Origin of the sequence: Nonomuraea rosea (genome assembly GCF_039539705.1) — a bacterium.
Taxonomy (GTDB): domain Bacteria; phylum Actinomycetota; class Actinomycetes; order Streptosporangiales; family Streptosporangiaceae; genus Nonomuraea; species Nonomuraea rosea.
On the sequence record NZ_BAABDQ010000002.1, the window covers coordinates 455,351 to 778,564 of the forward strand.

265 protein-coding genes, 5 tRNA genes, 1 rRNA gene and 1 riboswitch (1 of these 272 running past the window's edge) are annotated in these 323,214 nt (G+C 70.0%); of the genes, 111 read left to right on the forward strand and 160 right to left on the reverse strand.

Features of this window, described 5'->3' with window-relative positions; all coding sequences use genetic code 11:
- The 4 genes in view from fdnG to nrfD are tightly spaced (at most 2 nt apart) and all read left to right on the forward strand, a layout consistent with a single transcriptional unit that may run on beyond the window.
- On the forward strand, positions 1-2,311 hold the 3' portion of the coding sequence (gene fdnG, locus ABEA43_RS06045) for a formate dehydrogenase-N subunit alpha (protein WP_345559533.1). The gene continues 113 nt to the left of window position 1, outside the view; only the last 2,311 of its 2,424 coding nucleotides appear in the window; the start codon falls outside the window, past its left edge; the stop codon is at positions 2,309-2,311.
- Positions 2,311-3,288, forward strand: a complete 978-nt coding sequence (locus ABEA43_RS06050; RefSeq protein ID WP_345559535.1) for a formate dehydrogenase accessory protein FdhE domain-containing protein — start codon at positions 2,311-2,313, stop codon at positions 3,286-3,288. The genes fdnG and ABEA43_RS06050 overlap by 1 nt, the downstream gene beginning before the upstream one ends.
- 2 nt (positions 3,289-3,290) lie before the next feature.
- Positions 3,291-4,265: a 4Fe-4S dicluster domain-containing protein gene (locus ABEA43_RS06055; RefSeq protein ID WP_345559537.1), complete on the forward strand. Its 975-nt coding sequence runs from the start codon at positions 3,291-3,293 to the stop codon at positions 4,263-4,265.
- A complete protein-coding gene (gene nrfD, locus ABEA43_RS06060; protein ID WP_345559539.1) occupies positions 4,258-5,160 on the forward strand; it encodes an NrfD/PsrC family molybdoenzyme membrane anchor subunit in 903 nt (300 codons plus the stop codon). Before ABEA43_RS06055 ends, nrfD begins: the two co-directional genes overlap by 8 nt.
- Positions 5,161-5,187: 27 nt before the next feature.
- On the opposite strand, the gene ABEA43_RS06065 is transcribed toward nrfD, so the two are convergent.
- From ABEA43_RS06065 to ABEA43_RS06085, 5 genes are all read right to left on the reverse strand, one after another.
- A complete protein-coding gene (locus ABEA43_RS06065; RefSeq protein ID WP_345559541.1) occupies positions 5,188-6,189 on the reverse strand; it encodes a nucleoside hydrolase in 1,002 nt (333 codons plus the stop codon).
- Between the two features lie 7 nt (positions 6,190-6,196).
- Positions 6,197-7,051: a carbohydrate ABC transporter permease gene (locus tag ABEA43_RS06070; protein WP_345559543.1), complete on the reverse strand. Its 855-nt coding sequence runs from the start codon at positions 7,049-7,051 to the stop codon at positions 6,197-6,199.
- Between the two features lies 1 nt (position 7,052).
- Positions 7,053-7,922 carry a carbohydrate ABC transporter permease gene (locus ABEA43_RS06075; RefSeq protein ID WP_345559545.1) on the reverse strand — a complete coding sequence of 290 codons (870 nt, stop codon included), beginning with the start codon at positions 7,920-7,922 and terminating at the stop codon, positions 7,053-7,055.
- Positions 7,923-7,933: 11 nt separating this feature from the next.
- On the reverse strand, positions 7,934-9,256 hold the full coding sequence (locus ABEA43_RS06080; RefSeq protein WP_345559547.1) for a sugar ABC transporter substrate-binding protein: 1,323 nt from the start codon (positions 9,254-9,256) through the stop codon (positions 7,934-7,936).
- Between the two features lie 144 nt (positions 9,257-9,400).
- Positions 9,401-9,757 carry a winged helix-turn-helix transcriptional regulator gene (locus tag ABEA43_RS06085; protein ID WP_345559549.1) on the reverse strand — a complete coding sequence of 119 codons (357 nt, stop codon included), beginning with the start codon at positions 9,755-9,757 and terminating at the stop codon, positions 9,401-9,403.
- Between the two features lie 92 nt (positions 9,758-9,849).
- On the opposite strand from ABEA43_RS06085, the gene ABEA43_RS06090 reads away from it, so the two are divergent.
- Together ABEA43_RS06090 and ABEA43_RS06095 are read left to right on the forward strand one after the other, a co-directional pair.
- Positions 9,850-10,980, forward strand: coding sequence for an FAD-dependent oxidoreductase (locus ABEA43_RS06090; protein ID WP_345559551.1), 1,131 nt, complete (start codon positions 9,850-9,852; stop codon positions 10,978-10,980).
- Positions 10,981-11,249: 269 nt separating this feature from the next.
- Positions 11,250-11,906 (forward strand): hypothetical protein, encoded by a 657-nt coding sequence (locus ABEA43_RS06095; protein WP_345559553.1) that lies wholly within the window; start codon positions 11,250-11,252, stop codon positions 11,904-11,906.
- On the opposite strand, the gene ABEA43_RS06100 is transcribed toward ABEA43_RS06095, so the two are convergent.
- The 6 genes from ABEA43_RS06100 to ABEA43_RS06125 all read right to left on the reverse strand — a co-directional run bounded on the left by ABEA43_RS06100 (position 11,890) and on the right by ABEA43_RS06125 (position 21,580).
- The gene (locus ABEA43_RS06100; protein WP_345559555.1) at positions 11,890-12,849 is read right to left on the reverse strand and encodes an ABC transporter substrate-binding protein; all 960 of its coding nucleotides are present in this window, start codon (positions 12,847-12,849) and stop codon (positions 11,890-11,892) included. The genes ABEA43_RS06095 and ABEA43_RS06100 overlap by 17 nt on opposite strands.
- A 113-nt stretch (positions 12,850-12,962) precedes the next feature.
- Positions 12,963-14,417, reverse strand: a complete 1,455-nt coding sequence (locus ABEA43_RS06105) for a glycoside hydrolase family 28 protein (protein WP_345559558.1) — start codon at positions 14,415-14,417, stop codon at positions 12,963-12,965.
- A gap of 46 nt (positions 14,418-14,463) precedes the next feature.
- Entirely contained in the window at positions 14,464-15,480 is a 1,017-nt protein-coding gene (locus tag ABEA43_RS06110; RefSeq protein WP_345559560.1) for a glycoside hydrolase family protein, read from the reverse strand.
- Positions 15,456-18,002: a family 78 glycoside hydrolase catalytic domain gene (locus ABEA43_RS06115; RefSeq protein WP_345559562.1), complete on the reverse strand. Its 2,547-nt coding sequence runs from the start codon at positions 18,000-18,002 to the stop codon at positions 15,456-15,458. Before ABEA43_RS06115 ends, ABEA43_RS06110 begins: the two co-directional genes overlap by 25 nt.
- Before the next feature lie 15 nt (positions 18,003-18,017).
- Entirely contained in the window at positions 18,018-19,568 is a 1,551-nt protein-coding gene (locus ABEA43_RS06120; RefSeq protein ID WP_345559564.1) for an alpha-L-fucosidase, read from the reverse strand.
- Complete coding sequence (locus ABEA43_RS06125) at positions 19,565-21,580, reverse strand: beta-galactosidase (protein ID WP_345559566.1); 2,016 nt, start codon at positions 21,578-21,580, stop codon at positions 19,565-19,567. Before ABEA43_RS06125 ends, ABEA43_RS06120 begins: the two co-directional genes overlap by 4 nt.
- Positions 21,581-21,716: 136 nt before the next feature.
- On the opposite strand from ABEA43_RS06125, the gene ABEA43_RS06130 reads away from it, so the two are divergent.
- Positions 21,717-24,815 (forward strand): glycoside hydrolase family 2 TIM barrel-domain containing protein, encoded by a 3,099-nt coding sequence (locus ABEA43_RS06130; protein ID WP_345559568.1) that lies wholly within the window; start codon positions 21,717-21,719, stop codon positions 24,813-24,815.
- Positions 24,816-24,830: 15 nt separating this feature from the next.
- Positions 24,831-26,594, forward strand: coding sequence for an acyltransferase (locus ABEA43_RS06135; RefSeq protein ID WP_345559570.1), 1,764 nt, complete (start codon positions 24,831-24,833; stop codon positions 26,592-26,594).
- Here the strand turns inward: ABEA43_RS06135 and ABEA43_RS06140 are convergent.
- Genes ABEA43_RS06140 through ABEA43_RS06150 form a run of 3 tightly spaced genes read right to left on the reverse strand, consistent with a single transcriptional unit; the run spans position 26,579 to position 32,384 of the window.
- Positions 26,579-27,946: a GDSL-type esterase/lipase family protein gene (locus tag ABEA43_RS06140; protein WP_345559572.1), complete on the reverse strand. Its 1,368-nt coding sequence runs from the start codon at positions 27,944-27,946 to the stop codon at positions 26,579-26,581. The two genes, ABEA43_RS06135 and ABEA43_RS06140, sit on opposite strands and share 16 nt — an antisense overlap.
- Positions 27,934-30,678, reverse strand: coding sequence for an alpha-L-rhamnosidase (locus ABEA43_RS06145; RefSeq protein ID WP_345559574.1), 2,745 nt, complete (start codon positions 30,676-30,678; stop codon positions 27,934-27,936). The genes ABEA43_RS06140 and ABEA43_RS06145 overlap by 13 nt, the downstream gene beginning before the upstream one ends.
- The gene (locus tag ABEA43_RS06150) at positions 30,672-32,384 is read right to left on the reverse strand and encodes a glycoside hydrolase family protein (protein WP_345559576.1); all 1,713 of its coding nucleotides are present in this window, start codon (positions 32,382-32,384) and stop codon (positions 30,672-30,674) included. The genes ABEA43_RS06145 and ABEA43_RS06150 overlap by 7 nt, the downstream gene beginning before the upstream one ends.
- A 133-nt stretch (positions 32,385-32,517) precedes the next feature.
- Here ABEA43_RS06150 and ABEA43_RS06155 point away from each other — a divergent pair, with 133 nt between their 5' ends.
- A complete protein-coding gene (locus ABEA43_RS06155) occupies positions 32,518-34,548 on the forward strand; it encodes a glycoside hydrolase family 127 protein (RefSeq protein ID WP_345559578.1) in 2,031 nt (676 codons plus the stop codon).
- A 94-nt stretch (positions 34,549-34,642) separates the two neighbouring features.
- On the opposite strand, the gene ABEA43_RS06160 is transcribed toward ABEA43_RS06155, so the two are convergent.
- The 17 genes from ABEA43_RS06160 to ABEA43_RS06240 form a co-directional block, all read right to left on the reverse strand.
- Positions 34,643-35,953 (reverse strand): glycoside hydrolase family 28 protein, encoded by a 1,311-nt coding sequence (locus ABEA43_RS06160; RefSeq protein ID WP_345559579.1) that lies wholly within the window; start codon positions 35,951-35,953, stop codon positions 34,643-34,645.
- Entirely contained in the window at positions 35,950-38,088 is a 2,139-nt protein-coding gene (locus ABEA43_RS06165) for a hypothetical protein (RefSeq protein WP_345559581.1), read from the reverse strand. Before ABEA43_RS06165 ends, ABEA43_RS06160 begins: the two co-directional genes overlap by 4 nt.
- 50 nt (positions 38,089-38,138) lie before the next feature.
- Positions 38,139-39,143 carry a DUF5605 domain-containing protein gene (locus tag ABEA43_RS06170; RefSeq protein ID WP_345559583.1) on the reverse strand — a complete coding sequence of 335 codons (1,005 nt, stop codon included), beginning with the start codon at positions 39,141-39,143 and terminating at the stop codon, positions 38,139-38,141.
- Positions 39,144-39,148: 5 nt separating this feature from the next.
- Positions 39,149-40,522, reverse strand: coding sequence for a DUF5060 domain-containing protein (locus ABEA43_RS06175; protein WP_345559585.1), 1,374 nt, complete (start codon positions 40,520-40,522; stop codon positions 39,149-39,151).
- Between the two features lie 14 nt (positions 40,523-40,536).
- A complete protein-coding gene (locus ABEA43_RS06180; protein WP_345559587.1) occupies positions 40,537-41,970 on the reverse strand; it encodes an ABC transporter substrate-binding protein in 1,434 nt (477 codons plus the stop codon).
- Positions 41,970-43,052: a sialidase family protein gene (locus tag ABEA43_RS06185; RefSeq protein WP_345559589.1), complete on the reverse strand. Its 1,083-nt coding sequence runs from the start codon at positions 43,050-43,052 to the stop codon at positions 41,970-41,972. Before ABEA43_RS06185 ends, ABEA43_RS06180 begins: the two co-directional genes overlap by 1 nt.
- Positions 43,053-43,138: 86 nt before the next feature.
- Positions 43,139-44,218, reverse strand: a complete 1,080-nt coding sequence (locus tag ABEA43_RS06190) for a sialidase family protein (protein WP_345559591.1) — start codon at positions 44,216-44,218, stop codon at positions 43,139-43,141.
- Positions 44,215-45,255, reverse strand: a complete 1,041-nt coding sequence (locus ABEA43_RS06195) for an ABC transporter ATP-binding protein (protein ID WP_345559593.1) — start codon at positions 45,253-45,255, stop codon at positions 44,215-44,217. Before ABEA43_RS06195 ends, ABEA43_RS06190 begins: the two co-directional genes overlap by 4 nt.
- Positions 45,252-46,262 carry an ABC transporter ATP-binding protein gene (locus tag ABEA43_RS06200; RefSeq protein WP_345559595.1) on the reverse strand — a complete coding sequence of 337 codons (1,011 nt, stop codon included), beginning with the start codon at positions 46,260-46,262 and terminating at the stop codon, positions 45,252-45,254. The genes ABEA43_RS06195 and ABEA43_RS06200 overlap by 4 nt, the downstream gene beginning before the upstream one ends.
- On the reverse strand, positions 46,237-47,367 hold the full coding sequence (locus ABEA43_RS06205; RefSeq protein ID WP_345559597.1) for an ABC transporter permease: 1,131 nt from the start codon (positions 47,365-47,367) through the stop codon (positions 46,237-46,239). Before ABEA43_RS06205 ends, ABEA43_RS06200 begins: the two co-directional genes overlap by 26 nt.
- A gap of 6 nt (positions 47,368-47,373) precedes the next feature.
- A complete protein-coding gene (locus ABEA43_RS06210; RefSeq protein WP_345559599.1) occupies positions 47,374-48,372 on the reverse strand; it encodes an ABC transporter permease in 999 nt (332 codons plus the stop codon).
- A 9-nt stretch (positions 48,373-48,381) separates the two neighbouring features.
- A complete protein-coding gene (locus tag ABEA43_RS06215; protein WP_345559602.1) occupies positions 48,382-50,367 on the reverse strand; it encodes an ABC transporter substrate-binding protein in 1,986 nt (661 codons plus the stop codon).
- Between the two features lie 18 nt (positions 50,368-50,385).
- Complete coding sequence (locus tag ABEA43_RS06220) at positions 50,386-52,671, reverse strand: Ig-like domain-containing protein (protein ID WP_345559604.1); 2,286 nt, start codon at positions 52,669-52,671, stop codon at positions 50,386-50,388.
- Between the two features lie 347 nt (positions 52,672-53,018).
- Positions 53,019-54,035 carry a sugar-binding transcriptional regulator gene (locus tag ABEA43_RS06225; protein ID WP_345559606.1) on the reverse strand — a complete coding sequence of 339 codons (1,017 nt, stop codon included), beginning with the start codon at positions 54,033-54,035 and terminating at the stop codon, positions 53,019-53,021.
- Positions 54,036-54,126: 91 nt separating this feature from the next.
- Positions 54,127-55,029: a nucleoside hydrolase gene (locus tag ABEA43_RS06230; RefSeq protein WP_345559608.1), complete on the reverse strand. Its 903-nt coding sequence runs from the start codon at positions 55,027-55,029 to the stop codon at positions 54,127-54,129.
- A gap of 44 nt (positions 55,030-55,073) precedes the next feature.
- Entirely contained in the window at positions 55,074-56,294 is a 1,221-nt protein-coding gene (locus ABEA43_RS06235) for a hypothetical protein (protein WP_345559610.1), read from the reverse strand.
- Positions 56,295-56,317: 23 nt separating this feature from the next.
- On the reverse strand, positions 56,318-57,766 hold the full coding sequence (locus ABEA43_RS06240; RefSeq protein WP_345559612.1) for a pectinesterase family protein: 1,449 nt from the start codon (positions 57,764-57,766) through the stop codon (positions 56,318-56,320).
- Positions 57,767-57,944: 178 nt separating this feature from the next.
- Here ABEA43_RS06240 and ABEA43_RS06245 point away from each other — a divergent pair, with 178 nt between their 5' ends.
- The 6 genes from ABEA43_RS06245 to ABEA43_RS06270 all read left to right on the forward strand — a co-directional run bounded on the left by ABEA43_RS06245 (position 57,945) and on the right by ABEA43_RS06270 (position 64,658).
- The gene (locus tag ABEA43_RS06245; protein WP_345559614.1) at positions 57,945-59,213 is read left to right on the forward strand and encodes a sugar ABC transporter substrate-binding protein; all 1,269 of its coding nucleotides are present in this window, start codon (positions 57,945-57,947) and stop codon (positions 59,211-59,213) included.
- Positions 59,210-60,088: a carbohydrate ABC transporter permease gene (locus ABEA43_RS06250; RefSeq protein ID WP_345559616.1), complete on the forward strand. Its 879-nt coding sequence runs from the start codon at positions 59,210-59,212 to the stop codon at positions 60,086-60,088. The genes ABEA43_RS06245 and ABEA43_RS06250 overlap by 4 nt, the downstream gene beginning before the upstream one ends.
- Positions 60,089-60,090: 2 nt before the next feature.
- Positions 60,091-60,909, forward strand: a complete 819-nt coding sequence (locus tag ABEA43_RS06255) for a carbohydrate ABC transporter permease (RefSeq protein ID WP_345559618.1) — start codon at positions 60,091-60,093, stop codon at positions 60,907-60,909.
- Between the two features lie 20 nt (positions 60,910-60,929).
- Entirely contained in the window at positions 60,930-61,805 is an 876-nt protein-coding gene (locus ABEA43_RS06260; RefSeq protein ID WP_345559620.1) for a nucleoside hydrolase, read from the forward strand.
- Between the two features lie 134 nt (positions 61,806-61,939).
- Entirely contained in the window at positions 61,940-63,292 is a 1,353-nt protein-coding gene (locus tag ABEA43_RS06265) for a glycosyl hydrolase family 28-related protein (RefSeq protein ID WP_345559622.1), read from the forward strand.
- Positions 63,293-63,332: 40 nt separating this feature from the next.
- Positions 63,333-64,658 carry a hypothetical protein gene (locus tag ABEA43_RS06270; protein WP_345559624.1) on the forward strand — a complete coding sequence of 442 codons (1,326 nt, stop codon included), beginning with the start codon at positions 63,333-63,335 and terminating at the stop codon, positions 64,656-64,658.
- A 20-nt stretch (positions 64,659-64,678) separates the two neighbouring features.
- Here ABEA43_RS06270 and ABEA43_RS06275 read toward each other — a convergent pair whose 3' ends face one another.
- The 8 genes from ABEA43_RS06275 to ABEA43_RS06310 form a co-directional block, all read right to left on the reverse strand.
- Positions 64,679-65,692, reverse strand: a complete 1,014-nt coding sequence (locus tag ABEA43_RS06275; protein ID WP_345559626.1) for a LacI family DNA-binding transcriptional regulator — start codon at positions 65,690-65,692, stop codon at positions 64,679-64,681.
- Between the two features lie 179 nt (positions 65,693-65,871).
- The gene (locus ABEA43_RS06280; RefSeq protein ID WP_345559628.1) at positions 65,872-68,808 is read right to left on the reverse strand and encodes a glycosyl hydrolase; all 2,937 of its coding nucleotides are present in this window, start codon (positions 68,806-68,808) and stop codon (positions 65,872-65,874) included.
- Positions 68,809-68,900: 92 nt separating this feature from the next.
- Complete coding sequence (locus ABEA43_RS06285) at positions 68,901-70,712, reverse strand: right-handed parallel beta-helix repeat-containing protein (protein ID WP_345559630.1); 1,812 nt, start codon at positions 70,710-70,712, stop codon at positions 68,901-68,903.
- Positions 70,709-71,476 (reverse strand): RraA family protein, encoded by a 768-nt coding sequence (locus ABEA43_RS06290; protein ID WP_345559632.1) that lies wholly within the window; start codon positions 71,474-71,476, stop codon positions 70,709-70,711. Before ABEA43_RS06290 ends, ABEA43_RS06285 begins: the two co-directional genes overlap by 4 nt.
- 8 nt (positions 71,477-71,484) lie before the next feature.
- Entirely contained in the window at positions 71,485-73,422 is a 1,938-nt protein-coding gene (locus ABEA43_RS06295; protein WP_345559634.1) for a DUF8034 domain-containing protein, read from the reverse strand.
- Between the two features lie 2 nt (positions 73,423-73,424).
- Positions 73,425-74,231, reverse strand: coding sequence for a carbohydrate ABC transporter permease (locus tag ABEA43_RS06300; RefSeq protein ID WP_345559636.1), 807 nt, complete (start codon positions 74,229-74,231; stop codon positions 73,425-73,427).
- Positions 74,228-75,160 carry a carbohydrate ABC transporter permease gene (locus ABEA43_RS06305; protein WP_345559638.1) on the reverse strand — a complete coding sequence of 311 codons (933 nt, stop codon included), beginning with the start codon at positions 75,158-75,160 and terminating at the stop codon, positions 74,228-74,230. The genes ABEA43_RS06300 and ABEA43_RS06305 overlap by 4 nt, the downstream gene beginning before the upstream one ends.
- Positions 75,157-76,428: an ABC transporter substrate-binding protein gene (locus tag ABEA43_RS06310; RefSeq protein WP_345559639.1), complete on the reverse strand. Its 1,272-nt coding sequence runs from the start codon at positions 76,426-76,428 to the stop codon at positions 75,157-75,159. The genes ABEA43_RS06305 and ABEA43_RS06310 overlap by 4 nt, the downstream gene beginning before the upstream one ends.
- Before the next feature lie 161 nt (positions 76,429-76,589).
- Between ABEA43_RS06310 and ABEA43_RS06315 the strand changes: the two genes are divergently transcribed.
- A complete protein-coding gene (locus ABEA43_RS06315; RefSeq protein WP_345559640.1) occupies positions 76,590-77,687 on the forward strand; it encodes an FCD domain-containing protein in 1,098 nt (365 codons plus the stop codon).
- Here the strand turns inward: ABEA43_RS06315 and ABEA43_RS06320 are convergent.
- On the reverse strand, positions 77,663-80,083 hold the full coding sequence (locus ABEA43_RS06320) for a glycoside hydrolase family 95 protein (RefSeq protein WP_345559641.1): 2,421 nt from the start codon (positions 80,081-80,083) through the stop codon (positions 77,663-77,665). The genes ABEA43_RS06315 and ABEA43_RS06320 overlap by 25 nt on opposite strands.
- Positions 80,084-80,381: 298 nt before the next feature.
- On the opposite strand from ABEA43_RS06320, the gene ABEA43_RS06325 reads away from it, so the two are divergent.
- Positions 80,382-81,056 (forward strand): aldo/keto reductase, encoded by a 675-nt coding sequence (locus ABEA43_RS06325; protein WP_345559642.1) that lies wholly within the window; start codon positions 80,382-80,384, stop codon positions 81,054-81,056.
- Between the two features lie 41 nt (positions 81,057-81,097).
- On the opposite strand, the gene ABEA43_RS06330 is transcribed toward ABEA43_RS06325, so the two are convergent.
- Complete coding sequence (locus ABEA43_RS06330; RefSeq protein WP_345559643.1) at positions 81,098-82,978, reverse strand: adenylyl cyclase; 1,881 nt, start codon at positions 82,976-82,978, stop codon at positions 81,098-81,100.
- Positions 82,979-83,150: 172 nt separating this feature from the next.
- Here ABEA43_RS06330 and ABEA43_RS06335 point away from each other — a divergent pair, with 172 nt between their 5' ends.
- On the forward strand, positions 83,151-84,572 hold the full coding sequence (locus tag ABEA43_RS06335) for a PI-PLC domain-containing protein (protein ID WP_345559644.1): 1,422 nt from the start codon (positions 83,151-83,153) through the stop codon (positions 84,570-84,572).
- Between the two features lie 29 nt (positions 84,573-84,601).
- Here the strand turns inward: ABEA43_RS06335 and ABEA43_RS06340 are convergent, their stop codons facing one another.
- Together ABEA43_RS06340 and ABEA43_RS06345 are read right to left on the reverse strand one after the other, a co-directional pair.
- Entirely contained in the window at positions 84,602-84,898 is a 297-nt protein-coding gene (locus tag ABEA43_RS06340; RefSeq protein WP_345559645.1) for a DUF3817 domain-containing protein, read from the reverse strand.
- Positions 84,899-84,956: 58 nt separating this feature from the next.
- Positions 84,957-85,880, reverse strand: a complete 924-nt coding sequence (locus ABEA43_RS06345) for an LLM class flavin-dependent oxidoreductase (RefSeq protein ID WP_345559646.1) — start codon at positions 85,878-85,880, stop codon at positions 84,957-84,959.
- Between the two features lie 266 nt (positions 85,881-86,146).
- On the opposite strand from ABEA43_RS06345, the gene ABEA43_RS06350 reads away from it, so the two are divergent.
- Positions 86,147-87,244, forward strand: coding sequence for a hypothetical protein (locus ABEA43_RS06350; RefSeq protein ID WP_345559647.1), 1,098 nt, complete (start codon positions 86,147-86,149; stop codon positions 87,242-87,244).
- Positions 87,245-87,326: 82 nt separating this feature from the next.
- Here the strand turns inward: ABEA43_RS06350 and ABEA43_RS06355 are convergent, their stop codons facing one another.
- Entirely contained in the window at positions 87,327-87,914 is a 588-nt protein-coding gene (locus ABEA43_RS06355) for a TetR/AcrR family transcriptional regulator (RefSeq protein WP_345559648.1), read from the reverse strand.
- 98 nt (positions 87,915-88,012) lie between these two features.
- Between ABEA43_RS06355 and ABEA43_RS06360 the strand changes: the two genes are divergently transcribed.
- The 3 genes from ABEA43_RS06360 to ABEA43_RS06370 all read left to right on the forward strand — a co-directional run bounded on the left by ABEA43_RS06360 (position 88,013) and on the right by ABEA43_RS06370 (position 91,329).
- Positions 88,013-89,056, forward strand: coding sequence for an NAD(P)-dependent alcohol dehydrogenase (locus ABEA43_RS06360; RefSeq protein WP_345559649.1), 1,044 nt, complete (start codon positions 88,013-88,015; stop codon positions 89,054-89,056).
- A gap of 243 nt (positions 89,057-89,299) precedes the next feature.
- On the forward strand, positions 89,300-90,082 hold the full coding sequence (locus ABEA43_RS06365) for a TetR/AcrR family transcriptional regulator (protein WP_345559650.1): 783 nt from the start codon (positions 89,300-89,302) through the stop codon (positions 90,080-90,082).
- A gap of 8 nt (positions 90,083-90,090) precedes the next feature.
- Entirely contained in the window at positions 90,091-91,329 is a 1,239-nt protein-coding gene (locus ABEA43_RS06370; protein WP_345559651.1) for an FAD-dependent oxidoreductase, read from the forward strand.
- Here ABEA43_RS06370 and ABEA43_RS06375 read toward each other — a convergent pair.
- A complete protein-coding gene (locus ABEA43_RS06375; protein WP_345559652.1) occupies positions 91,290-91,718 on the reverse strand; it encodes a MarR family winged helix-turn-helix transcriptional regulator in 429 nt (142 codons plus the stop codon). The two genes, ABEA43_RS06370 and ABEA43_RS06375, sit on opposite strands and share 40 nt — an antisense overlap.
- A 140-nt stretch (positions 91,719-91,858) precedes the next feature.
- On the opposite strand from ABEA43_RS06375, the gene ABEA43_RS06380 reads away from it, so the two are divergent.
- The 3 genes from ABEA43_RS06380 (at position 91,859) to ABEA43_RS06390 (ending at position 93,896) form a co-directional block, all read left to right on the forward strand.
- Positions 91,859-92,407 (forward strand): hypothetical protein, encoded by a 549-nt coding sequence (locus ABEA43_RS06380; protein WP_345559653.1) that lies wholly within the window; start codon positions 91,859-91,861, stop codon positions 92,405-92,407.
- Between the two features lie 126 nt (positions 92,408-92,533).
- Positions 92,534-93,427 (forward strand): glycerophosphodiester phosphodiesterase family protein, encoded by an 894-nt coding sequence (locus ABEA43_RS06385; protein ID WP_345559654.1) that lies wholly within the window; start codon positions 92,534-92,536, stop codon positions 93,425-93,427.
- Positions 93,336-93,896: a class I SAM-dependent methyltransferase gene (locus ABEA43_RS06390; protein ID WP_345559655.1), complete on the forward strand. Its 561-nt coding sequence runs from the start codon at positions 93,336-93,338 to the stop codon at positions 93,894-93,896. The genes ABEA43_RS06385 and ABEA43_RS06390 overlap by 92 nt, the downstream gene beginning before the upstream one ends.
- Before the next feature lie 4 nt (positions 93,897-93,900).
- Here ABEA43_RS06390 and ABEA43_RS06395 read toward each other — a convergent pair whose 3' ends face one another.
- Entirely contained in the window at positions 93,901-94,557 is a 657-nt protein-coding gene (locus tag ABEA43_RS06395; RefSeq protein WP_345559656.1) for a GntR family transcriptional regulator, read from the reverse strand.
- Between the two features lie 129 nt (positions 94,558-94,686).
- Between ABEA43_RS06395 and ABEA43_RS06400 the strand changes: the two genes are divergently transcribed.
- The 6 genes from ABEA43_RS06400 (at position 94,687) to ABEA43_RS06425 (ending at position 101,304) form a co-directional block, all read left to right on the forward strand.
- Positions 94,687-95,958, forward strand: coding sequence for an ABC transporter substrate-binding protein (locus ABEA43_RS06400; RefSeq protein ID WP_345559657.1), 1,272 nt, complete (start codon positions 94,687-94,689; stop codon positions 95,956-95,958).
- On the forward strand, positions 95,945-96,790 hold the full coding sequence (locus tag ABEA43_RS06405; RefSeq protein WP_345559658.1) for a carbohydrate ABC transporter permease: 846 nt from the start codon (positions 95,945-95,947) through the stop codon (positions 96,788-96,790). Before ABEA43_RS06400 ends, ABEA43_RS06405 begins: the two co-directional genes overlap by 14 nt.
- Positions 96,791-96,813: 23 nt before the next feature.
- Positions 96,814-97,698, forward strand: coding sequence for a carbohydrate ABC transporter permease (locus ABEA43_RS06410; protein ID WP_345559659.1), 885 nt, complete (start codon positions 96,814-96,816; stop codon positions 97,696-97,698).
- Positions 97,699-97,717: 19 nt separating this feature from the next.
- Positions 97,718-98,803 carry an enolase C-terminal domain-like protein gene (locus ABEA43_RS06415; protein ID WP_345559660.1) on the forward strand — a complete coding sequence of 362 codons (1,086 nt, stop codon included), beginning with the start codon at positions 97,718-97,720 and terminating at the stop codon, positions 98,801-98,803.
- Positions 98,804-98,832: 29 nt separating this feature from the next.
- Positions 98,833-100,017 (forward strand): hypothetical protein, encoded by a 1,185-nt coding sequence (locus ABEA43_RS06420; RefSeq protein WP_345559661.1) that lies wholly within the window; start codon positions 98,833-98,835, stop codon positions 100,015-100,017.
- Positions 100,018-100,119: 102 nt separating this feature from the next.
- A complete protein-coding gene (locus ABEA43_RS06425; protein ID WP_345559662.1) occupies positions 100,120-101,304 on the forward strand; it encodes a low temperature requirement protein A in 1,185 nt (394 codons plus the stop codon).
- 75 nt (positions 101,305-101,379) lie between these two features.
- Here the strand turns inward: ABEA43_RS06425 and ABEA43_RS06430 are convergent, their stop codons facing one another.
- Positions 101,380-101,967, reverse strand: coding sequence for a mycothiol transferase (locus ABEA43_RS06430; RefSeq protein ID WP_345559663.1), 588 nt, complete (start codon positions 101,965-101,967; stop codon positions 101,380-101,382).
- Positions 101,968-102,098: 131 nt separating this feature from the next.
- Between ABEA43_RS06430 and ABEA43_RS06435 the strand changes: the two genes are divergently transcribed.
- Together ABEA43_RS06435 and ABEA43_RS06440 are read left to right on the forward strand one after the other, a co-directional pair.
- A complete protein-coding gene (locus tag ABEA43_RS06435; RefSeq protein ID WP_345559664.1) occupies positions 102,099-104,675 on the forward strand; it encodes an ATP-binding protein in 2,577 nt (858 codons plus the stop codon).
- A gap of 127 nt (positions 104,676-104,802) precedes the next feature.
- Positions 104,803-105,474, forward strand: a complete 672-nt coding sequence (locus tag ABEA43_RS06440; RefSeq protein ID WP_345559665.1) for a hypothetical protein — start codon at positions 104,803-104,805, stop codon at positions 105,472-105,474.
- Positions 105,475-105,506: 32 nt separating this feature from the next.
- On the opposite strand, the gene ABEA43_RS06445 is transcribed toward ABEA43_RS06440, so the two are convergent.
- Both ABEA43_RS06445 and ABEA43_RS06450 read right to left on the reverse strand, forming a co-directional pair.
- Positions 105,507-106,625 (reverse strand): hypothetical protein, encoded by a 1,119-nt coding sequence (locus tag ABEA43_RS06445; protein ID WP_345559666.1) that lies wholly within the window; start codon positions 106,623-106,625, stop codon positions 105,507-105,509.
- A 169-nt stretch (positions 106,626-106,794) separates the two neighbouring features.
- Entirely contained in the window at positions 106,795-108,819 is a 2,025-nt protein-coding gene (locus tag ABEA43_RS06450; RefSeq protein ID WP_345559667.1) for a serine/threonine protein kinase, read from the reverse strand.
- Positions 108,820-108,976: 157 nt separating this feature from the next.
- On the opposite strand from ABEA43_RS06450, the gene ABEA43_RS06455 reads away from it, so the two are divergent.
- The gene (locus ABEA43_RS06455) at positions 108,977-109,795 is read left to right on the forward strand and encodes an FHA domain-containing protein (RefSeq protein WP_345559668.1); all 819 of its coding nucleotides are present in this window, start codon (positions 108,977-108,979) and stop codon (positions 109,793-109,795) included.
- Positions 109,796-109,833: 38 nt separating this feature from the next.
- Here the strand turns inward: ABEA43_RS06455 and ABEA43_RS06460 are convergent, their stop codons facing one another.
- Together ABEA43_RS06460 and ABEA43_RS06465 are read right to left on the reverse strand one after the other, a co-directional pair.
- Positions 109,834-110,784 (reverse strand): hypothetical protein, encoded by a 951-nt coding sequence (locus tag ABEA43_RS06460; protein WP_345559669.1) that lies wholly within the window; start codon positions 110,782-110,784, stop codon positions 109,834-109,836.
- A 72-nt stretch (positions 110,785-110,856) separates the two neighbouring features.
- Positions 110,857-111,504, reverse strand: a complete 648-nt coding sequence (locus ABEA43_RS06465) for a TetR/AcrR family transcriptional regulator (protein ID WP_345559670.1) — start codon at positions 111,502-111,504, stop codon at positions 110,857-110,859.
- Positions 111,505-111,696: 192 nt separating this feature from the next.
- Here ABEA43_RS06465 and ABEA43_RS06470 point away from each other — a divergent pair, with 192 nt between their 5' ends.
- Together ABEA43_RS06470 and ABEA43_RS06480 are read left to right on the forward strand one after the other, a co-directional pair.
- Positions 111,697-113,982 carry an MFS transporter gene (locus tag ABEA43_RS06470; protein WP_425570184.1) on the forward strand — a complete coding sequence of 762 codons (2,286 nt, stop codon included), beginning with the start codon at positions 111,697-111,699 and terminating at the stop codon, positions 113,980-113,982.
- Between the two features lie 56 nt (positions 113,983-114,038).
- Positions 114,039-114,893: a YceI family protein gene (locus tag ABEA43_RS06480; protein WP_345559671.1), complete on the forward strand. Its 855-nt coding sequence runs from the start codon at positions 114,039-114,041 to the stop codon at positions 114,891-114,893.
- 4 nt (positions 114,894-114,897) lie between these two features.
- On the opposite strand, the gene ABEA43_RS06485 is transcribed toward ABEA43_RS06480, so the two are convergent.
- Positions 114,898-116,046, reverse strand: coding sequence for a PucR family transcriptional regulator (locus ABEA43_RS06485; RefSeq protein WP_345559672.1), 1,149 nt, complete (start codon positions 116,044-116,046; stop codon positions 114,898-114,900).
- A gap of 215 nt (positions 116,047-116,261) precedes the next feature.
- Between ABEA43_RS06485 and ABEA43_RS06490 the strand changes: the two genes are divergently transcribed.
- Positions 116,262-116,870: a hypothetical protein gene (locus ABEA43_RS06490; RefSeq protein ID WP_345559673.1), complete on the forward strand. Its 609-nt coding sequence runs from the start codon at positions 116,262-116,264 to the stop codon at positions 116,868-116,870.
- Positions 116,871-116,959: 89 nt separating this feature from the next.
- Here the strand turns inward: ABEA43_RS06490 and ABEA43_RS06495 are convergent, their stop codons facing one another.
- From ABEA43_RS06495 to ABEA43_RS06505, 3 genes are read right to left on the reverse strand one after another with little or no spacing between them, the layout of a single operon-like run.
- Positions 116,960-117,631, reverse strand: coding sequence for a hypothetical protein (locus ABEA43_RS06495; RefSeq protein WP_345559674.1), 672 nt, complete (start codon positions 117,629-117,631; stop codon positions 116,960-116,962).
- A gap of 5 nt (positions 117,632-117,636) precedes the next feature.
- Positions 117,637-118,743 carry a hypothetical protein gene (locus ABEA43_RS06500; RefSeq protein ID WP_345559675.1) on the reverse strand — a complete coding sequence of 369 codons (1,107 nt, stop codon included), beginning with the start codon at positions 118,741-118,743 and terminating at the stop codon, positions 117,637-117,639.
- Positions 118,734-119,054, reverse strand: a complete 321-nt coding sequence (locus tag ABEA43_RS06505) for a hypothetical protein (protein ID WP_345559676.1) — start codon at positions 119,052-119,054, stop codon at positions 118,734-118,736. Before ABEA43_RS06505 ends, ABEA43_RS06500 begins: the two co-directional genes overlap by 10 nt.
- A 138-nt stretch (positions 119,055-119,192) precedes the next feature.
- Between ABEA43_RS06505 and ABEA43_RS06510 the strand changes: the two genes are divergently transcribed.
- Genes ABEA43_RS06510 through ABEA43_RS06520 form a run of 3 tightly spaced genes read left to right on the forward strand, consistent with a single transcriptional unit; the run spans position 119,193 to position 120,800 of the window.
- Positions 119,193-119,582, forward strand: coding sequence for a YbaB/EbfC family nucleoid-associated protein (locus tag ABEA43_RS06510; protein WP_345559677.1), 390 nt, complete (start codon positions 119,193-119,195; stop codon positions 119,580-119,582).
- 14 nt (positions 119,583-119,596) lie between these two features.
- Positions 119,597-119,974: a YbaB/EbfC family nucleoid-associated protein gene (locus tag ABEA43_RS06515; RefSeq protein ID WP_345559678.1), complete on the forward strand. Its 378-nt coding sequence runs from the start codon at positions 119,597-119,599 to the stop codon at positions 119,972-119,974.
- A 31-nt stretch (positions 119,975-120,005) separates the two neighbouring features.
- Positions 120,006-120,800, forward strand: coding sequence for a class I SAM-dependent methyltransferase (locus ABEA43_RS06520; RefSeq protein WP_345559679.1), 795 nt, complete (start codon positions 120,006-120,008; stop codon positions 120,798-120,800).
- Positions 120,801-120,828: 28 nt separating this feature from the next.
- Here the strand turns inward: ABEA43_RS06520 and ABEA43_RS06525 are convergent, their stop codons facing one another.
- Positions 120,829-121,503 carry a response regulator gene (locus tag ABEA43_RS06525; protein ID WP_345559680.1) on the reverse strand — a complete coding sequence of 225 codons (675 nt, stop codon included), beginning with the start codon at positions 121,501-121,503 and terminating at the stop codon, positions 120,829-120,831.
- Positions 121,500-122,939, reverse strand: coding sequence for a sensor histidine kinase (locus tag ABEA43_RS06530; protein WP_345559681.1), 1,440 nt, complete (start codon positions 122,937-122,939; stop codon positions 121,500-121,502). The genes ABEA43_RS06525 and ABEA43_RS06530 overlap by 4 nt, the downstream gene beginning before the upstream one ends.
- A gap of 290 nt (positions 122,940-123,229) precedes the next feature.
- Between ABEA43_RS06530 and ABEA43_RS06535 the strand changes: the two genes are divergently transcribed.
- Positions 123,230-124,522 (forward strand): alpha/beta hydrolase family protein, encoded by a 1,293-nt coding sequence (locus tag ABEA43_RS06535; protein ID WP_345559682.1) that lies wholly within the window; start codon positions 123,230-123,232, stop codon positions 124,520-124,522.
- 50 nt (positions 124,523-124,572) lie between these two features.
- On the opposite strand, the gene ABEA43_RS06540 is transcribed toward ABEA43_RS06535, so the two are convergent.
- Positions 124,573-125,895 carry a hypothetical protein gene (locus ABEA43_RS06540; protein ID WP_345559683.1) on the reverse strand — a complete coding sequence of 441 codons (1,323 nt, stop codon included), beginning with the start codon at positions 125,893-125,895 and terminating at the stop codon, positions 124,573-124,575.
- A 566-nt stretch (positions 125,896-126,461) separates the two neighbouring features.
- Here ABEA43_RS06540 and ABEA43_RS06545 point away from each other — a divergent pair.
- Complete coding sequence (locus tag ABEA43_RS06545; RefSeq protein WP_345559684.1) at positions 126,462-127,139, forward strand: response regulator; 678 nt, start codon at positions 126,462-126,464, stop codon at positions 127,137-127,139.
- Between the two features lie 275 nt (positions 127,140-127,414).
- Positions 127,415-129,271, forward strand: coding sequence for an AfsR/SARP family transcriptional regulator (locus ABEA43_RS06550; protein ID WP_345559685.1), 1,857 nt, complete (start codon positions 127,415-127,417; stop codon positions 129,269-129,271).
- Between the two features lie 126 nt (positions 129,272-129,397).
- Here ABEA43_RS06550 and ABEA43_RS06555 read toward each other — a convergent pair whose 3' ends face one another.
- Positions 129,398-131,323 carry an FG-GAP-like repeat-containing protein gene (locus ABEA43_RS06555; RefSeq protein WP_345559686.1) on the reverse strand — a complete coding sequence of 642 codons (1,926 nt, stop codon included), beginning with the start codon at positions 131,321-131,323 and terminating at the stop codon, positions 129,398-129,400.
- Between the two features lie 125 nt (positions 131,324-131,448).
- Here ABEA43_RS06555 and ABEA43_RS06560 point away from each other — a divergent pair, with 125 nt between their 5' ends.
- Complete coding sequence (locus ABEA43_RS06560; protein WP_345559850.1) at positions 131,449-134,217, forward strand: AfsR/SARP family transcriptional regulator; 2,769 nt, start codon at positions 131,449-131,451, stop codon at positions 134,215-134,217.
- Between the two features lie 15 nt (positions 134,218-134,232).
- Here the strand turns inward: ABEA43_RS06560 and ABEA43_RS06565 are convergent, their stop codons facing one another.
- Genes ABEA43_RS06565 through ABEA43_RS06585 form a run of 5 tightly spaced genes read right to left on the reverse strand, consistent with a single transcriptional unit; the run spans position 134,233 to position 138,226 of the window.
- Positions 134,233-135,507 carry a cytochrome P450 gene (locus ABEA43_RS06565; RefSeq protein ID WP_345559687.1) on the reverse strand — a complete coding sequence of 425 codons (1,275 nt, stop codon included), beginning with the start codon at positions 135,505-135,507 and terminating at the stop codon, positions 134,233-134,235.
- Positions 135,508-135,515: 8 nt separating this feature from the next.
- On the reverse strand, positions 135,516-136,112 hold the full coding sequence (locus tag ABEA43_RS06570) for a GTP-binding protein (protein ID WP_425570186.1): 597 nt from the start codon (positions 136,110-136,112) through the stop codon (positions 135,516-135,518).
- Entirely contained in the window at positions 136,093-136,449 is a 357-nt protein-coding gene (locus tag ABEA43_RS06575) for a DUF742 domain-containing protein (protein WP_345559688.1), read from the reverse strand. Before ABEA43_RS06575 ends, ABEA43_RS06570 begins: the two co-directional genes overlap by 20 nt.
- A complete protein-coding gene (locus tag ABEA43_RS06580) occupies positions 136,449-136,865 on the reverse strand; it encodes a roadblock/LC7 domain-containing protein (protein ID WP_345559689.1) in 417 nt (138 codons plus the stop codon). The genes ABEA43_RS06575 and ABEA43_RS06580 overlap by 1 nt, the downstream gene beginning before the upstream one ends.
- Positions 136,862-138,226 (reverse strand): ATP-binding protein, encoded by a 1,365-nt coding sequence (locus ABEA43_RS06585; RefSeq protein WP_345559690.1) that lies wholly within the window; start codon positions 138,224-138,226, stop codon positions 136,862-136,864. The genes ABEA43_RS06580 and ABEA43_RS06585 overlap by 4 nt, the downstream gene beginning before the upstream one ends.
- A gap of 230 nt (positions 138,227-138,456) precedes the next feature.
- Between ABEA43_RS06585 and ABEA43_RS06590 the strand changes: the two genes are divergently transcribed.
- The 3 genes from ABEA43_RS06590 (at position 138,457) to ABEA43_RS06600 (ending at position 140,877) form a co-directional block, all read left to right on the forward strand.
- Positions 138,457-139,230, forward strand: coding sequence for a glucose 1-dehydrogenase (locus ABEA43_RS06590; protein ID WP_345559691.1), 774 nt, complete (start codon positions 138,457-138,459; stop codon positions 139,228-139,230).
- Between the two features lie 175 nt (positions 139,231-139,405).
- On the forward strand, positions 139,406-140,068 hold the full coding sequence (locus tag ABEA43_RS06595) for a DUF2306 domain-containing protein (RefSeq protein ID WP_345559692.1): 663 nt from the start codon (positions 139,406-139,408) through the stop codon (positions 140,066-140,068).
- A gap of 71 nt (positions 140,069-140,139) precedes the next feature.
- Positions 140,140-140,877 (forward strand): AfsR/SARP family transcriptional regulator, encoded by a 738-nt coding sequence (locus ABEA43_RS06600; protein WP_345559693.1) that lies wholly within the window; start codon positions 140,140-140,142, stop codon positions 140,875-140,877.
- Positions 140,878-140,914: 37 nt separating this feature from the next.
- Here ABEA43_RS06600 and ABEA43_RS06605 read toward each other — a convergent pair whose 3' ends face one another.
- From ABEA43_RS06605 to ABEA43_RS06615, 3 genes are read right to left on the reverse strand one after another with little or no spacing between them, the layout of a single operon-like run.
- Positions 140,915-142,723, reverse strand: a complete 1,809-nt coding sequence (locus tag ABEA43_RS06605; protein ID WP_345559694.1) for an ABC transporter ATP-binding protein — start codon at positions 142,721-142,723, stop codon at positions 140,915-140,917.
- A complete protein-coding gene (locus ABEA43_RS06610) occupies positions 142,720-143,238 on the reverse strand; it encodes a TlpA family protein disulfide reductase (protein ID WP_345559695.1) in 519 nt (172 codons plus the stop codon). The genes ABEA43_RS06605 and ABEA43_RS06610 overlap by 4 nt, the downstream gene beginning before the upstream one ends.
- A 46-nt stretch (positions 143,239-143,284) precedes the next feature.
- Entirely contained in the window at positions 143,285-144,610 is a 1,326-nt protein-coding gene (locus ABEA43_RS06615) for an aspartate aminotransferase family protein (RefSeq protein ID WP_345559696.1), read from the reverse strand.
- Positions 144,611-144,717: 107 nt separating this feature from the next.
- On the opposite strand from ABEA43_RS06615, the gene ABEA43_RS06620 reads away from it, so the two are divergent.
- Positions 144,718-145,617, forward strand: a complete 900-nt coding sequence (locus ABEA43_RS06620; protein WP_345559697.1) for a LysR family transcriptional regulator — start codon at positions 144,718-144,720, stop codon at positions 145,615-145,617.
- Positions 145,618-145,737: 120 nt separating this feature from the next.
- Here ABEA43_RS06620 and ABEA43_RS06625 read toward each other — a convergent pair whose 3' ends face one another.
- The 5 genes from ABEA43_RS06625 to ABEA43_RS06645 are packed head-to-tail and all read right to left on the reverse strand — an operon-like array spanning position 145,738 to position 154,456.
- A complete protein-coding gene (locus ABEA43_RS06625; RefSeq protein ID WP_345559698.1) occupies positions 145,738-149,766 on the reverse strand; it encodes a glycoside hydrolase family 2 TIM barrel-domain containing protein in 4,029 nt (1,342 codons plus the stop codon).
- Positions 149,766-151,586, reverse strand: a complete 1,821-nt coding sequence (locus tag ABEA43_RS06630; RefSeq protein WP_345559699.1) for a glycoside hydrolase family 2 protein — start codon at positions 151,584-151,586, stop codon at positions 149,766-149,768. The genes ABEA43_RS06625 and ABEA43_RS06630 overlap by 1 nt, the downstream gene beginning before the upstream one ends.
- Positions 151,587-151,632: 46 nt before the next feature.
- Positions 151,633-152,487 carry a carbohydrate ABC transporter permease gene (locus ABEA43_RS06635; protein ID WP_345559700.1) on the reverse strand — a complete coding sequence of 285 codons (855 nt, stop codon included), beginning with the start codon at positions 152,485-152,487 and terminating at the stop codon, positions 151,633-151,635.
- Complete coding sequence (locus tag ABEA43_RS06640; RefSeq protein WP_345559701.1) at positions 152,484-153,422, reverse strand: carbohydrate ABC transporter permease; 939 nt, start codon at positions 153,420-153,422, stop codon at positions 152,484-152,486. The genes ABEA43_RS06635 and ABEA43_RS06640 overlap by 4 nt, the downstream gene beginning before the upstream one ends.
- Entirely contained in the window at positions 153,419-154,456 is a 1,038-nt protein-coding gene (locus tag ABEA43_RS06645; RefSeq protein WP_345559702.1) for a LacI family DNA-binding transcriptional regulator, read from the reverse strand. The genes ABEA43_RS06640 and ABEA43_RS06645 overlap by 4 nt, the downstream gene beginning before the upstream one ends.
- A gap of 139 nt (positions 154,457-154,595) precedes the next feature.
- Between ABEA43_RS06645 and ABEA43_RS06650 the strand changes: the two genes are divergently transcribed.
- Both ABEA43_RS06650 and ABEA43_RS06655 read left to right on the forward strand, forming a co-directional pair.
- Positions 154,596-156,056 (forward strand): ABC transporter substrate-binding protein, encoded by a 1,461-nt coding sequence (locus tag ABEA43_RS06650; protein WP_345559703.1) that lies wholly within the window; start codon positions 154,596-154,598, stop codon positions 156,054-156,056.
- Between the two features lie 32 nt (positions 156,057-156,088).
- The gene (locus tag ABEA43_RS06655; protein WP_345559852.1) at positions 156,089-157,531 is read left to right on the forward strand and encodes a sulfatase-like hydrolase/transferase; all 1,443 of its coding nucleotides are present in this window, start codon (positions 156,089-156,091) and stop codon (positions 157,529-157,531) included.
- A 12-nt stretch (positions 157,532-157,543) separates the two neighbouring features.
- On the opposite strand, the gene ABEA43_RS06660 is transcribed toward ABEA43_RS06655, so the two are convergent.
- On the reverse strand, positions 157,544-157,714 hold the full coding sequence (locus tag ABEA43_RS06660; RefSeq protein ID WP_345559704.1) for a hypothetical protein: 171 nt from the start codon (positions 157,712-157,714) through the stop codon (positions 157,544-157,546).
- Positions 157,715-157,803: 89 nt separating this feature from the next.
- Here ABEA43_RS06660 and ABEA43_RS06665 point away from each other — a divergent pair, with 89 nt between their 5' ends.
- Positions 157,804-159,234 (forward strand): FAD-dependent monooxygenase, encoded by a 1,431-nt coding sequence (locus tag ABEA43_RS06665; RefSeq protein WP_345559705.1) that lies wholly within the window; start codon positions 157,804-157,806, stop codon positions 159,232-159,234.
- Positions 159,221-159,802 carry a TetR/AcrR family transcriptional regulator gene (locus ABEA43_RS06670; RefSeq protein WP_345559706.1) on the forward strand — a complete coding sequence of 194 codons (582 nt, stop codon included), beginning with the start codon at positions 159,221-159,223 and terminating at the stop codon, positions 159,800-159,802. Before ABEA43_RS06665 ends, ABEA43_RS06670 begins: the two co-directional genes overlap by 14 nt.
- Before the next feature lie 52 nt (positions 159,803-159,854).
- Here the strand turns inward: ABEA43_RS06670 and ABEA43_RS06675 are convergent, their stop codons facing one another.
- Both ABEA43_RS06675 and ABEA43_RS06680 read right to left on the reverse strand, forming a co-directional pair.
- Positions 159,855-160,514 carry a response regulator gene (locus tag ABEA43_RS06675; protein WP_345559707.1) on the reverse strand — a complete coding sequence of 220 codons (660 nt, stop codon included), beginning with the start codon at positions 160,512-160,514 and terminating at the stop codon, positions 159,855-159,857.
- Positions 160,511-161,665 carry a sensor histidine kinase gene (locus tag ABEA43_RS06680; RefSeq protein WP_345559708.1) on the reverse strand — a complete coding sequence of 385 codons (1,155 nt, stop codon included), beginning with the start codon at positions 161,663-161,665 and terminating at the stop codon, positions 160,511-160,513. Before ABEA43_RS06680 ends, ABEA43_RS06675 begins: the two co-directional genes overlap by 4 nt.
- Positions 161,666-162,086: 421 nt before the next feature.
- Between ABEA43_RS06680 and ABEA43_RS06685 the strand changes: the two genes are divergently transcribed.
- Complete coding sequence (locus tag ABEA43_RS06685; protein WP_345559709.1) at positions 162,087-162,989, forward strand: alpha/beta fold hydrolase; 903 nt, start codon at positions 162,087-162,089, stop codon at positions 162,987-162,989.
- Between the two features lie 34 nt (positions 162,990-163,023).
- The gene (locus ABEA43_RS06690) at positions 163,024-163,614 is read left to right on the forward strand and encodes a hypothetical protein (protein WP_345559710.1); all 591 of its coding nucleotides are present in this window, start codon (positions 163,024-163,026) and stop codon (positions 163,612-163,614) included.
- Position 163,615: 1 nt separating this feature from the next.
- Here ABEA43_RS06690 and ABEA43_RS06695 read toward each other — a convergent pair whose 3' ends face one another.
- Complete coding sequence (locus ABEA43_RS06695) at positions 163,616-164,260, reverse strand: TetR/AcrR family transcriptional regulator (RefSeq protein WP_345559711.1); 645 nt, start codon at positions 164,258-164,260, stop codon at positions 163,616-163,618.
- Positions 164,261-164,363: 103 nt separating this feature from the next.
- Between ABEA43_RS06695 and ABEA43_RS06700 the strand changes: the two genes are divergently transcribed.
- From ABEA43_RS06700 to ABEA43_RS06725, 6 genes are all read left to right on the forward strand, one after another.
- Positions 164,364-165,386, forward strand: coding sequence for a medium chain dehydrogenase/reductase family protein (locus tag ABEA43_RS06700; protein ID WP_345559712.1), 1,023 nt, complete (start codon positions 164,364-164,366; stop codon positions 165,384-165,386).
- Positions 165,387-165,442: 56 nt separating this feature from the next.
- Positions 165,443-166,036: an ABC transporter permease gene (locus ABEA43_RS06705; RefSeq protein WP_345559713.1), complete on the forward strand. Its 594-nt coding sequence runs from the start codon at positions 165,443-165,445 to the stop codon at positions 166,034-166,036.
- A 143-nt stretch (positions 166,037-166,179) separates the two neighbouring features.
- Positions 166,180-166,650 carry a TetR family transcriptional regulator gene (locus ABEA43_RS06710; protein ID WP_345559714.1) on the forward strand — a complete coding sequence of 157 codons (471 nt, stop codon included), beginning with the start codon at positions 166,180-166,182 and terminating at the stop codon, positions 166,648-166,650.
- A gap of 374 nt (positions 166,651-167,024) precedes the next feature.
- Positions 167,025-176,066, forward strand: coding sequence for a SpvB/TcaC N-terminal domain-containing protein (locus ABEA43_RS06715; protein WP_345559715.1), 9,042 nt, complete (start codon positions 167,025-167,027; stop codon positions 176,064-176,066).
- Positions 176,067-176,093: 27 nt separating this feature from the next.
- Positions 176,094-176,468: a hypothetical protein gene (locus tag ABEA43_RS06720; protein ID WP_345559716.1), complete on the forward strand. Its 375-nt coding sequence runs from the start codon at positions 176,094-176,096 to the stop codon at positions 176,466-176,468.
- A gap of 98 nt (positions 176,469-176,566) precedes the next feature.
- Complete coding sequence (locus ABEA43_RS06725; protein WP_345559717.1) at positions 176,567-177,589, forward strand: NBR1-Ig-like domain-containing protein; 1,023 nt, start codon at positions 176,567-176,569, stop codon at positions 177,587-177,589.
- 46 nt (positions 177,590-177,635) lie between these two features.
- Here the strand turns inward: ABEA43_RS06725 and ABEA43_RS06730 are convergent, their stop codons facing one another.
- The 5 genes from ABEA43_RS06730 to ABEA43_RS06750 all read right to left on the reverse strand — a co-directional run bounded on the left by ABEA43_RS06730 (position 177,636) and on the right by ABEA43_RS06750 (position 182,404).
- The gene (locus ABEA43_RS06730) at positions 177,636-178,583 is read right to left on the reverse strand and encodes a SpoIID/LytB domain-containing protein (protein ID WP_345559718.1); all 948 of its coding nucleotides are present in this window, start codon (positions 178,581-178,583) and stop codon (positions 177,636-177,638) included.
- A 36-nt stretch (positions 178,584-178,619) separates the two neighbouring features.
- Positions 178,620-179,510 carry a peptidoglycan DD-metalloendopeptidase family protein gene (locus ABEA43_RS06735; RefSeq protein ID WP_345559719.1) on the reverse strand — a complete coding sequence of 297 codons (891 nt, stop codon included), beginning with the start codon at positions 179,508-179,510 and terminating at the stop codon, positions 178,620-178,622.
- Positions 179,511-179,559: 49 nt separating this feature from the next.
- Complete coding sequence (locus ABEA43_RS06740; RefSeq protein ID WP_345559720.1) at positions 179,560-180,414, reverse strand: peptidoglycan-binding domain-containing protein; 855 nt, start codon at positions 180,412-180,414, stop codon at positions 179,560-179,562.
- 167 nt (positions 180,415-180,581) lie between these two features.
- On the reverse strand, positions 180,582-181,226 hold the full coding sequence (locus tag ABEA43_RS06745; protein WP_345559853.1) for a response regulator: 645 nt from the start codon (positions 181,224-181,226) through the stop codon (positions 180,582-180,584).
- Between the two features lie 50 nt (positions 181,227-181,276).
- Positions 181,277-182,404, reverse strand: coding sequence for a sensor histidine kinase (locus tag ABEA43_RS06750; protein ID WP_345559721.1), 1,128 nt, complete (start codon positions 182,402-182,404; stop codon positions 181,277-181,279).
- A 112-nt stretch (positions 182,405-182,516) separates the two neighbouring features.
- Between ABEA43_RS06750 and lgt the strand changes: the two genes are divergently transcribed.
- A complete protein-coding gene (lgt, locus tag ABEA43_RS06755; protein ID WP_345559722.1) occupies positions 182,517-183,323 on the forward strand; it encodes a prolipoprotein diacylglyceryl transferase in 807 nt (268 codons plus the stop codon).
- Between the two features lie 103 nt (positions 183,324-183,426).
- On the forward strand, positions 183,427-184,119 hold the full coding sequence (locus ABEA43_RS06760; protein ID WP_345559723.1) for an aspartate/glutamate racemase family protein: 693 nt from the start codon (positions 183,427-183,429) through the stop codon (positions 184,117-184,119).
- A gap of 6 nt (positions 184,120-184,125) precedes the next feature.
- Here the strand turns inward: ABEA43_RS06760 and ABEA43_RS06765 are convergent, their stop codons facing one another.
- Both ABEA43_RS06765 and ABEA43_RS06770 read right to left on the reverse strand, forming a co-directional pair.
- A complete protein-coding gene (locus ABEA43_RS06765) occupies positions 184,126-185,496 on the reverse strand; it encodes a UDP-N-acetylmuramoyl-tripeptide--D-alanyl-D-alanine ligase (protein ID WP_345559724.1) in 1,371 nt (456 codons plus the stop codon).
- Positions 185,493-186,449 (reverse strand): D-alanine--D-alanine ligase family protein, encoded by a 957-nt coding sequence (locus ABEA43_RS06770; RefSeq protein WP_345559725.1) that lies wholly within the window; start codon positions 186,447-186,449, stop codon positions 185,493-185,495. The genes ABEA43_RS06765 and ABEA43_RS06770 overlap by 4 nt, the downstream gene beginning before the upstream one ends.
- A gap of 264 nt (positions 186,450-186,713) precedes the next feature.
- Between ABEA43_RS06770 and ABEA43_RS06775 the strand changes: the two genes are divergently transcribed.
- Together ABEA43_RS06775 and ABEA43_RS06780 are read left to right on the forward strand one after the other, a co-directional pair.
- Positions 186,714-187,169 (forward strand): AI-2E family transporter, encoded by a 456-nt coding sequence (locus tag ABEA43_RS06775; RefSeq protein ID WP_345559726.1) that lies wholly within the window; start codon positions 186,714-186,716, stop codon positions 187,167-187,169.
- A 292-nt stretch (positions 187,170-187,461) separates the two neighbouring features.
- On the forward strand, positions 187,462-188,934 hold the full coding sequence (locus ABEA43_RS06780) for a serine/threonine-protein kinase (protein WP_345559727.1): 1,473 nt from the start codon (positions 187,462-187,464) through the stop codon (positions 188,932-188,934).
- A 95-nt stretch (positions 188,935-189,029) separates the two neighbouring features.
- Here ABEA43_RS06780 and ABEA43_RS06785 read toward each other — a convergent pair whose 3' ends face one another.
- Entirely contained in the window at positions 189,030-190,067 is a 1,038-nt protein-coding gene (locus ABEA43_RS06785; protein ID WP_345559728.1) for a hypothetical protein, read from the reverse strand.
- A 262-nt stretch (positions 190,068-190,329) separates the two neighbouring features.
- On the opposite strand from ABEA43_RS06785, the gene ABEA43_RS06790 reads away from it, so the two are divergent.
- A complete protein-coding gene (locus ABEA43_RS06790) occupies positions 190,330-191,235 on the forward strand; it encodes a helix-turn-helix transcriptional regulator (protein WP_345559729.1) in 906 nt (301 codons plus the stop codon).
- 21 nt (positions 191,236-191,256) lie between these two features.
- On the opposite strand, the gene ABEA43_RS06795 is transcribed toward ABEA43_RS06790, so the two are convergent.
- Together ABEA43_RS06795 and ABEA43_RS06800 are read right to left on the reverse strand one after the other, a co-directional pair.
- Positions 191,257-192,582, reverse strand: coding sequence for an FtsX-like permease family protein (locus ABEA43_RS06795; protein ID WP_345559730.1), 1,326 nt, complete (start codon positions 192,580-192,582; stop codon positions 191,257-191,259).
- On the reverse strand, positions 192,579-193,316 hold the full coding sequence (locus ABEA43_RS06800; RefSeq protein WP_345559731.1) for an ABC transporter ATP-binding protein: 738 nt from the start codon (positions 193,314-193,316) through the stop codon (positions 192,579-192,581). Before ABEA43_RS06800 ends, ABEA43_RS06795 begins: the two co-directional genes overlap by 4 nt.
- Before the next feature lie 80 nt (positions 193,317-193,396).
- Here ABEA43_RS06800 and ABEA43_RS06805 point away from each other — a divergent pair, with 80 nt between their 5' ends.
- On the forward strand, positions 193,397-193,960 hold the full coding sequence (locus tag ABEA43_RS06805) for a TetR/AcrR family transcriptional regulator (RefSeq protein ID WP_345559732.1): 564 nt from the start codon (positions 193,397-193,399) through the stop codon (positions 193,958-193,960).
- Between the two features lie 482 nt (positions 193,961-194,442).
- Here ABEA43_RS06805 and ABEA43_RS06810 read toward each other — a convergent pair whose 3' ends face one another.
- A complete protein-coding gene (locus ABEA43_RS06810; RefSeq protein ID WP_345559733.1) occupies positions 194,443-195,222 on the reverse strand; it encodes an SDR family NAD(P)-dependent oxidoreductase in 780 nt (259 codons plus the stop codon).
- Positions 195,223-195,319: 97 nt separating this feature from the next.
- On the opposite strand from ABEA43_RS06810, the gene ABEA43_RS06815 reads away from it, so the two are divergent.
- Positions 195,320-195,736, forward strand: coding sequence for a MarR family winged helix-turn-helix transcriptional regulator (locus ABEA43_RS06815; protein WP_345559734.1), 417 nt, complete (start codon positions 195,320-195,322; stop codon positions 195,734-195,736).
- A 55-nt stretch (positions 195,737-195,791) separates the two neighbouring features.
- Here the strand turns inward: ABEA43_RS06815 and ABEA43_RS06820 are convergent, their stop codons facing one another.
- Both ABEA43_RS06820 and ABEA43_RS06825 read right to left on the reverse strand, forming a co-directional pair.
- On the reverse strand, positions 195,792-197,162 hold the full coding sequence (locus tag ABEA43_RS06820; protein ID WP_345559735.1) for an SLC13 family permease: 1,371 nt from the start codon (positions 197,160-197,162) through the stop codon (positions 195,792-195,794).
- A gap of 37 nt (positions 197,163-197,199) precedes the next feature.
- Positions 197,200-198,576: a homoserine dehydrogenase gene (locus ABEA43_RS06825; RefSeq protein WP_345559736.1), complete on the reverse strand. Its 1,377-nt coding sequence runs from the start codon at positions 198,574-198,576 to the stop codon at positions 197,200-197,202.
- A gap of 159 nt (positions 198,577-198,735) precedes the next feature.
- On the opposite strand from ABEA43_RS06825, the gene otnK reads away from it, so the two are divergent.
- The 3 genes from otnK to ABEA43_RS06840 are packed head-to-tail and all read left to right on the forward strand — an operon-like array spanning position 198,736 to position 201,419.
- Entirely contained in the window at positions 198,736-199,968 is a 1,233-nt protein-coding gene (gene otnK / locus ABEA43_RS06830; protein ID WP_345559737.1) for a 3-oxo-tetronate kinase, read from the forward strand.
- Positions 199,965-200,627, forward strand: a complete 663-nt coding sequence (locus ABEA43_RS06835) for a class II aldolase/adducin family protein (RefSeq protein ID WP_345559738.1) — start codon at positions 199,965-199,967, stop codon at positions 200,625-200,627. The genes otnK and ABEA43_RS06835 overlap by 4 nt, the downstream gene beginning before the upstream one ends.
- Positions 200,628-200,630: 3 nt before the next feature.
- Positions 200,631-201,419, forward strand: coding sequence for a DeoR/GlpR family DNA-binding transcription regulator (locus ABEA43_RS06840; RefSeq protein ID WP_345559739.1), 789 nt, complete (start codon positions 200,631-200,633; stop codon positions 201,417-201,419).
- Between the two features lie 293 nt (positions 201,420-201,712).
- Here ABEA43_RS06840 and ABEA43_RS06845 read toward each other — a convergent pair whose 3' ends face one another.
- From ABEA43_RS06845 to ABEA43_RS06875, 7 genes are all read right to left on the reverse strand, one after another.
- Positions 201,713-202,192, reverse strand: a complete 480-nt coding sequence (locus ABEA43_RS06845; RefSeq protein WP_345559740.1) for a YcxB family protein — start codon at positions 202,190-202,192, stop codon at positions 201,713-201,715.
- 95 nt (positions 202,193-202,287) lie between these two features.
- Positions 202,288-203,010 carry a formylglycine-generating enzyme family protein gene (locus ABEA43_RS06850; RefSeq protein WP_345559741.1) on the reverse strand — a complete coding sequence of 241 codons (723 nt, stop codon included), beginning with the start codon at positions 203,008-203,010 and terminating at the stop codon, positions 202,288-202,290.
- Between the two features lie 110 nt (positions 203,011-203,120).
- On the reverse strand, positions 203,121-204,140 hold the full coding sequence (locus tag ABEA43_RS06855; RefSeq protein ID WP_345559742.1) for a sensor histidine kinase: 1,020 nt from the start codon (positions 204,138-204,140) through the stop codon (positions 203,121-203,123).
- A gap of 82 nt (positions 204,141-204,222) precedes the next feature.
- Positions 204,223-204,918: a response regulator transcription factor gene (locus tag ABEA43_RS06860; RefSeq protein ID WP_345559743.1), complete on the reverse strand. Its 696-nt coding sequence runs from the start codon at positions 204,916-204,918 to the stop codon at positions 204,223-204,225.
- 338 nt (positions 204,919-205,256) lie between these two features.
- The gene (locus ABEA43_RS06865) at positions 205,257-207,218 is read right to left on the reverse strand and encodes an ArnT family glycosyltransferase (protein ID WP_345559744.1); all 1,962 of its coding nucleotides are present in this window, start codon (positions 207,216-207,218) and stop codon (positions 205,257-205,259) included.
- A gap of 9 nt (positions 207,219-207,227) precedes the next feature.
- The gene (locus ABEA43_RS06870) at positions 207,228-209,114 is read right to left on the reverse strand and encodes a glycosyltransferase family 39 protein (RefSeq protein WP_345559745.1); all 1,887 of its coding nucleotides are present in this window, start codon (positions 209,112-209,114) and stop codon (positions 207,228-207,230) included.
- Positions 209,115-209,272: 158 nt separating this feature from the next.
- A complete protein-coding gene (locus tag ABEA43_RS06875) occupies positions 209,273-210,487 on the reverse strand; it encodes a bifunctional glycosyltransferase family 2/GtrA family protein (protein WP_345559746.1) in 1,215 nt (404 codons plus the stop codon).
- Positions 210,488-211,394: 907 nt separating this feature from the next.
- Here ABEA43_RS06875 and ABEA43_RS06880 point away from each other — a divergent pair.
- Together ABEA43_RS06880 and ABEA43_RS06885 are read left to right on the forward strand one after the other, a co-directional pair.
- Positions 211,395-212,573: a serine hydrolase domain-containing protein gene (locus tag ABEA43_RS06880; protein WP_345559747.1), complete on the forward strand. Its 1,179-nt coding sequence runs from the start codon at positions 211,395-211,397 to the stop codon at positions 212,571-212,573.
- Between the two features lie 280 nt (positions 212,574-212,853).
- Entirely contained in the window at positions 212,854-213,516 is a 663-nt protein-coding gene (locus ABEA43_RS06885) for a site-specific integrase (RefSeq protein WP_345559748.1), read from the forward strand.
- Between the two features lie 401 nt (positions 213,517-213,917).
- Here ABEA43_RS06885 and ABEA43_RS06890 read toward each other — a convergent pair whose 3' ends face one another.
- Genes ABEA43_RS06890 through ABEA43_RS06905 form a run of 4 tightly spaced genes read right to left on the reverse strand, consistent with a single transcriptional unit; the run spans position 213,918 to position 223,029 of the window.
- Complete coding sequence (locus ABEA43_RS06890) at positions 213,918-216,644, reverse strand: pPIWI_RE module domain-containing protein (protein ID WP_345559749.1); 2,727 nt, start codon at positions 216,642-216,644, stop codon at positions 213,918-213,920.
- Positions 216,641-220,366, reverse strand: coding sequence for a pPIWI_RE_Z domain-containing protein (locus ABEA43_RS06895; protein ID WP_345559750.1), 3,726 nt, complete (start codon positions 220,364-220,366; stop codon positions 216,641-216,643). The genes ABEA43_RS06890 and ABEA43_RS06895 overlap by 4 nt, the downstream gene beginning before the upstream one ends.
- A 9-nt stretch (positions 220,367-220,375) precedes the next feature.
- Positions 220,376-221,302 (reverse strand): pPIWI_RE_Y domain-containing protein, encoded by a 927-nt coding sequence (locus ABEA43_RS06900; protein ID WP_345559751.1) that lies wholly within the window; start codon positions 221,300-221,302, stop codon positions 220,376-220,378.
- Complete coding sequence (locus tag ABEA43_RS06905; RefSeq protein ID WP_345559752.1) at positions 221,299-223,029, reverse strand: PD-(D/E)XK nuclease family protein; 1,731 nt, start codon at positions 223,027-223,029, stop codon at positions 221,299-221,301. The genes ABEA43_RS06900 and ABEA43_RS06905 overlap by 4 nt, the downstream gene beginning before the upstream one ends.
- Before the next feature lie 113 nt (positions 223,030-223,142).
- Between ABEA43_RS06905 and ABEA43_RS06910 the strand changes: the two genes are divergently transcribed.
- On the forward strand, positions 223,143-224,456 hold the full coding sequence (locus tag ABEA43_RS06910; RefSeq protein ID WP_345559753.1) for a serine/threonine-protein kinase: 1,314 nt from the start codon (positions 223,143-223,145) through the stop codon (positions 224,454-224,456).
- Positions 224,457-224,634: 178 nt separating this feature from the next.
- Here ABEA43_RS06910 and ABEA43_RS06915 read toward each other — a convergent pair whose 3' ends face one another.
- From ABEA43_RS06915 to ABEA43_RS06975, 14 genes are all read right to left on the reverse strand, one after another.
- Positions 224,635-227,289, reverse strand: coding sequence for a tetratricopeptide repeat protein (locus tag ABEA43_RS06915; RefSeq protein ID WP_345559754.1), 2,655 nt, complete (start codon positions 227,287-227,289; stop codon positions 224,635-224,637).
- Positions 227,290-228,047: 758 nt separating this feature from the next.
- Entirely contained in the window at positions 228,048-228,884 is an 837-nt protein-coding gene (locus tag ABEA43_RS06920) for a transposase family protein (protein ID WP_425570195.1), read from the reverse strand.
- 382 nt (positions 228,885-229,266) lie between these two features.
- Positions 229,267-229,656 (reverse strand): type II toxin-antitoxin system VapC family toxin, encoded by a 390-nt coding sequence (locus ABEA43_RS06925; RefSeq protein ID WP_345559756.1) that lies wholly within the window; start codon positions 229,654-229,656, stop codon positions 229,267-229,269.
- Entirely contained in the window at positions 229,653-229,898 is a 246-nt protein-coding gene (locus ABEA43_RS06930) for a hypothetical protein (RefSeq protein WP_345559757.1), read from the reverse strand. The genes ABEA43_RS06925 and ABEA43_RS06930 overlap by 4 nt, the downstream gene beginning before the upstream one ends.
- Before the next feature lie 96 nt (positions 229,899-229,994).
- The gene (locus ABEA43_RS68115; protein WP_425570188.1) at positions 229,995-230,294 is read right to left on the reverse strand and encodes an Lsr2 family DNA-binding protein; all 300 of its coding nucleotides are present in this window, start codon (positions 230,292-230,294) and stop codon (positions 229,995-229,997) included.
- Positions 230,227-231,099 (reverse strand): DEAD/DEAH box helicase, encoded by an 873-nt coding sequence (locus ABEA43_RS06935; RefSeq protein WP_345559758.1) that lies wholly within the window; start codon positions 231,097-231,099, stop codon positions 230,227-230,229. Before ABEA43_RS06935 ends, ABEA43_RS68115 begins: the two co-directional genes overlap by 68 nt.
- Before the next feature lie 42 nt (positions 231,100-231,141).
- The gene (locus ABEA43_RS06940) at positions 231,142-231,726 is read right to left on the reverse strand and encodes a DEAD/DEAH box helicase family protein (RefSeq protein ID WP_345559759.1); all 585 of its coding nucleotides are present in this window, start codon (positions 231,724-231,726) and stop codon (positions 231,142-231,144) included.
- A gap of 103 nt (positions 231,727-231,829) precedes the next feature.
- On the reverse strand, positions 231,830-232,669 hold the full coding sequence (locus ABEA43_RS06945; RefSeq protein WP_345559760.1) for a TOTE conflict system archaeo-eukaryotic primase domain-containing protein: 840 nt from the start codon (positions 232,667-232,669) through the stop codon (positions 231,830-231,832).
- Between the two features lie 564 nt (positions 232,670-233,233).
- Complete coding sequence (locus ABEA43_RS06950) at positions 233,234-233,635, reverse strand: hypothetical protein (RefSeq protein WP_345559761.1); 402 nt, start codon at positions 233,633-233,635, stop codon at positions 233,234-233,236.
- Positions 233,625-233,975: a hypothetical protein gene (locus tag ABEA43_RS06955; protein ID WP_345559762.1), complete on the reverse strand. Its 351-nt coding sequence runs from the start codon at positions 233,973-233,975 to the stop codon at positions 233,625-233,627. Before ABEA43_RS06955 ends, ABEA43_RS06950 begins: the two co-directional genes overlap by 11 nt.
- A 733-nt stretch (positions 233,976-234,708) precedes the next feature.
- Complete coding sequence (locus ABEA43_RS06960) at positions 234,709-238,014, reverse strand: hypothetical protein (RefSeq protein ID WP_345559763.1); 3,306 nt, start codon at positions 238,012-238,014, stop codon at positions 234,709-234,711.
- A gap of 13 nt (positions 238,015-238,027) precedes the next feature.
- Positions 238,028-239,086, reverse strand: a complete 1,059-nt coding sequence (locus tag ABEA43_RS06965) for a hypothetical protein (protein WP_345559764.1) — start codon at positions 239,084-239,086, stop codon at positions 238,028-238,030.
- 206 nt (positions 239,087-239,292) lie between these two features.
- A complete protein-coding gene (locus tag ABEA43_RS06970; protein ID WP_345559765.1) occupies positions 239,293-240,399 on the reverse strand; it encodes a nucleotidyltransferase family protein in 1,107 nt (368 codons plus the stop codon).
- 548 nt (positions 240,400-240,947) lie between these two features.
- Positions 240,948-241,775 carry an integrase core domain-containing protein gene (locus ABEA43_RS06975; protein ID WP_345559854.1) on the reverse strand — a complete coding sequence of 276 codons (828 nt, stop codon included), beginning with the start codon at positions 241,773-241,775 and terminating at the stop codon, positions 240,948-240,950.
- Positions 241,776-242,040: 265 nt separating this feature from the next.
- On the opposite strand from ABEA43_RS06975, the gene ABEA43_RS06980 reads away from it, so the two are divergent.
- Positions 242,041-243,333: a tyrosine-type recombinase/integrase gene (locus ABEA43_RS06980; RefSeq protein WP_345559766.1), complete on the forward strand. Its 1,293-nt coding sequence runs from the start codon at positions 242,041-242,043 to the stop codon at positions 243,331-243,333.
- Positions 243,334-243,443: 110 nt separating this feature from the next.
- Here ABEA43_RS06980 and ABEA43_RS06985 read toward each other — a convergent pair.
- Together ABEA43_RS06985 and ABEA43_RS06990 are read right to left on the reverse strand one after the other, a co-directional pair.
- Positions 243,444-243,519: transfer RNA gene (locus ABEA43_RS06985), tRNA-Lys, on the reverse strand.
- Positions 243,520-243,568: 49 nt separating this feature from the next.
- On the reverse strand, positions 243,569-244,723 hold the full coding sequence (locus tag ABEA43_RS06990) for an acyl-CoA dehydrogenase family protein (protein ID WP_345559767.1): 1,155 nt from the start codon (positions 244,721-244,723) through the stop codon (positions 243,569-243,571).
- Between the two features lie 88 nt (positions 244,724-244,811).
- Between ABEA43_RS06990 and ABEA43_RS06995 the strand changes: the two genes are divergently transcribed.
- A complete protein-coding gene (locus ABEA43_RS06995) occupies positions 244,812-245,090 on the forward strand; it encodes a PspC domain-containing protein (RefSeq protein ID WP_345559768.1) in 279 nt (92 codons plus the stop codon).
- Here the strand turns inward: ABEA43_RS06995 and ABEA43_RS07000 are convergent, their stop codons facing one another.
- Both ABEA43_RS07000 and ABEA43_RS07005 read right to left on the reverse strand, forming a co-directional pair.
- The gene (locus ABEA43_RS07000; RefSeq protein WP_345559769.1) at positions 245,091-246,386 is read right to left on the reverse strand and encodes an MFS transporter; all 1,296 of its coding nucleotides are present in this window, start codon (positions 246,384-246,386) and stop codon (positions 245,091-245,093) included.
- Between the two features lie 101 nt (positions 246,387-246,487).
- A complete protein-coding gene (locus ABEA43_RS07005) occupies positions 246,488-246,838 on the reverse strand; it encodes a metallopeptidase family protein (protein ID WP_425570189.1) in 351 nt (116 codons plus the stop codon).
- An 87-nt stretch (positions 246,839-246,925) separates the two neighbouring features.
- On the opposite strand from ABEA43_RS07005, the gene ABEA43_RS07010 reads away from it, so the two are divergent.
- From ABEA43_RS07010 to ABEA43_RS07030, 5 genes are all read left to right on the forward strand, one after another.
- Positions 246,926-248,431 carry a metallophosphoesterase family protein gene (locus ABEA43_RS07010; protein ID WP_345559770.1) on the forward strand — a complete coding sequence of 502 codons (1,506 nt, stop codon included), beginning with the start codon at positions 246,926-246,928 and terminating at the stop codon, positions 248,429-248,431.
- Positions 248,432-248,504: transfer RNA gene (locus ABEA43_RS07015), tRNA-Glu, on the forward strand.
- 90 nt (positions 248,505-248,594) lie between these two features.
- Positions 248,595-248,669 (forward strand) — tRNA-Asp (locus tag ABEA43_RS07020).
- 5 nt (positions 248,670-248,674) lie between these two features.
- A tRNA-Phe gene (locus tag ABEA43_RS07025) sits at positions 248,675-248,748 on the forward strand.
- 433 nt (positions 248,749-249,181) lie between these two features.
- Positions 249,182-249,460 (forward strand): hypothetical protein, encoded by a 279-nt coding sequence (locus tag ABEA43_RS07030; protein ID WP_345559771.1) that lies wholly within the window; start codon positions 249,182-249,184, stop codon positions 249,458-249,460.
- 229 nt (positions 249,461-249,689) lie between these two features.
- On the opposite strand, the gene ABEA43_RS07035 is transcribed toward ABEA43_RS07030, so the two are convergent.
- Positions 249,690-250,091 carry a PIN domain nuclease gene (locus ABEA43_RS07035; protein WP_345559772.1) on the reverse strand — a complete coding sequence of 134 codons (402 nt, stop codon included), beginning with the start codon at positions 250,089-250,091 and terminating at the stop codon, positions 249,690-249,692.
- A complete protein-coding gene (locus tag ABEA43_RS07040) occupies positions 250,088-250,312 on the reverse strand; it encodes a type II toxin-antitoxin system VapB family antitoxin (RefSeq protein ID WP_345559773.1) in 225 nt (74 codons plus the stop codon). Before ABEA43_RS07040 ends, ABEA43_RS07035 begins: the two co-directional genes overlap by 4 nt.
- Before the next feature lie 202 nt (positions 250,313-250,514).
- Between ABEA43_RS07040 and ABEA43_RS07045 the strand changes: the two genes are divergently transcribed.
- Positions 250,515-250,581 (forward strand) — tRNA-OTHER (locus ABEA43_RS07045).
- A 150-nt stretch (positions 250,582-250,731) separates the two neighbouring features.
- Here the strand turns inward: ABEA43_RS07045 and ABEA43_RS07050 are convergent.
- Both ABEA43_RS07050 and ABEA43_RS07055 read right to left on the reverse strand, forming a co-directional pair.
- Complete coding sequence (locus ABEA43_RS07050) at positions 250,732-251,313, reverse strand: dihydrofolate reductase family protein (RefSeq protein ID WP_345559774.1); 582 nt, start codon at positions 251,311-251,313, stop codon at positions 250,732-250,734.
- A gap of 67 nt (positions 251,314-251,380) precedes the next feature.
- Positions 251,381-252,220, reverse strand: coding sequence for a helix-turn-helix domain-containing protein (locus ABEA43_RS07055; protein WP_345559775.1), 840 nt, complete (start codon positions 252,218-252,220; stop codon positions 251,381-251,383).
- Positions 252,221-252,348: 128 nt separating this feature from the next.
- Here ABEA43_RS07055 and ABEA43_RS07060 point away from each other — a divergent pair, with 128 nt between their 5' ends.
- Complete coding sequence (locus ABEA43_RS07060) at positions 252,349-255,096, forward strand: heparinase II/III family protein (protein ID WP_345559776.1); 2,748 nt, start codon at positions 252,349-252,351, stop codon at positions 255,094-255,096.
- A 51-nt stretch (positions 255,097-255,147) separates the two neighbouring features.
- A complete protein-coding gene (locus tag ABEA43_RS07065; RefSeq protein ID WP_345559777.1) occupies positions 255,148-255,567 on the forward strand; it encodes a phosphotransferase-like protein in 420 nt (139 codons plus the stop codon).
- A 42-nt stretch (positions 255,568-255,609) separates the two neighbouring features.
- Here the strand turns inward: ABEA43_RS07065 and ABEA43_RS07070 are convergent, their stop codons facing one another.
- From ABEA43_RS07070 to ABEA43_RS07080, 3 genes are all read right to left on the reverse strand, one after another.
- Positions 255,610-255,912 carry a hypothetical protein gene (locus ABEA43_RS07070; protein WP_345559778.1) on the reverse strand — a complete coding sequence of 101 codons (303 nt, stop codon included), beginning with the start codon at positions 255,910-255,912 and terminating at the stop codon, positions 255,610-255,612.
- Positions 255,913-256,156: 244 nt separating this feature from the next.
- Positions 256,157-256,678 (reverse strand): hypothetical protein, encoded by a 522-nt coding sequence (locus ABEA43_RS07075; RefSeq protein WP_345559779.1) that lies wholly within the window; start codon positions 256,676-256,678, stop codon positions 256,157-256,159.
- 20 nt (positions 256,679-256,698) lie between these two features.
- Entirely contained in the window at positions 256,699-257,325 is a 627-nt protein-coding gene (locus ABEA43_RS07080; RefSeq protein ID WP_345559780.1) for a GNAT family N-acetyltransferase, read from the reverse strand.
- A 75-nt stretch (positions 257,326-257,400) separates the two neighbouring features.
- On the opposite strand from ABEA43_RS07080, the gene ABEA43_RS07085 reads away from it, so the two are divergent.
- Entirely contained in the window at positions 257,401-258,366 is a 966-nt protein-coding gene (locus ABEA43_RS07085) for a helix-turn-helix transcriptional regulator (RefSeq protein WP_345559781.1), read from the forward strand.
- A gap of 22 nt (positions 258,367-258,388) precedes the next feature.
- Entirely contained in the window at positions 258,389-259,387 is a 999-nt protein-coding gene (locus ABEA43_RS07090) for a helix-turn-helix domain-containing protein (RefSeq protein ID WP_345559782.1), read from the forward strand.
- An 8-nt stretch (positions 259,388-259,395) separates the two neighbouring features.
- Here ABEA43_RS07090 and ABEA43_RS07095 read toward each other — a convergent pair whose 3' ends face one another.
- The 3 genes from ABEA43_RS07095 to ABEA43_RS07105 all read right to left on the reverse strand — a co-directional run bounded on the left by ABEA43_RS07095 (position 259,396) and on the right by ABEA43_RS07105 (position 264,658).
- Positions 259,396-263,001 (reverse strand): S8 family peptidase, encoded by a 3,606-nt coding sequence (locus ABEA43_RS07095; protein ID WP_345559783.1) that lies wholly within the window; start codon positions 262,999-263,001, stop codon positions 259,396-259,398.
- A gap of 163 nt (positions 263,002-263,164) precedes the next feature.
- Complete coding sequence (locus tag ABEA43_RS07100; protein ID WP_345559784.1) at positions 263,165-263,794, reverse strand: DUF899 domain-containing protein; 630 nt, start codon at positions 263,792-263,794, stop codon at positions 263,165-263,167.
- Between the two features lie 66 nt (positions 263,795-263,860).
- A complete protein-coding gene (locus ABEA43_RS07105) occupies positions 263,861-264,658 on the reverse strand; it encodes a hypothetical protein (RefSeq protein WP_345559785.1) in 798 nt (265 codons plus the stop codon).
- A gap of 132 nt (positions 264,659-264,790) precedes the next feature.
- Between ABEA43_RS07105 and ABEA43_RS07110 the strand changes: the two genes are divergently transcribed.
- The gene (locus ABEA43_RS07110; protein ID WP_345559786.1) at positions 264,791-265,618 is read left to right on the forward strand and encodes a nucleotidyltransferase domain-containing protein; all 828 of its coding nucleotides are present in this window, start codon (positions 264,791-264,793) and stop codon (positions 265,616-265,618) included.
- A 71-nt stretch (positions 265,619-265,689) separates the two neighbouring features.
- On the opposite strand, the gene ABEA43_RS07115 is transcribed toward ABEA43_RS07110, so the two are convergent.
- Together ABEA43_RS07115 and ABEA43_RS07120 are read right to left on the reverse strand one after the other, a co-directional pair.
- Entirely contained in the window at positions 265,690-266,175 is a 486-nt protein-coding gene (locus ABEA43_RS07115) for a hypothetical protein (RefSeq protein WP_345559787.1), read from the reverse strand.
- A 173-nt stretch (positions 266,176-266,348) separates the two neighbouring features.
- Positions 266,349-266,708: a hypothetical protein gene (locus ABEA43_RS07120; RefSeq protein ID WP_345559788.1), complete on the reverse strand. Its 360-nt coding sequence runs from the start codon at positions 266,706-266,708 to the stop codon at positions 266,349-266,351.
- A 233-nt stretch (positions 266,709-266,941) separates the two neighbouring features.
- Here ABEA43_RS07120 and ABEA43_RS07125 point away from each other — a divergent pair, with 233 nt between their 5' ends.
- Positions 266,942-267,787 (forward strand): hypothetical protein, encoded by an 846-nt coding sequence (locus tag ABEA43_RS07125; protein WP_345559789.1) that lies wholly within the window; start codon positions 266,942-266,944, stop codon positions 267,785-267,787.
- Between the two features lie 41 nt (positions 267,788-267,828).
- Here the strand turns inward: ABEA43_RS07125 and lpdA are convergent, their stop codons facing one another.
- Both lpdA and ABEA43_RS07135 read right to left on the reverse strand, forming a co-directional pair.
- Positions 267,829-269,208: a dihydrolipoyl dehydrogenase gene (lpdA, locus tag ABEA43_RS07130; RefSeq protein WP_345559790.1), complete on the reverse strand. Its 1,380-nt coding sequence runs from the start codon at positions 269,206-269,208 to the stop codon at positions 267,829-267,831.
- Between the two features lie 39 nt (positions 269,209-269,247).
- On the reverse strand, positions 269,248-269,622 hold the full coding sequence (locus tag ABEA43_RS07135; protein ID WP_345559791.1) for a tautomerase family protein: 375 nt from the start codon (positions 269,620-269,622) through the stop codon (positions 269,248-269,250).
- Between the two features lie 32 nt (positions 269,623-269,654).
- Between ABEA43_RS07135 and ABEA43_RS07140 the strand changes: the two genes are divergently transcribed.
- Genes ABEA43_RS07140 through ABEA43_RS07150 form a run of 3 tightly spaced genes read left to right on the forward strand, consistent with a single transcriptional unit; the run spans position 269,655 to position 271,958 of the window.
- Positions 269,655-270,305: a response regulator gene (locus ABEA43_RS07140; RefSeq protein ID WP_345559792.1), complete on the forward strand. Its 651-nt coding sequence runs from the start codon at positions 269,655-269,657 to the stop codon at positions 270,303-270,305.
- Between the two features lie 6 nt (positions 270,306-270,311).
- Positions 270,312-271,364: a quinone-dependent dihydroorotate dehydrogenase gene (locus tag ABEA43_RS07145; protein WP_345559793.1), complete on the forward strand. Its 1,053-nt coding sequence runs from the start codon at positions 270,312-270,314 to the stop codon at positions 271,362-271,364.
- 39 nt (positions 271,365-271,403) lie between these two features.
- Positions 271,404-271,958 (forward strand): GNAT family N-acetyltransferase, encoded by a 555-nt coding sequence (locus tag ABEA43_RS07150; protein ID WP_345559794.1) that lies wholly within the window; start codon positions 271,404-271,406, stop codon positions 271,956-271,958.
- A 3-nt stretch (positions 271,959-271,961) separates the two neighbouring features.
- Here ABEA43_RS07150 and ABEA43_RS07155 read toward each other — a convergent pair whose 3' ends face one another.
- The 4 genes from ABEA43_RS07155 to ABEA43_RS07170 all read right to left on the reverse strand — a co-directional run bounded on the left by ABEA43_RS07155 (position 271,962) and on the right by ABEA43_RS07170 (position 275,896).
- Entirely contained in the window at positions 271,962-273,554 is a 1,593-nt protein-coding gene (locus ABEA43_RS07155; RefSeq protein ID WP_345559795.1) for a beta-N-acetylhexosaminidase, read from the reverse strand.
- Positions 273,551-274,384 (reverse strand): N-acetylmuramoyl-L-alanine amidase, encoded by an 834-nt coding sequence (locus ABEA43_RS07160; protein WP_345559796.1) that lies wholly within the window; start codon positions 274,382-274,384, stop codon positions 273,551-273,553. The genes ABEA43_RS07155 and ABEA43_RS07160 overlap by 4 nt, the downstream gene beginning before the upstream one ends.
- 90 nt (positions 274,385-274,474) lie before the next feature.
- Complete coding sequence (locus tag ABEA43_RS07165; RefSeq protein ID WP_345559797.1) at positions 274,475-274,723, reverse strand: hypothetical protein; 249 nt, start codon at positions 274,721-274,723, stop codon at positions 274,475-274,477.
- Between the two features lie 120 nt (positions 274,724-274,843).
- Positions 274,844-275,896 carry a LacI family DNA-binding transcriptional regulator gene (locus ABEA43_RS07170; protein WP_425570190.1) on the reverse strand — a complete coding sequence of 351 codons (1,053 nt, stop codon included), beginning with the start codon at positions 275,894-275,896 and terminating at the stop codon, positions 274,844-274,846.
- Positions 275,897-276,117: 221 nt separating this feature from the next.
- Between ABEA43_RS07170 and ABEA43_RS07175 the strand changes: the two genes are divergently transcribed.
- Entirely contained in the window at positions 276,118-276,714 is a 597-nt protein-coding gene (locus ABEA43_RS07175) for a TetR/AcrR family transcriptional regulator (RefSeq protein ID WP_345559799.1), read from the forward strand.
- 164 nt (positions 276,715-276,878) lie between these two features.
- Here ABEA43_RS07175 and bldC read toward each other — a convergent pair whose 3' ends face one another.
- Together bldC and ABEA43_RS07185 are read right to left on the reverse strand one after the other, a co-directional pair.
- Positions 276,879-277,082: a developmental transcriptional regulator BldC gene (gene bldC, locus ABEA43_RS07180; RefSeq protein WP_013133571.1), complete on the reverse strand. Its 204-nt coding sequence runs from the start codon at positions 277,080-277,082 to the stop codon at positions 276,879-276,881.
- Positions 277,083-277,405: 323 nt separating this feature from the next.
- Positions 277,406-278,269: a DUF8083 family protein gene (locus tag ABEA43_RS07185; protein ID WP_345559800.1), complete on the reverse strand. Its 864-nt coding sequence runs from the start codon at positions 278,267-278,269 to the stop codon at positions 277,406-277,408.
- A 107-nt stretch (positions 278,270-278,376) separates the two neighbouring features.
- On the opposite strand from ABEA43_RS07185, the gene ABEA43_RS07190 reads away from it, so the two are divergent.
- The 3 genes from ABEA43_RS07190 to ABEA43_RS07200 all read left to right on the forward strand — a co-directional run bounded on the left by ABEA43_RS07190 (position 278,377) and on the right by ABEA43_RS07200 (position 280,652).
- Positions 278,377-279,456 (forward strand): Leu/Phe/Val dehydrogenase, encoded by a 1,080-nt coding sequence (locus ABEA43_RS07190; RefSeq protein ID WP_345559801.1) that lies wholly within the window; start codon positions 278,377-278,379, stop codon positions 279,454-279,456.
- Between the two features lie 151 nt (positions 279,457-279,607).
- Positions 279,608-279,841 (forward strand): DUF3073 domain-containing protein, encoded by a 234-nt coding sequence (locus ABEA43_RS07195; RefSeq protein ID WP_345559802.1) that lies wholly within the window; start codon positions 279,608-279,610, stop codon positions 279,839-279,841.
- A 247-nt stretch (positions 279,842-280,088) separates the two neighbouring features.
- A complete protein-coding gene (locus ABEA43_RS07200; protein ID WP_345559803.1) occupies positions 280,089-280,652 on the forward strand; it encodes a CGNR zinc finger domain-containing protein in 564 nt (187 codons plus the stop codon).
- Between the two features lie 44 nt (positions 280,653-280,696).
- Here ABEA43_RS07200 and purM read toward each other — a convergent pair whose 3' ends face one another.
- From purM to ABEA43_RS07220, 4 genes are all read right to left on the reverse strand, one after another.
- Positions 280,697-281,662 (reverse strand): phosphoribosylformylglycinamidine cyclo-ligase, encoded by a 966-nt coding sequence (gene purM / locus ABEA43_RS07205; RefSeq protein ID WP_425570196.1) that lies wholly within the window; start codon positions 281,660-281,662, stop codon positions 280,697-280,699.
- 56 nt (positions 281,663-281,718) lie between these two features.
- A complete protein-coding gene (purF, locus tag ABEA43_RS07210) occupies positions 281,719-283,155 on the reverse strand; it encodes an amidophosphoribosyltransferase (RefSeq protein WP_345559805.1) in 1,437 nt (478 codons plus the stop codon).
- 50 nt (positions 283,156-283,205) lie between these two features.
- Positions 283,206-283,952, reverse strand: coding sequence for an SDR family NAD(P)-dependent oxidoreductase (locus ABEA43_RS07215; protein ID WP_345559806.1), 747 nt, complete (start codon positions 283,950-283,952; stop codon positions 283,206-283,208).
- Positions 283,953-284,043: 91 nt separating this feature from the next.
- Positions 284,044-284,451: a MarR family winged helix-turn-helix transcriptional regulator gene (locus ABEA43_RS07220; protein ID WP_345559807.1), complete on the reverse strand. Its 408-nt coding sequence runs from the start codon at positions 284,449-284,451 to the stop codon at positions 284,044-284,046.
- A 142-nt stretch (positions 284,452-284,593) separates the two neighbouring features.
- On the opposite strand from ABEA43_RS07220, the gene ABEA43_RS07225 reads away from it, so the two are divergent.
- Positions 284,594-285,931 carry a DUF4190 domain-containing protein gene (locus ABEA43_RS07225; RefSeq protein ID WP_345559808.1) on the forward strand — a complete coding sequence of 446 codons (1,338 nt, stop codon included), beginning with the start codon at positions 284,594-284,596 and terminating at the stop codon, positions 285,929-285,931.
- Here the strand turns inward: ABEA43_RS07225 and ABEA43_RS07230 are convergent.
- Positions 285,928-286,350 carry a sterol carrier family protein gene (locus ABEA43_RS07230; protein WP_345559856.1) on the reverse strand — a complete coding sequence of 141 codons (423 nt, stop codon included), beginning with the start codon at positions 286,348-286,350 and terminating at the stop codon, positions 285,928-285,930. The genes ABEA43_RS07225 and ABEA43_RS07230 overlap by 4 nt on opposite strands.
- A 129-nt stretch (positions 286,351-286,479) precedes the next feature.
- On the opposite strand from ABEA43_RS07230, the gene ABEA43_RS07235 reads away from it, so the two are divergent.
- A complete protein-coding gene (locus tag ABEA43_RS07235) occupies positions 286,480-288,543 on the forward strand; it encodes a PhoX family protein (protein ID WP_345559809.1) in 2,064 nt (687 codons plus the stop codon).
- A 34-nt stretch (positions 288,544-288,577) separates the two neighbouring features.
- On the forward strand, positions 288,578-290,458 hold the full coding sequence (locus ABEA43_RS07240; protein ID WP_345559810.1) for an ABC transporter ATP-binding protein: 1,881 nt from the start codon (positions 288,578-288,580) through the stop codon (positions 290,456-290,458).
- Here the strand turns inward: ABEA43_RS07240 and ABEA43_RS07245 are convergent.
- Positions 290,419-291,831, reverse strand: coding sequence for a DHA2 family efflux MFS transporter permease subunit (locus ABEA43_RS07245; RefSeq protein WP_345559811.1), 1,413 nt, complete (start codon positions 291,829-291,831; stop codon positions 290,419-290,421). The two genes, ABEA43_RS07240 and ABEA43_RS07245, sit on opposite strands and share 40 nt — an antisense overlap.
- A 72-nt stretch (positions 291,832-291,903) precedes the next feature.
- Between ABEA43_RS07245 and ABEA43_RS07250 the strand changes: the two genes are divergently transcribed.
- Together ABEA43_RS07250 and ABEA43_RS07255 are read left to right on the forward strand one after the other, a co-directional pair.
- The gene (locus tag ABEA43_RS07250) at positions 291,904-292,557 is read left to right on the forward strand and encodes a TetR/AcrR family transcriptional regulator C-terminal domain-containing protein (RefSeq protein ID WP_345559857.1); all 654 of its coding nucleotides are present in this window, start codon (positions 291,904-291,906) and stop codon (positions 292,555-292,557) included.
- A gap of 10 nt (positions 292,558-292,567) precedes the next feature.
- Positions 292,568-293,317: a methylenetetrahydrofolate reductase gene (locus ABEA43_RS07255; protein ID WP_345559812.1), complete on the forward strand. Its 750-nt coding sequence runs from the start codon at positions 292,568-292,570 to the stop codon at positions 293,315-293,317.
- 10 nt (positions 293,318-293,327) lie between these two features.
- On the opposite strand, the gene ABEA43_RS07260 is transcribed toward ABEA43_RS07255, so the two are convergent.
- Genes ABEA43_RS07260 through ABEA43_RS07275 form a run of 4 tightly spaced genes read right to left on the reverse strand, consistent with a single transcriptional unit; the run spans position 293,328 to position 297,768 of the window.
- Positions 293,328-293,531, reverse strand: coding sequence for a hypothetical protein (locus ABEA43_RS07260; RefSeq protein WP_345559813.1), 204 nt, complete (start codon positions 293,529-293,531; stop codon positions 293,328-293,330).
- 28 nt (positions 293,532-293,559) lie between these two features.
- The gene (locus ABEA43_RS07265) at positions 293,560-295,002 is read right to left on the reverse strand and encodes an MFS transporter (protein WP_345559814.1); all 1,443 of its coding nucleotides are present in this window, start codon (positions 295,000-295,002) and stop codon (positions 293,560-293,562) included.
- Between the two features lie 45 nt (positions 295,003-295,047).
- The gene (locus tag ABEA43_RS07270; protein ID WP_345559815.1) at positions 295,048-295,743 is read right to left on the reverse strand and encodes a Crp/Fnr family transcriptional regulator; all 696 of its coding nucleotides are present in this window, start codon (positions 295,741-295,743) and stop codon (positions 295,048-295,050) included.
- Complete coding sequence (locus ABEA43_RS07275; RefSeq protein WP_345559816.1) at positions 295,744-297,768, reverse strand: adenylate/guanylate cyclase domain-containing protein; 2,025 nt, start codon at positions 297,766-297,768, stop codon at positions 295,744-295,746.
- Between the two features lie 195 nt (positions 297,769-297,963).
- On the opposite strand from ABEA43_RS07275, the gene ABEA43_RS07280 reads away from it, so the two are divergent.
- Positions 297,964-298,815 carry a collagen-like domain-containing protein gene (locus tag ABEA43_RS07280; protein WP_345559817.1) on the forward strand — a complete coding sequence of 284 codons (852 nt, stop codon included), beginning with the start codon at positions 297,964-297,966 and terminating at the stop codon, positions 298,813-298,815.
- Between the two features lie 52 nt (positions 298,816-298,867).
- Here ABEA43_RS07280 and purL read toward each other — a convergent pair whose 3' ends face one another.
- The 4 genes from purL to purS form a co-directional block, all read right to left on the reverse strand.
- Complete coding sequence (gene purL / locus ABEA43_RS07285; RefSeq protein ID WP_345559818.1) at positions 298,868-301,117, reverse strand: phosphoribosylformylglycinamidine synthase subunit PurL; 2,250 nt, start codon at positions 301,115-301,117, stop codon at positions 298,868-298,870.
- 67 nt (positions 301,118-301,184) lie between these two features.
- Positions 301,185-301,865 carry a phosphoribosylformylglycinamidine synthase subunit PurQ gene (purQ, locus tag ABEA43_RS07290; protein ID WP_345559819.1) on the reverse strand — a complete coding sequence of 227 codons (681 nt, stop codon included), beginning with the start codon at positions 301,863-301,865 and terminating at the stop codon, positions 301,185-301,187.
- Positions 301,866-302,004: 139 nt separating this feature from the next.
- Positions 302,005-302,391 (reverse strand): ATP-binding protein, encoded by a 387-nt coding sequence (locus ABEA43_RS07295; protein WP_345559820.1) that lies wholly within the window; start codon positions 302,389-302,391, stop codon positions 302,005-302,007.
- A gap of 221 nt (positions 302,392-302,612) precedes the next feature.
- Positions 302,613-302,858 (reverse strand): phosphoribosylformylglycinamidine synthase subunit PurS, encoded by a 246-nt coding sequence (purS, locus tag ABEA43_RS07300; protein WP_345559821.1) that lies wholly within the window; start codon positions 302,856-302,858, stop codon positions 302,613-302,615.
- Between the two features lie 228 nt (positions 302,859-303,086).
- Between purS and pdhA the strand changes: the two genes are divergently transcribed.
- The 4 genes from pdhA (at position 303,087) to ABEA43_RS07320 (ending at position 307,178) form a co-directional block, all read left to right on the forward strand.
- Positions 303,087-304,178: a pyruvate dehydrogenase (acetyl-transferring) E1 component subunit alpha gene (gene pdhA, locus ABEA43_RS07305; protein ID WP_345559822.1), complete on the forward strand. Its 1,092-nt coding sequence runs from the start codon at positions 303,087-303,089 to the stop codon at positions 304,176-304,178.
- 60 nt (positions 304,179-304,238) lie between these two features.
- On the forward strand, positions 304,239-305,219 hold the full coding sequence (locus tag ABEA43_RS07310) for an alpha-ketoacid dehydrogenase subunit beta (protein ID WP_345559823.1): 981 nt from the start codon (positions 304,239-304,241) through the stop codon (positions 305,217-305,219).
- An 11-nt stretch (positions 305,220-305,230) separates the two neighbouring features.
- A complete protein-coding gene (locus tag ABEA43_RS07315; protein WP_345559824.1) occupies positions 305,231-306,721 on the forward strand; it encodes a dihydrolipoamide acetyltransferase family protein in 1,491 nt (496 codons plus the stop codon).
- A 163-nt stretch (positions 306,722-306,884) separates the two neighbouring features.
- Positions 306,885-307,178 carry a Dabb family protein gene (locus ABEA43_RS07320; protein WP_345559825.1) on the forward strand — a complete coding sequence of 98 codons (294 nt, stop codon included), beginning with the start codon at positions 306,885-306,887 and terminating at the stop codon, positions 307,176-307,178.
- Here the strand turns inward: ABEA43_RS07320 and ABEA43_RS07325 are convergent.
- From ABEA43_RS07325 to ABEA43_RS07335, 3 genes are all read right to left on the reverse strand, one after another.
- A complete protein-coding gene (locus tag ABEA43_RS07325) occupies positions 307,175-307,399 on the reverse strand; it encodes a hypothetical protein (protein WP_345559826.1) in 225 nt (74 codons plus the stop codon). The genes ABEA43_RS07320 and ABEA43_RS07325 overlap by 4 nt on opposite strands.
- Before the next feature lie 71 nt (positions 307,400-307,470).
- Positions 307,471-308,409, reverse strand: a complete 939-nt coding sequence (locus ABEA43_RS07330; RefSeq protein WP_345559827.1) for an MBL fold metallo-hydrolase — start codon at positions 308,407-308,409, stop codon at positions 307,471-307,473.
- Between the two features lie 117 nt (positions 308,410-308,526).
- Positions 308,527-310,332: an acyl-CoA dehydrogenase gene (locus ABEA43_RS07335; RefSeq protein ID WP_345559828.1), complete on the reverse strand. Its 1,806-nt coding sequence runs from the start codon at positions 310,330-310,332 to the stop codon at positions 308,527-308,529.
- Between the two features lie 101 nt (positions 310,333-310,433).
- Between ABEA43_RS07335 and ABEA43_RS07340 the strand changes: the two genes are divergently transcribed.
- The 3 genes from ABEA43_RS07340 (at position 310,434) to ABEA43_RS07350 (ending at position 312,078) form a co-directional block, all read left to right on the forward strand.
- Positions 310,434-311,231, forward strand: a complete 798-nt coding sequence (locus tag ABEA43_RS07340; protein ID WP_345559829.1) for a class I SAM-dependent methyltransferase — start codon at positions 310,434-310,436, stop codon at positions 311,229-311,231.
- A 25-nt stretch (positions 311,232-311,256) separates the two neighbouring features.
- Positions 311,257-311,315: riboswitch (guanidine-III (ykkC-III) riboswitch) on the forward strand.
- Between the two features lie 33 nt (positions 311,316-311,348).
- Positions 311,349-311,663, forward strand: a complete 315-nt coding sequence (locus tag ABEA43_RS07345; RefSeq protein WP_345559830.1) for a DMT family transporter — start codon at positions 311,349-311,351, stop codon at positions 311,661-311,663.
- A 31-nt stretch (positions 311,664-311,694) separates the two neighbouring features.
- The gene (locus ABEA43_RS07350) at positions 311,695-312,078 is read left to right on the forward strand and encodes a VOC family protein (protein WP_345559831.1); all 384 of its coding nucleotides are present in this window, start codon (positions 311,695-311,697) and stop codon (positions 312,076-312,078) included.
- A 19-nt stretch (positions 312,079-312,097) separates the two neighbouring features.
- Here ABEA43_RS07350 and ABEA43_RS07355 read toward each other — a convergent pair whose 3' ends face one another.
- On the reverse strand, positions 312,098-312,547 hold the full coding sequence (locus ABEA43_RS07355; protein WP_345559832.1) for a hypothetical protein: 450 nt from the start codon (positions 312,545-312,547) through the stop codon (positions 312,098-312,100).
- Positions 312,548-312,623: 76 nt separating this feature from the next.
- On the opposite strand from ABEA43_RS07355, the gene ABEA43_RS07360 reads away from it, so the two are divergent.
- Entirely contained in the window at positions 312,624-313,547 is a 924-nt protein-coding gene (locus ABEA43_RS07360) for a GNAT family N-acetyltransferase (protein WP_345559833.1), read from the forward strand.
- On the opposite strand, the gene ABEA43_RS07365 is transcribed toward ABEA43_RS07360, so the two are convergent.
- Positions 313,526-314,068 (reverse strand): PadR family transcriptional regulator, encoded by a 543-nt coding sequence (locus ABEA43_RS07365; protein ID WP_345559834.1) that lies wholly within the window; start codon positions 314,066-314,068, stop codon positions 313,526-313,528. The two genes, ABEA43_RS07360 and ABEA43_RS07365, sit on opposite strands and share 22 nt — an antisense overlap.
- Positions 314,069-314,133: 65 nt before the next feature.
- Between ABEA43_RS07365 and ABEA43_RS07370 the strand changes: the two genes are divergently transcribed.
- Complete coding sequence (locus ABEA43_RS07370) at positions 314,134-314,913, forward strand: alpha/beta hydrolase (RefSeq protein ID WP_345559835.1); 780 nt, start codon at positions 314,134-314,136, stop codon at positions 314,911-314,913.
- On the opposite strand, the gene ABEA43_RS07375 is transcribed toward ABEA43_RS07370, so the two are convergent.
- Entirely contained in the window at positions 314,891-316,906 is a 2,016-nt protein-coding gene (locus ABEA43_RS07375; protein ID WP_345559836.1) for a molybdopterin-containing oxidoreductase family protein, read from the reverse strand. The genes ABEA43_RS07370 and ABEA43_RS07375 overlap by 23 nt on opposite strands.
- A 228-nt stretch (positions 316,907-317,134) precedes the next feature.
- On the opposite strand from ABEA43_RS07375, the gene ABEA43_RS07380 reads away from it, so the two are divergent.
- Positions 317,135-319,507, forward strand: a complete 2,373-nt coding sequence (locus tag ABEA43_RS07380; protein ID WP_345559837.1) for a lysylphosphatidylglycerol synthase transmembrane domain-containing protein — start codon at positions 317,135-317,137, stop codon at positions 319,505-319,507.
- 37 nt (positions 319,508-319,544) lie between these two features.
- Here the strand turns inward: ABEA43_RS07380 and mgrA are convergent, their stop codons facing one another.
- Positions 319,545-320,531, reverse strand: a complete 987-nt coding sequence (gene mgrA / locus ABEA43_RS07385) for an L-glyceraldehyde 3-phosphate reductase (RefSeq protein ID WP_345559838.1) — start codon at positions 320,529-320,531, stop codon at positions 319,545-319,547.
- Complete coding sequence (locus ABEA43_RS07390) at positions 320,528-322,618, reverse strand: S9 family peptidase (protein WP_345559839.1); 2,091 nt, start codon at positions 322,616-322,618, stop codon at positions 320,528-320,530. The genes mgrA and ABEA43_RS07390 overlap by 4 nt, the downstream gene beginning before the upstream one ends.
- A gap of 527 nt (positions 322,619-323,145) precedes the next feature.
- Here ABEA43_RS07390 and ABEA43_RS07395 point away from each other — a divergent pair.
- Positions 323,146-323,214: ribosomal RNA gene (locus tag ABEA43_RS07395) — 16S ribosomal RNA — on the forward strand; the annotation flags it as partial.

The following is a 323,214-nucleotide window of genomic DNA, read 5'->3' on the forward strand; positions in this document are numbered from 1 at the left end:
GGTGGGCTTCCGATGGCTCATGCGGGCCAAACTGGACAGAGGCGCGAAGATCATTCATGCCGATCCGCGCTTCACCAGGACCTCCGCGGTGGCGGACACCTACATCAGGATCCGCACGGGTACGGACGTCGCCTACTTCGGCGGGCTCATCAACCACGTCCTGCAGAACCGGCTCTACCACGACGACTATGTACGGTGGGCGACGAACGCCGGGTTCGTGGTGAAGGAGGGCTATTCCTTCCAGGACGGCATGTTCAACGGCTTCGACCGGGAACAGGGCGTCTACAACACCAAGCTGTGGGCCTACGAGACCGATGCCGACGGCCACGCCAAGATCGACCTCGACCACCCGCGTTCGGTGCTGAACCTGCTGCGCGCCCACTACCGGCGCTACGACCCCGACACGGTCGCGCGCATCACCGGGATCCCGCGCGAGCAGTTTCTCCAGGTGGCCGCGGAGGTCGGCCAGATGGGACGGCCGGACAAGGTCATGACCATCGTGTACGCCGTCGGCCTCACCCACCACACCACCGGCGTGCAGCTCATCCGTTCTGGCGCCATCCTGCAACTCCTGCTCGGCAACATGGGCCGGCCGGGCGGCGGCATGAACGCCGAGCGCGGCCACGCCAACATCCAGGGCAACACCGACCACGCCATCTCCTGGGACATCCTGCCCGGCTACCTGCGCATCCCGGCCCCCGGGCAGAAGGACATCAAGGCGTACCTGGACGAGAGCGCCAGCAAGAAGGCGCACGCGAGGGCCGTGAACTTCTTCGGCGAGAACTACCTCCGCTACCTCGTCAGCCTCCTCAAGGCCTGGTACGGCGACGCCGCCACGAAGGACAACGAGTTCGCCTTCGACTACCTGCCCAAGCCCGCGGCCAACGCCTCGTGGATCTCGATCTTCGACCAGGCGCTGCGGGGCAAGATGCAGGGCGTCCTGCTGTCCGGGATGACCGCGACCAGCATCGGCCCCGACTCCAACCAGGTGCTCCAGGCGCTGTCGAACCTCAAGTGGCTGGTCGTCATGGACCCGTTCGCCACGACCAGCTCGGAGTTCTGGCAGGCGCCCGGCATGGATCCGGCGAAGATCCAGACCGAGGTGTTCATGCTGCCCGCCACGCACTGGATCGAGAAGGACGGCTCGTTCACCAACAGCGGGCGCTGGGTGCAGTGGAAGGACCAGGTGCTGCCGCCGGAGGGCGAGTCCAGGCACGATCACTGGATCCTGGCCGAGCTGTTCCAGCGGGTCCGCGCCCTCTATATGGCCCAGGGAGGGAAATTTCCGGATCCGGTGCTGAAGCTCGCCCTGCCGTACGCGAACCCGGGCAAGCCCGAGCTGGACGAGATCGCCCAGGAGATCAACGGCAAGGACCTGCGTACGGGCAAGCGGCTGGCCACCTTCGTCGACCTCAACGACGACGGCACCACCAGCGCGGGCGACTGGATCTACACCGGCCACTACCCGGAGGAGGGCAACCTCGCCAAGCGGCGCGACGGCGTGCAGGACCCGGCCAAGAACGACCCCAGCGGCATGGGCCTCTACCCCTCCTGGGCGTGGAGCTGGCCGGCCAACCGCCGGATCCTCTACAACCGCGCCTCCGCCGACCAGAACGGCCGCCCGTGGGACCCGGAACGTCCGGGAATCGCCTGGGAGAACGGCAAATGGGTGGGCGACGTGCCCGACTACCCGCCGACGACCGGGCCGGGGCCGGACGCGCCGCTGCCGTTCATCATGACCGGCGAGGGCGTGGGCCGCCTGTTCAGCAACGCGGTGGCCGACGGGCCGTTCCCCGAGCACTACGAGCCCATCGAGTCGCCCGTCGCGAACCCGCTGCACCCGCAGGTGTCGGCCACGCCGGTGGTCTTCCGGTACGACGAGCGGGCCGGGCGGCCGAACCGGTTCGGCACCGCGGCCGACTATCCGTACGTGGCGACGTCGTACCGGCTGACCGAGCACGAGCACTACGTCACCCAGAACGTCGAGCACCTGGTCCAGCTCCAGCCCGAGGCGTTCGTCGAGGTGCCGGCGGCGCTGGCTCGCGAGAAGGGCATCGAGACGGGCGACCGGGTACGGGTGTCGTCGAAGCGCGGCAAGCTGGAGGTGCGGGCGGTCGTCACCAAGCGGCTCGGGCCGCTGACGATCGACGGGCAGACGGTGTACCAGATCGGGATCCCGATCCACTGGGGGTTCGTCGGGATCAACACCGGGCAGCACTGGCTGGCCAACGCCCTCACGCCGTTCGTCGGGGACGCCAGCGCGCGGACGCCGGAGTACAAGGCGTTCCTGGTCAACATCGAGAAGCTGTGATGTACGCCAGGGAGCGGACGCGGGCCGTGGCGCTGCGCGCCCGGTATCCGCACGCGGCCGAGGTCCTCGGGCTGTACCTGGCGCTGGTGGAGGTGTGGGAGTCGGCCGCCGACGACGTCCCTGAGGAGGGGGCCGTGGGGTGGGCGCGGCGGCACGTGTTGCACCGGGTGGCCGAGGCGACCCTGGCGAACGGCCCGCCGCTGCTGGCCGCCGCCGTCACCACCGCCTTCGGCCTGAGCGCCACCACGGGCGCCACCACAGGCACCGGCACGGGCGCCACTGCAGGCGCCGGCACGGGCGCCGGCATGAGCCCCAGCCCCGACGATGGCGTGGATGAGCTGCTCGCGGCCTGGCTCGCGGGCGACGAGCTCACCCCCGTGGAGCGCTATCTCGCCCGCGCCACCCTGCGCGTCATCCCGCCACCGGCCGCCGGGGTCCAGGCTCGGGCCGTCGCGACGCCGGACGTTCCGCCTGGGGTGGCGAAGCTCGGGCGGTGTCCCGCGTGCGGTGGCCCGCCGCAGCTCAGCTATCGCGCCGCCATCGACGACCCGCTCGTCAGCGGGCGCAGGATGCTGGTCTGCGCGAAATGCGGGTACGAGTGGAACTTCTCCGCCACCACCTGCCCCAACTGCGGAGAAACCGGCAAACGCACCGTCTACGCCGAAGCCCGCGCGGGCCCGCAGGTCGGCCGCGCGGGCCCGCACGACTCCCATTTAGCCCCGCACCGCCCGCACCCAGGCCCGCACCTGGGCTCGGGCACCGGGCCGGTGGACCGGGAGCTGGTCGGGCAGGCGTTGCTCTTCCCGCATCTGCGGGCCGAATCGTGCCACACCTGCCGCCGCTACCTGATCGACGTCGACCTGGGCCGCGACCCCCGCGCGGTGCCGGAGGTGGACGAGCTGGTCGCGGTGCCCATCGACCTGCACATGGCCGAGCAGGGCTATACCAAGATCACGCCCAACCTGATGGGGTTCTGAAGATGCCGCACATCACACCTGGACAGGCGTACGGGTTCTTCACCGACACCAGCGTGTGCATCGGCTGCAAGGCCTGCGAGGTGGCCTGCAAGCAGTGGAACCAGCTGGAGGGGAACGCCCCGTCGTTCATGGACGGCTTCGACAACACCGGCAGGCTCGACGCCCAGACCTGGCGGCACGTCCAGTTCCACGACAACGTCCCCGACGACAGCGTCGACGCGGGCGGCGGCAAGGCCTGGCTGATGATGTCGGACGTCTGCAAGCACTGTCAGCACGCCAGCTGCATGGAGGTCTGCCCGACGAACGCGATCATCCGCACCGAGTTCGACACCGTCTTCATCCAGCCCGACGTCTGCAACGGCTGCCGCAACTGCATCGCCGCCTGCCCGTACGACGTGATCGGCGCCAGCGAGGTGACCGGCGTCGTACAGAAGTGCACGCTCTGCTACGACCGTCTCCAGAACGACATGACCCCCGCCTGCGCCAAGGCGTGCCCCACCGAGTCGATCAAGTTCGGCCCGGTCGAGGAGCTGCGCCAGACGGCCGCCAAGCGGCTGGAGATCCTGCACGGCCAGGGCGTCAAGGAGGCTCAGCTCTACGGGCACGACGAGAAGGTGTACGGCGGACTCAACGCGTTCTTCCTGCTCATGGACAAACCGGAGAGGTACGGCCTGCCGAACGAGCGCAACGCCGTCCTGCCCAGCCGCAACAACAAGGGTGGCTACCTGACCGCCGCCGTCACCGCCCTCCTGGGCGTGCTGGGCGGGCTGATCGCCCTGCGCCGCCGCAAGGAGCAGGTGGCCACCGCCGAATCCGTGGACCCGGAGCAGCCCGAACGGCCGGTGAAGCCGGTGAAGCCGGAGCCCCCGAAGGAGCCCGAGCCACCAGAGGACCCCGGGCGACCAGAAGGGCCCGAGCGGCAGGAAAGGTCCGAGCGGCCGGAAGGGCCCGAGCGGCCGGAGGATCGCGATGGATGAGATCCAGCACTTCGCCGGCCCTCCCGACTGGCTGTGGTACATCCTGTTCTACTTCTTCCTGGCCGGCCTGTCCGGCGGCTCGTACGTGCTGGCCACCCTGCTCAGGCTGCGCGGCGGCCCCGGCGACGAGCCGATGGCCAGGATCGGCTACTACATCGCGTTCCCCCCGATGCTCATCGCGCCGCTCCTGCTCGCCCTCGACCTCGGCCGCCCCTGGCGCTTCTGGCACATGCTGTGGAACACCACCTCCGGCGGCCAGGGGATCAACTTCAAGTCCTGGTCCCCGATGTCGATCGGCTCCTGGGCGCTCGTCGTGTTCGGCGCGGTGACGACGGTCTCGTTCGCCGCCTCGCTCGTCCGCGACGGCAAGCTCAGGCTGCCGCTCGTGCGGTGGCTGGACAACCGCGTCTTCAACGTCGTCGGCTCGCTGTTCGGGCTGTTCATCGCGGGGTACACGGGCGTGCTGCTGTCGGTGTCGAACCAGCCGGTGTGGAGCGACACGTGGGCGCTGGGCGGGCTCTTCCTCGCTTCCGGGCTGGCGGGCTCGGCGGCGCTGATGCTGCTCCTGGCCCGTTTCCGCCCCGAGGCGAAGCCCAGCACGCCGATGCTGTCGATCTCCGAGCGGCTCTACTCGCTGCTCGAACTGGCGTTGATCGTGGCGTTCGCGGTGACCCTGCTCGCCGCCGGGACGCAGGGCATGGTCTTCGGCCTGCCCTGGCTCCTGCTGTGGCTGGTGGTCCTGGCCGGGCTGGTCCCGGGGCTCCACGGGCTGTTCACCGAGCGCCTGTCCGCCGGCGGCGCGGCGGTCCTGCGCCATTCCCTGGTCGCGCCGCTGCTGGTGCTGGCCGGGGTGCTCGCCCTCCGCGCCGCCGTGATCTTCAGCGTCCAGCTCTGAGCGATCAGGTACGCGACCCGGCTCTGATCAGGTACGCGACCCGGCCCCGAGCAGGGTCTCGATCAAGTACGCCACCAGCCGGTCGTTGTCCACGCCGTCGAGCACGTCGATGGCGTCGATGTCCGGCACGCGCAGACCGGTGGCGCGCTGCACGTGGCCGGAGGCGTCCCAGGCGATCGGACGTCCCCGGGTCAGGGTGCCGCGCAGCTCGACGTCCACGCGTACATGACGCCGGGTCGCGAGCGACGGGTCGAGCAGCACGGCGACGGCGAGGGGGTCGTGCAGGTGGCAGCCGGGCAGGCCGCGCGCCTCGGCGACCCAGCGGACCCACGGCCTGGTGGTGTCGGCGAGGTAGCGGGCCAGCGGGCCGCCCGCGGCGAGGCGTTCGACGTCGGCCGGGGTCAGCGAGGTGCGGCCGGTGACGTCGTAGGGAACGAGCGTGATCGGCGCGCCGCTGGTCAGCACGATGTGCGCGGCCTCGGGGTCGTAACCGAAGTTGAGCTCCTGCAGCAGGCCGGGAACCGCGAAGGCGCCGCCCATGATGGTCAGCGACGCCAGTTCGGCGGCCAGCGCGGGACGGAGCTGGAGGGCGTGGGCGACGTTGGTGAGCGGGCCGACGGCGACCAGGTGGATCTCGCCGGGCGCGGCGGCCACCCTGCGGACGATCTCGGCCGCGGCGACCGGCGGCCCGCCGCCGTCCTCGACGGGTGTCGCGGGCGGCACGTCCCGCCACAGGTCGCGGGCCCGTTCGGTGTCGCGCCGGCCGTCCAGGTCGGCGCGCCAGGGCGCGGGGTCCTCCACGAGCGGCGCCGCCGCGCCGGGGAACACCGGCACCTGGGCCGCGCCCGCCCGGTCGAGCAGGTCCCTGGCCACCGCGACGCCCACGTCCCGCGCCGTGTTGCCGGCCACCACCGTGACGGCCTCCAGGGTGACGGCGGGGTCGGCGAGCGCCAGCCCGAGGGCCAGCCCGTCGTCCACGTCGGAGGCCGGGACCGTGTTGCCGGGGTCGCAGTCGATGATGAGGCGCATGAGTCTCCTACTCCTTGGTGCCGCTGCTGGCCAGGGAGGCCGTGAACTGGCGCTGGAAGACGAGCAGGACGAGCAGCGGCACGCCCGCCGCCAGGATGGCCCCCGCGAACATCTGCCCGTAGTCCACGCCCAGCTCGCCCGCGAAGTCCGCGATGGCCACCGGCGCGACCTTCATGGCGGGGTCGGGCGCGATCAGCAGCGGCCACAGGAACGACTGCCACTGGAACACGAACACCACCAGACCGGCCCCCACCAGCGACGGCCGCGACAGCGGCAGGTAGATGTTGCGGAAGACGCCCCACCACGACAGCCCGTCGATGCGCGCCGCCTCGGCCAGCGACGGCGGGATGTTCAGGAAGAACTGCCGCAGCAGGAAGATGGCCAGGCCGCTGCCGATTCCCGGCAGGACGAGCCCGATGTAGGTGTTCTGCATCTCCATGGCACGGAACGTGGTGGCCAGCGGGATGGCGATCGCCTCGAACGGGATGAGGAAGCTCAGCACGAGCACGCCGAACAGCGCGCCGCGGCCGGGGAAGCGCAGCACGGCCAGCGCGAAGGCGGCGGTGGCCGACAGGAACGTGCCGAGCACGACGCTCAGGAACGCCACGATCACCGAATTGATCATCGCCCAGTGGAACTCGCCGCCGAGCAGGGTGACGAAGTTGCCGAGCGTGACGGTCTCGGGGATGAGCGTGTGCCAGGACAGCGGATAGAGGTAGCGGAACACCTCCTCGCTGGGCCGCAGCGCCGAGCTGAGCGCCCACACCAGCGGGAGCACCGACAGCACGGCGCCGGGGATCGCGATCCACAGGGCGCGCCGGCCTGCGCGGATCTCGGCTCCGGTGGCGCTTTCGCCCGCCATGTCAGTCCTTTCCCGGCAGGAGCTTGAACTGCAGTGTCACCACGGCCAGCACGATCGCGATGAGCACCACGGTCCCGGCGGAGGCGGTGGCCATGTCGCCGGTGACGTAGGCCCGCTCGAACACCTGGTTCATGATCAGGTCGGTCGAGCCCTGCGGGCCTCCCTGGGTGAGGATCTGGACGGGGGCGAAGACCAGGAAGTTCGACACGGTGTCGGCGACCAGGACGAACATCAGCGGGCGGCGCAGGCCGGGCAGCGTGACGTACCGGAAGCTGCGCCAGGGGCCGGCGCCGTCCATGCTCGCGGCCTCGTACAGGCTTCGCGGGATGTCCTTGATCCCGGCGACCAGGAACGTCATCCAGTAGCCGACCCCGACCCAGCTGCAGACGACGACGATCGACAGCAGCGCGGTGCGCGGGCTGATCAGGAAGGGGACGCTCGGCAGGCCGACGGCGTTCGCGACCGCGTTGAGCGGGCCTTCCGGGCGGAAGGCCACCGCCCACACGATGGCCGAGACGGTCTGCGGGACCGCGACGGGCAGCAGGATGAGCGTGCGCCACAGCCCGACGGCCGGGACGCGCTTGCTCAGCGTGACCGCCAGCCACAGCGCCAGGGCGATCTGCAGCGGATTGACGATGACGCTGAACAGCAGCGTGACCTTGAGCGAGTTGAGGAACGTCGCGTCGCCGAACAGGCGGGCGAACGTGTACCAGACCGGGCGTCCGCCCGGCGGCTGCAGCGAGGTGACGATGGCGCTGATCGAGGGCCACAGCCGCAGCAGCGCCAGGGCCAGGATCGCGGGCAGCAGCATGAGGGCCGCCGTCGTCCACATCGAGCGGCGCGCGGACCTCGCGGGTGTCTTCGACGTCATGGGTTCCCAGGTCATTCGAGGTCGCGGTAGCGCTCCAGCAGCTGATCCAGCTGCTCTTGCGCGTTGCGCAGCGACTCGGGCACGTCGGCGCCGTTGCGGATGTCGGAGAACGTCTTGTTGATCGTCGTCTCGAAGTCCACGTAGCCGACGGTACGGGGGCGGTGGCGGGCGGTCGTGTTCAGCTCGTGGCCGAGCAGCTCCTTGAATCCGGTGACGGAGTCGCCGCCGTTCTGGACGGTTCTGGCGACGTAGCGGTCGTAGGCGACCTTGTTGGCCGGCGGGAGCGTCTGCTTGCCGGTGGTCGCCAGCGCTCCGGCGGAGTCCAGCGACAGGAACCGCGCGAACGCGCGCGCGTCCTGCGGGTGGGCGCTGTACGCGCTGATGCCGACGGCCCACGAGTCGGTGGGGGTGACCGGCTTGCCCCCGGCGAAGTACGGGTGCGGCGCGACGCCGAAGCGCAGCCCCTTGGCCTTGACGAACTGGCCGATCCGGCCGGGGCCGCCGACGAAGTACGCGAGCTGGCCTGAGGCGAACACGTCGGGCATCTGCTGCGGGTCGATGCCGCGCGGGGCCAGCCGGGTGGAGTGCAGGCCGGCGTACCAGTCCATGACCCGTTTCCAGCCGGCGTTGTCCACGTCGGGCCGCAGCCCGCCAGGCCCGGTGAGCCCGTCGCCCGCTCCGGCGGAGGCCAGCACGGGCTGAAGCTGGAAGTAGCGATCGACCTGGTCGAACCCCACGCCGTAGCGGGCGCCCGCGCGCTGCGCGGCGCCCGCCTGCGCGACGACCTGCTCCCAGGTGAGGCGGTCGTCCGCGGCCGGGCCGGGCGCCTCGACCCCGGCCTTGGCCAGCAGATCCTTGTTGTAGAAGAGGAAGGAGCTGGAGGTCCACAGCGGGTACGCCCACACCTTGCCGTTCCAGCTCACCGAGTCCAGGGCGGGCTCGACGACCGCCTGCTCGATGGCCTGGCTGTCGTCGCTCACGTCCACCAGGAACCCGCGCGAGGCCTGGCTCGGCACCCGCGGCGGGTCGGCGGCGAAGACGTCGATCGACGAGTCCTGCGCGCCGACCCTGGCCTGGACCTGCGCGTTCAGGTCGTCGAACGGGACGGGCTGCTCCTCCACGTGCACGTCGGGGTGCCGCGCCTCGAACAGCTTGATCGCCTCGGCGAACGTGCCGGTGGGCTGGGAGTGCAGGAACCTGATGATCCGCGTCCCGTCGGCCGCGGTGGTCTCACTCGTCCGGCCGACGCAGGCGGTCGCCGCGAGGACCACCGCGAGCAGGGCGCACACCGTGGCGGGCAGGCGGCGGGCGTTGGAACGCTTGATGACTCTCACTCCCCGCCGCGCCCTTCAACGCGGCTGACATCGTCCGGTCACGAGTTCTGACACACGACGTTAACCGGATTACGGCATGCCCACAAGTGAAGGGTGGCCAGGCTGAGGACAGCGGAGGGCGTTCGGGGGAGGTTCAGGGAAGGGCTAGCAGGGGTCTGCCGGGGGCAGGTGCTCCTGCGCCCACGCGGCGATCTGGTCGAGCGCGGGGATGAGCGCCTGGCCGCTGGCGGTCAGCTCGTAGGAGACGGTGACGGGCGGGCCCGCGTCCACGGTGCGCGCGATGATCCCGGCCTTGGTCAGCTCTGACAGCCGGTCTGACAGCACCGAGTCACTGACTCCGTCGATGGCGCGGGACAGCTCGCGGAACCCGGCGGGGCCCGGCCGCAGGACACCGAGCACGACCCCGCTCCAGCGCTTTCCGAGGACGCCGAACGCGCGCGTCAACGCGGCGTCGCCGCGCGAGCAGCTTTCCACATCGTGGTGCACGGGTGGCGTCGGCATGCCCTCAATGCTAACCGATTCGCTGTCGCTTTGATTTTCCTAGTTCATAGTATTAGCGTAGCGACCACTCGTTTACTAGCAAGGAGAAGCGGATGACTGAGATCGGTGGGACGCGCCCGAGTGTCGTGGTCCTGGGCGGTGGATACGGCGGCGTCACGGCCGCCAAGCGGCTCGACGACGTAGCCGACGTGACGCTCGTGGACCCGTCCGACGCGTTCATGCACAACGTGGCCGCCCTGCGTGCGCTGGTGGCGCCCGAGTGGCTGGAGCAGATCTTCCTGCCGTACGACCGGTTGCTCGTACATGGGCGCTACCTGCGGGATCGTGCCGTGGCGGTGGACGGCCGCCAGGTGACGCTGGCCTCGGGGGAGCGGCTGGAGCCCGACTACCTGATCCTCGCGACGGGCTCGTCGTACGCGTTCCCCGCCAAGATCGACGAGACGGGCACGGCGGAGGCCAAGGCCAGGGCGCGGGCCGCGCACGAGGCCCTGGTGTCGGCCGGGCGGGTGCTGCTGGTGGGGGCCGGTCCCGTCGGCCTGGAGCTGGCGGGGGAGATCAAGGCGGCCTTCCCCGGCAAGCACGTGACCATCGCGGACGTCGCGCCCGACATCCTGTCAGGACCGTACGACCAGGAGTTGCGGGAGGAGCTGCGCAGGCAGCTCGGGGAGCTCGGCGTCGAGCTCAAGCTCGGCAGCCCGCTGCGGGAGCTTCCGAGCGCCGAGCCGGCCACCGCCGCGCCCATCGCGATCGCCACGGAGGCGGGGGAGAAGCTGACCGCCGACATCTGGTACCGCTGCTTCGGCGTCACTCTCCACACCGGCTACCTGCGCGGCTCGCTCGCGGCGGCCAGGAACGCCCAGGGCTACCTCCAGGTGGACGGGCACCTGCGCGTCAAGGGGCACGACCGCGTCTTCGCCATCGGGGACATCGCCGACGCGGACCGGGACATGGCGGGGTTCGCGGGCATGCAGGGTGAGCTGCTCGCCGCGAACCTGCGTGCGGTGATCACCGGGGAAGGGGAGCAGGTCGGCTACGAGCGGCAGCCGGCGATGATCGCCGTCCCCCTCGGCCCGGAGGGAGGGGCCGGCCAGCTCCCCGGCCAGGAGGGCATCGTGGGGCCGGCCGTCATCGCCGAGGTCAAGGGCCGGTCCATGCTGATCGAGCGCGCGGCCTCGAACTTCGAGCCCCTCGCCGCCGTCGCCGCGACCCCCGACGCCGCCTGACGCCCGACGGGCGCGGCGGGGCCGGCAGGGCCGGCGGGGGACGGCAGAGCCGGCGCGGCTTCGCCCAGGCCCCCGACCCGCAGACCGGCCAGGCACTGTGGGCAGTTCACCGGGTACGGCATCGTCGTGACCGTCCTGAGCACGCTGATGGCCTGGGTGTACGTCTGGCTGCGCTACTTCACCTGACCGCGTCCCTGAGACAGGGCCAGGGGAAAATCAGGGGCGATCACCGATGAGCCACCCCCTTGCGAAGAGGCATCGTGGCTGTCATGAACCCCGCGACCCGCCTGGCCCAAGTCTCCTTCACCGCAGGGCCCGCCGCCCTGCTCGGCGGCTGGCTCCTCATGCGACCCATCGGCGGCGACCTCGTGCCCGGCCCCTGGTGGACGGCCGCGCACGCGGTCTGGCTGGCCGGATTCCTGGCGTTCGGCGTGATGACGCTGGCCCTGCGCGGCATGGCGGGCCCCGTCACGGGAGGCCGCCGGGTGGCGGTGACGGCGGCGGTGGCCGCCGCGCTGTTCAGCGTGGCGGCCAACGTCGTCCAGCTCGTCATCGACCTCTACGCGGGGCTCACCGCGGTGGACGGGGAGGCGATGCGGGCGGTGTTCGAGCAGGTCAAGGGCTATCCAGGAGTAGAGCTGATCGTCTACACGGCAGGCGCGCAGCTGTTCTACGTCGCGCTGCTCGCGCTGGCGGTCATCCTGGCCGCGCTGGGGCGCGTCACGGTGGTGAGCGCCGTCGTGACCGCTACGGGCGTGGTGGTGCTGGCCGTGGGGATGGTCCAGACCGGGAGGATCTCGGCCCTGGTCGCCGTGGGCATGGCCCTCATGTGGCTGGGCACGCTCCTGCTCGGCAGGGGCCCGTCCGCCGCCCCGCCGAGCGGCGCCCCGCTCGCGGGCAGGGAGGCGATCAGCCGCTCGCGATGAAGGTCTTCACGTCCACGGGGGCCTTGAGGTAGCGGTTCTGCTGCATGAAGTCGGCGACCCGCTGCAGCTGCCGCGGATCCATGGTGGTCGGGTAGGTCCCCAGGATGGTCTTCTCGGCCGTCTCCCGGCCGATCTTCATGTACGTCGGCAGCATCTTCTCGACCTCCTTGCGGTCGCCCGCGGCGAGGCGCTGCGCCTTGGCGATCGCGCGCTGGAAGGCCGCCAGCGTCTGCGGATTCTCCTCCCGCCACTCGTCGGTCGCGATCCAGCCGCCGACCGGCAGACCCCTGATCCGGTCCGAAACGGTGTCGGGGATCTGACGCAGCTTCGGTGCTCCGTCGGAGATGAACGGCTCCGCCAGCCACGCCGCGTCGATCTTGCCGTGGGTGAGCGCGTTCTTCATGTCGGGGAACGGCCTCTCGATGAACTTGACGTCATGGTTGTCGAGGCCGGAGTCCGTCAGCATGGCGCCGACGGCGAGCGTGCTGAACCCGTTGAGGTTGTTGACCGCGACGGACTTGCCCTTGAGATCCTTCACGGACCTGATCGGCGAGTCGTCGCGCACCACGAGGGCGTAGCTGCCGGCGCCCGCCTCGGCCATGGATCCGACGACCTTCATCCGCTTGCCGTGCGAAGCGGCCATGATGAGCGAGACATAGTCGGTCTGCGCGAGGTCCACCTGGCCGGCCTCCGTCATCGGCACGACCGTGCCGCCGCCCGTCGCGATCGTCGGCAGGACCTCCAGGCCCTCCTCCTTGAAGTAGCCCTTGCTGACGGCGAGGAACAGCGGCGCGGCGTCAGCGGTCGCGAAGACCGCCACCTTGATGGAGGTCTTCTCCAGCACAGGCTTCGGCGGCGGCTCGGAGGCCGAGCAGCCCGCCGTCACGGTGGATAAGACGGTGGCTAAGACGACGGCGGCGATGCCGCGGGTCAGCTGGTTCATCGTGAGACGCTCCTCCACGTGTGCAACGCCAAGAGGGGGGAGCGTAGCGGACGAAGATCACATCAGGAAGGCCCAGAAGGGCGCCGGGGACCGTCCGACGCCCTGTTCGAACGTCAGACGCGGTGGCCGTTCACCCACACGTTGCGCAGCTCGAAGCCCGTCACGTCGCTCACCACGTCGGCCTCGGCCATCTCCTCGAACACGCTGTTCGTCACCCGCACCCCCTTGATCGGGTTGGCCGGGTTACCGATCAGGTTGAACGCCCTGGGCGCCCGCCCGGCCCGCAGGCCCCTGATGTCGATGGCGCCGACGTCGGGGTAGTAGGGGCCGGTGCTCTTGTTCTCGTAGTTCAGGGCCACCTCGACGACGGCGTCGGCCGCCTGCCCGACCGTGATGTCCTTGAAGTAGACGTCCCTGACGTAGCCGCCGCGCTCCGGGTTGGTCTTGATCCGCACCGCCCGCTCCAGCCGGGCGCTGCTCATCGTGCAGTTCCAGGCGAAGACCCAGCGCACGCCGCCGGTGGTCTCGCTGCCGATCGTCACCCCGCCGTTGCCGTCGCGCATCACGCAGGAGTCCACGAGCACGTTGGCCGAGGGCGCGTTCACCCGGCGGCCGTCGGCGTTCTTGCCCGCCTTGATCGCCACGCAGTCGTCCCCGGTGTTGAACTCGCACCGCTCGATCAGCACGTCCACGCACGACTCCGGGTCGAGGCCGTCGTTGTTGGGACCGTGCGGGCTGTCCACGGTGACCTCGCGGACGGTCACGTTCGTGCACTGGACCGGGTGGATGTTCCACATGGGGGAGTCCTTGACCGTCACGCCCTCGATGAGCACGTTGCGGCAGCGGTAGAGCTGGATCAGGTTCGGCCGCAGGTGGTGGCCCGTGCCGAACACCCGCTCGGCCACCGGCACGCCCTCCTCGGCCAGGCGCGCGAGCAGGTCCTTGTCGGGGCGCTCCGAGGGCGGCGGGTCGCCCGACCAGTCCCACCAGTGCGTGGCGTCGGCCTGCCCGTCGATGACGCCGCTGCCGGTGATGGCGACGTTCGTGCGGTCGATGGCGTAGATGAACGGGGAGTAGTTCATCAGCTCGACGCCCTCGTACCTGGTGTGCACGACCGGCAGGTAGTCGGCCGGGTCGCGGCTGAACGCGATCGTGGCGCCCGCCTCCAGGTGCAGCTCGACGTTGTCGGCCAGGTGGATCGCGCCGGTCAGGTACGTGCCGGCCGGCACCAGCACGCGACCGCCGCCCGCCGCCGCGCAGGCCGCGACCGCCTGGCGGAACGCGTCGGTGCACATGGTCGTCCCGTCGCCGACGGCCCCGTGGCCGGTGACGGGGAAGGTGCGCCGGGGGAAGCGCGGCGGCCTGATCCGCCGCTTGATCACGGCGACCCTGGCCCACGCCGCCGGCTCGGCGCCTGACGCCGAAGGCCCTGACGCCGAAGAGCCCGCCGCCGAAGGTCCTGAGGCCGCTGCCGGGCCGGCGCGGCCCGCCACTCCGGTGGCCAGCAGGCCGCCGGCGGCCGCCGCCAGGAAGCGCCTGCGTGAGTGCCCGGGGGATGACTCGATCATGATGTCCTCCATAGGGGGGTCGGCCACGGCCGAAGCGCGTCGCGCCTCAACCGCGGGCCATGGAGATGCCGCGCCGCTCGACGAGCGGGTGCCCGCCGACCTGGAACGGCTCGCACCGGCGGACCGCCGTGTAGAAGTGGTGCGGCCGGCCGTCGTGGGAGACGAGCGCGGGCTTGTGCGCGTAGGTGTCGTCGGTGGAGCCCGGCGGGCCCACGTCGATGAGGATCTCGCCGCTCTTGCGCCAGGTGCGCAGGTCACGTGAGACCGCGTAGCTCTCCCTGGCGTGCCCGTCGAAGGAGAGCCCGAAGTAGAACATCACCCACCAGTCGCCGTCCCGCAGCACGCACGGGTCGGAGGCGAACCGCTCGTCGAACTCGCCGGGTCCGCCGTGCGGCACGACGGGCCCGGGCTCTGGGCGTTCCCAGTGTTCGAGGTCGGCGGAGACGGCGTAGCCGATCTGCTCGCGCCAGCCGTCGTAGGTGCGGTTCTTCGCGTTGTAGAAGCAGTAGTAGAGGCCGTCGTGGCGCAGCAGCCACGACTTGTACAGCCCGCCGCGCTCCCACGCGCCGCCGTCCTGCGGGCGCAGCACCGAGCCGGTGTCCTTCCAGGTACGCAGGTCGTCGCTGACACAGAACCCGATGACCGCCGCGCCCACCTCCATCCCGGACTCCGGATAGGCGTGGTACGTGCCGATCGCCCGCCCGTCCACCCAGGTCACCTGGCCGGCGGAGGCCAGCAGGTTGTCGCGGACGATCGAGGTCAGCGCCGCGTTGTAGCGCCGGTACGGATGCCCGGGGTCGCGCGCCAGGATCACCTCGCCAGGACTCCACGTCACCAGGTCGCGGGAGCGGCTCAGCGCGGTCTGGTAGCCGGCCCCGTCGAAGCCGACGTACGTCATGAGGTATTCGCCGCCGTCGGAGCACACGAACGGGCAGTCGACGAACAGGCTGTCGAACCTGCCCGGCTCCCGCGACGCCTCGACCAGCAGCCGCCCGGCCTTGTGCGGCGTCCTGATCCCGGCGGCGTCGTAGCCCCCGCTCATCGGCTCGCCCTGAACGTCCACCGCCCGGCCGGCACCTCGTACGCCCGCACCCCCGCGGATGTGGCCCCGTCCGGCACCGCGTGCCGTCGCAGCCCCAGGTCGGGCAGCCGCACCTTCGCCGTCGCGCCCGGCGGGACCTCGACGTCCAGCGTGAACTCCCCGTCCCCCCGCTGCCAGGCCACGGCGACCTCCCCGTACGGCGTGCCCGTGCGCGCGGTCACCGACTCCAGGTCGCCGGGCACGGCCGGCTCGATGAGGAGCCGGCGGAAGCCGACGGAGCCCGGCGCCTGGCCGATCCCGCCCAGGCCGCGGTAGAACCAGGAGTCGATCGCGCCCAGCATGAAGTGGTTCTGCGACAGGCCACGCGTCGGCCCGTCCCACGCCTCGGTCAGCGCGGTGGCGCCGTGGCGTACCTGATAGCCGTAGCTCGGGTGGTCGGTGGAGGTGGCGAAGCGCCACAGCGCGTCGTGCCGCCCCGCGCGCCCGAGCACCCGGAACAGCGCGGGCAGCGCGACCTCGCCCACGGTGATCCCGCCGTCGGCGACCGCCCCCGCCACGCGGTCCAGCACGGCCGGCACCCGGTCGGCGGGGACGACGCCCATGTCCAGCGCCAGCACGTCCGACGCCTGGCTGCCGCCCGCCCCGAACCGGTCGCCGAACGCCCTGGTGATCCCCTCGGACAGCGCCCGGTAGCGCTTGGCGTCGTCGTCGCGGCCCAGCACGCCGGCGACCCTGGCCAGGGCGTCGGCGGCCCGCCAGTAGCCCCAGGTCGAGACCAGCGGCACGGGGGTCGCCGGGTCCAGGCCGATCCAGTCGCCGAGCCCGTAGCCGAGCACGCCGTCCTCGGCGCGGGAGGTCAGGTAGCCGACGTAGCGGCACATCGCGTCGTAGTGGGTCTCCATGGCCGAGGTGTCGCCGTACCAGCGGTAGATCTGCCAGGGGACGCGCGCGATCGCGCCGCCCCAGTTCGGGTCGTCCCTGAAGGCGTCCTCGAACACCACGTACTCGGGCGCGGTGTCCGGCACCAGCCCGTCCTCGGTCTGCGACTCCGCCATGGTGACCAGCAGCTCGCGGTAGTAGGCGGCGACGTCGTAGTTGTAGGCGACGACGTCGAAGAGCAGGTGCGCCTGCTCCAGCCAGCCCAGCTTCTCCCGGTGCGGGCAGTCGGTGAGGACGCTGTACATGTTGCCGCGCACCGCGCGGTCGATGATCGTGTGGATGTCGTTGAGCAGGTCGTCGGAGGTGCGGAACTCGCCGACGGGCGCGTTGTCCGCGCGCAGCACGAGCGCCGTCACGGCCTCGCGGCCGACGTGCTCGGGCAGGCCCTGCGCCTCGACGTAGCGGAAGCCGTCGTAGCGGAAGCTCGGGTGCCAGGTCTGCGGGCCGTCCTTGGTGACGTACGTGTTGAAGATCGGCGCGCCGGTCGTCGGCTTCGACTGGACGACGCGCCCGTACGCGTCGAGCTGGTCGCCGGGCAGCAGCCGCAGGTGGCGGCCGGCCGGGAGGTCGAGCCGCAGCTCGGCCCACCCCGCCACGACCGTCCCGACGTCGAAGACGGCGGTGCCGTCGGCGGCGACCAGCTTCTCGGCGGCGGGCAGCTCCTCCGTGATCCTGATCGGCGGGCAGGCGCGCGACCTCAGCAGGCCGGTCCCGTCGGGCCGGACGGTCACCGGGCGCCAGCCGGAGCGGTCGGTGCCCGGGACGTCCCATCCGGCGACCTCGCGGCGGGCGTCGTGGTCCTCGCCGCCGTACCAGTGGGAGCGGACGGTGGGACCCTGCGTGGCCAGCCAGTCCGCGCCGGTGCGGAACCGGCCGGAGGTGCCGTCGGCGTAGTCCACCTCAAGCTGGGCGATGGCCCTGGGGGACGCCTGGGAGCCGAAGAACTTCATGTAGCGGTCCTGGTGCGGGTACACGTGCGCGATCCCGGGCCCCAGCGCGATCCCGGCCGCGTTCGCGCCCTCGCGCAGGAGCGCGGTGACGTCGTGGGTGGTGTACGCGACCCGCCGGGTGAAGTCCGTGTACGCGGGCTCCAGCACGGCGTCGGTCACCGGGACGCCGTTGACCGAGGCCACGTAGACGCCGAGGCCCGCCACGTGCAGCCGGGCCCGGATGACCGGCTTGTCCAGGGTGAACTCGCCGGCCAGCAGCGGCAGCGGGAGCCCTTCGCCGACGCGCGGGTCGGCGTCGTCGTACCAGTCGGGGTGGGTGATCCAGGAGGCCGTCCAGTCCTCCGGGCTCAGCAGGCCCAGCTCGAACCGGGCGCTCGGGCTCCACCCCGACCAGCGCCCGGCGGCGTCGCGGACCCTCACCCGCCAGTGCACGGCGGTGCGGCTGGTCAGCGGCCGGCCGTCGTAACGCACGCGCTGGTCGGGGCCGTCGGTCGCGCCGGTGTCCCAGAGATCGGCCGTGCCCTCTCCGAGCCCGGCCTGCACGTGGTAACCGGTCTGCCCGGAGATTCCGGTCAGCCGCCAGGTCAGGGACGGCTGGGTGATCTCGATGCCGAGGGGGTCGGTCAGGTCGCATGTGCGCAGGTTCGTCACCATGGCAGGGGCTCCTCGTCAGGTGATCTTGATCATGTACGCGGCCTTCGTGGGCGGCTCCGGCGGCAGCTCGGCGTACAGCGCCTCGGGGGCCAGCCGCCAGCCGACGGGACCGTGGCCGAGCAGCTCGACGGCGGCCGGGCGGCGCTCCAGCAGCCCGGCGGCGGTGCCCAGGCTGGTGATCACCGCGCCGCCGCTCTCCGCGCCGCCGCTCTCCGCGCCGCCTCTTTCCGCGCCGCCTCTTTCTGGCCAGGCGAGCAGGGTGGCGTAGAGGGCGTCGCCGCGCCTGGTGAAGCGGATGTCGCCCGGCCGGTAGGCGCGCTCGGCCTCGTTGTAGCCCTCGTAGCCCTTGGTCGCGCCGAGCCCCGTCGCGCCCTCGCCGGCGCGCACCCAGGGAGTGGTGTCGTACACGCCCTCGCCGCAGACACGCAGCCAGTCGCCCACCCCGGCCAGCAGCTCGCGGGCGCGGGCGTCCACGGTGCCGTCCGCGTGCTGGGGGACGTTCAGCAGCAGGGTGCCGTTCTTGCTGACCACATCGATCAGGGTGTGGATGACCTGCTGCGCGCTCTTGCGCGGGTGGAACATCGGGTCGTCGTCCCCGCAGTCGAACCACTCGCCGTCGCTGGTGTCGAACTGCCAGGGATGGGCCTCGGCGGCGTCGAGCTGGCGGCGCTCGCAGTCCAGGACGACCGCCGTGCGGTCGGCGTCCGGCACCTGCTTGACCGTCACCAGGCCGCCGCTCGGGCAGGTGTTGTAGTAGTGGGCCAGCAGGTCCAGCCCGCCCGTGCTGGCCGGCTCGGACTCGACCACGCTGCCCTCGCCGAACGGCAGCCGGGAGTCGTCGAGGTAGACCAGGTCGGGCCGGTAGCGGTCGAGCGCCGCGCGGACGCGGGCGTAGAAGTGCTCGGCGACGTACGCGGGCGGCCGGGCGCCCGGCTCGTGCCTGGGCGGGTAGAGCGTGGCCGGGTCGAGGCCCTCCCACCAGGTGCCGGCGCCGTCGGCCTTGGTCAGCGCCCCGTCATAGGGCTCGCCGGTCTCCGGGTCCGTGCCGTGGGCGACGTCGAGCCAGCGCCACGTCCAGTTCTGGTGGAAGCTGAGCCCGAACGGCAGCCCGGCCGCCCGCGCCGCCCGCTCCCACGCGCCGACGATGTCGCGGCGCGGGCCGACGCGTACGGCGTTCCAGTCGTGGCCGGGTGAGTCCCACAGGTCGAAGTTGTCGCAGTGGGCGGCCAGGGCGACGAAGTAGCGGGCGCCGCTGGCGGCGTAGAGGTCGATCAGCTCGTCGGGGTCGAAGCGCTCGGCGCGCCAGCGGTGGAACAGGTCCTTCGTGCCCTTGTCCGACGAGGCGCCGAAGTGGGCTCGGTGGTGGGCGTGCTGGCGGCCGGCTCTCGTGCGCTCCCATGGCTCGGACCAGGGCTGCATGCCGTAGAGGTGGCGGGCGTACCAGTCGCCTGAGCGGGCCACGGACTGCGGCCCCCAGTGCGACCAGATGCCGAACTTGGCCGCGCCGAACCACTCGGGGATCCGGTGGGCGCGCAACGACTCCCAGGTGGGCTGGAATACGGTCATTTCACCACTCGTACGTCGAAGGGGGCCAGGCGCATCGGGCCCGGCGCGATCGGCTCCCGCGTTCCGGTCACCTCGGTGGCCCGGCCCGCGATCGTCACGGTGTTCTCCTGGTCCGACCAGTTGTGCACGAACCACAGCCGCTCGCCGCGCCCGTTGACCGCCGAGTGGACGGTGACCTGCGGGGTGTCGGCGGCGACCAGGGCATCGGTCTCCGGCTGGCGGAAGAGCGCGGCGGTCATGTCGCGGCCGGGCAGGGTGCCGATGTAGGTCACCTTGCCCGCGCCGAAGCGGTGCTCCGTGATCGCCGGCCAGCGGCCGAAGTGGTGGTGGTCGTAGAACGCCAGCGGCTCGGCCCCCTCCAGCTCCAACGCGTCGGCCCAGTGCCTGGCCACGTCCCGCCGGCCGAGCCCGTGCAGGGGGACCGGTTCGAGCAGCGTCGAGTACTCCAGGTAGCGCACCCCGGTCAGGGCGCGCAGCGGCCCCGGTGCGATCTCGGCCCGCGCCCTGGCCTCCTCGTCGGCGTAGCCGCTGCGGAAGGTCAGCACCAGGTGGCCGCCGTCGCGCACGTACGCGGTCAGCTCGGCGGCCAGCTCGTCGGACAGGCAGTAGAGGGCGGGCGCCACGACGACGGGCAAACGTTTGACCTGTGCGGCCGTCACGAAGGCCACCTGCCGGCCCGCGTCGATCGCGCCCTGGTAGAACGTGGCGAGGACGCGCTCGTAGGAGTCGCGGTCGGGGTTGCGGCCGTCGAGGGTGAGCGGCGGCTGGAACTGCAGCGCCCACTTGCTCTCGTGCGAGTACAGGAACCCGGCGTCGGCGTCCGGCGTGAGCTCCGCGAGGTCCCCGGCCGCCGCCTCCAGCTCCGCGCCCAGCGTCGCGATCTCGCCGTAGACGCGGCCCGGCTCCATGGAGTGGCCGAGGATCCCGCCCCAGTACGTCTCGCAGCCGTGGTGCAGCGTGTGCCAGTGCCAGTACGAGACCAGCTCCGCGCCGCGTGCCACCAGCGCCCACGCCGCCTGGCGGAGCTGGCCGTCGTAGGGCGGCAGGTTGAGCTGGGACACGGCGATCGACGTGGCGTTGGTCTCGGTCACCCAGAAGCGCCGCCCCTTGGAGCCGTACATGCGGTCGGCCGCCTGGAACAGCCCGGCCGGGCCGGTCGCGAACCAGGTCGGATCGGCGGGCGCGGCACCGGCGTCGCGGCTCAGGGCGTCCTGGGTCAGGTAGTACGCGTTCCCGCTGGTGATCGTCAGGTGCTCGGACAGCCGTACGTCGTCCAGCGCCGGGCGCTGGTAGGCCAGGCACGTGGTGAGCGCCCGGTCCTCCGGGACCAGCTCGCGCACCAGGTCCGCCTGCCAGGCGATGAACTCGGTGGTCAGCTCCGCCTGGAAGCGCCGCCAGGCCAGGTCGTAGGACGGGGTGGTGTTGCCGTGCGGCCGCCACAGCTCGCCCCAGTCGCTCAGGCGGTGCGACCAGTAGGCCAGGCCCCACTCCTCGTTCAGCCGGCCGACGTCGCCGTAGCGCTCGGCCAGCCAGGCGGTGAACCGCTCGAAGACCGGCTCGTTGTGGATGAGGTGCAGGCCGGGCTCGTTGTCGAGCTGGATCCCGGTGACGGCCGGGTGGCTCCCGTGGCGGCCGACGACCTGGCGGACGACGCGCTCGGCGTACCGGAGGAAGGTCGGTGAGGTGAAGTCGATCTCCTGCCGCGCGCCCCACGGGATTCTGGACCCGTCGGCGCGGGCGACGGCCAGCTCGGGGTGCTTGCGCTGCAGCCACGGCGGGATGGCGTAGGTGGGGGTGCCGAGCAGGACGTCCATGCCGCGCTCGTGCGCCCCGTCCAGGACGGGGGTCAGCCAGTCGAGGTCGAACTCCCCGTCGCGCGGCTCCCAGGTGGACCAGACGGACTCGCCGACGCGGATGGTGCGGATCCTGGCCTGGGCCATGAGGTCGAGGTCGCGCCGCAGATCGGGGGAGCGCTGGTATTCCCAGTAGTAGGCGGTGCCGAGTCGGGTCATGACTCTCCAGCGATGTTAAAACGATTTACCGGATGATATATATATTCACGGCCGGATGTCAATGCTTGTGAGATCTGGTGTGGGATGGCCCTCGCTTATAGGGTTAAAACGTTTTGTCGCACGGAGGGACGTTCGGATGGTCGATTCCCCTGTCGGGTCCCCTGCCGGGTCTCACGTCGGGTCTCACGTCGGGTTTCATGGCGGGTTTCATGAGGACCCCGGGCCTGGCTCCGGGCGGCGGGCGGCCCGCGCGGACTTCGTCTCCGACGCGCCCCGGCTGCCGCTCAACGGCCGGTGGCGCTTCCGGCTCTCGGACACGGCCGAGGGGACCGGGCCCGCGCTGCCGGACCCGGACCTCGACGACGCCTCCTGGGAGACGATCCGGGTGCCGTCGCACTGGGTGCTGGAGGGGCACGACCGGCCGCTGTACACCAACACGGCCTACCCGTTCCCGCTCGACCCGCCGCACCTGCCGGAGCAGAACCCCACCGGCGACTACCGCCTCCGCTTCGACCTCCCGTCCGGCTGGCCCGGCGAGGGCCTGAGCGTGCTGCGGTTCCAGGGCGTGGACTCCTGCGGCACGGTGTGGCTGAACGGCGAGCTGCTCGGGCACTCGAAGGGGAGCAGGCTGCCGTTCGAGTTCGACGTCTCGGGGCTGGTGCGGCCGCACGGCAACCTGCTGGCCGTACGCGTGCACCGCTGGTCGTCAGGCAGCTACCTGGAGGACCAGGACATGTGGTGGCTGCCGGGCATCTTCCGCGACGTGGAGCTGCTGGCCCGGCCGGCGGGCGGCATCGACGACTTCACCGTGCACGCGTCGTACTCCTCCGGCTCCGGCTCCCTCCTGGTCACCGCCGACGCGCCCGGCCTGGTGGAGATCCCCGAGCTCGGCCTTAGCGTCCCCACCGGCGAGCGGGTCACGATCGAGCGGGTGGAGCCGTGGAGCGCCGAGCACCCGCGCCTCTACCGTGGCACGCTCTCGGCGGCCGGGGAGCGCGTCGACCTCGCGATCGGGTTCAGGACCGTCGAGGTGTCCGGCGGGCGGCTGCTGGTCAACGGGGTGCCGGTGCTGTTCAGGGGCGTCAACCGGCACGAGCACGACCCGGAACGCGGCCGGTCGCTCGACCGCGACACCATGATCCGCGACATCGAGCTGATGAAGCGGCACAACGTCAACGCCGTCCGCACCGCCCACTACCCGCCGCACCCGGAGTTCCTGCGCCTTTGCGACGAGTACGGCCTGTGGGTGGTGGACGAATGCGACATCGAGACGCACGGCTTCATCTACGCGGGCTGGGCGGGCAACCCGCCCGACGAGCCCATGTGGCGCCCGGCCCTGCTCGACCGGGCCCGGCGGATGGTCGAGCGCGACAAGAACCATCCCAGCGTCGTCATCTGGTCGCTCGGGAACGAGAGCGGCGCCGGGGCGGCGTTCGCCGACATCGAGGAGTGGATCCGGGGGCGCGACCCCAGCCGGCCGCTGCACTACGAGCGCGATCCCAGCTACCGGCACTCCGACTTCTACAGCTTGATGTATCCGTCGCTGGACGACCTGGAGCGGATCGGGCAGCGCAAGGAGTCCGCGCCTGAGGGCGTGGTCCCGGACTCGGCCGACGACGTGCGCCGGCGCGGGCTGCCGTTCCTGCTGTGCGAGTACGCCCATGCCATGGGGAACGGGCCCGGGTCGCTGGCCGACTACCAGGCGATCCTGGAGTCGTACGAGCGGTTCTGCGGGGGGTTCGTGTGGGAGTGGATCGACCACGGGCTTTCGGGGCGGGACGCGTACGGGCGTACCTACTACCGGCACGGCGGGGACATCGACTACCAGCCGAACGGGGAGCGGTACTGCCTGGACGGGCTGCTGTTCCCGGACCGGACGCCGTCGCCGGGGCTGGGGGAGCTGCGGGCGGCGCTCCAGCCGGTGGGGATCGCGGTCGAGGGCGGCTCGGTGGTGATCACCAACAAGCATGACGCGATCGACCTCGGCCACCTGACGTTCCGCTGGTTCACGGAGGTGGACGGCGTGCGCGCTCCTGTCGGTGCTGGTGCTGGTGCTGGGACCGGCGGCGGGACGCTGGCCGTGCCGCGTTGCCGGGCGAGGGAGAGCGTGCGCGTGCCGCTGCCTGAGATGGCGGTCGCGGCGGAGGGGGAGACCTGGCTCACGGTCGAGGCGGTGCTGGCGTCCGACACGCGATGGGCGCCGGCCGGTCACGTGGTCGCCACGGGCCAGACCCGGCTCGGCACCACCCCCCACCGCCGCCCCACTCCCGCCCTCGACCTCGCCCTCGCCCTCGCTCCCAACCTCAGCCCCGACCTCGACCCCGACTCCACCCCCGACCTCGCCCCCGGCCCTGCTCCCGTATCCCTCCTCGCTCCCGAGAGCAGTGAGGGCGGGGCGAGCGGAAGGCTCAGGCTCGGGGCGGCGGCGTTCGACGGCAGGACCGGCCGGCTGCTCAGCCTGGGCGGCGTCGAGCTGGCCGGACCGGTGCTGGACGTGTGGCGCGCCCCCACCGAGAACGACCGCGGCCAGGGCCCGAGGAACGCGCTGGCCGCCGACTGGGAGGCCGTGGGACTCGACCGCTTCCTGCACAGGACCGGCGACATCGAGCGGCCCGACGACCGGACACTCGTCGTGCACGGCCGCAGCGGCCCGGCGACCAGGACCCTGGGCTTCCGTACCACCTGCACCTGGCGCTGGCAGGACGGCGCGCTGACCCTGCTCATCGAGGCCGACCCGGTCGGCGACTGGCACGACACCGCCTACGGCCACCTCAGCGTGACCCCACCCCGGATGGGCGCCCGCTTCGCCCTGCCGGGCGGCTACACCGAGGTGACCTGGTTCGGGCGCGGCCCCGGCGAGTCGTACGCGGACAGCCGGGCCGCCGCGCTGGTCGGCCGGTATTCGCGCTCGATCGACGCCCTGCAGACCCGGTACGTCGTCCCGCAGGAGAACGGCAACCACGTCGAGACCCGCTGGCTGGAGGTGTCGGGTCCCGGCCTCGCGACCCTGCGCGTGGACGGCGAGCCGTACGTCGACTTCACCGCCCGCCGCTGGACGAGCGAGGCGCTGCAGGCCGCCCGCCGCCCGTACGACCTGACCGACTCCGGCCGGGTCTGGCTGAACCTGGACCACGGACAGCAGGGCCTCGGCAGCGCTTCCTGCGGCCCCGCGCTGCCCGAGCACTACCGCCTGCCGATCCGGCGCTACTCCTGGTCGATGACGCTGACCGTCTGAGAGGACCTTGATCGCATGACAGAACCGTCCAAGTTCGACTTCCGCCCGTGGCTGTTCTGGGACCACGCGACCGAGGAGGACCGCCGTGCGCAGGAGAGCCACCTGGCCGCCCTGCGCGACGCGATCGGCCTCGACGCCGCAGGGAAGGTGTTCATCTCCCCGCTGGCCGCCGTGTCCACCGACCGGCTGCGGATGGGCGACTTCTGCTACATCGCCGCCCACGCCTACGTCACCGACGACGTCTCCATGGGCGCGGACTGCACCGTGAACCCGTACGCGGTGGTGCGGGGGCGGGTGGAGCTCGGCGACGCCGTGCGGATCGGGGCGCACACGTCCCTGCTGGGCTTCAACCACGGCACCGCGCCCGACCGCCCGGTCTTCCGCCAGCCCATCACGAGCCGGGGCATCCGCATCGGGGACGACGTGTGGATCGGCTCGAACGCCGTCGTGCTCGACGGGGTGACGATCGGCGACCACGCCGTCATCGGCGCGGGCTCTGTCGTCACCAAGGACGTGCCCGCGTGGGCGATGGTGGCCGGCAATCCGGCCCGCCCGATCCGCGACCGCCGCACTCCCCGCTCCGCCCCGCGCGACCTGGAGGGACGGCTCGCCGCCTTCGCCGACCGTGCCAGGGAGCAGGCCGGGGAGGTGCTCGCCCGCTGCTGGACGGGCGAGCGGTACGTGGACCGTCCCGGCGCCGAGCCGACCGTACGCGCCTGGGCCGACGCCGTCGAGATCGCCGACCTCCTGCTCGGTGGCCCGCCGCCCACCCCGGCCCGGGAGGAGATCGTCGCGTTCCTGCGCGACCGCCAGGACCCGGCGACCGGTCTGGTCCCCGAGATAGGCGCCCCCGGCTCACCCGAACTCCTGCCGACGGCGATGGGGAAGGCCAACGGCGGGCGTCCCGGCCCGGACGGCGGCGGTCGGGCCGGACTGGACGACGGCGGTCGGCCCGGCCCGGACGGCGATGCCCGGCCCGGCCCGGACGGTGGCGGGCGGCTCGAACTGGAGGGCGTCGCCGCGTACCACGTCCTGTCCGTCGGGTACGCGCTCGACCTGCTCGGCACCGGTTTCGCGCACCCGATCAAGGCGGTCTCCGACCTCGCGCCGAGGGACCTGGTCGCCACCCTCGACGGCCTCGACTGGGCGCGCAACGCGTGGACGGCCGGGTCGTGGGTGGACGCGTTCGGCACCGGCCTCTATCGCAACCTCGCCGGGTTCGGCGTAGGCGGGGAGAACCTGGAGACCCTCTACGGCTGGCTGCTGACCCGCTGCCGTCAGGCCCACGGCATGTGGGGCGAGCCGGACGGGGACGCCGGCTGGCTGCAGGTCGTCAACGGGTTCTACCGGCTGACGAGGGGCACGTTCGCACAGTTCGGGCTGCCGCTGCCGTATCCCGAGCGGGCCGTGGACACCGTCCTCACCCAGGCCCGCGACCCGCGCTACTTCGGCCCTGACACCGGCAACGCCTGCAACGTGCTGGACGTCATCCACCCGCTCTGGCTGACCGGCCGCCAGACCCGGCACCGGCGCGCGGAGGGCGAGGCGTGGGCCAGGGAGCACCTGGACCGCGCGCTCGGCGGCTGGCAGGACGGGACGGGCCTCAGCTTCGCCCTGACCCAGGGGGATGGCGCGGCCCGTACGTCCGGGCTGCAGGGTACGGAGATGTGGCTGGCCATCACCTGGCTGCTCGCCGACTACCTCGGCATCTCCGACACCCTCGGCTACCGCCCCCGAGGCGTCCACCGCCCAGAACCAGCCCTTCAGTATCCGGGCTGATTCGGCCTCGGTCGTCCGGGCTGACTGGCTCGCGGTGGGGCCGGGGCCGGTTGGTCTCGCCGTAGCGTCTGCTGGTTGATCGCCGCAGCCATGGCCAGGTGGCCTGCCGCGCTCGGGTGGAGGTGGTCGCCGCAGTCGTGGCGGGGCAGCAGGCGGGCAGGGTTCGCGGGGTCGCGGAGTGCCGCGTCGAAGTCGGCCAGCCCGTCGAACGCGCCGTCCTCGCGGACGAATGCGTTCACCGCCTGGCGAGCCCGTTCGCCGCCGGGGGTGTGATACTCGGCCCCAGCGAACGGGGTGAGGGTGGCGCCTACCACGCGCACCCCGGCCGCGTGCGCGCTCGCCACGATGCGGCGAAAGGCGGCGATCAGGTCCTTCGCCCGCGCGCCCGCCCCGAGGTCGTTGAGGCCGGCCGCCAGGATGACGGTGTCGATGCCCGGCTTGGTCAGCACCTCGGCGGCCAGCCGGTCCTCGGCCGATCGCCCGGTGCCCGCGCTGAGCACTCGCCCGCCGGAGACGCCCTCGTTGGCCACGGCCAGCGGCCACGACTCCAGGAGCGCCCGGTCCGCCAGCAGGTCAGGCCAGCCGTGGCCGGTCTCGGACCCGACCCCGATGGCGATCGAGTCCCCGAGCACCGCCACACCGAGCACCACCACGCCCGATACGGCCGCCGCACCCGGTCTGACCGTGGGTGCGGTGAGTGTCACCGCGTCCAGCCAGTGCCAGCTCGCTGCCTCCCCAACGTAGGCGTCCCCGCTCTCGTCCGCCGCGTGGTCACCGGGGATCGACCGGTAGGCGGGGGCGGACGGTGGCTCCGGCGGGCGGGCGGGAGTCGTGGCCCGGTTGCGGCCGGTGATCGTGTCGCATGACCCCCTGAGATAGAGGCTCACAGCGAGGCGGCTGCGCGGTCCCGCGCCTGGTACCGCGCCCGGTCCCGCCTCGCGCCGCCCCAACCCGTCCGGCCGCATCCCGTCCGGGCGCATCCTGCCCGGCGGCATCGCGTCCGGCCGTATCGCGTCCGGTACCACCTCGTCCCACACCATCGCGTCCGGCAGGGAGTCGCTAAGTGCTGTTGTCCCCGGTGGCAGCGTCACTTCCGGTCGTCCGTCGAACGTCACCAGCCGGTTCGACCCCGCTACCAGCGCCGCCCCGGCCAGGGGCACGCCCACGTACACGTGCCCGAACGTCACCGGCCGCGTGCCGAAGGCGTTGGTCAGGCGTACCCGGAGGTCCGTTCCGGCGGCGCTGACGCGGATGACGTTGCGGACCGTGAGGTCACGCAGGCCGCCGCCGCCCAGGGCTTCGGCGGCGGCGGCCCACGTCGTCACGGTCCGGCCGCGCGTCAGCGCTCCCACGCGGCGGTGAACTCGTAGACGCCCGACCCGACCCGGCACACCAGCGCCGAGCCGGCGACCCCGACCCGCTCGACGGGCGGTGGTGCCGCGTCCATCACAGCGTCCCCCACAGCGTCCACCACTGGGGCGCCCGACTCCCGTACCGACGATGGGTCCGTGGTGGGCACGTGTACGGTCGCCACCGCCCCAGGCGGGACCCGCACGGACAGCCGCAGAGTGCCCCCGTCCACCTCCCACCGGCTGCTCAGCCGCCCCAGCGGCGTGTCGTAGGCCGCCGACGCCCACCGCAGGGATCCGCCGGGCAGCGGCCGGACGACCGGGCGGCGGAAACCGGTGGACGAGGACTCCTGCCCCAGCCCGGCCACGCCGCTGTAGAGCCACTCGCCGACCGAGCCGAGCGCGTAGTGGTTGAAGGAGTTCATCGCGACGGGACCGAAGCCCGCCTCCTCCGTCCAGCCGTCCCACCGCTCCCAGATGGTGGTCGCGCCCCGCTTGATCGAATACCCCCACGACGGGTACCGGTCGTCGTGCAGCAGCGCGTACGCCAGGTCGGCGCGCCCGTGCGCCGACAGGACGGGCCCGAGGAGCGCCACCCCGGCGAACCCGGTCGTCAGCCGCCGCCCCCGCCGCTCCAGGTCGGCCACCAGGTGGCCGACGGCGGCGGGCACGAGCTCGCCGGGGACCAGGGAGTGCGCGAGCGCCAGCAGGTAGCCGGTCTGCGTGTCCCCCGTGATCCGCCCGTCCCGCGACACGAACTCGCGCGCGAACGCCTCCCCGATCCGCGCCCGCAACGACGCGTAACGCCCGGCGGACGGGTCGCCGAGCACGGCGGCGGCCTTGGCGGTCAGGTCGGCGCTCAGCGCGAAGTACGCCGTCGCGAGCACGTCGCGCGAGGTGGTCACGCCCGCCTGCAGCCAGTCGCCGTAATGGCTGCCGACCCGGTTCCGCCAGATCAGGGCGGGATTGTGGCGTTCGACGTAGTCCACCCATCGGCGCATGCTGGGCAGGCTGTCGCGCAGCACCCGCTCGTCCCCGTACACCTCGTACAGGTGCCACGGCACGATCGTGGCGGCGTCACCCCAGGCCGGGGTGCCGTGGCGTTCGGTCATCACGTGCGGCACCACGTCCGGCACCGCGCCCTCGGCCGTCTGCGCGCAGCGGAGGTCGGCCAGCCAGCCGGTGAAGAACGCCGCCACGTCCGCGTTGTAGCAGGCCGTGGGCAGGAAGACCTGCGCGTCCGCCGTCCAGCCCAGCCGCTCGTCGCGCTGCGGGCAGTCGGTCGGCACGGAGACGAAGTTGTCGCGCTGGCTCCATCGGAGGTTGCTCATGAGCTGCCGCACCATGGCGTCCGAGCAGGAGAACTCACCCGCCACCGGCGTGTCCGAGTGCATCGCCCGGCCTGCGACCTCGACGTCGGCGTGCCCGCTGACCTCGACGTAACGGAAGCCGTGCACGGTGAAGCGCGGCTCGAACGTCTCCTCCGCCCGCCCCGCCGCCACATAGTGGTCGGTGGCCTCGGCCGAGCGCAGGTTGGCGGTGTAGAGGTCGCCGTCGTCGGTGAGCGCCTCGCCGTGCCGGAGCGTGACACGGGAGCCCCGCGCGGCGCCGCGCAGGGTCAGGCGGACGCGGCCGGCGATGTTCTGGCCGAGGTCCACGATGGTGCGGCCGTCGGGGGTCACGCGGGTCTCGGCGGGTACGAGGTCCTGCGTCACCCGTACGGGCTCGGCGACGGACGGCACGAGCACGGCGTGGTCCGTGTCCGCGACGCGCGCCGGAGCCCAGAAGGAGTCGTCGAAGCCCGGAAGGTCCCAGCCGTCGTGCTCCAGGCGGGCGTCGTACCACTCGCCCATGAGCAGGTCGGCGTAGCGCAGCGGCCCGCTGCTCTCGCGCCACCGCTCGTCCGTGCCGATCACGGTGCGGGAGCCGTCCGCGTGCTCGGCCACGATCTGCGCGAAGAGCTGGGGGTGCCGGCCGTAGCGCTGGGCCTGCTGCCGGCCGTCCCAGCCGAGGCTGCCCGACCACCAGCCGTCCGCCAGCACCGCCCCCACGCACAGCGGCCCGTCCCCGGCCAGGTCCGTGACGTCGTAGACCTGGTACGGGATGCGCTGCCGGTAGTCGGTCCACCCCGGGGTCAGCTCGCCGTCGCCGACGCGGTGGCCGTTGACGCGCAGCTCGTACAGGCCGCGTGCGGTGCAGGCGATCCGGACGGCGGTCGCCGGGCGCAGGTCGGCGACGCGACGGAAGCAGCGGGGCGCGGGCAGGTGCGCCGTGCGGTCGGTACGGGGCTCGCGGCCGTCCGTGGGCGGCTCGAACGGCGGCTCGGTCTCGGGGTCGTGCGCGATCCAGGCCGCCCGCCAATCGTCGGCGTGCAGCACCCCCGTGTCGAACCACGACCGCGCGGACTCGCCGTCGCGCACCTCGACCTGCCAGGTGTAGCGGGCGAACGACGCCAGCGGCCCGCCCCCGTAGTCGGCACTGACGTCCTGGCCGTCGATCCAGCCGCTGTCCCAGGCCAGGACGCCGCCGGGCCCGTGCACCCGGATCCGGTGGCCGGTCGGGGCGTCGCCGCGCCGGTCGGAGGCCAGCCGCCAGGCCAGCCTGGGTGTGCGCGTGCCGATGCCGAGCGGGGTCCGGAGATGCTCGCAGCGCAGGTCGTACGGGCGCAATGTCGCGGCGGCGGGCGGCGCCGGCAGCGACCAGTCGTCCGGCATGGGCGTCTCCGCCTTCACCATGTCCACTCCTTCGCGGGCCGGGACAGCTCGTAGTCCCGGCGTGGGGCGGTGGGATGAACCTTGCGCCCGCTGTACATCGGGCGCGCGGTCCCCTCCGGGCTGATGCCGATCACGTCGTCGCCGCGCCAGCGCACCTGGTACTCGCGGCCCGCCGCGACCTCGGTGCTCGTGGACTCCGGGACGGGGAACGTGACCGTGACCCGCTCGCCGCGACGCGGGGCGCGGATGGACAGGTAGCCGTCCGGCGCCCACGCCCCGGCCTGGGTCCCGTCGAAGGAGCCGCTGCCGCCGTCGCGGGTGACGCGGATCTTGGCGTACCCGGCCCAGCTCGGCACCCGGAGCCGCAGCTCGCCCAGGTCCTCGTGCACCTCCAGGTCCACCCGCCCCTCGTGCGGCAGGTGACTGAGCACGGTGACCTGGCGGGTGGCCCTGGTGAGGAGCAGGTTCACCGAGACCGTCCGCTCGTCGCCGGTGACGATGGAGTTCCAGCCCCAGAACAGGCCGCGTACGCCGGAGCCGACGCAGCACGCCTGCACGTCGGCGGTGTGGCCACGGCCCAGCTCGACGTCGCAGACGTAGTCGTTGGGGGCGCCGTACCCGGCGAAGGCGCCGAGCACGCGCTCGCCCACCCGTACGTGCGTCGTCCAGCCCGGCTCGTCGCCCGAGGCGTCGGGCGCGGACTCGACCCAGCTCAGATCGAGGAGCTGCGACTCGGCGAGGTGGTTGCGCAGGAACCGCTCGACCACGCCCCAGTAGGCGGTGTGCCCCGACCGGGCCAGCGTGATGCCGGTGCCGATGAGGTCCACCAGGGAGCAGCTCTCGTGCTCGTACCGCTGGTCGGACAGGTCGCCGGGGGTCCAGCCGAACGCGGTGGCCTGGCCGAGTGCCCAGTCGTAGCTGCGGCGGGCGAACGCGGTCAGCTCGTGGTCGCCGGTGTGCGCGGCGTACCGGGCGAGACCTTCGAGCGTCCCCAGGCGGGTGTGGAAGTGGCCGCTGCGGTACGCGCGGGCCGCGTTGAAGCTGCCGTCCTCGTTGTACACCCCGCTCTTGTGCACGATCAGCCGCGCGAACCACCCGCACAGCTCCAGCGCGTCCTCATTGCCCGTCGCCTGGTGATAGCGCAGCAACGGCATGATCAACCGGCCGCTGAACGAGGCCGGATCGGGGGCGAGGTGCAGCGCGACGGCGTTGGGGGAGGGCCAGCCGTCCGGGGTGTACTCGGAGGCGGGGTAGAACCACACGTCCCGTTCCTTGATCGCGATCCGCTTGAGCGCGGCCACGTGCCGGTCCACCAGCCGCTTGGCCTCGGGGTCGCCGTCGGAGACGAACCAGGTAGTAAGCGACAGCAGCACGGCCCGCTGATCGATGAGGTTGGCATTGGCCGGCCAGCCCACCTCGGGGCGGGCCAGCCGGTAGCTCAGCCCGTCCGCGCCGAAGAAGCCGGTGAGCCTGGTACGGAAGCCCCGCTCGACCTCCCGCCAGGTGTTCTTGCCCGTCATGTGCCTGGCCAGCAGGCAGGCGTCGAGCAGCCGGCCGTGGCTGGAGCCCCAGTCCCAGTCGCCGTGCCGCAGCACCGCAGGGCGGGCCAGCAGATCGGCGCTGAAGTACGGAATGCCGCCCATATCGTCGTCCGGCAGCCCGGCCACCGCGTTCATCGCCAGCTCGGCCCGCTCTTCGAGCAACACCGTGTCGGGAATCTCCGGCATTTCCATCCCTTCGCATAAATATTCATTGCTGCATATATGTCGCATTCAGCCTCCTTCGCCCCACTCATGACGTCAAGAGGTGTATAAATATTCATATCTTGTTGGATATGTTCCGCTGAGGGAAGATGGCCGCATGAGCGATGATTCGGTGGTGCGGCCGCGCCCGGAGGCGGCGGTGACCCTGCGACCCGTCTCGGGAGGGCGGATCGAGGGCGGCTTCTGGGGCGCACGTCAGCGGGTCAACCGCGAGGTCACGATCCCGCTGGGCGGCGAACGGATCCGCGAGTCCGGCGCCTTCGCCAACCTGGAGCTGACCGCCCGCGGTGCCGGAGGGGAGCACCGCGGCAAGGTCTTCGCCGACTCCGACGTCTACAAGTGGCTGGAGGCCGTGGCCTGGGAACGCGGCAGGGCCGACGACGACGGCCTGGCCCGGTCGTACACGGAGGCCGCCGCCCTGGTCGCCGCCGCCCAGGCTCCTGACGGCTACTTGCACACCCACACCCAGCTCACCGGCCGCGAGCGCTACTTCGACCTGGCCTCCAGCCACGAGCTCTACTGCGCGGGCCACCTCATGCAGGCCGCCGTCGCGGGCAGCCGCGCCACCGGCGACCGCAGGCTGCTCGACGTCGCCACCCGCTTCGCCGACCACCTCGTCAAGGACCTGTCGGACGACGCGCTCGACGGGCATCCGGAGGTGGAGACGGGCCTGGCCGAGCTGTACCGGGAGACCGGCGCCCGGCCGTACCTGGAGCTGGCCGCCCGCATGGTCACCACCCGCGGGCGGGAGTTGCTCCCGCTCAAGGGACACCACGGGCCCGGCATCCGCCAGGACCGCGTCCCGCTGCGGGAGGCGACCACGGTGGAAGGGCATGCGGTACGCGCGATGTACCTGGCCGCGGGGGCGACGGACGTCGCCGTCGAGACGGCCGACCTGGGACTGCTGACCGCGCTCGGCGATCAGTGGCGCGACCTGGTGGCGGCCAAGACGTACCTGACCGGAGGGCTGGGCGCCAACTGGTACGGCGAGCAGTTCGGCGGCCCGCACGAGCTGACCCCCGAGACCGCGTACTGCGAGACCTGCGCCGCCATCGGCAGCGTCCAGTGGTCGTGGCGCATGCTCCTCGCCACCGGCGACCCCGCCTACGCGGACCTGATGGAACGCACCCTCTACAACGCCGTCCTGCCCGGGATCTCGATCGGCGGGGACCGCTTCTTCTACGTGAACGCGCTGCGCGTGCGCGCCGGCGCCAACCCCGACGACCGGCGCGCGCCCGCCCGTGGCCGCCAGGACTGGTACGGCACCGCGTGCTGCCCGCCCAACGTCATGCGCCTGCTCTCCTCCCTCGACCACTACATGGCCACCCGGGACGAGGACGGCGTCCAGCTCCACCTGTACGCGCCGGGCGTGATCCGGTCGGGGGACGTCCTGCTGGAGGTCGAGACCGACTACCCGTGGGGCGGCCGGGTCGAGATCGTGATCCGGGAGGCTCCCGACCGGCCATGGACGCTCACGCTCCGCATCCCGTCGTGGGCCGAGAGCTCGGACGTGGCCCTCACGCCCACCGGCGCGCATGGCCGCACCGCCGCCGGCGGGCGCACCGCTGCGGACGGGCCTGGCACGGAGGGGCGGCCTGCCGGAGATGGGAGGGCGGCGCATGGTCAGCCCGGCGCGGAGGGGCGGCCTGCCGGGGATGGGCGCAATGCGGACGGGCGGTCCGGCGACCCTGGCGGGCTTCGCCGCGTCCGGCGGACGTGGCGGCCCGGTGACCGGGTCACCCTGGACCTCGCCGTCCGTCCCCGCCTGACCGCCGCCGTGCCCCGCCTGGACGTCGCCCGCGGCCAGGTCGCGGTCGAGCGCGGCCCGCTGGTCTACTGCCTGGAGCAGGCCGACCACCGCGGCGTGATCGTGGACGACCTGTGCGTGGCGGACGCGGACCTGCGCGACGGCACCCCGATCACCGGCCTGCCCCCCGAGGTGGTGCCGGTCCTGGCTCGCGGCCGGGCCCACGTGCACCGGCAGGCCGACGGCGGCTTCCCCTACCGCACCGCCGCCGCCCCGCTGGAACCGGAGCACGAGGGCCCGATCGACCTCACGTTCGTCCCGTACTACGCCTGGGCCAACCGCGGCGCCGGACCCATGACGGTCTGGGCCCCGATGCACTGACCTCCAGGTCGCCAAGCCCCGGCCGGTCGCCAAGCCCCCGGCGGGCCGCCCAGCCCGCCGCCCGCCGCCCGGTCCGGGCGGTGGGCGGCGGGGGCTATCGGGTCGTCGGCTCGCCGACCGTGACGCCCGTGACCGCCAGGTCCTCGACGTCGCTGACCACGTCCGCCCGCTGCACCCGCGCGAACGAGCTGTCCCTGATCGTGATCCCCCGCAGCGGCTGCTCGGGATACCCCCGCAGCAGGTACGCGCTGCGCGTGCGGTCGCTCCGCACCCCGGCGACGTGGACGTTGCGCACCGGCGGCGGGTCATCGCCGTTGTGCCCGTCCCCGTGGTAGAGGTCGATCGAGACGGCCTCCTTGGTGAGCTCGCTGATCTCCACGTCCGCCACGAAGACGTTCTCCACGAACCCCCCGCGCACCGAGTTCGTCTTGATGTACAGACCGAAGTACAGACCGGGGCCGCCCCACCGGCAGCGGCGCACGAACACGTTCCGGATCCCGCCGGTCGTGTCCGTGCCGATCGCGACAGAGCCGTACCGGTAACGCATGTCGCAGTCCTCGATCAGCACGTCCTCGCACGGCACCCCCACCCGCCGCCCGTCCGGCCCGCGCCCCGCCTTGATGGCGATGCAGTCGTCGCCGACGTCGAACACGCACCCCGAGATCACCACAGACCGGCACGACTCGGGGTCGCAGCCGTCGTTGTTGGGCCCGCGCGAGTAGATCGACACGTTCCTGACCAGTACGTTCTCGCACCGGACCGGATGGATCTCCCACATGGGGGAGCGCACGATCCGTACGCCCTCCACCAGCACGTTCCGGCACAGGTACGGCTGGATCATGTTGGGCCGCAGGTAGTGACCGGCCCCGAACACCCGCTCCTCGACCGGCACGCCCTCGGCGGCCATGCGTTGCAGGACGTCCCAGTCACCGGCCTCGTGCGGCGTCCCGGGCTTCCAGCCGAACTCCGGCGTGCCCACCCACGGCCACCAGTGCTCAGGACCGGCCCCGCCGTCCAGCGTCCCCGCACCGGTGATCGCGATGTTCTCCTGGCCGTAGGCGTAGATGAAGGGGGAGTAGTTGTAGCACTCGATGGCCGAGAACCGGGTGTAGACGGCCGGCAGGAAGTCGGACGGATCCGTGCTGAACAGGATCGTCGCGCCCGCCTCCACGTGCAGGTCCACGTTGCTGAGCAGGTGGATGGCACCCGTGAGGTACGTCCCCGGCGGCACCCGCACGTGACCGCCGCCCGCCTCGTGGCACGCCTCGATCGCCGCGCGGAAGGCCCCGGTCCACAGGTCCGCGGGGCCGAAGTCCGTCACGTCGAACCAGCGGCCGGGGAACTCCGGCGGGCGCACCCGCTCCCGCAGCTCGTCCGCGTAGCGCCAGGCCTCTGCCTCGTTCATGACACCTTCCTCATGCGCAGCGCGTGGTAGAGCGGCAGTGCGATCACCCAGGACGGGTTCCAGGTGTTCGCCTCGCCTTTGCGCTGCCAGTTGGTCTGGAAGAACCCCTCGCCCTGCTCCCCGGGCACGTCGAAGCCCCAGTCGCCGGGCTCCTGGCAGATGCCCTGGCCCAGGGCGTGCAGGATGCGGTCCGCCTGCTCCGCGTACCGGGTTTGCCCGGTCGCCAGGCCGAACTCCTTCAGCTCGGAGGCCGGGAAGAACACGTCGAGGTGGTGGTTCTGCACGCTGACCGACGGCCAGCCGCACGCCTTGAAGCCGCGCCGCTCGAACGTGCTGCCCGCGTCGAACTCGGGCGACCACACGTAGACGAACGTCAGCAGCCAGTCGGCCGCCGCCTGCGCCCACTGCGCGTACAGCTCCCTGCCCGTCAGCCGGTACATCTCGTAGGCGGCCAGGAAGTAGTACATCCCGGCCTCCTTGTCCTCACCGGAGGCGTCCAGGGTGGCGTGCGCGAACGGCCGCTCGAACGTGGCCGCGTGCAGCCGGTGGTAACGGCTCAGCACCTCCTCGGCGCGCAGCAGCCACACGCGCTCGCCGCTCAGCCGGTACGCGCCCAGCATGGCCTGCACGCACGCGATCCCCGCCGCGCTAATCATCTGCGAGACCGGCGTGCCCTGCGGGGTCCAGCCGAGCGGGACGACGCCCTCGGGCAGCCTGGTGTGCCAGAAGAGCGCGGCGGCGTCCTCCACCGCCTCCTGCCAGGCCGGCGGCACGTCCAGCCCGGCGTCCCTGAACTGGACGGCGAGCCCGGCCAGGTCCGCGATCGTCTCGCCGTGCGCGCGGCTGGAGACGAAGGCGGCGTCGTCCTTGCGGAACATCTCCCATCGGTCGTCGTCGAGCAGATAGCGGCCGTGGCGCAGGCCGCGTACCGGCGTCGCGCTGCCCTCGACGTAGAAGTCCGCCGCGCGGCGGGCCCGCTCGACCCGTTCGGGCTCGTCGCGCTCCAGGCCCAGCTGGGCGTCGCAGCGGGCCAGCTTCAGGCACTGGCCGGTCCACCCGTACAGGTACGTACGGGGGCGCCGGTGGCGGGTGCCGGCGTAGGCGAGGTAGCCGTCGCCGGCCCAGCGCGCGTCCATGGCGTTCGTCTTGAGGCGGACGATGTCCTCCGCGGACAGCGGCCGGGCGCCCTCGTCCCGGTAGAGCTGCGTGCCGACGAGCTTCCTGAAGCCGAAGCCGCGCGCCTCGACCGGGCCCCAGTCGAGGGTGTGCTGGGTGGTGATCGTCGCGCCCGGGGCCAGGTCGCGGTAGCCGATCGGCTCGTTTGCCACCTCCGCCTTGCTGACGTAACAGACGTCCGGCTGCCCGTCGAACGCGATCACCCCCGTCAGGGCGGCCACCGTCAGCCCGGGGGCGCGGACGACGCCGAGGGATCCGTAGGCCACGGTGCCGTCCGCGGCGCGGGTGGCCTCGGGGTGGGCGAAGAGGCTGACGTAGCGGTCGTCCCAGGCGGCGTTGACGGCGGGGACGGGCAGGCGGTGCTCCTCGCACACGAACCCGTCGCCTGGCCGGTCGCCGATGCGGGGGACGCGGCGGTCCGGGTCGGAGGAGGGGTTGCCGTTGTAGAGGACGCCCGGCATGGTCACGTGGGCGTCGTCGGCGGGCAGGGGGAGCAGGAGGCCCGCCGCCACGTCGGTGATCTCGTGGTCGGAGTCGTTGCGCCAGGTGGTGGTGAGGGTGAGCAGGCCGTCCTGGGTGAAGGCCAGCTCAAGCCGCGCACCCAACGCCCCGGCCCGCGCCGTCACCACCACCGCCCCGCCAGCCTCCGCCGCGCCTGAGCCCTCCGCCCTGCCTGGGGACTCCGCGCCGCCCGCGTCCGCCGCGCCGACCGTGGCCTGCTGGAGGCGGACGGTGCCGGGTTCGGCGGGCTCGATGCGCCACGGGCGGCCCGCCGAGGCGGTGAGCAGGCCACGCAGCGGCGCCCGGAGGTGCGGCCCGGCGGCGTCGCGCCGCAGCAGCCGCACCTCGGGCCCGTCCGAGCCCGCCACCACCTCGACGACCTTCCCGCCAGGCTCGGCGATGACGACCAGCGGCCCGTCCAGCAGGTCGCCCGCTGGACCGCCCACTGGACCGCCCACTGGGCCGTCCGCTGGGCCGCCGTGCGCGAACAGTTTCGCGGCGTCGGCCGTCACGGGACCCGCCGGATCCGGACGGCCTGCCCGGTCGTGCCGGGCAGCGGGACCTCGATGACCCCGCCGCCCTCCCGCACCCCCAGCGAGCTGACCGTCATCTCCCACGTGTCGATCACCTCGACCTCGTACCGCCCCTCGGGAACGTCGTACTCCCGCTGCGGAAAGCGATGCTCACCGCAGAACTCCAGGTAGTAGGACCCCTCGGCCACCAGCCGCGGAGCGTCGTGATCGTGGTAGCGAGCCGCGGCCGGCGTCTCGGCGACGATCCGCCGCAGCAGCGCCAGCCGTGGCACGGCCGCCCCGGTGAGCAGGCCGCCGTCCGCCGACCACGTCAGCCCCTCGTCGTCCGCGTAGGACTCCCCGTGGGTCACCGGCCGCCGGCGCGCGGCGCCGTCCCAGGCCATGCCGACCACCTCCTCGGGCGTCAGGCTCAGCCAGGGATCGCCGGCATCGCCCTCGTACCCGCACATGTCCATGAGGACCGGCAGGTGGTGCTCGCGCGTCGCCATCCAGGCGTCCCGCGGGCTGCCCGCGTGCACGCTGCCGTGCGTGAACCCGCGCCGCCACAGCAGCGGCGACCCCGCCTCCACGGTGATCGACAGCGGGTGGTGACCGGGGTCCTGCTCGGCCACCAGCGCGGCCAGGCGTACCCAGTCGTGCTCGGTCAGGAAGGGGAAGCGGGCGGGATCGGCGGCCAGCGACCACCACACGTTCGGATGCGCGGCCAGCCGCGGCACCACCTCCGCCACGTACCGTTCGGCCGCGTCCACGTCGCCGACCCCGTCGGACGGGTGGAAGAGCACCAGCTCGGCGGTCACGCCGATCTCCGCCAGCTCCCCCACCCGCTCCTCCAGCGAGTCGAGCGTGCACCGGGTGGCGAACGCCGCCATCCGCACCCGGTCGAACGGCGCGGACTCCAGCGTGGCGAGGGTCTGCGCGCGCCGCTTCGCACCTTGCAGGTGCCAGCCGAGCGCGGTGGTCCCCATCGAATCGGTGATCATCGGCCTCACACTCTCGTCATCCGCAGCGCCAGGTACGGCCGGCGCGGCAGCGCCACCCGCACCCGATCCCGGTGCACCCCGTCCAACGGGACGATCGTCATGTTCCAGGTGTCGATCAGCTCGACCCCGTAGCCGCCGTCCTGCGGGAGGTCCACGGTGACGTGGGCCGGTTGCCGCCGCCCCAGGTAGCGGAGCTGGACGCCGTCGCGGCGGTCCTCCATGACCGTGCGGAGGAAGGCGATCCTGGTCGGGCTCTCGCCGTACAGACCGCCGCCGTTGCCGATCCACGCCCGCTCCTGGAATCCGGCCAGGGACTCGCCGTGCCCGACGTACCCGCCCCTGGACATGCCGGCCCAGAACCGGTCCATCAGCTCGGCGCCGGTGACGTTGCCCCAGCGCTTGCCGATGTTCCCCTCGTAGGAGATCTCGTCGATCACGACCGGCTTGGCGCAGGCCGCCAGCCACTCGCTCGTCAGCGTGGCGTCCCAGTGCTGGATGCTCTGGTGGGTGATCCACGGCTTGTTGCCGTCGTAGACGGGCGCGACCTCGTACATGCGGGTCCCGTTGTGGATCGAGCGCAGATGCTCGTACGGGTCCAGCCGCTGGATCGTCCGCAGGATGTCGTCCCAGTCGGCCACGGTCTTGGCCCGGTTGAAGTCGTACTCGTTGGCCGCCGACCACCACACGTTGCGGAAGGCGGCCAGGCGGGCGATGACGTGGCGCAGGTAGGCGTGGTCGGTCTCCCGCCCCATGTCCTGCACCCCGCGCACGCCGCCGTCGTACGGATGGAAGAGGATCACGTCCGCCTCCACCCCGAGGTCCCGCAGGTCGCGGACCCGCTCCTCCAGGTGGCGGAAGAACACCGGGTTGAACCGGGTCTTGTCCAGACCGTCCGGATCCTGCCCGGCGAACGGCACCTCGGGCGGGGACATGGGCCCGGTCGGCAGCACGCACATGCGCAGCTTGTTGAACGGCGAGGCCGCGAGCGTGCGCAGCGTCTGGCGCTCGCGCTCCTCGTCCAGGTCGTGCGTCCAGTGGTACGCGGTCGTCCCGAACGGCAGGTACGGGGTACCGTCCGCGTACTCGAAGTCGATCCCCACGGCCCGCACGGGCCCATGGTTGGCCGGAGAAGCGGCCGTCACGGAGAACTCTCCGGACAGGCCGTCCAGCTCGGTCACGTTACTGACGGTGGTGTAGCTCCACGGACCCACCGCGTCCGGCATGAACCGGACGCGGTAGACGCCGTCGCCGTCGTAGAAGCCCTCGGCCTCGACGATGCGATTGCGGAACTGGTAGCGGGCAGACAGGCGAACCTCAGCGAAGGGGTTGCCGCCGGCCGGCCCGGCCAGCTCGATCTCGTGGACGCCCCAGCGTTCCACGATGGGGGACAGTGTTACCAATCCTTCCCGGATGCGGCCTGAGACTTGATGTAGTTGGGGATGTCCTGCTGCTGGGAAAGGGTCAGCGCCTGCTCGGGCGTCCCGCCGTCACGCAGGATGTGCTGGCGGTAGACCGACCACAGCGGCAGGTCCCAGTACTCGGTGTTCTGGTAGTTCGACACGGCGGCGTTCTCGCCCCAGTAGACGGCCGAGGTGTCGATCTTGGCCAGCTCGGGGACGGCCTTGCCGAAGCTCTGCACGACCTTGTCGGTCTGCAGGACCGCCTTGACGCCGTGGCTGGAGAGTTCGGTCTGGCCCTCCTCGGAGACCAGCCATTTCACGATCTGCAGCGCCTGCTCCTTCTTGGGCGAGGACGGCGGGATGAACGCGGCCCGCGTGTTCGGCTGGTAGGTCGTCTTGGAGCCCGACTTGAGCACCGGGATCGAGCTGACGCCGATGTCGACGCTCTTGGCCTGCTCCGCGAAGGCGGCCTCGTCCCCGTCCTCGATGAACAACTCGCTGCCGGCGTACATGCTCAGCCGCGACAGCGTGTCGACCGCCATGGCCAGGTGGCCCGGCTGGCTCATGTCGCCCTTGAGGAAGTCGTTGACGGTGGTGAAGTCGTTGCGCGGGATCTCCAGGAAGCGGTAGAGGTTGTCCACGTACGTCTTCCAGGCGTCACCGCTGATGTCGGCCTTGACGTCCTCGGGCGCGGGCTCCTCGCTCGTCGTCGGCAGGAACGGGTAGAGACCGGCCTGGTTGAAGTCCAGGTACTGGTCAGGGTGCTGCATGTAGCCCTTGTAATGATCCAGGCCGTCGTCCCTGGTCAGCTGCTTGGCCTTCTTGTACGCCTCGTCGTACGTCATCCCGGGCTTGGGGTGCTTCACCTTGAACTTGTCGAAGATCTTCTTGTTGTAGAGCAGCACGTGCTCGTCGATGAACAGCGGCACGCCGTAGATCCCGCCGTCGGAGCGCGACTTGGTCAGCTCCACCGCGGCCTTGTTCAGGGTGTTCAGGTCGATGCCGGCCTTCTGGAGGTCGGGGGTGAGGTCGCCGACCCAGCCCAGCGGCTCGAGGTCGCGGTCGATGCGGCTCTTCGGGTCCTCGATGATGACGTCCGGGGTGACCCCGGCGGCCTTGAGGTCCTCGTACCGCACGGGGTAGTCCCACGTCGCGTACTTGATCTTGACGTCGGGGAACGCCGCACGCAGCTTGCTGCCGATGATCTCGTCGAAGACCCTGGTCGCGGCTCCCTGCTCATCCGCGACGGTCGCCTCGAACGGCTTGTAGTTGGCCGCGAAGATGAACAGTTCGTCGTCGCAGACGCTGAACGGCAGCTTGTACTTGTTCGGCACGTCCTTGCACGCGGCGGCCGAGGCGTTGGCCGGGACGGCGGTGACACTCAGCGCGAGCGCCAGCAGGGCGAGACCACGGACCTGGTTCCTCATCAGTTCCCCTTCGCAGGCGCGTAACTGCACTGGCGCACGACATTCCGCCGGACGCCGTTCTTGAATTCGGTGCTGGTGTGCTCGGGCCAGTTCGAGATCAGGCCCACCGAGTCGCGGAGATACTGCTCGTTGAACACCACGTGCCGGATGTTGTTGCGGTTGTAGGAATAGACCAGGTGAATGAAGCCGTCAGCGCTCTGCGTCAGCACCGGATAGGTGAACTGCGGGCCCGACTGCGCCTCCACGTCCACGGTGTTCTCCCACGTGCGGCCCTTGTCGGGAGACAGCGAGAGCCGCATGGGGGAGCGGTGCTCGACCCAGGGGTTGTAGGCCAGCACGAGGTTGCCGTCGGCCAGCTTGAGCGCGGCGACGCGCGAGTTCGGGTTGCCGATGGGCTCGGCCACCGGCGCGCTCCAGGTGCGGGCGAAGTCGGTGGACTCGCTCTTGTAGATCGCGCCGTCGCCGGTCCGCAGGTACGCGACCAGCCGGCCCGGCTCGACCTCCGCCACCGTCGGCTGGATCGAGCCCTTGGGCGTGCGGATCCAGCTCCCTTGCTCCTCCGGGTACGCCTTCCACGTGCTCATGTCCTGGCTGAAGACGTAGAAGCCGGAGCTGGAGCCGGACTCGTCGTAGATCGGCAGCAGCACCTCGCCGTTCGACATCCGGATCGGGTTGGTGCCGACCATCCACCCCCATTCCTTGCGGATGTAGGCAGGGTCGCTCCAGGTGTGACCGCCGTCGTCGGAGGTGATCAGCCGGATCGGGGCCTGTTCCCAGCCGTGCCCCTCGATCGTCACGAAGAACAGGTAGAGCCGCTTGCCGTCCGACCACAGCACCGGGTTGCCGTCGGCCTTGCCGGGCTCGTCGAACACCACTTCGGGCTTGGACCAGGTCTTCTTGCCGGCCGCCAGCCGCGACAGGTAGAGCGCCTGGTTGGCCGAGCCCTCCGAGGTGCCGCCGTAGTAGACGGTCAGGATGTCGCCCTGCGGCGCCTGGGCGATGGCCGCCGCGTGCACCTTGGGCACGTTCGGGTCGGGGGCGGCGACGTCCTGGCGGCAGGCGTAGGCGCCGGTGGGCTCCACGCGTACCTCTCCCACGTCGTCGGTGACGTACGCGGGGACGGCAACGGCCGCCGCCAGCGCGCCGTATAAAATGCTCTGCCGGATTTTCATGACTGGCCAATCTCCAGATATTTGATGGTCTTCCGCAGATAGGAGAAGGCGACGAGAAGCCGCCCGGCTCCGCCGTCGATGACGCTCGGATAGGAATAGCCGAGCTCGTTCTGCCGATATTCGGAGTCGGAGTCCTGCAGGACCCGCCGGTCCGGCCAGGTCGCCCCGCCGTCCTCCGACACGGCGACCACGAGCGGGGTGCGCAGTGCCTTCTTGCGCCGTTCGCCGTTCTTGGTCACCCATCTGAACTGGTCGCGCTCCAGGCTCGCGTCGTTGTAGACGAGCGCGAGCCGGCCGTCGCCGAGCCTCGTGAGCTGGACGGAGGAGTCGTTGCTGGGCAGGTCCGTCGGCTCCGGCGCCGACCACGTACGGCCGTCGGCCGAGGTGGCGGCGTGGATCCGGCGGGCCCGCCGGTCGCGGAACAACGCCAGCAGCCGGCCGTCGGGCCGCCTGGCGATGGTCATCTGCACCAGGTCTCCGCTGCCCGGCACCTGGTGCCCGGCCCACGTGCGGCCGCCGTCCGCGCTGAGCCGCACCACGGACGTGTCGCCGCCGGCCCCGCAGTGATAGGCGGGCAGCAGCCACGTCCCGTCGTCCAGGATCAGCGGCGGGTTCCTGACGAAGGCGCCGGGCTCGGCGAGCAGCACGCGCGGCTCGCTCCACGTCCGGCCGGCGTCGGCCGAGGTGCGGGCCACGACGTGGGCGGTCGTCTGGTCGTACGGCTCGCTGGAGGTGTTCAGCAGCCAGAGCAGCCCGTCGCCGTCCTCGGACAGCACCGGGTTCTGCTCGCTGCGCCCCGGGTCGGCGGCGACGAGCAGCGGCTGCTCCCAGCGGTCGCCGGACAGCCGGGAGAGCACCACGTTCGTGCCGGGGCTGCCCTCCTCCGGCCCGCTGAACCAGGTGCACAGCAGCTCGCCGCCGCGCGTGCGCAGCAGGTTGGCCGCGTGGTTGTCGGGCCCGTGCGGCGCGGGCAGCAGCGCCTCGCGGGCGCCGGGCAGCACGGCGGAGGGGCGGACGACGCCGTCGAAGCGCGGGTCGCGCTGCCGCACGTCGTCGCCGGATCGCAGGCCGGTCATGCCGTCACCTCTCGAACGTCGGGGTCGGGGACGCCGCGCAGCTCCAGCTCCTCGGCGAAGTGGCAGGCCACCCGCCGTCCCTGGACCTCGCGCAGCGGCGGCCGGTCGGTGCGGCAGACGTCCTTGGCGTACACGCAGCGCGGGTTGAACGGGCACCCCGGCGGCACGTGCGCCGGGTCGGCGATGTCGCCCAGCAGCTTGATCCGCTCGCGGTGCCGCTTGGCCGCCGGATCCGGGTCGGGCACCGCCGACAGCAGCGCCTCGGTGTAGGGGTGCATGGGCCGCTGGTAGAGCTGCTCGGTCGGGCCCTGCTCGACCACCCGGCCCAGGTACATCACCGCGACGACGTCCGCGACGTGCTCGATGATGCCCAGGTCGTGACTGACGAACAGGAAGCCGAGGCTCTCCTCCTCCTGCAGGTCGGTCAGCAGGTTCAGGATCTGGGCGCGGACCGACACGTCCAGGGCGCTCACCGCCTCGTCGGCGACGACCAGCCGGGGCGACAGGGCCAGCGCCCGCGCGATGCCGACCCGCTGGCGCTGGCCGCCGCTGAAGGCGTGCGGGTAGCGGTTGCCGTACTCGGGGCGCAGGCCCACGCGCTCCAGCAGCTCGCCGACCCGCGCGTCGATCTCGTCCTTGGTGCCGTACTTGTGCACCCGCATCGGCTCGCCGATGATCTCGCGCAGCGTCTTGCGCGGGTTGAGCGACGAGTGCGGGTCCTGGAAGATCATCCGTACCTGCGCCCGGTACGACTTGAGCTCCTTCTCCTTCAGCGCCGCCACGTCGATCACCGAGCCGTCCGGCCGCCGGTAGAGCATGCGCCCGCCGGTCGGGTCGTGCGCCCGCACGATGCACCGGCCCAGCGTCGTCTTGCCGCAGCCGGACTCCCCGACCAGGCCGAGCGTGCTGCCCGCCGCGATGTCCAGATCGACCTCGTCGACCGCCTTCACCGCGCCGACCTGCCGGCCCAGCAGTCCGCTGCGGACGGGGAAGTGCTTGGTCAGCCCCTCGATCCGCAGCAGGGGTTCCGTGCTCACTCGTCCTCCCCATGATGATCAGGCTGGTAAAGCAGGCAGGACACCTCGCGGTCGCCCACCGGGATGAGGCGCGGCTCCACGGAGTCGCACCGCCCGGCCACGACGAGGTCGCAGCGCGGGTGGAAGGTGCAACCGTCCGGCCGCGCGTACGGCGGCGGGACCATGCCCTTGATCGCCGTCAGCCGGGTCCGCGAGGCCCGCCCCAGCCGCGGCATCGAGCGCAGCAGCGCCTGCGCGTAGGGGTGGCGGGGAGCGGACAGCACGTGCTCGGCGGAGCCGTACTCGACGACCTTGCCCAGGTACATCACCGCCATGCTGTCGGCCACCTGCGCCGCCACGCCGAGGTCGTGCGTGATCAGCATGATCGCCATGCCGAAGTCCGTCTGCAGGTCCCGCAGCAGCTCCAGGATCTGCGCCTGCGTGGTCACGTCCAGGGCGGTCGTCGGCTCGTCGGCGATCAGCAGGCTCGGCCGGCACGACAGCGCCATCGCGATCATCGCCCGCTGCCGCATCCCGCCGCTCAGCTCGAAGGGGTAGGCGTCCACCCGCCGCTGCGGCATGGGGATCCCGACCCGGTCGAGCATCTCGATCGCGCGTTTGCGGGCCACGGCCTTGCCGACGTTCTCGTGCAGCCGGACCGCCTCGACGATCTGGCTGCCGATCGTGTGCACGAGGCTCAGCGAGGCCATCGGCTCCTGGAACACCATCGCGATGTCGTTCCACCTGATCTGCTGCAGCACCTTCTTCGGCGCGCCGACCAGCTCGACCGGGCCGCTCTCGCGGTGCAGGGTGATCCTGCCCCCCTCGATCCGCCCCGGCGGGTCCACCAGGCGCAGGATCGAGCGGGCCATGACGCTCTTGCCGCACCCCGACTCGCCGACGATGGCCAGCGTCTCGCCCCTGCGCACCCGCAGGTCCACGCCGTCCACCGCGGCCACGACGCCGTCGTCCATGAGGAAGTGCGTGCGCAGGTCCTCGATCTCAAGCAGCACGTCGTCTGCGCCCACGGCGGACCCTCCTGTTCCCGTACGGGTCCGCGGCGTCGCGCAGGCCGTCACCGAAGAAGTTCATGGCGACCACGACGACCACCACCGCGACGCCGGGCGCCAGCATCCAGGGCGCGTTGGCGACCACGCGCACGTTCTGCGCGCCCTCCAGCAGCACGCCCCAGCTCACCGCCGGCGCCTGCAGCCCCAGCCCGAGGAAGCTCAGGCTGGTCTCGCCGAGGATCATGCTCGGGATGGCCAGCGACAGCGAGGCGATGATGTGGCTGGCGAACGACGGGATCATGTGCCGGAAGATGATCGACATCCGGCCCACGCCGTCCAGCCGGGCGGCCGTGACGAAGTCCTCCTCGCGCAGCGACAGGAATCGCCCGCGTACGTCTCTCGCCAGTCCGGTCCACCCGATCAGCGACAACAGCACGGTGATGGCGAAATATCGGGTCAGCGGCCCCCAGTCCGTCGGGAGCGTGGCCGACAGCGCCATCCACAGAGGCAGGGTCGGGATCGCCATCAGGAACTCGATGATCCGCTGCACGATGTTGTCGACCGCGCCGCCGAAGTACCCGGAGACGCCGCCGATGAGCATGCCGAGTAAGAAGCTGGCCATGACACCGACCAGCCCGATCGACAGCGACACCCGCGCGCCGTGGATGAGCCTCGACAGCAGGTCCCGGCCGTTCTGGTCGGAGCCGAGCAGGAAGAACGGCTCGCCCTTGGTCACCGGGCCGATCAGGTGGATGTCGGACGGGATCAGGCCGAGCAGCTTGTACTCGTCACCGTGCACGAACAGCCCGACCTCGATGTGCTTGGTCCGGTCCTCGGTGTAGCGCTGCTCGTACGTCTTGGGATCCCGTTCCGTCGTGTACCCGTACACGTGCAGGCCGAGGTCGCTCGAATACCGCGGTAGCTGCGGCGGCGCGTACGTCATCGACGTGTTCGCCGTCGAGCTGGACATCGGCGCGAAGAACTCCGCGAAGATCGCCGTGAAGTACACCGGCACCAGGATCGCCACGCCGATCAGCGCGAGCCGGTGCCGGCGGAACTGCCGCCACATCAGCCGCCACTGCGGCAGGGTCCCTGCTTCCTTCGTCGGTCGCCTGAGGAACATGTGGCGCTACTCTCTCTTGAGCCGTTTGCGAATACGCGGGTCCCACCAGGCCAGCGCCAGGTCGCTCAGCACCGTGCCGATCACGGTCAGCGTGCTGAGGATCATGATGAAGCTGCCGACCAGGTACATGTCCTGGTTCATGACGCCGCTGAGCAGCAGCGGGCCACCGGTGGGCAGGCTCATGACGACCGACACGATGGTCTCCCCGCCGATCAGTCCCGGCAGCAGCCAGCCGACGGTGCTGAAGAAGGGGCTGAGCGACATCCGCACCGGATATTTCAGCAGCAGCTTCCACTCGGGCAGGCCCTTGGCCCTGGCCGTGTGCACGTAGGGCCGATAGAGCTCGTCGAGCAGGTTCGCCCGGGTCACCCGGATCATGCCGGCCGTGCCGGAGACCCCGATGACCACGATGGGGATCCACAGGTGGCCGAACAGGTCGAGGACCTTGCCGAGGTTCCAGGCGGCGTCCTGGAACTCGGGTGAGAACAGCCCGCCCACGCTCTGCCCGAAATAGCGGAACCCGATGTACATGAGGACCAGCGCCAGCATGAACTCCGGGACCGCCATCCCGATGAAGCCGAGGAAGGAGAATCCGTAGTCGCCCCAGGAGTACTGCTTGACCGCGCTGTAGATGCCGATCGGGAAGGCGATCGCCCAGACCATGAGCAGCGAGCTGATCGACAGGAGCGCCGAGAGCACGATCCGCTCACCGATCAGCGTGGACACCGCCTGGTTCCAGGCAAACGATTGACCAAAATCGCCGTGGAGGATGATCGCGGAGATCCAGCGCCAGTACTGGACGAAGATCGGGTCGTCCAGGCCGTAGCGGTGCCTGAGGTTGGCGATCTCCGCGGGAGTGATGCCCTCGCCGCCCGCCTGCGCGTTGGCGACGAGCGTCGAGACGTAGTCGCCGGGCGGCAGGTTGATGATGATGAACGTGACGATCGAGATCGCCCAGAGCGTCACCATCACGTACACCAGGCGGCGGCCGAAATAACCCAGCATGCCGGCGCCTCAGAGGGAGTACTGCTCGGGCTGGGTCGGCCCGGGATTCACGAGCGAGGCGGCCATGGACTCGGGCACGTTCTTGAATCCGGTGGAGACGATGCCGTACTCGTCCGGGTTCGAGCTGATCCCGATCGCGTAGAACTGCTCCTTGGCGATGCGGACGACCTCCTTGGCGTGCTCCAGCGCCTTGGTGAAGTCCGGCTCGTTGCGCATGGTGGTGAACGCCGTCAGCTGCGCCCGCACCTCCTCCGGCGGCTCGTCGCCGCTCTTGCCCTTGCTCCCGTACCACTGGGCCCAGCGGATGGCGTAGCGGGCGCTGCCGGAGTTGCTCGGCACGTAGTAGTGGTCGCCGCCGGCTCCGGTGATCACGTCGAAGTCGCTGCACGTGTACGCGGAGGCCTGCGGCTGGTTCGCCATCGTGCGCTCGGTGTAGAGGGTGGCCGCCACCGGATCGACCCGCAGCCCGATCCCGACCGCCTCCCAGTGCTTCTTGACGAACTCCAGCGCCTGGACGTGCGGCGGGAAGTCGGTGTTGGACATGATGGAGACGGTCAGCGCCTTGCCGTCGGGGCCGAGCCGCCTGCCGTCGGCGTCCTTCTTGGTCAGGCCCGCCTTGTCCAGATGCTCGTTGGCCTTGGCGACGTCGTACTCGGTGTACTGCTTGGCGAACTCCGCGTCGTAGAGGGCGTTGGCCTTGGAGGGCGCGGCCTGCCACGGCTCGCCCTGGCCCGCGTAGACGCCGTCGATGACCTCCTTGCGGTTGATCGCGTACGACAGCCCGATCCGGAAGTCCTTCTTCCTGAACAGCTTGCGCAGGCCGTCGTCGGCGATCGTCTGGTTGAACTGGATGATCAGCGAGTTGCTCAGCCTGCTCGGCACGTCGAACATCCGGTACTTGCCCTTGGCCGCGTTCTGCGCGATCACCGGCTTGTTCTCGGGCGTGTTGAAGTTGCGGAGCTGCATGCCGATCTCGCCGTTCATGATCTTCAGCAGCTCGACCTCGACGTCCCCGAGGATCTCCGACCTGAACCGGTCGAAGTACGGGAGCTGCCGCCCCTGCTGGTCGACCTTCCAGTAGTACGGGTTCCGCTCGGCCACCACCGCCGTGCCGCTGCCGATCGCGTTGGTGATCTTCCATGGGTGCAGCGTGGGGATGTCGGCGTTGTGCGGGACGTCGTTCTTGAGCATGAACAGCTGGGTCCAGTCCTCGAGCTGCTGCTCCTTGGCGAGCTTGTCGACGTCCGGGTTGTACTTCTTGTGGAACTGCTTGAGGTAGTGCTTGGGCAGCAGCACTCCGCTCGCCCCCGGGCGCTCGAACGTGGAGACCGCGATCTGGAACAGCAGGCCCGCCTTCGGCTCCTTGTAGACGTAGCGCACGGTCCGCTCGTCCACCTTCTCGACCTTGACCCGCTCGGTGGTGCTGCCGTTCTCCAGGAAGAGGTCGTAGATGCCGGTGGTGTGCAGGTCGTGGTAGGTGGCCACGTCCTCGAACGCGAAGATCATGTCGTCGGCCGTGCACGGCTGCCCGTCCGACCACTTCAGGCCCTCACGCAGGCGGAAGACGTATTCCCGGCCGCCGTCCTTGACCTCGAACTCGGCGACGTTCGGGATGATGTCGCCGGGCCCCTTCTGGCCGTTGGTGCCGGGCTTGAGGCGGACCAGGGGCTCGTAGGCGAGCGCGTACAGCAGCCAGTCGATGTCGTCCTCGCCGACCATGGCCGAGGCCCACGTGCCGCCGTACTTGCCCGGCTCCTTCAGCGGGGTGACGACCAGGGGGTTCTTCGGCAGGCGCTGCGCCAGCGGCGGCAGTTTGCCGGCCTTGACCAGCTCGGCCAGGGCCGGTGCCTCCTTCGCCGACAGGTCGGCGGCCTGCGCGGCGCCTGCGCCGGTGTCAGGTGCAGTGTCCAAGAAGCTGCAGCCGCTCGCGGTCGCCAGCATGAGCAGGCCCCCGCCGCGGAGCAGGCTCCTCCTCGTCAACGGATCTTGTGTCATGGGGTGCTCCGTTCAGGTCTAACGATTGACCTTGACCAGGCTGAAGGTCGCCGTGGTGTAGGGGTGGACGCCGTTGGCCTCCTGGTTCCCATCGACCGCGAGGCCGATGTAGAACCGGCTGGTACGCATCGAGATGCGCTCGTAGCCGATGCGGGTCCAGTTCAGCGAGTTGTCCGAGAGGAACGCCTCGAACTCGTTGTCTCCGCCGGTGGGCAGGCTCCGGCAGACCAGGCGCAGCCAGAACGGCTTCTCGTCCAGCGGATCGTCGCTGAGGGCCGGGTAGACGCCGACGCTGGCCGCGGTGCCGTTCTGGGCGACCCTGATGGCCTTGGCGCGCATGCCGCCGCCCACGTCGCCGTTCGCGGCGTAACCGATGCCGGCCAGCATGAACGGCGAGTTCGGCGCGAGGTCCTGGCGCACCATGATGCCCGCCACGGCCTCGACGTGCGCCCTGCTCACCTTGTCCACCCGCGCGGTGATCTCGATGACCTCGCCGCGCTTGCTGAACCCGACCGCCTGGTAGGCGAAGTGGAAGGAGTCCTTCCAGCCGGCGATCTTCCCGGACCCCTTCAGCGTGATCACGCCGTCCTTCAGCGCGGTGCTGCCGGGGATGGGCACCTCGCCGATGTCCTGGACCTTCCACGGGTTGTGGGTCCTGGTGCGGGTGACGTGGATCGGCACCAGCGAGGAGGTGGTGGCCGTCCCCGTGCTGTCGGTGGCCCGCGCGGTCACGTAGTAGCTGCCGTCGGTCGCCCCCGTCCAGGTCGCCTGGTACGGCGCCGCCGTGGCCTCGCCGATCTTCGTGTCGCCGTGGAAGAACTCGACCTTGGCGATGGACGCGCCGTCGAGCGCCTTGGCGTCGGCCGTCAGCGTGATGTCCTGCTTGTCCTTGGCCGCCGCGAACACCTGGTCGATCTTGGGAGCGGTGAGGGCGATCTCGGGGTTGCGGCTGCCGGCCCGCTGGACGGAGTTGAGGTAGCGCTCCAGGTTCGTGTACCCGCTGCCGTCCACCGTCTTGGCGTCGTCGGCGTTCTGCGGGTCGAGCCCCTGCGCGCTCTCCCAGTCGTCCGGCATGCCGTCGTGGTCGCTGTCGGCCGGGGCGGGCACCTCGGTGGGTAAGGGCAGGAAGCCGCCCACGTCGGTCTGCGAGTTGATGTGCCGCCCGGTGCCGGTGCGCACCTCGTTGATCAGCCGGGCGTCGACGGCGTCGCGGCGCGGCAGGATGGCGCCGGCCTGGTCGAGGACGGTCGCGTACGCCTGCGCCGGGGTCTGCTCCGTGATGCCGTTCGCGAACTCCACCGGACGGGGCAGCAGCGTGATGCCGCCGATGGGGAAGGTGATGCCGCGCGTGTTGTCGGCCGTGACGTCCGGATGGCCCTCGACCTCGTTGCCGCTCACGTGCCACTGGCCGAACCTGCCCGGGGCGAGGATCTCCCTGGCGATGGGGGGCAGCGTGTTGGGGCCCGGCTTGTAGTAGTTGCCGACCATGTTGACGCCGTTGGACCACTCGCCGCCGTAGCAGGACGTGATGCCGTGGTTGTAGATCACGTTGTTGCGGTGGTCCACCAGCATGTCCATGCCCTCGGTGAAGCTGAAGCGCGGGTTGCGGGCGTTCTGGTGGACGAGCAGGTTGTGGTGGTAGGTGATGGTGTCACCGCCCCACAGGCCGCCCATGCCGTGCCGGCCCTTGTCGTGCACCGAGTTCGTCAGGCCCTCGGAGATGAGGCACCACTGGACGGTCACGTTGGTGTTGCCGTAGACGGAGAAGCACTCGTCCACGCCCCAGCTGAACGAGCAGTGGTCGATGATGACGTCCCGCACGCCCCGGGCGCCGAACGTGTCGATGCCGGTGCCGAGCTCGTCGCCGCCGCGGAAGCGCAGGTGGCGCAGGATGATGTTGTCGCCCTTGATCTGCGTCTCGTTGCCGATGACGGTGATGCCGTGGCCCGGGGCGGTCTGGCCGGCGATGGTCAGGTTGGACCCGGTGATGTCGAGCCCGCCCTTGATCCGGATGTTGCCGGAGACGCGGAAGACGATCGTGCCGTCCGACTTGGCGGCCGCCTCCCGCAGCGACCCCGGGCCGGAGTCGTCGAGCGTGGTCACCTCGTAGACGGCGCCGCCCCGGCCGCCGGTGGTGTACATCCCCGCGCCCTCGGCGCCGGGAAAGGCGGGGACCTTCTTCGCGGCGGCGGTGGTCGCCTTCGGGCCCGGAGTGGTGGGGGCCGGAGCGGGGGTCGCCGCGGCGGCTTCGCCCGGAATCCCGGCCCAGGCCACCGCGGGCGTGGTCAAAGCCGCAGAACGCACGAAAGTACGGCGACTGAATTCTGATTGCTGGGGATCGAAGCCAAGGGCCTCGGCCATCGAAACGCTCTCTTTCCGCCCTGGGAAAGGCAGGGCTGTGCCGGAATTCGGCACACTCCGGAGCTGTCGCTGAGGGGTGAGAATTTTTATTCAGCCGTGAATGGAGTGGATTCATCACATCGTGAACGACACGCATGTGGCTGTCAAGAGCGGTTTCCCGGCAGATGACACGCGGGTAAACTCTCAGCGCTCGTTCAGGGACGGCGAAGGCCGCCGTGCGACGTGCACGGCGGCCCAGTGAAGAGGCGGGTGAAGATGCGGGTGAAGAGGCGGGTGATGGGGCGGGCGGATCAGTCCTTGAGCAGCTGCTCGGCCACTCCCACGTCCGTGATGAGGGTGTTGACCCATCCGCCCTTGAGCGCGGCCCTGATGGCGGCCGTCTTGCGCCGCCCCCCGGCGATCGCGATGCGCCTGGGCACCCGCAGCAGGTCGGCGGCCGGGATGCCGAGCACGCGCTCCTCCAGCGGCGAGTCGACCAGCTTTCCGTCGGCGTCGAAGAACCGCAGGCACACGTCGCCCACGGCGCCGAGCCCGCGCAGCGTCTCCAGCTCGTCCTCCGAGATCGCGTTCCCGCTCTCCTGCAGCAGCGGGGACGGGCTCAGGCTGCCGATGCCGACGAGCACGGTCGTCAGCCGCGACCACGCGTCCACCACCTGGCGCACCACGTGGTCGTCGGACAGCGCCTGCCGCGCCTGCGTGGTGCCGACCAGGCCGGGCGCGGGCAGGAAGACCGGCTCCGCGCCGGTGAGATCGGCCAGGTGGGCGGCCAGCCTGGTGGCCTGCACCTGCGCGGACCCCTTGCCCACGCCGCCGATGAGCTGGACGACCTCCTCGGCCACCCGCACGGGACGGCGCTGCATCGCCTCGACCGTGGCCAGCAGGCTCGCGCTCCACGAGGAGATGCCGAGGTGCTCGCCCCCGATCAGGGTCGCGTCCAGGTAGGTCGCGCCGGCCGAGCCCAGCGCGGCCACGACGTCGTGGTTCTCGCCCACGGCGTCGACCACGATGATCTGCTCCACGCCGTATTTGCGCTCGAGGTCCTCCTCCAGCAGCGCGTGGACGCCGCTGGGCACCACGACCACCGTGCGCACGATGCCGATCTCCGCGGCCTCCTTGAGCAGCCGCGACACCCGTGGCTGCGAGATGCGCAGCTGGGCGGCGATCTGCGGCTGGCGGACCCCGTGCTCGTGATAGAGCCGGGCGACCCGCACCAGGAGCCGCATCCGCTCGGACTCCTGGCTGAGCCGCCGGCCGCCGAACCTCATAGGCTCGCCGCGGCTCTTGTCGGACTGACTGTCAGCTCCCACGATCGCTGGCCTCCGCTTCGCCGCTCCTGCTGGTCCGGTGGCGAGCCCGGGCCACTGCCGAGTGCCATTCTGCCATCGACGGACCCCCTCCCTAGATCGTGGCGAAGGCCCGCAGCTTGGCGAAGAAGTCCTCGTGGATGAACCGCGCGTCGATCGAGTCATATGTGCGGATCGGCCGGTTCTGGAGCGCGAAGTCGTGCGAGCCGTCGTACCGGAAGTTCGGCGCGGGCCGCTCCAGCCAGGTTCCGCAGTCGGGGTGGAGCAGCAGGCCGACGGCGGGGGAGTCGCCCAGCACGCGGCACTCGATCGACCCGCCGTGCTCCTGCTCGTTCCACTCGACGAGCTGGCGCACCAGGTAGTCGCCGATCTCGCCGTACGGCGCGACCTTCGCGTCGAGCTCGGCGTATCCGACGGCCATCATCCGGTACGTCGGCGCCGGGATCTGCCAGACCTTCAGCGCCGAGGAGAAGACCAGGTTGGCCGCCAGGATGTCGTTGGACAGGTTGAACTCGGGGCGCCCAGGCTGCCCGCCACGGCCGTCGTACCCGCCGCCGCCGATCCAGACGACGGTCACGTCCCGATCGGCGATGCGGGGCTCGAGGAGCAGCGCCGCCGCCATGTCGGTCAGCGGGCCGAGGAAGGCCACGTAGAGCGGCTCGGCCACGTCGCGCATGGCCTCCTCGACGATCAGCTCCACGCCCGGCGAGGTGACCGGCCGGCCCGCGTCGGGCAGCGCGTACGGCAGGCCGTCCGCGACCGTGACCGTGCCCTCCAGCTTCATCAGCCGCAGCAGCAGATCGATCTCGGCCCGGCTCTCCTCCAGGCTCGTACGGGTGCGCCGGTTGCCGAAATGCGCGGCGACCAGACCCCGAATGTCGAGGCTCGGTGAGAGCAAGGCGTGGACGATGGCGAATTGGTCGTCCGCCTCGTTTTTCGCGTCCGTGTCGATGATGACTCTGCGGCGGTGGGAAAAAGTCCTGCTGGTCATCCGCATCTTCCGATTGAATAACTATTCAGCAACGTATCTATATTCCGATATTAGGTTGTGACATTTGTGGTGTCAAGATCCCACAGGATCACGGACAGCGCGTGCGGCGAGATCGTGTGGTCGTCGTGGGTCGCGTCCTCCAGGAGATCCCACCGCCCCTGCTCGGGCCGCCCGCCGGCCAGGAGCGCGACCCGGTCGCGCACCGGAGCCTGGTACACGCGGTGTCCCACGCCGTTGAAGCAGCACTCGTCGAACCGGTTGAGAATCTGGAGCTGCCCGCGTCCCGGGCCGATGGAGGCGAGCACGTACATGTCGAGGAAGTCGTCGGACGGGCCGGTGTAGAAGCCGGGGAAGGCCGCCTTGGTCTGCTCGAAGTCGCCGATCGTGGGGCTCGGCTTCGGCGAGGCGGGCCGCAGGAAGAACGGCAGCGACCCGGCCACCGGGTAGCTGCGGGTGATCCGCGGATCCAGCGCCGAGTAGACCGTGGTCGTCCAGCCGCCGCCCGACAGGCCGACCATCTCCACCGACGCCGGCCGGTACGTGGCCAGTGCGTGGTTGAGCGTGACCGTGAGCGGTTCGAGGAAGAAGGTCATCGTCGAGAACCGCGCGCTCTCCCAGGGCGGCAGTTGCTTGTGCGACGGGGCGGGCAGCAGCTTCGACGGGTCGGCCGGGTCCTCGATCTGCTGCTGGTTCCAGTGGTGGAACGGCATCGCGTACACCATCACCCGGTAACCCCGGTCGAGCAGCGCCTGGACCACCCGCAGCATGGTGTCGAACGGCTCGCCGTGCCCGTTGTGGTACAGCGCGAGCCGCCGGTTCCAGGCGCGGCGCGGCACCAGGTCGTACACCTTGGCGGAGACCTGATAGCGCAGCGGGACCGTCAGCCGGTCGATCCTGCGCACGCCGGTCAGCGAGGCGAAGTCCGGCGCGCTCACGCCGCTCTCCACGGCAGGCAGCGTCTTGGGCTGCCCCGCTCCCTTCCAGATGTAGTCGATCATGCGCTGGCGCCTGGCGGTGAGGTCCGCGGCGGACGCGATGCCGATCAGCGGCTCGATGTCGACGCCCGCCACGGCCGCGGGCAGCGTCTTGTACTCGGGGCCGAACTTCGCCGCCGACTCCTGGTTCACCGGCGCCACGGGGCGCGGCGCCACCTTGCCGACATGCCCGGCCACCGCTGTGGCGGGGGCCACGACCGCGCCGGCGGCCAGGGCACCGATCCCACCCAGAACCCCGCCCAGAACGCTGCGTCTGCTGCTCGCTGACCTGTCCAAATCGATCGCCTCTCTCCGTGCTCTCAATGACGGCCGGACTGGGGATCCCAGCCGCCCAGGACGAACGAAGGCTCGCTCCACTGCGCCGCCTCGGCGGCCGTGAGCTGACGCGAGCAGGCCAGCCGCTGCGAGGTGTCGATCGCGCGCCCGGTCAGATCGGTGCTGCGGTACTCCCAGAAGGACGCCGACTGGGCCTGCGCGCAGTCGTTCGGGTCGATCTGCCAGCCGGCGGGCGAGATGTGGGTGTCCATCGCGGTGTCGATGAACACCGCCTGGCTGTGCGTGAACCGCCACACGGCGCTGCGGCTCAGCATCACCGAGCCGTCCGGCACGCCCGCCGCCCGCGTCAGCTTCGTGCGCACGAACACCGTGCCCGGCCGGGTGGCGTCGTTGCGGCTCTGCGAGATGTAGCCGGAGTCGGTCGACTCCAGCACCGAGTCCTGGATGAACACCGTGCCGGTGCCCCAGACGAAGTCGGTGTCACCGCTGATGCGGCTGTCGGTCACGAAGCCCTTGCCCTGCAGGCGCAGCGTGTCCTGGTTGCTGATGATGTTCAGCCGCTCCAGCGTGATGCGGTCGTTGTTGCCCCTGAACGCCTCGGCCTGCGACCCGCCGTCCGGCGTGGTGTTGTGCACGGTCAGGTCGCTCATCCGGAAGTCGGCCGCGTCCACCCCGAACGAGGCCCGCCAGCAGTTGTGCAGGTCGGAGGTCTCCAGCACGCGGCGCGGGCACACGTCGGCCGGGCCGCCGTTGCTCAGCGCCTTGTCGCCGTTGCGCAGGTCGTTGTTGGGGTACTGGATCACCGTCCGCTTCGCGCCCGCGCCCCGCACGGTGAGGTGCGGCCGGTCCTCGCGGACATAGACGATCTCGGTGTAGACGCCGGGCCGCACGTCGATCGTCACCGGCCGGGAGTTGCCGGTGGGCACGGCGTCGATCGCGCCCTGCACGGTGCAGAAGTCACCGGTCCCGGCGGCCGACACGGTCAGGTGGCGTGCGCGGGGCGCGTGCTTGGCCGTCGTGAAGCGCCAGGCCCTGGGATCCTGGACGCCCTCGAAGCCGGCGAACACGCCGGGGTCGGCGGTGACGTAGTACTCCTGGCCGTATTCGAGCTGCCGGTGCAGGTAGACGCGGGCGGCGGAGCCGTCGATCATGATCGATTCGTACGAGAAGTCGTGCGGCAGCCCGGTGTCGGAGATCGCGGCTCCGACGTTCTTCCTGTCGGTCTTGGCCGTGGCCGCCTCGATCCGGTCGGCCAGCGTGCCGTCGGCCCTGCGCACCTCGATCGCGCCGGACGAGCCGAGCACCGGAGGCGCCGGGAAGGTGATCGTCAAGGGCGCGTCGACGCAGGTCCCGCCCGCGCGGCCGGGCACCGAGAAGCGGGCCCCAGAGTCGGATGCCGTTGCCGGGGCGGCCGGGCATAAGGCGAGCGCCGTGAACATCGTGGTGAGGACGGCCGTGAGTGTTGCCTTCACACGCAGCTCCGAATGAATAAAGGCTAGTGAATATATATGTAAACGTCTCACTCGCTCCGGTCAAGGGTGTGAGGGCTTGTCTGTGTGGCCGAGTTCGTGGCATGCTGGCCGCCATCCCCGCAGTTGACACGTGTAGACTCGATGCTTGACCTGGTCAGAGGCCAGAAGGAGCAAAGCGATGAAGAAGTCCCTGGCCCTTGTGAGCCTCCTCGCCGTGCTGGCGGCGGGCTGTGGATCGGGCGGCGGTGACACGGCGTCGAGCACGCTGCGGTTCACCGGCCCGGAGGATCCCAAGACGTTCCAGCCCGTCATCGACGGCTTCCAGGCCAAGAACGCCGGCGTCCGGGTCGAGTACACGCAGATCCCGTTCGACCAGCTCAACAGCACGCTCCAGCAGCGGCTGTCCGCCAAGGACAAGTCGATCGACGTCTACGCCGTGGACCAGCCGCGCGTGGCGGCGCTGGCCACCCGCGGCTTCCTCACCGATCTCAGCGACTGGAAGGACCGGGTCAAGCAGGCGGCCCTGCCCGCCCAGTACGACGTCAACGAGCACAACGGCAAGCTGTGGTCCGTCCCGATCTGGACCTCCGACCAGTTCCTCTTCTACAACAAGACCCTGCTGAAGAAGGCCGGCGTGACCCCGCCGCCGAGCGACCCGGCCAAGCGCTGGACGTGGGAGCAGACGGCGGAAGCGGGCAAGAAGGCCCAGGCCGCGGGCGCGGAATGGGCGCTCATCCCCGAGCAGATCGAGCAGTTCTACCAGTTGCAGAGCCTGGCCGAGTCGCTCGGCGGCGGCCCCGGGATCACCGGGCCCGACATGCTCACCCCCGCGGTGACCACCGACGGCTGGGTCAAGGCGATGACCTGGTACCACGGCCTGTTCGCGAACAAGCTGGCGCCGCGCGGGGTGGGCTCGTTCCAGACCTCGCCGCTGTTCACCGAGGGCAAGGTGGCCTTCTTCGCCGGCGGCCCGTGGGACGTGGGCGCCTTCGCCGCGGCCAAGGACCTCGACTGGGGCGTCGCGCCGTACCCCTACTTCGCGGGCGGCAAGCAGGTCACGCCGACCGGCTCCTGGTCCTGGGGCATCAACCCGGCCTCGGAGAACCAGCAGCTCGCCCGCAAGTTCCTCGAATATGCAGCCCTCGACCCCGAGGGCAACCTGCTGACCACCAAGGCCACCACGATCATCCCGTCGAACCGGGCCGCGTTCGAGAAGTACGTGCCGATCCTCGACGCGCTCGCGGGCGACAAGAGCAAGGGCGCCGACGAGATCATCACCTACGACGCCGACCACACGGCCGTCGCCCGGCCCAGGTCCGTCGGCTACATCCAGTTCGAGGACGTCATGACCAAGACGTTCGCCGACATCCGCAACGGCACGGATCCCAAGGCCCGCCTCGACCAGGCCACCCAGGAGATCAAGACCGCCTGGGCCCAGCTCCGATGAGGAAGCCGGCCACCCACGTGGGCCGGCCGGTGCTGGTGTCGCTGGCGTTCCTGGCCCCGGCCCTGATCGCGCTGCTGGTGCTGCGCCTGGTCCCGGCCGCCATCGCGTTCGCGGGCAGCCTCAGCCACACCAGCCTGGTCAGCGGCGAGACCTCGTTCGTCGGCCTCGGCAACTACGCCACGCTCTTCTCCGACCCGACGTTCCTCCAGAGCGTGCGCGTCACGCTGCTGTTCAGCGTGATCGTCAACCCGCTGCAGATCGCCGCCGCGCTGGCACTCGCGGTGCTGTACACCCGGCGCTTCGCCGGCGTCCGCTTCCTGCGGGTGCTGGTGATCCTGCCGATCGCGGTGCCGCCGGCGGTGTCCGCGGCCATCTGGAGCGTCGCCTACCGCCCCGACGGCCTGCTCAACTCGGTGCTCAGCGTCCTCGGCCTGCCGCCGCAGCCCTTCCTGACCTCGCCGGGCCAGGCGCTGTGGTCGCTGATCGTGCTGCTGTCGTGGATCGGCGTCGGCTACTGGATGATGTTCCTGATCGCCGGGCTGCAGGACATCCCGGTCTCCCTGTACGAGGCCGCCGCCATCGACGGAGCCTCGGCCTGGGCCCGGTTCTGGCACGTCACGCTGCCGCTGCTGCGCAGGCCGCTGGCGTTCGTGCTGGTGGCCGACACCGTCTCGAACTTCCTCGTCTTCGCCCCGGTCCAGATGCTCACCAACGGCGGCCCCGAGGGCTCGACGAACGTCACCATGTTCGACATCTTCACCCGCGCCTACACCGTGGGCGACCTGAGCCTGGCGCAGGCCGAGGTGATGCTGCTGGTCCTGCTCGTGCTGGCCGTCGTGATCGTCCAGTTCCGGCTCCTGCGCGGGAAGGACTGACCGTGTCCAGACGCCTGTACGCCCTGCTGGCCACGCTGATCGGCCTGGCCTTCGCACTGCCGCTGCTGTGGGCGCTGTCCAGCTCGCTGCGCGGCGGCTCGGAGATCTTCCGGCACATCTCGCGGCTGTCCTGGGAGACGCTCGTGCCGGTCGACCCGACCCTGGGCAACTACGCCGCCCTGGCCACCGGCGACTTCGGCCGCGCCATCCTCAACTCCCTGCTCGTCGCGCTGGTCACCGTGGCCGCCGGGCTGCTGATCTCGGCCGCCGCCGCGTTCGGGCTGTCCGCGCTGCGCTTCAGAGGCCAGGGGGCGCTGTTCGCCATCGTCGTGCTCAGCTTCCTCATCCCCTTCGACGCGATCGCGATCCCGCTGGCCACACTGTTCCGCGACTGGGACCTGACCAACACCTACGCCGGGCTGATCCTGCCCGGTCTCGGCCACGGGCTGGCCATCTTCCTGCTGCGCCAGTTCTTCCTGGCCATCCCCGGCGACCTGGTGGAGGCCGCGCGCATCGACGGGCTGGGGTGGTTCGGGGTGTTCGCCCGGATCTACCTGCCGCTGTCGCGTCCCGCACTGGTGAGCGCGGGGCTGACGCTGTTCATCTTCCAATGGCAGTCGTACGTGTGGCCGCTGCTGATCGGCACCGACACCCAGCACCAGCTCGGCCCCATCGCCCTGGCGAACCTGCGCGGCCAGTTCACCATCGACTACGGGCAGCTCTTCGCGGGCTCGATCGTCCTGACGGTCATCCCGCTGCTGATCATCCTGCGCTTCCAGCGCCACTTCACGCAGTCCATCGCCACCACCGGGCTCAAGTAAGCCCTCCGAGAAAGGTCACCATGGCTTCTCCCACCATGCGCGTCGTCTTCGACACCGACATCGGCACCGACGTGGACGACGCCCTGGCGCTCGCCGTCCTGCTCGGCTCGCCGGAGGTGGACCTGCTCGGCTGCACCACCGTCTACGGCGACACGCTGCTGCGGGCGCGCCTGGCCCAGCGCCTGGCCCGGCTGGGCGGACGCCCTCTCACGGTGGTCCCCGGAGCCGCGAAGACCCTCACCGACCGGCCCGTCTGGTGGGCCGGCCACGAAGGCGTCCTCTTCCCCGACCTGGACCAGGAGCCGGTGGACGAGGGTGACGGGGTGGCGTACCTGATCGAGCAGGTCGGCCGCGCGCCCGGCCAGGTGGACGTCGTGGCGGTCGGGCCGCTGACCAACATCGCCCGCGCCATCACCGAGTCGCCCTCCTTCGCCCGCGACGTGCGGCATCTGTGGCTCATGGGCGGGCGCTTCGACGACCCGAGCCCCGAGCACAACCTGAAGTGCGACCCGGAGGCGGCGGCCGTCGTGTTCGGCTCCGGCGCGCCGATCACCGTGACCGGCCTGGAGATCACCACCACGGTGCGCATGGACGCCGCCGACGTGAGCGCCATCGCCGCGGCCGGGCCGCTGGGCGAGGCGCTGAAGGCGGAGATCGAGCAGTGGTGGCGCTTCTGGGACGAGGAGTGGAACTGCCCGCACGACCCGATCACGGTGCTGACCCTGGTGGCGCCGTCGCTGTTCGGGTTCAGCCCCGAGGGGCGGGTCGTGGTGGGGGCGGACGGCTCCAGCACGTTCGAGGCGGGCGGGGGGCGCACCCGGATCACCACGTCGGCGCCCGCGGAGCAGGTGGCACGGGAGATCGTCCGCCGCATCGTGCGGGAACGTTCCAGATAGGAAATGCGGCTAACCCTGCGTAATTCGGACGACCTATTCAGGTGATTATGGTTGTCCGCAGGACTCCGGAGACTCTAGCGTGATCGCGATCATGCCTCTCGGGGCGCTTCCTCCAGTCAAGGAGCGATGTTCGCATGTCCGGAATCGCAGGTAACGAAGAGCGTGGCCAGGTCAGCCGGCGCGCGCTCGCGGGTGGCTTAGCCGTCACGGGCATGGGCGCCCTGTCGATGTGGGGCGCCGGCCCGGCCGAGGCCAACACCGACCCTTCGGTCTACAGCGTCGACGTCAAGGACTACGGCGCGAAGGGCGACGGCACCACCGACGACTCCGACGCGATCAAGGCCGCCGTCACGGCCGCCCTGTCCGGCCGCAGCAACGGCGTCGTCAGGAAGGAGGTCTTCTTCCCGCCGGGCAACTACAAGATCACCAAGAAGGACACCCTGATGTGGTCGCCCACGACGGGGAACGCCGACCAGGTCTTCGGCCTGCGCTTCCGCGGCAGCGGCCCCCGGGTGACGAACATCAGCTTCGCCACGAACTTCACGGCGAACGCCGACCCGCGCGAGAACAACCTGATCACCGCCGCCGTGCGGTTGCGGTACGCGTACTTCGAGGACATGAGTTTCCAGTCCAACAACGCCAACAACCGCTTCGCGTACTACTGGTCGGTGGACACCATCGACGCGAACTCGCAGTACCCCGGCTACGGCAACGGCCAGAACCAGTACTTCGTGTACAAGAACGTCGAGTGGAAGGGCCCCTGGGACCGGGTCATCGGCATCGACGGCGACCACGAGGCGAACAACAACAGCGAGCACCACTTCATCCTGTGCTCGACCGACACCGTCTCCGTCTACACCGACGCGTTCCTGCACTGCGGGATCTCCAGCCCGTCGAGCCGCAACCAGCAGAACCAGTTCCTCAACTTCTTCATGCTGTCGTGCAACTTCGCCCTGGCCGGCGGCGACTTCTTCCGCTTCGACCGCGGCGGCTCGATCAACGTGATCGGCGGCTCCTGGTCGATGGTCGGCTCCAACCCGGCCCGCTACTTCTATATGCCCCTGGCCAACGGCGAGCTGAGCGCCACCCGCCTGAACGTCACGGGCGTGCGCTTCGAGCCGAAGAGCGCCAACCACAAGATCATCGACTGCAACTGGAGCAACGGCAACGTCACCTTCACCTCCTGCTCCGACATGGCCGCGGTACAGATCCCCGGGGCGGCCGCCTACAACCTGCACCGGTACGGGACTCCCTCCAACCGGCTGCCCACCGTCCGCTACCAGGACTGCGTCCTGGCCGGCCACCACCTCGTGGACGGCGCGGGAACGAGCCTGACCAACGGCAAGATGATCTACGAGGGCTGCCGGTTCTACCACACGAACACCGCCGTCAGCGCCGCCTCGGGCACCGCGTTCCTGCGCTACACCAGCGCCCCGGCCCGCTACGCCTTCCGCGACTCCTGGGCCACCGCGGACGTCTCCGGCTGACCCGCGACACCGGCGGCGCGCCTGGCCGTACAGTCTGACCATGGTTTTCGACGACGACGCGCTGATCGCGGCTCTCGACGACGACACGGCGGTGCTCCGCGCGACCGCCGCGCCGGCCGCGGCCGACCTCCAGGCGATGCTTCAGCTCTGCGCCTCGGGAAAGCTGCGGTGCAGCGAGACGACGCACAGGCCGGGCGCGGCGACGGTCGCGGCCGTGGCCGCGGTGCTGGCCGACGGTGACTTCTACGCCGGGGAGCCGATCGCGGCGTTCGCCTGGCCGCTGCTGTTACAGGCCGGCGGCCTGGCCGAACTGGCCGGCGGGAAGCTGCGGCTGACCGCGCGCGGGCGTACGGCGCTGGGCAGGCCCGCGGCGGAGACGATCAAGCACCTGTGGCGACGCTGGGTCAGCGGCGGGCTGATCGACGAGCTCACCCGGATCGAGGAGATCAAGGGCCAGCGGAGCAAGAACGTGCTGACCGCCGTGAAGCCGCGGCGGCAGCACGTCGCCGCCGCTCTCGCGCTGTGCGAGCCGGGCGGGTGGGTGCGGATCGACGACTTGTTCGCGCAGATGCGCAGGCAAGGGCTCGACCCGGTCATCGCCCGCAGCGGACGGGCGCTGTGGAAGCTGTACCTGGTGGACCACGAATACGGCAGCCTGGGGTACGCGGGCTACGGCGACTGGCCGATCCTGCAGGGCCGCTACACGCTCGCGGTCGTGTTCGAGTACGCGGCGACGCTCGGCCTGGTCGACGTGGCCTATGTCGAGCCGGACGGGGCGCGGGACGACTACCACGGCAACTGGGGGGCCGACTCGCTGGATCGGCTGAGCCGCTACGACGGGCTGCGGGCGGTGCGGCTGAACCCGCTGGGCGCGTACGTGCTCGGCCTCAGCAAGGCTTTCGAGTCGCCGGAGCCGGCCGTCGAGCAGATGCTCAAGGTGCTGCCGAACTTCGACGTCGTCGCCACCGGCACGCTGCGACCGGCGGACCGGCTGACCCTCGACGCCTACGCCACCCGTACCTCCGACCGGGTCTGGACCCTGTCCGCCCGATCGCTGCGCCAGGCATTGAGCTCCGGGGAGAATCTGGCGCGGCTGCGGACGTTCCTGGGGGAGCGCTGCGGGCACGACCTGCCCGCCACCGTGACCACGCTGTTCGCGGACGTGGAGCGCAGAGCCCGCCAGGTGCGGGACCACGGGCTCGTACGGCTGGTCGAGGCCGAGGACGCGGCGATCGCCGCGCTCATCGCGGGCGACCGCAAGGCGGGCCCGCTGTGCCGCTCGCTCGGGGACCGCTATCTGTACGTGGCCCCGGAGGACGAGGCCGCCTTCCGCAGAGCGGCACTGGCACTCGGGTACGTCGTGTAGAAGGAGGCGGGCGCGCCGGGTCAGCGGTGGAGGCGGGGCTCGGGGCAGCCGCAGGAGCCGCGGGTGACCAGGGTGGCGGAGAAGATCTTGGTGAGCGGCTCCCCGCCCTCCGTCTCGATCGCCCCGACCAGCGTTTCCGTCGCGTGCCTGGCCATCTCGTCGATCGGCTGGCTGATCGTGGTCAGCCCCGGCACCGTGTACGCCGCCTCCCGCGCCCCGTCGAAGCCCGCCACCGCCAGGTCCGCGGGCACCCGCAGCCCGAGGTCGGCCGCCGCGCGCATGGCGCCGATGGCCTGGTCGTCGATCGAGGCGAACAGCGCCGTGGGACGTTCGGGCGACGACAGCAGCCGGAGCGCGGCGGAGTAGCCGCCCTCCAGGCTCAGCTCGCCTTCCTCCATGGGCCCGATCTCCGCCCCGGCCTCCAGCAGCGCCCGGCGCCAGCCCGCGGCGCGCAGCGCGACGGGGGTGACGTCGAGCGGTCCGCCGACGAAGCCGATGCGGCGGTGGCCGTGCCCGAGCAGGTGGCGGGTGGCCTGGTAGCCGCCCTCCTCGTCGTCCACCGCGAGCCGGGAGAAGTAGGGCGGCGCCTGGTGGTCGATGGTGACCACCGGGATGCGGCCGCGCATCTCCTCGGCCCGGTCGGGCGCGACCGGGACGCGCATGAGCACGAGCCCGTCGACCTGCCGCTCCATGAAGCTGCGTACGTAGCTCTCGGCCCGCGCCGGATCCTCGGCCGAGTTGCCGAGCAGCACGGAGTAGCCCCGCTGCCAGGCCACCTCCTCGCACGCGCGGGTGAACTGGCCGAAGAACGGGCTCGTCCCCCCCGCACTGTCGGAGGCGATCACGCCGATGGTCCACGAGCGGCGTGAGCGCAGCGACCTGGCCACCACGTTGGGGCGGTAGCCGAGCTCCTCGACCGCCGCCAGGACGCGCCGCCTGGCCGCCTCGGAGACGGGCCTGGGCCCGTTGTTGATCACGTAGCTGACCACGGCCGGCGAGGTGCCCGCCAGCCGCGCCACGTCGTTGCGCGTCACCACCCGCGTCTCACCCCGGCACTCACCCAGACAGCTTACGTTCCGGCCCTCACACCTGGGCCTCCCTGCCCTCCGGCGGCAGGGGCCAGATCGTTCGGGTGTCGTACGACTGCACGTCCCAGACAACGAGAAGGCGGTGCGGCGGGCAGGCGTGTGCGAGTGCCGGCGAAGAGGGTCGGTTACAGCTCTTGGGCCGGGGATTCGCCGTACGGGACGAGCCTGACCGGGCCGAGGAGGCCGTACGGCTGGCGGGTCAGGCCGCCGTAGACCGCCGGGTCCGCCACCCTGAGGCGGTTGCCGAGCGGGGTGGCCACCTCCACCTCGATGGTGTTCGGGCCACGCCTGAGGTACGGGCCGACGTCGAGGACGGGGTGGAGCTGGTCCACCGGGTCGAGGCGGCGGCCGTTGACGCGTACCCGGCAGGTGTCGGTGACCTCGCCCAGCTCCAGGTACGCCCCCGAACCGGGCAGTTCGACCGTCGTCGTGTACGTGCCGACGCCGGAGACGTCGGCCAGCTCGGGGATCTCCGGCCAGGGGAGGAGCCGGTCGAGGCTCAGCGTGTGCGCAGGCTTCGAGTCCGGCCGCCAGTCCTCCACCCGGAGCCGCCACGCGGTCAGCGGGATGGGGGCGGGGACGGGGCCGATGCGGGTCGTCGCCGTCCGGCCGTCGGAGAGGGTGGTGGTGTAGGTCCCGGCCGCGGTCGCGCGGACGAGCAAGCGGCCGCCGGCGAATCTCGCCTGGTCCGCGCCGGTGGCGGTGGCGTGCGGACGCCTGCCCGTGCGGTCGCCGAAGAGGCCGGGGCGGCCGATGGCGACGATCCTGGCCTGGCCGGGCCGCAGAGCCACCCGCAGGCGGATCCCGTCCGGTTCGTCGGTGTACAGCGCGATCCGCTCCGCGCGTCCCGTCCATGGATCGAGGAGGTACGGGACTCCGTCACGATCCGTGCGGGCCAGCGTGATCTCGTGGTCGATGGGGGCCACGGGTGGCTTGGCGTTCTCCTGGTGCTTGCCGTTGCACAGGTAGTAGTAGTCCACCCTTCCGTCCACGCGGCGCATCGTGAGCAAGGTGGAGGTGGCCGCGTAGCGGACGTCTGGGCGCACGTCGAGGGAGGCGAGTGCGGCGGGCACGTCCGCGGCGGCGGCGATCATCCGGACCTTGGGCTCGGCGAGCAGGTCGGCCAGCACGGCGCGGAGCCGGTCGTCGTCCCCGTCGCGGGGCACGCCGGGGACCGTGGCGTGCTCCCAGGCGCCGAGCAGGACGATGGGCAGGCCCGCACGTGCGTACTGCAGCAGCCGCCCGGCCACCGCGAGCGTCATCGTGCACTCGCCCGCGTAGAAGCGGTCGCCCTCCACGAACAGCGCCTTGTACGCGGGTCCGGCCAGCCGGCCGTCCTTGACCCGGGCGGCGGGCAGGTCCAGAAGGGGGCCGCTGAGGAACTGGTGGGTCCAGCCCGACGGGATCCCGCTCGCGGTGAACCAGGAGGCGCCGATGCCGGTCTTGGTGTAGCCGGTCTGCCGGAGGACGGCCACGTCGGCACGTGGGGTGCCTTGTCGCATGATCAGGTGGATTCGCGCGAAATATCGGGAAATGTCGGTGATGTGCCGCCACGTCGGCTGGCGCGGACCCCACGATTCCGCGTACCCGGTCGTCCCGTTGTAAGGGGTGAACGCGGCGAACCCCGGCCACCCCGCCCCAGGCGCCGTGGCGTAGGAGAAGCCGTGCAGCACGGTCTGGTTGAGCCCGGCCGCGTACGCCCCGCCCATCGTGCGCAGCAGCTTGTCCCACGTGGTCGTGTACGCCCCACCCTGGTAAGCCCCCGCCTCGCACGACAGCACCTCGTGCCCCGCCAGGTCACGACCCCCGGCCAGGCACCGGTAGTCGTCCAGGTTCTTGAAGCCCAGCGACTCGCCCTCCGGCACGTCGAGGATGGCCGCGGCGGCGATGGCGTCGGTCTGCAGCCCGTACGGCTGCGCCCGCAACCGCAGCCCCAGCGAGTGCGCCCAGTCGCGCAGCGCGGTGAAGTGGTGCTCGTTGAACAGCTCCGAGACCGTGTCCCAGAAGTCCTTGCGCGCGTGCCGGGTGAGCGCGGCGTCGTAGGCGAAGACCGGGTCCTCGTCGGCGAGCACGATGACCGGCAGGAAGGGGGCCAGGTCGTAGCCGCGCCGCCGCGAGAACTCCCCGAGGAGGCCCGGTGTCCAGGGCAGCGCGTCGGTCTCGATCTCGATGGAGTCCTCGAACAACGCCCCGCCCGAGCGTCGCAGCAGCGTGCGGATGGCGGGGGTGAGCAGGTTCGACTCCCAGTAGCCGATCACGGCCCCGGTCCCGGCGCGGCTGAAGTGGTCCACGACGTAGGACTCGGGCGCGGTGTGCGGACCCGACTCGGGGCGCTGGCCGGAGCCGCGCTCCCAGTAGGAGATGAGCAGCCAGTCGCCCTCGCCGGGCGCGGTCCAGGTGATCGTCTCACCGGTCACGGCGACGTTCTGGACGGTGGCCGGGTCGAGGCCGGTCTCGTCGCGCGTGGAGTGGGCGGGGTCGATCCTGGCGGCTTGGACGAGCAGCAACGTGCGATCGGGGCGGCCGTCCACGGCGGGCGGCGGCACCGGGCCCGTGTAGGTGGCACCGGCGGCGACCGGGGCCGAGCCGTGGGCGAGCTCCTTGGCGGCGGCCGGGCTCTCGGGGGTGATCGAGGGGACGGCGGCCGGCCAGGAGGGGCCGATGGTCAGGTCGATGGTGAGCCCGCGCCTGGCGGCCTGGTCGAGCGCGGCCTCGACGGCGGTGTTCCAGGCGGGGGTGCCCCAGCCGTGGCCGGCGGGGTCGAGGACGGACTTGTCGCGGATGCTGTGGTGCACGGCCGCGATCTCCGCGCCGCCGAACCCGGCGTCGGCGAGCTGGTCCACCTCACGCCTGATCTCGGCGGGGTCCACGTGGGCGTCGGGCCACCACCAGCGCACCATGGGCCGCACGGCCCGCCGGGGCCGGGCGAACCAGTCCGAAGAGGAAGAAGCGGCCGCGGACGGGAAGCCAGAGGGAGAGGCGGACGCGGGGGAGACGGCGGTGGCGAGCGTGGCGGTGACGCCGAGGGCGAGGAAGCCCCGGCGGGTCAGGGGGTCGGTCACGATGCGCTCCAGGGGGTGGCCGGCGGGACGCGATGTGCCAAACGCGGGTCCGACGGGGGTGCGCCCAGCGAAGGCGCACCCCCGTCAGGGGGCTAGCTGGGAATCGGGTACGGGAACGAGCTCGTCACCCCGATCTTGTCGTACTCCATCTTCGCGGCGTCGAAGCCGTCCACCCAGTTGGCGTTGGTCACCTCGTTGCACTTGTAGCTCTGGTACTTGTCGTCGCTGACCTTGCCCACCTCGATGTTCTCGAAGGTGAAGCCGCAGCCGCCCGCGTCCATGTGCACGCCGCGGGTGCCGCTGTCCGGCATCGCGCCGCCCGGGTCGTTGACGACGTCCGTGATCACCATCTGCTTGACGTGGTTGTCCATGGGGTACGGCTCGACGTTGGCGACGCCGTAGGTGTAGAAGGCGCCCATGTCACCGCTGTCCAGCCCGGTCTCCTCCAGCTTGATGTAGGAGAAGTTGTTGTTGCGGGCGTAGTTGTCCGCCGGCTTGATCTCCGGCCGGACCTCCAGGCTGATGCCGTACCGCGCGCTGTGCTTGACGTTGATGTTGCTGACGGTGTTGTTGCCCGTGCTCATCAGCTCGATGCCGGACGCGTCGCCGGGGACGAGCTCGCCGACGTGGTAGATGTAGTTGTTCGTGATCGTGTGGTGCCCGGAGATGTCGCCCTCGCCGGGATAGCCGCCTTCGACCTTGATGCCGTCGGCGCCGATGTTGTCCAGCAGGCTGTCCGACACCTTGACCCGCTCGTTGGCGAACAGCAGGTAGACGCCCATGTAGCCGCTGTCCGACAGGTGCAGCCCGGTCAGGTCGATGTCGCGGGAGTTGGTCACCGTGATCATGCCGAACCGGTTGCGCGGCATCTCGATCTGCCGGTCGTAGACGGGGTACTTGTGCTCGTAGCCCGAGTCGCCCTCGCTGATCCAGCCGGCGCGATACCAGTCCACGAAGTCCGAATACTGCAGCGCCAGCCCGTCGAAGGCCAGGTTCTGCACGCGCTTGTCAGGCGACGAGCCGGCCAGCGAGATGATCGTCTTCACCGTCGGGGCCACGACGTTGTCGATCGAGCCCTTCGGCCAGTAGTAGACCTCGCTGTTGGCGAAGTCGAAGTAGTACTCGCCCGGCTGGTCCAGGAAGCGCAGGGTGTTCTGCAGGAAGTAGCGCGAGCCGCTGCGGCTGTTGACGAAGGCGTACCTGGCCCAGTGGTTGAGCGTGAAGAAGTTCTTGCGGAAGTCGGCGCCGCCCAGCGGCACGGTGTCGGTGAACCAGCTCCACGAGCCGCCCGACCAGACCATGATCTGGGAGTTCTTGTCGAAGTCGGCGTCCCACTCGACCGGCACGTCCTCCGGCTTGAAGTACAGCCAGTTCCGCACCGCCTCCTTCTCCGGCTCGCCGAGCACGGAGAACAGGTAGGGCGACCACAGGTCCTCGCTGGTCCGGTTCGGGTGGCGGGCCGTGGTGGCGCGCTTGCCGTCCTCGAACAGCGTGTAGAAGGTACGGTCCACCTTCGTCTTGTAGATGTTGTCCTTGTACTTCTCCCAGCCGGCGAGCGGCTTGGCGCCGAGCAGGCGGGCCTTGCCAGGCCCGTCCGCGCTGCGGTAGGTGATCTTGTGGCCGTTCTCGCCGGAGTCGGCCTCGGTGAACTCGATGGTCTTCTCGACCACGTAGTCACCGGCCTTGACGTTGACCACGATGTCGCACTTCTGCTTCTTCTTCGACCTGACCTGGTCGCGAGCCTGCTCGATCGACTTCCACGGCCGCTGTGCGCTGCCGTCTCCCCGGTCGCTGCCCGTGGTGGCGACGTAGTAGTCGCACGTGGGCTTGCCCGCCGCAGCGGGGGTCGGGGTCGTCAAGCCGCCCAGCAGTAAGACGACCGCGCCTACGGACCTGAAGATCACTGGCTCTCCTTTACGTCCCGCCACCGCTCGTACTCGGCGCGGGTCTCGGGGGTGAGTGGGTAGTAGTCGGACAGCGCCGCGCCCTCCTCGATGCGGGCGCGGCTGTAGCGCTCCCACTGCTCGTGGTCGGCGGCGGCTTCGAGCACCGAGTTCGCGCGCCGGCGCGGCACCACCACGGCGCCGTCGTCGTCGGCCACGCACAGGTCGCCGGGCAGCGCGAGCGCCCCTCCGACGGCCACGGGCACGTCGTACGCCCACGGGAACAGCTCGGCCTGCGAGGCGTAGTGCGGGGTCGCGCCCGTGCACCAGATCGGCACGCCGAGCCCGCTCACCCTGGGCAGGTCCCTGATGCGGCCGTCCACGACGATGGCCGCGCCGCCCTTGCGCTTGAAGTAGCGGACCAGCATGTCGCCGAAGCAGCCGGTGTAGGCGCTGCCGTACGCCTGCACGACCAGCACGTCGCCGGGCTGGACCTCCTCCAGCACGTGCCACAGGGCGGTGTGCCGCTCGACGTACTCCTGGCCGAGCCCGGAGGCGATGTCCTCGCGCTGCGGCATGAACTGCAGCGTGCGGACCCGGCCGGCGATCTTCTGACCTGGTGCGATGGGACGCGGCCCCTCGATGAAGGTCCGCCGGATGCCCTGGGCGTGCAGTTTGGCGCAGGCGGTGGCCGAGCTGATCCGGGACAGCCCCTCCACGAGGACGGGATCGGGCTCTGCGGGCAACTGCCCGCGAACAGGGAGATCCCAGATTGCGTCGTCCATGTAACTCCTCAGTAGTGCTGGTGCGACGGCGTGCGGACGCGCGCGGTCGTGTGCAGGTCGAGCCGGATGCGGCGGCCGGGCGGCAGCTCGACGAGCAGCCGCGGGCCGCCCACGCTCACCTCCTGCTCGGCCTCGGTGATCGGGGGAGAGGTGTAGGCGCGCGGGTCGCCCGGGTAAGCGTCGCCGCCGGACTGAGTGATCGTCGCGCTGTCGATGCGGTGCTCGCCGAACGCGCCCGCCTGCACCACGACCCGGCGGGTCCGGCTCAGGCTCAGGTTCACCAGCTCGACGCGGACGCCGTCGGGGCGTACCGAGTCGACCAGCGCGGCCACGTCCTGCGGCAGGCCGGGCCGGTGGCGGTCGGCGTCGAAGTAGGCCAGCCGGGCCGGCAGCAGGCCGCCGTTGTAGAGCACCTGCGGGGTGCCGGTGACGAGCTGCAGCAGCGCCTCGGTGAGCACCGGGTTGAGCCGCTGCCAGTGGTGCACGTGGATGGTGGACAGGTCCGCGCGGTCGGCGTCGACCAGCGCCATCCTGCGCCGCACCTGGCCGAGCGCGGTGGACAGCATGGCCTCGGGGAAGCCGGGGTTGGCGCCGCGCAGGAACTCCAGCCAGGGCGCCTCGTGCCCGGCCTCCTCCTTGTTGCGGAACGGCCGCACCGTGGACCAGTCGTAGCCGGAGGCCTTGCGGATCCGGTCGAGCCGGTCGGCGTCACCCCTCCCGAGGGTCATGTGCCAGAGCCAGACCGGCAGGCCGAGCTGCGGCGGCTGGAAGTCGAACCAGCCGGAGTCGTCGTGCCGGTTGGGCACCAGCATCGTGGGCTTGGCCGCCTCGTCGCCCAGCTCGGCCAGCCATCGGTCGCTGATGCTCATCTCGGTCTCGGTCACGCCGGCCTGGACGGCGCGGTCGTACACGATCTCCAAGGGGTCGCGGCCGATGGCGAGCGCGGCGTCGTCGCCGGTCAGCAGGTGGGCGTTGACGGCGGCGATCGCGGCGGCGGCGCCCACGCTGTAGAGGCCGTGCGGCCACTGCCAGCCGTAGTTGCCGCCGTACCAGCGGCCGTCGTGCAGCTCGCCGGTGACGCCCGACGGGCCCACGTTGTCGGGCAGGATGCCGTCGTTGGCCTCCGCCCGCCGCTGCCAGGCGCCGATGTAGCGCAGCGCCCAGTCGCGGTAGCGCTCGTCGCCGTCGTACAGCCAGGCGTTGACGGCCAGGCTGGTCGCGGCCAGGTTCACGGCCACGTCGCCGCGGCCGATGCGCTCGCTCATCGCCGCGCCCATGCGGGCCGCGTTGCTCGGGTCGCCCAGGTCGTCCCAGGTCGAGATGCCCGGCAGGTCACGCAGCGGCAGGCCGAACGGCCGCATGCTGACCAGGTCCGTGTGGTAGGAGGCCCACTCCCACTGCAGGCCGTAGCGGGGGCCGCCGGCGCCGTTGTGCGGGGCGCGGATGATGTCGTGCTCGGCGTCGTAGTTGGCCGAGCCGGGCAGGTAGAGGTCGGCGAAGCGGCGCGCCCTGTCGCGGAAGCGCTCGTCGCGCGGGTCGGCCGCGCAGATGCCGTAGAACAGCAGCATCGACTCGCCCTGGTGGAACCAGTCGTAGCCGCGCTCGTACTCGTCCACCAGGTAGCCCAGCTCCGTGAGCTGCGTGGTCACGCCCTCCCAGTGGTGCTTCGAGGCGTCGAGCAGGTCGTCGGCGCCGCCGAGCTGGTAGAGCGTCGGCCAGTTGAAGAACGCCTCGTAGAAGTCGTCGGCGCCGTCACGGTCGGCGGCCGGGCCGTGGTAGATCAGCCGACCGTCGGGCCCGCAGTAACGGGCCGCGAAGGCCCGCCAGGCCTCGTCCAGGGCGTCGAACAAGCTGCGCTCCAGCACCGCCCAGGCCGGGGGTGTGCCGAGCGGGACGGTCGCGATGACAGAGGGGCTGCTTGAGGGGTCGGGGGATGCGGCTCGCATCTTCAACCTTTCGTTGCTCCGGCGGTCAGACCGCTGATGATGTGCCGTTGCATGAAGACGAAGAAGACCAGCAGGGGCGCGATGGCCAGCAGCAGCGTCGGGAAGACCACCGTGTAGTCGGTGGCGTACTGGCTGACGGCCGCGTAGACGCCGGTGGTGACGGTGTAGAGGCCGCTGCCGGGGCCCAGGATGATCTGCGGGTTCACGAAGTCGTTCCACACCGAGAAGGTGTTGAGGATGACCATCGTGGCGACCGCGGGCCGCATCAACGGGAAGACGATCTGCCAGAACGTGCGCAGCCTGCCCGCCCCGTCCACGGCTGCCGCCTGGTCGAGCACGGCGGGGATGGTGGCGATGTAACCGGCGTACAGGAAGATCGAGAAGGGCAGCGTGAGCGTGGTCTCGAACAGGACGAAGCCCTGGATGGTGCCCATCAGGCCGAAGGTCTTGAGCACGTACACGACGGGGATGACCAGCACCTGGCCCGGGATGAACGTCCCGGCCAGGAAGAACAGCATCAGCCACCGGAACCTGCGCTTGGGGCTGCGCGCGATGGCGTAGGCGGCCGGGGCGGCCAGCACCACCGACAGCACGTTGACCGCCACCACGAACAGCAGCGTGACCGCGTAGCCCTTGGCCACGTTGAACTGCGGGTTCGTCAGCGCCCTGCCGAGTGGTTCGAGGGTGAGCCCGCCGAAGCCGAAGGGGTTGGCCAGGATGTCCTGCTGGCCCTTGAACGCGTTGACGGTCAGCACGTACAGGGGGATGAGCATGAAGGCGACGGTCGCCCAGAGGAAGGTCTTCTTCACTGGTGCACCGCCAGCTCGCCGCGCCTGCGCAGCTTGGTCACCACGAACGCGAGCGCCGCGGTCACCAGCATGAGGATCACCGACTGGGCCGAGCCGAAGCCGAGCCGGGCGTCGTGGAAGGAGTTCCACAGGATGAGGTAGGCGACGGTCTGCGTCTGACCGGCCGGTCCGCCCGCCGTCAGCGACACCACCAGGTCGTACGTCTTCAGCAGCGTCACCAGCGACAGCACGATGTTGACGGTCACGGACGGCCCGAGCGCAGGCAGTGTCACGTTCCTGAACACCTGCCAGCGCGAGGCCCCGTCGATCCGCGCGGCTTCGAGCAGCGAGTGCGGCACCGCCTGCAGCCCGGCCAGGTAGAGCACCACGTTGACGCCGAACCCGGCCCACACCAGCACCGCGATCATGGTGACCGTGGCCCACGCCGGGTCGGACAGGAACGGGATGACCTCCCCGCCCCAGGTGGTCACCAGGTTGTTGACCGCGCCGGTGGTGCCGAGGATGGCCGACCAGAGGAAGCCGACCACCAGGGCGCTGAGCACGTGCGGGTAGAACAGCACGATCCTGAAGAACGTGTTGGCCCGTGAGGCGCCGTTGACCAGCAGGGCGAAGCCGAGGCCGAGCAGGTTGAGCCCGGCCGTGCCGGCCGCCGCGACCAGCAGCGTGACCAGGGAGGCGCGCTGCAGCTCGGGGTCGTCCAGGAGCTTGACGTAGTTGGCGGCGCCGACGAACGCGGGGTCGGCGCTGAAGCCGTCCCAGTCGGTCAGGCTCAGGTAGAGCGCCAGGCCGACGGGGACGACCAGCATCACGGTGTAGAGGATCGTGGCCGGCGCGACCATGATCGTGGTGGCGAGCCCCTCACGCCTGCGCCGCCGCGGCGGGCCGGGCGCCTTGGTCAGGGTCAGGGGCGCTTCACGGGTGAGCGTCATGAGCGTCCGGCCATCCAGCGGTCCACACCCTCGGCGACCTCCTTGGGTGACTTGCCCACGTACAGGCCCTGGACCTCGGTGTTCCACGCGGAGTTGAAGCCCTTGGGCAGGGTGGCGTCGCCGTACCCCTCGCCCTGCGGGACTCCGGAGGGCGCCTTGTCGAGGATCTCCTGCACCTGCTTCTCCAGCGGGGTGAACTCGCGCTGCACGCCGGTGCGGAAGTTGCCGTCCTGCTTGAGCTGGCTCTTGACCGCCTCCGGGTCGGTGACGAGCCACTGGACCAGCTTGAGCGCCGCGTCCTTCTGCGGGGTCGACTTGAGGATCATGTACGGCGCCGCGAGCGTCGCCCCCTGCGGGCCGGGGTAGGTCTGCCCCTTGTCGACCGGGGCGGGGAAGACGCCCACCTCGAAGTCCTTCTCAGCCTTGGCCTCGGAGGCGGTGAACCAGCTCCCCATGACGTACATGGCCGACTTGCCGGTCAGGAACGCGGTCTCGGCGTCGGCGTACTTCATGCCCAGGGCGTTCTTGTCCACGTAGCCCTTGCCGATCCAGGTGCGGTAGCGCTCCAGGTAGGGCAGCAGCGACTCGCCCGCCTTGACCTTGCCGCCCTTGACGTCCTGCTGCCAGGCGGGGTGGGTCTGGGCGCGGCTCGGGTTGGACAGCTGCAGGAGCTGCAGCCCGGTCAGGAAGTCGCCGCCGGTCTGGAGCGGCAGGTAGCCGGCGTCCTTGAGCTTGCCCATGGCGGCGTCGAGCTCGTCGAACGTGGTCGGCGGCTGGGTGATCCCGGCCTTGTCGAAGGCGGCCTTGTTGTAGAAGACCAGCGACTGGGCCTGCACGCCGACGCCGACCGTGTAGACCTTGCCGCCCAGCTTGGCCTGCTCGGCCAGCGGCGTGTCCTTCGTCCAGGGCTGGTCGGTCAGGTCGAGCATCTGCTTGGCCAGCGTCTCGTCCGCCATCAGCGTCTCGACCACGTCGGGCGCGTTGCCGGCGGCGAGCTGCTGCGGCAGCGTGTCGGCCACACCCTTGCCGGTCGGCGCCTCGATCTTGACGTCGATGCCGGGGTTGGCCTGCTCGAACGGCTTGACCAGGCCGTCCCAGTAGGCCTGGGTGAGGTTCGGGCTGATGTTGACCAGCATCCGGACGGTGGCCTGGCCTCCTTCGCTCTGCTGAGCCTGGGAGTCGCCGGCGAAGCCGCCCCCGCCGCAGCCGGTGAGCAGGAGCAGGCATCCGATGGCCGGTAGAGCGAGGGGTGAACGGGGGGAACGCATCGCACCTCCAAGGGGGCGAGATCTGCGACGCCTTTTAATGGGTCGATACTCGATTAGCGATTATTTAATACGTTGGTAACCAGGGTCGGTCAAGGGCTTACGTGGCACGACAAATAAGTTTCCAGCGGGTGACTGAGTCATAAATAAGTTAAGGTGGGCGCGTGGTAGGACGTGAAGAGGACAACCGGCTGGTGCTGGGCGCGGAGGAGCTGGCCGCTCTGCGGACGTGGGCCGAGCAGCCCGGCGGCGGGCTGAGCCTGCGCAGCCGTATCGTGCTGGCGTGCGCGGACGGGCTGCCGCGCAAGGAGATCGCGACGCGGCTGGCGGTGAGCGCGGCGACCGTCGCCAAGTGGCGCGCCAGGTTCGTGGAGCGCGGGCTGGACGGCCTGTCGGACGCGCCCAGGCCGGGACGCCCGCGCAGCGCCGAGCGTCAGGAGGCGGAGCGGGTGATCGCCGCCGCGGCCGGCGGCTCCGCCGTGCCCTCCACCCGCGCGATGGCCGGCCAGCTCGGGCTGTCGCAGTCCACGGTGGCGCGCATCTGGCAGGAGCAGCAGATCGCGCCGCCCGACTCCCGGCTGCTGCTGCCCAGGGAGCTGCTGTCGGACCGGGTCTACGCGCTGCTGCGCGGCTGGATCGTGTCGGGGGAGCTGGTGGCCGGGCAGCGGCTGGTGGAAGCCGAGATCGCCAGACAGGTCGGCACCAGCCAGGCGCCGGCCAGAGAGGCGATCAAGCGGTTGGCGCACGAGGGCCTGGTCATCTCCTATCCCAACCGGGGCAGTTACGTCGCGGAGATCTCCGACGAGCAGGCCCGGGAGGTTCGCGACATCAGGGTGTTGCTGGAGGAGTATGCCGCACGCGGCGCCGCCGCCCGTATCCAGGCCGAGACGTTGCGGCAGCTCAGCGCCGATGTGCTGGCGATGCGGCGGGCGGCGAGCGACGGCGACATCGGCGCGTTCAGGGACGCGGACCTCGCCTTCCACCGGCGGGTGTGCGCGGCCTGCGGCAACTCCTTCCTGCTGCGCCTCTGGCGGACGATCGAGTCCAACCTGTGGAGCCTGCACGTGGTGGGCAACCCGCTCTACGACGGCGACTGGTCGGCCATGGCGGGCCATCACGACGACCTGGTGTCGGCGCTGGCGTCCGGGGACCCGGACGAGGCGGCCCGCCTGTTCGCCGCCCACGCGCGGGGCGAGGCCTCCAGGACCCCGCCCCGCGCCCATCGTGAAGCTCAGGGTCAGGTGGACGCCGCGAGGTCGTAGCGGGCGCCACGACGCGTCTGGAGGACGAGCACCCCCGGCTCGGGCCGCTCCACCTTGACCGGCCTGCCGTGCTCCGTGACCGTCACCGGGCCCGGGGTGCGCAGCGTGAGCGGGCGCCCCAGGTCCGACTGGATGCGCCCGCGCGCCAGGCCGCCGCCGCTCCACTCCAGGTCCACCTCGAAGCCGCCCCTGGCCCGCAGCCCGCGGAACGACCCCGCGGGCCAGGCGGCGGGCAGGGCCGGCAGCAGGTGCACCTGGTCGCCGTGGCTCTGCAGCAGCATCTCCGTGATCCCGGAGGTCCCGCCGAAGTTGCCGTCGATCTGGAACGGCGGGTGCAGGTCGAACATGTTCGGCGCCGTACGCGCGGGGACCAGCAGGTTCCCCAGCCGCTTGTAGGCCTCGGGCGCGTCCAGCAGCCGCGCCCAGAAGTTGATCTTCCAGGCCAGCGACCACCCCGCACCGGCCTCGCCGCGCAGCTCCAGCGTCCGCCGCGCGGCCGTGGCCAGCTCGGGGGAGACGCGCGGGTCGATCTGGTGCCCGGGGAACAGCCCCCACAGGTGTGAGATGTGCCGGCTGCGCGACAGGGCGGCGTCGCCCCGGTAGTCCTCCTGCCACTCCTGGATCTGCCCGAGATGCCCCACCTGGTTGGGCACGAACCGCGCCCGCGCCTGCTTGACCTGCTCCCGCATCCCCTCCTCGACGCCGAGGACCTCGGAAGCCTCCTCGAACGCGCCGAACAGGTCCCGCAGGATCTGCATGTCCATGGTGGGACCAGCGCAGATGCTGACGTTCTCGCCGCCGTCCTCGTGGTGGCCGACCTCAGGCGAGTGCGAGGGGTTGGTCACCAGGTAACCGGTCCTGGGATCGGTCTGCAGCGTGTCCAGGAAGAACTCCACCGAGCCCTTGATCAGCGGGAAGTGCTCACGCAGGTGCCGCTCGTCGCCCGTGTAGAGGTAGCGCTCCCACAGGGTCAGGCAGAGCCACGCGCCGCCGCTCGGCCACACGCCGTAGAAGGCGAAGTCCACGGGGGCCGTGCCGCGCCAGCCGTCGGTGTTGTGGTGCGCCACCCAGCCGCGCGCGCCGTACTGCGCCCTGGCGGTCCTGGCGCCCGTCTCCGCCAGGTCCTTGATCAGGTCGAACAGCGGGTCCATGCACTCGATGAGGTTGCCGGGCGCGGCCGGCCAGTAGTTCATCTGGCAGTTGATGTTGATGGTGTACTTCGACTCCCACGCGGGGGTGAGCGAGTCGTTCCAGACGCCCTGCAGGTTGGCGGCGTAGCCGGGGGAGCGGGAGCTGGAGATCAGCAGGTAGCGGCCGAACTGGAAGTAGAGCGCGGCGAGCTGGGGGTCGGTGTCGAGCTGCTTGCGCGCGATGCGCTCGTCGGTCGGCAGCGCGATCGCCTCCGACGTGCCCAGGTCGATCTCCACCCGCCCGAAAAGCTGCTGGTAGTCGCGCACGTGCCGGCGCCGCAGCACCTCGTACGGCCGCCCGGCCGCCTTCGTCAGGTGCCGCCCGGCCACCTCGGCGGGGTCGCCGCCCACGTCCTTGAAGCTGCGGTAGCTGGAGCCCATGGAGATCAGCAGCGTGACCTCGTCGGCCCCCTCCACGGACAGCGTGCCGCCGTCGGTCCCGACCGTGCCGCCCTTCGCCTCGGCCCTGGCCAGCGCGCGGAAGCGGACCTCGCCCTTCAGCCCCTGGGTGTCGCCGCTGACACCGTCGAGCGCGATCGTTTCGGGTCCCGCCCCGGACGTCGTGGTGGTCTGCGGGCTGGAGAAGGCCGCCGTGAAGGTCACCTTGCCCGGTTGGTCGGCCGTGTGCCGGACGACGATGACCTGGTCGGGGTTGCTGGCGAAGACCTCGCGGGTGTGGCGTACGCCGTCGCGGACGTAGGTCACGGTGCTGACGGCCCTGGTCAGGTCCAGCTCACGGCGGTACTCGGTGAACTCGGCGGCACCGGGGAAGGTCAGCGTGAGGTCGCCGAGCACCTGGTAGGGGGCCTGCTCGCTGGGCTTGCCGAGGAACTTCTGGTCGGCCAGGTTCTGCGCGGCCTGCCACTTGTCCTCCCAGACCAGCCGCCTGATCTCGGGGAGCGCGGCCAGGGCCTCGGGGTTGTCGTAGTCGTGCGGGCCGCCGGCCCAGATGCTGTCCTCGTTGAGCTGGAAGCGCTCGGTGGCCACGCCGCCGAAGACCATGGCGCCGAGCCGGCCGCAGCCCACGGGCAGGGCTTCCAGCCAGGCCGTGGCCGGGCGGGCGTACCAGAGGGTGAGGGGGTTGCCCTTCGCGCCGCCGCTCGCCGCGTACGCCGCGCCGGGGGCGACGCCGCTCACGAGCAGCGATCCGGCCGCCGCACCTAAACCGCTCCTGAGCACGCCCCGTCGTGTGTAGCCGTCAGTCACCGTTACTCCTGTTCCAGAACACATGCCGCCCTTGGGCGGAAGCCGCGAGAAGCGATGGAGTGATCGCGCCGTGGAGGCGCATGGACGCACTCGCCGGGCGTGCGACCCGACCGGCTCCGATGCCGAGGTCGGGGACGTCGCAAGCGAGATGTTTCACGGACGTTAACCGCGAACGTAGGATGTATATCTACGCGAAGAGCCTGGATCTGTCTATACCTCCCGGATATCTAGCAAGAACATAGGAGGTCTGATAGGTTTCGGCGTGCCAACGATCTCCTGGCGGAGAGGGGAGCCGGACGTGAGGCTCGGTCGCAGCGACGTCAGCGTTTCCCGGATCGGGCTCGGCACCGCCCCGCTGGCGGGGCTCTACAGCCCGGTGAGCGATGAGCAGGCCGCGGCCACGCTCGAAGCGGCCTGGTCGGCGGGCATCCGCTATTTCGACACCGCGCCCCGCTACGGCTCCGGCCTGGCCGAGCAGCGGCTGGGCCGGTTCCTGAAGGACGTGGACCGGTCGCAGGCGACGGTGTCCAGCAAGGTCGGCGCGCTGCTCGGCCCCACGAGGCGCGACTACACCGTGGAGGGCGTCTACGCCTCGCTGGCGGCCAGCCTGGAGCGGACCGGTCTGGACGCGTTCGACCTCCTGCTCATCCACGACCCCGACGACCACTGGGAGCAGGCGGTGCGGCACGCCTATCCGGCGCTGGAGCGGCTGCGCGCCCAGGGCGGCGTGCGGGCCGTCGGCGTGGGCATGAACCAGGCCGCGATGCTGACCAGGTTCGTCCGCGAGACGGACGTGGACTGCGTGATGGTGGCCGGCCGCTACAGCCTGCTCGACAGGAGCGCGGCCGACGAGCTGCTGCCGTTGTGCGCCGAGCGCGCCGTACGGGAGGTCGTACAGGCGTGGCTGGCGGAGAGCGCGGGGTGGGAGGTCGCGGAGCTGCCGCGTTACCCCGCCTTCAGGACGGCCAGGTAGAGCCGCTGAGCGGGCGGGTGGCGCCGCCCGCTCAGGGCGCCCTACGGAGCCGGGTAGTCGGCGACGTAGACCGGCGCGCCGATCTTGGTCGTGTCGGCCGCGTCGCCCAGGCCGTTGACGACGTGGTCGATCGTCCCGGCGCTGAGGTTGACGGTCATGATGTGGTGCAGCCTGACGCCCGGCGTCTGCGGGACCTCGAAGCCGTTCTCGGTGTGGATCTGTGGATTGTTCTGGTTGAAGACGTAGACGCCGGCGCCGTAGAGCTTGTGCGTCCGCACCCGGTTGCCGACCTTGTAACCGGCCCAGCCCTCGACGGCGCCGTTCATCCAGTCGGCCTGGGCGGGCGGGTCGTAGGGCAGCTCGTTCTGGTACAGGATCGTCGTGCCGTCGTCGCCGTTCCAGACCGTGTTGTACTGCTGGAAGTGCTCGACGAACAGGCCGGTCGCGGTCACATGGTCGCCGTTGATGACGGCGCCGTTCCTGCCCAGGTTGGTGTTCCAGCGCTGGGTGTCGGTGAAGCCCTCGACGCCGTGGTCGGCCCGCCATACCCAGGCGTGGTCGATGAGCACGTGGTCGCTGTTGACCTCCAGCGCGGTGCCGGTCTTGCCGACGTGCGGCCCGCCGACCCGGAAGTACACGTCGGACAGGGTCGTCGGGTTGCTCGCCGAGCTGCCGCCGCGGTGGTCCCCGTGCTGCTTGCCCACCCTCAGCAGCACCGGCGACCTGTCGAGCCCCGCGTCGACGGTCACGCCGGCCACGATCACGCCGGGGACGTCGGCGACGTCGAGCGGGATCGAGCCGCGGACGGCGGTGAGCGTGGCATGCCCGAGGCCGAGCACGACCGTGTTCGGGCGCTTGACCTCGATGCTGCGCGCGATGTCGTACACGCCGGGGGTGAGCAGCAGGTGCTTGCCCCGCGCGAGCTGGCTGTTGATGACGTGCACCGAGTCCGACGGCTTCGCGACGAAGAACTCGGAGATCGGCAGCGTCCGGCCCGGCGTCAGGCCGTCGGCCCAGGAGACGCCGCGCGTGTTCTTCCTGGCGGCGGGCACGCGGACGCTGTACCTGCCCTGCGCGTCGGCGAACAGGTAGGGCTTCTCCCTGCTGACGGGCGTGGCGTCGAGGGTGGTGTACGGCGGCGTCGGGAACCCCGTCTCGGCCGGTGCGCCGACGACGCCCGCGAAGACCTGGTTCCACACGCCGTTCGACCAGCCGGCCACCTCGCTGTTGCGGGTCAGCCACTGCTGCTGCGAACCGTTCGTGACGGACGGCAGCCTGGAGTCGGCGATGAAGCCGCCGCTGGCGTACTGGGGGCCGGCGGTGCAGTAGTCCATCAGCGACAGGTTGCCGCCGCTGATGTTCAGCCGGCGCAGGGACACCGCCTGGGAGACGGCCCAGAAGTTCGCCGAGGACCGGCAGCCGTCCTGGCCGGCCGCGTTGACGTTGATCGACAGGTTCGACAGGGTGCGCCAGAAGTTGACGAGCGCGAGGCAGTTGCCGGTCCCGCCGTCCGCCAGGCAGCGGTTGTAGACCTCGACCTTGCCGTTGATGACGACGTCGGCGGGCGAGGCGCCCAAGCCGGCGATCTCCGTGTAGTAGCCGACCTTGATCTGGAGCGGCTGCTCGGCGGTGCCGTACGTGCCGGGCTTGAAGAGGTAGGCGTGGCGGGTGGCGCCCATCTCGTTGTCGACCTGGGCGGCGTGCGCCGCGTCGAGGGTCGCCTGGATGTCGCCGACCGGCATGCCCGGATCGAAGACGGTGACGTTCGGCCCGAGATCGGGGGCGCTCGGGGACGGCGATGCCGCGCCGGCGGGCGTGCCCGCCGTCATGACGGCGGTCGCCAGCACGAGGCCGAGCGTGACCGCCCGGCCGATCTGACCGCGGCGTCGCCGCCTCGATAACCGGGAAGGCTGGGTCGTCATAACGGGGTACGTCCTTTCCGCTACGTGTGCGGCAGCGCGTCCTGAGAGAGCGCTCTCTCGCACCGCGAACGTTTCTACCGTGTGAACGGCCGGATCACAAGAGCGCCATAAGGTTGGCCGGAGGGGCCTTGATCATGTTGGCTGGGAAGATCCCCGACGTGAGGAACAGGCGATGCCCCGCACGAGAACCGTCCTGTCCGTGATCACCATCGCCGCGGCCGCGCTGCTGAACGGCGGCACCGCCGACGCGGCCGCGGATCCCCTCTTACCCTCGGCGGTCTTCCGCGCCACGCACAACAGCTATTCGGGCAACATCAACGGCGCCAGGAGCTCGATCGCCTACCAGCTCGACCACGGCATCCGCTTCATCGAGCTGGACATCCACGACAACGGCTACGCCACCTCCCGCGACTACGCCATCGGCCACGACTCTCCCGGCAACCAGGTCGACCACGCGGGAAACCCGGCCTCGAACAACCTGCGCGACTGGCTGAACGTGATCAACGCCTGGTCCGTGCAGCATCCCGCCGCCGCGCCGATCGTCGTCGCGCTCGACATCAAGGACGACCTGACGGACAACGTCTCGTACGCGGCGGGCAACCTGGCGGCGCTCAACCAGGAGCTCGCCAGCGTCTTCGGCCCGCGGCTGCTCTGGGCCGCGGACTATCCGGCGAGCCCGCCGACGGTCGACGCGCTGCGCGGCCGGGTGCTCCCCCTGCTCTCCGGGGACGGCAAGACCCGCACCGAGTACAAACGGGACGTCGGCGCCAACCCGGCCGTCGCGATCAACGGCCGCGGCCAGGTCGTCGAGGTGCACGACTCGGGCGCGGGCGCGCTCTGGTACTGGACCGGCACGTACGGCGCCGACGGCCGCGTGACCTGGCTCCGCCACGGCCGTTACGACAGCGGCGTGACCCCGGCCGTCGCGCTGAACGACAACGGTGACCTGGTCGAGGTGCACCAGTCCCAGACCGCGACCACGCTCTGGTCCCGCGTGGGCCGCCTCGGCGCCGACGGCGAGATCACCTGGTCGGCCAGCCGCCAGTACGACAACGGCGTCCTGCCGACGGTCAGGTTCACCGACGCGGCGGGCACCCAGGTGCGCGAGATCCACCGCAGCCAGGGCAGCAGCCAGAACTGGACGTGGGACGGCGCACTGAGCGCCGGCACGTCGACCGTCTCATGGACCGGCAACGCCAAGACCTCCGACGCCCGCTACGACAAGACCACCTCGGTCGGCGGCACCGCGCGCGTGCACGTCTGGAACGGCGCCGACGGCCCGACCCCGTCCCAGACCCTGCGGATCGACACCGACAGGCACACCGGCGACCGCATCCGCCTCCCGCAGGTCGCCTTCGACGAGTTCCAGCAGGGCAACAGCGCGGAGCTGCAGCAGGACGCGCTGTTCTACGCGGCGCCGGCCGGAGAGTCCGCTTTCATCACCGCGGCCCGGCAGGCGGGACGGCTCGTACGAGGCTGGGACTTCGACTCGGCGGGCGACGCGACCGACCCGCCGGCCAGCTACCCGGCGACCAACCATCCGTACGACGCCTGGTACCAGAACCTGCTCACCCAAGCCGGCGCCATCGAGTGACCGGGCGGCCGCAGGGCCGCGCGCCTCGATCAGGCGGGCTGAACCGCCGTCGCGCGCGCGGCCATGCGCCGTTCGAACCACAGCGAGGTGAACGGCGGCACCGCACACGCCAGGCCCAGCACCACCGCGCCCCGGCTCCAGCCCGCCTCCCGCGCCGAGAGCAGCACCCCGGCGGCGTACAGCACGAACAGCGCCCCGTGGATCGGACCGAACACCTTCACCCCGAGCTCCCCGGTCTCGGTCACGTACTTGAAGAACATCCCGATCAGCAGCCCCGCCCACGAGCATGCCTCGGCCACCGCCAAGACCCGGAACCAGCGCAGCATGCCTCACCCTTTCACCCGATTTCGCCGTTACTCTACAGGCTGTAGAGGGCGGGGTGGCTCACGGGAGGGCGATCGCGGCCAGCAGCTCCAGCTGGCGGAGCTGGGCGGGCAGCGTGGGGGCCGCGATGCGGCAGACCACCTGCTCGGCGCCCGCCGCCACGTAGCCGGCCAGCGTGGCGGCCACCCGTTCGGCCGGGCCCGCGACCATGGCCTGGATCGTCCGCACCACGTCGTACGGCCGGCCGTAGGTGGCCCTGCAGTAGGCGTCGAGCTCCCGCTCGGCCTGGTCGTCGTCGGTGATCAGCACGGTGACGAACAACGCGGGGGTGAGCGCGGTCGCGGGACGTCCCGCGTCGGCCGCGGCCCTCCGTACCGCGTCGAGACCTGTGCGGTAGCTGGCGGGATCGGGCGGGTACGGCAGCCACCCGTCGTAGAGCCGCCCCGTACGCGCCAGCGCCGAGGGGCTCGCGCCGCCCAGCCAGATCGGCGGACCGCCCGGCCGGAACGACGGCGTCGACTCGGGCAGGTCGTCGAACCGCAGCACCTTGCCGTGGAAGGCCCGCTCGCCCGCCCACAGCGCCCGCCACAGGGCGACGGTCTCGTCCAGGCGCAGGAAGCGGCGCTCCCACGGCACCGCGGAGAGCGCGTACTCGGGCTCCGACCTGCCGGGGAAGCCCGCGCCCACGGCGACCGTCAGCCGTCCGGCCGACAGATGGTCGATGGAGGCCAGCTCCTGCGCGGCGGTCACGGGACGCCGGAAGGCGGGCAGCAGCGCCGCCGTGCCGAGCGTGACGCGTTCGGTCGCGGCAGCCAGCGCGGCGAGCATGGCCAGCGGCTCGATGCGTGCGCCGAGCAGGGTGTCGTTGGCCCAGAGCGAGTCGAAGCCGAGCCGCTCCGCCTGGACGCCGAAGCCGACCAGCCGCCGGGCGTCGGTCCACTGACTCTGGTTGGTGGGGAGCAGGACTCCCAGTCGCGTGTTCACGGAAGCGATCGTGCTCCCGGCCGGGTATGTCGACAATTCCCGCCAGGGAATGAACGGCGCAGGCGATCAGCGGTCCGCTGATCGTCCGCCACGGCGTTAGCATGGCTGGTGGCGGCTGTCCGCGCCCAACCTCCGGCGACTCGCCCCAGCCGGGTCATCCCAGGAGGCAAAGGGAGGCTCACCTCTCGGACGGACGATCTGTCGTCGGTCGTGCGCCCGCCGCACCCGTCGCTGGGGGACGCGCGGACGGCGCGCGGGAGACGTACATGACCAAGCAGGCAGACTTCAAGCGGCGGGTACGCGCCCGCATGGCGAAGACCGGCGAGTCGTACGCGATCGCACGCAGACGGCTCCTGGGCGAGCAGCCCGCTCCGGTCGAGGATCGGCTGGCGGTGGCGCTGCACGTCAGCAACGGTGACGCCACCGACATCCCGGGGACCGGGCTGGCCCGGCACGTCGTGTACTGGCGTGACGTGCTGCACGAAGGGCCGGTCCCCGCAGTGGGGCACGAGGAGCTGCGCCGGGTCAGGGCCGCGTTCCTGGCCGGGGCGGGCGCGGACGACCGCGCGGATGGCATGCGGATGTTCCTGCGGCGCGACGCCGCCCTGGAGGGCAACCGTGCGGGCGAGTACGTGCTGTGGTTCGAGGCCGACCTCTACGACCAGCTCCAGATCGTGGAGATCCTCGCCCGGCTCGCCGAGCTGGCGGTGCCGGCCGGGCGCATCACGTTGATCTGCATCGGGGAGCATCCCGGCATCGCCCGCTTCGGCGGCCTCGGCCAGTTGCGTCCCGAGCAGCTGCGCGAGCTGCCCGCGACCAAGGCGTGCGCGACGCTCACCCCGGCCGCGCTCGATCTGGCCACGCGGGCATGGGCGGCCTTCCGCGCCCCGGCCCCCGACGGGCTGGCCGCCATCGCCGCGACCCGCTCCGGTGAGCTGCGCTTCCTGGGCGAGGCGTTCGAACGTCTCAGCCGCGAATACCCCTCCACCCGCGACGGGCTCTCCCTCACGGAACGCCGCATCCTTGCGGCCGCCGGGGACGCCACGGCCACCGCCGGGGACGTTTTCGTCCGGGCCTCTGCCCGCGAGGCCCGCCCCTACCTGGGGGACGACTGGTGCTTCGCGGCCATGGACCGCCTGGCCGGAGGCCCGCACCCGCTGCTGGACCGCCGGCCCGCCGACGCTCCGATCGACCGCGCCACCCCGGTGCGGCTGACCGCCACCGGCGCCCGGGTCCTGGCGGGGGAGGCGGACCACGTGACGCTCAACGGCGTCGACCGCTGGATCGGCGGGGTGCACCTGACCGGCCACGACGTGCGCTGGCGGTGGGACGAGGGCAGGGAGGCCCTGACGACCGTCGGCTGACGCCGTGATCCTTCAGGCGGTCGTCAGGCGGGGCCGTGACGCCCTGATCCTTCAGCCGGCCGTGATGCCATGTCCTGGCCCTTCAGCCGGTCGTCACGGCCCGCCGGACGCTCTCGCGGAGCAGGGCGCGACGCCGGTCGTGCAGCTCCTGGGGCTCGTCTGCGGTCGCGGCGTAGACGTTGCTGACCGGGGACCAGGCCATGGACATGGCGATGACCATGGCCATCACGTCGAACGGGTCGCCCGGCCGTACCAGGCCCGCGGCCTGCGCCTCGGCGATGGCGCGCAGCTTGCCGTCGTCGAGGCGGCCGGCCTCCTCGACGAGGTGGCCGGCCGGACGCCGCTCCAGACGCGCCCAGGTGGCCAGCCGGATGAGGTCGGGGCGGCGGAGGTATTCGTCGTAGAGCCGCACGGCCCAGTCGGCGAGGTCGCCGGCGTCGATCGGCACCACGTTCATGATCCGCTCCAGCGAGCCGTGGAAGATGGCGTCGAACAGCCCTTCCTTGCTGCCGAAATAGGCGTAGAGCTGCGCCTTGTTGGTGCGTGCGGCGGCCACGATCCGCTCGATGCGCGCCCCGGCGATCCCGTGCTCGGCGAACTCCTGGGTCGCCACGTCGATGATGCGGCCGCGCGTCGCGACGCCACGGGAGGTCAGGGGCTGATCGGCCATGCCGGCCAGCGTACCAAACAGAACAGTCGGTTTGCTTTATCGGCCGGCGTGTGGCTAGCCTGCAAACAGACCGAACAGTCTGTTTACCAGGAGCCGAGATGAGAAGCACAGTGGGATGGCGGGCGGACGGCGCGGCGGGGACGCTGCGGCGGGCCTCGCTCGAACGGCGCGACCTGCGCCCTGACGACATCGCGGTACGCGTGGATTACTGCGGCGTCTGCCACACCGATCTGCACGCCGTTCGCGCCCATTCCGGGGCGCCCCTCGTGCCGGGCCACGAGTTCACCGGGGTGGTGACCGAGACCGGCTCCGAGGTCACCCGATTCCGCGCCGGCGACCCGGTCGCGGTCGGCAACATCGTCGACTCCTGCGGCGCGTGCGCGATGTGCCGGGCCGGCCAGGAGAACTTCTGCCACGAGTTCCCGACCCTGACCTACGGCGGCACCGACCGCCACGACGGCTCGGCCACGCTCGGGGGCTACTCCCGCGAGTACGTCGTCCGCGACCGGTTCGCCTACCCTCTCCCGGTCAGTCTCGACCCGGCCGCCGCGGCCCCGCTGCTCTGCGCCGGGATCACCGTCTGGGAGCCGCTGCACACGCTCGGCGCAGGGCCGGGCGCCCGCGTCGCCGTGGCGGGGCTGGGCGGCCTGGGCCATCTCGCGATCAAACTCGCCGTGGCACTCGGCGCCGAAACCACGGCCATCAGCCGATCGGCGGACAAGGCCGGCGACGCCCGCCGCCTCGGCGCCCACGACCTCATCGTCTCCACGGACGCGGACCGGATGGCCGCCGCCAGGGACCGGTTCGACGTCGTCATCGACACCATCTCCGCCCCGCACGACCTCGGCCCCTACCTGCGGCTCGTCGCCATGGACGGAACGCTCAGCCACGTCGGCCACCTCGGCGAGGTCACCGTACAGGTCATGGATCTGCTCGTGGGGCGCAAGAAGCTCAGCTCGGCGGGCAGCGGCGGCCGGGCCGCGACCGCCGCCCTGCTGGACTTCTGCGCCGAGCACGGCATCGGCGCCGACATCGAGCTGCTTCCCTCGGCGCGCGTGAACGAAGCCCTCGACCGCCTCGGGCGCAACGACGTCCGCTACCGCTTCGTGCTCGACCTGGCGGACCTGGACGCCGCGCCGTAAGAGCCCTACTTCCTGGCGATGCGGTCGGCCTGGCAACTGGAGGCCAACGAGCTCTACCTGCGCCCGCGAAAGAGCCTGAGGGCTGCTGGACCTGCGGCACGCGCGCATCGGGGTGCTGCGTGACGACCCCGCCACCTGGTCCGCGCATCGGCAGGAAGGGCTGACCTGCCGGCATCACCCGCGCCCTGTCCCGCAAATGAGCGACCATGGTCGTTACGACCATGGTCGTGGTACGGTGGCGTCATGAGTTCGAGCGACAGCGCCCAGGGCCCCCGCAGCCGTCGAGAGCGTCCGGCCAAGCCGGCCCTGACCCGGCAGGGGATCATCGACACGGCGCTCGCGATCTTGCGGGAGGAAGGGCTGGACAAGGTGACGATGCGGCGCGTCGCCGCCGCGCTCGACTCCGGGCACGCCTCGCTGTACGTCTACGTCCGCAACACCGAGGACCTGCACGCGCAGATCCTCGACGTGCTCCTGGGCGAGATCAGCTCGCCGGAGGCCGACGCCGGGACATGGCGCGACCGGGTGAAGGCGCTGCTGTCGAGCTACCGGGACGTCCTCTTCCGCCATCCGGAGATCGCTCGGATGGCGATGTCCACGCAGCCCAGCGGCCCCAACTACATGGCGCTGGTCGAGGCGATCCTCGCCCTGCTCCACGAGGGCGGGGTGCCGGACCGGGCCGCGGCCTGGGGCGTCGACCTGCTCCTGCTCTATCCCACGGCGGTCGCCGTCGAGCACAGCACCCCGAAGGCCACGAAACAGAAGGCCAACGCCCTGTCCACGCTCGCCACGGAGATCGGCGACATGGACCCGGCGCGCTATCCGCACCTCGTCCGGCTCGGAGTCCAGATCGTCTCCGGTGACGGGCCCGCGCGCGCCGGCTGGGCCTTCGACGTCCTCCTCGACGGCATCCTCGCGGCCGGCTCTCCGCCGTCGCACGAAGCGGCCGGCTCTCCGCCGTCGCACGAAGCGGCCGCCTCTCCCGCACCGGGGGACGCGGCCGGATCTTCGCCATCTACTGAATAGGACCCCTCATGTCCCTACCTTCCATCGCGATCGTCGGCGCAGGCCTGTCCGGCCTCGTCCTCGCTCGCATCCTCCAGAACCACGGCATCCCGTCCACCGTCTACGAGGGCGACGCCGGGCCCGACGCCCGCACCCAGGGCGGCTCTCTCGACATCCACGAAGACTCCGGCCAGCTGGCGCTCCGCGCCTGCGGCCTCTACGAAGAGTTCCGCCGCCACACCCACCCGCAGGGCGAGCACGTACGCGTCCTCGACAAGGCCGGGACCGTCTTCATCGACGCCGAGCCGCCGGGCGGCGAGGGCGGGCGCCCGGAGATCGATCGGACGGTGCTGCGCGACCTGCTCATCGGCTCGCTCGACCCCGGCAGGATCGCGTGGGGTCGCAAGGTCACGGCGGTCGGCACGCGCGCCGGCGGCCGGCACGAGGTGACCTTCGCCGACGGCGGCAGCACGACGGCCGACCTGCTGGTCGGCGCGGACGGCACGTGGTCGAAGGTGCGCCCGCTGCTGTCGGCGGCGACGCCGCAATACTCCGGGATCTCCCACGTCGAGGTGAACATCATGGACGCCGAGACGCGCCACCCGGAGGCGGCGGCGCTCGTCGGCCCCGGAATGATCTTTGCGCTGTCCGAGGGCAAGGGCATCCTGGGTCACGGCGGCAGGCACGTACAGCTCGGCGTCTCGTTCCGGGTCCCGCAGGACTGGCTGGTGAGCAGCGGCGTCGACTGGTCCGACGCGCCCGCGGCCCGCGCCGCGCTGCTCGCGGAGCTGGCCGGCTGGAGCACCGGGCTGACCGATCTCATCCGCGACTGCGACGACACGATCACGCCGCGCCAGATCTTCGCCCTGCCGGCCGGGCACCGCTGGCCACGGATCCCGGGCGTGACGCTGGTCGGCGACGCCGCGCACGTCATGCCGCCGTACGCCGGCGAGGGAGCGAACATCGCCATGCTCGACGCGGCCGACCTGGCGCGGGCCATCATCGACCAGCCGGACGACATCGAGGCCGCGCTGACCCGGTACGAGACGGCGATGTTCCCCCGCGCGGAAGCGGCGGCCGAGATGTCGACCCAGGGCCTCGCCATGTGCTTCAGCCCGGACTCGCCGCGGGGAGCCGTCGAGTTCTTCTCCGGGATGCCCGCCGGCACCGGGTTCGATGCGGCCGGCATCGTCGACGAGGTCGGGGAGGGCGTGACCGGCGTCAGGCGTCAGGACGGGCGGACGATGGCCTGTTCGAGCAGGTCCTGAAGGCTGCGCTGCTGCTGAGGGTCGAGGCCGGCCAGGGGGGAGTGCTGGGAGAGGAGCTCCAGGAGCTGTTCGCGGAGAGCGTGGCCCTCCGGGGTGAGGACGAGCTGCTTGGCGCGCCGGTCGGTGGCATGCGGATGGCGCTCGATCAGGCCGTTCTTCTCCAGCTTGTCGACGACGAAGGTGGCGTTGGACGGCTCGCAGCTCATGCGTTCCGCGAGATCTCGCATGGTCATCGGGCCGGACAGCTCCCGCAGCGCGGTCGCCTGGGCCGCGGTGAGGCCGAGGGTGACGGCGCGTTCGCGCACGTGATCGGCGATCTGCTGGGCCAGCCCGTTCACCAGACCGCACAGCTGCCGCTCGGCGATGGCCTGTGGTCCTGGAGTTGTCATGTCTCCCATCCTACCAATTCCATCAAGCCATCAAATTTCAAGCTTGATGCTTTTCGCCCGTCGGGCGGTGTCAGCGCCTCTCAGCGCCGTCTCTGTGGCGTGAGGGCGCCGTATCAGCGGGCGGCGCGATCGTCTGACCCATGGAAATCACCCGGAACCGCCCCCGCACCGTCACCTTCGCGGGCGTCCTGCAACTGCTGTTCGCTCTCGCCTTCCTGATCGTGCCGGTCGCCGGCCTCGTCTTCGGCGCCGACGTCCAGGCCGCGGCCGAGGCCGAGCTCGTCAGGCAAGGTCTGTCCCCCTCCGTCCTGGCCGAGAACGGCGTCCACTTCGACGAGGGCGGCTACGCGCTGGTGCTGCCCTTCACCACCGCCGTGATCGCCGCGCTCCTGGCGTGGCTCAACCTGGCGGGCAAGCGGGCCGGCCGGATCCTGACCCTGATCCTCCAGCCGATCTTCCTGGCCCTCGACGTCTTCATCCTGGCCAGCCAGGCGTCCAAGGCGGAGTATCTCCAGTCCATCCTCGGCGACGGCGCGAACGCACAGGCGGTCCTCGACGCGAGCGCCCGCGCCTACCCTGCCTGGTTGCTCCCCGTGTCCGACGGCCGTCTCGTCTTCACGCTCCTGGCCTCGCTGGCCGTCATCATCCTCCTTCTGCTCCCTTCCGCCCGTGCGTACTTCCGCAAGTAAGCACGGCTCCGGTTGTCGCCGGAAATTCCGCAGAAATTGGCCCATTGTGGGATTTCGGTCCGTACCATAATCGCCGCGGTGATCACCGGTGAGAGTCTCCGGTGCAGCTGCCGCAGGGAGTTTCACGTGCGAAAGATCGCAGCCGCCAGCCTGGCCATCCTCACCCCCCTCGCCGGCGCCGCCCCGGCAGCGGCTCAAGACGCGGCCCAGGGCGCCCAGGCCGGGCCCGACCGCTCCCAGGTCGTCGTCATCGGCCACCGCGGCTCGGCGGGCCACCGCCCCGAGCACACGCAGGGCAGCTACGAGCTCGGCGTGGCGCTGGGCGCCGACTGGATCGAGCCCGACCTGGTGCCGACCAAGGACCACGTGCTCGTCGCCAGGCACGAGAACGAGATCTCCGGCACCACCGACGTGTCGCTGCGCCCGGAGTTCGCCGCGCGCAAGACCACCAAGGTCATCGACGGGCGCAACGTGACCGGCTGGTTCACCGAGGACTTCACGCTGGCCGAGCTGAAGACGCTGCGCGCGGTCGAGCGGCTGCCCGCCATCCGGCAGCGCAACACCGTGTACAACGGCCACTACCAGGTGCTCACCTTCCAGGAGGTGCTCGACCTGGCCAAGCGGCTCTCGCGCCAGTACGGCAAGCAGGTCGGCGTCTTCCCCGAGACCAAGCACCCCACCTACTTCAGGTCGATCGGGCTGCCGCTGGAGGAGTCGCTGATCGAGACCGTGAAGCGCAACGGGCTCAACCGGCCGAACAGCTCGGTCGTGGTGCAGTCCTTCGAGCCGTCCAGCCTGCAGCGGGTGGGCAAGGAGCTGCGGGTCCCGCTGTGGCAGGCGCTGGGCACCACCGGCCAGCCGTACGACCTGACCGCTCGAGTTCGCCATCGGAACCGGTCGTGTGGCCGTGCCGCTCGCCGCGCGAGGCGTGCCCGTCACCGGCATCGAGCTGTCCCAGCCGATGATCGACCGACTGCGCGCGAAGGCCGACGAGGCGACGATCCCGGTCGTCGTCGGTGACATGGCGACCGCCACCGCGCCGGGGACGTACGCGCTCGTCTACCTCGTCTACAACACGATCTCGAACCTGCTCGCCCAGGCCGAGCAGGTCGCCTGCTTCCGCAACGCCGCCCGCCACCTCGCGCCCGGCGGCCGGTTCGTGATCGAGCTCTGGGTGCCCGAGCTGCGCAAGCTGCCACCGGGCCAGCAGGCCACGGTCTGGCAGTCCGAGCCGGGCTACATCGGTCTGGACACCTACGACGTGCTGCTTCAGCAGGTCGTGTCCCACCATTTCCGGTTCGGTGAGAGCGACGAGGCCCGGCTGTTCCGCAGCCCGCACCGCTACATCTGGCCGGCCGAGCTCGATCTCATGGCGCAGCTGGCCGGGTTCGAGCTGGAGAGCAGGCATGCCGACTGGGCGGGGGGCGCGTTCACCGCCGAGTCACGCTCCCACGTGTCCGTCTACCGTCTCCCAACCGAAGCTCGCTGAGCGCTCAGGGCAGCGACGCGAGCATGCGCTCTCCGGCCGATCGCAGGTGGGCGGTCATCGCGTCCGCCGCGGCCGGCCCGTCGCCTGCCACGACCGCCCGCACGATGGACTCGTGCTCGTCCCGGGTGAGCTCGATGGCGCCTTCCTTGGCGTAGAAGATCCGGAAGCCGCGCGAGCGAACGAGCAACCGCTCCAGCGCATCCGCCACGACCAGGTTCCCGGACATCGTGGCGAGCTTGCCGTGCAGCAGCTCATCGGCCTTGGCCAGCAGGGTGAGATCGCCGCCGGGCACGTCCACCTGCCGGCGCAGGAACGCCCGGTCCTCCGCACGGAACTCCTGGGCGGCGCGGGCGGCCGTGGGAGGTTCGAGCAGCAGCCTGCACTCGTACATGTCCGAGATCGTCTTGCGGTCGGGCAGGTCGGCGGCGACGAAGCCGCGATAGGGGTGCTTGCTGACCAGGCCGTCGGCCTCCAGCCGGCCCAGAGCCTGGCGGATCGGCGTGTTGGAGATCTTCAGCTGCGCGGCCAGAGCGTCGATCTTGACCCGGCTGCCGTGCGGGATGTGACCGCTGAGCAGCATCTCTCGCAGCACGTCGTACACGTCGTCGGCCAGCACCTGCCGCCGGGGGAGCGCCGGGGCCGGCGCGGGGGAGTCGGTCATCCAAGCCTCCTGATTTTCACAACATAGCGATAAATGGGGGTTGACGCGGCCGTAACGTGCATGCAACATCTGACTTCAAACATCGTACACGATTTTGCTGAGGCGGCTGTGATCAGAGTTCGCATCCCCATGACGGCGTGCCTCGCAGGAGTCCTGCTCGCCGCCTGCTCGTCCAGCCCGCCGGCAGCCGTCCGCGGGACCATCACCGAGGACCGCGACGCGGAACTGCTGGTGTGGAGCGACCCCACCCGGCTGGCCGGGTTCGAGCAGTTCAAGAAGACGCACCCGAACCTGAAGATGAAGGTCGAGACCTACGACGGGCAGAGCCTGCTGACGAAGCTCCAGCTGTTCAACCGCACCGGCAAGGGCTGGCCGGACGTCGTCTTCGCGGGGCAGCCGAACATGGTCTCCCAGTTCGCCGGGAAGCTGGACTACGCGCAGCCGCTCGACTCGCTGGTGCCGCAGCAGGTCCGGAAGGACTTCGGCACGTCCAACGCGCCCTGCGAGGTCGGCGGCAAGCTGTACTGCCTGCGCAACGACCTGGCCCAGACCGTGCTCTGGTACAACAAGCCGCTCATGGAGCGCTTCGGCTACGAGCTCCCCACGACCTGGAACGACTACCGGGCGCTGGGCGAGCGGGTGGCCAAGGAGCACCCCGGCTACGTCATCGGCAGCGCGGGCAGCTTCTTCACCTACTACGACTACTTCTGGTCCAGCGGCTGCCCGATCCAGCAGGTGACCGGGCCGGACAAGGTGCACATCAACCTGAAGGACCCCAAGTGCACCAGGGTCGCCAACCTGCTCGACCCGCTGGTCAAGAACGGGTCGGTCACCAAGGCGGGGCTCTTCGACCCGGAGATGGCCAAGCTCGGCAAGGAGGGCAAGGTCCTCATGCTGCCCGGCGCCTCCTGGCTCGGCGACTACCTGTTCAAGCCCAAGGACCTGTTCGCCACGCCCGCAGGGCAGATCGCCGCGGCGCCGTACCCGTCCTGGGACGGCGAGACGACCAACTGGTCCGGCAGCGCGGGCGGCGGCGTCTACCTGGTCTCGCGGCACTCCAAGAACATGAAGGGCGCCGCCGAGATCATCCAGTGGATGACCACCGACGCCGGCTACCAGAAGGACGCGCCGACCTACCCCGCCTACGGGCCGTCGGCCGACGCGTGGGCCAAGCGGCTGGCCGGTGACCCGTTCTACGCCGCCGACCCGTTCCCGGTGATGCGGGAGCAGGCGGCCAAGGTCAACCCCGTGCAGCAGCCCACCCGCTACGACGTCGAGGGGGCCTTCACCCAGACGGTGGTCCCCGCGATCCGCTCGGGCGGCACCGTCCTGGCCGGCCTGGACCAGCTCCAGACGGAGCTGGTGAACCTGGCGAAGGCCCAGGGCTATGACGTCGGGTAAGTGGTTCGGCTGGCTGTGCGTCGGCCCGTACCTGGTCCTGCTCTCGGTCTTCGGGATCGGTCCCGTCCTGTACGCCCTCTACGAGTCGCTCAGCGACCCGCGATCCTACGTCCACGCGACCGCCGACTTCCGCTTCCTGCCGGCACTGGGCAACGTGTCGCTGTTCATGGCGCTGTACCTGCCGGTCATGGTGATCGGCGTGCTCCTGCTGGCCCTGTTCGTCCAGGGCCAGCGCCCCCTGTACGGCACCACGCTGCGCCTGGTCTACATGCTGCCGGGCGCGGTCACCGGCTCGGCCGGCGTGCTGCTCTGGTACGTCATGCTCCAGCCCGCGCTCAGCCCCTTCGCCCCCCTCCTGCACGGCCTGGGCCTGCGGACCGGCAACGACGTGCTGAAGCCGTCGTACCTGGTGGTGATCTTCGCGTTGATGGCCTTCGCCACCGGGTTCGGCCAGTGGGTCGTCATCATGTACGGCGCCCTGCAGGGAGTGCCGCGCGAGGTGCTGGAGGCGGCCGAGATGGACGGCTGCTCCTGGTGGCAGACGGCCCTGCGGATCAAGCTGCCGCTCATCTCCAAGTACGTGGTCTACATGGTCATCCTGGCCTTCACCGCCGGGCTGCAGATCTTCATCGAGCCGCAGCTGCTGTACGGCGTGGCCTTCACCGGCTCCAAGTCGTGGTCGCTGAACCAGCTCGGCCTGCTGTTCGCCTTCGACAACGGCGACTTCGCCGCGGCCGCCGCGCTGTGCCTGATGCTGCTGGCCGTCTGCACCGTGGCCGCCTGCTTCCTGGTGTTCAAGGCCAAGTTCTTCGAGACGGAGGTCGGACGATGACCGGGCGGCATGGAGGCCGGCCGATGACCGGGCGGAACGGCGGGGCGTGGGTGTGGCGGATGTCCGTGTCCGTCGTGCTCGGCCTCGTGGCCCTGGCGTGCGCGCTGCCGCTCTTGTGGCTGGTGCTGGCGCCCACCAAGTCCGACGCCCAGATCACCGGCGGCCACCCGCTGTCCTTCGGCTCGTTCGACGGCTATCTGACCGCCTGGCGGAACCTGACCACGTTCAACGACGGCGTCATCTACCAGTGGATCGCCAACTCGGCGGTCTACACCGGCGGCGCGGTGCTGCTGTCGGTGATCACGTCACTGACGGCCGGGTACGCGCTGGCCGCGACCAGCATCGCCGGCCGCCGGAGCATCCTCATCGCCACGCTGCTGTCGATGATCGTGCCGCCCGCCGCGCTCGTGCTCCCGCTCTTCCTGGAGATGAACGCGGTCCAGCTCACCGGCACCGCCTGGTCGGTGATCCTGCCCGCCAGTCTCTACCCGTTCGGGGTGTACCTCGCCTTCATCTACTTCTCCACCATGCTGCCGCGTGAGGTGCTGGAGGCGGCCAGGATCGACGGCTGCTCGGAGTCCGCCCTGTTCGCCAGGGTCGCCCTGCCCCTGGGCAAGCCGCTGATCGCGCTGCTGACCTTCTTCGCCTTCATCGGCAACTGGAACAACTACTTCCTGCCGTTCGTGATGCTCGGCGACGACGAGACCTTCAACCTCCCGGTCGGGCTCGGCGTGCTCATCTCCGGATCGCCGGCGCTGAATCCGGCGCTGGGCGGCAGCGACCTCCCCATCCACCGGCCGGAAGCCGCGATCACGGGCGTGCTCACCGTGGTGCCCGTGGCGCTCGTCTTCCTGTTCGCCCAGCGCCACCTGGTGCGCGGGCTGCTCGACGGCGCCGTCAAGAACTGAACCGCAAAACGGAGTGAACGTGAAGATCACCGCTGTCGACGTCGTCCTGTGCGCGCAGCCCGCCGTCACGCCCGCCTTCCGCTGGCGCGACGGCCTGCCGGGGTCCGAGCCCGCGCACACCGGCGGCTGGCTCGTGCTGTCCACCGACGACGGGCACACCGGCTACGCCTACAGCCACCGCGGCGTCATCCTGGCCGACATCGCCGACCGCCGGCTGCGCCCGGAGCTGCTGGGGGAAGACCCCCTGCAGCGCGAGTGGCTGTGGCATCGCGTCTGGGAGCTGGACCGCATCGAGGAAATGCCGCTCTACATCCACGGCCTGGTGGACGTGGCGCTGTGGGACATCGCGGGGAAGGCGGCCGGGCTGCCGGTGCACCGGCTGCTCGGCGGCTACCGCACCGCCATCCCCGCGTACGCCTCCACCTCGACCTTCGCCACCGTCCGCGAATACCTGGACGTCGCCGACCAGTGCCTGGAGCTGGGCTACCCGGCCATCAAGCTGCACGCCTGGGGGGACGTCGACCGTGACATCGCCCTGTGCGCGGCACTGCGCGAGCACGTCGGCGACTCGGTGCCGCTGATGTACGACGGATCCGCCGGGTTCGATCTGCTCGACTCGATCAAGCTGGGCAGGGTCCTGTCCGAGGCGAGATACCTCTGGTACGAGGAGCCGATGCGTGAGTTCAGCGCGACCGCCTACCAACGCCTGGCCGAGAAGGTGGACGTACCGCTGATCGTCGCCGAGACCAGCGACGGCGCCCACATGAACACCGCCGACTTCATCGCCAACGGCTCCGCCACCGCGGTGCGCACCAGCGCGGGCCTGCGCGGCGGCATCACCGGGGCCATGCGCATCGCGCACCTCGCCGACGCCTTCCGGATGCGGGCCGAGGTCCACGGCGGCGGCATCGTGCACACCCACCTCTGCATGGCCGTCCCCAACACCACCTACTACGAGTCGTTCGTCCCGGCCAATCCCGTGACCAGGGAGGAAGCGGTCGACGCCAACGGACTCGTGCACGCGGGAACCACCCCCGGCATCGGATACGAGGCCGAATGGGAGCGCACCGGCGTACCGGCCGGGCTGGAGCCCTACACCTCCTGAAATCCCCCCACCAGAAGGAGAGCACCGACATGAGCGACATGCGAAGCACCGGCCCGAGCAGGCGCGCCGTCCTTGCGGGCGCCGCGGCATTACCCCTCATCGCCGCGACGACCGCGTCCCCCGCCACAGCGGCGTCTTCGGCGGCGAAGGGCTGGTCGTGGAAGCTGGTCAAGGACGGCACCGACATCTGGCAGCGCAACTCCTACCATGGCGTGGAGCAGTTCGACTTCCGGCTCGGCGGTGGCGGCTGCATCCCGCAGATGCGGCACTGCCCGACCGGCTACCGGCCGCTGCTCTCGCCCACCTACGAGGGCGAGGAGACCGACCGGGTCATGCAGGCCGTCCTCTGGGGCCTGAACGTCGAAGCCGCGACCACCGTCCTCGACCGGCGCTGGAACGTCAACCAGGCGGGCACCCGCCCCGGCGCCTACCAGCGTACGGTGCGCGTCGAGCGGACCACCTCCACCACCACCGACGTGTGGACCATCGCCGACCGGCAGTGGTACGCCGAGCTCATCGCCGACTTCGCCGGATCCGACGCCGTCCCGCAGCTCACCCGCTACACCAGGCTGTCCGGCGGCGCGCTGGAGATCCGCCGGGTCATCCGGCTGCCCAAGGTCGTCAACGCCGGGGCGACGGTCGGCGGCGTCGAGTTCTACCTGGAGAACTGGCTGCCGTTCCTGCGCTCCACCGACGCCTTCACCGCCCTGGCCCTGCGGCTCGACGCCAACGGCGACCCGAGCGAGTGGTACCGGGCGGGCCAGAACATCCCCTACTACCCGTGGACGCCGGCCGCCGGCACCAGCGGATACGCCATGGTCTTCAAGGAAGGCGCGCACCGGACCACGCCCAACGTGGCCGTGGTCTTCTCCAAGCACCCGGGCACGAAGTACGCCACCTCCGCCGTGTTCGAGAACGTGCGCAACTCGATGGACTGGGACACCGGCATCGGCGTCCTGCCCGGCGCCCACATCACCGGCGGGGAGGCCGGCAGCATCCTGGACTACACCATCCGCATCGTGCCCAACGGCGGCACCGGCGCCGGCCTGGTGACCGACCTCGACGCGCAGGTCGCCGCGATCCGGCCACCCGCCCTGTACGGCCCGGCGCACGCGTTGTCCGGCGAGCTCGGCGCCATCGCGGGGCGGCTGCGCGGCTACCTGACCTCCGCCGCGGGGACGCGTACCAACCACCTCGCCCCGCTGCTGGTCTGAGCCCGGCGTCCGCTCTGACCTAGCATTCCGAACAGCACCGCGTGGCAGGAGGCGGGACCGGCGCCGACGGGTGATCATGAGGAGTAAGGGTGGAGAGGACCGATGGCCGATTCGCATGACGGCGGGCGCGCGGAGACGCTGTGGCGCAGGATGGGCGGGCGCGACCCCGGTGAGCCGCATCGGGCCGCCACCCCGCTGGAGCTCCTGTCCGACCTGTGCTTCGTGGTGGCCGTGGCGCAGGCGGCCGCCAGCCTCCACCATGCGCTGTCGGAGGGGCACGCGGCCACCGGCGTGCTCGGCTACGCCATGGTGTTCTTCGCGATGTGGTGGGCGTGGATGAACTTCACCTGGTTCGCCTCCGCCTACGACACCGACGACACGGCGTACCGGCTGCTGATCTTCGTGCAGATGGCCGGGGTGCTCATCCTCGCCGCCGGAGTCCCGCGGGCCTTCCAGGACAAGGACTTCGGGCTGGTCACCCTCGGGTACGTCGTCATGCGCATGGCGCTCGTCCTCCTCTGGTTGCGCGCCGCCCACGGACACCAGGACGGGCGCCGGTCCGCACTGCGGTACGCGCTCGGCATCACGCTGGTCCAGGTGGGGTGGATCGCCCGGCTGGCGCTGCCCGAGCAGGCCGGCGTGGCCGGGTTCGCCGTCCTGGCGGCCGCGGAGCTGGTGGTGCCCGTCTGGGCGGAACGCTTCCGGCCCACCGCCTGGCACCCGCGGCACATCGCCGAGCGCTACGGCCTGTTCACGATCATCGTGCTCGGCGAATCCCTCCTCGCCGCCACCGTCGCCATCCAGTCCGGGCTGGAGCGGCAGATCAACACGGCGGCGCTGTTGTCCGTCGCCTTCAGCGGCATGATCATCGTCTTCGCGATGTGGTGGCTGTACTTCTCCCAGCCCGCCCACCTGCTGCTCACGTCGAACAAGCACGCCTTCCCCTGGGGCTACGGCCACTACTTCGTCTTCTCCTCCGCCGCCGCGATCGGGGCCGGTCTGGCGGTGAGCGTCGACTACGACAGCCATGAGGCGCACATGGGCGCCTTCGGAGCCGGCGCGGCCGTCGCCGTGCCGGTGGCGGTCTTCCTGGCCAGCCTGTGGCTGGTGCACGTCCGGCCGCATCGTCCGGGTGCGCTGGTGACGACCGCCTATCTCGCGGGGATCGTGCTGGTCCTGGCGACGCCGTTCACCAGCCTGCCGCTGCCGCTGATCGCAGCGGTGATGATCCTGCTCGTCCTGGTGGGCCGGCGGGCGACGTCGCGCCTGGCCCTCGCCGAGGCGTGATCGCGGCCTTGACCGGCCGGGCCCGGGTTGGGCCGGGCTGGGCCTGAGCCCGTTCCGGGCTGGGCCTGGGCCTGATCAGACGGCCGGGCGCGGCGGTCGGTTGGACTTGGGGTGCCATCCGGCCGGAGGGTCCTCGCCGACCCGTCCGTCCACGGCCTCGCGGAGCAGGTCGGCGTGCCCGGTGTGCCGCCCGTACTCCTCGATCAGGTCGCAGAGCAGCCGGCGCAGGTTGAGCCGGCGTCCGTCGGCGTAGGCGTGATGGACGAGCTGGCCGGGTCCGCCGGCGGCCAGGGCCGCGTCGAGGCGGGCCCGGGAGCGTTCGACGGCGGTGTCCCAGAGGGCGTAGAGGTCTTCCGGGGTGTCCTTGGCGGCCGAGTTGAAGTCCCAGTCGCGGTCGGCCTCCCAGTCCGCGGTGTCCCATGGCGCGCCGAGCGGTGCGCCGCTGAGTTTCGTGCCGAACATCTGCTCTTCGACGGACGCGAGGTGCTTGAGCAGGCTGCCCAGGGTCAGGGAGGAGGCGCCGATGCGGGTCTGCAGCCCGGTCGCGTCGAGGTCGTCGGCCTTCCAGCGGAACGTCGTGCGCAGGCGGTCGAGCGCGCCCACAAGATGCTCGGCCTCGGTGCCCGCGAGGGGCGGCTCCCACCAGTAATCGCTGTTGGTCATGGCGGCACCGTAAACCGGGTTCCGGACGTTCTGCGGCCGGATTCCGGCGGATCTTGAAGGCGAGCGGCTGTTCGCCGCGGGCGCCGGCGAATCCGGAGACCGGCGACCGCCGGATCATTACGATCGGGGACGTGGAGTTGTGGGAGCGTTCTGGGACGCTGGAACTCCTCGACGAGCTGCTGCGCGAGAGCACGCGTGGCGGCCGCGTGGTGGTGGTGGCCGGCGAGGCGGGCATCGGCAAGTCGGTGCTGGTGACGGAGTTCGCCCGGCGGTGCGGCGCACGGGCGCGGGTGCTGTGGGGTGGCTGCGACAGGCTCCTCACGCCGCGGGCGCTCGGGCCGCTGCACGACATCGGCCGCCAGACGGGCGGCGTCCTGGCCGACCGGCTCGGCGCAGGCGCGGCCCAGGAGGAGATCTTCACCGCCTTTCTGGAAGAACTGTCCGGTACGCGCTCCCACCCCCTGATCGTCGTGGAGGACGCGCACTGGGCCGACGAGGCCACGCTGGACTGGCTGCTCTGGCTGGGACGGCGGATCGGCCGGCTGCCCGCGCTGCTGGTGGTGACGTACCGCGACGACGAGGTGGGCGCCGGGCATCCGCTGCGGGGGGTGCTGGCGGCCCTGCCGAGCGCGCTCGTACGTCGTGTGCGGCTGCGGCCGCTGTCGCCGGCCTGCGTGACCGAACAGGCCGGCCTGGCCGGGCGGGACGCGGCCACGGTGCACCGCCTGACCGGGGGGAACCCGTTGCTGGTGACCGAGCTGCTCGGGAGCGAGGACGCGGCGGTGCCGGCCACCGTACAGGACCTCATTCTTGACCGGCTGCGGTCGCTGCCGCCGCCTGCCAGGGAGCTGGCGCACCTCGTGTCGGTGCTGCCGACGCGCGCCGACGCGGCCGTCGTGGCGGGGGCGCCGGACCAGGTCGAGACGTGCGTCGACGCCGGGGTGCTGGTGCCGGCCGGTGACGGCGTGGCGTTCCGCCACGAGCTGTTGCGCGGCGCGGTGGAGGAGGCGCTGTCGCCCACCCGGCGGGTGGTGCTGCATCGACGGGCGCTGGGCATCCTGGCGGATGTTCAGGGGATCGACCCGGGCCGGCTGGTCCACCACGCGCTCAACGCGGGCGACGGGACCGCGATCCTGCGTTACGGGCAGTCGGCCGGCGCGGGGGCGGCCAGGCAGGGCGCGCATCGGGAGGCCGCGGCGCACTACCGCGCCGCGGTGGCGCACGCCGGCGGGCTGCCGGCCGAGCGGCGGGCGGAGCTGCTGGAGACGTACGCGGAGCAGGCCTACCTGGCCGGGCTCGCCGAGGAGGCGCTGCGCGTGCGGCAGGCCGCGCTGCTGTTACGTCAGGAGCTGGGGCAGAGCGAGCTGATCGGCGAGAACCTGCGCTGGATCTCCCGGCTGGCGTGGTGGGCGGGGCACCGCGAGCAGGCGTGGGAGGCGGCATCGAGGCTGGTCACCGTGCTGGAGCCGGGAGACCCGCGGCTCGCCATGGCCTACAGCAACCAGTCGCAGCTCCACATGGCGGCGCACCAGCTCGATGAGGCCGTGGCGTGGGGCGCACGGGCCCAGGACCTGGCCGACCGGCTCGGCGACGTGGCGACCTCCGTCCACGCGGTGATCAACGTGAGCACCGCCCGGCTCGTCCGGGGCGACGAGGGCGCATGGGAGGAGCTGCGCGCGGCCCACGAGCGCGCCGACGCCGCCGGGCTGGCCGATCACGCGGCCCGCGCGCTGGTCGTCCTGGCCACGGTGCCGGTCCAGCTCGCCGAGTACGGCGTCGCGGCCCAGGCGATCGAACAGGCGCTGACCTACGCCACGGACCACAACCTCGACGGCTACGTCCAGTACCTGCTCGGCGTGCGGGCCGTGGTGCGGCTGGAGAGCTGCGACTGGGACGGCGCGCTCGCCGACGCCGAGGCGTCGCTGACGCGGACGGTCAAGGGCGGGGTGGCCATGTTCCCCGCGCTGCTGGCACGGGGCCGGATCCTGGCGGCCCGTGGTGAGCCGGGGGCGGCGGCCATCCTGGAGGAGGCCGCCCGGCAGGCCGAACGCACCGGCGAGGTGCAGCGGCTCGGCCCCGTGGCCGCGGCCCGTTCCGAGCACTTCCTGTGGAGCGGCGCTGCCGGGCGGGCCCGCGAGGAGGCCCGCCACGGCCTTGACCTGGCCGTGTCCGTGCGGCATCCCGTCTACGCGGGGGAGCTGGCCTACCGGTGGTGGCTGGCCGGCGGCGACCGGCAGGTTCCTCCTGGTACGGCGGCGCCGTACCGGATGATGATCGACGGCGCATGGGCGGACGCCGCCGCGGAGTGGGCACGGCGCGGCGCCCTGTACACCCGCCTCCTGGCGCTGTCGGCGGGCGACCAGGCCGCGGCCGAGGAGGCGCTGCGCACGTTGGACGGTCTCGGTGCGGCCACGTCGGCCCGATGGTTACGCGGTGAGCTGCGGAAACGCGGGTTCACCCGGATCCCGCGCGGGCCGCGGCGGGCGACGGCCGCCAACGCGGCGGGCCTGACGCCGCGTCAGGCGGACGTGCTGGCGCTGCTGGCCGAGGGGCTGTCGAACGCCGAGATCGCCGCCCGGCTGTCGCTGTCGGCCAAGACCGTCGACCATCACATCTCGGCGGTGCTGGCCAAGCTCGGCGTCACCAGCCGGGGCCAGGCCGTCGCGCTGGCGCACCGGATGAACCTGCCCGGTGAGACGGCAATGTAGGGAGATCTCCCGAATCGCCGCACAGGGCGCAGGCTCTACCGTTTTCACCGTACGCACCACGTCCCCGGCCGCCGGCCGCCACGGGCGGGGGCGCGACGGCAGCGGACCAGCGGGCGGGAGGATGTCGGTGACCATCGCCTATCGTCCGGACGCGCGGCCCTGCCTGCCGCCCGAGGTCGCTCATGCCGAGCCGGGCGCTCTGGTCTGCCGGCGGCACGGCCAGCAGTGGCAGCTCTCCCTCGGCGCCCGTACCACCCTGATGGACGACAGCGTGGGCATGCGCTTCCTCGCGCTGCTGATCGCCAACCCGGGGCAGGTGATCCGCGCTGTGGACCTGGTCGCGGGCCCGGCTCTCCCGGACGAGCCGGCCCGCGACGGAGGCGCACCACCCCACCGGCCGGGGGCGGACGGCCAGCTGACGGCGGACGGTCAGCCGATGGCGGGCGGCGGGTCGGTGGTGTCCGACGTGCCGGTGCTGGACGAGCAGGCCATCGGCACCTATCGGGAGCACCTGTCGCTGTTGCAGGCCGAGATCGCCGACCTCCAATCGTCCGGTGCCACCGAGCGAGCCGCGGCCTGCCGTGCCGAGCGCGACTGGCTGGTCGCCGAGCTGGCCGCCGCCACCCGCCAGGGCAGGCGCGCCCAGCGGTTCGCGGACGGCGAGGAGCGGGCCACGATCGCGGTCCGCAAGATCATCCGCCGCACCCTGACCCGGATCGTCGCGGTCGCCCCGGTGATCGGCGACGAGCTGCGCGCCACCGTCCACATCGGCGAGCGCTGCGCTTATCACCCCCGTTGAGGCAGGGCATCGGTGCCGGGTCGCCAGAGGGCTCAGTACAGGTGCTCGCTCCGAGCCGCCGCCTCGCGCCGGACTTCGGTGAGGAACGTGTCGAGTGCTTCTTCCCGCCGCACCCCGGCGGGGCCGTCGCCCGGGGGGCTCGTGTGCTGTTCGTAGACCTCCCAGCAGCTGTGGATGCCGTGCAGGAGGTTCTCGAGGAGGTCGAGGGCGGGGCGGGCGGGGTTGAGCGAGGTGAGGGGGAGGCGGATGGCGTCGGGGCTGAGGTCGAGCTCGGGATGGGTGCCGTGGGCCCTCTCGATGAGCCGCTCCGCCGCGGTGATGCGAAGGCGGGCGTCGGTGATGCCGCGTACGTGACCTTCTGCGACGTGAAGGGCGTTGCGGATGAGCGGCATGACCACGTGCCGGGGCCGGCTGCCGCCGGTCATGGGCACGACGATGTCGGCCAGGCTCTCCACGGCGAGGGGCTTGGCCTGCTGATCAGTCGCGGCCACGACCCGGCCCGGGTGCAGGCCGGTGAGCCGGGCGGCGACGGTGACGGCGGCGAACAGCCAGTTGGCGGCGGCGATCGCGGCGGCGGTGGGGTCGATCTGGGTACGCAGGTCGTCCGCGCCGAACGGATGGCGGTGCAGGAGGGTGTCGGCCTGCGAGACCTGGAGCGGCGAGGCGTCTTCGCGGCTGAGGGCGACGGCCTGCTCGGCTCGTCCGGTCAGGTTGCCGAGCTCGGCCTGTTCGACGGCGGTCAGCTCGGCGGCGACGTCGGCGGTGACCTGCGCGGTGAGCTGGGCCGCGTCGAGAGCGTCCAGGGTGCGGCCGATGGTGTGGGCCGCTCGTTCGACGTTCGTGGTCACCTCGTCGGCAGGTCGCTCGGCGGTGCTGAGGAGGGGCGGGACGGCGGTGAAGGCGTCGCGTTCCCGCTGGCGGTGCCAGCCGAGGCTGCCGGGGCCGTGGTGCTCGGCGGCGCTGGCCGGGTGGGTGTAGCAACGCCAGCAGGCTTGGGACAGCTCGGTCAGGCAGGTGGTCAGGCGCAACAGGTCCCGGCCTGGCACCAGAGCGCGAGGGAGCTCGGTGACGGTGGTGGCGGTGTCTCCGATGCCGGTGCTCCATTGCGCGATGAGCGCGTTGCGGGCGCGGTCGATGGCGTACCGAGTCACGAAGACTCCTTCGAGGGGAGCGTGGCGCGCCACGCTGATGACGGGGCCATGCGCTTGATGCGGCCATGCCTAGGATGCTGAATCCGTCGCTCGCGTGGAGCGGATTTGGCGTTGTCGCGCGTCCGTGATCAGCGGTTTTGTCAGTGAATGTGGCATAACTTCTTCACGGTCACTGCCCGCTCGGCGCGGCGGGATCTGGACCCTGGGGGGTGCGCGTGAAGTAAGGGGAGACCTCGAGCTCGTCCGGGATCTCCAGCAGCGTACGCGTCAGCTTGCCGTCGAACGCCACGACGCGGACCTCGTCGTTGGCGCCGTTGTCGTGTTCCCAGCAGTACAGATGCGACTCGTCGTACCAGCCGAGCACTTTGTCGCAGTCGGAGGAGAACCGGCGCACCTGCCCGCCGGTCGCGGCGTCCCAGAGGCAGTGGCCGCCGTCGCGGCCCGGGCAGTCGGTTACGAACAGCTTCCCCGAGGGCGAGAAGAGGTCGACGGTCCCGGACGCCAGCGGTCCGACGCCCGGCATGTCGCGCGCGGGCTTGCCGGAGGCGTCGAAGTACCGCAACCCTTCGTCCTCGCCATAGACGATGACCACGCCTGCTTCGCCGCCGTCCCAGCCGAAGTCGCCGTCACGGACGGAGTCGTCGGCCACCTCGACCACCCGGACCCGGCTCTGGGCCACGTCGCTCCTGGCCACGTCGACGATGGCGAAGCCCAAGGAGGTCCAGACGTCCTTGCCCCGCTTGTCCTCGGTCTTCTTGTTGACGTTGAGGAGGATCTTCGAGCCGTCCTTCGACCAGGCGCGGATGCTGCTGTCCAGCGGCTTGCGCACGGTCTTGACGCGGAAACTCGAGGCGCTCTGCCGGTCGGTGAGCAGGATCGAGTCGTAGCCGTCGGAGGTGTAGCTGCGCGGCCGGCCCGCGAGGAAGCGGCCGTCGGGGGAGACCAGCGAGTCCATGTTGTCGGGATATTTCGTGAACGTGCCCTGCAGTGACTGCCTGGCATAGTCGACGTCCTCGTCGAGTTTCTTGCTGTCGACCTCGTAGGCCGTCAGCGTGATCGGGTCGGACGGGAGCTCGTAGAGCGTGATCGCGCCGCCGGGCAGCGTGGTCTTGACGGGGGCGACCGGCGGGGCCGCGGTGGCCTCATCGGACGGCGCCGCCGCGGTGGCCTTCTCGGACGGCGCCGCCGCGGTGGCCGCATCGGACGGCGCAGCCGCGGACGTGACCCCGCCCGGCGTGGGCGTTCGCAGCCAGCCGGGCACGGCCAGCCCCACCGCGAGCCCGACCGCCACGACGGCCGCGGCGATCACGGAGCCGAGCAGGATCGGCCTGGAGCGGACGGCCTGCGGAGCGGCCTGTCTGGTTCCCTCGACGAGGGGGTTCGCGCCGGGCTCCGGGTTGCGCAGCAGGCGGGTGATCACGTCCATGGCCGTCGGCCGGCTCGCCGGATCCTTGGCCAGGCACTGCCGCACGAGGTCGCGCAGCCGTCCGTCGAGCGAGCCCAGATCGGGCGGTTCGCTGAGCACCCGGCTCATCACGGGATGCGTCCCGTCGGTGCCGAACGGCGCTCGGGCGCAGGACGCGAAGACCATCGTGCCGGCCCAGGAGAACATGTCGGCCGCGGGCCCGAGCCCATGCCCCATGACCTGCTCGGGAGCCATGTACGCGGGCGTCCCGATCTGTGTGCTGCTCGTCATGGTGGCCGGGCCGAGCGTGCGCGCGATCCCGAAGTCGATCACGCGCGGGCCGCCGGGGCCCATGATGATGTTGCCCGGCTTGAAGTCCCGATGCACCACGCCGGCCTCGTGGATCGCGGCGAGCGCGGTGGCGGTGCCGATGGCGAGCCGCTCCAGGTCCCCGCCCGCGAGCGGGCCGTCCTCCCTGACGGTCCGCTCCAGTGAGCGGCCCTCGACGTACTCGCTCATGATGTACGGCCGACCGTGCTCGACACCCGTGCTGAGCACGGTCGCGGTGCAGAACGTCGCCACCCGCCGGGCCACCTCCGCCTCCTGCAGGAAGCGCCGGACACTGTCCTCGTCGTCGGACGGGCTCAGCCACTTGACGGCCACGCGCGCGCCCAGGGGAGTCCGGGCAAGGTAGACGACGCCCTGGCCGCCTTGACCCAGCTTGCCGATGAGCTCCAGGCCGCCTAACCGCACGGGGTCACCTGGAGTCAACGGCGCGAAGTCAGACATGCGCTCATTGTGCTGCTACGCCGTGGATCTCTGGCAAGTTTACCGATCAGTACGTTCACCAGAATGTTCTTCTGTCAACGGTCTGACGTGCACAGGAGTGCCGGCTTGTGCCCAGTGACGTTGACTCCCGGGGAGGCTCGCGGAGAAGATCGGCGACATGGCGTGGACGACGCGCAGGCCCCCGAGCAAGGTGCACATCCTGCCCAAGGACTCAGAAAACCCCTCCGGCGAACTTGCCCCGCCCGTGCCGGGCACCCTCTACGTCCACGGAACCAACGGCGGGATACGCGTCGCGCCGGACGCCGGATTCGACGTGGTGTTCGGGCGCTGCGAGCCGGACGTCCACGTCTGCGTCGGCCCGGACGACCCGTACGTGAGCCGGCAGCACGGATACGTCACCTACGAGGGCGCGCATTGGGTGCTGTACAACCTCGGCCGGCTACCCCTGCGCCTTCCAGGAGGGCGGCTGATCCTCACCGGGCACGGTGCGGCGCTGCCGGTGGGCCACACCCCGTTGTTCATCGTCGCTCCCGAGCAAGAGCACCTGCTCGAAGTGCGGGTCGTCATGACGCCACCGGTCCCCGGCTCGGAAGAGCGCCAGGAGGCCGACACCCGCAACCCGGACGGCTGGCCCCTCAGCCCCGTCGAACGCCTGGTCCTGGTCTGCCTGAGCCGGCGATACCTCCGGCCGGAGCCCTGGCCGCAGCCGCTGACCTGGGCCCAGGTCGCCGACGAGCTCGGCCGCCTGCGTCCCGCCGAACGGTGGAGCGCGAAACGGGCCGCCCACATCGTCACCCAGACGCGCCGGCGGCTCAGCGCCAAGGTGCCCGGACTCCTGGAGGAGGAGATCCCGCCGCCGCTGGGCAACACGCTCAACCACAACCTGATCACCGCATTGCTCTCCAGCGCTTCGATCGGTCCGGCGGACCTCCGGCTCCTCGACGAACCACCGGAGACTCCAGATCAGCGGTCCTGACCCGGCGGTACAAAGGGGCCGCACCGTTCGCGCGGATTTCAGGTGGGAGGCTTGCCCTTGGGGGGTTCTCTGCGCCACTTGCCGTCGTTCTCCAGGTTCAGCAGCCCTCCCACGTACATGTCCTGATAGGTGGCATAGTCGGTGATCGGATATCCGTACTTGTCCTGCTTGGTGGGGAGAGCGGTGACCTTGAACGGCTTGCCGTGATCGTCGATGGGCTGCTCGACCAGCGTCCCGCCGTCGAGGACGTCCAGCACCAGGGAGAATTCGCAGTAGTGTTTCAGCGTCTTGGCGAGCACCTGAAAGGTGATGTCCTCGTCGCGCTTGAGGGAAATGGTCTTCCGCTGGAAATAGCCGCCTCCCCACTCCGACTTGTTGATGACGGTTCTCGCCTGGGGATTATCCTCGTCCAGGTCGAATCCGAGTCGTACGCTTTCTTGGCTGCCTGCGGTCGGGCTTTCGAACAAGGTGCCGGTGAGCGGGGCACTGCAGCGCGGGAGCACCTTCATGTCGATGATGCGCACGGACCGATCCCTGTTGCCGCGGACGACGATTTTGACATCCGTGTCGAACGGATCGACCGCTCCTCGCTGCCGGAGCCATCGGTGCTGTTCGTCGGAATAGCGGGACATGCTGTTGAGCTGGTCAAGCTCGCCGTCCGAGAGGCGCAACGCGGTGGGGAAGACCCAGGTCGGGGCGTCTTTGGCACGTTCCACCCGGACGAGATCCACCACCACCGACGGTCCTTCGGAAGGCTTGGGAGAAGGGGTGGTGGGGCGCGGTGTGGTGGGGGCCGGCGAGGGCGTGAAGGGCCGTTGAATCAGCCAGACGAGTACGCCGACGAGCACCGGCGCGGCGATCGCACTTCCGGCCCATTTCGCACCGGGCCGATTCCACCACCGCTTCGGCCGGCTCGTGCGCCAATTCCGTGGATATTTCGGACGTTTCGTCAATTGAATACCCTGCTCTCGGAAAGACGGCAGGTCCATGTTGGCATCATCCGCACCCGAACGCAGCGGGGCTGACGAAAAGGGAATTGCGCGCCACCCGCACCCGGGTGGTCAGTCGCGCGTGACGGGTGCCAGCCACAGCCCGACGAGGGCGTCGATCAGCCCGGTCGCCGCGTCGTGCCAGCTCGACCGGGGCGTGGTGGCGCCTTCCGCGAGCGCCCGTTCGCGGTCGGCGCACGTGTGCACGACGAGCTGGCGTACCATCTCGCCCCGCTCGATGCGCACGTCGGCGGGCAGCTCCGGCAGGCAGCGGTTGAACCCCTCGATGTTGCGCCGCAGCGCGGGAGAGGCGCGGTTCTCCTCGGTCATGATCGCGCAGAGCGCGGGGTCGGTCACCACCTGGGCGGTGAAGCGGGCGTACCAGGTGGGGGAGCCGAGGGCGGCCAGGTGCTCGGTCATCGGGCGCACCATGCAGGCGACCCAGTCGCGCACGTCGCCCGAGTCGCCGATGGCGGCCACCATCTCCGCGCGCGTCTGCTCGATCGCCTCGGCGTGCCTGCGCACGATCGCCCGGACCAGGTGGGCCTTGGTCCCGAAGTGGTAGCCGACCGCGGCGGTGTTGCCCTGCCCGGCGGCCTCGCTGACCTGGCGGTTGGACACGGCGAACACGCCGTGCTCGGCGAACAGCCGCTCCGCCGCCGTCAGGATCTGGTCGCGCGTCGCGTCGACGCGCTCGGCGCGTATGGCCTTGCGGGTCATCGTCACCACCTCATCGGAGCTTCTCGCCTGCCCTGCGCCGCCGTCCGTTCACCATGATCTCTCCTCATCGGGAGTCCCTCCAAATCCTGACGCGGTGCTGGGTCGGTAAATCGGCCCTGTTAGCCTTAACTCAACTGATTGACTTAAATCATCTCATCGTTGACTTCCTCTCGCCGCAACGGAGGCTCCCGCATGACCACCCTCTCCGCCCGCCCCGCGCACGCGGCGGGCCCGCCACGGGCGACCACCTTCGTGGTGGTGCTCGCCTTCGGCGGGATCGCGGTGTCGCTGATGCAGACCCTGGTGATCCCGCTGGTTCCCGAGCTTCCCAAGCTCCTGGGAGCCTCGGCGGGCGACGCCACCTGGGCGATCACCGCCACGCTGCTCGCCAGTGCGGCCGCCACGCCGGTGATGGGACGGCTGGGGGACATGTACGGCAAGCGGCGCATGCTGCTGGTCAGCCTGTTCCTGTTGATCGCCGGATCCGTCCTGTGCGGCCTCAGCGACTCCCTGACACCCATGATCGTGGGACGGGCGCTGCAGGGCCTGGCGTCGGGCGTCATCCCGCTCGGCATCAGCATCATGCGCGACGAACTGCCCGCCGAGCGGCTCGGCTCCGCGATCGCCTCCATGAGCGCCTCGCTCGGTGTGGGCGGCGCCCTGGGCCTGCCCGCCGCCGCTCTCATCGCCGACAACGCGGACTGGCACGTGCTGTTCTGGACCTCGGCGGGCCTCGGCGTCATCGCCTTCATCCTGGTGCTGACACTCGTGCCCGAGTCGGCGGTGCGCAGCGGCGGCCGGTTCGACCTGGTCGGCGCCGTCGGGCTGTCGGCCGGGCTGGTGAGCCTGCTCCTGGCGATCTCCAAGGGCGCCGACTGGGGCTGGGGCGACCCGCTCACGATCGGCCTGTTCGCCGCGGCGGTCGTGGTGCTGCTGCTGTGGGGCTGGTGGGAGCTGCGCACCCGGGAGCCGATGGTGGACCTGCGCACCACCGCGCGGCCCCAGGTGCTGTTCACGAACCTCGCCTCCATCATGCTCGGCTTCTCGATGTTCGCGATGTCGCTCGTGCTGCCGCAGCTCCTGCAGCTTCCCGAGGCCACCGGCTACGGGCTCGGCCAGTCGATCCTGGCCGCGGGCCTGGTGATGGCGCCGTCCGGCGTGGTCATGCTGCTGCTCGCGCCGATCGCGGCCCGCGTGTCCGCGGCCAAGGGGCCCAAGGTGACCCTCATGCTCGGCGCGATCATCGTCGCCGCGGGCTACGGCCTCAACATCGTGCTGATGTCCGAGGTCTGGCACCTCGTCCTGGTCTCCTGCGTCATCGGGGCCGGCATCGGATTCGCGTACGCCTCCATGCCCGCCCTCGTCATGGGCGCCGTGCCGGTATCGGAGACGGCCGCCGCGAACAGCCTCAACACCCTCATGCGCGCGATCGGCACCTCCGTCTCCAGCGCCGTGGCCGGGCTCATCCTGGCCCAGATGACCACCAGGTTCGGGCCTGCCGAGCTGCCCTCCGAGAACGGCTTCCGCGTCGTCCTGGCCATCGGCGCCGGCGCCGCCCTCCTCTCCTTCCTGCTCGCCTCCTTCCTGCCGCGCCGCAGCCCGGCCGCCGCGACGGCGCCGCACGCGGCGACGCCTCAGGGTGCGACGCCTCAGGGTGCGACGCCTCAGGGTGCGATCGCCGAGGACCAGCCCGTGTACGCCGCCGTGGCGGTCCAGCCGGAGGGCGGCGTCGAGATCCGCGGCTTCGTCGGCGGCGACGACGGTCACGGGATCGGGCACGCCACGCTGACCCTGATCGACGTGCGCGGTCACCAGCTCGGCCGGGCCATGACCCTGGCCGACGGCGGCTACAGCATCTGGACGCCGGGCAGCGGCACCTATGTCCTGATCGCTTCGGCCGCCCACCGCGATCCGCAGGTGGCCACCCTCGTCGTGGGTGACCAGCCGGTCGACTTCAACCTGATCATGGCCGGATCGAGCAAGCTCACCGGCGCCGTACGCGATGTGGAGGGCAAGCCGGTGCCCGGCGCGGTGCTCGTGCTGACCGACGTCCGCGGCGAGGTCGTCACCACGAGCACGGCCGACGCGGACGGCTCGTACGCCTTCTCCGGGGTGGTCGCGGGCAGCTACACGCTCGCGGTCAGCGCGGACACCTATCGTCCGGCCGCCGTGTTCATCGAGGTCAGCGGCACCGGCCAGACCAGGCACGACGTCGAGCTGCGGCCCGGCACCCGGATCAGGGGCACCGTACGGGTGCGCGACGGGGTCCCGCTGACGGACGCCCGGGTGACGCTGCTCGACGCGGCGGGAAACGTGGTCGGCACCACGACCACCGGGGACGACGGCGCGTACGCCTTCGCCGACCTGACCGGCGGCCAGTACACCCTCATCGCCACCGGCTACCCGCCCGTGGCCGACACCGTGACCGTCAACGGCTCGGACGACGACCGTGACCTGTGGCTGGCCCACACAGACTGACGCCTCAGATCGAAAGCGCTGCTCCGGACGAAACGAGCAGGGAGAGCAGGAGCACCATGTACACCAGCCAGCAGCGGGAGCAGCACGCCACGACCGGTCGCCGGGGCCTGCGCGCCCTCATCCGCACGAAGGACGGGTGGGCCGTGCAGCACGCGGTCGTCACGATGACCGACCCGGCCGGGCAGCAGGTCGTGCGGGCCGAGGCCGACGCCGACGGCATCGTGTCGACCGGCCCGCTGGCACCCGGCGTGTACACGGCCGTCGCCACCGCGGTCGGCTACACGCCGGCCGCGCTGACGGCCATCGTGACCGGGTCCGGCGCCGCCGAGCTGGGCACCGTGGTGCTGGCCAGGCAGGGTGGCGCCGACCTTCCGCCGCCCGGCCCGTGGACGCTCGACCCCGCCCACTGCACGATCGCGGCGACGGCCCAGCATCTGGGGCTGAGCACCGTCCGCGGGCGGTTCAGGCAGTTCGCCGGGCGGATCGAGGTCGGCTCGACCCCGGAGGACTCGGCGGTGTCCGCCGACATCGCGGCCGCCTCGATCGACACGGGGAACGCCACCAGGGACGACCATCTCCGCTCGGCCGACTTCCTGAGCGTGGCCTCGTACCCGATGATCTCCTATCGCGGCGCCGGGCTCACCCCCGCGGGCCCCGACCGGTGGATCGTGCACGGCATGCTGACCCTCGCCGGGGTGTCGCGGCCGGTCGACCTCGACCTGGCCTACCTCGGCACCGGCCCGGACCCGTGGGGCGGCCTGCGGGCCGCGTTCCACGCGGAGACGGAGCTGCACCGCGAGGACTTCGCGATGACGTACAACCAGGTGGTGCGGGCCGGGGTCAACCTGATCGGCGCGACGGTGAAGGTGGAGCTGGACATCCAGGCCGTGCAGGGCGCTTCCGTGCCTTAGGTCCTCACCCGGCCAGCAGGCGCGCGACCGCCGTGCTGAGCATCCGTACGCCGAGGGTCGACCCGGGTTCGATGCCGGTCACCTTGCGGGCGCGCTGCAGCCGGTAGTCCAGGGTGCGCGGGTGGATGCGCAGCTCGGCCGACGCGGCCGCCCGGTTCATGTCGTGCCGGTAGTAGGCGTGCAGCGTCGACACGAGGTCCGGCCCGTCGGAGAGCTGCCGGGCGAACGCGCACAGCCACGCGTCGATCTCGGGTGTCTTCGCCACGGCCATCTCGACGAACAGATCGGCGAGAACGTACAGGCGGGCCGGCCGGTCCTCCATCGGCGCGACCCGGCTGGCCTCCCGCGCCCAGGCGAGGGATTCGGCGAGCCGGCCGGTCACGCCCTCCACGGAGGCGACCTGGCAGGCCCGCCCGAGCGTCGTCACCGCCGACCGCACCTGGTGCAGGGCCACCGTACGATCCACGGTGCAGGGGGTGAGCAGGATCAGCTCGCCACCGCTCAGCCAGGCGACCAGCGCGCCGGCGGCGAGCGCGCTCACCACGGCGGCGCGGACCCGCGCGGGCACAGCCGGGGCGGGCAGCCGCAGCACGGACAGTACGTAACGGGCGGCCACCAACGGCCGCAGCAAGCCGGCCAGCCGCGGCTCCACCGGCTCGTCCGCGAGCAGTGCCCGCGCGAGCAGCTCGTTGCAGGCCGTCAGCGTCCGTGACCGCCCCACCCCATCGGTGTACCCGTGCAGGTACGCGCTCCTGGCCCGGACTCCCTGCGCGCCGAACCAGCCGAACATCCGCAGCAGGTCGTCGCCGTCCTCAGGACCGGCCACATCGTGGATCTCCTGGAGCACGAGGTGCGTGTGCATCCCGAACGCCCGCTGCTGCGACAGCACGGACAACCCCAGCTCGGCACGCCGGCGGCCCACTGCGGAGATCACCGACAGGTCGTCGTCGCTGAGCGGCAGACGCGCCGGCGCGAGATCGAGAGTCCGGGACCGGACGAAGACCGCGAAACCGTACATGCTCATGTGGTCGTCGCGCTCGTCGCCGATGATCGGAACGTCCTGATATTCGGGAATCTCGCGCAGAAACACCGACACGGCGTTCCGCGCGTTCTCCGCCACCCGTTCGCGTAACAACGCAAATAATCCGCCCATGGTCCGTTCCCCCGTCAACGGTCAAGTTCGGTGCTTCCCCGCCGGGTATTCGTCGCCCCGCGCGCCGTGGATCAGCGTTCTTTACGCGAACGCGCAACAGCACGTGAGATGTTGTGTCGCCGTCACGAAGACCTGCTCGCCGGGCGAATCCAATACTTGGCAGGCCGCGGCCCGTTCGGCTGCGGCGCCATTCACCGTCCGACGAAGGGATCGGTATGCGACTGCGTCATCTCGTCCTGACCGTGCTGCTGGCGTGCCTGGGCGCGACCTGGATCGGTGCTCCGACCGCTCAAGCGGTGGCCGCACCGCTCAAGGTCCAAGCGATCGACGCCTATCTCGGCGGCGTCGATCTCAACGGCTACTGCAAGTCGATCGGCTATGACGGTGCCAAGACGGCGGGCAACGGGTTCGCGGACTGGCGGTGCTACATCGGCAACACCGAAGTCGGCCTCTCGTTGGTCAGCGCCTGCCAGTGGCAGTTCAGCCCCCTCGTGGCCGCCGGTTATCCGATCACCGCGCAGACCAACGGCAACAGCGCGGGCGAGTGGAAGTGCCACGCCGCGGCGGGTGCGACCGCGTTCTACAAGGGCATGAACCTCGCGGGCTACTGCCAGTCGATCGGCCACAACGGCGCGCGCCACCGTGGCTCCAACGTGACCGGCTGGGTGTGCACCCGGAACGACGGCGCCGAGGAGCGCCTCAACCTGCATGCGGCCTGCACCTGGCAGCACGCGGACAAGGTCGCTCAGGGATGGGCCGTCGTAGCGGTGTGGGAAAGCTACGCGGACTCGTTCAAAATCAATTGCCGGGGCGTGCACGCCTGACGCCCGCAGGAACAGGGGGCGTGCACGCCTGAGGCCCGCGTGAACAGCGCGCCGGTGGCCCCGGTACGGGTGCCGCCGGCGCGTCCGGGTCAGTCCGATTCGCTCAGCCGCTCCTGGGCGAACGAGCGGATCTCCTCTTCCTCGACCAGGGCCGCGTGCTCCAGGAGGCTCGTGTTCTCCCCGTCCGACAGGCTCGCGGCGGCGGCCGCCGCGAACAGCCGGGTCACCGGGTCGCCCGCCTCCAGCCGGATGACGATGCCGGCCGCGTCGGGCTCCTCGTCGTCCTGGAGGATCAGCCACTCGGCCAGCTCCTTGATCTGGCCGGGGGGCAGGCTCGACGCCCCTGCCCTGAGCTGCTCGATCGAGGCCTCAGCCAGGAATTCGAGCACCTTCCAGCGGACGCCGCTCTCGGGGTCGCGGCTCAGGTTCATGACCTGCGCGATGATGGGCCCGTGCCGCTCGTCGGCGTTGTCCAGCACCACCCCTATCGCGTCGTACCGTACGCTGCGGACCGGGCTGGACAGGAGGGGCGGCACCTCGTCGATCAGCGGCTCGGCGAGCTCGCCGAGCTCCGACAGCAACCAGGTCGCCGTCGGCACGAGCTGGTCGTCACCGCTGTGCAGCAGCCTGGTGAGGTTTTCGACGGGGTATCCGGCGTAGAGCTCGCTGAGCAGGTCGTTGGCCGCCGGGCCCACGACGTCGCCGTCGGCCGGATGCGCAAGGATGCGTTCGATCAGGTCCTCGCCCGCTTGCGGCTGCATCGGCCCTACCATTTCCTGTTCTTCTTCTGCTGCTCGTACTCCGCGTCAGTGGGGTAGCGGTCGGCGTTGGCTTGAGAGCTCCCACTACTGTATGTGCTCCCGCTGGAGGTGTCGGGCGTCGAGTCGTACTGCCCGCGCCGGATGCTGTCGTTGAGGTCTTTGAGCGCTTTCTCTTCTCTTCTGATCCGCTCCGCGTGCCCGACCTCGTAACCCTTCCTGTCTTCCTCTTTCTTCCTCGCCTTGATGCTCTTCTCCAGCGCGGCCTTGGCGGCCTTCGCCTCCGACTCCGTCATGCCTTTGGCGCTGGTGGGCGGATCGCCGTGGATCCTTCCGTCATGCTGTGAGCCCTGGTTCGAGTTCCGGGACCAGAAGCCCCCGCTGCGGCCGCTGTCGCCGCTGTTGCCCCTGCCCCGGTTGTTGCCCCGGTCGTTCCGCCGGTTGCCGCGGGCCATCTGGGCGATGTTGTCCTTGAGGGACCGGGGTCCGGACGGGTTCCGCAGGCCGGACGTCCGCAAGGGGACGCCGCCGCGCGGACCGGCCGCGGCCAGCCGGGTCCCCGGACCTCCTGGGCGGCGAAGGTCGTCCAGGATGCGGCGCATCGGGTCGGTGACCCGGCGGCGCACGATGGGAGCGATCACCTTGCCGGTGCCCTCGCTGCCCTCACGCAGGATCTTCCTGACCGCCTGACGCGACGCCAGCACCCGGGCCGTCGCGACCGTCGCCCCGACCGCCCCGCCGAACATCAGCGCCTTGGCCACGCCGACCGCGGTGAACACCGCCTGCGTGCCCGCCGCCACCTTCACCGCCGACACCACGGAGGCGGTGCCGTCCAGGGCCACCGGCACCACCTTCATCGAGGCGTTCGCCTGAGCGACGTGGCCCTGCGCACCGGTTCTCTCCCAGTGCTTCTCCATGCTGGTGGCGGACTCGCCGCGGTAGACCTGCTGGGCGGCGCGGACCGCGGAATCGGCGCCGCTCGCCGCGGGGGCCGTACCGGACTGGGCGATTCGCGCGGCGTTGCCCTCGGCCCTGACGTCGTCCTCGTTCATGTTCGGCCAGGGACCGAGCAGCTGCATCATCCCGGCCGCTTCCGGGGGAAGCACTACAGCCATGTGCGACCGATGTTCTGGGTGGTCTCGGTGCTCGCGGCCTCACCGTCGCGCGTGTTGTTCACCACGGCGTGCAGGCCGTCGCCGGTGTCGGCCAGCACCGTGGACAGCCCGGTGAGCGCGGCCATCGACACGGCGCGGCACTCGGCGTACATGCTGGTGAACATCCCGAACAGACCGTCATCCCCGAACGAGGACACCCCGTCGCCGCGCGTTCTGAGCGGATCCAGCGCGGCGTTGTAGTCCTCTCCATGGGTCCTGATCCGGGAGGCTTCCTGCCCCACCGCCCCCAAGGCGATCTCAAGTCCCGTCATGCCGACGCACCATATCGTCATTTGTCATGATCGTTCCAACACTTGTCATTCATGAGATCTACAGCTCAATGTCAAAATCGCGGTGGTATGTGTCTAGACTGGGCCGCTGTTCGCTCTCCTGACAGCCGGAGGTCCGACATGCGGCCACCCACCCCGGACAACGACGACGAGTACCTGCTCGAATACTTCGCCCAAGGACAGCAGGTCATCCGCGACCTGCAGGCGGCACAGTCCGCGATCCGGCAGGTGGAAGGCCGGGCGAAGAGCAAGGACGGGCTGCTCGAAGCGGCCGCCGACGGCTCGGGCGGGCTGACCGGGCTGCACATCGACCCGCGGGCGCTGCGGCTCGGCGAATCGGCGCTCGGCCGCGAGGTCGCCGCCGTGCTCCGGGCGGCGCAGGACGACGCGGCGCGCAAGGCGCAGGAGATCGCGGACGCGGCGGAGAACGCCGCCGCGCTGCCCCAGCCGCTCGACGAGACCTTCGTACGCGGGCGGGTCGAGCAGGTCGCCAGCGATCTTCTTCACTAGGTTCGGAGGCAAGCGTGTACGGCCAACACTTCGACCCCGCCGACATCAAGGACGAGGGCATCGACGAGGTGGCCCGCCAGGGTGAGCGGGTGCTGGCCTGGCTGGAGACGGCGCAGGCGGACCTCGACGAGATCGTCGGGGCGGGCGAGACGGCATCGGGCCAGGTCAAGGCCACCGTGGACGTGAACGGCCGGGTGCTCGGCGTCACCTACGGCCCGCGCGCGACGCGGATGAGCAGCCAGGAGCTGGCCGGGCAGACGCTCGCGGCGGTGGGGGCGGCGTGCGCGGACGCCCAGCGCCAGACGCACGACCTCATGCGCGAGGCCATGCCGGACTTCGACCCGGTGGCGGCGAGCGAGCAGTTCGAGCGCCTGCTGACCGACTGGAGCTGACCAGGCCCTCTCCCCCTGGCAGGCTTGCGGCATGACCCGCGAACGTTTGCGCGCCACCTTCGACACCGTGGCTTCCCGCTATCAGCGGGCGCGCCCCGACTACCCGGCCGAGCTGTACTCCGACCTGCTCGCGATGACGGGGGTCGCACCGCCCGCGCACCTTCTCGAAGTCGGCTGCGGCCCGGGGAAGGCCACACGACCGCTCGCGGAGCTGGGGTTTCGGATCACCGCCGTCGAGCTGGGCGAAGCACTGGCGGCGGAGGCACGGCGCGGGCTGCGTGACTTCCCCGGCGTCTCGGTGCTCACCTCATCGTTCGAGGCGTGGGAGCCGCCGGCCGGCGCCCAGTTCGACCTCCTCTACGCGGCCACCGCCTGGAAATGGGTCGATCCCGAGGTGAAGTACGAGAAGGCGGCCGCGCTCCTGCCCCCGGGCGGCCACCTGGCCGTATGGGACGCCGACCACGCCTTTCCCGCGGGCTTCGACCCGTTCTTCACCGAGATCCAGCAGGTGTACGACGAGATGGGGCTGGGAGACGTCGACTCCTGGCCGCCGCCACGGCCCGAGGACCAGCCCGACCCCCACGCCGCCGACTTCGCGCGATCCGGGCTCTTCGACGTCGTCGGAACGCGGCGCTACGTATGGGCGCTCCACTACACCGCTGAGGAGTACATCGCCCTCCTGGACACCTTCTCCGGCCACATCGCCATGCGGGCGGCCGAGCGCGAACAGCTCGACGACGAGATCCGCCGCCGGCTGGCCGCACGTCCGCAGAAGCGACTCACCCGGCACTGGCTGGCCGTCCTCACGGTCGGCCGGCGTCTGTGACGTGACCGCGTTGACGTGACTGGGCCCCTCATGTAGGCGGGCGGGAGGGGGAGATCAATCCGGTCTCGTAGGCGAGGACCACGGCCTGGACGCGGTCACGGAGGCCGAGCTTGGACAGGATGCGGGCGACGTGGGTCTTCACCGTGGTCGCGCTGAGGGTCAGCCGGTCGGCGAGTTCGGCGTTGCTCAGGCCGGTGGCGAGCAGGCGCAGCACCTCCAGCTCGCGCGGCGTCAGCTCGGACAGGTCCCGGTGGAGGGCGGCCCTGGCGTCGTCGCGGCGGGCGAAGCGCTCGACCAGGCGGCGGGTGATCGTCGGTGCGAGCAGGGCGTCGCCGGAGCGGACCAGCCGTACCGAGGCCACCAGGTGCTCGGGGGTGACGTCCTTGAGCAGGAAGCCGCTGGCGCCCGCGGTGAGCGCGGCGTAGACGTACTGGTCGAGATCGTAGGTGGTCAGGATGAGGACCCGGGTCTCCTCCGCGCCGCCGCGCATGATCTGCCGGGTGGCTTCGATGCCGTCCATCTGCGGCATCCGGATGTCCATCAGCACGACGTCAGGCCTGGTACGCCGGACGGCGGCGACCGCTTCCGCCCCGTCGGCGGCCTCGGCCACCACGTCGATGCCGTCGGCGTTGAGTATCATCCGGAATCCGGTGCGGACCAGCGCCTGGTCGTCGGCGATGACGGCGCGCAGCGGCGCACTCATGCGGTGCTCCAGGGGATGCGGGCGTTGAGCCGGTACCCGCCGCCGGCCGGGCGGGCGGTGTCCAGGGTGCCGCCGTAGAGGGCGAGCCGCTCGCGCAGCCCGATCAGGCCGCGGCCGTTGCCGGTCCGCGACTGGGCCGTCCGCGTGCCGCCGGTGTCGGTGACCTCGATCTGCAGCAGGTCGCCGTCGTGGCTGATCGTGACGGTGGCTGTCGCGCCCGCGGCATGTTTCACGGTGTTGGTCAGAGCCTCCTGTACGACCCGGTAGACCGCGAGATCGACCCCGGGGGAGAGCGGGCCGGGCGGCGGTGACAGCTTGACGTCCACGGACAGTCCGGCGGCGCGGACCCGCTCGATGAGGCCGTCAAGCTGGCCGAGGCCCGGCTGCGGTTCGAGCCCGTCGTCGGGGCCGTACCGGCGCCCGCCGTCCGGGCCGGCTCGGTACCCGTCTGGGCTGTCTCGGTGCCCATCCTCCTGAGCGGCGAGCAGGCCCATGACGTTACGCAGCTCGGCCATGGCGGCCCGGCCACACGTCTCGATCGCGACCAGAGCCTGCTTGGACTGCTCCGGCTGCGCGTCCAGCACCTTTCGCGCGGCACCGGCCTGGATCACCATCATGCTGACATTGTGCGTCACCACATCGTGGAGCTCGCTCGCGATCCGGGAGCGCTCGGCCTGGACCGCCTTGCGCATGGCGTCCTCCTGAGCCTGCCGCAGCTCGGCGAGCCGATGCCTGCTGTGCCGCCAGAACCGGACAAAGCTCGCCAACGTTCCGGCGCTGAGCAGGATGACGTAGGGCCCCAGCCAGCTGGGGAGGCTGGGGGCGATGTCCTGGTCCGCGGCGGCGGCGAGCACCGCCGCGAGCACGATGCTCGCCGCCGCGGGCACCCGGTTGCGGCTGTGGGCGACGGCGCTGTAGGCGGCGATCACAGCGGTCAGTACGGTGATCCACGTTTCGCTCCCGGTCGTGGCCAGCGTCGCGGACAGCACCACCCAGAAGACGGCGAGGGGGTACCGGCGCCGGGCCGCCAGCGGCAACGCGGTGAGCACCACCAAGAGCAGCGGCGGGTCGTTCCCGCCGAGGCCGGCCTGTGGGTGCGGGGCAGGCCGGACCGAGACGGACGAGCCGGTGGGCCGGGCCGGCTCGGGCGAGCGCGTGCCGGTGCTCGCGTCAGGCGTCGCGGCCGGCAAGGCGGGCGAGAGACCGGGCGAGGGACGTGCGGGCGGCGGTCCGGGCGAGGGACGTGCGGACGGGGGAGCCGGCCGAAGCTGCAACAGCTCGGCCATGGGATGCGGCCGCTCGCCGGTGCCGCCGTCGGGGCTCTGCAGGCCGGTGGCAGCGAACACCGCGGCGGCGGCCAGGACGGTCGCGAGCAAGACGTCGGCGACGAGTGCTCCGCGCGACGGACGGGCCGTTCGCGCTCGCGGTCGCAGCATGTCGAGCACGTAGCGCCACCGAATCCGTCGTTGATGTGCTGTCACCTGCGCATTGTCGCGTCTGTTCGGTTCGCCGCGCATCGTGCTGATTGACCGGAGCGGTGTCCGCAGGGAGTACATCGCAGTGATGACAGCCCGCGCCGGTCCTTCCCGGGAGGTATCCGATGTCGTCGCAGCGGCCGATGCGCCTGAAGATCGGCTGCGCCTAGCTTTTACCTGCCATCAGGTCGCCGCGGGGCTTTCCGCCGAGGCGGCCGTCTCGACGGAAGAACGGACATCCCATGCGTCGTGTGACCGAACCGGAGGGCGCCACCAGGAGGTATGCCGGTCGTGTGCCACGTACCGGCATGATCGCCCTCGCCGGGCTACTCGCCTTGGCCGCGTCCGCGAGCCTCGCCGTCGCACCCGCCGCCTCGGCATCCACGTCCGGCACCGCCGGCGCCCCGACCGCGCTGGCCGCCGTCGGCCCTCAGACCGTGCCCGCCGTCGCCGGTGCCCGGACCGCGGTGAGCAGTACGCCGTACCTGCCCAAGCCGACCGGTTCGCATCCGGTCGGCACCACGTTCCTGCACCTGAAGGACACCTCCCGTCCCGACCCCTGGGTCCCCGCGGCGAAGGCCAGAGAGCTCATGGTCTCCCTCTGGTACCCGGCGACGTCACCGGGCCGCCGGACGGCGCCGTACATGACCGCGAAGGAGTCGGAGCTCCTCATCGAAGACGCGAAGCTGACCGGCGTCCCGCCCGACGCGTTGAGCAAGACGCGTACCAACGCCTTCGTCGACGCCGAGCCGGCGGGCCGCAAGCACAGCCTGCCCCTGGTGGTGCTCTCCCCGGGCTTCACCGAGCCCCGCAGCTCGCTCACGGCCCTGGCCGAGGACCTGGCCAGCCAGGGGTACGTGGTGGCCGGGATCGACCACACCTACGAGAGCCTGGGCACGACCTTCCCCGGCGGCCGGACCACCACGTGCGTCGCCTGCGAGGTGGCCCCCAAGGGCGCGGAGTTCTGGAGCAAGGTGGGCCGGAGCAGGGCGGCCGACACCTCCTTCGTCCTCGACTCGCTGACGGGGCCCCACCCGAAGTGGCGGAGCGCCGCACTGATCGACGCGTCGCGGATCGCGATGGCGGGCCAGTCCGCGGGGGGCGCCGTCACCATTCCCACCATGCTGAAGGACACCCGCGTGCGCGCCGGGATCGACATGGACGGCACCACGTTCGACCCGATCCCGGACAGCGGCCTGTCGCGGCCGTTCATGTTCCTGGGCAGCCAGGCGATGCACAGCCCGGGCGGCAAGGACACCACCTGGGATCGTGACTGGCGGCAGCTGACGGGCTGGAGACGCTGGCTCGTGGTGACGGGAGCCGAGCACTTCTCCTTCACCGACACCTCGTTGCTGCTGGAGCAGCTCGGCGTCTACCGCAACCCCGGCCTGGCGGGAGCCCGCGCCGTGGAGATCACCCGCAGGTACGTCCGCGCCTTCTTCGACCTGCACCTGCTGAAGAAGCCGCAACCGCTGCTGGACAACCCGTCCACCACCTATCCCGAGCTCAAGCTCTGCGCCCCGGAGAAGAAGACCTGCAAGTAACGGTCAGGTCAGGAGCCGGGCCGTCGCAGGTCGTCAGCTCGCCCCTCAGGTCAGTTCAGGCCGTCGAGGAAATCCTCGGCCACCTTCGTCAGGGCCGGTTGCGCCACTGCCGGCTCGAAGAACGGCGCCCGGTAGCCGGCGGCGCCGACGAGGCCGCCTCCGGTCGTCGTCCCCCGGAACGTGACCTCGACCGTCCTGTCGCCGGCCAGGACCTTGATGAGGATCTCCATCGTCGGGGGCGCGCTCTTGTCGTACGGCCTGGTGGTGCTGGAGACCACGGCGAATGCCTTGTCGCCGAGCCCGGAGAGCTCCTGGCGGGGCTCGTAGACGGTGTGGACGCGATCGCCGGTGAGGCCGCCCTTGGCGTGGTAGCGGTCGTACTTCCTGGCATCGCGATCGAACTGGTACGCCGATCCGGTGTCACCGCCACCCCAGTCGACCACGCGGATGCCCAGTTGACCGCCGCGAGCGGTGAATTCCTGCCCAGGCCGGTGCTCGACGGCCTCCTTGACCGACCAGGTGCAAGTGGTCTGTTTGATGCCGCCCTCATTGGTGCCGACGGACGGTCCACCGGCGGCGGGGAAGAGCGCCGACTCGATCTGCCCGGTGGTGACGAGGGCGCAGGGGCCGGTGAGCTTCACCTTGGCGGCGCTCTTGGCCATTTCCGTGGTGATGAGCCCGGCGACCTTCCCGGCCGCGGCCCGCGTCTCGTCGCCGGTGGGGTACTTGGCGCCGGTCCTGTTGTCACCGCCGTAGCCGACCTTGATCAGCCAAGGTCCCTGCCGGACGAATACCTCCGCCTTGAGCCCGCTCCTCCCGATCGAGGTCTGGCTGTAGGAGGCGTCGCCGTACGTCAGCGCCTTGAGCTCGCCGAACGCCGAGCCCGAGGTCCTGCCGTCGATCCGGTTGCCGTTCCGGACGTTGACGCGCCGCTGGTGCGTCTTCTTGTCCTGGCCGAAGCGGTCCACGGCGTTGTCAGCGGCGTCGCGCGTCTCTGTGCTCCCTGCTGCCACGGAGATGCTCAGCGTGCGCTGACCGAGGACGCCGTCGCCGACGTTCATCTTGTTGTTCGCCCAGCTGCAGGCCGCCCGTTTCTCGGTGTCGGCGGCGGCTTCGGTGGACGCCTCCTTCCCGCCGTATTCGGCATCGGCGACCAGGCTCTTACGCAGATCGTCCGGTACGGCTGCGCAGAGCTGGTCGCCGGTGATCGCCCGGAGCCGCACCGCCTCGGCGGCCCTGGTCTCCTTGGCGGTGGGCGACCGGACCGGAACGCTCCGGCCGGAGGCCGGGTCCGCGGTCGGGCCGGCCTTGCCGCGGCCCAGAAGCAGCCAGCCCCCGGTGGCCAGCCCGCCGATCAGGAGGACGCCGAGCACGACGACGACGGCGATCAGCGGGCCCTTCCCCTTGCCGCCGCTGCCGTGGCGCGTCCGGCGCCCGCCGGGACCCGGAGGCCACTGCGCGCCTGGGCCGGGCGGGTGCTGGCCGCCGGGACCGGGAGGCCACTGCCCGCCTGGGCCGGGCGGCGGCTGGCCACCGGGACCGGGAGGCCACCGTACGCCCGGTCCCGGTCCGTCCTGCGCCGGAGGTGGAAAGCCGCCGGAAGGCCGGGACCCCGCGCCGTGCCGGCCACCCGGATGTCCGGGCGCGCCGGATCCGTGGGACGGCGGATGAGGGGTGGACATCAGCGAACCTCCAGAGCGGGCGATTGTGCCGCCCGGACATGGCAGGCCGACAGCGCGAAGGGCGTGCTTCGCTCCCGCGCGCCCCGGGATGCGAGCCTAGGGATCGCCGGGACGCGGGTGTGTCAGGTGAATGCCCCTCAAGGTGATTACGGTTCGGTCAATCGTTAGGCTTTCGTCCATCAAGATCGGCGGGAGCGAGGTGGCGGGTTGGCGCAGGAGGCGGCGCGGCTGCTGACCATGGTCAGGAGGGAGCCCCGATGCCGGCCGACGAGCTGATCACCGCCGTGATCGTCGACGATCACGCGGCCATCGCCGCCGGAGTCGGCAGCTGGTGCGCACGCGCCGTACCGCCCATCGACCTCATCGACGCCGGAGACCGGCTCGCCGACGTCTGGACCGGGCCGGGCGCCGCCGCCGATGTGGTGATCTTCGACCTGGAGCTGGTGCCCGGCCTGCCGGACTTCGGGGAGCTCCGCAGGCTGGTGGACACCGGCAGACGCGTGATCGTCTACTCGCAGCACATAGAAGACGCCATCGCCATCAAGTGCGTCGATCTCGGCGCGCTCGCCTACCTGACCAAGCGGGAGGGGCCGGATCACCTGGTCCCCGCCATCCGGGCGGCCGCGCAGGGCGAGCCGTACACCGGGCCGTCGCTGTCCGGGGCGTTCATCGCGGACACCTCCGCCGACCGGCCACGGCTGTCGCAGCGGGAGGTCGAGGTGCTGCGGGCGTGGTTCGTCTCCTCCTCCAAGGAGCTCGTCGCGGCCAAGCTCAACATCGCCGCCAAGACCGTCGACACCTACATCACACGCGTGCGGGTGAAGTACGCCAACGTGGGACGAAGCGCCCGTACCAAGAGCGAGCTGGTCAGCCGGGCCCTCGACGACGGGCTCATCACGCTCGCCGAGCTCAACCAGACCGAGAGCTCTTTGTAGGGCATTCGCCGGACATCGGTCCCCCCGCCGTCTCCGTACAGTGGTGCTCGGCCACGGCCAGATCGCGTGGACACCCACTGCACGAGGCAGCGGGCATCCCCTTTTTGCCCGGGGGCGAAGGCCGATGTCGAGGAGTCGCCGCTCAGCGGTGACGGCGCTTGTGGCGGACGCGCCCCGCACCGGCTCACCGCCGCAACGGCGGCCGGTCCTGCTCCCATGAGCGGACATCTCCCGGCCCAGAGTTCGCGTCGGCACCGAGATGACAGGGAGCCCTGATGGGACTGGAGATGAGAATCCTGGGGCCGTGGGAGATCACGGCGAACGGCGAGCGGGCCGTGCTGTCCGGCGAGCGCCGGGTCGGGGTCCTGACCAGGCTGGCGCTGAGCGCCGGGCAGCCGGTTTCGGCGGATCAGCTGCTGGCCCAGATCTGGGGCGAGAGCACGGTGACGACGGCGGGCAAGCAGCTGCACATCGTGGTGTCGAAGCTTCGCGGCGTGCTCGCACCGCACCAGGGCGACGACGTCATCGAGACCGTCTCCGGCGGCTACCAGCTGAACCTGCCCCGGGAGCGCATCGACGCCCACCTGTTCTCGCTGCTGGCCCGCCGGGCACGTGCCGCGCGGGCGCAGGGGGAGATCGCGACGGCGGACGGGCTGTTCCACCGGGCGCTGGCCCTGTGGAGAGGGGACGCGCTGGCCGGCATGACCGCCTCGTGGGCCCAGACGGAGTCCGTTCGCCTGGAGGAGGAGCGCCTGACCACGCTGGAGGACCACGTCGACCTGCGCCTGGCCGCCGGCGATCATCAAGCGGTCGTACCGGTGCTCACCGCCCATGTCGCGGCCAACCCGCTGCGGGAACGTCCGCGCGCCCAGCTGATGCTGGCGCTGTACCGGGCCTCGCGGCTCTCGGAAGCACTCGACGTGTACCGGGAGACGCGCCGCGTGGTGGCCGAAGAGCTGGGCATCGAACCAGGCGTGGCGCTGCGCCGGTTGCAGCAGGCGGTGCTCCGGCGAGATCCCGCGCTCGACCTCGGCGCCTCGGCGCAGCGAGCCACGCTCGCCAAGGCCGTCGTCCCGACCGAGCTCCCCGCCGACATCCGGGCGTTCACCGCGCGGGCCACGGAGATCGCCCGGCTGCGCAGGACGCTCACCGACACCAGGCCGGGGCTGCCCGCCGTCGCCGCGGTGCACGGTCCGGGCGGGGTCGGCAAATCCGCGCTGGCCGTGCACGTCGCGCACGCGGTCGCCGATCGCTTCGCCGACGGTGTCCTCTACGTCAACCTGCGCGCCGCCACCGCCGGGCTCCAGCCGTTGCGGCCGTTCGAGGCTCTCGGCCGGTTGCTGCGCTCACTCGGGCTCGACGACGCCGCCATACCGTCCACCCTGGAAGAGGCCGCCGCCCGCTACCGGTCGCTGACCTCGGCGCGTAATCTGCTCGTCGTCCTCGATGACGCGCTCGACGCCGGTCAGGTCCGGCCGCTCATCCCCGCCGGGCCCGCCTGCGCGGTCGTCATCACCAGCCGGCAGATCATGGCCTCGCTCGACAGCACGAGCCGGCTGCAGCTGACCGGGCTCGGCCACGCCGACGCCACCGCGCTGTTCGCCCGCATCGCGGATCCCGTCAGGGTCCGTGACGAGCCGGGAGCGGCGCAGCAGATCGTCCGGCAGTGCGGCGGCCTCCCGCTCGCGCTGCGCATCTCGGCGGCCCGCCTGGCGGCCCGGCCCGATCGGACGCTGTCCTGTCTGGCCGATCAGCTCGCCGACCCAGGCCGCCGGCTCGACGCACTCGAACACGCCGATCTGGCCATCCGCGACAGCATCTCGATCAGCCTTCAGCACCTTCTGAGCGAGCCAGGGGGTCGTGCCGCCTCCCGCGTGTTCCTCCTGCTCGGGCTGATGGAAACCCCCGTCCACACGGCGGCCGGCACGTCCGCTCTCACCGGCTGGCCGGAACGCCGGGCGGAAGCCGCGCTCAACCATCTCCTGGACGCCTGCCTGCTCGAATCCGCCGGGCCCGATCGCTACCGGATGCACGACCTGGTCCGGCTGCACGCCCGCGAGCAGGCCGCCGCGCATGGCGCATCGCCAGCCCTGGCGGGCACCACATACCGGCGGCATACCGCCGCTCCCTAGTCTGCTCCCGTTGAACAGGAATCTTCCGAGCCGTGGACGCGGAGCTCTCGTTGCTGCGGCGTGAGCTCCCGCGCTCATGAGAAACCCTCGAACCCCATGGGTTCGAGGGTTTCGGACGTCCTGAGATCAGAAGTGCGGCGTCCATCCGGAGCTGACGGGGACGGCCGGGCCGAACTTGTTCGCGCCCTTGCCGTTCCAGATGTTCAGCGTCCCGGTCTTGCCGTGCACGGCGGCGATGTCCGTGCGGCCGTCCCCGTTGACGTCCCCCAGCGACATCAGCGAGCTCGCGTACGGCTCCCAGCCGGCGCCGACCTCCGCGGCGCCGGTGAAGCTGTTGGCGCCCTTGCCGTTCCAGACGTGCAGGATGTTGTCGGCCTTCCTGACCGCGAGCAGGTCGCCGATGCCGTCGCCGTCGAAGTCGCCGCCGATCGGCTTGCCGAACGCGGTCCAGCCACCGCCGACCGGGTCGGCCGGGCCGAACCTGTTGCCGCCCTTGCCGTTCCAGATGTACAGCGTCCCGGTGTCGCTGTGCACGGCGCCGATGTCGGCGCGGCCGTCTTCGTTGACGTCCCCCAGCGACGTCAGCGTGCTCGCGTACGGTCCCCAGCCGGGGCCGAGCTCCGTGGGGCCGGTGAAGCCGTTCGCGCCCTTGCCGTTCCAGACGTACAGGATGTTGGTGTCGTTCTTGGCCGCGAGCAGGTCGCTGATGCCGTCGCCGTTGAAGTCGCCCGCGATCGGCCTGCTGTAGTCCGCCCACCCGTCGCTGAGCGGGGTGGCCGGGCCGAACGTGTTACCGCCTGCCCCGTTCCAGACGGTCAGCTTCCCGGTGGCGGCCGAGAAGAGGTCGCCCACCCCGTCGGCGTCGAAGTCCGGCGTGGCCGATGCGCTCATCCCGGCGTATTGCGGGTTCTGCGCGTGGGTGAGGGTCTCCCAGCCCAGGAAGTGCGACACCCCGACGGGGCGGCTCTGCTCGACCCACCGGGTGGCGTACGGAACGTCGTCGTAGCCGAGACGCTCGTGCAGCGCGTTGTAGCCGACCTCGAAGTGCTTCCCGAGGGTTCGGGTGACCTTTCCGCCGCACAGCCACGACGGCACCGTCCCGCCCAGTTGCAGGCGAGCGTGGTAGTCCATCGCGAGCCGGAGCCGGTGCTTGGCCTTGGAGTAGAGGTCCACGCCCTGGTGGCCGGCCGTCTCCGCGACGTGGGAGATGGCCGCGAGACCCCATCCGGTGTGCCAGAAGTCACGGCAGGTCTCCTGAGCGAGCCCGTCCACGAATTTGGTCTGGCCGTGCCAGTAGTCGATGATCTCGGCTTTGGTGTTGTACGTGCTGTTCGGCGGCGCCTTGGGCAGCGATCCGTCCGTTTCGAGGTAGATGTAGGCGGGCAGCCGGCCGCGCCAGGTCGTGACCGCCCGGTCGAAGGAGGCACGGTCGTCGAGGTGCACGGCGATGCCGATGGCGGCATCCGTCATGATCAGTTCCCAGTTGCCGTTGCGGTTGGGCGCGCCGGCGATCACGGTCGGCAGGTACACGGTGCGGAGCTTGCCGGCGAACCGGCCGGCCTGGGCCCAGCCGGTGTAGGTGTGCTTGATGAGCTCGGCCGCGCGGGAGAAGCTGGCGCCCGCCCATCCGGTCTGCAGCGGCGCGTTCTCCCCGGTGTGTCTGGTGATCACGGCCGACCAGGCGTCCATGATCTGGATCGCTTTGTCGGCGTAGCGGGAGTCCTTGGTGAGATACCACTGCAGGGCGTGCGTGTAGGCCGCCATGGCGTCCGTGCGCTCGTCCGAGCAGCCGTAGTCCGGGTTCGACACCGGGCCGCACTCCACGACGGCGCGTGGCTTGGCCGTATAGGACAGCGAGGCATAGGAGCTGCGGCGCAGGCTGCCCCACGCCGACTTCCACGGCTCGTTCCCGAGGTTGGCCCTGACGAAGTCGAGCTGAGCGCGGCTGACCAGGACACCGGGGTGCTTGAACGCGGCCGCCTGCGCGGCCTGCGGGGCGGATAAGACGGCGGCCACGAGCAGGCCGACGGCAAGAGGACGAGCGAGACGCACGGGGTTCCTTCCAGGGAGAGGACGCCTATTTCGCCAGCCGCCGCCTCGGGTGTCAATTTTTCTGGGCCGTGGACACCGGCCGCTATACCCGCGGCATACCGCCCTTTCCTACGCTCCTTTCCTTGATGGAACTGAGAATCAGGCTCCTCGGGCCTTGGGAGATCGAGGCGGACGGGCAACGGGTACGACTGGCGGGCCGTCGCCGTGTCGCCGTCCTGACGCGGCTGGCGCTGGACGCCGGCCGGCCCGTCACCGCGCGGCAGCTCGTCGCCGACGTCTGGGGGCAGACCTCGACGGCCACGGCCGCCAAGCAGCTCCACATCGTGGTGTCGAAGCTGCGTGACGCGCTCACCCCCGAGATCATCGCGACCGTGCCCGGCGGCTACCTGCTGGACCTGCCCCGCGAACAGGTCGACGCGCACAGCTTCACACTGCTGGCCGGCCAGGCGCGGATGGCGCGCGATCCGGGCACGGCCGACGGGCTGTTCCGGCAGGCGCTCGCCCTGTGGCGCGGGCGCGCCCTGGCCGAGCTGGCCGACCCGTGGGCGCAGATCGAGTCGATGCGCCTGGAGGAGGAACGCCTGGCCGTCTTCGAGGACCACATCGACCTGCGGCTGGCCGCGGGGGACCACCACGCCGTGGTCACCGACCTCGCCTCGCACGTCCAGGCCCACCCTCTGCGGGAGGGGCCGCGCGCCCAGCTCATGCTGGCGCTCTACCGGGCGGCCCGGCCGTCCGAAGCGCTCGCGTCCTACCAGGAGGGCCGCCTGGTCATGGTGGAGGAGCTCGGCCTCGAACCGGGTGCGCGGCTGAGCCGGCTGCAGCGCGCGATTCTCACCAGGGATCCGGCGCTGGAGCTCGCCGCACCGGCGCAGCCCGGCGCGGTCGTCCCCGCCGAGCTGCCCGCCGACACCAGGTCGTTCACCGCCCGGCAGGACGAGGTGGGCTGGCTGCGGGAGGCGTTGCTGCGCGCGGACGTGGCCGTGGTCGACGGGCCCGGCGGCGTGGGCAAGTCGGCGCTCGCCGTCCATGTCGCGCACGCGCTGGCCGGACGGTTCCGCGACGGCGTCATCTACGTCGACCTGAACGGCGCGACGCCTGGGCTGCAGCCCCTGGCCGTGCTCGACGCCCTGGGCCACCTGCTGCGGTCGCTGGGGCTGGACGGCTCTGCCGTACCGGCCGGCCTGGAGGAGGCGATCGCCCGCTACCGGTCGCTCACCGCGGCGAGCAACCTGCTCGTCATCCTCGACAACGCGGTCGGCGCCCACCAGGTGCGGCCGCTCATCCCGGCGGGCGCGGGCTGCCGGACCGTCATCACCAGCCGCGACGCCCTGACCGCGCTCGACAACGCCCGTCACCTGCATCTGGCCGGGCTCGGCGACCGTGACGCCGTCATGCTGCTCGCCAGGATCGCCGGCCCGGGCCGCGTCCAGCGCGAGCCGGAGGCCGCCGCGAAGCTCGCCGGGCTGTGCGATGGCTTCCCCCTGGCCATCAGGGTGGCCGGCGCCCGGCTGGCGGCGCGGCCCGACTGGCGGCTGGCCGACCTCGCCGACCGCCTCGCCGACGCCACCCGGCGCCTGGACACCCTGCAGTACGCCGACCTGGCCGTCCGCGCCAGCATCGCGGTGAGCCACCGGCACCTGCGGGAGGAGCCCAGCGGCCACGACGCCGCGCACATCCTGCCGCTCCTCGGCCTGCTCGACACGCCGACCCACACCCCGGCCGCCACGGCCGCCCTGGCACACTGGCCCGAGGCACGGGCGGAGGCGGCCCTCGAACGGCTCCGCCACGCCCGGCTCCTGGAGTCCGCCGGACGCGGCCGGTATCGCTTCCACGACCTCATCCGCCTGTACGCCAGGGAGCAGGCGGCCGGCAAGCTGCCCGAGCGGGAACGCGCGGCCGCGCTCCGCCGCGGGCTGCACCATTACCTGGCCACGGTCTCCACCGCCACGCGCCGCGTGCATCCCCAGGTCCTGGAGCCGGTCTACGAGGCGGAGCAGCCCGGTCTCGCGCTGGCCGGCGCGCGGGAGGCCGGCGAATGGACCGAGGCCGAACGCGACAACCTCCTCGCCGTGACCCGTCAGGCGGCCGAGACCGCCGACCCGGGCACCGCCATCGGACTGGCGGCGGGGTTGCACATGCCGTTCAACTTCCGCGGCTGGGTCACGCACCTGGCCGACGCCCACCGGACGGCGATCGAGGTGGCCGCGCGCTGCGGGGACTGGGCCGGCCAGGCACAGGAGGAGAGCTACCTGGGCTGGGTCTACCGCGACCAGGGACGCTACGAGGAGGCGATCGACCACCTGGAACGAGCGGTGGTGTGCTGGGACAAGGCCGGCCTGCCGCACCGGAGAATCGGGGCCTTCAACAATCTCGGCATCATCCACACCATGCTGGGGCAGCTCGACCTCGCCCGAGCGAACCTGGCACGCGCCCTGGACCTCGCCGAGGAGCTGGGCGACCACTACGCCCAGGGCGCCATCCTCAACAACCGCGCGCATCTCCTCTACCGGCAGGGCCGGTTCGAGGAGGCCATCGCACAGGCGCGGGTGGCCGTCGCGGAGTGGAGCATGACCTTGTACACGGAGGGGTCGTCCCGCGCGACCCTGGCCCGCGCCTGCATGCATGCCGGACGCCGCGCCGAGGCGGCCGACATCTACCAGGTGGCGCTGACCCTGCTGCGCGACGCCGGATACCGCATCGGCTACGCCGTGACCGCCTGGTGGTCCGGCCAGAACCTGCACGCCCTGGGACGGCACGCCGAGGCCCGGCGGGACTGGCGCGACTGCTTCACGACGCTGCTGGAGACGCATCTCCTGACCCGCGCGGACGTGGCGGAGCTGCTCCAGCAGCCGGTTCCCGACATGCCGGCGCCGATCAGGAACATGCTCTAGCAGGGTGGCCGGGCGTCAGATCCGGTGGCCGGGGGTGAACTCGACCGGCAGCGCCTCCAGACTGCGCATCTGGATGGACGAGCGCCACTCCAGCGTCTCCGGCGGCACCGCCAGCACCACGTCGGGCAGCCGGTCGAGCAGCGTCTCCACCGCGATGTGCGCGATGACCTCGGCGATCTCCGGCGCGGGATGCGGGCAGCCGTGCGCGCCGTACCCGAACGACATGTGCGCGTGGTTGCCCACGGAGCCCTCGTGGAAGTCGGGGCGCACCTTCGGGTCGAGGTTGGCGGCGGCCAGACCGGAGACGAGCAGGTCGCCGGCCCTGATGCGGCGCCCGCCGACCTGGGTGTCCATGATCGGCCATCGTCCGATGGCGATCTGTCCTGGCGCCTCCTTCCACAGCACCTCGTTCAGCGCCTGGCCGACGCTGCGCCGGCCGCCGGACAGGGTCATGGCGAACCGGTCGTCGGTCAGCATGAGCTGGAGGGTGTTGCCGATCCAGGTGGCCGTCGGGTCGTGGCCCGCGGTCATGGTCAGCAACAGGTCCTGGACGAGCTCCTCGTCGGTGAGCCCCGCGGGGTGGGCGAGCAGCCGGGAGGGCAGGTCGGGGCCGGGGTTCTGGCGCTTCAGCGCGAGCAGGCCGGCCATGATGGCCTGCACCCGCTGGTAGGCCTCCATGGCGGCCGGGCCGCCGTTCAGCGTCGTGGCGACCTCGCCGACCAGGGCGCGGGTGTCGGAGTCCGGCAGGCCCAGCATCGAGCCGAGGACGAGCAGCGGGATCGGGTTCGCGTACTGCGCCATCAGGTCCGCCCGGCCCGTGCCGATGAACGTGTTGATCAGCCCTTCGGTGACCCGCTCGCAGTTCGCGCGCAGCTCGAACTGGTCGGCCGCGGCCAGCGCGTCGCTGACCGCGCCCGCCCGGCGTTCGTGGGCCGGGCCCACCTCGAACAGCATCGACGGCTGGTAGCCGACGTACGCCATGAGGGGCCAGTCGGGCGGGATGTTGTCCCACTGGTTCCAGTGGCGGGAGTCCCGGACGAACAGCTTGGGGTTGCTGAGCACGTAGCGCAGCTCGCGGTACCCGAGCACCAGCCAGCCCGGGATGTCGCCCTCCAGCAGGATCGGCACCACGGGCCCGTGCCGGCGCATCTCCTCGAATGCGGCGGCGGGATCCTGGTGGTAGGCCCGGCCGTACATGGGGAAGGCGCCTTCGAACGCGCTCAGGTCCGGCCCGTCCGGCCGCATGGCGAACCAGGAGGTGGCATCGGGGGATTGCGTGAAATCAGTCATGAGGTCACCTAGCGGGCGGAGGACAGAGCATAGAGGTGGTTGACGAGCGTGATCAGCACGGCCTTGCTGGACTCCCGCTGCCGCGCGTCGCACGCGATCAGCGGCACGTCGGGGGAGAGGTCGAGCGCGTCGCGTATCTGGTCGAGGGAGTGCGTGGTCTCGCCGAACCGGTTGTGGGCCACGATGAACGGCATCTGGTGGTGTTCGAGCCGGTCGATGGCGTACCAGGAGTCGGCCAGGCGCCGCGTGTCCACCATGACGACGGCGCCGAGCGTCCCGGTGAACAGGCGGTCCCACAGGAACCAGAACCGTTCCTGACCCGGCGCCCCGAACAGGTAGAGCACCATCTCCGCGTTCAGGGTGATCCGCCCGAAGTCGAAGGCCACCGTGGTGGTGGACTTCCGCTCCACGCCGCGCGCGTCGTCGATCCCCTCGCTCGCCTGGGTCAGCGTCTCTTCGGTGCTCAGCGGGCGGATCTCGCTGACCGACCGGACCATGGTCGTCTTCCCCACGCCGAACCCGCCGACGATCACGATCTTGAGTCCGGTGGTCGCCGAACTCGCCAGTGGAGTCCGCGCGCCCGGTTCAGAGATTTTCGAGTCCAACGAGCACCTGTCTGAGAACGTCGGGATCGGGCAGACGCGACTCGGCCGGTGCCGGACGCGGGTTCCTGGCGGTGATGCGCCCCATGTCGAGCAGGTCGCAGAGCAGTATGCGCACCACGCTGACCGGCAGCCGCAGCTCGGACGCGACCTCCACGACCGCCATCGGGCTCGTGCAGAGCCGCAGGATCCGGACATGCTCGGACTGCATGCCCGGAGTGGGGTCGCACTCGCTCACGATGAGCGTGACCACGTCGAGGCCGTCGCCGGCCACGCTGCTGCGCCCGCCGGTCACCGTGTAGAGGCGGTCCGGGTTCTCGTCCTCCAGGCGCGGCGCCATCAGGGCCGGCTGCTCGTCTGCGGCGCACGAGGTGGCGCGGTCAGGTGTTCGCCGATCTGCTCCACCAGCTCGTTCATGTTGTGGCCGATGACGCCCGGGTCGGCGTCGTCACCGGCCACCACGGCGAGGTGCGCGCCCTCTCCCGCCTCCACGATGAACAGCAGCCCGCCGTGGAACTCGGTCATGGACTGACGCAGGCCGCCCGTGCCGTCGCCGAACTCGATGGAGGCGCCGTACGACAGGCTCTGGATCCCCGAGGCGATCGCGGCGAGCTGGTCGGCGCGGTCCACGGACAACGCGGCGGTGTGGGAGAGCCGCAGCCCGTCTCGCGACAGCACCACGGCGTACCTGGCCTGCGGAGTCCTCTCCAGGAGGTTCTCGAGCAGCCAGGCGAGTTCCTGGTCCGATGTTCTCATCGAGTCTCTTCCTCACCCATCTGTCGTGCCTTGCTCGCCTGGTGGAAGGCGCTGAACTTGCTTCCGGTGTCCGAAGGCGTCCGCGTGGGCCGCGGCTCCTGCCCGGCCGCCGGCCTGGGCGGCGTCTGCGCGGACGAGGCGGCCGCGAACGTCTGCCCGCGGCGGCGGCGCGGCAGGCCGTGCAGCTCGTCGTCCGCCTCGGGGGTCACCTGCGCGGGGATCTCCTGCCTGGCCGGGGCCTGCCTGGGCGGCTGCACCGGCTGCGGCGCCGGGATGTGCTGGCTGATGAGCTGCTGCGGGATCATGACCACCACGCCGGTGCCGCCGCGGGAGGACGGGCGGAAGGAGATGGTGAGCCCGTGCTTGCGGGCCAGGCAGCCGACGACCGCCAGGCCGAGCCGGGAACCGGACAGCGTGGTGAAGTCCAGCGGCTCGGCGGATACGGCCCGTTCGGCCCGGGCCAGCGCGGCCGGGCTCATCACCAGGCCGCAGTCCTCGATCGTGATCACGACCCCCGCGGTGACCTCCTCCACGTACACGTGGACCTCTTCGGTGGGCGGGGAGAAGCTGGTGGCGTTGTCCATCAGCTCGGCGAGTGCGTGCATGACGCCCTCCGCCGCGTGCCCCGCGATCGCGAAAGTGCTGGTGGAGTGGACCCGGACCCGCTGGTACGCGCTGATCCGGCCGACCGCCCCGCGCAGGATGCTCTCCATCACGATCGGCTTGGTCCAGCGCCGTCCCGAGCGCGCCCCGGTCAGTACGGCGATGCTGTCGGCGAGCCGCCCGGCCTGGGCGGTCGTGTGGTCCAGCTTCAGCAGGTCGCCGAGGGTGATCTGGTCGTGCCGGTCCTCCATCTCCCGCAGGTCGGCCAGCATGCTCGTGGCCAGGGCCTGTACCCGGCCGGCGGCGCTGGCGCAGGCGGAGGTCGTGGCGGCGCGGATGCGCCCTTCCCTGCTGACCTCGCTGACGAAGGAGTACAGGACCTGCTGCTGGGCCTTGCTTGCCGGCCGGGGGACCTTCGTGAGGACCGACTCCGCCGACACCCCCTTGCGGACGAGCTGAACCGTTCCCGGGATCACCTCGCCGGCCAGCCTGGTGAGCTCGGCGTCGCCGACGGCGAGCCGGCCCCGCAACTGCCGGATCTGCTGCCTGCTCGACGCCGCGAACGTGATCGCACCGCACACCAGGACGGCCGCGCCGCCGAGGGCCCAGGCCAGGAAGATCTGCGCGGAGATCGGGGCGGTGAGTACGGCCGTCAGCGCCGCGACCCCCGTGATGACGGCTGTGGCCGCCAGGACGACCAGGGGTTCGCCCAGCCGCGGGTGTGCCGCGCGATGGCGAGTACGTACCGGTGCTGACATCTTGAGTTCCTCGTCGGCGAGTAGATCACGGTCACCGCGAACGCGACGGGGCCGGACGCGTAGCGACGGACCTGTTCCGCCCGACCTCCATGATCGCGGGGCGAGTAACACCGGATCTTACGATATTTCACTGCCTGTGGTCAGTAGGTTGCACACAATCTCGACATATTGATCATCTCCCAGTACGGTGCCACTTTCTGTCCTTAGGCAATCTTGGGAGTCGCTCTCACATGGCTGGTTCTCTCCTTGACGGCAGAGCGGCGCTGATCACGGGCGCGGCGTCGGGCATCGGAGCCGCGACGGCGCTGGTCTTCGCCCGGCACGGAGCCAAGGTCGTGGTCGCCGACATCAACGAGGAAGGCGGCCGGCGCACGGTCGCCGAGGTGGAGGCCGCGGGCGGAGAGGCCGCGTTCGTGTGGGCGGACGTACGGCGGGCCGACGCCGTCAGGGACATGGTCGCCTTCACCGTGGACCGGTTCGGCCGCCTGGACTGCGCGGTCAACAACGCCGGCGTGGACACCGCGGGCGACGGCCGCTTCCACGAGGTCAGCGAGGAGTCCTGGGACGCCTCGTTCGAGGTCAACCTCAAGGGCGTCTGGTGGTGCATGAAGTACGAGCTCGCCCAGATGCTGGAGCAGGGCTCGGGCTCGATCGTCAACGTGGCCTCGGTGGCCGGGCTGGTCGGCATCGAGGCGCCGCTCGTCTCGCCGTACATCGCCGCCAAGCACGGCGTGGTCGGCCTGACCAAGGCGGCCGCCCTGGAGTACGCCACCTCGGGAATCCGGGTGAACGCCGTGTGCCCGGGCGCGGTGCGCACGCAGATGGTGGACGACCTCATCGCGCAGGGCATCATGACGCTGGAGCAGACGGCGGCCTACCACCCGCTCGGGCGGTACGCCAACCCGCCGGAGATCGGCGAGGCGATCGCCTGGCTCAGCTCGGACTCCGCGTCCTTCGTCACCGGCCTGCCGATGGCGGTGGACGGCGCCATGACGGCCCGCTGACAGAGAGGGGCCGCGCGGCCCGGCAGGACGACGCGCGGGTCCGTGTACGCGGATTCGCGTAGTCGGGATGTCGCCCCAGGGCTGATGCCAGGACGCCCATCGCGACGCAGGATGAGCAGGCCGTGAACCCCGGCGATGCGCCCCGCGTCGCGACGTCCTGCCCTGCGAGGAACCCATGACCAACCACCGAGGCGGACCGGCCAGAGCCCGCCGGGCCTGGCTGCTGCTGATCCTCGCGACCGTGTTCGGCGCCGTGCTCGTCAGCCCCTACCTGCTGTTCGACATCGACGACAGCCGGCTCGACGTAGGCGGCGGGGCGCACTACTACCTGCTCGTCGCGCACGTCTTCACGGCGCTGGTCGCGCTCGTGCTCGGCCCGCTCCAATTCGTCCCCTCGATCCGGGCGCGCAGGCGGGCGCACCGGGCCATCGGCCGGTCCTACCTCCTGGCCGGGGTGCTGCCCGCCGCGCTGACCGGGATACCGGTGGCGTTGCTCTCCGGACGCCTCATCACCCAGGTCGGGCTGGTGATCCCCGCCGTCCTGTGGCTCGTCACCGGCTGGCTCGCCGTCCGGGCCGCCCGGCGCCGCGACTTCGCCCGGCACCGGGAATGGATGATGCGCAACTACGCGCTCACCTTCCTCGCCGTCAGCTCCCGCATCCTGGTGCCGCTGATCCTGCTGGCCCAGATCCCGTTCAGCGACACGGTGAACGCGGGCTCGATCGCCGCAAGCGCACAGGACACGATCCCGATCGGGCAGGCACTCGGGTGGGTCGTCAATCTCGTCGTGGTGGAGATCATGATCAGACGATCCACGAGGACGCCTCTCGTCCGATGACCTCCGCGCCCCCGGAGGCTTGTATACCCGGGACATACCGCGAGGCAGCAGACTGCCGGGCGGAGGCGAACGTGGAGTTCAAAATGCTGGGGCCGCTGGACGTGACCGGCTCAGGGAAGAAGATCACGATCGGGGCGGCCAAGCAGCAGGCGATTCTGGCCGTGCTGCTCTTACGGCCTGCCCAGGTGGTCACCATCGATCACCTCATGGCCGAGCTGTGGGGCGAAGAGTCCCCCGCCACGGCGAAGACGAGCCTGCAGACCTACGTCTACCGCCTGCGGCGCGCCCTGGCGCCGCTGGAGGTGTGCCTGGAGACCTGCGGCGCGGGTTACCGGCTCACCGTTCCCGACGAGGCCGTGGATCTCCGGGTGTTCGAGTCATCCGTCGCGGAGGTGAGCTCGGCCCTGGCCCAGGGGCGCTTCCCGGCGGCGGCCGGGAGGCTGCGGGACGCGCTGTCGATGTGGCGCGGGCCGCTGCTGGCCGGGGTGGAGACCGAGTCGGTCCGCCTGGAACGCCAGCGGCTGGACGAGGTACGCCTCAACGCGCAGGAGCTGTGCCTGGAGGCGGAGCTCGGCCTCGGCCTGCACTGCCAGGCGCTGCCCGACCTGCGGAGACTGGTGGACGCCCACCCGTTCAGGGAAAGCCTCTGGGCGAAGCTGATGACCGCTCTGGCCGCCTCCGGCCGCCGCGCCGAGGCCCTCGCCGCCTACCGCCGGGTCCACGGCATCCTGACCGCGGAGCTGGGCATCGAGCCCGACGGCGACCTGCGGCGGCTGCACGAGCGGATCCTGTGCGGATCCCGCATGTGAGGGCCGACCGACGCGACCGCGGCGGCGATGATCCAGATCATGAGGCTGCGGCCGCGTGGTCCTGGTATCCGGTGGCCTGCATACGGAACAACCGGGCGTAACCGCCGTCCAGCGCCATGAGCTGGCCGTGGGTGCCGGCCTCGGCGATCACTCCGCCGCTCAGCACGATGATCAGGTCCGCGTCGCGGACGGTGTTGAGCCGATGGGAGATGAGCAGGCTGGTACGGCCGTCGCGCTGCCCGCGGGTGCGGGCGTGCATGTCGGCTTCGGCCTCCGGATCGAGGCCGGCGCTGGGCTCGTCGAGGATCACCAGGTCCCGGTGGCCGCGGAACATCGACCGGGCCAGAGCCGTACGCTGCCACTGCCCGCCGGACAGCACGACCCCGGTCGACGGGTCGGTCTTGTCCTCCTCGCTGAGGAACATGCGCGTGAGCAACGTGTCGTAGCCCTGCGGAAGGCCGCTCAGCACCCCTTCGATCCCGGCCTGGTCGGCGGCCCTGCGGATCCTGCCCAGGTCGTCGCGCGCCGCGGTGAAGCCGATGGCCACGTTGTCGCGGGCGGACATGTCGTACTGCATGTGGTCCTGGAAGACCCCGGTGATCCGGTGCCGCAGCTCGTCGGGGTGGACGTCGCGGATGTCCACCCCGTCCCAGGAGATCGAGCCGTGCTGCGGGTCGTAGAACCGGCACAGCAGTTTCACCAGCGTGCTCTTGCCCGCGCCGTTGAGACCGACGACGGCCACGTCCGCCCCGGCCGGGACGAAGAGGTTCAGCCCGCGCAGGATCCACGGGTGATCGTCGCTGTAGCGGAACCAGACGTCGCTGAACCGGATGCCGTGCTGCAGCCGCGGCATGGGGCTCGGCTCCGCGGGGATCGGCAGGTCGGGACCGGCACGCGTGACCGCGACGTAGTGATCGAACATGAGCAGGTTCTGGTGCAGGCCCGCGATGCCGGCGATCAGGCCGCTGAGGCCGCCCTGCACCGCCGCGATCGCGGCGATCAGCAGCGAGATGTCCCCGACGGTCATCGCGCCGGACCCGGCCCCGACCACCGCCCAGATCAGCCCGCCGCCCGCCACGACGGCGCCCATCAGGGACAACGCGCCCTCGGCTGACAGCTCTTTGAGATCCATCCGCCGGTGGGCCGCATTGGCGGAGCGCAGCTCCGTCATCATCCTGGTGTGCAGGAAACGCCCGGCGTTGAAGAGCCGGATCTCCTTGGCCGCCTCGACCGAGGCCAGCAGCTCGCCGAAGAAGATCTGGCGGCGCTCGGCCGGGCCGATGTCCCACATCATCGACGCCCTGCGGTGGGAGAGCCGTAACTGCGCCACGAGCGCGGGGGCCCCGGCGGCGAGCACGACCCCGGTGAGGACCGGGCTGATCACCGCCAGCGAGCCGATCATCCCGATCAGGGTGACGGCCGACCGCGCGGTGCCGAGGATCCCGGTGACGATGCCCTGGCCCATCGACAGGCTCTGTTGCGCCAGCCGCAGCCGATCGTGGAAGGCGGGGTCCTCGAACCTGCGTAACCCGGCGAACCGCAGCGTCGCGGTGAAGAGCTGGTCGGTGGTCCTGGTGGTGAAGGCCCGGCCCATCTGGGACCCGAGGAACAGGCTGACGTGCGGCAGCACGGCGAGGGCCAGTCCCGTCGCGGCCAGCCCGATCGCCAGGCTCGTGAGGCTGGCCGCCGAGCCCTGGCCCGTCAGCCCGTCCACGAGCAGCTTGGTCAGCCAGGTGGCCGCGATCGGCACGACCGCCTCGATGAGCATGATCAGCGCGTACCCGCCGGTGAGACCTGGCGCGGTGCGGAAGGCGATCCCCACGGCCGTACGCGCGGAGGTGATCATCTGCTGGTCGGAAGCGGGTCGGGAAGATCGTGGCTCAGCACGGTGCGGTCGGGGCCCAGCACGTACACGGTGGGGAAGCCGTCGGCCTTGAGAGCCCGCTGCAGCGGGCCCGACGGCTCCTCCACCACCACGCGGGCCACCTCCCGCAGGCGCGCCACGTCGTCGCCGGCCTCCTCGGCGGTGTCGCTGACGACGACCGCGAGCGCGTCACCGGGATCCAGCCGGGCACGTTCGATGAACTGCGGGAGGAGCTCCTGGCAGGGCGGGCACGTCGGGGAGAAGAACCCGATGAGCGCGTGCCCGCTCAGCAGGTCCTGACTGATCGGCTCGCCGTCGACGGTCGTGGCCGCGAAAGACGGCAGGCTCGCACCGATCGGCAGGCCGTCCGAGATCGTCAATGGGGCGCTCTGCCGGGTGGCCATCTTGCGGAGCCGCCGGATGACGCCCAGGAGGAGCAGCATGTTCAGCACCGTGAGAACGGCGAGCACGGCGACGGCCGCGATCAGGTAAGTCACGAGCGACCATGATTCGCCGGTGCCCTAGCCGCTTGTTAGCGCGCCGCTAGCGCCCGGTCCGCCCGATGACGGCGGCGGTGTCGAGCACGGCTTTGAGCGACGCTTCGAGGATGTCCACGCCGGTGTGCAGCTCGTCGTCGGCGATCGTGAGCGGCGGGGCGATGCGGAAGATGCCTCCCATGCCGGGGAGCTGGACGATGTTCATGTGCAGACCTCGTTCGAGACAGGCCGAGGTGACCGCGTGGCCCAGCGCGTCGGCGGGCGCCTTGCTCTTCTTGTCCGTCACGAGCTCGACCCCTTGGAGCAGGCCGCGGCCGCGGACGTCCCCGACGACCTCGTACCTGTCGCGCAGCGCCAGCAGCCGGTCGGCGAGCTGGGCGCCCAGCCGGGCGGCGCGCTTGACGAGGCCTTCGCGCTCGATGACGTCGAGGACCGTCAGCGCGACGGCGGCCGCCAGCGGGTCGGAGACGTGCGTGGTGTAGAAGAGGAACCCCCGGTCGTGGCAGACCTGCTCGATCTCGGCGGTCGTGACGACGGCCGCCACCGGCAACCCGGCGCCGAGCGTCTTCGACAACGTCAGGATGTCCGGGGTGACCCCGTCGCGGTCGAACGCGTACATGGTCCCGGTGCGGCCGAGGCCGGTCTGCGCCTCGTCGAGGATGAGCAGCATCCCGCGCTCGACGCACATCTCCTTGAGGCGGCGCAGATACCCGGGCGGCAGGTCGATGATCCCGCCCGAGGACAGGATGGGCTCGACGAGGCAGGCGGCGAGACTCCCGGCGGACTGCTGATCGACCAGGGCGAAGCCGAAGTCGAGCTCGGCCTCCCAGTCGTGTGACCCGTCGGAGGAGCGGAACGGCGAGCGGTAGGCGTTCGGCGCGGGCAGCGCGAGGTTCCCCGGCACCGGCGGGCCGTAGCCGCGCCGCCCGGCCGAGAAGGTCGCGGAGGCCGCCCCTTGGGTCATGCCGTGCCACGAGCGGTCGAAGGAGACGATCTCGTAGCGGCCGGTGGCGAGCTTGGCCATCTTGATCGCGGCCTCGTTCGCCTCGGCCCCGGTGGTGAGCAGCAGCATCTTGCCCAGCTCGGGCGGGAGGGTCGCGGTGAGCCGGTCGGCGAGCTCCAGCAGCGGAGCGCTGAGCATGCCGCTGTAGAGGTGGTCCAGGGACGCGACCGCGGCCGAGACCGTGGCCACGATGTCCGGGTGCGCATGGCCGAGGATGGCACTCATCTGCCCCGAGGTGAAGTCGAGGATCGGCGTGCCCTGGCGATCGAAGACATGCGCGCCGGAGGCGCGTTCGATCACCCGCGGGGTGAAGCCGACTCCGTAGCGGATCAGGAGCCGGTCCGCCTCGTCCCAGAACGTGGTGTCCATCGCCAACCCTTTCTGAACGTCCTTTGATGCCATCTTCGATCGCGGCATTCGTCGTAACAAGCAAACAAATACGGCTGACCGTTCGGCATTGCCTTACTGTTGGCGCCATGCTCAACCCGCGACGTCTCGCGATCCTGCGCGCGGTCCTGGCCGCCGGGTCGATCAACAAGGCGGCACGAAACCTCAGCTACGCGCCCGCGACGATCAGTCAGCACATGAGTGCTCTGGCGAAGGAGACCGGGCTGATCCTGTTCGAGAAGCAGGGCCGCGGCATCGGCCCCACCGATGCCGCACGGCATCTGGCCGATCAGGCCGCGCCGCTCCTCGCCGACTTCGGCCGCCTCGAACGCGTCGTCGCGGACCTCCGGGGCGGTCAGGCGCAGCATCTGGCGATCGCCTGCTTCGCCTCCGCGGCCGAGCGGTGGATACCCGAGGTCGTGCGGACCGTTCGGCGGCACCAGCCGAACCTGACCGTCGAGATCAGCCTCAACGAGCCCGTCGACGGGCGGGGCCGCCGGCAACCGGACCTCGACCTCAGGACCGAGCCCGTCAACGGCGCCGACGTGCACCTCGACGGCTACCAGCGGCACGAGCTCATCGTCGAGGAGCTCGTCGCCGTCCTCCCCGTCGCGCACCCGCTCGCCGGCGCCGGCGAGCTCACTCTCCGGGACCTCGAACCCGAACCCTGGATCGATCACGACATCTACGACAGCCCGATCGGGCAGATCATCGTGACCGCCTGCCGGGCCGCCGGATTCACGCCGCGTCATGCGGCCCGCCTGGACGATCACCGGGCGGCGTTGCGGCTGGTGGCGTCGGGCATCGGGGTCACCGTCCTGCCGCGCCTGGCCGTCGCGGAGCTCCCCGGCGGACTCGTCGTCAAGCCCCTGGTCCGTCCCGCCGTCCTGCGGCGCATCGTCGTCCACTCCCGCCAGGACCGGCGCCGCGGCGACCTCATCGCCCGCGCGGTGGCGCAGCTGCACGACAGCGCCCGCGAGAGCGCGTAGCGGATCCGGCCTTGCAGAAAGCCGGGGTGGCGGCAATGGCTGCCGCCACCCCGGCCGCCGACGGCTGCCACCACCCCGACCGGCGACGGCTGCCGTCACCCCGGTCGGTGCGAGCCGCGTTCAGCGGGGGTCGCTGCGTCCTTCGAGGCGGCCGATCGCCTGGGTTCCGGCGTTGCCACGCAGGCCGGCGGCGTAGTGCCAGCCGTCCAGCGCACCCGGCCGGGTGAAGTCGATCCGGCCCTGGGTCGTGTTCGTCATGACCTGGGACCAGCCCCAGCCGTGCCCGTGGTCGATCCAGACGCTGATCGCGTTGCCGTCGAGCACGAACGCCCAGCGATCACCGGGCTCCAGAGGGGCCGTGGCACAGCAGGCGCTGGTGAGCTTGCCGTCGATCCTGATGTCGATGCCGTGCTGACCCTTGATCCCGGTCCAGGCCAGGACGTAGTTGCGCGCGTCCTTGACCAGCCCGTTGAACATCGCGTCCTGCCCCTTCCCGGTGCCGGCCCACTTGCCGTGGTCGACGATCACCGCCGCCCGGGAGCTCGCCGGCCCGGAGCCGTGGGCGACCAGCCCGAAGTAGGCGCCCGGCCCGGTCGCCTGCAGGCTGCCCGCGCCGAAGGCCAGCTGCGGCAACGCCTCGTCCGCCGACGGCCGGTGGACCGAGTAGCCGGCGCTGGAGTCGGTGTCGAAGGTGTCGTCCACCCCGGCCTCGGGGTAGGCCGTGGGGTCGAACGCCACCGTCACGGTGCTGATCGCCTGGATCGCGTGGCCGTCCCAGCTCGCGGTGGCGGTGAAGCTCGCGGTCTGGCCGGTCCGGACGGCCGATTCGGACCGTACGGTGAACGCGAGGTGGCGGGCCTCGCCGGGCCGCAGGGAGCCGATCACGCCCGGCTCGGCGGCGGTCGCGGTCCAGCCCGTCGGGGCCGCCAGCCGTACCTGGATATTTCTCGCCGTTTTCGCGGTGTCGTTGACGACCGAGACAATCGTCGTCCCGGCGCCGTTCGCGGGGGAGATCGCGGCCGGAGCCTGGTACACCGAGAGGCGGGAGTCGACGGCCTGGAAGCGCGGACGTTCGTCGGGCACGGAGACCCGGCCGCCGACCAGCGCGGGCGGTGTGCCGTGGCGGCCCGAGCGGGTGCCGAAGATCGACAGCCCGCCGCCGTCGGAGGCGAAGCGCAGCGTGACGGTGTCCGCGCCGCCGAGCTGTTTCGCGCTGATCGGGAGGCCGACGCGGTAGCCGTAGCGGTTGCCGAAGTCGCCTGCGAGGGAGCCGCGTGACCGGCCGGCCAGCGCCGTCGGGCCGTGGGGATCGTCGGGCAGCTCGACCGCCGGCAGCGGGCTGCCGTTGACGGACACGGTGAGGCGGGCGGGGTAGCGGCGCGCGGTGGTCACGTTGTTGGGGTCGTACCAGCCCCTTGCCTGGGCGGTGGCGACCTCCGCGACCAGGGTCGCGGAGGTCGCCCGGCCCGTGCGGACCTCCTCCGGCACCTGGACCTCGTACTCGAAGTAGCCACGGCCCTGGCCGGTGACCCAGTCGGAGCCGCCGGTGCTCCGGGCCTGAGCCCCGCCCGTCCACGCCTGCGCGGTCACGTCGCCGGGGGAGAAGCCGGCTTCGCCGTCCGGGGCCGGGGTGTCGAAGGTGAGGTAGCTCTCGGCGGCGGTCCTGCCGCCGGCCTCGACCCAGATCCACAGGTACCCGGCCCGCAGACCGGCGGGTGCGATGACCGACACGGTGCCGGCGTCGGTGACGGTGTACCGGGACGGGCTGACCGGCCGCGCGCCGCCGCCGCCGGCGTCGGCGACCCAGCGGCCCTGGTCGTCGTACCCGCCGATCTTCCACCGGAGCGTGGCCCCGGAGAGGTCGGCGTCGCTGAAGTGGCTGATCCTGACCGGGACCTCGATCGTGGCTCCGCGGCCGACGGTGCGCGCCGACGTGCCCATGAGGGAGACCGCGTCGTCACCCTGGAACAGGTCGATGCCGCGGGGCTTGCCGCGATGGTCCACGAACTCCGGCTCGTTCGGCTGCCGGTCGAAGGTGACCGGGCTCTGGACCTCCTGCTCGGTCTCGGCCAGCTGCACGCCGACATAGCCGTTGAGCTTGGGATAGGCGCGGAAGAGGCTCGCCGTGTGCGGGAACTGCCCGGACCTGATGGCGAACTCGGAGTTCAGCCAGGGTTGCCCGCTCTGGGCGCCGTCGTTGAAGTTCCACGTGGAACCCGGCTTGACCTGGGCGGCGAACCCGTCCAGGAGCTTCTTCCACTCGTCATAGGCGGCCAGGTAGTAGTGGAAGTCGTTGAGGTCGGTCTGGTCGCCGAGGTGGCCGTTCTGGCAGCAGGCGGAGTTGTCGACGATCAACCTGGTCGGGTCGGTGTCGCGCGCGAGCTTGACCATCCTGCGTACGTACGGGAACGCCTCCGCCGGGATCGGCTGCTGCCACGGCTCCTCGCTGATGCCCCAGGACTCGTTGAACATCGTCCAGATCACGATCGACGGATGATTGTGATCACGCTGGAGCGTGGTGCGCAGCAGCCCCTCGAAGAGCCGCTCCGCCTCCTGGCCGAGGGAGTGCCAGCCCGCGTTGGGCAGGTCGTACCAGATCATCAGCCCGAGCTTGTCCGCCCAGTGGTAGTAGGCCGGCTCGTTGACCTTGAGATGGTTCCTGATCACGTTATACCCGAGCTGCTTGGCGTTCTTCAGGTCGAGCAGGATCGAGCCGCGGCCGGGTTCGGCCTCGGTCCCGGTGCGCAGGTCGGGGCCCGCGGTGACCCCCGTGTAGGTGTACAGGCCCCACGGGTTGTAGCCCTGGTCGAGGACGCCGCGCAGGTAGACCGGCCGGTTGTTGAGATTGACGTACTGGTATTCGTCCTGGTGGCCGGGAGCCCACTTGCGCTCGATCGTGCGCATCCCGAAGGTGGTCCTGATGCCGTCGTCGCGGCCCAGCAGGATGTCGGCGGTGTACAGGGCCGGGTCGTCCGGCTCCCACAGGCGCGGGCGCTCGATCGGGATCCGCGCCGTGCCCCGGCCGCCGGTCAGGGGCACGTCGGCGGTGCCGACGACCTTCCCGCCGGGGTCCTTCACCCTCACGGTGGCGGTCGTCGCGCCGTCCGCGGCGACGTCGATCTTCGCCGCCGCCGTGGACGGGGTGCGCGCGTCCCCCTCGAAGGTCAGCTCGGGGGTCACCTGCGTCTGGGTGAGCCGGGCGCCGGCGTACGGCTCGATCCACACCGACTGCCAGATGCCGCCGACGTCGGTGAACCAGCCGGTGTCCGCGCCGTTGGGCACGCCCGTCTGCTTGCCCATCGGGTACGGGGAGCCGGGCGTCGTCGGCGGCGCGACCACCCGGATCGTCACCGTGTGGGCAGAGCCGGGAGCCAGCGCGCCCAGCCCGGCGCTGATCTCGGTGTAGCCGTCCCCGGAGTAGGGCAGCACCGGCTTGCCGTCGAGCCAGACCGCCGCGCCCCAGTCGGCGGCCCCGATCCGGAGCCGCGCCTGACCGGCGAAGTCCTTCGGGACGGTGAAGGAGCGCCGGTACCAGACCGTGCCGCGATACCCGGAGTAGGCGCTGCGGAAGATCTCCTTGGTCGCCAGCTCCTCCTCGCCCCAGGCGGCCAGCGACTGGTAGCCGAACGGCACCCGGATCGCCTTGCCGAACCGGTGAAGGGGGTCGAACCACCGCTCGCGCTCCCCGGCGTCGCCCGGGTCGAAGTCGAACGACCAGGTGCCGTTCAGTGACATCCAGGCGCCGCCGGTGAACGGGCGCCGATCGGCGTCCGGACGCGGATACTCCGCCCGCGCCGGATCGGTGTCCCGGTCGAGCTTGAGGGTGAGCGACGTTCCCGTGGTCGCCGACGCGAAGGCGTACCCCTCCTTGGCCGCGATCACGAGGGCGCTGCTGTCCGGCACGCCGGTCAGGACGAAGGCGCCGTTCTTCGCGGTCGTGGCGGAGACCTCGGTCCGCGAGGCGTGCACGCCGGCCCCCTCGATCGGTGCGCCGCTGCGGGCGTCCACCACCCGGCCCCGGACCTCGATCGTCTTCGCCGGGGCGGGACCCGCGAGAGCCGGGTCCGCGAGGGCCGGGGCGGACAGCAGCGCCCCGGCGGTGATCAACGCGATGGCGAACGCGCGACGCTGCCTGTCCCCGGCTAACATCAGTCCACCGCCGAGCCGGGTGAGGACTGCTCGATGGCGGCCGGACGCTGTTGCGCCGCGCGGATCCGCGAGACGTCCAGCTTGTCCGTGCGGTCGAAGCGATAGATGCCGTTCTGCTCCTGGAAGACGTCGGTGAGCTGGGTGTAGCAGTAGCCGAACATCCGGGGGTCGTCCAGCAGGACCCCGACCAGCCCGGCGAAGCGCTCCTGCAGCTCCTCCTCCGTCTCCGGACGTTCGCCGTAGCCCCAGGAGCTCTCCCCGGGACGCGCGTCCGGGTTCCACCAGATGCCGCCGAACTCGCTGCAGAAGTACGGCTGCCCGCGATAGGGCACCGACCATTCCGTGCCGCCGGGATCGGCGTTGACGAAGGGCGTCCCGTCGGCCAGGCCCGCCATCAGCTTGCCGAACGCCTCGGGATCCTGCTCGTAGCAGTGCGAGTCGTAGACGTCGGCGCCGGGGACCCGGTGCGCGTAGCCGGAGGCGTCGACCACCGGGCGGGTCGGGTCGGCCGCCTTCGTGGCCAGGTACATGCCCCAGGTGACGTCGTCGAGTACGGTGATCTGGTCGTGCAGCCGTTGCCAGGTCTCGTTGAGCGGGCACCAGCCGACGATGGACGGGTGGGAGTAGTCGCGCTCGACCGCTTCCAGCCACTGGGTCACGAACGTCGCGGTCGGCTGCTGGTTGTGCCCGGCCGGCCCGCCGACGTTGGCTCCCCAGTCCCCGAACTCGCCCCACACCAGGAAACCCGCCTGGTCGGCGTGGTACAGGTACCGCTCCTCGAACACCTTCTGGTGCAGCCGGGCGCCGTTGAACCCCGCCGCCATGGCCAGCTCGATGTCGTGGCGCAGGGCCTCGTCCGTGGGCGCGGTCATCAGGCCGTCGGGATAGTAGCCCTGGTCGAGCACGAGCCGCTGGAAGCACACCTCGCCGTTGAGCAGGATGGCGGGCCCGTCGATGGCGAGCGAGCGGAGCCCGGCGTAGCTCGTGGCGGTGTCGACCACGGCGCCGCCGCCGTCGAGCAGGTCGATGCGCAGGTCGTAGAGGTGCGGGTCCTCGGGGGACCAGAGACGTACCCGGTCCTCCGGGAGCGGCAGCCACACGTCGGCGGCGAGGTCGAGGTCGGCGCGGGCGTCCGTCCGCGTGACGACGCCGGCCTGGTCCGAGACCGTCACCCGGACCCGGTGCCCGGCGCGGTTGGCCGACACCGGCACGGTGACCCGCAACGCGGACGCCGCGACGTTCGGCGTGATCCGCGGCCGGCCGAGGTGCGTGTCGGGCACGGGCTCGCACCACACCGTCTGCCAGATGCCGGTGGTGCGTCCGTAGAGAGCGCCGGTGCCGTGGAAGGCGGTCGCCTGCTTGCCCCGCGCCTGGGGACCGCCGCGGGGGTCGCGGGCGCGTACGACCACGGTGTACGCGTGCGCCGGGTCCGCGCCGGCTGTCAGATCGACGGTGAACGGGGTGAACCCGCCCCGGTGCCGGCCGGCCTCGGCGCCGTCCACCCACACCGTGGTGTCGTGGTCCACCGCCTGGAAGTGCAGCAGCACCCGCTGCCCGGCCCAGTCCGCCGGCACCCGCACGGTACGGCGGTACCAGACGGCCGGATGGTAGTCCGGGTCGCCGATGCCGGACAGCGCGGACTCCGGGCAGAACGGCACGACGATCTCGCCGGTCAGGTCCCGGTCGAGCAAGCCGCGCTCCAGCCCGGAATCGCCGGGATCCCGCTCGAACTGCCAGGCTCCGTTCAGGCACTCCCACGCGGTCCTGACGAACTGCGGACGCGGGTACTCAGGACGGGGGACAGCCGTGGTCTCAGCCACAATGCTCACTTTCTCAAAGGGGGACGTGCTCGTAGGGACAAGGCGGTCAGGACTTGACGGCGCCGGCGATGCCCTCGACGAAATACCGCTGCAGGGCGACGAACAGCACGACGACCGGCAGCAGCGAGATCGTCGCCGCGGCGGCCATGCCGGCCCAGTCGGTGCCGTTCTCACCGATGAACGCCAGCATTCCGACGCTGACGGTGCGCAGATCGGGCCGGGAGAACGTGAACACCAGCGGCAGGAAGAACGCGTTCCAGGTGGACAGGAAGGTCAGCACGGTGACCGTGGCCGTCACCGGCTTGGCCAGCGGCAGCATGATGCGGAAGAAGACGGTCCCGAATCCGGCGCCGTCGATGAGGGCGCTCTCGGTCAGTTCCTTGGGTATGCCGCGGAAATATCCGACGTAGAGCAGGATCGCCGCCACGTTCGCGGCGCCCGACAGCGCCAGGATCATGCCGGTCAGCGAGTTCAGCAGGCCGAGCCGCTGGGAGAGGTCGATCACCGGGATGATGGTGTATCCGGCCGGGACGAACAGGGTGGCCACCAGGACGCCCATGATGATGCGGCGCCCGCGGAAGTCGTGGCGGGCGAGGACGTAGCCGGCCATGGCGCACCGGACGACGACCACCACCACCGTGCAGACCGTGACGATCACGGTGTTGAGCAGGTATTTGCCGAACTGCGCATCGACCCACGCGCGCTCGTAGTTCGCCCACGCCGGGTCGGCGGGCAGCAGGTCGAGCCCCTTGGTGAACACCTCGGCCGACGTCTTCAGCGACGCGGACACCATCCACAGGAAGGGGTAGATCCAGATCAGGCAGCCGATGGCGAGTGCGGCGGCGGCGATCCACCAGGGCAGCCGGCGCAAGATCCGGCGGGTTCGCGTGGCCCGGCTCATGCCGCCCTCCTGGTCCTGCGGGTGGCGCGGATCGCGAGCAGCTGCAGCATCCCGACGAGGCAGACGAACAGCCCGAACAGGACGGCGGCCGCGGAGGCGTAGCCGAGCCGGGGGATCGTCGCGGCGAAGGCCCACCGGTAGATGTAGACCTCGATCACCTCGGTCGAGTAGAACGGGCCGCCCCCGGTCATGGTCAGGACGAGGTCGAAGACCTGCAACGATGCCTCGATCGACAACAGGGTGATGATGACCAGGAACGGCTTGAGCAGCGGCATGGTGATGTGCCGCAGCAGGGCCAGTGCGCCGGCGCCGTCGAGCCGGGCCGCCTCGTACACGTCGTTCGGCACGGTCTGCAACGCGGCCAGCCAGTAGACCAGGGTGATCCCGAACCACTTCCACACGTACACGGCGATCGTCGTGCCCAGCGCCGTGGACGACTGCCCGAGGAAGTCGATGCCGTCCGTGACCAGGCCGAGGTCGCGCAACGCGAGGTTCACCGGGCCGCTCGCCGGGTCGAAGACGAACTGCATGACCACGCCGATGATCGCCGTGGTGGTGACCACGGGCAGGAACAGGGCGGTCCTGAACAGCTTGCGCAGCGGCATGCGGGGCGAGTTGAGCAGGATCGCGATCAGCAGGGTGGCCAGCACCTGGAGCGGCACCGCGAAGAGCATGAACGTCAACGTCAGCCGGAACGAGCTCCAGAACATCGGATCGGCGAGGACCTCCTGGTAGTTGGCCACGCCGATGAACGACCGGCCGGTGTCGAACCCGTTCCAGTCGGTGAGCGAGTACACGTAGCTGCTGACGATCGGGTAGAGGGTGAACGCGCCGTACAGCAGCACGGTCGGGGTCAGGAACAGCCAGATGTACATGGTGCCGCGCGGTCGGGGCGAGCGGGCGGTGGTCCGCGGGGGAGAGAGCGTCACCGTCATCCGCGCACCCCGGGTACGCCCGTGGTGCTCTCGTCCACCACCAGCCGCCAGGGCGCCTCCAGCTGCGCGGGCGGGCTCTGGTCACCGTCGACGCGCTCCAGCAGGCGGGTCACGGCGAGCTCGGCGATCCGCGCCTTGTCGGGCACGACGGTGGTCAGCGACGGGTTGGCGAACCTGCCCTCGGCGATGCCGTCGAACCCGACGACGGCGACGTCCTCCGGCACCCGCAGGCCGCGCGCCCGCACCGCCCGCATCGCCCCGATGGCGAGCAGATCGTTGTAGCAGAACACCGCGTCCGGCGGCTCCGCCAGGTCGAGCAGGCCCTCCATCGCCTGCTGGCCGTCCTCGCGCTGGTAGCGCCGCACCTTCACGCTGAGCTCGGGCCGGACGGGCAGCCCCGCCTCGGCCAGCGCCTGCTCGTATCCGGCCGACCGATGCGCAGCGGTCTGTCCCTGCGGCCGGCCGGCCGCCGGACGCGGCAGGTGGGGCACGCCCATGGCGGCGATCCGGGTCCGGCCCAGCGAGACCAGGTGCGCCGTGGCGCTCCGGGCGGCGGCCGTGTCGTCGATGGCGACGTGGTCGAAGCCGTCCACCCGCACCTCGCCCAGCATCACCGCCGGGCACTTGCCCAGCCAGCGGCGCAGCTCGTCGGCGGTCAGGCCGAGCGGGCTGAAGATGAACCCGTCGAAGAGGGCCGACCGGTCCCGCCGCATGACGATCTCCCGCTCCCGCTCCGCGACCCCTTCCGTGCGGTCGATGAGCACCGTGTAGCCGCGCTCCTCGGCCCGGTCCACCACGTGGGCGGCCAGCTCGGTGAAGTACGGCACGTCCAGCGGCAGCACGAGGGCCAGCAGGTTGGAGCTCCCCCTGTTCAGGTTGCGGGCGGCGACGTTGGGCCGGTAGTCGAGCTCGTCCAGGGCCCGCTGCACCTGGGCGCGCGTCTCCTCCGCCACGTAGGCGAAGTTGTTCACGACGTTGGAGACGGTCCGCACGGAGACTCCCGCCAGCCGCGCAACGTCACGTTGTGTCACCACAATCGGTCACTTCCAAGCCGATGACATCGAGTTGAAGAAGGGTCTTGCCGCGCGGCATGCCGCGTGGCAAGAATGACTTTGCCACGCGGCAACATGAGTTAACAAGACGTTCACGGCCGCGGGGTGGGAGGCAGGACCGATGAGCGCGATGACTCGGCGAGGGTTTCTCTCCGCGGCGGGCACCCTGGCCGCCGTGGCGGCGACCGGTGCGTGCGGCGGAGGCGGTGGTGGCGGCGCCGGTGCCGGCGGCGCCTCGCTGACCTGGTGGGATCACCAGAATCAGCTGCAGAAGGCGAAGGCGCAGATCTTCGGTACGTTCGCCAAGAGCCCCGGCGGCGTCCCCGTCCAGTACACGTACTACAACCCGGCGAAGATGGGCCAGGCGCTGCAACTGGCCAAGCAGAGCGACCAGCTGCCGGACATCCATTCCAACGCCGGGCTCGTCATTCCCCCCGCGGCGCTCGTCGCCGCCGGATGGGCGCAGCCGCTCGACCTCAGCGCCGAGGCGACGGCCCGGGTCCAGGACTCGCTCGTCGAGGGCCTGCACATCTTCGACGGCAAGATCTACGCGTTCCCCATCTTCAGCCATCAGGTCTACGTCACGGTGCCGTGGTTCAACACGGAGCTGGTCGGGCGCGCCGGGCTGGACCCCGGGGCGCCGCCGAAGACCTACGACGAGTTCCGGAACGCGGCCCGCGCGGTGCAGCGCTCGGCCGGCGGCAGCGCGTACGGCTGGGTGTGGAACATCGGCATGCCGGACCGGATCGGCACGCAGGTCCACGACCTGGCCCAGGCGGCCGGGTTCGAGGGCGGCCTCGGCGTCCGGTACAAGAGCGGCGAGTTCGCCTTCCACGCCGACGAATACCTCGACGCGATCGAGTTCCTGGTCTCGCTGCGTGACGACAAGGTGCTGGTGCCGGGGGCGAACTCCTGGAACGACGACGTGGCACGGGCCCGGTGGACCGCCGGGCTGGCCGCGTACTACTTCGACGGCCCCTGGTGCCCCGGCGTGGCGCTGAAGGACACGCCCGAGTTCGGGAAGAAGCTGGGCGTGGGGCCGATCCTGGTGCCTGAGGCGGGCGCCACCGTGGCCACGTATCATGCGCCGCAGGCCGGCGACTACTGGCTGTCACCGTCGAGCAAGAAGGCCGCGGCGGCGAACACCCTGTTGGGCGACTACTTCACCACGGAGGCGTTCTCCCGCCAGGTGGCCGAGACCATGTCGCAGCCCCCGCGCGACATCGACGCCGTCGGCAAGTCCCAGGCGCATCCCGCCTACAAGAAGCTGATCGGCTGGTTCAGGGAGAGCGTCTTCCTCGCCCCCGAGGCGGTCGCCGGCAACAAGGACGTCCAGCGGGTGCAGATCGAGTCCAAGCCGGTGCAGCCCACCCTCGGGGACATCGTCCAGGGTGCGCTCACCGGCGATGTCACCGACGTCCGCGCGGCGTTGACGACGCTGTCCAGCGACAGCGCCAAGCAGCGGGATCTGGCGATCGCGGCGGCCAAGAGCAAGGGCGCGCAGGTCAGCCTGGACGACTTCGCCTTCGCCAACTGGAAGCCGAAGTCGGACTACCTCAAGTCGATGTACGCCGAGCGCTAGCGGAGACGCATCCTGTGAACCGACCGAACATCGTGCTGATCATGACCGATCAGCAGCGCGCCGGCTGGACGGCCGCGAGCGGTTTCGCCCTGGACACCATGCCCTTCCTCGACGAGCTGATGGGCACCGGCGTCCGGTTCGAGCGGGCGTACACCACGTCCCCGCTGTGCGTGCCCGCCCGGGTCAGCCTGCTCACCGGACGCTACCCGTCCGCGCACCGGGTCCGGCAGAACAGCGCCGCGAAGCACGTGCTGCGCGGCGCCGACCTGGTGGACGTGCTCCGTGACGCCGGGTACGCGCTGCATCTGGCCGGCAAGACGCATTTCCACCGGCAGCCCGCCGACTTCGACACGTACGCCGCGCCGTACTGGCATGATCGCGGCCCGGCCGCCGCGGCGACGCCGGAGGAGACGCGGTTCGAGGAGTGGCTGGCCTCGCTCGACCACTCGGTCAGCCATGAGCCGACCCCGTTCCCGCTGGAGCGCCAGCTTCCGTACCGGATCGTCAGCGACGCGATGAGCGCCATCGACGAAACGCCCGCCGACCGGCCGTTCTTCTCCTGGCTGTCGTTCCCCGAGCCGCACAACCCCTACCAGGTGCCGGAGCCGTACTTCAGCCTCTTCGACCCTGACCAGGTGCCTGATCGGCTGATCGGGCCCGAGGGCGCCGAGCTCAAGGGCGGCATGTACACCTGGCTGCGCCGGCTGATCGAGGAGAAACGGCCGGGCTACGACGCGGAGTGGCGGCGCTACCGCGCCAACTACTGCGGGATGCTCCGGCTCATCGACGACCAGCTACGCCGGTTCTTCACGCACCTGCGTGAGAGCGGGCGGGAGGCGGACACGCTGGTGTTCTTCGTCGCCGACCACGGCGACTACACCGGCGACTACGGCCTGCAACGCAAGGGCGCGGGCATGGCCGAGTGCCTGATGCGCATCCCGTTCGCGGTGACCGGGCCCGGGGTGCGGGCGATGGCTGATCAGAGCGACTTCGTCTCGCTCGCCGACCTGTTCCCGACGGTCTGTGACGCCCTCGACGTCGAGATCCCGCCCGGCGTCCAGGGCCGCAGCCTGTGGCCGCTGCTCACCGGAGCGCCTTGTCCGGCCGGGGAGTTCGCCACCGCGTACGGCGAACGCGGCTTCGGCGGGCTGTCCTACGACGTCGACGAGCGCCCGCCGCTGCACTTCCCGTACGAAGGCCGCACGTTCGACGAGCTCAACACCGTCACCCAGTCGGGGACGACGGTGATGCTCCGGCGCGACCGGTGGAAGCTCCTTCTGGACGAGCGCGGGACCGGCGAGCTCTACGACCTGGACGCCGACCCCGCTGAGCTGGACAACCGGTACGACGATCCCGCGCTCGCCGACGTCCGCGCCGGGCTCACCACCGACCTCGCCCGCTGGATGATCCGCGTCCGGGACGACCTGCCAGAGGCGGTGTACACACTCAAGCGCACACCGCACAACTGGCGCTGACCCACCGCGCGATCATCCCGGATCCTGCGGCCCCCGCCGGAGGCGCTGCTTGCGGCCACGCAGCAGCGTCACGGACAGCCAGATGACGGTCGGGAGGAGGATCAGCAGGACCTGAAGGCCGACCCCCAGGAGAAGCGCGTCGTCGCCCAACGGCGCGGAGACGAAGGCGTCATCGTCGTTCACCCCTGTGACGGTAGCGCTCTCGCGCGGCGCGGCGGGGTCAATCGTGCGCTATAAATGTAGCGATACGTTTGTAGCGAATGGAGGCAATCATGAACGATGTCGTCATCGTGGGAGCCGGACCCGCCGGCCTGATGGCCGCCTGCGAGCTGGCCCTGGCCGGGGTGTCCTGCCTGATCGTGGACAAGCGCGGCACCGAATCCACCATCACCAGGGCCTTCGGCCTGCACGCCCGCGCCTTGGAGCTGCTCGACGCCAGGGGCATGGGCGACGAGCTGGTCGCACGGGGCAACCCGCTCAGGACGGTGTACCCGGCCTACGCCTCACGGGTGGACTTCGGCCGGCTCGACACCCGGTACCCGATGCTGCTGATCGTCCCCCAGAACGGCACCGAGAAGATCCTCCGGCAGCGCGCCACCGACCTGGGCGTGGAGATCCGCCACCACGCCGACGTCGTCGGCCTGACCCAGGGCGCGGAGTCCGTACGGCTGAAGCTCGCGGACGGGACGGAGCTGGCCGCCCGCTATGTCATCGGTGCCGACGGCGCCCACAGCACCGTCCGAGACCTGGTGGACGTGGGATTCGCCGGCGCGGCCTACAGCCTGCCCATGCTCCTGGCCGACGTCCGCATCCCCGCCTCCGAGCCGCCGCCCATCACGCAGGTCGGCACGGAGGGCGTGGTCGTGACCCTCCCGTTCGGCGACGGCTGGTTCCGCGTCGGCGCGTGGCTACGCAAAGAGGAGAGGGACCCAGATTTCACCAGGGTCCGCGAGGCCTTCCGAAGCATCGCCGGCACCGACTACGACATGAGCGAGCCACGCTGGTTCTCCCGCTTCACCGCCGAACGCCGCCAGGCCCGCCACTATCGATCGGGCCGGGTCTTCCTGATCGGCGACGCCGCCCACGTGAACTCGCCCATCGGCGGCCAGGGCATGAACACCGGTATCCAGGACGCCGTCAACCTGGGCTGGAAGCTCGCCGCCGACCTGCACGGCTGGGCCCCGAGCTGGCTGCTCGGCACCTACCACGCCGAGCGCCACCCCGTCGGCTCTGCCGTCCTGGCCATGACCGACCACCTCACCGGACTGGTGCTGAGCGGATCACGACTGCGCCTGGAGATCAACCGACGCCTCATGGCGACCCTGCTGCGCACCGGCGCCGGACGCCGCCGCATCCTCGGCACGCTGTCCGGCCTGGAGTTCGCCTATCCGCCCGTCGAGCAGGACGCCCACCCGCTGGCCGGCCGCCGCGCCACGGACGGCCCGACGGATCAGGGCCGCCTGTACGAGGTGCTGCGCGCGGGCACGTTCGTCCTGCTGTCCGGCGGCGGCGTGCCGGCCCCTTGGCAGGATCGGGTGCGACCGGCCAGGCCGCTCCGTGCCACCGGTCCTGAGGCGGCGCTGATCCGCCCCGACGGGTACGTGGCCTGGGCCGGCGATCACCGCGGCAGCGAAGCGGCTCTGCTGAAATGGTGTGGCCCGGCACACCGTACCGACCTTGAAGGGCGCCATGCCACCGCCTAACCCGCAGCGCCGCCACCACCTCGCGGACGCGGCCATCGCCGTCCTGGCCGAGCAGGGCTCACGCGGGCTGACCCACCGGGCCGTCGACACCGCAGCCGCCGAACCGGCCGGCACCACGTCGCGCTACTTTCGCACGCGCGACGCGCTGCTCGACGGGGTCATCGAGCGGATCGCCCACCGGCTCGACGAACGCGTGGGCGCTTACACCATTCGGCCGATCTCGCCGGCCGACCTGGAGGAAGCCCTGGCCGGCGTCCTGACCGGCATGCTGGCCGACGGCCGCCACGATCCGCTGGCGCTGTTCGAGCTGCACCTGGAGAGCACCCGCAATCCCCGGCTACGGCTCATGCTGACCGACGCTCTGCACAGCCGATGCCTGCTCATCGTCCGTCAATGCCACGCCGCCGGGATCGAGCTCGGCCAGGACGACGCCCTGCTGCTCGAAATGAGCGTCCTGGGCATCTTGTTCACCGCCCTGACCACCGGCGTCCCGGAATCCCCCGGGGAGCTGATCCGCACCGCCATCCGCACCCTCCTGGCCCGTCATCAGGGGCTGGCGGCGACCTGACCCTCGGTACCCCGCCTCTCGTGCTTACATGTGAGGCGAGGTCGTCCACCGCCTAGGTCACCAGGCCCCTGCGGTAGGCGTAGACCACCGCCTGCACGCGGTCACGCAGGTCGAGCTTGGTGAGGATGCGCGACACGTACGTCTTGACGGTCTCCTGGCTGATCACCAGCGTCGCGGCGATCTCGCTGTTGGACAGGCCGTTGGCGATGAGGCGCAGGACCTCCAGCTCGCGCGGGGCCAGCGCGATGTCGTCCGGCGTGCCCTCGGCGGGCCGGATCCGCGCCGCGTACTTGCCGACGAGCTGCCGCGTCACCTCGGGCGCCAGCAGCGCGGCGCCGGTCGCGACGGTGCGGATGCCCTGCAGCAGCTGCGACGGCGGGGCGTCCTTGAGCAGGAACCCGCTCGCCCCCGCGCGCAGGGCCTCGTACACGTACTCGTCCAGGTTGAACGTCGTCACCACGAGCACCTTGACCGGATGCGCCACTCCGGCGCCGGCCAGCAGGCGGGTCGCCTCGATGCCGTCGAGCACCGGCATCCGGATGTCCATCACCACGATGTCCGGGTCCAGCCGGCGGGCGAGGTCCACCGCGGCCTGACCGTCCCCGCACTCGCCCACCACCTCCAGGTCGGGCTGCGCACCGATGATCGTCGAGAACCCGGTGCGGATCAGCGCCTGGTCATCGCAGATCAGCACCCGGACCGGTGCGGTCACGACCGGCTCCCCGCGGGGATGTGCGCCCGTACGACGAAGCCGCCGTCGGCCCGCCGGTCCGCGCCGAACTCGCCGTCCAGAGCCTCGACCCGCTGACGGAGCCCGGACAGGCCCCGCCCGCTCCCGCCGAGAGCGCCGGTCCGCGAGCCGGAACCATCGGTGCTGACCTCCACGGTGATCTCTCTCATCCCATAGCGCACGGCAACCACAGTACGGCTGCCGTGGGCGTATTTGAGCGCGTTCGTCAGGGCTTCCTGCACGACCCGATAGGCGACGAACTCGGCGCTGCCGGCCGGCTCCGCCGGGCTGCCCTCCTCGGCGAACTCCAGCGGCTGCCCGGCCTGGCGCGTCTGCTCGACGAGCGCGTGGAGATCGCCGACGGACGGCGTGCGTACGTCGGTGTCGTGGTCGGGGTTGAGCAGGTCGAGCAGGTGCCGCAGGTCGGTGATGGCCCGCCGGCCGGTGTCGGTGACGGCGCTCAGGGTCGTGTCGAGCCGATCGGGTACGGCGGTCAGGTAGCGTGCCGCCTCGGCCTGCACGACCATCGCGGTCACGTGGTGGGTCACGACGTCGTGGAGCTCGCGGGCGATGCGGGTGCGTTCGGCGACGCGGGTGGCCTCGGCGATGTGGCGGCGGCGCTCGGCCTCGGCGGCCCGGCTGGAACGCAGCCAGGAACCGATGCCCCACGCGACGGCCAGCCCCACATAGAACGCCGCGAATCCATCCAGGCCCTCGGTCGAGCCGAACCGGTCGAGCGTGACGGCCAGCGACACGTACGCCGCGGACAGGACGACCACGGTGACGCGCCGGTGATGTTCCAGATGGGCGCCCGCGCTCACCACGGCGAAGGCCAGCGCGGTGCTCGCGACCATGTGGTAGCTGCCGAGCTCGGCGATCACGAAGCCGAGCGTCACCAGGGCGAGGCAGGCGGCCGGCCACCGTCGGCGCACGGCGAGGGGGAGGCATTCGAGGGCCATCGCCACGATGGCCAGCGCGTCGAACGGGCGGGCCGGAAGGTCGCCGACCTGCGTCTCATGACCGTGGAACACCGGCAGGAACGATGCGACGATGAGCAGCAGGGCGAGCGGGGAGTCCCGGACCGTGACGTCGCACCGCCTCCACAGGTCCGGAAATCGCCGGAGATCGGTCATCGGGAGAGCGTAGCGGTCGTGCCGGTCCGGCCGCCGAGCCGGTGAGGGGCCTGGTCGCCGCGCCGGCAGGCCGGCCACGTGGACACGATGGTCATGCCGCGGGCGAAGGAGACCGCCACGATTCAGCAGTCGCATGACGACTCCCTTGCGAGATTCCGCGGCCCGGACGCCACGGCTACGCCGAACGCTAGGGAATCAGGGCCGCCGAATCGTCACCGCAGGGTGGACACTCGCCGGTAGCTCGCACGGGGGACAACCGATCGCGCCGCCTCCACGTGCCGGCCGCAGTGCCTTTGTCCCCCATGCGAGCTACCGGGCAATGTCCTCAGATTGGTGACGATTTCGAGGTGATCGACTCCATAGCGTTGCGGTGTGGCCACGGCACCCCCGGGCCGCGTCACTTCTCTCACTGGAGGACCTCATGCTCCGCAAGTTCAAGGCATCCGTGGTGGCCGCACTGTGCTGCACCGTGCTCGGCGCCGGAGTCGCCGGCTGTGACGCCGACGCGGCGGACGACTGGGACCCGTTCGCCGCCGCGACGAAGAAGGCCGGGGCCGACCTGATCACCGGAACCAAGAAGATCGACGTCGCCGGCCGGAAGGTGAACGTGTCCTGCTCGGGCGACGCGGCGGACGGCAAGCCGGTCATCGTCCTGCTGCACGGTGGGGGAGACGGGCTGGACAAGCTGGCCCCCATCCAGAAGACGCTGAGCGCGAAGAACCGGGTCTGCTCCTACGACCGGCTCGGCGCTGGCGCGAGCGACAAGCCGGACGGCCCGCAGAGCTTCGCCGGCATCGGAAAGATCCTGACCGGCGTGCTCGACCAGGTCGCCGGTGACCACCCGGTCGTCCTGGCCGGGCACTCGCTGGGCGGGCTGGTCGCCGCCAGGTACGCCCCCGACCACCAGGACAGGGTCAAGGGGCTGGTCCTGCTGGACGCCACGTCACCCACGATGTCCGGCGACATCGCGAAGGCGATCCCCGAGTCCGCCAAGGGTCCTGCGGCCGAGCTGCGCGCCCAGAACCTCGCGATCTTCCAGGGAGAGAACCCGGAGAAGCTGGTCATCACCGACGGCAAGGTCCGTTCGGCCGGGGACATCCCGGTGGAGATCATCAAGCATGGGAAGCCGTACCTCGCGGCCCTCCCCACGTACGGGCCGCGCCTGGAGCAGGCGTGGACCGCGGGCCAGCGCAAGTGGCTCGCGCTGTCCGGCAGCAGCAAGCTGAGCACGGCCGCCAAGAGCGAGCACTACATCTACCTCGACCAGCCCGAGGTCGCCGTCAAGGCCATCGAGCGCGTCGCCGCGCAGGTCGCCGGCGCCTGACGCGCGCCCCCGTACGGTTGTTACGTTGATCCGCATGGGCTCCGGAACGCGATCGCTGAACCTGACGGAAGTAACGACCACCTTGGACCTGGCGCTCGCCGCACTCGAAGCCGCCGGCGCCGACGTGGCGTATCGCGTGTGCGGCACGAGCGCCGCGCTCCTGCAAGGCGTCACCCTCCCCGTGGGGGACATCGACCTCCTGCTCGGCCGCCGAGAGGACGTGGACGCGTTCGGCGCGGCACTCTCAGCGTTTCCCTGCCTGTATCCCGCCGCCTGGATCCCCGTATCCGCGCAATACTTCGCCAGATACGAGGTCAACGGGGCCGAACTGGAGCTCAGCACGATCGAGCAGCGAGCCGATTCTGACGACATCGAAGTGGGCAGCGGACCATGGCGGCACTACGTGCTGATCGCCTGCGGCTCGCACCAGGTGCCGGCGGTCCGGCTGGAGCTCAGACTGGTCAGCGAGCTCCTGCGAGACCGGGCCGATCGATACGACCCGCTCCTCGACCACCTGGGTACGCACGGGTTCGATGCCGGCCTGCTGCGACGGGCCCTGGACGCCCGGCGTATCCCCGCTCACCAGCGGCGGCTCGTGCACGACCGCCTCGCGTGGCCCGCCTGATCTACTCGCCCGCGTCGTCGAGATGCGCCAGCGCGGTGATCAGGCGCCGGGCGATGTCCGGCGGCCACGGGAAGGCGACGGTCACCGCTCGCTGGTGAGCCAGGCCGTGCAGGCCCAGCCACAGCGCGACCGTGTCGGCGGAGAGGTCGGTGCTGGTGGCGTGGCCCGCGGCGACGCACTCGTCCATCACTTCGCGCAGCAGCGCCATGCACCCGTCGCCCAGCGCGGCCATATCGGCCGCCGTCAGAGAGGTCTCGTCCAGCGCGGGCATCCACAGACCACCGAACATCGTGCGGTAGCGCTCGGGATGCCCTTGGGCGAAATCCAGGTAGCCGTCGCAGACGGCGTACAAGCGGTGCCGGGGATCGTCGCCCGCGGCGTCGAGCGCGACGCGCAACTTCGCTTCCAGCTCCGCGAAAGCCTGCTGCACCACCGCCAGCATGATGGTCGGTTGATCGGGGAAGTGCCGGTAGATCGACGGCGCCGCGATCCCCGCCCGGCGGGCGACCGACCGCAGGCTGATGGTGCCCTCGTCGCCGGTCTCGTCGAGCAGTTCCACCGCGGCGGCCACGATCTCGTCACGCAGGCGTGCGCCCTCGCCCCTGCGGTTGCGGGCGCGGACGGAGCCGGTCGAGTTGTCTGTCATGCCGTCAGCTTACACCCGAAAACTTACGTCCGTTAGCCCTTGCTTCTCCATGGCTAACGTGCGTAATCTTACGGCTGTAATCACAACGGCTCAGGAGAAGCGCATGAACAGCACCACCGAAGTCGTCCTGCCCGGCAAGGTCGAGACCGGCGGACTGCAGGTCCGCACCCGCGACCTGGCGGCGCCCGCCCAGGGGCAGGTCGTCCTGCGGATGGAGGCGACCGGCGTGTCGTTCGCCGAGCAGCAGATGCGCCGCGGCAAGTACTACGACCAGCCGGCCTTCCCCTTCGTGCCGGGCTACGACGTGGTCGGCACGGTGAGCGCCGCCGGCGAGGGCGTGGACGCCGCGATGGTCGGCCGCCGCTACGCCGCGGTGACCAAGATCGGCGGCTGGGCGAGCGCGCTGCTGATCGACGCCGCGGACCTGGTGCCCGTGCCGGAGGGCGTCAGCCCGGCCGACGCGGTGACCGTCGCCGTCAACGGGATCACGGCCTGGCAGATGCTGCACCGCACCGCCGCCGCCCAGCCCGGCTCGACGATCGTCGTGCTCGGCGCCAACGGCGGCGTCGGCTCCACGCTGGTGCAACTGGCCCGGCACGCCGGCATCACGGTGATCGGCACCGCGTCGGCCCGGCACCACGAGCTGCTGCGCGACCTGGGCGCGACCCCGGTCGACTACCGCGACCCGGACATGTACCGCAAGATCCACGAGCTCGCGCCGGACGGCGTGGACGCGGTCTTCGACCACGTCGGCGGCGCCGGCCTGGAAGAGTCCTGGCGGCTGGTGCGCCGCGGCGGGACCCTCGTGTCCTACGGCACCGCGGCCACCAAGGACGAGGACGGCAACTCCCAGCTCCCGGTCCTGAAGTCGTTCGCCCGGCTGGCCGCCTGGAACCACCTGCCCAACGGCAAGAGCGCACACTTCTACAACTTCTGGGCCGGCAAGCGCCACCTGAACACCTTCCGGGCCCGGCTGCGCGAAGACCTCACCCAGGTGCTGCGCCTGGTGGCCGACGGCGTGCTCACCCCGAAGATCGCAGCGGAGTTCCCGCTGGCCGACGCCGGCGCGGCGCTGGCCCTGGCCGAGTCCCGCACCGTCGCCGGCAAGGTCGTCATCGTCCCGTAGGCGTCCTCTCGCCATCCCCTGACTCACCTCACCGGCCCCTCACGGAGGCATCAGCCATGACCACCATCGAGCTCCCCGCCCCGATCAACGCCACCCGCTCCGGCGAGGTCGACAACCGCGCCACCTACGTCAGTTTCGGACTGGCGTACGTCCTCGGGCACGGCGCCAATGCGATCGCCGGCGGCGCAGACCCGCTGGTCGCCCTACCGGGCTGGCTGCCGATGGCCCTGCTCGGCACCGGACTCGCGGTCGGCACCGTCTTCGCCACGCTCGCCGCCACCCGCGCCCAGCGCGGCGCCGGCCAGGCCGACGTCCTGTCCGGCAAGCTCCTCGGCCTCTCCTGGATCAGCGCCTTCGCCGGGCTCTACCTCGCGATCACCGGCCTGACCGGCGCCCTGGGCGTGCCCGAGCTGCAGACCATGCTGTGGCCCGCCGGCTCCGGCTTCGTGGTCGGCCTGCTCTATCTCGCAGAAGGCGCCGCCCGCCGCAACGTCCTGCACTACGTACTCGGGACCTGGCTCGCGCTGGTCTCGACGGCCGCGCTCCTGCTCGGCACCCCGGGTCTGTTCTGGGTCCTCGCCGTCGCGGGCGGTGGTGGCTATGCGGTCGCGTCCGTCCTCGAGCTCCGCCGCATCGCGGCCGCCCGCTGACAAGGCGTCGACACTTGAAGTTGCACTGCATGCAATGAATGCTTGAGGTGTAAGCTTACGATCCTCAAGGAGTGTCAGTTTCGCCCCGGCCATACCATTCTCCGCGACGCGAGCGGGATGCGCTGAGGACCCAGCAGGAGATCTTGCAGGCCGCACGCGAGTTGTTCACCACACGCGGCCATGCCCGGGTCACGATGTCCGACATAGCGCGTATGGCGGGGACCGCGTCCACCGAGACGCTCGAAAAACTACGCGACGCGACCAGCCTCGAATCGGCCGTCGCCTTGGTGGCCCGCGGCACCCGAGCCGACCACGAACGGTCTCAGCCAATGGTGGATCTGCTGTACTCGTCGATGGCCGGCGACGACGGCGCGCGAGAAACGTGGCAGCACGTGCTCACGGGTTGTCGCCAAGCATTGCGGGACGCCGCGGAGCTCATTGTCGGGAAAGGCTTCATCGCCCCGCATTTCCATGTCGAAAACGTGGCGGACCGCCTGTGGTTCTGTTTCGGACTGAATGCCTGGCGGACGCTCATCGTCGATTGCCAGTGGGCCTGCGACGACGCCGAGCGCACACTTAATCACCAAGCCACCAGCATGCTCACAGAATCGTGAGCCGAGCTTTCTGACTGCTCTTTATCTGCGATCGACAGTGCTCAGCGTGCCGTCGTGGCTACTATTCGTGGCGGCCGGTCCCACCAGTCCCGGCCGTGACAATTTCCGGGCACTTCTGCGCCGCATGCGACCAACCGTCTTTTCTGATGTGCCTGGTCGGCGGCGTGCCAGTGACTCCAGCGCGTCCGCTGCGCCCAAACTCATCGCTGGACAGGCAGTGATGCCGGTGTTAAGGATAAGGCGCGGCGCTGATCACTTTATGCCGCCCTTATGCCAAGTACTCCGCACCCCCTCAGTGCACCTGTCCCGAGCTTGGAGTGGTGAACGTGATCAGCCTGCGCTCGCGCGTCTTATGCGTGCTCTCCTGTTTATCCGTGCTGACGACCGGGCTGGCCTCGGTGGCGACGCAGAGCGCGACCGCGCAGTCGGTCTCGCCCGACTGCGTACCCGGCGCGCCGGCGCCGGTGCCGGCTCCGCCCAGCCTGACGCCGTTCGCCAACCCCGTCCTGCCGGGCTACCGGGCCACCGCCGAGGCCGAGTCGGCCAAGACGATCACCTATGACGACGTCCGGCTGGACATCGGCACCACGGCGCTGGACGAGCCGGCCGAGATCGGGATCACTCCCTTGACCGAGGGGCAGTTGCCGGTGCTGGGCGCCGGGATGGAGAACGTGACCGAGGGGCCGCGCGCCGGCTACCGGTTCACGCCGACGCCGTTCGAGTTCGAGCAGGACATCACGATCAGCATGCCGTACGACCCCAGCAAGCTGGCGACGGCCGGGCTGACGCCGCAGGACGTGCGGACCTTCTTCTTCGACGAGCAGGGCACCTGCTGGCGGGCGCTGGTGCGGGTCGCGGTGGACACCGAGCAGCAGCTCATCATCTCCAAGACCGACCACTTCACCGACATGGTGAACGCCACGGTGAACCCGCCGGAGGGCCCGGATCAGGTCTCGTTCGACCCGACGCAGATCAACGGCATCCAGGCCGCGGACCCGTCGGCGAACCTGAACCAGGTCGGCACGCCCACGGCCAACGATCTCGGCGAGGCGCGGACGTCGTACCCGATCGAGACGCCGGGCGGCCGGGCGGGCATGGAGCCGTCGCTGACCGCGGACTATTCGTCGCTGACGCCCAATGGCTGGATGGGCGTGGGCTGGGACCTGTCGCTGCCGTCGGTCTCGATCGACACGCGCTGGGGCGTCCCCCGCTACTCCGCCGAGAACGAGACCGAGACGTACACGTTCGCCGGTGAGCAGCTGACCCCGGTCGCGCACCGGGGCGCGGCGCGGCCCCGTACCGCCGACAAGGTGTTCCACCAGCGGGTGGAGGGCCGGTTCGCGCGGATCGTGCGCAAGGGTGATTCGCCGAAGACTTACAGCTGGGAGGTGACGGACAAGTCCGGCACCACGTGGCTGTACGGCGGCGCGGGCGCCACGCTGGCCGACGACGCCGGCAACGTCTTCTCCTGGGCGCTGCGCGAGATGCGCGACGCCAACGGCAACACGATGCGCTACCAGCACGCGACCGTCGAGGACGCCGGGGTGGCCGGCGGCTCGGTCCCCGGCCGTGCGCTCTACCCGAAGAAGCTCACCTACACCGGGCGCGGGGACGCCGACGGCCCGTACTCCGTCACGTTCGTCCGCGACCGTGAGCTGTCCGAGCAGCGCCGGCCCGATGTGCTGATCGACGCGCTGGGCGGGTTCAAGCGCGTGGTGGCCGACCTGCTGCGCCGGATCGAGGTGCGGCTCGGCGACGAGCTGATCCGCCGCTACGACTTCGTCTACACCGAGGGCGCCTTCAACAAGACGCTGCTGAAGACGATCCAGCAGTACGACGCCGCCGGGAAGCTGTTCAACAGCCATGAGCTGAGCTATTTCGACGACATCCGCGACGCCGCCGGCAAGTACACGGCGTTCCAGCGGGTGACCTGGGCCTCGCCGGACGACAGCCTGTCCAACGGCCTGGTCAACGGGGTGCGGCCCGGCGCGGGCGAGGCGGGCGCGCTGAACGGCAACACCTCGACCGGCGCGGGCGGCCACCTGTACACCGGGTGGGGGCCGCTGCCGAGCAAGCGCAACTCGGTCGGCGTGAAGACCGGCTTCAGCCGCAGCTCGGACGAGGGCCTGCTGGCCCTGGCGGACGTGGACGGCGACATCCTGCCGGACAAGGTCTTCCGTGGCGGCGGCGGATACGTCTTCCGCAAGAACCTGTCGCGGCCCGGTGGCGAGCCCCGCTTCGCCGAGCAGACCACGCCGCTGCGCAACCTGCCGGGCATCTTCGCGCAAAGCTCCAGCTCCCGGACGGTCGGCACCGAGGCGTACCCGGGCGCCGCGGCCGTGCAGCTGGACTACGTGGACACGATCAGCACCCAGAACCGGTACTTCAGCGACGTCAACGCCGACGGCATCACCGACCTGGTCAACGGCGACAGCGTGCTGTTCGGCCGGATCGCCGCGGACGGAGTGCCGGTCTTCGGGGCGGCGTCCGACACCCCGGTGCCGATCGGGAACAGCGAGGTGGACGCCGACGGCCTGCTGCCCGACTACGCGGCCGACCGCGCGCGGCGCGAGCAGTCGTTCCCGCTGGTGGACACGCTGCGCCGGTGGACCGCGCCGTTCGACGGCACGGTCAGCGTCACCGGCGCCGTCAAGCTGACCGTGGTCGAGGGCGAGCTGCCGGCGTTCGCCGACCCTGACGGGGTCCGGGTGGCCGTCCAGCACAAGGACGACGAGCTGTGGTCGGCCCGCATCACCGACCATGCCGAGCACGCCCCGCAAGGGGTGGACGCCATCCAGGTCGGCAAGGGCGAGCACCTCTACTTCCGGGTCGGCTCGGTCAAGGACGGCTCCGCCGACCGGGTGACCTGGGACCCGAAGATCACCTACACGGACGCGTCGGAGCGCACCGACGCCAACGGCCTGTCGCTGACCTCGTACACCGCGTCGGCGGACTTCACGCTGGCCGGGCGCACGGCCACGGTGACGGCGCCGCGGGCCGGCACCCTGAACCTGGCCGGCGCGCTCACCAAGAGCGCGGTCACCAGCGACGACCTCACCATCCGCATCACCCGCGCGAATCAGACCGTCTTCGAGAAGCAGGTGGCGGCCGGGTTCACCGGCGAGGTGCCGGTGGCGGCGACGATCCAGGTGGCCCAGGGCCAGGAGCTGGCGTGGCGGATCAGGACGGACTCGCCGATCGACGTGACCGCGCTGAAGTGGACGCCCACCGCGGCCTATACCGAGACCTCGCCCGTGCCGGATGAGTTCGGGCAGAAGTTCAGCGCGCCGTACGACATCGACACCTATGCGTTCTCCAGCGGTCCCGCGCAGCCGTACGAGGTGCCCGCGGCGGGGACCCTCAGCGTCACGCCGCAGCCGATCGCCGCGGCCGGCGCCACCGGTCAGGTGATCTTCACGGTCAAGAAGCAGGGCGTGCTGCTGACCAAGCAGAGCGTCACGCTGGGCTCGGAGCCGGTCCCGGTGCAGGTCGAGGCCGCGGCGGGCGACAAGCTGTTCTTCGAGTTCACCGCCGCGCCCAACCTGCTGGCCGGGGCGTCGGTGCTGGTCGACGGCACCGAGACGGCGGCGACCGGGTACGAGCCCGCCCCCGAGGGCGTCTACGGCCGGCCGTACCGAGGCTGGGCCTACGTCGGCTACAACGGCAACGGCGACCGGGCGACGCAGCCGATCCGGCAGGCCGACCTGGTGAAGGTGGACGACATCCAGGCGCAACTGCCCCAGGACGTCGACGTGGACCGGGATCGCGCGGCGTTCGAGCGGGACCCGCGGGTCACCCCGCCGAAGGCGATCCTCTTCGTGCCGCAGCCGGACCTCGACCGCTGGGCGTCGGGCGCGGACCTGTGGGTCTCCCGTGCGACGGTGACCAGCTCGCGGCTGGGCGGGCAGGCGATCGGGCTGCCCACCACGGCCGACGTCTCGGGCGTGCGGGCGGTGCCGAGGATGTCGCGTTCGCAGCAGATCTCGGTGACCGGCAGCGTCGGCGGCGGTGTGGGCACCGTCGGCGGCAGCGTCGCCAGGGGCACCTCCACCGGCGAGCTGGACTACCTCGACATGAACGCCGACGGCTTCCCCGACGTGGTAGGCACCGGCGGCATCCAGTACACCGACCCGTCCGGCGTGCTCGGCGGCACCCGCGGCGGCCTGCCCGGCGGGACCGTGCGGTCAGCGGACAACGTGTCGGGCAACGCCAGCGCGGGCAGCGCGGCCCGGACGATCACCACCGGCCGCGGCGACGCCGCGCCCAACGGCACCAGGTCGACCAGCACCGCCACCTCCGGCAACGACATGCCGCCCTTGGGCATCGGCGGCAACCTCGGCTCCGGCACCTCGGACGCCGAGAGCGACCTGCTGGACATCAACGGCGACGGGCTGCCCGACCGGGTCTTCGAGGACGGGCGCGCGGCACTGAACCTCGGCTACCGCTTCGCCGACCCCGAGCCGTGGCCGGGCGGGCCGTTGAACGACGGCAGCAGCGACAACTCCGGGCTCAACATCGGCTTCAACACCGACTTCTACGGCTTCGCCGGCGGCGCGTCGCTCAACCAGGGCGACAGCACCACCTCCGCCACCCTGGCCGACGTCAACGGCGACAACCTGGCCGACCGGGTCTTCGCCGGCTCGCCGATCAAGGTGGCGATCAACACCGGCAGCGGGTTCGCCGCCCCCGTCGACTTCGGCGGCAGCCTGTCCGGGCTGAGCAAGGACGTCAACGCCCGGCTCGGCGCGGGAGCGTACTTCACGATCTCGATCCCGATCGCGTTCGGGATCGGCGGATTCGTCATCATCAACCCCGGCGCCGACGTCTCGACCGGAGCGTCGCGGGCCACGCAGATGATCCGGGACATCAACGGCGACGGCTTCGCCGACCACCTGGCCTCCGACGCGGACAACCAGCTCACCGTGGCGGCCAACCAGACCGGCAGGACCAACCTCCTCAAGACCATCAAAAGGCCCCTGGGTTCGACCCTTGAGCTCGACTACACCCGGGACGGCAACACCTACGACCTGCCGGGCTCGCGGTTCGTGCTGAGCTCGGTCAAGATCCACGACGGCCTGGCCGGCGACGGCCCGGACGTCCAGCACAGCACCTTCACCTACGCCGGCGGCGTGTTCGACCGGCTGGAGCGGGAGTTCCGCGGCTACGCCACGGTGACGGCCCAGAGCCGTGACCGCAACGGCGCCGTCCACCGGAGCGCCACCTCCGAGTACGACAACCGCAGCCACTACACGCGCGGCCTGATCACCCGGACGCTCGCGGCCGACGGCGACGCCAAGCCGTTCATCGAGACGCTGCAGACGTACGAGCTGCGCGACGTCGCCACCGGCGGGACCGGCAACGGCGGCAGCACCACCGCGGCGATCTTCCCCATGCTGGTCCGCAAGGATCAGCGCTGGTACGAGGGCCAGACCGCGCCCGGCAAGCAGACCCGCGCCGAGATGGTCTACGACAAGTACGGCAACGTCACCAAGACCACCGACTACGGCGAGAGCGGCGCCGCCGACGACGTGGTCACCGCCACCGGCTACGCGAGCTGCGCCGACACCTACATCGTCGGTGTCGCCAACTCCTCCGAGGTGCGCGGCGGCGGCAAGGTGATGCGGCGCAACGAGGCCGACATCGACTGCGCCACCGGCAATCTGACCCGGCATCGGGCCAAGCTGGACGACCAGAAGATCGCGGTGACGGACGCGACCTACCACCCCGGCGGCATGCCGGCGACGCTGACCGGACCGGCCAACCACAAGGGACAGCGTTACAAGCAGACCTACGGCTACGACGAGGTGACCGGCACGTACGTCACCTCGACCCTGGACAGCTACGGCTACGCGTCCTCGGCCACGTACAACCTCAAGTTCGGTGAGACCGAGACCACGGTCGACACCAACAACCAGCGGCTGGTCTACACCTACGACGGCGCCGGCCGGATCGCCACCGTGACAGGACCGCACGACCACGGAGCCGGGAAACCGACCATCGCCTTCGAGTACCACCCCGAGGCGACGGTCCCGTACGCCGTCACCCGCCACCTGGACCGCGCAGCGGACGGAACGGTCAAGGCCGACACCATCGACACCGTCACCTTCGTCGACGGCCTGGCCCGCGTCGTGCAGACCAAGAAGGACGCCAAGATCGGCGGCGCCGACGCGATGACCGTCTCCGGGCGGACGGTCTTCGACGAGTTCGGCCGCGCGGCCGAGCAGTCCTACCCGGTCAGCGAGCCGAAGGGCGCGGGCAACATCGCGTTCAACGCGGCCTTCGACCGGGTCTACCCGACCGTCAGCGACTTCGACGTGCTGGACCGCCAGGTGCGGACCGTCCTGCCGGACGGGACGGGCAGCACCACGGTCTACGGCTTCGGCAACGACCGCTCCGGGACCCGGCAGTTCTCCGCCGCGGTGACCGACGCCGAGGGCAACACCAAGGCCACCTTCACCGACGTGCGGGAGAAGATCACCTCCGTACGCGAGCCGAACCCGGTCAACGGCGGCCCGCCGCTCTGGACGAACTACGTCTACGACCCGCTGAGCCAGCTCACCAAGGTCACCGACGACCAGGACAACCACACCACCACCGCCTACGACGACTTCGGCCGCCGCACCACGGTGACCAGCCCCGACTCCGGCCGCACCACCAGTGGCTACGACCTGGCCGGCAACCTGACCAGCAAGGTCACCGCCAACCTGGCGGACCGGGACAAGAAGATCAGCTACGAGTACGACTTCGACCGGCTGGTCAAGATCGACTACCCGATCTTCAAGGACAACGACGTCCGCTACACCTACGGCGCCCCGGGCGCGGCCTACAACGCCGCGGGCCGGGTGACCAAGGTCGAGGACGCCGGCGGCGTGACCACCCGTCAGTACGGGCCGCTCGGCGAGGTCGTCTCGGAGACCAGGACACTGCCCGGCTCCGGCGCACACGCCAAGACCTTCACCACGGCCTACCGCTACGACAGCTTCAGCCGGGTGCTCCAGCTCACCTACCCCGACGGGGAGGTCCTGAGCTACGGGTACGACTCCGGCGGCCAGGTGATCTCGGCCACCGGGGTCAAGGGCGGCCAGACCTACCCGTATCTGCGCGACATGCAGTACGACAAGTTCGAGCAGCGGGTCCGCATGGCGCTGGGCAACGGCACCACCACCACGTTCACCTACGACGCCGCCGACCGCAGCCTGGCGCTGCTCAGCTCCACCCTGCCCACCGGGTACGAGTTCCAGCGCTACCGCTACAGCTACGACGACGTCGGCAACATCACCCGGCTGCAGAACGACACCAAGATCCCCGACGGCTCCACCACCCCCAAGCTGGGCGGGCCGTCCACGCAGACCTACATCTACGACAACCTGTACCGGCTCACCCAGGCGAGCGGCCAGTACACGCCGGACATCCACAAGACCGACTCCTACGCGTTCCGCCTGACGTACGACACGATCCACAACATCGTCGGCAAGCATCAGCGCCACGCGATCATCGAGGCCGACGGCGTCGAGCACGTGCAGCAGGACACCAGCTACACGCACGTCTACGGCTTCGGCTCGCGCCCGCACGCGCCCACCGAGGTGGGCCCGGACAAGATGCGCTACGACGACAACGGCAACCTCATCGACCAGGACTCCGACGAGCACGGCAAACCCCGCCGTCAGCTGATCTGGGACGAGGACAACCGCCTGGCCTGCGTGCACGACACCACCAAGAACGACACCCAGCCGCAGGACCCCGCCGCCTGCGACGACCACCGCAAGCCGCCCACGGTCCGCTTCACCTACGACGACCAGGGCGGGCGGGTCGTCAAGGACGGCCCCCAGACCACCCTGTATCCGAACCAGAACTACACGACCCGCAACCAGACCGAGTACAAGCACGTCTTCGTCGGCACCACCCGGATCGCCTCGAAGACGTCCAAGCCGGGCGCCTTCGAGAAGGACCAGTTCTTCTACCACGGCGACCAGGTCGGCTCGACGACCTTCGGCACCGACGGCACCGGCCGGCTGGCCGAGCATCTCGACTACTTCCCCGGCGGCGAGACCTGGGTCGAGGAAAGCCCAGGTCAGCCGAACCCGTACCAGTTCACCGGCAAGGAGCTCGACCCGGAGACCGGCTACTACTACCACGGCGCCCGCTACTACGACGCGCGCATGGGCCTGTGGAAGTCCGCCGATCCCATCGTCGAGGACTACCTCGCAGGCGAGGGCAACGACGGCGTCTACAACCCGGGCAACCTCAACCTGTACGGCTACGGCTACAACAACCCGGTCCAGAACACCGACCCCGACGGCAACCTCGTCTTCCTCGTCCCCGCCGCCATCCTGATCGGCAAGGGCGTCATGTGGGGCATGACCGCCTACAGCGCCTACCAGGGCGCCAGAAGCATCGCCAACACGGTCAACGACGTCTCCGAGGGCCGGAAGACCTGGCAGGAAGGCGCCGCGGAAGCCGGCTGGGTGGCGGTCGAGAAGGGCGCGGAGGCCACCGTCGGCCGGCTGAAGGTCGTCGAACGCACCGCTGGCTGGGTCGCCAACACCCAGGTCGGCAAACGCGTCACCGAATGGGCGTCCGACAAGCTGAACGCGTTCGCGCAGAAGTTCGGGGACGACTTCGCCGCGAGGCTGCGCGGGATCCGCTGCAACAACAGCTTCACCCCCGGCACCGAAGTCCTGATGGCCGACGGCACCACCAAGCCGATCGACGAGGTCGAGATCGGCGACCAGGTCCTCGCCACCGACCCGGAGACCGGCCGCACCGAGTCCAAGCCCGTCACCGCCCTCATCGTCGGCGAAGGGGAGAAGAACCTCGTCAAGATCTCGGTCGACGTCGACGGCGCCCGGGGCGACGAGACCGCGCCCATCACCGCCACCGACGAGCACCCCTTCTGGGTGGAGGACCTGAAGCGCTGGGTCAACGCGGAAGACCTCGAATCCGGCATGCGGTTACGCACATCCGCCGGCACGTACGTCCAGGTCGACGGCATCAGCGAGTGGACCGCGCAGCAGCGGGTGCACAACCTGACCATCGGAGGTCTGCACACGTACTACGTGGTCTCCGGCGACGTCCCGGTCCTCACGCACAACTCCACCTGCCGGACGTTCGGCATGGACATCCCGGCGACCCAGGGCGTCTACATCATCAAACTGAACGACGGAAAGATCTACGTCGGCTCCGCGACGGAGACGAACACCATTCACAAGAGGATCCATGACGCTTTCACCGGCAAGGACCACGCGGTGGGCAGCGGCGGATACAAGACCGCGAACGTCCAGCAGCTCGACTGGGTCGAGATGACCGGCGACTCCAAGGACCAGATCAAGAAGTACGAGCAGATGCTGATCGACTACTACGGAGGCGTCGGAGGGGGGACGCTGCTCAACCGGAGAAACGCCGTCGCCAGCGATTGACCCATCACGAAATCATAGGATTCCCTCATGCCCGTCAGACCTTCTCAAGACTGGCGAGACCTGATGGAGTGCGCGGCTCCCGAATACGCGCCCGTCCCGGGCGCGTATTCGGACGGCTTCCTCAGGGCGGTCGACGCCGCCCTGGCGCGCTACGAAGCCGAGGTGCGGGCCCTCGTGGCGCCGTCGGACGAGCAGGTCTTCGCCGTGATCGAACGCGTCGTGCTGGCCCTCAACGCGGCGGCGGAGAGCCCGGAGGGCGGCGCCATCGACACCGACGAGCGCGAGCAGCTCTGCTCGTTCATCGACGAGGTGCTGATCGAGAACGGCATCGACGTCGGCGCGTTGGCGGCCCGCCACGGCAAGAACCGATACGCGCTCACCGACAGGTGGCGCCGATGGTAGGGAAGGGCCTGTTCGGCCGGCCGCATGCCGGTCTTGCCCGGGTTCGCGGCGATTCGGTTTGAGTTGAGAGAGATCGCGGGTGCTGTTACCTTCGCACGGTGGACGACAGGCGTGCACGTGCGGAGGCGATCGAGGACTTCGCGGCGGTCCTGCGGCAGTTACGCAACGCGGTCGGAAACCCACCATTCCGCGAGATGTCCGGCCGGTCGGGCGCCATCTCCCACACGACGTTGCACGAAGCCACGAAGGGGAACCGGCTCCCGAGCTGGGAGACCACCGTCGAGTTCGTCAAGGTGTGTGACGCGGACCCGGCCGCCTATCGCGAACGCTGGGAGAGCGCGAACCGGGCGGTCAGGTCGGCGAGCGCCGCAGATCCCTCGATCCCGGCGGACGACCATCCGACCGGTGAATTCGCCGCCACCGGCGCCTCGGAGGTCCGTACCCTGCACCTCGCCGTCGGGTCGCCGGTGTCCCGGCCGGCCTCCCTGCCGTCGCCACCGTCCGGCGGGCTCGCGGGCGGCGTCCAGCCGCCGGCCGATGCGCCGGGGAGCGGCGGGCGATTACGGCTGAGCCGTCCGGCCGTGCTGGCAACGGCGGCTGTCATCCTGGCGGCCGCGATCGTCGTCGTGGTCGCCGTCAACCGCGACTCCACGCCTGAGGAACAGCACAACCCGAGCCCGACCGGCAGCCCCTCGACGGCCGCGCTGTCGCCGGCCGACTGCCCGGTGCGTTCGACCAACCCGCCGTGGGCCCCGCCGCTGCACAAGGGCGATGCGGCCACGTTCATCGACGATGTCACCCTCCCCGACTGCACGCGCGTCGCCGCCGGCGAGACCATGACCAAGGTATGGCGGCTCAAGAACACCGGGACCGTGCCCTGGGAAGGCTATTCGCTGCGCCGCCTCGACCTCACGCAGCAAGCCGATCAATGCCAGACCATCTCCGACGTGCCGATCAAGGACACGAAACCCGGCAAGACCGTCGACATCCGGACCGACATCACCACGCCCAGGAAGCCGGGCTTGTGCTACGTGCGCTTCAAGATGGTGGACGCTTCGGGAAAGGTCGTGTTCCCCGGCAGCCGGCCGCTCAACTTCCAGATCATCGTCGACGTACGCTGAAACCCCGCCGCGCTCGGCACGGCGGGGAAATCAGCGTCGGACGGTCTCAGGAGCCGAGCACGATCCCCGTGTAGTAGTACTGGAGGATCCTGGCGTAGCCCCAGCCGGCTCTGGCCTTGTCGCGGGAGCCGTTCTGCGACATCCAGTCGCCGCTGACCCAGTTGCCGCACGCCGTCGTCGTGGCGCAGTACTGGGCCCGGAAGATCTTCCCGCTGCGGGTCAGCCGGGTGCCCCATGTCGCGTCCACCGCGGCGTTCGTCACCGCCTTGGCGGAGCCGGGCTTGTACACCTGGCTCGACGTGTGGTCATAGACGTCGAAGCACTGGCCGCCGGGCGTCTTGCGGTTGGAGTGCAGCGCCCAGTACCAGCCGAAGTTCTTCACGGCCATCGCCCCGGCCTTGAGGGACTCGCTCGGCCAGCTCGACACCCACTCGTTGGGCAGGACGTTCTTGACGTAGGTCTTGAACTCCACCCGCTCCACGCGATCCAGTGACTTGCGGTACACGAGGATCGTCGTGGGCAGCTTGGTGTCCGTGCCGTCGGTCTTGCACCCGGTCGGCGAGGTGGAGCTCACGAACTGGTGCGAAGCGTTCTGGTTCTTCAGGGTGGAGCTCAGGTTGCCCTTGGCGCCTGCGGCGAAGTCCTGGTAGGTGCCGGTGTGGCCGGTGTTGAAGTAGACGCGGACGGTCTTGCTGCTGCGGTTCCAGACGGAGGCGGCGGCGTTCTTGATGCATTTGCCCTTGCCCTCGCCGGCGCCCTTGAAGTCGTAGCAGGTGGGCTGGGTGGTGGCGTAGTCGGCGACCGAGGTGGTGAAGTCGGAGAGCGACCCTTGGTTGTTGCTGTTGAAGTAGTAGCAGAATTCGCCGGTATCGCAGACGCCGTCGCGGTCCGCGGCCGCGGCGGGCGATGCGGTGGCGAGGATCGTTCCGCCGAGCGCCATCGCGGCGGTCGCCGCGGCGAGTCGTGAGATCAGCCGGACAGTTCGTAAAGGCACAGGTGTCTTCCTCATCTGTTCAGAGACCGCGGAACGCTATCGGATGCTGTAGCCCTGGGAGTTCCAGAACGAGGTCGGGTTCGGGTTGTCCAGGTGCGAGTCGCCGACGCTCTTGGCCGCACGCGTCTGCTGGCCGAGGCGCATCTCGACGTGGGTGTGCGCGGACGCCCGGGTCGACACGCCGTGCCACGACTCGGTGGCGATCGTCTGGCCGCGGGTGACCTGCTGGCCCACGCGCAGGGAGGACAGGGGAGCGGAGTGCAGGTAGATCACCGTCTTGTTCAGTACGGAGTTGTAGATGGCGATCGTGGAAAGCCCCGCCCTGCCGGTGGCTCCGCGTGCGACGTTGATGACCTTGCCCGCCGTCAGGGCGTGCACGTTCGAGCCCACGCCGCGGGCGATGTCGATGCCCTCATGCCGGCCGGAGGTGGTGGTGTAACCGTCGAAGCCGCAGGTGATCCGGCCGGCGGCCGTGTACAGCGAGAACGACATGTTGCTGCGCGTCGATGACGACGGGCTGAACTGGTGCGAGGCGTTCTGGTTCTTGAGCGAGGCGTTCAGGTTGCCCTTCGCGTTTGCGGCGAAGTCCTGGTAGGTGCCGGTGTGGCCGGTGTTGAAGTAGACGCGGACGGTCTTGCTGCTGCGGTTCCAGACGGAGGCGGCGGCGTTCTTGATGCACTTGCCCTTGCCCTCGCCGGCGCCCTTGAAGTCGTAGCAGGTGGGCTGCGTGGTGGAGTAGTCGGCGATCGATCCGGTGAAGTCCGAGAGCGAGCCCTGGTTGTTGCTGTTGAAGTAGTAGCAGAATTCGCCGGTATCACAGACGCCGTCGCGGTTCGCGGCCGAGGCGGGGCCCGCGGTGGCGAGAACCGTTCCGCTGAGCGCCATCGCGGCGGTCGTCGCGGTGAGGATCCTGGTGAGTGTTCGCATGCTTTTCTCCTTGTACGTCTGGTTCTTTTGGGGGGATCTGGGATTCGAGTCAGCGGCGCTGGTACTCCTCCCAGGTGCGGATGGTCACCTTCGGGCCGTCGTCCGGGCCGCGGCCGGCGAGCCCGTTACGGCCGAGGTAGTAGTCACCGATCTGGTGCTGGGCCTGGCCGGAGAGGTCCGTGTCGCTGATGGCGGCGGCGTGGATGTGCCACGGCCAGTCGTCCTGCTGGGGGTTGCGCAGCCAGGCGGCGAAGCCGACGAGGCGCAACGCGCGGACGGCCGCGGTGCGGTTGGCGGAGCTCATCCCCTTGACCGAGATGTCGACGACGCCGCCGCCGTCGTGGGTGCCCGCGGACGTGGGGTCGCCGCCGGGGTTGTACGAACCCTGATCCAGCTTGAGGTCGCGGCCGAGCAGCCGCTTGGCCTCCGCCAGCATGTTTCGCGTGCGGGTGCTGACGACGAAACCGCCGGTGGAGACCCGGGCGCCCGGGGCGATCGCGTTGGTGACCTTGAAGCGGCCGGCGCCGAGCTTGGTGAGCGACGTCTTGCCCGGCAGGCCGTTGGCGTTGAGGCCGGTGAGGCCGAGCGACTTCTGGTAGTTCGCGTAGGCGGTGACCGTCGTGGTGCCGAAGTAACCGTCCACCCACTTCGCGTCGAGGAAGCTCTCGTCACTCAGCGCCCGCTCGACGAGGAGCACGCTGGCCTTCGCGCCAGGGGTCAGCGTGCTGTCGGGCCGCCGCGGGTCGATCTGGGCCGCCTTGACGGTGGCTTCCATGTTCACGCTCGGAAGAGCCCCAGCGTCGGCCGCCTGTGCCGCCTGTGCCGCCGACGCCCCGAACGCTCCGGCCAGCGAAGCGAACAGGACGCTCGGCATGAGGACGGCGGCGCATGAGGGCAGCTTCATAGGGACTCCTGGTGCAGGGGATGAGGGTGATTCCGGTGCGGCGGAACCAACTTCCCGGTTCGCTCACGTGTCCGCAAGAAGATCGGTGTTGTCAGCCTGTCCGACAGGGGCGTACGCGCCGTCTGACAGGCGACCGCACAGTTCAGCGGCACGCGGAAAGAGCTGTCCTAGCCGCCCAGGCGGATGATCCCCCGCGTGGCCGCCACGGTCACGGCGGCGGTGCGGTCATCGACGTCGAGCTTGGCGAAGATGTGCAGCAGGTGGGTCTTGACCGTGGCCTCGCTGATGCACAGGTGGGCGGCGATGGCCTTGTTGCTCATCCCCTGGGCGACCGCGCCCAGGACCTCGATCTCGCGGCCGCTGAGGGCGCCGGGCGCGTCGGCGCGCGCCCATGACAACACCCGGGTCGCGATCGCCGGCGACAGGGCGCTCTCCCCTCGGGCCGCCGCCCTGACGGCGTCGAACAACTGCTCACGGTGGGTGTCCTTGAGCAGATAGCCGATCGCTCCGGCGTCGATGGCACGGGAGATGTCGCTGTCGGTGTCATAGGTGGTCAGGACGATCACCCTGGCGCCGGGGTCGTGCTCGCGGATCCGGCTGATCGCCGTCGCGCCGTCGAGCTCGGGCATCTGCAGGTCCATCAGCGTGACATCCGGCCGCAGGTCGCGCGCCAGGCGTACCGCGTCCGAGCCGGAGACCGCCTCGCCGACCACCTCCAGATCGGCCTGGGTGCCGAGCATCGCCCGGATGCCGTCACGGACCACCGGGTGATCGTCGGCGATCAGGACCCGGATCGCGTCCCGCTCGGTCATCGCGTCCCGCTCGGTCATCGCGTCCCGCTCGGTCATCGCGTCCCGCTCGGTCATCGCGCCACCGCCGGGAGGCTGGCCACGACCGTGGTGCCCTCCCCGGACGTGCTTTCCACGAGGAGCGTGCCGCCGAGCTGCTCCATCCGCTCACGCATGATCAGCAGGCCGTGGCCGGCGGCGGCCCGCCCGGGATCGAAACCGTCGCCGTCGTCGTGGACGTCCAGCACGACCAGGTCCTCCATGTACGACAGGGTCAGGGTCACCTGCTCGGCATGGGCGTGGCGGCGGGCGTTGGCGATCGCCTCCTGCGCCACCCGCAGCAGCTCCGCCTGGAGATGCGCGTCCAGGGGCCGCAGTGCTCCGGTGATCACGGTGTGCGCGTGGACGCCGGTCTCGTCGGACAGCCGGCCCGACAGCCGCCGCAGTGCCTCCGGCAGGCCGCCGTCGTCGAGCTCGCCGGGCCGCAGCGCCCGCACCACGCGGCGGCTTTCCGCGACGTTCTCCCTGGCCGCCCGTAACGCCTGGGTCAGGTGCCGGTCGTCAGGCAACCGCTCCTGCGCCGCCTCCAGCAGCATCACCACGCTGGCGAACCCCTGGGTCAGGCTGTCGTGGATGTCGCGAGCCAGCCGCTGCCGCTCGGCGGCCACGCCCGCCTGCCGTTCGGCCGCCGCCCGCGCCTCCTGGGCGGCCTGCAACTGATCGATCAGCTCCTTGCGCTCGGCGCTCTGGCGGGCCACGGAATAGAAGTAGCCGACCGCGGTGGCCGCGCTGATCGCGATCAGCGCGGTGATGGCGATCTCCGTCCAGGTGATCGACCCGCCTTCGTGGTAGCTGTGCCACAACCAGCCTCCTGCGCACGACAGCACCGCGACCAGCCCGACGCGTACGGCGTCCAGGCAGTACGGCACGAGGACGCTCAGGCAGACCACCAGGAAAGCCGAGTCGATCGCGAACAGCCCCAGCCAGAGCAGCCCGCCACCCAGCACGTACGGCAGGGGCACCTCACCCGCGGGCGGCGTGCGCAGCACGAACCACACCGCGTACCAGGCGGCCAGCCCGGCCACCAGCGCCACCGGCAGGACCTGACCCACCTCCATCAACGGCCCGGCCGAGGTCAGCACCAGCCACGAGGCGAAGAAGGCGTGCTGCCACCGGCGGCGTGACCGCTCCCAGGACTCCACAGCACCGACGATAATCAGCCACCCGTCGTTGCGGCATCAACCAGTCGACTGACCCGGCTATCGGTGGTCCGCTCGATGTGCGCGCACCCACGCCGGAGCCAGACTCGGCGGTGTGACAGCCATCCCCAGCCCGTCCCAAGCCGTCTGGCACCTCGGCCCGCTGCCCATCCGCGCGTACTCCCTGCTCATGGTGCTCGCCGTCGTCGTCGGCATCTGGGTCACCCAGCGCCGCTGGAGCGCCCGCGGCGGCGAGCGCGGCGTGGTCGGGGACATCGCCACCTGGGCCGTGCCGTTCGGTCTGATCGGCGCCCGGCTCTACCACCTGGCCACCGACTGGCAGCAGTACTTCGGCCCCGGCAAGGACCCCCTGCGCGCCTTCGCGATCTGGGAGGGCGGGATCAGCATCTGGGGCGCCGTCGCCGGCGGCGCGCTGGGCGCGTGGCTGGCCTGCCGGCGGCGCGGCATTCCGCTGCGCGACTTCGCCGACGCCGTCGCGCCCGGGATCGCACTCGGGCAGGCGATCGCCCGCTGGGGCAACTGGTTCAACCAGGAGTTGTACGGCGGCCCGACGACCCTGCCGTGGGCACTGGAGATCGACCCCGCCCACCGGCCGCCGGGCATGGAGTCCACGGCCACCTACCACCCGGCCTTCCTGTACGAGTCGCTGTGGGACCTGGGCGTGGCCGGGGTCGTCGTCTGGGCCGAGCGGCGCTTCCGGCTGGACCGTGGCCGGGTGTTCGCCCTGTACGCCGCGGCCTACACGACCGGCCGCGCCTGGATCGAGTGGCTGCGCGTGGATCCCGCCCCGCTCGTCCTCGGGCTGCGCTTCAACGTCTGGACCGCGCTGCTGGTCTTCGGAGCGGCCCTCGCGTACCTGATCGTCACCCGCCGAACGCCGGCCACCGCGGACCAAGGTTGACCGGCCCTCAGGCCCGGCTGCGCCGCTCTGCCCGCCGCATCGGGTCAGACTGAACAGTTTTTGGACTGTGAAATGAGCGGAAGATCGATCTAACCTGCCCCGCATGCGCACTATCGGGCTTATCGGCGGGTTGAGCTGGGAATCTACGACCATCTACTACCAAGTGATCAATCAGCGGGTACGCGAGGCACTCGGAGGCAGCCATTCCGCCAACAGCCTGATCTGGTCGGTGGACTACACGACGGTCGAGGACCTGGCCTACGACGACCGGTGGGACACCGTGGGCGAGCTGCTGGCCGATGCGGGCGGCAAGCTGGAGGCCATGGGCGCCGAGATGCTGCTCATCTGCAGCAACACCTTCAACCGGGTGAGCGATGAGGTGGCGCGGAGCACGAACGTGCCCGTCCTGCACATCGCCGACGCGGTGGGCGCCGAGGCCCGTGCCAGGGGCTGGCGGAAGGTCGGGCTGCTGGGCACCCGGTTCACCATGGAGGACCCCGCCTACCGGGACCGGCTGGCCGAGCACGGCTTCGAGGTGATCGTCCCCGAGCGTGAGCAGCGTGAGCTGGTCCATCGGGTGATCTTCGACGAGCTGGTGCGCGGCGAGCTCCGGCCGTCGTCCAGGGAGGCCTATGCCGAGGTCGTCGCCGAGCTGGCGGAAGCGGGCGCCGAGGGCGTGATCCTCGGGTGCACCGAGATCGAGCTGCTGATCAGCGACAAGGACACCGTCATCCCGCTGCTGCCGAGCGCGCGGTTGCACGCGGAGGCGGCGGCCAGGTTTGCGCTGGGGGACTGATCCCGTTCAGGTGGCCAGCTCGCGCGCGCAGACGCCGAGGCCGTATTCGCTGGAAGCCTTGACGAACACCACGTCACCGGGCCGGATCAGCTCGGCGGCCAGCCGGGAGGCTTCGGCGACGCCCTCGACCGGGTGCACGACGACGCCCGCGTCCGCCGCCTCCCGCGCCATGGCCTGCGGATCGCCCTCGCCCACCGCGATCAGCACCTCGATGCCGAGCTCGGCCGCGAGCCGTCCCACCTGCGCGTGCCGGTCCCGCGAGGCGTCGGCCTGTTGTCCCATCGCGCCGAGCACCGCGATCGTGCGCCGGCCGCCGGCCAGTGCCCTGAACGCGCGCAACCCGGCCCGCATCGACTCCGGGTTGGCGTTGTAGGCGTCGTTGATGACGGTGACGCCGTCGGGCCGCTCGGTGATCTCGAAGCGGCCCGACGAGCGCCGCCCGGCCGCGTTCAGCCCGGCGGCGATCTCGCCGGCCGACAGCCCGAGCGTGACCGCCGCCGCGGCGGCGCCCAGCGCGTTGGCCACCTGGTGCTCGCCGATGAGACCGAGCTCGACCCTGGCCCGGCCCGAGGGCGTGACCAGGTCGAAGGCGGGCGTGGCCCCCTCGCCCATCCGCACCCCCTCGGCCCGCACGCCGGCGTCCGGCGACGTGCCGTACCACACGATCTTGGCTTCGGTACGCCCGGCCATGCCCGCGACGTACGGGTCGTCGGCGTTGAGCACCGCGTACCCGTCGGGCGGAAGCGCCGCCACCAGCTCGCCCTTGGCCTCGGCCACGTCCGCCAGCCCGCCGCCCATGCGCGACACGTGCGCGGCGCCGACGTTGAGCACCAGGCTCACCCGCGGCGGCGCGATCCCGGTCAGGTACGTCAGGTCGCCCTTCCTGCCCGCGCCCATCTCCAGCACCAGGTACCGGGTCCCGGCGTCGGCCCGCAACACGGTGAGCGGCAGCCCGAGCTCGTTGTTGAACGAGCGGTCGGTCGAGATCGTCGGCGCGTGCGGTTCGAGTATCTGGGCCAGCAGGTCCTTGGTCGTGGTCTTGCCCACGGAGCCGGTCAGGGCGATCACCGTGCAGCCGAGGCGCGCGAGCACGTGCCCGGCCAGCACACCGAGCGCCGACTGCACGTCCGCCACCACGATCGCGGGCACCCCGACGGGCCGGGCGGCCAGCACGGCCACCGCGCCGTCGGCCACGGCCTTGGCCGCGTAGTCGTGACCGTCGACGCGGGCGCCGGCCGTCGCGGCGAACAGGCCGCCGGGCACGACCTCGCGCGAGTCGACCGCCGCCGGCATCGTCACCAGCGCCTCCGGGTCGGGCACGGCGTCCAGGCGCGCGTCCAGGACGCGGGCGATCTCGGCCAGCGTCATCGGGATCATGCGCCGCTCCTCGCGAGCGCCAGGTTGATGAGGCGGTCCAGCAGAGCCGGGTACGAGAGCCCGCTCGCCTCCCAGGCCCTGGCATAGACGGAACGAGCGGTGAAACCGGGCATGGTGTTGATCTCCAGCACGTAGAGGTTGCCGGTGTGCTCCTCGTAGAGGAAGTCCACCCGGGACAGGCCGTAGCCGCCGATCGCCCGGTAGGCGCGCAGGGACAGCGCGCGCACCTCCTCCGACACCCGGTCGGGCAGCTCGGCGGGAATGGTGGCGATCTCGGCGCTGCTGAGGTATTTGGCCTCGTAGTCGAGCCACTCGCCGTGGACGTTGAGCTCGCCGGCGACCGAGGCGGCAGGGGTGTAACGGTCGCCGAGCACGCCGCAGATCAGCTCACGGGCGTTCACGCCCTGCTCGACGATGACGGCCCGGTCGTAGGCGAATGCCAGCTCGATCCCCGCGTACAGCTCTTCCATAGAGGTGACGCGGGAGATGCCGATGGAGGAGCCCAGGTTCGCCGGTTTGACGAACATCGGCCAGTCGAGCGGCTTGACCAGGCCCTGCCGGTCGGTGGTGGTGCGCCAGTCGTGCTCGGTGAACCAGACGTGCGGGGTGATCGGGATGTCCTCCGCCAGGAACGCCCGCCGCATCGCGATCTTGTCCATCGCCACAGCCGAGGCCAGGACGCCGCAGCCCACGTACGGCAGGCCCAGCGTCTCCAGGTGACCCTGGATGACGCCGTCCTCGCCGTACGGGCCGTGCAGCACGGGGAAGACCACGTCCGCCACGCCCCGGCGCAGCTCCAGCGGCCACCTGCCCTGCCGGTCGATGATGATCGGGATCGGGACGTACCGATCCTTCGGCAACGCGTCGAGCACCGCCTGCGCCGACTGCAGCGACACCTCGTGCTCGGCGGACGGCCCGCCTGCCAGCACGGCCACGCGCAGGCGTTCAGTCATGATCGATCAGCCCTCCTCGCCGGACGTCAACCTGGGAAGTGTGGGCTGTCCGGCCGGCCGTTTCCCAGGCCATTAACTGCTCACTTTCTGGTCATTCCTGGAGCGGCAGGAGACGGAGGCCCTGGTATGCAGTCGGCCAAGAGCGGCCGGAACAGCGTGTTGCCACCACGAACACCGCAAGGTGACCGCATAGCGTCACGGCATGCTGGTGAAGGAGGCCACGCCGCCGTCCGGCGGCTCCGCACCCTCACCGCCGGCGCGGCGGTGAGCGGCATCGACGCGGGCCGGCTCGTCCAGACGGCGCAGGGCCTGCTGGCCGGGCTGGCCGGGATGGCCTCGGCGGTCGTGCTCCTCGTCCTGGTGCTGTACGGCATGAGCCTGGACGCCGTCGCCTTCCGGCGGACGCTGACCAGGCTCACCGCCACACGCCCGCACCTGGTGACCGCGCTGCGGCAGTTCGCCCGCGACACCTGCCGTTACCTCGTGGTCTGTACGCTTTTCGGACTCGTCGTGGCCGCCCTCGACACCGTGGCCCTGGCGCTGCTGGGCGTACCCCTGCCCCTGCTCTGGGGGCTGCTGTCGTTCATCACCAACTACATCCCCAACGTCGGCTTCCTCATCGGGCCGGCCCCTCCGGCCGTCCTGGCGTTGCTGGATTCCGGCGTGGCCACGATGGCAGGGATGGTCGTCGAATCCCAGGCCATGCTCGCCCGCGAATAGCCCTTGCGTCAGCTGGAGTGCAGGAGGACGACGGGGATCTCGCGCGAGGTGGCGGACCGCCGGCTTGCCGCATGCTACGGTTTCCCCTCTCACTATGGGCCTCGCTGCGCGTCGAGCAGGGGCGATGTGGTGCTGATTGCGCGCGCCCGACGTCCGTGACAGGGGCCGTCAGCCCGTACGGCGGATCCATGCGACCCCGTGTTCCAGGAGGAATGATGGTGGTGATGTTTGCGACGGTCTCGCGAACGACGCGCTTATGCTGCGGCGGCGCGTCCGGCCACATGACGCGGGCATGACGATGCTGCTGGCCGGCCGCTATTCGCTCATGTCACAACTGGGCCAGGGCGGCATGGGCACGGTGTGGCTGGCCGTCGACGAATTACTGCATCAGCAGGTCGCCATCAAGGAAGTACGCCTGCCCGCCGACCTGGACGAGGCGGCCCGTGCCGAACTGACCGAACGAACCCTGCGCGAGGCTCGTGCCGCGGCGCGGCTGCGTTCGCATCCGTCGATCGTCACGGTGCACGACGTCGTCATGGACAGCGGCCGGCCGTGGATCGTCATGGAGCTGATCCACGGCCGCTCCCTCGGCCAGATCGTGCGCGAGGACGGGCCACTGCCGCCCGCCCAGGCCGCCTGGGTAGGGCGGCACGTGCTCGACGCGCTGAACGCCGCGCACGCGATGGGGGTGCTGCACCGCGACGTCAAGCCGGCCAACATCCTGATCACCAGGGACGGGCGGGTGCTGCTGACCGACTTCGGCATCGCCACCGTGGCGGGGGACTCCGCACTGACCCAGACCGGTCTGCTGAACGGCTCCCCCGGCTACATCGCGCCCGAGCGGTTGCGCGGCGAGGTGGACGGTCCGGAGGCCGACCTCTGGTCGCTGGGAGCCACCTTGTACATGGTGGTGGAGGGCAGGGCGGCCCACACCGGCCCCAACTCGGCGGCCGTGATGGCCTCTGTGCTCCTGCACGAGCCTGCGGCGCCTCAGCGAGCGGGCCCGATCGCACCCGTCCTCGGCGCCTTGCTGGAGAAGGACCCTCGGCAGCGCTGCACCCCTGACCAGGCGGCGGCGTGGCTGCAGGCGGTGGCCGGCGGCGAGGAGCCGAAGACCACCCGGCCGATGGCGAGGCGGTCCGCTCCCGCGGGGCGCCGCCTCGCCGTCGTGGGCGGCGTGCTCGCGATCGCCCTGTGTGTGACGGCGGGCGCGGTGATCTGGGGGATGACCCGGCCGGAAACCCTCGGCGCGGACGACGAGCCAGGCCGCACCACACCGTCGGCCAAGCCGGTGACGTCCGCACCGGCCGCCAAGCCGCTCTTCGGCACCGGACTGCACTCCTGCCGCGTGCTCACCGCGGCTCAGGTACGTTCGCTGCTCGGCAGCAACCTCCGGGAGGACGACCGTAACCGGGGGATCTGCCAGTATCACGGCGTCAACGGTTCCTTCGCGGCCGTCAGCGTCTACCGGGTCCCCACCCTCAAGGGAGCCAGGGCCAACTTCGCCGGCTCGCGGCAGACCTTCAAGGACTTCCGGGATGAGCATCCGGATGTCAAGTTCTCCAGCAGCCCGGTGATCGGCGAGGAATCGTTCGCCTCCGTCTACCGGACGGACGCCGACTCGTACACGGCCAACATGGTGTTCCGCGTGTCGAACGTCTCCGTCACCCTCACCTACGCCGGCCCGCGATCCGGAACCAAGGCCGTCGAGCGGGCGGCCGCGTCCGTGGCCGCGGCTCTGGAGGCGGCCCGCCCGGCCGGCTGAACCAGCTCGGCGGCGAAGAGCTGCTCCGGGCTGGTCTTGCCCAGCTCCTTCGAGACCGCGAGAGCCTCGTCCAGGGCCCCGAAGGGTGGCGCGGGTCAGCGCACGTTGACCGAGCGCAGCGTGAAGCCGTCGTTCGGCTTGCCGGCCAGCAGGGCGGCCAGGCCGCCGCTGAGCGCGTAGGTCCTGCCCCCGGGGCCGGGCGTGACGGAGCTGGTGACCGGGTCGGTGACGGTGTCGGTGATCTTGACGGTGGCGGACCTCCAGCTGCGGTCAGGGCGGACCCGCTGCACGACGGCGGCCTTGCCGCTGAGCAGACCGCTGCTGACCACGGCGAGCGACTTGTCCGGCAGGACCCGGATGCCCGCGGTGAGGGCGCTGAGGTTCGTGGAGAGCTTGACCTTGGTGGCCTGCTTGGGGTTGTCGACCGGTACGCGCACCAGGCTGCCGTCGGCCTTGGCGACGATGAGGATGTTGCCGGGCATCCAGGCGACGGCGCTCATGCCCACGTTGTTCAGGAAGTTCGGGACGTCCACGTTCCCGGCCAGCAGCTTGTGGCTCACGAGGACGGAGGCCTTGCCGTCGCGGTCGATGCGGAAGATCGTCGAGGAGAGCTGGTCGACGGCGTACGCCGTGCCGTTCGGAGCGACCGTCACGTCGGCCACGAGGTGCTGCTTGTCGTCCTTGGCGACCTTGTTCAGGTCGGCGTACCAGAGCCGGCGTCCGCTGCCGATCTGGTACGCGGCGACGCCCGCGACCTTGAACTTGGTGGCGTCCGTGGAGCGTTCGGCCGTTCCGTAGTCCACGTTGCCGGCCAGGATCCGGTTCCCCTTGGTGTCGATCCGCACGGCCTGCACCGACACCAGCTTCTTGTCGTCGATGATGGTCCGCACCTTGCCCTTCAGGTCGACGGAGGAGATGGTGCCGTGCGCCAGCGAACCCGTCACGAACTTCTGGGAGCCCGGGTAGTAGTCCGCGGAGTGGGGGAAAACACCCGGCCCCTTGGCCTCGATGGTGGACGCCGTCTGAAGGGTCTGGCCGGTGTTGGCCAGGGCGCCGGTGGTGCCGGCCAGCACGATGCCGGGGACGGTCACGGCGGAGAGGGCCAAGGCGATCGCGGACTGCTTGAGCTTCATGGGTGTCGCTTCCTTCCAAGGACGATGTCGGCCCGGTGCGCCGGACATCGCGGGGATGTCGTGTCCAAGTGAGTGGGGCCGAGCAGCAGCCGGTGCCGTACCGGGCTCCGGCCTGAGGAGGCCGGCCGGCCCGCGGCACTGTCTCGTTCCGGGGCCGGCACCGCGTCCTGCTCGTGGCTTCGAGTTTGCTGCCGCCGGCCGTTCGCAGCCTGCCCCTGGCGGGGTCAGGATGCCTGGCGGCCCGGTGCCCAATACTTGGCGTGTGAACAAGAAGTCGGGGTTGGGGGAGTTCCTCAGGATGCGCCGGTCGCAGTTGCAGCTGGCGGATGTGGGACTGCGGGATTTCGGGGAGCGCCGTCGCGTGCCGGGGCTGCGCCGTGACGAGCTGGCGCAGCTCGCCGGGGTGGGCTTGTCCTACTACACGCGCCTGGAGCAGGGGCTCTCGCTCAACGCGTCGGCGGAGGTGCTGGACGCGCTGGCCCGTGCCCTCGATCTTGACGAGGTGGAACGGGCTCACCTGCACGACCTGGCCCGCGCCTCGCGCCGCACCGGCACCCGGCGCAGGCCCGCGCCCGAGCGAGCGGGAGAGACGACCAAGCAACTGCTCGCCGCGTTCGGCGACGCGCCCGCGATCGTGCTGGGACGCCGCAGCGACGTGCTGGCCTGGACCCGTACGGGACACGCCCTGTTCGCGGGACATCTGGACCCGCACATCCCCGATCAGCCCGACCAGCGCCCGAACACGGCCCGGCTGGTCTTCCTGGACGCGCACACGCGGGACCTGTACGTGGAGGACTGGCCGAAGAAGGCCAGGGACGTAGTGGGGAAACTGCGGCTCGCCGCCGGGCAGCACCCGGACGATCCCCGGCTGGCCGCACTGATCGGTGAGCTGACCATGAAGAGCCCGGAGTTCGCCAGTATGTGGTCCGAGCACCGGGTCAGGAAGTGGGACCTTGCGACCTACCGCATGCACCATCCGGTCGTCGGCCGCATGCAGCTCAACCTCCAGACCCTGAACGTCCCGCAGGAGGAGGGCCAGCGCATCGTCGTGGTGACCGCCGAGGCCGGCACCGGGTCAGCGGCAGCTTTGCGCCTTCTCGCCCAGGCCGGTACTTCGAGCGGTGCTGGGTCTGCGCGCCAGGCGGCGCGAACCGCGCGGCGCCCGTAAGCGCGCCGGGGAGGAGAAACCTCACGCCGTGCGGATGGCGCGCCTTCCGACGAGGGATGTGACGCCGAGGGTGACGCCGATCCCGATCACGATGGTGACCGCGTAGGGCAGCGGTGCCGCCGCTTGCAGGGGATCGCCGGTTTTGACGATGGCGAAGGGCAGGACGGTGACGAACGCTCCCACGCTTCCGGCGATGGTGCTGATGGCGGTGGCCGCACCGATCTCGCGTACGAGCATCCGCTGTGTTTGCGCGTTGGTGGCGCCGATGAGGGACATGACCGCGAACTCCGGGCGGCGCTGGGTGATGGAGGCGACGAGGTTGTTGGTGAGGGCGATGGCCATGAATGCCGCGATCAGGGCGACGACGAAGTAGTTGATCGAGGCGAGGACCTGAGCGGTGCTGTTCGTGGTGCCGACGCTGTTCTCGATGCCTTGCATGCTGAGTGTGCCTGCGGCGACGGTGACGAACAGGGTCAGGAAGGTCACGGTCGGCCGTACCCGGTCCGGAGCCGCGGAGAGGTTGATCGCGGCCAGGTGGGAGGGGGCGGTGGCGCGTGCTGGGCGGAAGGCGTTGAGCGTGGTGTTCGCCGCGGCGACGAGCTCAGGGGCGAGGACGCACATGCCGACGGCGACGAGTACGCAGCCGGGCCCGGTCATCGCGGTGGTGAGCACGTCGGCCGGATCCATGGCGAACACCGCGGCCGATGAGGCCAAGCCGGCCGCGATCATGATTGTCGCGGCGATTCTGCGGCGCCGTCCCGGATACCGTCCCGTACGGCGGCGTGGGGGCGGAGACGCGTCGCCCACAGGGCTGCGGTGAGCGAGGGAGCGGCTGCCCATCCATGCGGCGAGTACGCTCGCGGCCATCACGATGAGCACGCCGAGGACCGGGAGGAGCACGCCGGGCGCGAAGACCGAGGCGGCGTCGGTGAGCCCGGCGGAATGGATGCTCCGGGTGACGATCCAGCCGACGACGTAGCCGATGGCCAGGCCCGGGAGCGCCGTGATGGCCGAGATGGCCGTCGTCTCGATGGCGAGCATCCGCTGCACCTGCCGGGGGCTCGCGCCGATGAGACGGATGCCCGCGATCTCCCCGGCGCGGCCGGTGAGGGCGACGCCGATGGTCGAGACCATGGCGAACAAGACGATCGCCACCGCCCAGCCGCCCATGATGAGCGGGAACTGCACCAGGAACGCGCGGTCGGCGGCGGCCGTACTCTCGGCCAGCCCGGTGCCGAGCAGGCTCATCATGCCTGTCACCAGGGTGGTGCCGACGAGCGTGACCAGGCCGGTGGCGATCGCGGCGGCGCGGTGATGCGCGAAAGAGCGCATGGCGATCTTGATCACTGGTTCACCGCCGATTCCGCCGATTCGACCAGGACGGCCATTCTGCCGGCGACCTGCTGCGCGGTGGGGCGAGGGAGGCGATCAACGATCCGGCCGTCGGCGAGGAAGAGGACGGCATCGGAATAGGAGGCGGCGACCGGATCGTGGGTGACCATGATGATCGTTTGACCGTGGTCCGCGAGTTCGCGCATCAACCGCAGGACTTCCCTGGCGCTGCGAATGTCGAGGGCGCCGGTGGGCTCATCGGCGAAGACGATGTCGGGGTCGGTGATCAAGGCTCGCGCGACGGCGACGCGTTGCTTCTGGCCGCCTGACAGCTGATGAGGACGGTGGCTGCCCCGGTTGCCGAGCCCCACGCGGGTGAGCAGTGCGGTCGTGCGCGCCGGTTCGGTCGTGCGGGAGTCCAGGCGCAGGGGGAGCTCGACGTTGTCGACGGCCGAGAGCGCGGGCAGGAGGTTGAACGACTGGAAGACGAATCCGACGCGGCGCCGGCGCAACCGTGCCAGCTGTGTCTGATCGAGCCCGCGAAGGTCTTGTCCGTCGAGCTCGATGGAGCCTGACGTCGGATTCTGCAGCCCGGCGGCGCAGTGCAGGAGGGTGGTCTTGCCGGAACCCGAGGGTCCCATGATCGCCAAGAAGGAGGACCGGGCGACATCGAGGTCGACGTGGCGCAGGGCATGGACGGGCCCGGCCTCTCCTGGATATTCGCAGCGGAGAGCGCGGATGCGCAGCACGGGTGCATTCATGAGGCTCCTTCAAATGAGCGTTTTAAACGATCGTTTCAAACGAATGTTTATTTGATACGGTAGAGCATATGAGTGCCAAGGACAAGCTGTTGCTGGCGGCGCGTGACTGTCTGCTGGCCAAGGGGTACGCGCACACGACCGTCCGAGACCTGGTCGCGGCGTCGGGGGCGAACCAGGCGTCGATCAACTACCACTTCGGGTCCAAGGAGCAGCTGCTCACCCGGGCCCTGCGCGACCTCAACACGGAGTGGGGCGAGTTGCTGTTCGCGGTGCTCGAGGAGCCCGGCGGGACGCGGCCCGGGGCCGCCGATCAGGAGGGCCTGTGGGGCCGGATCATCGACTCGATCCAGGCCAACCGATCGCTGTGGATCGTCAACTTCGAATCCGTCGCGGCCGTACGGCAGGACGACGAGATCCGGGGGATGATCGCCGGCGGTCAGGAGCTGGCCAGGGCCTCGCTGGCGCGGGCGTTCGCCGGCCTCGGGCCGGACAGCGATCCGGGTGAGGTCCACGCGACCGGGTCACACTACCTCGCCCTGCTCGTCGGGCTTGCCGCGCAATGGCTCAGCGACCCCGAACGCGCGCCGACGGCGGAACAGTTCGCCGCCGCCAACTCCGGCCGACGCCGCTGACGGACAGTCTGAGGCCGCGGGTGCCGAATTTTGGGCCCGGACAAGCCTGGGTTTTCCTGCACTCTCAGGCTAGTGGCCTACCCCACGGAGGCTTGCGATGGTGCTTGCCCAGATCGCTCGCTGGACCGCCGCTCTCAGCATGGCCGCGGCGCCCGGCTTCCGGCCGGGTGCGCCCGGTCTCGGTGACCCCTACTTCTCCCTGGAGGGCAACGGCGGGTACGACGCCCAGCGCTTCGACCTGGACTTCCAGCAGCTCACCGTGCGGTCGGTCACGGTCAACGGCCGCAAGGCCGCCTACACGCGCGACGGCCAGGAGCTGATCGTCACGCCCGACAAGAGCCCCCGATCGGCGACGTCACAGAGGCTCACCGACGACTCGAAGCCGGCGGGGTCCGTGGGAAGATCATCATCGACATGCGGCGCTGACCCCTCGCACAGGACCGGCCTGCGTATCGCCCACGGCATCCAGAACTTCCAGCTGTTCAGGGACGGGCCAGGCGGCGGCCGATGGACAGGACGAACGACTCTGGGAGGCGCTGCGAGAAGACGTGGGCGAGCAGGGCGTTGCGGCCGCCGTCCACGACGGACGACTTGCGGGTGGCCAGGGCTCGGAACGTGGTGGCGACCACCTGCTCGGGAGTGCGCTTCTTGCCGGCGCCGGCGATGTTCGGCCCGGCGGTCATGGGCGTGTCGGTCAGGCCGGGGCACAGGGCCAGGATGCGTACGCCGGTGCCCGCGTTCTCGGTGCTGACCGCCTGTGTGAAGGAGCGGACGAACGCCTTGCTGGCGGAGTAGGCGGCCAGGTACGGGATCGGCATGAAGGCCGAGGTGCTGGCCACGTTGACGATCACGCCGCGGCCCCGGGCCCGCATCCCCGGCAGGAAGTGCAGCGTGGTGCCCATGACGGCCTGGACATTGAGGTCCACCAGCGCCGCCAGCCGTGCGGGGTCGGCCTCGGCGGCGTCGCCCCGGTGTGAGATGCCCGCGTTGTTCACCAGGAAGTCGATGTCCTGACCGCCGAGCTGTTCGAAGAGCCGGGCGGAGGCGTACGGCTCGGACAGGTCGAGGGGCACGGCTGTGACCCGCACACCGTAGGTGGCCGTCAGGGATTCGGCCATGGTCTTCAACGTGGTGCCTGAGCGCGCCACGAGGACGAGGTCGGCACCGCGTCGTGCCAGCTGCCGCGCGAATGCCGCGCCGATGCCGGTGGAGGCGCCGGTGACCAGGGCCGTTCGGCCGGTGAGGTGGGCAAGGTCAAGCATGATCAGTTCTCCTTCCATGAGGAACTCATTGAGCCATTCAAGCATATGCTTGAGCTTCTCAACGACTACCTCAAGGAATGCCGCCTATCATGGAGCCATGGAACCGGCCCTGCCCGAACTGCTCACCCAGCTCTTCGACGTTACCGACACGGCCAGGGGGGAGGCGACCGCGACGCTGGCGGAGTTCGAGCTGAGCGGCTCCCAGGCCGGCCTGCTGTGGGCGCTGAACCCGGCCCTGCCGCCCGTGCCCATGCGCGAACTGGCCCGCCGGCTCCTGTGCGACCCGTCGAACGTCACGCTCATCAGCGCCAAGCTGGAGAAGGCCGGCCTGGTCGAACGACGCCCACACCCCACCGACGGCCGAGTCCGGGTGCTGGCACTCACCGAACGCGGCGTCGAGGTCTGGCACGCGCTCATGGACCGGATCACGGCCACCTCCCCAGTGCTCCGCCTCAGCCCCGCCGAGCGGCGGCGACTGGCCGAGCTGCTCACCAAGATCCAGGGCCCAGCCTGATCTTCCGGGGCGATCACGTTGATCGCGCGGGATCTGGGGGTCAGCCGCGAGACGCTCAGCCGGCGAGCAGCAGGGGTGGCAGCACCATGGTGACGATCGTGACCGCGGGCCCGATCAGGACCATGGCGAATCCCCATGCGGTGAGGCGTCTCGACAGCAGCGGTCGCTCCTCCTCGGCCGCGGAGGCGACGATCGTCGCACCCGTGGTGGAGAACGGCGCGCAGTCCACAAGAGACGCCGAGATGGCAAGCGCGTAGATGAACCCGGTCATCTCCAGCCCGCCCCCGGGCACGAGGAGCGGTACGGCCAGGGGGATGAGCGCGCCGAGGATGCCGATCGTCGAGGCGAACGCCGACACCAGGCCGGCGATGACACAGATGACGATGGCCGCGATCAGGGGGACGTTGACCGACCTGGCCAGTTCGCCGAGTTGGTCGATGGCGCCCAACCTGGTCAGTACGCCCACGTAGGTCATGATGCCGCCGAGCAGCAGGATCGTCCCCCAGTCGACCTTCGACATCGCGCGGCGCCCCACATCCGGCACCAGGAGGGAGAGGATCACCGCGAGGGTGAGTGCGACGACACCGAGATTGACGTCGACGTCGAGCATGGTGAGCGTGAAGAACCCGGCGACCAGGACGAACAGCGTGCACAGCACGGTCGCCTGAATGCGAGTGATCGGCGGTGCCGTTGTGGTGTCGGTCATCGCCAAGGTGCCGGTCGCAGAACCCATGGTGCCGGTCGCGGAACTCAGGGTGCCGGTCGCGGAACCCGGTTCACCGCTCCCGGCAGGCTCGGCGGGCGCCGCGGTGTCCCGCCGCGAACGGCGGATCAGTTCGGGGCCGCCGAACATCAGGAAGGCGGCCAGGACCACCAGGGCGTTCACCCCGACCGACAGGACGAACATGAGCCCCGCGTTGTACGGCAGGCCCGAGTCCTCGGCGATGGTGGCGACCGTGATGCCGTTGATGCTTGTCGGAGCCAGCGCGCCGCCGACGATCGCGGAGCTCATGGCGATGCCCATGAGCGTGGGGCTGATCCGGTGCGTCGTGGCCAGTGACATCGCGATCGGCACGACGGCGAACGCCGCGTGAGAGGTGCCGAGGCAGGCAACCCCCGTGCCGATGAGCCACATCGCCCAGGGCAGCAAGGAGACCCGTGGGCCGACCAGACGCACCGAACGGTCGACGAGCCAGTCGATCGTGCCGGTCTCCCTGGCCATGCCGAACAGGTAGGTGATGCCGAGCAGGATGAGCAGCGTGTCTACCGGGAACGCCTCGAGAATCTCGTCGAGTCCCTCGCCGACGAACCCGATACCGATGATGAAGGCGGCGACCAGCGCCAATGCCCCCATGTGCACGTTGCGGATCGCGGAGACGGCGAAAACGCCCGCGAAGACGATCAGCGCGATGATCTCGACGCTCACTGTTCATCCCCTCGGGGTGAACGCGGGGGCAGCGTCGTCATTGGTCGGTTCCCTTCGGCTGGGGGGTGGGACGTCCGGCGAGATAGGCGGCAAGCGGTACGGGAGCGACGCCTTCCAGGTCGTCGAGGCGCACGAGCTCGCCCGCCTCGACCCGGCGGCGCAACCGCGCGTCGCCGAGCAGGTAGTAGGGCGCGAGGCCGGCGTCGGGAGCCACCATGACCGGGGCGACGCCGTCGATCTCGTGATGATGACCGGTGACCCGGAACGGCGTACCAGGCTCGAGTGCCGTGGCGGCCCTGGCCGCGAGCAGGACCGTCGGCCGGGGGCGCGGCGCGATGCCCGCGCCGGTGACGGCGGCGTGGATGGTGAGCGGGGTTTCGACGCCCATCGCGTGGTAGGGCCAGTAGAGGCAGGCGTAGCGGCCGTCGCGGCTGACGACGTGCCCCTTGCCCCGCAGCATTTCCCAGGTCACCGGATCGCCGGTGCGCACCACCGCGAACACGCCGCCGGCGAAGCTCGCCTCGCCCGGCAGGCGCAGCGCGGAGAACACGTCGATGACGCCGTCGTGGCTCACGAGGCCACCGTCCTGACGCGTGGCGTAGATGTCGGCAAGTTCGGCGACGCGGGCCACCGGGTAGTGCAGGCTTTCCTCGTCCGGCACGGCACCCGTCCGCATCGCCACCACGGTCATCTCGCACAGGTCGGCAGCCGCCCTGCGTTTGAGCCCGGCGACGAGATCGGCGCGGCGGCTCAGCGCGGCCAGCGGCTCGTCGCCCAGATCGAGCACCTCGGCCAGGGCGGGTGCGTCAATCGTCACGCCGGCCTGGGTCACGGTTCCCGTGCCGGGGTCGAAGACGAGGTCGTACTCACCCGACTTGCCGATGGCGACGATCTCCAAGCCGGTGGCTGAGATCCAGTCGACGAGGCGCAGGAGGTTGGCAGGCTGGTCGCCGTCGCCCGGCAGGTAACGAACGCCGGCCGCCTCCGCCTTCGCCGCGAGGGCGACACCGGCGACGGTGTCGACTTCCTTGCTGACCATGACGACGTGCACTCCGTGCGCCAGCGCGTCCTCGGCGTAGGCGGTGCCGGAACTCACGTGGCCGGTCGCCTCGACCAGGACGTCGACGCTGTCCCAGCTGAGCGGGGTGGCGTCGGCGAGCAGGACTGTGCGGTCGGAGGCGACGGCGTCACGGAACTCCTCGCCGGTGGCCGGCGCCACGAGGCTGATCGCGTCGTGCCCGAGCTCGGCCAGCATGCGGCGCATGCCGTCCACGTCGGGATCGATGAGCACCGCCGGGATCAGTTCGGGCGTGTGCTGGAGCTGCGCGAGCAGCGTGCGGCCGTAGCCACCGCCTGCGCCGGTCAGCGCGACTCTGACGGGAACGTGATCCCGCACGGCATGGGAATGGATCACCGTAGCTCCAATCTGGCAAAGCGCTGCCCAGGTGACCAGGGGCGACGCAGGGCGCCACTGTTACACAGGATCTAGAATTTTACAAATTTGCATCAAATATTCACATGAGATGAAATGTGGGCCATAGGCAGGTCTGATGAGGAAGAACGAGGTGCGACCGTGCTGGGTGCCATCGCCGACGACTTCACGGGCGCGACGGATCTCGCGATCATGTTGCGCCGCAACGGTTATCGGGTGGCCGTCGCCATCGAGGAGCACGACCCGGGCACGTCGGCGCGCACCGGTCTCGACGCGCTGGTCATCGCTCTGAAGACCCGGACCGCGCCCTCCGGAGAGGCGGTCGCCTCCGCACGCGCTGCACTGGGCAGACTGCGGAGCTGGGGTGCCGAGCAGATCTACGTGAAGTACTGCTCCACCTTCGACTCCACCGATGAGGGCAACATCGGGCCGGTGCTGGACATGGTGTCGGAGGAGCTGGGCGCCGAGCGGGTGGTCGTCGCGCCCGCGTTGCCCGCCAACGGCCGCACGCTCTATCACGGTCACCTCTTCGTCGGCGGCGATCTCCTCGAACATTCCTCGATGCGGCACCATCCACTCACGCCGATGACCCGCTCCCGGGTCGCCGATCTGCTCCGCCCGCAGACACGGCACGCCGTCACGGAGATTCACCACGAGACGGTGCGGCAGGGCCCGCAGGCCGTCCGGGCCGCCATCGCGGCCGCACCCGCCCGCTACGTCGTCGTCGACACGATCGATGACGAGGACCTGCGCGTCCTCGGTGCCGCGGTCGCCGGCAGCACGCTCGTGAGCGGCGGCTCCGGCCTGGCCTGCGGCCTGCCGAGTCCCGGCACCCCGGCGGATACCTGGTCACCGGGCCCGGGCACCGGCCGGGTGGTGCTGTGCGGCAGTGCGTCGGCGACCACGCGGCGGCAGATCGCCACTGCCGCCCGCACCCAGCCGGTACGCCGGATCGACCCGGCGACAGCCGTACGCGACCCGGAAAGGGAAATCGACGCGATCATCCAATGGGTCCAAGCCCAGCCGGCCGGCACCGCACCCGTCGTGTACGCCGCAGGCGAGCAGGCCGACCTCGTCCACGAGGTCGACGGCCGGCCGGTCGCGCCCGCTGTCGAGCACGTGCTCGCCCGCGCCGCGCAGCGGCTGGCCGGCCAGGCGGGCATCACCCGCCTGCTGATCGCCGGCGGCGAGACCAGCGGCGCGATCGTCCGCGCGCTGGGCATCGGCCTGCTGCGCATAGGCCCGGAAATCGCCACCGGTATCTGCTGGAGCTCTGCCACCACCGCCGGCGGAGAGGTTGTCGCGCTGGCGCTCAAGAGCGGCAACTTCGGGCCCGACCACCTGTTCACCTCGGCCTGGGACCGGCTCGCGTGAGCGCGCTCGACGATCTGCTCGCCGCCGGTGTCCGCGTGGTCGAGGAGGGCCTCAGCCCCGGCAGCAGCGGCAACCTCAGCGTCCGCGCCGGTGACCGGATCATGATCAGCGGAACCGGCGCGCCGCTGGGCCGGATGCGGCCGGAGAACATCGCGGTACTCGACCTCGACGGGCGCCATCTCGACGGCGCGAAACCGTCGAAGGAGTGGCCGCTGCACATCGCCTTCTACCAGCGCGATCCCCGGCATCAGGCGGTAGTCCACGTCCATTCGCCCTCGGCGGTGGCCGTTGCCTGCCTGGAACCGTGGTCGGAGCACAGTGCGGTTCCCCCGCTCACCCCGTACTTCGTGATGCGCGTCGGTCAGACACCGCTGCTGCCCTACCGCCGGCCTGGCGATCCCGCTCTCGGCGAGGACCTGCGCACCTGCCCCTGGGAGCTGCGTGGCGCGCTGCTGGCCAACCACGGGTCTGTGCTGGCCGGCACGGATCTGAACGAGGCCGTAGACCGAGCCGCCGAACTTGAGGAAGCCTGCCGGATCACGCTGCTGACCAGCGGAATGCCGCGGCGGGAGCTCGCTGCTGACGCGGTGGCCGAGCTTGCCCGGCGCTGGTCCAGCCCGTGGGGCGAGCACACTACACTGAGCCCGGCGAGGAGGTAGTCCATGGCGAGGCCGCCACTCATTCCCGAGCAGCGCCGGCAAGAAATCCTGCGTCATCTGCAGCATGCGCACGTGCTGAGTTACCGCCAGCTCACTGAGCTCCTCCGCGTCAGCCACATGACCATCCGCCGGGACATCATCGCCCTCGAAAAGCAGGGCAGCGTCGAGGCCACCCCGGGCGGTGCCAAGATCGTCACCCGGCTGCTGCGCGAGCCCGACCGCACCGAGAAGGCGGTCACCGACCAGGCCGGCAAAGCCGCGATGGCCCGCGCGGCGGCCGCGATGATCGCCGACTCGATGACCGTCTACCTCGATGCCGGCACCACGATCCAAGCCATCCGCCCCTTCCTCGACGAGGCGCGCGACCTGACGGTGGTCAGCAACGACCTGGCGACCGTGACCGACTTCATCGACCACCCCGGCGTGGACCTCATCTGCGTCGGCGGACGGGTCGAGACCGCGAACCGTTCCACCTCCGGCAGGCTCGCCACTCTCGCGCTGCGTGAGCTCTCAGTCGACATCGCCTTCCTCTCCTCGAGCTCCTGGGATGTGCGGCACGGCGTCACCACGCCCGTCGAAGCGAAGATCGATGTCAAACGTGCCGCACTCGCCGCCGCCACCACGTCGGTCCTCGTCGCGGGCAGCGCGAAGTTCGGCCGGTTCGCGCGCTACCGGGCGCTGCGGCTGGACGAGATCAACAAGATCATCACGGACGACAGACTTGACGACGAGGCGGCCGCGAAGATCACCGCAGCAGGCCCTCAGCTCATCCGCGTGAGCACCGACGGATAGTGTTGTATCTGATCGCGCTCAGGGTGGTCGGCCGGCTGATCTGAGCCGCCGCCAAGCGTCGAAGAACGCGGAGCCAGCACCCCGGGTGGGCCATCGACGGGTGCACGGGGAGATGGTGCGGCTTGGCTTCCAGGTCAGCGAGGCGACCGTGCGGCGCATCCTGCGCTCGCGCCGCTTGGGCCCGGCGCCCCGACATCTCCTGGCGGACGCGACACGTGCACGACCTGGGCGTGACCAGCCACCCGATCGGCGCATGGACCGCTCAGCAGATCAGCTATTGGGCGGGAGCCGGCTCAGGAGGCTTCCGCATCCTGCCGTGCGGTCAGGAAAGCACTGAGTTCGGCCTGTTGCTCACTGTTGAAGGCGCGTTTGGGGAGGAACGCAGCAGGCTGCCTGTTCACCAAGAACAGCCAGAACTCTGGAGTTGTCGCGACTTCTCCGAACATGGACCATTGCATTGTGGTGCTGTACTGGTCGGTTCGGCACTCGTACCCGTCGTTGGTCACCCGGATCGTCGTGGGTACGCACATGTAGGTGAGCTGTCGCGCGGCGATCCGGCGGATCATCCAGGTCGCCACAAAGGGAGCGACGACCGCTGCGACGAGCATGCCCACCCCCAAGAAGACGGAATCGGCCCACATGCAGGCGAGTCCTGCCACGACCAGGACCGAGGGCAAGATCCGATAGACCATGACGAGTTGCCGTTTGAGACCTTGGCGTAACGCCCGCGCCACCTCGTCGGGAGCGGGTTCATATCTGATCGTGAAGTCCACAGTGCTCCTTCGCCTGAGCTGCCGATCATCATGCACAGACGAGCACTACGTTGCAACCCGCACGCCTGGTCAGCGAGGGGCCGTCTACGCGCCCTTCACTTCGCCGATGTCGCTAGACGAAAGCCCACTCCGATCGCCGTCAGGTCCTGCTCGTAGGCGCAATGTCGGCGGGCGCACCGGGCCAGGTCCCGGTCGTGGCGGAATGCGCCGCCCCGGGTGATATGTGGGTCGAAGGCCCAGTCCTCCGTGCTCGGCACCTCACTGGGAGCGCCCGGGTAAGGGGCGTAGCGGGTGGAGGTCCACTCATCGGCGTTGCCCGCCATGTCCAGCACCCCGAAGGGGCTGGCACCCTCGGGGAACGAACCGACCGGCGTGGTGGTGCCGATGCCCAGGTCCACCAGATTGGCCAGGCCTGTGCGGTACTCGTTGCCCCATGGGAATTCCCGGCCGTCGTTGCCGCGGGCGGCACGCTCCCACTCATCCTCGGTGGGCAAGCGCACGTCAAGGCCGCCGAGCTGGTCCCCCAGCCACCGGCAATAGTCCACTGCCTCCTTCCAGGCGACGCCGATGACCGGATGGTCCACCGGTGCCTGCGGAGCCGGCCTGCCGGTGGCCTGCGCGAAGAGTGCCCACTGGCCGGCGGTGACCTGGGTGCGGGCGATCCGGAACGCTGGAAGGTGGATCTCTGTGCGCGGGGCTTCTTTTCGATACCACTCCACCGGTACCCCGGTGCCGGCGTAGCGGTGTGCCACCTCCTCCACCTCTTCGGCGGGCGTACCCCGACGCAGTATTCCGGCCGGGATCTCAACCCAGTCCACTGGTTTCACCCGCATGACCCTCCCATCGCTGGATCGATGTGATTCCATGATCGCTCCGATATGCGCGGACGTCATCGGTCGATGGACCTATGCCGACAGCGACCTTGGACCTAGTAGACGCCGTTCGGGGACGATGCTTGCGCGCTGCTTGGAAGCCGGATCGTGACGAGGAGCCCGCCGGTGGGGCGGGGTGTGAGGTCGAGTGTCCCGTCGTGTGCCTGGACGATGCTGTGCACGATGGCCAGCCCGAGGCCGACGCCCGCGTGGTCGTCGATGCGTGCGCGTTGGGTTCCACGTTGGAAGGGTTCGGTGAGGGTCGGTACGAGTCCTGGTGGGATCCGATGGCCGGTGTTCTCGACCAGCAGCACGCTCGCGTCGCGCCGCGATTCGGTGTGGACCGTGACGGTGCCCCTGCTGGGGAGGTTGTGGACGATGGCGTTCTGGACGAGGTTGATCACCATCCGCAGCAGGAGCGCCGCGGAGCCGGCGGACCATGCCCTCCCGCCGGTGACCTCGAGCGCGATCTGGCGCTTTTCCGCGAGGGGAAGCAGCGTTTCCGCGGCTTCTTCGGCAATGAGAGACAGGTCGACGGGCTCGGGGTTGAAGCTACCTCGGTCGCTGCGGCTGAGCAGGAGGAGGGCCTCGGTGAGGTCGATCGCCCTCGTGTTGACGGAGCTGAGGCGTTGGATGAGTTCGGCCTGGTCATGTGGGGGGTCGTTGCGCGCGACGTCGAGGAGTGTCCGCGAGATCGCCAGCGGGGTGCGTAGTTCGTGGGAGGCGTTCGCGGCGAACCGTTGATGCCGGCTGACGTGGGATTCGAGTTGCTCGAGCATGGCGTCGAACACGTCGGCCAGTTCGCGGAACTCGTCTTCGCTGCCCGGTAGCCGGATTCGGTGGGAGAGCGATCCGTTGGCGGCCATCCGTGCCGCGTCCGCGATCCGTGTCAGTGGTGCGAGCATCCGGCCGGCGAGGAACCACCCTCCCATGAGGCCGAACACCAGGAGGAAGGCCAGTGCCACGGCTGCGGCGGGGAGGAAGACGTGCAGGAGGTCAGTGCGATTGGGCACGTAGATGGGGGCCATGATGCTGATGCGGTCGGGTACGTAGCGCAGCAGGAACACCCACACCACGGACAGCAGGAAAGCGCCGGCGAGAAGGAGGAATCCGGCGTAGCTGATGGTGAGTTTCAGGCGGGCACTGAGCCCAGGGCGTCTATTCATGAGTGCGGTCAGGGTGGACGGGGTCCATGCCGCTGTCGATTCGGTAGCCCACACCGGGCACCGTGGCGATGAGCCATGGGTCGCCGAGTCGTTTGCGCAGGGCGGAGACGGTGATGCGGACGGCGTTGGTGAAGGGGTCGACGTTGGCGTCCCAGGCCCGCTCCAGTAGCTCTTCAGCGCTGACGACCCCGCCCCCGGCGGCGACGAGGACGTTGAGTACGGCGAACTGCTTGCGCGTGAGCGCCACGTAGCGCCCGTCGCGGAAGACCTCCCGGCGGAAGGAGTCCAGCCGCAGGCCCGCGATCTCGATGACCGGGGGGCGGGCGTACGCCCGCCTGCGGTCCAGCGCCCTCAGCCGCAGGACGAGCTCTCGAAGCTCGAACGGTTTGGTGAGATAGTCGTCGGCGCCGAGCTCGAACCCGGAAGCCTTGTCGTCGATCCGGTCGGCAGCGGTGAGCATGAGGATGGGGATGCCGCTGCCGGAGGCGACGATCCGGCAGGCGATCTCGTCACCGGAAGGGCCGGGAATGTCGCGGTCGAGGACGGCGAGGTCGTAGGAGTTGACGCTGAGCAGTTCCAGGGCGGAGTCGCCGTCGCCGGCGATGTCGGCGGCGATCGCCTCCAGCCGGAGACCGTCACGGACGGCTTCGGCCAGGTAGGGCTCGTCCTCCACGATCAGTACGCGCATGACGTAAACCTAGGCAGCACGGCATATCGGCAACGTATGCCACCGAACCCGCCCCCGGCACGTTCCCTCCGTCGAGGAAATCGCATCCGCTGCGCCGGAACACGTCCCGACGAGCAGGCAGGGGATCAGGCTGTGTTCGTCCAGCGAGTTTGAGGAGGCCGGTTCCGTCCCGGCCGCTTTCAGGATCGTCCCCGTCCGGTCCTGGGTGAGCACGGGAATCGCGCTCACCTGCCTGGCCCTGATCCACTCCGGGCCAACACACCATGGTGGGACCCGGAGACCGCACCCGGCTGCCCGAGGCAGTGGCCGGGATGGGCGGGAGTCGCGGGACCAGGGCATCAGGTGGAGGTCGTGAGGTCGTAGACCTTGGCGGTGCCCACCGTGCGGACGGTGAAGTTGCTCTTCACCCACTCGGCGATCCGCTGGGCGGCATCGCTGCCGCCGTGGGGAAGGTCGTTGCCGGCGAAGCCCATCCCGCCGCCGTCCACGAAGTAGTGGATCTGCTTCTGGGCCACGTACTTCTGGAACTGCTCCAGGGTGGGAGCCGGGTCGGTGCCGTTGAAGCCGCCGATCGCCATCACCGGTGTTCGCGTGGCCAGCTGGTACACCGCGGCGTTGAGGGACGTCAACGTCGCTGCGGGCCACCGGTAGGAGTCCGCGTTCGCATTCAGCAGCGCCACCAGTTCAGCGCTGGGAGGAGGCGAAGAGCGCATGATGACGACCCTGCGGCCTTGCGGGCCGCCCTCGCCGCCACCACCCGCGGACTGCTGGGACCCACCCTGCTGATTCCCCTGGCCCGTTCCTGTCCGCATCAGAGCGCCACCTGACGCGACGGAGGGTCCGGCGGTCACGATCACCCCGCTACGCGGGGAGGTGACCGTGTCCTGGGTGTACGCGGCCGGCCCCGCCAACGACACCAGTACGGCCGCCGCGGGCGCCGCCGCGACCACGCGTCCTGGCAGGTAGGCAGCTCCCAGCAGCACCCCGGCCGTGACCAGGCCACCCACGACGACGACCGGGCCCAGCCACGGATGCCAATCGGGGGTACGCTGCAGCACCGCGTAGGACCACGCCGCCGTGATCGCCACGACCGCCGCCAGCGTGGCCGCGCCCGCCATCGTGCGCCGCCGCGGCCACAGCAGGCCGGTTCCCAACCCGGCCAGGGCGGCGATCGCCGGGGCAAGCGCCACGGTGTAGTACTGGTGGAAGATGCCCTGCATCAGGCTGAACACCGCGCCGGTGACCAGCGCCCACCCACCCCACAGTCCCAGTGAGGCGCGCACCCGGTCGGTACTCGGCGCACCGCGCAGCATCCACGATCCGATGACCAGCAGGACAAGCGCGGCCGGCAGCAGCCAGGAGATCTGGCCGCCGTTGGCGTAGCCGAACATGCGACCCCACCCGGCGTCGTCGTTGGTGTTGCCCAGCCCTCCCACCTCGTCGCCGTTGAGCCGGCCCAGCCCGTTGTAGCCCAAAGCCAATTCCAGGACGCTGTTGCCCTGCGTACCGCCGATGTAGGGACGAGCGCCGGCCGGCACCAGCGCGACGATGGCCACCCACCAGCCGGCGGCGGCCACCATCGCGGCCGCGGCCAGGGCCAGCTGCCAGATCCTGCGCCGCAGCGGCGTCGGCGCGGCCAGCAGGTACACCAACCCGAAGGCGGGCAGGACCAGGAACGCCTGCGTCATCTTGGCCAGGAACCCCGCCCCCACGCACGCCCCGCACACCACCAGCCATCGGGTACTCGCGTCCGCCTGGGCGCGCACCAGCGCGTACGCGGCCACCGTGAGCATCAGCACCAGCAAGGCGTCCGGGTTGTTGAACCGGAACATCAGCGTGGCCACCGGCGTCAGCGCCAGCACCGCGCCGGCCAGCAGCCCCGCGCCCGCCTCGACACGCGCAGGCACGGTGCCGGCCAGCCCGCGCCGCACGGCCGCGTACACGGTCGCGACGGTCGCCACGCCCATCAGCGCCTGCGGCAGCAGGATGCTCCACGAGTTCACCCCGAACAACCGCGCGGAGATCGCCATCGGCCACAACGCGGCGGGCGTCTTGTCCACGGTGATGGCGCCCGCCGCGTCGGAGGAGCCGAAGAAGAACGCCTTCCAACTGGTCGCCCCGGCCTGCACCGCGGCCGAGTAGAAGGAGTTCGCCCACTCCGAGGCGCCCAGCCTCCACATGTACAGCACAGTCGTGCCTGCCAGCAGCACCAGAAGCGCAGGCCGGGCCCAGGCCGGGTCGTTCCCGGCGGATCTCGTACGCTGCCGGGCAACGGACATGGTTCGCGTCAATCCCGCCATGGATGCTCCTCAGTCCAACCGGTACAGCTGCTGCTCGGCGCCCGTCGAGGAGGACGGCGAATCCCCGCCGGACCCCCCGTACTCGCCGGGGTCGATCAGAGTGCCGTTCTGCCGCACCCACTCCGCGACAGCCGAGATCGCACCCTGACGAGGACCAGCCGGACCTCTGCCCGACGCGGCGAGCAGGACGTGGCGCAGCTCGCCGTTCTTGATGTACTCCTGCAGCTTGGCCACCGTCATCGCCGGGTCCTGCCCGGTGAAGCCGCCCATCGCGATCACCGGCTCGCCGGTCGACAGGATGATCCCCGCGGCCTGCTGGGCAGCGGACACCGCGACCAGCCAGCGCGCATCGCCCCGGTTCCGCCGCAGGTAGCCGATCAGCTCGGGGCTCAACTCAGCGGCCGGCCCGCCGACCACGCGAACGCCGCCGCCCCCTGCCCGGGTCTGGCCCTGCCCGCCCGGCTGCTGCACTCCAGAGGCCTGGACGTTCGGGTCCTGCTCCGTGGACGGCCCCGCCAGCGCGTTGCCGTACGAGTGGTCCGTACCGCCGAACGCGGCCGCCGACGCGTACGCTCCCGGGCCCGCCAGAGCCGCGACCAGCGTGAACGCCACCGACGCGACGGCGATCCCACGGCCGCGCCGCCACGGCAGCCGCGCGGCCACCAGCGCCGGCACCGTCACCACGGTCGCCGCCACGACCACCCAGGGCAGCCACGGATTCCACTCGGGAGTGCGGTTCAGCAGCACGAACGACCACGCGCCGGTGGCCACCACGCCCACCAGCAGCACCCACGACCAGCGGACCGACCGCCGGTACGCGCCGTACAGCAGCACCCCGCCCGAGCCGGCCAGTGCGGCGATCGCGGGGGCCAGCGCCGTGGTGTAGTACGGGTGGAACACGCCCCCGGCGAAGCTGAACACCACGTAGTGCACGGCCAGCCAGCCGCCCCACAGCACCAGCGCGGCTCGCGGCAGATCGGTGCGCGGCCGCTTCCCCAGCAGCACCAGCCCCGCCACCAGCGCGAGCACCGCGAACGGCAGCAGCCAGGAGATCTGGCCGCCGACGATGGCGTTGAACAGCCGTCCCGCGCCCGCGGCGCCACCGAAACCACTGCTGCCTCCGCCGTAACCGCCTCCGCCGGACCCCCCTCCCTCACCGAAGATCCGGCCCAGGCCGTTGAAGCCGATGACCACGTCCCACACGGTTCCGTCGGTGCTGCCGCCGATGAACGGGCGGTTCCCGGACGGGATCAGGTCGACCACCGCCATCCACCAGGAACTGGACGCCGCCAGCGCCACACCGGCCGCCAGCAGATGCCAGATCCGGCGTGGCACGTCCGGCCTGGCCGCCACCAGGTAGGCCAGCGCCAGCGCCGGGACGACCACGAACGCCTGCAGCATCTTGGTGTTGAACCCGCAGCCCACGAACACCGCCGAGGCCAGTAGCCAGGACAGGCGTCCCGTCTCGATCGCGCGCTGACACGCCCACGCGGCCAGCACCAGGAACAGCACCAGCAACGTGTCAGGGGCGTTCTCGCGGTTGATGGCGACTGTGATCGGCGTCAGCGCCAGCACCCCGGCAGCGATCAGCGCCGCCGGGAGCCCAGCGGCGCGCCGCACCGTGGCGTGCAGCACCGCGACGCCGGCCACCCCGGCCAGCACCTGCGACAACATCAGGCTCCACGTCCCGAACCCCAGGACGCGGGCGAACAGGCCCATCGCCCACAGCGCCATCGGGGGCTTGTCCACGGTGATGAACGACTCGGAGTCGAGGGCCCCGAAGAAGAACGCCTTCCAGCTCTCGGTGCCGCTTTTGACCGCCGCCGAGTAGTAGGAGTTGGCGTAGCCGGCCGCCGACAGGTTCCACGCGTACAGTACGAAGGCCGCCAACAGCACACCCCAGAGCGCGGGACGCGACCAGCGCGGATCTTCAGGCCCGCCCAAGGCCAGCCGGCGCAGTCGCCCCCATCCGGCACGGTGACTGCCTTGGTTCCTGCTGGACGCGGATGTGCCTGACGGATCGGGGAGCGTTGGTGAAGGATGTGGGGGGTTGGTCATCGAACCTCGTCTTTTCTGCCCGTGCAGACGGTCGGCTCGGCCGGAGCCGGCAGGCGCCCCAGGCGCCGTGGGTGGAAGATCCAGACGCGCATCAGCATGAACCGCACCAGCGTCGCGACCCCGTTGGCGGTCACCAACGCGGCGATCTCGACGGCACGTGACGCCTCTGGCGCCAGTGCGTGGAGCAGCGCCAGCCCGCCGGTGCTCAGCGCCAGCCCGAGCAGGAACGCCACACCGCCCTCAAGCTGCTGCCGGAACGCCCGCTCCGACCCGGTCACGCCGAAGGTGAAGCGGCGGTTGGCGGCGGTGTTGCCGATGGTGGTGATCACCAGCGAGACCGCGTTCGCCCACAGCGGCCCCATCACTGTGCGCAGCAGCACGAACAACACCAGCTGAGCGATCGTGCTGAACACCCCGATGATCGCGAAAGCCGGCAGTTGCCGGGCCATCCCCGCCGGCAGTCGCGGGCGCGGCCGGCCCTCCACCGGGACGCGGAACGCGCCCGTCAGCATGCGGCGCGCCACCCGGGCCATGCCCTTCAGGTCATCCAGCGCGGTTCGCAGCACGTCCACGCGGCTGTCGGGGTCGTCGACCCAGTCCACCGGCACCTCGTGGATGCGCAGCCCGTTGCACTCGGCCAGCAGCAGCAACTCGGTGTCGAAGAACCACTTCTCGTCCTGCACCGACGGCAGCAACGCCCGCGCGATCACGGTCCGGGCGGCCTTGAAGCCACATTGGGCGTCGGTGAAACGGGCCGCCAGCGTCGCACGCAGCAACACGTTGTAACACCGGGAGATCAGCTCCCGTTTCGGGCCGCGCACCACCGCCGACCCGCGGGTCAGCCGAGACCCGATCGCCAGATCGCTGTGCCCGGAGATCAGCGGCGCCACGAGCGGCAGGAACGCGTCCAGGTCGGTGGACAGGTCCACGTCCATGTAGGCGACCACGTCGGCGTCGCTGCGGCTCCACACATGCCGCAGCGCCCGTCCCCGGCCCTTCTGCTCCAGCCGCACTGCCCGCACGTGTGGCAGCGCCGCCTCCAACTCCAGCGCCGCCTGCCAGGTCCCGTCCATGCTGGCGTTGTCGGCGATCGTGATCTGAAACCGATAGGGGAAAGTCTCTTCCAGATAGCTGTGTAACCGGCGCACGCTGTGCGCCAGCACGTGTTTCTCGTTGTAGACGGGAATGGCGATCTCCACCAGGGGATCCACGACCAAGCCCTTCTCGCTCTGTCTGCTCTTCGAAGTGCGGCCGCGGAAGCTGTCAGCTGGGTGGCTTTGCCTCATTGGCGACGTTTCGACTGGGCAGGCGAGTCGCCGAAGATCGACGGACTGACGAGCACGATCCGGCGCCTACGACGCGCCCGCGCTGACAGTGATGCGCTGTGGTCCATGCCTCCACTGAAGACGGAAGCCTGTTGCCGTGGCGTATGTGGTTTTTGATATGCCCGCGATACGTCCACGGCGGACGGCTTGTCGCGACATGACCCGTAAGCAGGACACCGCCTATGCCAGGGTGCGCGATCGACACGCCCGTGGAGCGCTCGTACACGGAGACCGGGCCGCCGTCCTACCCGAGGTACCGCTCGGCGGTGTCGAACCCGACCCGCCCCATGTCACCGTTCCCGGCGGCGGCCACTGCCGGCGCGAACCGTGACACAACGATGACATGGCGCGGACATGGCGGGGACACCGCCGGTCGACAGTGGACGGGACTTACAGACGGACGGGTTACGGAGCGCTGGGCAGACCCGGGGCGTGTCGCGAGTGTTGCTGATCGGGGATGAGCCGGCCCTGTGAGAGAGCTTTGAGCCGGCCCTCGCCGAACCGTCCACGGTGGGCGGGAAGCCGCCTGCGGACAGGCCGGAGGCGGACTGCGGCACGGTGACCGTGCCGGCGGCCGGCTCGTGACCCCTGATCCGGCCGCCCGCAGCGGGTTCATGCGTGCGGCCCGGGGTGGCTCCGGCGTCTCCCTCATCAAAGCAGGGCGAGCCGAGCAGGCGTGCGGCGCTGTGACCGTCCGCTGGACGGAAAGTCGCCGTGAAGGCGATCACGAAAGGGAGAAGACGTGGCTAGTGACGGAGTATGGGACCGGCGTTCGCTGTTGCGGGGGGCCGCCGTGGCGGCCGGCGCCGCCGCGGCCGTGCCGCTGATGGGCGCTGCGGTCACGGCGAGAGCCGGCGGCGGTGACGCGGACTCCGACATCCCGCCGGACACTTTGCCAGGCGGGGCTTACGACAAGTACGTGGCGCAGCTGGCCGCCGCGGGCAAGTTCTCCGGCGTGGTGCTGCTGTCGCACAAGGGCCGGACGGTGCTGTCGCGCAGCTATGGCATGGCCGACAAGGAGAAAGGGATCGCCAACAGCGAGGGCGTCGCGTTCAGCCTCAGCTCGGCGGGCAAGCCGTTCCAGGCGGTGGCCATCTTGCAGTTGGCGCAGCAGGGCAAGCTGAAGCTGTCGGACACGGTCGGCACCTACCTGACGGGCTTCGCCAAGGAGATCGCCGAGCAGGTGACCATCCACCACATGCTCGCCAACATCTCCGGACTGGAGAGCCCGGATGAGGACGTGCAACGCATCTTCCAGAGCCGAGAGGAGGTGCAAGAGTTCTACGGGCAGTGGGCCCGCCATTCGAAGCTGGTGGCACCCGTCGGCACTCCCACCGGCCACGCCGGCGCCGAGGTCGTCATCCCGGCGCTGATCGTGCAGGCGGTGACCGGCAAGACGTACTGGGACTACGTCGAGGAGAACATTTTCAAGCGCTGCGGCATGACCGGCTCGGCCTTCTCCACCAGGCCGCAGTGGCTCACCGATGCGCATATCGCGCACCCTTACATGACGTTGGCTGACGGCAGCGTGGTGGACGCCGTCCGCAACCTGGACAAGAGCAGCTCGAACCAGCTCACGCTGGGCAGGAACCCGGGCCGCAGCTTCATCGACGTCCCCGGGGACGGCGGTTTCGCCACCGCACCGGACCTGGTCCGGTTCGCGCGCGCGCTGAGCGACGGCACGGTGCTGGAACGGCCCTACGCCGACGTACTCACCGCGGCCAAGTCCCCCCACGGACCGCAGTCGTTCGGGGCTTATCAGATGCCGGTCCGCATCGTCAGCGGTCAGTGGGTGCACGGGCGCGCCGGTGCCAACCCTGGTGTAGGCGCCAGCTGGAACATCTACCCCTACACCGGCTGGGTTGGTGTCATCCTCAGCAACACCGATGGCGAGACGCTGCAGGCGCTGAGCGGGCGAGAGGTACAGGCTGTCACCGGAGGCACGCCCGGTGGCGGTGGCGGGGGCGGCTGAGACGGTCCGGCGGTTGACACGAAGGGAACGGATCTCCTGACGTTCTTGTGGGTGAGTTGACGCCCCGGCCTGATGACCGGCCGACCACAGCCGGTCGTCAGGCTTCGCGGGGCTGCCTGGCCTCTCCTGGTGCGCCGCAATGGGGGCACTCGCCGCCACTCTCAATTCGGAGCCGTACGGCCCTTCCTGCGAGGGGTGGCTGCCCGCCCGCGGACACCTGCGCCGTCCACCGGGTCCACACCACCTTGCGGGCGCCACGGGGCAGCGTCCAGCGGTTGCGGTGTGGACGACCGAACACCTGACGGAGTTCTCGGACTACGTCCGCGAGGACGCGTTGTACCCACTGTGGTGGCTGGCCGGGCTCCGCGGCCTGCGCCGCGGCGAGCTCGCCGGGCTGCGGTGGGCGGACATCAGCCTGGAGACCCGTGAGCTCACGGTCGTCCAGCAGCTCATCCACGTCAACGACCGGCTACGAGTCGTCCCACCCAAAAGCGAGGCGAGCCAGCGCACGATCGCCTTGGACACCGAGACGATCCGCCTCCTGCACCGCCATAAGCTGAAGGGGTTCGACACCGCCGACTGGGTGCTCACCCGCGAGGACGGCCAACCAGTACGACCGGACTACCTGACCTACCGGTTCCGTTACGTGGTGGCCGCCAGCGGCCTGCCGCCAATACGGCTGCACGACCTGCGGCGCGACGCGGCCTCCACAGCGTTGGCCGCCCGCGTGGATCTGCGTACGATCCAGGGTCAGCTCGGGCATGCCAGTATCGTGCTGACCTCCGACACCTACACCTCGGTCCTGCCCGAGCTCCATCATGCGGCGGCGGAGGCCACGGCACGCCTGGTGCTCACGACAGCGCGAAGAACAGGTCATAGGCTGCAGAAGCAGAAGCGGACGGTCCATCTCCGGCGTCGTCCCACGAACCGGCCGCCACGCTGAGCGCTTCGCCGGAAAGGTCGCGTGGTGTCGGTTGTCCCAGACAGGACCCAGCTACGACCCATCTCTTGATTCTTTGATCAAGAGGGTGGGTGAACCTGCAGGTAGGAGTGGTAGGGCGCCCGGGGCTCGAACCCGGAACCTACGGATTAAATTCTGGGATGTGCCGCTTTGGTTACTGGTGCCACCATCTAAATCGTCCGAGGATGACGGCCAATGGTGCGCCGTACTACATGCTGAAGAGCATCCAACGAGCAACGTCAGGGCGGCGGCGGTTCCTTGACCGAAGACGGGGACGTGAGGTTCGGGAACGGACCCAGGCTCGCCCCTCGTCACACGAAGCCTCGCGGCACCGCGATGCCGACAGCAAACGTCCCTCCAGATCTCCTCGGTCTGAGCTGCGGTCAGGCACTGTCCTTGGGGTTGGGGAGCACATACTCCACGGCCTTCTTCGCTAGGTGAAGAGGGAAGGGAAGGGCCAGGGGCGCGTCGATGTCTGGTGCGTGGCGCAACTGGTGGACGCAGGCAGCCCACTCGCCGGGCTCTTCTCCGCGTTGGCAGGCGAGGACCGCGATCTCCAGCAGATTGGGGTTAAAGGCGTTCTTGTCGGTGTCCCGGACTTCCTTGCCCGTCCGGTCAGTCCGCACACCCTCCTTTCGTGCCTTGATGGACGCCTTCTTCGCGGTGCCCGGTCTATCCGCAGAGCTGTAGAAGACCCGTTCGCCGTGCGCCTCGGTGAGGGGCCAGAGGCCGGCCGGGATCCCATGGTTGCCGTCCGTGGCGTACCACTGAGGAGTTTCGTCGCGGCTGCTGTCCCTCATCCGCAGGAGACACAGCCGGTTCCCCCAAAGGGCGACGGGCACGGGGTCACCGTCGTCGACCCAGATGTGGTCCCGCATGACCATGCCGTTGTTGAGCCACGGCCAGCCCCCACGGAGGTTCTGCGCATGCACCATGAAGAGAGTCGGCCGATCGCGTAGCTGCGCCAGCAGCGGCCGGAGAAAGGCCGCCGTTCTCCTCTGCAAGTTCTTCTGCTCCTTGTCCCACTGAGAGAAGGAGCGCTGAGTACCGTCTTCGGCAGCTTCGTCGTCCGCCGCGATCTCGTCTGCAGAGGCGTGGGAGTCGACGCCTTTGGCCAGCCATAGCAGGTACTCGGGATAGGGCGCCCAACGGCGTTCGTCCTCGATCCAACCCGACACTCCGCGTACGGCATCCGCCGGACGCACTCTGATGGCGAGCAGTTGCCGGATGGCCTGGCGAGTGGGGCCGTCCTTCCTGCGTTTCGCCATCCATACCGCGATGTACTGCAGGTCCCCTGGGAATGTGTCCACGAAAGTGTGCAGCGGGATGCGTGAGGCTCCGAGCTGTCGGAACGTGTCGATCCACGCCATCTTCGCGCGGTGGGAACGGTTCTTTATCAGAGCCTTGTCTACGGCGGTTTGGAGGAACTGCGTGATCACTCCGGCGTCGGCGTAGCCCAGCCGGACGGCGAACTTCGAGTCGGAACGCTTGATCTTGAAATCCTTCTCGATCTCTACCAGCGCGACCAGCGGCCTGGGTTCCGCCTCGTCGCTTATGGCGTCCGCGATCTCGCTCCGCCGCTTGGCGATGGCCTCGCCCAACTGTTCGCTGCTGGGTGTCCTGGCGGTGCTGACCTCCAGCGCGGCGCCGATGTCTCCGGTGGGCCGTACTTGCAGGATCACGTCGAGCTCAGGCGTTCGCCAGGTGAGGGTTTCGTCCGCGCTGTCGGGAGCAGGCAGGTCGAGCAATCTGCTTAGGGACGTGACCAGGGCGTCGCGGGTCGCTTCTTCCTGCCAATGGACGCGGGCGACCAGCGGTGCGCCATCGAGTGCCTCCCGGAGCAATCGGCGTCGTTCGACGGCCTCCCTGGCCGCCTGCTCCGCCTTCTTGTGCTCCAGGATCCGCACACGATCGGCCTCGGTTACCTTCCTGGGTGCCAGGAGCTTCTTCGGCGCGTTGGACGGCTTGGCGGGCCAAGGAGCGCGACGGCAAGCGGGGACACGGGTGAACTCTGAGGCGATTGCCTCGTCGATCCACGCCATGAGCGGCACTCTGTCCGCGGACATGAGCCCGGCGCCCACTCCGTGGGTTCCCATGGTCGTATGGTGGGGAATTCCTGCCCTGATGCCCGCGAGTCCGTCCAGGTATTTTCTGGGATTCCTTCCCAGATCCGCCGCGTCAACCGCGGAGCGCACCAGGCTGGCTGCTGGGAGTAGGTCGGGCCTGTCGATGGCCCGCCACATATGCTCGGCTCTCCTGGAGTCGTAGCGAAGCTTGTGGATCGCGATCCGGGTGCTGTCTCCCGATACTCCGGGCCACTGCGTGTCGGTGATCACGTGCACGGAAGCCGACCGGCCTGCGGTGTAGACGGTGCCCCGGGCGTTCACTTCGGTCACCCAGCGTCGGACGCCTGTCCGCACATGCAGCCGGAACTGCGAGGTGAACGGCACGGTCTGCAACGTGATGGTAATGACGTAGGAGAACAGTGCACCTGGCGTTTCCGACAGATCGCCACGCGGGGGCCATGAGACGAGTTCCGCTCGCCGGTCGGTGGTCGGGGTCTCGAGAAACGACCAGGGACGTCCGTTCGCTCCCCTGAACTCGCCATGCCGCTGGATGAGGCGGGCCACATAGTCTGGAAGCAGGTGGTACAAGGGTGGCTCGGGCTGGGCGGTCTCCCCATCACTCAAAGCGCGCCCGGCCAGATCGGTGAGCTTGGTCCGCCATGGCAAGGCGGTCCTCGTGAGCAGGCCGTAGGCGTGCTCACGGAGCTCCTCCCTGCCGCGCATGCCGAGGAGCCAGACTCCTAGCAGCCCTCGGACGATCCGGTCGTCAACGGGGTGATGCGCATAGAGCCAAGGGACGTCGTCCTCCATGGAGACCCGCCGGCCCACCGAGATCACATCCGGTGCGGCCAGGGGAAGGAGCGCATTGAGTGATCCGATAGGAAAGGTCTTCACCTGGTCTGAGGGGGTGTCGCCGAGCCCCGACCGGTGGGCCTTCGCGAACGCCGCGCGTAGCTCTTTCGGGACATGCAGGACCTGGAAGGGCTTGAGCAGTGAGTTCTCTGATGGCTGGTAGGCGGTCAAAGTGATCGATTCGTACTTCATTGCCATCTCCTCTCGTCGCCATGGAGGGGGACGGCCTCGGGAGACCGCAGCAGAAGCTCTTTCAGGCCGTCGTAGAGCGGCCGGTAAAGGGCGTCCGCGAGATAGATGTTCGCCTCGGTTGCGGGGAGCCGGTGCGGAGGAGCGGGACGGTGTTGCCACTCCGGCGCGTCCCCGAAGTACGGGGCCAGGACGTCGCGCATGCTGACCAGCAGACTGGAGCGCGGGGTATCCCTGCGAAGCCCGGCGGCGCTCTGGGGAGCGAAGGCCGCGTCCACGAAATGCACGCGAGCGCCCACGCCGCCCCGGGTCAACCGGCCGATCACCTGCCACATCACTACGAGCAGGTCCCACGTGAGGTACTCGCGGTCGGCGTCGCTCAGTCGCTTCCACATCATCTCCCGGTTGGCAAGCCGATGCAGCTCTCTGCGCGCCTGCTTCCGCCATTCCAGACCGGCGGCGTCCAGCGACATTGTGCTCTGGACGACTTGGTCAAAGGTCCCGCCGGGACGGGTACGGCGGACGGTCAGGTCGTTGAGCGCGTGGATGAGCACGCTGACGTCGCTAGGTGTGGGGAGGGGACGGGCCAGGAAATAGACCGATCCGAAGAGTGCCTTCTCTTGATCATTGAGGATGTTGTGTCCGCGTTCGACCGACTGGAGTGGTGCGACAAGGATGGTGTACTTGGTCGCGCCGAAGGTGGCGAGGTCGCCGCGACGGAGCGTGGGAGCGTCTCGGCTTCTGTCCTGCTCGTGGCGCGGGACGTCGGATGCCTCGTCGTCATCTGAGATGAGGACGCAGATTCTGTCCCTCCACTCTCTGAAGCTCTGGAGAGCCCGGCCCGCTTCTTTGGCGTCTTTGTAGCTGCCGGTGAGCACGAGCAGATGCTGACGGCTGGGCGGCAGGTTTCCAAGTTCTTGCGTGAACCTGGAACGCCCGCCTTGGTCCGCCGGATCTGGATCGGCAAGGCCGCGAAGCATCTTCCACAACACGTCGTTTCGATTGGACGACGTGCCGGAGAGCTGCAGGGGTCTCATGGGGTCCCGTGGTGAGGCGTTCTCGACGACGTCATAGACGAAGGACGTGAACATGGAGATCTTCGGGATGGAGGGCTTCTTCTGCTCCTCTACGCGTGCCTTGGCATGCAGCACCGCTTTCACCGGCTCGGCGAGGTGATAGCGGGTGGATGCGCCTGCCCAGCTCGTTCCGGACATCAGCACTACGTTGGGTCCATGGCTGCCGTCAACAGCATGCAGGGTGGGAAGGACGGATAGAAGCTCGCGGCCCACCCCTGTACACCGGATGAACCTCAGCTCGCCCGTCTTGGCATAGACGTCCCTGGCGTCGGGGACGAACTGGAACGCCAGGATGTTGCCCATAGGGGACTCGGGGATCACTGGAGCGTAGTCGGTCGGGGAGCTGTGGTAGAGCGCGTTGGCGGAGGGATCGAGATTGAGCGCGATCTCCACTCGGGGCCAGAGCGTCGTCAGCAGGTTCAGCCGGTCATGCAGGATCGCCACGAGCAGCGTGAACTCGAACCTGCGGCGTTCCCGACGGAGTTCCTCCTTGACGTTCTCCCTCACCTCAGCGTTCAGACCCTTGCCGGAGAGCTCATCAGGGTCACGCAAGCCTGCGAGCTGGGCAAGAAGGGTGTTGAGCTCCTCGGCCGCTCTCGGGCTGCCAGGCCTGCTGGTGACCAGACGTCGGGCGAGCTCCGCGAGCTGGAGCGTCTCCCTGGCTGGCGCATTGTCGGAGAGTTCGGCCTCGTCGTTGTCCCCAACGGGGTCATCGCGGAATCCGTCGAGTATCTTCAGGATTGCTTCGCGTCGCTTGTCGCGGGACTCCTGAGCGACGCCAGGGTCCTGGCTCAGATAGGCCAGCAGCTTCGCGCTCGCCTCCTGCCTCGTCTCGTGCTTGGGGTTCACCCACTCGGCTGCTGACGGAATCCGGTCGGGCAGTCGGGTCGCGGGCCACTGGCCCACAAGCTCGAGCTGGAGCGACCAGACGGTGAAGAGGTCCGATCCCAGCCACTCACGAAGTTCGTCGTCACTCACGATCATGGCGTAGATGCGATTGGCCGCGGTCGATACGGTGTCTAGCGCGGCGGTCCATTGCTGGACTATCTCGTTGGAAAGCTGGATGCGGCCCTCGCGTGCCAACTCGGCGACGTTGTGCCGGTTGATCTCATCCAGCCAGGAGCCGTCGCCCCGCTTGTACAATGTCGCGGTCGGGGCGAACAGGTGATCCAATCTGATTTGGACCTGGTCGGCTTCATCGACGATCAGTAGATCTGCGGTCCTGCAGGCCAGCTCCAGGTAGCGGATGCGTTCAGGGTTCTGCTGAACGGGCACCGACGAGACCGTGAGTGCCTCCGGAGTGGCGACCCAGATGGTCGCCTCGCGGAGCCCTCGTGCGGCATCATGCCTTGGACAGTGACTCCAGATTGGACATCCTCGTCGGGACTTCCGCTTTTCCTCCACAAGATCGGCGGCGACTTCGCCCTCTTGGGAGGTTTGGTCCAGCGGGATCAGCCTTTGGCATGGAGCCTCCAGGTACGGCAGAGGCCCGTCTGCCTCCGCGCCCCGCAGCGCGCTGAGCGGGCAGGCGGTGCTCAGGTAGGCGAACGCGGCATCCTGATGCAGGAGGGGCAGCGGAGAGACCTGCCGGAGCCGCCGGTGCAGCCGTCTGGTGTGCTGGTCGCGGGTGGATGCTCCAATGAGGGGGATCGCGTGCAGTCTGTCCCAGCCGGCGTACGCCTTGTCGCCTTCCTCGATCTTTCGGTCGGCGGCCTCACGCAACTTGTTGAAGCCCTGTGCCACACGGAGCGCCTCGGCGACGTCGCCGACGACGAGGACGACGCGCTGTCCCAATTCGGCCACAGCGTGTGTGGCGAGGATGTCGCGCAGCGTGCTCTTGCCCACTCCTGGAATCCCGATGAGGTTGAGCAGACCGTTGACGATCAGGCGATCCGCTTTGGCAAAGCGCCCGCTCTCCTCGTTCAACGTGGAGAGCTCCATCCCGAGATACCGTGATTCCCAGTCGGTGAGCGCCTTGGACTGGCCCTGGTTCGGCTGGTCCAGGTCCGCCATCTTCTTGGCGGTCTGCCGCAGCGATTCCACGGGTTGGTTGAAGGGCTCTCGGAGGTGCTGGGCCTCCAAAGAGAGACGGGAGTTCACCGGAGGCGGAAGGTTTTCAGGGATGTCGATGTGCTGAGCGCCAATGGTGCGCCCATGGAAGAGATGCGGGCCCGGTTCCGCGATGGTGATCCGGCTTGTGGTGAAGGGCGGCGCAGAATTCAGAAGGGCGTCGTACAGCTCCAGGCGATGCGCCGCGAGCGAGGGTTGTCTCTGAACCGCCGACCAGGCCAGGCTTTCCGCGAAATCGTACGCGCGGTGCCGCTCCGGCAGGTGCCGGTACCGCAGCAGGGCGGAACGCCAGACCTCTCGCCGGTGCATGGACTCCAAGTGGTATCGGGCCGCGCGCAGGATTTGACGAAGCCTGTCGTCCGGGCGGCTCACGACAAGACCTCGGGCGCGGGAGAAGGGATACCCGCCGAACAAGGGCCATCCGTCGATGGGAGCGAGTTGCGGGCTGACCAGCTCGATGACACGGAGCCCGAGTTCGACGGTGTAGTCGAGCCTCTTGCTGAGGTCGTCGTATTCGGCGGCTTCCGCAGCAGGTATGGCCGACAACGCCTCGCGGAGGTGGTCGCGAAGGTTACGCATGCGAGTCTTTCAGCATTCGACGTCCCTGAGTGGGCTTGAGGTTTGGCGGTTGGAGCCTTCCGAGGCACGGAGCCGGGGGCCTGCGATGACGAACTCGCGGATCGGCCGGGCCGCGTGGTGCAGGTTCTCGGCAACGTGGCGCACGTCGCCGATCAGTACGTTGCGTCGGCCGCGACACTTCGTGGTCTCGCACTGCCAGCGCTCTCCGGAGCCGTCTCTGATGGGCACCAGGACCAGGCCGCAGTGGCCACAGACGGCTATCTCGTCTGTGGAGCTGAAGTACCGCTCGTGAACATGGAGGTAGAGAATGTCGATCAGCTCGTCGGTCACCTGGAAGCCGCCTATTCGCTCTAGCTTCAGGAACGCGATCTCCTGGCTGGACAGGACGGGGTGGGCGATCAGCCATTCGCGCAACTCCGGCAAGCCGCAGGGGTGGCCGGCCTCTTCGTAGAGTGAACGAGCTTCCAGCAGAGCGAGCCGTTCTAGGCTTCTGTCGTTTGCGTCCGGGTAGGCGAACTCCAGGGAGAGCCGGAGGCAGAGCTTCGACGGCCGGATCGGATCGAGCTCGACGAGTAGCCCGGTCAAATCTTCGTCATCCGGGAGGCTGAGGAACGGCCATGCGTCTATGGGGCTGCTCCAGCAGAGGGCCATGAGATCGGCCAGAGTGCGGGGGCAGCTCAGGCGTTCGCGGTAGGGCGTCAGGTGATATCCACCTGGATGCCTCAGCACGCCGATGAGGGCGATACGGTCCAGCACGTACTGGGCCAGCGGCGGGTAAGGAACGCTGAAAGCCTTCTCCTTCGGCCAGTCCGCCAGCTGCGCCACCGTCGCGGCCACCATGCCGATGATGCGCCGGGACTCGGCCTCGTTGTAGGCCTCGCCTATGGCATGGTCGAAGGCGGTGGGCGCGGACGAGGGGAATGGAACGTCAGTCATGGAGCGCTCCGGTCCGGTGTGTTCCTCGGCGAGACTGGACACCATCGCTGGTAAGAGCAACGGCTGCAGACCTTCTCGCTGGGCGTCGGGAGATATTCCTCATCCGAATGCCAGCTCCGGGTGAGGCCGTGAATTATATTCTTGGCCCGTTCCTGAACCGACGTCGAGTTCGGGTCGATCACCCGGATGTCGGGTCCAAGAGGTGTGAGTAGTTCCAGCTCGACGGCGGAGTCCGGGCCCGCGGGAATAGCCCCGGCCTTGAACAGGAGTACAGCCAGCGCGAGCTGCGGGTACCAGGTCAATAGGTCGGCACCATCGGCCACGAAATTGCCTGCCGTGGTTTTCAGCTCGCGGTACACCCACGAACCGTTGCGCCGGTAGAGGAGATCTGCGTCCGCCACGATGAGAACATCCGCGTGCCGGTCGTCGGCGGCTACCGTTTGCTCGGGGTACGCAGCACTGTCGGGTGCCGTATCCAGAAAGGGGCAGACCTCCAGGTGGGCCGCGAGCATCGCCGCTCCATTCCGCGCGTACTCGCCTTCCAACGTCCACTCGCCCGCTGACCAGAAGTCAGGGTTCTCTGGGAGGTCGCCTGGAGCGCATGGCCTTCTGGGATTCCTGCCATGTAGCAGCTTCAGCCACGCGTGGACGGCATGGCCCCGGCGTACGAACGCAGTCTTCTCGGACTCCTCATCGGGTGGGAGACTCAGCGCGCGGAAATGCGCCTTGGCGGGACAGTCACTGAAGTATCTCCCGGACGTCACCGACCAGGTCCGTCTTGGGCGGGACGAGTCACGGATGTCCAAGAACCCAGGAGCGCTGTGCAGCCGACGGCACTCCAAACGGATTTTGCAATCAAGGCAGTCCCGTCCCGCGATCTCCGTGACCGGACGGCGGAGTGCGCTCAGGGTGTCGGCGGCCTCCGAGACGAAGAAGGCTTCGGCGGCTTCGGCCGTATCGTCGTAGAGCACCCGCGGTAGCCCGTCTATGCATCCGATCTCCACGAGGCGGACCCGGCTCGGGAGCACGGCGGCAGGGGACGAAGCAGTAAGGGGAAGGAGTGGAAACGGCTTGCCACCACGGTATGGGCCGGGTTTCCTGTCCACGACATCCCGGTCGACGCACGATCCGGTGGCCAGCACATGGGCGGCGGTGGCCAGCTCCGCGTCGGTGCGTCGCTTGGCGCCCGCCTTGCCCATGGCCGGGATGCGGAGCTCGCGGACGGTGTCGTCTCCGTGGCGGTAGACGTAGCCGCGTCCCCACGCGCAGAGCTCCCGAGTACGGGAGTTGACGACGACGGCGTCGCTGGATGGATACTGCCGCACCCAGGGCCCGGCCGGCCGGAGGCCGGCCGCGGTCTGGAGGTGATGGTCCTCCTTGAGCGCGCGAAGGTAGTTGCGCACCGCGTCATGTGTCCACGCCAGCAGCCCCTCGTGTAGCGGGGGGATCAGCTCGCCAGCGATGTCACGCGCCGCGTCGCCGCGGAGGGGAAGGCGCGAGAAGGCTTCGTCCAGCGGTATCTGGTGGTTTTCGACGAGTTCGAGAACGGCATTGAAGGGCGAGAAAGCCACGCTGGCGAAACGTGAAAATTTTTTTCTTGCCGGCCGTTTCACCGAGTAGTCAGTTTTGGCCGCCAGGTAAGTCGGACAACTCTTCTGAGAAGTTGTGGCCGAGCTGCTGTAGACACGGATGACGGCATTGTCGTACTCGTGGTTCGACGGGCTCATTTGACCTCCGGGGGCGTCAGATTAGCATAGCTTTCGCTGTACATTAGAGCCGATCAATTCACCCGGCCAAAAAGGCTATTCTGGCTGCTTGGGGCAGCCGCACAGGAGGTGTGGTGGACGTCGGGGACACAATCCACGACCGCTTCGAGCTCAAACGCAGGCTGGGGCGCGGAGGGATGGGCGACGTCTGGCTCGCGTGGGATGAGGACTTTGAGCGGAAGGTCGCGATCAAGTTCATGATCGAGAGGTCCGCCATCGGCGAGACTGATGCGATGTCGACGGAGGACTACTACGACCTGCGCCGACGATTCGAACGGGAGGGCCTGGCGACGGCTGCTCTCGATCACCCGGCGATCCCGGCCGTTCACCACCGGGGCGTCTTGCGCAGCTCATCGGGAGGGGAGATGCCCTACCTCGTGATGCAGTACATCGAGGGCAAGACCGTCGAGGACCTCCAGGAGGAGCGGGGTGGCTTCCTTGAACCGGAGGAGGCGGCGTGTCTGGCCGTGCAGTTGTGTTCGGCGCTCGCAGTGGCGCATGACGCGAACATCGTGCACCGGGATCTCAAGCCGGCGAACCTCATGGTCGGGCACTCGGGAATGATCAAAATCATTGACTTCGGCGTGGCGTTCATCGTCGACTCCGAGAAGTCGAGGATCACCAGGAGCAGATACTCCAGCCCGGGAACGAGTGGATACGTAGCGCCGGAGGTTCTGAAGGGAGCCAGCCCGGGAGGCGCGGCGGCCGATCTCTACGCGCTGGGAATCGTCGTATACGAGCTGCTGGGGGGACCTGTGTTCCGCGCGGCCACAGCTACGGACCTCGACGCCGCGCATCTGTATAAGGACCCGCAGCCCTTGTGTGAACGGAGGTCGGCGGTTCCGCGAGACCTGGGTGAGGTGGTCGATCGGTTGCTGGTCAAGGATCCGGCGGAGCGCCTCGTCGGCGCCCGCGAAGTATCGGCTCTGATGAGGAGGCATGTCCCCCTGACCGGTTCTCCAGGTATCGGTCATCACGTGGAGTTCGACGTCACGCTGCCGTTCAGAACGCCGTTCGCTCCCCTCGCGCGACCGGACGACAGTATCCGGCCAGCGATGGTCGCCGTGGCGGGGGTCGCCATGTCGGCGGGAGACACGCAGCTGGGACGTGCACGCGAGCTCTGGGACTCGGGCGACCGTGACGCGGCACTCCGTCTTATCAAGCATGTGATGGAGGAGGCGAAGCGGGAGCAGGGCGATGTGGGGAAAGGGGCTGAGCGGGCCTGGCGACTCTACGCGGAGTGGCTCCATGCAGTGGGGCGCGAGGGCGAGGCGGTCGACGAGCTCAAGGACATGCTCCGGATCTTAGACGCCAAACTGGGCAGACGGGACAGGCGGGCAGTGGAAGTGCGCGAGCTGCTAAGGAGATACGAGTCGGAGAAAGAATGACGGGCGAGGAAGTCTGCCCGCCCGTCTTCGTACTATCGCTTCGGCCGCTTCGGATTCGTTGGCCGCTTTTTCTTCGTCATAGCGTCTCCCGGTTCTGAGAGTTTCCGCGGGAAGCCGCGGAGTATTCGGCCAGCTAAGCTACCCCGCCAGTATATCGCTTCCGCTTATCCGGCGACGGCTATCTCTGGGATAGTGCCGCCGCCGCCTGCTTAGCGCGTATCTCGCGGACCTGGTCGGTGTCTCTGTGACCGATGTCCTCAAGAATGGCGATGGAGAGGAGCCAGTGCTCGACGGCGCTGTTCGGGTCGCCTGACGCCAGCGCGCTGTCGCCCATGCTGTCCAGCGTACGGATCTCGTTAGCGCGGTAGCCGATCTCTCTGTACAGGCGAAGGCATTGCTCGAAGTAGCCGAGCGCGGCCTGGTGATCGCCGAGCAACTGGTAGATGCAAGCGACGCTGTCAAGATCGGCCGCCCGGCTGTTCGGGACGTTCAGCTCGCCGTGTAGGTCGGCGGCTCGCGTGCAGTACATCAGGGCCTCCTGGTGTTCTCCCCGCATGGCCAGGCTCCAGCCGATGCCGTTCAGGGCGTCCGCGAGCCCGCTTTCGGCCCCAGTTGTTCGGAATCCGTCGGCGGCGAGGTGGTACTGCTCCAGGGCCGCCTCGTGATTCTCCGCGTAGGCGAGACTGACAGCCAGGACATAGTGGCAGTCGGCTTCCGCGCGTGCCGATCGTCCCGGCCCCAGCGTGGTCAAGGCTTGCTGACCGTACTCGACGCTCTCGGCGTGTGCTCCCAGCCGGCGCAGGGTGATGGCCAGCTGGCGGAGGAAGTAGGACCGGATCTCCGAATCCTCAAGCTTCGATGGGTCGTCCGTGATCGAGCGCAACATCGTCGCACAGTCGTTCCATCGCCCCTGATACCACATGTTCTCGATGAGAGAGTCCACGATAGTCATGGCTTTGCTCTCCAGGCCGTGTTCCTCGGCGTACCGCACGACGGCGAGGAAGCGCGGCGAGTCCTCGCTAGCGAGACGGGTACCGGGGCCCGTGGCGGCGGCCAGATCGGCGTAGCGCTTGATGAGCCTTTCGCAGGCACGGTCGTGGACGTCCTGGAGGCGCCGATCCCCGCGACAGAGGGAGAGGGCGTAGTCACGGAGGAGCTCGTGCATCTGGAAGCCGCTGTGCGCGTTCTCTTGGAGCAGGTGGAAATGGCGTAACCGGCGTAGCATGGCCAACCCTGTTCGGGTGTCCTCTAGGTTGGCGAGCACGGCGGCTCCTGTGCTGTCGATGTCAGGGCCCGGGGCCGAGCCGACCAGGACGAAGAAGTCCTGTAGCTCGGCAGGAAGCGCGTGATACGTCCAGGAAAAGACGGTGCGGAGCGCAGAGTTCGGCTCGTGCAGGTCGAGGAAGTCCAGTCGGCTGTCGGCGTCGGTCAAAACGGACATGATTTGGTCCAATGACAGCTCAGGCAGGTGCCGGAGGTGGGATCCGGCGATTGCCAGGGCAAGAGGATTGCCGCTGCAGGCGGCCAGAATGGTGTCGATAGCGGCGGGCTCGGCGGCTGCTCGGTCGGCGCCTATGTGCCGGATCAGCAGGTCCCTGGATTCGTGGGTTGGTAGTGGAGCCAGGTGAAGGTGCGTAACGTCGGTTCTCCGCAGGAGGGTCCCCAACCTGGTGCGGCTGGTGACGATGATGGCGGAGGGCCCGTGGCGCGGGAGCAGGTGGAGGACGCTCTCGCTGTCCCGGACGTTGTCCATGACGATGACGAACCGCCTCGCCTCGACCGCGTCCAGATAGTGCAGTCGGCGGCCTTCCGGATCCTTGCCTGCGGCCGCATCGGCCTCGCCCATCTGTTCCAGGAGCACCTCGACCGCCTCGGCGGACGACATGGGAGCGGTCGGACCGAAGCCTCGGAAGTCGACGAACAACTGCCCGTCGGGGAAGTCCTGGGCAGCCTCGTTGGCCATGTCGATGGCGAGAGTGGTCTTTCCCAAGCCGGGGCCACCGGTGACAGCGATGCAGAGACACTCCGCCGTCGGTCCGGGGTCGAGGGGATCGTGGTCGCCTCGGCGCACGTAGGGCTGAGGGAGGGCAGGAAGTCGGTTGTGTCGCGGGCCAGCCGAGCGCTGCATCGACCCTTCCTCGCGAAGCACGGCCTGAACCAACTCCTCCCGCCGCCACCATCGCTGCGCGGCCGCTGCTTTGCTGCCGCGCCCGGCGAGTTTGCTGAAGGGCTCGTCGATGAGCGAGTCACCCAGAGCGCCGCGCAGGGCCTGCTCGCTACGGAAGAGGTCGGTCCCGTCGGGCTCCTTGAGATCCAGCCGGATGACCTCGGCACACCGGAGGAACGCTCGCAAGTCGGAATCGGAGGGCTTGCGTCCGACGACGGCCGTCCAACGAGTTTCGATGACCTCGACGAAGGTTTCGAGCGCCCTTCGCTGGGGCACCGTCGGCGCCGCTGCCCGGAGAGGGAGGTCGGCCGGGTGTCCATGGAGGCGCTGGAGCACGATGCCCAGTTGGTCGAAGGCGCGGCTCCCATCATGGTTCGTGGCGATCATGAGCCGATCTCGCGAGAGGTCGACGGGGCGGACGCCCGAACTCGTGTGGATACCTTCGACGAAGGCGCGCACCATCTGGTCGATGGCCTTCACCAGATCTTCGGTCTGCGCGTCCAGCCGTCTCATCCCGGCCTTCGCCTGTACGAGTATGAACCCGCCGCCGGACACGGCGACGCCCACATCGTCGACGGGAAGCCCGGTCTCACACCCCACCGCTTCAATCTGGACGGCGGCGCCGAGCCCGAGGTCGGTCAGCGGCATCTCCACGATGGCGCGCACGGCCCACCAAGCGAAAACCTGAGCCTGGAAGGTGAGACCACGCGCAGCTCTCGCCCCACCAGCTGATGATCTGGCTCCGGCCTGGTGATGGGTCTCGTTCATGGCCTCCCCACCGTCTCGCAGATCCGCTGACGGGAGCATCTCACACTCGGTCCCAGCCGGATCGTCGCCTTCATTGGGCAGGGATGTTCCCCTGGGGGCGGCAGGAAGTCTCACCGCGAAGACGATGTCGCCGGGGACTTGTCACCTCGACGCGCCCCCCGTGCGCCCGGTGACCGTCGCGACGATGGCCAGTCCCATGCCTGTGCCGTCGGCTGGGGGGAACGGCAGGCGTCGCCGCGTGAGTAGCCGAAGCCCGAGGACACCGCTGATGAAACCTGTTGTCAAGACATGGGAGGACGAGCTCGCGTCCTGGCTGAGCCTTGATCAACACCGACGGTAGGGGGTAACACCCAGAGATCCTTCTCCGCCGGCCTCCATCCGTGACTGCCGGGACTCGCGTCAAAGAAGCGGGTCGCGTACATATCGCAGTGGCTGACGAACAATGCTTTGAACAACGCCATATTCTCGTCAGATGGAGACGATGACAAGTCGGCATACGGCAAGCCATCCTGCGGCCGATCGACGGGCATGGAGAAGTCCCGACATGACCCCACGGTACTGCGCTCGCCCGAGGACGTGGTTAGCGGCAGAAGTAGCTCGCCCTTTCTCCGCACAGCTCTGCGATCTCGACCAACGCGGCATTCAGTGAAGTGATCTCAACGAATTCCGGGTAGCCAGTTGTGCTCGAAATGCGTCAGGACAAGAGCCGCCCGGGCGATGTCGCCGATTGTGCTGGGACTGGCGGTGATGTGCCGAAGAATCCTCCAGCGGCCTTTGAGTAGGGCGAACCCGCGTTCGCCGAGACAGCGCAGGCCGCGCAGGAGTTGGTTGTAGGTGCGGTTGTCCGGGCTGAGGGTCTGATTTCTAGCAGGTTGTTTGATCGGCGTGTGGACGCCGATGCCCGCGCCGTCGTAACCGCCGTCGGCGAGGGTGGGCAGGCCGCCTGCGGCAGCGGCGTACAGCGCGCCGAGCACGTGGGCGCGGGCGGCGGTCAGGTCGTGGACGGAGCCTGGTTCGACGTCGGCGATCCACAGGGGAACCCCGCTGGGCGCCGACAGTGCTTGGAGGTTGCCGGCGTGCTGGTGAGCTTTGCCGGAGTACCAGGCATCGATGGGCTCACCCTTGACGCTGATGGCTTGCTCGGCGCAGCGATCGACGGAGATCAGGGTGCCATCCAGGATCACATGGGCCGGCCCGTCGGCCTGGGCGCGGTCCAGGGCCTCGTGTAGATCTGGCGCTTGAGCTGCCAGGACGTCGATTCCTTCGGCGATGTAGCGGTAGGCGGTGGCCCGGGAGATGCGATGATCGCGGCCGAGGCGGGGGATGTCGTACGCGCCCCGGAACCAGCGCAGAATCAGCACCGCTTGCCAGAACGGGGTCAGCGCGCGGCTGCCCTTGGGAGTGCCGAGCCGACGGCGTTCGTCCTGGAGCAACCTGGCAACGTACTGAACCAGCGCGCGGGAGACGTCGAGCATGGCACGATGAGCAATCACGTGGAGCCTTCCGGCCGACGGGGTTTCTTGTGGTGAGAACTCATCTACCGGAGGCTCCACGCTCGTCTCCGGCCTTCGGCGACTTCTCCCGAAAGGCCCGAAACGCCACCGCCCGCGGCAAGAAATCCCTGATCGTCCGAATTATTTCTCTGAGATCACCTCAGTGGCGTTCAACTGCACCCGTAGTTCAACCGAGTCGCCCCATGCGGCTCTTTGGTCCACGCACCTGTGTGATTCCCATGCAGTCAAGCAGGCGCTGCACATGGCAGCGCTTGGCGGGTGCTCGCACAAGGGGGCGTGGACGAATCACCTGTGGCTTTTGATTTGGCGGCGCAACGGAGTTCCGTCATTCAAGATCGATTCTTGCAATGCCGGACGACCGTCAGGGCTGTGCGGGGGTGATGTCAGTGTGTGGGAAGTCCTCGCCTTTGAAAAGCAGGGGCTGGTCGAGGTCTTTGGCGAGAGCATAGGCGAAGCAGTCGCCCATGTTGAGCTTGGCTTTGGAATTGTTGCCCTTGCCGTAGGTCTGGTACACCCGGCGCGCAATCCTGGCCTGATGAGGCGTTACCGGCTCGATGATGAGGCCCATCTCATCAACGAGCGTGTCGAAGGCGTTGCGCATGGCCTCACCGCGGTTGTCTGCCACGATGGCCGCTTCTACGTAGTTGACGGCTGAGATGCGACACACGGCTGTGGCGATGGCTTGGGCGAACTGAGTGGCCTCTGGCTCACCGTTGATGACGGCAATAATGGCACTGGAATCGATGATCATGCGGGAAGGCCGGTGTCCGGGTCGTATAGATCCTCAACGGACAGTCGGTCCCGACCGAGGTGGGTCCGCATGTCGGCGGCGATGCTCAGGATACGTTCGGCTCGGCCGACGGCTTCGGAGCGGCGTTCCAGCGCATCCAGACGACGTTCGAGCACTTGAGCGGCGTGCTGGGTTTCCTCGGCCAACCGGATGACCCGGCGGGCGAGGTCATGAATGGGCTCGTGTTCGAGGTCCACGCTCACCGTCGCTCGACTCCCTCCGTCGCGGTGCCTGTGTTACCCCTTCAGCGTAACTGCTGGCCGAGCTTTACTCTCGCCGATGGGCAGCATCCGTCCGCGTCACAAGGTTCTCTTCGAGTCAGGGGTTTCCTCGGGGATGGTGCCGGTGGCGGCATACCAGGCTTTCCAGATCTCGGGGCGGAGTCTGCCGCGGTCGGCGACTGGGAGTCCTTGTTCACGTGCCCACGCGCGCACCTGCGATGCGGTCGGCTGCTGATCGCTTGGCCGTGCGATCTTTGCTGGCGTCTTTGGCGGGGAAGGACGCGGGAGAGCGTCGGTGGTCGGTGGGCCCTTATCCGAGTTGGATGTTGTGGCGGTGAAGCCGAGGCGGGTGAGGGTGCGACGCCGCTTGCCATACATGCGTTCCAACTGTGGGACTTGTGCGTCCAGATAGTCGTGGACCTCGACGTCGTGCTTGGTGGCGGCTTCTCGCATGATCCGGCCGACGTGCTGGATCACCTTCCCTTTGAACGAGATCGGCATCGCGAGGAACAGAGCGTCCAGCCGGGGCAGGGTCGAATCCCTCGCCTGCGACCTTGTCGATGGCCAGGAGCACCAGCGGGCCTGCTTCGGTATGGGTCAGGCGGGTGCGAGCGTGGTCGCGTTCGGCTGCGCTGAGCTGCCCGTGCAGGAGCGTGGCGGCCACGCCCCGGCCTGCCAGGGCGGCGGCCAGGCATTGAAGGTGTTCCATCCGATTGGTCAAGATCAGGCTGTTCCTGCCCCGGCTCGCCGCGTCCGCGACGTCGGCGGCGATCTGGGCGGTCCGAGTCGCGTTCGCGGCCAGCTCGCCGTAGATCGCTTGGAAGGAGGCGCCGTCGTTTCCGATTTCGTCGGTGTTGAAGTCGGTCGGGTGGACGATGAGGCGCTGGGCGAACGACACCTCAGCGGTGATCTCGTGCCGGATCGGTCCGCACTGCATCGTGATGAGCGCGTCCATCTGGTCTGCCCGGTACGGCGTCGCCGATAGCCCAATCCAGCGCTTCACGGCCACTTGACGGATGGCCGCCTCGGCGGCCGGAGCGCCCACCGCATGGCATTCGTCGACGATGACCATGCCGTACTCGTTCAGCAGCGACGGATCGGCATTACGGTGGGCCACGGTCTGCAGCATGATCACATCGACGGCTCCGTGCCGCTTGTCTCTGCCCTGGCCCTTGGCGCCCACCTGTGCTCCGCCAAGGTCGAGAAACGTCGTCAGCCGTTCCTTCTACTGGTCGAGCAGTTCGGCGCGATTGACGATGATCGCCGTCGGGACCTGCTGCCTGGAAATCAGCACGCAGGCCATCACGGTCTTGCCCGCGCCAGGTGGCGCGACGAGAACTCCCGTGAGGTGCTTAGCCATCGCGGTGACCGCCTCGTCCTGTACGTTCGTCAGCTCACCGGTGAAACGCACCGCGATTGGGTCATGGTCCGGCACCGTGGTGGTGATCTCGATCGCGCCGCCCGCTGCCGTAACGAGGTGTTCGGCTTCTTCCGCCAGCCCTCGCGGCAGTCGTAGCCAGTCGGGGTCGTTGTCGTCGAAGCAGCGTACGAATTGCGGGGTGGCGAAGGTCGAGTACCGCATCGACTGCCGCCGGTAGAACTCCGGGTTGTGAAAGGCGGCCAGGTGTTTGAAAGCGGCAATCAGCGGCGCGGGCAGGCCATCGGTCGAGATCGCCAGCATGGCACCAAGCCGCGCGTGCACCTGTTGGGGAGCGACACCCAACGCGCCCTTACGAGGCTTGCTCGGCAGCCTGCCCGACGTCGACGGCCCGGCGTCGATCTGGCCGAACCGCTTCACCAGCGCATCCACCTCGACCGGGCGTAGCCGGCGCACACTGGACAAGAACGCGAACTGGTCCTCATACGGCTGCCAGGTGTGGGGGTCGCAGGTCAGCGTTGTGCCCTGCTCCCGGCTACCACCGTGCAACGGCAGCGATCAGATTCCCGAACCGGAACCGAGCCGCCGCCTTGACCGGCAGCGAGTCCTGCGCGGGGAACAGCCGGTCATAGCTGGTCAGCGACATCGTCCCTCGCCGGTCGATCGCCTCCCGCAACAGTCCCATGCCGATGGCACGTGCCGAAGCGGCCAGGACGGGCTCGGTGAAGAACATCCACACGTGGGCGCCGGCGCCGGACCGGGAAATCTCCGCCGCCGTATGGATGCCCGCCCGCGTGCATGCATCCGCGTAGGCGGCGGCGTCGCCCTGCCAGCCCGCGCCGTCGAAATCGCATGCCAGCAACTGGCAAGTGTCGTCGGGCAACATCGGATACAGCCCGACATGGGAGTCGCGTTCGTCGGCGGGCCGGCTCAGGTGCGCGATGAGAACCTCATCTGTCAGCGGCAGGAACTCCCGCTCGGCGTCGTCCCGTTTACGCCAGAACTCCTTCTCCGCTGGGCTCCACCCGTGCCTGCCAGACTTGCGGCTGAAGAAGCGGGTCGCGTACACATCGCGGCGGCCGACGAACAATGCCTTGAACAAGGCGAGTTTCTCGGACGGAGGCGACGACGCGTCCGCGTACGGCAAGCCGTCCTGCGGTAGGTTGACGGGGACAGCGGCGATCAGATCAGGATCGACGAGGTCGCGCTTGCCCACAGCCGAGGCTCGCTGCCGGAGAAGTTGCTTGAGCCGGTCGTTATCCTCACGCAGCTCTGCGATCTCGACCAAGGCCGCGTCCAACCGCATTCGTAGCTCGACAGGGTCGTTCCATTCGGCCCACAAGTCCACGGATCTATCCTGCGCGATTTCCGCCATGCAGCCAAGCAGACACTGAACGTAACTACTTCATGGGTGCTCTCATGAACCACAGACGACGCTACGGTGAGGCTTCGGGGATTGTGTTCTGGATTGCTGAACAGGAATCCTGCTGCCTTGATGACGCGGTGAACGGAGTTGAGGATGAGCGTTCGTTGGGCGGGGGTGTGCTGACCGGAGTATCCGGCGGTTGTCTGGTAGGACTCGTGTCCGGCGATGAGTTGCATTACTCCTGGTGCGACGCCGCCGTCGCGGAGCATGGTGATCATGGTGTGTCGGAGTGCGTGCCGGGGTGATGTGCTTGGTCAAGCCGCGTTGGTGAGCGCGTTCGAGGGCGGGCTGCAGCACGTTGTTGCGTTGGTTGGCGTAATCGATATAGCCGCCTGCGTGTCCCTGAAAGAGAGGCTGACCAGGATTCTTGCCGGTTGCAGGGTGCGCCAACAGCCTGAGTTGCCATCGACGGCGGCCGGTCGTCTCGTCCAGCAAATAGGCGTATGTCTGAGTTACATGGATCACGCAGCCGACCGGATCCAGGCCGGATACGTGAAGCCCGGCAATCTCGCCCTAGCGCAGGCCGGTGGCCATCTCGGTAACGATGAACAACGCGGTATCAGGGTCGATGTCGTGGACTGCTTGGAGGTAGGTGCCGACCTCGGGGCCGTACAGGATGGCCCGGGCAGTCACCGGGCCAGTCGGCAGGCGAAGACCGTCGCAAGGAGATGAGCTGAGAAATGGTGGTTCGCCGTTCTCACTCTGCTGCATGGCCGCCTTGAAGACCGGCTTGATCGCGCCTCGATAAATCTTCGCCGCTGTGGCTGGGGAGAGCGTCCCGGGGGTCGGTGGTGCGGGCCGGGGAGAGCCTGCGTCCCGCCACTGCCGCAGCACGCCGGGCGGCACACGTCCGGTCTTCTTGACCGCGATGTCGTTGGTTCGTGCCCATCGTCGTGCCGCCTGCTCATCCGACATGGGAGGGGTGGGCTGGTGTTCGTTGCGTGCGGATGGTTTGGCGAGCATCCATTCCGCCCATTCGCGCAACACTCGACGGGTGACCCGATCCAGGGGGCAGGCGGCCGAAGTAGGGGAAGATATGCCGTTCGGCCTCGGCCAGGTAAACGAAGCGCTGAGTGGGCGCGGCGCCCAGCCGGGTGGCATAGTCGTGCGGACGATTCTCGCCGCTGAGCTCGACCAAGATTGCGAAGTCGTCGGCGATCTGCCGCTCATAGCAGGTCTCGAAGTCTTCCTTTCCGCTTCTTCCCCCACCTATACGCCACTTCACCAGCCACGATCTCGCGCCGTTCTTGGCCATGCGTTCGATGATCCGCGCCCCAACCCCCCTGACGGTCCAAGGACGCATGGTGAAGGAAACGGCTGGCACAGGCGGCCACGACTCGCATCAACAAACGGACTTTTCACCATCGCGTGGTGAGATGCGGGAACATCGGGGGAACATGATCTTCGAGACGGTCCCGCCGGGTCGTGTCGCCGTCTTGAAGAAAGCGCTTTCGACCTGCACTTATGAGTGGTAGGGCGCCCGGGGCTCGAACCCGGAACCTACGGATTAAAAGTCGACAGATATTATGCTTACCCGCACTGTAGCGTATCTCAATGTATCACTCTGTCCGTAAAAGCAGTTACCAAAAATGTCCAAGAATGCCACCCTGTGCTATGCCGTATCAGGTGCCGACGAGCATCCAACGAGCAACCGTGGGGCGGATGGCACCTCTTGACCGTTCCCAATTTACGTTAAGCTTACGAGCTGACGTGCTGGATAGTCGCAGTCCGCAGACGCTCCGTCCCCGATCCGATCACGGATCCCGAGCAAATCATCCACCTGAACATACGCCGAAGAGACCGGCTCGGCGGCATCCTTCACGAGTACTCACATGCCGCTTGACCTCCACGGATGGCATTTTTGGCAGGCGCACTGCCGGTTCCGGTCGGTTCGCTCCGATGGGGCACGTTGAGTGGCGCTGGTGGGTCACCGTCCATCGCGCCGTAAGCCGCCCCACAGGATTCATTGCGTGGACGGTTTCCTGCGGTCATCTCCTGGCACATACAGGACCATGCCACGAAGCGTCGGGTAATCCCAGCTCGTCCCCGTACTCCACGTCAGGCAGGGTCTGGCAGATCCGCTCGAGCCACGCCCGGGACGTCGCCGGTTCGAGCGCGCCATCAGCGCGCGGCCAAGCGAAGACGCCGGGGACGGTCCTGTCCGCGGCCTGTTCGACGCCCGTTCTCCCGAGTACCAACCGGTCGAGGAGGCCGGGATCACTGTGCCAGCGCTGCGTGAGGATGCCGGCCGAGTTCTTGCTGCGGTAGTCCTTGACCTCGAACTCGACATCGCCAGCGGTCTCCCCGAATCGGATGTCCACAACCACGGTGTAGTCGTCCGGCTGCAGCCGACCAACCCGCTTGTGCTCGAAGAGGTCCCAGATTTCGATCGCGTCTTTGTGATACGTCGCGAGGAGAGAACCGCCGGGATCGATCACTGGGGAAAAGCCCTGGAAGTCACGGCTCGGTGTGTCGCCCATGGTGAACGCGGAGCCCGGGACGAGCGCGCCGTCCGAGAGCCGGTTGCGCTGGACCTTGTCCCCGCGGACGCCGACGACCTGGCCGAGTTCGGGCAGAACAATCTGCCAGTATAGGGGTGTGTCCGCGTCGGGGATGGAGATCCGGGCCTCGGTGAGTTTCGCCATCGCGGTGACATTCCAGGTGCTGATTCCGTCGCCGTAACTCACCCGCACTAGCTGATCTGTCACGAAGCCCACAGTCGCGCTGAACTCCTCCGGGTCGCGGGCTTGCAGGAAGGCCTTGGTTGCGGCGGGGAGTGGAAGCTGGCCCAAAGGACGCAGATCCGGCAGTCGCCATAGTTTCGCCGGTCTGTTGTGGAAGACCGTGACCAGCAGGCGGCCGTTCGGGGAGAGCACCAGACTGCCCGCGACTCCTGCTTGGCTGAACTCTCCCGAGCCCGTCGGTGCGGTTCCCAGCAATTTGCGGCTGGCGAGCTCCCAGCTCTCCAGGCGGTCGTCGGCATGCCGGAGCACGAGGTGGCGCCCGTCGGGGCTCACGATCGCGTCCTGCGCCTGGATGAGGGCGTTCTCCATCGCGTCCGGCGGCGGCACGCGCAGGACCAGGAGCATATCGGTTTCCAGGATCAGCCGGTACGTGGATCCCTCGACGGCGGCGCGAATCAGCTGCGCCCCGACCGGGACTTCGACGCGACGCTCTCGTGCTGAACCGGCCGCCAGCACAACGTACGATTCCGGTTCGTCCCGTCCTCTCGGCATGGCGACCTTCTTCATGGTGACGGTGTGCCGGTTGTCCGGGGTGATCACCGTGGGGGAACAGACCCTGTCGGGCAGTTCGTGGGTGGCGAGCACGGTCGCGCTCTCCAAGCCGAAGAGCTCGTACCTGCCCTTCTCACAGCTCTCGACGACGGCCTGCCCGCGGCCCACGTCGATCACCTGTGCCCGGCTGGCCCGGCTGTCCAGCGGACGCGAACCGGCGCTCGACAGTGCCATCGCCCTACCCTGCTGAGCAACGACCAGCTCACCAGTGGTGAGCATTCCGCTGACCACGGCTTTGCCGGGCAGGGCGATGGCCCGGACCTTGCCGATGGTGAGGTCGACGACGTGGAACTCGGCCGCATCCGCTGCCCCGTAGCCCAGCCAGCGGCCCGTCGGATCGCTCACAAGCTTGTCTCCTCCAGCGTCGAGCTGGCGTAGGAGCCGCCGGGTCCACACATTCCACAGCGCCGTCTTGCCCGACGGGCGAGAGACAGCCACCACATCCCGGCCGAGCCAGGCCGCCGTCGCAGAGCCCGCGCCCTCTACCGCGATGGCGAATGGCGCGCGTGCGTTGGCCATGAAGTCCCAGACAAGCATGCGTCCGGTGTCGCCGGGGTCCGGCATGACCGCGGCGGAACCGTCGCTGTTGACCACAGCCCCGCCGTTCGGCAGCATGATCTGCGCGAACCGCAGCTGACGGGCCCACGCGCGTATCCTCGTCCGGGCTTCGAGCCCATCTCTGGTCCGGTAGGCGCGCACGTCGAGGTGCAGCCGTTCCCACTGGCTGTCCGTCGAGCGCTGCAGGAGGGTGCGTGCCGCAGCGTCGGCCGTCGCCGCCTCGGCGATCGCGGTGTTCCGGGACACGGAGTTGCCGTACAGGCCGAGACCGCCGGCGGTAAGAATGACCAGCACAATCACCGTGATGGTTAGCAGCCGCTTGCGGTCGATAGCCCGCGCCTTCTTGGCGGCCTGTTTCCAGGTTTCGACCGGAATGAGATCTGCGTTGTCGCCGTACTTGTGGTTCGCCTTGACTGCCTTATCGTGGTCGTCCTGGGGCAGCACGACTCGCATGTTCTCGTGGACGACGCTTAGCTTCGCGGCGTACCCCGACACCGAGGATGCCTTGTCTGGCTCTGCGGGATCTATCCGGCCTGTGATCACGGTGCGCGGGCGCAGCCTGCGCACGGTCATCGGGCCTAGTACGGGTCTGCACAGCCTGCGCCGCTCATCGAGCAAGACGGTGAGCCCGAGACTCAACGACTCGTTGACCACCCTCATGACCGGTCCGGCCTTGTCCTCCAACGACCACAGAACGGCACCGCTGGAGGAACCTCCGGCGGTCTTCCACGCCACGGCCAGCGAGGCTTGAAACGTGGCGTCTGCGGAGGTGAGCGTCATCTTCGCCGGATCGGGCACCAACCCTGCGGGTAACTTGGGCATCAAGGACAGGCTGAGCACGGCGAGCTGACCCTGTGACCCGCGATCGAACAGCACCTTGACGCTGGGGCCGCGCCGCACCGCCTGCATCAGGTCGAGATCCGTCCTCCCGTCGAGAGCCGCCATCCAGACGAGAGATAACAGGTCGAGTTCCCCTGCGTCTGCGAGATGCTGGATCGCTGACATATGCGGCGTGGTGATGACGGCTGGCACCTTACGGATCGGCTCGCTGGGCACCTCCAGTCCGCAATGCCGTATCCAGCGGCGGAATATCCGGTGCTGGACCATAGCGTGCCCCGGCGGGGAGACCATCGCCAGCCCGAGCGCCGCCAGAGCTCGGGCGGCGGGGATCGGTGCGACTTCCCCGGGCTTGAACGGCTCCTCGATCAGTTCGCGGAACCTGGTCAGCGGCGTCGCGATCTCCTGCAGGATCTTGTGGCCGTTGCATTGATCGGTGGAGAGCGCCGCGAGAGCGCGGACGTTACCGGTGGCGACACAGTGCCGGACGATCTCGAGATACCGTTGCCGGCCGTCGATCAGCTGATGGCCGACCAGGCGCGCTTCCTCGCGGTTGAACTGGCTCGCGAGCAGGGTTGGGACATCCAGCAGGTTCTTGTCCATGTGGCTGCCCCGCTCAGGAGGATTCTTCGAACGTCCGCGCGGTGACGCAGATCGGATGGTTCTCCGCCAGCCGCTCTGCGACGTCCAGCCAGGCCAGCGCCGTCTGCGCCGTGCTGGCGTGCAGCGATGCCAGCAGTTCCGCCGGGTCGGCGTCGTTCAGATCCTGTGCGCCGACCGGCGCTGCGTCGGCTTCGAATGCGGAATGCCCTTGCGGGAGCGCGACCGTGATCGTTCCCTCGAGATGGTTGTCGTCGTCGGACAGTGCGATCCAGAGTCGCCGTATGGGACCGCCGTCGCGCGGCGTGATCCGGATCGGGAGGAAGGATCCCACCCGCTCGGCCAGCGGGCCATCCGCTGCGGGCACCCCTACGAGCTGTGCTGTCACGCGCACCCAGCCGGCCTGTGTCTCGACGAGTTGGATGCGCTGAATGTCATCGCCAAGGTTCTCGGTGTGCTCACGCACATGGTTGGTGCCCGCCGCAGCCTCCAGGTTGGAGTGCAGCTCGGTACGTATCCGTGCGCCCTCCGGCCAGCCAGCCAGCCGCGCGGCGGCCACCCGGCAGGCGTGACGGTACAACGGGTCGAGGCCCTCCAGGAGCAATACAAGGCGACCCAGGCCGGCGCGGGAACGAGCGGGAACGCGGGACAGCGGAAGGTCGTGGAGACCGGCCAGCAGCGCGTTCGCACCGAACCTGGCGATCAGCCGGTCGCCTGTGCGCAGCCCATGGTCGAGTTGCTCAAGAGGGCCGGTGAGTCCGCGCACGGCCGGTGTCAGCCAGTGCTGGATCTCCACCAGCTCCCCGACCGTACGGTCCGGCTCCAGGCCCGCGGCGACCGCCTCGACCGCGCGGTCGAGCAGGTCCCAGGGCAGAATGGCGAACACCTCATCGGGCGGATCGGCCTCGGCGTCGAGCCGTTCCAGCAGCCAGTAGCGCAACGGCAGCGACTCACGCCCCAGCTCCCCGAACATATCGGCCGTACCGCCGTCGATCACCGGCCACTGCTGCTCGATGCGGTCTATCACCTCGACCGCCCGACGGCTCGCGGTGATCGGCCGGCCGAAGTCGTCCAATTCCACCACGGTCGTGCCATCGCCATGGGCCAGCCCCAACGCGTGCCCGTCCGGGCCCCATGGCACCGCAACGCGGCGCCATCCGTCGGCGAAGTGGTCCAGTTCCCGGGCGTCAGAGCGATGATCGCCATCGTTGACCGGGCCTAGGTGTCCGGTGCCTGGTGACAGAGAAGCGGTCCAGGCGCTGAGCGGGCGGTGAGGAGATCTCACTTGGCGCCTCCGATCAGAATGTCGAGCAGGTCACAGCCGGGTTGCGGCAGCATCGCCGCGAACTCATGCTGCTGCTGCACCGTCGCGTGGATGCTTCGCTGGTAGGCGTTCCGCAGTGTTCTCCACTGAGAGCTGCTGAGCATGCTGCACAACGCCGACGGCAGCGCGACGATCCAGGCCTTCAGAGGATCCAGGTCGAGCGAGACAACGCCCGATGGATTGTCCTCGCGCCAGCGCAGAGCGAATTTGGCCGCCCGGGCTATGACTGCCGCCTGGGTGAAAGGATCGTCGCTGACATTCAGCGGGGTGAAGCGCCGCTCTTTTCCGAGCAGGTCGTCAAGCCCCATACCGCTCGGGTCCATGATCTGATGATCAAGAATATCGTACAGGAGCGCGTTGAAGGCGAAGTCCCGATATTGGGCATCCTCCGAAAGCTGGCTGCCGACCACGGGAAATTTGAATCCTCCTTTCGATAATCCACGGTACTCGATGAGCCGATTATTCGATTTATCTGATTTCGGTGGGAGTACCGAGCACACCAGGGAGGACGGGGTGACCGTTGTGCGCCATTCCGACATGCGCAAGGCGCGCAGTGTCTGACGGGTGACGTCGGTGAACCTGCCCGCTGGTACGGTGCCGGACAGATCGAGGTCGTTGACCTCATGCAAGGGCACGTCCGCCACCAGATCGCGAGCGGCTCCGCCCGCCAGCCATAGTCGGTGACCAGTGGCGTGCACCGCCGCAAGCAGAGGCCGGATCAGCGGGCGCCATGGCGTGTCCCGCAGATCCAGCAGCGCGCTTGCCCGCTCGGGAAGCGCTGGGTCGAGCGATTCCGCCGCGTGTACGTGATGGGCGGGAAGGTCTGCCGGGGGCATGGCTGCCACGGGCTGGGCGCCGTCCGCGGTCTGCGGCACTGGCCGGTTCGGGGGGGCGGGAAGGTGCTCATCGCCGTCGAGCAGCAGCCGGTCGTCGAGGTGGGTTGATGAGACAGCGCCATTCCGCATAACCCAGGCGAAACCGACCACTCTGCGCTCTGCTATGACATCACCCACGAGCAGTGGACGAACAGGCGAAATGTGGCCATCGCCGGACTTGGGTGTCATCGTCTCTCCGGGAGCATCCATTCCGAACGTGGCTATGGTCGTCGGACCAGGGAAAATCCACGGCTCGGAAGAATGGGCAGGTTGGATCACCTGCTCTCACTAACTCAGGAGTGAGTCGGCCAGGATAACAGGGGCAGTTCAGGCATCTCCTGTCTTTGTAGGAAATTCTGCCAAGCCGCTGGCAGCGCCGATACTCCAGTAGATGATCTCCGACGCGAAAGTCCTCCCGGGGACTGGTCGCAACGGTGAGTCTTGGGACGGGTGGAGCCTGAATGTCGGGTGCTGGCAGGCGCTCGGTGCGGCCGGGTGCGGCTGTGGCAGTTGGACGTCGTCCCGGAGTGCTGACTGGCCAGGTGCCACGGCAGCGGAAGGAGGAGGCGAAGAGCACAGAGGCTGAGGATCGAGCCTCCGTGAAGCGCCCCGGTCATGGGTCGCCATTGGCGACCGGGGTTGTGCCGGGATCAGTTCATGACCGCTGAGGCCGCGGCGATCTTGGCGACGACGATGGTGTGCCGCTCGAATATTGGGTTACGTGGCTTGAGCTGCGGTTATGCGGCGTTGTGGTATTCGTTGATCAGGCATGTGACGACGGGTTTTCGGTGGATGGATCGTAGGTCGTCGAGGTCGGTTACGTCGCACGCAGGCTGCGTGGCGATGTCTGGGGGACGTTGGTTTCGGGACTGGTGCGGACGGTGCGCGTTGTAGTGGATCAGGTACTCGTGGAGCACGAGGGTCAGGTGGCGTTCGTTGAGGATCAGGATCCGGTCCAGGAGCTCGCGGCGCAGGGTGCCGATGACGCGCTCGCCGATGGCGTTCGATTCCGGATCGGCCGCCTCGCACCAGTCCGGCCGAAAACCGTAGTGCGTGGCGAAACGCACGTACTCGCCGGTGGGGATGACCTTGTTGGCCACCACGCCGCTCTTCAGGCAGCCCATCCGGTCGGCCAGCACCGCGCAGAACACGTGCAGGCCGCCGCCGGCCTCGTCCCAATCGATGACCAGCATCTGGCCCGGCGTCCAGACCGCCGGACGGCGCCCGCGATGGTGCTCGCGCCGCCAGGATCTCTTCGCCGCGGCCACCAGACGGCGGAAGTTGCGCGCCGAGCCGGCGTAGCCGGCGGCCTGGGCCAGTGGCAGCAGCCGCTTGGCCGACATTCTTCCCGCGATGGCCTTGATCTTCTCGGTCACCAGGTCGGTGACCGCGTCGTAGTTGTGCTCGCGTCGCTTGCGGGGTGGCGCCTTGTCCCCGGCCAGCGCCCGCTCGATGATGCGTCTGACGGTCTTGTGCGTGGTGCCGCACATTTCGGCGGCCCCGCGATAGGTGCCTACCTCGCGGTAGGCGGCGATGATGTCCATGATCTCCCCCGAAGACTTCATGGCCGGGCAGACCCCCTGAGCGGTGATCTCATGACTGGCTGACACCGTCACGATCACCGCTCAGGGCACACACCGCCGCACGACACACCAACCAGCGCGAAGGACTAGCGGGGACCTAAACCCGGCCATCAGTGGTGACCTCGAACGGGCCACCTGTGGGGACTTTTACATGGCCACGGACACCCTCGTAGGGATGCGAAACCATGCTCGAGCGACGTCATGTCTTCGTGATTCGCCCGTCTTGTGAATAAGAGAAAGGAGCAAGATGGGCGAGCCGGTGGTGTACAAGCGGTGTGGTTGCTCAGGTCAGGACAGGACCTGCCTCGATCTGGCTGACGAGGGTCACGGCTCGTGGTACTTCGCGATTCAGGTACTGGGCCCGAGCGGACGTAGAGTGCGGACGCGGCGGGGCGGATTTCATACCGCAGAGGACGCCATGCGAGCTGCCCGCGATCTCGGTGCCGCCGATGTTCCGGGTGGGGTGAGTGCGGTGTGCACCGTGGCGCAGTGGTTGCGCCACTGGCTGACGACCCTCCAGCCCGTCCGAGAGCGCACCCGGCAGGGTTACGCCGATCATGTGCGGATCCACCTGATCCCCGGCTTGGGCTTGGTCCGGCTGGCGGAACTGTCACCGGTCGACTTGCGTCGCTTCTTCGCCGGCCTGGCTCAGCGGCGTAATCGGTACGGCAAGGCGCTGTCTCCGTCTACTGTTCAGCGGGTCCATGCCACGTTGCGGGCGGCACTCAACGAGGCGATCCGCGAAGGGCTGATCGACACGAACCCGGCACACCGGTTGCGTCTGCCGCGTATCCGGCGTCCCTACGCCCAGGTCTGGACCCGAAGCCGGGTGGTGGTGTGGCGGGCCACGGGGCAGCGTCCAGCGGTGGCGGTGTGGACGACCGAACACCTGACGGCGTTCTTGGATTACGTCCGCGAGGATGCGTTGTATCCGTTGTGGTGGCTGGCCGCGCTGCGCGGCTTGCGCCGCGGCGAGCTCGCCGGGCTGCGGTGGGCGGACATCAGCCTGGAAACCCGTGAGCTCACGGTCGTCCAGCAGCTCATCCATGTCAACGGCCGGCTACGAGTCGTCCCACCCAAAAGCGCGGCGAGCCAGCGCACGATCGCCTTGGACACCGAGACGATCCGCCTCCTGCGTCGCCATCAGCAAAGCCAGCACCTCAAGGGACTCGATAGCGCCGGCTGGGTGTTCACCCGCGCCGACGGCCAGCCGATACGCCCGGACTACCTGACCTACCGGTTCCGGTACTTGGTGGCAGCCAGCGGGCTGCCGCCGGTACGGCTGCACGACCTGCGGCACGGTGCGGCCTCCACAGCGTTGGCCGCGCACGTGGACCTACGCACGGTGCAGGGGCAGCTGGGGCACGCCAGCATTGTGCTGACCTCCGACACCTACACCTCGGTCCTGCCTGAACTCCATCACGAGGCGGCGGAGGCCACGGCCCGCCTGGTGCTTGCCACAGCGCGAAGAACAGGTTATAGGCTGCGGAAACGGACGATCCATCTCCGGCGTCGTCCCACGAACCGGCCACCCCGCTGAACGCTTCCGCCGGAAAAGTCTCACGGTGTCTGTTTGTCCCAGACGTGACCCAGCTATGACCCATCTCTTGATTTTTTGATCAAGAGGGTGGGTGAACCTACAGGTAGGAGTGGTAGGGCGCCCGGGGCTCGAACCCGGAACCTACGGATTAAAAGTCCGCAGCTCTGCCAATTGAGCTAACGCCCCTCGCAACAGCAAGGGTACAGAGATTACCGCCCTGTCCGCGACGCCTCCATCACCGGTAAGCGGCCAGCCCGGTCAGCGCTTCCCCCAGCACCAGCGTATGGATCTCCTGTGTGCCCTCGTACGTCAGCACGCTCTCCAGGTTGTTCATGTGCCTGATCACAGGGTACTCCAGCGTGATCCCGTTCCCGCCCAGGATGCTGCGAGCCTGGCGGGCGATGTCCAGGGCGGCTCGTACGTTCGCCAGCTTGCCGAAGCTGATCTGCCGGGGCTCCAGCCGTCCCGCGTCCTTCAGTTCGCCCAGGTGCAGCGCGGTCAGGCCGGCCTGGGCGGTGCCCACGTACATCCAGGCGAGCTTCTCCTGCGTGAGCTGGAACGCGCCGATCGGCTTGTCGAACTGCACCCGTGTCTTCGCGTACGCCACCGCCGACTCCAGGCAGGCGCGGGCGGCGCCCACGACGCCCCAGATGATGCCGAAGCGGGCTTCTGACAGGCAGGAGAGCGGGCCCTTGAGGCCCGTGACGCCGGGCAGCTCGGCGGAGGCGGGCAGGCGCACGTCGTCGAAATAGAGGGAGGAGGTGACGGAGGCCCTAAGGGACAGCTTCTTGTGGATCTCAGGGGCGGAGAAGCCGGGCGTCGAGGTCGGTACGACGAAGCCGCGGATGCCCTCGTCGGTCTGGGCCCAGACCACCGCGACGTCGGCGATCGAGCCGTTGGTGATCCACATCTTGGAGCCGTTCAGGACCCAGTCGGATCCGTCTTTCTTGGCATAAGTCCGCATGTTGGAGGGGTCCGAGCCGTGGTCCGGCTCCGTCAGGCCGAAGCAGCCGATCGCCTCACCGGCGGCCATCCGGGGCAGCCACTCATCCTTCTGCTCATCCGACCCATACTTCCAGATAGGGAACATGGCCAGAGATCCCTGGACGGATACGAACGATCGCAGGCCCGAATCGCCCGCTTCGAGCTCCCTGCACGCCACCCCGTACGAGATCGCGTCCGTGCCCGCGCAGCCGTACCCGGTCAAATGCATCCCCAGCAGCCCGAGCGCGCCCAGCTCGGGCGCCAGCTCGCGGGCGGGGAAAACGCCCTCTTCGAACCAATCGCCCACGTCAGGCAGGATGCGATCGGAGACGAAGGACTTGACCGTGTCGCGGATCAGCCGCTGGTCGGCGTCGAGCCGGTCGTCGAGGCGCAGCAGGTCGTCCATCACGAGTCCTCTCACGTAAGGGGCTACCAGGGTTCTACCAGGGGGAATCCTGATGTGCGAACACCCTGCCCAAGGGCAGTCTTGAGACATGAGCGAATACAACGTCAAGAAGCTTCGTCGGACCCACAAGGGCAGGATCGTCGCGGGCGTCTGCTCCGGCATCGGCGAGTACGTCGGCATCGACGCCAACCTGGTCCGGATCGGGCTGGCGATCGCCACTCTGTTCGGCGGCCTCGGCGTCGGCGTCTACGCGATCGGCTGGCTCCTCATGCCGGACGAGGAGAGCGACTCCTCAATCGTCCAGGACCTGCTCAACAAGCAGCAGAACCGTACGGACTGGAGCGGCGAGCAGAAGCCCCAGCAGTGATCACGCGGCGGCCTCGGCGCGCACCCGCGCGGGCTTGTCACCCCGAGACTCGGTCCAGATCATGGCAAGGACGGCCGCGCTGATCACGCCGGTGATCCCCGCCAGCGCGACCACCGGCTCAGGACCGAGTCTCTCCGCCGCGAACCCGCCCGCCAAGATCCCGATCCCCTGTACGGCCATCAGCCCCGACTGTACGAGGCCGAACGCCTGGGCGCGTCGTTCGGCCGGTACGCACTGGACGAAGGCGGCATTGGCGGCAAGCTGGTAAGCCCCGCCGATCCCCGACAGAACCCAGGCTCCGAGCACCACGGCCAGCGGCGGATGCAACGCGGTCACGACGAGCGGCGCGCAGCTCAGCATGGCCATCCACCCCATGAGCCGCAAGCGCCGCGGCGGAGCCACGAATCTGCTGAAAAGGAACGCACCCACGACCGTTCCCAGCGGCATCGCCGCCATCAGCAACCCGGTGATCACGGGAACGGGCAGCGTTCCCGTGTAGAGCTTGGCCGCGTACGGCACGGCGAGGCCCTCGGGCAGGATGTAGAAGCCGCACAACCACGCGAACAGGACAAGGGTCCGCAGCTTTCTTGACCCGAACACGAGCCTGGCTCCGGCCCTGGTCATCGTCCACATGGACGGCTTGGCGCCGTCGTCGCCGCTCGCGGCCGGACGGGGGCGTACCCCCGAAATCAGGATCAACGCGGATCCAAGGAACGTCGCGGCGTCGAGGGCCAGTGCCCGGTACGGCCCCATTGTCGCGATCACCGCTCCGCCGGCCGCGAAACCGAGCATCTGTACGCCCTGGTTCGTCATGTTCTGCAGCGCGGAGCCGATGACGTACCGGTCGCCGGCGAGCACCTCGGGCAGCAGAGCCGCCCTGGCGGCCGAGAACGGCGCGCTGAGCAGCACCACGAAGAACACCAGTGCGCACAGCGCCCAGAACGGCATGCCCGGCAGCGCCATCACCGCCACGAGCGCGGCTCTGACCAGGTCGCAGGCCAGCATGACGCCCCTGCGCGCGAACCTGTCCGCCAGCCCCGCCAGCAGCGGCCCGCCGACGATCGACGGAAGGTACGTCAGCGCGTACACCGCCGCTGTTGCCAGCGGCGAACGCGTGCGGTCATAGACGAGTACGGCGAGCGCCACCTGCGCGAGCTGGTCACCGAGGAGCGAAAGGCCCTGGCCGTACCAGAGCGCCCTGAACTCCTTGATGCCGATGACTTCGCGATATGTAGCTTGTGGTGCTTCGGCACGGCGATGCCGTCCCGGCGGCCGTCGTGTCCGCTTGGCCCCCATTGGACTCCGCTGTGCCTGACTAACGGTGTTCGGTATGTCACCTAAGGTGCCCGATCATCGACGCACCTCGCAACCGAAAGCAGCCAACCAAAAGCAAAGGGTTACCAGCCGAGCTCGTGAAGCCGCGCGTCGTCGATGCCGAAGTGGTGTCCGACCTCGTGAACGACCGTGATGCGCACTTCGTCGACGACATCCGCTTCCGTATCGCAAATCTGGCATATCGGTTTGCGGTAGATCTCAATACGGTCGGGCAAGACACCTGAGTACCAGTCGCCGCGTTCGGTGAGGGGGACACCGGTGTACAGGCCGAGCAGGTGGGGCTCAGGCGGATCATCGACAACCGTGACGACGACGTTACTCATGGCACGCGTGAGCTCTGAGGGGATCGTGTCCAATGCCTCGGCCACGAGTTCTTCGAACTTCTCCCGCGAAACCTCAATCACCCTTGCCATTCTGCCTCCTCGGTCAGGTAAGCAAGAAACGGTATGAAGTTCGTCCACAGGTCAAAGACAGTCATCCGCTCGCGAACGTCCAGGGTCGTGGCAGTGCTCCTCGTGGCCGCTGCCGGGGCCTGGCTGGGCATATTCCTCAGCGGCACCGTACGAGCCCAGGTCGGCCCCGTCGAAACCGGAATGTCCCTTCGTCCCGCCTGGAACGGCGAGACGGTCGTGGACGCGAGCCCGCTCGGCACGCTCACGTTCCGCACACATGACGCGCCGCTCAGACTCCGCATCACTCTGGAGAACATCGACCAGGACCGCGCAAAGGCGCTCATAGAGGACCCCCGGCTGGCCGACCGCCTGCCGGGCATCATCGAGAGCGACCTGATCGACGGCGTCCGCGATCTGATCATCCGCTCATTGCTCTGTGCGGGCGCGGGAGCGTTGATCGCAGTCCTGATGGTCTTCAGGCGCCCGAGAACGGCTCTGCTGGGCCTTCTGGCGGCTTCCGTGGCCCTCGCGGGCACCGGGGCGCTCGCCGCCGTCACGTTCCGCCCCAGCTCGCTCATCGAGCCTCGCTACTCGGGCCTGATCGCCGCCGCGCCGTCCCTCGTGGGCAGCGCGGAGTCGATAGTGACGCGATTCGAGTCGTACCGCTCGCAGCTCACCAAACTCGTCACGAACGTCTCCAAGCTCTACGACACCGTCTCCACCCTTCCTCTGTACGACGCCGACCCCAAGTCCATCCGAGTCCTGCACATCTCCGATATCCACATCAACCCCATCGCCTGGAACGTCATCCGCTCCCTCAAGGACCAGTTCGCCGTGGACCTGATCGTCGACACGGGCGACATTTCCGACCATGGCACCAAGGCGGAGAACAAGTTCGTCGACGAGATCGGCCGCCTCGGAGTCCCGTACGTGTACGTACGCGGCAACCACGACTCCATGACCACTCAGAGAGCGGTCGAGAAACAGAAGAACGCCGTAGTCCTGGACAACAAGACCCAGTCCGTGGCGGGCCTGAACATCTACGGCCTCGGCGACCCTCGGTTCACTCCGGACAAGTCCGTAGCGGTCGCCTCGGATCCGGACGCTCTCGGCCAGTTCGCCCGCTCGCATCTCGCCCAGGTCAACAAGCCGGACCTGATCGCCGTGCACGACCCGGACGTGGGCAGGGGCTTCACCGGCGCCACACCTATGATCCTGGCCGGCCACACTCACGAGCGAAAGACGACCATGCTCCCTTCGGGCACCCGCATGCTCGTCCAGGGCTCGACGGGCGGCGCCGGCCTGCGTGCCCTCGAACACGCCCAGCCCACCCCGGTCCAGGCCTCGGTCCTGTACTTCGACAAGGAGACCAAGCGGCTGCGGGCCTGGGACGACATCACACTGGGCGGATTGGGGGAGCAGTCGGTGTACATCCAGCGTCACGTGGAGCCCGACCCGCAACGTATGATTTCTCCAGCGCCAACGAACGCCCCGTCGCCAACGGGACCGATCACTGGCACTCCCACATCGACCGCCGGTCCGCCACTTTGGCATCAAGGGCAATCGTCCCCTATGCTTCAGAGGTCTCCGACGGAAGACGGCAGGGAATCCTAAGCCCCCATCGTCTAGCGGCCTAGGACACCGCCCTTTCAAGGCGGCGGCACGGGTTCGAATCCCGTTGGGGGCACTGCGAGCGCCTGGCGCACCCGCGAAACGGCTGGTCCAAGACCACCGAAGAGCTGGTAAGCTAAGCGAGCGCAAACAGCAAGAAACGCAAGGTCCTGTAGAGCAGTTTGGAGTGCTCGCCACCCTGTCAAGGTGGAGGTCGCGGGTTCAAGTCCCGTCAGGACCGCTCTGGGTCAGGTAGCTCAGTTGGTACGAGCGTCCGCCTGAAAAGCGGAAGGTCGGCAGTTCGACCCTGCCCCTGACCACAAGCATTGAACAGGCAAGAAAGCCCCGAACGGATCATCGGTCGGGGCCTTTTTGATCTTCGCCGACAGCAGCAACGATGGCCCGCAAGCGCGGGTTGGTTGCGTCACCGCTGCCCGCCATTACCGCACGTGACTGCGGTGCGCCGTCCTCTCGAATGTGGCCAGTAGGACGAAGCGGTGGGCGTGGGCCGTCAGCGGGTGACCGCGCTCCATCTCCTCGTGGAGGACACGCAGGCCCTGCTTCTCCAGACGGTCGACGCTCTTGCTGTCGCCCCGATGCCGATGGTGGACTCGGCGCGCCTGGCCTCGGGACGCCCCCCGTCGCCGGAGTCCCACCGGAAGCGCCGCGGACGATCCCCGGCCACTGGCTTGACCAGTGGCCAGCCGATGACCGGCCGACTGAGAGCGGTCACTCCCGACGTCTGCTTCAGTGATGATCATTGATGTGAAATACGACGAGTTGGTCGCCGAGGCGCTCGCGACCTCGTTCCAAGGCTGGGACTTCGCCCCCCTTAGCGGCCGCGTGTTCGAGGATCCGCTGCCGTGGAGCTACGAGCGCCTCCTGCTTGCGTGTCTGCCCGATGCGATATCTCTGCTTGACCTGGGCACCGGAGGCGGCGAGTTCCTATCCAAGCCGGCTCCGCTGCCCGCCAGGACGTACAGGGCGTGGAGTCGGTGGTCCTGCGACGCCTTGAACGCCGCCCGGGCTTGAGGGACGGTCAAGCCGCGGCTGACCTTGTACTTGGACACGGGACCTTGACGAGCTTGGCGACGTTGCGGGCGATGATCTTCTCTCGTACAGCGCACTCCAGGGGCGTTTCGAAGAACAGCGTGGATGGACTGGACCATCCGAGTCGACAGCCGGGACGCGCAGCAGATGCCGGCCTTGAGGGCGCAACACACCGTCTTGTCGCGGGAGGCATCCCAGCCGTTGCGTTCAATCAGCTGATCCAGCGCACCGGCTGTCCGGTCAGGCGAGAGATGGTCTCGAAGTCGGCGTCGGCATGCAGCACGGTTAGTTTGTGATGCTGGGCCGTTACCGCCATGAGGAGATCGACTGGAGAAGCACATTGGTGCCATCCCTTGTCGGCGAGTTCGCGCTGCAACTCGCCTGTCTCGTGCCAAGCAGAGTCAGGGATCATGTAGTGCGGGAAGGTCTCCTGGAGGAGATTGCCGGCTTCGTAGAAGGCCGGCCGGCCGCCGACGGCCCGGAGATACTCCTGTCTGACCGGCTCGCAGAGGCCGACGAGCCCGGCACAGACCGTCTGATCCCATTCCGCGCCGACCTGACCGCGGTAGAAGCGGACCAAGGCGCTGGTATCGATGAGGTACAGATCTGTCACGCCACGTCCTGGTGCGGGTGGTCGCCCCGGTCGATGGTTGAGAAGTCGATCTCACCCTCCGCGACCATCGCGCGCATGCGAGCCACGGCCGCAGCTCGCCTGCGCCGATCAATGATCTCTCGGAGGGCGGCGTTGACTGTGTCCTTCTTGGATGAGGTACCGAGTATCTTCGCTGCCTCGGCCAGGGCCTCGTCATCAAGGTCGATCAGAGTCTTGGTCATGATGCCGCCTCACCTGTATATACGAACTCAGATGAGTATATCAGCGGCCGTTGATTCGAGCGCTGCTCAAGGCCTGGAGCCGCCGCCCGGGCTGAAGCTGCTCTTTCCAACTGGTCGATGACGGCAACGGTGACGGCAACGTCGGCCACCAGCCTCACATGAAGGGCACCGTAGGTGACTACTCACCACCTTGTAACGGCCTGTGAGCAGGCTGATCGTCACACCTGAAAAGCGGAAGGTCGGCAGTTCGACCCTGCCCCTGACCACCAGCATTGACCAGCAAGAACGCCCCGAACGAGTCACCCGTTCGGGGCTTTTTGATTTCCAGTGGCGTGACCGATCATGCCGGGATCGGAAGTTCGGTGGAGATCCTCAGCCCGCCGGCGGCCCGAACTTCCTCGCGTACCCGCTGAGATCCTTCATCGCCGCACCCGATAGCGCAGGTGGAGCACCCGGTTGCCCTGGATCACCGCGTCAGGGTCCTCCAGCAGGTGCTGTGCGTCGACCGGCCCGAAGTAGCGCTTGCCGGACCCCAGCACCACGGGCGCGACGTCCATGGCGACCTCGTCGACGAGCCCCGCCGCCAGCACCTGGCCGCCGACGTCGCCGGCGGCGACCTCGACCGTGCGGTCGCCCGCGAGCTCCTGTGCCTTGGCCATGGCGGCCTCGATGCCGTTGACGAAGTGGAACGGCGCCTCCGTGCGCCAGCCGTCGGGCATCGGCCGGTGCGACACGACGACCAGGTAGGGGATCCCGCCCGGTGGCGTGCCGCCCCAGCCGTTCGTCAGGTCGAAGACGTGGCGGCCGACGACCGTCACGCCGATCTCGTCCCAGTACGGCCGGGTGTAGTCGTAGGAGGCCTGCGACACCTTCACCCCGCCGGCCTCGTCCAGCGGGACGTCACCGCTGGACATCCAGTCGAACAGCGGTCCGACCTGGTCGTTCTTGTCCGCGATGAAGCCGTCGACCGACACCGTGCTGTACATGACGACCTTGCCCATGGGCTCTCTCCTCTGCTCCAGAAGTGCCCATACTGGCGTGAAGGGGGTCGCCGGCTCTTGTAAGAAATCAAACGGCGGGCAGCGGCCCGACGTTGAGCGCGTGGCCGGGGTGTTCGCGCAGGAACCGCCGCCGGACGTCCACGTACCGGGTCGGCGTGAGCCCCGTGAACATCCGGAACTCGTGGCCGAAATGGGCCTGGTCGAAGTAGCCGGCTCGATCGGCGAGGTCGCTCCAGTCGGTCGGTCCGGCGGGGTCGATCGCGAGCACGGTGGCGGCGAAACGGTAGGTGCGGGCGAGCCGCTTCGGCGTGACGCCGATGAGCTCCTTGAACCGCTGTGTCAGATGGGTGCTGCTGACGCCGGCCGCCACGCTCAGGCCGCCGATCGCCACCGCTCCCGTGGCCGCCGCGATGACGCCGCTCGTGTGGCGGACCAGCCCCAGGCCGGCGGTCTCGCGGAGCCGCCGCAGCAACTCCTCCTCGAGCAGCGTCAGCATCTCGTACGGCCCGGCCGCCGTCGCCAGCCGGTCCCGCAGCTCAGCGCTGGCAGCGCGGCCCCAGGCCTGCTCCACCGTCACCGGCCGGTCGCACAGCTCGGCCGCGGGCATCGGCAGGAACGGCGCCAGCCCCCACGGCTTGAAGTGCACGCCGGCAGACCGGGTCCCCGGTGGATAGCCGAACTCCAAGGCGCGGGTGGGGGTGGTGATCACGCAGCCGTCGGCGTACTCGGCCGCCCCGATGTCGGTGCCGGCGCGGATGCGGAACGGCGGCCCGAGGTTGAGGATGAGCACCGCCGACGGCATCGGCGGCAGCGTCAGCCGGGCGTATGGTGGCATGCCCTCCAGGTAGTAGAGGTCGTCGATCAGCCCGTCCAGCGGCGGTCGCGGCACTCTGGACACGTATTCCACGCCTCACAGCATCGCCGATGCCCGGGGCGGGCCGCCAGGCCGTCGTACTCCGTCCCAAGGCGAGCGGATCACCTGGCCCCTGCGCCGGACATACCCCGGATATACCGCGCACCTCTACCTTGGCCCGCATGTCTCCCTCGTTACGGCCGCTCGCTGTCCTGATGCTGGTCGCCGCGTTCCTGGTGCCGAGCTCTCCGGCCGTCGCGGCCGCGTTGTCCGATGCGGGCTTCTTCGGCAGGTGGAGCGCCGGCGCCTGGACGGTGGGGCCGCGGCTGGACTATGCGTACGCGGGCCTGAAGCCGGTGGAGAACGCGGTGAAGGCGGGGAACTACGCGCTGGCCAAGCAGCGGCTGCTGGACCACTACCGCGCCCGCCCGGCCATCGAGGCCGGCGGCTTCTCGCACACGACCTGGCCGGGGGCGCTGGAGCTGACCACCGACCACATCTGGACGCTGGGGTCCGGCGAGGTCTACGTCAAGACGCTGACCTTCGGCCCGGGGGAGACGACCGTCACGGCCGACGTCACCAGCAGCATCAACAGCGGCAAGCCCGGATTTTTCCTGATGAGCCGGTACAAGGACGCGGTCATCGCCCTCATCAACAGCAGAAGCAAGGGATCGGGCAAACCCGCTCTCCGCCTGACCCTGGCCGACGGCTCGGTACGGACCCTCACGCCCACGCACGACACCTACATCTGGGCCGGCAAACCGCTCAACGTGTACGGCGCCAAGTACTACATGCAGGTCAGCGACGTCGGCGTGGGGGCGTTCACCGGTGAGACGCGCAAGGCGTACCTGCGGTTCGACCTCGGCGGCGTCACGGCGGTGAAGAAGGCGGAGCTGACGCTGACCGGCACGGCCGGCAGCGCGAAGGACATCATGCTGTACGGCAACGCCGAGACCTTCGACGAGGCCACCCGCACGTGGGACACCACCGTGCAGAACACGTTCTCCTGGCAGGGCGACCCCGGCGGCTTCGACTGGGAGCTGCCTCCCGGCGCCGACAACGAGTACCTGTACCAGCTTCCCCGCTTCTCCTTCGCCGGCCCGCTGGCCCTGGAGTACCAGAAGACCGGCGACGAGCAGTACGCCAGGACGCTCATCGGCCTGATGACCGACTTCATCAAGGACGCCGACGGCTACGACGCCGACCAGGGCGCCGGCTCCTATCCGGGCAACCTGCACGCCTCGCGCCGCCTGCACAACTGGATCGCGGCCTACGAGATCCTGCGCAAGAGCCCGTCGCTGACCGCCGAGGCCAACACCGCGATCCTCAAGACGATGAACCGGGCCGGCCTGTACCTCCAGGTGAACGTCAACGGCACGCCGAACAAGATGCAGTCACAGAAGATCACACTGCTGCACGCCTCCGTCTACTTCCCGGAGTTCCGGGCCGCGCCCGCGTGGCGGACCGACGCCGCCGGCTTCCTCTCGGCTCAGCTCGACGACTCGACCTACGCCGACGGCGGCTACAAGGAGTCCACGGACGCCTACCTGCGGGGCTACCTCAGCCAGTACGTGGACGTCGTCGCCTACATGCGGCGCAACGGCATCACGTTCACCGCCACCGCCAAGCTGCGGCAGCTCGCCCGTTTCCTCATGGACCAGAGCTACCCCAGCGGGTACGGCCCGGCCTACGGCGACAGCGACTCCCTCGACCTGCGCAGCACCCTCAAGAAGCTGGGCGAGCTGCTCCAGGACCCCGAGCTCCGCTATGTCGGCACCTCCGGCGCCTCGGGCGAGAAGCCGGCGCACACCTCCGTGCTCTACCCGGACACCCGGGTCGCCGTCTCCCGCTCCGGCTGGACCGCCGCCGACTCGCACCTCCGGATCAACGCCGACCGTGGCAACCACAGCCACCCGGACGAGCTGGCGATCACCGCCTACGCGTACGGCCGGCCGCTCCTGCCCGACATGGGCACGTTCACCTACAGCACGGACGCCGGCGCGGAATGGCTGCGCCACACCACGGAGGCGCACAACACGGTCGAGATCGACGACAAGCCGCAGACCTCGACCGCGGCCGGTGGGATCTCGCACCTGATCAGCAACCCCGCCTTCGACCTGATCGGCGCGAACACCGAGAGCTCCGCCGGTGCCCGCCACGAGCGATCCGTCCTGTCGCTGCACTCGGGCCTGTGGGTGGTGTCCGACCGGCTCAAGCCGGTGGTCGCCGGCGAACACCGCTACGAGCAGAACTGGCACTTCGCCGCGGACGCCAATCCCTCGATCAGCTCCGGTACGGAGGCCACGAGCACCGCGTTCGCGACGGGCGCGAACCTCACCATCGTCCCCGCCGACCCGGCCGAGGTCGCCTCCGGCCTGAGCGACGGCTACTACGCGCCGCGGTTCTACTCGGTGGAGAACGCGAAGTACGCCTCCTACGTCAGGACGGTCGAAGGCCAGACGACCTTCGACACCCTCCTGGTGCCGTCCAAGGGCGCGGCCGACACGTCGGTGACGGTGGAACGGCTGCCCGTCGGCAGCGCTCCGTCGTACGAGGCGACCGCCCTGAGCCTGAACGGCGGCGCGGGGGTCTATTACAAGTCCTGGACCACGAAGGCGCCGCGCACGTTCGGGCCCTACGCCTTCGACGGCAAGCTGCTCTACGCCGACGCCGGATCGATCGTGCTGGTCGACGGCTCGTCGGTCGAACGTGCCGGCGCGACCCTGGTGAAGGCGCCGGCCGCGGTCAAGGACCTCGCCGTGACCTTCGGCGGGGACGGTACCGTGCGCATCGACGGCAGCGGGCTGACCGCGAGCACCGACCCGGCCAAGGCCATCGCGATCACGGCGCCGGACGCCGCCCGGGTGATCCTCAACGGCCAGGCCGTCCCCTTCGAACGTGAGGGCGCGATCATCTACGCGGCCGCCTGACCTTCAAGAAAACCGGTGGATCAGGTGTGTGCCGCCGTCCTACCGTGAGCCATGGAACCTCACCCGGGCGGGCTGCTCGGCCCCGCACCCCAGCGAGTCGGGCGGCTGGTCTTCCTCAACGGGACCCCGAGCGCCGGGAAGACGACCGTGGCGAAGGCCTTGCAGGCGGAGCTGGCCGAGCCGTTCTTCCACCTGTCGCTGGATGAGCTGCGCGGTGGCTACCCGCGCCGATGCTGGTCGCAGGACCACGGCGGGGTGCTCTTTCGCCGGGTGCTCGACGGCTACCTGTACATGCTGCGCGATTTCCTCCTCCTCGGTCATGACGTGATCCCGGAGGCGGTGATCACCCCGCGGATGCTGGATCACTACCTTGGTCTGTTCGAAGGGGTTCCGGTGCTGATCGTGGCCGCCCTGTCGGAGCCGCCGGTGGTCTCGGCCTTCGAACGGCTGCGCCTGCGGAAGGCGGAGTAGGGCGGTCAGAGGCCCATGGCGTCCGAGGGCCTCTGACCGGGTTCATCCGTTGTTGTCCTTCAGGAGCTGGTCGAGTCTGAGCTCAAGGTGTCGCATGCCGACCTGGAGGTCGTCGAGCCGTTGCAGCAACTGGGAGTGGCTGGAGGTGTGATATTCCCTGGTTTGCCAGCGCAGGCCGGTGACCTCCACGCTGAGGGTCTCCAGCTCGTCGGCCAGCTCGCGGTGGGCATCGGTGACCGGGATCGGGCCGGCGGAGGTCGTCGTGTCGTCATCGTCGGATCGTGTGCTCTGCTCGAGCGTCTGCATGCGCAGCTTCAAGTCGAGGATCTCTGCTTCTAGGTCCACGAACCCTGCCTTGTGCGTTTGTGCGGAAGCCGGCGGGGGCCCGGTTCTGTGGCGGGCCCGGTGACTGCACAGCCCATGGTCGCAAAGTCCCGGCCAGGGGGGATGGCCCGGTCGCCGGGGCGGTGTGGTTTTTCTTCACCCCCGGCTCAAGTCCCGCTGGTGGAAAGGGGTGGATGAGTCCGCGCTGGCCCTTCTTGCCGGGTGAAGAATGCAACCCCGGCCCCCGCACAGGGCTGCGCCCAGCTCATCGGAGGGGGCGTCCCTGCCGGGGGGAATGGTCGTTCTGATCCACTTCGTGGTCTGACTTGTAGATCTTGTGCAGGCGCGGAGTTCCCGACTGATCCTCGGGTACGAAGACGAGGCGGACGTCATGCCGGCGAGTCCGGATGCCGCGGGCCTCGTCGCCCAGGACGATGTCCGGGGCTTCCTGCCATTCGCAGCCGGCCGCGTCCAGGGCGTTGAGGACGTCCGGCAGGGGGAGCCGGGCGGGTGCGGGACGCTGCCAGCCGGACAGCGCGGCGGGCAAGGCGACCGTGTCCCGCCACAAGGGAATTCCGATGTCGAGCACGAGCCCATGACAGATCAGGATCTCGAGGTCGTCCCAGAAATGGAACCTGGGGCGCCATCGGCGCGGTTTGGCGTCGTGCGTGCGGTCGTGGAACGGCCCGAGGAGGGCTTCCAGGTCCTGCGACGGCAGCCCGCAGTGCACCGGCCCGAGCCGGCCGCTGGTGGCGAAACGGGCGACGAGGTCGAGAGCCGTGGCCATGTCGAGAGAGTCAAGCAGCTCTACGTCAGCTGGGCGAAATCGACGCGCATCACCACTCTCCGGGCGGTGGGGTGGCTGACCTCCTTGAAGCCGGCGTCCTCGAAGATCTGGCGAGCCCCGACGTGCAGCTCGCCCCAGGTGATCTCCTTGCCGGGCTGGGTGATCATGGGGTACGCCTCGACGGCCAGGGCGCCGCGTTCGCGGGCGAAGCCGATCGTGGCCCTGGCCAGGTGGTACGTGAGGCCGCGGCCCCGGAAGTCCGGCCGCACCACGAAGCAGGTCGCCGCCCAGGTGCCGTCGTCGTCCTTGTCCTCGTTCCGGCCGCTCCACGGGATGCGGGAGGTGCGCAGCTTCGGGTAGGCGGTGCGCGGCTCGACCGCCACCCAGCCCGCCGGTTCGCCGTCGACGTAGGCCACCAGGCCGCTCGCGTCGCCGCTGGTCTGCGCCTGGAACATCGCGGTTCGCCCCTCCTGCGTGGAGTCCCGCCAGATGTAGCCTTCGACCTTGAACCGCTGGCACAGGCACCGCCGCGCGTCGCCGCTGCTGAAGATGGCGGTGAGGTCGTCCCAGGAGGCCTCGTCGGCGGGGACGACGGTCAGCTGATCGGCCCGGATCGGGGTCTTCGCCGAGGTCGTGTTGTCCGTCATGTCGTGCATGTTAGGTTCCATTCCGGACGTTCTGCTTCCGGTATGTTCCAGGAGGGGGATGCGGTGCAGCCCGAGATGAGCCCCACGGCGCGCGCCCTGCTGGCCTTCGAGCTCGTCCAGGGTAGCCCGGGCATCACCGCCGACCGCCTCGCCGGCAAGCTCGGCGTCTCGGAGCGCGCCGCCCGGCGCTACGTCGGCATCCTGCGCGAGGCCGGCATCCCGATCGAGTCCGTTCGCGGGCCGTACGGCGGCTACCGGGTCGGGCGCGGTCTGCGGCTGCCACCCCTGATGTTCGGCACCGCCGAGGCCCTCGGCCTGGTGATGGCCGTGCTCGACGGTCACCATGACGCGAGTGACGCCACCGATCCGGTCGGCAGCGCGCTCGGCAAGATCGTGCGGGCGCTCCCCGAGCCGGTGGCCGCCCAGATGGAGGCCGTACGCAGGACCACGGCGCCCGCCCCCGACCGCGCCGCCGCCCGGCCCGACCCCGAGACCACGATCGCCCTCGTCCAGGCGTGCGCGGACCAGCGGCGCGTACGCCTCGGCTACCGTTCCGAGGCCGGGTCGGAGTGGGACACGGAGGTCGATCCGTGGGCGGTCGTCGTTCGCCACGGCCGGTGGTACCTGCTGTGCCGGTCGTGCGGCGCGGACGCGCGGCGGGCGTACCGGATCGATCGGGTCCGGGGCGTGGAGGTGCTCGACGAGACCTTCGCCCCGCCCCCCGGCCTCGATCCGGTCGCCGAGCTGGAGCGGCATCTCGCCGTCGGCTGGGAGTACGACACCGAGGTCGTCATCGACGCGCCGCTCGACGCCGTGGCCCGCTGCCTGCCCCGCACGCTGGGGCTGCTGGAGCCGCTCGACGCCGCGACCACCCGCCTGGCCGGCAGCACCAGCAACCCGATCTGGTACGCCGAGCAGCTCGTGCTGATCCGGGCGCCGTACCGGATCGTGGGGTGCCGGGAGCTCCAGGAGGCCGCGCAGACCCTCGGCCGGCGGCTGCTGGCGGCGGCGGGAAACCTGACTCCCCGGCCCGACATTTGAGGATGAATGCCATCATGGGGGGATGTTGCAGGCTGCCGGACTGAACGAGGTGGAGGAGCGGGCGTACCGGTTACTCGTGCGAGCGGGTGAGGCGGAGGTGGCGGACCTCGCCGGGGAGCTGGGAATCACGACGGAGACGGCGGCCACCGCGTTGGCGTCCATGCGGGACATGGGCCTGGCCCGCGAGGTCGCGGACGGCGCGGGCGGCGGAGGCGGCAGGTTCGCCCCGGTCGCGCCGGAAGTGGCGCTCGGGCCGAAGCTGATACGGCAGCAGGAGTCGATCGACTGGGCCAGGCAGGCCGTGGAGCAACTCGCCGGCGAATACCGCGCGACCCAGCGCCGCGGCAGCGCCGACGGGCTGATCGAGGTGCTGCCGAGCCGGGCCGCGCTGCGTGAGCAGGTACGCCATCTCCAGGACAGCGCCCGCGAGGAGGTCATCTGCTTCTGCCGCGCGGGGCACGTGGTGATGCCGTCCGAGGACAACACCGAGGAGCTGGAGGCGCTCGGCCGCGGCGTGGGCTACCGGGTCATCTACGAGCGGGCCCTGCTGGAGCAGCCCGGGATGGTGGCCAACGTGGCGTACGGGATCAAGCTGGGCGAGCAGGCACGGGCCGTACGGTTCCTGCCGGTGCGGATGATGATCGTGGACCGCACCACGGCGGTGCTGCCGCTGGTGCAGCACGCGGGCGGGATGACCGAGCCCACGGCGGCGCTGGTGCGGGAGAGCAGCCTGCTGGAGGCGCTGATCGCGCTGTTCGAGGCGCAGTGGGAGCGCGCCACGCCGATCAGGTCGCTGGAGGACGGGCAGGTCATCGACACCTCGCCCGCCTGCCCGCTGGACGCAGACGAGCTGTACCTGCTGTCGCTGCTGGTCGCCGGCGTGCCGGAGAAGTCGATCGCCAGCCAGCTCGGGCTCAGCCTGCGTACCGTGCAGCGGCGCGTCTACCACCTGATGCAGCTCGCGGGCGCGCAGACCAGGATGCAACTTGCCTGGCATGCGGCCCGCGAGCGCTGGCTGTAGCCGCTTCGCTAGGACTTCACCCCGTACGCGCGGGTGACGGTCTGCTCGAAGCGGTTACCCGCCGCACCGGTCGCGGTGACCCGCAGGGACACACCGGTGTCCGTCGAGCGGTGCGAGACGAGGGCCTTGTACCTGCCCTGCCCGAGCGGGATGAGCGGCAGCCGCCGCCAGGTGGTCCCGTCGTCGTAGGAGAGCTCGGCGGTCATCGTCTTCGCGCCCTTGGCGGTGAAGCCGAGTGCGACGGGCAGCGTCCTGTGCACCTTCCCCTCCAGGTCGGCGGGCACGTCGTAGTCCACGCCGAGCAGCGGCAGCGGCTGGGTGCCCGACGGCCTGGCGGACCTGAAGGTCCACGCGGTCCGGGTGGCCGTGGCGTGCCGCCACTCCTCCGAGGTCCGCGTCGTGGCCAGCTCCATGCGGTACTCGGCGTCCTCCTGGACGGCGGGGAAGTCGCCCCGGAGGTTCTTGCGCTCCTCCAGCAGCTGCCCGTTCCGGTAGAAGCGGGCGGCGCTGGTGTCCTTGTCGCCGCTGCCGCCCGTGTAGCCGTAGTGCCCGTCGGCGTCCACGAACTCGGGCACCTGGATGGACAGCACGTCGCCGGTACGGGTCGAGGCGAGCGCGGCCGGGCGTACGACGGGAGCGAACCAGCGCTCCTTGACGACCTGCCCCGCCCGGTACGTCGCGGGAGCGCCGGTCAGGCCGCCGCGCAGCCGGTTCATGGACTCCCAGGTGAGCATGTGCTGGACCACGTGCTGCCACTGGGTGTCGCCCGAGCTGACGTACTCGGCCCTGCGCAGCGGCGTGCGCACCACGCGCTGCGTCTCCATCTGCAGGTCCAGGTCGTACGTCTGCCACGGCCGCCAGCCGTAGCGCTGGTCCTTGCCGTAGCCCAGGCCGCCGGACTCCTGGTAGCCGGAGTCGACCAGGGCGGTGTTGCGCCAGCTCACCTCGTGCACGATCCGCTCGGGTACGCGTCCGGCCGAGACCTGCATGACCTCGTACAGGTACGGGGTCGCCCAGGCGCCGGTCACGTCGAGCACCGCGCCGCCGGCCCTGGCCTTGTCCAGGAGCACCTGGCCACGGTCATGCGTGATCATCAGGGTGGGCAGCGGCTCGCGGTCGCCCGAGGGTGACCACGGCTGCCACATGGCCCGGCCGTCGGGACCGACCACGATCATCGCCGTCGCGCCGGCCGCGCCGAGGGACTCCTGCTTGTCCGTCCAGTCGCCGAACACCTCGCTCGTGACCACCACGGCCTTGCCCGCCGGGTCGCCCGCGCCGTCCTCGATGAGCGGCCACCGTTTCCTGCCCTCGAACTCGGGCGACCTGATCGTGGGGCGGACCACCAGCGTGTCGCGGCCCAGCTTGGCCGTCACCCGGGGTGCGGCGAGCTGCCAGCGGGAGGCGAACTCGAAGGTGCCGTTGCTGACCGGCTTGGTGGGCGTGACCATGAGGCCTTCGACCGAGGGGAAGTTCATGGAGCCCAGGGAGATCTTGCGCGAGCCGTACGTGCGGTGGGTGAAATAGGTGGAGATGCCCTCCTGCATGACCGGCTGAGAGGTCCTGATCTCGACGGGCACGGCGGTCCTGGCGTCGAGCACGACCTCCGTGTCCGCCGTGACCTGCAGCTCCGGGATGACGACGAGGGTGTCGACGGGCAGCTCGTCGGCCGTCTCACCGATGATCGCCTGCGTGTGGTACGTGCCTTCAGGCACCTCCACCGTCCAGCCCTCGTTCTCCTTGAGGATGTAGCCGTAGACGTCGTCCCTGGCGGCGGCGCCGTACAGGGCGATGAACGGCACCCGGGCGGCGCTGCCGTCCCGCTCGACACCGGTGAAGTGGATCTTGTGCATCTTCCCGCGCCTGGTCAGCCCGAGCGTGGTGTGGGCGACCGCCGTGCCGTCGGCCGTGGCCGCGGTGAGGTAGCCGGCGTGCCGGCCGTGCGTCAGCTTCGTGAGGTCCACGCTGACCTGGAGGGTCGCCGTGGCTCCCGCCGCCACCGTGAGCGTCGTCGCGGACAGGACGACCGCGCCCGCCCCGGGGGCGGCGCCGTCCAGGTTGGTCAGGGTGGGGGTGAGCGTCAGCGAGACGGGCTGGTCACTCGTGTTGGTGTAGGTGACGGTCCCGCCGGGGACGTCGGTGGCGCCGTCCTCGTGGACGCCCATGCTGAGCGAGGCGGTGGCGGTGACGCTCTGCCGTACGGCCCTGGCCACGTCCAGGCGGCCGCCGCCCTGCTCGTACGGCGTCTGGCCGTCGATCGTCTTCGCGGTCGAGACCAGGGCGTCCTTCAGCTGCCCCGCCTTCCACTCCGGGTGGCGCTGGGCCAGGATCGCCGCCGCGCCCGCCACGTGCGGCGTGGCCATGGACGTCCCGGAGAGCTTGGTGTGCAGGTCGTCGACCGGCGTGCCGAGGCTGGTGCCCGCCGCGCGGGCGGCCGTGATGCCGAAGCCCGGCGCGGTGAGGTCCGGCTTGACGGCCTCGTCCAGGCGCGGGCCGCGGCTGGAGAAGGAGGCGAGGGCGTCGTTCGAGTCCACCGCGCCGACGGTCAGCGCGGAGGTGGCGGCCCCGGGGGAGCCGACCGCGTAGTCGTCGCCCTCGTTGCCCGCGGCGATGACGAACAGGCTGCCGGTCTTCTCCGTCAGCACGTCCACCGCGACGCTGAGCGGGTCGGTGCCGTCCGTCGGACCGCCGCCGAGGCTCATGTTGATGACGTCGGCGCCGCTCTCCTGGGCCGCCCACTCCATGCCCGCGAGCACCTGGGACTCCGTGCCGCTGCCCGCGGCGTTCAGCACCTTGCCGATCGCCAGGCCGGCGCCGGGCGCGACGCCCTTGCGCAGGCCGTTCGACGCGGCGCCGGTGCCCGCCACGGTGGCGGCGACGTGGGTGCCGTGCCCGTGCTCGTCCTTGACCGAGGGGTCGTCGGTGAAGTTCCGGGTTTCGGCGATCTTGCCGGCCACGTCGGGGTGGGTCGCGTCGATCCCGGTGTCCAGGACGGCGACCTTCACGCCCTTGCCGTCGTAGCCGTCCTGCCACGCCTGCGGCGCGCCCACCTGCGGGACGCTGTGCTCCAGCGACGCGGTGACCTTGCCGTCGAGCCAGATCTTGGCCAGCCCGTCCCGCAACCGCGGCTCGCCGCCGGCCCGCTCGGCCGCCCACAGCACGGGGAGTGCGTCCTTGTCGGCCCGCACGGTGCGCGCGTTGACGCTGGGCAGCGTGATGGCCCGTTCGCCGCTCTCCTTGTAGGACAGGATGAGCGGCAGTACGTCGCTTCTCTCGTCGTCGTAACCCTGCTCGATCAGGTCGCCGACCGAGAACAACCGCTCGTCCACGAGCCCGCGGGACAGGTAGGGCACCATGTCGGCGGGCGTGATCACCAGGTCGCCGTTCTCCTCCCTGGTGAAGAACCTGATGTCCGCCCGGCCCTTCCCGGGCTCCACGCTCGCCGCGCGCTTTCCGCCGGCGAACTCGTGTACCGTCACCACGTCACCCGTGATCAGCGTGACCCGATGCAGGTCTGCGCCGGTCGCGGGCTCGGGCGCGGTGGCCTGGGCAGGCACCGGTACGGCCAGCGTCGCCAGGCCCGCGCCGACAGCGACGACGCGCGTGATCCATCCCATGAGCGAACCGATCTGTTTGTACTCTGACTCGTTGCTTTACTCGCTCATGAGAATGAAGGATCACTTCGCCCGGTAGGGCGCTCTGTGCCTGGCCAAACAGGGACATGTCATGAACACGACACCTGCCCAGGCAATCACGACACGGATAACCTTCGCGTATCCACTACCCGTACGTCGGGTGCTGCGGCCAGCCGGGCGGCGAGTCCTCCCAGTCCTCCTGCCGGCCATAGGGCGTGTGGTCGAGAAGATGGTTGGTGAAGACGAGCCGGTCGACGCCACGCGAGGTGGTGTTGTAGGTCCGGTAGACGTCATCGCCGTCGCGCAGGAACACGCTGAGCATGAAGCCGCCGCCCACCCCGCAGTCCTGCGCGAACGTCGTGCCGCGCGACGAGACGAACGGCAGCGTCCAGCCCATCCGCGCCTTGTACGCCTCGATCTGGACGAGCGGCATGTCGGACACCGTTGCCCACGACACCCCGCGATCGGCCAGCCCGGCGAGGCCCGTCACCGGGACGTTGTTCGTGAACCAGGTGCACCCCGGGCAGAAATGCTCAGGCCCGTTGTCCATGAATTGGTAGACGACCAGCTGCCCCCGGCCCTCGAACAGATCGAGCAGCGTCCGCTTGCCGGTCGGCGCGTCGAACACGTAGCCGCCGTCGAAGCGCACCATCGGCAGCCGGCGGCGGCGCGCGGCCAGCGCGTCGAGCGCGCGAGTGGCCTCCTTCTCGGCCACCATCAAGTCGTCGCGGGCCCGCTGCCACTCTTCCGCGGAAACAACCTCGGGTTTCTCCATGCGCCGATTGTCACCCGCGAGACCGACAATTCCCGGGCCGGGCGACGGGGGCGGGAACGCAGGCGTCTAGTGGTACTTGTACAGCCTCGTCTCGACCCGGCGGTTGTGGTCGAACACCGACGCCCGGTACATGCTGATCGCCAGGTCGCCGTGCTCGGCCTTGCCGCAGGTGTTCGTTCCGGCGAGCTGGTGGATCTCGTAGCGCGCCGTCGGGTCGCCGGCGACGAAATACTCGGCGCGGGCCTGGTACTCGTCGGCGCTCGTGTCGCAGGCGAAGACGAACGACTTGCTCTGGCCGAAGCAGGTCAGGGCCGCGCCCTTGGTCGAGGTGCAGATCTCGGACCTGGCCCGCGCGCCGGCCGGGGTGACGCGGGTGTCCCGCTTGACCGGATATTTCGCGATGTTGCGTACGGTCTTCCATCGGCCGTACTTGACCCGGTGGTTACCCCTGTACACGGCGGCCCTGAAGGTCACGATCTTGCCGATCTCGCGGCTGCCGCGTACCTCACCCTCGCTGGCCAGGTTGTGGATGACGTACTTGGTGCCCAGGTAGCCGTTGAGGTAGTACTCGACGGCGGGGTGCATCTTGTCGCTCGCCGTGTCCTCGATGGTGATCCCCGGCCGGTCGCTGCCGTCGGGGCCGACGCAGGCCTCCGCGCCCCTGACCCGTACGCACTCGGGCTCGGCCGCGTCGTCGGCCGCGTCGTCGGTGTCTTCGGCGGAGGAGGGGGTGACCGTGGTCGTCGGCAGCGCGGCGGGCGGCAGCGCGGCCGGGCGGAGGTCGATCTTCGCCGCGGCTCCATCGGCATTGAACACGGCGGCCGTCATCACGACCGCCGCCACAAGTTTGCGACCTAACGACACTTGAACCTCACTAACCTCAAGAGCCACACTTTCGTTGCCTGGGTGTGACGCGCAAAAGGAGAGAGAAGTTCCGGCTCGTACAGATTCTGGTTAGAGGTCGTTCACCGTCCGGCGGCCTTAGGCTCTTTTTCCATGCAGGATGAGGCGCTTCTGACCATCGCCGCCCGCCTGGCCGAGGTGCCCGGCGTGGTCGCGGTCGTGCTGGGCGGCAGCAGAGCCCGCGGCACCCACCGCCCCGACTCCGACATCGACCTCGGCCTCTACTACCGGGGCCCGCTCGCCGTGGCCGACCTGCGTGCGCTCGCGCAGGAGCTCACCGGCACACCCACCGAGGTGACGGAGCCGGGCGGCTGGGGTCCTTGGGCGGACGGCGGCGGGTGGCTCACCGTGGACGGGTGGCGGGTGGACTGGATCTACCGCGAGCTCGACCGGGTGCACGCGATCTGGCGGGAATGCCTGGCGGGCCGTTACGAGACGGGCATCCAGGCGGGGCATCCGCTGGGGTTCTACTCGCACGCCTACGCGGGCGAGGTCGCGACGTGCCGGATACTGAACGATCCCACCGGCGAGCTGGCGGCGTTGCGGGCGCAGGTCGTCGCATACCCGCCCGCGCTGCGTGACGCGCTGGTCCGCGGGCTGTGGGAGGCCGGGTTCGCGCTGCAGATCGCCCGGTACGGAGCGGCCGGCCGCGACCCCGCGTACGCGGCCGGCTGCCTGTTCCGCGCGATCGGCGTCGCGTGCCACGCGCTGCACGCCGCCGACGGAGCCTGGCTGATCAACGAGAAGGGGATGGTCGCGGCGGCGGGCCGGCTGCCGTCGGCGCCCGATGGGTTCGCCGACCGGGCTCAGGCGCTGCTCGCGTCCGTCGGGCAGACGCCTGAGGAGATCGAGCACGCCGTCGCCGGCGCCGAGCGGCTCATCGCCGAAGTACGCACCGCCTGCGGCGCAGCCTCGGGATAGCGCTCCCGCGGCCCAGCCCCGAGGTAGCGCGCCTGCGGCTCAGCCTCGGGGTGATGCAGACATAAAGCGGATCAGCGCTTCCGGGTGAGGCCGGCCAGGAGCAGGAGGAGCGCGCTCTGGGCCAGCATGCCGGGCGCGAGCGGCGGTGCGTTGCCGACCGACTTGGTGAGCGCGTACCACCATTGGGTGAGCGGCGAGAGCGTGTCCCAGGACGGGTCGAACGCGCCGGACCCGTGGTTGACGGAGACGTGCGTGAAGACGCCGTACACCGAGGCGAGCAGCACGATCACCGCGAGCACGCGGGCGGCGGTGAGGGCGCCACCGGAGTCGCGCAGGGCGATCAGCACCAGCGCGGCCACGAGGAGCGCCAGCGCGACCCAGGGGATCAGCTGCACCGGGCTCTGCCAGTGGCGTTCGAAGGCCAGCTCGGACGCCGCGCCGAGGATCCCGATCGCGACCAGCGCGAGGAGTCCGAGGCGCAGCGTCGAGGGACCGTTCCGGGCGAGCCGCCGCAATCCGGTCGGCTGCTCAAGGGTTTCAGGGGGCGTTGAGGTCATGCGGGACCACCGTCCGATGCGAGCGTTCAGTCGACTCCAAGGTTTCCGGCGAGCCTCAGAGAAACCTCAGCGGATTCTGAAGATCTGGTGAGAATGCCCACCCAGCCGCTCAAATGGTGGTGCTCCGGTGGCCGAGCACCGCCTCGAAGACCTGCGCCAGTTCGGCGGCGTCCTCACCGGCATGGTGCGTGTGCGGCACCCCTTCGAGCCCGAGCCGGTGCTTGATGATCCCCTTGCGCGTCTCGGCCCACTCGCAGCCGGCCGATCGCCCGCAGGCCGTTGATCCAGCGCGCGGCCGCGCCCATCGCCTGCTCGGGCGCCGGCGCCTCGCGGCACAGCCGCCCGCGATCGAGCCCCGACACGGCCAGCGCCGCGGGCATGAACTCGTCGGAGATCGGCCGCAGCTCCGAGTAGAACGTCAGGTCCGGCCGCCCCGCGACGGCCATGCCGAGGGAGATCATGCTGTACGGGCCGGGTATGGGCCCGTCGGCCTCCACATCGACGGCGACGTACAGCTCGGGAAGTCGGGACACGGCCGAAAGGATAGGCGCAGGCCCCGGCCCGGCACCACGCATTTCAGTTCAGGGCCCGGCTGCACCACATCTGCACGACATTCGCACACGACCCTGCTGGATCGGCGCCCCCGCGCACGATGTGCTCATAAGCAGCGAAAGCCGCAAGGTGGGAGGAACTGTCCGGAAAGGGCTGGCGGGCCGGGTGCCGCACGGTCAGGATGGCGGTGGGACAGGGGCGGGAGGTGCCGCGCGTGGGGGACTGGATCGATGAGCCGATCGTGGATCCGACGATTCCCGACCGGGACCGCTGGCGCATGTTCGGCGCGGCCTCGGCGCTGCTCGGCCGCCCCGACCCCGTGCCGTCCCCTTGGGTGAGACGCCTGTTCGGGGGGTTCGCGGCCGCCGCGGGGGTGAGCGCGCCCGTGCTCGCCGTGCTGGCGTTCGAGAGCGGGCACGAGTCCGTCGGGATCGCCGCCGTGCTCGTCTTCCTCGTCGCCGCCCTCTTCTCCGGCGTCGCGAGCGGCGGCAGGGGCGAACGGCTGGCCCGGAGATACGCCGGCCGCTACGTCGTCCCCGCGAGCCTCGACCCCACCGGCATCGGCCTGCTGACCAGGGCACGGCAGGCCATCGAGGACGTGTCGGGCTCCCGGGTGCACCGGCTGGGCATGCTCGACGCCATCGCCAACGACGTGGTGCTGCCCGGCCGGCTGTGGGACATCGCCCGCCTCTTGAGCACCCAGGCGGCCCTGCGCGCCGAGCAGGCCGAGGCGATGCGCGAGCTGATGACACCCGAGCTCGCGGCCGTGCTCGAACCGCAGCGACAGGCCCTGGAGCGCTCGGTGGCGGCCGTCACCGAGCGCGTGTGGGAGCTGGAGGTGTACGCCGGCCGGGTCCGGGCGGCCGACTCGGCGCTGCGCGCCCACGAGCTGCAGAAGAGCAACGACCGCTATCGGGACCTGCTGGCGCAGACCGGCGACGTCGAGGGGCTGCGGGACCTGACCGACCAGGCCGACGTCCTCACCGAGAGCCTGCGCGAGGCCGTCGAAGCGGGCCAGACCCTGGAGTCGCCCAGACCGGCCTCGAACACGCGCGACTGAGCGCGGCACGGCGCCGCCAGGGGTGCGCGGCCGCCGGGTCGTCACATGTTGATCATGTGCCCGGCCAGGCCGTGGACGGCCTCCTTGACCGCTTCGCCGAGCGTCGGGTGTGCGTGGACGTTGCGGGCGACCTCGTGCACGGTCAGGTCCCACTGCTGGGCCAGCGTCAGCTCGGGCAGCAGCTCGGTGACCTCGGGCCCGATCAGGTGGGCGCCGAGCAGCTCGCCGTGCGTGTTGTCGCTGATGATCTTGACGAAGCCGGCGGTGTCGCCGAGCCCGTGCGCCTTGCCGTTCGCGGTGAACGGGAACTTCGCCACCTTCACGTCGTAGCCCAGGTCGCGCGCCTGCGCCTCGGTGTAGCCGAAGCTCGCCACCTGCGGCTGGCAGTAGGTGGCCCGCGGGATCATCACGTAGTCGAGCTCCATGGTCTCCGCGTTGCCGATCGTCTCGGCGGCGATGATCCCCATGGACTCCGCGGCGTGGGCCAGCATCAGCTTGGCGGTGACGTCGCCGATGGCGAAGATGTGCGGGACGTTCGTCCGGCAGCGGCCGTCCACCGCGATGGCGCCGCGCTCGGTCAGCTCCACGCCGGTCTTCTCCAGCCCGTAGCCGTCGACCCGCGGCTGGAAGCCGATCGCCTGCATGACCTTGTCGGCCTCGAGCACCTGCGTCTGGTCGCCCCTGGTGACCGTGACCTTGACGGAGGAGCCGGTGTCCTCGATGCCGTCCACGCGGGTCGAGGTCAGCACCTCGATGCCGAGCCGCTTGTAACGCTTGGCCAGCTCGGCCGACACCTCTTCGTCCTCCAGCGGCACGACCCGGTCGAGGAACTCCACGATCGTCACCTTGACGCCGTAGTTGTGCAGCACGTACGCGAACTCCACGCCGATCGCGCCGGCGCCCGCGATGACGATGCTCCTGGGCAGCTCCTCCGTCAGGATCTGCTCCTCGTACGTCACCACCCGCTCGGAAAGCTGCGTGCCAGGGATCAGCCTCGTGGTGGCCCCGGCGGCGATGATGCAGTGGGAGAACGTGATCGTCTCGTCGTTGACCTGGATCGTGTTCGCGTCCAGGAACGTCCCGCGGCCGTCGTACTCCGTGATGGCGTTCTTCTTCATCAGGTAGTGAACGCCCTTGACCCGCCCGTCGGCCACCTTACGGCTGCGCGAGAAGGCCGCGCCGTAGTCGAAGCTCACCTCGCCGCTGATGCCGAAGGTCTTGGCCTCGTTGTGGAAGATGTGCGCCAGCTCGGCATTGCGCAGCAGCGCCTTCGACGGGATGCAGCCCACGTTCAGGCAGACGCCACCCCAGTACTTCTCCTCGATGACCGCGGTGCGCAGCCCGAGCTGGGCGGCGCGGACCGCGGCCGTGTATCCTCCCGGACCCGCGCCGAGAACGACGACGTCATAGTGAGTGCTCATGCCTCGGACGATACCGCCCGGCCATGGTCACCCTTGACGCTAGACCTCCACCTTGTACGACAGTGCGAGTTCGTCGGCGGGAACCCCGCGAATTCCCCAGTTCACCTTGGGCATCTCGATGATCGTGATCTCCACGTTCTCCGGGTCATATCCCGATTTATCGTAGATTTCCCGGATCAATGCCCGCTTGGCGTCGTCGCTGCGCCCGGTGAAACAGAGCACCTCGATGATCAGATAATCGTCGCTCCGCTGAGGGCAGACGAAGTCGTCGGCCTCCAGCAGCAAGAACCGGTGGAACCGCTTGGCCTCCGGCAATCCCCACGCGCTCACCAGGCATGACTGCAGCAGATCCGAGACCTCCCGCTGCCGCCCCGCCCACACGTCCCTGCGCCCGTACACCTTCACCTGTGCCATGCCCGTCAATATAGGAGGCCAAGATAGAAGGCGTGATCCGCATACTCCTGGCCGACGACGAGGCCATGATCAGGGCGGGGGTCCGCGCGATCCTCGCCTCCGACCCGTCGCTGGAGGTGGTGGCCGAGGCCGGCGACGGCAGACAGGCCGTCGACCTGGCCATCGCGCACCGGCCGGACGTGGCGCTGCTCGACATCCGCATGCCCAGGCTCGACGGCCTGGGCGCGGCGGCCGAGCTGCGCAGGGTCGCGCCCGGCACGGCGGTGGTGATGCTCACCACATTCGGGGAGGACGACTACATCGCCAAGGCGCTCGACGTCGGGGCCAGCGGGTTCCTGCTCAAGTCGGGCGATCCGCGCGAGCTCATCGCCGGGATCCACGCGGTGGCCGACGGGGCCGCCTACCTGTCGCCCAAGGTCGCCCAGCGGGTCATCGCCCAGCTCTCCGGCGGCAGGATGGCCAAGGGCGCGCACGCCCGCGACCGGGTCGGGGTGCTCACCGAGCGCGAGCGGGAGGTGCTCGCCCTGGTCGGCGCCGGGCTGTCCAACGCGGAGATCGCGCGAAACATGCACATCGTGGAGGGCACGGTGAAGGCGTACGTGAGCGCCATTCTCACCCGGCTCGGCGTACGCAACCGCGTGCAGGCCGCGATCGTCGCCCACGAGGCCGGGTTGGTAGCCTGACCCGTGATGTATCGCCTCGTGTTCATGCAGGTCTTGCGGCGTTTCGACGCCGAGGCCGTGCACCACCTGACCGTGAGCGCCCTCGCGCTCCTCGCGCGGCTCCCGCTGCTCAAGCGGCTGCTGCACCGGGCGCTCGCGCCACGCGACCCGGCGCTGCGGGTCAGCGCGTTCGGGGTGCACTTCCCCGGGCCGCTCGGGCTGGCCGCCGGGTTCGACAAGGACGCCGCCTGTGCCGAGGGCATCGCCGCGCTCGGCTTCGGCCACGTCGAGGTCGGCACCATCACCGCGCACGCCCAGCCGGGCAACCCCCGGCCGCGCCTGTTCAGGCTGGTGCGGGAGCGGGCGGTGATCAACAGGATGGGCTTCAACAACGCCGGGGCCGTCGCCGCCGCCCGCAGGCTGCGCCGTACCAGGGGCGTGCCCGTCGTGGTCGGGGTGAACATCGGCAAGACCAAGGTCGTGCCCGAGTCCGAGGCCGTGGCCGACTACGTGGCCAGTGCCAGGACGCTCGCGCCGCTGGCCGACTACCTGGTGGTCAACGTCAGCTCGCCCAACACGCCGGGGCTGCGCAACCTGCAGGCGGTCTCGCTGCTGCGGCCGCTGCTCACCGCGGTCAAGGAGATCGCCGACGGCACGCCTCGCCGCACGCCGCTGCTGGTCAAGATCGCGCCCGACCTCGCGGACGAGGACGTCGACGCCGTCGCGGACCTGGCGGTCGAGCTGGGCCTCGACGGGATCATCGCGACCAACACCACGATCAAGCACGACGGCGAGACCGGCGGCCTGTCGGGCCGGCCGCTCAAGTCCCGCTCGCTGGAGGTGCTGCGCCGCCTGCGCGCCAAGACCGGCGACCGCCTCACGCTGGTGTCGGCGGGCGGGGTGGAGGACGTGGACGACGTCTGGGAGCGCATCCTCGCGGGCGCGACGCTGGTGCAGGGCTACACGGGCTGGATCTACGGCGGCCCGCTGTGGGCCTCGCGCATCCACCGCGGGCTGTCCCGCCGCGTACGCCGCCACGGGCTCAAGTCCATCGCCGACGCCATCGGCCGCACCGCCTGACCCGGCATCACGAGCCGGGTAGCCCCTATCGTGGGATCGGTGATCAAAGAGACGTCGCTCACCGACGGAGTCGTCCTGCGACCCGTGACGGAGCAGGACGCGGAGGCCCTGGCGCAGGCCTATGTCCGCAACCGTGACCACCTGCGGCGCTGGGAGCCGCGCAGGCCCGCGGACTTCTTCACCGCCGCGGGTCAGGCCGAGCGGCTCAAGGACCTGGCGGAGCAGACGGCGCAGGGCCGGGTGCTGCCGTGGGTCCTCGCCGACGGCGACCTCGTCGTGGGCCGCCTGACGCTCAACAACATCGTCCGCGGCCCGTCGCTCAGCGCCCGCGTCGGCTACTGGCTGGACGCCGGCTACACCGGCCGCGGGCTGGCCACCACGGCGGTGCTGGCGGTGTGCCGGATCGCCGACGAGGACCTGCGCCTGCACCGGCTGGCGGCCGGCACCCTGCTCGACAACGAGGCCTCACAGGCCGTGCTGACGAGGGCGGGGTTCGAGCCGTACGGGATCGCCCCCCGCTATCTGGAGATCGACGGCCGGTGGCAGGACCACCGGATGTTCCAGCGCCTGCTCAACGAGCGGCCCGCCTTCTGACCCCTACACGCTCGGCCTGGTGGACTCCGCGGAGTGCGTCATGGCGTCGATGCGGTCCATCACGTCCCTGACCTGCACGCCGCTCGGCCGGTGCGGGCGCCGCCGCTGCCAGGGGTGGGGCCCGGCGAGCGGCCGGTACTCCACGCCGATCGCGTCCAGCCGGCCCAGGTGCTCGCGCAGCCGCCCGCTGAAGTCCGCGCAGGCCGCACCTGACCAGGCCACCTCGGCGAGCGCGCAGGCCCGCGGCCACAGCCGGTAGTCCACCGTGCGCGCGTCAGGGACGCGCTCGGTCCAGAGCTGCGCCTGTACGCCCACCACGCGGTCGCGCTCCTCCTCGGCCCAGTCCTCGGGGGCGGGACTGAACGCGGCCACGTCGTCGACCGTGGTCGCGTCGCCGATCGCCATCGGCTCGTCGGCCGAGGCCGCCTCCGCGTAGTCGAAGTACAGCGGGAACACCGGCGTCGCGATCACGTCGTGCCCGGCGGCGGCGGCGCGGCGGCCCACGCCCATGCCCCGCCACGGCATCACCAGCGTGTCCTGCCGCAGCCCGCCGCTGACGAACGCCTCGTCCCACACCACGGCCCTGGAGCCGCGCTCGGCCAGCGCGTCCGCGAGCCGCCGCAGGAACCACGCCTGCAGGTCGTTCGTGGTGGCCAGGCCGAGCGAGTCACGGTACGAGGTGATCTCCGCCGAGTCCGCCCAGTGGTCGAGGACCACCTCGTCGCCGCCGATGTGCACGTAAGGGGTCTCGCCCAGCGCCCCGATGACCTCGTCGAAGATCGTGGTCAGGAACTCGACGGTCGCCGGCAGCGGCGACAGGATCGCGGGGGAGATGCCCCAGCGGTCCAGCACGTCGTAGCGCTCCCCGGTGGCCCCGAGCGCCGGGTACGCCGCCAGGATCGCCGACGCGTGCCCCGGCACGTCGATCTCGGGGACGACCGTGACGCAGCGGGAGCGGGCGTAGGCGCCGATCTCCGCCAGGTCGTCGAGCGTGTAGTAGCCGCCGTGCGGGAGATCGTCGTAGGCGTCCGGCTCCTTGTAGTAGTTGGTCGCCGTCCGCGGCCGGTGCGAGGAGACCTCGTGCAGCAGCGGGTACGCCCTGCTCTCCACCCGCCAGCCCTGGTCGTCCACCAGGTGCAGATGCAGGCGGTTGAGCTTGTGCATGGCCATGAGGTCGATCAGGCGCAGGACCTCCCGCTTGGGGAAGAAGTGCCGCGCCACGTCCAGGTGCAGCCCGCGCCAGGAGAACCGGGGCGCGTCCTCGATCCGTACCCCTGGAACGGGCCAGGCCGAGCCGGCGGAGAACCGGTAGGAGGCGTCGGGCAGCAGCTGGTGCAGCGACTGCGCCGCGTAGAACGCCCCGGCCCGCCCGCCGGCCACGATCTCGACGCCCCGCGACCCGGTCGTCAAGCGGTAGGCCTCCGCGCCGAGCGCGGGATCCCGGCGCACGTCGATGTCACCGGAATCGCCAGGACGCAGGTCGAGTGTGGGAAGCGCGAGGCGTACGGCGTCGGCCAGATCGCCGGACACCGTCGCGCCCGAGGTCAGCTCGCAGGAGCCGGAAAGATCACTGAGCAGTGCGGGGCGAGGAATCATGTTTCGAGATAGTGCTGCAATCCGTTCGCCAGCGCCACCGCGATCTTCTGCCGGAACTTGGGGTCACGGAACTTGGCCGCCTCGGCGGCGTTGCGCATGTTGCCGGACTCCAGGAAGACCTTCGGCACCGTCGACAGGTTGAGCCCGCCGAGGTCGCTGCGGTAGTCGAGCGCCTTGCGGCCGATGTAGGTGGAGTAGGGGAGACCGGTGCCCTTGGCGTAGGAGTCGCGGATGGAGATCCCCAGCTTGCTGGACGCGCCCACGACCTTGTCGACCGGCCCGTTGATCTTCTTGGGCATGATGACGTGGAAGCCGTGGTTGGCCGGCGCGGAGCCGTCGGCGTGCACGGAGAGCGCGGCGTCGGCGTCCGCCTTGTTGCCGATCGCGGCCCGCTGGGTGATGCAGGGGCCGACGCTGTCGTTGTCGTGCCTGGTCAGCTTGACCGTGGCGCCGCGGCGTTCGAGGATCTTGACCAGCCGGTTGGAGACGTCCCAGGTGAAGGCCGCTTCGCTGTAGCCGTTGTTCGTGGACGTGCCGGTCGTGTCGCAGGCCTTCCACTGGGTCAGCACGTTGACCTTGCGGTTGATGGCCTTCGGGTTGCGGTAGTTGCCGCCGTTGTGGCCGGGGTCGATGACGATGACCTTGCCGTCGAGCGGCTTGGCCTCCGGCGGCGCCTGCTGCTGCTGCGCGGGAGCGCTGGACGCCGACGCCTGCCCCGCCGAGGTCGCAGGGGCGGCCTGACCTGCCGCGGCGTCACCGGAGCCGGTGCCGCCACACGCGGAGGCGATCAGGCCGCAGACGGCGAGGACTGAGGCGGGTAGAGCACGCATGCCATCCAACTTACGGCAAAGCAGGAGCTCAAGCCCGTCTTATGCCAAGTACGGCGCGTGCGCCGCGCCGTACGCCCTCACCTGGGCCTCTCACCAGACGTGCTCGCCGACCTCCTGCCGTTCGAGCAGGGCGGCCAGCTCCCGCGCGTCCTCGGCGTCGAGCCCGAGAACGACGCGGGGACGGCCCCACGGATGGTCGAGCGAGTGGGCGACATAGCTGGCGACGGACTCTGCGCCGCCGTCGGTGCCCCGTCCCCTGTTCGCTCGCCAGTGCCCCCAAGCGCGCTCTAGCTCGGCTGCGGCGCGCTGCGCGCACGACACCAGTTCCGGATCACGCATGACTGTTCCCCCCGGATCAGATCGTGACCGGACCGAACCGGCCACAATTAGCATGACCCTGACGAGTAAACCGCCGTGAGGCCGCGCCGCCTCACGGCTTGACTCAGGTTTGGCGCTCTCTTAGGCGGGACCCGTGCTGCGCCGCACGATCAGCTCGGGACGGATCTCCCGCAGGCGCGCGAGCTTGGCGGGATCCCCGATCCGGTCGCTGAGCAGCGCGGCCGCCGACCTGCCCATGGCGCGGCGAGGCTGGTCGACGGAGGTCAGCGAGATGTGGCGAGAGGCCGACAGATGGGTGTTGTCGTAGCCGATCACCGAGAGGTCCTCCGGCACGCGCAGGTCCAGCTCGGCTGCGGCGGACAGCACGCCCAGCCCCACCAGGTCGTTGGCGGCGAAGATCGCCGTGGGCCTCGGGTCGCGGGTCAGCAGCGCGAGCGCCGCCTCCCTGCCGCCCTCTTCCGTCGACTCCGCGGCCTCGACCATGATGTACGGCGCCAGCGAGTGCCTGCGCATCGCCACGAGGTAACCCTCGCAGCGCGAGGACCTGGCGCCCTCGATGTGCGCGATCCGCTTGTGGCCGCGTTCGACCAGGTGGTCGATGGCCAGGCGGGCGCCGAGCTGGTCGTCGTCGACCACGATGTCGACGCCGTCGAGCTCGATGTCACGTTCCCCTACGACGACGGTCGGGGTGTAGGCGGTGGCCTCGATCAGCGTCTCGCTGGTCGGTGCGATGCCCAGCAGGACCAGCCCGTCGACCCTGAGCTCAAGGAAGGCCTCCACGGCCTCGTCCTCGAACGCCGGGTCCCACTGGCTGTTCCCGATCAGCATGCGCAGGCCGTCGCCGTGCAGGCTTTCCTGCAGACCGTCGAGGAACTCGGCGTAGAACGGGTTGTGCAGGTCGGCGACGAGTGCGCCCACCAGGTGTGTCCGGCCTTCGACCAGGCTTCTCGCGACCGCGTTCGGCCGGTAGCCGAGCTCGCGGGCCGCCTGCAGCACGGCCTGGCGCCGGTGCTCGCTCACGTGCGGGGATCCGCGGAGCACGAGAGAGACCAGCGATTTCGAGACGCCGGCTCGCTCGGCGACGTTGCGGATGGTCGGTCTGGGCCGAGGCAGTGCTGCATCCACCTCTCTGAGCTCAGCGATGGTTGAAGTGTTGACGGGCGGTCCTGACATGTGTCTCCCCCGCGATGCGGAAATGGGCACCTGTCTCACCAAACGATCGAGTCAGCCGCAGGGTACGGGTTTGTAACTGATCAACTGAGCAGATCGCCCGAGAAGGGCGACGCTGACGGGATCGTCACACGTCAACCACCGGCTACACCGTCGGATACTGTGCAGGTGTGACACCCGGGAAGTCAGCCGAGACGGCACGGCCGGCACGGCGCAGGCTCAGCGTGGATCGTCGTCGGGAAGAGCTGATGGCGGCCGCCCTGGAGCTGTTCAGCACCCGCGACGCGGAAGATGTCTCGATCGACGACGTGGCCTCGGCGGCCGGCGCTTCGCGGGCCCTGGTCTACCACTACTTCGGCGGCAAGCAGGAGCTCTACGTGGCCGCGCTGAAGAGCGCGGCGGAGCAGCTGGAGTCCCGGCTGCGGCCCCATGAGGGCGGCAGGCCGCTCGACGAGCTGGCCTCCGGGCTCAAGCGGTATTTCGACTTCGTCGAGGAGCACGCGGCCGGATTCGCCGCGCTGCTGCGCGGCGGCCCCGCCAACAGGGCGGGCGAGGTCGGCGAGATCGTCGACGGCGTACGCCGGCGGCTCTTCCGCCTCATCCAGAAGCAGATGCGCGTCGAGGATCCCAGCCCGGTGCTGCGCACGACCCTGCGGTCGTGGATCGCCTCCGTGGAGACGGCGGGCCTCGACTGGCTGGAGCATCGCGACGTGGAGCGATCGACACTCGAGAAGATGCTCGTCGACCACATGGTCGCGCTGCTCGGCGTCGCCGCGACCTACGACCGCGACGTGGCCAGGCTGCTGGAGCAACTGGCGTAACCGACGGCCGGCGGGAGCCGACCGGCATGACGAAGGGGAAGGATGGCGCCGGGCGGGCGACGCCAACTTTCCCTCACGACTTCACGTCGTCACAAGTGGTGGACCGGGCCCAGTGCGCCTGGTCCACCCCTTCAACCCCCCTGAGGTCGGTGACGACCCTCCGACTACTCCGAGCGCTGCTGCGGAATCCCCGCGAGCAGTGCCCGGACCTCGGTCTCCCGGTAACGCCGATGACCGCCGAGGGTACGAATCGACGTCAACTTGCCCGCCTTGGCCCACCGCGTAACGGTCTTGGGGTCGACCCTGAACATGGTCGCGACCTCAGCGGGCGTGAGCAGTGGCTCGGCCTCGGGTGTACGAGCTGACATTTGTGCGGCCTCTCCTCCGTGTGGACCGGCTTAGCGATCCTGTGACTGCTTTTGCGCGTGTCACGGATGTCCCCCTATGGCGCAGAGCGTGCGGCTTTTCTGAGCCATATGCGGCATCACCCGATGTGACCATACCGCCACGCAGAGCGATTGGCGAGCCCCTTCTTCGACCCAACTGCCCGCCCTCATGGCGATGTCACGCTCGGTGATTCTAGCGACACGGTTCGTGGTATCGCAGTGAAAACGGCAAACTACTCAGTTCGCGAAAGAGAGCAGCCGCGAGTCGTGACCTACTCATGCAGGTCAGACGGCCGTATTGGGGTTCAGTTGGCAGATTCCAACTGTTGCATTGACTTCCACCGGAGGATCACCCTCTGGTACATGGCGTAGGCAAGTTCTTCTTGACCCGTGTCCAGCCCCGTCAGAGCCGCCGCGAGCTCCGCCACGGACTGGTCGGCCTGCAGCGCGTCGTCGTTCATGAGGTGCACGAGACCGCCGTAGTCGAGCTCGACCAGCGAGTGCGGATGGAACTCCTCCAGCCACCTGGCGACGTCCTCCACGTCGAAGTTGGACGACACGTCGCCCAGATGCCTGCGCAGCACGTTGAGTGCCCGCGCGGCCCGCCTCCTGGCCTGTGCCATGGAGGTGACGTAGATGAGGTTGCGTCCGGTAGCCGTCGTCACATCCTGTCCTGGAGTGGAGGAGCCGAGCACCAGCCAGCGCTCGTTTCCATCAAACGGCACGAACCACGATGGCGGCACATGCCACGCCGTGGTGCGAATGTGCGTGCGCAACGCGGACGAACCGGCCTTCCGCTTGAACTTGTCGAAGTCGTCGGCGGTCTGCTCGGCGACGGCCTTGGGCACGAGATGATCCATCACCTTGACGGGAGTGGTGCCACGAAGCCTTGAGAAGGCCAGCCACGAGCGCAATCGGGTTTGCCAGGGACACACGTACAGGCGATCCTCAACACGCCGCAGATAGGCGTTGGGGCTCTCCTGGGCGGGAACGGGTTGAGGGGGCATGCCGAGGAGGCGCATGACGGACTCGCCGTGCTCCGCATTGAGCGCGTTCGCGCGGCGCGGGCGGTCACGGGAGTCGGCGTAATCGGCCCACACCTTGCGCTCGGACTCGGCGAACGCGGTCAGTGGCTCATAGACGCGGAGGTAGGCGGCATAGGGCAGCACGGAGGCATCGTGTCACGAAGAGCACCTGCATGCACCGTTGTGGCTTACTACGCTGTGACGTGATCTCCGCCGCAAAGGTGCGGCCGACCGGACAGGGAGTCACTACCGTGACCGACGTCTTCGGAGCGTCCCACAAGGACGTCCACGAGCAAGTCGTGTTCTGCGCAGACGAGCAGAGCGGCCTGCGCGCCATCATCGCCATCCACAACACGGCCCTGGGGCCGGCGCTGGGCGGCACCCGTTTCTATCCGTACGAGAGCGAGCAGGCGGCCCTAGCCGACGTGCTCAACCTGGCCAAGGGCATGGCCTACAAGAACGCGCTGGCCGGCCTCGACCTGGGCGGCGGCAAGGCCGTCATCATCGGCGACCCGGCCCGCGACAAGAGCGAGGCGCTGCTGCGCGCCTACGGCAGGTTCGTGCAGTCGCTCGGCGGGCGCTACATCACCGCCTGCGACGTGGGCACCTACAGCGAGGACATGGACGTCGTCGGCCGCGAGTCACGCTTCGTGACCGGGCGCACGCTGGCCAACGGCGGGGCGGGCGATTCGTCCATCCTGACGTCGTTCGGCGTGTTCCAGGGCATGCGGGCCTCGGCCGAGCGGGTCTTCGGCACGCCGTCGCTGCACGGCAGGAGAGTCGGCGTCGAGGGGGTCGGCAAGGTGGGCCACCGCCTGGTCGAGCTCCTGCGCGAAGACGGCGCCGAGGTCGTGATCTGCGACGTCGATCCCCGGGCGGTGGACCGCGTACGCCTGCGCCATCCGGAGGTGGACGTGGTGGCCGACGCGCGGGCGCTGACTTCCGCTGACATCGACGTGTTCGCCCCCTGTGCCCTGGGCGGCGCTCTCGACGACACGACGGCCGCCACGCTGAGAGCGAAAATCGTCTGCGGCGCGGCCAACAACCAGCTCGCCCACACCGGGGTCGAGAAGCAACTCGCCGAGCGCGGGATCCTGTACGCGCCCGACTATGTGGTCAATTCCGGCGGCGTGATCCAGGTGGCCGACGAGATCGGCGGTTTCGACATGGAACGAGCCAGGGCCAAGGCGGCCCAGATCTACGACACGACTCTGAAGATCTTCGGAATCGCCGCTGACGAGGGCGTTCCTCCGGCCGTCGCAGCAGATAGGCTGGCCGAGCGCAGAATGTCGGAAGTCGGGCGGATTCGGGCCATTTGGCTGGGCCACTGACGCCCCGCGCCCATACGACGTACCGAGCTGGGCACAAAACAGGTACGGTAATAGGCGAACGATAGGCTGACGCCCAAAGTCAGGCGGCGTCGGTGTGTGGTGCGTTAGCGACGAGGGGTCGGGGACGACCCCACACGAGGGGGTCGAGCCAATGGGGCGCGGCCGAGCAAAGGCCAAGCAGGTCAAGGTTGCTCGCCAGCTGAAGTACAACAGCGGTGGCACGGATCTTGAACGTCTTCGCGACGAGCTCGGGGTCGGAGACCCCGGCCGCCTTGAGGACGATGCCGACGACCTCAACGATGGGCTGGCGGATCGCTATGCGGATTACGCCGATGACTATGGCACGGGAGACGACGACGATGGCAGCACATCCGGCCGTCGATAGCCGCTCTCCTGGTTGATGTGGCCGAGGGCCCGGTGCCTGCGCCGGCTCCTCGTTCACGATCGTCGGGCCCCACGGGCAACCGTGGGGCTTTCGTCACGTGCACGGCTTTTTCGTGAAGAGCCGTGATCTCGGGCGGCTTCTCGTCGAGCGCGCACGCGTACCTCGGCGTCGCGCGCGCAGGCGTGCGAGCTGGGCTCCAGTGCGAAACGCACCTAATGCCGCAATCGTGGGATGTACCGTTAGGGCCATGGAGTTACTGACGGGAGAGCCCTTAGCGCTGGATCTGGTGAACACGCGCGCCCGCACCCCCTCAGGGGCGGAATACGACGTGCTCGCCACGCCCGGCACGTTCCAGCCCTGGCTGGTGAAGCAGTCAGGCCGCCTCGGCGCGCCCGGGCGCCCGCTCACCGCCCGCGATCTGGCCGCCCTCCGCGAGCTGCGCGGTCACGTGGAGACGGCCCTGGACGCGGTACGCCAGGCCGTGCCGGCGCCGCCTGAGGCGCTCGCCGCGCTCAACGAGGCGCTCAGGGTCGCGCCGCCCTACGCGTACCTGGAGGCCAGGGGCGCGGTCCTGGTGGGCGGCACCCGCAGGGACGGCAGCGACCTGGAGCGCCTGCTCACCCAGCTGGCCGAGGCCGCCCTGGCCCTGCTCACCGACCCGGGCGTGGGCAAGGTGCGCCAGTGCGAGGCCCCGCAGTGCCGGACGCTCTTCCTGCCCGCGCATCCCCGGCGCCGCTGGTGCTCACCCGAGCTCTGCGGCAACCGGATCCGCGTGGCCCGCTATTACCAGCGCCACAAGCCCACGGCCTGAGCACCGGTATTACCAGGGCCACAAGCCCACGGCCTGAGCGCCGGTCACCGGTAGCGGGCCTCGCCGCGACCGGGGACGACCTCGCCCAGCGCCCAAGCGTCCAGCCCCCGGCCGCCCAGCAGCCGGATCGCCGCGTCGGCCGACTCCGGCGGCACCACGGCCACCATCCCGACCCCGAGGTTGAACGTGCGGTCCATGTCCTGCTGGGCGATCTCGCCGTAGCCCGCCAGCACGCCGAAGATCGCGGGCGGGGTCCACGACGCGCGGTCCAGCAGCGCGTCCAGGTGGCCGGGCAACGACCTGGACAGGTTGCCCTCCAGCCCGCCGCCGGTGACGTGCGCGAAGGCGTGCACCTCCACCGTGCGGGCCAGCTCCAGGCAGTCGAGCGAGTAGATGCGCGTGGGCTCCAGCAGCTCCTCGCCGAGCGGCCGCCCCAGCTCGGGCAGCACGGCGTCGAGGGACAGCGAGGCCCCGCGCAGCACGTGCCGCACCAGCGAGTAGCCGTTGGAGTGGACGCCCGAGGACGCCAGGCCCAGGACCACGTCCCCGGCCGCGACCCGGGACGGCCCGAGCATGTCGGCGGCCTCCACGACGCCGGTGCCGGCCCCCGCGAGGTCGTATTCGTCCGCTCCCATGGCCCCAGGGTGTTCGGCCGTCTCGCCGCCCACCAGCGCGGCCCCGGCCAGGCGGCAGCCCTCCGCGATGCCGCCGACGATCTCGGCGACGCGCTCGGGCACGACCTTGCCGCAGGCGATGTAGTCGGTCATGAACAGCGGCTCGGCGCCGCACACCACGAGGTCGTCGAGGACCATGCCGACCAGGTCGATGCCGATCGTGTCGTGCTTGCCGTACTGCTGGGCGATCATGACCTTGGTGCCGACGCCGTCCGTGGAGGAGGCGAGCAGCGGACGCTTGAAGCGCAGCAGGGCCGAGGCGTCGAACAGGCCGGCGAACCCGCTGGCGTCGTCCACCACCTCGGGCCGGCGCGAGCGCGCCACCTTGTCCTTCATCAGGGCGACGGCGCGCTCGCCGGCCTCGATGTCGACTCCGGCCGCCTCATAGGTGCTCACGCCTTGGTCTCCAACACGAACTTGCCGACGTTGTCCTGGTCGATCGGGATGGGATAGGTGCCGGTGAAGCAGGCCCTGCAGAGGCGGTCGCCGGGGATGGTGGTGGCCTTGGTGAGGCCCTCCAGCGAGATGTAGCCGAGGGAGTCGGCGCCCAGCGAGGCCCGGATCTCCTCGACCGTCAGCGAGCCCGCGATCAGCTCCGCCCTGGTGGCGAAGTCGATGCCGTAGAAGCACGGCCAGGCCACGGGCGGCGAGGAGATGCGTACGTGCACCTCGCGCGCCCCGGCCTCGCGCAGCATCTTGACGATGGCGCGCTGCGTGTTGCCGCGCACGATCGAGTCGTCCACCACGACCAGGCGCTTGCCCTCGACGACCTCCCGCAGCGGGTTGAGCTTGAGCCGGATGCCGAGCTGGCGGATGGTCTGCGAGGGCTGGATGAACGTGCGGCCCACGTAGGAGTTTTTCACCAGCCCCTGCCCGTAGGGGATCCCGCTCTCCTGGGCGTAGCCGACGGCGGCGGGGGTGCCCGACTCGGGGGTGGGGATGACCAGGTCGGCGTCCACCGGGTGCTCGCGGGCCAGCTCGCGGCCGACCTCGACCCTGGTGACCTGCACGCCGCGCCCCGCGATGGTGGTGTCGGGGCGGGCGAGGTAGACGTACTCGAACAGGCAACCCTTGGGCTCGGCCAGCGCGAACCTGCGCGACCTGACGCCGCGCTCGTCGATGGTGAGGAGCTCGCCCGGCTCGATCTCGCGGACGAACGTGGCGCCCACGATGTCGAGCGCGGCCGTCTCCGAGGCCACCACCCAGCCGCGCTCCAGGCGGCCGAGGACCATCGGGCGGATGCCCTGCGGGTCGCGGGCGGCGTAGAGCGTCTTCTCGTCCATGAAGACCAGCGAATAGGCGCCCTTGACCTGCGGAAGCAGCTCAGCGGCCGAGTCTTCGATGGAGCGGGTGCGGTCTTGGGCCAGGAGTGTGGTGAGCACCTCGGTGTCGGTGGTCGCCCTGGTGGAGCCCGGGGCCAGGCGCTGGGCCAGCTCCGGGGTGTTGATCAGGTTGCCGTTGTGGGCCAGCGCGAGGCCACCGACGTCGGTGGAGCTGAGCGTCGGCTGCGCGTTCTCCCACACACTCGACCCGGTCGTGGAGTAGCGGCAGTGGCCGACGGCCAGGTGGCCGCGCAACGTGCCGAGCACCGACTCGTCGAAGACCTGGGCCACCAGGCCCATGTCCTTGTAGACGAGAATGCGGCTCCCCTCGCTGACCGCGATGCCCGCGGACTCTTGGCCGCGGTGCTGCAACGCGTACAGCCCGTAGTAGGTGAGTTTGGAAACTTCCTCGCCTGGGGCCCAGACGCCGAAGACGCCACAGGCGTCTTTAGGTGCGCGGTCGTGGGGGTCCAGATCATGGCCGAGCCGGCCGTCGCCCTTCAGCACATGGCTCAGTCTAGGTTGACGGCTTCCGTGCTCGCGCACCCGGGGGCGAATCAAAGGGCGTGGGCTGACCTGCCCGCATTCGAACCGTCGCGGATGATCTCTCCGGTGAGGTTGCGATTCGCCTCCGAGCCGAGGAAGACGATCAACGCCGCCATGTCCTCCGCGGTCGAGAGCCGGCGGCTGGGCGTGCGGGCGGCGAGCCCGTCCAGGACCTCCTGCGGGATCGGCCGCTGGGCGCCGGTGATGGTGAGCCCGGCCACGGCCACGTTGACCAGGATGCCGTCCTTGCCCGCCTCCCAGGCCAGGGCGCGGGCCATGCCGTGCAGCGCCATCTTGGCGGTCCCGTACGGCCCAGGACCTGGCACGCCCTCCTCGGCGATCCCGGAGGAGACGAACACGATCCGGCCCCATCCCGCGCGCCGCATCCCGGGGAGCACGGCCTGGACGAGCAGGGCGTTGCCGACCACGTTGGCGTGCAGGGCGGCCGACCACTCCGCCGCCGGCACGTCCTCGAACGCGACGCTGCCCGGCATCAGGTTCCCCCAGCGGACGGCGTTCGCCACGAGCGCGTCCACCGGTCCCGCCGCGGCCGAGGCGGGCGCGATGGTCTCATGGTCCGCAAGATCCAGGTGTACGGCCGCGGCCTCGCCGCCGGCCTCCTCGATCCGCTTGACGACCTCCGCCGCCCGGTCCGCGCCCGTGTTGTACGTGATCGTGACGCGGGCGCCGGTCGCGGCGTAGGCGAGCGCGGTCGCGGCGCCTATGCCCGACGAGCCGCCAGTGACCAGTACATGCATGGTTTCCTCCGTAATTAGCCGACTAATTAGCCAGCTAACTCTAGAAGTGCCCCGGCGGGCAAGGTGGTTTCGCTTGCAGTGAACGGGTGGGTCAGCGGGGGAAGGAGCGCAGGAGGCGGGCGAGCAGGTCGCGTTCCGCGGCGTCGAAGCCGCTCAGCAGGTCTTCGTCCATCGTGGCCCAGATCGCCTCCACCGGCTCGCGCAGCGCCTTGCCCACGTCGGTGAGGTGGACGCGGCCGACGCGCGGCCGGTCGGGGTCGGGGGCGCGGAAGACGATGCCCGCGCGCTCCAGGCGCTGCAGGGTCTTGGTGACGGTCGGGGGCTCGACGCCCAGCCTGGCGATGAGCTCGCCCTGGGTGAGGCCGTCCTGCTTCCAGAGCTGGTTGAGCAGCAGCTCCTGACCGACGTGCAGGCCGAGCGGCGCCAGCGCCGCGGCCAGCTGGTTGCGGTGCGACTTCACAACCTTGATCAGCGCGTACGTCAGGGTCTCGTCCAGCATGCACTCATCTTGCCCGCCGCCTGCCGCTTTGGCGCATGGTGACCCAAGGATGGGGCCGCTCTTACCGTGTCGCGCGGTTTAACGGACGGCATCCGCGAAAGGGTGAAGTATCCGGCATGCAGACCCGTCGGGAGACGCAGACGTGAGCACACCTGGGAACCCGGACGAGCCCCGCCCGGGGCAGGATCCGCGCCAAGGCCGTACAGAAGAGGGCGAGCCCGGCCACGCGCCGGCGCAGCACACGCCTGAATGGTGGAGCGAGGGCACGCTGGAGGAGGACCTGCCGGCGGGCCCTCAGGGCCGCGAGGGCAACGAACGCGCGCCCGAGCCGCAGCCGGGTGTTCCCGGCGACGCGGAGGACGAGTCCCGCTGGGAGTCCCAGGGCGGCTCCCAGGGCGAGTCGCACGGCGGCTCCCAGGGCGAGCCTTCGTACGAGCCTCAGGAGCCGTCACAGGAGCCGTCACGGGCCCCCTCACAGGAGCCGTCACGGGCCCCGTCACAGGGGGAGGAGCCGATCGTGCCCGCGCCGCCCGTGGTGCCGCGGCCCGACGTGCCGCCGACCCACGAGCCCAGGCCGACCGGTGAGCCCAGGCATCCGGACCTGCCTACCTCACCGGAGACCCCACAACCGACAGGTGGCGACGCGGAGGCGACCCAGGTGTTCCCGATTCCCGGTGCCACCCCGTCATATCCCGGCTGGGAGGGCACGCAGCCCGAGGACGAGCCGCCGCCCAGGCAGACCCCGTCGCGCTACGAGCAGGGCGACCAGCCCAGCTTCGCGCCACCCGGAGCGGGAACACCGCCGGGAGCGGGGACGCCGCCCGGGGCAGGGACCCCGCCACAGGGAGGGACCCCGCCGGGCGAAGGCCCCGAAGAGACTCCGCCGGCCGAAACGACGCTGCCCGGCGAAAGGATCCCGGCCCCGGGCGTCTGGGGCGAGCCGGCCCGGTCGTACCAGGGCGGCGAGGGCGAGCCCGGCACGCCGTACCGGAACGAGCCGTACCAGGCCAGTCCCGGCACGCCGTACCAAGGCGCGCCCGCAACCCCGCGCGACCAGGAGCCGACCATCCCGGGCACCTCGCCCTCCAGCCCGTACGGCGGCCCGCCAGGATACGGCCCGCCACCGCAGACGGGCGGCCCCTACGGCGGCCCCTACCAGCCCGCGGCGCGGCCACCGGGCAGCGGCCTGGCCACGGCGTCCCTGGTGCTCGGCGTGGCGAGCCCCTTCCTGGTGTTCGTCTGCTTCACCGGGCTGATCACCGCCATCCTGTCGATCGTCTTCGGCTGCGTCGCGCTGGCCAAGCGCGCGGGCAAGGGCCGCGCCATCGCCGGCATCGTGATCAGCGCGCTCTCGCTGGTCCTGTTCGCGATCGTGGCCATCTGGTTCTGGAACGTGGTCCAGGAATGCGCCCACCTGCCGGGACAGCTCGCCGACCGCTGCTTCGAGGCGAAATTCCCCTGGATGAGCGGCCGCCGCTAGAGCGGCAGATGCTCCGACAGATCGGCACGGGCGCCGCTCGCTGAGACGGCGCCCTTCGCCATGGCCTCGGCCCACGTGAGCCGGCCGAGCGCCAGCTCGATCCAGGTGCGCCCGTCCATCTCGACCACGTTCGGCGGGGTGCCGCGCGTGTGGCGGGGCCCGGCGATGGCCTGGACGGCCGCGTAGGGCGGCACCCGCACCTCGACCGTGCGCCCAGGCGCGGCGGCGGCGAGCCGGTCGAGCAGATGACGCACGGCCTGCCTGGCCGCGTCGCGCTCCGGCGTGAGCCCGCGGTCGTACGCGGACAGCACGGCCGCCACGAGCGCGTCGGGCAGGGCCGACTCGGGCCCGTCGTAGGAAGGCTCGTCGAGGGCGACGAGCTGGCCGTCGAGAGCCGACCTCAGCTTTTCCCGGTCCATCTTGCGTGCTGCCACCTCACCATTGTCTCCCGGGAAGCGTTCATCGAGACGGAGGTCGTCGTTCACCTTTCGTTTCGACGGCGACCGTAGCGTCCCCGCCGTACAACCGCGCACATTTATGGAGGACCTGTGGCGAACCCCAACGCGGGAGGTCGGCTGCTACCGCTGCTTTCCACCCCGCACAAAGGTGGACGTTCCGCGCTGACCTGTCAGTTCCGCTGCGGCAACGCGTGCGCGCATGACGTGGCCAACACCACCGGCAACGCCTACTTCGGCGACGTGGTGAAGGAGGCGGTCTCCCGCCGGGGCATGCTGCGCGCGGGCGCGCTCGGCGCCCTCGTGGCGGGTGTCGGCGTGGCGGGGGCGGCGCCGGCGCTGGCCGACGAGCCCGAGGCCGCGGCGAGCGCCGACGCCAGGCACGGCGGCGGGGACATCCAGTTCACCGCGGTGCCGCCGAACAAGGACGACGCGTTGCGCATCCCTGACGGCTACAGCTCCTCCGTGGTCGTGCGGTGGGGCGACCCGGTGCTGCCCGACGCGCCGGCGTTCGACTTCGACAACCAGAGCGCCGACGCCCAGAACAAGCAGTTCGGCTACAACTGCGACTACGTCACGGTCTTCCCGATGGGCCGCGACCGGGGTCTGCTCTGGGTGAACCACGAGTACACCGACGAGAGCCTGATGTTCCGCGGCTACACCGGTGGCGCGGCGGCCACCGAGGAGCAGATCAAGATCGCGCTGGCCGCGCACGGCGGGTCGGTCGTGGAGATCGAGCGGGCCGGCCGCACCGGCGAGTGGAAGCTGGTCACCAAGGGACGCCGCCGCTACAACCGGCGCGTCACCGCTCAGACCACCATGAAGTTCAGCGGCCCGGCCGCGGGTCACGACCTGCTCAAGACGGCCGCCGACCCCAAGGGCACCGCCCCCGTCGGCATGCTGAACAACTGCTCGGGCGGCACCACCCCGTGGGCGACCGTGCTGACCGCCGAGGAGAACTTCGACCAGTACTTCGTCAACGGCGACAAGGTGCCAGAGGCGCAGAAGCCGTACATCTCCCGTTACACGATCACGACCGGCACGCCGTCGAGCAGCCGCAGGTTCGACCGGGTCGAGGAGCGCTTCGACCTGGCCAAGCACCCGAACGAGGCCAACAGGTTCGGGTGGATCGTGGAGATCGACCCGTTCGACCCCGACTCCACGCCGATCAAGCGCACCGCGCTCGGCCGCTTCAAGCACGAGGCCGCCACCACGACGCTGGCCCGCGACGGCCGCCTGGTCGTGTACATGGGTGACGACTCGCGCTTCGAGTACATCTACAAGTTCGTCTCGAAGGGCCGCTACATCCCGGGATTCGACCGGCACAACCGGGAGCTGCTCGACGAGGGCACCCTGTACGTGGCCAAGTTCACCGGCGACAGCCCGGCGGCCGAGATCGACGGGTCTGGCAAGCTGCCCTCCGACGGTCTGTTCGACGGCTCCGGCGAGTGGATCCCGCTGGTCTCGGGCGACAAGTCGTACGTGGACGGCATGACCGCCGCGGAGGTCCTCATCTACACCCGCACCGCCGCCGACAAGGTGGGGGCGACCAAGATGGACCGCCCGGAGGACATGGAGCGCAACCCGGTCACGGGCGGCGTGTACGTGGCGCTGACCAACAACACCAACCGCACCGCGGCCCAGGTGGACGAGGCCAACCCGCGTCCCTCCAACAAGCACGGCCACGTCCTGGAGATCGTCGAGCGGCGCGACGACGCGGGCGAGAAGACGTTCGCCTGGTCGCTCCCGCTGGTCTGCGGCGACCCCGCCGACCCCGCCACCTACTTCGGCGGCTACGACAAGACCAAGGTCTCGCCGATCTCGTGCCCGGACAACGTGACGTTCGACCGCGACGGCAACCTGTGGATCTCCACCGACGGCAACCAGCTCGGCAGCAACGACGGCATGTTCGTGATGCCCGTACGCGGCAAGGAGCGCGGCCACCTGCGCCAGTTCCTCACGGTCCCGGTCGGCGCCGAGACCTGCGGCCCGCTGGTCAGCCAGGACCAGCTCAGCGTGTTCGTCGCGGTGCAGCACCCGGGTGAGACCGACGGCGCCAGCCCCGACAACCCCTCCAGCCACTGGCCCGACGGCGACCAGCCGCGCCCGTCGGTCGCGGTGGTCTGGCACGGCAAGGGCAAGAAGGTCGGTGCTTGACCTCAAGTTAACTTGAGGCAATAGCGTCCATGCCATGAGCATGGAGATGACCGCTTGGCATCAGCTTTACTCGATGAACAACCAGCTGGAGCGTCGCCCGCTGTCCAGGGTGACGCTCCGGCGCATCGCCGCCTTCGCCCGGCCGCACCGCCGCAGGCTGACGTTCTTCATGGTCCTCAGCGTGGTGCTGGCGGGCCTGGCGGTGGCCTCTCCGCTGCTGGCGGGCCGGGTGGTCGACGCCATCTTCAACGCCCAGCCGATCGACGTGGTGGTCGGGGTGGCGGTGCTGATCGCCGGTCTGGCGATCGCCGAAGCGGGGATCGGGCTGCTCAACCGCTGGCTGTCGGCGGGGCTCGGGGAGAGCCTGATCCTCGACCTGCGCACGGCCGTCTTCGACCACGTGCAGAAGATGCCGATCGCGTTCTTCACCAGGACCCGCACGGGCGCGCTGGTCAGCCGGCTGAACAACGACGTGATCGGGGCGCAGCGGGCGTTCACCGACACCCTGTCGGGCGTGGTCGGGAACGTCGTGATGCTCGTGCTCACGCTCACCGCGATGATCGGCATCTCCTGGCAGATCACGCTGCTTGCGCTGCTGTTGCTGCCGGTGTTCATGCTGCCCGCCCGCCGGATGGGCACGCGGATCGCCAGGCTGCGGCGTGAGGCGGCCGACCACAACGCGGCCATGGGCACCCAGATGACCGAGCGCTTCTCCGCGCCGGGCGCGACGCTGGTCAAGCTGTTCGGGCGGCCCGCGCACGAGTCGTCCGAGTTCGCGAGCAGGGCCAGGCGGGTGCGTGACATCGGGGTGCGCTCCGCGATGACCCAGTCGGCCTTCGTCGCCGCGCTGACCCTGGTCTCCGCGCTGGCCCTGGCCCTGGTGTACGGGCTCGGCGGCTTCTACGCGCTGCGCGGCCAGCTCGCGCCCGGCTCGCTGGTCGCCATGGCCATGCTCCTCACCCGCCTGTACGCGCCCCTCACCGCCCTGGCCAGCGCCAGGATGGACGTGATGAGCGCGGTCGTCAGCTTCGAGCGCGTCTTCGAGGTGCTCGACCTGGAGCCGCTCATCCGGGAGCGTCCCGGCGCCCGCCAGGTCCCCGACGGGCCGGTGTCGGTCGAGTTCGACGACGTGCGCTTCGCCTACCCCGCGGCCGACAAGGTCTCGCTGGCCTCGCTGGAGGAGGTCGCCACCCTCGATTCGCGCGGCGGCGAAGAGGTGCTGCACGGGGTCTCGTTCACCGCCGCCCCCGGTCAGATGGTGGCGCTGGTCGGCTCGTCCGGAGCGGGCAAGTCCACGATCGCCCAGCTCCTGCCGCGCCTGTACGACGTCGACTCAGGATCCGTCCGGCTCGGCGGCGTGGACGTGCGCGACCTGACGGCCGACTCGATCCGCGACACGCTCGGCATGGTCACCCAGGACGGCCACCTGTTCCACGAGTCGATCAGGTCGAACCTGCTGCTGGCCAGGCCCGAGGCGAGCGAGGAGGACATCTGGGACGCGCTCACCAGGGCCAGGCTGGCCACCCTGATCGAGTCGCTGACCGACGGGCTCGACACGGTGGTGGGCGAGCGCGGCTACCGGCTGTCGGGCGGCGAGCGCCAGCGCCTGACGATCGCCAGGCTGCTGCTGGCCAAGCCGCGGGTGGTGATCCTCGACGAGGCCACCGCGGCGCTCGACTCCACCTCCGAGGCGGCCGTGCAGGCGGCGCTCGGCGAGGCGCTCGAAGGCAGGACCGCCGTGGTGATCGCCCACCGGCTGTCCACCATCCGCGCCGCCGACCTCATCCTGGTGATCGAGGACGGGCAGGTGGCCGAGCGCGGCACGCACGCCGAGCTGCTCGCGGCGGGCGGACGCTACGAGGAGCTGTACCGCACTCAGTTCGAGGACCCCACGGTCTCGGGCGTGGCCGCCTGAACCTCGTCAGGGGTACGGCTCACGCGCAGCGAGTAGAGGGCGACCGGGATCGCCGCGACCACCACGACGGCCGCGATGACCAGCGTGAACTGGTAGGCGTCGAGGAAGGCGAGCAGCGGCGGCCGGTCGCTGCCGCTCTGGCTGGAGCTCAGGATCGCGCCCAGCACCGTGATGCCGAGCAGCCCGAACACCTCGCGTGAGACGTTGAGCATGCCCGAGGCCACACCTGTCCTGCCCTTGGGCATCCCGTTGAGCACCGCGGCGGTCAGCGGCACGAGCAGGCCGCCGCCCAGGCCGTACAGCACGAACCAGGGGGCCACGTCCGCATAGCCGCCGTCGGCGCCCACGCCGGAGATCAGGTAGACGGCCGTCCCCATCAGCGCCATCCCGAGCGCGACCGTGCGGCCGATGCCGATCGCCGCGCTGACCCGCTGCGACAGGATCGCGACCACGCCCATGACCAGCGCCATCGGCACGAACGCGGCGCCCGCCTCGGTGGGGGAGAAGCCGAGCACGTTCTGCAGCCAGAGCGCGCTGAAGAAGTAGATGCCGAACACGCCGAACGACCAGATCCCGCTGGTGAGCAGCCCGCCGGTGAACACCCTGGACCTGAACAGCGACACCACGATCATCGGCTCCGCGGCCCGCGACTCGACCAGCACGAACGCGACTCCCGCCGCCGCGAACACGCCGAACGACGCCAGGATCTCCGGGGAGGTCCAGCCCGCGCCGCCGCCTTCGATGAGCGCGTAGGTCAGGGCGAACAGGGCGATCGCCGAGGTGGCCAGGCCGGGCAGGTCGAGGCTGCGGCGTACCCGGGTGAAGTCGGGCCTGATCGCCCAGAGCGCGAGGCCGAACGTCACCAGCCCGAGCGGGACGTTGATCAGGTAGATCCAGCCCCAGTGCAGGTTCTCGCTGATGAAGCCGCCGGCGAAGGGCCCGAGCGCCATGGAGAGCGCCCCCGCGGCGCTCCAGATGCCCACGGCCCTGCCGCGCTCGCCGGGCTCGGGGAAGATCTGGCTGATCAGCGCCAGCGCGGTGGGCGTGAGCAGGGCCGCGCCGACCCCCTGCACGGCCCGTGCGGCGATCAGCATCGTGCCGCTGGTGGCCAGCCCCGCGGCCAGCGAGGACGCCGTGAAGACGGCCAGCCCGGCGAGGAACACCCGCCGCGCCCCGAACACGTCCGCGAGCCGGCCGCCGGCCAGCATCAGCCCGGCGAAGACCAGGATGTACGAGCTCACGATCCACTCCAGCCCGGAGATCGTCAGCCCGAGCTCCCGCTGGATCGTCGGCAACGCGACGTTGCCCACGTTGTTATCCAAGTACGTCATGAAGGTGCCCAACGTCACCGCACCCAGCGCCCACCATCGCACGATATTTCCTCCTATACGCCGTACTTGTACGTCGTACAGTTCAACTTGTACGGCGTATAGTTGTCAACCGTGATGGGAAAACTGACCGCGCAGGCGATCGCGGAGCGGGCTCTGGAGATCGGCGACGCCGAAGGGCTCGACGCCGTGACGATCCGCCGCCTGGCCACGGACCTCGGCGTGACCCCGATGGCCCTCTACTGGCACTACAAGAACAAGGAGCTGCTCCTGCTCGGCATGGCCGACCACCTGATCGGCGGCTTCGCGCCCAGGCCGGCAGACGAGCGCCCCTGGCAGGCGCAGTTGCGCGACCTCACGGAGGGCCTGATCAGGACGTTGCGCGCGCACCCCTGCGCGAAGAACGTGCTCGAGCAGATCGACCCCGTCGCGGCCCCGAACTTCCTTCAGGTCTGGGACCGCGCGCTCGCGCTGGCCCGCTCGGCCGGGTTCAGCGTCGAGGAGAGCTGCCTGCTCACCAAATATCTGCTGCAGAGCGCGATCGCCATCGCCGACGCGCCCGTCCACTTCACCGCGGGAAAGTCCAGCGAGGAGATCGAGCAGCTGGCCAGGGCCAAGCGGTTCGGCCTGCAGTCACTGTCCGCCGAGCGATACCCGCACCTCGTGGAGATGGCCGAGCCGATGGCGGGCGGGGTGGACCCGGCCATGTACGACACCTTCGGCGTCGATCTCGTGCTGGGCGGCATCGAGGCGCTGGCGGCCAGACGATAAAGTGATGATCATGTCTTTCGAGCTGATCTGCGAGATCGAACCCCCGACCAAGCCCGATCTGAAGCACGTCAGGCACCAGATCGGCACCATGAGCAAGATCGCTCACGGGTTCCTCATCCCCGACAACCACATCGGCCGCGCGACGGTGTCGAGCGTGGCCGTGGCGCACGAGGTCGAGGCCATGGGCGGGCGCGGCATCGCCTGCCTCAACTCCCGCGACCGCAACCTGCTCGGCTTCCGCCGCGACCTGCTGACGGCCGCCGCGTACGGGGTGGACCAGTTCCTGTTCGTCTACGGCGACAAGCCCACGGTGGGCAACAGGACGAGCGACCTCACCGTCCGCTCGATGATCGAGGAGGCCAGGGAGTTCTCGCCGGACCTCCGCCTCGGCGCCGCCGCCGGGCTGCGCGCGCTGCCGGCCTGGAAGCGTTCGGCCGACTTCCTGTTCTCCCAGGTCAGCTTCTCGGTGGAGGCTCAGCTCCGCTGGCGCGAGTCCCACCCGGTGGACGTGCCGGTCTACGCGGGCGTCATGGTGCTGGCCAGCGAGCGCCACGCGCGCACCCTGGCGGCCGCGATCCCGGACATCGACCTGCCGGAGGAGCTCATCGAGCGGGTGGCCGCGGACCGGATGGCGGGCGTGGCGGCGGCCTGCGAGCAGGTGCTCGCCCTCCGCGACTCGGGCGCCTTCGCCGGCGTCCACCTCGTCCCGGTCTCCCGCTACCGCGACGTCGAGTCAGCCCTTTCGTCGGCCCTCGCCTGATACCGGACGGTCACTCGCTCACGCCCATGAAGCGCTGGATCGCCAGCATCTCGGCCTGGTCGTCAGCGTCGTCCCGCAGGCGCACCGCATCCGCTGCGGCCTGCTCGACCAGCATCTCCTTGTAGGCGTGGCGGACCGTCTCGGAGCGGCTTCGCGTCCTTCCTGACAGCGCGCGAAGCGCCGTTTCCAGCGGCTCATCGGTGAACGTGCCCATGGAGGATGTGTAGCACGTCCGGTAAGCGCTAGCGGGGGCGTGGGCGGGCGAGGGCGGCCAGGAAGGTGCCGGCCAGGGCAACCGCGAAGAGGACCGCGTACGCCCGCTGGAACCCGTCCATCAGCTGTCCCACCCCCACCGGCGACAGCGTGGAGAGCGTGCCCGCGTACACCTGCGCCCGCAGTTGCGGCCCCACCGAGCCGGTCAGCACGCTGAGCGAGAGGCCGACGCTGATCACGATGCCGACGTTCATGATCATGACGCGGAAACCGTTGACCACCCCCAGGCTCCCGGCCGGCAGGGCGCGCATGACCTGCGTGGTGTTGCCGGTCAGGAACGTCCCGCTGCCGCAGCCCGCCACGAACAGCCCGATCCCGATCACCCAGTACGGCGTGGCGGGATCCGCCGTCAGCATCAGCGTGCCGAGCCCCGCCGCGCTCATCGCCGCGCCCCCGATGGACAGCGCGTACGGCGACACCCTGCGCCCCAGCAGCCCCGTGATCGGCGAGGCCAGCCCGATCCCGATGGGCACCGGCAGCACGCTCAGCCCGGCCGCGAGCCCGTCCACCCCCCTCGCCGCCTGGAAGTAGAGCGCCACCACCAGGATCAGCGCCGAGCGGGCCAGCGCGTTGCAGAAGGACGCCGCGTTCGCGTACGCCAGCAGCCGCCCCCCGAACAGCCGCAGGTCCAGCACCGGATTTGCGGATCGCCGCTCGGCCAGCACGATCAGCGGCAGCAGCGCCACGAACACGGCCGCCCCGGTGAGCACGACCGGGCTCGACAGCCCGCCGGACCCCGCCTCCGACAGCGCCAGCAGCATCGCCGACAAGGCCGCGAACACCAGCACGTTGCCCAGCGCGTCCACCGGCTCCTTCGGCCGCCTGGGCATCTTGCGTAAGATCGACGCGCCCACGCCGAGCGCGAGCAGGCCGGCGGGCACGTTCACCCAGAAGATCCACTGCCAGCCGGCGGTCTCCGCGATCAGGCCGCCCAGCGTGGGCCCGGCGAGTTGGGCCACCGACAGGGTGCCGATGTAGACGCCCATGCCCTGGCTGAGCCGTTCGGGCGGGAAGGCGTCCGTGATGATCACGGTGCCGTTCGCCAGGATCATCGCCGCGCCGATCGCCTGCACCACGCGCATCGCGATCAGGAACCACACGTCCGGCGACAGCCCCGCCAGCAGCGAGGCCACCGTGAACAGGGCGAACCCCGCCAGATACACCTCCCGCCTGCCCAGCAGGTCGGCCACCCGGCCGAAGAACACCAGGCTCGCGGTGTTGACCAGCAGGAACGATAACAGGATCCAGCCCGACTCCAGCGCGCTGGCGTGGAAGTGCCGCACCACCGTGGGCAGCGCGACGTTGAGCGTGCTGCCGGCGATGCCGATGAGGACGAGCCCGAGGCTGGTGACCGAGCACACCCGCCACGCGTAGCGCAGACGGCTGTCGTCATGGGGGGTGACCGCGACCATGTCTCCCACTATGACGTACGACGTACGTCCGTTTTGTCCCAGGAGTCACCTGGCTCGCTTGCGCAACCCCTCGATGTCGTGGATCACCACGCGCCGCCTGCCGGTCTCGATCAGGCCGCGGTCGCGCAGCGTGCGCAACGCCTTGCTGACGGCCTCGCGAGAGGCGCCGGTCCAGCCCGCCAGCTCGTCCTGCGACAGGGGGAGCGCCACGCGTACCCCGCTGTTGGTCTTCTCGCCGTACCGTTCGGCCAGTTCGAGCAGCCGGGTCGCCACCCTGCCCGTGGTGTCGAACGCGCCGTACTCGATCCGCTTCCTGTCGGAGTCGCGCAGCCGCAGGCTGACGAGCTGCATGAGCAGGACGGCGATGCGTCCGTGATTCTCCAGGAACGTGGGGAAGTCCCGCACCACGATGCCGGCGATCGGCTCCAGCGCGGTCACGGTGGCCGAGCGCGGCGTCCCGTCGATGGCCGACAGCTCGCCGAGCAGCCCGCCGGGACCGCGTACGGCCAGCACGACCTCCGTGCCGCTGCTCGTGTGCGAGGAGACCTTGACCCGGCCCTCCATCAGCACGAGCACCCAGTCGGATGTGTCGCCCTCGCTTATTACGGTCGTGCCGCGATCCCAGCGCCGCGGCCGCCCGGCCGCGCGCAGCGCCGCGGCGTCCTCTTCGGTGAGCATGGACAGGAACTCACCGGGGTCTGGATCCATGCGCCCGATTATGTCGGTACCGGCACCGTCCATCTATGGCATTTCGGTCAGAACGTAGGCCGCTACGAGCTCCTCCTTGCCCTTGAGGCTGAGCCGGCCCAGCGGGTTCACCGACACGCCGTGGCTCAGCTGCTTGAGCGTCGTCTCGCCGATCACCACCGTCCCGGGCTCGGCGACGCCCTGGAGCCTGGCGGCCACGTTCACGCAGTCGCCCATCGCGTTGAATCCGCGCAGCTCAGGGCTGCCGATGTTGCCGACCAGGGCGGGACCGGTGTTGACGCCCACCCTGAACGTCGGCCACTCGACGTCGTCCACCCGCTTCCAGGCCATCTCCTCGGCCACCTCGGCGGCGGCCCGCTGCATGTCGAGCGCGGCCCGGCAGGCGGCCTTGGCGTGACCCGCCTGCGTGGCGGGCGCGTTGAACAGCGCCAGCAGCGCGTCGCCGACGAACTGCACGATCGTGCCGCCGTTGTTCAGGATGCAGGGGACGGCGGCCGTGTGGTAGCGGTTGAGCATCTCGACGATCTCGCCCGGCGTGACCCGCTCGGAGAACGTCGTGAAGCCCTTGAGGTCGGCGAAGAGCGCGGTCAGCTCCTTCAGCTCGCCGCCGAGCGCCGCCTGCCCCGGGTCGGCGAGCAGGGCGTGCGCCACGTCGGGCGACATGTACTGGTGGAACAGGGTGTGCAGCTCCTGGTAGAGGCGGGCGTTCTCCAGGGAGATGGACAGCTGGCCGGCCAGCGTGGCGGCCAGCGCCTCGTCCTGGGTCGTCCGGCCGATGGGCACCTCCAGCACGCCCGCGAGCCGGCCCTTGACGGTCAGGGGGAAGGCGATCAGCTGGTCGCGCTTGACCGGGTTGCCGTCGGGGAACTCGTACTCGCGCGAGCCGATCTCCACCCTGCCGTCGTCGACGAGGCCGATCTTGACGTCCCCGTACGCCTGGCGTACCCGCTCCAGGGAGGTGGCCAGCAGCTCGTTCTCCGGCAGGCCGATTCTCGTCTGTGTGCTCACCGCCACCAGGGCGCCCAGGCGCTCGGACAGCTCCCGCTCGTTGGCCAGCGCCTCGCCCGCCCGGTCGAGCACCGCGGCCTGGCCCTCGTTGAGCCGGAACTTGCCCGACAGCCGGGTCGCGGCCAGGGGCTCGCCCCGCCGTACGTGCTCGACCAGCTCTTCCAGCGCCTGGTCGTAATCCCGCTGGATCCTGGCCACGGTCGCCGACAGCGCCACCGAGTCGAACAGGCCCGCGCTCGACCCCTCCCGCCTGAACTGCAGGTACGCGCTGTAGGCCACGAACACGAAGGCCAGCGTGAGCAGGATGTGCCACTCCCACCACGACAGATGCCAGTTGTGCTGCGACATCCCCGCGATCATGGTCTCGGCCAGCAGCGCGTACGCCGTGATCAGGCTGATCAGCATGGCCGACGGCCGCCTGCGGTGCAGCAGGAACATCATCACGGCGGCCACGGCGTACAGCAGGACGCCGGGAATGGAGGCCCAGGTCAGCCAGCTGACCGGGGTGGTCATCGGCGGTTCGCTGAGCGGCGTCAGGCCGGGGATCAGCGACACGAGCCCCCAGAGGGCCATGAAGCCGAACAACGACCCGCGGATGAAGTGCTGCGAGTTCAGCACGGACTTGGCCGCCCGCTCGCCCAGCGGCAGCGCGGAGGTGAACGCGAAGACGGCCGCGATCGTGAGCCCCACCTGCTGGCCCAGGTCGAAGCCCAGGGAGCCCAGCGGCAGGATGATCTGCGGCGTGGCCAGGCCGTGCAGGAAGAAGAACCCGGCGCTGCTCAGGAAGACCATGGAGACCAGGAACAGCCGTGCGTCCTGACGCCGCCGTGACGCCTCGCTGATCAGCGTGCCGAGCGCCACGTTGACGCCGGCCACCGTGATGATCAGCCAGAAGTGGCTCGGGTTGTGGTGCCACTCGATGTTGAAGGTGGGCTCGGCCAGCAGCACCCACAGGCCGAGCAGCGGCAGGGCCAGGTGGATGCCCCAAACCACCCCTCGTACGGGCTGGGTGGCCGGAGGCAGGTAGGGCGCGGGACCAGGGGTTGGCACAGACCGATTATCCACGCGGAGCGCGGTTGCCAAAGCGTCGTTTTACTCACGTTAGTCGCCAACAATCAGTCAATCTGGTCAGTAACCCTCCGTTTCGTGACAGATACGTTATGTAGTTTCTGTCATCCTTTGGAACGTTTGAAACGTGATTCTCATGCACAACATGAGCATCACTGGTTCGTTGGAAGGAAACCCGTGGCTATCAAGGTTCGCGGTGGGCGCACGCTCACTCTCGCCGCTGTCGGAGCGCTGGCCGCCTCGCTTCTCACCGTCGGCGGCGTCGCCACCGCCTCGTCCGCCGCCGCGGAGGTGCACGCCTGCGTGCACAAGAAGACGCGGTACGCCCGCATCGTCAACCCGGCGACGAAGTGCAGGAAGACCGAAGAGCGCATCCTCATCGGCGGCGGGACGTCCACGACGAACGTCCAGGGCGGCGTGCAGGGCCCGAAGGGCGACACGGGCGCGCAGGGCAAGCCGGGCGCGACGGGCGCGACGGGCGCGACAGGCCCGCAGGGCCCCAAGGGCTTGGACGGCAAGGACGGCCTCCCGGGCAAGCCCGGCTTGGACGGCAAGGACGGCCTCCCCGGCAAGCCCGGCTTGGACGGCAAGGACGGCCTCCCCGGCAAGCCCGGCTTGGACGGCAAGGACGGCCTCCCCGGCAAGCCCGGCTTGGACGGCAAGGACGGCCTCCCCGGCAAGCCCGGCCAGGACGGCAAGGACGGCACCGGCGCGGCGTACACGACCTACGTCAAGCACGAGTCCATCAACTCGACCGGCTCGAAGACGGCCTCCTGCGGTCAGGGCGGCATGGTGACCGGCGGCGGCTTCTCCTTCGGCACGCTCAAGAACGCCATCGTCATGGAGAGCGCGCCCGACGACAACGGCTGGACCGTCTCCGTCGCCAAGGACGACAACGGCTCCAACACCTACTCCTCCACCACGACCGACACCTCGAAGACCGAGGACCCGAAGTCGACCACCACCGGCAACCACGGCACGAGCGTCAGCGGCTTCGTGTACGCGGTCTGCATGGGCGTGAAGAAGTAGCACCAGCACGAAGGGCTGGCGCGGAAACCCGTGCCAGCCCTCAGTGACAAACTCAGCCGAACAGCGCGGGAAGCGCAGCCGAGTGCGTTTCCCGCAGCTCCTCCACGGAGACCTCGAACACGTCCTCGACAACGAGCGAGGCCCCGCCCGTCACCCCGAGTCCGTAGCAAGGCACCTCGTGCCGCCCGCACAACGAGGCGAACTCCTCATAAGCCTCGGGCCGCACCACGACCAGCGCCCGCGACGCCGACTCGGCGAACAGGTCGGTGAACGCGTCACCGCTGAGCGCCACCGACGCCCCGACCCCCCGCGCCAGGCAGGCCTCGGCCAGCGCGACCGCCAGCCCGCCGTCCGACAGGTCGTGCGAGCCTTCGAGCAGCCCCCGGCGCGCCGCCTCCACCAGCACGGTGGCCAGCGCCCGCTCCGCCTCCAGGTCCGCCTGCGGCGGCAGCCCGCCCAGGTGGCGATGCGCGACGTGCGCCCACTCCGAGCCGCCGAACTCCTCGCGCGTGTCGCCGAGCAGCACGACCCGCAGCCCCTCCGCCACGAACCCGGACGGCACCCGCTTGGCCACGTCCTCGATGACGCCGAGCACGCCCACGACCGGCGTGGGGTGGATGGCCGTCGAGCCGGTCTGGTTGTAGAAGGAGACGTTGCCGCCGGTGACCGGCACGCCCAGCGTCTTGCAGGCGTCCGCCAGACCGCGCACGGCCTCGGCGAACTGCCACATGACCTCGGGGTCCTCGGGCGAGCCGAAGTTGAGGCAGTTGGTGACGGCGAGCGGCTCGGCGCCGGTCACGGCCACGTTCCGGTACGCCTCCGCCAGCGCGAGCTGCGCCCCCGCGTACGGGTCGAGCTTGGCGTAGCGGCCGTTGCCGTCGGTGGCCAGCGCGATGCCCCGGGTCGTCGGCTCGGCGCCCTCCATGACCTCGGAGATCCGCAGCATGCCCGCGTCGGCCGGCTGGGCCAGCACGGTGTTGGAGCGCACGTAACGGTCGTACTGGGAGGTCACCCACTCCTTGGAGGCCAGGTTCGGCGAGCCGAGCAGCTTGAGCAGGGTCTCGCGCAGGTCCGCCGGCCGTTCGAGCCGGTCGGGGGTGTCGGCGTTGAGCGCGGCCTGCCCGGAGGGCTCGTGGAAGGGCCGCTCGTAGACGGGACCGTCGTCGGCGGCGGTGCCCGGCGGGATGTCCACGATGACCTGGCCGTCCCAGGTCATGACCAGGCGGCCGGTGTCGGTGACCTCGCCGATGACCGTGGCGGGCACGTCCCACCTGGCGCAGATCGCCATGAAGGCGGCGATGTCGTCGGGGCGGACGACGGCCATCATCCGCTCCTGCGACTCGCTCATGAGGATCTCCTCGGGCCTGAGCGAGGGGTCGCGGAGCGGGACCAGGTTGAGGTCGACGCTCATCCCGCCGGTGCCCTTGGCGGCCAGCTCGGTCGTGGCGCACGAGACGCCGGCCGCGCCGAGGTCCTGGATGCCGACGACCACGTCGGCCGCGTACAGCTCCAGGCAGCACTCGATGAGCAGCTTCTCCATGAACGGGTCGCCCACCTGCACGGCGGGCCGCTTGGCCTGCGACTCGTCCTCGAACGTGGCGCTGGCCAGCACCGACGCGCCGCCGATGCCGTCGGGGCCGGTGGACGCGCCGAACAGCACGACCTTGTTGCCGGGGCCCGGCGCGGTGGCCAGCTTGATCTGGTCCTTGCGCAGCAGGCCCACGCACAGCGCGTTGACCAGGGGGTTGCCGATGTAGCAGGGGTCGAAGACGACCTCGCCGCCGATGTTCGGCAGGCCCAGGCAGTTCCCGTAGTGGCTGATGCCCTCGACCACGCCGGGCAGCACCCTGCGGGTGTCGACGGCGTCGGCGCCGCCGAAGCGCAGCGCGTCCATGACCGCGATCGGGCGCGCGCCCATCGACATGATGTCGCGTACGATCCCGCCGACGCCGGTGGCGGCGCCCTGGTGCGGCTCGACGTAGGACGGGTGGTTGTGCGACTCGATCTTGAACGTGGCCGCCCAGCCGTCGCCGATGTCCACCACGCCGGCGTTCTCGCCCATGCCCACCAGCAGCGCCTCCGACTTGGGCGCCTTGGTGGCGAACTGCTTCAGATGCACCTTGGACGACTTGTACGAGCAGTGCTCGGACCACATGACGCTGTAGATGGCCAGCTCAGAGCCGGTGGGACGGCGACCGAGGATCTCCTTGACCCGGTCGTACTCGTCCTGCTTCATCCCCAGCTCGGCGAAGGGCATCGGCTCCTCTGGAGTCTCCGCCGCCCGCTTCACGCTGTCCGTCATTCGTCCTCCTCCGTCGGTCGAATGACGGACATGTCCACTGTGCTCATTGGTCGCTCGCTCCGCTCGCTCATGCGTCCACCAGCTTCTTGAGAATGGAGGTGAAGAAGCCGAGCCCGTCGGTGCTCGGCGCGCCGACCAGCTCCTCGACGGCGTGCTCGGGGTGCGGCATGAGGCCGACCACGTTGCCCGCCTCGTTGCGGATGCCCGCGATGTCGTTGAGCGAGCCGTTGGGGTTGCCGAGATAACGCACGACCACCTGGCCGTTCGCCTCCAGCGCGGCCAGGGTGTCGTCGGCCGCGACGTAGCGGCCCTCGCCGTGCTTGACCGGCAGCACGATCTCCTGGCCTTGCTCGAAGGAGCTGGTCCAGGCGGTGTTCGTCTGCTCGATCCGGACCCGCTGGTCGCGGCAGACGTAGTGGAGCGAGCCGTTGCGGGTCAGCGCGCCGGGCAGCAGGTGCGCCTCGCACAGGATCTGGAAGCCGTTGCACGTGCCGAGCACGGGCAGGCCCGCCCTGGCGGCCGGGATGAGCTCCTCCATCAGCGGCGCGAACCGCGAGATGGCGCCGCAGCGCAGGTAGTCGCCGTAGGAGAAGCCGCCGGGCAGGAAGACGGCGTCGACTCCCTTCAGGTCGTGGTCGGCGTGCCACAGCGGAACCGCCTGTGCGCCCACGAGGCTCACGGCTCTGGCGGCGTCCTGGTCGTCGAGAGTTCCTGGAAACGTGACTACGCCCACACGGGCAGCGCTCATGACAGTCGTCCCCTCCGGAGAATGCGCGCGCACGCGCCACCGTCTCTTCGGGGCGGACGGCGGTCTGCGGCGGTCACTTCAGGTTATCGGGTGCTGTCACATGTTCTGCATCGGCTCGCGCGTGAGGGGGATGCCCAGCTCAGACGGCGGCGAGCTGGCGGGGACGGGCCTCGGCCTCGTCGTCCCAGGCGAGCAGCTTGCGCAGGTGGACCGTGGTGCCACGGCCGGGCGTGATGCCGAAGGTGATCTCGTCGACCACGGAGCGCATGATCAGCATGCCGCGGCCGTTCTCGGTGTCGGGAGGGGGGAAGCAGGGCGGCATCGACGGCGGGCCGTCACCGTTGTCGGCGACGCGTACGTCGCAGTGGCCGAAGCCGATCGCGGCCGTCACCTCGTAGCGGTTGGCGGGTCCTCCGTGCCGCACCGCATTGGAGCACGCCTCGGAGACAGCGAGCAGCATGTCGGCGATGCACGCCTCGCTCACGTTGAGTGAACGCATGGCGTCGCCTAGCACTCGCCTGACCATCGGTATGCCGATCGCATCCCGAGGCAGTGCCAACGAGAACTCAATATCCACCGGACTCCTCCGGGCTCCGGAATGTCACCTGGAGTAGGTTTCCCTGTGAAATCGGGGCTAACCGCAAAATCACGTTGTTGTTATTTAGTGTTGGCAAGCCCGTGGCATTGTGGCACGTCGGAACCCCGCTTTAACCGGTCAGGGGTAAATCGGGGCCGCAAAAGTGCCTTCTACTCCTCAACCCGGACGCTGTAGTCCTCGATCACCGTGTTGGCCAGCAGTGTCTCGGCCATCTTGCGTACCTCTTCCAGAGCCGCCTCGCCGGCCGGGCCTTCGAGCTCGATCTCGAAACGCTTGCCCTGCCGTACGGCCGAGACGCCGGAGAAGCCGAGCCTGGGCAGCGCCCTGGCGATCGCCTGACCTTGGGGGTCGAGGATCTCGGGCTTCAGCATGACGTCTACGATGACGCGCGCCACTGCGTTCCTCCTGGGAGCGGTGGGTGAATGGGAAGGACAGCCTACCGGCGTGTGTGGCTGCCGACACAACGGGAACGGGGAGGACATGGGGCTTGCGCGGAGGGCTGTGACGTCTGCCACCATGGCCCCAAACGCGTACGAACCACCACCACATGGTTTGTCGCACAGAAGGCCGGTCCCGGTGGCGACCCCATCTGCACGCCGGCCCCGATCGCACAGGAGTGGCACGTGACAGTCGACGCCTCTCGTGGTGCAGACGCACCCCCGGAGCTCGTCCAGCTGCTCACCCCCGAGGGGGAGCGGGTCGAGCACCCCGACTACGACATCGATCTGACTCCGGAGGAGATCCGGTCGCTCTACCGCGACCTGATGCTCGTCCGGCGCATCGACCTGGAGGCCGTGGCGCTGCAGCGTCAGGGCGAGCTGGGCATCTGGGCCTCGCTGCTGGGCCAGGAGGCGGCCCAGATCGGCTCGGGCCGCGCGCTGACCGACTCCGACATGGCCTTCCCCACCTACCGCGAGCACGGCGTGGCGTGGTGCCGTGACGTGGACCCGGTGAAGCTGCTCGGCCTGTTCAGAGGCGTCAACCACGGCGGGTGGGACCCTCAGGAGCACAATTTCCACCTCTACACGATCGTGATCGGCAGCCAGACGCTCCACGCGGTGGGCTACGCGATGGGCATCCAGCGCGACGACGCCAACGCCGCGACCATCGTCTATTTCGGCGACGGCGCCACCTCGCAGGGCGACGTGAACGAGTCGTTCATCTGGGCCAGCGTGTTCAACGCGCCGATCGTGTTCTTCTGCCAGAACAACCAGTGGGCCATCTCCGAGCCGCTGGAGAAGCAGACCCGCATCCCCCTTTATCGCCGTGCTTCGGGTTTCGGCTTCCCCGGCATCAGGGTGGACGGCAACGATGTGTTCGCCTGCCTGGCGGTGACGAAGAAGGCCCTGGAGGCCGCGCGCACCGGTCAGGGGCCGACGCTCATCGAGGCGTTCACGTACCGGATGGGCGCCCACACCACCACCGACGACCCGACGCGCTACCGGGTCGCCAGCGAGCTCGAGGCGTGGAAGCTCAAGGACCCGATCGAGCGGGTCAAGGCGTACATGTTCAAGAACGAGCTTGCCGACCAGGCGTTCTTCGACTCCGTGGACGCCGAGGCCGACCAGCTCGGCGCCGACCTGCGCAGGCGCTGCCTGGCCATGCCCGACCCCGAGCCGCTCGACATCTTCGACCACGTCTACCGCGAGCCCCACGCCCTGATCGACCAGGAGCGCGCCCAGTTCGCCGCGTACTTGGAGGGGTTCCGTGACTGAGCGAAGCGAAGGCACCGTCAGACACAGCGTGAGCCTCATGGCGCCGACAGAGGAGGCGTCATGACCATTCTGAGCCTGTCCAAGGCGCTCAACGAGGGCATGCGCAAGGCCATGGAGGACGACTCCAAGGTCCTCATCATGGGCGAGGACGTCGGCAAGCTGGGCGGCGTCTTCCGTGTCACCGACGGCCTGCAGAAGGACTTCGGCGAAGACCGCGTCATCGACACGCCGCTGGCCGAGTCGGGCATCATCGGCACCGCGATCGGGCTGGCGCTGCGCGGTTACCGGCCGGTGTGCGAGATCCAGTTCGACGGGTTCGTCTTCCCGGCCGCCGACCAGATCATCACGCAGCTCGCCAAGATGCCGATGCGCTCGCTCGGCGCGATCAAGCTTCCTGTCGTCGTACGCATCCCGTGCGGCGGCGGCATCGGCGCGGTCGAGCACCACAGCGAGTCGCCCGAGGCGTACTTCACCCACACCGCCGGGCTGCGCGTCGTCGCCTGCTCCAACCCGGCCGACGCCTACACCATGATCCAGCAGGCCATCCGCAGCGACGACCCGGTGCTCTTCTTCGAGCCCAAGCGCCGCTACTGGGAGAAGGCCGACATCGACACCGTCGCCACCGACTGGTGGCCGCCGCTGCACGCGGCCAAGGTCGTACGCCCCGGCGCCGACCTGACCCTGCTGGCCTACGGTCCGATGGTCAAGACCTGCCTGGAGGCCGCCACGGCCGCCGAGGACGACGGGCGCTCGCTGGAGGTGATCGACCTTCGGTCGCTCAACCCGCTCGACGAGCCGGTGATCATGGATTCGGTACGCAGGACCGGCCGGGTCGTGGTCGTGCACGAGGCTCCCGTCTACAACGGGCTCGGCGCGGAGCTCGCGGCCAGGATCACCGAGCGGTGCTTCTACCACCTGGAGTCGCCCGTGCTGCGGGTCGGCGGTTTCTCCACCCCCTACCCCCCGTCGAAGCTGGAGGAGCACTACCTGCCCGACCTGGACAGGGTGCTCGACGCGGTCGACCGGGCCTTCGGGTACTGAGAGGGGGGTTCATGCGACGCGAGTTCAAGCTCCCTGACGTCGGCGAGGGCCTGACCGAGGCGGAGATCGTCCGCTGGCACGTCAAGGCGGGCGACGACGTCAAGGTCAACCAGATCGTGGTGGAGATCGAGACGGCCAAGTCCATCGTCGAGCTGCCGATCCCGTGGGACGGGGTGGTGGCGGGCCTGATGGCCGAGGAGGGCCAGACGGTCGACGTGGGCAGCCCGATCATCGCCGTGGAAACCGGCGGGCCAACCGAAGTCGGTGGTCGGACCGAAGCAGGCGGGCAAACCGGCGACGGCGGGCGGACCGAGGACATCGAGGCCCTGGCGGACGACATGGTCCCCAGGCCGCCGGCGGAAGGCGCGGTCGAGCCGGGGGCCCACGGCAGCCCGGCGCCCAAGGAGGAGCGCCAGGCGGTCCTGGTCGGCTACGGCGTCAAGACGGGCGCGACCAAGCGGCGCACCCGCAAGCAGCCCGCGACCGGCATCCCGGCCAACCCGGTGGCCAACCCCTCCCGCGTGGAGGTGGGCGGCCCCCCGGCCGCGGAGCCCGCCCAAGCGCCTTCCGGGACGACCCAGGCGCCCCCCGGGACGACCCAGGCGCCCCCTGAGACGGCCCAGATGCCTCGTGTGGCGGTCCTGGCCAAGCCGCCGGTCCGCAAGCTGGCCAAGGACCTGGGCGTGGACCTGACGGGCATCAGCGGCACGGGCCCCGAGGGCTCGATCACCCGGGACGACGTCCACGCGGCGGCGGAGGGCCCGCAGCCCGTACCGAAGCAGCGCGAACCGGCGGGGGAGCGGCGCGAAGAGCGGATCCCCGTCAAGGGCGTGCGCAAGATGACCGCCCAGGCCATGGTCGCCAGCGCGTTCACCGCCCCCCACGTCACCGAGTTCCTCCAGGTGGACGTGACGGGGACGATGGAGGCGGTCGGCCGGCTGCGCGCCCTCCAGGACTTCGCGGAGGTCAAGGTCTCCCCGCTGCTCCTGGTCGCCAAGGCCGTGCTCACGGCGGCCAGGCGGCACCCCATGGTCAACTCCACGTGGGACGAGGCGGCACAGGAGATCGTGGTCAAGCACTACGTGAACCTGGGCATCGCCGCCGCCACCCCGCGCGGCCTCGTGGTGCCCAACATCAAGGGTGCCCACGAGCTGTCACTTCCCGATCTGGCCAAGGAGCTGGCCCAGCTCACGGAGACGGCCAGGGCGGGCCGCACGCAGCCGGCCGAGATGGCCGGAGGCACGCTCACGATCACGAACGTGGGCGTGTTCGGCGTGGACGCGGGCACCCCGATCCTCAACCCCGGCGAGAGCGCCATCCTCGCCGTCGGCCAGATCAGGGACATGCCGTGGGTGGTGGACGGCCAGCTGGCCGTGCGCAAGGTGACGACCCTGGCGCTCTCGTTCGACCACCGGATCGTGGACGGCGAGCTGGGCTCGCTGTTCCTGCGCGACATCGGCGCCATGCTGGAGGACCCCCTCCGCATGCTGGCCTGGAGCTGACGAAACTGGAGCTGTCGAAACTGCGCTGACGAACCTGGGCTGACGAATACGGCGGCCGCCGGGAGGACCCCTCCCCCGGCGGCCGCCGTAGGCCCGGACTCCCGCACCCAACCACGTCAGAGTCGCCGGCCCCCCGATCAGATACATCGATATTGTGGTCCGCATGATTCGCCACATCGTGCTGTTCACCTGGACCGAGACCGCCACCGACGAGCAGAAGGCCACGGTGACGACCGAGCTGCGCAAGCTGCCCGGCGCCATCCCGCAGCTGCGCTCCTACACGGTCGGCGACGACGCGGGCATCAACCAGGGCAACTACGCATACGCGGTGGTGGCCGACTTCGACAGCGTCGAGGACTACCTGGTCTACCGCGACCACGCGCAGCACCAGGCCGTGATCGCCGAGCACATCAAGCCGATCGTCGCCAGCCGCGCCGCGGTGCAGATCGAGCTCTAAAGCTCCGGCGGGTTGTTCTCACGGTGCATGAGCCGGTCGTCTGACGTGCGCCCCCGCCTGGGGGCCAGCACGATGCTCAGCACCACGCCCACGCCGCCGACGATCATGAAGATCAGGCCGATCACGTCCATGTGGACGCTCTGGCCGAACACGTCGGGCTCGATCGCGAACCTCAGGATGGCGCCAAGCGTGAGGAAGAAGATGCTTACCCCGACACCCATGACGACCTCCAGGCAAATGGCGAGTACAGCCACGGTCATACCCGGCTATCGGTGATCACACCCGTGACATCTCAGGCGAGACAGGACAGCGGCTGGCCGCCATTGTAGGTGATCATGTCCAGTACGGCGGTGACCAGGTCGATCGGGGAGCCGAGAGGTTGCCCGTCGAGCTCCGCGTACGCGCGGTGCAGGTTGCCCACGATGCGTTCGGCGTCGAGCAGCCCGCCCCACTCACCTAGGTCGGTCTCCCTGGCCGCGTCCAGCGGTGACAGCCCGGCGGCCCGGCCGCGCTCGGCGGTCCGCTGGACGAACCGCAGATAGCCCTCCACCCCGTCGTACACCTCGGGCCCGCACACCTCGCCGTGCCCGGGGACGACGGTCGCCGCGCCGAGCTCCCTGAGCTGGGCGAGGGCGTTCAGCGCCCCGGCCACGGAGCCCATGAGCACGAACGGGGTGCCGCCGTTGAAGACGAGGTCGCCGGCGAACAGCAGCCGCCGCTCCGGGATCCACACGTACGAGTCGTTGGTCGTGTGCGCGGCGTGGCCGACGTGCCTGACCTCGCAGCGCAGGTCGTCGGAGTGCAGGGTGACCCGGTCGGTGAAGGTCAGGAACGGCGGCGCCACCTCCATCGCGCCCCACACCACGTCGGGCGACCACGCGGCCCGGTAGGTGGGGATGCCGTCGGCCAGGATCTGCTCGCGCACCTTCTCGTGCCCGACGATCGTCGCCTCGGGGAACAGCCAGTTCCCGAACGTGTGGTCCCCGTGGTGATGGGTGTTGATGAGCGTGGTGATCGGCCGGTTGCTGACCTTGCCGATCGCCTCCCTGAACGCCCTGGTCCTGCGCTCGGTCGAGCAGGCGTCGATGCAGACGACGCCGCGCTTGCCGGCCAGGAAACCGGTGTTGTTGATCCACCAGCTCCCGTCGGGCTGCACGTAGGCGTAGACGCCGTCCGACACCTCTTCGATGCGCGGCGGGGGCAGGGGATGATCGTGCGAAGACGAGCTCATGCCCGCGAACGTACTCGCCGAGCCCCTGGCCGGCTGTGTCTTCTATGACAGAACGCCCGCCTGAGATCAGACGGGCGTCCTGCCGGGCGACTGCCGCGGGTGGCAGGGCTTGGGGCTTTAGAAAGCCTCCTCGGGCAGCTCCATGAGCTCCTGCCCGGTGGAGTCGAGCACGCGCCGCTCGGCGGACAGCCGGGGCAGCACGGTCTTGGCGAAGAAGGACGCCGAGGCGACCTTGCCGAGATAGAACGGGTCCTCCGCCTCGGTCAGCCGGGCCAGCGCCACCTCCGCCTGCCGCAGCAACAGCCAGCCGATCACCAGGTCGCCCAGCGAGAGCAGCAGCCTGGTGGTGTTCAGCCCGACCTTGTAGACCTCCTCAGGCGACTCCAGCGATCCGAGCGCCCAGCCCGCCATCGTGTCGCCCATGGCCTTGACCTCGCCGGCGGCCTCGGCGAGCAGCTTGCGCTCCTCCTTGAGCCGGCCGTTGCCGGCCTCCGACGCGGCGAACTCGCCGATCTCGGTCAGCAGCGCGCCGATCGCGGCGCCCTGGTTGCGCAGGATCTTCCTGAAGAACAGGTCGAGCCCCTGGATCGCGGTGGTGCCCTCGTACAGGGAGTCGATCTTGGCGTCGCGGATGTACTGCTCGATCGGGTAGTCCTGGAGGTAGCCGGAGCCGCCGAGGGTCTGTAGCGAGCGCGACAGCAGCTCGTACGACCGCTCGGAGCCGACGCCCTTGACGAGCGGGAGCAACAGGTCGTTCATCGCGTGGGCGTGCCGGTCGTCCGGGTCGATGAGGATCGCGTCCTGGAACGTGGCCGTGTAGAGCACCAGCGCCCGCATGCCCTCGGCGTACGACTTCTGCAGCATCAGCTCGCGCCGCACGTCGGGGTGGTGCGTCACGCTCACGCGCGGGGCGGTCTTGTCGGTCATCCTGGTCAGGTCCGCGCCCTGGACGCGCGCCTTCGCGTACTCAAGGGCGTTCAGGTAGCCCGTGGAGAGCGTGGCGATGGCCTTGGTGCCGACCATCATGCGGGCGTGCTCGATGACCATGAACATCTGCTTGATGCCCTCGTGCACCTCGCCGATCAGCCAGCCGATCGCCGGGTGCTTGTCGCCGAACGTGAGCTCGCAGGTCGTGGAGACCTTCAGGCCCATCTTCTTCTCGACGTTCGTGACGTAGGCGCCGTTGCGCTCGCCCAGCTCGCCGGTCTCCAGGTCCACGTGGAACTTCGGCACCAGGAACATCGACAGCCCCTTGGTGCCGGCGCCGTGGCCCTCCGGCCTGGCCAGCACGAGGTGGAAGATGTTCTCCGTCATGTCGTGCTCGGCGCTGGTGATGAAACGCTTGACGCCCTCGATGTGCCAGGTCCCGTCGGGCTGCCGCACCGCCTTCGTCCGCCCCGCGCCCACGTCGGAGCCGGCGTCGGGCTCCGTCAGCACCATCGTGGCGCCCCAGTTGCGCTCGATGGCCAGCTCCGCGAAGCGCTTCTGCTCCGGAGTGCCCAGCTTCCACAGCGTGTAGGCGAAATTGGGGCCCGCGGCGTACATGTAGAGCGCCGGGTTCGAGCCGAGCACCATCTCGGCCGTGGCCCAGGCCAGCGTCCTCGGGATGCCGGGGCCGCCCAGCTCAGCGGGCAGGTCCAGGTGCGCCCAGCCGCCGTCGACCAGCGCCTTGTACGACTTCTTGAAGCCCTCGGGCACGGTCACGGAGCCGGTGGCCGGGTCGAACACGGGCGGATGCCGGTCACCTTCCTCGAACGAGTCCGCCAGCACGCCGGTGGCCAGCCGGTTGACCTCGTCCAGAATGGTGCGGGCAACGTCCTCGTCCACGTCCGCGAATGGCCCTGTGCCGAGGATCTCGCCTCTGCCGAGCACCTCGAAGAGGTTGAACTCCAGGTCCCGCACGTTGCTCTTGTAGTGGCCCATGGGCGCCGATCTCCTTGAACCGAGGGATTTCTACTGGTCAGTAACCTTACTCTGCAATGCTACCCGTGGGTAACCCCTGTTATGCATGGCATGCTCTCCCCATGGACGCCGAAGAACTCGCCGACCGGTGGCGAGCGCGACTGGAATCCTGGGCCATCCCCGACGAGATCATGGCCAAGGCTCCCGCCGATCCGTGGAGTCACTCGCCGGAGCGGTTCGGCACCCGTACCGACAGGGCGTTGGCCGAGCCCGACGACGGGCCGACCATGACCCGTCTGTCCGAGGCGCTGCCCGACAAGGGCACGCTGCTCGACGTGGGCTCGGGACCCGGTGCCGCCTCGCTGCCGCTGAGCCGGCGCATCGGTCACCTCTACGCGGTGGACACCTCCGCCTCGATGCTGGAGGGGCTGACGGCCAGGGCCGACAAGCTGGGGGTGCCGGTCACGGCGGTCGAGGGGCGCTGGCCCGACGTGGCCGACCGCGTGCCCGTGGCCGACGTGACGGTCGCCGCGCACGTGGTCTACAACGTCCCCGACCTGGCGCCGTTCCTGCGCGCGCTCGACGGCCGGACGCAGGGCAGGGTCGTCATCGAGCTGCCGCACCGCCATCCCATGAGCTGGATGACGCCGCTGTGGCAGCACTTCCACGGGGTGGACAGGCCGGTGCGGCCGATCGCGGAAGACTGCGTGGCGCTGGCCGCGGCGCTCGGCTTCGCGGTCCACGTGGAGGAACGGGAAGCTCCCCTGGAACGTTTCACGTCGCTGGAGGAGCTGGCCGCCAGCGCCTGCCGGCGGGTGTGCCTCGATCCGTCGAGGGCGGAGGAGGTGGCGGCGACGGTGCTGGAGCTCGGCATGTGGCCGGTGCCCAGAGACCGGTGGGTCACCATCTGGTGGGAATGACCCGCATAACCGGCTTGTTCCGCTAAGTGAGCTGACAGCTCCCGGACGAGACGCGCCGTACCCGGAACGCCAAGACGACGCATCGGCACACCGTCTCGTCTACAGGGAGTTCCGATCATGGCGTGGATCTTCATCGTGCTGGCCGGCGTCTTCGAGGTCGGCATGGCGCTCTCGCTCAAGCTCAGCGACGGTTTCACCCATCTGTGGTGGACCCTGTCGTTCCTGGTCACGGCCGTCCTGAGCTTCGGGCTGCTCTCGTACGCGCTCAAGACCCTGGAGGTCGGCACCGCGTACGCCGTCTGGACCGGCGTCGGCGCGGCGGGCACCGCGATCCTCGGGATGATCGCCATGGGCGACGACGTCTCGCTGCCGCGGATCATCTCGATCGCCCTGATCCTGGCCGGGGTCATCGGCCTGCGAACACTGGCTTGACGTGTTCGGTGGTGTCGGGTTGGGTGGCTCAGTGATCGAAATCCACGCCGTCACCATTGACGCCGCAGACCCTTATGAGATCGCCAGCTGGTGGAGCCGTGCCACGGGGCTGCCGCTGGGCGACGACGACAATCCGGGGGACGACGAAATCATGCTGCGGACGAAGCAGGACCCGTTCCTGCTGTTCATCCGCGTGCCGGAGGGCAAGACCGTCAAGAACCGGGTGCACCTCGACGTCAACGGGACCGAGGGCAGGACCCGCGACGAGGAGGTCGAGCGGCTGATCGGGCTGGGCGCGAGCGTCTTCGACGACCGGCGGCAGCCCGACGGCACCGGCTGGGTCACGATGCGCGACCCCGAGGGCAACGAGTTCTGCGTCTGCAGGAGCCAGGCGGAGCGGGAGCCGGCGGTCTGACCCCTGGTCGGTGCGGGGGTCACCGGGTGGTGCGCGCCCGGCCCCGCATCGAGAGCGTCAGGATGCCGGCGATCACGTAGACCAGCGCGCCGTGCCAGAGCGAGTGCCAGGCCGAGCCGAACACGCCCTCCCCGTCGAGCACGAGCTGCACCGGGTAGTCCAGCACGGCGGTGATGCCGGCGGGCAGCAGCGCGAACTTCCACGGGTGCCGCAGCGACCACTGGCGCGCCTGGCGGGTCACCCGGTCGCCCTCTTCCGGCTTGGAGACCGCTCCGATCGCGGCGATCAGGGCGAACAGGCTGATGCCCAGGCCCAGCGCCCACACCAGATCGCCACCGCCGGTGATCATGCCCATCCCGTAGCTGGCCGCGGTCACGACGCCGCCACCGACGGCGGCGGCCTTCCAAGGGGCCCCGCGCAGAGCGGCGCCCGACAGCGAGACCTCATCGCGTCGACTGATTTCGTTCATGTCACCCATGCTGCCTTTTGAGCCACCCGAGAGGCATCGGGGATGGACCCTGAGGCGTCCCTGACATCATTCGGACATGCAGGAAATCGAGATTGTGCGACTCAGGCCCGTCGAGGGGGAGCGACTGAAGGGGATCCGGCTGCGCGCGCTGGCGGATTCGCCGGAAGCGTTCGGCTCCTCGTACGAGCGTGAGGTCGCGTTCCCGCCCGAAAAATGGGCGGAAAGACTGGAAAATCCGGAGTCGCGGTGGTGGGTGGCCGTGAGCGGCGGCGCCGACGTGGGCCTGGTGTGCATGATGCGGGAGGGCGAGAAGGCCCACCTGCTGTCCATGTGGGTCGCGCCGGAGGCCAGAGGCAAGAGCGCGGCCTCCCGGCTCGTGGACGAGGCCGTGGCCTGGGCCAGGGAGATCGGGGCCGAGGAGGTGGGCCTCTGGGCCGTCGACCGCAACCACGCCGCCCGCGGCCTCTACGCCCGCAAGGGCTTCACCGCCACGAGCAAGGTGATGGCGCTGCCGTCCAACCCCGAGCTCATGGAGACGTTCTACGTGCTGTCACTGATCTTCCGCCAGGCCCGCAGGGACGACGTGCCCGCGATCGTGGCGATGCTGGCCGACGACCCCCTCGGCGCCACCCGCGAGGGCGACCCCGGCGACGAGCGCTACCTGACGGCGTTCGACCGGATCGACGCCAACCCCTTCGACGAGCTGATCGTGGCAGAGCACGAGGGCAAGGTGGTGGGCACGATGCAGCTCACGTACCTGGCCGGGCTGTCGCGGCTGGGCGCGGAGCGGTGCCTGATCGAGGCCGTCAGGGTGTCCGCCACCACCCGCGGCCAGGGCCTCGGCCGCAAGATGATCACCTGGGCGGTGGACAGGGCGCGGGCGCGCGGCTGCTCGGTGGTGCAGCTCACCTCCGACAAGACGCGTACGGACGCGCACCGCTTCTACGACTCCCTCGGCTTCACCGCCTCCCACGAGGGCTACAAGCTGTCACTGAGCTGAGCCAGCATCCAGCGGCACCAGTCGGCCCGGTGCCGCTCGTAGCTCAGTCCGCAGCGCAGCGTCGCGTAACCGCCGAACCGGGGGTCGCCGAACGGGGGCGGGCCGTCGAATGACGCCTCCTGCCGCTCGTACTCGGCCAGCCGCTCCTCGTGCGCGGCGAGCTGGTCGGCGAACAGCCGCCTGACCAGCCCCGGTTCGGCCAGCCACGACGCGTACGTCTTCAGCACCAGCTCATCGCGCTCGGGCCGCTCGCGGGCCGGCTCGGTGACCCACTCCCTGAGCGCGGCCAGGCCCTCGGCCGTCAGATGGTAGAGCTTCTTGTCCTGCGGCCCCGGCCCGTGCGCGGTCGTGAACCGCACCAGCCCGCCCGCCCCCAGCTTCTGCAGCTCGGCGTGGATCTGGCTGTGCCCGGCCGTCCAGAAGTAGCCGACCGGCCGCCGCATCGCCGCGGCGAGGTCGTATCCCGTGCGATCGCCGCGCGCCAGCACGGCGAGGATCGCGAATCCCAGCGTTGAGGTCATGGCGTGCCAAGGATATTGTGCCCTCATCACTATGTCAGTTCAGACATAGGGTGAAAGGGGGCGGCATGCGGGTCATCGGCTCAGCGCTTGCTGCGTTGCTGTCTGGGGCGTTGCTGTGTGGGGCGCTGACGGCCTGCGGGGGCGCGGTCAGCACCCAGGGCGGCACCAGGGCGGCGCCCAGCCCGTCCGGCGTCTCCACGGCCGCCACACGGCCTGCCACGCCGCCCCCGACCGGCCCCAACGTCTCGGGGTGCTACGACGAGAGCGCGGGCGAGATCTTCAAGCAGCCCGGTGGCCTGCCGGGCGTGATCGGCGGCACCGGCGCCACGGGCGTGGTGATCACCTATGAGCGCCGCGGCAACGTCTGCTCCTGGCGCCCGCTCTTCGACCGCCTGACCGGCGCCGGCTACCGCGTGCTCGTCTACGTCAGGAGCTCGGGCGACTTCCCCGAGGACACCGCCGTCGCCATGGCGAAGCGGCTGGCCAAGGAGCCGGGCGTCAAGCGCCTGTTCCTGGTCGGCGGCTCGATCGGGGCCACGACCGCCGTCCCCGCGGCGGCCAGGCTCGGCGCGAAGGTGGCCGGCGTGGTCGCCCTGTCAGGCGAGATCGACGCGAAGGACGCGGCCGGGCTGACCGTCCCGCTGCTCCAGATCGGCTCCGAGCACGACGGCTACGGCGGCGCCGAAGACCTGAACGCGGCCAGCGCCGCCGCCGTCAAGGCCCCGGACAACGAGGTGCTGATCATCCCGGGGGAGAGCCGGCACGCCTCAGCGCTGTTCGGCACTCCTCACGGGGTGCGGATCCTCGACCGGATCGAGGCGTTCATGGCCCGGCACAAGGGCTGACCTCCACCAGGTTGTCGTGGAAGCCCGGCCCCTTGCCCATGTCGCCGTCCCGTTCCGCCACGACGGAGTTCGGGTTGGCGCCCCCGGGGCTGAGCTTCGGCCAGCGCCCCTTCGGCGAGGCCACCACCCCGGCCGCCACCCGGTCGCTGATCTCCACGTCGGCCAGGAACTCGCCACCCTCGTTGTGCACGCGTACCCGCTGACCGCCGGCCAGGCCACGCGCCGCCGCGTCGGCCGGGTTGACCAGCACCACCGGGTCCTTCGCGCGCCGCCGCAGCTCGGGGTTGTTGCCGAAGGTCGTGTTGAGGAACGTGTGCGACGCGGGCGTGATCAACGTCAGCGGGTACGCCGACCCTCCCGCCGTCCTGACGGCGTGCGAGGGCACGTACGCCTTGCCCGCCGGCGGGAACCGCAACCGTCCTGACGGTGTCGGGAAGCCCTCGGCGAACGGCGTGAAGGGCTCGGGATAGTTCATCCGCACCCAGCCCTCCTTGCGCAGCCGGTCGAGCGTGACGCCCTCCAGTGAGGGATGCCCGCTGGACAGCAGCTCCTCGGCCAGCTCCAGATCGGAGTCGAACAGCGACGGCTCGGTCATCCCCATGTGCGCGGCCAGCCGGCGGAACGTCTCCGTCGTGGACAGGCACTCGCCGGGCGGCTGGACGGCGGGCTCGTTCCACAGCAGGTACAGGTGGCCGTAGCCGGCGTGCAGGTCGTGGTGCTCGGTCTGCATGGTCGCGGGCAGGACGATGTCCGCGTAGTCCACGGTGTCGGTGGGGAACTGCTCCATGACCACCGTGAACAGGTCCTCGCGGGCGAGCTGCCGCCTGATCGCGTTCGCGTCGGGGGTCGAGCCCGCCGGGTTGGCCGCGTACACCCACAGGCATTTCACGTCGTCGAGCTGCGAGGCCAGCTTGGTCATGACGCGCGTGCGCACCGGCTTTTCCAGCAGGTCGTAGCGCATGTCGATGTCGAAGTGGACGTGGCCGCTGGTGGAGTAGGCGACGCCGCCGCCCGGGTGCCGCCAGTCGCCGGTGACGCCGGGGATCGCGGCGATCGTGCGCAGCGTGGCGCCGCCGCTCTCGTGCCGCTGAAGCCCCTGCGTGGCGCGGATCGCGGTCGGGCGCGTGTGCGCGAGCCTCATCCCCAGGCTGTGGACGGCCGCGGCGGGAATGCCGGTGATCTCGGCCACTTTCTCGACCGGGTGGTCGAGGATCTCCTGCCGGAAGTCCGCCCACCCCTCGGTGTGCTCCGCCAGGAACTCCTCGTCCTGCGCGTTCTCCGCCAGCACGACGTTGAGCAGCCCGAGCGCGAGCGCCGCGTCCGTGCCAGGCCGGATCGCCAGGTACTCGTCGGCCTGGTCGGCCGTCCTGGTGCGGATCGGGTCGATGGCGACGACGTGCGCGCCGTTCGCCCTGCCGTCCTGGATGAACTTCCACAGGTGGTGGCCGCTGGTCAGCGTGTTCGTGCCCCAGAGCAGGATCAGCTTGGCCTGCGCGAAATTCTCCGGGTCCATGCCGGCCGCGGTGCCGTTGGCCCGCGTCAGGCCGCTGCTGCCGGCCGCCGAGCAGATGTTCAGCCAGTGCTTGGAGGCGCCGAGCATGTTCCAGAACCGCCGCCCGGCCACGCCCTCGCAGCCCTGGAGGTAGCCGAGCGTGCCGGTGCCCAGGTAGGGCCAGATGGCCTCGCCGCCGTGCTCCTCGACGATGCCCCGCAGCCGTACGGAGATCTCGTCGAGCGCCTCCTCCCACGTGATCCGCTCGAACTGGCCCGAGCCCTTCGGCCCGGTCCTGCGCATCGGGTGGAGGATGCGGTCGTCCGCCTGGGTGTGCTCCAGATACCGGTTGACCTTCACGCAGAGTGCGCCCCTGGTGTAGGGCTGGTCGGGGTTGCCACGGAGTTTGACGGCCTTGCCGTCCTCGACAGTGACCACCCAGGAGCAGGTATCCGGGCAATCCAGTGGACATGCCCCCAAAACCCTCAGTTCGCCCGACATGGGACACAGCCTACGTCCACTGCCAGCCACGACGGGTGAGTCGGAAATCCGGGATGAACGCTCGCAACCCCAGCGTGTAGCCTGCCCGGTGCGACGACTGCGGGGACGATTGAGGACACTGGAAGCCAGGAGATCGTACGGTCCGGCCGGGAAGGTGCAGAATCGCTGTCGGTGGCCGAAATCAGGGAACGAGATGACACGGAGGACCTCTCGGAGGGGGATCCAGCCGTGGCTGACGCACGCGCGGACGACGTCTACGTCGTAGAGCCGCTGTTGCCTCAGCGGCTTCGCCGTCCCTCCGACCTGCTGCGCTTCTTCGCCACGCTCATCGTTCTCGGCGCGGTCATCCTGCTGGCCCTGGTCGCCAAGCAGACGCTCATCGGCCTGGAGGCCGACGTCAAGGAGGGCGCGGAGCTCGTACCCCTGCTCAGCAGGATCGCCGCGTTCCTCGGCGGCGCGGCCGTGCTCATCGTGCCCGCGGCCTTCGCGGTCGAGCGCGTCTTCCACCGCGACGGCCTGCGGGTCGCCGAAGGGCTGATCGCCGCCATCATCGGCATGGCCGGGTCGTTCCTGCTCGGGCAGTGGCTCGTCGGGGGCAACGTCGACGACCTGCGCGTGCTGCTGACCGGCGACCGGGACATCGAGCCCCTGAACACGCTGCTCACCTCGGTCATCGCCTACGCCACCGCCGTCCGCATCTCACGCAGGCCCACGTGGCGGATGCTGATGTGGACCACGATCGCCCTGTACATCCTGGCGTTCTTCTCCGGCCGGCAGATCACGATCCCGAGCGCCATCGTCACCGTGCTGGTCGGCATGGCCATCGGCTACGCCACCCTCTACGGCGTCGGCAGCCCCAACACCAGGCCGCCGGGCAGCGCCGTGGTCGCCGCGCTGCGCAAGCTGTCGTTCTCGCCGGTCTCGGCCCGCCGCATCGAGGACGACCACCAGGGCAGCCGCCGCTACGCCATCGGTCTCAAGGACGGCAGCAGCCTCGACGTCACCGTGCTCGACCGCGACCTGCAGGTGGCCGGGCTGCCCTACCGGCTGTGGCGGCGCATCAGGCTCAACTCGGAGACCAGGCGCAGGGCGATCAGGTCGCTGCGGGCCGAGCTCGAACGCGAGGCCCTGATGGCGTACGCGGCCCAGGCGGCCGGGGCCAGCACGCCCAGGCTGCTGGGCACCAGCGAGATCGGCACCGAGGCCGCGCTGCTCGCCTACGAGCACATCGAGACCCGCCCGCTCGACGAGGTGCCGGACGACGAGATCGACGACGACCTGCTCGCCCAGATCTGGGAGCAGGTCGAGCTGCTGCAGATCCAGCGCCTGGCGCACCGGCGGCTCACCGGCGACAGCATCCACCTCGACCGCGCCGGCCGCGTCGTGCTGACCGACGCGCGCAGCGGCGAGATCGCCGCAGGAGACCTGCTGCTCAGGCTCGACGTCGCCCAGTTGGTGACCTACCTGTCGCTGCGCGTCGGACCCGAGCGCTCGGTCAGGGCCGCGTCCGCCGCGCTCGGCCCCGACGCGCTGGCCGCCGCCATGCCGCTGCTCCAGCGCATCGCGCTGACCAGGGAGACCCGCTCCGCGCTGGCCAAGGCCAAGAACGTCCTGCCGGGCATCCGCGAGCACATCGTGGCGCTCAAGCCGCAGGGCAAGGTCGACGAGGTACGCCTCGAACGCTTCAAGCCGCGCACCCTCATCACGATCATCGCCAGCACGCTGGCCGCGTACTTCCTGCTCTCCCAGCTCAGCCAGGTCAACGTCTACCAGGTGGTGACCACGGCCAACTGGGCCTGGTCGGGGCTGGCGCTGCTGGCCTCGTTCGTCAGCTTCGTGGCCGCCGCGCTGATGCTCAGAGGGTTCGTGCCCGAGCACCTGCCGCTCTGGCGCACGGTGCTCGTGCAGTTCGCGGCCTCGTTCGTCAAGCTGGTCGCGCCCGCGGCGGTCGGCGGCGTCGCGATCAACACCCGCTACCTGCAGAAACGCGGCATCTCGCCGACCAGCGCGGTGGCCAGCGTGGGGGCCTCGCAGCTCGTCATGCTGATCTTCCACATCGCGCTGCTGCTGCTGTTCGCCTACATCACCGGCTCCAACACCAACACCTCGTTCGCGCCGTCACGCGGGCTCGTCCTGGTGCTGCTGGCGGTGGCGCTGCTGGTCGTGGTGGTGCTCGGGGTGCCGCCGCTGCGCAGGTTCGTCACGGCGCGGATGCGCAGGCTGTTCTCGAACGTGCTGCCGCGCCTGCTCGACGTCCTGCAGTCGCCGCGCAAGATGATCGAGGCCTGCGCCGGCACCCTCATGATCACCATCACGTTCGTGATCTGCCTTGACGCCTGTGTGGAGGCGTTCGGCGGCGAGCTGAGCTTCACCGCCGTCGCCGTCGTCTACCTCACGGCCAACGCGATCGGCTCGGCCGCGCCCACACCTGGCGGTCTGGGCGCGGTCGAAGGCGCACTCACGCTGGGGCTGACCGTGGCGGGACTGCCCGCCGAGCTGGCCACCTCGGCCGTGCTGCTGCACCGGCTGCTGACGTTCTGGCTGCCGGTGCTGCCCGGCTGGGCCTCGTTCACCTACCTTCAGCGGCACGAGGCCCTCTAGAGCCAGCTACCTTCAGCGACACGAGGCTCTCTAGCCGTTATCGGGCCGGGCCGGTGATCTTGTCGATGGCCGCGAGCTCGTCCTCCGTGAAGGCCGGGCCGTCCACGCAGGCCACGTTGTCCTCAAGCTGCTTGACGCTGCTCGCGCCGATCAGCACGCTCGTCACCCGCGGGTCCCTGAGCGTCCACGACAGCGCCATCTGGGCCAATGTCTGCCCGCGCCCCTTCGCGATCTCGTTGAGCGTGCGCGCCAGGTCGCGGTCGATCCGGTCCTCGCTGAGGAACCGGCTCGTCGCCGCCCGCGAGTCGGCCGGCACCCCGTCGAGGTAGCGGTCGGTCAGCAGGCCCTGCGCCAGCGGCGAGTACACGATGCAGCCCATCCCCGCCTCCTCCAGCGCGTCCAGCAGCCCGTCCTCGATCCACCTGTTGATCATCGAGTAGGACGGCTGGTGGATGAGCAGCGGCGTGCCCAGCTCGCGCATGATGCGCGCGGCCTGGGCGGTCTGCTCGGCGGAGTAGTTGGAGACGCCCGCGTAGAGCGCCTTGCCCGAGCGCACCGCCCGGTCGAGCGCCCCCATGGTCTCCTCCAGCGGCGTCTCCGGGTCGGGACGGTGGCTGTAGAAGACGTCCACGTAGTCCAGGCCCATGCGCTGGAGCGACTGGTCGAGGCTGGCCAGCACATACTTGCGGGAGCCCCACTCGCCGTACGGGCCGGGCCACATGTCGTATCCGGCCTTGGTGGAGATGATCAGCTCATCCCGGTATTTCGCGAAATCCTCGTGGTACATCCGGCCGAAGCTCCGCTCCGCGGAGCCGTACGGGACGCCGTAGTTGTTGGCCAGGTCGAAGTGCGTCACCCCGAGGTCGAACGCGCGGCGCAGGATCGCCCGCGAGTTCTCGATCGGCCGGTTGTCGCCGAAGTTGTGCCACAGCCCCAGCGACACGGCCGGCAGCTTGAGCCCGCTGCGGCCGCTGCGGTTGTACGGCTGGCGCTCGTAGCGCTGGTCGTCGGCCTGATATGTCATGACGTGCCCCTTTCGATGATCCAGGAAAGCGCGAACGCCTCCTCACGCCAGGCGTCGTAACGCCCGCTGCGGCCGCCGTGCCCTGCCCCCATCTCCGTCTTGAGCAGGAACGGCCCGCCGCCCGCCGTCGCACGCAGCCGCGCGATCCACTTCGCCGGCTCGTGGTACAGCACGCGGGTGTCGTTCAGGCTCGTGATCGCCAGAATCGGCGGGTACGGCCTGCCGTCCACGTTCTCGTACGGCGTGTAGCTCTTCATATATGCGTAGACGTCCGGGTTGTGCAGCGGGTCGCCCCACTCGTCCCATTCGATCACGGTCAGCGGCAGCGACGGATCGAGGATCGTGTTCAGAGCGTCCACGAACGGCACCTCGGCCACCACGCCCGCGAACTCCTCGGGAGCCAGGTTCGTCACCGCGCCCATCAGCAGGCCGCCGGCCGAGCCGCCCCTGGCGATGATCCGCTCGCTCCAGCCGGACGCCTTCATGTGCCTGGCCGCGGCCACGAAGTCGGTGAACGTGTTGCGCTTCCTGGTGAGCTTGCCGTCCTCGTACCAGTGACGGCCCATCTCACCGCCGCCTCTGACGTGCGCGACCGCGAACGCGAACCCGCGATCCAGCAGCGACAGCCGCGGGATCGAGAACCCCGGGTCGATGGAGGTCTCGTAGCTGCCGTAGCCGTAGAGGAGCGTGGGGGCCGGCTTCGCGGTGCCCTTCCGCTTCACGATCGAGATCGGGATCTTCGTGCCGTCCTCGGCCGTGGCCCACTCGCGGAACTGCTCGTAGTCCGCCGGGTCGTAGCCGCCCAGCACCGGGCGCTGCTTGAGCAGGATGAGCTCGTGCGTGTCCAGCTCGTAGTCGTACACGCTGGGCGGGGTGACCATGCTCGTGTACGCCAGCCGCAGCCGCGTGGTCGTGAACTCGGGGTTCCCCGCCGGGCCCACGTCGTAGAGCGGCTCCGGGAAGTCGATCTCGTACGCGTTCAGCTCCGCGGCCCCGGCCCGCTCGCGCCAGCCGCCTCCTGCGCTCGGGTAGGGGAGCACGCGCAGCCCGGTCAGCCCGTCGCGCCGGAAGTGCACCACGGCGTGGTCGGAGAACGCGTCGATCTCCAGGAGCCGGGTGTCCTCCCGGTGGGCGATCAGCGGCGTCCACGTGCCCGGGTCGTCGAGCGAGGCCGTGGCCAGCTCGAAGTTCTCGGCGTTCTCGTTGTGGAGCACGTAGAAGAAGTCGCCCGCGTGCTCGACGCCGTACTCGACGCCCGTCGTGCGCGGGCGCACGATCCGGAACTCACCCGTCGGGTCGCTGGCGTCGAGGATGCGCACCTCGCTGGTGATCTTGCTGCCCGCGCCCAGCACGAGGTAACGCTCACTGCGGGTCAGCCCGATGCCGACCCAGTAGCGCTCGTCGCTCTCTTCGTAGACGAGCACGTCCTCCTGGGTGCCCAGGGTGTGCCGGTAGACCTGGTACGGGCGCCAGGCGTCGTCCACGCGCGTGTAGAAGAACGCCGAGCCGTCGGCGGACCAGGCGCCGCCGTAGAAGATGTCCGCGATCTCGTCGGACAGCAGCTCGCCGGTCTCGAGGTTCTTGAACCTCAGGGTGAAGCGTTCGTCGCCCTTGTAGTCGGTGGAGTAGGCCAGCATCGTGCCGTCGGGCGAGACGGAGCTGGTGCCGACCGAGAAGAACGCGCTGTCGCCCGCGAGCTCGTTACCGTCGAGGATCACCATCTCGCGGTCGAGCCGCTGACCCGGGGTGATCTCGGGGGGCGCGTCGCTGTCGGCGGGGACACGGCAGGAGACCGCGTACTGCTTGCCTTCCTCGGTACGCGTGAAGTACCACCACGCGCCCTTGCGGCTGGCCACCGACAGGTCGGTCTCCTGCGTGCGGCCCTTGATCTCCTGGAAGACCTGCTCCTGGAGCTCGGAGAGGTGAGCGGTCTCCTGTTTGAGAAAGTCGTTCTCCGCCTCCAGATAGGCGGTCGTATCAGGATCTTCCTTGTCGGCCAGCCAGGCGTACTCGTCGATGACGGTGTCGCCGTGATGGATGCGCTCAGTCGGGACCTTCTTCGCCACTGGCGGCGTGTAGCTGCTCACGGGGGGAGTCTATGTTCGGCCGTGATCGTTCTGTGGCCGGGGAAGATGGCGAACGCGTCCCGAGCGCTCAGGAGCGCTGCTAATCTTTAGAAGCCGACACGGTGCGGCGCAACCCACTTCCTTCACTCCGGTGACTTTGGTGTGTTGCCGCCCTGCCGCCGGTAATCCCTTGAGACTCGCTGGTCTGGAGATCGATTCGCAAATCGGTCGAGCGGCTGGTAAGTTAGAGGGGTTGTCCCGGAAACAGGACAGAGCTTAATTCCCGCAGGTCGAGCAAGTCCGGTCAATTTGACAGAGGCTTGAACGGCTGAAAGAATTAAGACACAACGAAAGAACGCAGAACGAAATGAACGCCCCCAAGCCGGGATCGTGAACGATTCAGGTGACGGTGTACGCGTCCGTTTCTTGAGAACTCAACAGTGTGTTAAAAGCCAGTGCATGAAATACCATGCATAACCCCGTCGAAACGGTTTCGGCTGTTTTGATGGATTCCTTTTTGGTTGGGATACAACCACTTTTCCAAGCATTTTTTGGAGAGTTTGATCCTGGCTCAGGACGAACGCTGGCGGCGTGCTTAACACATGCAAGTCGAGCGG

Bases quoted from the DNA above. Each gene is read 5' to 3' on its own strand.
- ABEA43_RS06085 (WP_345559549.1), bottom strand. From the start codon at position 9,757: ATGCCGACGCCACCCGTGCACCACGATGTGGAAAGCTGCTCGCGCGGC.
- ABEA43_RS06905 (WP_345559752.1), bottom strand. From the start codon at position 223,029: ATGAGCCCGTCGAACCACGAGTACGACAATGCCGTCATCCGTGTCTAC.
- ABEA43_RS06135 (WP_345559570.1), top strand. From the start codon at position 24,831: ATGACAGAACCGTCCAAGTTCGACTTCCGCCCGTGGCTGTTCTGGGAC.
- ABEA43_RS07310 (WP_345559823.1), top strand. From the start codon at position 304,239: ATGACCATTCTGAGCCTGTCCAAGGCGCTCAACGAGGGCATGCGCAAG.
- ABEA43_RS06330 (WP_345559643.1), bottom strand. From the start codon at position 82,978: ATGACGACCCAGCCTTCCCGGTTATCGAGGCGGCGACGCCGCGGTCAG.
- ABEA43_RS06805 (WP_345559732.1), top strand. From the start codon at position 193,397: ATGAGTGCCAAGGACAAGCTGTTGCTGGCGGCGCGTGACTGTCTGCTG.
- ABEA43_RS06210 (WP_345559599.1), bottom strand. From the start codon at position 48,372: ATGCTGGGTTATTTCGGCCGCCGCCTGGTGTACGTGATGGTGACGCTC.
- ABEA43_RS07090 (WP_345559782.1), top strand. From the start codon at position 258,389: ATGTTGCAGGCTGCCGGACTGAACGAGGTGGAGGAGCGGGCGTACCGG.
- ABEA43_RS06680 (WP_345559708.1), bottom strand. From the start codon at position 161,665: ATGACCGATCTCCGGCGATTTCCGGACCTGTGGAGGCGGTGCGACGTC.
- ABEA43_RS07240 (WP_345559810.1), top strand. From the start codon at position 288,578: ATGAGCATGGAGATGACCGCTTGGCATCAGCTTTACTCGATGAACAAC.
- ABEA43_RS07330 (WP_345559827.1), bottom strand. From the start codon at position 308,409: ATGAGCTCGTCTTCGCACGATCATCCCCTGCCCCCGCCGCGCATCGAA.
- ABEA43_RS06215 (WP_345559602.1), bottom strand. From the start codon at position 50,367: ATGACACAAGATCCGTTGACGAGGAGGAGCCTGCTCCGCGGCGGGGGC.
- ABEA43_RS06395 (WP_345559656.1), bottom strand. From the start codon at position 94,557: ATGACCGACTCCCCCGCGCCGGCCCCGGCGCTCCCCCGGCGGCAGGTG.
- ABEA43_RS06580 (WP_345559689.1), bottom strand. From the start codon at position 136,865: ATGAGAACATCGGACCAGGAACTCGCCTGGCTGCTCGAGAACCTCCTG.
- ABEA43_RS06990 (WP_345559767.1), bottom strand. From the start codon at position 244,723: ATGGACGACCTGCTGCGCCTCGACGACCGGCTCGACGCCGACCAGCGG.
- ABEA43_RS06505 (WP_345559676.1), bottom strand. From the start codon at position 119,054: ATGACGGGACTTGAGATCGCCTTGGGGGCGGTGGGGCAGGAAGCCTCC.
- ABEA43_RS06465 (WP_345559670.1), bottom strand. From the start codon at position 111,504: ATGACCCGCAAGGCCATACGCGCCGAGCGCGTCGACGCGACGCGCGAC.
- ABEA43_RS06270 (WP_345559624.1), top strand. From the start codon at position 63,333: ATGGTTTTCGACGACGACGCGCTGATCGCGGCTCTCGACGACGACACG.
- ABEA43_RS07080 (WP_345559780.1), bottom strand. From the start codon at position 257,325: ATGACGGACAACACGACCTCGGCGAAGACCCCGATCCGGGCCGATCAG.
- ABEA43_RS06160 (WP_345559579.1), bottom strand. From the start codon at position 35,953: ATGAACGAGGCAGAGGCCTGGCGCTACGCGGACGAGCTGCGGGAGCGG.
- ABEA43_RS06265 (WP_345559622.1), top strand. From the start codon at position 61,940: ATGTCCGGAATCGCAGGTAACGAAGAGCGTGGCCAGGTCAGCCGGCGC.
- ABEA43_RS07115 (WP_345559787.1), bottom strand. From the start codon at position 266,175: ATGACCTCAACGCCCCCTGAAACCCTTGAGCAGCCGACCGGATTGCGG.
- ABEA43_RS07060 (WP_345559776.1), top strand. From the start codon at position 252,349: ATGTCTCCCTCGTTACGGCCGCTCGCTGTCCTGATGCTGGTCGCCGCG.
- ABEA43_RS06205 (WP_345559597.1), bottom strand. From the start codon at position 47,367: ATGTTCCTCAGGCGACCGACGAAGGAAGCAGGGACCCTGCCGCAGTGG.
- ABEA43_RS07135 (WP_345559791.1), bottom strand. From the start codon at position 269,622: ATGGCACAGGTGAAGGTGTACGGGCGCAGGGACGTGTGGGCGGGGCGG.
- ABEA43_RS06890 (WP_345559749.1), bottom strand. From the start codon at position 216,644: ATGAAGTACGAATCGATCACTTTGACCGCCTACCAGCCATCAGAGAAC.
- ABEA43_RS06865 (WP_345559744.1), bottom strand. From the start codon at position 207,218: ATGGCGGGATTGACGCGAACCATGTCCGTTGCCCGGCAGCGTACGAGA.
- ABEA43_RS06740 (WP_345559720.1), bottom strand. From the start codon at position 180,414: ATGAAGCTGCCCTCATGCGCCGCCGTCCTCATGCCGAGCGTCCTGTTC.
- ABEA43_RS68115 (WP_425570188.1), bottom strand. From the start codon at position 230,294: ATGTATGGCAAGCGGCGTCGCACCCTCACCCGCCTCGGCTTCACCGCC.
- ABEA43_RS06420 (WP_345559661.1), top strand. From the start codon at position 98,833: ATGAGCGACATGCGAAGCACCGGCCCGAGCAGGCGCGCCGTCCTTGCG.
- ABEA43_RS06625 (WP_345559698.1), bottom strand. From the start codon at position 149,766: ATGTTAGCCGGGGACAGGCAGCGTCGCGCGTTCGCCATCGCGTTGATC.
- ABEA43_RS07325 (WP_345559826.1), bottom strand. From the start codon at position 307,399: ATGGGTGTCGGGGTAAGCATCTTCTTCCTCACGCTTGGCGCCATCCTG.
- ABEA43_RS06685 (WP_345559709.1), top strand. From the start codon at position 162,087: ATGCTCCGCAAGTTCAAGGCATCCGTGGTGGCCGCACTGTGCTGCACC.
- ABEA43_RS07270 (WP_345559815.1), bottom strand. From the start codon at position 295,743: ATGGACGGTGCCGGTACCGACATAATCGGGCGCATGGATCCAGACCCC.
- ABEA43_RS06245 (WP_345559614.1), top strand. From the start codon at position 57,945: ATGAAGAAGTCCCTGGCCCTTGTGAGCCTCCTCGCCGTGCTGGCGGCG.
- ABEA43_RS07195 (WP_345559802.1), top strand. From the start codon at position 279,608: ATGGGGCGCGGCCGAGCAAAGGCCAAGCAGGTCAAGGTTGCTCGCCAG.
- ABEA43_RS06305 (WP_345559638.1), bottom strand. From the start codon at position 75,160: ATGACGCTCACCCGTGAAGCGCCCCTGACCCTGACCAAGGCGCCCGGC.
- purM (WP_425570196.1), bottom strand. From the start codon at position 281,662: ATGAAGGACAAGGTGGCGCGCTCGCGCCGGCCCGAGGTGGTGGACGAC.
- ABEA43_RS06180 (WP_345559587.1), bottom strand. From the start codon at position 41,970: ATGAGGAACCAGGTCCGTGGTCTCGCCCTGCTGGCGCTCGCGCTGAGT.
- ABEA43_RS07000 (WP_345559769.1), bottom strand. From the start codon at position 246,386: ATGGGGGCCAAGCGGACACGACGGCCGCCGGGACGGCATCGCCGTGCC.
- ABEA43_RS06590 (WP_345559691.1), top strand. From the start codon at position 138,457: ATGGCTGGTTCTCTCCTTGACGGCAGAGCGGCGCTGATCACGGGCGCG.
- ABEA43_RS06380 (WP_345559653.1), top strand. From the start codon at position 91,859: ATGGAAATCACCCGGAACCGCCCCCGCACCGTCACCTTCGCGGGCGTC.
- ABEA43_RS06690 (WP_345559710.1), top strand. From the start codon at position 163,024: ATGGGCTCCGGAACGCGATCGCTGAACCTGACGGAAGTAACGACCACC.
- ABEA43_RS06510 (WP_345559677.1), top strand. From the start codon at position 119,193: ATGCGGCCACCCACCCCGGACAACGACGACGAGTACCTGCTCGAATAC.
- ABEA43_RS06575 (WP_345559688.1), bottom strand. From the start codon at position 136,449: ATGGCGCCGCGCCTGGAGGACGAGAACCCGGACCGCCTCTACACGGTG.
- ABEA43_RS06565 (WP_345559687.1), bottom strand. From the start codon at position 135,507: ATGACTGATTTCACGCAATCCCCCGATGCCACCTCCTGGTTCGCCATG.
- ABEA43_RS06585 (WP_345559690.1), bottom strand. From the start codon at position 138,226: ATGTCAGCACCGGTACGTACTCGCCATCGCGCGGCACACCCGCGGCTG.
- ABEA43_RS07255 (WP_345559812.1), top strand. From the start codon at position 292,568: ATGTCTTTCGAGCTGATCTGCGAGATCGAACCCCCGACCAAGCCCGAT.
- ABEA43_RS07250 (WP_345559857.1), top strand. From the start codon at position 291,904: ATGGGAAAACTGACCGCGCAGGCGATCGCGGAGCGGGCTCTGGAGATC.
- ABEA43_RS06155 (WP_345559578.1), top strand. From the start codon at position 32,518: ATGAGCGATGATTCGGTGGTGCGGCCGCGCCCGGAGGCGGCGGTGACC.
- ABEA43_RS06360 (WP_345559649.1), top strand. From the start codon at position 88,013: ATGAGAAGCACAGTGGGATGGCGGGCGGACGGCGCGGCGGGGACGCTG.
- ABEA43_RS06490 (WP_345559673.1), top strand. From the start codon at position 116,262: ATGCGACTGCGTCATCTCGTCCTGACCGTGCTGCTGGCGTGCCTGGGC.
- ABEA43_RS06545 (WP_345559684.1), top strand. From the start codon at position 126,462: ATGCCGGCCGACGAGCTGATCACCGCCGTGATCGTCGACGATCACGCG.
- ABEA43_RS07065 (WP_345559777.1), top strand. From the start codon at position 255,148: ATGGAACCTCACCCGGGCGGGCTGCTCGGCCCCGCACCCCAGCGAGTC.
- ABEA43_RS07335 (WP_345559828.1), bottom strand. From the start codon at position 310,332: ATGGGCCACTACAAGAGCAACGTGCGGGACCTGGAGTTCAACCTCTTC.
- ABEA43_RS06455 (WP_345559668.1), top strand. From the start codon at position 108,977: ATGGCGTGGACGACGCGCAGGCCCCCGAGCAAGGTGCACATCCTGCCC.
- ABEA43_RS06355 (WP_345559648.1), bottom strand. From the start codon at position 87,914: ATGGCCGATCAGCCCCTGACCTCCCGTGGCGTCGCGACGCGCGGCCGC.
- ABEA43_RS06995 (WP_345559768.1), top strand. From the start codon at position 244,812: ATGAGCGAATACAACGTCAAGAAGCTTCGTCGGACCCACAAGGGCAGG.
- ABEA43_RS06620 (WP_345559697.1), top strand. From the start codon at position 144,718: ATGCTCAACCCGCGACGTCTCGCGATCCTGCGCGCGGTCCTGGCCGCC.
- ABEA43_RS07295 (WP_345559820.1), bottom strand. From the start codon at position 302,391: ATGGTCAGGCGAGTGCTAGGCGACGCCATGCGTTCACTCAACGTGAGC.
- ABEA43_RS06495 (WP_345559674.1), bottom strand. From the start codon at position 117,631: ATGCAGCCGCAAGCGGGCGAGGACCTGATCGAACGCATCCTTGCGCAT.
- ABEA43_RS06780 (WP_345559727.1), top strand. From the start codon at position 187,462: ATGACGATGCTGCTGGCCGGCCGCTATTCGCTCATGTCACAACTGGGC.
- ABEA43_RS06350 (WP_345559647.1), top strand. From the start codon at position 86,147: ATGACCAAGCAGGCAGACTTCAAGCGGCGGGTACGCGCCCGCATGGCG.
- ABEA43_RS06900 (WP_345559751.1), bottom strand. From the start codon at position 221,302: ATGACTGACGTTCCATTCCCCTCGTCCGCGCCCACCGCCTTCGACCAT.
- ABEA43_RS06705 (WP_345559713.1), top strand. From the start codon at position 165,443: ATGACCACCATCGAGCTCCCCGCCCCGATCAACGCCACCCGCTCCGGC.
- ABEA43_RS06700 (WP_345559712.1), top strand. From the start codon at position 164,364: ATGAACAGCACCACCGAAGTCGTCCTGCCCGGCAAGGTCGAGACCGGC.
- ABEA43_RS06550 (WP_345559685.1), top strand. From the start codon at position 127,415: ATGGGACTGGAGATGAGAATCCTGGGGCCGTGGGAGATCACGGCGAAC.
- ABEA43_RS06560 (WP_345559850.1), top strand. From the start codon at position 131,449: ATGGAACTGAGAATCAGGCTCCTCGGGCCTTGGGAGATCGAGGCGGAC.
- ABEA43_RS07160 (WP_345559796.1), bottom strand. From the start codon at position 274,384: ATGCGTGCTCTACCCGCCTCAGTCCTCGCCGTCTGCGGCCTGATCGCC.
- ABEA43_RS06120 (WP_345559564.1), bottom strand. From the start codon at position 19,568: ATGACCGTATTCCAGCCCACCTGGGAGTCGTTGCGCGCCCACCGGATC.
- ABEA43_RS06485 (WP_345559672.1), bottom strand. From the start codon at position 116,046: ATGGGCGGATTATTTGCGTTGTTACGCGAACGGGTGGCGGAGAACGCG.
- ABEA43_RS07355 (WP_345559832.1), bottom strand. From the start codon at position 312,547: ATGAACGAAATCAGTCGACGCGATGAGGTCTCGCTGTCGGGCGCCGCT.
- ABEA43_RS07265 (WP_345559814.1), bottom strand. From the start codon at position 295,002: ATGGTCGCGGTCACCCCCCATGACGACAGCCGTCTGCGCTACGCGTGG.
- ABEA43_RS06335 (WP_345559644.1), top strand. From the start codon at position 83,151: ATGCCCCGCACGAGAACCGTCCTGTCCGTGATCACCATCGCCGCGGCC.
- ABEA43_RS06150 (WP_345559576.1), bottom strand. From the start codon at position 32,384: ATGCCGGAGATTCCCGACACGGTGTTGCTCGAAGAGCGGGCCGAGCTG.
- ABEA43_RS07040 (WP_345559773.1), bottom strand. From the start codon at position 250,312: ATGACCAAGACTCTGATCGACCTTGATGACGAGGCCCTGGCCGAGGCA.
- ABEA43_RS06170 (WP_345559583.1), bottom strand. From the start codon at position 39,143: ATGATCACCGATTCGATGGGGACCACCGCGCTCGGCTGGCACCTGCAA.
- ABEA43_RS06735 (WP_345559719.1), bottom strand. From the start codon at position 179,510: ATGCGAACACTCACCAGGATCCTCACCGCGACGACCGCCGCGATGGCG.
- ABEA43_RS06065 (WP_345559541.1), bottom strand. From the start codon at position 6,189: ATGCGCCTCATCATCGACTGCGACCCCGGCAACACGGTCCCGGCCTCC.
- ABEA43_RS06295 (WP_345559634.1), bottom strand. From the start codon at position 73,422: ATGCGAGCCGCATCCCCCGACCCCTCAAGCAGCCCCTCTGTCATCGCG.
- ABEA43_RS06250 (WP_345559616.1), top strand. From the start codon at position 59,210: ATGAGGAAGCCGGCCACCCACGTGGGCCGGCCGGTGCTGGTGTCGCTG.
- ABEA43_RS07085 (WP_345559781.1), top strand. From the start codon at position 257,401: ATGAGCCCCACGGCGCGCGCCCTGCTGGCCTTCGAGCTCGTCCAGGGT.
- purQ (WP_345559819.1), bottom strand. From the start codon at position 301,865: ATGAGCGCTGCCCGTGTGGGCGTAGTCACGTTTCCAGGAACTCTCGAC.
- ABEA43_RS07100 (WP_345559784.1), bottom strand. From the start codon at position 263,794: ATGGAGAAACCCGAGGTTGTTTCCGCGGAAGAGTGGCAGCGGGCCCGC.
- lpdA (WP_345559790.1), bottom strand. From the start codon at position 269,208: ATGAGCACTCACTATGACGTCGTCGTTCTCGGCGCGGGTCCGGGAGGA.
- bldC (WP_013133571.1), bottom strand. From the start codon at position 277,082: ATGTCAGCTCGTACACCCGAGGCCGAGCCACTGCTCACGCCCGCTGAG.
- ABEA43_RS06260 (WP_345559620.1), top strand. From the start codon at position 60,930: ATGGCTTCTCCCACCATGCGCGTCGTCTTCGACACCGACATCGGCACC.
- ABEA43_RS06480 (WP_345559671.1), top strand. From the start codon at position 114,039: ATGTACACCAGCCAGCAGCGGGAGCAGCACGCCACGACCGGTCGCCGG.
- ABEA43_RS07220 (WP_345559807.1), bottom strand. From the start codon at position 284,451: ATGCTGGACGAGACCCTGACGTACGCGCTGATCAAGGTTGTGAAGTCG.
- ABEA43_RS06190 (WP_345559591.1), bottom strand. From the start codon at position 44,218: ATGACCGGCCTGCGATCCGGCGACGACGTGCGGCAGCGCGACCCGCGC.
- ABEA43_RS06400 (WP_345559657.1), top strand. From the start codon at position 94,687: ATGACGGCGTGCCTCGCAGGAGTCCTGCTCGCCGCCTGCTCGTCCAGC.
- ABEA43_RS07030 (WP_345559771.1), top strand. From the start codon at position 249,182: ATGATCATTGATGTGAAATACGACGAGTTGGTCGCCGAGGCGCTCGCG.
- ABEA43_RS06720 (WP_345559716.1), top strand. From the start codon at position 176,094: ATGCCCGTCAGACCTTCTCAAGACTGGCGAGACCTGATGGAGTGCGCG.
- ABEA43_RS07315 (WP_345559824.1), top strand. From the start codon at position 305,231: ATGCGACGCGAGTTCAAGCTCCCTGACGTCGGCGAGGGCCTGACCGAG.
- ABEA43_RS06860 (WP_345559743.1), bottom strand. From the start codon at position 204,918: ATGCGCGTACTGATCGTGGAGGACGAGCCCTACCTGGCCGAAGCCGTC.
- ABEA43_RS06695 (WP_345559711.1), bottom strand. From the start codon at position 164,260: ATGACAGACAACTCGACCGGCTCCGTCCGCGCCCGCAACCGCAGGGGC.
- ABEA43_RS06765 (WP_345559724.1), bottom strand. From the start codon at position 185,496: ATGATCCCGATGACGCTGGCCGAGATCGCCCGCGTCCTGGACGCGCGC.
- ABEA43_RS06925 (WP_345559756.1), bottom strand. From the start codon at position 229,656: ATGATCATCGATTCCAGTGCCATTATTGCCGTCATCAACGGTGAGCCA.
- ABEA43_RS07155 (WP_345559795.1), bottom strand. From the start codon at position 273,554: ATGATTCCTCGCCCCGCACTGCTCAGTGATCTTTCCGGCTCCTGCGAG.
- ABEA43_RS06640 (WP_345559701.1), bottom strand. From the start codon at position 153,422: ATGACGGTGACGCTCTCTCCCCCGCGGACCACCGCCCGCTCGCCCCGA.
- ABEA43_RS07200 (WP_345559803.1), top strand. From the start codon at position 280,089: ATGGAGTTACTGACGGGAGAGCCCTTAGCGCTGGATCTGGTGAACACG.
- ABEA43_RS06980 (WP_345559766.1), top strand. From the start codon at position 242,041: ATGGGCGAGCCGGTGGTGTACAAGCGGTGTGGTTGCTCAGGTCAGGAC.
- ABEA43_RS06670 (WP_345559706.1), top strand. From the start codon at position 159,221: ATGCCACCGCCTAACCCGCAGCGCCGCCACCACCTCGCGGACGCGGCC.
- ABEA43_RS07165 (WP_345559797.1), bottom strand. From the start codon at position 274,723: ATGCGTGATCCGGAACTGGTGTCGTGCGCGCAGCGCGCCGCAGCCGAG.
- ABEA43_RS06530 (WP_345559681.1), bottom strand. From the start codon at position 122,939: ATGCTGCGACCGCGAGCGCGAACGGCCCGTCCGTCGCGCGGAGCACTC.
- ABEA43_RS06095 (WP_345559553.1), top strand. From the start codon at position 11,250: ATGAACCCCGCGACCCGCCTGGCCCAAGTCTCCTTCACCGCAGGGCCC.
- ABEA43_RS06500 (WP_345559675.1), bottom strand. From the start codon at position 118,743: ATGGCTGTAGTGCTTCCCCCGGAAGCGGCCGGGATGATGCAGCTGCTC.
- ABEA43_RS06450 (WP_345559667.1), bottom strand. From the start codon at position 108,819: ATGTCTGACTTCGCGCCGTTGACTCCAGGTGACCCCGTGCGGTTAGGC.
- ABEA43_RS06425 (WP_345559662.1), top strand. From the start codon at position 100,120: ATGGCCGATTCGCATGACGGCGGGCGCGCGGAGACGCTGTGGCGCAGG.
- ABEA43_RS07075 (WP_345559779.1), bottom strand. From the start codon at position 256,678: ATGGCCACGGCTCTCGACCTCGTCGCCCGTTTCGCCACCAGCGGCCGG.
- ABEA43_RS06090 (WP_345559551.1), top strand. From the start codon at position 9,850: ATGACTGAGATCGGTGGGACGCGCCCGAGTGTCGTGGTCCTGGGCGGT.
- ABEA43_RS06105 (WP_345559558.1), bottom strand. From the start codon at position 14,417: ATGATCGAGTCATCCCCCGGGCACTCACGCAGGCGCTTCCTGGCGGCG.
- ABEA43_RS06605 (WP_345559694.1), bottom strand. From the start codon at position 142,723: ATGATCACCTCCGCGCGTACGGCCGTGGGGATCGCCTTCCGCACCGCG.
- ABEA43_RS07215 (WP_345559806.1), bottom strand. From the start codon at position 283,952: ATGCATGTACTGGTCACTGGCGGCTCGTCGGGCATAGGCGCCGCGACC.
- ABEA43_RS06470 (WP_425570184.1), top strand. From the start codon at position 111,697: ATGACCACCCTCTCCGCCCGCCCCGCGCACGCGGCGGGCCCGCCACGG.
- ABEA43_RS06405 (WP_345559658.1), top strand. From the start codon at position 95,945: ATGACGTCGGGTAAGTGGTTCGGCTGGCTGTGCGTCGGCCCGTACCTG.
- ABEA43_RS07260 (WP_345559813.1), bottom strand. From the start codon at position 293,531: ATGGGCACGTTCACCGATGAGCCGCTGGAAACGGCGCTTCGCGCGCTG.
- ABEA43_RS06145 (WP_345559574.1), bottom strand. From the start codon at position 30,678: ATGGTGAAGGCGGAGACGCCCATGCCGGACGACTGGTCGCTGCCGGCG.
- ABEA43_RS06635 (WP_345559700.1), bottom strand. From the start codon at position 152,487: ATGAGCCGGGCCACGCGAACCCGCCGGATCTTGCGCCGGCTGCCCTGG.
- purL (WP_345559818.1), bottom strand. From the start codon at position 301,117: ATGACGGACAGCGTGAAGCGGGCGGCGGAGACTCCAGAGGAGCCGATG.
- ABEA43_RS06520 (WP_345559679.1), top strand. From the start codon at position 120,006: ATGACCCGCGAACGTTTGCGCGCCACCTTCGACACCGTGGCTTCCCGC.
- ABEA43_RS07110 (WP_345559786.1), top strand. From the start codon at position 264,791: ATGCAGGATGAGGCGCTTCTGACCATCGCCGCCCGCCTGGCCGAGGTG.
- mgrA (WP_345559838.1), bottom strand. From the start codon at position 320,531: ATGACATATCAGGCCGACGACCAGCGCTACGAGCGCCAGCCGTACAAC.
- ABEA43_RS06665 (WP_345559705.1), top strand. From the start codon at position 157,804: ATGAACGATGTCGTCATCGTGGGAGCCGGACCCGCCGGCCTGATGGCC.
- ABEA43_RS06615 (WP_345559696.1), bottom strand. From the start codon at position 144,610: ATGGACACCACGTTCTGGGACGAGGCGGACCGGCTCCTGATCCGCTAC.
- ABEA43_RS07365 (WP_345559834.1), bottom strand. From the start codon at position 314,068: ATGACCTCAACGCTGGGATTCGCGATCCTCGCCGTGCTGGCGCGCGGC.
- ABEA43_RS07050 (WP_345559774.1), bottom strand. From the start codon at position 251,313: ATGGGCAAGGTCGTCATGTACAGCACGGTGTCGGTCGACGGCTTCATC.
- ABEA43_RS06810 (WP_345559733.1), bottom strand. From the start codon at position 195,222: ATGCTTGACCTTGCCCACCTCACCGGCCGAACGGCCCTGGTCACCGGC.
- ABEA43_RS06290 (WP_345559632.1), bottom strand. From the start codon at position 71,476: ATGGACGACGCAATCTGGGATCTCCCTGTTCGCGGGCAGTTGCCCGCA.
- ABEA43_RS06895 (WP_345559750.1), bottom strand. From the start codon at position 220,366: ATGCGTAACCTTCGCGACCACCTCCGCGAGGCGTTGTCGGCCATACCT.
- ABEA43_RS07320 (WP_345559825.1), top strand. From the start codon at position 306,885: ATGATTCGCCACATCGTGCTGTTCACCTGGACCGAGACCGCCACCGAC.
- ABEA43_RS06075 (WP_345559545.1), bottom strand. From the start codon at position 7,922: ATGACGTCGAAGACACCCGCGAGGTCCGCGCGCCGCTCGATGTGGACG.
- ABEA43_RS07095 (WP_345559783.1), bottom strand. From the start codon at position 263,001: ATGGGATGGATCACGCGCGTCGTCGCTGTCGGCGCGGGCCTGGCGACG.
- ABEA43_RS06955 (WP_345559762.1), bottom strand. From the start codon at position 233,975: ATGGCCAAGAACGGCGCGAGATCGTGGCTGGTGAAGTGGCGTATAGGT.
- ABEA43_RS06125 (WP_345559566.1), bottom strand. From the start codon at position 21,580: ATGACCCGACTCGGCACCGCCTACTACTGGGAATACCAGCGCTCCCCC.
- ABEA43_RS06365 (WP_345559650.1), top strand. From the start codon at position 89,300: ATGAGTTCGAGCGACAGCGCCCAGGGCCCCCGCAGCCGTCGAGAGCGT.
- ABEA43_RS06650 (WP_345559703.1), top strand. From the start codon at position 154,596: ATGAGCGCGATGACTCGGCGAGGGTTTCTCTCCGCGGCGGGCACCCTG.
- ABEA43_RS06760 (WP_345559723.1), top strand. From the start codon at position 183,427: ATGCGCACTATCGGGCTTATCGGCGGGTTGAGCTGGGAATCTACGACC.
- ABEA43_RS06840 (WP_345559739.1), top strand. From the start codon at position 200,631: ATGGCGAGGCCGCCACTCATTCCCGAGCAGCGCCGGCAAGAAATCCTG.
- ABEA43_RS06370 (WP_345559651.1), top strand. From the start codon at position 90,091: ATGTCCCTACCTTCCATCGCGATCGTCGGCGCAGGCCTGTCCGGCCTC.
- nrfD (WP_345559539.1), top strand. From the start codon at position 4,258: ATGGATGAGATCCAGCACTTCGCCGGCCCTCCCGACTGGCTGTGGTAC.
- ABEA43_RS07360 (WP_345559833.1), top strand. From the start codon at position 312,624: ATGCAGGAAATCGAGATTGTGCGACTCAGGCCCGTCGAGGGGGAGCGA.
- ABEA43_RS06070 (WP_345559543.1), bottom strand. From the start codon at position 7,051: ATGGCGGGCGAAAGCGCCACCGGAGCCGAGATCCGCGCAGGCCGGCGC.
- ABEA43_RS07145 (WP_345559793.1), top strand. From the start codon at position 270,312: ATGTATCGCCTCGTGTTCATGCAGGTCTTGCGGCGTTTCGACGCCGAG.
- ABEA43_RS06970 (WP_345559765.1), bottom strand. From the start codon at position 240,399: ATGACACCCAAGTCCGGCGATGGCCACATTTCGCCTGTTCGTCCACTG.
- ABEA43_RS07005 (WP_425570189.1), bottom strand. From the start codon at position 246,838: ATGGCAAGGGTGATTGAGGTTTCGCGGGAGAAGTTCGAAGAACTCGTG.
- ABEA43_RS06960 (WP_345559763.1), bottom strand. From the start codon at position 238,014: ATGGACAAGAACCTGCTGGATGTCCCAACCCTGCTCGCGAGCCAGTTC.
- ABEA43_RS06525 (WP_345559680.1), bottom strand. From the start codon at position 121,503: ATGAGTGCGCCGCTGCGCGCCGTCATCGCCGACGACCAGGCGCTGGTC.
- ABEA43_RS07230 (WP_345559856.1), bottom strand. From the start codon at position 286,350: ATGGACCGGGAAAAGCTGAGGTCGGCTCTCGACGGCCAGCTCGTCGCC.
- ABEA43_RS06340 (WP_345559645.1), bottom strand. From the start codon at position 84,898: ATGCTGCGCTGGTTCCGGGTCTTGGCGGTGGCCGAGGCATGCTCGTGG.
- ABEA43_RS06595 (WP_345559692.1), top strand. From the start codon at position 139,406: ATGACCAACCACCGAGGCGGACCGGCCAGAGCCCGCCGGGCCTGGCTG.
- ABEA43_RS06100 (WP_345559555.1), bottom strand. From the start codon at position 12,849: ATGAACCAGCTGACCCGCGGCATCGCCGCCGTCGTCTTAGCCACCGTC.
- ABEA43_RS07340 (WP_345559829.1), top strand. From the start codon at position 310,434: ATGGACGCCGAAGAACTCGCCGACCGGTGGCGAGCGCGACTGGAATCC.
- ABEA43_RS06975 (WP_345559854.1), bottom strand. From the start codon at position 241,775: ATGAAGTCTTCGGGGGAGATCATGGACATCATCGCCGCCTACCGCGAG.
- ABEA43_RS07170 (WP_425570190.1), bottom strand. From the start codon at position 275,896: ATGTCAGGACCGCCCGTCAACACTTCAACCATCGCTGAGCTCAGAGAG.
- ABEA43_RS06410 (WP_345559659.1), top strand. From the start codon at position 96,814: ATGACCGGGCGGAACGGCGGGGCGTGGGTGTGGCGGATGTCCGTGTCC.
- ABEA43_RS07375 (WP_345559836.1), bottom strand. From the start codon at position 316,906: ATGTCGGGCGAACTGAGGGTTTTGGGGGCATGTCCACTGGATTGCCCG.
- ABEA43_RS07370 (WP_345559835.1), top strand. From the start codon at position 314,134: ATGCGGGTCATCGGCTCAGCGCTTGCTGCGTTGCTGTCTGGGGCGTTG.
- ABEA43_RS06130 (WP_345559568.1), top strand. From the start codon at position 21,717: ATGGTCGATTCCCCTGTCGGGTCCCCTGCCGGGTCTCACGTCGGGTCT.
- ABEA43_RS06430 (WP_345559663.1), bottom strand. From the start codon at position 101,967: ATGACCAACAGCGATTACTGGTGGGAGCCGCCCCTCGCGGGCACCGAG.
- ABEA43_RS06815 (WP_345559734.1), top strand. From the start codon at position 195,320: ATGGAACCGGCCCTGCCCGAACTGCTCACCCAGCTCTTCGACGTTACC.
- ABEA43_RS06785 (WP_345559728.1), bottom strand. From the start codon at position 190,067: ATGAAGCTCAAGCAGTCCGCGATCGCCTTGGCCCTCTCCGCCGTGACC.
- ABEA43_RS06050 (WP_345559535.1), top strand. From the start codon at position 2,311: ATGTACGCCAGGGAGCGGACGCGGGCCGTGGCGCTGCGCGCCCGGTAT.
- ABEA43_RS06310 (WP_345559639.1), bottom strand. From the start codon at position 76,428: ATGCGTTCCCCCCGTTCACCCCTCGCTCTACCGGCCATCGGATGCCTG.
- ABEA43_RS06055 (WP_345559537.1), top strand. From the start codon at position 3,291: ATGCCGCACATCACACCTGGACAGGCGTACGGGTTCTTCACCGACACC.
- ABEA43_RS06770 (WP_345559725.1), bottom strand. From the start codon at position 186,449: ATGACTGAACGCCTGCGCGTGGCCGTGCTGGCAGGCGGGCCGTCCGCC.
- ABEA43_RS07345 (WP_345559830.1), top strand. From the start codon at position 311,349: ATGGCGTGGATCTTCATCGTGCTGGCCGGCGTCTTCGAGGTCGGCATG.
- ABEA43_RS06375 (WP_345559652.1), bottom strand. From the start codon at position 91,718: ATGACAACTCCAGGACCACAGGCCATCGCCGAGCGGCAGCTGTGCGGT.
- ABEA43_RS06460 (WP_345559669.1), bottom strand. From the start codon at position 110,784: ATGGACCTGCCGTCTTTCCGAGAGCAGGGTATTCAATTGACGAAACGT.
- ABEA43_RS06115 (WP_345559562.1), bottom strand. From the start codon at position 18,002: ATGGTGACGAACCTGCGCACATGCGACCTGACCGACCCCCTCGGCATC.
- ABEA43_RS06945 (WP_345559760.1), bottom strand. From the start codon at position 232,669: ATGGCGGAAATCGCGCAGGATAGATCCGTGGACTTGTGGGCCGAATGG.
- ABEA43_RS06950 (WP_345559761.1), bottom strand. From the start codon at position 233,635: ATGTCGGATGAGCAGGCGGCACGACGATGGGCACGAACCAACGACATC.
- ABEA43_RS06745 (WP_345559853.1), bottom strand. From the start codon at position 181,226: ATGACCGAGCGGGACGCGATCCGGGTCCTGATCGCCGACGATCACCCG.
- ABEA43_RS06230 (WP_345559608.1), bottom strand. From the start codon at position 55,029: ATGCGGATGACCAGCAGGACTTTTTCCCACCGCCGCAGAGTCATCATC.